Annotated in this window: 331 protein-coding genes, 7 tRNA genes and 3 riboswitches (1 of these 341 only partly in view); of the genes, 205 read left to right on the top strand and 133 right to left on the bottom strand. The window is 71.1% G+C overall.

Going from position 1 to position 358,648, the window contains the following annotated elements; all coding sequences use genetic code 11:
* Positions 1–67 precede the first annotated feature (67 nt).
* Positions 68–1,330 carry a DNA recombination protein RmuC gene (locus tag FS532_RS13920; protein WP_144755395.1) on the bottom strand — a complete coding sequence of 421 codons (1,263 nt, stop codon included), beginning with the start codon at positions 1,328–1,330 and terminating at the stop codon, positions 68–70.
* A gap of 133 nt (positions 1,331–1,463) precedes the next feature.
* On the opposite strand from FS532_RS13920, the gene iolC reads away from it, so the two are divergent.
* The 10 genes from iolC (at position 1,464) to FS532_RS13870 (ending at position 12,422) form a co-directional block, all read left to right on the top strand.
* Complete coding sequence (gene iolC / locus FS532_RS13915) at positions 1,464–2,492, top strand: 5-dehydro-2-deoxygluconokinase (RefSeq protein WP_144755392.1); 1,029 nt, start codon at positions 1,464–1,466, stop codon at positions 2,490–2,492.
* Positions 2,485–3,459, top strand: coding sequence for a class I fructose-bisphosphate aldolase (locus FS532_RS13910; RefSeq protein ID WP_260852736.1), 975 nt, complete (start codon positions 2,485–2,487; stop codon positions 3,457–3,459). The genes iolC and FS532_RS13910 overlap by 8 nt, the downstream gene beginning before the upstream one ends.
* Positions 3,456–4,967: a CoA-acylating methylmalonate-semialdehyde dehydrogenase gene (locus tag FS532_RS13905; protein ID WP_144755388.1), complete on the top strand. Its 1,512-nt coding sequence runs from the start codon at positions 3,456–3,458 to the stop codon at positions 4,965–4,967. The genes FS532_RS13910 and FS532_RS13905 overlap by 4 nt, the downstream gene beginning before the upstream one ends.
* A 7-nt stretch (positions 4,968–4,974) precedes the next feature.
* The gene (gene iolB / locus FS532_RS13900) at positions 4,975–5,889 is read left to right on the top strand and encodes a 5-deoxy-glucuronate isomerase (protein WP_144755385.1); all 915 of its coding nucleotides are present in this window, start codon (positions 4,975–4,977) and stop codon (positions 5,887–5,889) included.
* A 35-nt stretch (positions 5,890–5,924) separates the two neighbouring features.
* Positions 5,925–7,832: a 3D-(3,5/4)-trihydroxycyclohexane-1,2-dione acylhydrolase (decyclizing) gene (gene iolD, locus FS532_RS13895; RefSeq protein WP_144755540.1), complete on the top strand. Its 1,908-nt coding sequence runs from the start codon at positions 5,925–5,927 to the stop codon at positions 7,830–7,832.
* 37 nt (positions 7,833–7,869) lie between these two features.
* Positions 7,870–8,796 carry a sugar phosphate isomerase/epimerase family protein gene (locus FS532_RS13890; RefSeq protein ID WP_144755383.1) on the top strand — a complete coding sequence of 309 codons (927 nt, stop codon included), beginning with the start codon at positions 7,870–7,872 and terminating at the stop codon, positions 8,794–8,796.
* Positions 8,797–8,828: 32 nt separating this feature from the next.
* Complete coding sequence (locus tag FS532_RS13885) at positions 8,829–9,896, top strand: Gfo/Idh/MocA family protein (RefSeq protein ID WP_144755380.1); 1,068 nt, start codon at positions 8,829–8,831, stop codon at positions 9,894–9,896.
* Positions 9,897–9,899: 3 nt separating this feature from the next.
* Positions 9,900–10,769: a sugar phosphate isomerase/epimerase family protein gene (locus tag FS532_RS13880; RefSeq protein ID WP_144755377.1), complete on the top strand. Its 870-nt coding sequence runs from the start codon at positions 9,900–9,902 to the stop codon at positions 10,767–10,769.
* Positions 10,766–11,881 (top strand): transaldolase family protein, encoded by a 1,116-nt coding sequence (locus FS532_RS13875; RefSeq protein WP_144755374.1) that lies wholly within the window; start codon positions 10,766–10,768, stop codon positions 11,879–11,881. The genes FS532_RS13880 and FS532_RS13875 overlap by 4 nt, the downstream gene beginning before the upstream one ends.
* A 127-nt stretch (positions 11,882–12,008) precedes the next feature.
* Entirely contained in the window at positions 12,009–12,422 is a 414-nt protein-coding gene (locus FS532_RS13870) for a tautomerase family protein (protein ID WP_144755371.1), read from the top strand.
* Between the two features lie 4 nt (positions 12,423–12,426).
* On the opposite strand, the gene FS532_RS13865 is transcribed toward FS532_RS13870, so the two are convergent.
* The 3 genes from FS532_RS13865 to FS532_RS13855 form a co-directional block, all read right to left on the bottom strand.
* Positions 12,427–13,185 (bottom strand): GntR family transcriptional regulator, encoded by a 759-nt coding sequence (locus FS532_RS13865; protein ID WP_144755368.1) that lies wholly within the window; start codon positions 13,183–13,185, stop codon positions 12,427–12,429.
* 155 nt (positions 13,186–13,340) lie between these two features.
* Positions 13,341–13,976 carry an exonuclease domain-containing protein gene (locus tag FS532_RS13860; RefSeq protein WP_260852735.1) on the bottom strand — a complete coding sequence of 212 codons (636 nt, stop codon included), beginning with the start codon at positions 13,974–13,976 and terminating at the stop codon, positions 13,341–13,343.
* A gap of 55 nt (positions 13,977–14,031) precedes the next feature.
* Positions 14,032–14,493: a hypothetical protein gene (locus FS532_RS13855; protein ID WP_144755362.1), complete on the bottom strand. Its 462-nt coding sequence runs from the start codon at positions 14,491–14,493 to the stop codon at positions 14,032–14,034.
* Between the two features lie 93 nt (positions 14,494–14,586).
* Here FS532_RS13855 and FS532_RS13850 point away from each other — a divergent pair, with 93 nt between their 5' ends.
* The 3 genes from FS532_RS13850 to FS532_RS13835 all read left to right on the top strand — a co-directional run bounded on the left by FS532_RS13850 (position 14,587) and on the right by FS532_RS13835 (position 16,885).
* Positions 14,587–14,793, top strand: a complete 207-nt coding sequence (locus FS532_RS13850) for a hypothetical protein (protein WP_144755359.1) — start codon at positions 14,587–14,589, stop codon at positions 14,791–14,793.
* Positions 14,794–14,863: 70 nt separating this feature from the next.
* Complete coding sequence (gene ychF / locus FS532_RS13845; RefSeq protein ID WP_144755356.1) at positions 14,864–15,937, top strand: redox-regulated ATPase YchF; 1,074 nt, start codon at positions 14,864–14,866, stop codon at positions 15,935–15,937.
* A 570-nt stretch (positions 15,938–16,507) separates the two neighbouring features.
* A complete protein-coding gene (locus FS532_RS13835; RefSeq protein ID WP_144755350.1) occupies positions 16,508–16,885 on the top strand; it encodes a hypothetical protein in 378 nt (125 codons plus the stop codon).
* Between the two features lie 33 nt (positions 16,886–16,918).
* On the opposite strand, the gene FS532_RS13830 is transcribed toward FS532_RS13835, so the two are convergent.
* Together FS532_RS13830 and FS532_RS19070 are read right to left on the bottom strand one after the other, a co-directional pair.
* A complete protein-coding gene (locus FS532_RS13830; protein WP_144755347.1) occupies positions 16,919–17,332 on the bottom strand; it encodes a hypothetical protein in 414 nt (137 codons plus the stop codon).
* Positions 17,329–17,454, bottom strand: coding sequence for a hypothetical protein (locus tag FS532_RS19070; RefSeq protein ID WP_260852734.1), 126 nt, complete (start codon positions 17,452–17,454; stop codon positions 17,329–17,331). The genes FS532_RS13830 and FS532_RS19070 overlap by 4 nt, the downstream gene beginning before the upstream one ends.
* Before the next feature lie 331 nt (positions 17,455–17,785).
* Between FS532_RS19070 and FS532_RS13825 the strand changes: the two genes are divergently transcribed.
* The 3 genes from FS532_RS13825 to FS532_RS13815 are packed head-to-tail and all read left to right on the top strand — an operon-like array spanning position 17,786 to position 19,086.
* Positions 17,786–18,061, top strand: coding sequence for a type II toxin-antitoxin system TacA family antitoxin (locus FS532_RS13825; protein WP_144755345.1), 276 nt, complete (start codon positions 17,786–17,788; stop codon positions 18,059–18,061).
* 4 nt (positions 18,062–18,065) lie between these two features.
* The gene (locus FS532_RS13820) at positions 18,066–18,590 is read left to right on the top strand and encodes a GNAT family N-acetyltransferase (RefSeq protein WP_144755342.1); all 525 of its coding nucleotides are present in this window, start codon (positions 18,066–18,068) and stop codon (positions 18,588–18,590) included.
* Positions 18,591–18,621: 31 nt separating this feature from the next.
* Positions 18,622–19,086: a phage tail protein gene (locus tag FS532_RS13815; RefSeq protein ID WP_144755339.1), complete on the top strand. Its 465-nt coding sequence runs from the start codon at positions 18,622–18,624 to the stop codon at positions 19,084–19,086.
* Between the two features lie 7 nt (positions 19,087–19,093).
* Here FS532_RS13815 and FS532_RS13810 read toward each other — a convergent pair whose 3' ends face one another.
* Positions 19,094–19,399, bottom strand: a complete 306-nt coding sequence (locus tag FS532_RS13810; protein WP_260852733.1) for a nucleotidyltransferase family protein — start codon at positions 19,397–19,399, stop codon at positions 19,094–19,096.
* Positions 19,400–19,559: 160 nt separating this feature from the next.
* Here FS532_RS13810 and FS532_RS13805 point away from each other — a divergent pair, with 160 nt between their 5' ends.
* Positions 19,560–19,931 carry a hypothetical protein gene (locus tag FS532_RS13805; protein WP_144755334.1) on the top strand — a complete coding sequence of 124 codons (372 nt, stop codon included), beginning with the start codon at positions 19,560–19,562 and terminating at the stop codon, positions 19,929–19,931.
* Positions 19,932–19,988: 57 nt separating this feature from the next.
* Here FS532_RS13805 and FS532_RS13800 read toward each other — a convergent pair whose 3' ends face one another.
* From FS532_RS13800 to FS532_RS13790, 3 genes are all read right to left on the bottom strand, one after another.
* Positions 19,989–20,276: a hypothetical protein gene (locus FS532_RS13800; RefSeq protein ID WP_144755331.1), complete on the bottom strand. Its 288-nt coding sequence runs from the start codon at positions 20,274–20,276 to the stop codon at positions 19,989–19,991.
* Between the two features lie 230 nt (positions 20,277–20,506).
* Positions 20,507–21,133 carry an HD domain-containing protein gene (locus FS532_RS13795; RefSeq protein ID WP_144755328.1) on the bottom strand — a complete coding sequence of 209 codons (627 nt, stop codon included), beginning with the start codon at positions 21,131–21,133 and terminating at the stop codon, positions 20,507–20,509.
* A gap of 83 nt (positions 21,134–21,216) precedes the next feature.
* Entirely contained in the window at positions 21,217–21,993 is a 777-nt protein-coding gene (locus FS532_RS13790; protein WP_144755325.1) for an isocitrate lyase/PEP mutase family protein, read from the bottom strand.
* Between the two features lie 271 nt (positions 21,994–22,264).
* On the opposite strand from FS532_RS13790, the gene FS532_RS13785 reads away from it, so the two are divergent.
* Positions 22,265–23,452: a MalY/PatB family protein gene (locus FS532_RS13785; protein WP_260852732.1), complete on the top strand. Its 1,188-nt coding sequence runs from the start codon at positions 22,265–22,267 to the stop codon at positions 23,450–23,452.
* A 74-nt stretch (positions 23,453–23,526) separates the two neighbouring features.
* Here FS532_RS13785 and FS532_RS13780 read toward each other — a convergent pair whose 3' ends face one another.
* From FS532_RS13780 to FS532_RS13770, 3 genes are all read right to left on the bottom strand, one after another.
* Positions 23,527–23,715: a hypothetical protein gene (locus tag FS532_RS13780; protein WP_079238408.1), complete on the bottom strand. Its 189-nt coding sequence runs from the start codon at positions 23,713–23,715 to the stop codon at positions 23,527–23,529.
* A 17-nt stretch (positions 23,716–23,732) separates the two neighbouring features.
* Complete coding sequence (locus FS532_RS13775; protein ID WP_144755319.1) at positions 23,733–24,188, bottom strand: GNAT family N-acetyltransferase; 456 nt, start codon at positions 24,186–24,188, stop codon at positions 23,733–23,735.
* Positions 24,189–24,280: 92 nt separating this feature from the next.
* A complete protein-coding gene (locus FS532_RS13770) occupies positions 24,281–24,778 on the bottom strand; it encodes a GNAT family N-acetyltransferase (RefSeq protein ID WP_144755316.1) in 498 nt (165 codons plus the stop codon).
* 68 nt (positions 24,779–24,846) lie between these two features.
* On the opposite strand from FS532_RS13770, the gene FS532_RS13765 reads away from it, so the two are divergent.
* The 3 genes from FS532_RS13765 to FS532_RS13755 are packed head-to-tail and all read left to right on the top strand — an operon-like array spanning position 24,847 to position 26,651.
* Positions 24,847–25,734, top strand: a complete 888-nt coding sequence (locus FS532_RS13765; RefSeq protein ID WP_144755313.1) for a LysR substrate-binding domain-containing protein — start codon at positions 24,847–24,849, stop codon at positions 25,732–25,734.
* Between the two features lie 42 nt (positions 25,735–25,776).
* Complete coding sequence (locus FS532_RS13760) at positions 25,777–25,944, top strand: CopG family transcriptional regulator (protein ID WP_144755310.1); 168 nt, start codon at positions 25,777–25,779, stop codon at positions 25,942–25,944.
* Positions 25,941–26,651 (top strand): hypothetical protein, encoded by a 711-nt coding sequence (locus FS532_RS13755; RefSeq protein ID WP_144755308.1) that lies wholly within the window; start codon positions 25,941–25,943, stop codon positions 26,649–26,651. Before FS532_RS13760 ends, FS532_RS13755 begins: the two co-directional genes overlap by 4 nt.
* 6 nt (positions 26,652–26,657) lie before the next feature.
* On the opposite strand, the gene FS532_RS13750 is transcribed toward FS532_RS13755, so the two are convergent.
* From FS532_RS13750 to FS532_RS13735, 4 genes are read right to left on the bottom strand one after another with little or no spacing between them, the layout of a single operon-like run.
* On the bottom strand, positions 26,658–26,912 hold the full coding sequence (locus tag FS532_RS13750; RefSeq protein WP_079238412.1) for a hypothetical protein: 255 nt from the start codon (positions 26,910–26,912) through the stop codon (positions 26,658–26,660).
* The gene (locus FS532_RS13745; RefSeq protein ID WP_144755305.1) at positions 26,909–27,391 is read right to left on the bottom strand and encodes an FBP domain-containing protein; all 483 of its coding nucleotides are present in this window, start codon (positions 27,389–27,391) and stop codon (positions 26,909–26,911) included. Before FS532_RS13745 ends, FS532_RS13750 begins: the two co-directional genes overlap by 4 nt.
* A 40-nt stretch (positions 27,392–27,431) precedes the next feature.
* Positions 27,432–28,169 carry a M56 family metallopeptidase gene (locus FS532_RS13740; RefSeq protein WP_144755303.1) on the bottom strand — a complete coding sequence of 246 codons (738 nt, stop codon included), beginning with the start codon at positions 28,167–28,169 and terminating at the stop codon, positions 27,432–27,434.
* 13 nt (positions 28,170–28,182) lie between these two features.
* Entirely contained in the window at positions 28,183–28,575 is a 393-nt protein-coding gene (locus tag FS532_RS13735; RefSeq protein ID WP_144755300.1) for a BlaI/MecI/CopY family transcriptional regulator, read from the bottom strand.
* Between the two features lie 95 nt (positions 28,576–28,670).
* A riboswitch (glycine riboswitch) is annotated at positions 28,671–28,772 on the top strand.
* Positions 28,773–28,874, top strand: a riboswitch (glycine riboswitch).
* A 49-nt stretch (positions 28,875–28,923) separates the two neighbouring features.
* On the opposite strand from FS532_RS13735, the gene gcvT reads away from it, so the two are divergent.
* The 4 genes from gcvT to FS532_RS13715 all read left to right on the top strand — a co-directional run bounded on the left by gcvT (position 28,924) and on the right by FS532_RS13715 (position 34,036).
* Entirely contained in the window at positions 28,924–30,042 is a 1,119-nt protein-coding gene (gene gcvT, locus FS532_RS13730; RefSeq protein WP_144755297.1) for a glycine cleavage system aminomethyltransferase GcvT, read from the top strand.
* Between the two features lie 4 nt (positions 30,043–30,046).
* The gene (gene gcvH / locus FS532_RS13725; protein ID WP_079238417.1) at positions 30,047–30,424 is read left to right on the top strand and encodes a glycine cleavage system protein GcvH; all 378 of its coding nucleotides are present in this window, start codon (positions 30,047–30,049) and stop codon (positions 30,422–30,424) included.
* A complete protein-coding gene (gene gcvP / locus FS532_RS13720) occupies positions 30,421–33,345 on the top strand; it encodes an aminomethyl-transferring glycine dehydrogenase (RefSeq protein ID WP_144755294.1) in 2,925 nt (974 codons plus the stop codon). The genes gcvH and gcvP overlap by 4 nt, the downstream gene beginning before the upstream one ends.
* Positions 33,346–33,499: 154 nt before the next feature.
* Positions 33,500–34,036: a hypothetical protein gene (locus tag FS532_RS13715; RefSeq protein ID WP_144755291.1), complete on the top strand. Its 537-nt coding sequence runs from the start codon at positions 33,500–33,502 to the stop codon at positions 34,034–34,036.
* Positions 34,037–34,105: 69 nt separating this feature from the next.
* Here the strand turns inward: FS532_RS13715 and FS532_RS13710 are convergent, their stop codons facing one another.
* Positions 34,106–36,103, bottom strand: a complete 1,998-nt coding sequence (locus FS532_RS13710) for a S9 family peptidase (protein ID WP_144755288.1) — start codon at positions 36,101–36,103, stop codon at positions 34,106–34,108.
* A 319-nt stretch (positions 36,104–36,422) separates the two neighbouring features.
* Here FS532_RS13710 and FS532_RS13705 point away from each other — a divergent pair, with 319 nt between their 5' ends.
* The 3 genes from FS532_RS13705 to FS532_RS13695 all read left to right on the top strand — a co-directional run bounded on the left by FS532_RS13705 (position 36,423) and on the right by FS532_RS13695 (position 41,007).
* Positions 36,423–38,183: an ABC transporter family substrate-binding protein gene (locus tag FS532_RS13705; protein ID WP_144755285.1), complete on the top strand. Its 1,761-nt coding sequence runs from the start codon at positions 36,423–36,425 to the stop codon at positions 38,181–38,183.
* A 237-nt stretch (positions 38,184–38,420) separates the two neighbouring features.
* Complete coding sequence (locus FS532_RS13700; RefSeq protein WP_144755282.1) at positions 38,421–39,944, top strand: ABC transporter permease; 1,524 nt, start codon at positions 38,421–38,423, stop codon at positions 39,942–39,944.
* A 46-nt stretch (positions 39,945–39,990) separates the two neighbouring features.
* Entirely contained in the window at positions 39,991–41,007 is a 1,017-nt protein-coding gene (locus FS532_RS13695) for an ABC transporter permease (RefSeq protein ID WP_079239202.1), read from the top strand.
* A 14-nt stretch (positions 41,008–41,021) separates the two neighbouring features.
* Here FS532_RS13695 and FS532_RS13690 read toward each other — a convergent pair whose 3' ends face one another.
* Complete coding sequence (locus tag FS532_RS13690; protein ID WP_144755279.1) at positions 41,022–41,651, bottom strand: PH domain-containing protein; 630 nt, start codon at positions 41,649–41,651, stop codon at positions 41,022–41,024.
* Positions 41,652–41,767: 116 nt separating this feature from the next.
* Here FS532_RS13690 and FS532_RS13685 point away from each other — a divergent pair, with 116 nt between their 5' ends.
* Positions 41,768–43,552 carry an ABC transporter ATP-binding protein gene (locus FS532_RS13685; RefSeq protein ID WP_079238423.1) on the top strand — a complete coding sequence of 595 codons (1,785 nt, stop codon included), beginning with the start codon at positions 41,768–41,770 and terminating at the stop codon, positions 43,550–43,552.
* 375 nt (positions 43,553–43,927) lie between these two features.
* Here the strand turns inward: FS532_RS13685 and FS532_RS13680 are convergent, their stop codons facing one another.
* From FS532_RS13680 to FS532_RS13670, 3 genes are all read right to left on the bottom strand, one after another.
* Positions 43,928–44,476 (bottom strand): hypothetical protein, encoded by a 549-nt coding sequence (locus tag FS532_RS13680; RefSeq protein ID WP_144755276.1) that lies wholly within the window; start codon positions 44,474–44,476, stop codon positions 43,928–43,930.
* 244 nt (positions 44,477–44,720) lie between these two features.
* Positions 44,721–45,200, bottom strand: a complete 480-nt coding sequence (locus FS532_RS13675) for a peroxiredoxin (protein ID WP_144755273.1) — start codon at positions 45,198–45,200, stop codon at positions 44,721–44,723.
* 67 nt (positions 45,201–45,267) lie between these two features.
* Positions 45,268–46,017 (bottom strand): CPBP family intramembrane glutamic endopeptidase, encoded by a 750-nt coding sequence (locus tag FS532_RS13670; RefSeq protein ID WP_144755270.1) that lies wholly within the window; start codon positions 46,015–46,017, stop codon positions 45,268–45,270.
* A 119-nt stretch (positions 46,018–46,136) separates the two neighbouring features.
* On the opposite strand from FS532_RS13670, the gene typA reads away from it, so the two are divergent.
* The 7 genes from typA to FS532_RS13635 all read left to right on the top strand — a co-directional run bounded on the left by typA (position 46,137) and on the right by FS532_RS13635 (position 54,190).
* Positions 46,137–48,059 carry a translational GTPase TypA gene (gene typA, locus FS532_RS13665; RefSeq protein WP_097180683.1) on the top strand — a complete coding sequence of 641 codons (1,923 nt, stop codon included), beginning with the start codon at positions 46,137–46,139 and terminating at the stop codon, positions 48,057–48,059.
* Positions 48,060–48,149: 90 nt separating this feature from the next.
* On the top strand, positions 48,150–49,343 hold the full coding sequence (locus tag FS532_RS13660; RefSeq protein ID WP_186322040.1) for an amidohydrolase: 1,194 nt from the start codon (positions 48,150–48,152) through the stop codon (positions 49,341–49,343).
* A gap of 113 nt (positions 49,344–49,456) precedes the next feature.
* Positions 49,457–49,999: a hypothetical protein gene (locus FS532_RS13655; protein WP_144755265.1), complete on the top strand. Its 543-nt coding sequence runs from the start codon at positions 49,457–49,459 to the stop codon at positions 49,997–49,999.
* Positions 50,000–50,025: 26 nt separating this feature from the next.
* Entirely contained in the window at positions 50,026–51,252 is a 1,227-nt protein-coding gene (locus FS532_RS13650) for a PIG-L family deacetylase (RefSeq protein ID WP_144755262.1), read from the top strand.
* 37 nt (positions 51,253–51,289) lie between these two features.
* Positions 51,290–51,607, top strand: coding sequence for a ferredoxin (gene fdxA, locus FS532_RS13645; RefSeq protein WP_058728223.1), 318 nt, complete (start codon positions 51,290–51,292; stop codon positions 51,605–51,607).
* A 14-nt stretch (positions 51,608–51,621) separates the two neighbouring features.
* The gene (gene dapC, locus FS532_RS13640) at positions 51,622–52,740 is read left to right on the top strand and encodes a succinyldiaminopimelate transaminase (RefSeq protein ID WP_144755259.1); all 1,119 of its coding nucleotides are present in this window, start codon (positions 51,622–51,624) and stop codon (positions 52,738–52,740) included.
* Positions 52,741–52,891: 151 nt separating this feature from the next.
* Positions 52,892–54,190, top strand: coding sequence for a citrate synthase (locus tag FS532_RS13635; protein WP_079238432.1), 1,299 nt, complete (start codon positions 52,892–52,894; stop codon positions 54,188–54,190).
* A gap of 127 nt (positions 54,191–54,317) precedes the next feature.
* On the opposite strand, the gene dapD is transcribed toward FS532_RS13635, so the two are convergent.
* Positions 54,318–55,328: a 2,3,4,5-tetrahydropyridine-2,6-dicarboxylate N-succinyltransferase gene (gene dapD / locus FS532_RS13630; RefSeq protein ID WP_440130716.1), complete on the bottom strand. Its 1,011-nt coding sequence runs from the start codon at positions 55,326–55,328 to the stop codon at positions 54,318–54,320.
* Between dapD and dapE the strand changes: the two genes are divergently transcribed.
* Together dapE and FS532_RS13620 are read left to right on the top strand one after the other, a co-directional pair.
* Complete coding sequence (dapE, locus tag FS532_RS13625; protein ID WP_144755253.1) at positions 55,327–56,406, top strand: succinyl-diaminopimelate desuccinylase; 1,080 nt, start codon at positions 55,327–55,329, stop codon at positions 56,404–56,406. The genes dapD and dapE overlap by 2 nt on opposite strands.
* Positions 56,391–57,635 carry a mannosyltransferase family protein gene (locus FS532_RS13620; RefSeq protein WP_144755250.1) on the top strand — a complete coding sequence of 415 codons (1,245 nt, stop codon included), beginning with the start codon at positions 56,391–56,393 and terminating at the stop codon, positions 57,633–57,635. The genes dapE and FS532_RS13620 overlap by 16 nt, the downstream gene beginning before the upstream one ends.
* On the opposite strand, the gene FS532_RS13615 is transcribed toward FS532_RS13620, so the two are convergent.
* Complete coding sequence (locus FS532_RS13615) at positions 57,614–58,762, bottom strand: AI-2E family transporter (RefSeq protein WP_144755247.1); 1,149 nt, start codon at positions 58,760–58,762, stop codon at positions 57,614–57,616. The genes FS532_RS13620 and FS532_RS13615 overlap by 22 nt on opposite strands.
* A gap of 127 nt (positions 58,763–58,889) precedes the next feature.
* Between FS532_RS13615 and FS532_RS13610 the strand changes: the two genes are divergently transcribed.
* On the top strand, positions 58,890–59,060 hold the full coding sequence (locus FS532_RS13610) for a DUF3117 domain-containing protein (RefSeq protein ID WP_017887054.1): 171 nt from the start codon (positions 58,890–58,892) through the stop codon (positions 59,058–59,060).
* 170 nt (positions 59,061–59,230) lie between these two features.
* A complete protein-coding gene (locus FS532_RS13605) occupies positions 59,231–59,953 on the top strand; it encodes an AAA family ATPase (protein WP_144755244.1) in 723 nt (240 codons plus the stop codon).
* A gap of 4 nt (positions 59,954–59,957) precedes the next feature.
* Here FS532_RS13605 and FS532_RS13600 read toward each other — a convergent pair whose 3' ends face one another.
* On the bottom strand, positions 59,958–60,590 hold the full coding sequence (locus FS532_RS13600) for an O-methyltransferase (protein WP_097180672.1): 633 nt from the start codon (positions 60,588–60,590) through the stop codon (positions 59,958–59,960).
* Between the two features lie 64 nt (positions 60,591–60,654).
* On the opposite strand from FS532_RS13600, the gene FS532_RS13595 reads away from it, so the two are divergent.
* Positions 60,655–61,023, top strand: a complete 369-nt coding sequence (locus FS532_RS13595; RefSeq protein ID WP_079238437.1) for a twin-arginine translocase TatA/TatE family subunit — start codon at positions 60,655–60,657, stop codon at positions 61,021–61,023.
* A 197-nt stretch (positions 61,024–61,220) separates the two neighbouring features.
* Here FS532_RS13595 and FS532_RS13590 read toward each other — a convergent pair whose 3' ends face one another.
* From FS532_RS13590 to FS532_RS13570, 5 genes are all read right to left on the bottom strand, one after another.
* On the bottom strand, positions 61,221–62,510 hold the full coding sequence (locus FS532_RS13590) for a carbohydrate-binding protein (RefSeq protein ID WP_144755241.1): 1,290 nt from the start codon (positions 62,508–62,510) through the stop codon (positions 61,221–61,223).
* 143 nt (positions 62,511–62,653) lie between these two features.
* A complete protein-coding gene (locus FS532_RS13585; protein ID WP_144755238.1) occupies positions 62,654–63,502 on the bottom strand; it encodes a class I SAM-dependent methyltransferase in 849 nt (282 codons plus the stop codon).
* Between the two features lie 10 nt (positions 63,503–63,512).
* The gene (locus FS532_RS13580) at positions 63,513–64,673 is read right to left on the bottom strand and encodes an Mrp/NBP35 family ATP-binding protein (protein ID WP_144755235.1); all 1,161 of its coding nucleotides are present in this window, start codon (positions 64,671–64,673) and stop codon (positions 63,513–63,515) included.
* Positions 64,666–65,166 (bottom strand): DUF1003 domain-containing protein, encoded by a 501-nt coding sequence (locus FS532_RS13575; RefSeq protein ID WP_144755537.1) that lies wholly within the window; start codon positions 65,164–65,166, stop codon positions 64,666–64,668. The genes FS532_RS13580 and FS532_RS13575 overlap by 8 nt, the downstream gene beginning before the upstream one ends.
* A 52-nt stretch (positions 65,167–65,218) precedes the next feature.
* Positions 65,219–66,538 (bottom strand): magnesium transporter MgtE N-terminal domain-containing protein, encoded by a 1,320-nt coding sequence (locus FS532_RS13570; protein ID WP_144755231.1) that lies wholly within the window; start codon positions 66,536–66,538, stop codon positions 65,219–65,221.
* An 84-nt stretch (positions 66,539–66,622) separates the two neighbouring features.
* On the opposite strand from FS532_RS13570, the gene FS532_RS13565 reads away from it, so the two are divergent.
* Positions 66,623–67,585: a general stress protein gene (locus FS532_RS13565; RefSeq protein WP_144755227.1), complete on the top strand. Its 963-nt coding sequence runs from the start codon at positions 66,623–66,625 to the stop codon at positions 67,583–67,585.
* Positions 67,586–67,747: 162 nt separating this feature from the next.
* On the opposite strand, the gene FS532_RS13560 is transcribed toward FS532_RS13565, so the two are convergent.
* Positions 67,748–68,236, bottom strand: coding sequence for a GNAT family N-acetyltransferase (locus tag FS532_RS13560; RefSeq protein WP_144755224.1), 489 nt, complete (start codon positions 68,234–68,236; stop codon positions 67,748–67,750).
* Between the two features lie 9 nt (positions 68,237–68,245).
* The gene (locus tag FS532_RS13555) at positions 68,246–69,730 is read right to left on the bottom strand and encodes an aminopeptidase P family protein (protein WP_144755221.1); all 1,485 of its coding nucleotides are present in this window, start codon (positions 69,728–69,730) and stop codon (positions 68,246–68,248) included.
* A 70-nt stretch (positions 69,731–69,800) separates the two neighbouring features.
* Here FS532_RS13555 and FS532_RS13550 point away from each other — a divergent pair, with 70 nt between their 5' ends.
* Positions 69,801–70,673, top strand: coding sequence for a PHP domain-containing protein (locus FS532_RS13550; RefSeq protein WP_144755218.1), 873 nt, complete (start codon positions 69,801–69,803; stop codon positions 70,671–70,673).
* 151 nt (positions 70,674–70,824) lie between these two features.
* On the opposite strand, the gene FS532_RS13545 is transcribed toward FS532_RS13550, so the two are convergent.
* Entirely contained in the window at positions 70,825–72,303 is a 1,479-nt protein-coding gene (locus FS532_RS13545) for a DEAD/DEAH box helicase (RefSeq protein WP_144755214.1), read from the bottom strand.
* A 91-nt stretch (positions 72,304–72,394) separates the two neighbouring features.
* Between FS532_RS13545 and FS532_RS13540 the strand changes: the two genes are divergently transcribed.
* Together FS532_RS13540 and FS532_RS13535 are read left to right on the top strand one after the other, a co-directional pair.
* Positions 72,395–73,111, top strand: coding sequence for a ferritin-like domain-containing protein (locus tag FS532_RS13540; protein ID WP_260852719.1), 717 nt, complete (start codon positions 72,395–72,397; stop codon positions 73,109–73,111).
* A gap of 68 nt (positions 73,112–73,179) precedes the next feature.
* Positions 73,180–74,292, top strand: a complete 1,113-nt coding sequence (locus tag FS532_RS13535) for a mannosyltransferase family protein (RefSeq protein WP_186322038.1) — start codon at positions 73,180–73,182, stop codon at positions 74,290–74,292.
* A 3-nt stretch (positions 74,293–74,295) separates the two neighbouring features.
* Here the strand turns inward: FS532_RS13535 and FS532_RS13530 are convergent, their stop codons facing one another.
* Both FS532_RS13530 and FS532_RS13525 read right to left on the bottom strand, forming a co-directional pair.
* On the bottom strand, positions 74,296–74,592 hold the full coding sequence (locus FS532_RS13530; RefSeq protein WP_144755208.1) for a hypothetical protein: 297 nt from the start codon (positions 74,590–74,592) through the stop codon (positions 74,296–74,298).
* Positions 74,593–74,596: 4 nt separating this feature from the next.
* Positions 74,597–74,821: a DUF3107 domain-containing protein gene (locus FS532_RS13525; protein ID WP_144755205.1), complete on the bottom strand. Its 225-nt coding sequence runs from the start codon at positions 74,819–74,821 to the stop codon at positions 74,597–74,599.
* 104 nt (positions 74,822–74,925) lie between these two features.
* Between FS532_RS13525 and FS532_RS13520 the strand changes: the two genes are divergently transcribed.
* A complete protein-coding gene (locus FS532_RS13520; RefSeq protein WP_144755202.1) occupies positions 74,926–78,075 on the top strand; it encodes a UrvD/REP family ATP-dependent DNA helicase in 3,150 nt (1,049 codons plus the stop codon).
* Positions 78,072–81,320 (top strand): ATP-dependent DNA helicase, encoded by a 3,249-nt coding sequence (locus FS532_RS13515; protein ID WP_260852714.1) that lies wholly within the window; start codon positions 78,072–78,074, stop codon positions 81,318–81,320. Before FS532_RS13520 ends, FS532_RS13515 begins: the two co-directional genes overlap by 4 nt.
* A gap of 202 nt (positions 81,321–81,522) precedes the next feature.
* Here the strand turns inward: FS532_RS13515 and FS532_RS13510 are convergent, their stop codons facing one another.
* The gene (locus FS532_RS13510; RefSeq protein ID WP_144755199.1) at positions 81,523–82,521 is read right to left on the bottom strand and encodes a phosphotransferase; all 999 of its coding nucleotides are present in this window, start codon (positions 82,519–82,521) and stop codon (positions 81,523–81,525) included.
* Between the two features lie 106 nt (positions 82,522–82,627).
* On the opposite strand from FS532_RS13510, the gene nudC reads away from it, so the two are divergent.
* Both nudC and FS532_RS13500 read left to right on the top strand, forming a co-directional pair.
* Entirely contained in the window at positions 82,628–83,563 is a 936-nt protein-coding gene (gene nudC, locus FS532_RS13505) for an NAD(+) diphosphatase (protein WP_144755196.1), read from the top strand.
* Positions 83,560–85,308 carry an ATP-dependent helicase gene (locus FS532_RS13500; RefSeq protein ID WP_260852712.1) on the top strand — a complete coding sequence of 583 codons (1,749 nt, stop codon included), beginning with the start codon at positions 83,560–83,562 and terminating at the stop codon, positions 85,306–85,308. Before nudC ends, FS532_RS13500 begins: the two co-directional genes overlap by 4 nt.
* Here the strand turns inward: FS532_RS13500 and FS532_RS13495 are convergent.
* Positions 85,199–86,056 (bottom strand): TOMM precursor leader peptide-binding protein, encoded by an 858-nt coding sequence (locus FS532_RS13495; RefSeq protein WP_144755194.1) that lies wholly within the window; start codon positions 86,054–86,056, stop codon positions 85,199–85,201. The genes FS532_RS13500 and FS532_RS13495 overlap by 110 nt on opposite strands.
* Before the next feature lie 60 nt (positions 86,057–86,116).
* Positions 86,117–87,529: a zinc-dependent metalloprotease gene (locus tag FS532_RS13490; protein WP_260852710.1), complete on the bottom strand. Its 1,413-nt coding sequence runs from the start codon at positions 87,527–87,529 to the stop codon at positions 86,117–86,119.
* Between the two features lie 106 nt (positions 87,530–87,635).
* Here FS532_RS13490 and FS532_RS13485 point away from each other — a divergent pair, with 106 nt between their 5' ends.
* The 4 genes from FS532_RS13485 to FS532_RS13470 all read left to right on the top strand — a co-directional run bounded on the left by FS532_RS13485 (position 87,636) and on the right by FS532_RS13470 (position 93,022).
* On the top strand, positions 87,636–88,745 hold the full coding sequence (locus tag FS532_RS13485) for a YlbL family protein (RefSeq protein ID WP_260852709.1): 1,110 nt from the start codon (positions 87,636–87,638) through the stop codon (positions 88,743–88,745).
* A 239-nt stretch (positions 88,746–88,984) separates the two neighbouring features.
* A complete protein-coding gene (locus FS532_RS13480; RefSeq protein WP_186322037.1) occupies positions 88,985–91,978 on the top strand; it encodes a UPF0182 family membrane protein in 2,994 nt (997 codons plus the stop codon).
* Positions 91,979–92,042: 64 nt separating this feature from the next.
* Positions 92,043–92,119, top strand: a tRNA-Met gene (locus FS532_RS13475).
* Positions 92,120–92,209: 90 nt separating this feature from the next.
* The gene (locus tag FS532_RS13470; protein ID WP_144755188.1) at positions 92,210–93,022 is read left to right on the top strand and encodes a carbon-nitrogen hydrolase family protein; all 813 of its coding nucleotides are present in this window, start codon (positions 92,210–92,212) and stop codon (positions 93,020–93,022) included.
* Between the two features lie 487 nt (positions 93,023–93,509).
* Here FS532_RS13470 and FS532_RS13465 read toward each other — a convergent pair whose 3' ends face one another.
* Positions 93,510–94,712 (bottom strand): aminotransferase class I/II-fold pyridoxal phosphate-dependent enzyme, encoded by a 1,203-nt coding sequence (locus FS532_RS13465; protein WP_144755184.1) that lies wholly within the window; start codon positions 94,710–94,712, stop codon positions 93,510–93,512.
* Positions 94,713–94,905: 193 nt separating this feature from the next.
* On the opposite strand from FS532_RS13465, the gene FS532_RS13460 reads away from it, so the two are divergent.
* The 5 genes from FS532_RS13460 (at position 94,906) to FS532_RS13440 (ending at position 101,185) form a co-directional block, all read left to right on the top strand.
* On the top strand, positions 94,906–96,933 hold the full coding sequence (locus tag FS532_RS13460; protein ID WP_144755181.1) for a S1C family serine protease: 2,028 nt from the start codon (positions 94,906–94,908) through the stop codon (positions 96,931–96,933).
* Positions 96,934–97,133: 200 nt separating this feature from the next.
* Positions 97,134–98,177, top strand: a complete 1,044-nt coding sequence (locus FS532_RS13455) for a glycosyltransferase family 2 protein (protein WP_144755178.1) — start codon at positions 97,134–97,136, stop codon at positions 98,175–98,177.
* A 9-nt stretch (positions 98,178–98,186) separates the two neighbouring features.
* A complete protein-coding gene (locus FS532_RS13450) occupies positions 98,187–99,005 on the top strand; it encodes a CDP-alcohol phosphatidyltransferase family protein (RefSeq protein WP_144755175.1) in 819 nt (272 codons plus the stop codon).
* Positions 99,002–99,910 (top strand): glycosyltransferase family 2 protein, encoded by a 909-nt coding sequence (locus FS532_RS13445; protein ID WP_144755173.1) that lies wholly within the window; start codon positions 99,002–99,004, stop codon positions 99,908–99,910. The genes FS532_RS13450 and FS532_RS13445 overlap by 4 nt, the downstream gene beginning before the upstream one ends.
* 42 nt (positions 99,911–99,952) lie before the next feature.
* Positions 99,953–101,185: a CDP-glycerol glycerophosphotransferase family protein gene (locus FS532_RS13440; RefSeq protein WP_144755170.1), complete on the top strand. Its 1,233-nt coding sequence runs from the start codon at positions 99,953–99,955 to the stop codon at positions 101,183–101,185.
* Positions 101,186–101,210: 25 nt separating this feature from the next.
* On the opposite strand, the gene FS532_RS13435 is transcribed toward FS532_RS13440, so the two are convergent.
* The 4 genes from FS532_RS13435 to FS532_RS13420 all read right to left on the bottom strand — a co-directional run bounded on the left by FS532_RS13435 (position 101,211) and on the right by FS532_RS13420 (position 103,959).
* Entirely contained in the window at positions 101,211–101,516 is a 306-nt protein-coding gene (locus FS532_RS13435) for a hypothetical protein (RefSeq protein WP_144755167.1), read from the bottom strand.
* 108 nt (positions 101,517–101,624) lie between these two features.
* Complete coding sequence (locus tag FS532_RS13430) at positions 101,625–102,395, bottom strand: ABC transporter ATP-binding protein (protein ID WP_079238457.1); 771 nt, start codon at positions 102,393–102,395, stop codon at positions 101,625–101,627.
* Positions 102,395–103,219 (bottom strand): ABC transporter permease, encoded by an 825-nt coding sequence (locus FS532_RS13425; protein WP_144755163.1) that lies wholly within the window; start codon positions 103,217–103,219, stop codon positions 102,395–102,397. Before FS532_RS13425 ends, FS532_RS13430 begins: the two co-directional genes overlap by 1 nt.
* A gap of 44 nt (positions 103,220–103,263) precedes the next feature.
* Positions 103,264–103,959 carry an NTP transferase domain-containing protein gene (locus tag FS532_RS13420; protein WP_144755160.1) on the bottom strand — a complete coding sequence of 232 codons (696 nt, stop codon included), beginning with the start codon at positions 103,957–103,959 and terminating at the stop codon, positions 103,264–103,266.
* A 299-nt stretch (positions 103,960–104,258) separates the two neighbouring features.
* Here FS532_RS13420 and FS532_RS13415 point away from each other — a divergent pair, with 299 nt between their 5' ends.
* The 3 genes from FS532_RS13415 to FS532_RS13405 all read left to right on the top strand — a co-directional run bounded on the left by FS532_RS13415 (position 104,259) and on the right by FS532_RS13405 (position 107,505).
* The gene (locus FS532_RS13415) at positions 104,259–105,548 is read left to right on the top strand and encodes an ABC transporter ATP-binding protein (RefSeq protein WP_260852706.1); all 1,290 of its coding nucleotides are present in this window, start codon (positions 104,259–104,261) and stop codon (positions 105,546–105,548) included.
* Positions 105,524–107,095 (top strand): ABC transporter permease, encoded by a 1,572-nt coding sequence (locus FS532_RS13410; protein ID WP_144755157.1) that lies wholly within the window; start codon positions 105,524–105,526, stop codon positions 107,093–107,095. Before FS532_RS13415 ends, FS532_RS13410 begins: the two co-directional genes overlap by 25 nt.
* 149 nt (positions 107,096–107,244) lie before the next feature.
* Positions 107,245–107,505, top strand: a complete 261-nt coding sequence (locus tag FS532_RS13405) for a DUF3039 domain-containing protein (protein ID WP_092093667.1) — start codon at positions 107,245–107,247, stop codon at positions 107,503–107,505.
* A 7-nt stretch (positions 107,506–107,512) separates the two neighbouring features.
* Here FS532_RS13405 and FS532_RS13400 read toward each other — a convergent pair whose 3' ends face one another.
* Positions 107,513–108,760 (bottom strand): nicotinate phosphoribosyltransferase, encoded by a 1,248-nt coding sequence (locus tag FS532_RS13400; protein WP_440130717.1) that lies wholly within the window; start codon positions 108,758–108,760, stop codon positions 107,513–107,515.
* Positions 108,761–109,505: 745 nt separating this feature from the next.
* Between FS532_RS13400 and murI the strand changes: the two genes are divergently transcribed.
* The 3 genes from murI to rdgB are packed head-to-tail and all read left to right on the top strand — an operon-like array spanning position 109,506 to position 111,666.
* A complete protein-coding gene (gene murI / locus FS532_RS13395; RefSeq protein WP_144755151.1) occupies positions 109,506–110,351 on the top strand; it encodes a glutamate racemase in 846 nt (281 codons plus the stop codon).
* Positions 110,348–111,082 carry a ribonuclease PH gene (gene rph, locus FS532_RS13390; protein ID WP_144755148.1) on the top strand — a complete coding sequence of 245 codons (735 nt, stop codon included), beginning with the start codon at positions 110,348–110,350 and terminating at the stop codon, positions 111,080–111,082. Before murI ends, rph begins: the two co-directional genes overlap by 4 nt.
* A complete protein-coding gene (gene rdgB, locus FS532_RS13385; RefSeq protein WP_144755145.1) occupies positions 111,079–111,666 on the top strand; it encodes an RdgB/HAM1 family non-canonical purine NTP pyrophosphatase in 588 nt (195 codons plus the stop codon). The genes rph and rdgB overlap by 4 nt, the downstream gene beginning before the upstream one ends.
* Before the next feature lie 88 nt (positions 111,667–111,754).
* On the opposite strand, the gene FS532_RS13380 is transcribed toward rdgB, so the two are convergent.
* The 3 genes from FS532_RS13380 to FS532_RS13370 form a co-directional block, all read right to left on the bottom strand.
* A complete protein-coding gene (locus FS532_RS13380; protein WP_144755142.1) occupies positions 111,755–112,450 on the bottom strand; it encodes a DedA family protein in 696 nt (231 codons plus the stop codon).
* 118 nt (positions 112,451–112,568) lie between these two features.
* Positions 112,569–112,649, bottom strand: a tRNA-Leu gene (locus FS532_RS13375).
* An 86-nt stretch (positions 112,650–112,735) separates the two neighbouring features.
* Positions 112,736–114,037 carry an MFS transporter gene (locus tag FS532_RS13370; RefSeq protein ID WP_144755139.1) on the bottom strand — a complete coding sequence of 434 codons (1,302 nt, stop codon included), beginning with the start codon at positions 114,035–114,037 and terminating at the stop codon, positions 112,736–112,738.
* Between the two features lie 39 nt (positions 114,038–114,076).
* On the opposite strand from FS532_RS13370, the gene mnmA reads away from it, so the two are divergent.
* The 11 genes from mnmA to gap all read left to right on the top strand — a co-directional run bounded on the left by mnmA (position 114,077) and on the right by gap (position 128,973).
* Complete coding sequence (mnmA, locus tag FS532_RS13365) at positions 114,077–115,183, top strand: tRNA 2-thiouridine(34) synthase MnmA (RefSeq protein WP_144755137.1); 1,107 nt, start codon at positions 114,077–114,079, stop codon at positions 115,181–115,183.
* A gap of 36 nt (positions 115,184–115,219) precedes the next feature.
* Positions 115,220–117,544 carry an NAD-dependent DNA ligase LigA gene (gene ligA / locus FS532_RS13360; RefSeq protein ID WP_144755134.1) on the top strand — a complete coding sequence of 775 codons (2,325 nt, stop codon included), beginning with the start codon at positions 115,220–115,222 and terminating at the stop codon, positions 117,542–117,544.
* A 181-nt stretch (positions 117,545–117,725) separates the two neighbouring features.
* Positions 117,726–119,084: an alpha/beta hydrolase gene (locus FS532_RS13355; RefSeq protein WP_144755131.1), complete on the top strand. Its 1,359-nt coding sequence runs from the start codon at positions 117,726–117,728 to the stop codon at positions 119,082–119,084.
* 89 nt (positions 119,085–119,173) lie between these two features.
* Entirely contained in the window at positions 119,174–121,432 is a 2,259-nt protein-coding gene (locus FS532_RS13350) for a transglycosylase domain-containing protein (RefSeq protein WP_144755128.1), read from the top strand.
* A 48-nt stretch (positions 121,433–121,480) separates the two neighbouring features.
* A complete protein-coding gene (gene gatC, locus FS532_RS13345; RefSeq protein WP_079238471.1) occupies positions 121,481–121,780 on the top strand; it encodes an Asp-tRNA(Asn)/Glu-tRNA(Gln) amidotransferase subunit GatC in 300 nt (99 codons plus the stop codon).
* The gene (gene gatA / locus FS532_RS13340; RefSeq protein WP_144755125.1) at positions 121,777–123,321 is read left to right on the top strand and encodes an Asp-tRNA(Asn)/Glu-tRNA(Gln) amidotransferase subunit GatA; all 1,545 of its coding nucleotides are present in this window, start codon (positions 121,777–121,779) and stop codon (positions 123,319–123,321) included. The genes gatC and gatA overlap by 4 nt, the downstream gene beginning before the upstream one ends.
* Positions 123,321–124,826 (top strand): Asp-tRNA(Asn)/Glu-tRNA(Gln) amidotransferase subunit GatB, encoded by a 1,506-nt coding sequence (gene gatB / locus FS532_RS13335; protein ID WP_144755121.1) that lies wholly within the window; start codon positions 123,321–123,323, stop codon positions 124,824–124,826. The genes gatA and gatB overlap by 1 nt, the downstream gene beginning before the upstream one ends.
* Positions 124,827–124,947: 121 nt before the next feature.
* Positions 124,948–126,090, top strand: coding sequence for a type III polyketide synthase (locus tag FS532_RS13330; protein ID WP_144755118.1), 1,143 nt, complete (start codon positions 124,948–124,950; stop codon positions 126,088–126,090).
* A complete protein-coding gene (locus FS532_RS13325) occupies positions 126,087–126,809 on the top strand; it encodes a methyltransferase domain-containing protein (RefSeq protein WP_260852701.1) in 723 nt (240 codons plus the stop codon). Before FS532_RS13330 ends, FS532_RS13325 begins: the two co-directional genes overlap by 4 nt.
* A 100-nt stretch (positions 126,810–126,909) precedes the next feature.
* On the top strand, positions 126,910–127,860 hold the full coding sequence (locus FS532_RS13320; protein WP_144755115.1) for a GlxA family transcriptional regulator: 951 nt from the start codon (positions 126,910–126,912) through the stop codon (positions 127,858–127,860).
* A gap of 108 nt (positions 127,861–127,968) precedes the next feature.
* Positions 127,969–128,973 (top strand): type I glyceraldehyde-3-phosphate dehydrogenase, encoded by a 1,005-nt coding sequence (gene gap / locus FS532_RS13315; RefSeq protein WP_144755112.1) that lies wholly within the window; start codon positions 127,969–127,971, stop codon positions 128,971–128,973.
* 226 nt (positions 128,974–129,199) lie between these two features.
* Here the strand turns inward: gap and FS532_RS13310 are convergent, their stop codons facing one another.
* The 7 genes from FS532_RS13310 to FS532_RS13275 form a co-directional block, all read right to left on the bottom strand.
* The gene (locus FS532_RS13310; protein ID WP_260852700.1) at positions 129,200–130,285 is read right to left on the bottom strand and encodes an N-acetylglucosamine kinase; all 1,086 of its coding nucleotides are present in this window, start codon (positions 130,283–130,285) and stop codon (positions 129,200–129,202) included.
* A complete protein-coding gene (locus FS532_RS13305) occupies positions 130,273–131,577 on the bottom strand; it encodes a 6-phospho-beta-glucosidase (protein ID WP_144755109.1) in 1,305 nt (434 codons plus the stop codon). Before FS532_RS13305 ends, FS532_RS13310 begins: the two co-directional genes overlap by 13 nt.
* 7 nt (positions 131,578–131,584) lie before the next feature.
* Positions 131,585–132,475 carry a carbohydrate ABC transporter permease gene (locus tag FS532_RS13300; RefSeq protein WP_144755106.1) on the bottom strand — a complete coding sequence of 297 codons (891 nt, stop codon included), beginning with the start codon at positions 132,473–132,475 and terminating at the stop codon, positions 131,585–131,587.
* Positions 132,475–133,518 carry a carbohydrate ABC transporter permease gene (locus FS532_RS13295; protein ID WP_222121996.1) on the bottom strand — a complete coding sequence of 348 codons (1,044 nt, stop codon included), beginning with the start codon at positions 133,516–133,518 and terminating at the stop codon, positions 132,475–132,477. Before FS532_RS13295 ends, FS532_RS13300 begins: the two co-directional genes overlap by 1 nt.
* A gap of 2 nt (positions 133,519–133,520) precedes the next feature.
* On the bottom strand, positions 133,521–134,864 hold the full coding sequence (locus FS532_RS13285; protein WP_144755103.1) for an extracellular solute-binding protein: 1,344 nt from the start codon (positions 134,862–134,864) through the stop codon (positions 133,521–133,523).
* 122 nt (positions 134,865–134,986) lie between these two features.
* Positions 134,987–136,228: an ROK family transcriptional regulator gene (locus FS532_RS13280; protein ID WP_144755100.1), complete on the bottom strand. Its 1,242-nt coding sequence runs from the start codon at positions 136,226–136,228 to the stop codon at positions 134,987–134,989.
* A gap of 194 nt (positions 136,229–136,422) precedes the next feature.
* Positions 136,423–137,472, bottom strand: a complete 1,050-nt coding sequence (locus tag FS532_RS13275) for a zinc-binding dehydrogenase (protein WP_144755097.1) — start codon at positions 137,470–137,472, stop codon at positions 136,423–136,425.
* A gap of 78 nt (positions 137,473–137,550) precedes the next feature.
* Here FS532_RS13275 and FS532_RS13265 point away from each other — a divergent pair, with 78 nt between their 5' ends.
* Positions 137,551–138,510 carry a DUF3097 domain-containing protein gene (locus tag FS532_RS13265; RefSeq protein ID WP_186322036.1) on the top strand — a complete coding sequence of 320 codons (960 nt, stop codon included), beginning with the start codon at positions 137,551–137,553 and terminating at the stop codon, positions 138,508–138,510.
* Positions 138,511–138,769: 259 nt separating this feature from the next.
* Positions 138,770–139,420 carry a spermidine/putrescine ABC transporter substrate-binding protein gene (locus FS532_RS13260; protein ID WP_144755095.1) on the top strand — a complete coding sequence of 217 codons (651 nt, stop codon included), beginning with the start codon at positions 138,770–138,772 and terminating at the stop codon, positions 139,418–139,420.
* Positions 139,421–139,424: 4 nt separating this feature from the next.
* On the opposite strand, the gene FS532_RS13255 is transcribed toward FS532_RS13260, so the two are convergent.
* Positions 139,425–139,826 (bottom strand): DUF3054 domain-containing protein, encoded by a 402-nt coding sequence (locus FS532_RS13255; RefSeq protein ID WP_144755092.1) that lies wholly within the window; start codon positions 139,824–139,826, stop codon positions 139,425–139,427.
* 71 nt (positions 139,827–139,897) lie between these two features.
* Between FS532_RS13255 and FS532_RS13250 the strand changes: the two genes are divergently transcribed.
* On the top strand, positions 139,898–141,487 hold the full coding sequence (locus FS532_RS13250) for an inositol monophosphatase family protein (protein WP_144755076.1): 1,590 nt from the start codon (positions 139,898–139,900) through the stop codon (positions 141,485–141,487).
* Here the strand turns inward: FS532_RS13250 and FS532_RS13245 are convergent.
* Together FS532_RS13245 and FS532_RS13240 are read right to left on the bottom strand one after the other, a co-directional pair.
* Entirely contained in the window at positions 141,478–141,882 is a 405-nt protein-coding gene (locus tag FS532_RS13245; RefSeq protein ID WP_144755073.1) for a VOC family protein, read from the bottom strand. The two genes, FS532_RS13250 and FS532_RS13245, sit on opposite strands and share 10 nt — an antisense overlap.
* A 10-nt stretch (positions 141,883–141,892) precedes the next feature.
* Complete coding sequence (locus FS532_RS13240; RefSeq protein WP_144755070.1) at positions 141,893–142,324, bottom strand: helix-turn-helix transcriptional regulator; 432 nt, start codon at positions 142,322–142,324, stop codon at positions 141,893–141,895.
* A gap of 83 nt (positions 142,325–142,407) precedes the next feature.
* On the opposite strand from FS532_RS13240, the gene FS532_RS13235 reads away from it, so the two are divergent.
* The 3 genes from FS532_RS13235 to FS532_RS13225 are packed head-to-tail and all read left to right on the top strand — an operon-like array spanning position 142,408 to position 145,074.
* A complete protein-coding gene (locus FS532_RS13235; protein WP_144755068.1) occupies positions 142,408–143,145 on the top strand; it encodes a hypothetical protein in 738 nt (245 codons plus the stop codon).
* A gap of 55 nt (positions 143,146–143,200) precedes the next feature.
* The gene (locus tag FS532_RS13230) at positions 143,201–144,229 is read left to right on the top strand and encodes an ATP-binding cassette domain-containing protein (protein WP_144755064.1); all 1,029 of its coding nucleotides are present in this window, start codon (positions 143,201–143,203) and stop codon (positions 144,227–144,229) included.
* On the top strand, positions 144,226–145,074 hold the full coding sequence (locus FS532_RS13225; protein WP_222121992.1) for an ABC transporter permease: 849 nt from the start codon (positions 144,226–144,228) through the stop codon (positions 145,072–145,074). The genes FS532_RS13230 and FS532_RS13225 overlap by 4 nt, the downstream gene beginning before the upstream one ends.
* Positions 145,075–145,086: 12 nt before the next feature.
* Here FS532_RS13225 and FS532_RS13220 read toward each other — a convergent pair whose 3' ends face one another.
* Positions 145,087–145,767: a LuxR C-terminal-related transcriptional regulator gene (locus FS532_RS13220; RefSeq protein ID WP_144755061.1), complete on the bottom strand. Its 681-nt coding sequence runs from the start codon at positions 145,765–145,767 to the stop codon at positions 145,087–145,089.
* Positions 145,764–147,020: an ATP-binding protein gene (locus tag FS532_RS13215; RefSeq protein ID WP_144755058.1), complete on the bottom strand. Its 1,257-nt coding sequence runs from the start codon at positions 147,018–147,020 to the stop codon at positions 145,764–145,766. The genes FS532_RS13220 and FS532_RS13215 overlap by 4 nt, the downstream gene beginning before the upstream one ends.
* Positions 147,021–147,133: 113 nt before the next feature.
* Here FS532_RS13215 and FS532_RS13210 point away from each other — a divergent pair, with 113 nt between their 5' ends.
* Genes FS532_RS13210 through FS532_RS13200 form a run of 4 tightly spaced genes read left to right on the top strand, consistent with a single transcriptional unit; the run spans position 147,134 to position 151,741 of the window.
* The gene (locus tag FS532_RS13210) at positions 147,134–148,468 is read left to right on the top strand and encodes a PspC domain-containing protein (RefSeq protein ID WP_186322035.1); all 1,335 of its coding nucleotides are present in this window, start codon (positions 147,134–147,136) and stop codon (positions 148,466–148,468) included.
* 11 nt (positions 148,469–148,479) lie between these two features.
* Positions 148,480–148,761, top strand: coding sequence for a hypothetical protein (locus FS532_RS18715; protein WP_186322034.1), 282 nt, complete (start codon positions 148,480–148,482; stop codon positions 148,759–148,761).
* 20 nt (positions 148,762–148,781) lie between these two features.
* A complete protein-coding gene (locus FS532_RS13205; protein WP_144755052.1) occupies positions 148,782–150,767 on the top strand; it encodes an APC family permease in 1,986 nt (661 codons plus the stop codon).
* On the top strand, positions 150,764–151,741 hold the full coding sequence (locus FS532_RS13200; protein WP_144755049.1) for an EamA family transporter: 978 nt from the start codon (positions 150,764–150,766) through the stop codon (positions 151,739–151,741). The genes FS532_RS13205 and FS532_RS13200 overlap by 4 nt, the downstream gene beginning before the upstream one ends.
* Here the strand turns inward: FS532_RS13200 and FS532_RS13195 are convergent.
* Positions 151,728–153,410 (bottom strand): long-chain-fatty-acid--CoA ligase, encoded by a 1,683-nt coding sequence (locus FS532_RS13195; protein WP_144755047.1) that lies wholly within the window; start codon positions 153,408–153,410, stop codon positions 151,728–151,730. The genes FS532_RS13200 and FS532_RS13195 overlap by 14 nt on opposite strands.
* Positions 153,411–153,495: 85 nt before the next feature.
* Here FS532_RS13195 and FS532_RS13190 point away from each other — a divergent pair, with 85 nt between their 5' ends.
* Positions 153,496–154,428, top strand: a complete 933-nt coding sequence (locus FS532_RS13190) for an oxygenase MpaB family protein (protein ID WP_144755044.1) — start codon at positions 153,496–153,498, stop codon at positions 154,426–154,428.
* Positions 154,429–154,485: 57 nt separating this feature from the next.
* On the opposite strand, the gene FS532_RS13185 is transcribed toward FS532_RS13190, so the two are convergent.
* The 4 genes from FS532_RS13185 to FS532_RS13170 form a co-directional block, all read right to left on the bottom strand.
* The gene (locus FS532_RS13185; protein WP_144755505.1) at positions 154,486–155,412 is read right to left on the bottom strand and encodes an aldo/keto reductase; all 927 of its coding nucleotides are present in this window, start codon (positions 155,410–155,412) and stop codon (positions 154,486–154,488) included.
* 215 nt (positions 155,413–155,627) lie between these two features.
* Positions 155,628–156,194, bottom strand: a complete 567-nt coding sequence (locus FS532_RS13180) for a TIGR03086 family metal-binding protein (protein WP_144755041.1) — start codon at positions 156,192–156,194, stop codon at positions 155,628–155,630.
* A 785-nt stretch (positions 156,195–156,979) separates the two neighbouring features.
* Positions 156,980–157,540, bottom strand: coding sequence for a YceI family protein (locus FS532_RS13175; RefSeq protein ID WP_144755037.1), 561 nt, complete (start codon positions 157,538–157,540; stop codon positions 156,980–156,982).
* A 129-nt stretch (positions 157,541–157,669) separates the two neighbouring features.
* A complete protein-coding gene (locus FS532_RS13170) occupies positions 157,670–158,614 on the bottom strand; it encodes a hypothetical protein (RefSeq protein ID WP_144755034.1) in 945 nt (314 codons plus the stop codon).
* Positions 158,615–159,134: 520 nt separating this feature from the next.
* Here FS532_RS13170 and FS532_RS13165 point away from each other — a divergent pair.
* From FS532_RS13165 to FS532_RS13130, 8 genes are all read left to right on the top strand, one after another.
* Complete coding sequence (locus tag FS532_RS13165) at positions 159,135–160,139, top strand: aldo/keto reductase family protein (protein ID WP_144755031.1); 1,005 nt, start codon at positions 159,135–159,137, stop codon at positions 160,137–160,139.
* A 176-nt stretch (positions 160,140–160,315) separates the two neighbouring features.
* The gene (locus tag FS532_RS13160; protein ID WP_144755028.1) at positions 160,316–160,840 is read left to right on the top strand and encodes a GtrA family protein; all 525 of its coding nucleotides are present in this window, start codon (positions 160,316–160,318) and stop codon (positions 160,838–160,840) included.
* Positions 160,837–162,327, top strand: coding sequence for a glycosyltransferase (locus tag FS532_RS13155; protein WP_186322033.1), 1,491 nt, complete (start codon positions 160,837–160,839; stop codon positions 162,325–162,327). Before FS532_RS13160 ends, FS532_RS13155 begins: the two co-directional genes overlap by 4 nt.
* Positions 162,324–164,312 (top strand): ArnT family glycosyltransferase, encoded by a 1,989-nt coding sequence (locus FS532_RS13150; RefSeq protein WP_144755025.1) that lies wholly within the window; start codon positions 162,324–162,326, stop codon positions 164,310–164,312. Before FS532_RS13155 ends, FS532_RS13150 begins: the two co-directional genes overlap by 4 nt.
* A 247-nt stretch (positions 164,313–164,559) precedes the next feature.
* A complete protein-coding gene (locus FS532_RS13145) occupies positions 164,560–165,387 on the top strand; it encodes a DUF4397 domain-containing protein (protein ID WP_144755021.1) in 828 nt (275 codons plus the stop codon).
* A 96-nt stretch (positions 165,388–165,483) separates the two neighbouring features.
* Complete coding sequence (locus FS532_RS13140) at positions 165,484–166,635, top strand: glycosyl hydrolase family 8 (RefSeq protein ID WP_144755018.1); 1,152 nt, start codon at positions 165,484–165,486, stop codon at positions 166,633–166,635.
* A 161-nt stretch (positions 166,636–166,796) separates the two neighbouring features.
* On the top strand, positions 166,797–167,423 hold the full coding sequence (locus FS532_RS13135) for a class F sortase (RefSeq protein WP_222121991.1): 627 nt from the start codon (positions 166,797–166,799) through the stop codon (positions 167,421–167,423).
* A gap of 45 nt (positions 167,424–167,468) precedes the next feature.
* Entirely contained in the window at positions 167,469–168,263 is a 795-nt protein-coding gene (locus tag FS532_RS13130) for a polyprenol monophosphomannose synthase (RefSeq protein WP_222121990.1), read from the top strand.
* A gap of 246 nt (positions 168,264–168,509) precedes the next feature.
* Here FS532_RS13130 and treZ read toward each other — a convergent pair whose 3' ends face one another.
* From treZ to glgX, 3 genes are read right to left on the bottom strand one after another with little or no spacing between them, the layout of a single operon-like run.
* Positions 168,510–170,264 carry a malto-oligosyltrehalose trehalohydrolase gene (gene treZ / locus FS532_RS13125; RefSeq protein ID WP_144755012.1) on the bottom strand — a complete coding sequence of 585 codons (1,755 nt, stop codon included), beginning with the start codon at positions 170,262–170,264 and terminating at the stop codon, positions 168,510–168,512.
* Complete coding sequence (gene treY, locus FS532_RS13120) at positions 170,261–172,693, bottom strand: malto-oligosyltrehalose synthase (protein WP_144755009.1); 2,433 nt, start codon at positions 172,691–172,693, stop codon at positions 170,261–170,263. Before treY ends, treZ begins: the two co-directional genes overlap by 4 nt.
* Positions 172,690–174,939 carry a glycogen debranching protein GlgX gene (gene glgX, locus FS532_RS13115; RefSeq protein WP_144755006.1) on the bottom strand — a complete coding sequence of 750 codons (2,250 nt, stop codon included), beginning with the start codon at positions 174,937–174,939 and terminating at the stop codon, positions 172,690–172,692. The genes treY and glgX overlap by 4 nt, the downstream gene beginning before the upstream one ends.
* A gap of 128 nt (positions 174,940–175,067) precedes the next feature.
* Between glgX and FS532_RS13110 the strand changes: the two genes are divergently transcribed.
* From FS532_RS13110 to FS532_RS13070, 9 genes are all read left to right on the top strand, one after another.
* The gene (locus FS532_RS13110) at positions 175,068–175,391 is read left to right on the top strand and encodes a hypothetical protein (protein ID WP_079238514.1); all 324 of its coding nucleotides are present in this window, start codon (positions 175,068–175,070) and stop codon (positions 175,389–175,391) included.
* A 161-nt stretch (positions 175,392–175,552) separates the two neighbouring features.
* Positions 175,553–175,662, top strand: a riboswitch (TPP riboswitch).
* Positions 175,659–176,300 (top strand): ECF transporter S component, encoded by a 642-nt coding sequence (locus FS532_RS13105; protein ID WP_144755003.1) that lies wholly within the window; start codon positions 175,659–175,661, stop codon positions 176,298–176,300. Its footprint overlaps the riboswitch before it by 4 nt.
* Positions 176,297–177,919 carry an ABC transporter ATP-binding protein gene (locus tag FS532_RS13100; RefSeq protein ID WP_144755000.1) on the top strand — a complete coding sequence of 541 codons (1,623 nt, stop codon included), beginning with the start codon at positions 176,297–176,299 and terminating at the stop codon, positions 177,917–177,919. The genes FS532_RS13105 and FS532_RS13100 overlap by 4 nt, the downstream gene beginning before the upstream one ends.
* Positions 177,920–178,017: 98 nt before the next feature.
* A complete protein-coding gene (locus FS532_RS13095) occupies positions 178,018–178,737 on the top strand; it encodes an energy-coupling factor transporter transmembrane component T family protein (RefSeq protein WP_260852686.1) in 720 nt (239 codons plus the stop codon).
* Complete coding sequence (locus FS532_RS13090; RefSeq protein WP_260852685.1) at positions 178,730–179,278, top strand: ATP-binding protein; 549 nt, start codon at positions 178,730–178,732, stop codon at positions 179,276–179,278. Before FS532_RS13095 ends, FS532_RS13090 begins: the two co-directional genes overlap by 8 nt.
* A 25-nt stretch (positions 179,279–179,303) precedes the next feature.
* Positions 179,304–182,090 (top strand): LuxR family transcriptional regulator, encoded by a 2,787-nt coding sequence (locus FS532_RS13085; protein WP_260852742.1) that lies wholly within the window; start codon positions 179,304–179,306, stop codon positions 182,088–182,090.
* 137 nt (positions 182,091–182,227) lie between these two features.
* On the top strand, positions 182,228–182,944 hold the full coding sequence (locus FS532_RS13080; RefSeq protein ID WP_144754994.1) for an alpha/beta fold hydrolase: 717 nt from the start codon (positions 182,228–182,230) through the stop codon (positions 182,942–182,944).
* A 44-nt stretch (positions 182,945–182,988) separates the two neighbouring features.
* Complete coding sequence (locus FS532_RS13075; protein ID WP_144754990.1) at positions 182,989–183,825, top strand: alpha/beta fold hydrolase; 837 nt, start codon at positions 182,989–182,991, stop codon at positions 183,823–183,825.
* Between the two features lie 109 nt (positions 183,826–183,934).
* The gene (locus FS532_RS13070) at positions 183,935–184,429 is read left to right on the top strand and encodes a hypothetical protein (protein WP_144754987.1); all 495 of its coding nucleotides are present in this window, start codon (positions 183,935–183,937) and stop codon (positions 184,427–184,429) included.
* A 124-nt stretch (positions 184,430–184,553) separates the two neighbouring features.
* Here the strand turns inward: FS532_RS13070 and FS532_RS13065 are convergent, their stop codons facing one another.
* Positions 184,554–184,961 carry a hypothetical protein gene (locus FS532_RS13065; RefSeq protein ID WP_144754984.1) on the bottom strand — a complete coding sequence of 136 codons (408 nt, stop codon included), beginning with the start codon at positions 184,959–184,961 and terminating at the stop codon, positions 184,554–184,556.
* 198 nt (positions 184,962–185,159) lie between these two features.
* On the opposite strand from FS532_RS13065, the gene FS532_RS19065 reads away from it, so the two are divergent.
* Positions 185,160–185,294 (top strand): hypothetical protein, encoded by a 135-nt coding sequence (locus tag FS532_RS19065; RefSeq protein WP_260852683.1) that lies wholly within the window; start codon positions 185,160–185,162, stop codon positions 185,292–185,294.
* 84 nt (positions 185,295–185,378) lie between these two features.
* Here the strand turns inward: FS532_RS19065 and FS532_RS13060 are convergent, their stop codons facing one another.
* Positions 185,379–186,764: an MFS transporter gene (locus FS532_RS13060; RefSeq protein ID WP_144754981.1), complete on the bottom strand. Its 1,386-nt coding sequence runs from the start codon at positions 186,762–186,764 to the stop codon at positions 185,379–185,381.
* 89 nt (positions 186,765–186,853) lie between these two features.
* Between FS532_RS13060 and FS532_RS13055 the strand changes: the two genes are divergently transcribed.
* Entirely contained in the window at positions 186,854–188,275 is a 1,422-nt protein-coding gene (locus FS532_RS13055) for an LLM class flavin-dependent oxidoreductase (protein WP_144754978.1), read from the top strand.
* Positions 188,272–189,540 (top strand): acyl-CoA dehydrogenase family protein, encoded by a 1,269-nt coding sequence (locus FS532_RS13050; protein ID WP_144754975.1) that lies wholly within the window; start codon positions 188,272–188,274, stop codon positions 189,538–189,540. The genes FS532_RS13055 and FS532_RS13050 overlap by 4 nt, the downstream gene beginning before the upstream one ends.
* A 203-nt stretch (positions 189,541–189,743) precedes the next feature.
* Here the strand turns inward: FS532_RS13050 and FS532_RS13045 are convergent, their stop codons facing one another.
* The 6 genes from FS532_RS13045 to FS532_RS13020 all read right to left on the bottom strand — a co-directional run bounded on the left by FS532_RS13045 (position 189,744) and on the right by FS532_RS13020 (position 193,950).
* Positions 189,744–190,088, bottom strand: a complete 345-nt coding sequence (locus FS532_RS13045; RefSeq protein WP_144755489.1) for a metallopeptidase family protein — start codon at positions 190,086–190,088, stop codon at positions 189,744–189,746.
* A gap of 38 nt (positions 190,089–190,126) precedes the next feature.
* Positions 190,127–190,471, bottom strand: coding sequence for an acyltransferase (locus tag FS532_RS13040; RefSeq protein ID WP_260852680.1), 345 nt, complete (start codon positions 190,469–190,471; stop codon positions 190,127–190,129).
* A 299-nt stretch (positions 190,472–190,770) separates the two neighbouring features.
* A tRNA-His gene (locus FS532_RS13035) sits at positions 190,771–190,846 on the bottom strand.
* Between the two features lie 66 nt (positions 190,847–190,912).
* Positions 190,913–191,539, bottom strand: coding sequence for an oligoribonuclease (gene orn / locus FS532_RS13030; protein ID WP_144754972.1), 627 nt, complete (start codon positions 191,537–191,539; stop codon positions 190,913–190,915).
* Positions 191,540–192,265: 726 nt separating this feature from the next.
* Positions 192,266–193,507 (bottom strand): MFS transporter, encoded by a 1,242-nt coding sequence (locus FS532_RS13025; RefSeq protein ID WP_144754969.1) that lies wholly within the window; start codon positions 193,505–193,507, stop codon positions 192,266–192,268.
* Positions 193,504–193,950: a MarR family winged helix-turn-helix transcriptional regulator gene (locus tag FS532_RS13020; protein WP_158521919.1), complete on the bottom strand. Its 447-nt coding sequence runs from the start codon at positions 193,948–193,950 to the stop codon at positions 193,504–193,506. Before FS532_RS13020 ends, FS532_RS13025 begins: the two co-directional genes overlap by 4 nt.
* Before the next feature lie 61 nt (positions 193,951–194,011).
* Here FS532_RS13020 and FS532_RS13015 point away from each other — a divergent pair, with 61 nt between their 5' ends.
* On the top strand, positions 194,012–194,302 hold the full coding sequence (locus FS532_RS13015; RefSeq protein ID WP_071295918.1) for a hypothetical protein: 291 nt from the start codon (positions 194,012–194,014) through the stop codon (positions 194,300–194,302).
* A gap of 48 nt (positions 194,303–194,350) precedes the next feature.
* Positions 194,351–194,611, top strand: coding sequence for a thioredoxin family protein (locus FS532_RS13010; RefSeq protein ID WP_092384087.1), 261 nt, complete (start codon positions 194,351–194,353; stop codon positions 194,609–194,611).
* Here the strand turns inward: FS532_RS13010 and FS532_RS13005 are convergent.
* Genes FS532_RS13005 through FS532_RS12995 form a run of 3 tightly spaced genes read right to left on the bottom strand, consistent with a single transcriptional unit; the run spans position 194,555 to position 197,663 of the window.
* Positions 194,555–196,054: a DUF6716 putative glycosyltransferase gene (locus FS532_RS13005; RefSeq protein ID WP_144754963.1), complete on the bottom strand. Its 1,500-nt coding sequence runs from the start codon at positions 196,052–196,054 to the stop codon at positions 194,555–194,557. The two genes, FS532_RS13010 and FS532_RS13005, sit on opposite strands and share 57 nt — an antisense overlap.
* Positions 196,055–196,071: 17 nt before the next feature.
* A complete protein-coding gene (locus tag FS532_RS13000) occupies positions 196,072–196,944 on the bottom strand; it encodes an N-acetylneuraminate synthase family protein (protein WP_144754960.1) in 873 nt (290 codons plus the stop codon).
* Entirely contained in the window at positions 196,941–197,663 is a 723-nt protein-coding gene (locus FS532_RS12995; RefSeq protein ID WP_144754957.1) for an acylneuraminate cytidylyltransferase family protein, read from the bottom strand. The genes FS532_RS13000 and FS532_RS12995 overlap by 4 nt, the downstream gene beginning before the upstream one ends.
* 158 nt (positions 197,664–197,821) lie before the next feature.
* Between FS532_RS12995 and FS532_RS12990 the strand changes: the two genes are divergently transcribed.
* The 3 genes from FS532_RS12990 to FS532_RS12980 all read left to right on the top strand — a co-directional run bounded on the left by FS532_RS12990 (position 197,822) and on the right by FS532_RS12980 (position 200,577).
* The gene (locus tag FS532_RS12990) at positions 197,822–199,909 is read left to right on the top strand and encodes an ArnT family glycosyltransferase (protein WP_144754954.1); all 2,088 of its coding nucleotides are present in this window, start codon (positions 197,822–197,824) and stop codon (positions 199,907–199,909) included.
* Positions 199,910–199,929: 20 nt separating this feature from the next.
* Positions 199,930–200,490: an AAA family ATPase gene (locus FS532_RS12985; RefSeq protein ID WP_144754951.1), complete on the top strand. Its 561-nt coding sequence runs from the start codon at positions 199,930–199,932 to the stop codon at positions 200,488–200,490.
* A 14-nt stretch (positions 200,491–200,504) separates the two neighbouring features.
* Positions 200,505–200,577, top strand: a tRNA-Arg gene (locus tag FS532_RS12980).
* A gap of 56 nt (positions 200,578–200,633) precedes the next feature.
* Here FS532_RS12980 and FS532_RS12975 read toward each other — a convergent pair.
* Complete coding sequence (locus FS532_RS12975; protein WP_144754948.1) at positions 200,634–201,908, bottom strand: hypothetical protein; 1,275 nt, start codon at positions 201,906–201,908, stop codon at positions 200,634–200,636.
* A gap of 92 nt (positions 201,909–202,000) precedes the next feature.
* Positions 202,001–202,267 carry a hypothetical protein gene (locus FS532_RS12970; RefSeq protein WP_144754945.1) on the bottom strand — a complete coding sequence of 89 codons (267 nt, stop codon included), beginning with the start codon at positions 202,265–202,267 and terminating at the stop codon, positions 202,001–202,003.
* Between the two features lie 176 nt (positions 202,268–202,443).
* Here FS532_RS12970 and msrA point away from each other — a divergent pair, with 176 nt between their 5' ends.
* From msrA to FS532_RS12955, 3 genes are all read left to right on the top strand, one after another.
* A complete protein-coding gene (gene msrA / locus FS532_RS12965) occupies positions 202,444–202,971 on the top strand; it encodes a peptide-methionine (S)-S-oxide reductase MsrA (RefSeq protein ID WP_144754941.1) in 528 nt (175 codons plus the stop codon).
* A gap of 37 nt (positions 202,972–203,008) precedes the next feature.
* Positions 203,009–203,212 carry a methyltransferase gene (locus tag FS532_RS12960; protein ID WP_144754939.1) on the top strand — a complete coding sequence of 68 codons (204 nt, stop codon included), beginning with the start codon at positions 203,009–203,011 and terminating at the stop codon, positions 203,210–203,212.
* A gap of 118 nt (positions 203,213–203,330) precedes the next feature.
* On the top strand, positions 203,331–203,963 hold the full coding sequence (locus FS532_RS12955) for a single-stranded DNA-binding protein (protein ID WP_144754936.1): 633 nt from the start codon (positions 203,331–203,333) through the stop codon (positions 203,961–203,963).
* Between the two features lie 29 nt (positions 203,964–203,992).
* Here the strand turns inward: FS532_RS12955 and FS532_RS12950 are convergent, their stop codons facing one another.
* Entirely contained in the window at positions 203,993–204,715 is a 723-nt protein-coding gene (locus tag FS532_RS12950; RefSeq protein ID WP_144754933.1) for a hypothetical protein, read from the bottom strand.
* 159 nt (positions 204,716–204,874) lie between these two features.
* Between FS532_RS12950 and ettA the strand changes: the two genes are divergently transcribed.
* Positions 204,875–206,560 (top strand): energy-dependent translational throttle protein EttA, encoded by a 1,686-nt coding sequence (gene ettA / locus FS532_RS12945; RefSeq protein WP_144754930.1) that lies wholly within the window; start codon positions 204,875–204,877, stop codon positions 206,558–206,560.
* Positions 206,561–206,589: 29 nt separating this feature from the next.
* A complete protein-coding gene (locus FS532_RS12940) occupies positions 206,590–207,045 on the top strand; it encodes an acyl-CoA thioesterase (RefSeq protein ID WP_144754927.1) in 456 nt (151 codons plus the stop codon).
* Positions 207,046–207,068: 23 nt separating this feature from the next.
* On the opposite strand, the gene FS532_RS12935 is transcribed toward FS532_RS12940, so the two are convergent.
* A complete protein-coding gene (locus FS532_RS12935; RefSeq protein ID WP_144754924.1) occupies positions 207,069–207,926 on the bottom strand; it encodes an acyl-CoA thioesterase in 858 nt (285 codons plus the stop codon).
* A 35-nt stretch (positions 207,927–207,961) separates the two neighbouring features.
* Positions 207,962–208,231, bottom strand: a complete 270-nt coding sequence (locus FS532_RS12930) for a hypothetical protein (protein ID WP_144754921.1) — start codon at positions 208,229–208,231, stop codon at positions 207,962–207,964.
* 111 nt (positions 208,232–208,342) lie between these two features.
* On the opposite strand from FS532_RS12930, the gene FS532_RS12925 reads away from it, so the two are divergent.
* Both FS532_RS12925 and FS532_RS12920 read left to right on the top strand, forming a co-directional pair.
* On the top strand, positions 208,343–209,044 hold the full coding sequence (locus tag FS532_RS12925; protein ID WP_144754918.1) for a hypothetical protein: 702 nt from the start codon (positions 208,343–208,345) through the stop codon (positions 209,042–209,044).
* A 37-nt stretch (positions 209,045–209,081) separates the two neighbouring features.
* The gene (locus FS532_RS12920; protein WP_144754915.1) at positions 209,082–209,924 is read left to right on the top strand and encodes an NAD(P)H-binding protein; all 843 of its coding nucleotides are present in this window, start codon (positions 209,082–209,084) and stop codon (positions 209,922–209,924) included.
* Positions 209,925–210,005: 81 nt separating this feature from the next.
* Here the strand turns inward: FS532_RS12920 and FS532_RS12915 are convergent, their stop codons facing one another.
* From FS532_RS12915 to pepN, 4 genes are all read right to left on the bottom strand, one after another.
* Positions 210,006–211,502, bottom strand: a complete 1,497-nt coding sequence (locus FS532_RS12915; protein ID WP_144754912.1) for a chitinase — start codon at positions 211,500–211,502, stop codon at positions 210,006–210,008.
* A 138-nt stretch (positions 211,503–211,640) separates the two neighbouring features.
* On the bottom strand, positions 211,641–212,051 hold the full coding sequence (locus FS532_RS12910) for a globin (RefSeq protein WP_144755483.1): 411 nt from the start codon (positions 212,049–212,051) through the stop codon (positions 211,641–211,643).
* Positions 212,052–212,152: 101 nt separating this feature from the next.
* Positions 212,153–213,229: a mechanosensitive ion channel family protein gene (locus FS532_RS12900; protein WP_144754909.1), complete on the bottom strand. Its 1,077-nt coding sequence runs from the start codon at positions 213,227–213,229 to the stop codon at positions 212,153–212,155.
* Positions 213,230–213,306: 77 nt separating this feature from the next.
* Positions 213,307–215,886 carry an aminopeptidase N gene (pepN, locus tag FS532_RS12895; protein WP_144754906.1) on the bottom strand — a complete coding sequence of 860 codons (2,580 nt, stop codon included), beginning with the start codon at positions 215,884–215,886 and terminating at the stop codon, positions 213,307–213,309.
* Between the two features lie 217 nt (positions 215,887–216,103).
* Between pepN and FS532_RS12890 the strand changes: the two genes are divergently transcribed.
* The 5 genes from FS532_RS12890 to FS532_RS12870 all read left to right on the top strand — a co-directional run bounded on the left by FS532_RS12890 (position 216,104) and on the right by FS532_RS12870 (position 219,907).
* On the top strand, positions 216,104–216,664 hold the full coding sequence (locus FS532_RS12890; RefSeq protein ID WP_144755481.1) for a mycothiol-dependent nitroreductase Rv2466c family protein: 561 nt from the start codon (positions 216,104–216,106) through the stop codon (positions 216,662–216,664).
* A 238-nt stretch (positions 216,665–216,902) separates the two neighbouring features.
* Complete coding sequence (locus FS532_RS12885; protein WP_144754903.1) at positions 216,903–217,214, top strand: hypothetical protein; 312 nt, start codon at positions 216,903–216,905, stop codon at positions 217,212–217,214.
* Positions 217,211–218,413, top strand: coding sequence for a hypothetical protein (locus FS532_RS12880; protein ID WP_144754901.1), 1,203 nt, complete (start codon positions 217,211–217,213; stop codon positions 218,411–218,413). The genes FS532_RS12885 and FS532_RS12880 overlap by 4 nt, the downstream gene beginning before the upstream one ends.
* On the top strand, positions 218,410–218,865 hold the full coding sequence (locus FS532_RS12875) for a hypothetical protein (RefSeq protein WP_144754898.1): 456 nt from the start codon (positions 218,410–218,412) through the stop codon (positions 218,863–218,865). Before FS532_RS12880 ends, FS532_RS12875 begins: the two co-directional genes overlap by 4 nt.
* The gene (locus FS532_RS12870; RefSeq protein ID WP_144754895.1) at positions 218,849–219,907 is read left to right on the top strand and encodes a hypothetical protein; all 1,059 of its coding nucleotides are present in this window, start codon (positions 218,849–218,851) and stop codon (positions 219,905–219,907) included. The genes FS532_RS12875 and FS532_RS12870 overlap by 17 nt, the downstream gene beginning before the upstream one ends.
* Positions 219,908–219,915: 8 nt before the next feature.
* Here the strand turns inward: FS532_RS12870 and FS532_RS12865 are convergent, their stop codons facing one another.
* On the bottom strand, positions 219,916–220,443 hold the full coding sequence (locus FS532_RS12865) for a GNAT family N-acetyltransferase (protein WP_144754892.1): 528 nt from the start codon (positions 220,441–220,443) through the stop codon (positions 219,916–219,918).
* On the opposite strand from FS532_RS12865, the gene FS532_RS12860 reads away from it, so the two are divergent.
* The 3 genes from FS532_RS12860 (at position 220,442) to FS532_RS12850 (ending at position 222,594) form a co-directional block, all read left to right on the top strand.
* Positions 220,442–221,080: a helix-turn-helix domain-containing protein gene (locus tag FS532_RS12860; protein ID WP_144754889.1), complete on the top strand. Its 639-nt coding sequence runs from the start codon at positions 220,442–220,444 to the stop codon at positions 221,078–221,080. The genes FS532_RS12865 and FS532_RS12860 overlap by 2 nt on opposite strands.
* 68 nt (positions 221,081–221,148) lie before the next feature.
* The gene (locus FS532_RS12855; RefSeq protein WP_097180559.1) at positions 221,149–221,637 is read left to right on the top strand and encodes a ribose-5-phosphate isomerase; all 489 of its coding nucleotides are present in this window, start codon (positions 221,149–221,151) and stop codon (positions 221,635–221,637) included.
* Between the two features lie 27 nt (positions 221,638–221,664).
* Positions 221,665–222,594 (top strand): Fpg/Nei family DNA glycosylase, encoded by a 930-nt coding sequence (locus FS532_RS12850; RefSeq protein WP_144754886.1) that lies wholly within the window; start codon positions 221,665–221,667, stop codon positions 222,592–222,594.
* 1 nt (position 222,595) lies between these two features.
* Here FS532_RS12850 and FS532_RS12845 read toward each other — a convergent pair whose 3' ends face one another.
* Together FS532_RS12845 and FS532_RS12840 are read right to left on the bottom strand one after the other, a co-directional pair.
* A complete protein-coding gene (locus FS532_RS12845) occupies positions 222,596–224,056 on the bottom strand; it encodes an amidohydrolase (protein ID WP_260852679.1) in 1,461 nt (486 codons plus the stop codon).
* 41 nt (positions 224,057–224,097) lie between these two features.
* Entirely contained in the window at positions 224,098–224,787 is a 690-nt protein-coding gene (locus FS532_RS12840; protein WP_260852678.1) for an FMN-binding negative transcriptional regulator, read from the bottom strand.
* A 157-nt stretch (positions 224,788–224,944) separates the two neighbouring features.
* Between FS532_RS12840 and FS532_RS12835 the strand changes: the two genes are divergently transcribed.
* The 7 genes from FS532_RS12835 (at position 224,945) to FS532_RS12805 (ending at position 233,516) form a co-directional block, all read left to right on the top strand.
* On the top strand, positions 224,945–226,537 hold the full coding sequence (locus FS532_RS12835) for a peptide ABC transporter substrate-binding protein (protein ID WP_260852677.1): 1,593 nt from the start codon (positions 224,945–224,947) through the stop codon (positions 226,535–226,537).
* 18 nt (positions 226,538–226,555) lie between these two features.
* Positions 226,556–227,953, top strand: a complete 1,398-nt coding sequence (locus FS532_RS12830; protein WP_144754883.1) for a M14 family zinc carboxypeptidase — start codon at positions 226,556–226,558, stop codon at positions 227,951–227,953.
* The gene (locus FS532_RS12825) at positions 227,953–228,894 is read left to right on the top strand and encodes an ABC transporter permease (protein ID WP_144754880.1); all 942 of its coding nucleotides are present in this window, start codon (positions 227,953–227,955) and stop codon (positions 228,892–228,894) included. The genes FS532_RS12830 and FS532_RS12825 overlap by 1 nt, the downstream gene beginning before the upstream one ends.
* Positions 228,891–229,781: an ABC transporter permease gene (locus FS532_RS12820; RefSeq protein WP_144754877.1), complete on the top strand. Its 891-nt coding sequence runs from the start codon at positions 228,891–228,893 to the stop codon at positions 229,779–229,781. The genes FS532_RS12825 and FS532_RS12820 overlap by 4 nt, the downstream gene beginning before the upstream one ends.
* A gap of 92 nt (positions 229,782–229,873) precedes the next feature.
* The gene (locus FS532_RS12815; RefSeq protein WP_260852676.1) at positions 229,874–231,283 is read left to right on the top strand and encodes a serine hydrolase domain-containing protein; all 1,410 of its coding nucleotides are present in this window, start codon (positions 229,874–229,876) and stop codon (positions 231,281–231,283) included.
* Positions 231,280–231,867 (top strand): GbsR/MarR family transcriptional regulator, encoded by a 588-nt coding sequence (locus tag FS532_RS12810; RefSeq protein WP_186322032.1) that lies wholly within the window; start codon positions 231,280–231,282, stop codon positions 231,865–231,867. The genes FS532_RS12815 and FS532_RS12810 overlap by 4 nt, the downstream gene beginning before the upstream one ends.
* Positions 231,864–233,516, top strand: coding sequence for a dipeptide ABC transporter ATP-binding protein (locus FS532_RS12805; RefSeq protein ID WP_144754874.1), 1,653 nt, complete (start codon positions 231,864–231,866; stop codon positions 233,514–233,516). The genes FS532_RS12810 and FS532_RS12805 overlap by 4 nt, the downstream gene beginning before the upstream one ends.
* Positions 233,517–233,603: 87 nt before the next feature.
* Here the strand turns inward: FS532_RS12805 and FS532_RS12800 are convergent, their stop codons facing one another.
* Both FS532_RS12800 and FS532_RS12795 read right to left on the bottom strand, forming a co-directional pair.
* The gene (locus tag FS532_RS12800; RefSeq protein ID WP_144754871.1) at positions 233,604–234,428 is read right to left on the bottom strand and encodes a helix-turn-helix domain-containing protein; all 825 of its coding nucleotides are present in this window, start codon (positions 234,426–234,428) and stop codon (positions 233,604–233,606) included.
* A 64-nt stretch (positions 234,429–234,492) separates the two neighbouring features.
* Entirely contained in the window at positions 234,493–235,071 is a 579-nt protein-coding gene (locus FS532_RS12795) for a hypothetical protein (RefSeq protein WP_144754868.1), read from the bottom strand.
* A 96-nt stretch (positions 235,072–235,167) separates the two neighbouring features.
* Between FS532_RS12795 and FS532_RS12790 the strand changes: the two genes are divergently transcribed.
* From FS532_RS12790 to FS532_RS12780, 3 genes are read left to right on the top strand one after another with little or no spacing between them, the layout of a single operon-like run.
* Positions 235,168–236,673 (top strand): sensor histidine kinase, encoded by a 1,506-nt coding sequence (locus FS532_RS12790; RefSeq protein WP_144754865.1) that lies wholly within the window; start codon positions 235,168–235,170, stop codon positions 236,671–236,673.
* A 39-nt stretch (positions 236,674–236,712) separates the two neighbouring features.
* Positions 236,713–237,375 carry a response regulator transcription factor gene (locus FS532_RS12785; protein ID WP_144754862.1) on the top strand — a complete coding sequence of 221 codons (663 nt, stop codon included), beginning with the start codon at positions 236,713–236,715 and terminating at the stop codon, positions 237,373–237,375.
* A gap of 21 nt (positions 237,376–237,396) precedes the next feature.
* Positions 237,397–238,278 carry an EamA family transporter gene (locus tag FS532_RS12780; RefSeq protein WP_260852675.1) on the top strand — a complete coding sequence of 294 codons (882 nt, stop codon included), beginning with the start codon at positions 237,397–237,399 and terminating at the stop codon, positions 238,276–238,278.
* A 35-nt stretch (positions 238,279–238,313) separates the two neighbouring features.
* On the opposite strand, the gene FS532_RS18710 is transcribed toward FS532_RS12780, so the two are convergent.
* The 3 genes from FS532_RS18710 to FS532_RS12770 form a co-directional block, all read right to left on the bottom strand.
* Positions 238,314–238,466 (bottom strand): hypothetical protein, encoded by a 153-nt coding sequence (locus FS532_RS18710; protein WP_156794738.1) that lies wholly within the window; start codon positions 238,464–238,466, stop codon positions 238,314–238,316.
* Positions 238,467–238,567: 101 nt separating this feature from the next.
* Positions 238,568–238,891: a hypothetical protein gene (locus tag FS532_RS12775; RefSeq protein ID WP_144754859.1), complete on the bottom strand. Its 324-nt coding sequence runs from the start codon at positions 238,889–238,891 to the stop codon at positions 238,568–238,570.
* A gap of 220 nt (positions 238,892–239,111) precedes the next feature.
* Positions 239,112–240,143 carry a LacI family DNA-binding transcriptional regulator gene (locus FS532_RS12770; RefSeq protein ID WP_144754856.1) on the bottom strand — a complete coding sequence of 344 codons (1,032 nt, stop codon included), beginning with the start codon at positions 240,141–240,143 and terminating at the stop codon, positions 239,112–239,114.
* Positions 240,144–240,276: 133 nt separating this feature from the next.
* Between FS532_RS12770 and FS532_RS12765 the strand changes: the two genes are divergently transcribed.
* From FS532_RS12765 to FS532_RS12725, 8 genes are all read left to right on the top strand, one after another.
* Complete coding sequence (locus FS532_RS12765; RefSeq protein WP_144754853.1) at positions 240,277–241,575, top strand: ABC transporter substrate-binding protein; 1,299 nt, start codon at positions 240,277–240,279, stop codon at positions 241,573–241,575.
* Positions 241,575–242,453, top strand: a complete 879-nt coding sequence (locus tag FS532_RS12760; RefSeq protein ID WP_079238565.1) for a carbohydrate ABC transporter permease — start codon at positions 241,575–241,577, stop codon at positions 242,451–242,453. Before FS532_RS12765 ends, FS532_RS12760 begins: the two co-directional genes overlap by 1 nt.
* The gene (locus FS532_RS12755) at positions 242,450–243,415 is read left to right on the top strand and encodes a carbohydrate ABC transporter permease (RefSeq protein WP_222121989.1); all 966 of its coding nucleotides are present in this window, start codon (positions 242,450–242,452) and stop codon (positions 243,413–243,415) included. The genes FS532_RS12760 and FS532_RS12755 overlap by 4 nt, the downstream gene beginning before the upstream one ends.
* Positions 243,415–244,779 (top strand): glycoside hydrolase 5 family protein, encoded by a 1,365-nt coding sequence (locus tag FS532_RS12750; protein ID WP_144754850.1) that lies wholly within the window; start codon positions 243,415–243,417, stop codon positions 244,777–244,779. The genes FS532_RS12755 and FS532_RS12750 overlap by 1 nt, the downstream gene beginning before the upstream one ends.
* Positions 244,780–244,839: 60 nt before the next feature.
* Complete coding sequence (locus FS532_RS12745) at positions 244,840–247,839, top strand: alpha-mannosidase (RefSeq protein ID WP_144754847.1); 3,000 nt, start codon at positions 244,840–244,842, stop codon at positions 247,837–247,839.
* Between the two features lie 85 nt (positions 247,840–247,924).
* Positions 247,925–248,824, top strand: a complete 900-nt coding sequence (locus tag FS532_RS12740; protein ID WP_222121988.1) for an endo-beta-N-acetylglucosaminidase H — start codon at positions 247,925–247,927, stop codon at positions 248,822–248,824.
* Positions 248,825–249,243: 419 nt separating this feature from the next.
* Positions 249,244–249,564 (top strand): hypothetical protein, encoded by a 321-nt coding sequence (locus tag FS532_RS12730; protein WP_144754842.1) that lies wholly within the window; start codon positions 249,244–249,246, stop codon positions 249,562–249,564.
* 26 nt (positions 249,565–249,590) lie between these two features.
* Positions 249,591–249,881, top strand: a complete 291-nt coding sequence (locus FS532_RS12725) for a DUF1905 domain-containing protein (protein WP_144754838.1) — start codon at positions 249,591–249,593, stop codon at positions 249,879–249,881.
* Between the two features lie 15 nt (positions 249,882–249,896).
* Here FS532_RS12725 and FS532_RS12720 read toward each other — a convergent pair.
* Positions 249,897–249,970: transfer RNA gene (locus FS532_RS12720), tRNA-Gly, on the bottom strand.
* A 53-nt stretch (positions 249,971–250,023) separates the two neighbouring features.
* Here FS532_RS12720 and FS532_RS12715 point away from each other — a divergent pair.
* The 5 genes from FS532_RS12715 to FS532_RS12695 all read left to right on the top strand — a co-directional run bounded on the left by FS532_RS12715 (position 250,024) and on the right by FS532_RS12695 (position 253,302).
* Positions 250,024–250,347, top strand: a complete 324-nt coding sequence (locus tag FS532_RS12715; RefSeq protein ID WP_144754835.1) for a hypothetical protein — start codon at positions 250,024–250,026, stop codon at positions 250,345–250,347.
* A 57-nt stretch (positions 250,348–250,404) separates the two neighbouring features.
* Positions 250,405–250,481: transfer RNA gene (locus FS532_RS12710), tRNA-Pro, on the top strand.
* Positions 250,482–250,517: 36 nt separating this feature from the next.
* Positions 250,518–251,825, top strand: coding sequence for a trigger factor (gene tig / locus FS532_RS12705; protein WP_144754833.1), 1,308 nt, complete (start codon positions 250,518–250,520; stop codon positions 251,823–251,825).
* Between the two features lie 158 nt (positions 251,826–251,983).
* On the top strand, positions 251,984–252,613 hold the full coding sequence (locus FS532_RS12700; protein ID WP_079238571.1) for an ATP-dependent Clp protease proteolytic subunit: 630 nt from the start codon (positions 251,984–251,986) through the stop codon (positions 252,611–252,613).
* Between the two features lie 29 nt (positions 252,614–252,642).
* A complete protein-coding gene (locus tag FS532_RS12695; RefSeq protein WP_097180535.1) occupies positions 252,643–253,302 on the top strand; it encodes an ATP-dependent Clp protease proteolytic subunit in 660 nt (219 codons plus the stop codon).
* A gap of 77 nt (positions 253,303–253,379) precedes the next feature.
* Here the strand turns inward: FS532_RS12695 and FS532_RS12690 are convergent, their stop codons facing one another.
* Both FS532_RS12690 and FS532_RS12685 read right to left on the bottom strand, forming a co-directional pair.
* Entirely contained in the window at positions 253,380–254,051 is a 672-nt protein-coding gene (locus tag FS532_RS12690) for a copper resistance CopC family protein (RefSeq protein ID WP_144754830.1), read from the bottom strand.
* On the bottom strand, positions 254,048–254,782 hold the full coding sequence (locus FS532_RS12685) for a YcnI family copper-binding membrane protein (protein WP_144754827.1): 735 nt from the start codon (positions 254,780–254,782) through the stop codon (positions 254,048–254,050). Before FS532_RS12685 ends, FS532_RS12690 begins: the two co-directional genes overlap by 4 nt.
* 206 nt (positions 254,783–254,988) lie before the next feature.
* On the opposite strand from FS532_RS12685, the gene clpX reads away from it, so the two are divergent.
* Positions 254,989–256,269 (top strand): ATP-dependent Clp protease ATP-binding subunit ClpX, encoded by a 1,281-nt coding sequence (gene clpX, locus FS532_RS12680; RefSeq protein ID WP_144754825.1) that lies wholly within the window; start codon positions 254,989–254,991, stop codon positions 256,267–256,269.
* 115 nt (positions 256,270–256,384) lie between these two features.
* Here the strand turns inward: clpX and FS532_RS12675 are convergent, their stop codons facing one another.
* Positions 256,385–258,412, bottom strand: coding sequence for a M3 family metallopeptidase (locus FS532_RS12675; protein ID WP_144754822.1), 2,028 nt, complete (start codon positions 258,410–258,412; stop codon positions 256,385–256,387).
* Between the two features lie 225 nt (positions 258,413–258,637).
* Complete coding sequence (locus tag FS532_RS12670) at positions 258,638–259,228, bottom strand: TetR/AcrR family transcriptional regulator (RefSeq protein ID WP_144754819.1); 591 nt, start codon at positions 259,226–259,228, stop codon at positions 258,638–258,640.
* A gap of 121 nt (positions 259,229–259,349) precedes the next feature.
* Between FS532_RS12670 and FS532_RS12665 the strand changes: the two genes are divergently transcribed.
* Entirely contained in the window at positions 259,350–260,186 is an 837-nt protein-coding gene (locus FS532_RS12665; protein ID WP_144754816.1) for an alpha/beta fold hydrolase, read from the top strand.
* An 87-nt stretch (positions 260,187–260,273) separates the two neighbouring features.
* Here FS532_RS12665 and FS532_RS12660 read toward each other — a convergent pair whose 3' ends face one another.
* Together FS532_RS12660 and valS are read right to left on the bottom strand one after the other, a co-directional pair.
* Positions 260,274–260,525, bottom strand: coding sequence for a hypothetical protein (locus FS532_RS12660; protein ID WP_144754813.1), 252 nt, complete (start codon positions 260,523–260,525; stop codon positions 260,274–260,276).
* A gap of 41 nt (positions 260,526–260,566) precedes the next feature.
* Positions 260,567–263,161, bottom strand: a complete 2,595-nt coding sequence (gene valS / locus FS532_RS12655) for a valine--tRNA ligase (RefSeq protein ID WP_260852674.1) — start codon at positions 263,159–263,161, stop codon at positions 260,567–260,569.
* Between the two features lie 271 nt (positions 263,162–263,432).
* Here valS and proP point away from each other — a divergent pair, with 271 nt between their 5' ends.
* The gene (proP, locus tag FS532_RS12650) at positions 263,433–265,013 is read left to right on the top strand and encodes a glycine betaine/L-proline transporter ProP (RefSeq protein WP_260852673.1); all 1,581 of its coding nucleotides are present in this window, start codon (positions 263,433–263,435) and stop codon (positions 265,011–265,013) included.
* Between the two features lie 355 nt (positions 265,014–265,368).
* Here the strand turns inward: proP and FS532_RS12645 are convergent, their stop codons facing one another.
* The 4 genes from FS532_RS12645 to FS532_RS12630 are packed head-to-tail and all read right to left on the bottom strand — an operon-like array spanning position 265,369 to position 270,552.
* Positions 265,369–267,009 (bottom strand): ATP-binding cassette domain-containing protein, encoded by a 1,641-nt coding sequence (locus FS532_RS12645; protein WP_144754810.1) that lies wholly within the window; start codon positions 267,007–267,009, stop codon positions 265,369–265,371.
* Positions 267,006–267,887, bottom strand: a complete 882-nt coding sequence (locus FS532_RS12640) for an ABC transporter permease (protein ID WP_144754807.1) — start codon at positions 267,885–267,887, stop codon at positions 267,006–267,008. The genes FS532_RS12645 and FS532_RS12640 overlap by 4 nt, the downstream gene beginning before the upstream one ends.
* Positions 267,884–268,915, bottom strand: a complete 1,032-nt coding sequence (locus FS532_RS12635; RefSeq protein ID WP_260852672.1) for an ABC transporter permease — start codon at positions 268,913–268,915, stop codon at positions 267,884–267,886. Before FS532_RS12635 ends, FS532_RS12640 begins: the two co-directional genes overlap by 4 nt.
* A 20-nt stretch (positions 268,916–268,935) precedes the next feature.
* On the bottom strand, positions 268,936–270,552 hold the full coding sequence (locus FS532_RS12630) for an ABC transporter substrate-binding protein (RefSeq protein ID WP_144754804.1): 1,617 nt from the start codon (positions 270,550–270,552) through the stop codon (positions 268,936–268,938).
* Between the two features lie 32 nt (positions 270,553–270,584).
* Between FS532_RS12630 and FS532_RS12625 the strand changes: the two genes are divergently transcribed.
* Positions 270,585–271,184, top strand: coding sequence for a TetR/AcrR family transcriptional regulator (locus tag FS532_RS12625; protein WP_144754801.1), 600 nt, complete (start codon positions 270,585–270,587; stop codon positions 271,182–271,184).
* Between the two features lie 49 nt (positions 271,185–271,233).
* A complete protein-coding gene (locus FS532_RS12620) occupies positions 271,234–272,733 on the top strand; it encodes an ArnT family glycosyltransferase (RefSeq protein WP_144754798.1) in 1,500 nt (499 codons plus the stop codon).
* Positions 272,734–272,764: 31 nt separating this feature from the next.
* Here the strand turns inward: FS532_RS12620 and FS532_RS12615 are convergent, their stop codons facing one another.
* A complete protein-coding gene (locus FS532_RS12615; protein WP_144754795.1) occupies positions 272,765–273,799 on the bottom strand; it encodes a cation diffusion facilitator family transporter in 1,035 nt (344 codons plus the stop codon).
* A gap of 235 nt (positions 273,800–274,034) precedes the next feature.
* Here FS532_RS12615 and ileS point away from each other — a divergent pair, with 235 nt between their 5' ends.
* The 5 genes from ileS to FS532_RS12590 are packed head-to-tail and all read left to right on the top strand — an operon-like array spanning position 274,035 to position 280,473.
* A complete protein-coding gene (gene ileS / locus FS532_RS12610) occupies positions 274,035–277,286 on the top strand; it encodes an isoleucine--tRNA ligase (protein ID WP_144754792.1) in 3,252 nt (1,083 codons plus the stop codon).
* Positions 277,283–278,728, top strand: coding sequence for a bifunctional folylpolyglutamate synthase/dihydrofolate synthase (locus FS532_RS12605; RefSeq protein WP_260852671.1), 1,446 nt, complete (start codon positions 277,283–277,285; stop codon positions 278,726–278,728). The genes ileS and FS532_RS12605 overlap by 4 nt, the downstream gene beginning before the upstream one ends.
* Positions 278,725–279,150, top strand: coding sequence for a DUF4233 domain-containing protein (locus FS532_RS12600; protein ID WP_144754789.1), 426 nt, complete (start codon positions 278,725–278,727; stop codon positions 279,148–279,150). Before FS532_RS12605 ends, FS532_RS12600 begins: the two co-directional genes overlap by 4 nt.
* A gap of 36 nt (positions 279,151–279,186) precedes the next feature.
* Complete coding sequence (gene ndk / locus FS532_RS12595) at positions 279,187–279,606, top strand: nucleoside-diphosphate kinase (protein ID WP_144754786.1); 420 nt, start codon at positions 279,187–279,189, stop codon at positions 279,604–279,606.
* An 18-nt stretch (positions 279,607–279,624) separates the two neighbouring features.
* The gene (locus tag FS532_RS12590; RefSeq protein WP_144754783.1) at positions 279,625–280,473 is read left to right on the top strand and encodes a DsbA family protein; all 849 of its coding nucleotides are present in this window, start codon (positions 279,625–279,627) and stop codon (positions 280,471–280,473) included.
* 277 nt (positions 280,474–280,750) lie between these two features.
* On the opposite strand, the gene FS532_RS12585 is transcribed toward FS532_RS12590, so the two are convergent.
* Positions 280,751–281,602, bottom strand: coding sequence for a DsbA family protein (locus FS532_RS12585; RefSeq protein ID WP_144754780.1), 852 nt, complete (start codon positions 281,600–281,602; stop codon positions 280,751–280,753).
* A gap of 111 nt (positions 281,603–281,713) precedes the next feature.
* Positions 281,714–282,316, bottom strand: coding sequence for a vitamin K epoxide reductase family protein (locus tag FS532_RS12580; RefSeq protein ID WP_260852670.1), 603 nt, complete (start codon positions 282,314–282,316; stop codon positions 281,714–281,716).
* Positions 282,317–282,583: 267 nt separating this feature from the next.
* Here FS532_RS12580 and FS532_RS12575 point away from each other — a divergent pair, with 267 nt between their 5' ends.
* Both FS532_RS12575 and FS532_RS12570 read left to right on the top strand, forming a co-directional pair.
* A complete protein-coding gene (locus FS532_RS12575) occupies positions 282,584–285,415 on the top strand; it encodes an Rne/Rng family ribonuclease (protein WP_144754777.1) in 2,832 nt (943 codons plus the stop codon).
* A gap of 2 nt (positions 285,416–285,417) precedes the next feature.
* A complete protein-coding gene (locus FS532_RS12570; protein WP_144754773.1) occupies positions 285,418–286,266 on the top strand; it encodes a hypothetical protein in 849 nt (282 codons plus the stop codon).
* Positions 286,267–286,633: 367 nt separating this feature from the next.
* Here the strand turns inward: FS532_RS12570 and FS532_RS12565 are convergent, their stop codons facing one another.
* The gene (locus FS532_RS12565) at positions 286,634–286,906 is read right to left on the bottom strand and encodes a DUF4031 domain-containing protein (protein WP_144754770.1); all 273 of its coding nucleotides are present in this window, start codon (positions 286,904–286,906) and stop codon (positions 286,634–286,636) included.
* A 178-nt stretch (positions 286,907–287,084) separates the two neighbouring features.
* On the opposite strand from FS532_RS12565, the gene rplU reads away from it, so the two are divergent.
* From rplU to FS532_RS12490, 15 genes are all read left to right on the top strand, one after another.
* On the top strand, positions 287,085–287,393 hold the full coding sequence (gene rplU / locus FS532_RS12560; RefSeq protein ID WP_144754767.1) for a 50S ribosomal protein L21: 309 nt from the start codon (positions 287,085–287,087) through the stop codon (positions 287,391–287,393).
* A 14-nt stretch (positions 287,394–287,407) separates the two neighbouring features.
* Entirely contained in the window at positions 287,408–287,659 is a 252-nt protein-coding gene (rpmA, locus tag FS532_RS12555) for a 50S ribosomal protein L27 (protein ID WP_022905368.1), read from the top strand.
* A 99-nt stretch (positions 287,660–287,758) separates the two neighbouring features.
* Positions 287,759–289,300: a GTPase ObgE gene (gene obgE / locus FS532_RS12550; RefSeq protein WP_144754764.1), complete on the top strand. Its 1,542-nt coding sequence runs from the start codon at positions 287,759–287,761 to the stop codon at positions 289,298–289,300.
* Positions 289,301–289,307: 7 nt separating this feature from the next.
* Positions 289,308–290,126, top strand: a complete 819-nt coding sequence (gene proB, locus FS532_RS12545) for a glutamate 5-kinase (protein WP_260852669.1) — start codon at positions 289,308–289,310, stop codon at positions 290,124–290,126.
* 534 nt (positions 290,127–290,660) lie between these two features.
* Positions 290,661–291,926, top strand: a complete 1,266-nt coding sequence (locus FS532_RS12540; protein WP_144754761.1) for a glutamate-5-semialdehyde dehydrogenase — start codon at positions 290,661–290,663, stop codon at positions 291,924–291,926.
* A 42-nt stretch (positions 291,927–291,968) separates the two neighbouring features.
* Positions 291,969–292,169: a hypothetical protein gene (locus tag FS532_RS12535; RefSeq protein ID WP_079238598.1), complete on the top strand. Its 201-nt coding sequence runs from the start codon at positions 291,969–291,971 to the stop codon at positions 292,167–292,169.
* 11 nt (positions 292,170–292,180) lie between these two features.
* The gene (nadD, locus tag FS532_RS12530) at positions 292,181–292,780 is read left to right on the top strand and encodes a nicotinate-nucleotide adenylyltransferase (RefSeq protein WP_079238599.1); all 600 of its coding nucleotides are present in this window, start codon (positions 292,181–292,183) and stop codon (positions 292,778–292,780) included.
* Positions 292,777–294,201, top strand: coding sequence for a hypothetical protein (locus FS532_RS12525; protein ID WP_144754758.1), 1,425 nt, complete (start codon positions 292,777–292,779; stop codon positions 294,199–294,201). Before nadD ends, FS532_RS12525 begins: the two co-directional genes overlap by 4 nt.
* A gap of 104 nt (positions 294,202–294,305) precedes the next feature.
* Positions 294,306–294,680 carry a ribosome silencing factor gene (gene rsfS / locus FS532_RS12520; protein WP_079238601.1) on the top strand — a complete coding sequence of 125 codons (375 nt, stop codon included), beginning with the start codon at positions 294,306–294,308 and terminating at the stop codon, positions 294,678–294,680.
* Positions 294,681–294,787: 107 nt separating this feature from the next.
* Positions 294,788–294,863 (top strand) — tRNA-Ala (locus FS532_RS12515).
* An 89-nt stretch (positions 294,864–294,952) separates the two neighbouring features.
* A complete protein-coding gene (locus FS532_RS12510) occupies positions 294,953–295,945 on the top strand; it encodes an aldose 1-epimerase family protein (protein ID WP_186322030.1) in 993 nt (330 codons plus the stop codon).
* Positions 295,924–297,447, top strand: coding sequence for an anthranilate synthase component I family protein (locus tag FS532_RS12505; protein ID WP_186322029.1), 1,524 nt, complete (start codon positions 295,924–295,926; stop codon positions 297,445–297,447). Before FS532_RS12510 ends, FS532_RS12505 begins: the two co-directional genes overlap by 22 nt.
* Positions 297,448–297,541: 94 nt before the next feature.
* Positions 297,542–298,366, top strand: a complete 825-nt coding sequence (locus tag FS532_RS12500) for a hypothetical protein (RefSeq protein WP_186322028.1) — start codon at positions 297,542–297,544, stop codon at positions 298,364–298,366.
* Positions 298,363–300,015 carry a DNA polymerase Y family protein gene (locus FS532_RS12495; RefSeq protein WP_260852668.1) on the top strand — a complete coding sequence of 551 codons (1,653 nt, stop codon included), beginning with the start codon at positions 298,363–298,365 and terminating at the stop codon, positions 300,013–300,015. Before FS532_RS12500 ends, FS532_RS12495 begins: the two co-directional genes overlap by 4 nt.
* A gap of 22 nt (positions 300,016–300,037) precedes the next feature.
* Positions 300,038–303,463: an error-prone DNA polymerase gene (locus tag FS532_RS12490; RefSeq protein WP_144754752.1), complete on the top strand. Its 3,426-nt coding sequence runs from the start codon at positions 300,038–300,040 to the stop codon at positions 303,461–303,463.
* Between the two features lie 10 nt (positions 303,464–303,473).
* Here the strand turns inward: FS532_RS12490 and FS532_RS12485 are convergent, their stop codons facing one another.
* Together FS532_RS12485 and FS532_RS12480 are read right to left on the bottom strand one after the other, a co-directional pair.
* Entirely contained in the window at positions 303,474–304,985 is a 1,512-nt protein-coding gene (locus FS532_RS12485) for a sensor histidine kinase (protein ID WP_144754749.1), read from the bottom strand.
* Positions 304,982–305,659: a response regulator transcription factor gene (locus tag FS532_RS12480; RefSeq protein WP_079238605.1), complete on the bottom strand. Its 678-nt coding sequence runs from the start codon at positions 305,657–305,659 to the stop codon at positions 304,982–304,984. Before FS532_RS12480 ends, FS532_RS12485 begins: the two co-directional genes overlap by 4 nt.
* Positions 305,660–305,854: 195 nt before the next feature.
* Between FS532_RS12480 and FS532_RS12475 the strand changes: the two genes are divergently transcribed.
* Entirely contained in the window at positions 305,855–306,163 is a 309-nt protein-coding gene (locus FS532_RS12475; RefSeq protein ID WP_144754746.1) for a hypothetical protein, read from the top strand.
* Between the two features lie 241 nt (positions 306,164–306,404).
* Here FS532_RS12475 and FS532_RS12470 read toward each other — a convergent pair whose 3' ends face one another.
* On the bottom strand, positions 306,405–307,490 hold the full coding sequence (locus FS532_RS12470) for an FUSC family protein (protein ID WP_186322027.1): 1,086 nt from the start codon (positions 307,488–307,490) through the stop codon (positions 306,405–306,407).
* Positions 307,491–307,570: 80 nt separating this feature from the next.
* Here FS532_RS12470 and FS532_RS12465 point away from each other — a divergent pair, with 80 nt between their 5' ends.
* Entirely contained in the window at positions 307,571–308,815 is a 1,245-nt protein-coding gene (locus FS532_RS12465; RefSeq protein WP_144754740.1) for a phosphotransferase enzyme family protein, read from the top strand.
* Between the two features lie 483 nt (positions 308,816–309,298).
* A complete protein-coding gene (locus FS532_RS12460) occupies positions 309,299–311,434 on the top strand; it encodes a DEAD/DEAH box helicase (RefSeq protein WP_186322026.1) in 2,136 nt (711 codons plus the stop codon).
* A 134-nt stretch (positions 311,435–311,568) separates the two neighbouring features.
* Here FS532_RS12460 and FS532_RS12455 read toward each other — a convergent pair whose 3' ends face one another.
* Complete coding sequence (locus FS532_RS12455) at positions 311,569–311,841, bottom strand: mycoredoxin (protein WP_079238609.1); 273 nt, start codon at positions 311,839–311,841, stop codon at positions 311,569–311,571.
* 66 nt (positions 311,842–311,907) lie between these two features.
* Between FS532_RS12455 and FS532_RS12450 the strand changes: the two genes are divergently transcribed.
* The 3 genes from FS532_RS12450 to FS532_RS12445 are packed head-to-tail and all read left to right on the top strand — an operon-like array spanning position 311,908 to position 314,611.
* On the top strand, positions 311,908–312,246 hold the full coding sequence (locus FS532_RS12450; RefSeq protein WP_144754737.1) for a helix-turn-helix transcriptional regulator: 339 nt from the start codon (positions 311,908–311,910) through the stop codon (positions 312,244–312,246).
* Positions 312,243–313,082, top strand: a complete 840-nt coding sequence (locus FS532_RS18705; protein WP_186322025.1) for a hypothetical protein — start codon at positions 312,243–312,245, stop codon at positions 313,080–313,082. Before FS532_RS12450 ends, FS532_RS18705 begins: the two co-directional genes overlap by 4 nt.
* Positions 313,079–314,611, top strand: a complete 1,533-nt coding sequence (locus FS532_RS12445) for a CYTH domain-containing protein (protein WP_186322024.1) — start codon at positions 313,079–313,081, stop codon at positions 314,609–314,611. The genes FS532_RS18705 and FS532_RS12445 overlap by 4 nt, the downstream gene beginning before the upstream one ends.
* A 44-nt stretch (positions 314,612–314,655) precedes the next feature.
* Here the strand turns inward: FS532_RS12445 and FS532_RS12440 are convergent, their stop codons facing one another.
* Entirely contained in the window at positions 314,656–316,797 is a 2,142-nt protein-coding gene (locus FS532_RS12440) for a S9 family peptidase (protein WP_144754732.1), read from the bottom strand.
* Complete coding sequence (locus FS532_RS12435) at positions 316,794–317,987, bottom strand: Fic family protein (protein WP_186322023.1); 1,194 nt, start codon at positions 317,985–317,987, stop codon at positions 316,794–316,796. Before FS532_RS12435 ends, FS532_RS12440 begins: the two co-directional genes overlap by 4 nt.
* A gap of 124 nt (positions 317,988–318,111) precedes the next feature.
* Between FS532_RS12435 and FS532_RS12430 the strand changes: the two genes are divergently transcribed.
* Entirely contained in the window at positions 318,112–319,308 is a 1,197-nt protein-coding gene (locus tag FS532_RS12430) for an amidohydrolase (RefSeq protein ID WP_144754726.1), read from the top strand.
* A 70-nt stretch (positions 319,309–319,378) separates the two neighbouring features.
* Here the strand turns inward: FS532_RS12430 and FS532_RS12425 are convergent, their stop codons facing one another.
* Both FS532_RS12425 and FS532_RS12420 read right to left on the bottom strand, forming a co-directional pair.
* Positions 319,379–320,269, bottom strand: coding sequence for an aminodeoxychorismate lyase (locus FS532_RS12425; protein WP_144754723.1), 891 nt, complete (start codon positions 320,267–320,269; stop codon positions 319,379–319,381).
* 34 nt (positions 320,270–320,303) lie between these two features.
* The gene (locus FS532_RS12420) at positions 320,304–320,654 is read right to left on the bottom strand and encodes a tryptophan synthase subunit alpha (protein ID WP_144754721.1); all 351 of its coding nucleotides are present in this window, start codon (positions 320,652–320,654) and stop codon (positions 320,304–320,306) included.
* Between the two features lie 64 nt (positions 320,655–320,718).
* On the opposite strand from FS532_RS12420, the gene FS532_RS12415 reads away from it, so the two are divergent.
* On the top strand, positions 320,719–321,237 hold the full coding sequence (locus FS532_RS12415; RefSeq protein ID WP_144754718.1) for an 8-oxo-dGTP diphosphatase: 519 nt from the start codon (positions 320,719–320,721) through the stop codon (positions 321,235–321,237).
* Here FS532_RS12415 and FS532_RS12410 read toward each other — a convergent pair.
* From FS532_RS12410 to FS532_RS12400, 3 genes are all read right to left on the bottom strand, one after another.
* Positions 321,234–321,518 carry a hypothetical protein gene (locus tag FS532_RS12410; RefSeq protein ID WP_144754715.1) on the bottom strand — a complete coding sequence of 95 codons (285 nt, stop codon included), beginning with the start codon at positions 321,516–321,518 and terminating at the stop codon, positions 321,234–321,236. The two genes, FS532_RS12415 and FS532_RS12410, sit on opposite strands and share 4 nt — an antisense overlap.
* A gap of 28 nt (positions 321,519–321,546) precedes the next feature.
* Positions 321,547–323,157 carry an ABC transporter permease gene (locus tag FS532_RS12405; RefSeq protein ID WP_144754712.1) on the bottom strand — a complete coding sequence of 537 codons (1,611 nt, stop codon included), beginning with the start codon at positions 323,155–323,157 and terminating at the stop codon, positions 321,547–321,549.
* Positions 323,158–323,236: 79 nt separating this feature from the next.
* Positions 323,237–324,925 carry a cation:proton antiporter gene (locus tag FS532_RS12400; protein ID WP_144754708.1) on the bottom strand — a complete coding sequence of 563 codons (1,689 nt, stop codon included), beginning with the start codon at positions 324,923–324,925 and terminating at the stop codon, positions 323,237–323,239.
* A 116-nt stretch (positions 324,926–325,041) separates the two neighbouring features.
* On the opposite strand from FS532_RS12400, the gene FS532_RS12395 reads away from it, so the two are divergent.
* The 3 genes from FS532_RS12395 (at position 325,042) to FS532_RS12385 (ending at position 328,367) form a co-directional block, all read left to right on the top strand.
* A complete protein-coding gene (locus FS532_RS12395) occupies positions 325,042–326,298 on the top strand; it encodes an inorganic phosphate transporter (protein WP_260852667.1) in 1,257 nt (418 codons plus the stop codon).
* On the top strand, positions 326,298–326,594 hold the full coding sequence (locus tag FS532_RS12390; RefSeq protein ID WP_144754705.1) for a hypothetical protein: 297 nt from the start codon (positions 326,298–326,300) through the stop codon (positions 326,592–326,594). The genes FS532_RS12395 and FS532_RS12390 overlap by 1 nt, the downstream gene beginning before the upstream one ends.
* Positions 326,595–326,867: 273 nt before the next feature.
* Positions 326,868–328,367, top strand: a complete 1,500-nt coding sequence (locus FS532_RS12385; protein WP_144754702.1) for an aspartate ammonia-lyase — start codon at positions 326,868–326,870, stop codon at positions 328,365–328,367.
* Positions 328,368–328,564: 197 nt separating this feature from the next.
* Here the strand turns inward: FS532_RS12385 and FS532_RS12380 are convergent, their stop codons facing one another.
* Together FS532_RS12380 and FS532_RS12375 are read right to left on the bottom strand one after the other, a co-directional pair.
* Positions 328,565–329,653: a YihY/virulence factor BrkB family protein gene (locus tag FS532_RS12380; protein ID WP_144754699.1), complete on the bottom strand. Its 1,089-nt coding sequence runs from the start codon at positions 329,651–329,653 to the stop codon at positions 328,565–328,567.
* A gap of 171 nt (positions 329,654–329,824) precedes the next feature.
* A complete protein-coding gene (locus tag FS532_RS12375; RefSeq protein ID WP_144754696.1) occupies positions 329,825–331,135 on the bottom strand; it encodes an MFS transporter in 1,311 nt (436 codons plus the stop codon).
* A 48-nt stretch (positions 331,136–331,183) separates the two neighbouring features.
* On the opposite strand from FS532_RS12375, the gene FS532_RS12370 reads away from it, so the two are divergent.
* The 3 genes from FS532_RS12370 (at position 331,184) to FS532_RS12360 (ending at position 334,766) form a co-directional block, all read left to right on the top strand.
* Positions 331,184–331,555 carry an FKBP-type peptidyl-prolyl cis-trans isomerase gene (locus tag FS532_RS12370; protein WP_092094011.1) on the top strand — a complete coding sequence of 124 codons (372 nt, stop codon included), beginning with the start codon at positions 331,184–331,186 and terminating at the stop codon, positions 331,553–331,555.
* Positions 331,555–332,391, top strand: coding sequence for an aldo/keto reductase (locus FS532_RS12365; protein ID WP_144754694.1), 837 nt, complete (start codon positions 331,555–331,557; stop codon positions 332,389–332,391). The genes FS532_RS12370 and FS532_RS12365 overlap by 1 nt, the downstream gene beginning before the upstream one ends.
* Positions 332,392–332,522: 131 nt before the next feature.
* Positions 332,523–334,766: a HelD family protein gene (locus FS532_RS12360; RefSeq protein WP_186322022.1), complete on the top strand. Its 2,244-nt coding sequence runs from the start codon at positions 332,523–332,525 to the stop codon at positions 334,764–334,766.
* A gap of 58 nt (positions 334,767–334,824) precedes the next feature.
* Here the strand turns inward: FS532_RS12360 and FS532_RS12355 are convergent, their stop codons facing one another.
* The 3 genes from FS532_RS12355 to FS532_RS12345 are packed head-to-tail and all read right to left on the bottom strand — an operon-like array spanning position 334,825 to position 337,253.
* Positions 334,825–335,097 (bottom strand): protealysin inhibitor emfourin, encoded by a 273-nt coding sequence (locus tag FS532_RS12355; RefSeq protein ID WP_144754688.1) that lies wholly within the window; start codon positions 335,095–335,097, stop codon positions 334,825–334,827.
* 27 nt (positions 335,098–335,124) lie between these two features.
* Positions 335,125–336,174 (bottom strand): M4 family metallopeptidase, encoded by a 1,050-nt coding sequence (locus tag FS532_RS12350; RefSeq protein WP_144754684.1) that lies wholly within the window; start codon positions 336,172–336,174, stop codon positions 335,125–335,127.
* Between the two features lie 35 nt (positions 336,175–336,209).
* On the bottom strand, positions 336,210–337,253 hold the full coding sequence (locus tag FS532_RS12345) for a glycoside hydrolase family 6 protein (RefSeq protein ID WP_144754682.1): 1,044 nt from the start codon (positions 337,251–337,253) through the stop codon (positions 336,210–336,212).
* A gap of 102 nt (positions 337,254–337,355) precedes the next feature.
* On the opposite strand from FS532_RS12345, the gene FS532_RS12340 reads away from it, so the two are divergent.
* The 3 genes from FS532_RS12340 (at position 337,356) to FS532_RS12330 (ending at position 338,972) form a co-directional block, all read left to right on the top strand.
* Positions 337,356–337,802: a VanZ family protein gene (locus FS532_RS12340; protein ID WP_186322021.1), complete on the top strand. Its 447-nt coding sequence runs from the start codon at positions 337,356–337,358 to the stop codon at positions 337,800–337,802.
* A 102-nt stretch (positions 337,803–337,904) separates the two neighbouring features.
* Positions 337,905–338,174: a 30S ribosomal protein S15 gene (gene rpsO / locus FS532_RS12335; protein WP_070416523.1), complete on the top strand. Its 270-nt coding sequence runs from the start codon at positions 337,905–337,907 to the stop codon at positions 338,172–338,174.
* 162 nt (positions 338,175–338,336) lie between these two features.
* Positions 338,337–338,972: a CE1759 family FMN reductase gene (locus FS532_RS12330; RefSeq protein WP_144754676.1), complete on the top strand. Its 636-nt coding sequence runs from the start codon at positions 338,337–338,339 to the stop codon at positions 338,970–338,972.
* Positions 338,973–339,032: 60 nt separating this feature from the next.
* Here the strand turns inward: FS532_RS12330 and FS532_RS12325 are convergent, their stop codons facing one another.
* From FS532_RS12325 to FS532_RS12315, 3 genes are all read right to left on the bottom strand, one after another.
* On the bottom strand, positions 339,033–339,983 hold the full coding sequence (locus FS532_RS12325) for a GDP-mannose 4,6-dehydratase (RefSeq protein ID WP_222121987.1): 951 nt from the start codon (positions 339,981–339,983) through the stop codon (positions 339,033–339,035).
* Positions 339,980–340,978: a GDP-mannose 4,6-dehydratase gene (locus FS532_RS12320; RefSeq protein WP_144754673.1), complete on the bottom strand. Its 999-nt coding sequence runs from the start codon at positions 340,976–340,978 to the stop codon at positions 339,980–339,982. The genes FS532_RS12325 and FS532_RS12320 overlap by 4 nt, the downstream gene beginning before the upstream one ends.
* A 68-nt stretch (positions 340,979–341,046) precedes the next feature.
* Positions 341,047–342,231 carry a hypothetical protein gene (locus FS532_RS12315; protein ID WP_144754670.1) on the bottom strand — a complete coding sequence of 395 codons (1,185 nt, stop codon included), beginning with the start codon at positions 342,229–342,231 and terminating at the stop codon, positions 341,047–341,049.
* Between the two features lie 279 nt (positions 342,232–342,510).
* On the opposite strand from FS532_RS12315, the gene FS532_RS12310 reads away from it, so the two are divergent.
* Positions 342,511–344,778 carry a polyribonucleotide nucleotidyltransferase gene (locus FS532_RS12310; RefSeq protein WP_144754667.1) on the top strand — a complete coding sequence of 756 codons (2,268 nt, stop codon included), beginning with the start codon at positions 342,511–342,513 and terminating at the stop codon, positions 344,776–344,778.
* 192 nt (positions 344,779–344,970) lie between these two features.
* Here the strand turns inward: FS532_RS12310 and FS532_RS12305 are convergent, their stop codons facing one another.
* Positions 344,971–345,498 carry a YbhB/YbcL family Raf kinase inhibitor-like protein gene (locus FS532_RS12305; protein WP_144754664.1) on the bottom strand — a complete coding sequence of 176 codons (528 nt, stop codon included), beginning with the start codon at positions 345,496–345,498 and terminating at the stop codon, positions 344,971–344,973.
* Between the two features lie 296 nt (positions 345,499–345,794).
* Entirely contained in the window at positions 345,795–346,442 is a 648-nt protein-coding gene (locus tag FS532_RS12300; RefSeq protein WP_144754661.1) for a TetR/AcrR family transcriptional regulator, read from the bottom strand.
* A 248-nt stretch (positions 346,443–346,690) separates the two neighbouring features.
* On the opposite strand from FS532_RS12300, the gene FS532_RS12295 reads away from it, so the two are divergent.
* Together FS532_RS12295 and FS532_RS12290 are read left to right on the top strand one after the other, a co-directional pair.
* On the top strand, positions 346,691–348,025 hold the full coding sequence (locus tag FS532_RS12295; RefSeq protein WP_144754659.1) for a M16 family metallopeptidase: 1,335 nt from the start codon (positions 346,691–346,693) through the stop codon (positions 348,023–348,025).
* An 8-nt stretch (positions 348,026–348,033) separates the two neighbouring features.
* Complete coding sequence (locus tag FS532_RS12290; RefSeq protein ID WP_144755428.1) at positions 348,034–348,636, top strand: histidine phosphatase family protein; 603 nt, start codon at positions 348,034–348,036, stop codon at positions 348,634–348,636.
* Between the two features lie 3 nt (positions 348,637–348,639).
* On the opposite strand, the gene FS532_RS12285 is transcribed toward FS532_RS12290, so the two are convergent.
* Entirely contained in the window at positions 348,640–349,134 is a 495-nt protein-coding gene (locus FS532_RS12285) for a GNAT family N-acetyltransferase (RefSeq protein WP_144754656.1), read from the bottom strand.
* A 23-nt stretch (positions 349,135–349,157) separates the two neighbouring features.
* Here FS532_RS12285 and FS532_RS12280 point away from each other — a divergent pair, with 23 nt between their 5' ends.
* Positions 349,158–349,904, top strand: coding sequence for a 4-hydroxy-tetrahydrodipicolinate reductase (locus tag FS532_RS12280; protein WP_260852666.1), 747 nt, complete (start codon positions 349,158–349,160; stop codon positions 349,902–349,904).
* A gap of 6 nt (positions 349,905–349,910) precedes the next feature.
* Positions 349,911–350,369 carry a tetratricopeptide repeat protein gene (locus FS532_RS12275; RefSeq protein ID WP_440130715.1) on the top strand — a complete coding sequence of 153 codons (459 nt, stop codon included), beginning with the start codon at positions 349,911–349,913 and terminating at the stop codon, positions 350,367–350,369.
* Between the two features lie 57 nt (positions 350,370–350,426).
* Here FS532_RS12275 and FS532_RS12270 read toward each other — a convergent pair whose 3' ends face one another.
* The gene (locus tag FS532_RS12270) at positions 350,427–351,338 is read right to left on the bottom strand and encodes a TIGR01777 family oxidoreductase (protein WP_144754651.1); all 912 of its coding nucleotides are present in this window, start codon (positions 351,336–351,338) and stop codon (positions 350,427–350,429) included.
* Positions 351,339–351,411: 73 nt separating this feature from the next.
* On the opposite strand from FS532_RS12270, the gene FS532_RS12265 reads away from it, so the two are divergent.
* From FS532_RS12265 to FS532_RS12235, 7 genes are all read left to right on the top strand, one after another.
* Complete coding sequence (locus FS532_RS12265; RefSeq protein ID WP_260852665.1) at positions 351,412–352,236, top strand: thymidylate synthase; 825 nt, start codon at positions 351,412–351,414, stop codon at positions 352,234–352,236.
* On the top strand, positions 352,236–352,766 hold the full coding sequence (locus FS532_RS12260) for a dihydrofolate reductase (protein ID WP_186322020.1): 531 nt from the start codon (positions 352,236–352,238) through the stop codon (positions 352,764–352,766). The genes FS532_RS12265 and FS532_RS12260 overlap by 1 nt, the downstream gene beginning before the upstream one ends.
* 149 nt (positions 352,767–352,915) lie before the next feature.
* A complete protein-coding gene (gene dapA, locus FS532_RS12255; protein WP_144754648.1) occupies positions 352,916–353,893 on the top strand; it encodes a 4-hydroxy-tetrahydrodipicolinate synthase in 978 nt (325 codons plus the stop codon).
* Positions 353,894–353,942: 49 nt separating this feature from the next.
* Positions 353,943–355,619, top strand: a complete 1,677-nt coding sequence (locus tag FS532_RS12250) for a ribonuclease J (RefSeq protein ID WP_144754645.1) — start codon at positions 353,943–353,945, stop codon at positions 355,617–355,619.
* A gap of 191 nt (positions 355,620–355,810) precedes the next feature.
* Entirely contained in the window at positions 355,811–356,812 is a 1,002-nt protein-coding gene (locus FS532_RS12245; protein ID WP_144754642.1) for an HlyD family efflux transporter periplasmic adaptor subunit, read from the top strand.
* An 8-nt stretch (positions 356,813–356,820) separates the two neighbouring features.
* A complete protein-coding gene (locus tag FS532_RS12240) occupies positions 356,821–357,576 on the top strand; it encodes an ABC transporter ATP-binding protein (RefSeq protein WP_440130714.1) in 756 nt (251 codons plus the stop codon).
* Between the two features lie 8 nt (positions 357,577–357,584).
* Positions 357,585–358,648: the 5' portion of an ABC transporter permease gene (locus tag FS532_RS12235; RefSeq protein ID WP_186322019.1), read on the top strand. 169 nt of this gene lie beyond the right edge of the window; only the first 1,064 of its 1,233 coding nucleotides appear in the window; its start codon is at positions 357,585–357,587; its stop codon lies off the right edge, out of view.

Below are 358,648 nucleotides of genomic sequence, written 5' to 3'. Positions count from 1 at the left end.
GCAGCGGCGGCAGCGGCGGCCGGGCCGGGCCGGGCGGCAGCCGCGCCGGGGCCGGCGACCGCGTGCGTCAGTCGCGGTCGGCGGCGGCGACGAGCTCCGGGGCGGTGAGCAGCCGCGGCTCGTCCTCGATCGTGGCGGGGTCGGCGATGACCTTCGACTCGTCGAGCAGTGACAGGCGCCGGGCACTCGGGAGCACCTGCCGCTCGAGTGACCCAACGAACCGGTTGTAGTCGACGACGGAGCCCCGGATCGACCGCCCGAGCTTGTCGATGTGCTGCGCCATCGTGGCCAGGCGTCCGTGCAGTTCGCGCGAGATCGTGAAGAGCTCGCGGGCCTCCTGCGTGACGACGTCCTGCTGCCACGAGAACGCCACGGTCTTGAGCACCGACCAGAGCGTCACGGGTGAGGCCAGGGCGACCCGCTTGCGGAAGGCGTGGTCGAGCAGCCCCGGGTCGGCGGCGAGGGCGCTGGCGATGAGGGACTCCGACGGGATGAACGCGACGGTCAGTTCGGGGGAGGCGTCGTACCCGGACCAGTACTCCCGCGCGGCCAGGGCGTCGACGTGCGCCCGGAGTGCCTTGACGTGCTGCTGGAGGAGCTGGTCGCGGCGGGCTCCCTCGGCCCCGGTGGCGCTCGCGGGGATCTCGGCGGCCTGCAGGTAGGCGCTGAAGGGCACCTTGGCGTCGACGGCGAGGCTCTTGCCCCCGGGCAGGTGCACGATCATGTCGGGGCGGGCGGCGCCGGCCGAGGTCGTCACCGAGGACTGCACGTCGAAGTCGACCCGTTCGAGCAGCCCGGCGGCCTCCACCACGTTCCGCAGCTGTGTCTCGCCCCAGACCCCGCGCGTGCTGTTGGCGGAGAGGGCACTCGCGAGGGTCTCGGCCGTGGCGCGCAGGCGCTCCTCGGACTCGGCGGCGGAGCGGAGCTGCGCGGACAGGGTGCCGTACTGCTCGCTGCGGGCCTGTTCGAGCTCGGCGATCTTGGTGCGCATGACGTCGAGGGTCTGGGCGACCGGGCTGAGGGCGGAGAGCACCTTCGACTCGTTCTCGTTGCGGGCCGCGTCGGCTCCGTGCATGCGCTGCACGAGGTGCTCCAACTCGGCGCCGCGGCGCTCGAGGGAGTCGACCTGCCGCCGGTACTGCGCGTCCTGCGCGTCGAGCCGTTCCTCGGCGTCACGACGGGCGGCGTCGAGCTGCCCGCGCAGCGCCTCGGCCGTGGCCCGGGCGGACGCGGCGTCCACGCCGGCGCGGGAGCGGGCGAGCGACCAGGCGACGACGGCGCCGACGGCGACGCCGATCACGAGACCGATGACCAGGGCGAGGATCTGCATGTCGTGACCTTGGCAGGACCCACCGACACCGCGCCTCCAGGCCGCCGGAATCCATGTCATGACATTAGGGCAAACAAGGTGTACAGTCGTGATCGTCCGCCGATGAAGCCGCACGGAAGGTCCACCACGTCGCATGACGAACCGAGCTCCCCACGCCTACGACGTGATCACCATGGGTCGCGTGAGCGTCGACATCTACCCCCAGCAGACGGGCCCGCTCGAAGACGTCTCGACGTTCTCGAAGTCCGTCGGCGGCAGCGCCACGAACGTCGCGATCGCGGCTGCGCGCCACGGCGCCGACGCAGCCGTCATCACCCGCACGGGCAACGACCCGTTCGGCCGCTACATCGCCCGCACCCTGCCGGAGTTCGGCGTCGCGAACGACTTCGTCGAGACCGTCGACGGGCTGAACACCCCCGTCGCGTTCTGCGAGATCTTCCCGCCGGACGACTTCCCGCTGTACTTCTACCGGGCGCCCAAGGCCCCGGACCTGATGATCACGGCGAAGTCCCTCCCGCTGCACGAGATCGAGCGGGCGAAGATCTTCTGGACCACGGTGACCGGCCTCAGCGAGGAGCCGAGCCGCCAGGCCCACCACGTTGCCTACGAAGCGCGGAGCGCGTCGCAGAACGACACGAAGCTCCACACCGTCCTGGACCTGGACTACCGGTCGATGTTCTGGTCGAGTCCCGAGGCCGCCACGCGTGAGGTCGCCGTCGCCCTCGAGCACGCCACCGTCGCCGTCGGCAACCGCGAGGAGTGCGAGGTCGCCGTCGGGGAGACCGACCCGGTGCGCGCCGCCGACGCCCTGCTCGAACGTGGTGTCGAGATCGCCATCGTGAAGCAGGGCCCCAAGGGCGTGCTCGCGAAGACCCGCGACGAGTTCGTCGAGTTCCGCCCGCACCACATCGACGTCGTGAACGGCCTCGGGTCGGGCGACGGCTTCGGCGGCGCGCTGACCCACGGCCTGCTGCAGGGCTGGGGCCTCGAGCGGATCCTCGCCTTCTGCAACGCCGCCGGCGCCATCGTCGCGACCCGGTTCGAGTGCTCCACGGCCATGCCGACCAGCGACGAGATCGACGCCTTCATCCAGTCGAACCCGGCCGAAGGCACCACCCACGACAGCACTCACGACAGCACCGAGGAGAAGGTCGATGCCTGAGATCAGCACCGCGGACTTCGCCCGGCTGCGGGACATCCGCGCCGGACAGCCCGACCTCGTGCGGGCCACGCTCGACGCCCGCCGCAAGCGCTCCCTGCTCGCCGACGACGGCAAGCTCTTCATCGTCGCCGCCGACCACCCGGCCCGCGGAGCCCTGGCCGTCAGGAACGACGAGTCCGCCATGGCCGACCGCTACGACCTGCTCGAGCGGCTCGTCACGGCCCTCGGCCGCCCGGGCGTCGACGGCGTCCTCGGCACGCCGGACATCCTCGAGGACCTGGCGCTGCTCGGCGCCCTCGACGGCAAGGTCGTCGTCGGCTCGATGAACCGCGGTGGTCTGCGCGGTGCGTCGTTCGAGATGGACGACCGCTACACGGCGTACTCGGCGCAGGCCATCAAGGACTCCGGGCTCGACTTCGCCAAGCTCCTGGTGCGCATCGCGCTCGAGGACTCGGGCACGGCCCCGACGCTCGAGGCCACGGCCCGTGCGGTCAGCGAAGCCGCCGCACTCCAGCTGCCGATCATGCTCGAACCGTTCATGTCCGCGTGGCAGGACGGCCGGGTCGTGAACGACCTGACCGCCGACGCCGTCATCACCTCGATGGCGATCGCCGCGGGCCTGGGGGAGTCGAGCGCCTACAGCTGGCTGAAGATCCCGGTCGTCGACGACATGGAGCGGGTGATGGCCGCGACGACGCTGCCGACGCTGCTGCTCGGCGGGGACCCCTCGTCCCGCCCGCTCGAGACCTACGCCAAGTGGGCCGACGCCCTCGCGCTCCCCGGAGTGCGCGGCCTGGTCGTCGGCCGCACCCTGCTCTACCCACCGGACGGCGACGTCGCCGCCGCGGTGGACGTCGCCGCCGGTCTCGTCCACACGGGCGGCGGAACCACGCAAGAAGACGTCAGCACGCACGAAGACGCCGCCACGCACGAAGAAGCCACCACACTCGAAGGAAGCAACGCATGACCATCACGGAGACCACCACCTCCACCGTCGGCCACTGGATCGACGGCAAGCGCGTCGAGTCCGTGTCGGGAAACACCGCTCCCGTGTACGACCCCGCGCTCGGCGTCGCGACGAAGCAGGTCGCCCTGGCGAACGAGGACGAGATCCAGGCCGCCATCGCGAGCGCCAAGGCCGCGTTCCCGGCGTGGAGCAACCTCTCGCTCACCAAGCGCCAGCAGATCCTGTTCTCCTTCCGCGAGATCCTCAACCGCGACAAGGGCGAGCTCGCCGAGATCATCACGAGCGAGCACGGCAAGGTCATCGACGACGCGCTCGGTGAGATCGCCCGTGGTCAGGAGGTCGTGGAGCTCGCGACGAACATCCCGAGCCTGCTCAAGGGTGAGTTCAGCGACCAGGTGTCGACCGGCATCGACGTGTACTCGATCCGGCAGCCGCTCGGCGTGGTGGGCATCATCAGCCCGTTCAACTTCCCGGCCATGGTGCCGCTGTGGTTCCTGCCGATCGCGATCGCCGCGGGCAACACCGTCGTGCTGAAGCCGAGCGAGAAGGACCCGAGCGCCGCCATCTGGCTCGCCGAGAAGTTCTCCGAGGCCGGGCTGCCCGATGGCGTCTTCAACGTCCTGAACGGCGACAAGCTGAGCGTCGACGGGCTGCTCACCAGCCCCGACGTCGAGTCGATCTCGTTCGTCGGCTCGACCCCGATCGCCCAGTACGTCTACGAGACCGGCACCAAGCACGGCAAGCGCGTGCAGGCCCTCGGCGGCGCGAAGAACCACATGCTGGTGCTGCCGGACGCAGACCTCGACCTCGTCGCGGACAACGCCATCAACGCGGGCTTCGGGTCCGCCGGCGAGCGCTGCATGGCGATCTCGGTCGTCGTCGCCGTCGAGCCCGTGGCCGACGATCTCATCCAGAAGATCAAGGACCGCGCGGCCACCCTGCGCATCGGCGACGGTCGTCGCGGGTGCGACATGGGCCCGCTCGTCACGAAGCAGCACCGTGACAAGGTCGCCTCGTACATCGAGGTCGCAGAGCAGGACGGTGCGGTGGTTGTGGTGGACGGCCGCACCGTCCGACCCGACGGCGACGAGAACGGCTTCTGGCTGGGCCCGACGCTGATCGACCAGGTCCCCACCACGAGCCGCGTCTACACCGAGGAGATCTTCGGTCCGGTGCTGAGCGTCGTCCGCGTCGCCACGTACGAAGAGGGCCTCGAGCTCATCAACTCGGGTGCGTACGGCAACGGGACCGCCATCTTCACGAACGACGGCGGCGCCGCCCGTCGCTTCCAGCGCGATGTGCAGGTCGGCATGATCGGCATCAACGTGCCGATCCCGGTGCCGGTCGCGTACTACTCGTTCGGTGGCTGGAAGAACTCGCTGTTCGGCGACCACAAGGCGTACGGCGCCGACGGCGTGAGCTTCTTCACCCGCCAGAAGGCGATCACGAGCCGCTGGCTCGACCCGTCGCACGGCGGCATCAACCTCGGCTTCCCGTCGAGCAACTGACCCGCGCATGACGAACGAACAGCACCAGCACGACGACTGGTTCGTCCCCGCCGGATCCCGCCCCGAGGCGGGCTGGACCGACGTGGTGGACGGACGCATCGAGGGGTGGGCGCACACCGGTCTGCGGACCGGCGCGCTGACCGACGGAGGTGAGCTGCGCCTCCAGGCCGCTGCCGTGGAGCGCATGGTCGTGCCGCTCTCGGGGAGCTTCCACGTCGCGTGGTCCGGCGCCGAGACCGGCGAGCAGGGCCTGGAGGGACGTGGCGGGGTCTTCGAAGGCCCCACCGACGTCCTGTACCTGGGTTCCGGCCTGGAGGCGCGGATCACCGGATCGGGACGGGTCGCGGTCGCCGAGGCGCCCACCGACGTCGTCAAGCCGGTCGGGTACATCGCGAAGGGCGACGTGCCCGTGGAGCTCCGCGGCGCCGGCCAGTCCAGCCGACAGGTGCACAACTTCGGCACCCCGGCCGGGCTCGACGCGGTGAAGCTCCTGGTCTGCGAGGTGATCACGCCGGCCGGCAACTGGTCGTCGTACCCGCCGCACAAGCACGACACGAACGTGCCCGGCGAGGAGTCGAACCTCGAGGAGATCTACTACTACGAGTCCGCGGTGGCCCGGGGGGTCTCCGCCCCGGCCAGCGCTGACCCGTTCGCGCTGCACCGGACGTACGCGTCTGACGACCGTGCGATCGACGAGTTCCGCGAGGTCCGCACGGGCGACATCGCCCTCGTGCCGTACGGCTGGCACGGCCCGGCCGTCGCAGCGCCGGGCTACGACATGTACTACCTCAACGTGATGGCCGGCCCCGACCCGGAGCGCGTCTGGAACATCACCGACGACCCGGCCCACGGCTGGGTCCGCCAGGTGTGGGAGAGCGAGCAGCTCGACCCGCGCCTGCCCTACGAGAAGGAGTCCGCGTGACCACCACCACGCGCGCAGCCGGCGCGACGCGCCGGATGACCGTCGGCCAGGCGCTCGTCGAGTTCCTGGCCAACCAGTGGACCGTCGACGGCGACGTCCGCGAACGCACCATCCCGGGGATCTTCGGCATCTTCGGGCACGGCAACGTCGCGGGCGTCGGTCAGGCCATCAAGCAGCTCCACGTCGAGCAGCCCGGTCTGCTGCCGTACCACCAGGCCCGCAACGAGCAGGCGATGGTGCACGAGGCCGTCGGCTTCGCGCGCATGCACCGCCGCCGAGCGACCTTCGCCGCGACGGCGTCGGTCGGCCCGGGTGCCGCCAACATGCTCACCGCCGCGGCGCTCGCGACGACGAACCGGCTGCCCGCACTGCTGCTGCCGTCGGACACCTTCGCCACGCGCACGACCGACCCCGTGCTGCAGCAGATCGAGCTGCCGCACGACACCTCGTTGCAGGTGACCGACGCGTTCCGTCCGCTGTCCCGCTACTTCGACCGTGTCGAGCGCCCGGAGCAGCTCTTCTCGATCGCCCTCGCGGCGATGCGCGTCCTGACCGACCCGGCCGAGACCGGTGCCGTGACGATCGCGCTGCCGGAGGACGTCCAGGCCGAGGAGTTCGACGTCCCCGTCGCCTTCCTGCAGCCGCGCGAGTGGCACATCCGTCGTCCGCTGCCCGAGCACGGGCCGCTGGCGCGTGCGGTGGCGGCGATCCGAGCGGCGGAGCGTCCGGTCGTCGTCGCGGGTGGTGGGGTGCTCTACTCGGACGCGGCCGACGAACTCGCCGCGTTCGTCGAGGCCACCGGCATCCCCGTCGGCACCTCGCAGGCCGGCGGCGGCTCGCTCGTGTGGGACCACCCGCAGTACCTCGGCGGCATCGGTGCGACCGGCACCGCAGCCGCGAACGCGATCGCGGCGCAGGCCGACGTCGTCATCGGGATCGGCACGCGGTACAGCGACTTCACGACGGCGTCGCGGACCGCGTTCCAGAACCCGGACGTCACGTTCGTCAACGTGAACGTCGCTGCGTTCGACGCGTACAAGCACGGTTCGCAGCTGCCGCTGATCGCGGACGCCCGGGAGGCACTGGTCGCCCTGACCGCGTCGCTCACGTCCGCCGGGTCGTCGCCCGCAGAGCCCGCGTACGTCGTCGACGACGCCTACGCCGCCGAGATCGCATCCCAGAAGGCCGCGTGGGACGCGGCGGTGGACGCCGCGTTCGCGCCGTCCGGCCTCGCCCTGCCCGGCCAGCCCGAGATCATCGGCGCCGTGCAGTCGGTGACCGATCCCCGCGACGTCGTCATCCAGGCCGCGGGCTCGCTGCCCGGCGACCTGCACAAGCTCTGGCGGGTGCGGGACGAACTCGGTTACCACGTCGAGTACGCCTTCTCGTGCATGGGCTACGAGATCGCCGGCGGCATCGGCGTCCGCCGGGGTGCCCCGGACCGCGACGCGATCGTCATGGTCGGCGACGGCAGCTACCTCATGCTGCACACCGAGCTCGTGACCGCCGTGGCCGAGGGCATCAAGATCGTCGTCGTCCTCATCCAGAACAACGGGTACGCGTCGATCGGGCACCTGTCCGAGACCGTCGGGTCCGAGCGCTACGGCACGAAGTACCGCTACCTGGACGAGACCGGCTCGTTCGAGGGCGACGACGTCCTGCCCGTCGACCTCGCCGCGAACGCCCGCTCGTACGGCGTCGACGTGATCGAGGTCCAGCCCGGACCGAACGCGATCGAGGACCTCAAGGCCGCGGTGCGCCAGGCGAAGGCGAACGACCACACCACGCTCGTGCACGTCCACTCCGACCCGCTCGTCTACGCCCCGGACGGCGACGGCTGGTGGGACGTTCCCGTCGCCCAGACCTCCACGCTGCCGAGCACGCAGCAGGCCCGAGCCGAGTACGAGCAGCAGGTCGCGGCCCAGCGGCCACTGCTCGGCTGAACACCCTCCACCACGACTGCAGAAGGACGACGACGTCATGACCGACACCGCCACCGCCACCGACGCCATCCGGATCGGCACCGCCCCCGACTCGTGGGGCGTCTGGTTCCCGGACGACCCGAAGCAGGTCCCGTGGCAGCGCTTCCTCGACGAGGCGACCGCGGCCGGCTACAAGTGGATCGAGCTGGGGCCGTACGGCTACCTGCCGACCGACCCCTCGCAGCTGCGCGACGAGCTGGAGTCCCGCGGGCTCCAGCTGTCCGCCGGCACCGTCTTCACCGGGTTCCACAAGGGTGACGACCAGTTCCAGCGCGCCTGGGACCAGGCGGTGAAGGTCGCCGGCCTCGCCGCTGCGCTCGGCGCCGAGCACCTCGTCACCATCCCCGACCTCTGGCGCTCCGACGCCACGGAAGAGGTGCTGGAGTCGCGCACGCTGACCGACGAGCAGTGGCAGCGACTCGGCAAGGGCCACGACCAGCTCGGCAAGGCGCTGCTCGAGGAGTTCGGCGTCCACCAGCAGTTCCACACGCACGCCGACAGCCACGTCGGCACGTACAAGGAGACCGTGCGCTTCCTGTCCGAGACGGACCCGGCGTACACGAACCTCTGCCTCGACACCGGCCACTTCGCGTACTACGGCGGCGACAACCTCAAGCTCATCGCCGAGCACCCGGAGCGCATCGGGTACCTGCACCTCAAGCAGGTCGACACCGACCTGCTGTTCGACGTGCTGAAGAACGACGTGCCGTTCGCCACCGCCGTCTCACAGGGGATCATGACCGAGCCGCCGCACGGCACCCCCGAGCTCGCGCCGATCATCGAGGCCGTCGCGAAGATCAACCCGGACGTCTTCGGCATCGTCGAGCAGGACATGTACGGCTGCTCCGTCGACGCTCCCGGCCCGATCGCCGAGCGGACGTTCCAGCACATCTTCGGCTCGACCGCCGCCGCCCGCGCGCTCTGACGAGCGACCGTCCACCACCTCTGGAGAACAGCATGACCACCGAGAACCTCCGCGTCGCCGTCGTCGGTGCCGGCGCCATGGGCAGCGACCACGTCCGTCGCATCACGTCCACCATCGCCGGCGCGGACGTCGTCGCGATCGTCGACCCCGACACCGCTCGCGCCACCGCCGCGGCCGAGAAGGCCCCGGGCGCTATCACCGCCGCGTCCTTCGAGGAGGCGCTCGACGCCACCCCGATCGACGCCGTGATCGTCGCGACCCCGGGCTTCCTGCACGAGCCCGTGCTCGTGCCGGCCATCGAGCGTGGCCTCGCGGTGCTGTGCGAGAAGCCGCTGACCACGAGCGCCGAGGACTCGCTGCGCATCGTCGAGCTCGAGCAGGCGAAGTCCGACCGCCCGAAGATCCAGGTCGGGTTCATGCGCCGCTTCGACAAGGGCTACCAGGAGCTCCGTGCGCTCCGTGAGTCCGGCTCGAACGGTGCCCTGCTGGCCCTGCACCACGCGCACCGCAACCCGACGACCCCGCCGAACTTCAGCGAGTCGATGCTCATCCACGACTCGGTGATCCACGAGATCGACATCATCCCGTTCATCACGGGCGAGCCGATCACGAGCGTCGAGGTGAAGAAGCCGCGCAAGAACTCCCTCGCACCGGCCGACCTGCCCGAGCCGCAGTTCGTCCTGTTCACCACCGAGTCGGGCACGATGGCGATCGTCGAGATCAACGTCAACGCCCAGTTCGGCTACCAGGTCACGACCGACGCGGTGTTCGAGTCGGGTGTCGCGTACATCGGCCGCGAGACCTCGCTCAACCTGGTGTCGCAGGGCGTCTCCGGTCAGGGCGTCACCCCGTCGTTCGTCGAGCGCTTCGGTGCCGCCTACGACGAGGAGGTCCAGCGCTGGGTCGACGCCGCGAAGAACGGCGGGATCGACGGCCCGAGCGCCTGGGACGGGTACACGGCGTCCGTCGTCGCCGAGGTCGCCGTGCGTGCGCAGCAGACCGGTGCGCTCGAGCAGGTCGCCTACGCCACCGCGAAGCCGGCGTTCTACGACGCCGGTGCCGGCGCCGGTGTCGGCGCCGGTGCGCTCGCGGGGGCCTGATCGATGCCGAAGATCGCCCTCGATCCGACGCCGTTCCACCACGACCTGTCGCTGCTGGAGTTCCCGCAGAAGGTCGCGGACCTCGGCTACGACCACCTCCAACTCACCCCCCACAAGGACTTCATCCCCTTCTACCGGCACCCGAAGGCCGACGACGACCTCGTCGACGCGTTCGCCGCCGCGTGCCGGAAGGCCGGGGTCCAGGTCGCATCGGTCCTGCCGGTCCTGCGGTGGTCCGGCCCCGACCGTGACGCCCGCGAGGCCGCGGTGACGAAGTGGAAGCGGGTCATCGAGATCACGAAGCGCCTCGGTGTGGACACGATCAACACCGAGTTCTCCGGACGCCCCGAGCGCCCCGAGGAGTCCGAGGACGCCTTCTACCGCTCGATGGAGGAACTCCTGCCGATCATCGAGGACGCCGGGATCCGTGTGCTCATCGACCCGCACCCGGACGACTTCGTCGAGGACGGGCTCGAGGCACTGCGGGTGATCCGCGGCCTGAACTCGAAGCACGTCGGGTTCGTCTACGTCGCCTGCCACACGTTCCACTACGGCGGCAACATGGACGAGATCATCGACGCCGCGGGGGACTCGCTTCAGCTGGTCCACGTCGCCGACGCCTACGACCACCGTCGTTCGCACGGCCTGCGCTACATCACGAACCCGCCCGGCAACCCGGTCCGCGTGCACCAGCACCTCCCGGTCGGCCAGGCGGACGTCGACTTCGACGCCTTCTGGGCGGCGCTCGACCGCGTCGGCTTCTCCGCTCGCGAGGACACCGTCGCGGTGTCGAGCGTCTTCGCCGAGGACGAGAACGCCGACGAGGTCTCGCGCTTCCAGCTCGACACGATCACGAAGGGACTCACACGATGACCACGACCCTCGAGACGTCGGCCACCACGACCGATGCAGACACCCGCCCCGTCACCCTGCAGGCGGCTTCGCAGACGGTGACCGCGCTCTGGAACGACTCCGCGGATCCGCACGAGCTGTCCACCGCCATCCACGAGTACGGCGCCGTCGGTGCGACGTGCAACCCGGTGATCGCGTACACGTGCATCAAGCAGGACCCCGACACATGGGTACCGCGCATCCGCGAGATCGCTGCCGAGCACCCGACCGCGGGGGAGTCCTGGATCGGCTGGAAGGCCGTCGAGGAGCTCTCGATCGCCGCGGCGGAGCAGCTGCTGCCCGCCTTCGAGGCGTCGGGTGGCCGCAACGGCCGACTGAGCATGCAGACCGACCCGCGCTTCCACCGCGACCAGGACGCGCTCGTCGAGCAGGCCGTGCGGTTCTCGCAGCTCGCGCCGAACATCATCGTGAAGATCCCCGCGACGAAGGTCGGCATCGGCGCGATCGAGGAGGCCGCCTACCGCGGTGTCTCGATCAACGCCACCGTGTCGTTCACGGTGCCGCAGGTCGTCGCCGTGGGCGAGGCCATCGAGCGCGCCCTCGACCGCCGTGCCGCCGACGGTCTGCCGGAGCAGGAGTTCGGGCACGTCGTCACGCTGATGGCCGGCCGGTTCGACGACTGGCTGAAGACCGTCGTCAAGCGCGACCACGTCATGGTCGACCCCGGCATCCTGGAGTGGGCAGGCGTCGCCGCGGTCAAGAACGCGTACCGGGTCTTCCAGGGGCGCGGCTTCCGGTCGCGCGTGCTCGTCGCGGCCTTCCGGAACGCGCTGCAGTGGTCCGAGTTCCAGGGCGGCGACCTCGTCGTCTCCCCGCCGTTCCAGTGGTCGAAGGACATCAACGACAACGCGTTCCCGTTCCGTCCGGACGCCATCGACGACGAGGTTCCGGCGTCGGTCATCGAGGCACTCCGCGCCGCGACGCCCGAGTTCGCCCGCGGCTACGACGTCGACGGCATGACGATCGACGAGTTCGACCGCTTCGGGGCGACGGTCACGACCCTGCGGCAGTTCCTCGACGCGGACGCGAAGCTGGACGCGCTGGTGCGCGACATCATCGTGCCGGCTGCGTAGTCTTCCGCGACCACCCACCGGACGGGAGGCACGGTGCCAGCTGGCACCGTGCCTCCCGTCCGCTCTTTCCCAGGTTCGCCATCCATGTTAGTTTGTCAGGACAAAGTCCCGAACTGCAGGAGGCACCATGCCGCTCGTCCGTATCGACCTCGCCACCGGCCGCACGCCCGAGGCGGTGCGCGCCATCGCCGACGCGATCCACACCGCGATCGTCGACGTCTACGCGATCCCCGTGCGCGACCGGTTCCAGGTGATCACCGAGCACCCGGCGCAGCAGATCATCGCCGAGGACGCCGGGCTCGGCTTCGAGCGCACCGACGGGGTCGTCATGATCCAGGTCTTCACCCAGCGCGGACGGACCGACGAGGCGAAGACGACGCTGTACGCGGCGATCCACGACGCGCTCGCCGCGGTCGGTGTCGCGTCGGAGGACGTCTTCATCGGCTACGTCGAGAACGGGCCGCAGGACTGGTCGTTCGGGTTCGGGCGCGCGCAGTACGTGACGGGCGAGCTGGGCGTGCCCGCGTCCGTTCCGGTCTGATCGCCTACTTGTCGACCAGCGTGACCTCGAACGAGTAGCGGTCGGGGCGGTAGCAGTGCACACCGTACTCGACCGCCCGGCCCGAGGCGTCGTACGCGGTGCGGCTCATCGTGAGGACGGGGTCGCCGTCCTCGATCTCGAGCAGACTTGCTTCGTCGTCGGTCACCGCGCGGGCGCCGATCCGCTGCTTCGCGACCCGCATCGTCACGCCGCGGCCCCGGAGCAGCTGGTAGAGGCCGTGGTCCTGCAGGTCCTGGTCGGTGATCTCGAGGAACTCCGGCGGCAGGTAGTTCTCGAGGATCGCCATCGGGACGTCCTCGGCGAACCGCACGCGTCGGATGTGCGCCACCGTCGTGCCCGGGGTGAGTCCGAGCGCCTCCGCGACGACTTCGGACGCAGGGACGTCGTTGCGCTCGAGCAGTTTCGTCGCCGGCGCCTGCGAGCCCTGCGCGAGGTCGTCGTAGAGGCTCGTCAGCTCGACCTTGCGCGTCACCGGGCCGTGGACGACCTGCGTGCCGATGCCACGGCGGCGGACGAGCAGGCCCTTGTCGACGAGGTCCTGGATCGCACGGCGGATCGTCGGGCGGGAGAGCCCGAGCCGTTCACCGAGCGCGATCTCGTTCTCCAGCCGTGCACCCGGCGGCATCGCCCCGGAACGGATCGATTCCTCGATGCGGGAGGCCACCTGGAAGTACAGGGGCATCGGACCCGACCGGTCCAGGTCCATGAACAGGTCGGACGGCAGCTGGCCTTCGTTGGTCATCGCGGTCCTTCGGAGTGCGGGGTTCGGCGTCGGTGCCGAGGGAATGTCGTGACAATACCACCGGGGGTGCTCGGCACCGGGGAGCCCGCTCCCGTCGTCGCTGGACCGGCCCGGGCGGGTCAGTCGGCTGAGTCGGCTCGGCCGGTTCAGTCGGTTCAGTCGGCGAAGATCATCGGGCGGTTCGACAGCCGGGGCTGGCTCGCCTGCTTCGGCTTCTCGGCGCGGGGTCGGACCGGCGCGATGTGCACGCGTGTGGCGGCACCGAGCGCCTCGACCGTCCCGACGCCGTGGTGGCCGGCGGCGTGCACCACGATGGCCGCGCAGGCCTCGGCGTCGGCGGCGGCGTCGTGGTGCCGGAAGCCCTCGTAGCCCGCGGCTCGCGCTGCCATCGGGAGACGGTACGAGTCGAGCGTGTAGGTCTTGCGTGCGACCTGCAACGAGCACATCGAGTGGTGCTCGGCCAGGGCGATGCCCGTCGCCGAGCAGCCGCCCGCGATCACGCCCATGTCGAAGCGGGCGTTGTGCGCGACGAGGACGTCCCCCTCGGCGAACGCGACGATGTCCGGGTACTGCTGTTCCCAGGTCTTCGCACCGACGACGTCGTCCGCGACGATGCCGTGGATGCGTGTGTTCCACTCGAGGAACGCGTCGTGCCCGAACGGCGGTCGGATGAACCACGAGGCCCGTTCGACGACCTTCCCCGCACGGACCTTGACGAGTCCGACCGAGCAGGCGCTGGCGGGCGAGCTGTTCGCGGTCTCGAAGTCGATCGCGGTGAAGTTCAACGGCACGTCCCCGATGGTCGCACGCGGCGCCGACATCGCCGGAAGCCGCATCGGCGTTGCGTCAGCGGCGGCGGAGACGGCGGGAGCCGCGCTGGCGTCGTGCCGTCAGCCGCCAGGTGGCACTCCGGCGGGCACGTTCCTCCGCCAGGTGCGGCGCCAGGATCGAGCCGACCAGCTCGAACGCGAGCGCCGACGCGTCCAGTCGCCACCGGCGGTCGGTGCCCTCGACGTGAGCGGTGAACGCCGCTGCGAAGTCGTCGGTCACCGCGGGGAACGCCAAGTTCGTCGGCGGCAGGACCATCCGGTAGCGGTCCTCCTCCGCGTGGTCGATCGCCCCGTCCTCCGGGTCGTAGTCGACCAGGACGTCCGCCTCAAGCTCGGCCAATGCGTCGTGCAGCGCGTCGAGTTCGCTCGGTGGAAGTTCCTCCAACGCGGCGATCGTCTCCGCGGCGAAGTACCGCCGTTGCCCGCGGGCGTCGAGCCCCATCGAGTGCACCCCGCGCCGGTCACGTTCGAACCACATCGACGTCCTCCATCCGTGTCGTCCGGACCACGCTGCCACCCGGGCGCTCCACGTGTGCTGTTCTCCGGGCCGGAACACGCCTACGCTGCCCGCATGGGGGATCCTCGCGACCTGGACGAACTGCTGGCCCGCGCCGACGTCGTCGACGCGCCGTCGCACACCGTGCGTCGCGCGGTCGGTCTGGGAGTCGCCCTGACGGGCATCGGGGTCGCCGTCGCCGTCGGTCTCACCTCCGGGGCGTCCGCAGTGCTCGGCGCGGTGCTCCGTGCGGCGTTCGGGCGCTGGGGCGACCTGTTCTGAGCGTGGCCGGCACGGCGGCCTGGAGGCACGGCGCGGCTTCGCCACGCAGCCGCCGGTAGGCTGTACTCCCGTGGCACTCACCATCGGAATCGTCGGTCTCCCGAACGTCGGCAAGTCGACCCTGTTCAACGCCCTGACCAAGAACCAGGTCCTCGCCGCGAACTACCCGTTCGCGACGATCGAGCCGAACGTCGGCGTGGTGAACCTGCCAGACCCGCGCCTCGACCAGCTCGCGGAGCTGTTCCACTCCGAGAAGACCGTCCCCGCGCCGGTGTCGTTCGTCGACATCGCGGGCATCGTCAAGGGTGCGAGCGAGGGTGAGGGGCTCGGCAACAAGTTCCTCGCGAACATCCGCGAGGCCGACGCCATCGCGCAGGTCGTCCGCGGGTTCACCGACGACGACGTCGTGCACGTGGCGAACAAGGTCTCCCCGAAGGACGACCTCGAGGTCATCAACACCGAACTTATCCTCGCCGACCTCGAGACCATCGAGAAGGCCCTGCCCCGGTACGAGAAGACCGTGAAGCTCAAGCAGGCCGAGCCGATCGTGCTCGAGACCGCGCAGGAGGCGAAGGCAGCGCTCGAGGCGGGCACGCTGCTGTCCGCCACCTCGATCGACCTGACCCCGATCGCGGAGCTCGGCCTCCTGTCGGCCAAGCCGTTCATCTTCGTGTTCAACGTCGACGAGGCGATCCTCACCGACGACGCGCGCAAGGCCGAGCTCGCAGCGCTCGTCGCCCCCGCCCAGGCGGTGTTCCTCGACGCGCAGGTCGAGTCCGAGCTGATCGAGCTCGACCCGGCCGACGCCGCCGAACTGCTCGAGTCGACCGGCCAGACCGAGTCCGGCCTCGACCAGCTCGCCCGCATCGGCTTCGACACCCTCGGGCTGCAGACCTACCTGACGGCCGGTCCGAAGGAAGCCCGTGCGTGGACGATCGGCAAGGGGTGGAAGGCTCCCCAGGCTGCCGGCGTGATCCACACCGACTTCGAGAAGGGCTTCATCAAGGCCGAGGTCATCTCCTTCGACGACCTGGTCGCGACCGGCTCCATCGCCGAGGCCCGTTCCGCGGGCAAGGCTCGGATCGAGGGCAAGGACTACGTCATGCAGGACGGCGACGTGGTGGAGTTCCGCTTCAACAACTAACAGGCTCGGAACGACGCTGATCGGGCGCTATTCGGCCGCCTGCGTCCGCAGGCAGTCCGCAGAATTGCCGGAGACCTGGCGCATAGGGCCCGCGGACGCGGACCGAGGCGGCGCAAGAGGTCATTGCAGCGTTCAGTCAGCTGTCCAGCTCCTGGATGGAACAGCACAATGCGCAGGTCGCGCGAGCGGCGCTCCGTATCAGCTTCGTGCGGGGGCTTCTGACTACAGCGTCAAGCGACGATGAACCCAAGTTCGACTACGCCAAGTCCCTCGCCGCCCGCGTCAGCGACCTTGACGCCTACTTCTTGGCATTCGCAACGCTCAAGGACTCGCAGCCCCCACTCATCAAGCGGGTCTTCTCGCGCTCGTTCATGCGGTCGGACTACGACGGCGCCGCGCTCCGAGCGCTCGGTGCGGCCGGGCTCGTGGATCCGGCTCACGCGGAGGCGGACCCTCCGCCCGTGGCAGCGCCCTGACAGCGTCCGGCCAGCGTCGGACCTCTGACAGTCACGGGGCCGACACCACAAGAGGGGGAAGATGCGGTCGCGAGTGCACCAGTAGCGTGCCCGGGTGACCATCTCGATCGAAGGCGCGTCGCTCCTCGCGACCTTGTTCCCCATCAGCATGCTCGTCCTGCTCGTGGAGGCGCGCGCAGCTGGCGGGGTGGCCGGACCTGAATGGAAGCGCGGGGACGGCTTCCGGGCTTGGCGCGCTTGGATCCTGAGCTTCCGGAACTTCTGGGAGACGATCACGGCACTCTCGCCGATCGCAGCGCTCGGTGGCACAGTGATTTGCGCTGTCGCAGTGTGCGTTCCGGCGCGCATCAACGAGGACTGGTCCGTATGGGTCGCGGTGTGTGGCGGTTATCAAGTAGTCGCGGTGTTCTTCGCGATCAACCGCCTGATTCGACTCATGACCGTTGAGAACCACATGGCGAGTCGGGACTGACACCCCCGAATGCCAGGGGCTGACGGGCCGGCGTCAGGTCCCGGGTTTGCTCGGATCGTTGAGAAACGCCTGAGCCCTCGCGTACCAGGTCTGGACGGTGTCCGCGGTGCGGTCCGAGCGTCGGTACTCGCCGACGTGCGTAAGTGTCTCGTCGCGCCACTCATTGAATCGGCTGATCGCGTTATCGCGCGCGGCCTGCGCGGCGAAGTTCGGAGTGCCGTACCGCTTGCGGTAGCTCGTCTTCGCGGCGGTGAAGAGCAACGCGGCCTTGACGTGTTCTCGGTCGAGCCAAGACTTGAGCCACGGCTCGGACGACGGCAGCTCCCCGAGGGTCAACTTAATGCGCTGCAGGCGGTCCACGACCTCGTCAGACCCAGTCAGGCACTCGTCCGTCAGCTCGAGACTCCGGATGAGTGTCGCGACCTTGTCCAGTGCCCAGTCGCTCACTTCTCGACCCGCATGATGCTTTCCTTGCCGAAGCTGTGTCCCTGCTCACAGCTGAAGATCCCCTGGCGGGTCACTCCCTGCTGTACCAGTGCCCCGCAGTCTTTGTGCAGCTCAACGATCATCGCTAACCCTTTCCTGCAGCACCGGCGTCTCCGGATCTCCATCGCAGCCTACGAGCGACCAGTGACGAGTCCGCAACGAGTCCGCAAGAGGGCCACAACGGGCCCTGCCCGCGCCGGGCTGCCCTACGCTCCCATCCGCGTAGTCATGGGCCTATCCGGACTCGGCACTACTCGGCTCTTCCCCAACGTTAGATCCGCTCCAACAACTAGGCGGCGCCCGCGACTCGAGTGTGTCGGTGACTCCGACCGTCCGGCTGGCTTGCACGCTGCTCGACGTGCCGCGGGGATGACCGTGTCGACAATGTACGGCGATCTGCCGTACGATAGCGACATGGTTGCCCCGCGTAAGTCAGATCGGCTCGACCTCCGGCTCACCCCGGAGCAGAAGCATGAGATCGAAGCAGCCGCGGCGATCTCGGGCCGATCGATCACGGACTTCTCGGTCAGCGTCCTGGTGGAACACGCGGAGGACACGATCCGCCGCGAGCGCGAGATCGCGATGTCCGACAAGAGCTTCGCCGCGTTCTCTGCTGTGCTCGACCGTCCGGCGAAGTCCGTCGCCGGGTTGGCCGACCTCCTGGCTCGCCCCAGCGTCTTCGTCGACTGAAGCGATGGCGATCCTCCGGCGCCCTCGGCCGATCACGCAGCACGACGACACCAGCCACTTCGACTGCGGCAAGCCCACCCTGACGAGCTGGCTGCAGATCCGCGCGATCCGCAACGAAGCAGGCGGAGCATCCCGCACGTTCATCTCGATCGACGACGAGACGGATCGGATCGCTGGCTACTACTGCCTCGCGGCCAGCTCGCTCCAGTCGGCGGGTGTTCCGGGCTCGTTGCGGCGGAACATGCCCGATCCGATCCCCGTCGTCCTCATCGGTCGGCTTGCCGTGGACCTGACGTTCCAGGGTCTGGGCCTCGGTACGAGTCTGCTGCAGGATGCGCTCGTCAAGAGCATCGAAGCATCGCGGCTCGTCGGTGCGCGCGCTGTGATCGTGTACGCGATCGACGACGAGGCTGCGGCGTTCTACGAGCGATTCGGGTTCGCCGTGATCCCGGAGACATCACGCTGCATGTACCTGCTGGTGGGGGACGCTGAAGCGACGATCCTCGCCGCGAACGCTAGGGCGCGGTAGGTTCGCCACGAGCGATGCACCAGGAGGCCCCATGTCGTACGTTGTCGACTTCGAGAACGTGTCCACCGCCGGGTTGGAGTCCTCGCCGGTTGCTGATGCCCTCGCGGGACTCCGTGCCAACGAGGCTCGGTACTTCAAAAACAAGTACGACCACGTGTTCACGACCCATCCGGCCGCCGAGGTCCCCGACCTGGTCGACTACGTCGCACGGGTGCTCCAGGAGGAGCGCGGTCTCGTGATCGCATCGCCGCCGCTCGAGGCGACCGAGGCGCTGGTGGACGGGGTTCGCTGGACGTACGTGTTCTACGAATCCGGGCTCGCGATCAACGTGCTCTACACACTGGAGCCCGGCGGGAAGCGGGCGGTCGGCTTCAAGCTGTCCGACGGCATGGAGGTGCCGGACGAGCTCGCGGACAAGTTCAAGTTCGCTCGACAGAAGTCGAAGCTCGCCGGCACGATCCGCGGGTCGTTCTTCGTCGTGAAGGGTGAGTACTGACCGCTCGTCACAGCGGAACGGCTTCGTCCAGGACCTGTCGGAAGTGCACGTCGTCGTCGAGGTCGTCAGTCAGGACGTCGACCGGGAAGCCGGTGATGCTCTCGGCCGCATGGGCGAAACCTACGAGGTCGAACAACGACGTGGCTGCAGTGAGTGACACCAACAGGTCGATGTCACTGTCAGCAGTGTCGTGACCGCGGATCGTCGAGCCGAACACCCTGACGTTCTCGAGGCGGAACCGGTGTGCCGCCGCGATGACCTCGTCGGCGTAGACGGCCAGCGGGATACTGAGACGAGTGTCCGCGGCCTTCATGATCCGAATGAGGTCCTCTGGGGCTGGGCGTCGCTCGCCGTTCTCGTACGCTGCGATCGTGTCGTGTCCGTCACCGCTCGATCGCCCCGATTGGCCACCGAACGCGCTTCTTGTGCCCACGTGCATCGCCCGCACCTACCGTCGGTTACGAGGAGGAAACGTGAAGTACATCCACTACGACGGCAGCCTGATCCTGACAGGCGACCTGATCGCCGACGCGGTCGCGGACTACGCAGCGGTCCTCGGAGCGAACGGCCGGACGGACACGGTCTCGATCCCGTCCGTCGCGGACGACGGGTCCGCGACCCGGACGACGGTGCTCGTGGGTCCGGCGAGCGAACTGACCGTGAGCACGGCACCGGACGACGAACTCGAACCCGAGGACCACGGGTTCATCCGCAACCTGCGTGACGCCGCGGTCCGGGCCGGCGCGGAGCGTCCACTCGACGTCGACGGCGGACAGCGGTTCGTGGGGGCGGACGACCCTGACCTCCCCGACGACCCCGACGCCTACGAGGGAAGCCGGCCCTGAGACGACGAATGCCGCCGAGCACTGCTCGGCGGCATTCGTGTGTGTGGAGCGTGGGGCTCAGGCAGCGAGTGCGAGCTCGCCCGTGCGGACGGACCGCGCCTGCACGAGCGTGCGGCTCGCTTCGCCGCGCCACGAGCGGCCGGGCACGGTCCAGCCGGCCTCGCCGTCGATGTCCACGCGGGACCCACGGGTGATGAAGCGACCGAGGTCGTCGGCCGGGATGCGGACGAGGTACTCGCGCTGCGAGCGCTCGTCGCGCACACCGAACTCGGCGATGCGGTCGGGGGAGACGGTCGGCGCCGCGAGTGCGGTGCCGATGATGGTGATTCGTTCGTTGCTGGTCATGGTGTTGCGGTACTTCCTGGTCGTTCGGCGCCAAGGGCCTCGGTGTCGGCGGACGGCTGAGTCCGGCGCGACGCATCGAGTGCGGGGCGGGCACGTCGCGTTTCGACGTGCAGCTCGTCCGTTCGGATCGAGCGGTGGTCTCGTCGGAATGCGATTCGGGTGAATCGGCTTCGAGACGGTTCGGTGTGCGCGAGTCAGATGGGTTCGCTGCAGTGCACCAAATGAACACACTACCCGACGGTGGCCGGATTGTCCAGGAACGATGTCCAACGGGTCCCGCCGGCGGCGACGTTCCCCGAACCGTCGAGTCTGGCAGCGGACGAGGACGGCTTGCGATCGGCCTGCTCGTGGATCGCCCCGTCGAAGGCCTCGGAGAAGTCGAGTCGGGGGACGGCATCGGTGACGGCACGGAGGTCCGACGCCTTCCACCGAGCGAACCCGACCCCGGAGACGTCGAGCGACGTCGCGACCTCGAGCAGGTGCCCCTCGGCGTCGAGAGCGGGGTCGACGGACGTCCACATGTGCCGCTCGATCACCTCGCCGACCCGACGGGCCCGCGCGGCGTCCCAGCCGGCCCCGAGCGCGAACACGGAGCCGACGGCGCCGCCGGCGTCCTCGAACGGCACCGAGTGGGCGTCGAAGGACTGGGTCACGCCGAGGTCGTGCAGCATCGTCGCGACGAAGAGGAGCTCGCGATCGGGGTCGAGGTCGATGGTCGGTGCGAGCAGCGACGCCCAGGCCCACGAGCGCAGGCAGTGGTTCACCAGCGCCGGCGAGGACCACGCCCGCACGACGTCGAGCGCTCGCGCGGCCACGGGGGAGGGCGGTGCGAGCAGTGCGTCGACGTCCAGGGTCATGGCACGAACGTAGCGGAGGTGACCGACAGACGGACTGGAGGCGCGGAGCCAGCTGGCACCGCGCCTCCAGTCCGGTTCCTGGTTCAGTTCAGGGTCGGGGTGTCCTCCGGCACGACGCCACCGCCGTACAGGTCGGTCGCCAGGTCGCGGAGCGCGCGCAGCGCGACGCGTTGCGTCAGTGGGCCGTAGGAGATCCGGGCGACCCCGAGGGCCTCGTACTCGGCAGCGGGGAGGGCTCCGGGCAGGCCGATGACGGAGAGCTTCCCGCGGCCGAGCCCCTCGACGAGCCGCTCCACGACGTCCCGCTGGATGGCTCCCGGCACGAAGACCAGGGCGGCGCCGTTGTCCAGGAACGCCTTCCCGCGAGCGATGGCGTCGGCGATGCTCTCGTCGAGTGGCCGGTCGCCACCGCGGGCGATCGCGTCGGTGCGAGCGTTCAGCTGGAAGTCGACGCCCTCGGTCTGCGCGGCGGCGGTGATGGCGGCCACGCGGGCGACGGCCTCGTCGAACGGGCGCAGGCGGTCCTCGACGTTCGCGCCGACGATCCCGGAACCGATTGCGCGGCGGATCGTCTCGGCCGGGTCCTCGTAGCCGTCGTCCAGGTCGGCGGTGACGGGCAGATCGGTGGCGGCGGCGATCGTGGCTGCGCCGGCGAGGGCGACGTCCAGCGGCATCCCGCCGTCGTCGTACCCGTGGCTCGCCGCGATCGAGTGACCGGCTGTGGCGATCGCCTTCGTCTCGGGGAGGTCACTGACGACCTTGGCGCTGATCGCGTCCCAGACGTTGACGACCCGGAGGATCTCGGGGGCTTCGTGCAGCTGCTTGAGGGTTGTCGCCTTGTCGGCGGTGCTCGTGCTCATGACGCCGACAGTAGGCCGACCAGCCCGGGCAGGGATCATCGTGTGCGTCGCACGACGTCACCGTAGCGTCGAGGGTGACGCGCGTCCACGGAGCAGAAATCGTCGAGTCGGCGCCGGCGACCCGACGATTTCTGCTCAGTGGACGATCGCAGACCGGCAGGTCCGCGTGCCCGGCCGACGGGGCGGCCCCCGGCCGTCACCCGCCCCGCAGACGACGCGAGATGACGTCCGGACTCGCGCCGTGCCTCCAGTCCGATGCATGCTGGGACGCATGGCGCACGACGAGGAGGACCCGGTCGGCACGCTCCGCGGGGTCCGCACGAGCATCAAGTGGACGCGCTACGCGCCCGACGTGCTGCCCCTGTTCGTCGCCGAGATGGACCACGAGGTCGCTCCGGCGATCCGGCAGGCGCTCATCGAGCGGGTGCAGCAGTCCGACCTCGGGTACCTCGACGGTCCTGGGCCGCTCGCGCCCGCGTTCGCGTCGTTCGCCGCGGACCGGTGGGGGTGGGACGTCGACCCGGGCCGCGTCTACCTGGCGACGGACGTCAGCGTCGGCATCGTCGAGTCGCTGCGGCTCGCGCTGCCCGACGGCGGCCGGGTCGCCATCACGCCGCCCGTCTACCCGCCGTTCTTCGAGCTCGTCGAAGAGGCCCGATGTCAGGTCGAGGAGGTCCCGCTGCTCGAACAGTGGGGCGTCTACCGGCTCGACCTCGAGGGCCTCGAGCGCGCCTTCGCCAGCGGTGTCGGCGTGTTCCTGCTCTGCAACCCGCACAACCCCGTCGGCCTCGTGCACGACCGCGCCGACCTCCTGGCGCTCGCCGAACTGGCCGCGCGCTACGACGTGCTCGTCATCAGCGACGAGATCCACGCACCCCTGACCCACCCCGGCGTCCAGTTCACGCCGTTCGCCGCGATCGCCGAGCCCGCCGGGGCGCGCAGCGTGTGCGTCACGAGTGCGAGCAAGGGGTGGAACCTCGCGGGGGTGAAGTGCTCCGTCATCGTCGCCGGGGACGCGCGCACCGCCACCCTGCTCGACACCCTGTGGGAGGAAGTGGCCTGCCGCACGAGCATCCTCGGGCTGCACGCGAACCTCGCGGCGTTCACGCTCGCGACGGACTGGTTGGACGACGTGGTCGCCCGGATCGTCGCGAACGAGCGGCTGCTCGGCTCGCTGTTGGCGGAGCACCTGCCCGGCGTCGTGTACACCCGGCCCCGGGCCGGGTACCTGGCGTGGCTCGACTTCCGCGGCATCGGGCTCGGTGACGACCCGGCGGTGCCGCTCCGCGAGCACGCGTACGTCGCGCTCAACTCCGGCCTCGGGTTCGGGTCGCAGGGGCGCGGGTTCGCGCGACTCAACCTGGCGTGTTCGCCGGACACGCTGCGCGAGGCCGTGCTGCGGATCGCGGCGGCCTACCCGTCGAGTGCGCAGGAGGGGCTGGTCTGGCACGTCGCGTGAGCGGCGGGCAGGGTCCTCGGACCGGAGGCGCGGATCGAGTCAGGCGCGTCGGCCCACTCCGCGAGCTCGGCGCGTCAGTCGTCGACGTACTGGTTGCGACCCACGACACGGATGCGGAGGTCGTCGGTGCGATCCATCGCGAGGAACTCACGGGACACGAACCCGACGGACGGCCACCGCGTGACCTCGGTCACCAGGATCCCGTCGATGAAGACCTGCCACGCGCCGCGCTCTCGGACGGCCTGGACCTCGTACGTCGCCATGCCGCGAGCGTACCGGCTCAGCCGACCCGCTTCGCGTAGTACCGCACTGTCGGGACCTCGCCCGAGGGCTTGCTCCAGTCGGCGGGGCCGCGACCGGTCATGCACCAGCCACGGCGCTCGTAGAGGCGCCACGCGTCGGGTGTCTCCTCGGTGACGTCGAGTCGCAGGTGCGTGCCTGGTGCCGCGGCCTCGGCGGCGGCGAGGAGCGCGTCGGCGATCCCCTTGCCGCGGTGCGAGGGGTCGACGAACAGTCGGGTGACCTCGGCCATCCGACCGGGTGCCGGCACGGCGACGCCGACGTGGCCCACGACCTGGTCGTCGTGGACCGCGACCCAGGCGCCCAGCAGGCCGTCGGGGGAGATCCAGTCGCGCGGCGCGTCCGGCCAGGTGCTGGGGTAGCCGGTGCCGTGGACGCGCCAGAGCACCTCGACCAGGGGGTCGAGGTCGGTCTCGGCGCGCTCGTGGATCCGCATCTCGTCGGACGCTATCGGACGGCCGGGCTGCCCCGTTACGGTCCCGCGCGATCCGGCGGCTCGGACTGGTCGTTCCGCCGCCGTGGCCGAGGTCAGAGGTCGAGCGCCATGTGCACGTCGGCGCGGGCGTAGGGGCTCGGGGCGACCTCGTCGTGGCCGAGGTGCCGGAAGCCGAACGCCTCGTACAGGTGCACGGCGCTGGCGAGCTGGGCGTTGCTCTCGAGGACGACCCGGTGCGCGCCGAGTGCCCGGGCGCCGTCGAGTGCGACGGCGATGAGCTTCCGGCCGGTGCCGTGGCCCTGGTGCTCGGGGGAGACTGCCATCTTGACGAGCTCGAACACCCCGGGGGCGACGGGGGCGATGCCGACGCAACCGATGACCGGACCGTCCTGGTCGAGGCGTGCGACGAACGCGGCACCGCCGGGCTCGACGATCTGGCCGAGCGGGTCGCCGAGGAGCTTGCGGTCCTCGTCCTCCAGCGTGAAGAACCGGCTGATCCAGGCCTCGTTGAGGACCCGGAAGGCCTCGGCGTCGGCGGTCGAGGCGATGTCGGTGATGGTGAGGGTGTCGGCGGTGGTCGCATCGGGCATGCACCCATCCTCGACTGCCCGTCGAGCGGCGTCCAATACTCGTTCGCGCCGATCGATACGCTGTGTGCATGGATCGGATGCCAGATGTCGACCTCCGCCAGCTGCGGGCATTCCTCGCAGTGGCCGACGAACTGCACTTCGGACGGGCCGCCGCACTTCTCCGGATCGCCCAGCCGGCACTGTCGCAGCAGATCCGGCGGACCGAACGCGACCTCGGTGTCGACCTGTTCGCCCGGACGAGTCGCAGCGTGGCGCTCACCCCGGCAGGACGCGTGCTGCAGGGTCGAGCGCGGTCGCTCCTGGAACAGGCCCGCCGGGACCTCGACGAGACGGTGCGTGTGGGTCGGGGCGAGGCCGGTCGGCTCGACGTCGGGTTCGTCGTCTCGGCGCTGCCGCTCGGTCCCATCGAACGGGTGCAGGCGTTCCGGGAGCGCTACCCGCTCGTGCGCGTGGAACTCACCGAGGGGTACTCGTCCACGCTGCTGGCACGGATCGTCCGCGGCGAGCTCGACCTGGCGATCGTGCGGGACCCAGATCCCGACCCGGCCGTGCGCTTCCTGCCGTTCCGCAGCGAGCGCTTCGTCGCCGCCGTCCCGCACGGGCACCGGCTCGCCGACCGGACGTCGATCCGCGGGCCGGAGCTGCTCGACGACCCGTTCGTGTTCTTCCCGGCGGCGGCCGGTTCGGTCGCGACGGAGCGCAACCTCGCTCCGGTCGTCTCCGGAGCCCGCCGTCCCACCGTCGTGCAGGAGGCCACGACCTGGGCCACCGTCCTGCACCTCGTCGGCGCGGGCCTCGGGGTGACGGTCGCGCCGGAGAGCGCCACCCTGGCGGCGCCCGCCTCGGTCGTCCTGCTGCCGCTCGAGGCCGACGACCACCGGAGCGAGCTCGTCTGGGCGGCCCGTGCCGACGACGACCGCGAGATCCTGCGGAACTTCGTCGCCGCCACCGAGTGAGAACCGCGTGACAATCCGGCGCCACGGCGCTAGATTGCTAGCATGGTAGCCCAGGCGAACAGCCCGAAGGTGCAGTTCAACGTGTACCTCCCTGCCGATCTGGTGCGTGACCTCAAGCACCGTGCGATCGACGAGGGGGTCTCGCTCTCCGCGCTCGTCGAGCGCATCGCTGCCGCGTACGTCTCCGAATCCGAAGGGGGAACCCGATGACGATCACCGTGCAGCAGATCCAGTACACGACCGATCCGCCCGCGTGGCACGCACTCGCCAGTGGCCTTGGTCTCCAGCCGTTGCCGGGCGGCGACGACGTGTGGTCCGAGTTCGCCGGGGACGGTGTCCTCGCGGTCCACCGGGTCGACACCGTCGCCGAGGAACGGACCGAGATCGTCCTGCTCACCGACTCCGCGGCCGCGCTCGACGACCTCGAGCGCACCCTGGTCGACACCGGTGCGACGGTTCGCCGGACCGTCCTCGACGACATCGGTCCGCTGCTCGTGGTCGGCGACCCGCTCCCGATGTCCGCGACGACGTCGACGTCCGCGACCGGGAGCACCTCGTCGCCGCTGACGGTGATGCCGATCTGGTACGGCGCCGACCTCACGGCCCAGGCAGGGGTCGCCGAGGCGGTGGGACTCCGTCGCCGGCTCACGTCGGACAGCGGTGTGTGGATCGACTTCACCGCGGCAGGCGGCGGCGCTCTGGCGTTGCATGGGGCCGACCAGCACGGCGTCGAGCTGTCGTTCGAGTACTCCGGGGACCTCGACGCGCTCGCGACGCGCCTCACCGAGGCCGGGTTCGAGCCGAGGATCATCGATGAGGCCTACAACCGGACCCTGCGCGTCGCTCGGCCCGACGGCCCCGACCTCTGGGTCAACGGCGTCCAGCAGGACCTCTACGGGTACACGCGGTCGAGCTGACGCGGATCAGCCGAGCGGCAGCACCGGTGCCCGCTGGTCGCCCAGCTCGTCGGTGCGCCACGGCCGAGCGCCGCGCAGTGTCAGGCCGAGCTGCACGAGCACGAAGCCCACGTGCGGCTCGACGTCCGGGTCCCACGGGCCCTCCACCCCGAGACCGAAGGCCCCGAGTTCGTCGTCGGCCTCGTCACGCAGGGTGAGACGCCACCGGCCGTCCCCGAGCTCCTCGACGACGGCCCACCGCGCGGTGCTGAACCGACTCATGCGGTCTTCGCGACGTCCTCGGTGAAGTTCCGGACCCGCTGCAGCAGTGCCTCGCCCCGCATCGCGATCGTCGCCGGTGGGTTGAGGTGCGGCGGTGCCGTGCGGATCAGCATGGAGCAGCCGAGGTCCTCGCAGATGTAGGAGCCGATGGTGTTGCCGTTCCGCCCGGACTCGCCGGCGCGTGCGGCCGAGAACAGACGCACCTGGGTCGCGGGCTGCGGGGAGTGGCAGAACGAGCACATCGCGGCGATGCCGGGACGCAGGGATCCACCGGCGGAACGCACGACGATGCCCACGGGGCGCTCGTCGATCCAGGACACGATGTACCCGCGGCGGGCGGCCTGGGGGTCGCGCCAGCCGAGGAACTCGCGCTCGTCCCAGAGCATCTCGTGCAGGCCCGGGATGGGCAGCTGGGCGAGTTCGTCCGGGGTGGCGTTGACGAACGACGAACGGATGTCTGCTTCGGTCAGTGGCTTCACGGTCCGATCACCTTATTCCTCGCCTCCGACAGATGCTCCCTCAGGACAGCCTGGAGGCACGGATCGCCCCGAGCGCGCTCGTCCCGTCCGCCACCAGGACAGCCCGGCGCAGCGCGTCCCGCCCGACGCGGCGGGCGGCCGCGTCGTCGGCCGCGAACTCCACGAGGACGCGCGTCGACCGCGCCATGGCGCGTGCCCCCGGGATCCACGGGACCGCACGCTCGATCGATTCGGCGACCCCGACCGCGATCGCGTGGCGCTGGGTCAGGTGCGCTCGCTCGTGGGCGACCACGGCCTCCAGTTCGTCCGTCCGCAGTCGGTCCGCGAGCCCGGTGCTCACCAGCACCCCGCCGGACCTGCCGGGGACCGCGCAAGCCAGTGCGTGCTCGGCCTCGACGACCGCGACGGGCGTGCCGTCGATCTCGCGGTGGGGGGCCGCGCCGGAGCGCATGGCCTCGCGGACGGCGTCGTGCTCGGGGCCGGGGCGGACGCGCACCGCGATGACGAACGCGAGGACCGCGAGCAGTGCGACGCCGATGTTCAGGCCGTGCGTGGGGGAGTCGCCGAGGCGGAACGGGTCGGTGATCGGCCGGTTCGCGAGGACCACGAGGGTGATGCCGGCGACGAAGCCGACCACGCCGAGGAGCACGGCGACCGACCACGACACGAGCGCGGTGCGGGGACGGTCGATCGTCCACGCCGAGCGGGTCAGGAACCGGGGCGCGAGGACCACGACCGCGAGGGCGAGCGCGATGAGGACGACTCCGGTGACGACCACGGCAGGGGGTCCGTCAGGAGCGGGCTCGGGCGTCGAGGGCGCGGCGGAGGACGTCGAGGTCGTCGGAGGCGAGTGACCCCGTGAACTGCAGGAGGGCGGCTTCGCGGTCGGTCGCGGCCGCGAGGGCGTTCGACATGAGGGAGGCGGTCTGTTCTTCGCGGCTGTTCGTCGCGCGGAAGGTCAGTGGCGCATCGTCGTGGTGCTGCCGTTCCACCTGGCCCTTGCGGCCGAGCCGGTCGAGCACCGTGAGCACGGTCGTCAGTGCTGGGCGTGGCTCCGGGAACGCGTCGAGCACCTGCCGGGCACTGAGCCCTTCATGAGCGCTGTGCCCGGTCTCGGCGGACCAGAGCGCGTCGAGCACCGCCTGCTCCAGCTGCCCACGGGGGCGCGATCGCTGTCCTGCCACCCGGGCATTCTACGAGATGTCGAAGCGCGGCACACGACACATGCCCGTAACGCGGGCTGGGTATGCTCGTGCGCGGACAACTGAACACCGGCCGCTCATCCGTCGCGGGAGACGTCGTGCGGTGCCCCTGGCACCGGATCGACACCGAAGGAGCAATCCCCCCGCCAATCTCTCAGGTCCAACACCGCAGCGGACAGGCCACTCTGAAAAGCAGACGCTCGGTCGTCTCGCCCACGGTGAAAGCCGCCGGACCTCACGGGCCGCGGTGAAACTCTCAGGCACATGACAGAGGGGGAGTTCCACCCGACGACGGTCGTCGGGCCCTGCCGATGCCAGGAGAACTCCGCCATGAGTCCGTCCCCACTGCGCTCCTCCCCGCTGGAACCCGCGCACGAAGCCGCCGGTGCGTCCTTCACCGACTTCGCCGGGTACCGCATGCCCGTGCGCTACTCGTCCGACCTCGCCGAGCACCATGCGGTGCGTCAGGCGGCGGGGGTGTTCGACCTCTCGCACATGGCGGAGATCGGCGTCACCGGCGCCGAGGCCGTCCGGTTCCTCGACCGCGCGCTCGCGGGGTCCTTCGGCGCGATGACCGTCGGACGGGCGAAGTACTCGCTGCTCCTGGCGGAGGACGGCGGGATCCTCGACGACCTCGTGGTCTACCGCACCGACGAGGACGTCTTCCTCGTCGTCGCGAACGCGTCCAACCGGCAGGTGGCGGTCGACGCCCTGACCGCCCGCGCCAACGGGTTCGACGTCGTGGTCTCCGACGACTCCGACAGCACCGCGCTCGTCGCGATCCAGGGGCCCGCGGCCGCCGGGACGCTCGACGCCCTCGTCGTCGCCGACCGCCTGCAGCCGGAGTCCCCGCTCGACGAGCTCCGGTACTACCGGGTCCTGCACGCCGTGTTCGACGGGTCCGACGTCCTCGTCGCCCGCACCGGGTACACCGGCGAGGACGGCTTCGAGGTCTACAGCGACCCGTCCGTCGCGACCGCGCTCTGGGACGCCCTGCTCGAGGCCGGTGCCGACCGTGGCGTCGTCCCCGCCGGGCTCGCCGCGCGCGACACCCTGCGGCTCGAGGCCGGCATGCCGCTCTACGGACACGAGCTCGGCACCGACGTGCGCCCGGCGCAGGCGGGGCTCGGCCGGGTCGTTGCCCAGGACGGTGACTTCGTCGGGTCCGACAGCGTGGTGCCCGCCACCGACGCGCGTGTCCTCGTGGGACTCGTGACCGAGGGCCGTCGCGCGCCGCGGGCCGGGTACGACATCGTGCACGAGGGCGTGATCGTCGGCACCGTCACCTCCGGAGCGCTCTCGCCGACGCTCGGACACCCCGTCGCGATGGCGTTCGTCGACCCGGCGCTCGCCACCGAGGGACAACTCCTCCACATCGACGTCCGCGGCACGGCCATCCCCAGCACCGTCACCGCGTTCCCCTTCTACCGCCGCCCTCAGAAAGGCTGATCCCGTGACCGACCAGACCGCACTCCAGTACACCGCCGACCACGAGTGGCTCCTCGTCGAGGGCGACACCGTCACCGTCGGCATCACGGACCACGCCGCCGAGCAGCTCGGTGACGTCGTCTACGTCGAGCTCCCCGCCGTGGGCACCGCGACGACCGCCGGCGAGCAGATCGGCGAGATCGAGTCGACCAAGAGCGTCGGTGAGCTGTTCGCCCCGATCGAGGGCGAGGTCGTCGCCGTGAACGACGCCGTCGTCGACGCGCCGGACACCGTCAACCAGGACCCGTTCGGCGCCGGCTGGCTCGTGAAGATCAAGGTGGACGGCACGTCCTTCCCCGAGGACCTCATGGACCACGACGCGTACCGGGCGTCCATCGCATGACCGGCGACCTCGAGAACCTCCAGACGTCCTTCGCCGACCGGCACATCGGCACCACGCCGGCCGATCAGCAGACGATGCTCGACGCGGTCGGGCACACGTCGCTCGACGCGTTGGTCCGTGCCGCGATCCCGGAGTCGATCCACGCCGCCCCGGTGTCACGCTCGTCCATCCCCGCCGCCGTCGGCGAGACCGAGGCGCTCGCCGAACTCCGCGCGAAGGCCGGACGCAACACGGTCCGCCGCGCCATGATCGGCCTCGGGTACCACGGCACCCACACGCCCGCGGTGATCCAGCGGAACGTGCTCGAGAACCCCAGCTGGTACACGGCCTACACGCCGTACCAGCCGGAGATCTCGCAGGGCCGGCTCGAAGCACTCATCAACTTCCAGACGATGGTCTCCGACCTGACGGGCATGGCCACGGCCGGCGCCTCGATGCTCGACGAGGGCACCGCCGTGGTCGAGGGCATGCTCCTCGCCCGCCGCGCCTCCAAGGTCAAGGGCGATGCGTTCCTCGTCGACACCGACCTCCTCCCGCAGACCCGTGCGCTGCTCGACCACCGGGCCGAGGCCGTCGGCATCACGCTGCGGTCCTTCGACCCGGTTGCCGGACCGAGTGACGAGCAGCTCGACGGTGCCTTCGGCGTCATCCTGCAGTACCCGGGTGCCTCCGGACGGATCGTGGACCCGTCGAGCACCATCGAGCGCGTCCACGCCGGTGGCGGCATCGCCGTCGTCGCGGCCGACCTGCTCGCCATGACCCTGCTCGCCAGCCCCGGTGACCTCGGCGCCGACGTCGCCGTCGGGACCAGCCAGCGCTTCGGTGTCCCGCTCGGCTTCGGCGGGCCGCACGCCGGGTACCTCGCCGTCCGCGCGGGGCTCGAGCGCCAGCTGCCGGGTCGCCTGGTCGGGGTGTCCTTCGACGCCGACGGCGCGATGGCCTACCGACTCAGCCTGCAGACCCGCGAGCAGCACATCCGCCGCGAGAAGGCGACGAGCAACATCTGCACCGCGCAGGTCCTGCTCGCCGTCATGGCCTCGATGTACGCGGTCTACCACGGGCCCGAAGGGCTGCGGTTCATCGCGGACCGGGTGGCCCGGACGACGTCGGCGCTCGCCGCGGTCGCCCGCGACGCCGGTCTCGACGTCGTGCACGATGCGTTCTTCGACACGCTCACCCTGCGGGCCGCCGGTCGCGCCGGGGCGGTCGTCGCCGCGGCGCAGGACGCCGACCTCCTGCTGCACCGGGTGGACGAGGACCTGTTCCAGCTCTCCGTCGACGAGACGACCACGCCCGACGACGTCACCCGCCTGGCGGGCGTGTTCGGGGCGGTGGACGTGACCGTCCCCGCGACCGAGGCGGCCGTGCGTGGCGCGGCCACGGGCCTCCCGTCCGCCCTCCAGCGCCAGAGCGAGTACCTGACGCACCCGGTGTTCAGTGCGCACCGCAGCGAGACCCGCATGATGCGGTACCTGAAGCACCTCGCCGACAAGGACTACGCCCTCGACCGCGGCATGATCCCGCTCGGCAGCTGCACGATGAAGCTCAACGCAGCCACCGAGATGGCCGCGGTGACCTGGCCGGAGTTCGCGAACGTGCACCCGTTCGCCCCCCGCGAGGACGTCGAGGGCTACCTCGACATGATCGGTGACCTGGAGACCTGGCTGGCCGAGGTCACCGGGTACGACACCGTCTCCCTGCAGCCGAACGCCGGGAGCCAGGGCGAGCTCGCCGGACTCCTCGCGATCCGCGGCTACCACCGGTCCCGTGGCGACGAGTCCCGGACGGTCTGCCTCATCCCGTCGAGTGCGCACGGCACGAACGCGGCGTCCGCAGTCCTCGCCGGCATGAAGGTCGTCGTCGTGGCCTGCGACGAGAACGGCAACGTCGACCTGGACGACCTCCGCGCGAAGACGGTGCAGCACGGCGAGCAGCTCGCGGCGCTGATGATCACGTACCCGTCCACCCACGGCGTCTACGAGCACGACATCCGCGAGGTCTGCGACGCCGTGCACGACGCCGGCGGCCAGGTCTACGTCGACGGGGCGAACCTCAACGCCCTGCTCGGTCACGCCCGGTTCGGCGACTTCGGCGGCGACGTCTCGCACCTCAACCTGCACAAGACGTTCTGCATCCCGCACGGTGGCGGCGGACCCGGCGTCGGACCGGTCGCGGCGAAGTCGCACCTCGCACCGTTCCTGCCCGGACACCCGTTCGCGCAGCAGGCCGACCGGCGCACGGGCGCGACGAGCGCCGATGCCGACGACCGCCTGGCGCACGCCGGCGGTCCCGTCAGCGCGGCACCGTACGGCAGCCCGAGCATCCTGCCGATCACCTGGACCTACGTCCGGATGATGGGGCTCGAGGGGCTCACCCGTGCGACCGAGGCCGCCGTGCTCGGGGCGAACTACATCGCCGCCCGCCTGCGGGACGCGTTCCCGGTGCTCTACACGGGCGAGGACGGCCTCGTGGCGCACGAGTGCATCCTCGACCTCCGCCCGCTGCGTGACACCACCGGCATCACCGTGGACGACGTCGCGAAGCGCCTGGTCGACTACGGCTTCCACGCGCCGACGATGTCGTTCCCGGTCGCGGGCACGCTCATGGTCGAACCGACCGAGAGCGAGGACCTGGCCGAGCTCGACCGGTTCGTCGACGCGATGCTCGCGATCCGCGCCGAGGCCTCGGCCGTCGAGCGTGGGGAGTGGCCGGCGGACGACAACCCGCTCGTCCACGCGCCGCACACGGCGTCGTCGGTGATCTCCGGCGAGTGGACGCACGCGTACACGCGCGAGCAGGCCGTCTACCCGCTGCCGGGCATCAGCGCCCGGAAGTACTGGCCGCCGGTGCGACGGATCGACCAGGCCTACGGCGACCGCAACCTGGTCTGCGCCTGCCCGCCGGTCGAGGCGTTCGCCTGACCGACGGTGCCGTTGTCGGCGGTGCCCGCCCCGCGTCGTCGGGGCGGGCACCGACCAACCGATGTTCTCGTGCATTCCCTGAGCACCCGCGACACCCGTCCGACCGCACTGGTCACCTGGACGGGTCCGATTGGAACAGTGAGAGGGGAACCACATGACGATCACGAACACGAACACCAGCACGGAACACCGAGCCCGTCGGGGCTTCACCCGGGGAGGGCGCTGGGCCGCCACCGTGGCCGCCGGCGCCGCAGCGGTCCTCGCCATCGGCGTCGCCACACCGGCGCACGCAGCGTCCGAGACGACCACGCGGGTGACCAAGGCGGGGCAGTACACGTCGACGCTCACCTACCCGGTGGTCGACGGCTCGAGCATCAGCCTCGCCATCTACTCGAACTGGTCGTCGGTCTCCGCCAAGTCCGCACACCTGGACTCCGTGCGGGTCTGCGTCGGCAAGCTGCCCGGCGCCACCCCGAACTTCATCTCGCCGACGGTGACGACCTACCACCCGGGTGCGAACAAGGACCACGGCACGAAGGACATCCCGGCAGCCGGGTGCAACACGTACTCCGTCAACCGGACCCTGACGACCTACGACGGCAACGTCCGTGGCCAGGTCGGGCTGACGTGGGTGGCGCTCCCCTTCGGCGGGGAGGGGGCGCAGTCGGTCTTCGCCCAGTACAACACCTGATGACGGCGTCCCGATGACGGGAGGCGCGGTGCCAGCTGGCACCGCGCCTCCCGTCCGTCGTCCGGCCGGTCAGGCGACCGGCGTGACGGGCAGGTGCTTCGCCCACCACGTGAGCACGTGCTCGAACCGCTGCACGCGGTGCTGCGGACGACCCGCGCGCGATAGCTCGTGCCCCTCACCCGGGAACACCAGGAACGAAGCGTCGACACCGGCGCGCTTCAGCGCGACGAACTGCCGCTGTCCCTGCTCGATCGGGCAGCGCCAGTCCTCCTCGGAGTGCGCGACCATGAACGGGATCGTGACCTGGTGGGCGTACGACAACGGGCTGCGGCGACGCTGCTCCTCCGGGTCCGCGCCCACGTACGCGTCCGCGAAGAACCAGCCGATGTCGGAGCTGCCGGCGAACGAGTCCCAGGCGTTCACGGCACGCTCGCTCCACGCGGCGACGAAGCGCTCGCCGTGGTGCGCCGCGACCCAGCTCGTCATGAAGCCGCCGTACGAGCCGCCCATGATGCCGACGCGGGTCGCGTCGAGGTCGGGTCGCTCGAGTGCGGCGTCGAGCAGGGCGAGCACGTCGTCCACGTCGACGGTGCCCATCGCCCCGATGACCGCGCGGCCGTGTTCGAGGCCGTAGCCGCCGGAACCGCGCGGGTTGCCGATGACGACGGCGTAGCCGGCGCTGGCGTACACCTGCGCCTCGTCGAAGAACGCCCACGTGTCCTGGCCGAACGGGCCGCCGTGGACCACCCGGAGCACGGGGTGCGGGCCCTCGCCCTCGGGCAGGACGACCCAGCCGTGCACCGGGGCGCCGTCGGGGGAGGTGCCGGTGAGCTCCTCGATACGGCGGACCCCTGGGACCGCAGCGTCGGTGCGGAGCGGTGCGGCGTAGTCGGTGAGGACGGTGGCGGGCTGCGCGCCGGGGTTGGTGGATCCGTCGTTTCGCTCGGTGAGGTCGAGGACGTGCACCTCGCCGGGGGATGCCGGCGTGCCGGCGGTCGCGACGAGCACGTCCCCGTCCACGTCGAAGCCCGACACGACCACGTGGCCGCCGAGCACCGTCGGGAGCTCGTCGAGCTGCAGCGGCGCAGCCGTCCCCGTCGGGACCCGGCGGATCCCGACGGTGCCGCGGTCGAGGACGGCGATCAGAACGTCGTCGCCGTGCACCACGGGCGTCCCCGTGACGTCGACCGTCTCGCGCGCGGTCAGGCGGACGGGGTCGCTGCCGTGCGCAGCCGCCCAGAGGCCTTCCGGCTCGCCGACCAGCCGACCCTCGAGGTGGGACGCACCGGTGTAGTAGACGGTGCCGTCAGGGGTCGCCGTGGCGGAACTGACCGAGCCCTCGGTGCGGACGGCGAGGGTGATCGTCCCCTCGGCGGCGTCGACGCGGTAGAGGTCGTCGTCGTGCGTCTCGCGGGCTCCGAGGTCGCGCGGTGCGACGACGAGCAGCGCGCTGCCGTCCGGGTACCAGACCGGCGCGGAGACGGAGCACGGGGCGCTCGTCAGCGCGGAGTCGACGAGCGGGGCGTCGCGGTCGGTCACGTCCACGACGACCAACTGCTGCGGCTTGTCCAGCAGGTACCCGGTGCCGTTGACGTGGAAGTCCAGCCGGGTGATGAGACGCGGAGCCTCGGCGTTCGGAGCCGGACGGCGGTCGGTTCCGGACACGGCCGACCCGTAGCGGCCCGGCTCGGGGAAGCGTGCCGTGACGGCGACGCGCGTGGAGTCGGGGGACCAGACGGGCGTCCCGGTGCCGAGGGGCAGTGCGGTGACGACACGGGCCTCGCCGCCGTCGACCGGCGCGACAGCGAGCTGGGGACGGTCCTTCTCGTCGTTGCGGAGGAACGCCAGCCACCGGCCGTCGGGGGAGAGAACAGGCGACGAGTCGTGGTCACCGGCGGTCCAGCGGACGGCACCGTCGCCGGTCACCCGCTCGATCGTGCTGCGGTAGGCGTCCTGCTCGAGGTCCGGTCGCGAGACCGCGACGAAGGCTGCACCTCCGCTCCGGGGATCGCCGCTGACGGTGGGGGAGGACGGGACGTGGAGGTGGGGGATGTCGTTCGCGAGCACGTGTTCACGCTACGGCCAGACTCGGTCCGGCGTCCTCGGAACCTGCCGCGAGACGTTCCCCGAGCGTTCATCGACTCCGGGGTGTGTTGCAAGACTGTTCAGAATCCTTTGCAACGTCAAGCGCACGCGTTGCGTATGGCACCGTAGTGGCGCAAATATTCACAGTCTCACGCAACGATCTGCCGCGCACGTTTCCGGTGTGTAACAACTTCTCCGGAGATTTTGAGGGCCCTCCGACCCGCACCTATGGTTCTTGCGAACGCGCCGTGGAGGCATGCCTCCTGCACGTTCGATCACATTCCATCAGGAGGATCACAGAGTGAACATCACCAAGAAGCGGGGACGCCAGCTGCTCGGCGTCGTCGCCCTGGCCGGGGCGGCAGCGATCGCCCTCGCCGGCTGCACCACCTCTCCGAGTGCCAACGAGTCCGGTTCGGCGTCGAACAAGACCATCACCATCGCGCAGGTGAACGAGGTCACGTCGTTCAACTTCAACACCCCCCAGGGCAACCTGGACATGAACGGCATGCTCAACTACATGACGCAGCCGCAGTTCGTGACCCTGGGTTCGGACTACAAGATCACGCCGAACACCGACCTCGGCACCGTCAAGAAGCTCAGCGACGACCCGCTCAAGGTCAAGTACACGCTGAACAAGGACGCGAAGTGGTCCGACGGCAAGGCCATCACCTCTGACGACCTCCTCCTGGGCTGGGCGCAGGCCTCCGGGTACTACGACTCCGACACGCAGGACGCCGACGGCAAGGTGACCAGCGGGACGCAGTACTTCTCGCTCGCCGCCGCGTCGCCGTTCCAGACGGACTACCCGACCGACATCACCAAGACGTCGATCACCCTCACGTACAAGAAGCCGTACGTCGACTGGAACCTCGTCAACCCGATCCAGTTCCCGGCGCACGTCGTCGCGGACGAGGCGGGCACGACCACCGACGACCTGCTCAAGGCGCTCAAGGACACCCCGGCCGGTGACACCGCGAACCCGGCCCCGGCGAACTCGACGCTGAAGAAGGTCGCCGACTTCATCAACACGGGCTACGACAAGACCAGCCTGCCGAGCGACAAGAAGCTGCTCGTCTCGGGTGGCCCGCTCATGGTGTCCGCCTGGACCCCGAAGCAGTCGATGACCTTCGTGCCGAACCCGGAGTACACCGGCGACCACAAGGTGAACTTCGGCAAGCTCGTCGTCCGCTTCATCGGTGACGCCAACGCCCAGGTCACGGCCCTCCAGAACGGCGAGGTCGACGCGATCCAGCCGCAGGCGTCCGCCGACACCGTCAAGGCCCTCGACGCCGCTTCCGGCGTCAAGGTCATCGACGGCGCCCAGGTCGCCTACGACCACCTCGACCTGAACTTCGGCTCGTCCGTGTTCAAGGACGAGAACGTCCGCAAGGCCTTCCTCCTCACGATCCCGCGTGACCAGATCCTCAAGTCGATCGTCACCCCGATCCAGAAGGACGCCAAGGTCCTCGACTCGCAGCTCTACCTGCCGGGCCAGGACGGCTACGACGAGGCCGTGAAGTCGAACGACTCCGACGAGTACTCGAAGGTCGACATCGACCAGGCGAAGAAGCTCCTGAACGGTGCGACCCCGACCGTCAAGATCCTCTACAACACCGAGAACCCGAACCGCGTGGACACCTTCCAGGCGATCCAGTCCTCGGCCGCCAAGGCCGGCATCAAGGTCGTCGACGGCGGTTCGCCCGACTGGTCCTCGCTCCTCGCGGGCGGCGACTACGACGCCTCGATCTTCGGTTGGGTCAACCCGGGTGCCGGCAACGCCGCGATCCCGCAGCTCTTCCAGACCAACAACGAGGGCAACTACAACAAGTTCGCCAACGAAGAGGCCTCGAAGCTCGCTGTCGAGACGCAGACGACCCTGGACGAGTCGAAGCTCGACGACATGAAGCAGCAGATCGACAAGATCGCCTTCGACCAGGCCTACGGCCTGCCGCTGTTCCAGAGCCCGGGGCTGTTCGCCACGAGCTCGCAGCTGAAGGGTGTCAAGTACTTCGGCGGCCAGACGGGCATCGTCTGGAACGTCTGGGACTGGACCAAGTGATCCTGACCGGTCGCTGATCAGCACCACACACGAGGGGGCGCCGGACTCGACGAGTCCGGCGCCCTCCCGTGAGCCGGGACCCTGCCCGGCCCCCACCCTCCGCCGGAGACCCCGGCACCCACCGCCGCACGCAGTCGACGAAGACCGCGTGGCGGGACCCAGTACTCTTGCTGCTCGGGCCGCCCGATCGGACGACCAGCAGTACGATCCACCACACCGGAGAGGCACCCATCGCCCATGGTGAGTTTCATCGCGAGACGGATCCTCGTCTCGGTCCTCATCCTCATCGCTGCATCGTTCATCATGTACAACCTGGCGGCGATCGCGGGAAACCCCCTGCAGGACCTCCAGAGCAGCAACTCGCCGAACCGTGACCAGCTCATCGCTGCACGGACCGCGGCGCAGCACCTCGACGTCATCCCGCCGCTCCGCTGGGGCCTCTGGATCACCGGCGTCGGCAAGTGCGTCATCGGTCAGTGCGACCTCGGCACGACGTTCAACAACCAGCCGGTCGCCGAGCTCCTCCCGCAGGCCGTCGGTTCGACGATCCAGCTGGTGACGTTCTCGTTCATCCTGGCGATCATCTTCGGCATCGGCCTCGGCGTCGTCACCGCCCTCCGCGTCTACTCGGGCTTCGACTACTCGATCACGCTGGTCAGCTTCTTCCTGTACTCGCTGCCGTCCTTCCTGATGGCCGTGCTGCTGAAGTCGTTCATCGCGCTCGACTACAACAACTTCCTCGTCGACCCGAAGATCCCACCGGTCAACCTCGTGGTCATCGCGATAGTCGTCGGCCTGGTCATCCAGCTCGTCGTCGGGGGCATCCTCAAGCGTCGGCTCGTGGTCGGTGCGATCAGCGCCGTCGTGACCGCGGGCATGCTGCTGCTCATGCAGGCGACCGGGTGGTTCACCAACCCGTCGCTCGGTCCGGTCTTCGTGATCCTGTTCAGCGCCGGTATCGGCCTGGCCATGGTCGCGCTGCTCGCCGGCACGAAGAACCGTCGGGCATGGCTCGTCGCGGGCATCAACGTGCTCGTCGCGATCGTCTGCTACTTCGCGCTGCAGGGGCTGCTCAACGTCTCGTCCGGGGCGACGATCTTCATCCTCGCGGTGGTCACCGTCCTGGTCGGGCTGGCGTCCGGCTGGTTCGTCGGCGGCCACGACCGCGGCCTGATGATGCGCATCGGTGCACTGACCGCGTTCCTGAGCGCCGGCGTCATCCTGCTCGACCGCTTCATGCGCTCGTGGATCGACTACACGCAGAACTACGTGTCCCGTCCGATCGCGACCGTCGGTTCGCAGACGCCCGGGCTGACCGGTGACTTCTGGATCAACGGGATCGACACCTACACGCACCTGCTGCTGCCGACGATCTCGCTCCTGCTCATCAGCTTCGCGAGCTACACGCGGTACTCCCGCTCGGGCATGCTCGAGGTCCTCGACCAGGACTACGTGCGCACCGCCCGTGCGAAGGGCCTGCCGGAGCGCACCGTCATCGTGCGCCACGCGCTCCGCAACATGCTGATCCCGATCGCGACCCTCGTGGCGACCGACATCGGCGCGCTGCTCGGTGGCGCGATCATCACCGAGCGCGTCTTCGCCATCTCCGGCATGGGCAGCCTGTTCAACAGCGGGTTGTCGATCACGGACGTGAACCCGGTGATGGGGTACTTCCTCGTCATCGCGATCACCGCGATCGCGTTCAACTTCCTCGCCGACCTCGCCTACTCGGCCCTCGACCCGCGGGTGCGTGTCCGATGACCGCGACGACGGGACCGACGACCCTGCACTCCCAGGAGGGAACCCGATGAGCACCATCCAGGGCGGCGCACCGCTCGAACCCAACATCGGCGACGGCACGGGCGTCGGGAACACCCCGGACTCCCACGAGAAGCAGCTCGGCGAGAGCCAGGGACGGATCATCCTCCGTCGCTTCCTCGCCAACCGCCTCGCGGTCATCGCGCTGATCGTCTACGTCCTCGTGCTGGTCTTCGCCGTCTCGGCGGTCGGCCTCGGTCCGATCCCGGGCTGGTGGCACTACTCGTACAAGGCGCTCGAGGACCTGCAGAACGGCGGCGCCCCGACCTCGGACCACCCGTTCGGGCAGGACCGCATCGGCAAGGACTACTTCGCCCTGACGATGCGCGGCATCCAGAACTCGGTGCTCGTGATGATCGTGATCGGCGTCTTCGCGACGATCATCGGTGTCGTCGTCGGCGCCATCGCGGGCTACTTCCGCGGCACCGTCGACGCCGTGCTCATGCGCATCACCGACATCTTCATCGTCATCCCGGCGATCGTGATCGGTGCCGTGGTCGGCAAGACGGCCAACGGTCTCGGCGCGTGGGGGCTGGCGCTCCTGCTCGGCCTTGTTTCCTGGATGGTCATCGCCCGTCTGGTGCGTGCCGAGTTCCTGTCGCTCCGCGAGCGTGAGTTCGTCGAGGCGGCCCGGGTCGCCGGTGCCTCGGACGGCCGGATCATCTTCCGGCACATCCTGCCGAACGCGATCGGCGTGATCATCGTCTCCGCGACGCTGCTCATCGCCTCCGCGATCCTGCTCGAGACGGCCCTGAGCTACCTCGGCTACGGCATCAAGGCGCCGGACTCGTCGCTCGGTCTGCTCATCAGCCAGAACCAGTCGGCGTTCCAGACGCGTCCGTACCTGTTCTGGTGGCCTGCATCGTTCATCGTGCTGCTCGCGCTCTGCGTGAACTTCATCGGTGACGGCCTGCGCGACGCGTTCGACCCGCGCTCGAAGCGGTTCAGCCTCCGCAAGACGCGCGAGCCGGAGAACACCTCCGGTTCGGAGATGATCAGCGCGTGACGTCCCCCCGGGTCCTAGCGAGCCGCGATGGCGAACCAGCCACCGACGGCGGTCGCCGCGAGCAGCGCGATCGACGCCCAGTGCAGCGTGACCGGCACGCGCACGGTGTCCGCCGTGCCGAGTTCGATGGCGCCGCGCTCGCGCAGGTCGTCCCAGCGGTGGCGGATCAGGTACGCCGCGTCGCCGGACGCCGTGGACAGCAGGTCGCCCGCGCGGCGGTTGCCGTCCCCGGTGTCGGGCACGACGTTGCCGTGACGCTGGTTCTGCCGGCGGGCCAGGGCGACGCCGGCTCGACCGGGGGCCGGGGCCGCCCAGACGGCGACCTTGCGGTTCGGCGTGACGAGCGTCAGGGCGAAGCGCGTGTCGACGTGCACGAGCGCCGCCCAGGGCACCCGCACCGTGTGGAAGACGTTGACGACCTCGATGCCGTCGTCGCCGACCGTCAGTCGCGGACGCCAGAGCGCCACCCAGCCGAGCAGGACGCCGAAGGCCGTCGGCACGAGGGCGAGGACACGGTCCTGCCAGGTCGTGTCGTTCAGCACCGTCGTGACGAAGAGCAGGGCCACGATCAGCCACAGGGCGATCGCGAGTCCGCGGTTGAACTGGGACACGAACACATCGCGCGTCGTCGGGGTGGCAGGCATGCCTCCATCGTCGCAGGTCGGAGCCGTCGCTCCGCACGCCTGCAGCCCCGACGCCAGCGCTCCACCATCACCACCCACGCGGTCGCCACGAGCGGCCGGGAAAGGACCGGACGTCGTTGAGCACGCCCGCCTCCGCGGCCACCACCCCGGCCGCCACCAGCACCCCCGTCGTCAAGGTCTCCGGGCTCGACGTCGACTTCGCGGTCGACGACGTCTGGACCCCCGCCGTCAAGAAGCTCTCCTACGAGATCCGCTCCGGTGAGGTCCTCGCGCTCGTGGGCGAGTCCGGCTCCGGCAAGTCCGTGAGCTCGATGTCGATCCTCGGCCTCCTGCCACGGAACGCCCGCGTGAACGGGTCGATCGAGTTCAACGGCACCGAGCTCCTCGGCCTCCGGTCGGCGCAGCTGCGCGAGTACCGCGGCAAGGAGATCGCGGTGATCTTCCAGGAGCCGATGACGGCCCTCAACCCGGTCTTCACCGTCGGGTCGCAGATCGTCGAGACGCTCCGCATCCACTACGGCATCTCGCCGAGCGAGGCGAAGACCCGCGCGATCGAGCTGCTCACCCTGGTGGAGATGCCCGACCCGCAGAAGGCCTTCGACTCGTACCCGCACCAGCTCTCGGGCGGTCAGCGGCAGCGTGCCATGATCGCGCAGTCGATCTCCTGCGACCCGAAGCTCCTCATCGCCGACGAGCCCACGACGGCCCTCGACGTCACCGTGCAGGCCGAGATCCTCGACCTCATCCGCGACCTCGCCGGCAAGCTCGGCAGCGCGGTGCTGCTCATCACCCACGACATGGGCGTCGTCGCGGACCTCGCCGACCGCATCGTGGTCATGAAGCAGGGTGTGGCCGTCGAGACCGGCAGCGTGCGCGACGTCTTCGCCGCCCCGCAGCACGAGTACACGCAGACGCTGCTCGACGCCGTGCCCCGGCTCGGCCAGGCGGGCGACGTCGTCATCGACCTCACCGAGACCCTCGAGTCCGTCGTCGAGCAGGAGAACCAGGACACCTCGGTCCAGGTGGGGGAGACCCTGCTCCACACCGACGTCGTCCAGACACTCGGCCCGGCGGTGCTCGAATTCAAGGACGTCGTCATCGAGTACCCGGGTCGCGGGCGGGTCAAGGCCTTCCGTGCCATCGACGGCGTCGACCTGACGGTGCACGAGGGCGAGGTCGTGGGCCTGGTGGGCGAGTCGGGTTCCGGCAAGTCGACCCTCGGCCGCGCGGCGATCGGCCTCCTGCCCATCACCTCGGGCGGCCTCGAGGTCACCGGTGTCGACCTCTCGAAGCCGACCCGTTCGCTCGTCCGCCAGGTGCACCAGAACGCCGGCATCGTCTTCCAGGACCCGTCGTCGTCGCTCAACCCGCGCATGACGATCGGGCAGTCCATCGGTGAGCCGCTGCTGCTCGGCAAGGGCATGAAGGGTCGCGAGCTCGAGCGCGAGGTCGAGAACCTGCTCGAGGCGGTCCGTCTCCCCACCGCGTACTCCACGCGGTTCCCGCACGAGCTCTCCGGTGGGCAGAAGCAGCGCATCGGCATCGCCCGTGCGCTGGCCCTGCGCCCGAAGCTGCTCATCGCGGACGAGCCGACGTCGGCGCTCGACGTGTCGGTGCAGGCCACCGTCCTCGAGCTGCTCAAGGACCTGCAGCGTGAGTTCGCCTTCGCCTGCCTGTTCGTGACGCACGACCTCGCGGTCATCGACGTCCTCGCCGACCGGATCGCGGTGCTCCACCACGGTCACCTCGCCGAGGTCGGCACGCGCGACCAGATCCTCCGCGACCCGCAGGACCCGTACACGCAGCGACTCATCGCCGCGGTGCCCCTGCCGGACCCGGACGTCCAGCGCGAGCGTCGGGAGCTGCGCCGGCAGATCCTCGCCGCGGGCTCGGACGAGTAGCCGCCGCCGACACCGAACGACATCCCCGACGTCCCACGACGTCGGGGATGTCGTGTTTCCTGCGTCCGTTCTGTCCCATGACGGGTGCAGTGGGAAGCGGTTTCGCGCGTTGGGAGCAGGAAGGAACGGCCTCCTACGAGCGGAACGGCTTCCTATGAGCGGGTCGGCCCGCGAGCATCGGCCTGGAGGCGCGGTGCGGCCCTGCCATGCACGTTCTGTCCCATGACGGGTGCAGGAGGAAGCGGGTTCGCGCGTTGGGAGCAGGAAGGAACGGCCCCCTACGAGCGGAACAGCTTCCTACGCGCGGAACGGCAGCCTACGAGCGGAACAGCCCACAGGCGCCAGCAACCAGCAGCCAGCGCCCAGCGGCTGCAGTCAGAGCTGCGCGGCCGCCATGGTCGCGACGACGCCGAGGACGATCAGCCCGACGACGGTCCATCCGTGCGCGCGGTGGGTGATCGGCGCAGCCGTCACCGTCGCCGGAGGTCGGCCGTTCTGCGCCGGCGGGGCGGGCACGAAGGCCCGCATGCGCTCGGCCGCAGCGTCGACGTCGAGGTGATCCGCGCCTCCAGGCCGTCCGTCGACCACGGCGCTGAGCCGTGCCGACCTGCGGGTCGCGAGCCAGGTGCGACGGACGCCCTCGCTCGAGACGACCTCGATGCCGTACTTGGTGCGGACCTCGGTGACGCGCCGCCAGGCGTACGTGCTCGTGCGCCGGACGTCGACGATGCGGAGGTGCTCCGACGTGAGCTCGTACCGGGGCCGCCACAGCACCGCCCAGGCGACGAAGGCGATGAACAGGCTCGGGACGGGCGCGAGCCAGGGGGTGTCACCGGTGATGAGCGCGAGCGGGACGAGGGCGACGGCGGCGACCCAGAGGACGACGGCGAGCGTGCGCATGCCGGGGGCGAGGATCGTGGTCACGCCGACGAGCGTACGAGACGCAGTGACGAGATGCCTCCCCGGAGACGTCCGGGGAGCGGGTGTGACACACCGGCGCGTATCTCCGGACGACCCGATTCTCCGGGGAGGCAGATCCTGTGTGGACCTCTCGTGCGGACAATGTTCCTCGGCCCCCAGTTCGGGTGTCAATACCCCACTGGACTTATTTCCGGAAATCGACACGCTGATCGTGCGGGAACTGAATGCACGCGCATCGAGGGTGCGCTCAGGCGACCAGGAGCTCGATCTGCGCCCGGATCGTCTCGGCCTTCGGGAAGCGCAGTCCGACGAGTCCGACGTGCCGCCAGCGGACCACGCCGTCGGGGCCGATGACGAACACCGAACGGCGGAGCCCGATGCCCGGCGCCTGCACGCCGTAGGCGCGGATGACGTCGCCCGAGGTGTCACTGAGCAGCGGGAAGGTGAGCGAGGAGCCGCGGGCGAAGTCCTCGTGGGAGTCGAGCGCCTGCGGGCTGACGCCCCACACGACGGCCCCGAGGTCGCCGAAGTCGTCGAGCTCCTCCTGGTAGCTGCAGAGCTGGGCGGTGCAGACGGGGGAGGCGTCGCCGGGGTAGAAGGCGAGGACGATCGTCCGGCCGATCTCGGCGGACAGCGAGTACTCGTCGTCGAGGCGTGTCCCGTCGCGGACGATCATGCCGGGCAGGGTGAAGCCCGGCGCAGGATCGCCGATCTCGGGGATGCTCATGTGCTCACGCTAGGGCCGCGGGATCGGTGCGTCGCCGCGCCGCGCTGTGGGTTCTCTGTGGGTCCGGTCAGCGGAAGAGCTGCGGGAACGCGTGCGCGACCCACGGGTACCCGACGAACACCGCGGCGTCGAGCAGGCAGTGCGTGATCACGAGCGGGAGGAGCCGGCCCCACTTCGTGTAGATCCAGCCGAACACGACGCCCATCACGGCGTTGCCGACGAAGGCGCCGAAGCCCTGGTACAGGTGGTAGCTGCCCCGCAGGACGGCGGTCGACAGGATGATCTGCCAGCGGCCCCACCCGAGGCCCCCGAGGCGCTCGTACAGGTACCCGACGACGATCACTTCCTCCTGCAGGCCGGAGCGGATCGCGGACAGCAGCAGGACGGGGATCGTCCACCAGTACGAGTCGAGCGCCGCGGGGTTCACGTTCACGGTGAAGCCGAGTGCGCGGCCCGTGAAGTACAGCGCCAGCCCCGGGATGCCGATGCACAGGGCGATGAGCGCCGCGCCACCGAGGTCGGGGCGTGCGCGGAACCGGTCGATGCCCAGCCGGGCGAGGTGCGGGCGCGTCGTGCTCCAGAGCAGGAAGCAGACGAGGGCCACCGGCGCCAGGTCGACCGCGATGCCGACCAGCTGCCGTGCGAGGTCGACGTACTGCACCGTGGTCGTCGACGTGTTGAGCGCCGTGGACTGCTGTCCGAGGGGGGTCGTCTGGGACAGGTCGTCGATGATCTGGAGCACCGAGTACAGGGCGCTGCCACCCAGCGAGAGCATGAGCACGATCGTGATCTCGGTCCACGTTCGCCGTCGGCTCATCGGCTGTACTCCTGTCGGTTGCGAACTACCGGTAGACTGGCGTGTCGGGCGTTCTGCCCGCGGGCGTGGCGCCGATGCTGCCGGCCCGACTCTTCCCAAGAAATTGAAGGATGTCCTGTATGGCGCTCGCCACCCGGTCCGACCTGCGCAACGTCGCCATCGTGGCACACGTCGACCACGGCAAGACCACGCTCGTCGACGCGATGCTCACGCAGACCAACTCGTTCGACGCCCACTTCGAGGGCGAAGACCGGATGATGGACTCGAACGACCTCGAGCGCGAGAAGGGCATCACCATCCTCGCGAAGAACACGTCGGTGCTCTACAACGGCAAGCACGCGACGGAGTTCGGCTCGGACGGCCCGATCACGATCAACGTGATCGACACCCCGGGTCACGCCGACTTCGGTGGCGAGGTCGAGCGCGGCCTCTCCATGGTCGACGGTGTCGTGCTGCTCGTCGACGCGTCCGAGGGTCCGCTGCCCCAGACCCGCTTCGTGCTCCGCAAGGCGCTCGCGGCGAAGCTCCCGGTGATCCTGCTCGTCAACAAGACGGACCGCCCGGACTCCCGCATCGACGAGGTCGTCTCCGAGTCGCAGGACCTGCTCCTCGGCCTCGCGTCCGACCTGTCGGACGAGGTCGACGACCTCGACCTCGACGCCATCCTCGACGTCCCCGTGGTGTACGCCTCGGGCCGTGCGGGTGCGGCCAGCCGCAACAAGCCGGCCGACGGCTCGCTGCCTGACAACGACGACCTCGAGCCGCTGTTCGAGGCGATCCTGCAGCACGTCCCGGCCCCGAAGTACGACGACGAGCACCCGCTGCAGGCGCACGTCACGAACCTCGACGCGTCGCCGTTCCTCGGTCGCCTCGCGCTGCTCCGCATCTTCCACGGCACGATGAAGAAGGGCCAGACGGTCGCGTGGGTCAAGCACGACGGCACCGTCGCGAACGCCCGCATCACCGAGCTCCTCGTCACCAAGGCGCTCGAGCGCTACCCGGCCGAGTCGGCGGGCCCCGGTGACATCGTCGCCGTCGCCGGCTTCGACACGATCACCATCGGTGAGACCCTGACCGACCCCGAGGACGTCCGCCCGCTGCCGACCATCACGGTCGACGACCCGGCGATCTCGATGACGATCGGCACGAACACCAGCCCGCTCGTCGGCAAGGTCAAGGGCCATAAGCTCACGGCGCGCATGGTCAAGGACCGCCTCGACCGCGAGCTCATCGGCAACGTCTCGCTCAAGGTCCTCGACATCGGTCGTCCGGACGCGTGGGAGGTCCAGGGCCGCGGCGAGCTCGCGCTGGCCATCCTCGTCGAGCAGATGCGTCGTGAGGGCTTCGAGCTCACGGTCGGCAAGCCGCAGGTCGTCACCAAGCGTGACGAGAACGGCAAGCTCCAGGAGCCGTACGAGCACATGACGATCGACACGCCGGAGGAGCACCTCGGCGCGATCACGCAGCTCATGGCCGCGCGCAAGGGTCGCATGGAGAACATGACGAACCACGGCACCGGCTGGATCCGCATGGAGTTCATCGTGCCGTCGCGTGGCCTGATCGGCTTCCGCACCGCGTTCCTCACCGAGACCCGCGGCACCGGCATCGCCAACGCGATCTCGCACGGCTACGCCGAGTGGGCCGGCCCGATCCAGACCCGCATCAACGGCTCGATCGTGTCCGACCGTTCGGGTGTCGTCACGCCGTTCGCCATCACGAACCTCCAGGAGCGGATGACGTTCTTCGTCAACCCCACGGAAGAGGTCTACGAGGGCATGGTCATCGGCGAGAACTCGCGCGCCGACGACATGGACGTCAACATCACCAAGGAGAAGAAGCTCACGAACATGCGTTCGGCGAACGCGGACTCCTTCGAGTCGATGACGCCGTCACGCCAGCTGTCGCTCGAGGAGTGCCTCGAGTTCGCTCGTGAGGACGAGTGCGTCGAGGTCACGCCCGACGCCGTGCGCATCCGCAAGGTGGAGCTCGACGCGCAGGCCCGCCAGCGTGCGTACGCCCGCCTGAAGCGTCAGGACGCGTAAGCGCGGACAGCCTGGAGGCACGCCCTCCACGACCGGCCCGGTCACCTCGTCGAGGTGGCCGGGCCGGTCTTCGGTTGTAGCGTGGGGTGCGTGACTCTCGACCTCCTCTCGCTGTACCAGGACCTCCACGCACACCCCGAGCTCGGCTTCCAGGAGCACCGCACGGCGGGCATCGTCGCCGCGAAGCTCGAGGAGATCGGCGGGATCGAGGTGACGACGGGCGTCGGCCGGACCGGCGTCGTGGGCGTGCTGTCGAACGGCGAGGGCCCCGTGGTGTGGCTCCGCGCCGACATGGACGGGTTGCCCGTGCAGGAGCGCACCGGCCTGCCCTACGCGAGCGAGCACCGCGGCACCGACGAAGAGGGCAACGACGTCCCGACGATGCACGCCTGCGGCCACGACATCCACGTGACGTGGCTGCTCGGCACCCTCGAACGCCTCGCCGCGACCACGGACGACTGGCACGGCACGGTCGTCGCCGTCTTCCAGCCCGCCGAAGAGGTCATCTCCGGCGCCCGGTCCATGGTCGAGGACGGCCTGGTCGACCGGTTCCCGAAGCCCGACGTCGTCCTCGGGCAGCACTCCGCGCCGGCACCCGTCGGCATCGTCGCGGTGGGCAGCGGCCCGGTGATGGCATCGAGCGACCGGCTCACCGTGACGTTCAACGGCCGGGGCGCGCACGGTTCCGCCCCGCAGGCGTCCCTCGACCCGATCGTCACGGCCGCGTCCGCCGTCGTCCGCCTGCAGACCGTGGTCTCGCGCGAGGTCTCGCCGAGCGACGCCGGCGTCGTCACCGTCGGCAGCTTCCACTCCGGCACCCGCGCGAACATCATCCCGGACCAGGCCGTCATCGAGATCTCGACGCGTGCCCGCAACGAGGGGACCCGCGCGCGGATCATCGCGTCGATCGAGCGGATCGTCCGAGCCGAGAGCGAGGCCGGCGGGCTGCCCGAGCCGACGATCGTGCGCTCGCCCGGCGCCGAGGTCACCGTGAACGACGCCGAGCAGGCGCAGGTCGTCCTCGACGCGATCCGTGCCGAGGTGTCCGGCGCCCGGGACCTCGAGATCGGGCTCGCGATGGCGTCCGAGGACGTCGGGCAGCTCGCCACGGCCAGCGGCGCACCGCTCGTCTACTGGTTCACGGGCATCACGGACCCGGAGCTCTTCCGCCGCGGTGAGGACATCCCGAGCAACCACTCGCCGTTCTACGCGCCGCAGGCCGAGACGGCCATCCCGGTGGGCGTCGACGCCCTCGTGGCGGCGACGCGCGCGTACGTCGCCTGACGCAGGCGGTCCTGCACAAGGCGACCGGGAGGCGCGGCGCGACCCCGTCACGCACGTGACGTTCCCAGGGGACTCACGCCGCGCCTCCCGGCTGGCCCTCTAGGGTTCTGCGCATGCGCACCCCGACCCGCACCCTGATCGCCGCCGTCGCTGCCGGCATCGCCCTCGCCGGCCTGGCCGGCTGCTCGTCCGACGCCGTGAAGCAGGCGACGGACCTCGGGTCCTCGGTGGCGTCGAGCGTCGCCGACGGGGTCAAGGGGATCGACGGCAAGGCGATCCAGGACGGCATGGCCTCGGTCGCCGGAGGGATCGACGGTGCGCTCGACACGGCGCTCAAGGGCACGAACGTGACCTCCGACGGCAAGGTGCCCGACGGCTTCCCGACGACCGAGGTCCCGCTCGTCGACGGCACCGTGCTCGGCGGCGGTGCGGGGCCGAACGGCTCCGGCTGGGTCGCCCAGGTGCGCGCGTCGTCGGTGGACGACTTCGCGACCGCCGACCAGCAGCTCACCGACGCCGGGTTCACGGAGTCGGCGAAGCGCGCGGACTCGTCGAGTGCCTTCGGGATGTTCCGCAGCGACGCGTACCGGGTCGTCCTGACCTTCTCGGACGGCGCGGACGGCGTGACCGCGACGTACATCGTGACGCCCCGTTAGTCGCCCAGCCCGTACGCTGGGACCCGATGTCGAAGGTCGCTGCCACCCGCCCCGAACGCGTGCTGTTCGTGCACGCCCACCCCGACGACGAGACGCTCTCGTCGGGCGGGACGATCGCCACGCTGCTCGAGCTGGGCGCCGAGGTCACCGTGCTCACCGCGACGCGGGGTGAGCGCGGCGAGATGCTCACACCGCTGCTCGCGCCGCTCTTCGGCGACGGTCCCCGTGTCGCCGCCCACCGGGAGACCGAGATCGCCGGCGCGCTGGCTGCCCTCGGGGGACCGGCGCACCTGTGGCTCGGTGGGGCGGGAGCACGTCCGACCGACCTCCCGGAGCGGCGCTACAGCGACTCCGGCATGCAGTGGGGGCCGGACGGCCGTGCGATCGCCGCCGACGACGCCCCTGCCGACTCGCTGACGGCGGCGGACCTCGGCGAGGTCGTGGACGACATCCGGGCCGCGATCCGGTCCACCGCCGCCGACGCCGTGGTCAGCTACGCCGACGACGGCGGGTACGGCCACCCGGACCACGTCCGCGTCCACCACGCCGCGCGGTACGCAGCCAGGGCCGAGGAACTGCCGTTCTCGATGATCGTCGACCCGACGACGACCGAAGCCGACGTCACGGTCGACGTCCTGCCGGTCCGGGCGAAGCTCCGTGCCGCCGTCGAGCAGTACCGCTCGCAGGTGACCGTCGACCCGGCGGACCCCGCCGACCCGACCGCGCTCTCGTGGGTGATGCCGCACGGTGTCCGCCACCACGCTCCCGCCGTGGAGGCGTTCCGCCACGCCGACGCCCCCGCGGTTCCGGCCCCGCAGACCTACGCCGAGATGTCCGGCCAGGGGAAGGTCACCGCGGTCGTCGTCGCCCTCGTGCTCGGACTCGTCGTCGGCGGGCTCGGCACGGTCACCCACCAGCAGACCCTCGGTGCGTTCCCGATCGGCATGGTCCTCACGTCGCTGATCGTGGTCGGGCTGACCGTCGGCATCCGGCTCCTGTACCGCTCGCGGGCGATGGTCGCCGCCGTCGGGCTCGGGATCATCCTGGCGACCCAGGTCCTCGTGTCCGTCGGTGGGCAGAGCTCGCCGCTCGTCCTCGCGAACACCGCGGGGTACGTGTGGACGTTCGGGCCGGCCGTGGTCGCCGCGCTCGTGCTGGCATGGCCGGACCTGTCCGGGCTGCGGTCCGGTGCGCGCGTGGGTACCGATGTCGGCACCGGCTCGCGGTCAGGGGATCCCGCCCGCCGCGAGTAGACTTGACAACGCTCAGTCCGAAGGGAGCACCCCAGCCGTGACGTACGTGATCGCCCAGCCCTGTGTCGACGTGAAGGACCGCGCGTGCATCGACGAATGCCCGGTCGACTGCATCTACGAGGGTGACCGGTCGCTGTACATCCACCCCGACGAGTGCGTCGACTGCGGTGCGTGTGAGCCCGTCTGCCCGGTCGAGGCGATCTACTACGAGGACGACCTCCCCGACGAGTGGGCCGACTACTACAAGGCCAACGTCGAGTTCTTCGAGGAGGTCGGTTCGCCCGGCGGTGCCGCGAAGGTCGGTGTGATCCACAAGGACCACCCGGTCGTCATGGCCGAACCGCCCCGCGGCTGAACCGGAGCTCGCACGTGGCGCTCGACCTCCCCGACTTCCCCTGGGACCAGCTGGTCCCGTTCAAGCAGCAGGCCGCAGCCTACGAGGGCGGCATCGTCGACCTCAGCGTCGGCTCGCCCGTCGACCCGACACCCGCGGTCGTGCGCACGGCACTCGCCGAGGCCACGGACGCGCACGCCTACCCGCAGGTCGCCGGCACCCCGGCCCTGCGTGAGGCGATCGCCGCCTGGTACGGCCGACGCCAGGGCGTGACGCTGACGCCCGACCAGGTGCTGCCGACGATCGGCTCGAAGGAGTTCATCGCCGGGCTGGCGCTCTGGCTCGGCATCGGGCGCGGCGACACCGTGGTGTTCCCCGCGGCCGCGTACCCGACGTACGAGCTCGGTGCGGCGCTGGTCGGAGCCACCGCCCTGGCGTCCGACGACCCCGCGGCGTGGCCGGAATCGACGAAGCTCGTCTGGCTGAACTCGCCGGGCAACCCCGACGGCCGCGTGCTGTCCGTCGAGGACCTCCGGGTCGCGGTCGCCCGCGCCCGTGAGCTCGGTGCGGTCATCGTCGGAGACGAGTGCTACGCCGAACTCGGCTGGGTCGCACCGTACGACACCACCCCGACCCCGACGATCCTCGACCCCCGCGTGGTGGGCGACTCGCTCGACGGCGTCCTCAGCGTGTACTCGCTGTCGAAGCAGTCGAACCTCGCCGGGTACCGTGCCGCGTTCGTCGCCGGTGACGCAGCGGTCCTCGCCGACGTCCTGGCGGTCCGGAAGCACACTGGCATGATGCCGCCGCTGCCCGTGCAGGAGGCCATGATCGTCGCCCTCGCCGACGAGAGCCACGTGCAGCAGCAGAAGGCGCGCTACCGGGCCCGACGGAACATGCTCCGACGGGCACTCGAGGGTGCCGGCTTCCGGATCGACCACAGCGACGCCGGCCTGTACCTCTGGGCCACCCGCGGCGAGCCCGCCCTGGACACCGTGGCGTGGCTGGCCGAACGCGGCATCCTCGTCGCTCCCGGTACGTTCTACGGTCCGGCGGGGTCCGAGCACGTGCGCGTGGCGCTCACGGCGACCGACGAGCGCATCGCCGCAGCCGCCCAGCGCCTGGCGAGTGCCCAGCGTCTGGCGTCCGCCTGACGCTTTCGCGCTGCGCGCAATCCGTGGTTCCCACCAAGTCCTGAGGCTCGATGTGTGCACGACCGACAGTGGGCGCGATTAGGCTGTCATCGTGACTGACACTGCCAATGACGCTCAGAAGACGGCCACACCGCCCACCACGCCCGTCCCCGTGAGTCCCGCCGCCGAGCAGACGACGGAGACCGCGACGCTGACGTACCCGGGCGGCACGGCGGAGTTCCCGATCCTGCCGAGCGTCGACGGTGCGTCCACCATCGACATCTCGACGTTCAAGAAGCAGACCGGGATGAACACGCTCGACTACGGGTTCGTGAACACCGGGTCGACGAAGAGCGCCATCACCTACATCGACGGCGACCAGGGCATCCTGCGGTACCGCGGCTACCCGATCGACCAGGTCGCCTCGAACTGCACCTTCCTCGAGGTCGCCTGGCTCCTCATCTACGGTGAGCTGCCGAACGAGGCCGAGCTGGCCGACTTCGACGCCCGCATCCGTCGGCACACGCTGCTGCACGAGGACCTCCGTCGCCTCTTCGACGCCCTCCCGCACTCGGCGCACCCGATGTCCGTCCTCTCCAGCGCCGTCAGTGCCCTGTCGACCTACTACGAGGACGACATGGACGTCGACGACCCGGAGAAGGTCGAGCTGCAGACCGTGCGTCTCCTCGCCAAGCTCCCGGTCATCGCCGCGTACGCGCACAAGAAGGCCATCGGACAGGCGTTCCTGTACCCGGACAACTCGCTGTCGTTCGTCGACAACTTCCTGCGCCTGAACTTCGGCACCATGGCCGAGACGTACGTGCCGAACCCGGTGCTGTCCAAGGCGCTCGAGCGGCTGCTGATCCTGCACGAGGACCACGAGCAGAACGCCTCCACGGCGACCGTCCGCCTGGTCGGGTCGACGAAGGCGAACATGTTCGCCTCGATCTCCGCCGGGATCAACGCCCTGTACGGCCCGCTGCACGGCGGCGCGAACGAGGCCGTCCTCGAGATGCTCCAGCAGATCAAGGACTCCGGCGAGCCCGTGCAGCGCTTCGTCGAGCGGGTGAAGAACAAGGAGCGCGGGGTGAAGCTCATGGGCTTCGGACACCGCGTCTACAAGAACTACGACCCGCGCGCCAAGCTCGTGAAGGAGTCCGCGCACGAGGTGCTCGAAGCGCTGGGCGTGCAGGACGACCTGCTCGACATCGCGATGGAGCTCGAGGGGATCGCGCTGGAGGACGAGTACTTCGTCAGCCGCAAGCTCTACCCCAACGTCGACTTCTACACGGGCATCATCTACAAGGCGATGGGCTTCCCGCCGCGGATGTTCACGGTCCTGTTCGCCATCGGGCGGCTGCCCGGCTGGATCGCCCAGTGGCGCGAGCTGAACAACGACCCGCTCAACAAGATCGGCCGCCCGCAGCAGCTGTACGTCGGACACCCGGAGCGCGACCTGCCCGCGCGCTGACGCGCGGCGCGGCGCGTTCAGAGAGCACGAATGGTCGGGTCCCGAGACGGGACCCGACCATTGCTGCTCACTCAGTGTCGGACTGGAGGCGCGGGGCGGGCTGGCACCGTGCCTCCAGTCCGGTGCGTCACGCGTGGAGCGCGGTGTTGAGCTGGATGCCCTGCCCCTGGCGCTGGAGCGCCTCGACGGCGCCGGAGAGCGAGTTGCGGCGGAACAGGATGTTCGGGGTGCCGGAGAGCTCAGCGGCCTTGACGGTCTTCGGGGTGCCGTCCGGGTTCGGTGCCGCACCGACGAGGACGACCTTCGTGCCGGCCGTCACGTAGAGACCCGCCTCGATGACGGAGTCGTCGCCGAGCGAGATGCCGAGGCCGGCGTTCGCCCCGAGGAGTGCGCGCTCACCGAGGGAGACCCGGTGCGTGCCGCCGCCGGAGAGCGTGCCCATGATGGACGCCCCGCCGCCGATGTCGGTGCCGTTGCCGACGACGACTCCCTGCGAGACACGGCCCTCGATCATGGCGTCGCCGAGGGTGCCCGCGTTGAAGTTCACGAAGCCCTCGTGCATCACGGTCGTGCCCGGTGCGAGGTGCGCACCGAGACGGACGCGGTTGGCGTCACCGATGCGGACGCGGTCCGGGACGACGTAGTCGACCAGGCGCGGGAACTTGTCGATGGCGTGCACGGCGATGCCCGCGCGCTGCAGGCCCGGACGCAAGCGCGTGAGGGAGTCGGGGTGCACGGGGCCGGCGTTCGTCCACGCGACGATCGGCAGGTACGCGAAGACGCCGTCGAGGTTGATCTCGTTCGGGCGCACGTGCAGGTGGCTCAGGAGGTGCAGACGCAGGTACGCGTCCTCGGTGCTCGACGGGGCGGCGTCGATGGTGACCTCGGTCGTGACGGCCTCGATGCGGACGTCGCGGCGGGCGTCGTCGCCGACGTGCGCCTGCAGTTCGGCGGGGAAGGCCTCGTCGGTCGGCAGTGCGCCGAGGTGCGTCTCCGGGTACCAGGTGTCCAGCGTCGTGCCGTCGGCGGCGATCGTCGCGAGGCCGTGGCCCCAGGCGTGGGTCGGGAGGTCGGTGGCAGCGGTCGTGTCGGTCACCGGACCAGGGTACTCAAGGGTCGGCCGGTAGGCTTCCCGCATGCCGGAGCAGCTCGACCTCACCGCCTCGTCCATCGACATCACCCGTGCCATCTGCGACATCGAGTCGGTGTCCGGCAACGAGGGACCGCTCGCCGACGCGATCGAAGCGGCCCTCACGCCGCTCGCGCACCTCGAGGTGATCCGCGACGGCGACGCCATCGTCGCGCGCACGAACCTCGGCCGGGACCGCCGCGTCGTCATCGCCGGGCACATCGACACGGTGCCGCTGAACGACAACCTGCCGACCTCCTTCCGCGAGGTCGACGGGCAGCGGGTCCTCTGGGGGCGCGGCACCGTCGACATGAAGGCCGGCGTCGCCGTGCAGCTGAAGCTCGCGTACGACCTCGCGGACCCGAGCGTCGACGTCACGTGGGTGTTCTACGACCACGAGGAGGTGAGCGACTCGCTCAACGGCCTCGGCCGTCTGGCCCGGACGCGTCCCGAGCTCCTCGCCGGCGACTTCGCCATCCTGGGGGAGCCCTCCGGGGCGCAGATCGAGGGTGGCTGCAACGGCAACCTCCGCGCCGAGATCCGCACCTTCGGCAAGCGGTCGCACAGTGCCCGCAGCTGGATCGGCGACAACGCGATCCACAAGGCGGCACCGATCCTGGCGACCCTCGCCGCGTACGAGCCCCGCGCCGTCACGGTCGACGGGCTGGAGTACCGCGAGGGCCTCAACGCCGTCGGCATCTCCGGTGGCATCGCCGGCAACGTCATCCCCGACGAAGCGATGGTGCACGTCAACTACCGGTTCGCCCCCTCGCGCAGCGCGGACGAAGCAGTCGCCCACATCCGCGAGCTCTTCGACGGGTACGACGTGCAGATCGTCGACCTCGCCGCCGGTGCCCGTCCGGGGCTCGACGCCGCGCTCGCGCAGGACTTCGTCGCCGCGGTCGGTGGCCCCGCGCCCCGCCCGAAGTACGGCTGGACCGACGTCGCCCGCTTCTCCGCCCTCGGGGTCCCCGCCGTCAACTACGGTCCGGGCGAGCCCGTGTTCGCGCACCACGACGACGAGCAGGTCCCCGTCGACCAGATCACCTCGGTCGAGGACGGTCTGCGTCGGTGGCTGACGGCCTGACCACGGCCGGGTCGACCCGGCTGAGCCCCGCCCGAGCCCGCTGGCACGCCCGCTACCGCGTCGTGCCGTGGTGGGCGCGGATCACGGTCGTCTACGTGCTCGCGCGCGTCGTCACGGGCGTGATGCTCTCGGCGTTCGCGAGCGTCCAGGCCGCGAACTCCTTCACCGTGCAGCACCCGGGGCTGCTCTCGTTCTCGTCGATCTGGGACGGCGCCTGGTACCGCGTGATCGCGGCGAGCGGGTACCCGTCGACGCTGCCGGTGGACGCCGCCGGGCACGTGACGGAGAACGCGTGGGCGTTCATGCCCGCGTACCCGTTCCTGGTCCGCGGGCTCATGGTGCTCACCGGGGCGTCGTTCGAGCTCGTCGCGGTGTCGGTCTCCCTGCTGTTCGGTTGGGGTGCCGCGCTCGTCTTCCGTCGGCTGATGGGGAAGTTCCTCGACCCGGCGCGGGCGACGTTCGCCACCGTGCTGTTCTGCGTCGCACCGGTCGCCGTGATGTTCCAGGTGGCGTACGCCGAGTCGATGGGGATGTTCCTGCTCCTCGTCGCCCTCGTCCTGATGGTGGAACGCCGCTGGTGGACGATGCTGCCCGTCGTGCTGCTGCTCGGGATGACCCGGCCGACCGGGCTCGCGTTCGCGTTCCTCATCGTGCTGTTCCTGGGCGCCTGGTTCGTCCGGCCGACGTGGGTCCGTGAGTCCGCACCGCTGACCGTCCGACGGTTCGTGCCGCCCGCGGTGGTGGCGGTGGTCTCCGGGGTCGTCGGGCTCGCGTGGCCGGCGATCGCGTGGGCGGTCACCGGGGTGCCGAAGGCGTACACGGACACCGAGCTCGCCTGGCGCTCGTCGTACATCGGGTGGAAGGAACTCGTGCCGTTCGCCCCCTGGATCCAGGGCTTCGGGTGGTGGTTCCGCCAGCCGGCCGGGGCGATCCTGCTCGCCGTGGTGGTCGTCGGGTTTGCGGCGTTCGTGTTCATGCCGGCGGCGCGGCGGATCGGTCTGGAGCTGCGGCTCTGGGGTGTCGCCTACGTCGTGTACCTGCTGGCCGTGTTCTTCCCGCAGTCGAGTACCTGGCGCATCCTGCTGCCGATCGCACCCCTGCTCGGGATCGTCGCACTGCCGCGGTCACGGGTGTACCGGGTGGCGGTCGTCGTCGTGTGCCTCGCCCTGCAGTGGGTGTGGCTGTACTACTGCTGGTGGGTGGACGGCTACGACTGGACGCCGCCGTGATCGGTGGTCGGTCCGGTCGGCGGCGCTGACGGCGCCGGGTCATCCGGGCGCCACGCTGCCGCGGCCGTGATCATCGAGTTGACCGTGGCGATGAACGGCACCGCGAAGAACGCCCCGACCACCCCGGCGATCGTGGTGCCGGCCGTCACGCCGAGCACGACGCCGAGCGGGTGGACCTTGACGGCGCTGCCGGTGAGGAACGGGTGCAGGACGTGGCTCTCCAGCTGCTGCACGACGATGACCACGCCGAGCATCACGAGTGCCGGGACCCAACCGTTGAACACCAGCGCGACGAGCACGGCGACGCCGCCGGCGACGATGGCACCGACGACCGGGACGAACGCCCCGAAGAACACGATGACGCCGATCGGGATGGCGAGTGGCACCTGGAGCGCCAGGGCGCCGATGACGATCCCGAGCGCGTCGGTGACGGCGACGACGAGCTGGACGCGGATGAAGCTCGTCAGTGTCTTCCATCCGGCGTGCCCGGCGACGTCGATGCGGGGGCGGGCCCGCCGGGGGAACAGCCGCACCGTCCAGGACCAGATCCGAGGCCCGTCGACGAGCACGAAGATCGTCGTGAAGACCACGATGAAGAGCCCCTCGAGGGCGTGCACGAGCCCGCTCCCGGCCTCGAGCGCACCCGACAGGATCGACGACGCGTGCGTCTGCAGGAACCTGGTCCCGTCAGCGAGCCACTTCGTCACCTGTGACGCCGTGATGCCGAACGGTTCCGTCGCCAACAGCGTCTGCAGCGACTGCACGTTGTGGTCGAGTCGGTGTGCGAGGGACGGGAGGTCGTACCGGATCTGCGCGGTGACGACCAGCGCGAGGACCCCGAGGGCGACCAGGACGCCGACGAGGCACGACAGGACCGCCAGCCACTTCGGCCACCGGTGCCGCTGGAGGAACGCCGACAGGGGCGCGAGCAGAGCGCAGACGAGCAGGCCGACGAGGAACGGCACCACGATGTCGCGCAGCAGGACCACGAGGACGACGACGATGGCGATGGCGGCGACGACGACGAGGATCCGCCACGAGAACGCACCGGCCACCCGCACGCCCGGCGGGACGGCTTCGAGCGCGGGATCTGCGTGTGGACGACGCGTGGAGCGGATGTTCGGCACACGCCAAGGTTAGGAATCCGACCCGCGAGAACGTCGCGATTCGCCACCCCCAACCTGGGCGGTTTCGCAGTTCCCCCATCGATACGAGATAATGAGCGGGCATGTACTGCACGAAAGGGGACATCTGATGGCAGCCATGAAGCCGAGGACCGGTGACGGGCCGATGGAGGCTGTTAAGGAGGGTCGACTCATCATCGTGCGGGTTCCGCTCGAAGGTGGAGGCCGCCTGGTCGTCTCGGTCAACGATGCCGAGGCCAAGGAACTCCACGACGCACTCGCCGAGGTCGTCTCGGCCTAGTACGTCGAAGCACCGAACGGGGGAGCCCGGAGCGCGTACGCTCCGGGCTCCTTCGCGTCCGGGACAGAGGCGTCGGCGCAGTTCGGGACAGCGCTGTCGGCGCCGTTCGGGATAGCGCTGTCGGTGCCGTCCGGGACCGCGCTGTCGGTACCGTCCGGCAGGATGAACGGGTGCCACGGACCCGCCTGCCGATCCGCCGCGTCGAGGAGTACGCGCCGGACCCACTGGCGCGCGATCAGTGGCCCGGGACCCTCGCGCCCGTCCGCCAGCTCCTCGACGACGGGCTCGACCTCGATCCCGTGACGGTGTTCGTCGGCGACAACGGCGTCGGCAAGTCGACCCTGGTCGAGGCGATCGCCCTCGCGTTCGGGATGGGGCCGGAGGGTGGTTCGACGATGTCCGGGCACACCACCCGCGCGACCGAGTCGCAGCTCTGGGAACACCTCGTGCTCGTCCGGGAGCCCGGCGCCGCGAAGGGCGGGTTCTTCCTGCGCGCCGAGACCATGCACGGGCTGTTCACGTTCCTCGAGGAGCACCCGGGCCCCCGACCGGAGCCGGTCTTCCACGAGCGCAGCCACGGCGAGTCGTTCCTGGACTTCGTGATCGACCGATCGCAGTGGCCCGGGCTCTGGATCCTCGACGAACCGGAGTCGGCGCTGTCGTTCTCCGGCTGTCTGGCGCTCATCGGCCTGCTACAGTCCATCGTCGAGAGCGGCATCGGCCAGGTCGTGCTGTCGACGCACTCGCCGGTGCTCGCTGCGTTCCCGGGCGCGACCATCCACGAGGTCGGGGACTGGGGCATCCGCCGCACCGCCTGGGGCGACCTGGACCTGGTGCGCAACCAGCGGGCGTTCCTGGAGTCCCCGGAGCGCTACCTGCGCCACCTCGACTGAGCGGCTACGCGGACACCTTCGTCATCTGCAGCAGCCCGTCGCCCGCCGGAGACAGCGCGCTGATGACCGCACCCGAGGTCGACACCTCGGTCAGGAGCAGCCGGAAGTCGGTGGTCGCGCGGTCCCGCTTCACCGGGTCGGCGACCCGGCCACGCCAGAGCGCGTGCGGCACCAGCACGGTCCCGCCGACGCGAGCGAGCCGCAGCCCGTGCTCGACGTACTCGATTACGTGCTCTGGGTCGGCGTCGACGAGGACGACGTCGTACGACGCCTCGTTCATGCGCGGCAGCACCTGGTTCGCACGGCCGGGGATGAGCCGGATGCGGGCGGGTGCGGTGCCGGCCGCGATGTAGGCGTCGCGGGCGTACTGCTGGTGGTCGACCTCGACGTCGATCGTCGTCAGGGTCGCGGTCGGTGCGCCGCCGAGCAGGTACAGTCCGGACACGCCGAGTCCGGTGCCGATCTCGATGATGCTCGTCGCCCGCGATGCCGCCGCGACGACGCCGATCTGCGCACCGATGGCGGGGGAGATCGCCTCCACCCCGAGCTCGAGGGAGTGCTCACGAGCACGGGCGATCACCTCGGACTCCGAGACGATGTCCTCGGCGAACTTCCAGTTCGACTCTTTCTCTGACACGCACACTCCGTTCGGATGACAACTCTACGGGTGCGGCGCAGTGCGGACGGGTTACGCTCGTACCGTGTTCGACGGCTTCGAGAAGTTCCTGGTGATCGGGATCATCGGCGTCCTCCTGCTCGGACCGCAGCGGCTGCCGATGTACGCCCAGAAGCTCGCCGAGTTCGTGAAGGCCGTCCGTCGCTTCGCCGACACCGCGAAGGACCGGATGCGCGAGGAGATGGGCCCCGAGTTCGACGAGGTCGACTGGCAGAAGCTCGACCCCCGGCAGTACGACCCGCGCCGGATCATCCGCGACGCGCTCCTCGACTCGGGCGGCAGTGCGGCGGCCGTGCAGACCGCGCAGGTCACCGCCTCCAACGTGCGTGCGACGGCACCGGTGGTGCCCCTCGCCATCGGCGAGGCCGCACCCTTCGACGCCGAAGCGACCTGACGAGGGCGCCCCACGCCCGTCACGTGACCGCTTGACGGACTGGAGGCGCGGTGCCAGCTGGCACCGCGCCTCCAGGCCGTTGGTGGTTCCGTCCCACACCGTGCGCGATGGAAAGCGGAATCGCGCGTAGGTGGCCGGAAGAACCGACCTCCTACGCGCGATTCGACTTCCTACGCGCGGATCAGCACGCCGCCCCGCTACTTCAGGTCGGCGATGAAGCGGTCCGTCCAGGCGAGGGCCGGTGCGCTCGGTACCGAGCTGCAGGTGGACATCGCCGTCGTCGAGGAGCACGGGGTGTCGCGGTCGAGGGACCAGTAGTGGACGCCGGCGAGGCCGTTCGCCTTGGCGTACGCGGACAGGGTGTCGACGTCGGCGAGGGTGAAGACCTCGTCGGAGGTGTCGTTCACGCCGATCATCGGGGTGACCTCGATCTTCGACGGCGCGATGCCGTAGGTGTGCTCGAGGTTCGTCACGGCCTGGATCGAGGACTTGCCCATCTCGCAGGTCGATCCGGACAGCACGCAGTTCGCGGTCGTCGCGCGGCCGAAGTCCATCGTCATGAGGTTGACGGTGTAGTTCGTCAGCGACGATGCCTTGATCGCCTTGACCGTGGCGTCACCCGTGCTGTTGAGCCCGCCGAAGCTCCCGTCGCTGGCCGCGAGGGTCGCGAGGGTGAAGGAGAAGCGCAGGCCCGGGTACTTCGACTGGGCGAGAGCTGCGGCGTTCACGAGGTTCTGGACGTCTGAGGCGGACTGGCCGCTCTCGATGTCGAAGTCGACGCCGATCATGTGCGGGGTGGCGTACCGGGCGATGAAGCTCTGCAGCGCCGTGCCGGAGCACTTGAACGAGCCCGCTGCGCCGCCGGTGCTCACGATGTAGTTCACGCCCGCGGCGTCGAGCTTCGGGATGTTGGCGCTCGCGAACGCGTCGGCCGCCACACCGCCCCAGTTCTCGCTGCCGCAGGTGCCGGTCGCGAACGCGAGGGTGATCGCCTTGAGGCCGGGCTCCCGTGTGGAGACGAGGCTGTTGCTCGAGCCGACGACCGGGATGCGCGTCCCGGTGACGGCGGTGTTCATCACGTTCGTGTTCCAGTCGAGGTTCACGGTGACGTCCTTGTACGGGCTGAACACCAGGCCGCTGGCGGTGCCCCCACTGCCACCCGTGCCCGGGTTCGTGGTGCCGCCGCCCGGAGTGGTCGTGCCGCCACCACCCGTACCGGTGCAGGCGCCGGTGGACGTCCACGGCTGCCCGCTCCCTGTCGCCCCCGAATGCGTCGCGGGGTCGTCGCCCTGCGTCCACCAGTTCGCGGTGTAGTTCGTGCCGTTCTCGCTGACGGTGGCGCCGCCGGAGTAGGCGGTGCCGGCAGCCCAGGCGGTCGCACACGACGGTGTCGCGGCGATGGCCGGTGCCGCGGCGAGCGATCCTCCTGCGATCGTCGCCACTGCGGCGGCCACGAGGCCGATCCGCACGCGGATGTCGTTCTTCACACGGTTCTCCTGTCCTCGGCCGGACGTCGTCGTCCGGCGGGTGGAACCCCTGCGACCCGATTTCGCAGGAGCATTGTGGAATACCCCTGCATATTGCTCTCAGGTGGAACGACCTGTCCATGAAAGGACGTACAGCTGCGGGATCAGTCCTTCGTCGCGACGACGGTGTACGTGGTCGGCAACCGGTCCCGATCCGCGGCGGGCCAGGCCCAGGAGCCGTCACCGGTGTCCTCCATCCGCGGACTGAAGCGCCACGGGAGCGTCGTGCCCTCGTCCAGTCGGCGGATACGCAGCCCGGCGCCGAGGAGCGCGTTCACGATCTCGGAGAGCGGGTGCGGCCACTCGTACGTCCGGGTGTTCGCCACGGTCCCGTCGCCCGCGTACGTCCCGGCATCGTCCCACTGCTGCGCGGTGCCGTCCGGGAAGTAGCGGTACCGGGTGACGAGCCCGTCGGCGGACTCGTCGAGCGCGTACAACGCCGGGTGGCCGTCGCGGATGAAGAACACCCCGCCCGGTCGGAGCAGCGCGGCGACCTGTGCGGCCCACCGGTCGAGATCCGCGAGCCAGCAGATGGTGCCGATGCTCGTGTAGACCACGTCGAAGTCCCCCACCACCGCGGCTCGGGCGTCGAGGACGTCGGTCTCGACCCAGGTGATGTCGAGATCGAGCCGCGAAGCGAGTCCGGCGGCGGAGGCGAGCGCAGCGGGGGAGAAGTCGACGCCGGTGACCCGGGCGCCCTCGCGGGCGAGGGACACGGTGTCGGTTCCGATGTGACACTGCAGGTGGCAGACGTCGAGGCCGTGCAGAGAGCCCGACGGCAGCCAGGGTGCCAGCGCGGGGAGGTCGTCGCGGACGACGGTCGAGCGGTGCTCGGGATCGGACAGCTCGTCGATCTCGTAGGCACCCTCGTGGATCGGCACGCGGTCGTCCCAGTTGGCGCGGTTGGTGTCGCGGGCCTGCTCCCAGTCGACGTCGACGTGATCCGTGCTCATGCGTTCGAGCCTAGGACAGCGACAAGCCCAGCTTCCGTCCGGCCAGCCCGCGCCCCATCGTCGTGATGCCGTCGGCGATCGCGGCGAGTGCGACGGCGGCGGGGTCCTCCGGCGCGCCGAGCACGACCGGCAGGCCGGTGTCCCCGCCCTCTCTGAGCGGCACGGACAACGGCACGCTGCCGAGCACCCGCACGGGGGACTCCTGGTCACGGGACAGTCGCCGAGCGGTCTCCGCACCGCCGCCCTCACCGAACAGGTGCAGGACGCTGCCGTCGGGCTGCACGAGACCCGCCATGTTCTCGATGACACCGATGACCCGCTGCCCGGTCTGCCGCGCGACGATCCCGCTCCGCTCGGCCACGTCGGCGGCGGCCGCCTGCGGGGTGGTCACGACCAGGACCTCGGCGTGCGGGAGCAGCTGGCCGACCGAGATCGCCACGTCCCCGGTGCCCGGCGGCAGGTCGAGCAGCAGCACGTCGAGGTCGCCGAAGAACACGTCGGTGAGGAACTGCGACACGGTCCGGTGCAGCATCGGCCCGCGCCAGGACACCGCGGTCGAGGCGTCGTCCACGAACATGCCGATCGACACGACCTTCACGTCGTGGGCCACCGGCGGCAGGATCATGCTGTCCACCCGGGTGGGGCGTGGCGCCACGCCGTTCGCGTCGGTCAGGCCCATCAGCCCGGGGATGCTGAAGCCGTGCACGTCGACGTCGACGATGCCCACCCGCTGGCCACGCGCAGCGAGCGCGACTGCCAGGTTCGCGGTGACGGTCGACTTCCCGACGCCGCCCTTGCCGCTCGTGACAGCGATCACCCGGGTGAGGGAGTCCGGCGTGAACTGCACGCCCTTCGGTCGACCGGCGCGGAGCCGCTCGGTCAGCGCGGCGCGGGTCGCCGGGGCCATGACCGACACGTCGACCGACACGGCGGACACGCCGTCCACGGAACCGGCGGCGGCGCGCACGTCGCGCTCGATGGTGTCGGCGGCGGGGCACCCCACGATCGTGAGCTGCAGGTCGACGCGCACCGCGCCTCCAGGCTGCACATCGACACCACGGATCATGTCGAGCTCCGTGACGGGGCGGCGGATCTCGGGGTCGATCACGCGGCCGAGCGCAGCGAGGACCGCGGAGCCGAGCCGTTCGTCGGGGGAGACGGCCTCAGCCACGGGCGGTGCTGCCGGGCTCGTCCGCGAAGCCGGCGTCCTCCGTGTCGCGACGGTCCAGCTCCTCGAGCAGCGACCGGATCTCGGCGCGGATGAAGTCCTTCGACGCCATGTCGCGCATCGCGAGCCGCAGGGCCACGACCTCGCGCGCCAGGTACTCGGTGTCCGCCAGGTTCCGCTCGGCACGCTGACGGTCCTGCTCGAACTGCACGCGGTCGCGGTCGTCCTGCCGGTTCTGGGCGAGCAGGATCAGCGGGGCCGCGTACGACGCCTGCAGGGAGAGCACGAGGGTCAGGGCCGTGAAGCCGATCGCCGCCGAGTCGAACTGCCACGACTTCGGGGCGAGCGTGTTGTAGCCCATCCAGACGACGCAGAACAGGGTCAGGCCGACGAGGAACCACGGGGTGCCCATGGCGCGGGCGATGCCCTCGGTGGCACGGCCGAAGGTGTCACCGCGGCCGGACCGGCGGCGGGTCGGGAGCACGCGCGTGCGCATGCCCTTGGGCGAGTCGAGACGTTCCTGACGCTCGAGCCGCTCCTGGCGGTTCTCATCCGTTCGGGCCACGGGTGGTCCTCCTTCCCGTCGTCACGGGCGTCTTGCGCGGGCGTTGGCGTGGGAGCGGTGAGGGTTCCCCCTCGCCCTGACTTCGCCAGTCGTCCGGCAGGACGTGGTCGAGGACATCGTCGATCGTCACCACCCCGACGAGTCGGTGGGCGTCGTCGACCACGGGGACGGACAACAGGTTGTAGGTCGCCATGATCCGGGTGACCTCGGCGGCGCTCGCATCGACCCGGACCGGTTCGGTCTGCTGGTCGATCAGGGTGCCGAGCCGTTCGTTCGGCGGGTACCGCAGCATCCGCTGGAAGTGCACGAGGCCGAGGAACCGACCGGTCGGCGGCTCGTACGGCGGCAGCGTGACGCAGACGGCGGCACCGAGCACCGGTGCGAGTTCGTGGCGGCGGACCAGTGCGAGTCCCTCGGCGACGGTGGCGTCGCCGGAGACGATCACCGGCTCGGTCGTCATGAGCCCGCCGGCGGTGTCCGGCTCGTACTCGAGGAGCATGCGCACGTCCTGCGCCTCCTCGGGCTCCATGAGCTGGAGGAGGGCCTCACTGCGCTCGTCGGAGAACTGCGCGAGGACGTCGGCCGCGTCGTCGGGCTGCATGTGGTCGAGGACGTCGGCGGCGCGCGAGTCGGTGAGCCGGGTGAGGATCTCGATCCGTTCCTGGTCGGGCATCTCCTCGAGCACGTCGGCGAGGCGGTCGTCCGGCAGCTCCTCGGCGACCTCGAACCGGCGTTCCTCGGGCAGGTCGAGCAGCGTCGACGCGAGGTCGGCCGGCAGCAGGTCGGAGTACGCGGCGATGACGTGCTCGGCCGACTGGGCCTCGCCGGGGAGCTCGTCCTCGGTGACCTCGTTCCAGGTCGCGAAGGTCGTCGGGCCCTTGCCGAACGGCGACGGCGTGGTCTTCGGCTTGCGGAGGAAGAGCTGCGAGACCTCCCAGTCGCCCTGCCCGCGGTCCTCGATCGCGACGTCCTCGATGGTGGCGCGGATGCGCTCCTTCTTGATGAGGACCTTGCGGCCGAGCATCTCGGCGATCACGCGCACCTCGCCGCCGCGCTGCTCGAAGCGGCGCATGTTGACGAGACCCGTCGTGATGACCTGCCCGGCACCGATCGAGGTGATCCGGCCGATGCTCACGAAGATCCGTCGTTTGCCCGGGACCTCGACGATGAGTCCGACGACGTGCGGGGCGTCGACGCGGCGGTACACGACGAGGACGTCGCGCACCCTGCCGACGCGGTCGCCCGCGGGGTCGAAGACGGAGCACCCGGCGAGGCGGGCGACGAAGACCTTCGTGGCGCTCACCCGACCCAGCGTAGTCGCTGTGCATGGGGGTTCTTCCCTGTGGGCGCACGTGCGATTGCAAGGTGTTCGGTGAATGATGGCTGGGTGAGCAATCAGAGCCCCTTCGCCGGCAGGACCGCCCAGGCCTTCCCGACGCTGCCCAAGGGCGACGTCCTCGGCACCTACGACAGCTACCCCGACGCCCAGCGCGTCGTGGCGAAGCTCGCCGAGGCCGACTTCCCCGTCAACCAGCTCTCGATCGTCGGCAACGACCTCAAGACCGTCGAACGGGTCACGGGCAAGATGACCTACGGCCGCGCCGCCATCGCCGGTGCCCTGTCCGGGCTCTGGCTCGGCATCTTCTTCGGCATCGTGCTCACCCTGTTCTCGCCGAGCGCCGGCGGGCTCATCCTCGCCGCCGCCATCATCGGCGCCGCGTTCGGCATGCTCTACGGCATCGTGTCGTTCGCCATCACCAAGCGGCAGCGGGACTTCACGAGCGTGCACCAGGTGCTCGCCACGAACTACCAGATCGTCGTCGAGCCGCAGCTCGTCGGCCAGGCCCGTCGCATCCTCGGGGAGGCCGGGCTCGCCCCCGCCACCCACTGGAACCCCGGGACCCCGGGTGCTCCGGGACCGCAGAGCGGCCCGGGTGCCGGTGGTCCTGGGCTGCACGGACAGCAGCCGTGGCGGCCCGGTCCTGGCTCCGCGGGTGGTCAGGTGCCACCCCAGCAGTCGCCGTACGGTGGGCACGCCACACCCCACCAGCAGCCTGGAGGCACGCAGCAGCCCGGCACGTCGGCTCCCGCCCCGCAGTCGGGTGCCCCCTCGGGCACGCCCCGCTACGGTACGAACGACGGGCCCCGGTACGGGGAGACGCCGTCCACGGCGCCGGCACCGGCTGCGCCGTCGGCCGTGCCGCAGCCCCGGGCTGACGAGCCGCCGCGCTACGGCGAGCGGGTGACCGGGGCGACGCCGACGTCAGCGCCCGCAACCCCGTCGTCGTCCACGCCCTCGTCGTCGTCGCCGTCGTCCTCGGACGAGTCGAAGGACGACGAGTCCCGCTGACCCCGCTGCGGGCGAGGCGGGCGAGGCAGGCGAGGTCGCACGACGCGCCGCTCAGGTCCGCCGAGGTCGCACGAACGGTCGCTTCCCATCGCTGGGAGCGACCGTTTTCGCGACCTCGGCGGGCGGCGGGCGGGCGGTCCCGACGGGGCCGGGCGGACCGGGCTACAGGACCTTCGAGTAGCAGATCGACGTGGGCACCCCGACGTACGGGCCGAAGTTGGCGATGCGACCGAAGCCCTCGCGCTCGTAGAACCCGATCGCGCGCTTCTGCTCGTTGCCCGTCTCGAGCACGAGTGCGGGTGAGCCGAGGTCGAGCGCGGCCTCCTCCAGCCGACGCAGCAGGGCCGCCGCGACACCGACACCCCGGGACTCCGGCCGCACGTACATGCGCTTGATCTCGGTGATGCCGTCCTGCACGATGCGCAGCCCACCGCAGCCGAGCGGGGTGCCGTCCTCGTCGCGCGCGAGGAAGAACACCGCGATCGACTCGGCCGTGGGCTTCTCGCCCGGCTCGGTGTCGCCGCCGTACGCACGGTCGATCTCCAGGCGCTGCGCAGCACGGAGCCGCTGGGCGTCGGGGGAGTCGAAGTGCTCGACGTCGATCGAGAACGCGCCCTCGCTGGGGCTGGGGGAGACCTCCGGTGTCGTCACCCGCTCAGGCTAGCGGCCGGAGCGGGCGATCCACCCCTCCACTTCCGAGGGGGTCCGGGGGATGCCGACCGACAGGTTCTCGGCGCCGTCCTCGGTCACCAGGATGTCGTCCTCGATGCGGACGCCGATGCCGCGGAACTCCTCGGGCACGGTGAGGTCGTCCTGCTGGAAGTACAAGCCCGGCTCGATCGTGAAGACCATGCCGGGCTGCACGATGCCGTCGATGTAAATCTCACGGCGGGCCTTGGCGCAGTCGTGCACGTCGAGGCCGAGGTGGTGGCTCGTGCCGTGCACCATGTAGCGGCGGTGGAACTGGTTGTCCTGCTGGAGCGATTCCTCGGCGGTGCCGGGCAGGAAGCCCCACTCGGCGGTCTTCCGGGCGATGACCTCCATCGCGGTGGCGTGCACCTGGCGGAAGGTGATGCCGGGCTTGACGATCGCGAACGCCGCGTCGGCGGCTTCGAGCACGGCTTCGTACACCAGGCGCTGGACGTCGGTGAAGGTTCCGCTGACCGGGAGCGTGCGCGTGATGTCGGCCGTGTAGAAGGAGTCGACCTCGACGCCGGCGTCGATGAGGATCAGGTCGCCCGGCTCGACGGCACCGTCGTTTCGGGTCCAGTGCAGGATGCAGGCGTGGTGGCCCGACGCGGCGATGGTGTCGTAGCCCACGGTGTTGCCGTCGGCGCGGGCACGGCGGTTGAACGTGCCCTCGACGATGCGCTCGCCGCGGGGGTGCGCCAGCACGGCGTCGAAGTCGGCGATGACGTCGTCGAACCCGGCCTTGGTGGCGTTCACGGCCTTGCGGAGCTCGTTGACCTCGTACGCGTCCTTCACCAGGCGGAGCTCGGAGAGGTCGCGGGCGAGGGCGTCGTCGGTCGCGGGCACGCCGTCGGTCTCGGCAGCGCCGCCGACGGCGCTGCCGATCCGCTCGTCGAGCGTCCGGGTGAGGTCGGTGTCGGCGTCACGGACCAGCAGCGCCGAGGCGTCGAGCCCGGCGGTCACGGTGTCGAACGTGCCGAGGTCGGCCGTCGCGAGCCCGAGGTCCGCAGCGACCTCGTCGAGGGAGGGACGCGGGCCGACCCAGAACTCGCCGATCTCGGGGTTGGCGTAGAACTCCTCGGAGTCGCGGCCAGCGGTGGCGCGGAAGTACAGCGTGGCGTCGTGCCCGGAGCCGTTCGGCGTCATCACGAGCACGGAGCCGACGACGGTGTCGGTGCCCCAGCCGGTGAGGTGCGCGAAGGTGGAGTGCGGGCGGAACGGGTAGTCACAGTCGTTCGAGCGGACCTTCGCCTGGCCGGCCGGCACGACGATGGTGCGACCCGGGTGCAGCTCGGAGACCTTCGCGCGGCGCTCGGCTGCGAAGGCGGCCTGCTCGCGGGGCTCGGGCAGCGGACGGTCACGATCGGCCCACTGCGAACCGATGTAGTCCTTGAACGTCGAGGATCCGGGAGTGGTGGAACGGTTGCTCGTCGCGCGGGGAGTGGTGTCGGACATGCCCCCATCATCGCACCGCCCGACGGCGCGCGGCCTGTGCGCCCGCTCACCTGTGGATACCATTGGCCACGTGCCCGATCCGTTCATCGACCTGCACGCGCACTCGAGCGTCTCCGACGGCACCGAGCGACCCGCGGACCTCGTCCGGGCGGCAGCAGCCGCCGGGCTGGACGCCGTCGCGCTGACGGACCACGACACGACCGCGGGGTGGGCCGAGGCGATCGCGACCGCCCGAGGCCTGCCGCTGACGCTCCTCCCCGGGCTCGAACTCAGCACCCGCGTCGGGTACCGCAGCGTGCACGTCCTCGGCTACCTCGTCGATCCCGAGCACCCGGGCCTCGTCGCGGAGACCGAGCGCATCCGCGACGGCCGGCTGTCCCGCGCCCGGCGCATGGTGGAGCGCATCGGCCGCGACCACCCGATCACGTGGGACGACGTCATCGCCCAGGCCAGCGAGGGCGCGACGATCGGTCGTCCGCACATCGCCGACGCGCTCGTCGCCCGAGGCCTCGAGTCCGACCGCAGTGCGGCGTTCCGCGGCATCCTGCACCCGGCCTCCGGGTACTACGAACCGCACGAGGCACCGACCCCGCTCCGGGGCGTCGAACTCATCCGTCAGGCCGGCGGCGTCCCGGTGATCGCGCACCCGGCGGCGTCCTCGCGCGGCATCGTGATCGACGAGCCGATGCTCCGCGAACTCGTCGAGGCCGGACTCGGCGGCCTCGAGGTCGACCACCGCGAGAACCTCGCCCACGGCAAGCGCACCCTGCTCGACTGGGCAGCGCGCTACGACCTCTTCGTCACCGGCTCGAGCGACTACCACGGCACCGGCAAGCCGAACCGGCTCGGCGAGCACCGCACGGCCCGCGTCGCGTTCGAGGCCATCCTCGCCGAGGCGACCGGCAGTGCGCCCGTCGTCGGCGCCGGCTCACGCCTGGCCTGAACCATCCCGTACGACTTCGCGGGCGGGGCGACACCTCACGGGGTCACGCGCACGTGAGGTGTCGCTGACAGCGTGAGCTCGTCACGCGGCAGGTGGGTGGGAACGACGAAGGGCCCGTCGCGTCAGCGACGGACCCTTCGGCCTGGAGGCGCTACTCGCCGTCCGACGTGCCCTGCGGTGCCGAGGCGGTCGCCTCGGACGACCCGGTGCCGGCACCGCGACGACGGCGACGCCGACGACGCTTCGCCGCACCGTCGCCGGACGCGGCCTCGGCGCCCTCGGCACCCGCGGACTGCGGAGCCGCCGAATCGGAGGCCGGGGCCTGCGAGGCGGGCTGGTCCGTGCCTCCAGACCGGGTGCGGGTGCGGGGCGGACGCGAGCCGCTGCGCGGACGGTCGCTCGTCTTCTTGTCGGCGGGGCCACCGGCCGAGGCCGCGTGCGCGGACGCGCCGGGGAGACGGCCCTTGGTGCCCTTCGGGATGTCGAGTTCCTCGAAGAGGTGGGGCGACGACGAGTAGGTCTCGACGGGCTCGGGGATGCCGAACTCGAGGGCCTTGTCGATCAGCGTCCACTTGTGCAGGTCGTCCCAGTCGACGAACGTGACCGCGATGCCCGTCTTGCCGGCACGGCCGGTGCGGCCGGCGCGGTGCAGGTACGTGTCCGGGTCGTCCGGGATCGTGTGGTTGATGACGTGCGTCACGTCGTCCACGTCGATGCCGCGAGCCGCGACGTCGGTCGCGATGAGCACGTCGCGCTTGCCGGCCTTGAAGGCGGCCATCGCGCGCTCGCGCTGCTCCTGGTTGAGGTCGCCGTGGACCGCTGCGGCGTTGAAGCCGCGGTCCTTCAGTTCCTCGACGAGCTTCGCGGCGGCGCGCTTCGTGCGGGTGAAGATCACGGTCTTGCCGCGACCCTCGGCCTGCAGGATGCGGGCGATGACCTCGTCCTTGTCGAGCGAGTGCGCCCGGTAGATGACGTGCTTGATGTTGGCCTGCATGAGGCCCTCGTCCGGGTCGGTCGCGCGGATGTGCACCGGGCGGCTCATGAACCGGCGGGCGAGCGCGACGATCGGCGCGGGCATCGTGGCCGAGAACAGCATGGTGTGCCGCACCTCGGGGATGGCCTGGAAGATGCGCTCGATGTCCGAGAGGAAGCCGAGGTCGAGCATGCGGTCGGCCTCGTCGAGCACGACCTCCTGCACGTGGGACAGGTCGAGGAGCCGCTGGCGCTGCAGGTCGATGAGGCGACCGGGCGTGCCGACGACGATCTGGGCGCCGGCCTTGAGCTGCTCGATCTGGCCCTCGTACGCCTTGCCGCCGTAGATCGACACGATGGTCGTCGGACGGTTCGACGTGGCGAGCTCGAGGTCCTCGGTGACCTGGACCGCGAGCTCACGGGTGGGGACGACCACGAGGGCCTTCACACCGGGTGCCGGGTCGGCGCCGAGTCGCTGGATCAGGGGGAGGCCGAAGCCGAAGGTCTTGCCGGTACCCGTCTTGGCCTGGCCGATGATGTCCTGGCCGGTGAGGGCGAGCGGGATCGTCTGCTGCTGGATCGGGAAGGGCTCGAGGATGCCCTTCGTCGCGAGCGCGTCGACGATGTCCTGCTCGATGGAGAGGTCTGCGAAAGTCAAAGAATCACCTTAGTTCTGGTGGAAGTCCCGACCAGTCTACCGGCGGGCCGGTCGGGCGGGGGTGCGGGGTCCTTCCCGCTATGCTCGTCGGGTGGTGTCGTGGTGGAACCGGAAGCGCGCGGCGGAGCTCGCGTCCGCGTGGCTCGCGTCGCGGAACCCGCGGAACGCGTCGCCCGTGGAACGCCTGCAGCTCGACGACGTCAGCCCCGAGCTCGACGTCTACCTCGGCCAGGCCGCGTACCTCGAGCTGTCGCTCTACGAGACGATGGGCCGTGCCGGAGCCGGTGCCCCCACCCTGTCCGGTCGCCTCGTCACCGGTGTGCTGGCGACGACCGCGCTCGAGCGGCACCGGACGATCGTTGCCGAGATCGAACGCACCGGCGGTGACCCGGCCGCGCTGATGGCGCCCCACCGCGAGGCGATCGACCTGTTCCTCGAGCGCACGAGCGGTGCGGACTGGTACGAGTCGATGCTCACCGGTTACGTGACCGCCGGGATCCTCAACGACCTGTTCGGCTCGCTGCTCCGGTCGCTGCCCGCCGAGGTCCGGCAGCGCCTGAAGACCGTGTTCGACGCGCGCGAGGAAGCCGCCGTCGTCGAGGAGCTCTCCGCGCGCATCGCCGAGGACCCGTCCGTCGGGTCGCGCCTGGCGATGTGGGGCCGACGGCTCGTCGGGGACACGTTGCTCGTCGCCCGGTCGGCGCTCGCCTCCCACGCGCGTGAGGACCAGGAGCGCCTCGAGCCGGTCTGGACCGAGCTCATCGCCGCACACACCCGTCGGATGGACGCCCTGGGCCTGACCGCCTGATGCGCTCGGGAGGAGCGCACCGGCGGACGGCCGGACGCGGGTTCGACGCGGTCCCGTGGGGTCCTGCCGTGCTCGGCGGTGCTGCGCTGTGGGTCGCGTCACGCGTCCTCGTGACGACGATCGCCCTCGTGTCCCAGTGGGCCGCGACGGGGTCCCTCCTCGGCGGCCGTCCGTTCGCCGACCTCCTGGCACGGTGGGACTCGTCGCACTACGCCGCGATCGCCTCGGACGGCTACGCCGCAGGGTCCACCGACGTCGCGTTCTTCCCGGGGTACCCGATGGCAGCCCGGGCCGTCGCAGCGGTGCTCCGGACCGTCGGGGTCGGCGCCGACGCGGTCCCGACGGCGCTCGTGCTCGTCGCGGCACTCGGAGGCCTGGTGGCGGCGGTGCTGCTCTGGCGGCTCGCCGAGGTGACCGTCGGTCGGCGGGCCGCGTTCGTCGCGACGCTGCTGTTCGTGGTCGGTCCGTACGCGGTGTTCCTGCACGCGTCCTACGCCGAGTCGTCCTTCGCGGCGGCGGCGATCGGGGCGTGGTACCTGGCGGTGCGCGACCGCTGGCTCGCGGCGGGGCTCGTGACCGCGGTCGCCGGGACGATCCGGCCGAACGGGCTGTTCCTGCTCGCCGCGCTCCTCGTCCTGTACGTCGTCCGTCGTCGGGCGGCCGGACGGCGGGTCGTCGCCTGGCCGGTGCTCGGGCTGGCGACGGGGGTCCTCGGGTTCCTCGGCTACATGGTGTCGCTGTGGGTCCTGACGGGCGACCCCGCCGCGTGGAACACCGCACAGCGCGAGGGGTGGGTGCGGTCGACGTCGGCGCCGTGGACGACCTTCGCGGCGACGGTGCAGAACGTGCTGCACCACCCGCTCCTGTCGGCCCGACCGCAGTTCCTGCTCGACATCGTCTTCGCTGCGCTGCTGCTCGCGGCGGTGGCGTACTTCGCGGTCCGGCGGCGCTGGGCCGAGGCCACGCTGCTCGGGCTCACCGCGGTGTCGCTCATGACGAGCTCGACCTACGTGTCGCTGGCACGGAACACGCTGACGCTCTTCCCGATCTGGATCGCGTTGGGCGCGGCGTCACAACGGCACACCGTCGGGCGCTGGGTGACCACGGGCGTGCTCGTCGTCGGCGTGGTGCTCCTGACGGCGAACACCCACCAGTTCACGCTCGGCGAGTGGGCCGACTGACCGTCAGGCGCCCTGGGCCTTGACCTGCTCGTAGAAGGCCGCGTCGGCCGCCGTGCGGCGCTTGCCGAGCACCCACTCCGCGACCAGGGCGACCACGCCCGCGCCGACCAGGGTGACGACCCAGATCCAGGTCGCGTCGTACTGCCAGCCGATCCAGGTCAGCGCTTCCCACAGGACGGCCGCGACGATGCCGCCGACCGCCGGTCCGAGCAGGGAGCCGCGGCTGGAGCGCCAGGGCACGACGACGTGCGCGACGGCCCCGACGATCAGGCCGCCGAGGACCGCGAAGAGCAGTTCCACGTCGTCAGGCGACGAAGCCGATGCGACGGGCCTCTTCCGCGCCGACCTCGACGTACGCGAGCGAGGCGACGGGGACGATGAACCGACGGCCCTTCTCGTCCTGGAGTGCGAGGTGCGTCGACTTCGCGTCGAGGGCCTCCGACACGGCCTTCTCGATCTCGTCCGCGGTCTGGGCGGTCTCGAACGCGATCTCACGCGGGCTGTTGGTGATGCCGATCTTGATGTCCACGAGCACAGCGTATCCGAGCCGCCCACGGGGACATCGGACGTTCGCCGCAGGCGCACTGGTCGTGGCTGCCGCCCGGTGTCGGTCGCGGCGGTTACCGTACGAGGGTGCCCCAGACGACCCTGACGCCCGCCCCCGAGGCAGTCGGCGTCGCGCTGGCGGCCGACCCCTCCCAGGCCGCGGTGCTCGCCCTGCCGGACGACCGGCACGCTGCCGTCATCGGTGCTCCGGGCACCGGCAAGACCACGACGCTCGCCCGACTCGTCGCCCTGCGGCTCACCCGCGCCGACGCGATCTCGCCCGACGGCCACGCCACGGTCCTCGCGCTGACGTCCGCCCGCTCCGCCGCGACGGCGCTCCGGGACCGCCTGGCGTCCTCCGTGGAACGCGTGATGCCGGGGGCGCTCGCCCGGACCGTGAACTCCCTCGCGTTCCAGATCGTCGCCCACGCCGCCGCCGTGCAGGGGCAGGAGGCCCCGACGCTCCTCACCGGTGGCGAGCAGGACCGCATCATCGCCGACCTGCTCGAGGGCCACGAACTCGACGGCACCGGCCCGGACTGGCCGGCGCCGATCACCGAGGTCGTCCGGGAGCGCGCCGGGTTCCGCACCGCGCTCCGTGACGTCATGATGCGCGCCGTCGCCGCGGGGGTCGAACCGGAGGACATGCGCGAGCTCGGGGACGACACCGGCCGGCCGGAGTGGCGAGCCGTCGGGGACTTCGTCGACGAGTACCGCGCGGCCGTGACCTCGTTCCGCTCCACCAGCCTCGACGCCGCCGAACTCGTCGCCTACGCCACGGCCGCGGTCCTGCGCGGCCAGGTGCCCGCGAGCGTCGCCGCGCTCCGGCTCGTCGTGGTGGACGACACGCAGGAGCTGGTGGAGGGGGAGATCGCCCTGCTCGGGGCCCTCGCCCGGTCCGGCGTGCAGCTCGTGGCGTTCGGCGACCCGGACATCGCGGCCTCGGCGTTCCGCGGCGCCGAGCCGGACGTCCTCGGCCGGTTGGCCGTGCGGCTCGGTGTCGACCGGGTGGACGAGCTCGTGCTCACGACGGTGCACCGGCACGCCGCTCCCATCCGCGCGCTCGTCTCCGGCATCACCGGGCGCATCGGTGCCGCCGCAGCGGGTCGTCAGCGGACCGCCACGGCGACCACGGTCGACGCGCGGTCCGACGCGGTCCTGCACCTCGAGGGTGCGAGCCGCGCCGCGCTGATCGTGGCGGTCGCCCGTCGCCTGCGCGAACACCGCCTGCTCGATGGTGTGCCGTGGCACCGGATGGCCGTCGTCACGCGCAGCGGTGCCGCGATCCCCGAACTGGTCCGGGCGCTGTCGGTAGCCGAGGTCCCCGCGACCGCCGGCGCCGCGCCCGTCCGGCCCCGGGACGACACCGCCGCCCGTGCGCTGCTCGACGCGGCGGCGGTCTCCCTCGGGGTGCTGCCGCCCGACGCCGTGCTCGCGACCTCGTTCGCGACCGGCCCGCTGGGCGGCCTCGACACCCTCGCGATGCGGCGGCTCCGGCTCGCCCTGCGGCGGGAGGAGCTCGCCGGCGGCGGGACCCGGACGGCCGACGAGCTCCTGGTGGACGCGCTCGGTGCACCGGAACGACTCGCCACGGTCGACGCCGGCTTCGCGCGCCGGGCGACACGACTGGCGCGCAGCCTCGTGCAGGCCCGCACGGACGCCGACGCCGGTGCCAGCATCGAGGAGATCCTCTGGGGCCTCTGGGAGCGCAGCGGCCTCGCGGGCACGTGGGGCGGGCAGTCCGCGGCAGGGGGCGTCGGCGCCGCCGAGGCCGACCGGCACCTCGATGCCGTGGTCGGGCTGTTCACCGCCGCGAAGCGGTTCGTCGAGCGAACGCCGGACGCCCCCGCCCGGGTGTTCGTCGACGACCTGCTCGGCGCCGACCTGCCCGAGGACTCCATCGGCCCGGACCGCACGGCCGGACGGGTGCGCGTGCTCACCCCCTCGGCCACGATCGGACTCGAGTGCGACGTCGTCGTGGTGCTCGGGCTGCAGGACGGGGTCTGGCCGAACACCCGGGTCCGGGGCAGCCTGCTCGACCCGGACGGGCTCGTCCGAGCCGCCGCCGGGATCGACCAGACGACGATCGACGACCGCGCCGCCGTCATCGCGGACGAGCTCCGGCTGTTCGCCCGTGCCGTGTCCCGGGCGACCACCCAGGTCGTCATCGGCACGGTCGCGAACGACGACGAGGCCCCGTCGCCGTTCGTCCGGCTCGTCCCGGTGCCACCCGACCGGCAGCCGACCGTGCACCCGCTGTCGCTCCGCGGCCTCGCCGGTTCGCTGCGTCGCCGCGTGGTGGCGTCGGGGGACCACGAAGCGGCGTCCGCCCTCGCACGCCTCGCCGAGGCCGAGGTGCCCGGGGCGTCGCCGGACGACTGGTACGGGCTGGCCGAGCCGTCGACCGAGGACCCCCTCGTCGACCTCGCCGCGGCTCCGGAGCCGGCGGAGGACGGCGGGGAACCCGTGCCCCCCACGGTGTCGGTGTCCCCGTCCCGCATCGGCACGTACGAGGAGTGCCCCGTCCACTGGTTCGTGCAGACCTTCGGCGGCAGCGCCCCGAGCCCCGCGATGGGCATCGGGACGATTGTGCACGCGGCGATGGAGCACGCGACCGAGGTCGACGTCGAGTCGCTCTGGCAGCACGTCGAGGGGCGCTGGGACGAGCTGACCTTCGAGTCGCCGTGGGTCGCCGACCGCGAGCGCGCCCGGACCCGGCGGATGATCGAGGGGCTCAGCGACTACCTCCGGACCTTCGCGAGCGCCGGGCGACGACTGCTCGGGGCGGAGACCTCCTTCGCGCTCGTGACCGGTCCGGCGCGGATGCGCGGCAGCATCGACCGGATCGAGGTCGACCCCGACGGCCGGGTCAGCGTGGTCGACCTGAAGACCGGGCGATCGATGCCGAGCGAGAAGAACGACATGCCCGAGCACCCGCAGCTCGGCGCGTACCAGCTCGCGGTCGAGGACGGCGCTGTGGAGGGCGTCCCGGCCGGCTCGGAGATGGCCGATGCCCGGCTCGTCTTCGTGCAGAACCCCCGCGGTGGACACGCCTACTCCGAGCGGACGCAGCAGGCCTTCGATGACGACGCCCGCGACGCCTACAGGCAGCGCCTGCACACCGTCGCGACCGGCATGGCCGGCCGGACGTTCCTGGCGAACGTCGACGACCACTGCGAGAAGGCCCGCACGGGCGTCGAGTGCCGGATCCACGTCGTGGGAGAGGTGACCTGGTGACCGGGGAACAGGTGCTGCAGCCGTCCGACGACGTCCTGGTCGATGCCCCTCGCCACGACGCGGACACGATCGCCGATGCCCTCGGTCGTCCTCGGCCCACTCCGCAGCAGCGCGCCGTCATCGAGTCGCCGCTCACCCCGGCCCTCGTCGTGGCGGGTGCCGGCAGCGGGAAGACCGAGACGATGGCGTCCCGCGTCGTCTGGCTGCTCGCGAACGGGATGGTCCGCCCCGACGGGATCCTCGGCCTGACCTTCACCCGCAAGGCCGCCGGCGAACTCTCGGTCCGGATCAACGACCGGATCCGCGCACTCGAGGACGTCGGACTGCTCGACGCCGGCGACGCGTTCGAGGCGCCGACGGTGTCGACCTACAACGCGTTCGCGAACTCGGTCTTCCGCGAGAACGCCCTGCTCGTCGGACGCGACGGCGAGTCCCAGGTCCTCACCGAGCCGTCCGCCTGGCAGCTCGCGCGGCGTGTGGTCGTCGCGGCGCGGGACGACCGGCTGCCCGGACTCGACCGCGACGTCGACACCGTCACCGCGGCGGTCGTGGCGCTCGCCGGAGCCGTGTCCGAGCACCTCGTCGAACCCGAACGGCTGCGGCGGTTCGCGATCGAGTTCGCCGGGCTCCTCGAGCTCCCGGGCAACAACCGCGGTGCGCCGTACAAGGCGATCACCGACGCCGTCGCCGCGATCGGTGCGCTCGAACCGCTGGTGGACCTGGTCGAGGAGTTCCGCCGGCAGAAGGTTGACCGCGGCTTCGTGGAGTTCTCCGACCAGATCGCCCTCGCGCTGGCCGCAGCCGAGTCCGCGCCGCGGGTGGTCACCGACCTGCGCCAGCGGTACGGGGTCGTCCTCCTCGACGAGTACCAGGACACCTCGGTCGTGCAGACCCGGTTCCTCGCCCGGCTGTTCCGGGGGCACCCGGTGATGGCGGTGGGGGACCCGCACCAGTCCATCTACGGGTTCCGTGGTGCGAGCGCGGCGAACCTGGCGCGCTTCCCGCGGGACTTCGCCGACGACAGCGCCGGTGGTGAGCGCCCCGTCACCTTCGCCCTCTCGACGAGCTGGCGGAACCCGGTCGACGTCCTCGCCGGGGCGAACGCCGTCGTCGCGCCGTTGTCCGAGGCGTCCGAGGTCGACGTCGAACGGCTCGAACCGCGGCCCGGCGCCGACGCCGGCACGGTGCACGCGGTGTTCCCCGAGACCCTCCCCGAGGAAGCCGCCGCCGTCGCCCGGTGGTTCGCCGACCGTCGCGCCGCGGACCCGAAGGGCTCGATGGCCCTGCTCCTGCGTTCCCGGAAGGACCTCGCCGCCTTCACCGGCGCGCTCGGCGACCACCGCGTGCCGTACCACGTGCTCGGGACCGGCGGGCTGCTGCAGCGTCCGGAGATCGTCGACCTCGTGGCGTGCCTCCGCGTGCTGCACGACCCGGCCGCCGGCAACGACCTCATCCGCGTGCTCGCCGGAGCCCGGTGGCGGATCGGTGCCGCGGACATCGCCGCACTGCACGCCCTCGCACGGTGGCTGTTCGGACGCGACCACACCCAGCAGCGGTTGGACGACGACCTGACCGCGGCATTCCGGGCCTCGGTCGCCGCGGGGGAGCACGGCTCGATCGTCGACGCGCTCGACTTCGTCGCCACCGCCCCGGACGAGCACGGCGCCCTCGCGGACATCAGTGAAGTCGGACGCCGACGGATGCGCGAGCTCGGAAAGCAGCTCGCCGCCCTGCGGTCACGGGCCGGCGGGGACCTGGTCGACTTCGTCACGCTGGTCGTCCAGGAGATGCGGCTCGACATCGAGGTCGCGGCGCACGAACAGGGCAGCGGTGCCTTCCTCGACGCCTTCATCGACGAGCTCGCCGGCTTCGTGACGACCGACGACCGTGCCGACCTCGGCGCGTTCCTCGGGTGGATCGACGCCGCCGCGCGCCGGGACGACATGGGGCCACGGTCCGAGGAACCCGAGGCCGGCACCGTGCAGATCCTGACGATCCACGGGTCGAAGGGGCTCGAGTGGGACGCCGTGGCGGTGCCCCGCATGGTCGAGGGCGGGCTCCCGGCACGTCCGCAGGAGGGCTCCTCCGGCTGGATCGGCTTCGGTCGCCTGCCCTACGAGTTCCGGGGCGACGCCGACGAGCTCCCGCGCCTGGACTGGCGTGGTCACGACGCGCAGAAGGACGTCACCCTCGCGATCGACGCCTACAAGGAGCAGGTCAAGGCCCGCAACGAGGACGAGGAACGTCGTCTGACCTACGTCGCCCTGACCCGCGCGAAGCACGATCTGCTCGTCACCGGGTCGTTCTGGGCGGGCGGTGTCCGGCCGACCGAGCCGAGCCGGTACCTGCACGACCTGGTCGAGGCGGGCGTGGTCGACGGCGCCGCCGTGCCCGAGACGACCGAGCACGAGGAGAACCCCCTCGGCGACGCCGGGGCGACGCAGTCCTGGCCGCACGTGCCGTTCGGGCAGCGGGCCGCGCGGGTCGTCGCTGCCGCCGACCGTGTCCGGAACGCGAACCCCGGCGCGTCCGGACGGTTCGCCGCGGACATCGACCTGCTGCTCGCCGAACGCACCGCGAACCGTTCCGCTCGGCACGCGGTGGTGGTGCCGCACCGGGTGCCGGCGTCGGGCTTCAAGGACTACCTCTCGGCGCCGGACACCGTCGCCGAACGACTCCGCCGACCGATGCCGGAGCGGCCGTACCGGGCGACGCGCCTCGGCACGCTGTTCCACCAGTGGGTCGAGCAGCGCGCCCGGAGCGGCGGCTCGCTCGAGACGCTCGACGCCTGGGACGGCGAGCTCGACCTCGACCCCGAGGACGTGGTCGACGCCTCCGCCGAGCCGATCGTGACCGACGACGACGCCCGCCGGCTGGCCGACTTCCAGGCGACCTTCGCCCGTTCACGTTGGGCGGGACTCACCCCGATCGAGGTCGAGCGCGAGATCCACATCCCGTTCCGCGGCCACAGCGTCGTCTGCAAGCTCGACGCCGTCTACGAGATCGACGGCCGGGCCGAGGTCGTCGACTGGAAGACGGGCAAGGCTCCGACGGGCACGGACGACCTGGCGAAGCGCCAGCTGCAGCTCGCTCTGTACCGGGTGGCGTACGCCGAGTTCACCGGACGACCCGTCGACGAGGTCGACGCGGTGTTCTACTTCGTCGCCGACGACCTCGAGGTGCGCCCGACCGAACTCCTCGACCGCGCCGGGCTCGAGCAGGCGTGGCGCGACGCGATCGGCTGACGACGCGACCGTCAGCCGGCCGCGATCGTCTGTCGGCGGCGCCCGTCTGCCGGTCGCGACCGTCTGCCGGCCGGGACCGGCGAGGCGGGCGCGCGCCGACCTCCCTCGCAGGCTCGGTCGGCGCGTCCCGCGCAGCGCTTCGCGCTGCCTCTCAGCGGGACGCGCCAGGCCGTCGACCGTCAGCGCGACGTGACGCGCGCGCTCAGCCGTGTCGACGTTCGGTTGACGACAGCAGCTGTTCGACCTCGCCGATCTCCATCGTCTCGGGGGAGACCGACTGCAGCGGTGCCGCGCTCGGCGTCTGCACCGCGTCGACCAGCCGGTGCATCATCGCGACCGCGTCGTCGACGACCTCGGTGCTCTTCGCCTGCACACCGTGCAGCAGCCACTGTGCCGTCTCGAGCTCGTGGTGGACCCGAGCTCGCTGCGCGAGCTGGCGGTCGCGACCGCCGCCGTTCGCCTCGTACGCGCTGAGGACGGTGTCGAACGCGTCCTTCCTGCCGGAGAGGACCCACGCGAGGTCCTTCGCCGGGTCGCCGAGCCGCAGCTCGCCCCAGTCGATGACCCCGGAGACCGCGTCGCCCTCGACCAGGATCGTCTCGGTGCCGAGGGAGCCGTGCACCACCGTCGGCGTGAACTGCCACAGCTGCTGGTCGCGCGCGGCGCCCTCCCACCGTTCCTTGAGCGCGGCGGGAACGAGCTTCGTGGCGACGGCGCGGTCCATCACGGAGACGGCGGAGCGGAGCACCTCGAACGGTGTGAGGGACGGCAGGCCGGCGTCGGTGACGAAGCTCGTCGGCAGCTGGTGGATCGCCGCGACGGCACGGCCGACACTCGTGGCGAGCTCGGGCCGCTCGACGAGCGCCTTCATGGTCGGGTGGGAACCCGGCAGGTAGGTCGTGACGATGGCGCGGGTCGATCCGATCGGCGCCTGTCCGCGGTACTCGGCCACGGCGAAGGGGAGGCGCGTGCGGATCCCGGCGCTCAGCGCACGGATCGCGACGAGGTCGGCCGACTGCCGGGCCTCGGCACGCTGGTTGCGCGGACGGCGGATGGCCGTCTCGACGCCGTCGGCGTCGCGGAGGACAGCCGACTCGTAGTCCCCGGACGCGGCCGAGCCGAGCGTGCGCGTGCCCGTGACGAGGAGGCCTGAGACGGCCGTCGTCGCCAACGCGGCTAGAGTGAACTGGGATCCCGCCATGCCCCTCAGGGTAGGTCCGCAGCAGGTGGACGAGCGTGCGCCACGCTGGCCCGGGCCGTGCCGGTCGTTCCCGTCCCGTACCGATCGACCCGAGGAGCCCCCTGCCGTGACCGTCGAGTTCGCCGCCCGGCTTCCGCTCTCCCGCAACGACCTCGACCGCGACGCCGAGTTCCGCACGACGCCCGACGTCGAACGCGTGCTGCGGGACGACCCGTCGACCCGGTACCTGCCCGTCCGCGGTTCGGAGATGCTCCGGAACGCCGACGGCACGTTGCGGTTCGTGACCGCGTCCGACATCAGCGATGGAACGGTCACGCTGTACCTCGGTCGTGCCGTGTCGGACGCTCCCGATGCGCCCGCCGGCACCCGGTTCGTGGCCGCCTTCGTCGACGCCGCCACCGCCGACGCGATTGAACCCGACGACGACGCGTGGGAGAGCCTGCGCATGTTCGGCACCGAGTTGTCCCCGCGTGACCAGGGCCTCGCGGTGGAGGCCGTCGCGATGGCGAACTGGCACGCCGTGCACGGGTTCTCGCCGCGGACCGGTTCCGCGACCGACGTCGTCACCGGCGGCTGGGTCCGCCGCGACCCCGAGGGACACGAGCACTTCCCGCGCACCGACGCGGCGATCATCGTCGGCGTGACCGACGCCGACGACCGGATCCTGCTCGGGTCGAACGCCGCGTGGGACTCGAACCGGTACTCCCTGCTCGCGGGCTTCGTCGAACCGGGCGAGTCCCTGGAGGACGCCGTCCGCCGCGAGGTCTGGGAGGAGTCCGGCGTCCACGTCGAGGAACCCGAGTACCTCGGGTCGCAGCCGTGGCCGTTCCCCGCGTCGCTCATGCTCGGGTTCCGCGCCCGGGCGGTGGACGGCGACCCGACGACCGCGCGGCCCGACGGCGTGGAGATCCTCGACGTGCGCTGGTTCTCCCGCGAGGAGATCCGGGATCGCGCCGGCGACACCCTGCTGCTGCCGGGCAGGACGTCGATCGCCCGCGCCATCATCGAGGAGTGGTACGGCGGGCCGCTGGACCTGCCGTGAGCGAGGTGGCCCCGGACGTCCGACCGCCGTCGCCGGACGAGCTCCTCGCCGCCCTCGACGCCGAACAGCGCACCGTCGCTCGGACCCTGCTCGGCCCGGTGGCGGTCCTGGCGGGCGCCGGCACCGGCAAGACCCGCGCGATCACCCACCGCATCGCGTACGGCGTCGCGACGGGCACCTACGCGCCGAACCACGTCCTGGCGCTGACCTTCACCACGCGCGCCGCCGGTGAGCTGCGGTCGCGGCTGCGGTCGCTCGGTGCGGGCACCGTGCAGGCACGGACCTTCCACGCGGCGGCGATGGCGCAGCTCAGCTACTTCTGGCCGGACACCGTCGGCGGGCACGCCCCGCGCATCGTCGAGTCGAAGGGCCGGATGATCGCGCACGCGGCGGACACCGTCGGGCTGCGGGTGGACACCCCGACGCTCCGCGACCTGGCGGGCGAGCTCGAGTGGCGCAAGGTCCAGATGCTCTCCTACGACGAGTACGAGGCTGCGGCGGCCGACCGGGTGATGCCCCGGGACACCTCGCCCCGCCGGGTCCTCGACCTCATGCGCGCCTACGAGCAGCTCAAGGACGACCGCCGTCAGCTCGACTTCGAGGACGTCCTGCTCGCCACCCTCGGGATGGTCGAGTCCGAGCCGCGCGTGGCCTCGTACGTCCGGCAGCAGTACCGGTTCTTCGTCGTCGACGAGTACCAGGACGTCTCGCCCGTGCAGCACGACCTGCTCCGGGCCTGGCTCGGCGGCCGCGACGACCTGTGCGTCGTCGGTGACGCCAGCCAGACGATCTACTCGTTCGCGGGCGCCTCGAGTCGCTACCTGCTCGGCTTCGGCTCGGAGTTCCCGCGGGGGTCCGTGCTGCGCCTCGAGCGGAACTACCGGTCGACGCGGGAGGTCGTGCACGCCGCGAACGCCCTGATGCGCGGGCAGCCGGGGGCCCTCGACCTCGTCGCACAGACCGCGGAGCCCGGACCGGAGCCCGAGGTGCTGGCGTGCGTCCACGACGGCGATGAAGCCCAGACGGTCGCGCGCACCATAGCGTCGCTGGTCGCCGCCCCGTCGACGCCCGCGTCCTACGGCGACGTCGCGGTGCTCTACCGCGTCGGTGCCCAGGCCGCGGCGATCGAGTCGGCGCTCGGACGTGCCGGCATCCCGTACCGCGTCCAGGGCGGCACCCGGTTCTTCGACCGACCCGAGGTGAAGCTCGCGGTGCACCACATGCGCGGCGAGGCCGTCCGGCAGACCGACGACGAACTCACCCGACGGGTCGGCCTCGTGCTGCAGGTCAGCGGGTGGACGCCGTCCCCGCCCGAGGGCACCGGGGCGGTCCGCGACCAGTGGGACGCGCTGCAGGCGATCATGGGGCTCGCCGAGGACGCCCCCGCGGGCACGACCATGCAGCAGTTCACCCAGGACCTCGTCGACCGCGCGGCGACCCACCACGAACCCGAGCTCGACGCCGTCACCCTGGCCACGCTGCACTCGTCGAAGGGCCTCGAGTGGCCGCACGTCATCGTGATCGGTGCCGCCGAGGGGCTGCTCCCGATCTCGCACGCCACGACCGACGCCGAGGTCGACGAGGAACGACGGCTGTTCTACGTCGGCCTGACCCGAGCCCGCCGTTCCGTGACGATCACGTGGTCCGCACAGGGCTCCACGCGTGGGGGAGCCCGGGTGGCGAGTCGCTTCCTGGCAGCGCTCGGCACGCACAGCGCGGATGGAGCCGCACCGGCTGGCGGCTGACCGACAGGTCGTCACGGTCGAACACCACCTGGTCGTCGCCGGGCCGTTGGGTCCTGAGCGGCAGCCGCTCGAGGAGCAGCCGGCTCGCCGCGGCGGCGATCGCCGCAGTCCGGTAGGGCGACAGCGGTGCAGCGGGGCGGCCCCAGACCTGTGCGGCGATCGCCGGCCAGGCAGGGTCGTCGTCGGCGCGTGCGTACTCGATGCACTGGAGGCACGGCCCGGCACCCGGGACGAGCAACGGTCCGACGCGCACCCGACCGTCACCCACCACGACCGACAGGTGCGGCACGCCCCGCCTGGTCCACGCCGCGCGCAGTGCCGGGTCGACGACGTGTTCGGCGACCACGACGGCGAGGCGTGGCTCCTGCGACGGGAGGTCGACCGGACCACCGCGGGGCGCCGACGTCCGGGCGACGGTGACGCCCTCGCCCTCGAGCAGCGCGCCGATCGTGTCCGCCAGCGTCCCGGCGCCGTGGACCTCGACGCGGGACAGCGGCTCGGGCAGGACGTCGATGACGGCGGGGGACGCCGCCCCGAGCACGCGGGCGGCGACGTCCGGCGGACACCCGGTCGCAGCGGCCAGGCCGGACAGTGCCTCGCGCCCGGTCTCCCGACGGAGCGCGCACAGGAACCGCTCTTCGCCCGTGGTCGGGACGGCGATCACCGCGCGCGGCGGGTCGACCCCGAGCTGGACCGTCCTCGGGTCACGCCAGACGAACTCGAGCGTCGGATCGATGCGGATGCCCATGCCCCCAACGCTGGCGGACCCGGCCGTCGCGTGGGGGAGCTGTCCCGGATCTGTGGAGAACTACTTCGGAGCGTCGCCGGCGCCGTCGGCAGCCGTGCCGCCGTCCGAGTTCCCTTCGTCGACGTTGCCGGACTCGTCCTCGCGCGGCCGGTCGCCGGTCGCATCGTTGAGCAGGTCCTCGAGCGCCTTGTCGAACTCGTCGTCCTCGGCGGAGCGGCCCGGGTTCCGGAGCCGTGCCACGAAGGCGTCCGGCGAGTCGATGTCGTCGGAGGTGGGAACCGCGTCGAAGTGCGACCACAGGGCGTCCCGCTGCTCGGTGCCGAGCTCGTCGGTGACCCGCTGCCACATCGCCGCGGCCTCGCGGAGACGGCGGGGCCGCAGCTCGAGGCCGACGAGCGTGGCGAAGGCCGACTCCGCCGGACCGCCGGCAGCACGACGGCGTCGGACCATCTCGGCGATCGCGCCGGACTTCGGCAGGCGTTCGGTCGCGGCGGCGGTGACGGTGTCGACCCAGCCCTCGACGAGCGCGAGCATGGTCTCGAGGCGGGCGAGCGCTGCTTCCTGCTCCTCGGTCCGCGGCGGGATGAGGGCACCGGACGCCAGCGCGTCGCGGAGCTGCTCCTGGTTCGTGGGGTCGATCTCGGACGCGAGTTCCTCGACACGGTCGAACGGGATGTGGATGCCCCGCGCGTAGTCGGTGATCGACGAGATGATGTGCAGCCGGAGCCAGCGTGCCGAACGGAACAGCCGGGCGTGCGCGAGCTCGCGGACCGCCAGGTAGATGCGGACCTCGTCCTCGGGGACGTCCAGGCCCTCGGCGAACTCGGCCACGTTCTGCGGCAGGAGCGCGGCGACCTGTTCGTCGAGGAGCGGCACGCCGACGTCGCCGCCGGACACGACCTCCTTCGAGAGCTGCCCGACGACCTGGCCGAGCTGGATCGCGAACAGTGCGCCGCCGACGCCCCGCATGGCCTTCGACACATCGCCGAGCATCGCCTTGAGCTGCTCCGGTGCCCGCTGCTCGATCGCCTCCGTGAGGGCGTTCGAGATGCTCAGCGCCACGGGTTCGGCGATCTGCGCCCACACCGGGGTGGTCGCCTTCGCCCACTGCTCACGCGTGTACAGGCTCGGGGTCGCGGTGAGCTCCGCGACCGTGGTGGCCTCGTCCAGCCAGAGGGCTGCCACCTGGAACGCCTGGTCCGCTGCCTGCGACGTGGCGGGGTCGACCGGGTGGCCGCCCTCCCGCGCGATGGTCGTGGCGCGCTCGGCGGCGACCGAGAAGTCGATGCCGTCCCCGCCCGACTGCGCAGCGCGCTGCAGCTGGCTCATCAGGTTCGCCACGAAGGCCGGGTCGTTCGGCAGGCCGGCGGCACCGGCGAGCTGCGACGGGTCGATCTGGCCCTCGCCGGACAGGAGCTTGCGGAGCATCTCCTGGAAGTCGTCGTCCGGCCCCGGCTGCGGTTCATCAGGCATGACGACTACGCTAATCGCTGCTCACGGGGCCGCACCTGGGACGCCCCCGTGGGAACGCCCGAACCGCTGCGCCGAGGGCGAACAGCCCGCCCTGGAAGGACGTTGTGTGACCCTCTTCGCCGCCGAGCCCCGCCGCCGCTCGCGTTCCCGGACCATCGGCTGGGGGTTCGTGATCGGGGCCGTGGTCCTCGGGCTGCTCGCGAGCTTCCTGCCGAGCCCGTACCTCATCGAGGTACCAGGCCCCGTGTACAACACGATCGGGACGCAGAAGCAGGGCACGGGCAAGGACGCGAAGGACGTCAAGCTCATCCAGATCGACGGACACCCCACCTACCCGACCGCCGGCGCGCTCGACATGCTCACCGTCGGGATCCAGGGCGACGCCACGAACCGACCGTCCTGGACCAGCGTCATCCGCGCGCTGTTCACCGAGTCCGAAGCGGTGATCCCGGCGTCCGCGATCTACCCCGAGGGCGTGACCACCGACCAGGTGAACCAGCAGGACACCGCCGACATGCAGGCCTCGCAGCAGTCCGCAGTCGCCGCCGCCCTCGTCCAGCAGGGCTACGAACTGCCCACCGACCTCGAGGTCGGCACCGTCCAGAAGGGCTCCGCCGCGGACGGCGTCATCGAGAAGGGCGACGTCATCCGCTCGTTCGACGGCACCTCCCTCACCGAGAACGCGGACGCCACGTCGCTCCGGGAACTCGTCGCGAAGCACGGCACGTCCGACCCGGCGAAGGTCGTCATCGAGCGCGACGGCAGCGAGAAGACCGTGGAGCTCACGCCGCGGAACGAGCAGGGAACGGCGCTCATCGGCGTCGGCGTCACCGAGCAGTACGACTTCCCGTTCCGCGTCTCCATCGAGCTCCAGGACGTCGGCGGCCCCTCGGCCGGCATGATGTTCGCCCTCGGGATCATCGACGAGATCACGCCGGGCAAGCTCAACGGCGGCAAGCACGTCGCGGGCACCGGGACCATCACGGCCGACGGCGAGGTCGGCGCGATCGGCGGCATCCGCCAGAAGATGTACGGCGCGAAGGACGCCGGCGCGACCGTCTTCCTCGCACCGGCAGACAACTGCGACGAGGTCGTCGGGCACGTCCCGTCCGGACTCGACGTCTATAAGGTCGGCACCCTCGACCAGGCGGTCACCGACCTCCAGACCATCGCCTCCGGCAAGAGCACCGCGAAGCTCGCACGCTGCACGTCGTAGGGCCGGCCACGCGCTCCACGCGACGTCCGCGGACGTCGCGATCCGTGCCTCCAGGCAGTCCGACTGGAGGCGCGGATCGCCTTCCTGAGTCTCCGTACAGTTTCAAGCGTGCTCGGGCCACATAGGATCGATGCACTGACGGCCCGCCGCGCCGGGCCCGCCGGTTCGAAACGTCTGGAGCACATCAAGTGACGACAACCTCGTCCACCTCGGGGCGGCGTTCGCCGCGGGTCCCGATCGTGGTCACGATCATCGTGCTGGCCGCACTGGTGATCGCCTTCTTCATCTTCGCGAGCCTGTACACCGACTACGCGTGGTTCGCGCAGCTCGGCTTCCAGCAGGTCCTGACCACGCGGTGGATCGCCGGGACGCTGATGTTCCTCGCCGGGTTCCTCGGGATGGCGGTGCCCGTCTACGCGAGCATCGCGATCGCGTTCCGGTTCCGGCCGGTCTACGCGAAGCTCAACTCGCAGCTCGACCGCTACCAGCAGGTCATCGAGCCACTGCGTCGTGCCGTGATGATCGGCATCCCGGTCGTCCTCGGCATCTTCGCCGGGCTGTCGACCGCGGGGCGCTGGAGCATGGTGCTCGAGTACTTCAACCGGACGCCGTTCGGCAAGACGGACCCGCAGTTCGGGCTCGACATCGGGTTCTACGTGTTCGAGCTGCCGTTCTGGCGCGCGATCGTGGCGTACTCGTCGGCCGTCGTGCTCATCGCGGGACTCGCCGCGCTCGCCGCCTGCTACCTCTACGGCGCCATGCGCTTCGGCGGTCGCGAGGTCCGCATCTCGAAGGCCGCGCGGATCCAGCTCGCGGTGACCGCTGCCGTCTACGTCGCCCTGCAGGCCGTGAGCCTCTGGCTCGACCAGTACGCGGCGCTGACGAAGTCGAACTCGCTCATCACCGGTGCGCAGTACACCGAGGTGAACGCCGTCATCCCGGGTCGCGAGATCATGGCCGGCATCGCGGCCATCGTCGCCATCCTGTTCATCGTCACCGCGGTCATCGGCCGCTGGCGCATCTCGATCGTCGGCACCGGACTGCTGCTCGTCGCGGCGATCGTGATCGGCGGCATCTACCCCTGGATCGTCCAGCGCCTGCAGGTGAAGCCGTCCGAGCGCACGTTCGAGTCGGCGTACATCGAGCGGAACATCAAGGCCACCCGTGACGCGTACGGCGTCTCCGGAGTCCAGGAGCAGAACTACGACGCGACGACCGAGGCGAGCTCCGGCGCCCTCGCGCAGGACGCCCAGACCACGGCGAACATCCGCCTGATCGACCCGAAGATCGTCTCGGACACGTTCAGCCAGCTGCAGCAGTACCGGCAGTACTACCAGTTCCCGGACGAGCTCGACGTCGACCGGTACGACGTCAAGGGTGAGACCGAGGACACCGTGATCGCGGTCCGCGACATCGACCTCGACGGCCTCAGCGCGCAGGCGAACACCCCCTACAACCGGGCGTTCGTCTACACGCACGGCTACGGCGTGACCGCGGCGTTCGGCAACCAGCGCGCCAGCGACGGCAAGCCGGTGTTCCTCGAGTCGGGCATCCCGTCGAACGGCGCGCTCGGGGACTTCCAGCAGCGCGTCTACTTCGGCGAGACCTCGCCGGCGTACTCGATCGTCGGTGCGCCGAAGGGCTCGAAGAACGTCGAGCTCGACTACCCGTCCGGCTCCGACGACGACAACGGCGGCAACGCCACGACGACGTACGCCGGCAACGGCGGACCGAGCCTCGGCAACTTCTTCAACCGTCTCGTCTACGCGGCGAAGTTCCAGTCGGAGCAGATCCTGCTGTCGGACGCGGTGAACAAGGACTCGCAGATCCTGTACGACCGCGACCCGATCAAGCGCGTGCAGCAGGTCGCGCCGTACCTGACGACCGACTCGGACGCGTACCCGGCGATCGTCGACCACCGCATCCAGTGGGTCGTCGACGGCTACACCACGAGCGACGCCTACCCGTACTCGCAGAGCCAGAGCCTCTCGGACAGCATCGCCGGCGCGGAGAGTTCGGCGTACCGGACCGACCAGGTGAACTACATCCGGAACTCGGTGAAGGCGACGGTCGACGCGTACACGGGCAAGGTGACCCTGTACTCCTGGGACACCAAGGACCCGGTCCTGAAGACGTGGGAGAAGATCTTCCCGACCGCGATCAAGCCGGTGTCGTCGATGAGTGCCGAGCTGCTCGACCACGTCCGCTACCCGACCGACCTGTTCAAGGTGCAGCGGTCGATCCTCGGCACGTACCACGTCACGAACGCGAACTCGTTCTACTCGGGTGACGACGCGTGGAACACGCCGCAGGAACCGACGTCGGGCACGAACGACTCGTCCGACACCGCCGACACGTCGACCACGACGAACTCGGGGGCGAACGCGCTCGGGGCCACCACGACGACGTCCAAGGCGAACCTGCAGGACCCGTACTACCTCACGATGAAGGTGCCGGGCCAGGGGACCGCGTACACGCTGTACACGACGTACATACCCCAGCAGTCCGCCGGCTCGAACAACCGCAACGTGCTCACCGGGTACCTCGCGGTGGACTCCGACGCCGGAGGCGCGGGCAAGGGCAAGAAGGCGTCCGGCTACGGCAAGCTCACGTTGTTGACGATGCCGAAGACGGACAACATCCCGGGTCCGGCGCAGGTGCAGAACCTGTTCAACTCGGACACCACGGTGTCGCAGGAGCTGAACATCCTGAAGCGGGGCAACTCGACCGTCAAGCAGGGCAACCTGCTGACGCTCCCGGTCGGTGGCGGGTTCCTCTACGTCCAGCCGGTGTACGTCCAGTCGACGTCGAGCGGTTCGTACCCGCTGCTGCAGAAGGTCCTCGTGGCGTTCGGCGACAAGATCGCGTTCGAGGACACCCTCGACGAGGCTCTCAACAGCCTGTTCGGCGGTGACTCGGGTGCTGCTGCCGGTGACCAGGGTGCGGCCGGCGGTTCGTCGGGGTCCTCCGGGTCCGACTCCGGGTCGTCCTCGGGATCCGACTCCGGGTCCTCCTCGGGGTCCGACTCCGGCTCGTCCGCGGGTTCGGGTTCGTCGTCCGGGTCGGGGACCACCGACAACGCGGCGCTGCAGAAGGCTCTCAACGACGCCAAGCAGGCGTTGCAGGACCGTCAGGACGCCTACGCGGACAACGACCTGGTCGCCGCCGCAGAGGCCGATCAGCGCCTGCAGGAAGCGATCCAGGCCGCCACCGAGGCCGAGAGCGGGAACTAGACACACCGTGGCGGGGCACTCGATTTGTGCCCCGCCACGGCCCCGTGTAGGCTTATCAACGTGCCGCGGGGTGGAGCAGTTCGGTAGCTCGCTGGGCTCATAACCCAGAGGTCGTAGGTTCAAATCCTGCCCCCGCAACCAAGCGTCACAGAGAAGGCCCCGGTCCAGTCGGACCGGGGCCTTCTTCGTGTGCCGGGCTGCTCGGATCTCGCTGGCCGGTACGCTCGGCGGATGGGCACCCTGACGATCGCAGCGGCGCAGTTCGCGCCGGTCGACGACCCCACCGCCAACCTCGAGACCGTCCGTGCCGCAGCGGTCGACGCGGCCGCGCGAGGCGCCGACCTCCTCGTCACGCCGGAGTACACGTCGTACTTCACGGCCGAGATCGACGACCGGTTCGTCGCAGCCGCAGAGCCCCTCGGCGGCCCGTTCGTCAGCGGCCTGCAGACGATCGCCCGCGACACCGGGATCGCGCTCGTCGTCGGGGTGGCCGAGACCGGCTCCGGCGATCGCTTCCGGAACACCCTCGTCGCGGTGCTGCCCGACGGCTCGATCGCCGCGGCGTACCGGAAGGTGCACCTGTACGACGCGTTCGGGTCCCGCGAGTCCGACCACATCGAGTCCGGCGATCCCGCGCAGCTGCCGGTGTTCGAGCTCGGTGGCGTCCGGGTGGGCCTCGAGACCTGCTACGACCTGCGCTTCCCCGAGGTCACCCGCCGCCTCGCCGCTCCGGAGCACGGTGCCGCCGACGTCGTCGTCCTGCCCGCCGAGTGGGTCCGCGGCCCCGGCAAGGAGCACCACTGGCGGACACTCCTCACCGCACGTGCGATCGAGAACACCGTCTGGGTGGTGGGCGTCGGGCAGACGCCGCCCGTCGGCATCGGCGGGTCGGTCGTGCTGGACCCGTCCGGAGTGGCGGTCGCGGCGGCCGGGGCGGTCCCGGGGATGCTCGTCGCGACGGTCGACACGGCGGTCACCGACGCTGTCCGACAGACGAACCCGTCGCTGTCCCTGCGGCGCTACGAGGTCACGCTGCGCGACTGACGCGCGGGCTCTCGGCTGCTGGCGCTGGCCCGGGCGTTCGCCATTTGCTGCTCGTCCGTCCGCGAGCGGGCGATGTCTGCTCTGGAGGACGTCCGGGTGGCGAGGATTTCGCCCGTTCGCACTCGCGATGCGTTCGACGGGCCGTGGCTCGGACGGGTTTCCGCTGCGAGCGGGCGAACACTGCCCGGGCCGGGTGCCGGACAGTGCGTTCTCCGCCCGCTCGTCGAACGTGGAGACGGCCGACGGTCTGGACGCGCGCGAGCGGGTGAAATCCGCACCGCCAGACCTGCGAGGGGATGTGTTTCGCCCGCTCGTGTTCAGAAGTGGACCGGGGCGCAAGCGCGGGCGGCCATGCGGGCGGTCCGTGCGCGAGCGAGCGGGCGAAATATGCACCGTTCGGGCGGCGAGGGGGACGTATTTCGCCCGCCCGCGCAGAGACACGCGGGGCGGGCGGGCGGGTGGGCGCGCGGGCGGTGTCCGCGCGGTGTCAGGCGCGGGAGGTGAGCCCGGCCAGGCGGGCGGCGGCGTCCTCGAGCACGGGGCGCCGCTTGCAGAAGGCGAACCGGACGAGCGAGCGGTACCCGGCGGCGTGGTCCGGCCGGACGAACGCGGACACGGGGACACCGACGACGCCGACCAGCTCGGGCAGCTGCAGGCAGAACTCGCGGGCGTCCTCGTACCCGAGCGGGGCGGCGTCTGCGATGACGAAGTAGCCGCCGTCGGGCCGCATGAGCTCGAAGCCGGCGGCACGGAGACCGTCGGCGAGCAGGTCGTGCTTCGCCGAGAGCTCTGCCGCGATGCCGGTGAACACCGCGTCGGGCAACCGCAGTCCGGCGGCCACCGCGGGCTGGAACGGGGCACCGTTCACGAAGGTCAGGAACTGCTTCACGCTCGTGATGGCGTCGACCAGCGCCGGGGGAGCCGTGAGCCAGCCGATCTTCCAACCCGTTGTGCTGAAGGTCTTCCCAGCGCTCGAGATCGAGACGGTGCGGTCGGCGGCTCCGGGGAGCGTGGCGATCGGCACGTGCGGCACGTCGAACGTCAGGTGCTCGTAGACCTCGTCCGTGACGATCAGGGCGTCGTACTGCTCGGCGAGTTCGACGATCGTCGCGAGCACCTCGTCCGGGAGGACCCGCCCGGTGGGGTTGTGCGGCGTGTTCACCAGGACGACCCGGGTGCGGTCCGAGAACGCGGCGCGGAGGATGTCCTCGTCGGGCAGGAAGTCGGGGGCGGTGAGGGGGACCGTCACGTGCGTCCCGCCGGCCAGCCGGATGAGCGCGCCGTACGCGTCGTAGAAGGGTTCGAAGGTCACGACCTCGTCGCCGGGCTCGACGAACGCGAGCAGGGTGGCGGCCAGTGCCTCGGTCGCGCCGGCGGTGACGAGGACCTGGCGGTCGGGATCGACCTCGAGCCCGTACCACCGCGACTGGTGCTCGCTGACGGCCAGCCGGAGGTCCGGTGTCCCGCGACCCGGCGGGTACTGGTTGACGCCGTCGCGGATCGCGGCCACCGCGGCGTCGAGCACCTCGACGGGGCCGTCCTCGTCCGGGAAGCCCTGTCCGAGGTTGATCGCGCCGGTCGCCGCCGCGAGGGCGCTCATCTCGGCGAACACGGTCGGTGCGGGGACACCGTCGGGCCCAAGGAGCATCGCTCCTTCGGCTGCTCGCAACCAGGGTCCTGCCTGCCGCATGTGGTTCCCTCCGAGGTGTCGACCGCGCCGTCCAGCGCTGCCCGCACCCCAACCTACTGGCGGCCTCACGCACCATCCGGGCGGCCATCCACAGCCCACGCATAAGATCGCCATAGGTCGCTTGCAGCGTCACCAGGTGCACCGCTCAGGTGGGTCCGACAGACTGCACGAGCTTGAAAGGAGCACGTCCAGCATGACCGACACCACGCCCCACGGGCAGGACGACGACTTCCGTCCCGAGGACACGGCCGCACCGGCCGCTTCCGACGACGCCGCGACGCACGACTCCGAGCACACGAACGCCGTTCCGGGGAACGACGCGGAACCGGACCACACCGACGTGATCGACGCCGCCGCCCCCGCGAACGAGACCGACGTCATCGCCGCGTCGACCGATCACCCCACCGACCGCTACACCGCGCCGTACCCGACGGTCGCGTCGGAGAACCCGGCCCCGGCCGACGGCGCGGCGAGCACGAGCCAGTACGGGCAGACGAGCCAGTACGGTCAGGCCAGCCAGTACGGCCAGGGCCAGACCGGCCAGGCGGCCGGGGGCTACGGGCAGCACGCGACGCCGTACGGTTCGGACCCGGCGCAGACCGCCCAGTACGGCCAGCAGGCGGCCCAGCCGACCAGCCAGTACGGCCAGCAGACGGCCCAGCCGACCGCGCAGTACGGCCAGCAGGCGGCCCAGCCGACCGCGCAGTACGGCCAGCAGGCGGCCCAGCCGACCGCGAAGTACGGCCAGTACGGACAGGACCAGAACCCGTACGGCCAGGGTCAGTACGGGTCCGGCCAGCAGCAGCCCCGGTACGGCGAGTACGCCCAGCCCACCTCGGCCCCCGCATCGGCCTCCGAGTACTCCGGGTACGCGGGCGCGCCGTCGGCCCAGGCCCCCACCTCGGCCGCCAGCTCCTTCGGGGACGTCGACGGCTCCAACCAGCGCAACGGCCACTACTTCGGCGCAGCCGCGACCGGTGCCGGGGCGGGTGCCGCGACGGGCACCACGACCCGCTCGAAGGACGGCCGCGGACGCCTCGTCCTGCCGATCGTCGCGGGCCTCGTCGTCGCGGGCCTCGTCGGCGGCGGCGCCGGGTGGCTCGCCGGCTCGAGCCAGGGCGGCGGCACCGTCGTCGGTTCCTCGAACTCCCAGAGCGGCGGGAACCTGACCGTCAACGACTACAACAACGCGACGGTCGTCACCGCCGTGGCTGCCCAGGCGACGCCGTCGGTCGTGACGATCAACGTCTCGTCGAGCAGCGAAGCGGGTACCGGTTCGGGCGTCGTGTTCAGCAAGGACGGCTACATCGTCACGAACACCCACGTGGTGACGCTCGACGGTGACAGCTCGAACGGTTCGATCACGGTCACGACCTCGGACGGCAAGATCTACCCGGCGAAGCTCGTCGGCACGGACCCGACGGTCGACCTCGCAGTCATCAAGATCGACGCGACCGACATGAAGCCGATCAGCTTCGCGGACTCGTCCGACCTCAACGTCGGTGACACCGCCGTCGCGATCGGTGCCCCGCTCGGCCTGTCGAACACCGTCACCGACGGCATCGTCTCGACCCTCAGCCGCAGCATCCAGGTGACGTCGAGCGCCCCGAGCGAGGGCGGCGACTCCAACGAGGGCGGCAACGGCAGCGGCGGCCCGTTCGACTTCTGGGGCAACGGCGACAACGGCAGCAGCTCGTCCTCGAACACCACGGTCTCACTCCCGGTCATCCAGACCGACGCGTCGATCAACCCCGGCAACTCGGGCGGCGCGCTGCTCGACTCGAAGGGCAAGCTGATCGGCATCAACGTGGCGATCGCGAGCGCGAGCAGCTCGTCCGACTCGTCGAGCCAGTCCGGCAGCATCGGCGTCGGCTTCTCGATCCCAGCGAACCTCGTCAAGCGCGTGGCGAACGAGATCAAGGAGAGCGGCTCGGCGACGCACGGCCTGCTCGGCGCGACGGTCGGCGACGCCGCCGAGGACGCCAAGGCCACCCAGATGGGCGGGCTCATCAAGTCCGTCTCGTCCGGCGGTGCGGCGGCGAAGGCCGGCCTGCAGAAGGGCGACGTGGTCACGAAGATCGGTTCGGCGACGGTCTCCGACGCCACCGACCTGACGGCGCAGGTCCGCTACTTCGCCGGCGGTGCGAAGACCACCATCACGTACATCCGTGGTGGCGAGACCCGCGAGACGGACGTCACGCTCGGGACCTACAAGGGCTGACGCGCGTCAGCGGAACGCAACCACACGACGGCCTGGAGGCGCGGTGCCAGCTGGCACCGCGCCTCCAGGCCGTCTTCCGGTTGCGTCCCCGACAGGCGACGTCCTTGATGGGCGACGTCCTTGATAGGCTCAGGGTCGCTCTGCGGGGCGGCACCGTCCGCGGTGCGTCCCGTGCACCCAGCCAGGACCCCGAGGTACGCATGCAGACAGACGGACACCCCCTGCCGGGCGTCTCGTACGTGATGCCCGTCCTCAACGAGGTGACCGAGGTCCGTGCGGCTGTCCAGAGCCTGCTCGACCAGGACTACGCCGGTCCGTTCGAGGTCATCCTCGCGCTCGGCCCGTCGATCGACGGCACGAACGAACTCGTCGCCGAGATGAGCGCCGCAGACTCCCGCATCCGGGCGATCGACAACCCGGTCGGGTCGACCCCGGCCGGCCTGAACGTGGCCATCCGAGCCTCGGTGCACCCGATAGTCGTCCGCGTCGACGCACACTCGGTGCTGCCGCAGGACTACACGCGGATCGCGGTGCGCGTGCTGCAGGAGTCCGGGGCGGACAACGTGGGCGGCATCATGCACGCCGAGGGCCGGACACCGTTCGAACGAGCCGTCGCGCTCGCCTACGGCAGCCGCGTCGGTCTCGGTGGTACCCCGCACCACGTCGGTGGCGAGGCCGGACCGGCCGAGACCGCCTACCTCGGGGTGTTCCGCCGTGACCGCCTGTTCGAGGTCGGCCTCTTCGACGAGGGGATCAAGCGCGGCCAGGACTGGGAGCTCAACAAGCGGCTCCGGCAGACCGGCGGCACGGTGTGGTTCACGCCGGAGCTCGTCGTCACCTACCGTCCGCGGCCGAGCCTCAAGCGACTCGTGCGGCAGTTCGTCGCGACGGGGCTGTGGCGCGGAGAACTCGCCCGCCGGTTCCCCGCGAACAACGGCCTGCGCTACTTCGTCCCGCCGGCGATGGTCGCCGCGATGGCGCTCGGCATCGTCGCCGGGATCGTCGGCATCATCGGCGCAGCACTCGGCTCCGGGGCGGCGTGGGCGCTGCTCGGGTTCGTCGTGCCTGCGGTCTACATCGTCTTCGTCGTCCTGGGGGCCGTCGCGGTCGCCCGGCGGTCGGGGCTGCCGACGCTGCTCTGGCTCCTCGTGGTGCTGCCCTGCATCCACGTGGGCTGGGGCCTCGGCTTCATCATCGGCTTCCTCACCCGGACGTCCGAACTGACCACGCACACGGGACGGTGACCTGACCTCTTGACCGATGACACGACCGGCCGCGGGAACACCCGCCCCACCTCGATCGCCGAGCTCCGTGCCGTCGCCCAGCCGGACGAGGTCCGTTCGCGGGCGAACGCCGAGCACTGGACGGCGTCGCTGTACCTGCGGGACGTTTCGCCGTACCTGACCTGGTTCCTCCTGAAGACGCGGATCAGCGCGAACCAGGTCACCGGCCTGATGATCCTCGTCGGGTGGAGCATCGCCGCTGCACTGCTCATCCCGGGCATCTGGGGTGCGGTGATCGCGCTCGTCCTCGGGCAGCTGCAGATGCTCGTCGACTGCAGCGACGGCGAGGTCGCCCGGTGGCGGGGGACCCGGTCGCCCGCCGGCGTGTTCCTCGACAAGGTCGGGCACTACACGACCGAGGGACTGATCCCGATCGCACTCGGCGTCCGTGCCGCCACGTGGCCGATCCACGGCGCCGACTGGATGTGGACGACGATCGGCTGCGCCCTGGGGCTCGTCATCGTGCTGAACAAGGCGCTGAACGACATGGTGCACGTCGCTCGTGCGAACGCCGGTCTCGACAAGCTCGTCGACCGTCGTGACGCCGGCACCGTCCCGTCCGGGCGACGGCTCGCCACCCTGCGCCGTGCCGCCCGGTTCCTGCCGTTCCACCGGCTGTACCACTCGGTCGAACTGAGCATCCTGGCCTTCGTCTTCGCCCTGGTGGCACTCGTGATCGGGCACCCGCTGGCCGACCGCATCCTGGTCGGGGCACTGCTGCCGCTGGCGGTGATCGCCACGTTCGGGCACTTCCTGGCGATCATCTCGTCGAAGCGGGTCCGCGCGTGACGCCCGGGACCGTCCGACGCCACGCGGTCCCGCACCGCGACCGGCCCCGCGTGGCCGTCGTGAGCCTGTCACAGGGCACCCGCCCGGACGACCTGCGCCGCGGACTCGAGAGCGTGCTCGCGCAGCAGGACGTCGAACTCGACGTCGTGTGCGTCGGAAACGGCTGGGAGCCCGAGGGCCTGCCCGACGGCGTCCGTGCGCTGGCGTTGCCCGAGAACGTCGGGATCCCGGCCGGACGCAACGCGGGGGTCGAGGTGGTCGACGGCGACTACGTGTTCTTCCTCGACGACGACGCGTCCGTGCCGTCCGAGACCTTCCTGCGGGACGCGATCGGGCTCTTCGAACGGGACCCCTCGCTCGGACTCGTGCAACCGCGGGTGGTCGACCCGACCGGAGCCGCGAACCCCACCCGCTGGATCCCCCGGATCCGCAAGGGGGAGCCGGACCACTCGTCGCCCGTGTTCTCGGTGTGGGAGGGCGCAGTCGTGCTGCCCATGGACGTCTACCGCGCCACCGGCGGTTGGGGAGCCGAGTACTTCTACGCGCACGAGGGCATCGAACTCGCCTGGCGCGTGTGGGACGCCGGACGACGCACCTGGTACGCCGGGGACCTCGTCGCGCACCACCCCGCGATCGATCCGGCCCGCCACACCGAGTACTACCGACTGAACGCCCGGAACCGCGTCTGGCTCGCCCGTCGCAACCTGCCCGCCGTGCTCCGCCCGCTGTACGTCGGGTCGTGGGCGGCGATCCAGGTCGCGCGCTGGTGGCGGCACCCGCGTCGCCTGGCGACCTGGTTCGGTGGCGTCCGCGAGGGCTGGACCTCGGACTGCGGCCCCGTGCAGGTCATGGGGTGGCTGACCATCGGTCGCATGACGGTCGCCGGCCGGCCCCCCGTCGTCTGACCCGACGACCACGAACCGTCCGCCGACACCGGGAGAGGGACCATGCCGATCATCCACGACGTGCGCACCGCCGTGCGACTGGCCGAGCGACTGCTGAAGTCGCGTCGGAGCCGTCGTGCACTCGCGCGCCGGCTGCCCGCCGCGCCGGCACCCGCTCCGGGCACGATCGAGATCGCGGTGTACTTCGCCGACGGTCCGGTGAACATGTACCAGGTCCGCCAGTGGTACGCCCCGCTCGCGAAGCTCGCGGCCACCCACCCGGTGGCGATCATCTCGCGCAGCCCCGGCACCATGCTCACGCTGCTCGACGAGTCCCCGGTGCCGGCGGTCTACGCGCGACAGGTCGTCGACCTCGAGCGGTTCGTCGACGAGCAGGCGCCCAAGATCGTCCTGTACGTCAACCAGAACGCCCGCAACTTCCAGATGATGCGGTACGGGCGGATGTGGCACGTCTTCGTCAACCACGGCGAGAGCGACAAGATGTACATGACGACGAACCAGTTCAAGGCGTACGACTACGCCCTGATCGCCGGCGACGCCGCTCGTGACCGGCTCGCCGATGCGCTGTGGGACTACGACCTCGACGCGCGCGCCATCGCGATCGGTCGCCCCCAGGCCGACCACTTCGCCGGTGCGGCGCCGTACCCGGACGACGACCGCACCGTCGTGCTCTACGCGCCGACCTGGGAGGGTGACCGGGCCGCGGCCGCCTACGGCTCGATCGCGACGCACGGCACCACGATCGCCGATCGGGTCCTGGCGTCTCCCGCGCACCGCCTGGTCTACCGGCCGCACCCGCGCAGCGGTGTCCGTGACGCTGCCTACAAGGCCGCCCACGAGCGCATCGTCGCGGCGATCACGAGCGCGAACGCGGCTGACCCGAACGCGCAGCACGTGTACGACGACGGCGCCGAGCTCGGCTGGCAGCTCGCCGGTGCGGACGTCGCCATCACCGACATCAGCGCGATGATCTACGACCGCCTGGCCGTCGGGAAGCCGCTCATCGTGACCAGGCCGGAGTCTTCGGAAGCGGACGTCGACGAGCGCGGCTACCTCGGCGACGCGAACTGGCTGTCGGCAGCGGACGCGTCCGACGTGGTCGCCCGGGTCGATGCCGCGGCGAACGACGCCGCCGAACTCGCGAAGTTGCAGCACTGGGTGCAGCGGTACTTCGGCGACACGACGCCGGGCGCGGCGACGGCGCGGTTCCACAGCGCGATCGAACGGCTGCTCGACCGCTGGCGTTCGGTCGCGGCGACCCGCGGCGAGGGCTGACCGGACGGACGCCGGTCCTGCGTCGTCAGGCAGCACGGCCGTCGCCCACGAGGGACATCCGCCAGAGGTACTCGGACCGGTCCGGACGGCGCCACCGGACGACGACCACGCCGGTGTCCTCGGCGTCGGCACCGAACACCGCGATCGAGAGTGCGCGGCCGGGCTCGAGTCGGCGGACGGCGAGCGGTGGGCAGTACCCGTTGCCCAGATGGGTGAGGGTGAGACCGTCGACGGGTTCGTCGCCGGTGTTCACCAGGTCGTAGCGACGTGGCGCGAGGGAACGGTCGATCGTGAACGGGACGGCGTAGGCCGTCGGTGTCGGGTGGTGCATGCCGTCACGGTAGGGGGAGGGTCCGACGTTCGGGGTGGCGTTCCGACGCGGGAGCCGGCGGCTGTGGAGCGGGGGTTCGAGGGCCGGGTTGTTGAGGGGGAGGCGGGCTCAGACGCCGTAGTCGGCGGAGTACCGCGCGAGGGCTTCCTCGATCGTGCCGTCGAGCTGCAGGTGCCCCTTGTCGAGGTAGAGCCCGCGGTCGCAGAACCGTCGGAGGTCCTTGTCGCTGTGCGAGACGAAGAAGAGGGTCCGACCGCCGGCGAGCAGTTCTTCGATGCGCTTGTAGCACTTCTCGCGGAACGCCTTGTCACCGACGGCGAGGACCTCGTCCACCAGGATGACCGGTTCGTCGAGGCGGGAGATGACCGCGAACGCGATCCGCACCTTCATCCCGCTCGACAGGTGCTTGTAAGGGGTGTCGACGAAGTCGCCGATCTCGGCGAAGTCGATGATCTCGTCGAAGGCGTCCCGGATCTCGGCGCGTGACATGCCGTGCAGCCCCGCCGTGAGGAACACGTTGTCGCGGACCGAGAGATCGCCGACGAAGCCGCCGGTGATCTCGATGAGCGGTGCGACGCCGGCTCCGACGTGCACGCGGCCCTCGTCGGGGAGCATGACCTGCGCCACGAGCTTGAGCAGCGTCGACTTGCCCTGACCGTTCCGCCCGACGACACCGATCGCCTCACCCGGACGGACGTCGAAGGTCACGCCCCGCAGCGCCCAGAACTCGTCGGCCCGCTTCCGCCGGTTGCTCCCGGCGAAGAGGTCCTTGAAGCTGCGGCTCGCACGACGGTTGCGCTTGAACCGGATCCCGGCGTCGCGGACGGAGATCACGGGGGCGACGGTCGTGTTCCGCCCGGTCTGCTCGGTGGCGGTCATCACAGCTCCTTCAGGACACGGTGCTCGCTGCGCCGGAAGACGACGATCCCGATCCCGATGACCACCACGGTGACGACGACCGACACCGCGACCTCGAACCAGTCCAGCTGGGACGGGAAGAACGCCGAGCGGTAGATGCCGAAGATGCCGCTCAACGGGTTGAAGGCCGCCAGGTCGTGCAGCCGGTCCGGCAGGGCCTGCGTGCTGTAGATGATCGGCGACGCGTAGAACAGGAAGCGGAGCACGAGCTTCACGGCCCGCTCGAGGTCACGGAAGAAGACGACGAGTGGCGCGACGATCAGCCCGAGCCCGTACACGAGCCCGCACTGCAGCACGATCGCGAGGGGGTATAGCGCGAGTTCCCAGTGCACCTGGGCCCCGGTCGCGATGGCGAACACGGCGAGCACCGGCAGGCTCAGCAGGAACTCGATGCCCTTCGACGCGTTCACCCGTGCGACCCAGATGCTGCGCGGGATCGTCGTCGACCGGATGAGCTTGGTCTCCTTGATGAACGCACGCGTGGAGTCCGAGACGGCACCCGTGAACCACATCCACGGCAGCAGCGCCGAGAGCAGGAACACGATGTAGGGCTCTTCGCCGACCTTGCCGCGGTGGAACACCTGCGTGAAGACGAACCAGTAGATCGCCGACATCACGAGCGGGTCGAGGATCGACCAGAAGTAGCCCAACGCCGACGTCGAGTACCGGACGCGGAGGTCCCGGACGGTCAGCAGCCAGAGGGCATGACGATAGCGCCGACCGGCGCTCCGGGAGGCCGCGGGTGTGGCAGCCGCGGGCGCGGTCGGCGCACTCGCTGTGGTCACGGTTTCCCTTCGGGCGGAACCGCCGAGGGGGTCCTGACGGTGGTTCAGGCGAACAGGTTGTTCGCGCGCTCGAGGTCCTCGGCGAAGTCGATCTCGACGGCGTACATGTCGGAGATGTCGATCGGGCTCCAGAGTAGCCCGTCCTCGGCGATGGCAGCCTCGATGCCGCCCTCGAAGTACTCCTGGTCGTCGACACGGCCGAGCTGACGGATGAGCGCCTGCTTGTCGGCGGAGGAGACGTAGTTGATCCCGACCGCCTCGCCGAGACCGCCCACGACCTGCTTCGACAGCTTGTGGATGAAGCCCTCGGCGTCGACCGTGTACTTGACCTCTTCGTCGGAGACCTTGTCGGTGTTGACGCTGACGAACGAGCGGTCCTCGTCGATCATGTCCGCAGCACGCACGAGCGCGCGCGGGTCGAACACGACGTCACCGTTCATCCAGAGGACACCGCCCTTGCCCGTGGCCTTGAGCGCACGGAGGAGGCTCTTCGAGGTGTTCGTCGAGTCGTAGGACTCGTTGTAGACGAAGTTCGCCTCGGGGAACGCCTCGACGATGTACTCCGACTTGTAGCCGACGACGATCGTCACGCGTGCGCTCGAACCGAACGCTGCGCGGATGTTGTCGAACTGCTGCTGCATGATGGTGCGGCCGTCGCTGAGTTCGGTGAGCGGCTTCGGCAGGCTGCGCCCGAGGCGGCTGCCCATCCCCGCTGCGAGGATCACGATCTGCGTGGTCATGCTGGTCCCTTCTGGTGTCCGCCCGCGCGCCCTGGGGCACGGGCGGGCCTGGTCGAGTCTGCTCGCGGAAGGTCCGAGTTGGCCGTGAAGCACGCCGTCTCTGCGGTCATTCGCAGGGAACGGGCAACACGGAAGGCCCGAACTGAGCAGGTTTCCAAGTGGTGAACACTTCGTCGTGCCCCGGTGAATGATACGGAACGTCCCTCCCTCGGGGTACGGCTGCGAGCGCTTCGTGCTCAATTCGTGACACTGCGTCCCGCGGTTCCCCGCTGTCCGGAGAGCGTTGGTACGGTGGGGCCGTGGCAGCTGGAGCAACGGATGACGACGACGTGTACAGCACGTCGGACGCTGCCTGGCTGACCGAGGCCGACGACGCCGAGCGCGACGACGCCGAGCAGGACGACATGGGGGACGGGGATGCGCGCGACGCCTCCGCTGAGGACGCGATGACCGACGACACGACGGTCACCGACACGGACACGACGGTCACGGACACGACGGTCACCGACACGAGGGAACCGGGGTCGGACGAGACCGGCGCGACGACGGCGACCCCGACGACCGCGACGACCACCGGTCGCCGACCCGGCAAGCCGCGCGGCGGCAAGGGACGCGCCACGCGCCCGACGCAGGCCGCGGGAACGACCGGCACCGTGCCTCCAGGCCAGGAGAAGCAGAACGAGACGGACGCGACGGACGGCACCACCGACACCGCGACGGACGGCACCACCGACGCCCCTGCCACGGTCTCCGACGAGCCCGCCCCCAAGTCGAAGAAGCGTCCTGCCTCCACGAAGCGCCCCGCCGCCGGCCCGAAGCAGCCCACGCAGCCCGTGGTGCTGCGTGCCAGCGGCCTGGTGAAGCGCTACGGCCAGACCCTCGCCGTCGACGAGGTCGACCTCGAGATCCGCCAGGGCTCGATCTTCGGCGTCGTCGGTCCGAACGGCGCCGGCAAGACCACCACCCTGTCGATCGTGACCGGTCTGCTCCGCCCCGACGCGGGGAACGTGACCGTGCTCGACCACGACGTCTGGGCCGACCCGACCGCCGCCAAGCGCGACCTCGGCGTCCTGCCCGACCGGCTGCGACTGTTCGACCGGCTCACCGGCGCGCAGCTCCTCTACTACTCGGCGACCCTCCGCGGGCTCGACGGCACGACGGCCCGGAAGCGCAGCGCGGACCTCGCCGAGGCGTTCGGCCTGGGCGAGGCGCTCGGTCGTCAGGTCGCGGACTACTCCGTGGGCATGGCGAAGAAGATCGCCCTCGCGGCGACGCTCATCCACTCGCCCCGGGTGCTCGTGCTCGACGAACCGTTCGAATCGGTCGACCCGGTGAGCGCGGCCACCATCACCGAGATCCTCCGCCGGTACACCCGCGGGGGTGGCACGGTGGTGCTCTCCAGCCACTCGATGGAGCTCGTGCAGCGCACCTGTGACTCCGTCGCCATCATCGTCGGCGGGCGGGTCCTGGCCTCCGGCACGATGGCGCAGGTCCGCGGGCGCAAGAGCCTCGAGGACAAGTTCGTCGAACTCGCGGGCGGCCGCGTCGTGGCAGAGAGCATGGAATGGTTGCACAGCTTCTCCGGCTGAGGGCCGACCTGCTCGCGGGGGAGGTCCGCGGCAGCGCCCGCCGGTCCGTCCTCGTCGTGCTCGGCAGCCTCGCCGGTCTCCTCGCCGCGGTGTTCGTCGCGGTCGAGGTCGTCGGACTCCGTGACGCCTCGCCCGAGGTGGCACGCGCCGTCATCGTCCCCGTCGGCACCCTCGTCGCCTTCGCGTTCACCGTCGTGCCGCTCGTCGTCGGCCGGAGCGACCAGTTCGACCCGCGTCGGTTCACGGTGTTCGGGATCGGCCGTCGCGACCTGGCCGTCGGCCTCGGCGTCGCCGGTCTCGTGGGTGTCCCCGTCGTCGCCGTGGCGATCGTCGCCGTCGCGCAGTCCGTCGCGTGGATGCGCGGTGCCGGTGCCGGGGTGCTCGGCGTCGTCGGTGGCCTGCTCGCGATCGCGACCTGCGCACTGCTCGTCCGGGTCGGCTGCGCGGTCGGTGCCGCGCTCATCGGTCCGCACCGTTCGCGGGACGCCGGGTGGCTCGTGGCGCTGCTCATCGTGGTGCTCGGGATCCCCACCCTGTCGCTGTTGCTCCGTGTCGACTGGCTCGACCCGGCCGGTGCCGAGATGCAGCGCATCGCCGACGTCGCCGGCTGGACCCCGTGGGGTGCGGCCTGGGCGGTCCCGGCGGACGTCGCGAACGGCCTGGTCGGCGAGGGCATCGTCAAACTCCTGATCGCCGTCGTCGTCGTGGCCCTGCTCGGATGGGCGTGGTGGGCCGTCGTCGGGCGTGCGCTCGAGACCGTGGACGGTCGCGCCACGGCCCGGCGGTACCGCGGGCTCGGCTGGTTCGACCGGCTCGGTTCGACCCCCGTCGGCGCGGTCGCCGCTCGGGCGCTCACCTACTGGGTGCGCGATCCCCGGTACCGCGCGTCGTACCTCATCATCGTGTTCGTCCCGGTCGTCGTGATCCCGCTCGGGGTCGCCGGCGTCCCGTGGCACTGGACCGCGCTCGTGCCGCTGCCGCTGATGGCGCTGATCGCCGGCTTCCTGCCGCACAACGACGTCTCGTACGACAACACGGCCGTGTGGCTGCACGTCGCCTCGGGAGCGCCGGGCTGGAGCGACCGTCTCGGTCGGCTCGTCCCCGTGCTCGCGGTCGGCATCCCCGCGATCGTCCTCGGGTCGTGGCTGTCCGCGTGGCTGTTCGGCGACTGGACCGCGTTCCCGGTGCTCATCGGGGTGAGTGCGAGCGCGCTGCTGTCCGGCCTCGGACTGTCCAGCGTCGTGTCGGTACTGCTGCCCTACCCGACCGTGCGTCCCGGCGACCACCCCTTCCAGCAGCCGCAGGCCGCGGGTGCGGTCGCCTCGGTGGCGCAGTCCTCGATGGTGGTCGGGATCGTCGTGTGCTCGGTGCCGGCGGCGTGGACCGCCGTGCTCGCCTTCGCGGACGGTCCGTCACCGTGGAGCGTCCTGACGCTCGTGATCGGCGTCGTGGTCGGCGTGGTCGTGCTCGCCGCCGGTGTCGTCGCGGGCGGCCGGCTCTTCGACCGTCACGGGCCGGACCTGCTGGCCGCCGCGCAGCGCAACTGAACCTGATCGCGTCCGACGCGACCACACGACGGACTGGAGGCGCGTGGCGGCCCCGCACTGCGCCTCCAGTCCGTCATCCGGTCGCGATCGCGAGCCGCACTCGCCACCGCACCGTCGCGGCGCGCGGCGCACCGTCGTACCCTTGGTGCATGAGCATGACGGAACCCGGTGGCGGCCTCGACGTGATGGACCGTGAGCTCGAGAAGCTCCTCGAAGAGGAAGCGATCGAACCCGGCGACCACGAGCGGTTCTCGCACTACGTCAAGAAGGACAAGATCCTGCAGTCTGCCCTCAGCGGCAAGCCCGTGAAGGCACTGTGCGGCAAGAAGTGGATCCCCGGCCGCGACCCCGAGAAGTTCCCGGTGTGCCCAGACTGCAAGGCGATCTACGAGAAGATGAAGGCCGAGTAGCCCCGGCTCAGATCACCAGCGTCGGGATCGCCGGGTCGCCGCGACCGATGCGCGCGGCGTCCGCCGGCAGTTCGGCCTTCGCGAGCTTGTGGTGCGCGCGTGCTGCCTCGACTCCGTGCACGCCCAGGAACTCCTGGTGGACCTCGCCGTTCGTCACCACGGGGACGAGCAGCGGGCGCTCGTCGGGTCCGACTTGCCCCGTGGTGAGGACCACCTCGGCCGTGGCGATGCCGTTGCGGAGCCGACGACCGGCCTCCTTCCGGCCACCGAGCGACGCCTTGTCGGCCGACTTCTTCGCGACCGGCACCCAGTCGCCACCGTCCTCCTTGTGGGCGACGAGCTTGAAGACCATCCCCGCGGCCGGGTGCCCCGAACCGGACACGACACTCGTCCCGACCCCGTACGAGTCGACCGGCGCCGCCCGCAGCGCGGCGATCGTGTACTCGTCGAGGTCGTTCGTCACGGTGATCTTCGTGTCCGTGGCGCCGAGCCGGTCGAGCTGCGCACGGACCGACGCGACGACCGACGGCAGGTCACCGCTGTCGATGCGGACGGCGCCCAGCTTGCCGTCGGTCAGCCGGACCGCGGTGTCGACCGCCGCCTCGATGTCGTACGTGTCGACGAGCAGGGTCGTCCCCGTGCCGAGGGCGTCGAGCTGCGAGCGGAACGCCGCTTCTTCGGAGTCGTGCAGGAGCGTGAAGGCGTGCGCCGCGGTACCCATCGTCGGGATGCCCCAGGTGCGCCCGGCCTCGAGGTTGCTCGTCGCACCGAACCCGGCGATGTACGCGGCGCGGGCGGCGGCGACGGCGTTCCACTCCCCGGTGCGCCGTGAACCCATCTCGGCGAGCGGACGCTTGTCGGCGGCGGACACCATGCGTGCCGCGGCGGAGGCGATCGCGGAGTCCGCGTTGAAGATGCTCAGCGCGAGCGTCTCGAGCACGACGGCCTCGGCGAAGGTGCCCTCGACCTGGAGCACGGGGGAGTTCGGGAAGAAGACCTCGCCCTCGCGGTAGGCGCGAACGTCACCGGTGAAGCGGTAGTCGGCGAGGTAGTTGGCCGTGCCGGCGTCGATGACGTCGCGGTCGCGGAGGAAGCCGATCTCCTCGTCGCCGAACCGGAAGTCGGTCAGGGCCGTGAGCAACCGGCCGAGGCCCGCGACCACGCCGTAGCGCCGGCCGTCGGGGAGTCTGCGGGCGAAGACCTCGAACACGCAGCGGCGGTCGGCCGTGCCGTCCTTGAGGGCCGCATCGACCATGGTGAGTTCGTACTGGTCCGTCAGGAGCGCGCTGGTCACCTCTCCGACACTACTGTCGCGGCCTCCGGGAGGCGCGGATTGCGTCGTCGGGGCGGCGCGAGCGGGCGGAATGCGTCTCGGTCGCGCGCTGAGGGTGACGCATTCCGCCCGCTCGCGTGGGTGGGGCGGTCGGCGGGCAGCCACGCGAGCGGGCGAAACACGTCCCGTTCGCGCCCTGAGGGCGGCGCATTTCACCCGCTCGCCACGGCGCGCGGCGACGGGTTGCGGCGAGCGGGCCGTATACGTCCCGCCCGCGCGCCGACGGGAACGCATTTCGCCCGCTCGCGGCGGGTTGGCGGTGGAGGCGACTGCCTGGAGGCGCGGGCAGGCCCCGGGAGTCGGGTCGCGCCTCCAGGCAGTCGCGCCCACGGCGTGTGCGCGAGCGGGCGGAACACGTCCCGCCCGCTCGCCGACGGGGACGCGTTTCACCCGCTCGCGTGGATTCGGGTCGGCTGGTCGCGCGAACGGGCGGAACGTGTTCCGGTCGCGCGCCGGACGGGACGCATTTCGCCCGCTCGCATTGCTGCGGGGCGGCTGGTTGCGCGAGCGGGCGGAATACGGTTCGGTCGCGCGCCGGACGGGACGCATTTCACCCGCTCGCGGGAGCGGAACGGGAGCGGTCGCGGGGCGGAGCGGGGGCGGGCGCGGGGGCGGCGCGGAAGCGCAGGGCGAGCGCGTGGGCAGCGGGCGTCGGTACGCTGTCACCGTGACGGATGCACCGATCGGAGTCTTCGACAGCGGGGTCGGCGGGCTCACGGTGGCCCGCGCGATCATCGACCAGCTGCCGCGCGAGAGCATCCGGTACGTCGGGGACACCCTCCACTCGCCGTACGGCCCGAAGCCGATCGCCGACGTCCGCCGGTACGCGCTCGAGGTCATGGACGACCTCGTCGACCAGGGCGTGAAGGCCCTCGTGATCGCGTGCAACACGGCCTCGTCCGCGGTGCTCCGGGACGCCCGCGAGCGGTACGAGCAGGCGTACGGCATCCCCGTGGTCGAGGTCATCCAGCCCGCGGCCCGCGCCGCCGTGAAGCAGACCCGCACCGGGCGCATAGGCGTGATCGGCACCGTCGGCACCATCGCCTCGCGGTCGTACGAGGACGCCTTCGCGGTCGCGTCGGACATCAGCCTCACCCTGGCGGCCTGCCCCCGGTTCGTCGAGTTCGTCGAGACGGGTGACACCTCCTCGCCGGCCCTCCGCACCGTCGCGGAGCAGTACCTCGCGCCGATCCGCCAGGCCGACGTCGACACGCTCGTGCTCGGCTGCACCCACTACCCGCTCATGTCCGCCGCGATCCAGTACGTGATGGGGTCGGACGTGACGCTCGTCTCCAGCGCCGAGGAGACCGCCAACGACGTGTACCGGCGACTCGTCGAGCACGGGCTCGAACGCACCGCCCCGGAGCCGCCGACGTACTCGTTCGAGGCGACCGGCGACGACAAGAACGGCTTCATCCGACTCGCCCGACGCTTCCTCGGCCCCGAGGTCTCCAGCGTCGGCCACCTCCAGACCGGGGCCATCACGCTGCCCCGCATCGAAAGGACCCCATGAGCGACACGCTCCGCATCGACGGCCGCACCGCGACCGACCACCGTCCCGTCACGATCGAGCGGGGGTGGAGCACGCAGGCCGAGGGCAGCGCGCTCATCTCGTTCGGCAACACCAAGGTGCTCTGCACCGCGTCGTTCACGAACGGCGTGCCGCGCTGGCTCGCCGGCAAGGGGACCGGTTGGGTCACCGCCGAGTACTCGATGCTGCCCCGCTCCACGAACGAGCGCATGCAGCGCGAGTCGATCAAGGGCAAGGTCGGCGGCCGCACGCACGAGATCTCCCGCCTGATCGGCCGGTCGCTCCGGGCGGTCATCGACACGAAGGGCCTCGGCGAGAACACCCTCGTGATCGACTGCGACGTCCTGCAGGCCGACGGTGGCACCCGCACGGCGTCGATCACCGGTGCCTACGTGGCGATGGTCGACGCGATCGAGTGGGGCCGCGAGAAGGGCTTCATCGGCAAGAAGGCCACGCCGCTGACCGACAGCGTGCAGGCGATCTCGGTCGGCATCGTCAAGGGTGAGCCGATGCTCGACCTGGCCTACACCGAAGACTCGGCGGCGGACACCGACATGAACATCGTCACGACCGGTTCGGGCAAGTTCATCGAGGTGCAGGGCACCGCCGAGCACGCGCCGTTCGACCGCGACGAGCTGAACACGCTGCTCGACCTCGGCCTCGCCGGGAACCAGTCCCTCGCAGCCATCCAGCGCGAGGTGCTGGGGCTGTGAGCGGCACCGTCGTCCTCGCGACGCACAACCAGGGCAAGGTCGTCGAGCTGCGCGAGATCCTCGGCGAGGCACTGGGCGGTGTCGAACTCGTCGGCTACGACGGCCCGGAGCCGGTCGAGGACGGCGACACCTACGCCGCGAACGCCCTCATCAAGGCGCGCGCCGCGGTCGCGCACACCGGGCTGCCGGCGCTCGCCGACGACTCCGGGATCGCGGTGGACGCCCTCGGCGGCGCGCCCGGCATCCACTCGGCCCGGTACGCCGGCACCCGTGCGGACGCGGACAACATCGCGCTGCTGCTGCAGAACCTCGAAGGCGTGCTCGAGCGCACGGCAGCGTTCGTCTGCGCGGCGGCGTTCGTGACGCCCGAGGGAGAGGAACACGTCGTCGAGGCCGTCTGGAACGGCGAGGTCCTCACCGAGCCGACCGGCACCGGTGGACACGGCTACGACCCGGTGTTCAAGGCGGACGACGCCGACCGGTCCTCGGCGGAGCTCACGCGCGAGGAGAAGAACCAGCTGAGCCACCGCAGCAAGGCCTTCCGGGGGATCGCTCCGATCGTGCGGGAGCACTTCGGCGTCTGACGTCGCGGGCGTCGCGCCGTCACCGGCAGACGGACGGGAGGCGCGGTGCCAGCTGGCACCGCGCCTCCCGTCCGTCTGGTGGTGACCCTCAGTGCTGCGGTTCGGTCCCGGCTTCGGCTTCCGCCGTGCGTTTGGCCTTGCGGGCGTTCCGGAGGTAGGTCAGCGCCATCGGCACGACCGTGACGACGACGGCGGCGAGCAGGATGACGTCGATGTACTCGCGAACGATGTGCGCCACGAACGGGATGTGCCCGATGAAGTACCCGAGGAACGTCACGCCGACGCCCCAGATCACGGCGCCGACGGCGTTGTAGAGCGAGTACTTCTTGTAGTTCATGCGCCCGACACCCGCGGCGATCGGCAGGAAGGTGCGCACCACCGGGACGAACCGGGCGAGGATGACCGCGAGGGGACCGAACCGGTGGAAGAAGGCGTTGGTCCGGTCGACGTTCGCCTTGGAGAACAGTCCGCTCTCCTTGCGTTCGAAGATCGCGGGGCCGGCCTTCTTCCCGATGTAGTACCCGAGCTCGCCGCCGAGGAACGCGGCTGCGCCGATCATGAGCGCCGCGACCCAGATCGGGATGCCGCCGATCTCGCCGCCGCGGTCGAACGCGAACAGGCCCGTGATCACCAGCAGGCTGTCGCCCGGGAAGATGAAGCCGACGAGCAGACCGGTCTCGGCGAAGACGATCGCACAGACGACGAGCACGGCGACGGCCCCGAAGTGGTCGAGGATGTACTGCGGATCCAGCCATGGGATCAGGGCGAGTGCGACGGAGTGCATGTCTCTTCCGGTCGTGCAGATGCGGTGACGGGAGGGTCACCCGCACGACGAGGGTACCGTCCGCGGGTGACGGCGACGTCCCTCGGTGGTATGAGATGCGTGAGCACGCACCGGCCGGTGCGGAAGGAGGGACTCGAACCCTCACGCCTGGGGCACAGGAACCTAAATCCTGCGTGTCTACCGATTCCACCACTCCCGCGAGCAGCGGCAGTCTACCGAGCGTGACCGACGTGCCGGACGCGATCCGTGCCTCCCGGCCGGTCCTGCGCGACCACGGGACGACCGTCAGCGCAGTCGACGGGGGAGGTACCGCGGGACGTAGCGCAGCAGGATGCCCGCGCCGACCAGGCCGAGCACGCCCATCACCCCGCTCGCCACCGCGATCGACGCGACGGCGGTGACGCCGGAGATGACCAGTGGCGCAGCCGCCTGCCCGAAGTCGCCGGTGAAGCGCCACGCGCCGAGGAACGGTGCCGGGTGGTCCCGTGGCGCGAGGTCGGCACCGAGCGTCATGAGGATGCCCGAGCCGACGCCGTTCGCGAGGGACATGCCGATCGCGATCGCGACGAACCAGCCCACCCGGGCGTCGAGGTGCCCGGACCACGCGAGCAGGAAGTAGCTCACGCTCAGGCCGAGCATGCAGGGGAGGGCGCTGGCCAGGCGCCCCCAGCGGTCCATGATCTGCCCGCTCGTGTAGAAGAGTGCGAAGTCGACCGCACCGGCGATGCCGATGACGAGGGCGGCGGTCGAGTCGTCGAGTCCGACGCTGACGGCCCAGAGCGGCAGGATGACCTGCCGTCCGGCGCGGAGCGCGCCGATCAGGCCGGCACCGCTGCCGAGCCGCAGCAGGACGGCTCGGTTCGCGCGGATGGTGCGGAAGAGACCGTGGGCCTCCTGCTGGACGAACTGCGCGCCGGTGTCGGTGGGTGGCTCGGTCGGGCGGCCTGCGTCGGTCGTGGGGTCGACGGTCGGCCTGGAGGCGCGGGGCGGCTTGCGGAAGCCGCGTGCGCCCGTCGCGGGGTCGCGCAGGACGAGGAGCACCACCGCTGCCAGGAGGCAGCAGACGATGTGGATCCAGAACGCGCTCTGCGTGGTGCCGGTCAGGTGCACGACGCCGGCGGCGATGAACGGGCCGACGAAGTAGCCGAAGCGGAACACCCCGCCGAGGCTCGACAGGGCCCGGGCCCGGATGGCGAGCGGGATCGCGGTCGTCATGTAGGCGTGCCGCGCGAGGGCGAAGACGGCCGTGGAGACACCGACGAGGAACACGCCGAGCGCCAGGACCCAGGCGTTCGGCGCCACGGTGCAGACCAGGAGCCCGACGACGGAGACGGCCGCTGCGCCGATCATCGCGTTCCGCTCGCCGATCCGCGCGACGACGACTCCGGACGGCACGTCGCCGATGAGCTCGCCGACGAGGATGAGGGCCGCGACGAAGCCCGCGAACGCCAGGCTGGCCCCGAGGGAACTCGCTGCGATCGGGATGATCGGGATGATGGCGCCCTCGCCGATCGCGAAGAGGGCGGCGGGCAGGAAGCCGGACAGCAGCACCGCCCGGAAGTCGAAGGCGGGGGTCTCGGAGGTCATCGCTCGTGCAAGGGTACGCCCGCGGCTTACCCTGGTGGCATGCGAGTACTTGCAGCGATGAGCGGCGGCGTCGACTCGGCGGTGGCCGCCGCCCGGGCCGTCGACGCCGGACACGACGTGGTCGGCGTGCACCTCGCGCTGAGCCGGATGCCGGGCACGCTCCGCACCGGCAGTCGCGGCTGCTGCACGATCGAGGACTCGATGGACGCCCAGCGCGCCGCAGCCGCCCTCGGCATCCCGTACTACGTGTGGGACTTCTCGGCTCGGTTCAAGGAGGACGTCGTCGACGACTTCGTGGCCGAGTACCAGGCCGGGCGCACCCCGAACCCGTGCATGCGCTGCAACGAGCGGATCAAGTTCGCGGCGCTGCTCGAGAAGGCGCTCGCCCTCGGGTTCGACGCCGTCGCGACCGGCCACTACGCCTCGATCGTCACCGGCCCGGACGGCGCCCGTGAACTGCACCGCTCGGCGGCGTGGGCGAAGGACCAGTCGTACGTCCTCGGCGTCCTGACGGCCGAGCAGCTCCAGCACGCGATGTTCCCGCTCGGAGCCACCCCGTCGAAGGACGAGGTCCGGGCCGAGGCAGCAGCGCGCGGCCTCACCGTCGCGCAGAAGCCGGACTCGTACGACATCTGCTTCATCCCCGACGGCGACACCCGCGGCTGGCTCGCCGACCGCGTGGGGACGACCCCCGGCGACGTGGTCGAGCGGGACGGCACGGTCGTCGGTTCGCACGACGGGGCGACCGGCTACACGGTCGGGCAACGGCGGGGCCTCGCGCTCGGCCGTCCCGCCGCCGACGGCAAGCCGCGCTTCGTGCTCGAGATCCGTCCGAAGGACAACACCGTCGTCGTCGGCCCGAAGGCAGCGCTCGACGTCACCTCGATGTCGGGCTCGCGGTTCACCTGGGCGGGCACCGCGCCGGCGGACCCGTCCGTGCCGTTCGCGTGCGACGTGCAGATCCGGGCGCACGCCGACCCGGTGCCCGCGACCGCACGGGTGACCGAGGGGCAGCTCGTCATCGACGTCGACGAGCCGCTCTCCGGCGTCGCGCCGGGGCAGACCGCGGTGGTCTACGTCGGGACGCGCGTGCTCGGGCAGTGCACGATCGACGCGACGGTGTCGGCGGTGCCCGTCTCCGCCTGACGTTCGGGGTCGGTGGTTCACGGTAGAACTGATGCCATGAGCGACACGACGTTCGAGACCCTGGCCCCGTCCGATCTCGACGGTGCCCAGGCGCAGCGGGAGGTCGAACGGCTCCGCGTCCGGATCAACGAGCTCCGCGACCAGTACTACGAGGGCAACGGTTCGACGGCGTCGGACGGCGAATACGACGCGCTCGTGCACCGGCTCGACGCGATCGAGCAGCGCTTCCCCGACCTCCTGACCGAGGACAGCCCGACGCAGACGGTCGGTGGTCAGGCGCAGACCGTCCAGTTCGCCCCGGTCGAGCACGCCGAGCGGATGCTGAGCCTCGACAACGTCTTCAGCCCCGAGGAACTCACCGACTGGGCGATCAAGGTCCAGCGTGACGCCGGCACCGAGCGCGTCCGGTTCCTCACCGAGCTCAAGATCGACGGGCTCGCGATCAACCTCCGCTACGAGAACGGTCGGCTCGTCTCGGCTGCCACCCGCGGCGACGGCGTCGTGGGCGAGGACGTGACCGGCAACGTCCGCACGATGGGCACCATCCCGGACCGCTTGTCCGGCTCCGGGCACCCGCCCATCGTCGAGGTCCGCGGCGAGATCTTCTTCCCGGTCGAGCAGTTCGACGAACTCAACGCCAAGCAGCGCGACGCGGGGGAGCGGGTCTTCGCGAACCCGCGCAACGCCGCCGCCGGGTCCCTCCGCCAGAAGGAGGAGGGCAAGTCCGAGGCGAAGCGTGAGCTCATGGTCGACCGGTTGCGGCGGCTCCGCATGCTGGTGCACGGCATCGGCGCCTGGCCCGTCCGGGAACTCGAGCGGGACACCGACGTCCGCGCCCAGTCCGAGGTCTACGAGCTCCTGCAGACCTGGGGCCTGCCGACGAGCACGCACTACCGGGTCTTCGACTCCATCGACGAGGTCCTGGGGTTCGTCAAGGACTACGGCGACCGACGAGCGTCGGTGGAGCACCAGATCGACGGCATCGTCATCAAGGTCGACGACCTCGCCCTGCACGAGGAACTCGGGTCGACCTCGCGCGCACCCCGCTGGGCGATCGCGTACAAGTACCCACCGGAAGAGGTCCACACGAAGCTCCTCGACGTGGTGGTCAGCGTCGGCCGCACCGGTCGGGCGACGCCGTTCGCCGTGATGGCCCCGGCCGAGGTCGCCGGATCGGTCGTGCGTCAGGCGACCCTGCACAACCAGCAGGTCGTGAAGGCGAAGGGCGTCCTCATCGGCGACACCGTCGTCCTGCGGAAGGCCGGCGACGTCATCCCCGAGGTGCTCGGGCCGGTCGTCGAGCTCCGGGACGGCAGCGAGCGCGAGTTCGTCATGCCGACGAACTGCCCCGAGTGCGGCACGCCCCTCGCCCCGGCGAAGGAGGGCGACATCGACCTCCGCTGCCCGAACGCGAAGAGCTGCCCGGCGCAGGTCCGCGGCCGGGTCGAGCACATCGCGTCGCGCGGGTCGCTCGACATCGAGGGGTTGGGCGAGGTCGCTGCGGCAGCACTCACCCAGCCGCTGTCCCCGGAGCAGCCCCCGCTCGTGACCGAGGCCGGCCTGTTCGACCTGACGATGGAGGACATCGTCCCGATCGAGGTGATCGTCCGCGACGCCGAGACCGGCATGGAGAAGACCACCGACGACGGCGCACCCAAGCGGGTCACGCCGTTCAGCCGGGCGCGCAAGAAGACCGACCCGCCCTTCGACCCGGAGGCCCGCGGCGCGGACCACACCGGCGAGCCGAGCCGGTACCCCTCGAAGAACGCGTTCGAGATGCTCGCGAACATCGACGCCGCCAAGACGAAGCCGCTGTGGCGGATCATGGTCGGCCTGAGCATCCGCCACGTCGGCCCCGTCGCTGCCCGTGCCCTGGCGAACCACTTCGGGTCGCTCGACGCGATCCGAGCGGCCTCCCGCGAGGAACTCGCGGCGGTGGACGGTGTCGGCGGCATCATCGCCGATGCCCTGCTCGCCTGGTTCGAGGTCGACTGGCACCGCGAGATCATCGACCGTTGGACGGCCGCGGGCGTGCAGTTCACGACACCCGGCCACCCCGGCCCCGGCGCGGCGAGCGAGGAGGGCGGGATCCTCAGTGGCTTGACGGTGGTCGCGACCGGTTCGCTGGAGGGGTACAGCCGGGAGGGCGCGCAGGAGGCGATCATCGCTGCGGGCGGCAAGGCAGCTTCGAGCGTCAGCAAGAAGACCGACTTCGTGGCGGCCGGGCCTGGCGCCGGTTCGAAGCTCGCGAAGGCCGAACAGCTCGGCGTGCGCATCATCGACGCCGAGCAGTTCCGGGTCCTCGTGACCGAGGGCCCCAGTGCCCTCGGCGAACCCGAGGCTGACGCTCCGGAGAGCTGAGCGGAACTCTGGAGCACGTCGCGCGCCTGTCCGCACGCCGCGGCGCGCCTGTTGATGCACCCAGTTCAGGGGTCAAGTTGCATCCCGCACGCCCTCGGAAGGCCATTCTCCTTACACTCGACAGAGCATCACCTGTCGCCTGCAGGGAGACGACAGGACGGCCTTCCCGGGGGAGACCCGATTGCTGCTCATCGCCGCGGCTCTGCTCACCGCCTCGATGCACTCGTTCGGAGTGGTCGAGGCCCCCGTCGCGCCCGCGCCGCACTCGGCGGTCGTCGTCGCCGCGGTGGCGAAAGTACCTGAGGGGAATTCAGTACCCCGCCCGGTCATGACCGGGGTACAGATCACGGTCGACGACCTGGGCGCCGCGCACGGACGCACGTTCCTGGTCGACCTGACCGGCTTGGGACGCTCCGACCTCCTACGGGCCAACGGCGACCGCAGGGTGCTCGCCACGGCGCAGGACGCGCCGCCGACCGCGGCCGAGGTCGCCACGTGGTGGGCGGGACTCGGTGCCGAGGACCGCCAGCGACTCGAGACGTTCGCGCCGTCGGTCGTCGGCAACCTCGACGGCGTCCCGTACGCCGTCCGCGACCGGGCGAACCGCGCGGAGCTCGCGTCCGGGCTGGCGGACCACGCGGCGTCGGCGGCGCGCGCGGCGCTGCTCGGGCAGGTGCGGGACTCGCTGCGGCACGACGTGGGAGCGCCGGACCGGTACCTCGTCACCCTCGACACCCGCGGGTCCGGCCGCGCGGCGATCGCCATCGGGGACCTCGACACCGCGGCCGACGTCACGGTCGTCGTGCCGGGCATGTTCTTCACCGTCACGGGCCAGATGACGGACTTCACGAACACCGCGAACGACCTCTACAGCGAGCAGGCCACGCTCTCCGGGATCGCCGCACCGGGTTCGGGCAGCGGTGTCGCCGTGGTGGCCTGGATGGGGTACCGCACGCCGGACCTGTCCAACATCCTGTCGCTCGGGCTCGCCAAGACCGGGGCGGCGCGGCTCGAACGTGCGGTCGACGGGGTCCGCCAGGTCCGGGACGGCGAGGAGCCCCGCGTGAACATCGTCGCCCACTCGTACGGGTCGACGACCGCCCTGATGGCACTCGCCTCCGGCAAGATGCGCGCCGACACCCTGACGGTGCTCGGTTCCCCGGGCAGTGACGTGCAGCACGCGGGCGACCTCGCGGTGCAGCGCGACCAGGTCTTCGTCGGCGACGCCCACAGCGACCCGATCGCCGGGTCGGGCTACTTCGGCACCGACCCCGGGTCCGCGGCGTTCGGCTCGACGCTGCTCGACCTCGCCGGGGGAGTCGACACGCAGGACGCCGGCGACGTGTTCCGCCGCCCCGTCGGACACAACGACTACCTCAAGCCCGGCACGGCCTCGCTGCACGACGTGGCACTCATCGCCGTCGGACGGGGTGACCTCGTCCGCGAGCAGGTCCGGCGCGGCGAGGGCGGCCGGGACGGCGTGCCGCAGTCGCCGGACATGTACCTCGTCCGACCGCAGGACCTGCAGCCGCGCGACTGACCGAGCCTGGGTGGCAACCTGAACACCGGCGCAGCCTCGACTCGTTCCACGGCAGAACCAGTACAGACCGCCCCCATACGGTGCGGAGCATGCGTGTGGTGCGATGGCCTGGTGCTCTCCTGACGTTCGTCGCGATGTCGGCGCTGGCCGGCATGCTCGTGGCCGTCGCGGTCACCCCGGGGGTCGCCGTCGCGGGCGAGGGCACCTCCGGAGCGGTCTCCTTCTTCGAGGACCTGCCGAGCTACCTCGACATCCAGACCCCGCAGCAGGTGTCCTCGGTCTACGCGACCAAGGGCGGACAGCAGGTCAAGATCGCGTCGTTCTACGCCGAGAACCGCACGACCGTGGCCTCCGACGCGATGGCGAAGTCGCTCAAGCAGGCGGCCATCGACACCGAGGACCCGCGCTTCTACGACGAGGGCGGCATCGACGTCGTCGGCACCCTCCGCGGCGCTGCCGCGACCGTCGTCGGCGGTGACGTGCAGGGCGGGTCGAGCATCACGCAGCAGTACGTGAAGAACGTCCTCGTCCAGCAGTGCGAGGAGCTCACCGGCACGAACGCGGCCGACACCGAGAAGAAGATCGCCGCGTGCTACGAGGACGCCGCCGGGGTCACCCCGCAGCGCAAGCTGCAGGAGATGCGGTACGCGATCGCCGTCAACAAGAAGTACTCGAAGGACCAGATCCTCACCGGGTACCTCAACCTCGTCGGGCTCGGCGGCCGGGTGTACGGCGCCGAGGCCGGCGCCGAGTACTACTTCGGCGTACACGCGAAGGACCTCTCCCTCGTGCAGTCCGCCACCCTCGTCGCCATCCTGAACAACCCCTCGAACCTCCGGATCGACCAGCCCTCCGACGCCGACAACGGCACGGCGAACGGGTACGCGGCGACGAAGGACCGCCGCGACTACGTGCTCCAGCGGATGTACGTGCACCACGACATCACCGAGGCACAGCTCGACGCGGCGAAGGCGACGCCCGTGACGCCGAAGATCACCGCCACCGCAAACGGCTGCTCGTCGGCCGCGACGGGCTACGACGCCGGCTACTTCTGCGACTACGTGCGGAACCAGGTCCTGCAGGACCCCGCGTTCGGCAAGACCGCAGCGGAGCGCATCGCGACGCTCGACACCAAGGGACTCGAGATCCACACCTCGCTCGACCTCGACCTGCAGGCGCAGGCACAGACCGCGCTGTCGACCTACGTCCCCGCGACCATGGCGGGCGTCGACGTCGGCGGTTCGAACGTCACCGTCGAACCGGGCACCGGACGGATCCTGTCGATGGTCCAGAACACCGCGTACACGCAGGGCGACAACGCCGCCGCCGGGTCCACGGCGGTGAACTACAGCGCTGACAGCGGCTACGGCAACTCGGGCGGCTTCCAGACCGGTTCGACGTACAAGGTCTTCACACTGGCGGAGTGGCTCGCCACCGGGCACACGCTGTCCGAGTCGGTCTCGACCAGTGAGCACACGTTCGAGAACTCCGAGTTCACGAACTCCTGCCAGAACGTCAACGGCGGGACGTGGCCGGTGTCCAACGCCGAGAGCGTCCCCGCATCGATGACCGTCCAGGCGGCGACCTCGGAGTCGATCAACACCGCCTACGCGCAGATGGGCAAGCAGCTCGACCTCTGCAAGATCGCGCAGCTCGCCCAGTCGATGGGCATCCACCCGGCGTCGGGCGGCCAGCTGACGCAGACACCGTCGTCGATCCTCGGTGTGAACGACCTCTCGCCGATCGACCTGGCCGAGGCCTACGCGGGCTTCGCGAACGGCGGGGTCGTCTGCACCCCGACCGCGATCGACTCCGTGACCGAGTCGGACGGCACGAAGATCACCCCCTCGCCGTCGTCCTGCACGCAGGGTGTCTCGGCCGACGTCGCGGGCACCGTGGACTACGCGTTGCAGGGCGTCCTGACCGGGGCCGGCACGGCCGCGAGCGCGAACCCGGGCGACAGCACCCCGAAGTTCGCGAAGACCGGGACCACCGACGGCGACGTGCAGAACTGGCTCGTGGCGTCGTCCACCAAGTACACGAACGCGACCTGGATCGGGAACGTGCAGGGCGGCGTTAGCCTGGCGAACTGGCCGTTCCTGCAGGGCACGACCGGGTACAGCGCGAAGTTCGGGGTCGGGAAGTCGATGATGTCCTACCTCGACCAGACGGTCGGCGGGGGAGCACTGCCCACGCCTGACCCGGCGATGATCGGCCAGGCGACCCACGCGTCGACCCAGTCGTCGTCACAGGGCACCGGCACTGCCACGGGCCAGTCCACGCCGAACGAGCAGCAGAGCCAGCAGCAGTCTCCACAGAAGCAGCAGGAGAAGCAGAAGGGGAAGTGACGCACCAATAGACTGGTGGGCATTCCACGAACCGATCGACGGAGCACCATGCCTGACATCACGAGCGAGCAGGTCGCCCACCTGGCGAACCTCGCGCGTATCGCACTCACGCCCGACGAGATCGAGAAGCTGACCGGGGAGCTGTCGCACATCGTCGAGAGCGTCGCTAAGGTCGCCGAGGTCGCGACCCCCGACGTCCCCGCGACGAGCCACCCCGTGCCGCTCGGCAACGTCACCCGACCCGATGTGGTCGGACCGACGCTGACGCAGGAGCAGGCGCTCTCCGGGGCGCCCGACTCGGACGGCGAACGGTTCCGAGTGACCGCCATCCTGGGAGAAGAACAGTGACCGACATCACGCGGATGAGCGCCGCGGCGCTCGCCGACGCCCTCGTGGCGCGCGACGTCTCGAGCGTCGAGGCCACCCAGGCCCACCTCGACCGCATCCAGGCGGTGGACGGCGACGTCCACGCCTTCCTGCACGTCAACCAGAACGCCATCGCCGCGGCGAAGTCGATCGACTCCCGCCGTGCCGCGGGCGACGACCTCGGCCCGCTCGCCGGCGTGCCGATCGCGGTGAAGGACGTCCTGTGCACGCAGGACATGCCGACCACCTCCGGCTCGAAGATCCTCGAGGGCTGGGTGCCGCCGTACGACGCCACGCCGGTCGCGAAGCTCCGCGCCGCCGGTCTCGTGCCGCTCGGCAAGACCAACATGGACGAGTTCGCGATGGGCTCGACGACCGAGTTCTCCGCGTACGGCCCGACCCACAACCCATGGGACCTCGACCGGATCCCCGGCGGGTCCGGCGGTGGCTCGGCCGCCGCGGTCGCCGCGCACGAGGCACCGCTCGCACTCGGCTCCGACACCGGCGGCTCGATCCGCCAGCCGGGTGCCGTCACGGGCACCGTCGGCGTGAAGCCCACCTACGGCGGTGTCAGCCGCTACGGCGCGATCGCCCTGGCGTCCAGCCTCGACCAGATCGGCCCGGTGTCGCGCACCGTCCTCGACGCCGCGCTCCTGCACGACGTCATCGGCGGGCACGACCCGAAGGACTCGACGAGCATCCCGGACGCGTGGCCCTCGATGGCCGCCGCCGCGCGCGAGGGGCTGCAGGCGGACACGCTGCGCGGCCTCAAGGTCGGCGTGGTGAAGGAGCTCGCCGGGGGCGAGGGCTTCCAGGCCGGCGTCACCCAGCGCTTCCAGGAGACCGTCGCGATCCTCGAGGCCGCGGGCGCCGAGGTCGTCGAGATCGACGCGCCCTCGTTCGCGTACGCGATCAGCGCCTACTACCTGATCCTCCCGGCCGAGGCCTCGTCCAACCTGGCGAAGTTCGACTCGGTGCGCTTCGGCCTCCGTGTCACGCCCGAGAACGGCGCAACGGTCGAGGACGTCATGGCCGCCACGCGCGAAGCCGGCTTCGGTCCCGAGGTCAAGCGCCGCATCATCCTCGGCACCTACGCCCTCAGCGCCGGGTACTACGACGCGTACTACGGCTCGGCGCAGAAGGTCCGCACGCTCGTGCAGCGCGACTTCGCGGCCGCGTTCGAGCAGGTCGACCTCCTCGTCAGCCCCTCGGCGCCGACGACCGCCTTCCCGATCGGCGAGCGCATCGACGACCCGCTCGCGATGTACCTCAACGACCTCACGACGATCCCGGCGAACCTCGCCGGTGTCCCCGGCATGAGCATCCCGAACGGCCTCGCGCCCGAGGACGGCCTGCCCACGGGTGTGCAGCTCATGGCGCCGCAGCGCGAGGACGCCCGCCTCTACCGGTACGGCGCCGCGCTCGAGCGACTGCTCGAGCAGCAGTGGGGTCGACCGCTCATCGACAGCATCCCGGACCTCGACCAGAGTCAGCAGTCCGCTGCGCAGGAAGGTGTGATCTGATGGCGCAGAAGGACGCGCTGATGGACTTCGACGAGGCACTCCGGCTGTACGAGCCGGTCCTCGGGTTCGAGGTCCACGTCGAGCTCGCGACGAAGACCAAGATGTTCTCGGACGCGCCGAACTTCTTCGGTGGCGAGCCGAACACGAACGTGACCCCGGTCGACCTCGGGCTGCCCGGGTCGCTGCCGGTCGTGAACGCCCAGGCCGTGCGCTACTCGATCCAGCTCGGGCTCGCGCTCGGCTGCTCGATCGCCGAGTCCTCGCGGTTCGCCCGGAAGAACTACTACTACCCGGACAACCCGAAGAACTACCAGATCTCCCAGTTCGACGAGCCCATCGCGTACGAGGGCGAGGTCGAGGTCGAACTGGCCGACGGCACGATCTTCAACGTGCCGATCGAGCGCGCCCACATGGAGGAGGACGCCGGCAAGCTCACGCACGTGGGTGGCGCCACCGGCCGCATCCAGGGTGCCGAGTACTCCCTCGTCGACTACAACCGTGCGGGTGTCCCGCTGGTCGAGATCGTCACGAAGCCGATCTTCGGCACCGAGGAGCGCGCTCCGGAGCTCGGCGCCGCGTACGTGCAGGTCATCCGTGACCTCGTCCGGGCGCTCGGGGTCTCCGAGGCCCGCATGGAGCGGGGCAACCTCCGCTGCGACGCGAACATCTCGCTGCGTCCCCGTGGCCAGGAGAAGCTCGGGACCCGCACCGAGACGAAGAACGTGAACTCGTTCCGTGCCGTCGAGCGCGCGATCCGCTACGAGATCCAGCGGCAGGCCGCGATCCTCGCCGCCGGTGGTTCGATCACGCAGGAGACCCGGCACTGGCACGAGGACACCGGTCGCACCTCGGCCGGCCGACCGAAGTCCGACGCCGACGACTACCGCTACTTCCCGGAGCCCGACCTGCTCCCCGTGGTGCCGGACCCCGCCGTGATCGAGGAACTCCGGGCGTCCCTGCCGGAGGCCCCGGTCGCGCGTCGTCGTCGCCTGAAGGGCGACTGGGGCTTCACCGACCTCGAGTTCCAGGACGTCGTCAACGGCGGGCTGCTCGACGAGCTCGAGGGGACGGTCGCCGCCGGTGCTGCGCCGCAGGCCGCCCGCAAGTGGTGGACCGGTGAGATCAGCCGCGTCGCGAACGCGCAGGACGCGGCCGCGGGCGACCTCGTGGCCCCGAAGCACGTCGCGGAGCTCATCGCGCTCGTCGAGTCGGGTGACCTCACGGACCGTCTGGCGCGCCAGGTGCTCGAGGGCGTCATCGCGGGCGAGGGTTCGCCGGCGCAGGTCGTCGAGTCCCGTGGGCTCAAGGTCGTGTCGGACGACTCGGCACTCACCGCCGCCGTCGACGAGGCACTGGCCGGGCAGCCCGACGTGCTCGCGAAGATCAAGGACGGCAAGGTCCAGGCCGCCGGCGCGATCATCGGTGCCGTCATGAAGGCCATGAAGGGCCAGGCGGACGCCGCTCGCGTCCGCGAGCTGGTGCTGGAGCGCGCGCAGCAGTCGTAGACCAGGCCACAGAGCGGACGGGAGGCGCGGTGCCAGCTGGCACCGCGCCTCCCGTCCGTCGTCCGTCGGGTCCAGAGCGACAACCTGGGGACGCGTCAGCGATCCGGTGACAAGATGGGTCGTGACCGCAACGATCCGCGCCATCGGTACCGCCGTCCCCGCGACGACGCTCGACCAGGGCCGCGTGCGCGACCTCTTCTCCTCGCAGCCGGGCCTCGGCCGGCTCGGCAGCCGACTCGTGCCGGCGGCGTTCGACGCCTCGGCCGTGGACCACCGGCACACCGTCCTCGACGAGCTGGACTCGTCGCGCGCAGGTGGTGCCTTCCGGGACGACGACGGCACCCTGCGGTCCCCGACGACCGGGGCCCGCAACGACCGGTACCGCGAACTCGCGCCGCCGCTGTTCGTCGCCGCTGCCCGCGACGCCGTCGAGCGCGCGGGCGTGGCCCCGGAACGCATCACGCACCTCGTGACGGTCTCCTGCACCGGGTTCACGCAGCCGGGCCCCGACATCGACGTCGTCGAGCAACTCGGACTCCCGGCCGGGGTCTTCCGCCACCACATCGGGTTCATGGGGTGCTGCGCGGCCTTCCCGGCGCTGCGGATCGCCGCCGCGTTCGTCGAGGCCGACCCGGACGCGGTGGTCCTCGTCGTCTGCGCCGAGCTCTGCACGCTGCACGTCCGGGCATCGGACGACCCGGACCAGATCGTCGCGAACAGCGTCTTCGGCGACGGAGCCGCTGCTGCCGTGGTGGCGTCCGACGGCGCCGGGCTCCGGCTCGAGGGCTTCGCGACGGCCGTCGTCCCGGAAGGCGCGTCGGAGATGGCGTGGAACATCGGCGACGAGGGGTTCGAGATGGTGCTGTCCACTGCGGTCCCGAAACTCGTCGGCGCACACGTCCCCGGCGCCGTCGCACCGCTGCTCGAGCACGTGGGCACGCCCGCGGACGTCCCGGTGTGGGCGGTCCACCCCGGTGGACGCGCCATCCTCGACCGGACGCAGGAGGCCCTCGGGCTGCCGGACGCGGCCATGGCGTCGAGCCGTCGGGTGCTCCGCGAACACGGGAACATGTCCAGCGCGACCGTGCTCTTCGTGCTGCGGGACGCCGTCGACGCCGGCCTCGAGGACGGCAGCGACGTCGTCGCCCTCGCGTTCGGTCCCGGGCTCACGGTCGAGTCGGCGCGCCTGACCGCCGTGCGGACCGAGGCCTCGCCCGCGGTCGAACCGCAGCGGGTGCCGGTCGCGACCACGGGAGCAGCGTGAGCGAGCGGGACGGAGCCGGGGCGCGCCTCCAGGTCGTTGACCTGCGCACCCGTGCGCTCGACCTGACCGAACTCATGGACGACCCCGACTGCGACCCGCGCGCCCTGGCGCGCACGTTCCGTCGCTTCGCACTCGTCAACGCCCTCGTCAGCGGCTGGCGTGCGGCGTGGCGGACGCACGTCGCTCCAGCGCTGCCGGCGAGCGGTCGCGGGCGGATCCTCGACCTCGGGTGCGGCGGCGGTGACCTCGCACGGGCGCTCGTGCGGTGGGCTGCGGCGGACGGGTTCGAGGTCGAGGTCGTCGGTGCCGACCCGGACGCCCGTGCCATCGAGGCCGCACAGCGCTCCACCCCGCGCGGCGTCACGTTCCGGCAGCAGTCCAGCCAGGAGCTCGTGGCCGCGGGGGAGCGGTTCGACGTCGTCGTGTCGAACCACGTGCTGCACCACCTCGGCGACGAGGAGCGCCACGGGTTCCTCGCCGACTCGGAGTCACTGGCGGGCAGCCGGAGCCTGCACTCGGACATCCGGCGCTCCACCGAGGCCTACCGGGCGTACGCGATCGGATCGGCGCTCGTCGCAGCCGGGACGTTCGTGCGCGTCGACGGATTGCGCTCGATCCGGCGGTCGTTCACACTGCCCGAGCTCCGGGACGCGCTGCCGACCGGGTGGCGGGCGGAACAGGCCGCGCCGCACCGGGTGCTCGCCATCCGGGACGCCTGAGTCAGTCCCGCTCCGCCGCCTGACGGAGCAGGTCCGCGTGCAGTGCCGCTGCGCCGGCGGCGTCGAGGTCGAGCACCTGCTCCTCGGCTAGCGTCGGAGCATGTCCTCGACACCGCTGCACCGCGTCGCGGTCCTCGTGCTCGACGGGGCGAAACCGCTCGACGTCGGGATCCCCGCGCAGGTGTTCTCGAACCGGCCGAGCATGCCGTACGAGGTCCGGGTGTGCGGGCCCCGGGTCGGTCGGATCACGGGCGGGGACGGGCTCGCCTACGCGGTCGACCACGGGCTCGACGCACTCGAGTGGGCGCAGACGGTGTTCGTGCCCGGTTACCGGTTCCCCGCGGACACGCCACCGCCCGCGGACGTGGTGGCCGCGCTCGCCCGGGCCCACGAGCGGGGCGTGCGGATCGCGGCGATCTCCACGGGGGCGTTCGCGCTCGCCGAGGCCGGGCTGCTCGACGGGCGCCGGGCGACGACGCACTGGCACTACACGCGGGTGCTCCGTGATCGGTTCCCCGAGGTCGACGTCGACGAGGACGTCCTGTTCGTCGACGCCGGCTCGGTGCTGACGAGTGCCGGGGCGGCGAGCGGGATCGACCTGTGCCTGCACATCGTGCGCCAGGACCACGGCGTCGGCCTGTCGAACCACGTCGCCCGGCGCCTGGTGAGCGCCCCGTACCGGAGCGGCGGTCAGGCGCAGTACGTGCCCCGGAGCATGCCGGAGCCGCTCGGCGACGTGTTCGCCGCGACGCGCGAGTGGGCACTCCGGCACCTCGCCGATCCGCTGACGCTCGAGGTGCTCGCCCGGATCGCCCGGGTCTCGCCGCGGACGTTCTCGCGACGTTTCGTGGAGGACACCGGGTACACGCCGATGCAGTGGGTGCTCCGTGCCCGGGTCGACCTCGCGCGTGAGCTGTTGGAGCGCTCGGACCTGTCGATCGACCAGGTCGCCGAGCGTGCCGGCCTCGGGTCGGACGCGAACCTGCGGACGCACTTCCGGCGGATCCTCGGGACCTCGCCGACCGCGTACCGCCGCACGTTCCAGGACTGACGCGAACCACGCTCTGGTGGCGACATCCTTTCGGACGCTGGCTTCCCTGCCACTGGAGTCGTGCCTCCAGGCCGGTGAGCATGGACCGCGGAACGAAAGGAAGTCCACATGACCCGCATCGCCATCAACGGCTTCGGCCGCATCGGCCGGAACACCCTCCGTGCACTCATCGCGCGTGGGGGCGACGACCTCGAGGTCGTCGCCGTCAACGACCTCACCGCACCCGACACCCTCGCCCACCTGTTCCGGTACGACTCCGCGCTCGGCCCGTTCCCGGGCACCGTCGAGGTCGACGGCGACACGCTCGTGATCGACGGCCGACGCGTCCGCGTCCTGGCGTCGCGCGAACCCGCGGACCTGCCGTGGGGCGAGCTCGGCGTCGAGGTCGTCCTGGAGTCCACCGGGCGCTTCACGGCACGCGACGCCGCTGCCGGACACCTCACCGCGGGCGCCCGTCGTGTCCTCATCAGCGCTCCGGCGACCGGGGCCGACGCCACGATCGCCTACGGCGTGAACACGGACGTGTTCGACCCGGCGGCGCACACCGTCATCTCGAACGCGTCCTGCACGACGAACGCGCTCGCCCCGCTCGCCTCGGTGCTGGACGACCTCGCGGGCATCGAGCACGGGTTCATGACGACCGTGCACGCGTACACGCAGGAGCAGAACCTGCAGGACGGGCCGCACCGGGACCTCCGACGCGCGCGTGCTGCCGGGGTGAACATCGTGCCGACGTCGACCGGTGCCGCGAAGGCCATCGGGCTCGTGCTGCCGCGTCTCGAGGGCAAGCTCTCGGGTGACGCGATCCGGGTGCCCGTGCCGGTCGGGTCGATCGTCGAGCTGAACACCGTGGTGTCGCGCGACGTCACGGTCGACGAGGTGAACGAGGCCTACCGTGCAGCCGCCGCCGGGCCGCTCGCGGGTGTGCTCGCGTTCACGGCGGACCCGCTCGTGTCGACGGACATCACGGGGCGGCCGGAGTCGAGCGTGTTCGACTCGCTGCTCACCCGCGTCGACGAGGGCCGTCACGTGAAGGTGGTCGCCTGGTACGACAACGAGTGGGGGTTCTCGAACCGGGTGGTCGACACGCTGGGGATGCTGGCGCGCGCGTAGCGGGGCCGCGGGCGCGGCCGCGGCCGCGGCGGGTGCGGCGGGTCGCACTGTCGGCTGTCGGCTGTCGGCCGGTCGGACTGGAGGCGCGGTGCGGGCTGGTACCGCGCCTCCCGTCCGGTAGTGATCTCGTTTCGGGCTGTGCGACAGTTCACGGGTCCTGGTGGCCGTGAACTGTCGCTGGGCGCGAAACCCCGTGGCGTGCGGCGCGGCCGCACCGGGTCCCGCGTCAGCGGATGAGGGCCGTCGTGCTCGTGAAGGAGCGGGAGCGCACGGCCTCGCGGTAGCGGTCGAGCGCTGCCTCGTCGGCTCCGACCGACTCCAGCGCCGCCAGCCCCGCCCCGAGCACCGGAGGATCGGTCACCCAGGTCGGGACGGCTCCGGGCACGCGCTCCGCGAGTCCCGACACCACCCCGTCCACGAGCAACGGGTGCCGGGCCGCGAGCACCCCGCCGCCGAGCACGACGGGCACGGGGTGGGCTGCCGAGCCGCCGAGTCCGAGCCGCTCGAGGGCGACCGCCGCGAGGATCACGATCTCCTCGGCCTGCCGTGCGACCACGCGTGAGGCCACCACGTCACCGGCCGCGGCTACCTCGAACAGCACCGGGCACAGCCGGTTGAACACCCGCTGGTCGAGGCGTCCGAAGTGGATGGCCTCGGTCACCTCGCGGACGCTCCGGAGCCCGACCGCCGCCGGTACCGCGCTGACCAGTGCCGTCGCCGGACCGCGGCCGTCGTCCGCCCGGGCAGCGTGCCACAGCGCCCGGTTGCCGAGGTACGCGCCGCCGCCCCAGTCGCCGGAGACGTCCCCGATGGCCGGGAACCGGGCCGTGGTGCCGTCGGCCCGCACGGCAAGCGCGTTGATGCCCGTGCCGCAGACCACGGCGGCGGCGTCCGGGGACAGGGTTCCCGCCCGCAGCAGCGCGAACAGGTCGTTGTCGAGGACGTGCGGCGCCCCGCCGTCGGACTCCCAGTGCGCGAGCGCAGTGGTGGCGGCGACGAGTTCGTCGTGCAGGTCGAGCCCGGCGAGGTACACGTGCGTCGTCCGGATCCGACGGTCGCCGAGCTCGCCGACGACCCGGGAGCGGACGTCGTCGAGGATCGGCCCGGCGACGTCCCACCCGCGCGTCTGCGGGTTCGAACCGGGCCCCCGCGCGTGCCCGACGATCGAACCGTCGAGTGCGATGGCGACGACGTCGGTCTTGCTCCCGCCGCCGTCGACGGCGAGGACGACGTCGTTCGGGTGCGGGGGGACCGGCGCCGGCGGCCGTTCGACCCGGGCGGTCCCCGACGGACCCCGGCTCAGCCCGCCCACGTCAACTGCTCCGATCGCGTCCACGGCAGGTGCTCCGCGTTCGCGGCCAGGAGCAGGTCGGTGAGCTTCTCGGCCTTGTCGACCTGTCCGACGAGGGGGTGCGCCCACATCGCGCGGAGCACGCGGTCGCGGCCACCGTGCACGGCTGCGTCGAGGGCGAGTCGTTCGTACCCGGCGACGTGCGACACCAGGCCTGCCATGTCCGGGGCGAGCGGCGAGACCGGCAGCGGCGTGATCGCCTGCCGGGTGACGCGTGCCGGGACCTCGATCACGTGGTCGTCGGGCAGGAACGGGAACGTGCCGTCGTTCCGGACGTTGAGGACCTGCACCTCGCCGCGGTCGCCGAGGATCGAGGACAGCACGTCGATGGCGGCCTCGGAGTAGTACGCACCGCCGCGCTGCTCGAGCTCGACCGGCTTCGTCACGACGGCCTCGTCGGCGTACTTGGCCAGCAGTGCCGACTCGGTCTCCATCACGGCCTCGGCGCGCGTGCGCTCGTGCAGCTGTTCCTCGAGCACGACGTCGTGGCTGTAGAAGTAGCGCAGGTAGTACGAGGGGACGGCGTGCTGCAGGCGGATGAGGTCGGCGGGCATGTGCACGCTCTCCGCCATCCGGTCGAGGGCACCGGTGTCGGCGGCGAGCAGGTCGGACAGCACGTCACGCTCACCGGAAGCGTCCGTGACGTGCACGCCGCGCTCCCACGTGAGGTGGTTGAGGCCGACGTGGTCGAGCCGGACGGCCGACGGGTCGACCTGGAACTCGGCGGCGAAGCGCCGTTGGAACCCGATCGCGACGTTGCAGAGCCCGACGGCGCGGTGGCCGGCCTCGAGCAGGGCGCGGGTGACGATGCCGACCGGGTTCGTGAAGTCCACGATCCAGGCGTCCGGCTTCGCGTGCTTCCGGACGAGCTCCGCGTACTCGAGCACGACCGGCACGGTGCGGAGCGCCTTCGCGAACCCGCCGGGCCCGGTGGTCTCCTGCCCGATGCAGCACGCGTCGTGCGGCCAGGTCTCGTCCTGCTGCCGGGCGGCCTGCCCACCGATGCGGAGCTGGAACATGACGGCGTCGGCATCCGCGACCCCGGCGACGACGTCGTCCGTGACGTGGACCGTACCCGGGTGTCCGGCGTGCGCGAACATCCGCTTGGCGACGCCGCCGACGAGTTCGCGTCGGACCGGGTCGGGGTCGACGAGCCAGAGTTCGTCGATGGGCAGCTGGTCGCGGAGCCGGGCGAAGCCGTCCACGAGTTCGGGGGTGTAGGTGGATCCGCCACCGATGACTGCGAGTTTCACTGTGGTGCTATCCCTTCACGCCGGTGAGCGCGATGCCCTCGACGAATGCCTTCTGTGCGAAGAAGAAGATGACGACGACGGGGACCATGACGACGACGGTCATCGCCATCGTCATCGACCAGTCCGTGCCGTGCTGGCCCCGGAACGTGGCGAGTCCGTACGCCACCGGCCAGGCGGCCTGGTTCTCGGACGCGTAGAGGAGCGGGCCGTAGTAGTCGTTCCAGGAGTGGAAGAACATGAAGATCGCCGCCGACGCGATGCCCGGACGCGCCATCGGCACGACGACCCGCCAGAGCACGCCCCACTCGCTGCAGCCGTCCATCCGTGCGGCGTCGCCGTACTCCTTCGGGATGGTCATGAAGAACTGGCGGAGCAGGAAGATGCTGAACGCGTCGCCGAGCAGGTTCGGCAGGATCACCGGCCAGAGCGTGCCGGTCAGGTGCAGCTGGGACCACATCACGTAGACCGGCACCGCGGTGACCTGCGGGGGCAGGAGCATCGCGACGATGATCACCGTGAAGATCAGGTTCGCGCCCTTGAACTTGATCTGGGCGAGCGCGTACGCCGCCGGGACCGAGCTGACGAGCATGAACGCGGTGGCGAGCACGGCGTACATCGACGAGTTGCCGAACCACTGCGCGAGCGGCAGTTCGGTGAACACCCGGGCGTAGTTCGAGAAGTCGAACGGGCGCGGCAGGATCGACGCCGTCAGTGCCTGGTTGCTCGACATCAGCGAGGTCAGGACGACGAACACGATCGGGGCGATCGTCAGGACACCGAGCGCGACGAGCGCGGCGTGCTCGGCGATCCAGACGAGGGTGCGCCCACGGGGGCGGCCGGTGCGCGGGGCGGTTCCCCGCGGCGCGCGGGCCAGTGGGGACTGGGAGACAGCGGTCATCAGGACTCCTCCGGCCGGAACACACTGATCCGGCGCATCGTGAAGACGAGCACCACCGCGGTGACCACGAACAGCACCACGGCCATCGCGGACGCGTAGCCGAACTGGAAGTTCGCGAACCCGTGCTGGTAGAGCAGCTCGGTGTAGGTGAGCAGCGAGGTGCCCGGGTAGCCGAGCTGCGCCGCCGTCCCACCGCCGATCGTCGCCTTCCCGCTCGCGACACCCGAGGCCACCGCGGCTTCGGTGAAGTACTGCAGCGCGGCGATCACCCCGGTGACGGCCGCGAAGCCGATGACGGGCGCGATCGTCGGCAGCGTGATGTGCCGAACCTGCTGGACACCGTTCGCACCGTCGAGCGACGCGGCCTCGTACAGGTCGCGCGGGACGTCCAGGAGCGACGCCAGGAAGATGATCATGATGTCGCCCATCACCCAGACGCCCATGATCACGAGTGACGGCTTCGACCACGCCGGGTCGTTGAACCACAGCGGGCCGTCGATGCCGAACACCCGGAGGACCTGGTTGACGGGGCCGGTGCCGGGGTTGAACAGGAACACGAACGCGACGACGCTCGCGACCGGCGGCACCAGGGCGGGCAGGTAGAACAGCGTCCGCCAGAACCCTGTTGCCGTCTTGGCGCGGCTGAGCAGCCCGGCCACCAGGAGCCCGCAGACGATCCGGACCGGCACGAGGATGACCACGAACCACAGCGTGTTGACGACCGCGGGCCAGATCTGCGGGTCCTGCGTGAACAGGAACCGGTAGTTCAGCAGCCCGACGAACTCGGGTTCCTGCAGCTGGTTGTAGCGCGTGAACGAGTAGAAGATCGACGCGACGAGCGGGTAGGCGAAGAAGATCACCAGGCCCGCCAGGGCCGGGGCGAGCATCGTCAGGGCGACCAGGCGGCGGGACTCGGCGGAGCGCCGCCGACGTGGCTGGGTCCCGGGGGCCGTCGAACGCGACCCGGCGCTGGCCGGCGGCCGGGAGGAGCGGGTGGGCCGCGCCTCCAGGCTGCCGGTCTCAGGGGTGGTGACGTCCGTCATGGTCACGGACCAGCCAGCTGGTTGGCGTTGTCGATGTCGGAGTCGAGCTTCTTGAGCTTGGCGTCGAGGTCGCCGCCCTTCTCCTGGTAGGCCTGCCAGAACTTCGTGAAGGTGCCGATGTAGGCGGCACCGTCCGCGGTGCCCGGCGACGTCATGGTGTCCGCGTTGCCTGCGACGTCGACGAAGGTCTTGTAGTTCTCGTCGACCTCGAGGTCGGGGGACTGCAGCGCCGAGGTGAGCGTCGGGATGTTCTTCAGCCCGTTGCCCATCGTGACCTGTGCGTCGGTGTTCGTGGACAGGTACTTCAGCAGCGCCCAGGCCAGCTCGGGGTGCTTCGAGCCCTTCGCGATGCCCGCGACGTTGCCCGCGATGTACGTCGAGCCGTAGTTGCCCAGGCCGTCCATCACCGGGGTCGGTGCGGTGCCGTAGTCGAGGTCCGGCTTCTGGTCCTTGATGAACGCGGTGCGGTACTCACCGTCGATCTGCATCGCGACCTGGCCGGTCTGGAAGGCGTTGTCCGCGGAGAACTCCTGGCCGAGCCCCGAGGTGAAGGCCTTGAGCTTGTCGTAGCCGATCTCGTCGACGAAGCCCTTCTGCCAGGTGATGAGCTTCTTCCACGCGTCGGACGTGCCGATCACGCTGTTGCCCTTGCTGTCCAGCCACGACCCGTCGACCATCGGGGCCCAGTGCTCCGGGGAGTTCTCGTAGAAGTCGATCAGCGGGTTGAACCCGAGCTGCTTGATCGACCCGTCGGCGTTGTACGTGGTGAGCTTCAGCGCGTCGGCCTTCAGCTCGTCGAGGGTCTTCGGCGGCGTCGTGATGCCCGCCTTCGCCAGGAGCGGCTTGTTGACCATCAGCGCACTGACGTCGGCGAGTGCCGGCAGGGTGCAACGCGTGCCCTTGTACTGCGTGTACGACTGCACGGCCTTCGGGATGTCGGACAGGTCGACCTTGTCCCGCTTGATGTACGGCGAGAGGTCACGGAAGGCACCCGACGAGCAGAAGCTGCCCACGATCGCCGTCGAGTAGGACAGTCCGACGTCGATGTTCTGACCCGACGAGATCGCCTTCTGGAGCTTCTCGTCGTCCTGGCCGGCGTGGATGTCGACCGTGACGCCCGGGTTCGCCTTCTCGAAGCCGGCGACGGCGCTCTTCACGACGCGGGCCTCGCGTCCGGTGAAGAAGTGCCAGAGGGACACGGTGCCCTTGAGGTCCTTCGGCGCGGTCTTGTCGATCGTGTCGGCGCTGCTGCCGGAGCTGCAGCCGGCGATCACGAGCGCACCGACGGCGGCGACGGCCGTGGCGGTGAGGATCCTCGTGGTGGATCGTCTGGCGGAGGGGTGCATCAGTACTCGCTCTCTGGTCTCGACTCGGCGGCTGCGTTTCCGGGCGCGCCGAAGAGCCCTGGGACAGGGCCGGGTGGTGGTGCCTCGAGTGGTGCGGGTGGAACTCCGCTGTGCGGAGCGGCTCAGGGGCGCTCGGCGGGGTCCGGTGCGGGCACATCGTCGCTGATGCGTTCGAGCCGGTCCGCGAGCGCGGTGCGGACGACGTCGATGAGGACGTGCCGCGCACCGTGCAGGACGGGGGTGTCGGGGACGCCGGGTGCCACTACGGCGGTGGACCAGCGCGTGCGGGTCCGGAGCCAGGCGGTCACGGCGGCAGCCAGGGCGGGACCACCCGCGATCCCGGTCGGGCCGTGCAGCACGACCGTCTCGGGATCGGCGACGGCGAGGGCGGGGAGCACGTTGTGCCCGACGCGCTCGCCGAGGGCGGTGGTGAAGGGGTGCTGCTCGGGGAGCCCGGGCAGCTGCGGGAGCACCTGGCGCCAGTCGGCCGCGGTGCCGTCCGGTGCCGTGATCCCGTGTTCGGCGGCCAGGGCGATGATCGCGGACTCGGAGATGAGGTCCGCGACGATCGTGGCCGTCGGGTCGATGGAGCGTGCATCGGCGGGCACGCTCAGGTAGCCGATCTCACCCGCTGCTCCGGACGCGCCGGTGTGCAGGTGGCCGTGCAGGTCGAGGGCCATGCCGAGGCCCTCCGCCATCCAGAACAGGGCGAACGACTCGGGAGCCCGTCCGGCGCCCATGTTCCGCTCGGCGATCGCCGCGAGGTTGGCGTCGTTCTCGATGACGACCCGGACGCCGAGCGCCTCGGACAGGGTCGTCGAGACCTGGTCGCGCGGCCAGCCGGGCAGCCCGTCGGTGAAGATGAGGGTGTCGGTCGCGTGGTCGACACTCGCCTGGACCCCGACGGCGACCGCGGTGACGAGTTCGGGGTCGATGCCGGCCGCCGCTGCGGCGCGCGAGATGGCGGCCGCGACGATGTCGGCACCGGGAGAGCAGACTTCGTCCGGGGACATCCGGTGCGTGGCGACCGGGTACGAGCGGCCCGTGGCGTCGACGACCGTGGAGCGGACGTCGACGAGCTGCACGTCCACGGCGACGGCGAGGTCGCGGTCGGTCGTGGCCTCGTACACCACGGCGCTCGGGCCCCGGCGACCGGTCTGGGTCGCGGTGCCGGCGTCGTGGATGAGGTCGGCCGCTTCGAGCCGACGGATGATCTCGGCAGCGGTGGGCTTGCTCAGCCCGGTGCGCTGCGCGATCTCGTTGCGGGTGAGCGGGCCGTCGTCGAGCAGGAGCTCGAGGGCTGCGCGGTCGTTGAGGACACGAAGCAGGCCGGGCTGGCCGGGGGTGCGTCCTCGTGTGGTCATGTCGAGGACTGTAACGGACAACCTTCTTTACTGAAAGGTTTGTTTACCGATTCGAAACACGCGTTCTGTTCCGCGAAACGTGCGGCGGCGGGACGGGCGCACGTCGAGCGGGAAGACGCGACCACAGCGGGCCTGGAGGCGCGGTGCGGGCCGGCACCGCGCCTCCAGGCCCGTGGGGTGGTCGCGTGCGCGCCCTACGGGCGCAACAGCACCTTGATGGCGCGACGCTCGTCCATCGCCCGGTACGCCTCGGCGGTCTCGTCGAGGGGCAGCTCGAGGTCGAACACCCGACCCGGCTCGATCGCACCCGACAGCACGTCCGGCAGCAGCTCCGGGATGTACTTCCGCGCCGGAGCCATGCCGCCCGCGATCGTGATGTTCGTGTCGAAGAGGTACCGCGTGCCGATCGTCGGCACCCCGTGCGGGACCCCGACGAAGCCGAGGTTACCGCCCGCACGGACCGAGTGCAGCGCCTGGTCCATGCTCTCCTCGGTGCCGACGGCCTCGACCGCGCAGTCGGCCAGGTCGCCGCCGAGCAGCTCGCGGATCGCTGCGACGCCGGCCTCGCCACGCTCCGACACGATGTCCGTCGCGCCGAACTCACGTGCCAGCGCCTGACGATCGGCGTGCCGGCTCATCGCGATGATGCGCTCGGCACCGAGCCGCTTCGACGCGAGCACCGCGGACAGGCCGACCGCGCCGTCGCCCACGACGACGACGGTCTTGCCCGGGCCCACGGCTGCGGACACCGCGGCGTGGTGGCCCGTCGAGAACACGTCCGACAGGGTCAGCAGCGACGGCACGAGCGCCGGGTCGACCGGACCGGGGACGGCGACGAGGGTCGCCGACGCGTCCGGGATGCGCACGTACTCGGCCTGGGCGCCGCCGACCGGATCGCCGTACGCGTCCTTCCCGCCGAAGCCCGACAGGTGCTCGCAGCCCGTGGTCATGCCGTTGCGGCAGGCCTGGCAGGTGCCCTCGTTCATGGTGAAGGGGGAGATGACGAAGTCACCGACGTGCAGGTCCGTGACGTCGGCTCCGACCTCGACGACGGTCCCGACGAGCTCGTGCCCGATGGGGTGCGGCTCCTTCGTCTTCGTGACGCCGCGGTACGGCCACAGGTCGGAGCCGCACACGCACGCCGCGACGACCTCGACGACGACGTCCTTCGGCGTGATGAGGTCGGGCTGGTCGCGGTCCTCGACACGGATGTCGTTCGGGGCGTGGATGATCGCTGCGCGCAAGGGGAGCCTTCCGTCGAGATGGTGGGGGATCGGCCGGTCGACGTCGTCCGGAGCCCACTCGACAGTACCCTCGTGCGGGTGGACGACGACCGGTACGGCGGGGATGTGCTCTCGGGGGACTGGCGCTCCCGCGGGGTGAAGAAGGTGCGGCAGGTGCCGCTCGAACGCGACATGGTGCTCGAGGACCCGGACTCCGGGTGGGCGGGCGCCGTCGTCGGGCTCGAGGCGGGCAACATCGCGCTCGAGGACTGGAAGGGCCGCACCCGTTCCTTCCCCTTCACCGGGCAGTTCCTGCTCGAGGGCGAGCTCGTGACGCTGGGCCGCCCGCAGGCGCCGGTCGGCCGGCCTGGTGGTTCGTCGGGTTCCGCTGGCTCGTCGGGTTCCGCTGGTTCGTCGGGTTCCGTCCACGCTGACTGGAGGCCCGGTGCCGGTCCGGCGGTCCGGCATGCTTCCGACGGCGGTCGCCTCCGTACCGCATCCGGATCGTTCGCGGTGGAGTCGCAGCGTGCTCGGGTGGCCCTGCCCTCGCGCATCATGGTCGAGGGCAAGCACGACGCCGAGCTCGTCGAGAAGGTCTGGGGAACCGACCTGCGCGTCGAGGGCGTCGTCGTCGAGGAGCTCTCCGGCGTCGACAACCTCGCTTCGGTGCTCGATGAGTTCCAGCCCTCGCGAGACCGTCGTGTCGGCGTGCTCGTCGACCACCTGGTGCCCGGGTCGAAGGAGTCCCGGTTTGCCGACGCCGTGATGCTTGGCAAGTGGGGAGCGCACGTGCTCGTCGTCGGGCACCCGTTCGTCGACGTCTGGCAGTCCGTGAAGCCGGCACGCGTCGGACTGCAGGCCTGGCCGACGATCCCGCGGTCGATCGAGTGGAAGAAGGGGATCTGCCAGGCCCTCGGGTGGCCGCACGCGGAGCAGGCCGACATCGCCCGGGCCTGGCAGCGGATCCTCGGGCAGGTGCGGACCTTCGCGGACCTGGAGCCGCAGCTGCTCGGTCGCGTCGAGGAGCTCATCGACTTCGTGACGGAGCCGAAGGCCTGACGTCGGGGCGGGCGTGGTGCGCGGGGCGCTTGCCTCGCACGGTGCGAGGCGCACGCCCGCCGAGCCGCAGTGTGCGAGGTTCCGCGCAGTGTGGGACCCGCGCGGCCCCGCACCGTGCCCGGAACCTCGCACACTGCGTCGGCGACGGTGCGGCGACGGTGCGGCGACGGTGCGGCGACTCGCACGGTGCGACCTGCGCGACCGGCCCACGGCCCCGGAAATCCGGGGCGATCCCGGGCGTGGCGCATACCCTGGACCCATGGACGGCATCGACGGACGCGTGCGCGGTGCTGTCGACGTCTGGCTCCGCTGGCTCCCGCGGTGGCAGATCGGCACGGCTCGACCCCGCACCCGCATCTGCCGCAAGTGCACGGGCTCGCCGATCGCCACCGCCGCCGGCTTCGGCCCGGACGTCCCGCACGCCGTGCAGCACGCTCTGATCGGCCGCATCTCCACCATCGTCGAGGACGCCGTCGACGACTACACGGCGCGGAACCTGCCCTTGCTCCAGCGTGAACTCGAGCGTGCAGCCGCACGGAAACGGCACGCCGGGTACCAGCCGACCGAGGGACTGCAGCCCGAGTTCCGGGGGCTCGACGTCGACCCCGAACCGTCGCCCGGGGAGCCCTTCCTGTTCACGCTCGGGGAGCTGACCGGTACGGGCGCGCAGGAGCAGACCCCCCGCGAACCGCTGTCCGACGAGGCGAAGTCGGCGCTCCGCCACGAGATCGAGCTGTCCGACGAGTGCGCCCAGGCCACCGGGGCCGCGGTCTGCCTGGCGCTCATCGACCACCGACCGCGGATCGCCGAGGCGGTCGAACGCCTGGTCGAACCCCAGATCGAGGCGCTCGTGTCGGACATGTTCCGCGGCTTCGACGGACCCGAGGCCCCACGAGCCGGGCTGTTCTAACGGGTCAGCGCGCGGTGCGCCGGCGCATCCCTCGGAGGACCAGTCGCGCGAGCCCACGCCATCCGAGCAAGAACACCCCGAGCACGATGGTCGCGACGATCACGAACGAGATCGGCAGCGGGTTCCCGTCCACGTCGCCCTGCCCCGTGGCGACGCGGATGGCGAGTCCGATGAAGACGGTCAGGATCCACACCACGACGCCGGTCGGCCAGAAGCGCAGCGGCCGGGCCCACGCACCACTCGTGACGTAGCCGACGGCCCAGCCGGCGAGGAACGGGTAAGCGGTCGTCCACAGCGCGAGGGCTGAGTTCGTCTCACCATGCGAGGAGCGCCCGATCAGGGCGAACAGGACGATGAGCACGACGTCGATCACGGCTGCGAGCCAGCCCCAGGTGCGTTCGGTCACACCCCATTCTCGCAGTCGGCCGTTCACCCGCAGGCCACCTGCGGTTCGTCGCGGGTCACCAGGATGGGCCGATGACGTCGACCATGCGCGCGCCCGTCACGTCCGCCACGACACGGGCATCGGCCGGGAGGCACGGCGTGCGTCCGCCGCGTCTCGTCGCCCACCGCGGTGCGCCGCGGGTCCGGCGCGAGAACACCCTGCCAGCCGTCGCGGTCGCCGAGGCGCTCGGCGCGGAGATGATCGAGGTCGACGTCCGGCGTACCGCCGACGGCGTCGCGGTCCTGCTCCACGACGAGACCCTCGGCCGACTGTGGGGCGACGCCCGCCGTGTCTCCGACGTCGACTGGTGCGACGTCGCCCGCCTCGGGAACGGCCTCGACCGCATCCCGCGCCTCGACGCCGTACTCGAACGCCTCGACGGGTGCCGCGCGACGCTGCTCGTCGACCTCGTGGACCCGGCGGACGCGGTCGTCGCTGCCCGGACCGTCGCAGGACACCTCGGCAGCACGGGCGTCGCGTGGCGGGGTACTCCCGAGGCAATGGCCGCAGTCCGCGCCGAGATGCCCGCCGCGGACGTCTGGCTCACGTGGGAGTCGCTCCTCCCGCCGACCGCGGACGACCTCGCCGACCTGACCCCGTCGACGCTCGACCTCGACGTCGTGTTCCTCACGCCGCGGACCGTCGAGGCAGCGCACGTCCTCGGCCTCCGTGTCGCCGTCCGGATCGTCGACGACGCCGAGCCCGCGCTCTGGGCTGCCCGCCTCGGGGTCGACTCGGTCACGACGAACGACGTCGTGACGGTCCGTGCGGCGCTGGCCGAGGCCGAACGGGACGGCTGGCCCGAACCCGAGCGTGAGCCGACCGAGACCGAGGTCGCGTCACGTGCGCAGGCCCTCGCGCACCGGATCGCGCACGAGGTAATCGCCTTCACCCGGGAGCACCCCGTCAGCGAGGTCACCACCAAGGCGCATGCGGCCGACCTCGTCACGGACGTCGACCGGCTCGTCGAACAGCACGTCCGCTCCCGGGTCCGGATGGTGTTCCCGACCCACGGCTTCACCGGCGAGGAGTACGGCGAGGCACCCGGCGACCGGCACCGGTGGTACCTCGACCCCGTCGACGGCACGACGAACCTGGCGAACGGCGTGCCCTGGACCTCGATGTCGCTCTGCCTGACGCGTGGCGGGCGACCGCTCGTCGGCGTCGTCGCGGACCCCTGGCGCGGCGAGGTGCTCGAAGCACGCCGCGGGCGCGGGGCGACCCTGCGGGACCGGGTGCTCCGGCTCGACGACACACCACGGCCACTCGCCGGGGCCGTCGTCGGGACGGAGCTGGACGGACCCCGGCCGTGGCCCGGATTCGTGGCGTTCCTCGAGGCGCTGGCCGACCGATCGTGCACGCTGCGGGTCCAGGGCTCCGGGACGCTCACGATCGCCCAGGTCGCCGCGGGGCGGGGCATCGGCGGCTGCGTGTCGGCCTTCGACCCGGTCGACCACGGTGCGGCGGTGCTGCTCGTCCACGAAGCCGGCGGGGTGGTCCTCACCCGCGAGGGGCCGGTGGACGGGTTCCCGCCGGTGGGAGAGCCGTTCCTCGTTGCGCACCCCGGAGCGGCCGACGAACTGCACGCGGTGTGGGCGGCGGCGCTCGCGGGTCAGGCCTGAGCGATCCGGACCATGTTGCCGGCGGGGTCCCGGACGGCAGCGTCGCGGACGCCCCAGAACTGGTCGGTCGGCTCCTGCAGGACCTCGGCGTCGGGGCTCGCCGTGATGCGGTCGAACGTGGCGTCGAGGTCCGTCACCCGGAGCTGGAGCATCGAGAGCCCGCCCTTCGCGAGCAGCGCGGCGATCGCGTCGCCGTCCTCCTGCGACCGGCCGGCGTGCGGCTCGGAGAGCACGAGCTCGAGGTCCGCGTGGTCGTCGCTCACGAGGGTCACCCACCGGAACCCGCCGTTCTCGACGGTGTTCCGGACGGTGAACCCGAGGACGTCGCCGTAGAACGCGACGGCGGCGTCGATGTCGTCGGCGAGCACGTGCACGCCACTGATCTGGATCGTCATGGCAGCGACACTAGGACCGCTGTGCGTCCCCGCGCTTCTCCGATCCTGCTCGGACCGGCCGGGTGACGACCATCGTGTGGCAGCTCCACTGCCCGGCGAGGTCGTCGTGGTCGGCGGCGCGGTACTGCGTGGGGGTCATCCCGACGAGCTCGGTGAACCGCGACGAGAACGACCCGAGGCTCGTCGCGCCGACGGCCATGCAGACCTCGGTCACGCTGCGGTCGGTGCTGCGGAACAGCGCCTGCGCCCGCTCGATCCGCCGCGTCATCAGGTACGCGTACGGCGTCTCGCCGTAGGCAGCCCGGAACCGGCGGCTGAAGTGCGCGGTGGACATGAACGCCGCCGCGGCGAGGGACGGCACGTCGAGTGGTTCGGCGTACTCGCGGTCCATCCGACTGCGTGCACGGCGCAGCCGTCGGAGTTCGTCGAGGTCCGCGGTCATGCCCACATCCTGCACGACCGGCTCACGGAGGACTCTGTGCGCGCGTACAGTCAGCGGTCGTCCGTGCTCCCTACTGTGGCGGCATGGGATTCCTCGACCGCTTGCTCGGACGTCCGGACCGCGACCAGAACGGCACCACACAGAACCAGTGGGGCCAGCCCCAGTACGGCCAGCAGCCCCAGTACGGCCAGCAGCCGCAGGGGTACCAGTACGGCCAGCAGTCGTACCACCAGCCCCCTCAGGCGGCCGGCCCGGCGGCGACTTCCGACGACGAGCGCGCGGTCGAGCGCTACCGCTACCTCCTCCGTACCGCGCCGCCGGAGCGCATCGAGGAGGTCCACGCCGAAGCGTTCGCGACCCTGACGCCCGAGCAGCGCCGGATGGTCTACGACGAGTTCACCCGGACGGCACCCGCGGGCGAGGCCCCACGCGCCGACGACCCGCGCTCCCTGGCGCAGGCGGCCACCCGCTCGGAGATCCGGCAGCCGGGGTTCATGGAGCGGTCGCTCGGCGGCATGGGTGGTGGGATGGGGCAGCGTGGCGGCGGTCCGTCCTTCGGCCGCATGATCGGCGCCTCGATCCTCGGCACCGTGGCGGGCTACGTCATCGGTTCGGCCATCATGAGCGCCTTCCTGCCGGACCCGGGATCGTTCGACGGCGGTACCGATGCTGCGGGTGACGGTGGTTCGGAGGACACTGGTGCCGACTCCGCTGACGCCGGCGCGTCCGACGGCGGTGGGGTCGACAGCGCGGGCTGGGGCGACGGCGGATCCGATTTCGGCGGTGGCTTCGGTGACTTCGGCGGTGACTTCGACGTGTGACGCGTCAGAGCTCCGACCGACCTACTGACATTCTCCTGGTCGACAAAGGAGCGACATGGCCATCATCGAAGCCTCCGGGCTGACGAAGACCTACCGTTCGAAGTCCGGGCCGGTCCACGCACTCGCGGGACTCGACCTCTCCGTCCCGCAGGGCACCGTGAAGGCGCTGCTCGGGCCGAACGGTGCCGGCAAGACCACGACCGTCAAGGTCCTGACCACCCTCATCACGCCGGACGCCGGCACCGCGACCATCGACGGGATCGACGTCATCGCGGACCCGCAGGCCACTCGCCGGTCGATCGGGGTCTCCGGCCAGTACGCCGCGGTCGACGAGAACCTCACGGGGTTCGAGAACCTCGAGATGATCGGCCGGCTGTACCACCTGGGCCGCCGCACGGCCCGGGACCGAGCACGTGAGCTCATCGACGTGTTCGACCTGTCGGAAGCCGGCGACCGTCCGGTGAAGGGGTTCTCCGGGGGCATGCGCCGACGGATCGACCTCGCCGGCGCCCTCGTGATGAACCCCCGCGTGCTGTTCCTCGACGAACCCACCACGGGGCTCGACCCTCGCAGCCGGTTGGCGCTCTGGGGCATCATCGAGGGCCTCGTGGCCGACGGCACGACTGTACTGCTCACCACGCAGTACCTGGAGGAAGCCGACCAGCTCGCCGACGACATCGCGGTGATCGACGGCGGGACCGTCATCGCCGAGGGCACCTCCGACCACCTCAAGGCGCAGGTCGGCGGACACCGCGTCGTCGTGACGCTGGTCGACCAGACCGACGGTGACGCCGCGACGACCGTGCTGCGGCGGTACGGCACCGGCGACGTCGAGGTCTCCGGCGACGGCCGCACCCGAGCCGTCGCGGTCGACGCCGGCCCGTCGGCGCTCCAGCGTGTCCTGGCCGACCTGGGCGAAGCGGGCATCGAGCTCCACGACGCCGGCATGCGTCGACCGACCCTGGACGACGTGTTCCTCCGGCTCACCGGGCACGCCGCGACCGACGACGACGGCGATCCGGACGACACCGTCTCGAAGGGAACGAAGCGCAAGCAGGACAAGCAGAAGGAGACGGCACGATGAGCGCCACCACCACGGCGCTCGGTCGGCAGCTGCCGGTCGTCGTCACCTCGCCCGCCGCGGTCTGGTTCGAGGACGGCTGGACCGTCACGAAGCGGAACCTCACCAAGATCAAGCGTTCGCCGGACATGCTCGTGTTCGCCGTCCTGCAGCCGATCATGTTCGTCCTGCTGTTCAGCCAGGTCTACGGCGGCGCGATCGCGGTCGAGGGCACGGACTACACGCAGTTCCTGATGGCCGGGATCTTCGCCCAGACCGTCGTGTTCGGTGCGACGTTCTCCGGGTCCGCCATGGCGCAGGACCTCAAGGAGGGGCTGATCGACCGCTTCCGCACCCTGCCGATGTCGGCGTCCGCGGTACTGGTCGGCCGGACGAACTCGGACCTCGCGCTCAACGGGATCTCGATGGCGATCATGATGCTCACCGGCCTCGCGATCGGGTGGCGCGTGAACTCGTCGCCGCTGGAGTTCCTCGCGGGCATCGGATTGCTGCTGCTGTTCAGCTACGCGTTCAGCTGGGTGATGGCCCTGCTCGGCATGAGCGTGAAGACGCCCGAGGTGATCAACAACGCCTCGTTCATGATCCTGTTCCCGCTGACGTTCATCTCGAACGCGTTCGTGCCGAGCGACACCCTGCCGCTGGTCCTGCGGGTCTTCGCTGAGTGGAACCCGGTGTCGTCGCTCGTGCAGGCCGCGCGAGAGCTGTTCGGCAACGTCGGATCGGCACCCGTGCCGGACATCTGGACGATGCAGCACCCGATCCTGACGGTCCTCATCGGCATCGCCGTGATGCTCGTCGTCTTCGTGCCGTGGGCGGTCAACAAGTACACGCGCATCAGCGCGAAGTAGGGACGGAACGGGTCAGAGCAGTTTCCGGCGGAGTGCCCACGCGGTCAGCTCGTGGCGGTTCGAGAGCTGCAGCTTCCGCAGCACCTTCGACACGTGGGTCTCCACGGTCTTGACCGAGATGAACAGGTCGCCCGCGACCTCCTTGTACGCGTACCCGCGGGCGATCAGCCGCATCACCTCCTGCTCGCGTGCGGACAGGCGGTCGAGTTCCGTGTCGACCTGTGCGGTCTCGCCGCTCACCGCACCGAACGCGTCGAGCACGAAGCCGGCCAGCCGCGGGGAGAACACCGCGTCACCCTCGGCGACACGGTCGATCGCCTCGGCGACGTCGGTTTCCGAGGAGCTCTTCGTGATGTAGCCGCGGGCGCCGGCCCGGATCACGCGGACCACGTCGTCCGCCGCGTCCGAGACGCTCAGCGCGAGGAACCGCGTCCCAGGGTGGTCGGGTGCGGACCGGGTGATCACCTCGGCACCGCCGCCCCCGGCTCCGCCGGGCAGGTGCACGTCGAGCAGGACCACTCGCGGGGCGGTCGCCGCGACGAGGTCGACCGCCTCGTCGACGGTGGCCGCTTCACCGACGACCTGGAGGCGCGGTGGCAGTCCGGCACGCACGCCGGCTCGGAAGATGGAGTGGTCGTCGACGATGGCGACCGTCAGCGGTCCGGGTTGCGGGTGCGGGGTGGCGTCGGTCACGAGGACTCCTTCGTCGGTCGACCGTCGGCGGGGCCCACGGGTGGGTGGTCGTCAGCGCGGAGCGGCAGCGTGAGCCGGACCTCGGTCCCGGTACGACCCGGCCCCGGTCCGATGGTCGCCGTGCCGCCGATCCGGTCCATCCGACCGACGATCGACTCGCGGACGCCGTACCGGCCCTCGGGGATCGTGTCCACGTCGAAGCCCGGCCCGCGGTCGCCGATGCTGACCTCGACCCGGTCCCGCGCGGTCTCGGCGTACACGCTGACGGCGCCGCCGGCGTGCCGGGCGGCGTTGCGCACGGCCTCGCGTGCGGCGGCGACCAGCCCCTCGGGCAGGTCGGTACGGGCGGGTCCGATCGCGATCACCTCGACGCGCGCCGGGTACTCCGTCTCGACCTCGGCGGCGACCGCGCGGAGCTGGGCGCCGAGGTCGCTCGCCGACTCCGCCTGCTCGGTGAAGAGCCACGACCGGAGCTCCCGTTCCTGGGCGCGTGCGAGCCGGGCGGCGTCGGAGCCCGGTTCGGCCCGCTGCTGGATGAGCGCGAGCGTCTGCAGCACGGAGTCGTGGAGGTGCGCAGCCATCTCGGCCCGTTCGACGTCACGGACCCGGGCGGCGCGCTCCTCGGCCAGGTCGCGGACGAGTCGGACGACCCACGGGGCGACCACGACGGCGACGCCGAGCAGCACGGCGGCCGCCGCGGTGAGCACGGTCCACACGTTCGGGTGGGTGCTCGACGTGAAGAAGAGCAGGATGCCGAGCGCGACGAGCACCAGCGCGCCGAGCGCCCGGACGACGAGGGCCGAGGACCCGGCGGAGCGGACGTTGCGGAGCGCGTCGAGCTGCCGCCACGCCAGGGCTGCGCCCGTCGCGACGACGATCCCGGGCACGACGAACTCGAGCGGGACGTCGACGCCCAGGCGGGCGGCGACCATCGCTCCGCCGGCCGCGAGCAGGGCGATGCCGAGCAGGATCTCCACGACCGGTGCTCGGCGTGCGTGCCGGTCGGCGTCGGAGTCGCCCTCGGTGGACGGCCGGGTGAGCATCGCCTTGAGGGACGTCGGCGTCGCCGGACCCTGGCTCGGCGTCGTCGCCCAGAGCCAGGCGTAGAGCAGGACCCCGGCGCCGCCGCACACGGCGAGCACCGCGGTCACCAGCCGCACCGCGCCCACCGGCAGCCCGGTGTGGGCAGCGAAGCCGCCGCAGACGCCGCCGACGACCCGGAGGGCCGGGCGGGACATCGTGGCGGTCGGCATGGGCCAATCCTGGCACCCCGGGTCCACCGATCGGCGGCACGGGGTCGTGATCAGGGGACGATCAGGGTGAACCCCGATGGTGCCCGTCGTCGGCTGCCACGATGCTGGTGGCCATGACACAACAGGACACCGGCGGCCCCGCGACGGCAACACGGTTCTTCGACTGGATCCGGGGCATCCACGTCACCCGTTCCGACGACCGCTGGCTCGCCGGCGTGTGCGGTGCCGTCGCCGACCGGACGGGCCTCGACCCGCTCGTGGTCCGCGGCGTCGCGATCGTCGTGGCGCTCCTCGGCGGCCCGGTGCTCCTCGCCTACGCGGCGGGGTGGGCGCTGCTGCCGGACTCGTCCGGACGGATCCACGTCGAGCGGATGGTCCGCGGCGTGCTCGACCCGGCGCTCGTCGCCATCGGGGTCCTCGTCGTGCTGACCTTCGTGCCGGCCGTCCAGGGCATCTGGTGGCAGGGAGTCCCGGTGGCGTGGGGGATGCCCGATTGGCTCTCCGCCACGCTCGGCACCGCCTGGACGATCGCCCTCGTCGGCTGTGCGGTGTGGCTCGTGGTGGTCCTGGCACGTCGCGGCTCGCAGCCGTCCGACACCGACACCGACCCCGCCGACGCCGGCGCGCGGCGCGACTTCTGGACGAGCGCCGACGAGCCCGCGCCGATGCCGACACCGACACCGACACCGACACCGACACCGACGGACTGGACCGGCGCGGCGGACCGCCACCGTCAGCACGTCGACCGGATGCGCGCCGAGCGCGAACGGGCGGCGGAACGACGTGCGAAGCGGTCCGAGCGGCTCCCCGGTGCCGCGTTCGTCGCCTTGAGCGTCGGCCTCGCACTCGTCGCCGGCGCCGGCGTCGCGGTCTGGGCGCAGCAGACCGACCTGCCGGTCCCCGTGCTCGGCATCGCGGCCGCCGTCGCGGTGCTCGCGGTGGCGACCATGGTGGCGGGTATCCGCAGACGGGAGAGCGGTGGACTCGGACTGTTCGCCACCATCGGGGTCGTCGCGCTGGTCGTCACGGGTGTGTTGCCGGGCGGCACGCAGCTCACGGTCATCGGCGGGACCACCTGGCGGGTGGACGACGTCGGGCAGGGGGCCGAGCGGAACTACGCGATGGTGGTCGGCGGACCCACGCTCGACCTCCGCGGGCTCGGCGAGTCCGACGGTGGTGGGGAGGTGAACCTCTGGCTCGGTGCCGGGGGAGCCGAGGTACTGCTGCCGACCGACGCCCCGGTGCGCGTGCAGGTGAGCGGCGTCGGGTACGGCGTCGACCTCCACCCGGACGACGACGCGGACGACAGCCTCGGCGGCGTGCTCGGCACGACGACCGTGGAGAACCGGGCAGCGCGGTCGGCGGACGCTGCGGACATCACGACCGTGCACGTGTGGGTCGTCGGCGGTGGCGTCGACGTCCCGCGCGGCCTGGCCGTCGACCAGTGAGGAACGAGACGATGACGAACGACGAGACCACCCCGGTCGACCAGACCACCCCGATGGGCGAGACCGCCCCGATGGGCGAGACCGCCCCGGCGCCCGGCCCACGTCGCACCCCGCGCTTCGGCACGATCTTCTGGGGCGTCGTGCTCCTGGTCTTCGCCGCGGCGATGGCCGTGACCGCCCTGCCGTGGTTCGACGTCGACCCGACGACACTCCTGCTCGGTGCCTGCCTGGCTGCCGGGGTCCTGCTCGTGGTGGCCGGTGTCGCCGCGGTGATCGCGAGACCACGGCGCTGAGACGGCCTACGATCGTCTCCGTGACCGCGACTGACTCCGAGCGGGCCGCGGAACGCGACGCGACCGAGCCGTCCCCCGACCGCTCCACCCGGGTGCGCCGCTGGATGCTGCAGGGATCCGACCAGGGTGCCTCCCACCAGGGACCCCACCAGGTCGAGGTCGAGAAGACCCACTCGTGGTGGCGGGTGATGTGCCTGACCGGCGTCGACTACTTCTCGACGCTCGGGTACCAGCCCGCGATCGCCGCCCTGGCCGCCGGGCTCCTCTCGCCGATCGCGACGATCGTCCTCGTGCTCGTCACGCTGTTCGGGGCCCTGCCCGTGTACCGCCGGGTGGCCCAGGACAGCTTCCGGGGCGCCGGGTCGATCATGATGCTCGAGAAGCTCCTGCCCTGGTGGGCCGGGAAGCTCTTCGTGCTCGTGCTGCTCGGGTTCGCCGTGACGGACTTCATGATCACGATGACCCTGTCGGCGGCGGACGCCACGGCGCACATCGCGGAGAACCCGTACACGCCGCACTGGTTCACCCAGATCCCGGTGCCCCTCACCCTCGCGCTGCTGCTCCTGCTCGGCATCGTGTTCCTCCGCGGGTTCAAGGAGGCGATCGGCATCGCGGTGGCGCTCGTCGGGGTGTTCCTCGCCCTCAACGCGATCGTCGTCGTGGTCGCCCTCTGGCACGTGTTCGAGCACCCGATGGTGGCGAGCGACTGGTGGGGCGGCCTCACGGCGCAGCACAGCAACCCGCTCGTGATGATCGGCATCGCCCTCGTCGTCTTCCCGAAGCTCGCGCTGGGCCTGTCCGGGTTCGAGACCGGCGTCGCGGTCATGCCGCAGGTGCGCGGTGACGCGTCCGACGACACGAGTGCCCGACCGGAGGGCCGGATCCGCGGTACGAAGCGCCTGCTGACCGTCGCCGCGGTGATCATGAGCTCGTTCCTCATCACCTCGTCGATCGTGACGACCTTCCTCATCCCGCAGCACGAGTTCCAGCCGGGCGGTGGGGCGAACGGTCGAGCGTTGGCGTACCTCGCGCACGAGTACCTCGGTGGCGTGTTCGGCTCCGTCTACGACTTCTCGACCGTCGCGATCCTGTGGTTCGCCGGCGCGAGCGCGATGGCCGGCCTGCTCAACCTCGTGCCCCGTTTCCTGCCCCGCTACGGCATGGCACCGCAGTGGGCTCGGGCGACCCGACCGCTCGTCATCATCTTCACGCTCATCGCCTTCCTCATCACGATCGTCTTCCAGGCGAACGTCGACGCGCAGGGCGGCGCCTACGCCACCGGCGTGCTCGTCCTCATCACGAGCGCTGCCGTTGCGGTGACCCTGTCGGCCCGGCGCAAGCAGCAGAAGAAGCGCACCATCGGCTTCGGGATCATCACGGTCGTGTTCGTCTACACGACCATCGCGAACGTCATCGAGCGGCCGGACGGCGTCCGGATCGCAGCGATCTTCATCATCGCGATCGTCGTGGTGTCCCTGGTCTCCCGTGTCCGCCGGTCGTTCGAGCTCCGCGCGTCGTCGATCGAGCTGGACGCCACCGCACGGCAGTTCATCGAGGCCGACGCCGACCAGTTCAGCTCCGTCTGCATCATCGCGAACGAGCCGGGTGCCGGCACGGCCGAGGCGTACCGCTCGAAGGGCCGCGAGGAACGCCGCGACTCCGGCATCCCCGCCCGTGTGCCGACGATGTTCCTCGAGGTGCTGCCCGCCGACTCCTCCGACTTCGAGGAGGACCTCGTCGTCGAGGGACACGTCATCCACGGCCACCGCGTGCTCAAGGTCCGTTCCGGCAACGTGCCGAACACCATCGCCTCGACCCTCCTGGCGATCCGGGACATCGCCGGCGTCGTCCCGAGCATCTACTTCGAGTGGAACGAGGGCAGCCCGATCCGGAACGCGATCCGCTTCGTGTTCACGGGTGCCGGCGACGTCGCCCCGGTCACCCGTGAGGTCCTCCGCGAAGCCGAACCCGACGTGAACCGCCGACCGAGCGTCCACGTGTCGTGACCGGCGGGGCGGACGCGAGCCGTGCCTCCAGGCCGGTCGGCGGGATCGCCGCGGTCGTCGTCGCCGCTGCCGTCTGGGGGACCACAGGGACCGCGACGCACTTCGCGCCGGGCGTGCCGGCCTTCGTCTTCGGTGCGGTGACGTTCGGACTCGGTGGGATTGTGCTCGCCCTCGGTGCGGGCAGTGGCACGCTCCGCGCGGTGGCCGACCCGGCGGCCCGGCGCTGGGTCCTGCTCGGCGCGGCCTCGCTCGTCGTCTACGCGGTCGCGTTCTACGCGGCCCTCGCCGACGCGGGCGTCGCGCTGGGCACGACCGTGGCCATCGGGTCGTCTCCCGTGTTCGCGGGACTCATCGAGTGGGCGGCGGACGGGAGGCGCGTCACACGTCGGTGGGTCGTCGCCACCCTGGTCAGCGTGGTCGGCATGGTCGTCGTGACGCTCGCGCGGTCGGAGGGCTCCGGACCAGGAGGCTCCCTCGTGCTCGGCCTCGGGAGCGCGCTGCTGGCGGGCCTGACCTACGCGTCGTACTCGTGGGCGGTCGCGCGGGGCATGCACGCGGTGTCCGCTCCGGTCGCGCTGCCGGGTGGCGCGTCCGTGGCGGATCGTGCGTCCCTGCCGGGCGAGCGTGGGCTCGTGGGCGCGGTGTTCGGCCTCGCGGCGGTCCCGCTCGTGGTCCTCGCCGTCGTGGGCGGGCAGGCGTCGCTCGGGGTCGCGTCGAACTGGCCGGTGTTCGTGTACCTGGCGCTCGTGCCGACGGTGCTCGGGCACTCGCTGTACGCGGTCGGGCTGCGGTCCGTGAGCGCCTCGGTCGCGACGCTGCTCTCGTTGCTCGAGCCCGTCGTGGCCGCGGTGCTCGCCGTGTTGGTGGTGGGCGAGCACCTCGGTGCCGGCGGGTGGGTCGGCATCGGGCTGGTGGTCGTCGGGTTGGCGGTCCTGGCCGTGCCGCCACGGCGGGGGACGGCTAGTCGCCGATGATCTGGTCGCGCACCTTCCGCCGCAGCACCTTGCCGATCATCGAGCGGGGCAGGTCCTGCACCACGACGACCCGGCGCGGCACCTTGTAGGCCGCCAGGTGGTCCCGCGACCAGGCCCGGAGCGCGTCCGCGTCGAAGGTCGCCGAGTCCTTCGGCACCACGGCGGCGACGACCTGCTCGTTGCCGGCCTGCGTGATGCCGACGACCGCGACCTCCTTGACGCTGGGGTGCTTGAGGAGGGCGTCCTCGACCTCGGAGGGGGAGACGTTGAAGCCGCCCGTGATGATGAGTTCCTTGAGGCGGTCGACGATCCGGACGTACCCGTCGGCGCCGATCGCCACGACGTCGCCGGTGCGGAACCAGCCGTCGGAGGTGAAGACCTCGTCGGTCGCCTCCGCCTTGCCCCAGTACCCGCGGAACACCTGGGGACCGCGCACCTGGAGCTCGCCGGGCTCGTCGGTGCCGAGCACCTTCGTCGGGTCGTCCGGGTCGGCCACCCGTGCCTCGGTGGAGGACAGCGGCAGCCCGATCGAACCGAGCCGGCGGTCGGGGGAGACCGGGTTCGCCATCAGCACGGGGGAGCACTCCGACAGGCCGTAGCCCTCGACGAGGTAGCCGCCGGTGCGGGCCTCCCACGGTTCGACGACGTCGGCCGACAGCGGCATGGCGCCCGAGATCCCGATCTCGATGCCCTCGAGCGACACCTTCGCCGAGTCCGCGGCGTGCTGCAGCCGAGCGTAGATCGGGGGCACGGCCGGCAGGAACGTCGGCGGGTGCTTCTTCATCGCCGCGAGGACGAGCGCCGGGTCGAACGCCGGGAAGAGCACCAGGCGCGAGGCCATGCTCATCGCGAAGGTCAGGCACAGCGTCAGGCCGTACGCGTGGAACATCGGCAGCACCGCGTACACGACGTTGTCGCCGCGGCGGATCTGCGGCACCCAGGCCCGAGCCTGGGCCGCGTTCGCGATCAGGTTCCGGTGCGTCAGCACGGCACCCTTCGGGACACCGGTCGTGCCGGACGTGTACTGGATGAGCGCGACGTCGTCCGTCGTCGGGCGCGGGTGCCGCTTCGACAGCTTCCGGTTCGACACGAGGTCGTCCCACTTCGTCGTCCCACGCACCTTCGTCGTCAGCTTGGCGCGGGACTCGCGGGCCTTGGCGACGGGCAGCGACAGGGCGATCCGGGTGCCGCGGGGCATCGCCCGGGTGAGGTCGACCGAGACGATCGCGTCGAGCTTCACGTCGGCGGGGAAGTCCTGCAGCGTCGCGACGGACTTGTCCCACGCGATCGCGACCTTCGCGCCGTGGTCCTCGAACTGGTGGCGGAGCTCCCGCGGCGTGTACAGCGGGTTGTGCTCGACGACGATCGCCCCGAGCCGGAGCACGGCGTAGAAGGCGACGATGTGCTGCGGGCAGTTCGGCAGGACGATCGCCACCCGGTCACCGGCCGTGACCCCGAGCTTCCGCAGCCCGTTCGCCGCGCGGCCGATCTGCTCCTGCAGCTCCGCGTAGCTCGTGGTGCGCTTGAAGAACTCCAGCGCGACCTGCTTCGGGAAGCGCCTGGCGGACTCCTCCACGATGTCGGAGAGGGAACCCGTGGGCTCCTCGATGTCGGGCGGGACCCCCGGGGCGTACGAGGCAAGCCAGGGACGAGGCGTGTCGATGCTCACGGGTCCCAACCTAGCGGGCCGTCCGTGCCGACCGTCCGGCGCACGGTCAGGGCGTGTTGTCAGGGGCAGGACGGACGATGACCGCATGCCGTCCGTCACCGATGCCTTCCGCTCCCGTCTCAACGACACGTTCACCGGGGGCGCCACGGAGCGCCCGGCCTGGATCGACGAGCTCGAACAGGGCACCGACGCCGGCTACTTCGGCCCCGGTTCCGCCACCTGGTCGGTGCACGGCGGCCGACAGACGATCCTCGCCGGGGTCCGCGCGCTGCTCGTCCAGGCACTGCACCCCGGGGCGCTCGCCGGGGTCGCCGACCACTCCCGGTACCGCGAGGACCCGTTCGGACGCCTCGCCGGCACGATCCGGTGGATCTACACGGTGTCGCACGGTGACACCGCGGCTGCCGACGGAGCGAGTGCCTGGGTGCGGAAGCTGCACGAGCGGGTCCGCGGGGAGTACGTCGACGGCCACGGGGTGACGAAGCCGTACGCCGCGAACGACCCGGACCTCGCGCGGTGGGTGCACCTCGCCTTCACCGATGCCTTCCTCCGCAGCGCCCAGCTCTGGGGCGAACCCATCCCGGGCGGCGCCGACGCCTACGTCCGCGAGTGGGCGATCGCCGGGCGGCTCATGGGCGTGGCAGATGCACCGGAGTCGGACGCCGAGCTCCGCGAGCAGATGAACGGGTACCTCGACCGCGGGGAACTCGCCGTGACCGCGCGCACGCTGGACGTCGTCCGCTTCATCAAGGACCCGCCGCTCGCGTACATGCTGCGGCCCGGGTACCGCGCGCTCTTCGGTGGTGCGGTCGCGTCGCTCGACCCGCGGCACCGCTCGATGCTCCGGCTGCGGACGCCGGCGGTGGGGCCGGTCGAGTTCCCGGTGCAGCGGACAGCGGGCCTCGTGCTCGACGGCATCGGTGCCGTGCTCGGTCACCAACCGGGGACGGAGCGCGCGGCGCTCGTCCGGATCGCGCGGCTGGACAGCGCGCACCGGGCTCCGGACGCGACCGTCTGACGGACGGGAGGCGCGGTGCCAGCTGGCACCGCGCCTCCCGTCCGACTGGTGGGTGCGTCAGAAACCGGACGGCACCCGGGGTGTGTACGCGGACTCGAGTCGCGTCACCTCGTCGTCGGTGAGCGTGATCGCCGTGGCGGCGACCGCGTCGTCGATGTGGTGCTCCTTCGTCGCGCCGACGATCGGGGCGCTCACCGCCGGCTGCCGCATCACCCACGCGAGGGCGATCTGGGCCATGCTCGCGTCGTGGGCCTCCGCGACCTGCTGCACCGCGTCGACGATCGCGCGGTTGGCGGCCTCGTCCTGCCGGTAGAGCGTCTTGCCGAACTCGTCGGTGTCCGCCCGGCTGCCCGAGCCCTGCGCGTCCCACGGTCGCGTGAGCTTGCCGCGGGCGAGAGGGCTCCACGGGATCACACCGACGCCGGTGTGCTCGCAGAAGGGGTGCATCTCGCGCTCCTCCTCGCGTTCGAGGAGGTTGTACTGGTCCTGCATGCTCACGAACCGCGTCCAGCCGTGCCGCTCGGCGACGTGCTGCATCTCGGCGAACTGCCACGCCCACATGCTGCTCGCGCCGATGTAGCGGGCCTTGCCGGCCTTGACGACGTCGTGCAGGGCCTCCATCGTCTCCTCGACCGGTGTGAGCGGGTCGAAACGGTGGATCTGGTACAGGTCGACGTAGTCCGTGCCGAGCCGGGTGAGCGACGCGTCGATCTCGTGCATGATCGCGGCGCGGGACAGCCCGGCGCCGTTCCGACCCGGTCGCATCCGGTTGAAGACCTTCGTGAAGACCTGGACGTCCTCGCGCGGGGCGAGTTCCTCGAGGAGGGTGCCGGTGATCTCCTCGGAGCTGCCGGCCGAGTACACGTTGGCGGTGTCGAACGTCGTGATGCCGGCCTCGAAGGCGCGGCGGACGAACGGCCGGGCCTCGTCGATGCCGACGCTCCAGGGATGGGCGCCGCGGTCGGGGTCGCCGTAGGACATCATGCCGAGGACGACGCTGCTGATCTCGAGGCCGGTGGCGCCGAGGCGGGTGGTCGCTGCTGCTGCTGCCGGGCGGGCCTTTTCTGCGCCCTGTCCGGCTTGTCCGGTCTCCGGGCGGGCCTTTTCTGCGTCCGGTCCGGCTTGTCCGGTCTCCGGGCGGGCCTTTTCGGTTTCGGTCTCGGTTTTGGCCTCGCCCGATCGGGCGTTTTCGTCTGCGGTCATGCGCTCACCCTGGCATCGCGTCCTGTGACGGCGAGGAGGCGGACCTGGAGCGGGGCGTCCTCGCCGACCTCGACCGGGGCAGCGTAGAGACCGGTGGCCGCGAGGTCCTCGATCTGCGGCTCGAAGTACTCCCACACTGCGCGCACGAGCTCGTCCGGGAGGGACTCGTCGGACCCTGTCGCGCGGGCGAGGTCCCACGTGTGGATGGTGATGTCGCTCGTCTGCTCCGTGAGGTACTCGCCGGCTGGCACGACGTCCGTGCTGAGGTGCACCGGAACGTCAGCGGGCGTATTCCGCCACGCTTCGGTCGCTGCCGTCGCGAACTTCGCCCACTCGACGGCGAGGTCCTCGCCGATCGACTCGAGGTCCGCCTCGGCCTGGGCGTAGTCGCACCCCGTGAGGAGCTTCGGGATCCAGCGCTGCTCGTCGACGACGTGCTGCACGAGGTCGCGGGTGGTCCACTCGGAGTCGGGAGTGGAGGCGTCCCAGTCCGTCACGGCAGCGACGCGGCGGCCGAACTCGGCTGCCGCGAGGGCCTGCAACGCGATCCAGTCGGTGGCCATTGTGGTGCTCCTGTTCGTGGGGGTGTTTCGGCTGCGGGGTGTCTCGTGTTCGGGGTGGTGCTCGTGCTCGTCCGTGCTTGTGCTTGTGCTTGTGCTTGTGCTTGTGTCCGGAGTGTTTGGCCACGCGAGCGGGCTTTCCCTGCAACCGCCCGCCGAGGATCTCGATTCCCCGAGCCTCCGCCGAGCGGGCGAAATGCGTGGGTGTGTCCTCACGCTACTGCCCGCCGGGGGTGCCGAGCGGGCGAAGTACATCCGTACCTACCGGAGATCCCGACGAGTTCCGCCCGCTCGCGCATCGGAGGCCCGCGCCGGGCCGCGCCGGGCCGGGCTGACCCGGTGTGGGTGCGCCCCCGCGAAGATTCGTCGTTCCCGGACCTCGATCCGTGGGCTCTGGCGATGCGACCGGGCGAAATCCATCGCGGATGGTTGGGTGCTCCGATCGAAATCACCCACTCGACGTACGCGGTTTGGACGCTGACCCAGGAGGCGAGTGCCCTCGGGTGGAAGGGGCATGCTCCTGTCGGGGGCCGGACCCGATCGTGTGGGCGAAATCTTCCCAATCCCGGACTGGAGCGGTGTGTGTTTCGCCCGCTCGCGGAGCCCACAAGCCCCGTGCGCCTCGTTCACCCCGTGCACCCCGCCCCCAGCCCGCACCCCCCACGACGAACGGCCCGGCTCCAGAGGAGGAGCCGGGCCGTTCGCCTCGGGTACTGCAGGGTGCTGCGGTTCGGTGCCCTCAGGTCATGCGCATCGCACGGACCCGCGGGTCAGGAGTCCGACGGGTATCAGGCCGCCTGGAGGACGAACTGCACGTCGAGGTTGATCGTGACGTCGTTGCCGAGCGTGAAGCCACCGGCCTCGAGCGCGGCGTTCCAGTTCACGCCGAACTCGGTGCGGTCGATCTTCGTCGTCGCCTCGGCGCCGAACTTGACCTGGCCGTAGCCGTCGGTCGTGAAGCCGCCGAGCTCGGCCTTGAGGACGACCGGCTTGGTGACGCCGCGCAGGGTGAGGTCGCCAGCGATGTGCAGGTCGTCGCCCTTGGCCTCGATGCCCGTCGAGCGGAAAGTGAGCTGCGGGTGCTCCTCGGTGAGGAAGAAGTCGCTCGTCTTGAGGTGCTGGTCGCGCTGCTCCTGGCCGGTGTTGATCGACGCGACGTCGATGTTCGCCTCGACGGTCGACTCGAGCGGGTTCTCGGCGGTGACGACGGTGGCGTCGAACGTCTCGAACTTGCCCTTGACCTTGCTGATCGCGAGGTGACGGACCGAGAAGGTGACCTCGGAGTGCGTGGGGTCGATCCTCCAGGTACCGGTCTGGTAGCCGGGGATGGTGGTGGCGGTGAGCGTCATGGTGACTCCTTCGAAGCGTGTGGTCTGCGTTCCCGAGCAGGCGTCGGACGGAACCCCAGTTCCATGCGCCTGCATCGAAGCTGATGCTAGCCCATTGTGCACCCATTTGGTTGAAGCGTCAACCAATGTTCACCCCGATGTCGCGAGCCGACGTGTCGGGCGCGGGTCGTGCCTCCCGGCCGGCACCCCGCTGATCAGGCGGCGGACCCGCGCGACGAACACCTCGACGTCCGCGCCGACGTCGTCGGCCGTGGCGCGGACGAGCCACCAACCGACATCCTTGAGGTGCTCACCGCGGGTGAGGTCCTTGCGGAACGTGCGATCGTCCGTGCGGTGCAGGTCGCTCTCGTACTCGATCGCCACCCGGGCTGCCGGGTAGGCGAGGTCCACGCACGCGACCCATCGCCCGTCGACGACGACGTCGTGGTTCAGCGCGGGCTGCGGGAGGCCCCGGCGCGTCAGTGCCAATCGCAGGCGCGTTTCACCCGGTGACCGCGAACCGGGCCTGATCTCCTCCAGTGCCGCGCGGACGCGGCGGATGCCCCTCGCGCCGCGGTACCGATGGGCTGCGGCGACGAGTTCGTCCCGGTCGCACCAGCCGAGCCACCCGACGAGCGCGTCGCCGACCACGATCAACTCGTCACGGCTGAGCATCGTCGCCAGGGCGATGAAGGTGTCCGCCGGGTGGGTGAGCGCGGCTGTCCCCGAGTGGACGGTTCGGACTCGTCCGCGGCGCGCGCGGTGTCCGACCGTGCCACGGACCCGGATCGCCTGGTCGGTCCCGAGGGTCGTCACGTGGATACGGGGATCGCGTTCGAGGCGGCGCGGGAGGGGGATGCCGAGGATCGCAGCGGCCGTGGTGTGACTGAACGCCTGGTCGGGGCGGAGTCGGGGGAGGACTGCTCGTGCGCGTTGCTCATGGGTCGTCGGGCGGGTCCACGACCGGATGCCGTGGAAGGGGCGGAGGAATGCGCGGGAGCGGAGGCGGCCGGCGCTGACACCGCGGTGGAGGGCCTCCCGGACGCGGAACGGGCGGCCCCGGAGGGCCATCGGGAACGTCGCCTCGAGCTGCATGGGGACAGCGTTGCGGGGACGGTCGCCGGGCGGGGTGCTCGTCGGTGCATCTGTGGATGCAGCTGGGCGGCGGCGAATTGTGGAGGGACAATCCGGCCTGGAGGCGCGGTGCGAGCGGGTGGAAAAGGTCCGGTCCCAGGGTGGTTGCGTGGGTATACCGCCCGCTCGCGGGCGGCGGGATGGCCAGGCCTGGAGGCGCCGGGCGAGCGGGTGGAAAAGGTCCGGTCCCAGGGCGGTCGGGTGGGTATACCGCCCGCTCGCGGTCCGCGGGACGGCCAGGCCTGGAGGCGCGGGGCGAGCGGGTGGAAAAGGTCCGGTCCCGGAGCGGTCGCGTGGGTATACCGCCCGCTCGCGGTCCGGACGGCCGAGAACGGACCGCCGCCGGCCGAGAACGCCCGCTCGCGAACGCACCGCGCCGGCCGAGAACGCCGGCCACCGCACCGCACCGCCCCGCGCCGCACCCGCGGCAGGTACTCGCACGGCCCCTCACCCGACCCGGAAGACCGATAGCGTCGACACCATGGAATTCAGGTACCTGGGCAACTCCGGACTCAAGATCTCCGAGATCACCTACGGCAACTGGCTGACGCACGGCTCGCAGGTCGAGAACGACGTCGCCACCCAGTGCGTTCGGGCAGCGCTCGACGCCGGCATCACCACGTTCGACACGGCCGACACGTACGCCAACACCAAGGCCGAGACGGTCCTCGGCGAGGCACTCAAGGGTGAGCGTCGCCAGTCGCTGGAGATCTTCACGAAGGTCTACTGGCCGACCGGGCCGAAGGGGCACAACGACACCGGCCTCAGCCGGAAGCACATCATGGAGTCGATCGACGGCTCGCTCGAGCGGCTGCAGACGGACTACGTCGACCTCTACCAGGCGCACCGCTACGACCACGAGACCCCGCTCGAGGAGACGATGCAGGCCTTCGCCGACGTCGTCCGCCAGGGCAAGGCGCTCTACATCGGCGTCAGCGAGTGGAACGCCGAGCAGATCCGCGCGGGTGCGGCGCTGGCGAAGGAACTCGGCTTCCAGCTCATCTCGAACCAGCCCCAGTACTCGATGCTGTGGCGGGTCATCGAGGGCGAGGTCGTCCCGGCCTCGAAGCAGCTCGGCCTGTCGCAGATCGTCTGGTCGCCCATCGCGCAGGGCGTGCTCACCGGCAAGTACAAGCCCGGTCAGCCGCTGCCCGAGGGCTCGCGCGCCACGGACGAGAAGGGCGGCGCCGACATGATCAAGCGGTTCATGCGCGACGAGGTCCTCGAGGCCGTCCAGCGCCTGCAGCCGGTCGCGGACGAGGCCGGGCTCACGCTCGCCCAGCTCGCGATCGCGTGGACGCTCCAGAACGAGAACGTCGCGAGCGCGATCGTCGGCGCCTCGCGTCCGGAGCAGGTCACCGACAACGTGAAGGCTGCGGGCGTCACGCTCGACGCCGACGCGCTCGCCGCGATCGACGCGGCACTGGGGGACATCCCGGAACGCGACGCGTCGAAGACGGTCAGCCCGGCGTCGCGCCCCGCGTAGACGCGACCAGCCCCGGACTGGAGGCGCGGTGCCAGCTGGCACCGCGCCTCCAGTCCGTCGGGGGGTCGCGTCCACCGCGACCCGCATGTGAACAGCACGTGTCGCGAAACTGGCAGAAGCCTCCGTAAGCCTGTACCCCTCCCAAACCGCACCCCCACCACCCCCGAATCGGGGGCATGACCCGAACCGATACCCCCGTTGTGGTGCCATCCGCCACCGGTGCGGTGCCCGTCCCGCCGCGCGCGACCCTCGCGCGGCTGGTGACGCTGGCCCGCCAGCTGGTCTCCTTCGGCAGCATCGGCGCCGTCTGCTTCGTCATCGACCTCGGCGTCTACAACCTCCTCCGCGCGACCGTGATGCCCGACGGGCCCATCGCCGCGAAGATCGTCTCCGCCGTCGTGTCCACGGCCGTCGCCTGGGTCGGCAACCGGTTCATCACCTTCCGCGCCGAACGGCAGACCGGCCGGCGCGAGACCCTCCGCGAGGGGCTCCTCTTCGCGGCCACGAACCTCATCGGCCTCGGCATCGCCGCCGCCTGCCTGTTCGTCTCGCACTACGTCCTCGGTTTCATCTCCACCCTCGCCGACAACGTCGCCGGCAACGGGGTGGGTCTCGTGCTCGGCACCGCGTTCCGGTTCGCCGCGTACAAGGCCCTCGTCTTCCGTTCCACCGACGCTCACGCGAAGGAGCTCGCCGAATGACCATCTCCGCCACGCTGCTGACGGCCGCCGGGCCGCTGCTCCAGCCCAACGAGGGGACCGCTCCGTCGGGCGTCCCGAACCGGGGCACGACCGACGTGCCGACGGGAGGCTCGGGTCAGGTCTCGCAGGGCGCCTGGTCGCTGGGCGAGTGGATCGGGTACTCGACCCTCATCGCCGTGTCCGTGCTGCTCACGATCATCGCGCTCACCACCCTCTGGTGGATGCTGCACGCCTGGCGGTCGCGGGACGCGCTGAAGTCGACGAGCTTCAGCCAGACCCCGCTGCCGGCCGCCCACCGGTTCACCCTGCTGGTGCCCGGACGTCACGAGCAGGACGTGATGGGCGAGACGCTCGACATGCTCGCGAAGCAGGACCACCCGAACTTCGAGATCATCGCGATCGTCGGCGAGGACGACCCCGAGACGGACGCCGTCGTGCGCGCCGCCGCGGCCCGCCACCCTTCGCTGATCCGCGTCGTGGTGGACGACACCGCGCCGAAGAACAAACCGAAGGCGATGAACCTGGCGCTGCAGTACGCCACGGGCGACATCGTCGGGGTGTTCGACGCCGAGGACGAGGTCTACCCGCGCCTGCTGTCCCTGGTGGACTCGCGCTTCCAGGAGACCGACGCCGACGTCGTGCAGGGCGGCGTGCAGCTCATGAACTTCAAGTCGAGCTGGTGGTCGCTCCGGAACGTGCTCGAGTACTACTTCTGGTTCCGCTCGCGCCTGCACTTCCACGCCGGCTCCAAGTTCATCCCGCTCGGCGGCAACACCGTCTTCGTCACCCGTTCCCGCCTGGAGTGGTCGAACGGGTGGGACGCGCACTGCCTCGCCGAGGACTGCGAGCTCGGCGTCCGGCTCTCCGCCGACGGCGCCAAGGTCGTGGTCGCGTACAGTCCCGAGGCTGTCACCCGCGAGGAGACCCCGCCCACCTTCGCCTCCCTGCTCAAGCAGCGGACCCGGTGGAACCAGGGCTTCCTGCAGGTGCTCGGCAAGGGGGAGTGGCGCAAGCTGCCGTCCTTCCGACAGCGCTTCTTCGCCCGGTACATGCTGACGATGCCGTTCATCCAGGCGGCGACCGGGCTCCTCATCCCGCTGAGCGTCGTGATGATCCTGTTCGTCAAGGTGCCGACGGCGATCGCCCTCGTCTCCTTCGTGCCGCTCGCTCCGACGCTGATGCTGCTCGCGGTCGAGGTCGTGGGGCTCAACGAGTTCGGCCGTATCTACGGCGAACGAGTGCGCGTGCGCGACTACGTGAAGCTCGTGCTCGGCCTCGTGCCCTACCAGGTGTTCCTCGCCGCGGCTGCCGTCCGTGCCGTCGTCCGGCACGCCAAGGGGCAGAACGGGTGGGAGAAGACGGAGCACACCGGGCAGCACCGGACCGCTGCGCAGCCGGCCGAGGTCGTGGGGTTCGCGAACGCCGTCACCACGGATCGCTCGGACGAGCGTGAACTCGCCGCTTCGACCACTGGAGGGACCCGATGACCGCCAGCATCACCAACACGACCGGCATCCCGATCCGTGGTGCCGTCGCGGGCCAGCGCTCCGGCGTCGGCGCCTGGTTCCGACGGCACGCCGCGAGCCTCGGCTGGCTGCTGCCCGTCCTCGCCGTCACGGTCGTCGTGCAGGCGTGGAACATGTCCGGCACACCCCAGCGCATCGACGACGAGGGGACGTACACCGCCCAGGCGTGGGCGATCGCGCACCTCGGCGAGATCACGCACTACACGTACTGGTACGACCACCCGCCGCTCGGCTGGATCCAGATCGCCGGGTACACCTCGCTGACCGGGGCGTTCGCGCGCTACCCGTTCGCCGTCGAGGCCGGGCGCGAGGCGATGGTCTTCTTCGCCGCCGCGTCGAGCATCCTGCTGTTCGTGCTCGCCCGCCGCCTCGGCACGGGCCGGGCGACCGCCGCCGTCGCGGGCCTCGTGTTCGCCCTGTCGCCGCTCGCGCTGCAGTACCACCGCACCGTGTACATCGACAACGTCGCGACGCCGTGGCTCCTCGCCGCGTTCGTCCTCGTGCTGAGCCGACGCCAGCAGCTCGCCGGGTTCGCCGGGGCCGCCGCGTGCCTCGGGATCGCCGTACTCTCGAAGGAGACGTACCTGCTCGCGCTGCCGTTCCTCATCTGGATCGCGGTGCGTCGGGCCGACAAGAGCACCCGTCGGTACACGCTGAGCGTGGCCGGGGCCGTGCTCGCCGTGATCGGCGGCGGCTACCTGCTGCTCGCCGCGGTGAAGGGCGAGCTCCTGCCCGGGACCGGACGGGTCAGCCTGTTCGAGGGCATCACCTACCAGCTCGGGTCCCGCGCGGCCTCGGGGTCGGTGTTCGACTCGGGGAGCCTCGCGAACGAGGCCGCCTCGCAGTGGTGGGCCCTCGACCCCGTCTTCATCGTGCTCGGGTCCGTGGCCGCCGTCGTCGGGCTCTTCCTGCGTCGGGTCCGCCCGATCGCCGCGATGCTCGTGTTCCTGCTGCTCTTCATGTTCCGCCCGAACGGGTACCTGCCCGTGCCGTACGTCATCATGCTCATCCCGTTCGCCGCGCTGCTCGTGGCGTACACCGCCGAACGCGCCGTCCTCGCGATCGCCGGGCGCACCCGGACCCGCACCCGCCTCGGCGGTGCCACCCGTCGCGGCCTCGGCATCACCTGGCTGGCGGTCACCACCGCGGCGCTCGTCGTGGCGGTCCCGCTCTGGGGCGGCCAGCTGCGCGGCTTCGTGCTCGGCAACCTCGACCTGCCGATGCAGCAGGCCGAGGAGTGGGTCGGGGACAACGTGCCGAAGTCCTCCCGCCTGCTCGTCGACGATGCCATGTGGGTCGACCTCGTGCAGGACGGCTTCGCCCGGAACAACGTCGTCTGGTACTACAAGCTCGACACCGACGCCGCGGTCGAACGCCAGTCGCCGAACGGGTGGAAGGACTCGGACTACGTCGTCACGACGGACTCCATGCGGACCGGTGGCAACTCGTCGTCCGACATCCGCCAGGCGATCGAGAACTCGACGTCCGTCGCCGCGTTCGGCACCGGGAACCAGCGGGTCGACGTCCGCCGGATCCACTCCGAGGGCCGTTCCGCCGCTGCCGAGGCGATCACCGCCGCGTCGAACGGGCGAAAGGCGATGGGCACCGAACTTGCCGCCAACCCGTCCCTCCGGGCGGACGGCGGGACGAAGTCGCAGTTCCGTGCCGGCCAGGTCGACTCGCGGGCGATGATCGCGCTCGGCCAGGTGCTCGCCGACCGGGCGATCAGTGTCGACCGGTTCACGCCGCTCGAGGGGGAGACCGGGCAGCCGTTCCGCCGGGTGGTCCTCGACGCGTCGGACGCCTCGGCCGCCGCATGGATCGCCGCCACGCTCGACGCGATGTCCGACGCCTTCCGCCCCGCCTCGGTGGAGCGGGACGGCTCGGAGCTCACCGTGACGTACACGCCGGCCGACCCCACCACGACCGCGACGAGCGCCTCGTGACGGCCCGCGGACGCGAGCGGGCGAAACACGCGGGCTCCTGCCCCGGACCCCAACCGGAAGAGCCCGCTCGCGGGATCGGCGTCACGGTGCGGTGGGGAGCGCATCCGGCGAGCGGGCGAAACACACGGGAATCAGCCACGTGACCGAACCGGAAGAGCCCGCTCGCGTGACCGGCCGAGCCGCGCACGCGCACACGCGCCCGCACCAGCAGCACCAGACCCGAACCACGACCAGAAGGAGCACCACCATGCCCGCACCTCGTCGCACCCGCACCCTCGTCGTCGGCGCCCTCGCCGCGACCCTCGTGGCCGCCACCGTCGGCCTCGCCCCGCAAGCAGCCACCGCCGCCACGCCCGCCGCCACCACGAGCGACGAGGGCTGGCTCCGCGTCGGCCACCTCTCCCCGGACACGAAGGGCGTCGACGTCGAACTGTCGAGCCTCTCCGGCGGCAAGAAGGTGTTCGAGCTCGACGACGTCACCTACGGCCAGGTCAGCCCGTACCAGCAGCTCCCGGTCGGCACCTACGTCCTCTCGATGCGCGCCGCGAACGCCCCCGACTCCACGCCCGTGATCTCCACCGACGTCACGGTCGACAAGGGCGACGCGAGCACCGTCGTCGCCTACGGCAAGAACGACTCCCTGAAGACGACGGCTTTCACCGATGATCTGCAGCAGCCGGGCGACGGCAAGGCGAAGCTCCGGCTCGTCCAGGCCGCGACGACCGCGAAGAAGGTCGACGTGAGCACCTCCGAGGGGACCGCCGTCGCCGAGGGCGCCGCGTTCGGCACCGCCACGAAGTACGCCACCGTCGACGCCGGCAAGTGGACGCTCGACGTCTCCGGCAGTGGGCAGCAGGGCACCGCGAAGGTCGACCTGGCCGGAAACACCGTGTCGACGCTCTTCGTGCTCGACGACAGCAAGGGCGACCTCACGGTCGTCCCGGTCACGGACGCCGCGGCCACGGCCACGACACCGTCCGGCGGCGTGCAGACCGGCGGTGGCGGCGCAGCCGCCGACCCGACCACGCAGGCGGTCCACGCGGTCATCGCGACCCTCCGTTCGCTGTTCCGCTGACGCACCGGCCTGGAGGCGCGGATCACCGCAGCCGATCCGCTCACGTGATCCGCGCCTCCAGTCCGACCCCCGCACCCACTCAGGAAGGCAGGCCGCATGACCCGCAGGACCTGGATCCCCGTGACCGCCGCAGCCGCGCTGGTCGTCGCCGTCGGCATCGCGCTCGTCGCGGTGCGCCCGTGGGGCGACCCCGCGCCGCAGGCCGGAGGTGCGTCGACCCCGACGTCCTCCGCGGCGCCGGACGCGGCGCGCTCGCCGGAGCAGCTCCGGACGGACTTCCTCGACCGGTACGTCCGTGACGGGCGCGTCGTCCGCACCGACCAGGGCGGCGACACCGTCAGCGAGGGGCAGGCCTACGGGCTGCTCATCGCCTACGCGAACGGCGACCGGAAGACGTTCGGCGAGATCTGGTCGTGGACGAAGCGGCACCTGCTGACCGACGACGACCTGCTCGCCTGGCGGTGGACACCCGCCGAGGGTGTCGCCGACGGGCAGTCCGCGAGCGACGCCGACCTCGACGCCGCGCGGGCCCTCGTGCTCGCCGGTTCGGAGTGGGGCGAGTCGCGGTACACGGCCGCGGGGAAGACCATGGCGTCCGCGATCCTCGAGCACGAGACCGCGACGACGGACCTCGGCACGATCCTGTTGCCGGGTCCGTGGGCCGACTCCGAGCCGTACCGGTACGACGCCTCGTACGCATCGCCCGCGGCGTTCGAGGTCCTCGCGAAGGCGACGGGCGACGACCGCTGGACGGCGCTGTCGGCGGGTTCCCGTGCGGTCACCGCAGCGGTGCTCGACGAGTCCGACCTGCCGAGTGACTGGTCACAGGTGCACGCCGACGGCAGCGTCGACCCGATGCCGGCGACCGGTGGCGACGGCCGCGTGCTGTACGGCTACGACGCGATGCGGATGCCGCTCCGGTACGCCGAGGGGTGTGCGGCGGCGGATCGGTCCCTCGCAGGGTCGATCGCGCCGACGCTCCGGCGGAGCACGCAGCTCGCGGCGCAGCTCGACCTCGGCGGCACGCCCGTGACCGGGGACACGAGTGCCCTGGCGTACGTCGCCCGGGCCGCGGCGGAGCAGGCGGCGGGGCAGTCCTCCGCGGCGACCGCCGACCTGCGCCGGGCCGACCGGACGGCCGCGACGACGCCGACCTACTACGGGGACGCGTGGGCGGCGCTCGGCGCGACCATGCTCACCTCGGACGTGCTCGGCGGGTGCGGGACCTCGGCGGGAGGGGCCTCGTGACCGGCCGGCGCCGCGCGCGCGGTGCCGGTGCAGGTGGTGGGGCCGAGTCTCGGGCTGGCGGGGCCGAGTCTCGGGCTGCGCGACGAGACTCGCGGTCCGGTGCCCGAGCAACGTCGCCCAGGCCGAGTCTCGGGCCGTCGGGTCGGCGGCGCGGAGTCGTCGTGGGCGCGGTCGTCGCGGCGGTGGTCGTCGTGGGCGGGGTCGCGGGGGTTGCCGTCGCGACGACCAACGGCACGTCCGGTACCGCGGGCGCGCCGGCCGCTCCGGCGACGTCCTCGCCGTCGTCCGGGAGCAACGGCACCGCCGGGTTCCAGGACCCCGCAGCCCCCACCGACCGCTCCGACGCGACCCCGGTCAGCGTGACGATCCCCGCCATCGGGGTGTCGTCCTCCCTCGAGGACCTCCACCGCGGTGCCGCCGGTGAGCTCGACCCGCCGAAGGACTGGGACAGCGCCGGCTGGTTCAGCGACGGCATCGTCCCCGGCGAGGTCGGCCCCGCCGTCATCGCCGGGCACGTCGACAGCCCCACCGCCGCAGCCGTGTTCTTCCGGCTCGACGAGCTGGTGGCCGGCGACGAGATCCACGTCGCGATGTCCGACGGCACCACCCGCACCTTCACGGTGGACCGGTCGGAGCGGGCCGCGAAGTCCGCGTTCCCGACGAGCGACGTCTACGGCACCGCACCCACCCCGCAGCTGCGACTCATCACCTGCGACGGCACCTTCGACACGGCCACAGGGCACTACACGGAAAATCTGATCGTGTTCGCAGACCTCTCGTCGGATTGACGCAGGACCCGACCGATATCTTCGATGTCAAGCGCAAGGAGCATCATGAGCACGACCCTGGTCATCATCCCGACCTACGACGAGGCGGAGAACGTCCGCCCCATCGTCACGCGCACGCTGGCCGCGACCGACGACACCGTGCACGTGCTCGTCGTGGACGACAACTCCCCGGACGGCACCGGTGACATCGCCGACGCGATCGCCCGCGAGACCGACCGGGTCCACGTGATGCACCGCACCGTGAAGGACGGCCTCGGCGGGGCGTACCTCGCCGGGTTCGCCTGGGGCCTCGAGCACGGCTACGACAAGCTCGTCGAGATGGACGCCGACGGCTCCCACCACCCCGAGTACCTGCCCTGGATGATCGAGCTCGCGGACACGAACGACCTCGTCCTCGGGTCCCGTTGGATCAAGCACGGCAAGGTCGAGAACTGGCCCTGGTACCGCGAGATGCTCTCCCGCGGCGGGAACCTCTACACGCGTCTGGCCCTCGGCATCGCCGTGCGGGACGCGACGGGCGGCTTCCGGGTGTTCACCTCCCGGGCGTTCGAGCGCATCGACCTCGCCGGTGTCGCGTCGAAGGGGTACTGCTTCCAGGTGGACCTCTGCTGGCGTGCCCTCGAGGCCGGCCTGCGCGTCGTCGAGACGCCCATCACCTTCACCGAGCGCGAGTTCGGCGTCTCGAAGATGAGCGGCAACATCGTCCGCGAGAGCCTCACCCTCGTCACGAAGTGGGGCATCGACCGGCGGCTGCGCGAAGCGCGCTCCCTGGTCAAGGACCACCGTCGGCTGCCCTCCGTGCGGACGAACGCGCACGCGGTCGCCGACCACGCGGCCTGACGGCCGGCGACGAACGAACGGACGGGAGGCGCGGTGCCAGCTGGCACCGCGCCTCCCGTGCGTGTTCGCGGCGTCCGCCGACGGTGGTGCTGCGAAAGCGACTCCGTGCGGATCCGCGTGGCGTTCCTGACGGCAGCACGACAGATTCCCGGAGGATCGCGGCGGGAACCTGTCGCTTTCGCGGCCGGGGACGGACAGACGAACGGCCCGCGGCGGACATGCCACGGACCGTTCGGTGTGCGCTGGTCAGCGCAGGACGACCACACCTCGGCCGGTGAAGCGGACGCAGTCCGTCGCGACCTCGGCCTCGCCGAAGCGGTAGAGCTCCTCGCCGGTGGCTCCGGGGACCGGCACCTCGGCGGCGTCGTCGAGGAAGTTCACCACGACGTGCACCGGTCGGACGTCCGGCCCGAGCAACCCCCGCGTGAGCACGAGCCAGCGGCGGTCCTCGCTGAACCGAACGGCGTTCGCCTCGTACCGCGGGTCGACGAACGCCTCGTCCGTGCGGCGCAGCGCGACGAGCACCCGGTAGGCGCGGAGGATCCTCGCCCCTCGGTCGGAGTCGACGTCGGCCCAGTCGAGCTTCGAGTTCGTGAACGTCGACGGGTCTTGCGGGTCCGGCACGGCGGACTCGTCCCACCCGTGCTCCGCGAACTCCCGGATGCGTCCCTCGGCCGTCGCCTTCCCGAGCTCGGGCTCCGGGTGCGACGTGAAGAACTGCCACGGCGTCGAGGCGGCGAACTCCTCGCCCATGAAGAGCATCGGCGTGAACGGCCCGAGCAGGGTCAGGGCCGCGGCGATCACGAGCCCCTCGTCGCTGACGGTCGCGGCGAGGCGGTCGCCGGCGGCGCGGTTGCCGATCTGGTCGTGGTTCTGGTTCGCCACGACGAGCGCCGTCGCGGGGGAGGTCCCTCGGTCGATCGGTCGCCCGTGCCGCTTCCGCCGGAACGACGACCAGGTGCCGTCGTGGAAGAACCCGTGGTCGAGGACCTTCACCAGCGCCGACAACGGGGCGAAGTCGGCGTAGTAGCCGTTCGTCTCGCCGGTGAGGGCCACGTGCACCGCGTGGTGGAAGTCGTCCGACCACTGTCCAGCGAGGCCGTAGCCCGAGGCCTCTTGCGGCCGGAACATGACCGGGTCGTTGAGGTCCGACTCCGCGACGAGCGACAACGGCCGCCCGACGAAGGCCGAGTACGCGTCGGTCTCGGATGCCATCGCCTGCAGCACGTGCGGTCGGGTGGTGTCCCGGATCGCGTGCACCGCGTCGAGTCGGAGCCCGTCGACGTGGTGGTCCCGGAACCACATCCGCACGTTGTCCAGCACGTAGCGGCGGACCTCGGGGTGCTCGACGTTCACGGAGTCGCCCCACGTGTTGCCGAGTCCCTGCAGCAGGTACGGGCCGTAGAGCGGGAGGTAGTTGCCGCTCGGGCCGAGGTGGTTGTAGACGACGTCCTGGATCACGCCGAGACCCAGCGCGTGCGCCCGGTCGACGAACCGGTCGTAGGCGTCCGGGCCGCCGTAGGGCGCGTGCACCGCGAACCACGCGACACCGTCGTACCCCCAGTTCCACTCGCCGTTCACACCGTTGACGGGGAGGAGCTCGACGAACTCCACGCCGAGTTCGACGAGGTGGTCGAGCTTGGCGGCGGCGGCGTCGAGCGTTCCTTCGGGGGTGTAGGTGCCGACGTGCATCTCGTAGATGACGCCCCCGCGCGCCGGACGCCCGGTCCAGGCCTCGTCGGTCCACGAGAACCGCGCGGGGTCGACGACCTCGGACGGTCCGTGGACGCCCTCGGGCTGGTACCGGCTGCGCGGGTCGGGTCGGACGGCGTCGTCGTCGCCGAGACGGAAGCCGTAGCGGGCACCGACGACGGGGATGATCGCGTCGGTCGTCCACCAGTCGTCGTCCCCGCGGGTCAGCGGGTACTCGGTGCCGTCGACGACCAGGCGCACGCGCTCCGGGGTCGGGGCCCAGACGGCGTAGCGGTCGGGTGCGGTCATGCGTGGCCCTCCAGGATGTCGATGTCGGCCTGCGCGTCGGACTCGGTGACCGGAGTCGGAGCGATCGCGCCCGTCGTCGCGGCAGTGCCGTGGTCCGTCGGTTCGACGACGTGTGCCGGCACGAGCAGTGCGACGGGGTAGTCCGTCAGGAGGTCGGCGAGCGCGATGCCCCGACCCGCCGGCACGGTCCGACCCGTGAGCAGGTCCACGCGGTCCAGCGGCACGGCGTGCACGAGGGTGTCGCCCCAGCCACCGACCCGTTCGAGGCCGATCGGCAGGCGTGTCGCGATCGTCACGGCACCACCGCGGTCGAACGCGAGCACGTGGTCCGCCGCGCTGCCCGTGGCCTCGAGTGCCAGGTACCGGGTGAACAGCTCCGGGTGGTCGCGGCGGAGTCGGAGCGCGCGGCTCGTCACGAGGAGCTTCGCTGCCCCGTCGATGCCGATGGTCGGCAACTGCTCGGGGCCGTCGTCGTCCGGTCCGTCGAGTTCCGCCAGGACGTGCCGGCGCTCGGTGTAGTCCACCGGGCGTCGGTTGTCCGGGTCGACGAGCGAGCGGTCCCAGGACTCGGTGCCCTGGTAGACGTCGGGGACGCCGGGCGCCGTGAGCTGGACGAGCTTCTGCCCGAGGCCGTTCGACCATCCGGCGGCGTCGATCCGCTCGTCGAGGGCGTCGAGCACCGCGACCACGGCGGGGTCGTCGAAGGCGGCGTCGACGAGCGCGTGCATCCGGCGCTCGAAGTCCTCGTCCGGTTCGGTCCACGTGGTGCTGTCGCCGGCCTCGCGCGAGGCCTTCTCTGCGTAGGCGTGCAGGCGCTCCCGGCTCGCCGGACGCGCGCCGATGATCGCCTGCCAGAGCAGGTCGGCCAGCACGGCGTCGTCGAGGGGCGCGAGCGACTGCAGCCGGTCGAGGGTGCTCGCCCACTCCGTGCCGAGCTCCGCCAGGACGGCGATGCGGGCACGGGTGTCCTCGCTGCGCTTGGTGTCGTGCGTGGTCAGCGTGGTCATGGTGTGCGGCCAGCTGCCGAGGCGGTCGCGCTGTGCCTGGTGGAACTGCTCGACGGAGACCGAGAACACGCTCGGGTCGCCGCCGACCTCGCTCAGCGACGTCAACCGCGAGGTCCGGTAGAACGCGGTGTCCTCCACGCCCTTCGCCATGACCATGCCGCTGGTCTGCTGGAGGCGGATCGCCGCGGCGTTCGTCGGGTCGACGAGTGCCGGCGCGATGCGGTCGATCACGGGATCGAGTTCCGGACGGTTCGACGCAGCACGCTCGAGGGCGTCGATGAGGTGGTGGGCACCCTCGGGCAGGTAGGTGCGGTAGACGTCGAAGGACGCCACGACCTCGGCCACGGCGTCGACGATCGACGCGTGGTCGACGTCCGGCGCGACGGGGCCGAGCAGTCGGGCGAGGCGTTCGACCTCGCTGCCGAGGATCCCGTCGGCGATGCCACGGCGGGTGTCGTGCGTCAGCTGCTGCCAGTCGGACGGCTCGGCACCGGACGCCGCGGTGAGTGCCGGTTCACCGGCCGGGTCGATGAACACCCGGTCGAGCACGCCGAGCGCGTCGTATCCGGTCGTGCCGTCGACGGGCCACGACGAGGGCAGCTGTTCGCCCGGTTCGAGGATCTTCTCGACGAGCGTGTACGCCCCACCGGTCAGCCCGGCGAGGTCCTGCAGGTACCCGGCCGGGTCGTACAGGCCGTCCGGGTGGTCGATCCGGAGACCGTCGGCGATCCCGTCACGGAACCACCGGCCGATCGTGTCGTGCGACGCCGCGAAGACCTCGGGCTCCTCGACCCGGATCGCCGCCAGGGTGTTCACCGCGAAGAACCGGCGGTAGTTCAGCTCGTGGTCGGCACGCTTCCAGTGCACGAACTCGTAGTGCTGGCGAGCGTGGACGTCCGCCACGGAGTCGCCGTCGTGCACGGTGTCCGGCGCGGTCGGGTAGGCGGTGTCGCCGAGGTACAGGCGGCCGCCGCGGAGTTCGACTCCGTCGAGCAGCCGGTCGTCGAGCACCGGGACCCGGAGCTTGCCGTCGCCGGCGGCCCAGTCGACGTCGAACGCCCAGGCCACGGGGGAGCCCTGCCCGAGTTCGAGCAGGGACCACCACCACGGGTTCGCCTCGGGCGTCGCGACGCCCACGTGGTTCGGCACGACGTCGATCAGGACGCCGAGCCCGGCGGCGTGCGCCGCGTCCGCGAGCGCACGGAGCGCGGCGTCGCCACCGCGCTCCGTGTCGACGTGCGCGTGGTCCACGACGTCGTAGCCGTGCTGCGATCCGGGCTCCGCCTGGAGCACCGGCGACAGGTACAGCCAGTCCGCTCCGAGGTCCCGCACGTAGTCGACGACGTCCGTCGCGGCGGCGAGGTCGAAGTCCGGTGTGACCTGCAGCCGGTACGTCGACGCCGGGACCCGCCGCGCGGTCACTGCTGACCGCCGCTGGTGTCGGACGGAGCCGTCGCCCCCGCGGGGTTCGCCGGAGTCACGGCGTCCTGCGGCGCGACCGTGGCCGGGCGAGAGGAGTCCGTGTCGACGGACGTCACAGTGACCTCGTGGTCGGGTTCGGCGCGGAGCACGATCATCGACCGTGCGGGGACGTCGAGCGGCGTGCCGGCCTCGATGACCTCGTCGCGTGCACCCGGCTCTGCGGTGTCGATCCGGACGGTCCAGCCGGGCGAGTACTCCTCCGGCGGCAGCGTGAACGTGACGGTGTCGTCGTGCGCGTTGAAGTACGTGATGAACGCGACGTCGGTGACCCGGTCGCCGCGGACGTCACGCCCGCGGATCCCGTTGCCGTTCAGGTACATGCCGACGCTCTTGCCGAAGCCGGAGTCCCAGTCCTCGGGTTCCATGGCGTCGCCGGACGGGGTGAGCCACACGACGTCGGGCAGCGGTTCGCCCTCGCCGCGGCGGACCGGGCGGCCGTTGAAGTACCGGGTGCGGCGGAACGTCGGGTGGTCGTGCCGCAGCTTGACGACGTCGGCGGTGAACTGCACGAGGTCGTCGTCGGCGGTCTCCCAGTCGATCCAACTCAGCTCGGAGTCCTGCGCGTAGACGTTGTTGTTGCCCGACTGCGAGCGGCCGAGCTCGTCGCCGTGCGCGATCATCGGCACGCCCTGGCTGAGCAGGAGCGTCGCGAGGAAGTTCCGTCGACGCTGCAGCCGCAGGGCGTTCACGGCCTCGTCGTCGGTCGGTCCCTCGGCACCGGAGTTCCAGGAACGGTTGTGGCTCTCGCCGTCGTTGTTGTCCTCGCCGTTGGCCTCGTTGTGCTTGTCGTTGTAGGCGACGAGGTCGTACAGCGTGAAGCCGTCGTGCGCGGTGATGAAGTTGATGCTCGCCTTGGGCGTACGGCCGTCGTGCTCGTAGAGGTCCGCCGAGCCGGAGATGCGCGAGGCGAACTCGCCGAGCGTCGAGGACTCCCCGCGCCAGAAGTCACGGACCGTGTCGCGGTACTTGCCGTTCCACTCCGACCACTGCGGCGGGAAGTTGCCGACCTGGTACCCGCCGGGGCCGACGTCCCACGGCTCGGCGATGAGCTTCACCTGCGAGACGATCGGGTCCTGCTGCACGAGCTCGAAGAAGGCCGACAGCCGGTCGACCTCGTAGAACTCACGGGCGAGCGCCGACGCGAGGTCGAAGCGGAAGCCGTCGACGTGCATCTCGGTCACCCAGTACCGCAGCGAGTCCATGATGAGCTGCAGCGAGTGCGGGTGCCCGACGTTGAGCGAGTTCCCCGTGCCCGTGTAGTCCATGTAGTAGCGCTTGTCGTCGTCGACCAGGCGGTAGTAGGCCGCGTTGTCGATGCCGCGGAACGACAGCGTCGGACCGAGGTGGTTGCCCTCCGCGGTGTGGTTGTAGACGACGTCGAGGACGACCTCGATGCCCGCGCGGTGCAGCTCGCGCACCATCGTCTTGAACTCCTGCACCTGCTGTCCCTGGTCGCCGGACGACGAGTAGTGGGAGTGCGGCGCGAAGAACCCGATGGTGTTGTAGCCCCAGTAGTTCGACAGCCCCTTGTCCTGCAGGGTCGAGTCGTTCACGAACTGGTGCACGGGCATGAGCTCGAGCGTCGTGACGCCGAGTCGCTTGAGGTGCTCGATGACGGCCGGGTGCGAGACGCCGGCGTAGGTGCCGCGCTGTTCCTCGGGCACGTCGGGGTGGGTCTCGGTGAGGCCCTTGACGTGCGCCTCGTAGATCACCGTCTCGCCGTAGGGGGTCCGCGGTGCGCGGTCGCCCTGCCAGTCGAAGAACGGGTTGATGACGACGCCCTTCATCATGTGGGACGCCGAGTCCTCGTCGTTCGTCGAGTCGGGGTCGCCGAACGTGTACGAGAACAGGGACTGGTCCCAGTCGATGTCCCCGCTCGTCGCCTTCGCGTACGGGTCGAGCAGCAGCTTGTGCGGGTTCGCGCGCGACCCCGTCGCGGGGTCGTACTCGCCGTGCACGCGGAAGCCGTACTGCTGTCCGGGGCCGACGTTCGGGAGGTACGCGTGCCACACGTACGCATCGACCTCGACGAGGTCGATGCAGAGTTCGGTGGTGCCGCCCTCGCCGTCGTCGTCGAAGAGACAGAGTTCGACGCGCTCGGCGACCTCACTGAAGAGCGCGAAGTTCGTGCCGCTCCCGTCGTAGGTCGCCCCGAGCGGGTACGGGTTGCCGGGCCAGGTGTGCAAACGGTCCTCCAGGTGTGGGTTGCGCCAACATATCGGCGGGACCCGTCCGCGTCCGCAGACAAGCCCCAGCCGTGGATGGTTCCGGCGCGCCGCCGCCTGTGGAGGAACGGACGAGTAGCCTCGCGCGCATGGCCAACATCGTCACGCAGATCGCAGAGAAGGTGCGCCCCGTGGGCGTGTCCACCAACTACGGGGAGCCGGTCGAGGTCGGCGACCAGACCCTCATCCCGGTGTCCCTCGGCTGGTTCGGGTTCGGCGGTGGCGGCGACGGCGACGAGAACGGCGGCGGTGGCGGCGGCGCCGTTTCCGTCCCGATCGGCGCCTACGTGCGCCGCCCCGGCAAGGACCTCGAGTTCGAGCCGAACCTGATCTCGCTCCTCGCGGTGAGCGTGCCCGTCATCTGGGTGACCGGCACCGTCCTGCGCAAGCTGGTGCGGGTCCTGAAGAAGTAGCGGATGACGGACTGGCGCGGACCGCTCAGCGGTGACGCGCCAGCGGCACGCGGGCCGCGCCGACCGAGCCTGCGAGGGAGGACGTGGCGGGCCCGCCACGCGCCTCCAGTCCGATGTGCGGTCGCGATCCGTCATGCGGTCGCGACCGCGTCTAGACTGACAGGACACACACGGGAGTCCGGGATCGCCGGGCTGAGAGGGAGCGAGTGGCGCTCCGACCGTCGAACCTGATCCGGATCATGCCGGCGCAGGGAGGAGTCCAGGACCATGTCCACACGCACGTCACCTGCCGTTCCGTCCACCCCCGTCAGGCGCTCGCTGCGCTGGCGGGTCGTCGACATCGTCGTCGCGAGCGTCCTCGCCGTCGCGATCGGTGTCGTGTTCAAGCTCTGGGAGTTCGGCTACGAGCCGATCAGCGCCGTCGCGGCACTCGTGCTGCCCGGCACGCAGGCGCTCTTCGGCGGGGTGTGGCTGCTCGCCGGGCCGGTCGTCGCGATCGTCGTCCGCAAGCCCGGCGCCGCGCTCTACGCCGAGATGGTGGCCGCCTCGGTCGAGGCGCTGCTCGGCACGCAGTGGGGTTGGCTCACGCTCGAGGCCGGCCTCGTGCAGGGCCTCGGCGCCGAGATCGTCCTCGCCCTGTTCCTGTACAGGGTGTACCGGCTGCCGGTCGTCGTGCTCGCCGGTGCAGCCGCTGGACTCGCACTCGGCCTGAACGACACGTTCCTCTGGTACCCGGGCCTCGACGTCGCGTTCAAGGTCGTCTACGTCGTGTCCGCGATCGTGTCCGGCGCGGTGATCGCCGGTGTCGGGTCGTGGCTCCTGGTCCGTGCGCTCGCCGCGACGGGCGTGCTGTCCTCGTTCGCCGCGGGCCGTGAGCACTCCAGGCGCGGGACCCGTGCCGTCGCGTGACCACCGCAGCCGCACGGATCACCTTCTCCGACTGGGGGTGGCGGTACGCGGAACGTGACGCCTGGGCCGTTCGGGGTGTCGACCTGACCGTCGAGCCGGGGGAGCGCGTCGCGATCGTCGGGCCCTCCGGCGCCGGCAAGTCCACGCTGCTCCGGGCCGTCGCCGGTGTGCTGCCCGACGAGCCCGACCCCGACGACGACACCGCCGCGGCCGTCCAGGGCACGGTCCTGGTCGACGGTGCCGAGCCCCGCGCCGTCCGCGGGCGCGTCGGCCTCGTCATGCAGGACCCCGAGGCGCACACGGTGATGTCCCGCGTCGGTGACGACGTGGCGTTCGGGTGCGAGAACGCCGGTGTCCCGCGGGACGAGATCTGGCCGCGGGTGCGGTCGGCCCTCGACGTCGTCGGGCTCGACCTGGCGCTCGACCGGTCCACCACGAGGCTGTCCGGCGGTCAGCGGCAGCGGCTCGCACTGGCCGGCGTGCTCGCGATGCGCCCGGGGGCCCTCGTGCTCGACGAACCCTGCGCCAACCTCGACCCCTCCGGCGTCGTCCAGGTGCACGACGCCGTGCGGGCGCTGCTCGACGAGACCGGGTGCTCGTTGCTCGTGGTCGAGCACCGCATCGGCACGTGGCTCGACCTGGTCGACCGGCTCGTGCTGCTCGAACCGGCGGGCGGCGTCGTCGCGGACGGGGCCCCGGCCGAGGTCCTCGCGGCGCACGGTCCGGCCCTCACCGCTGCCGGGGTGTGGGTGCCCGGCTCCGAACCCGCGCGTGGTTCGGCCCGCCGCGGCCCCCGCACGCCTGCGCGAACGGGCGAAATGCACGGGGTCGAGCGCGGGGGACCGGGTGCATTCCGCCCGTTCGCGGAGCTGGTCACGGAGGCAGGCGCCGAGCAGCTCGCCGGGTCGGAGTCGGGCGGCGTGCTGCTCGAGGCGCGCGGCCTCGGGACCGCCCGGGGCAAGCGGCAGCGGGTCGGCACCGGGATCGACCTCGACGTCCGCGCCGGCCGGGTGCTCGCCGTGACCGGTCCGAACGGCATCGGCAAGTCGACCCTCGGCCTCACGCTCGCCGGACTCCTCCGGCCCGCCGACGGCGCGCTCCGAGCCACCCCCGCGCTGGCGGACGGTACCGGTGACGTCCCCGCGGCGTGGACCAGCCGGCAGCTCGCCGCCCGGATCGGCACGGTGTTCCAGGACCCCGAGCACCAGTTCGTCGCCCGCACCGTGCGGGAGGAACTCGCCGTCGGCCCCCGGGCGCTCGGCGCCGAGGACGTCGACGAGCGGGTCGACGAGCTCCTCGACGCGTTCGGGCTCGCGCACCTCGCGGACGCCAACCCGTTCACGCTGTCCGGTGGGGAGCAGCGGCGGCTGGCGATCGGGACGGTCATCGCCTCCCGACCGCCCGTCGTCGTGCTCGACGAACCGACCTCGGGGCAGGACCGTGCGACCTGGCAGGCCGTCGTCGACCGGCTCGGCGAACTCGCCGACACCGGCACCGCGATCGTGGCGGTGACGCACGACCGGGACCTCGTGCGCGCGCTCGACGCCGACGAGGTCGTGCTCGGGGCAGCGGGTGCGCGACCCGTCCTGCGCGACCCGGCCACGGGGGTGCGACGGTGACCGCCCCGGGGACGGCGGCCGGTCTGCCCGGGCGATCCGTGCCTCCAGGCGGGGCCGACGGAACCACGCGCGCACGCGGGGCCCGCGGTGTCCAGCCGGTGGCGTCGCTGCTGGGCGTCCTCGCGCTCGGCGTGTGCCTCGTGCTGAGTCTCGACGTCGTGTCCGCGGCCGTCGCGCTCGTGCTCGAGGTCCTGCTCCTGCCGCTCCTGCGGATCCCGCCGCGCACCCTGTTGCTGCGGACGTCACCGGTGCTGGTCGCCGTGCCGCTGACCGCGCTGAGCATCGCGCTGTACGGGCGGCCCTCGGGGCGTTCCTGGTTCGACCTCGGGTTCGCGCACGTCACCGATGGATCGCTCGAACTCGCGCTGGCCACGGCGCTGCGCGTGCTGGCGGTGGGGCTGCCCGCGGTGGCGCTGTTCGTCCGCGTGGACCCGACGGACCTCGCGGACGGACTCGCACAGCTGCTGCGGCTGCCGGCCCGGTTCGTGCTCGGTGCGCTCGCGGCCATTCGGATGACGACGCTCCTCGGGGACGACTGGCGACAGCTCGGCATGGCTCGACGCGCGCGTGGTGTCGCCGACACCGGGCGGTTGCGGCGCGGGGCGTCGATGGCGTTCGCGCTGCTCGTGCTGGCGCTCCGGCGCGCGACGACGTTGGCGGTGGCGATGGAGTCGCGGGGCTTCGGTGCTCCCGGTCGGCGGACGTGGGCACGGACTGCTCGGTTCGCGGGGCCGGAGTGGGCGATGGTCGGGGTGCTCGTCGGCATCGGGGTCGTGTCGATCGCGGTCGCCGTGGGTGCGGGGACGTGGCGTGTCTGAGGTGTCGGCGCGGCCGGCCGCCGACCGGGTCGCCGGGCTCGCCGCTTCGGCAGCGAGGGCCGCGACGGCCTCGGGTGCGCGGCTGGTGGTGCTCGTCGACGGGAGGTCCGGGACCGGCAAGACCACGCTGGGGGACTCCCTGGCGGACCGGCTCGGTGCGCAGATCGTCCACCTCGACGACGTCTACCCCGGGTGGGACGGGCTGCAGGCCGCCGCGGAGGCCGTGGTGACGGACGTCCTGGGGCAGCCGTCGGGCTACCGGCGCTGGGACTGGGTGGCCTCGCGACCTGCCGAGTGGGCCGGCGTGGACCCGGCACGGCCGATCGTCGTCGAGGGGTGCGGTGCGCTCTCCCGGGCATCCGCGCCGCTCGCATCGCTGCGGGTGTGGCTCGAGGCCGACGACGACACCCGGTGGGCGCGCGCGATCGCGCGCGACGGCGAGTCCTTCGCGCGCGAGTGGGACCGGTGGGCTGCGCAGGAGGCGGTGTTCATCGCGGCGGAGCAGCCGGCGGAGTTGGCGGACGTGGTGCTGCGGACCTGAGCGCTGCCATACTGGCGCGGTGACGATGGCGCAGCCCGTCATCGGGCGTGAGCGGGAGATGGCGGTCCTCCGGGATGCCCTCCGTGACGTGGCCGACGGCGGTTCCGCGTTCGTGGTCGACGGCGAAGCGGGCATCGGCAAGTCGTCGCTGGTCGCCGAGGCGATCGCGTCCGCGAACGCCTCGGACGTGCGGACGATCACGACCACCGGCACCCTGGCCGAGTCGGCCGAGCCGTACGCCGCGCTCCACATGCTCCTGTACCCGTTGCGCGGCGGCATCGCCGACCTGCCCGGACCGCAGCGACGCGCGTTGGACGTGGCGTTCGGGGTCGTGAACGGTGTCCAGCCCTCGCCGCTCCTCGCCGGGCTCGCGGCACTCACACTGCTCTCCGACGCGGCCGCCGAACGCCCGCTCCTGGTCGTCGTCGAGGACCTGCACTGGATCGATGCGCCCTCCGAGTGGGCGCTCCGGATGATGGCCCGCCGTGTCGGTGAGGACCCGGTCGTCATGGTCATGACGACCAGGAACACCGACCTGACGGAGTCCCCTGGCCTCCGGCGCCTGCACCTCGCACCGCTCGACGACTCGGCGGCCGGTGCGCTGCTCGACCGGGTCCCCGGATCGCCGAGGGGGCAGGCTCGACGCGACCTCGTGCTCCGCGCCGAGGGCAACCCCCTGGCGCTGTACGAACTCGGTCGGTCGGCATCGGCGGACGGGGCCCGCGAGCGCCCCGTCGTGGGGAGGGTCGAGCAGGAGTTCGCCGCTCGGTACGCCGAACTGGACCAGTCCGTCCGGTTGGCGATCCTCGCCGTGGCGTTGTCCGGGGGCAGCAGTGCCGAGGAAGCGGCGCGGGTGGCCGCTCGGGCCATCGGCAGGTTCCCGGCGCCGACGTGGACGGAGCAGGCGTCGGCGTCCTCGCTCCTCGAGTGGGTCGCTCCTCGTGCGATCCGGTTCCGGCACCCGCTCGTGCAGTCGGCGGTCCTGACGACGGCGCCGGCGTCCGCGCGCACCGCGGTCCTGCGGTCGCTCGTGCTCGAACACGAGGACGATCCGGCTCGGACCATCTGGTGGCGTGCCGAGCTCGCCGCCGGTCCCGATGATCCCCTCGCCGACGAGATCGCCGCGCTCGGCGGGGAACGGACGGCGATGTCCGACCCGTTCGCCGCGAGCCAGGCGTACGAGCGGGCGGCCGAACTGACGTCGGACGTGGCCCGGCGCGTCGAGCGGCGCATCGTCGCGGCCGAGCTCGCGGGGCTGTCCGGCAGGATCTCGGACGCGTCGATCCTCGTGCAGCGAGCACGCGACGAGGCGCCCGACCGGCTGCTCGCGGCGCGTGCGGCGTGGGTGGCCGAGACGCTGCCCACCGGCAGGACGGGGCTCGCCGTGGGCGACCTCGGGCCGGCGCTGCACGCGGTCTCCGAGATGCAGGCGGCCGGCGGGGTCGAACACGCCACCGCTGCGCTGCTGTACCTCGCTGCGATCGCCTGGGACCACACCGCAGAGGCGAACCCCGGGGACCCGATGCTCGTCGTCATCGACGCCCTCGCGCTCCCCGACGACGATCCGCGGGCGATCCTGCTGGCCGCCCGGACCGAACCGGTGGCACGCGGGGACCGCGTGCTGGAGCTCGCGCTCGCGGCGGCTCCGGCGGCCTCGGAGGAGGACTCCGCCTGGCTCCTCGGGTACGCGCTCAACCTCGTCGGTGAGATCGACACCGCCCGTGTCCTGCTCGACCGCGCCCTCGCGAGCATGCGGGCGCGTGGCGAGCTGCGGACGTTCCCGCAGGCGCTCATGGGCACCTCGATGACGACGTACCTCGCCGGGGACGTCGCGAGGGCCCGTGTCCTCGCGGAACAGGCCGCATCGCTCGGTGGTGACCTGGGAGACGCCGGGTTCTCGGCCGCGGCACGGTGCGCGCTCGCCTGGTTCGACGCCATCGAGGGAGCGGAACCGGACGTCGAGCGCATCGCCGGCGGGACCGCTGCCGGGGCCCAGGTCCTCCGCTCCAGTGCCATGCGCGCGACGCTCCTCGGCGCCGCCGGAGCAGCGTTCCTCGTCTCGGGTCGCGCGACGGACGCCCTCGAACGCCTCCGGTGCCTCTTCGACGCCGACCACGACGCCTTCAACCCGTCGTTCGCCGTCATGACCTCCCACGACTACGTCGACGCCGCGTTGGAGTCGGGCAACCGTGCGGACGCCGAGCAGCGGTTGGCGGACCTCGAGCAGCTCCACGCGCGCTGGCACGCGCCCATGGTCCGCACGGCGATCGACTACGCCCGGCTCGCACTCGCCCCCGATGACGAACTCGAGGCCGCGTGGGCGACCCTGCAGCACGAGCGCTGGGCGATGCCGTACCTGCGGGCCCGTGCGCTCCTCCGGCTGGGCGGCCGTCTGCGTCGTGCGGGCCGGAACGACACCGCCCGAGCCGTGCTGCACGCCGCCCTGGACGGGTTCGAGGCGATGCCCGCACCGGCGTGGGCAGACCGTGCGCGTGGCGCCATCCGGGCCACCGGCGAGCGGCTGCCGGCGTCCGGACGCCGCAGCGTCGAGCTCCTCACCCCGCAGGAGCTCCGCGTCTGCGAGCTCGCCGCCCGGGGGATGAGCAACCGGGCCATCGGCGAGCACCTGTTCGTGTCGCCGAGGACGGTGGGCGCCCACCTGTACGCGGCGTTCCAGAAGCTCGGGATCTCGACGAGGCAGCAGTTGCCGACGGTCCTGGCGACGACGAACGCGCTGCCGACCGCGCCGTCCGCCGCGCTGCCGTCCCCGCCACCGGTCGATCCGTCCGCCGAGCCGTCGGTCGGTGACTAGGTCACGCTCTGGGAGATCTCGGTCATCGTGACCGATGTGCCCCGCCGGCCCCGGCCCTAGCGTCACGGACGGGAGCCCACGCTCCCGCCACCGACACAGGTCCACGGCACCGGCCGCGGACCGGGAAGCGACGCACCGTGCCCGGATCACCCACCATCGTCCTCGTCCACGGAGCCTTCGCCGACGCCGCCAGCTGGGCGCCCGTCACGGAGCTGCTCCTCGACCAGGGCTTCGACGTCCTCGTCCCGCCCGTGTTCAACCGCAGCCTGTCCGGCGACGCGGCCTACATCAAGTCCTTCGTCGAGCAGATCGACGGACCGGTCCTGCTCGCCGGGCACTCCTACGGGGGCGCGATCCTCACCGTCGCGGGCGTCGCGGAGAACGTCGTGGGTCTCGTCTTCGTCGCCGCCTACGCACTCGAGGAGGGCGAGAGCCTCGGCGCCCTCCAGGGCGGCTTCCCCGACAGCGACCTCGCCGCGAACCTCGTCTACGCGCCGTACCCCGTCGAGGGTGCCGAGCCCGGCACCGACGTCTCGGTGGCCATCGACGCCTTCCCGGCGGTCTTCGCGGGCGGCCTCGACCTCGAGAAGGCCAAGGTCCTCGCCGTGTCGCAGCGCCCGCTGTCCGCGGTCGCGTTCGGTGAACCCGCGTCCGTCGCGGCGTGGAAGACCAAGCCGTCCTGGGGCATCGTCTCCAGCGCGGACCACACCATCAACCCGGACGTCGAGCGGTTCGGCTACCAGCGCGCCGGCGTCCGCAAGGTGATCGAGATCGACGGACCGCACCTGGTGATGCAGACGCACCCCACCGAGGTCGCGGCGTTCATCACCGACGCCGTCGCCGAACTCGGCTGACCACCCACCGACACCACGACCGCAGAACACGCACAGGAGCAACCATGGGTTACGTGACCACCGACGACGGTGCAGAGATCTACTTCAAGGACTGGGGCGACGCCGACGCGCAGCCCATCGTCTTCCACCACGGCTGGCCGCTGTCCTCCGACGACTGGGACGCGCAGATGCTGTACTTCCTGGCCGAGGGCTTCCGGGTCATCGCGACCGACCGACGCGGGCACGGCCGCTCGTCGCAGATCGGTACCGGCCACGACATGGACCACTACGCGAGCGACGTGTCCGCCGTCGTCGAGCACCTCGACCTGCACGACGCGATCCACGTCGGCCACTCCACCGGTGGCGGCCAGGTCGCCCGCTACGTCGCGAAGTACGGCCAGCCGCAGGGCCGGGTCGCGAAGGCCGTCCTCGTGTCCGCCGTCCCGCCGCTGATGGTCAAGACCGACGCGAACCCCGACGGCACCGACATCTCGGTCTTCGACGGGTTCCGCGCTGCACTCGCCGCCAACCGGGCCGAGTTCTTCCAGGCCGTCGCCTCCGGCCCGTTCTACGGCTTCAACCGTGACGGTGCGACGCCGTCGGAGCCGGTCATCGCCAACTGGTGGCGGCAGGGCATGACGGGCAGCGCCCTGGCCCACCACGAGGGCATCAAGGCCTTCTCGGAGACGGACCAGACCGAGGACCTGCGGGCCATCACCGTGCCCGTCCTCGTCCTGCAGGGTGACGACGACCAGGTCGTGCCGTACAGGGACGCGGCCCTGAAGCAGGCCGAACTGCTCGGTGACTCCACGCTCAAGATCTACGAGGGGTACCCGCACGGCATGCTGACCACGCACGCCGACGTCATCAATCCCGACATCCTCGCGTTCATCCGCAGCTGACCGCTGATGTGCGTGCCGGGGTGCGGCCAGGCGTGGCCGCGCCCCGGTGCGCCGTCCCGGGTGCGAGTGCGGGAGCGGTGGCCGTTGCGGTTGCGGTTGGATGGTCCACGTGAGCAAGCAACTGCCTGCCCGGATCCTCCGGGCTCCGCGTCGATTGCGCCTGGCGATGCAGGTCGGGTCCGCCATCGCCGTCGCGGTGGCCGTCACGCTGCCGCTCGCACAACGGAGCGCCTGGCCGGTCAGTGCAGCACTGCTGGTGGCAGCGTCGCTCGTGCTGTCCCGTGGGGTGCGTGCCCGGGTCGAGCTGCGGGGCGACGAGCTGGTGGTGCGGGACTACACGTTCTCGACGCGGATCGCCCGTGACCGCATCCTGATGGTGCACCGGTTCCCGTCGATCGACTGGCGGGGCGCGGACGGGATCCCTCGCGAGACCCTGGTCAACGCGTTCAACCCGCAGCGGCTGGACTCCTTGGGCCCGACCGATGCGGAGCTCGACCAGATCCGCGAAGTGCTCGAGCGCTGGCTGACGGGCGCCGACGCGCACCACGATGCGACGCGCGGGATCACCGGCGCGGGGGAGCGACCAGCCGGGACCGTCACCTGACACCCACGGTCGACGCTGACGTCCGGGCCGCGTACGACGCCTTCCTGCTCGGAGCGCCCCTGCCGGGGAGAGAACGCGGCTGATCCTCACCAGCGGCTCGACGATCTTCCGGGCGATGCAGTGCTCAGCGCCCCGGAATCACCTCGAGACGACGGAGGTGCTGTGCGACCTCGACACGACTCGGGAAGCCGATCCGGTCGAGAGCCCCCACTGCGACGACCTTGGGCCACTCTTCGCCGTCGAACAGGACGTACCGGAGCCCCGAGGGCAGGTCCGGCCCGTGGTCGTCCGTAACGACGACGCCCTGCAGCCCCACGAGGTGGCCGGAGCCGCTCGCGTAGTGCACCCGGTCACCGACGACGGGCAGGATAACGGTGTCCGCCTCCGGCTCGTCGGTGTCGCGTTCGATCACCGAGGGCGCGACCATCGCGAGCGCCGCCCCGCCCCAGGTGACGGGGGAGATCCGTGTTGCCCCCGTTCCGTCCCGCGCAATGCGCCAGGTGCGGAGCCGTCGTTCGTCGTGCTCGATCATCGGGTCGCCTTCGGGTCGGCTTCTCGCAGCCTCGGGTCAGGCTGTTCCCCGGACCGTACTGCCGTTCGGGCGTGGGTTGCGAGAGTTCCTCGATGACTTTGCGGGAAGCAGCAACGCTGCGGCGACACCGCTGCCGGGTGAGCCTGTCCTCCGGGCGGTGAGCTGTTCCGGCGCTGGCCGACCCGTTACCGTGAGCGCATGAGCGACCAGCAGCAGCGGCGGAACCCCTGGTGGGCGGTTGCCCTCGTGTTCGTGTTCGGCGGGTTCCTGTCCCTCGTCGCCGGCAGGATGCTGCCGTGGCAGGACCAGGATCGCCGGGATCCCGACTACTGACCCGGGCGCCCGAGTCTCGCGTGAGCTGCCCCGAGTCTCGCGTGAGCCGACAGTTCTCGGGCCGCGGAGCGCGAAAACTGTCGCTCAGCCCGAGACTCGCCCAGCCGCGCTAGCGCCGACCCGCTCCGTCCGCCGCGCCGCAGCCACCGGATCCACCGCGAACACCGCCGCCACGATCGAGAGCACCGCGTACACCCCGAGGTACCCGCACAGGATCCACGGCGAGCCCCCACCGAGCTCGACGAACACGGCGGCCAGCAGCGGCGTCAGCCCGACGGAGAAGATCGACCCGATCTGGTACCCGAGCGACATCCCCGAGTAGCGCCGACCGGTCGGGAACTGCTCGGCGAACCAGGCGGCCTGCGGCCCGTAGATGCTGTCGTGGAACACGCACATCCCGATCAGCGCGACGAGCGGCAGGAGTACGAGCGGCCCCGCGTCGAGGAACGCGAAGAACGGCCAGATGAGCACGGCGATCCCCACCGCCGACCAGATCGTCAGGACACGCCGGCCGACCCGGTCGGACAGCCACCCCCAGAACGGCGTCGACACGAGCGACACCGCGGAGATGACGAGCACGGCCTGGAGCCCGGCGGCCGACCCTTCCTCGCCCCGCTTCGCCAGCAGGTAGGTCAGCGAGTACGTCGTCAGGATCGAGTAGAGCGCGGGCTGCACGAGCCGCAGCCCGGCCGTGACCAGGATCGACCGCGGGTGCTTCCGGATCGCCTGCCAGACCGGGAACCGCTCGATGTTCCCGGAAGCGCGCAGCTCCTGGAAGACGGGCGCGTCCTGCACACCGAGCCGGATCACGAGCCCGACGGCGACGATCACGGCGGAGAACAGGAACGGCAGCCGCCAGCCCCAGGCCAGGAACACCTCGTTGCCGAGCAGCAGCCGCACGAGCGTGAAGACACCGGTCGCGAGCAGCATCCCGCCCGCCGACCCCATCTGTGTGAACGCCCCGAACAGGCCGCGGTGCCGTTCCGGCGCGTGCTCGACGGACAGCAGCGCCGACCCGCCCCACTCCGCCCCTGCGGCGACGCCCTGCAGCAGCCGCAGGAACACCAGGGCGACGACCGCACCGACGCCGATGGTCGCCGCCGAGGGCACCACACCGATCAGCGTCGACGCGATCCCCATCAGCACGAGCGACGCGACGAGCAGCTTCTTCCGCCCGATCCGGTCACCCAGGTGACCGGCGATGATCCCGCCGAGCGGCCGGGCGACGAACCCGACGCCGTAGGTCGCGAACGACGCGATCACGCCGACGGCCGGCGTCACGGTCGGGAAGAAGGTGGGCGCGAAGACGAGCGCGGACGCGGTCGCGTACAGGTAGAAGTCGTAGTACTCGACGGTCGTGCCGACGAAGGACGCCAGGGCGACACGACGGCGGGTCGCGTTGGTGGACGGTGCGGTGGAACGGACTGGAGGCGCGGCTGCGGTTGTCGGGTTCGGCACCCTCAGGAGCATGGTCGGGTCCCGCAGTGCGTGGAACACCCGGCGTAACGCGAGGTCACGTCATGGCCTCCGGTGACGCCGCGACGGGGAACATGGAACGCATGAGCGATGCACCGAACCGCCCGCTGCGCTTCGCGGCCTTCGTCATGAACACGACGTCGCACATCCAGCACGGGCTGTGGCGCCACCCGGACGCCCGCCAGACGGACTTCGACGACGTGACGCTGTGGACCGACCTCGCGAAGACCCTCGAGCGCGGGAAGTTCGACGCGATGTTCTTCGCGGACGTCGTCGGCACGTACGGCCCGGCGCGCGGCGACTACTCGACGAACCTCCGCGAGGGGCTGCAGATCCCCTCGAACGACCCGTCGGTGCTGCTCTCCGCGCTCGCCGTGTCGACGGAGCACCTCGGGCTCGCGTTCACCTCGAGCGTCATCCAGTCGCACCCGTTCGACTTCGCCCGCAAGGTCTCCACCCTCGACCACATCACCCGGGGCCGGATCGGCTGGAACGTCGTCACGAGTGCGCTCGACAGCGCCGCCCGGAACTTCGGGCAGGACCGCCTCGAGGAACACGACGAACGCTACGTCTGGGCCGAGGAGTACCTCGAGGTCTGCGCGAAGCTCTGGGAGGGTTCCTGGGAGGACGGCGCCGTGCTGAAGGACCCGGTGCTCGGGTACGCGGACCCGTCGAAGGTGCACCGCATCGACCACCACGGGAAGCGCTACGACGTGCAGGGCCCGCACCTGTCCGCGCCGTCACCACAGCGGACGCCCGTGCTCTTCCAGGCGGGGTCCTCGCCGGCCGGCCGGGCCTTCGCCGCGCGGAACGCCGAGGCCCAGTTCATCCTCACCTCGAACCGGGACGCCACCGAGCAGCTCATCCGCGAGACCCGCGACCTCGCCCAGGCAGCCGGGCGCCGGCGGGAGGACATCGCCTTCTTCCTCGGGCTCACCTTCATCACCGGGTCCACCGAGGCCGAGGCGAAGGCCAAGGAAGCCGAGATCGACGAGTACCTCGCGGCCGACGGATTCCTGGTGCACTCGAACCTCGGCTTCGACCCGGACACCGGCGAAGCGCTCGACCCGGACACCCCGCTGTCCGAGGTCCGCACCCACGCCGGACAGTCGCACCTGCAGTGGCTCCGCGAGGCCGCCGGGGACCGCGAACCCACGATCGCCGACCTCGCCCGCCTGTCCGCCAAGCTCCGTGCCCGGGTCGTCGGCACGCCCGACCAGATCGCCGACGAACTCGCTGGCTGGCAGCGCGTCGGCGTCGACGGGGTGAACGTCATCAACTGGACCCTGCCCGGCTCCTACGAGGAGTTCGTCGACCACATCGCGCCGACCCTGCAGGATCGCGGGCTGATGCAGTCCGAGTACCGCGAGGGGACCCTGCGCGAGAAGCTCTTCGGGCACGCGCAGCTGCCGGACTCCCACCCGGCAAGGCGCTGGCGCGGCGCGTTCACGGGCGGCGCGAGCGGCGTCGCGGAGGCCGCACGTGCCGTGGAGGTGACCGCATGACGGCGGCGACCTCGACCGACGGGCGCGGGACGGGCCTCCCGGCCGACCGCCTGGTCACCCTGCGGGCGCGATTCGCACCCGTGTTCGCGACCATCCGCGACGGCGCGGTCGAGCGTGAGCTCGCCTCTGGAACCCCTGGTGACCGGCCGATGCCGCACGACGAGGTCCGCGCGCTCGCCGACGCCGGGTTCGGGCGGCTGCGCGTGCCGGAGGATCGCGGTGGCTTCGGCGTGACCCTGGTCGAACTCGCGCACCTCGTGGCCGACCTGGCGGCCGCTGACTCGAACATCGCGCACCTGTGGCGCGGGCACTTCGGCTACACCGAGCTGGTGCTCCTCCGATCCGACTCCGCGTCGCGCGACGAGTGGCTGCAGCGGATCGTCGACGGAGCGATCGTCGGGAACGCGACCTCGGAGCGGACCGGGACGACGCTCGCCGACATCTCGACGACGGTGACGCCTGCCGGTTCCGGGTCGCTCCGACTGGACGGACGGAAGTTCTACTCGACGGGCACGCTCTACGCCGACTGGATCTACCTGGCCGCGGACCGCTCCGGCGACCGCGTCACGTTCGCCGTGCCGGTCGACGCGCCCGGCGTGACGAGCGTCGACGACTGGGACGGCTTCGGGCAGCGGCTCACGGCGTCGGGGACGACGGTCTTCTCGGGCGTGAGCATCGATCCTTCCGTGGTTTCGGCCTACAAGGACGCACCGTTGTCGCACATCCAGGCCTTCTACCAGCTGTACCTGCTGGCCGTGCTCGCGGGGATCGGGCAGGCGGTCGTCGACGATGCCGTGGCGTTCGTGCGACCGCGGACCCGGACGTACATCCACGCGAACGCCGCCCGGCCGGGGGACGATCCGCAGGTGCTCGCGGTCCTCGGGCGGCTCTCCGCCGGGGCGTTCACCGCCCGCTCGCTCGTCGTCGCCGCGGCGGGACTGCTCGACGAGGTCGTCGCGACGAACGTGCCCGGGTCCGGGGTCGACCACGCGCTGCTCGACGCTGCCGAGAACGCCGTGTACCAGGCGCAGATCGAGATCGGGCCGCGGGTGCTCCGATCGTGCTCCGAGATGTTCGAGGTCGGCGGGGCCTCTGCCGCCGATCGCACCCGGGCGTTGGACCGGCACTGGCGGAACGCGAGGGTCGTGGCGTCGCACAACCCGGCGGTCTACAAGGAGCGGCTCGTGGGGGAGTACGTGCTGCACGGGCGGGGGCCGGTGGACGCGTGGGAGAAGTACCACGAGGTGGGGCCGACGCGGTTCTGAGGGCGGGGCTGCGACGGCGGCGGGCGGCGGGCGCGGCGCGCGCGGCGGGCGGCGGGCGGCGCGCGGCGGGTGCGTCGCGCGCGGCGGGCGCGGCGCGAGTTCTCGCGGTGAGCGACAGTTCTCGCGCGCGTGGACCCGAGGAATGTCGCTGAGCCCGAAACTCGGGTGCCGGGCGCTGCGGGGAGGCTGCGCCGTGCGGCTCGCTACGCCCAGCCGAGCTCGTGCAGCCGCTCGTCGTCGATCCCGTAGAAGTGCCCGATCTCGTGGACGAGGGTGGTGTGCACCTCGTCCTTGAGTTCCTCGACGGTGTCGCACTCCGCGAGGTGCTGCTTCCGGAACACCACGATCCGGTCCGGGAGCTCGCCGAAGCCGTACTGCCCGCGTTCGGTCGCCGCGATGCCGTCGTACACGCCGAACAGGTCGGAGCCGTCCTCCGGTTCATCCTCGACGACGAACACCACGTTGTCGAGCCCGTCGACCATCTCGTCGGGCAGCAGGTCGAGTTCGTCGGTCACGAGCTGCTCGAAGTCGTCGAGCGACATCTCCATCACGCGAGGATCGTCCCACACCGCGCAGGGAGGGTCCTTCACGGCGTCGGGTCGAGCTCGCGGACCGGCCTGGCGGGGACGCCCACGTAGACGGTGTGGGGGCGACAGTCGCGTGTGACGACGGCGCCCGCTCCGATGATGCACCCGTCGCCGATGCGCACGCCGGGGAGGATGGTCACGTTTGCTCCCACCCACACCCCGCGACCGATCACGACACGGGTGCTGGTGCCGCGACCCCAGCGCTTCGCCGCTGGTCCGACCTCGTGCGTCGCAGTGATGATCAGCGTGCCGGGACCGAGTCCGGAGTTCTCCCCCATGTGCAGTCCGCCGCTGTGGTTCACCACGACGCCGCGGTTGAGGGTGACCCCACGTTCGAAAGTCACCCGACCGCTCCCGAACCACTCGACGCCCTGGTAGATCGTGCTGCGACGCAGACGCAGACCCGCCATCCGAAGGAACGCGAAGCGAACCTGGTTCGGGATCAGACGTGACGCGCAGATCGAGTTGACCCAGTGATCGCGGAGGAGACGGGGCCACATCTTGCCAATTGCGGTGAACACGACGGAAGTTAACCACCCCGACGTGGCAGATGCGGAATTTTACACATGTCGTATGCACGTGCTGCTGACGAAGATGGCCCCGGTCCATCGGACCGGGGCCATCGGCTGATCTGCATCAGCACTGGGGTGAATAACGGGTCTCGAACCCGCGACCTCCTAGACCACAACCAGGCGCTCTACCAACTGAGCTATATCCACCATGTTCGGACCGGCTGACCGGCGCGACCACTCAATAGTAGTACATGCCGGAGCCGGGTCGGACCACTACTGCGCGAGGCGCGGGGCCCACTTCTCGACGACCTCGGCCTGGACGGCTCGGACGTCGTCGGTGCTCGGGCCGGGCTCGGCGACGAACCCCGCGCGGCGGTAGTACTCGAGCTCACGGATCGACTCGAGGATGTCCGCGAGGGCCCGGTGCCCGCCTTGCTTCTCCGGGGCGTTGAAGTACACCCGCGGGAACCAGCGACGGCAGAGCTCCTTGATGCTCGACACGTCGACGCTGCGGTAGTGCAGGTGTCCGTCGACGCGGGGCATGTACTTCGACAGGAACGCCCGGTCGGTGCCGATCGTGTTGCCCGCGAGGGGAGCGGTGCCCTCGGCCGGGACGTGCTGGAGGATGTACTCGAGCACCTGGTACTCGGCGTCCGCCAGGCTCACCCCGTTCGGGATCTCCTCGATGAGGCCCGAGGTCGTGTGCATGTTCGTCACGAACTCGTTCATGTTGTCGAGCGCTGACTGATCGGGCTTGATCACGATGTCGAACCCGGGGTGCACGGGGACGAGGTCGAAGTCGGTGATGACCACGGCCACCTCGACGAGTTCGTCGACCTCGAGGTCGAGGCCCGTCATCTCGCAGTCGATCCAGACGAGGCGGTCGTTCGCAGTTGCCATGGTGTCGATCCTATTCCGCGTCGTGGTCGGCTCCGTCGCGGGCAGGTGCTGCCGCGGTGGCCGGGGCTGCGTGCCCCACGCGCGAGCGGGCGAAACACACACCGTTCGGGCCTCTGCCGAGCCGCATTTCACCCGCTCGCGCGCTGGTCTGGTCCGCCAGGCGGCGAGCGGGCGGGATGTGTGGGTTCCGCTCGACCGCGGGGCCGCATTGCACCCGCTCGCGCGCTGGGTCTCGGCCCGGACCCGGCGAGCGGGCGGAATGCGTGTGACCCGCGCGACCAATGGGCCGCATTTCACCCGTTCGGCAGCGCGCCTGCCCCGAGCCCGCCAGCGGGCGAATCATGCGGGATCCGCACGATCGCCGTGCCGCATTTCACCCGTTCGGCAGCGTGGCAGCCCGGGAGCCCGCGAGCGGGCGGATTCCGCCCCGTCCAACGCGGGCAGCGGACCGGTTCCGCCCGCTCGCGGTCGGTGGGCTGCCGTGGTCGCAACCGCCTGGAGGCGCGGTGCCGGTCCCGGGACCGGCACCGCGCCTCCAGGCCGTCACCTCCACTTCGCGAACGGGCGGAATCTGGCGGGCTCGGGGCCTGGACGGCACGTATTCCGCCCGCTCGCGGAGCGGGCGGGCGACCGGAGCTGGCGGGCGCAGGCGCGCGTCCACTGAGCGGAAACCGTCGGGTCCACGTTCGGGACCCGACGGTTTCTGCTCACTCGACGGGAGCGGCGCTACGCCATCTCGCCGGCGCCGATCGCCTCGGCCTCGACGCGCTCCGGCTCGGCACCGTCGTCGACGCGGCGCAGCACCTTCGTGGTGCAGACCACGACGACGAAGGCGACGGCGACGGACAGCCCGGCGAAGACGTACGCGGCCGAGGGGGCGTAGGCGTCGGCGAGGAGCGTGGCCACGGGCGGGGCGATCGCGCCACCGATGAAGCGCACGGCGGAGTAGGCGCTCGAGGCGACGGAGCGGGGGAGGTCGGTGGCCTCCATGACGCACTCGGTGAGCACGGTGTTGAGGACACCGAGCACGAGTCCGCCGATGATCACGCAGATGATGAGTCCCACCTGCGACCGCACGACCACGGCCGCGGCGAACAGGTCGAGCGCCAGCAGCGGGAGCGCGATCTTGAGCACGGTCGTCCGGCGGAGACGGGCGGTGAGCATCGGGGCGACCCACACCGAGGTGATCGCGAGGCCGACGCCCCAGCCGAAGAAGGTGAAGCCGATGCCGAGCGCGCCGAAGCCGAGCGGGAACGGCGTGTAGGCGAGCAGCACGAAGAAGCCGATGTTGTAGAACAGCGCGGTCGCGGCGAGGGCGGCGAGTGCCGGGCGACCGAGGGCGCGGAACGGTGCCGAGAGCTTCGTCGGGGTGGGCTTCTCGAGGTTCTTCGTCTTGAGGAGCGTGACGATGGCGATGAACGCGATGGCCATGAGCGTGGTGACGCCGAAGAACGGGCCGCGCCAGCTCACCGAGCCGAGCAGGCCGCCGACGAGGGGACCGACGGCGATGCCGAGACCGAGGGCGGCCTCGTACAGGATGATCGCGGACGCGGTGCCGCCGGAGGCTGCCCCGACGATCGTCGCGAGTGCGGTGGAGATGAAGAGCGCGTTGCCGAGGCCCCAGCCGGCGCGGAAGTCGATGATCGTCCAGACACTGTTCGACGTCGCCGCGAGCACCGAGAACAGCACGATCAGGGCGAGTCCGATGAGCAGGGTGTTCTTCGCGCCGATGCGGCTCGAGACCCAGCTGGTGAAGAACATCGCGACGCCCGTGACGGCGAGGTAGCTCGTGAAGAGGAGCTCGGTCTGCGCCGGGGTCGCCTTCAGCGAGACGGCGATCGCGGGGAGGATCGGGTCGACGAGGCCGATGCCCATGAAGGCGACGACGCAGGCGAAGGCGATCGCCCACACTGCTGACGACTGCTTGAGGATGCTGCCGGACTGGCCGGCTGGTGCGTGGGCGTTCACGCGAGGGTCTCCGTTCTGGTGGTGGTGGAGGTCCGCGAGGCGATGAGGGCGGCCGCGGTGTGCAGGGCGTCCCAGTCGTCGTCGTCGAGGTCGGCGAACATCGGGCCGACCGTGCGGGTCATGGTGGCGCGCCACTCGGCGAGTCGGGCGCGGCCGGCTTCCGTGAGCTCGATGAGCTGCCCGCGGGAGTCGTCGGGGTCGACGCTGCGGGTGATGAGTCCGTCGGCGGTCATGCCGGTGACGAGTCGGGTCATGGTGGGCTGCGCGACGCGCGAGGCCGCGGCGAGCTCGCCGAGGCGGAGCGGCTGGTCGGTCTCGAGGATGCCGAGCGTGCGCCAGACGGCGGCGGACGTGGTGTTGCCCGTCGCCTGGGCAGCGGTGCGGATCAGGCGGTTCACCGAGACGAGGAGTGTCTCGATGGTCTGCTCGCGACTCGTTTCCATAGCAAAACTATATAGCGAAGCTATGAATGAGTCAACAGGCGCCGCCTGGTAGAAGGGATGCATGAGCGACATCACCATCCACGAAGGCGACGAGTACACCGCGATCTTCCACGGCGGACCCTTCGACGGCACGACCGACACCCGCACCGCGACGAGCGACGCGCTGGACGACGAGGTCACGGTGTTCGCCGACGTCGAGGGCCTGCAGACCGCGTTCACCTACCGCATGACGAAGTCCCGCCAGGTGCTCGACCAGACCTCCGCCGAGTTCGAGTACGTGCCGGGGGAGTCCGACCCGGTGGACGACCTCGCCGACCGCGGCGACCGCAGCGGCGAGTTCGACCGCGAGTAGCCCCACGGACCGGGAGTGGATCCCCGCACCCCCGCGTTGCACGATCACATGCAGCTCGACCTCTGGACGTCCTCCTTCTGCGCCCCGTGCGCCGCCGCCCGCCGGGTGTCGGCTGAGGCGTCGGAGCTCGTCCCCGGACTGCACGTGACCGAGCGCGACGTGGCGAACCACCCGGACCAGGCAGAGGACCTCGGCATCCGGTCGACCCCCACGATCATCGTGCGGCGGGACGACGGTGCCGAGGTCTTCCGTTCACCGGGGGTCCCAACCCGCGATCAACTGCTCCTCGCCATCGCGAAGGCCGTCTGAGCGATCGCCGAGGCGGTCTGACACGTCCGACCGTCGCGTCGCGTCCGACCGGCGCGATGCGTCCGACCGGCGCGCCCCCGCTCGCTGACTCGTCGGGGCGAGCACGACCGGCGCCTCCGTCGGACGGACGACCCGCAGGACCCGCCGGCCGAGGCGCTTCGCGGCCCGTACCGGCGCCCCGATCAGGAGGGCCACGGTGCCCAGCACGCTCCGGTCGTCCGGCCCGAGGGCGTTCTTGCGCTCCCACGCTCGTCGGAGTTCCCCGCCACGGCTCCGCCGCGCTGCCGGTCGATCGACGAGTCCACCCGCATCGCGGAGCGCCATCAACGCCTCGGTCCGCGCCGCCCAGTCGTTCTCGGACTCGGGGTGGAAGTGGTTGTCGTGCATCCACTCCGCCCGCACCGTGCCGAAGCGGCCGTCGACGAGGTCACGGGCGTCGCCCTCCAGACCGCTGCCCACGAACACCTCGTTGATGAGGTGCCGACCGGTGCCGAAGTCCGTGAGCGTCAGGGCCGGCACGCCTCGTGCGGCGGCTTCGAGCACGGCCGTCGAGCTGATCGTGACGAGGGCGACGGCGCGGTCGAGGTGCTCGGACATCGGCCCGCTCTCCACCACGAGGTTCGCCGGTGCGTCCGCCGGCACGAGGTCCGGGTACGGGTCCTGCTCCCGGTGCGTCTGGTGTTCACCGGCGGCGGCACGGACCTTGATCACCACGCGCCACGACGGGTGCCGGCGCGCCGTCTCGACCAGCCAGTCGACGACGCGCTCGCGGTCGGCGCGCTCGGCGGGGACGCTCGGCTGGGCGGCGAAGACGACGGCGTCACGGACCGGCCCGCCCCCGTCACGGACGCCGGGTGCATCACCGCGACGCGCGAACGGCAGCGTCGCGAGCGCGAAGTGCGGCTCGACGCCGCCCTCCGCCGCGAGGTCCTCGTACGCGCGCACCTCGCGGTGGCTGTGCAGGACGAACAGGTCCGCCCGCGCGCGGAAGAACACACCCTTCCACTTCGCCGGGTACGAGATCCCCGGCAGCCCCGTCACGAGGACCGGACGCCGCCCGACCCGACGCAGCACTTCGTCGACGACGAGCTCCGCGACCGGCCCGATCACCGACACGAGCACGGCGTCCGGCGGGTCCCGTCGGAGCCGCTCGACGATCGCGTCGACGTGCATCGGCGTCGGCGGGGCCGCGGCGAGGTGCGCCAGTCGGTCGTCGAGACCCCGGAACGCGGACCGCAGCTGCGCGCGACTCGCGGATCGCGGCGTCGCGACGGTCAGCAGCTCCAGGTCCCAGTGCGCGGGTGCGGTGGCGAGCAGGTGGGCACCCCACTTCGCGAACGAGTCGGTGTCGACCAGGCCGACCACCCGTCGGGCGCGTGGCGCCGTACCGGACTGGAGGCGCGCCTCCAGTCCGCCCGTCGGCCCGCCCCCGTCAGCCGTCACGTCCAGACCGCCGCCGGTCACGCTCCGACGCGGCGCAGCTTCGCGAGCGGTGCCCGCTCGCCGGGCATGACCCGCTTGACGCCGTCGCCGAGCGCCGTCTCGATGATGCGCACGTCGCGTGCCAGCGTCTGCAGGCCGTGCGGCTCGAGCGAGGCGGCGTGGTCGGAGCCCCACATCGTGCGGTCGAGGGTGATGTGCCGCTCCACCGCGGTGGCCCCGAGGGCGACCGCCGCGATCGAGATCTGCAGGCCGGGCTCGTGGCCCGAGTAGCCGACCGGCACGCCCGCGTAGCGGTTCGCGAGGGTGTCGATCATGCGGAGGTTGGCCTCCTCGGGCGGGAGCGGGTACGTCGAGGTGGCGTGCAGGAGCACGAGCCGCTCGGTGCCGAGGGCCTCCACTGCCCGGTCGATCTGCTCGAGCGTCGACATGCCCGTCGAGAGGATCACCGGCTTGCCGGTCGCGGCGACGGCGGCGAGCAGGCCGAGGTCGGTCACCGAAGCCGAGGCGATCTTGTACGCGACGACGTTCAGGTCCTCGAGGAAGTCCACCGACGGCTCGTCCCACGGCGAGGCGAACCAGTCGAGCCCACGCATGGTGGCGTGGTCGCCGATCTCGATGTACTGGTCGCGGTCGAACTCCACACGGTAGCGGTACTCCAGGTAGGTCATCTCGCCCCACGGCGTCGACCGGGGCGTGTTCTTCATGTGCTCCGGCGTGGAGATCGCCGGCGTGCGCTTCTGGAACTTCACCGCCTGCAGCCCGGCGTCGGCCGCGACGTCGATGAGCCGCTTCGCGATGTCGACGTCGCCGTTGTGGTTGAGGCCGATCTCGCCGATCAGGTAGGCGGGGTGGCCCGCGCCGATCGTGGACGTGCCGATGGTGACCGTCATGGTGCTCCGTTCAGGGCTGGGTCGAGGTGCGGCGCGAGGGCTTCGGCGACCGCGAGGTCACCGGGGTCGTCGATGTCGATTGCGCCGCGGGGGTCGACGACGACGAGTTCCACCCGCCCGTGGAAGCGGTGGCGGTGCTGCCGGAAGGCCGCGGTCCGGAAGACGTAGAACGCGCCGGTCTCGCGGTACTCCGGCTCGCGGTCCTGGCGGCGGGGACGGACCGCGGCGTCGTGGTTCACGGCGCGGGCGGTGCCGGCACCGTCTGGCTCGCGTTCGATGCGCCACAGGAAGGCGTGCGAGGGGGTCGCCGCGAACACCGAGTCGGCGAGGCCGTCACGCACCCGGGCGACGGCGGAATCGAGGTCCGCCGGGTCGGTGAACGGCGACGTGGCCTGCAGGAACACGACGACCTCGGGCTCCTCGCCCGCGGCCGCCAAATCGTCGAGGACGTGCAGCAGCGCCGACTCCGACGACGCCTCGTCACCCGCCAGCTCGGTCGGCCGTCGGACCACCCGGGCGCCGGCGCGCTCGGCCTCGGCGGCGATCGCGTCGCCGTCGGTCGAGACCACCACGGCGTCGATCGACGTTGCCTCCAGCGCCGCCTCCACCGCACGGCGGACCAGGGACCGGCCTGCGACCGCGCGGAGGTTCTTCCCCGGGATCCCCTTCGAACCGGCACGGGCGGGGACGACCGCGACGACGGAACCGGTGGAGCGCATGTCCGGACGCTACGAAGCGCCGGTGACCCGGAAGCGAACACCAGGCAGACGCGCGCCGAACCGTTCCGGAACCCGCCCTGCGGGGCCGAGCCGTGCCTCCCGGCAGTTGCACAGCGGTACCAACGGATGCCGAAAGCCGACGCGGTGACCCTGGGACCATGAGCGTCACGTCCCGCACACCCGTCGTCCAGCGAGCACGCTGGGAACGCCCGGCGTTCCTCGGGCTGCTCCTCTTCACCGGGGTGCTGTACATCGTGAACCTCGGGGTGAACGGGTACGCGAACGCGTTCTACTCCGCCGCCGTGCAGGCCGGCAGCACGAACTGGGAGGCGTTCTTCTACGGGTCCTCGGACGCCGGCAACTCGATCACCGTCGACAAGCCGCCCGCGTTCCTATGGGTCATGGAGCTGTCCGTGCGGCTCTTCGGCCTGAACTCGTGGGCGATCCTCGTGCCCGAGGCGCTCATGGGCGTCGGTGCCGTGGCGCTGCTGTACGTCATCGTGCGGCGACGGTTCTCGGCCGGATCGGCCCTGATCGCCGGAGCCGCGCTCGCGACGACCCCGGTAGCGACGCTCATGTTCCGGTTCAACAACCCGGACGCGCTGCTCACCCTGCTCATGGTCCTGTCGCTCTGGCTCGTCCTGCGCGGTGTCGAGAGCGGGCGCGTGCGGTGGGTCGTGCTCGCCGGGGTGGCCGTCGGGATCGCGTTCCTGACGAAGCAGCTGCAGGGGTTCCTCATCCTGCCCGTGCTCGTCGGCGTTTACCTGTACTGCTCGTCACTGCCGTTCGTGAAGCGCCTCGTGCACCTGCTGTGGGCGGCGCTCGCCGTGGTCGTCGCCGGCGGCTGGTGGGTGGCGATCGTGGAACTCGTGCCGAGTTCCGCGCGGCCGTACGTCGGCGGATCGCAGACGAACTCGTTCCTCGAGTTGACCTTCGGGTACAACGGCCTCGGGCGTGTGACCGGCGACGAGACCGGCAGCGTCACGGGCGGTGGAGGGGGCGGCACTGCCGGCGCGGGGTCGTGGGGTGCCACCGGGCTCCTGCGACTGTTCGGCTCGGAGTTCGCCGGGCAGATCACCTGGCTGCTGCCGACCGCGCTCGTCCTGCTCGTGGCGTCGCTCGTCGCCCTCGGGTTCCGGCAGCGGACCTCGGCCAGACTCGCGACGGTGCTCGCACTCGGCGGCGCCCTGCTGCTCACCGCCCTCGTGTTCAGCTTCATGGGCGGGATCTTCCACCCGTACTACACGGTCGCCCTCGCCCCGTACCTCGCCGGGATCGTGGGGATCGGCGCCGGGTTGCTGTGGGAGCGACGCGGATCCTGGTGGTGGCGGGGGACCGCGGCGCTCGCGGTGGTCGTGACCGTGGTGTGGCAGTGGCACCTGCTGACGGCGGCGTCGGGGTGGCAGCCGTGGATCCGGTGGGTGGTGCTCGGGGTCGGGGTGCTGACGGCGGTCGCGGTGCTCGTGCCGGTGCGGCGGGCCGGGGGTTGGGCGGATGTTCCTCCGCTCGATGTGAGCGGTGCTCGCCGGGCGTGGGGGCTGCCCGCTCGCTGGGCCCGTCCTGTCGGTGGCGTGGCCGTCGTGGGCGCGCTGGTCACGGGACTGCTCGGTCCGACGGCGTACTCGATCGACACGGTGACGACCGCGCACACGGGCTCGTTGCCGTCGGCGGGGCCGAGTGTGGCGGGTGCCGGGTTCGGCGGCGGGGGCCGGGGCGGCTTCGGTGGTGGCGGCGGCCGGGGCTTCGGCGGTGGCGGTGGTGCGGCTGGCGGCGGGGGCGCTGGTGGCGGTGCTGCGACGGGCGGTGGTGCGACGGGCGGGCCGGGAGGCGTCGGCGGGCCGGGCGCGGGAGGTGCCGGGCGTGGGTTCGGCGGTGGTGGAGCCGGCAGTCTGCTGGGCGGGTCGACCGACGTGGCCTCCGCGCTGCAGGAGGCACTGCGGGAGGACGCTTCCGACTACACCTGGGTGGCCGCCACGATCGGTTCGAACAGCGCTGCCACGTACCAGCTCGCCACGGGGGAGTCCGTGATGCCGATCGGTGGGTTCAACGGCTCCGACCCGTCACCGACCCTCGCGGAGTTCAAGGAGTACGTGGCTGCGGGCGAGATCCACTACTTCATCGCCGGGAGCGTCGGCCGGTCGAACGGTGGGAGCGACGCCGCCTCGGAGATCTCCGCGTGGGTCGAGTCGCACTACGCGGCGACGACGATCGGCGGCGTGACCGTCTACGACCTGACGACCGGGTGACGCCGGGCTAGGGTCGATGGATGCTCGGTGCCGACGACCCACTCGATCCGACCCCGCGGCGCATCCTGGTCGCCGGCACGACGGGCGTCGGGAAGACCACGACGGCCGGACGCATCGGTGCCGTACTGGGGGTCCCGCACACCGAGATCGACTCGCTGTTCCACGGCCCGGACTGGGAACCGCGGGAGACGTTCGTCGCCGACGTCGAGGCGTACACGAGCGAACCGACCTGGGTCACGGAGTGGCAGTACACCCCGGTCCGGGCGCTGTTGGCGGAGCGAGCGGACACCCTGGTGTGGATCGACCTGCCGACACCGGTGGCACTGTGGAGGCTGCTCCGCCGGACCCTCCGGCGACGACTGCGGCGCGTCGAGCTCTGGAACGGCAACGTCGAGCCGTCGCTCTGGACGTTCTTCACCGACGAGGGGCACATCCTGCGCTGGGGCATCCGGACCCGGAACGTCTCGCGCCGGCGCGTTCCCGAACTCGCCACGTCGGCACCACACCTGCGGATCGTGCACCTGCGGTCGCAGCGGGAGATCGATCGGTTCGTGCAGCACCTCGGCGGAGGCCGCGGATAGAATCGTGGCCGTCCGCCTCCGTAGCTCAGTGGATAGAGCAGGTGGTTTCTACCCACCGTGCCGCGGGTTCGATTCCTGCCGGGGGCACCCACGACGAAGGCCGCCGTCCCTCGGGACGGCGGCCTTCGTGCTGGAGCGATGGTCTACTCGTCGTCCTCTGCGGCGCGACGACGGAGCTCGCTGGCACTGATCGGCTGCGTGTAGGGCGCCTCCGAGGTCTCGTTCGCGTCGGTCGGTTCCGCCGGGGCGTCGGCGATGCGCGTGGGGACCGAGGTCGTGATCGGCGCGCGGGGTGCGTCGACCTTCCGGCCGTCCGTGTCCGGCGTGCGGTTGACGTGCGCGTCGGCCGAGGTCGGCTTCGCGACGGGTGGCGGCACGGAGCCGGGCGCGGTCGCGGACGTTGCGGTCGTGCTCGGCTTCGATCCAGCACCGCGCGCGTCGTCCACGGCGTCCGCGTTGTCGGCGTCGGAGTCCCTGCCCACCGGGGAACCCAGGGTCGGGCGAACGGGCGATCCGGGCAGCGGTGTGGTCGCTCCGTCACCGTAGGCGCGCGTCGTGTTGGCATCCGAGATCGGCGTCGTGGCGTTCGTGGCGTTCGTGCCGTTCGTGGCATTCGTGGGGTTCGTGCCGCGCGTGCCGTTCGTGCCGTTCGTGTCCGTGATCGGCGTGGTGGCGTTCGGGTCGACCGGGGCCGAACCGCGGGTGACCGAGAACCCTGCACCTGCACCTGTGCCGGCACCCGTCGGGGTGGAGGGGGCCGCGGCTCCGGGCCGCTGTGCGGCGGGCCGGAGCGACGTCGTGGTCGGGGTGGGCCGCTCGGCTGCCGGAGCAGCGGTCGTCGCGGGCGCGGCCGTGTCGGCCGGGGCGACCTGGTCGGCGTTCCACTCCTGCTGACGCTTGATGAGGTCGGCGTCGGGGTCCGGCGAGTCGAACTTCCAGCGCTCGAGGTCGCTCTTGAACAGCTTGCGAGCACGACCGGGACGTGCTTGCCACTCGAGCAGGCGATCGCGGAACTCGGCGAGCGACTGCTCCGCCTGGAAGCTGAACGTCGACGAGTTCTTCTTGATGTCGGCGATCTCGTGCTGCGTCCAGTTGGCCGCGAGCGGAGCACCGGCGACGGGCAGCAGTCGGAGACGGATGTCGGCGTCCTCCGCCAGGTGGTCGGCGTAGGCGCGTTCGTCGTGCCCGAGCGAGCCCCAGGCCGCCGCCTTGCGTGCCGCGGAGACGATGCCCGCGACGGCCGTGTTGCGGGCCTCGCGCTCCTGCATCGCTACGACGCGCTTCGTCGCCCCACGGCCGATGAGCGCCGCGACGACGCCGGCGACGATGATCGCGACGAAGGGGATGAGTGCTCCGGAGATCACTCGCCAGCCGTTGTCCGACGAGATCCAGTCGGTCAGGTCGTTCCACCAGTCCATGCGCGCACCATACTCACGAAACGGTCAGGCGTCGGGGAGGTCGGGCGGCGTTCCGTCCATCCGACCGGACTTGATTCCAATGTGGAACATCATCAGCCCCACCGGAGGCAGTCCACGGCGTCGTCGGCGGACCACACGTTCGGCAGCTCGACGAACCGGCGCTCGGTCGACACGTACCGGCGGGCACGGTACGCGGTCCCGCCGGCGACGTCGACCCGGTCCACGTAGCCGACGATCTCGCCGTTCGCGCGGGTCACCCGGCTGAGGTCGTCGCGGACGTCGAGGATCCGGAGGTCACCGCGCGAACGGGCGACGGGCACGGTGCGGATCCGCAGTGCGGGTTCGGTCGTCGTGTGCATAGTGGTGCCTCCGGTTCGTCGTGCGGTTCGTCGTCCTGGGAAGGACGCTACGGCGCACCACCGACACGCCGAGCGCCGGTCGCCCTCCTTGGGGAACGTCGGCGACCGCGTCCGCGTTGTGGAGGAGGGAGTCGCGGTCGCGGCTCGCTCGAAGACCGGGAAGGTAGGTTGAGCGCATGACCACGTTCGTGCTCGCAGGTGGATGTTTCTGGTGTCTCGACGCCGTGTACCGCACGCTCCAGGGCGTGCAGGACGTGGTGTCCGGGTACGTCGGCGGTGCGGTGGAGGACCCCTCCTACGAACTGGTCTGCACCGGGACCACCGGCCACGCCGAGGCCGTGGCGGTCACCTTCGACGAGACGGCGATCCCCGCCGAGGTCGTCCTCGACGTGTTCTTCACGCTGCACGACCCGCGTCAGCTCAACCGGCAGGGTGCCGACGTCGGCACCCAGTACCGGTCGGCGATGTTCCCGGCGGATGACGACCAGAAGGCCCTGTTCGAGCGTGCGATCGAGCGCGGTTCGGACATCTGGGACGGTGGCATCGTGACCACGATCGAGCCGTTGGGTACCTTCTACCGTGCGGAGGAGTACCACCAGGACTTCTTCGCGAAGAACCCCGGTCAGGGCTACTGCCTCGCGGTGGCACTGCCGAAGGTGAACAAGGTCCGCAAGGCCTACAGTCAGTACATCCTGGCGTCCTGACAGTCGGGCGTCGGGGCCACGAGGAGGTGGTCGAACGATGACGAACAACACCGGGACCTGGGTAGCGGTCGGACCGGCGGGAGCGGTGGGCAGCATCCACCTCGCCGACGGCGGCTTCCGGGTCGAGCTCTACGGTCACCGCGGCGCCGGCGGGACGTACCCGTCGCTCGAGTCCGCGAAGGGCGCGGTCCACGCGGCGCTCGGACCGCTCGCCGATCGGCCCGAGTTCCGCGCGCACTGACGGTTCCGGACCGGAGGCGCGGGGGACTTCTCCTCCACAGGTCGCCTCCCCGAGACATCCGGTCACAGATCGAGCCCCGGGGTGCTTCCGCACCCCGGGGCTCGATGACGATCGACGCATGAACGACACCATCACCGTCTGCGGGATCATCGCCACCGAGCCGCGTCACCTCGTGACCGACACCGGCATCGCCATCACGAGCATGCGGCTCGCCTCACCCTCGCGGCGCTGGGACCGCGCCACCGCCACGTGGACGAACGGCGCCACTAACTGGTTCACCGTCACCGCGTTCCGGTCCCTCGCCGCGAACGTCCACAAGTCGTTGAAGAAGGGCGACCGCGTCGTCGTGACGGGCCGGGTCCGCATCCGGACGTGGGAACGCGACGGCCGCGGGGGCACCTCGGTCGAGATCGACGCCGAGGGGCTCGGCCACGACCTCGCGTGGGGGATCAGCAACTGGATCCGTGTCCCGCGTCATGCCGGCGAGGCCTCCGGTGGGCCGAGCACCGCGTCGTCGGTGGACCCGCGCACCGTCGTTGTCGACGGCTCCGTCGACCCGCACACCGTCCACGGGTCGGTGGACCCGCACACCGGGGTCGTCGACGAGTCCCTCGACGTCGATGCCGCAGCGGGCGAGGACCTCCCCGACGACTCGGACGCGGCGCTGCACGCAGCCGCGGTCCACCGGGGTGCGTTCGACCTCCCGGATCCGGACGACCTCGAGCACCCGCAGGAACGGGACGCCGCGTGAGCGCCGACGGCCCCGGCCGGCAGCGCGGGCTACCAGCGCTGCGTGATCATCGCGATGCCCGCGACCTCCTCGGTGTCCCAGTTGCCGCCCTTCGGCAGACCCGACACGCGTCCGTCGACCCAGAAGCTCGCGCCCTGGACCTTCGGCACGTTCGTCTGCCGCGCCTTGAGCCCTCGGAACGTGAACGAGGTGTTCCAGGTCCCCTGGAGCCCGGTCACGCCCGGACGGTTCCGCGTGATGATGTTCACGTTCTGGATCGACGAGTGCACGACGTCGCCGTTCAGGCGCGCGTTGGCCTCGGCGTTGAAGAAGAGACGGCCCTTCAGCGTGAGGGGGACCGCCGCCACCGTGTGGTTGTTCGCCAGGAAGGTGCCGACGCCGTTCGGGTACCAGCGCAGCATGACCGGCGTCAGGCCGTGGGTCGCGGGGCCGAGGTAGCCGTACGTGAACTTGCCGTTCTGCACGCGCTCCCAGATGAACCGGGGAGCGCCCTTGCTCACCGTCGAACCCTTGTCGGACTGGATCCCGACCGAGAACGCGTTGTTGTACGCGTCGTGGACGTTGATGTAGGACGAGTACCCCGTGCCCGTCCCGGTCTCGGAGATGCTCGCCGAGTACTCGGCGAGCGGGGTGCCGTGCGGGGCGACCGTCGCCGCGGACGCCGTGGCGCCCGTGGGGACGACGAGTCCCGCGGCGAGGGCGAACGCTCCGATGACGGGGAGCGCGAGTCGGTGCAACCGTGTTCTGGCCATGTCCATGATCCTGATCTGCTTGCGTTCGACGGATGCCTCTGGTTGAAGGCCAGGCCACGGTACGTCGAAGTCTGCGAGCGCAACAGCCCCCGTGCGGGTTCCGGCGAGCACGACGCAGCAGGCGCAGCATGCGCGCTCGGTCAGTAGACTTGTCGCGATATGGCTGAGTACATCTACCAGATGGTCCGCGCCCGCAAGGCGGTCGGCGACAAGCTGATCCTCGACGACGTCACGATGTCGTTCCTCCCCGGCGCCAAGATCGGCGTCGTCGGACCGAACGGTGCGGGCAAGTCGACGATCCTGAAGATCATGGCGGGTCTCGACCAGCCGTCCAACGGCGAGGCGAAGCTCACACCGGGCTTCACCGTCGGCATCCTCATGCAGGAACCCGAGCTCGACGAGTCGAAGACCGTCCTCGAGAACGTGCAGGAAGGCGTCGGCGAGATCCACGCCAAGGTCACCCGCTTCAACGAGATCTCCGCGTTGATGGCGGAGCCGGACGCCGACTTCGACGCCCTCCTCGCCGAGATGGGCACCCTGCAGGAAGAGATCGACGCGGCCGACGCGTGGGACCTCGACTCGCAGCTCGAGCAGGCGATGGCCGCGCTGCAGTGCCCTCCGGGGGACGAGCTCGTCACGCACCTGTCCGGTGGTGAGAAGCGTCGTGTCGCGCTCTGCAAGCTCCTGCTGCAGAAGCCCGACCTGCTCCTCCTCGACGAGCCCACCAATCACCTCGACGCCGAGTCCGTGCTCTGGCTCGAGCAGCACCTGCAGCAGTACCACGGCGCCGTCCTGGCCGTGACCCACGACCGGTACTTCCTCGACCACGTCGCCGAGTGGATCGCCGAGGTCGACCGCGGCCGCCTCTACCCGTACGAGGGCAACTACTCGACCTACCTCGAGAAGAAGCGCGCCCGGCTCGAGGTCCAGGGCAAGAAGGACGCCAAGCTCGCGAAGCGGCTGTCCTCCGAGCTCGACTGGGTCCGCAGCAACACGAAGGGGCGTCAGGCGAAGTCGAAGGCCCGCCTGGCCCGCTACGAGGAGATGGTCACCGAGGCCGAGCGCACGCGCAAGCTCGACTTCGAGGAGATCGTCATCCCCGTGGGTCCGCGTCTGGGCTCGCAGGTCATCGACGCGGAGAAGCTGCACAAGCAGTTCGGCGAGCGCGTGATCATCGACGACCTGTCGTTCACGCTGCCCCGCAACGGCATCGTCGGCGTCATCGGCCCGAACGGTGTCGGCAAGACCACGCTCTTCAAGACGATCGTCGGCCTCGAGCCCCTCGACGGCGGCACGCTGAAGATCGGTGAGACGGTCGACATCTCGTACGTCGACCAGAGCCGTGGCGGCATCGACCCGAACAAGAACCTGTGGGAGGTCGTGTCCGACGGGCTCGACTACATCCAGGTCGGCAAGACCGAGATCCCGTCGCGTGCGTACGTGTCGCAGTTCGGGTTCAAGGGCCCGGACCAGCAGAAGCGTGCCGGCATCCTCTCCGGTGGTGAGCGCAACCGTCTCAACCTCGCGCTGACGCTGAAGCAGGGCGGCAACCTGCTGCTCCTCGACGAGCCGACGAACGACCTGGACGTCGAAACCCTCGGCAGCCTCGAGAACGCACTGCTCGAGTACCCCGGCTGCGCCGTGGTCATCACGCACGACCGGTGGTTCCTCGACCGCATCGCGACGCACATCCTCGCGTGGGAGGGCCTGAACGAGGACGGCACCCCGAACTGGTACTGGTTCGAGGGCAACTTCGAGGCCTACGAGGAGAACAAGATCGAGCGACTCGGGGCCGAGGCCGCGAAGCCCGGACGGGCGACGTACCGCAAGCTCACCCGCGACTGACCGTGGCGCGACTGCACGCTCCCATCCGCATGCGGTGGAGCGACATCGACGCCTACGGTCACGTCAACAACTCCGCGATGCTGCGCCTCCTGGAAGAGGCGCGCATCGTGGGGTTCTGGGGACCCGACCCGGACGAGTTCGCGGCCGACGGGTCGATCCCGGAGCCGATCATCGACGGGCGTCCGGGTTCCGGCACGATGACGGTGATCGCGGGGCAGCGGCTGGAGTACCTGGCCTCGATCCCGTACTTCCGGCAGCCGCTCGACATCCAGATGTGGATCGGGCGGATCGGGGGAGCGAGCATCGACGTCTCGTACGAGGTGTGGTCGCCCGTCGGGCACGAACCCGCGGTGCTCTACACCCGTGCGACGACGGCGCTCGTGATGGTCGACGCTGCGAGCAACCGGCCACGGCGGCTCACCGAGGCCGAGCGTGCGGCGTGCGCGCCGTACACCGAGCCGGCGGTCGAGTTCTCCCGGCCGTAGACCGGGCGCACGACGGGACGGCGTCAGCGCGGGATGCGCATCATGCCCTCCTGCGCGACCGATGCCAGCAGCCGACCGTCCGGCGAGAACATCCGGCCGAACGCGAGTCCCCGACCGCCCTGTGCGCTCGGGGACTCCTGCGTGTACAGCACCCACTCGTCGGCACGACCGTCGCGGTGCCACCACATCGCGTGGTCGAGGCTCGCGCTCTTGACCCCGGGTGTGCCCCAGGCCACACCGTGCCGACGCATGATCGGCTCGAGGATCGACAGGTCGCTCGCGTACCCGAGGACCGCGCGGTGCAGCGCCGGGTCCTCCGGCAGGTCGCCCTCCACCCGGAACCAGACGGCCTGGTGCGGGACGTGCTCGCCCTGCACGTCGACGAACACCGGCCCCTCGACGTGTCGGAGGTCGATCGAGCGTTCGGCCCACGCCCGGGCGACGGGGTGGTCGATCGCGGACAGGATGGCGGCCGCCGACGGCAGGGACTCCGGCGCGGGGACGTCGACCGGGAACGGGTCCTGGTGCTCGACGCCCTCGTCCGGCCGCTGGAAGGACGCGATCATCGAGAAGATCGGGACGCCGCGCTGGTAGGCCTGCACCCGGCGGGCCGCGAAGGACCGGCCGTCGTGGATGCGCTCGATGCCGAACGTGATCGGCACGTCGATGTCGCCGGGGCGGAGGAAGTACCCGTGCATCGAGTGGATGTCGCGGTCCTCGATGGTGGACTGCGCGGCGACGATGCACTGCGCGAGGACCTGACCGCCGAAGACGCGGCCGCCGGGGGACCAGTGGCTTGCACCGGTGAGGATCGTCTCGCCGGTGCTCGCACCCGTGTCCTCGAGTCGGAGGGTGCTGAGGAAGTCCGGTTCACCGTTCACACGAGCAGTCTCACACGAGCCGGGGCACGAGCCCGCTACGAACGACGCCGTGCGGGGGCCGCGGTGACCACCGACCGCACGACACCCCAGGCGACGACGGCGAGCAGCGCGCCGACGACGCTGCACACCCAGGCGCTCAGCAGGTTCGTCCACATCGTCGGGGCGACCACCCAGAACAGGAAGTTCGCGGTCGTCGCACCGCCCAGGCCGAGCAGGATCGCGACCCGCCGTTCCATGCTCGGGACGGCCAGGGCCGTGGTGGCGACGAGGACGGACACGACGAGGTTCGCGAGCAGGAGCACCATGCACGCCAGCGTCGTCGGTCCGGATCGGCGGACACCCGGCACCGGCCGGGAGCCGACCGTGAGGTCGCCCAGCCGCCGCTGACAGCGGCGCCCGGTAGGCTCTGCGGTGACATGGGCACCTCGTTCACGCTTCCTGACGCAGCCTCCCTCGGAGACCTCCGCACCTACCTCGGACGGGCCGCCCGCATCGAGGACGGGTCCGTCCGCCTGATCGCGGACTCGGGCGTGCTGGCGGTGTACACGGCGATCCTGTACCCGCTCGGCCTGCTCGACGAACTGCCGACGGTCCTCGGTCTCCGCACGTTCTCGCTCGCGCAGCCGGCCACGATCGACGCCGTCGTGCCGCTCGCCTCGTTGCAGGAGCGCCTGCGGGTGCTGGCCGAGGCGCACGACGCCGAGCACGCCGACGGTGCGGACCCGACCCGTGCCACCCCGATCGAGGTCGAGCTCCCGCACGAGGTGCACACCGTGACGTGGGCTGCCATCTCCCCGCCCCGCGGTGGATGGGTGCCGCTGCCGGACGTCTCGCCGGAGCACCTCCGCCGCGCAGCGCGGGACGGCATCGCCGAGGTCGCCGACGCCGTGCCGTCGAACGCGGGCGAGGCGATCGTCCGGAAGATCCGCGCCGAGGTGTGGGGCCGTCCGGTCGCGGGCATCGAGCACGTGCCGGCCGGTGCCGGGTTCGCGGGGGAGAGTCTCGGCTTCCTGGGACACGACCCCGTCCGGCTGTTCGAGACCGGACCGTGGAGCCGCTTGACGACCAGCCGCGGGCACGTCCTCGTGAAGCGGCGGGCCTGGACCCTCAACCTCTAGGCTGCGTTCTCCGGACGCCGCGTGGTTGGCTGGTGGCATGCACGTCTTCCTCACCGGCGCCTCCGGCTACATCGGTTCCTCCGTCCTCCGCGCCCTCGTCGCCCACGGGCACGAGGTCACGGCCCTCGTGCGCACGGACGAGAAGGCGCAGGCGGTCCGGGACGCCGGCGGGCGGGCGCTCGTCGGGGACGTCACCGACACCGACGTGGTCCGTCGTCTCGCGCACGAGGCCGACGCCGTCGTGCACACGGCGTCCGCGCAGGGCGTCGACGAGTCCTTCATCGCCACCGTCCTCGAGGCGCTCGAGGGCACCCCGAAGCCCTTCGTGCACACCGGTGGGATCTTCACCTTCGGCGACTCGACGGACATCTCCGAGCAGTCGCCCGCGTCGCCGCCGGCCATGACCGCGTGGCGTGGTCCGAACGAGGCCGTCGTCCGTGCGAGCGACGTCCGCACCACGATCGTCGCCCCTGGCATCGTCTACGGGCGCGGCGCCGGCATCCCCGCGATGTTCGTCGGCGACGGCGAGCACGAGGTCCGACTCGTCGGCGACGGCTCGCAGCGGTGGTCGACCGTGCACATCGACGACCTCGGCGAGCTCTACGTCCTCGCACTGCATCGTGGCGAGCAGGACGGCTACGTGCTCGCGGCGACCGGGGACAACCCGACGGTCCGCGAGATCGCGGAGGCCGGCGCTCACGGTTCCCCCGTGGTCGCCGAGAGCGTCGACGCGAGCCGGGAACGGCTCGGCGCGGTCTACGCGGACGCCCTGCTCATGCACCAGGAAGCGTCCGGCGCGCACGCGCGCGCCGCCTTCGGGTGGGACCCGACCCGTCCGTCCCTGCTCGAGGACCTGGCAGACGGGTCCTACGTCCGCTGACGCGACCACAAGACGGCCTGGAGGCACGTGGCGGCGCCGCCACGTGCCTCCAGTCCGGTGGGGCGTCAGCCCCGTTCGTCGCTAACCGAGCGCGTTGAGCACCGGTCGCACCGCGTTCGCGAACGCGTACCCGTTCGAAGCGTCCCAGTTGATCGACCAGGTCATCGCGCCGCGGAGCCCGGGGTACTTCGCCGACGGGACGAAGGAGCCGCAACCGGTGCCCTTCGCGAGGCAGGTCATCGCGTTGTTCACGACGCCCGGCGCGACGTACCCGCTGCCGGCGCCGCTGGTCGACGCCGGGAAGCCGAGTCCGACCTGGTCAGCGCGCAGGCCGCCCTGCAGCGAGGTGCACGCGAGCGCCGTCGCGAAGTCGACCGAGCCCTGTGCGTAGACGCCGCCGTCGCACCCGTTCATCGACCCGGAGTTGTAGTACTGCGTCTGCACGATCGTCAGGACGTCCTTGATGTTCAGTGCGAGGGCGAAGTAGTCCGACGACGTGCTGAGCATGTCGATGGTCTGCGGGGCCATCGTGATGATCATGCCCGGGTGCTTCGCCGCGACCGTGTGCAACGCCTGCGCCATGTACGTCGGGTTGACCCCGTTCTCGAGGTCGACGTCCACACCGTCGAACCCGAACGTGTTCATGAGCGAGTCGACGCTCGCGGCGAAGTTCGCGGCCGAAGCGCTGTCCGACACCGAGATCGTGCCGTTCTGCCCACCGACCGAGACGATCACCTTCTGTCCGCGGGCGTGGACCGTCGCCACGTCGGCGGTGAACTGGGCGTCCGTGTAGCCGCCGAGCTTCGTGGAGAGGCCGGGGTCGACCGAGTAGCTCACCGCGCCGGGCTTGGACGGGTCGGCGTTCGCGAAGGCGACCGCGATCAGGTCGTAGCTCGTCGGGACGTCGCTGAGCTTGAGTGCCTTCGCGCCGTTGTCGAAGTCCTGCCAGTAGCCGGTCAGCGTGTGCTTCGGGAGTTGCGCGGCCGCGCCGGTCCCGGCGCCGGGCGTCGGAGTCGGCGTGGGTGTCGGTGTCGGTGTCGGTGTCGGTGTTCGCGTCGGCGTCGCCGTCGGGGTCGCGGTCGGCGTGCCGCCGGCACCGGCCGGTCCGGCCAGCGTGAGGTCGTCGGCGAAGTACGTGCCCTGGCCGTACCAGCCGTGGACGTACACCGTGGCGCTCTTCTGGGACGCCCCCGTCGTGAACGTCGTGGACAGCTGGTGGTAGCCCGAACTCGACGTCCACGTGCTCGCACCCGAGACGCTCTCGCCGAGGTAGACGTAGCTGCCCGACACCCAGCCGGACAGCGTGTACGAGGTGCTCGGCTGCACGGCGATCGTCTGGGAGCACTGCGCGGTGTCCGACGAGGTCGGCGTACCCGACACGGCCTTCGCACCGGAGTGGACCGGCGTGGAGACGACCGAGGCGCCGGAGCACACCCAGCCGCTCGTGGTCCCCGTCTCGAACCCCGGGTTCGACACGAGGTTGCCACTCGCCGCGTCAGCGGTGTGCGGCAGGAGGACGGCCGCGGCGAGCAGGGCGACCCCGGCTCCGACGGCGGCGAGTTTCGGAACGACCTGCATGGTTCTCCTCATGAGGCGTCGCGGCCCTCGGGAGTGGGCGCCGTGCCCGGACCACACCATTCCGCAAGAACGTTGCGGAATGGTGTGGAGAGGTTATGACCAGTCGGAGCCGACCGTCAAGGGGGCAGCGCTCGGACGTCAGTCGAACGTGTTCGTCATCGCGTGCGCGGCGCGGTCGAGGTAGGCCCAGAGCTCAGCCTCGTCGAGGGGCGCCAGACCGAGCGACTCGACGGCGTCACGCATGTGGTGGAGCCAGCGCTCGCGGGCCTCGGACGTGATGCGGAACGGCATGTGGCGCATCCGCAGGCGCGGGTGGCCGCGTTCCTCGCTGTAGGTGCCGGGGCCGCCCCAGTACTGCTGGAGGAACGCGGAGAGACGCCAGATCGCACCCTCCAGGTCGTCGGCCGGGTACATCGGCCAGATGACCTCGTCCTGCTGGACGCCCTCGTAGAAGCGCCGGACGAGCCGGTCGAAGGTGGAGGCGCCACCGATGCGTTCGTAGAGCGAGCCGGTCGCCGAAGCGCCGTGTTCGCCGACGCGGAGGGTGATCGGCTGGACAGGCACGGTGCCGAGGGGCGGGGTGGGTGCGGCGGGGGTGGGTGCGGCGGGGGTCGATGCGGCGGGAGTCGGTTCGGCGGGGGTCGGTTCGGTCACTGCGGGTCCTTCCCGGCGTCGGGCTCGTCGGTCCGGATCGGCTGACCGAGGATGTTCTTGCGGCTGCGCCGGGGCTTCGTCGGCGCCGGCGTCGGCTGCGTCCGCACGGTGCGGAGGCCGTTGATCGAGGTGGCGTTCTCCCAACCCGCGGGCATGATCATCGCCATCGCCGGCAGCGTCACACCGAGTTCGTCGACGGCGTGCTTCAGTCGGATGCGGAGCTCGCGGCCGACGACGTCGAGCTCCGAGGCCCGGGTCTTCACGACGAGTCGGAACACCATGCCCGCGTCGGTGATGGACTGCAGGCCCCAGATCTCCGGCTTCTCGACGATGCGCTGGCGCCACCGGGGCTCCTGCGACATCGTGACCGCCGCCTTGAGCAGGGCGTCCTGCACGGCGTCGATGTCGGTGTCGTACGGCACGGTGATGTCGACGAGGACGCGCGACCAGCCCTGGGACAGGTTGCCGACGCGCAGGATCTGCCCGTTCGGCACGAACCACAGGATGCCGTTCACATCGCGGATCTGCATGACGCGCAGCCCGACGTTCTCGACCACGCCCGTGGCCTGTCCGGTGTCGACGACGTCGCCGACGCCGGCCTGGTCCTCGAGGATCATGAAGATCCCCGACAGCAGGTCCTTCACGATGCTCTGGGCGCCGACGGCGAGGCCGGCGGCGACGAGGGAGGCGCCGCCCACGATGCCGACCGCGGCGTCCGGGATCACGAGCGGGATGATCACGACGAGGGCGAGCACGACGACGATCACGGTCGCCAGGTTCTCCAGCACGCTGCCGAGCGTCCGGGTCCGCTGCACGACCCGGGCGGTCTGGATCGGCGACGCGACGAGGGCCTGGGTGTCGGTCGCGCCCTGGCGCTTCTTGACACCGTTCACGACCCGGTCGACGACGCCCTTGATCGAGTGCCGGAGGATCAGTCGCAGCACGACGGCGGCGAGCAGCGTGATGACGATCGTGATCGGGACGTGCCAGGTGTCGACGAACTCACCGAACGTCTGCGAGACAGCCTGGGCAGCGTCGGTCGGGGTCGGGGACGGGGTTGCAGCCAAGATCATGATCCGGTCGATGCTAGAGGGCGGGGCCCTGGCGTCCCCTGAGGAACGCCACGACCCCGCCGATGGTCACCCGATGCTCAGGCGTCCGCTGCCTGCACCCGGAGGGCACGCTCGGTGCCGGCCAGGCCCTCGGACACGATGCGCCGCAGCGCCGGGGTCTCCGGATGCTGCTCGAGCCACGCCACCGCTGCGTCACGGAGCTCGGCGGACGCGAGCGGCGCCGGGTAGAGGCCCGTGACGATGGTGTCGGCGATGTGGTAGCTGCGCTCGGCCCAGATGCGCGTGAGCACCTCGAAGTACTTCGGCACGAGGCCCTCGAGCACGACCGGGCTGTTCACGTGCTGGAACCCGATCGTGGTCTGGCGGACGATCGCGTTCGGCAGCTCCGAGGAGTCGACGAGCGACGAGAACGCGGCGAGCTTGCCCTCGGCGGTCGGGATCGTCGCCCGGGCACGCGCGGCGGCCTGCTCGCCCGACGCGGTCTTGTCCGCGGCGAGTTCGGCGTCGACCTCGGCACCGGAGGCAGCGCCCGCGAGCACGAGGCCCTCGAGCAGCTCCCACCGGAGGTCGGTGTCGATCTCCAGGTCGTTCAGCGTGACCGAGCCGTCGCGCAGCCCGCTCAGGGTGGCGACGTGCTCCGGTGTCGAGGCGATCTGCGCGAAGAACTTCACGAACTGGAACTGCGCGTCGGAGCCCGCTTCGGCGCTCGAGGCGAGGTTCCACAGCGTGTCGCCGACGGTGCGGACGGTCGTGTCGACCTTGGCCGGCGCGACGTAGTTGCGGGTCGTCAGGAGCAGCTGCGACAGGGTCGTGCGGATCGTCGTCGACTCGGTCTCGGTCGCGATGTTGCCGAGGACGAGTCGGACGTAGTCGCTCGCGGGCGACTCGGCGTCACGCGTGGCGTCCCACATCGCGCCCCAGACGATGGAGCGGGCGAGGGGGTTCGCGATCGAGGCGAGGTGCTCGATCGCGGTGCGGCGGGACTGCTCGTCGAGGCGGATCTTGGCGTACGCCAGGTCGTCGTCGTTGAGGAGCACGAGGTCGCCACGGTGGACGCCGACGAGCTCGGGGACCTCGGTGCGGGCACCGTCGACGTCGATCTCGACGCGGTGTGCGCGCTCGAGCTTGCCGCCGGCCGACGCGGTGTCGGCACCGAACGGTGCGTCGGCGTCCTGCGCGAACGCGTAGACGCCGATCGCGAGACGGTGCGGGCGGAGCGTCGGGTAGTCGGCCGGCGCTTCCTGCAGGACGGCGAACGACGTGATGACGCCGGACTCGTCGACCTCGATCTCCGGGCGGAGCGTGTTCACCCCGGCGGTCTCGAGCCAGAGCTTCGACCACTCGGAGAGGTCACGGCCGCTCGTCGCCTCGAGCTCGACGAGCAGGTCGCGGAGCTCGGTGTTCGAGTGGTGGTGCTTCTTGAAGTACGCCGAGACGCCCGCGAAGAACGCGTCGATGCCGACCCACGCCACGAGCTGCTTGAGGACTGAGCCGCCCTTCGCGTAGGTGATGCCGTCGAAGTTGACCTGCACGTCCTCGAGGTCGTTGATCGTCGCGACGATCGGGTGCGTCGAGGGGAGCTGGTCCTGGCGGTAGGCCCAGGACTTCTCCATCGCCTGGAACGTCGTCCACGCCTCGGTCCACTCGGTGGCCTCGGCCGTCGCGATGGTGGAGGCCCACTCCGCGAAGGACTCGTTGAGCCAGAGGTCGTTCCACCACTTCATGGTGACGAGGTCGCCGAACCACATGTGCGCGAGCTCGTGCAGGATCGTGACGACCCGGCGCTCCTTGATCGCGTCGGTGACCTTCGACCGGAACACGTACGTCTCGGTGAAGGTGACCGCGCCGGCGTTCTCCATCGCGCCGGCGTTGAACTCCGGGACGAACAGCTGGTCGTACTTCTCGAACGGGTACGCGACGTCGAACTTCTCCTCGTAGTAGGCGAAGCCCTTCTTCGTGATGTCGAACACGTACTCGGGGTCGAGGTACTCGGCGAGCGACTTGCGCGCGAAGACGCCGAGCGGGATCGTGCGGCCGTCACGGCTGGTCAGTTCGTCGCGGACGACCTCGTACGGGCCGGCGACGAGCGCGGTGATGTAGCTGGAGATCTTCGCCGTGGGCGTGAAGGCCCACGTGGCGATCTCGCCGTCGACGTGGGGCTCGGGCGTCGGGGAGTTCGACACGACCTGCCACCGTGACGGCGCCGTCACGGTGAAGGAGAACTCGGCCTTGAGGTCGGGCTGCTCGAACACCGCGAACATGCGGCGCGAGTCGGGCACCTCGAACTGGGAGTACAGGTAGACCTCGTCGTCGACCGGGTCGACGAAGCGGTGCAGGCCCTCGCCCGTGTTCGTGTACAGCGCGTCGGCGACGACGACGAGCTCGTTCTGCTCCTGCAGGCCGTCGAGCTGTATGCGCACGCCGTCGTTCACGGCGGCGACGTCGAGCGCGGTGCCGTTCAGGGTGATCGAGTGCACGGTCTTCGTGATCGCGTCGATGAACGTCGACGCACCCGGCGTGGCCGTGAACCGGACGCGCGTGCTGCTGCCGAACGTCTCGGCGCCACGCGTCAGGTCGAGCTCGACGTCGTACGTCTGCACGTCGACGATCGCGGCACGTTCCTGGGCTTCGATTCGGGTGAGGTTCTCTCCGGGCACGGACGCTCCATCTTCGCTGCGGACGCGGACGATCGGTGTCCGCGTGGGGGAGTCCCGGCACGGCGTCGTGCACCGGCGGGACGGTCGACTCCAGCCTAGCGAGCACGCGTACAGTCGCATCGTGACCGAGACGACTGTGGACAACACGACCGAACGCACCACGGGTGGACAGACCACCGTGGAGTTCTGGTTCGACCCGAACTGCCCGTGGGCCTGGATGACGAGCCGCTGGGTCGGTGAGGTCGCCCAGCACCGCGACCTCGACGTCACGTGGAAGGTGATGAGCCTGTTCGTCCTCAACGAGGACCAGGACATCCCCGACGAGTACCGCGAGCGCATCCACAAGGGGCAGCTGTACCCGCGCATCGTCACGGCGGCGCGGCTCCGGCACGGTCAGGACATCGTGAAGCCGCTCTACGACGCCCTCGGCGAGCACATCCACCACCGGCAGGAGAAGGACCCCGAGCAGGTCGTCCCCGCCGTGCTCGCGGAGCTCGGTCTCGACGCCGACCTGCTCGAGTACGCCTGGACGGACGAGGTCGACCGGGCCGTGCGCGTCAGCCACCAGGACGGCATCGACCGCGTCGGCCAGGACGTCGGCACCCCCGTGATCGCGGTCGAGGGCACCGCGTTCTTCGGCCCCGTGATCTCGCCGGCCCCGAAGGGCCAGGAAGCGCTCGACCTGTGGGACGGCGTCGTCGCCGTCGCGAAGGTCCCCGCCTTCTTCGAGCTGAAGCGGTCCCGCACGGTCGGCCCGATCTTCGACACCACGGCCTGAGACAGCTGTCGCTGTCGGACTGGAGGCACGGTGGGGGCTGGCACCGCGCCTCCAGTCCGACAACCGCGCCCCGTTTCGGACATCGCGCCCGGTTGTGCAGGGGCGCGATGTCCGGAGCGGGGCGCGATCGCGCAGCTGTCGCTGTCGGACTGGAGGCACGGTACGGGCTGGCACCGCGCCTCCAGACCCTGCTATCGTCGCCTCCGTTCGGTGAAGTATCAGGGGGACAGGGATCTCGATGGGGGAGTCGTACCGCGTCGACCGCGGGGCGTCCGAACGGACGGTCGCGGACGTGCGCGTCGCCGCGGCGGACGTCGCACAGCAGGCCGCAGCGATGCGTGGTGCGTTCGACGCGCTCGCCGCGGCGGCGAGCGGGTCGCCCGACATCGCGTCTGCACTGACGTCGTTCGGCGCGGGACGCACCGGGACCGCGTCGAGGATCGGCACGCACCTGCACGCCGTCAGCGCCGTCGGCGCAGTCGCGCTCGCCGCCGTCGACGAGGCTGACGCACACATGGCGACCCAGACGGTTCGGGCGGCACGTCGGTGACCGCGATCATCGAGGCTGACGCGCTCGACGAGATCCGACTGGACATGGCATCGGTCGTCGCGGCCGCAGCATCGCTCCGTGACATCGCGGAGGAGGTCCGCGCGACCGCTTCGGACGGCGACCGGTCCTGGTCAGCGATGCCCGCGGCGTTCGAGATGCCCGGCGTGAGCGACGCGATGCCCGCCATGACACACCGCTCGACCAAGGTCGCCGACGACCTCGCCGACAGCGTCGATCGACTCGATCGCCTGCTGGACGACGCGTCGTTCGAGTTCGCGGAGTTCCGAACGAGCCGCGCGGCGCTCGCCGAGCGGATCTCCTCGTTCGCCGGCGGTCTGCACGCGGCCGTCGCTCGCCACGACGCGGCGCTCCCCGAACCGCCCACCAGCTCCACGCCGTGGCAGCAGGTCCCCGCGCTCGCCATCGAGGACGCCGCACTCCGCACGGCCGTTGCCGCCTGGAACGAGCAGTGGCAGTCGTGGCAGCGAGAACTGGCCGGACGGATCCGCGCGATCTCCGGTGGCGAGTCGACGGCTGGGCTCGCGACGGACGGGACCGACGTCCGGACTGCGAGCCTGGTGGCACCGATGCCGCTCCCGGGGTTCCCGTCGACGCCGTTCCAGTTCCCGTGGCCGTGGCTCGGCGCCGCGGGCGGAACTGCTGCGGGCAGCGGTTCGGCGGTCGGGGGCCTGTCGGCACTCGGACTGCTCGGCATCCTGTTCGGCCTGAGCGGCGACACGCAGCAGCAGACGCCTGCGGATGCGATGCGGCAGCGGATGGCGCAGGCCGACCGGGATGCCTGGGCGTGGACGCACGATCCGCTCACTGGCAAGCCGCGCGAGGTGGCGGGTGGTGCTGGCATCATGACCGATGTCATCGGGCCGATGACCGGTGCGGAAGCAATCAAACATGCACGGAAGTACGGCAGAGTTCCGAAGAAGAAGCCGGTCGGAGAGGTCGACACGCCGGAAGAGCTCGTCGACATCTGGAAGGAGCTCACCCGTGGTGGCAAGCCGATGGACGGCGGAGCTCCCGACTCCACGTCAGTCGAGCTCCCCGACGGATCTCGCGTGCAATGGCGTCCCGACAGCCAATCGGGCGGGCCGACCATCGAGATCAACGCCGGTGGCAACAGCAAGTACAAGATCCATCTCCCGAAGGACTCACCACGGCACGACTTACCCGAGGAGGCTCGATGAACGAGCTGACGTACCAACTGCTCGCGGACGTTTCTGACGAGACCGGCGTGGACATCTACGGATGGCACATCGGGATCGCCGATCGGACGCGAGAACCGGAGGCCGTGGTGGAGGTCCGGATCCTCGGGTACCTCCGTGAGCTACTCACGGCAGACCTGATCGGCCTCGGCTCGATCGAAGCGGACGAAGCCGGCCGGGGTGTTTGGACCAACTGGCACGGTGACGTCGACGAGCTCATCCAACGTGCTGCGGTGCGCTACGGGACATCCGACACGGTCTGGAACCTCTTCGCCACGGCAACACCTCGAGGAGTGCAGGTCTTCGAAGCGGAAGAAGCCGGTCGTGAGGCCGCCGGGCAGGACCCGTGGGCGCACGTCGACGACCGTTTCGGAGGGATCTGGGACGAAGACGGCAACGTCATCGAACCGCATGGGGATGAGATCGTTGTCTGACGCCGGTCTCGAGTACATCCCGTTCCCCGCCGAGGAAGTCCGCGCCATGCCGGACGGCTCCATCGCCGCGATGCGGGAGCCGCTTCCCGGTCATGAGGCGTACATCGACGTCATCCCTCCCGTCGACGCCGAGGACCCCAGAGTCCAGCGCCGCAGCGTTCGGCACGACACCGGCGTGCCGCCGAGCACGGAGCCGGCGCCCCGGACTCCCGAGGAGCAGCTGCTCTTGGAGCTCACGGAGTTCAACCGGAACGGGTGCGCCACCGACCTCCGTGCGCTGCACCGCATGGCGAGGACCGACCACGAGTCAGACGGCACCCGAGCCCGGGCGATGGCGCTGCGGACCGTCGAGGTCGGCATCCGTCGGGGCCTCCTGACGAGCGGGATGTTCGTCCGTGCCGGTTCGGAGCTCGCCTTCGTCGAACCCGAGCGGAGCGTCACGGAGCGGATGGCGTCCGTCCGGGACCGCTACATCAGCGCGCCCCAGGCCGGTGAGTCTGACGGTGACCTCGCGAACTCGGTGTGGTTGATGAACACGACGGACGGCGAGCGGTACGCGCGGACGCACAACGCCGAGCAGGCCGAGGACGACCAAGCGCGCGATGCCGGGCCGCGAACGACCCCGAGCGCGCCCGCGGTCGTCGTGCGCTCCTCGAGTGACGAATGGGACGACAAGAACCACGAGCTACTCGTGGAGAACGTCTTCGAGGAACTCCGCAACGGCTGGCTCTCGTGGGGCAAGGGCATCGAGGACGCGGCGCTCAAGAACATCGCGTGGGGGATCGCCGCCGAGATTGTGTATGCCTTCGACGTGAACTGGTCTCCGGACTGGGTGGCGAAGGGGCACCCGCACCGGTGGCACGACGACGACGGGTGGCGCGCGCGGTGCAGCGACTGCCTCGACGAGAGTCCGGCCGAGCCCGACGAAGCGGTCGCGTACGCGTGGTTCGCCGACCACCGTCCCGTCGCGCATGGTGACACTGCGCCGCCGTTCCGACCATCACCGCCAGCGATCGCCGTCCCGATGCCGAATGCAGACTGACGGGCCCGTCAGACCAGCGGCAGCCGCATCAGCGTCAGGTCCAGCCACCGGTCGAACTTCCGGCCGACCTCGGGCACCACGGCAACGGTCGTGAACCCGAGCCGCTCGTGCAGTGCGATCGATCCCGCGTTGGTGCTGCAGATCCCGGCGATCATCACGTGCCGCCCCTCGGCCGTCGCCCGCTCGACCAGAGTGTTCATCAGGGTCGTGGCGACGCCTCGGCCGCGGAACTCCTCGACGACGTAGACGCTGTGCTCGACGGTCAGCCGGTACCCCTGGTGCGGCCGCCACTGCGAGTACGTGGCGTACCCGGCGACGCGCCCGTCGACCTCGGCCACGATGACCGGGTAGCCGTCGGCGCGGCGCTCGGCGAGCCAGCCGTCGAAGTACGAGCGCGGGTGCGGTTCCTCCTGCCAGATGGCGGTGGAGTGCAGGACGGCGTCGACGTGGAGCGCGTGCACGACGTCGAGGTCGCGCGGTTCGCAGTCCCGGACGGCGACCGGCCCGCCCGTGTTCGTCGCATATGCTGTCGTCATGTCTCAGATCGTAGACGACGTGGCGCCGGATGCGGAAACGGGAGAGCACCCCGATGACGCCGACCAGCGGCGACTCGGCGAGCGCCTACAGCGCCTCCGCACCGAGCGGAAGTGGAGCCTCACCGAGCTCGCGGAGGAGTCCGGCGTCTCCCGCGCCATGATCAACCGCGTCGAGCGCGGGGTGTCGAGCCCGACGGCGACGATCCTCGGCCGACTGTCGGGAGCGTTCGGGCTCACGATCTCACAACTCCTCGACGAAGCGCTCGACCACGAGGTGCCGCGGGGGGTCGATCCCGACGAGGCGCGCGGCGTCCAGCGCGGCGCGACCGCGGACTCCTGGACCGATCCCGACACCGGGTACCGTCGTCGTCCTGTCTCGAGTGCGGCGTTCCCCGCGGACGTGACCGAGGTGCGCCTCCCGGCCGGCCGCGAAGTGGCCTACCCGGCGTCCGCGTACGCGTTCCTGCGGCACTGCATCTGGGTGGTCGACGGCGTGCTCGAGGTCGTCGTCGGCGGCGAGCCGACACGGCTGTCCGCAGGCGACCGGATCGAGCTCGGCGAGCCCGCCGACGTCGTCTACCGGAACCCCGGCGACGACACCGTGCGGTACGTCGTCGTGGTCGTCCGCACGCACTGAGACGGACGTGCCGACGCACGCGCAGCACGCGTCCGGACCGGGTCCCGCGCGGGAATAGGATCGGTTCCATGCGCATCCACCTCGGAACGGACCACGCCGGCCTCGAGTTCAACAAGACCCTCGCGACGCACCTCACCGAAGCGGGGCACGAGGTGGTGGACCACGGTCCGACCGAGTACGACGCGCTCGACGACTACCCCTCGTTCTGCATCAACGCCGCCCACGCCGTCGTCGTGGACCAGCGCGCCGGCGTCGAGGCGCTCGGCGTCGTGTTCGGCGGTTCCGGCAACGGGGAGCAGATCGCGGCGAACAAGGTCGAGGGCATCCGCGCGGCGCTCGTGTGGAACGAGTCCACCGCGCTCCTCGCCCGGCAGCACAACGACGCCAACGTCATCTCGATCGGCGCGCGCCAGCACACCGAGGAAGAAGCGATCCGCTTCGTGGACCTCTTCATCGCCGAGCCGTTCTCGGGCGAGGAGCGCCACGCCCGCCGCATCGCCCAGCTCGCCGAGTACGAGACGACGGGGCACATCGCCGGCAAGCAGGTCGACCAGTAGGTCAGCGGTACCGAGTAGACAAGAGCAATGCCCGAGGGTCACTCCGTCCACCGTATCGCCAACCAGTTCTCCCGGCACTTCGTCGGCAAGCGCTGCGAGGTGTCCAGCCCGCAGGGTCGTTTCGCCGCCGGGGCCGCACAGCTCGACGGCAAGAGGATGATCGCCGCCCGCGCGGTCGCGAAGCAGATGTTCCTCGAGTTCGAAGGGGACCTGTTCCTCCGCGTGCACCTCGGCCTGTACGGGGCGTGGGACTTCGCGGGCGACCTCTCGACCGCCACCGCCCTGTCGGCCGACGACGACGGCGAGGAGTCCCTGACCTCGATCGGTGCGCCGCGACTCGCCCGGTACCGGATGGCCGAGCAGGAGAAGGTCGAGGACCCGATCGAGTCCTTCCCGCCGGACCCCGTCGGCCAGGTGCGCGTGCGGATCCTCACCGAGGACACCGTCGCCGACCTCCGCGGCCCGACCGCGTGTGTCGTGGAGACCCCGGCCGAGGTGCAGCAGGCGCTCGACAAACTCGGCCCTGATCCGATCAACGACGACGGCCCGGAAGCCGAGAAGACCTTCGTCGACAACGTCCGGAAGCGCAACGTCGCGATCGGCCAGCTGCTCATGGACCAGTCGGTGGTGGCCGGGATCGGCAACATCTACCGAGCCGAGCTGCTGTTCCGGCAGCGCATCGACCCGTACAAGCCGGGCAAGAAGATCACCGTGAAGCAGGCGAAGGCGCTGTGGGCAGACTGGTCGAAGCTCCTGCACGACGGCGTCCGCGACGGCCTGATGCTCACCATGGACGGCCTGTCCGAGGCGGAGCTCAAGAAGGCGAAGCGCTCCCGGAAGGACCGGCACTGGGTGTACCACCGCGAAGGGGAGCCCTGCCGGGTCTGCGGCACGGAGATCCGGATGGCGGACATGGCCGGCCGCAAGCTCTACTGGTGCCCGAAGGACCAGAAGTAGCTCAGACCTCGCGGTGGGTGAACCGCCCCTCGACCGCGGTCGCGAGCACCCGCATCGACCGCAGTGCCGCCGACGACACCGACGCCGCGAGCGGGTCGTCCGCCACCAGCACGAGGTCCGCGACATCACCGACCGCCACACTGACCCGCCCGTCGGTCGACCCACGCCACGCCGTCAGCGCCGAGAGCCGCTCGGCAGGGTGCCAGGCAGGACGGCCGTCCCGGTCGCGCCCGACGGCAGCGGCCAGCGACACCCACGGGTCGAGCGGCGCCACGGGCGCGTCCGACCCGAGCAGCAGCCGGGCCCCGGCACGGTCGAGCGACGCGAAGGCGAACGCCCGGTCGGTGCGACCCGCCCAGTAGCGGTCGGCGATGTCCCGGTCGTCCATCGCGTGCTCGGGCTGCACGGACGCCGCGACGCCGAGCCGCGCGAACCGTTCGAAGTCGTCGTCGGCCAGCAGCTGCGCGTGCTCGATCGTGCCGCGGGTGCCGACCGCCTCGAACACGTCGAGCGCGAGAGTGTTCGCCCGGTCGCCGATCGCGTGGATCGCGGGCACGAGCCCGGCGTCGACCGCACGGCGGACCATCGGCACGACCTCCTCGAGGGGCCAGGTGAGCACGCCGTGGCCGCCGAGTTCGCCGTACGCGTCCACGACCGCGGCCGTGCGCGTGCCGAGGGACCCGTCAGTGATCACCTTGAACGGCCCCATGGTGAGGAGTCCGCGCGTGCCGGGGACGACGTCGCCGGTGCGGAGCCCACGGTCGAGCACCGCGTCGAGCTCGATCGGGTAGACGCCGGACGACACCCGGAGCCCGTCCGTCCCGGCGTGGATCCGCCGGGCCCACCGGTCGAGTCCGAACCGCATCTCGAGGTCGACGATCCGCGTCAGTCCGCGGGCGCTCGCCGCCTCGACGGCGTCGGCGACGTAGCCGTCGAGCACCTCGTCCGGCACGACGGAGAGCGCGCCGGTCACGTCGAAGGCGTCCTGCTCGCGCAGGACGCCGTCCTCGCCGGCGACCAGCGGCCGCCCGACGAGCTCCGAGAAGTGCGCGAGGGCCGCGGCGTTGCACCAGACGGCGTGCAGGTCACCGCTGATGACGACGATCGGGAGGCGCGGCGCGGCCTGGTCGAGCAGCTCGCGTCGGGCGGGCCGGGGCCACATCCCGTCGCGGTAGCCGTGCCCGATGAGCACACGGTCGGCGACGCCGGTGCGCGCGACCTCGGCGAGGAGGTCGGCGGTCGCCTCGGCGGAGTCGCAGCCGGAGACGTCGACGCGTCGGCGGACGAGGGCCCACTGGTCGAAGTGCACGTGGTGGTCGACCAAGCCGGGCGCGAGCCAGGCGCCGGCCGCCTCGAGCATGTCGGTGTCGGGGCCGGCCGCGTCGAGCGTGCCGGCCGGTGCGACCTCGGTGACGCGACCGTCGACGATGCGGACGTCGGCAGGGGCTCCGGAGGTTCCCACCCGCCGGACGGTGCGCAGCAGGATCTCCGTCCTCCCCACCGTCACGGCCGGTCCGCCGCTGGCGCGTCGGCCCGGAACCGGCGGCGTGGGCCCAGTGCCTCCAGGCCGTCGACACGCGCAGCGTGTGCTCGTTCCATCTCGTCGGCGAGCGCCGGCGACGCGTAGGGGCCGTCCCCGCGGAGGCCCGCGATGATCCGGTCCACCACCTCGGGTGCCTTGTTCTGCGAGAGCTTCGCGCGGGCGTCGAACCGGGTGACCCGGATGCGGATCCCGACGGTGCCCTTGGCCATCCGGCGGGCGGTCTCCTCGTCGACCTGCAACGACACGGGCGACGGCATGACCCGCTCGAAGTGGTCGACGAGCTCGCCGAGGACTCGGAAGTTCTTGTCGTCGGACAGGATCTCCGGCGTGCCCCAGCAGTGCGCGGTGACGTGGTTCCAGGTCGGCACGAACTGTTCCGGCGGGTACCAGGCGGGGGAGACGTAGCCGTGCGGGCCCTGGAACACGACGAGGACCTCGTGCTGCCCGAGTTCGTGGGCGACCTCGTCGGGGCGGCCGACGTGGGACACGAGCACGATCTCGTCGTCGTCGGTGGCCTCGAGCAGGAACGGGTAGTGCGACGCCACGAGCCCGGAGTCGGTGTGCGACACGATCGTGGCCCACGGGTGGGCGTCGATGAGCCGTTCCACCTCGTCGACGTCCGTCATCAGGAAGTGCGGTGTGTGTCGCATGGTCCGAGCGTGGCACACCGGGTCCCTCGAGCGCGACGGCTCCCGTTTCCCGAGTGTTTCAGATCGGTAAAAGTTTCAGAGTTCATTGAAAGAACCATTGCCTCGGAGACTCCGACGGGCCTAGCTTCACTCTTCAACGACGACCCGAGGAGACTTCATGCGACGCAGGACGATCGCCGCGCTGGCAGCAGCGACCACCGTGGTGCTCATGGCCGCCGGCTGTTCGGCGAGTGGCACCGCCGACCAGTCGGGCGGATCGGGCGGCAGCCTGGTCTACGCCACCGGCGAGCCCGACCACCTCACCCCGGGTCGTCAGACCGTCGCGTTCGACCAGGTGCAGAGCCTGTTCGCACCGCTGACGCAGACCGACTCGAAGGGCAAGCTGCACGACGTCGCCGCGAAGAGCGTCGAGTCGAGCGACAACGTCACGTGGACGATCACCCTCCGCGACGGGTGGAAGTTCCAGAACGGCGAGACCGTCACCCCGGAGAGCTACGTCAAGGCGTGGAACCAGACCGCGTACGGCCCGAACGCCTGGGAGAACAGCGGTCAGCTCGCGTCGATCGTCGGGTACGCGGACCTGAACCCGGCGGAGGGGACGCCGAAGACCAAGGAGATGTCCGGCCTGAAGGTCACCGGCGACGACACCTTCACGGTCACGCTCACCCACGCCGACAGCCAGTTCCCGCTCCAGCTCAGCCAGGCCCAGACCGCGTTCTACCCGATGCCCGAGGCCGCGTACGAGGACCTCAAGGCGTACGACAAGAAGCCGATCGGCAACGGCCCGTACGAGATGACGGCGGCGTGGAAGGCGAACCAGGAGTTCACGGTCACCGCGTGGAAGGGCTACGAGGGCACGAAGCCCGCGACGAAGGACGTCACCTTCCGCAGCTACTCCGACATGAACACCGCCTACACCGACGTCCTCGCCGGCAACGCCGACGTGCTGTTCCTGCCCGCCGACAAGATGACCAGCGCGAAGGGCGACTTCGGCGACAAGCTGCACTCGTTCGACGCCCCCGGCATCGACTACATCGGCTTCCCGCTCTGGGACGAGCGCTACTCGAACGCCGACGTCCGCCGCGCGATCTCGATGTCGATCAACCGCAAGCAGGTGAACAAGGCGATCTACGGCGGCCTGTACGAGCCCGCGACCGCACTCACCCCGCCGTCGATGTCCGGCACGCAGGAGGGCATCTGCGGTGACGCCTGCGAGTTCGACCCGGCAGCGGCGAAGCAGCTCCTCGCGAAGGCCGGCGGGTTCGACGGCACGATCACGCTCGTCTACCCGGGCGGCAACGGCCTCGACTCGCTCTACCAGGCCTACGCGAACCAGATCCGGCAGAACCTCGGGGTCGACGCCGAGGCGAAGGCGACCACCGACTGGGCCTCGTACTACTCCGAACTGACGGACAAGAAGATCGAGGGTCCGCACTTCGGCCACTGGGGCGCGCTGTACATCAGCCAGCAGAACACCCTCCGGGCCCTGTTCACGACGGCCGGCGGCTGCGCACCCTGCACCGGCTACTACCAGAACGACACCGTCGACGACCTGCTCGCGAAGGCCGACTCCGCCGGGTCCCAGGCCGAGGCGAACGAGTACTACGCGCAGACCCAGAAGGCCGTCCTGGAGGACTTCCCGGTCGTCCCGACCTTCTTCGACAAGTACTCGTACGTGACGAGCGACAAGATCGCGTCGCTCCCGGCCGTCGCCGGCAGCCCCGTCGTCTCGCAGATCACCGTCAAGTAGCGGTCCGGAAGGCTCCACATGGACACCGACTCCGTCCTCCGGCTCGTCGCCGAGGTCCCCGACCACGACGGCTTCCCGCTCGTCGACGACCTGCACGCCCGGTTCGACGCGCTCGCCGCGGCCCACCCCGAGCAGGTCACGGTCACCCGGATCGGCACGAGCCGGCTCGGCGAACCGCTCCACTCCTACCGGATCGGGTTCGGGTCGCACGCCGCCGTCATCGTCGGCGGCGTGCACCCGAACGAACCGATCGGCTCGTGGACGGCGCTGCACCTGGCGACGTGGGCGGCCGAGGGCGGATCGGCGGAGCTCGACGTCACGTGGCACGTCGTCCCGACGATCGACCCGGACGGCATGCGGCTGAACGAGGCCTGGTTCCACGACCCGCACGACCGGGTGTTCTACTCGCGGCACTTCCACCGTCCGGCCCCGGACAGGCAGGTGGAGTGGACGTTCCCGAATGCGTACAAGTCGGTGTACTTCGACCAGGTGCTGCCGGAGACCCTCGCGTTCATGCGGCTCATCGACGACACCGAGCCGGACCTGCTCGTCAGCCTGCACAACGGCGAGATGGGCGGCGTCTACTACTACCTGTCCGAGGACCTCCGCGACGTGATCGACACCCTGCACGCCGTTCCAGCGGCGCTCGGGCTGCCGCTCGACACCGGGGAGCCCGAGTCGCCGTACCTGCGGGAGCTCGCCCCGGCGGTGTTCGCGATGGACGGCATCGAGACGGCGTACGAGTACCTCGAGGGCCTCGGCGTCGACCCCGGCGAGCACATCCACGGGGCGTCGAGCGCGGCGTGGGCGATGCGGCACGGTGCGCTGTGCATGGTCGCCGAGCTGCCGTACTGGAGCCACCCGGACGCCGACGACCAGACCCCGACGGCGGAGTCCTACGCGGACCTCCTCCGCCGGTGCGCGGACGAGCTCGGGGCGTCGGGGACGGAGCTGCAGGCGATCCTCGACGAGGCGTCGCCGATGCTCACCCTCGAGACGCCGTTCCTCGAGGGCTCGCGGGCGTTCATCCCGATGCTCACCGCCACCCCGGCGACCGACCACGCCCGCGCCGACCGGGAGCCCGCCGACCGGATGGCCACCGTCGCCGAACGCTTCGGGTGCGAGGACCTCGTCCGGTGCTTCCGCTTGCGCTACGGCGGCATGCTGCTCCGCGCGCTCGAGGCGGAGACGACGGCCGGCACCGCGCCGGCTCCGGTCCGGCGGCTGCGCGACCGCCTGGCGGAGCGGTACGCGACCTGGCAGGCGGACGCGGCCACGGGCGCCGAACCGATCCCGATCCGCAAACTGGTGGGGGTGCAGTTCGGGGCGATCCTCGCCTGCGCGAGTCACGTGGCGGGCGCGAGTCGCGCCTCCAGTCCGTCACTGGTCACCACGAGTCGGCCTGGAGGCGCGTGATGCGTCCGGCGCTCGCAGTCGGCAGGCGGGTCGGCGGCCTGGTCATCGTCTTCCTCGGCGTGACCTTCCTCATCTACGCGATGACGTTCGCGCTGCCGGGCGACCCGATCAAGGCGCTCGGTGGGGACCGGCCGCTCAGCGACTCGGTCGTCCGGGCGCTGCGGGCCGAGTACCACCTCGACCAGCCGCTCTGGCTGCAGTACGTGCAGTACGTCGGCGGGCTGTTCCGCGGGGACTTCGGCACGGACTTCAGCGGGCAGTCCGTCGGGGAGCAGATGGCATCGCGGTGGCCGGTCACGATCACCCTGGCGCTGACCGCGTGGGCGCTCGAGATCGTGCTCGGCATCGGGCTCGGGGTCGTGTCGGCGCTCCGCCGCGGGACGGTCCTCGACAAGACGGTGCTCGTCGGCACCATCGTCGTCGGTGCGATCCCGGTCTTCGTGCTCGGCGTCGCCCTGCAGCTCGTGTTCTCGGTGCGCCTGCACTGGTTCCCCGTGGCCGGCGTGACGGCGGGCTGGCCGGAGGCGTACGTGCTGCCGGCGTTCGTCATCGCGCTGTTCGGCCTGGCGGCGGTGTCGCGGCTCACCCGGACCTCGATGATCGAGACGCTCGACGCCGACTTCGTCCGGACCGCCCGGGCGAAGGGCCTGGCACCGGGCCGGATCGTCGGCGTGCACGTGATGCGCAACTCGCTCATCCCGACGGCGACGTACCTGGCGACGGACCTCGGCTACCTGATGGGCGGCACCGTGATCATCGAGGGCATCTTCAACCTGCCCGGCGTCGGGAACCTGCTGTTCCAGGGGATCCGGTCGCACGAGGGCGCGGTCGTCGTCGGCATCTCCACCGCCCTCATCCTGGTGTTCCTCGTCACGAGCGTGCTCGTCGACCTGCTGCACGCCGCCCTCGACCCGCGCGTCCGGACGGGAGCCTCCGCATGACCACCTCCGCCATCGGCGCCACCGTCGAGCCGTCCGTCGTCACGAAACGCCGCCCGCTGCGCGCCGCGGTCCGGAAGCCGGGCTTCTGGCTGCCGGCCGGGGTGCTCGTCGTCGTGCTGCTCGTCGCGGTGTTCCCGTCGTTCTTCGCGGGCTTCTTCGGCCACGGCGACCCCCGCGTGTGCCAGCTCGGCCGGAGCGGAGCGTCCCCGACCGCCGGGCACCCGTTCGGCTACGACCTGCAGGGCTGCGACGTGTACGCCAACGTGGTCTACGGCACCCGGTCGTCGATCGCGGTCGCACTGCTCACCACCGTGCTCGCGGGCGTCGTGGCCGTCGTCGTCGGGACCGTCGCGGGCATGGTCGGCGGCTGGGTCGACGCTGTGCTCGCCCGGCTCACCGACGTGTTCCTCGGCTTCCCGTTCCTGCTCGGCGCCGTCGTCGTGCTGAACAGCGTGGGCGAGCGCTCGGTGCTGACGGTGTCGCTCGTGCTGGCTCTGTTCGGCTGGCCGACGATGGCCCGGCTCGTGCGCTCGAGCGTGCGGAGCGTCCGGAACGCCGAGTTCGTCCTGGCCGCCCGCACGATGGGGCTGTCCACGTGGCGGATCACCACGCGGTACGTGCTGCCGTCGTCGATCTCGCCGCTGCTCGTCCTCGCCACCATCACGGTCGGCGGGGTCATCGTGTCGGAGTCGTCGCTGACGTACCTCGGCATCGGGCTCGAGAGCCCGGCGATCTCCTGGGGACTGCAGTTGTCCGCCGCCACGTCGCAGTTCCTCCGGGCGCCGCACATGCTCGTCGCACCCGCGGTGTTCCTCGCCGTGACGGTGCTGTCCGTCATCGCACTCGGCGACACACTCCGCGCGGCGCTCGACCCACGACGACGATGACGCGCATCCCGCGGGCCACCGACCCGCGTCGCGACGCGCGCCGACGGCGCTGACGCGCCAGACTCGAACCACCGCCCCTCGAAAGGACCACCGTGACCGACACCCTCGCCGCCTACCGGAAGACCCTGCCGTACATCCACGACTGGGTGTCGTACAAGGTCTGGCAACTCCGGGTCCCCGGCGTGCAGGTCGCGATCGGGTACGGCGGCGAGGTGCTGTTCGACGAGGCCTGGGGCTACGCCGACGTCGAGGCCGGCCGCCGCCTGACCACGACGGACCTGTTCCGCATCGCCTCGCACTCGAAGACCTTCACCGCGACCGCGCTCCTGCAGCTCGCCGAGCGCGGGTCGCTCCGCCTCGACGACACCGTGGGCACGTACGTCCCGGCACTCGTCGAGGGCGGGTCGCCGCTCGCCGACGCCACGATCCGGGAACTCATGGAGATGGGCGCCGGGGTCATCCGGGACGGCCACGACGGTGACTACTGGTCGCTGCTCCGCCCGTTCCCGGACGAGCAGGAGCTGCTCGCGCTCGTCCTCGACCGCGGGCAGAAGGTCCCCACCGGGTCGTCGTTCAACTACTCGAACCTCGGGTACTCGCTGCTCGGGCTCGTCATCGCAGCGGTGTCCGGGCAGTCCTACAACGACTTCGTCCGCGAGTCGATCACCGAACCGCTCGGCCTCCGCAACACCGGACCGGACTGGGACCCCACCCGCGCCGACGACTTCGTGGTCGGGTACACCGGCTTCCACACCGCCCGGTCCCGGCAGCGCATCGACCACGTCGACACCCGTGCGATGGCCGCGGCGACCGGGTTCCACGGCACCGCGTCCGACCTGGTCCGGTACTTCTCGCAGCACGTCATCGGCCAGGGCACCCTGCTCGACGACCACTCGAAGCGGCTCGCGCAGCGGAAGGCGTGGAGCGCCACCGAGGACCCGGCGGCCCGCGGCTACGGCGCCGGGTTCATCGTCGACCGGATCGGCGGGCGCGAGGTCCGCGGCCACTCCGGCGGCTTCCCGGGCCACATCACCCAGTCGCTGTTCGACCCGGCGTCCGGGCTCGTCGTCTCCGTGCTGACGAGCGCGGCGGCCGGTCCCGCGACGCTCATCGCCACCGCGATCATCACCCTGCTCGACGCCGCGGCCGACGCCGACGCCCCGGGGACCCCGGTGCCCGACGACGTCGACACCGACACGTTCACCGGCCGCTTCGCGAACCCCTGGGGCGTCAGCGACATCGCGCGCGTCGGCGACCGGCTCGTCGAGCTCGACCCCTCCGCACCGGCGCCGCTCGAGACGCCGACCCGACTCCAGGTGGTCGACGCGGACACCCTCCGGATGACCCACGGGAACCGGTTCGGGTCCATCGACGAGGACATCACCTACGAACGCGACGCCGACGGCTCCGTCCGCCGGATCCGCGCCGGTGGCGGCATGACCGAGGAACCCTGGGCGATCCCGTCCGAGTCGCCCGAGGTCGCGGCGGGACTGGCACCGTGAGCGCCGAGGGCACGGGCGTGCGCGGCGACGGCGTGCGCGCCGACGAGGTCCGCGTCGTCGACGTCGTCCTCGAACCCGAGCGGCAGGCCTTCGTCGAGGAGTTCGCCCTCATGCTCAACGACGGCGCCGGCATGCCCCTCACCGACGCCCGGGTGCTCGGCTACCTCATGATGACCCGCGCGCCGCACTCGTCCTCCGCCGACCTGCAGGCAGCACTCGGCGCGAGCTCGGGCTCGGTCTCGATGGCCACCCGCCGGCTCGTCGACTCCGGGTTCGTGAAGCGGCACATCGTCGCCGGCGAGCGCAGCCACTACTTCCGCGCCGAGGCGGACGTGTGGGGTTCGTGGTTGGCGAGCGAGCGGAAGTACCTCGACCGGCAGCGTGACATCATCGGCCGCGGCCTGACCGTCGTCGAGGCGGCGGGGCGCACGGGCACGGGTGACGTCGACGCCGAGGTCCGCGAGCGCCTGCTCAACGGCCGTGACTACATGCAGTGGCTGCAGGGCTACCACCGCAAGATGCTCGAGGAGTGGGAGGCCTTCAAGGCCGCCCGCGACGACACCACCCGATCGGAGACCCCATGAGCGACGTCCTGACCGTCGAGCACCTCACCGTCACGTTCGACGTCGACGGGGACGAGGTCCGCGCGGTCGACGACGCCTCGTTCACGGTCGCGGCCGGCGAGGTCGTCGCGGTCGTCGGGGAGTCCGGCTCCGGCAAGAGCATGACGGCGATGACCGCGATGGGCATCGCCCCCGAGGGTGCCCGCGCCTCCGGAAGCATCCGGCTCGGCGCCCTCGAGGTCCTCGGCGCCGACGAGCGCACCCTCCGAGCCGTCCGGGGCCGCCGCGTCTCGATGATCTTCCAGGACCCGTCCGCCGCCCTGAACCCCGTGTTCACGGTCGGGTTCCAGCTCGCCGAGGCCGTCCGCCGTGCCGACGCCGCCGCCGACCGGCCCACCGTGCGCGAGCGCTCGCTCGAGCTGCTGCGCGCCGTGGAGGTCCCCGAGCCCGAGCGCCGACTCGGCCAGTACCCGCACGAGCTCTCCGGTGGGCAGTGCCAGCGCGTGATGATCGCGATGGCGCTCGCCGCCGACCCCGACCTCCTCATCGCCGACGAGCCGACGACCGCCCTCGACGTCACGGTCCAGGCCGAGGTCCTCGACGTCCTCCGTGCCCTCCGCGAGCGCACCGGCACCGCGATCCTGCTCATCACGCACGACATGGGTGTCGTCGCCGACATCGCCGACCGCGTGGTCGTCATGCGCCGCGGTCGCGTGGTCGAGACCGGCACCGCCGACGCGGTCTTCGCCGCCCCGGCAGCGGACTACACGCGCGAACTGCTGGCTGCGGTCCCACGGATGGGGACGAGCGTCGGACTGGAGGAGCGGGTCGTCTCCGCCACGGAGCCACCGTCGTCGGTCCTGGACGTCCGGCACCTCGTGGTCGAGTACGGCGGAGCCCTCCGTGGCCGCTTCCGCGCCGTCGACGACGTGTCGTTCAGCGTCGGTCGCGGCGAGATCGTTGGCCTGGTGGGGGAGTCCGGCAGCGGCAAGACCACCATCGGCCGCGCTGCCATCGGCCTCGCGCCGATCGCGGACGGGACCATCGTCGTCGAGGGGACGGACGTGGCGGCGGCGAGCCGTGCCTCCAGGAAGGCCATGCGGCGACGTGTCGGCGTCGTCTTCCAGAACCCGCTGCGCTCCCTGAACCCGCGCTACACGGTGGGGCAGACCGTGGCCGAGCCGCTCCGTCAGATCCTCCGGCTGCCCTCGGCCGAGGTCGAGGCCCGCGTCGAACGGCTCCTCGACGACGTCGGACTCGACGGCGGCTTCCGGGAGCGGTACCCGCACGAGCTCTCCGGCGGGCAGCGGCAGCGCGTCGCGATCGCCCGAGCCGTGGCACTCGACCCGGCGCTGCTCATCGCGGACGAACCGACGAGCGCGCTCGACGTCTCGGTGCAGGCACGGGTGCTCGACGTGTTCCGGGAGCTCCAGGAGCGCCTGGGCTTCGCGTGCCTGTTCGTCACGCACGACCTCGCCGTCGTCGACACGCTGTGCGACCGGGTCGTCGTGCTGCACGGGGGACGCGTCGTCGAGGAGGGCACCTGCGACGCCATCCTCCGCGATCCCCGGGACCCGTACACGCGCCGGCTCGTCCAGGCCGCACCGGTACCGGACCCCGTGGAGCAGGCCGAGCGCCGTTCCGCTCGCCTGGCGTCCCTGTCGTCCTGACCCCTGGCGTCGGCGGCGGAGAGACACATTCGTTTTCGCGTTTGACCGTTCCGGTTCGCGATCCTCGGGATCCGTGAACCGGAACGGTCAGAACGCGGACGGAACGTGGGTGTCCGGTGCGCGGACCCGTTCGAGCGCCCGTCGCATCGAACTCACCGTGCTGTACCCGAACCGGCCGGCGACCACTGCCGGGTCCGTTCCGTCGGCGAGGGCGGCGCGCACCGGGAACGACCGGAACCAGCGGCGCAGCTGCTCGGGGGAGCAGCCCGTCGTCGTCCGGAACCGCCGCCGGATCGTGCTCGCGGACACGCGAGTACCGCGGCGGAGCTCGTCGATCGGCACCGGGACGTCGGCGTCGACGAGCCGGTCGATGCAGCGTGCGATGCTGCGGTCGGCCAGGAACGCGGGTGGATTGTCGCGGAGGACCGCGGTCACCGCCACCGTCGCGAGGACGTCCCGCAGCGCCTCGCACCACCGCGCGCCGGACATCGTCTCGATGTGGCCGAGGGTGCGGAGGACGTCGTCGTGGGGAGCATCGAGCGGGTGCGTCCGGGCGAGACGGGGGAGCGGGAACGCCTCCGCGCCGAACGGGCCGAACGTCGCAGTGCCCGTGTGGACACCGGTCGGGCCGAAGAACCCACCGTCCGAGGTCGGCGGCGGGGCGCGGTCGAGGTCCGTCCCGATCGTCAAGGCTCCGTGCGGGCCGAACAGCGCCGCGGTGCCCTGTCGGACGAGGTCGACCTCGTCGCCCTGCCGGATCCAGACGTCGGTGCCGGACGAGCACGCGACCCACACGGAGCCGACGGATGCATCGAGGTCCAGCGTCCAGCGGTCGTCGTCCGACAGGACCTCGTGGCCGTAGTGCACCACGAGTCCGGCGGCATCGATCAGTGTCCGGAGCGCATCGCCCATGCGACGACGCTGGCATGCTGAGCGTCCGATTCCGGGGGCCGTGCGGCGTTCTGTGGAGAACGGGTCAGCGGACCTCGGCGGAGTCCCAGAGGCGGCCGGCGCCTGCGCCGACGGTGCGCAGGAGGGGGACCGCGACGAGGACCGCGGCTGCGAGGTACCCGACCGCCTGGAGCAGGCCGGGGATCGCGAACGCGACGACCAGGAACTCCTGCGAGGTCGACAGCGGGACCACCGTCTGGATCAGCACACCGATCACGAACCAGAGCGCCGCAGCGACGGTGACGACCCACCCGAGGGTACGCTGCGCGCCGCGGGCGGTCCACACCGTGAGCAGCCCGAAGGCGACGAGCGCGGCCTGGGCGACGAAGGACAGTGCCGAGCCGACGGGCCCCGGGACTCCCCACGCGAGCGCGAACGCGAGCACGGAGACCGCGATCGCGAGGGCACGGCGGTCGCGAGCCCGGACGGCGGCGATCAGCACGACGACGCCCGCGAGACCGCCGATCACCGTGGCCACGAGCAGGACCGACTGCGGCACACCGAACGCGAACGGCAGGCTGCCGACCAGCCCCCGCACGCCGAAGACCAGTGCGCCGACCGTGGCCGCAGCCGAGACCATCCGAACCCCCGTGATGTTCTGCATGCACAGCAGCGTACGCGGATGCGGGGGATAACCCCACCACGGGTTCGGGAGGGGGCAGGATGGGGGGACGAGCCCGGAATCGCGAGGCTTGATGTCATGACCGACACCGCCCGCCTCGACCAGGCCGAGACCGTCCCACTGAACGACTCCGTGCCACCAGGAGCCACCGAACCGATGCCGACGCAGCCGCAGCCGCAGCAGGACGACCGCACGCCGTCGGGGCCGCCTCCGGCCTCGTGGAGCGCGACGCCTCCCGTCAGCGGCGGAGGGGCCGGTGCCGGGTCCGGCATGACGGCGGGGGCGTTCTACCGCGAGGCCTGGAAGCGCCTGCCGCGCGACTTCGGGTACATGGCGCTGACGGCGGTGCTGCTGTGCACGCTGTACGCCGCGTTCCCCGCCGCGATCTTCGGCGGCGGGTTCCGCGACCTCTTCAACCCGTTCGTCCTCCTGATGTTCTTCATCGCGCTGTTCGTCGCGCGGTGGCTCGGGCAGTTCGAGAAGCTCCGCATCGGGTGGGCCGACAAGCGTCCGATCCGCCCGGTCGACTGGACGCCCCGCTGGCAGCAGAACTGGTGGACCCGCACGGGTTCGGCCGTCGCGAACCCGCACTACTGGCTGTACCTGCTGCACGCCGCGGTCGTGTACCCGCTCGTCGCGCTCGTCACCGTCGGCGCGGGTGTCGTCCTGCTCGCCGGCTTCGTGTGGCCCCTCATCCTCGGCGCGGTGTTCCTCGTCAACGGTGCGAGCACCGGGTACTTCTCGTCGTCCGACATCGGTCTGGTGGCCGGCGTCGGTCTCGTCGGCCTGCTGTCGATGGCCGCTTCGGTCGCGCTCTTCCCGCTCTGGGCGCGCGGCTCCGTCATCGCGCACTACTGGGTGGACTTCGGCCTGCTCGGCGGCTTCCGCGCGGAGCAGCTCGAGCAGCGCGTAGCCGGGCTGCAGGCCTCCCGTGCCGGTGCCGTCACCGCCGAGGGGCAGGCCCTGCGCCAGATCGAGCGCGACCTGCACGACGGCCCGCAGCAGCGCCTCGTCCGGCTCCGCATGGACCTCTCCGCTGCCGAGCGCGCGTTCGACAAGGACCCGGCGAAGGCGAAGCAGCTCATCGGCGAGGCATCGGAGCACGCCAAGGACGCCCTCGACGAACTCCGTGCCCTGTCCCGCGGGTTCGCACCGCCGATCCTGCTCGACCGCGGGCTCGTCGCCGCCCTCGAAGCGCTCGTCGCCCGCACGCCGATCCCGGTGGGCCTCGACGTCCGCCTGCCCGAGGGGCTCGAGCTCGCGACGGAGATCCAGCGCAACGTGTACTTCACGGTGAGCGAGCTCCTCACGAACACCACGAAGCACGCCGGCGCCTCGACCGCCGGGGTCTACCTCGGCCTCGTGGTGGACGCCTCGGGTCTCTGGTACCTCACGCTCAGCGTCACGGACGACGGCCGGGGCGGTGCTCGCCCGCAGGAGGGTCACGGCATCGAGGGGCTGATGGGCAGGATGCGTGCCCTCGACGGCGAACTCACGGTGTCCAGCCCCGAGGGTGGCCCGACCGAGGCCACCGCGCGGATCCCGCTCGGTGCGCTCAACGGGGTGCCCACGGCGCGCGCCTGACACCACGGGAGCGCCACCGCTCCCACTAGGCTGGTCGGCATGAGCGACGGCCCGGATGCAGCACGCATCCGGGCCGTCGTCGTCGACGACGCCGTCCTGCTGCGCGAAGGGCTCTCCCGCGTGCTCGACGAGGCCGGCATCGACGTCGTCGGGCAGTACTCCGACGCCGACTCGTTCCTCGCGACGCTGCCGGAGCACGCGCCCGACGTCGTCGTGATGGACGTCCGGATGCCGCCGACCTTCACCGACGAGGGCGTCCGCGCCGCCGTCGAGACCCGACGCCTGGCACCGCGCACCGGCGTGCTCCTGCTGTCCCAGTACGTCGAGGCCACCTACGCCGAGGACGTCCTCGCCTCCGGCGCGACCGGCATCGGCTACCTGCTGAAGGACCGCGTCACCCGGCTCGAGGAGATCGACGACGCCGTCCGCCGCATCGCCGCCGGCGGCACCGTGCTCGACCCCGAGGTCGTCACGCAGCTCATGAGCCGTCGCCGCAACCCGCTCGAGGCGCTCACGCCGCGGGAGCGCGAGGTCCTCGGGCTGATGGCCGAGGGGCGCACGAACGCCGCGATCGCCCGCGCACTCGTCATCGGCACCGGCGCTGTCGAGAAGCACGTCTCCAGCATCTTCGGCAAGCTCGCGCTCGAGGACACGGGCGAGGACCACCGCCGCGTCCTCGCCGTGCTCGCCTACCTCGGGTGACGGGGAACCGATGAACACGGCGTGCCGGTGAACCGGGTCCCGGCACCGCTCCTGGCGCTCGCCGCGATGGTCTCCGTGCAGGTCGGGGCCGCGATCGCGAAGACGAGGTTCGACGACGTCGGCTCGGTCGGTGCCGCGACGCTCCGGCTCGTCATCGGCGCGGTCGTCCTCGCCCTCGTCGTGCGCCCACGCGTCCGGCACTGGACCCGGGAGCAGTGGCTCGGGGCGATCGGACTCGGCCTGGCCCTCGGCGGCATGAACGTCTTCATCTACATCGCGTTCGCGAGCATCCCGATCGGGGTCGCCGTCACCATCGAGTTCCTCGGTCCCCTCGCGCTCTCGCTCGTGCACACCCGACGCTGGCGCGACGTCCTCTGGGCGGTCCTGGCACTCGCCGGGGTCGTACTCCTCGGGGTCGGGCCGGCGGCGGTGACCGCGGTCGGGGGCGTCGTCTTCGCTGTGCTCGCCGCGGTGTGCTGGGCGGGCTACATCGTGATGAACCGGCACGTGGGCGCCGCGATCCCCGGGGTGGACGGGCTCGCGGTGTCGATGCTCGTGGCGATGGTCGTGTCGCTGCCGTTCGGGCTCGGGGCGGCCGTCGACGGGGTCGTCCGCGAACCGGTGCTCCTCGTCGTGTTCGGTGCCGTGGCCGTGCTGTCGAGCGTCCTGCCGTACGCGCTCGAGATGCTCGCGCTCCGGCGGATGCCGACCCGCGTCTTCGGGGTGCTGCAGAGCCTCGGGCCGGCGATCGCGGCCCTCGCGGGCCTGCTGATCCTGCACGAGGGACTCGCGCCGCTCGAGATCGTCGCACTCGCGTGCGTCACCGCGGCGAGCGTGGGCGTGACGCTGTCCGCCCGTCGTGAGCGGGGCGGTCGAAAAGGAGGCACGGATCTCGTTCCGTGAATCCGGAACGTGATCCGTGCCTCCAGTAAGACCGCCTATTCGTCGCGGAGGAAGTCCGCGTACGTGGGTTCCGTGTGTTCACCCGTCAGCAGTGCCGGATCGTTGACCCGTCGTTCGACGTAGGCCGCGATGACCTCGGGTGGGGTGAGCACGTGGGCGACCCAGGACGGCACCTCGCTCTTCTTCATGGTGCCTCCTCCCAGTCCCAGCACTCGGATCGAATGTCTCGATCATTGAGTTACTTGCTGTACCGGTGTTCCGTAAACGATCCTCGTGATGTCCGGTGAAGTCAATGCGGTGCGTTCTCCGGACTGCGCTTGCCGATGTCGGCGCGGAGGGTGCGGTGTTTCACCGCCGAACGCCACACCCATGCGTTCGCCTGCTGCCCGAACTGCGCCCACTCGACCATGACGGCGTCGCGGGTCCAGCTCTTCGCGAATGCCTTCACGCGGACGTGGAACGTGGGGAACTGGATCCACGCCCACACCGGCACGGGGGTGACGGCGTGGCAGACGTCGGGCCCGCGGGCGTCCTCCGACAGGGAGTAGGCGCGCGGGCGTTCGACCTCCGGGTGTTCCGGGGGCTGCCACCGGTTCTCGCGACGCCGTCCCACGAGGGTATTCGAACGTGTGTTCGAATCGGCGTCAAGTCGGCCGCGCCGATCGTGCGCCCACGTGATCGGCGATCGGCGTGTCGGCGCGGGGTGCGCGGGCGCATGGCGCCGCGGCAGTGTGCGAGGTTCCGCGCATGGTGCGAGGCGCGCGGCGTCCCACGGCGCGCGGAACCTCGCACCGTGTGGGCGACCCGTCGCACCGTGCGAGGGGCGCGCCGCGTCAGGGGGCGGCGCGGCCCGTCGACTCACGGACGCTGAGCGTCAGCGACGGACCCGGGCGGGACGGCAGCGGCGACCCGGCGTCGATCTGCTCGCGGAGCAGGGTCGCCGCGCGCTGCCCGAGCTCGACCGTGTCGCGCGTCAACGAGGTGATCGACGGGCGGACGAGCCGCACCATCGCCGAGTCGTCGAACGAGACGATCGAGACGTCTCCCGGGACGGCGACGCCCATCTCGCTCGCCACGCCCAGGCCGGCGACCGCCAGCACGTCGTTGTCGTACACGATCGCGGTGGGGCGGACGCGCCGCGAGAGCAGGGTGCGGGTCGCGTTCGCGCCGGCCTCGGCGGAGTAGTCGGTCGGGATGGACCCGGAGCCCTCGTGCCCCTCGGTGGCGGTGAACGCCCGGACGCGGTCGATCCGCATCGCCGTGTGCTCGAACTCGGGCCGCCCGGCGACGTGCGCGATCCGCCGGTGCCCGAGCGCGTGCAGGTACCGCAGGACGGTGTCCGTCGCGTCGGAGTCGTCGATCCAGACGCTCGGCGCCGCGCCCTCGACCGAGGGGTGCGACCCGACGACCACGGTCGGCATGCCGAGCTCGGCGAGCAGTGCGAGCCGCTCGTCGTCGCGCCGCGGGTCGATCACGATCACGCCGTCGACCCGGTGTCCGCGCCACCAGTCCCGGTAGGTGTCGAGTTCCTCGGCGGCGTCACGGGCGACGAGGAGGTTCATGCCGACGTGGGTGCCGGCGAGCCCGAGCTGGATGCCGGAGATGAGGTCGCCGAAGAACGACTCGGTGCCCAGGGTCCTGGCCGGCCGGTTCAGCACGAAACCGATCGACCCCGCCTTCGCGCCGCCCAGTGCGCGGGCGGCGGTGTGCGGCTGCCAGTCGAGTTCCCGGGCGACGGCACGCACGCGGGCGCGGGTCTCGTCGGACACTCCTGGGCGGTCGTTGAGCGCGAACGAGACCGCGCTGATGGACACGCCGGCACGAGCGGCGATGTCGGCGATCGTCGTGCGACGGTTCTTGGCCACGGGCTTGACTATAGCGCTTTAGTTCGCAAACATCGCTGCATTCGACCGGTTCGGCAACGGGAACTGAACCGGTTCAGCATCATCGGCAGCGCGAGGAAGCAGCAGCCGTCGCACGACGAAGGAGTCACGAGCGATGAAGAACACCACACGCAGGACGACGGGACGCGCCGTGGCGCTCCTCGCCGGAGCGGCCGTCACGGCCCTCGCACTGACCGCGTGCTCGAGCGGCGGCAACGCCTCGGGCAGCGACGGCGGGAGCGGGAAGGTCGAGGGGTCCATCACCCTCCAGACCTGGGCACTGACCCCGACCTACACGGACTACCTCAACGGCGTGATCAAGGACTTCGAGAAGAAGTACCCGGACGCGAAGGTGAAGCTCGTCGACCAGCCCGGCGACGGGTACGCCGACAAGGTCCTCAGCCAGGCGTCCTCGAACTCCCTGCCCGACGTGATCAACCTACCGCCGGACATCGCCCTGCCCCTCGCGAAGCGCGGCTTCCTGCAAGACGTCGCGAAGGACGACTCGAAGCTCTCGAACACCTACGTCAAGGGCGCGCTGGCGGCGTACGACTACAAGGGCGTCGACGGCACCTTCGGGTACCCCTGGTACCTCAACACCGACGTCGACTACTGGAACAAGACGATGTTCCAGAAGTGCGGCCTCGACCCCGCGAACCCGCCGAAGACCACCGACGAGCTGTTCACGCAGGCCGAGACCATGCACCAGAAGTGCCCGGACGACTACCTGATGAGCCGCAAGCCCGGCCTGTCGGACTTCTCGCTCGCCGGCGTGAAGATCATCAACGACCAGGGCACGAAGTTCACCTTCGCGAACTCGTCGAAGGCCGCGGACCTCATCGCGAAGTACGCGAAGGCCTACAAGGAGGGCCTCATGCCCTCGTCGGTCCTGAACACGGACTACCTCGGCAACTCCACCCTGTTCACGCAGGGCAAGGTCGCCTGGACCACCGGCGGCGCCACCGCGATCAGCGACTTCGAGAAGAACAACCCGTCGCTCAAGGGCAACATCATCGTCTCGTCGGCACTCGACAACCCGCCGCTGTACGTCCAGGGCCTGAGCGTCAGCGCGAAGAGCAAGCACATCGCCACCGCCGAGGCCCTCGCCGCCTTCATGACGAACGCGAAGAACCAGGAGGCCTTCGCACACCTGGTCAACATCTTCCCGTCGACCACCTCGTCGCAGTCCGACCCGTACTTCTCGAAGGACGACGGCACCGTCGAGGCGAAGGCCCGCGTGCTCGCGAACGACGCCCTGAAGACCGCGAAGAACCTCAACCCGGTCGAGGCGAACTCGGCGATGACGGACTTCCTCGACCAGCAGATCGCGCTGGCGATGAAGGGCGGCACCACCCCCGAGAAGGCCCTGCAGACCGCGCAGACCAAGATGAACAGCCTGCTGGCGAACAGCTGATGCGCGCCAACCGCTGGTTCACGCCCTGGCTGCTCGTCCTGCCGGCGCTCGTCTGGTTGCTCGCCTTCAGCCTCTGGCCGTCGATCAACACCGTCCGGCTGTCGTTCACGAACGCCAGCCCGCTCGGGGGCGTGAGTCAGTGGGTGGGCCTGCAGAACTTCGAGACGCTGCTCGCCGATCCGCAGGTCTGGGAAGCGCTCCTCAACAGCGTCATCTACATGGCGGTGTGCCTGCCGCTCCTGACGGTCCTGCCGCTCCTGATGGCGGTGCTCGTCGAGCGGAAGCTCCCCGGCATCGCGTTCTTCCGCACCGCGTACTACACGCCGGTCATCGCCAGCGCCGTGGTCGTCGGGCTCATCTGGAACTGGATCCTCGACGACCGCGGGGTCATCAACGAGATGGCGCAGCACCTCGGGATCGTCCAGAGCTCGATCCCGTTCCTCACCGACCGGTGGCTGCTGGTGTTCAGCGCGATCAGCCTCACGGTGTGGAAGGGCCTCGGGTACTACATGATCATCTTCCTGGCGGCCCTCGGGAACGTCGGGAAGGACCTGCACGAGGCCGCGGCGCTCGACGGCGCCGGGTCGGTCCGCCGGTTCTGGTCGGTCACCATGCCGGGCGTCCGCGGGACGATGACGCTCGTCGGCATCCTCGTCTGCGTGAGTGCGCTCCGGGTGTTCAGCGAGCTCTACATCCTCACCAACGGCACCGGCGGACCGGGCGGGCAGGACAACTCGCTCGTGATGCTCATCCAGCAGTACGCCCGTGGCTTCACCGGCAACCTCGGCTACGCGTCCGCCCTGAGCCTCCTGCTCTTCGTCGTGACGCTCATCCCGATGCTCGCCCTCGCCCGGATGAACAGCAAGGCGGACAAGTGACCAACACGACCTCGACCACCGAACCCGCCCTCAGGGGCGCCGCCGGCGCAGCCGCACCCGCGCCGGACGTGGCCGGCGCGACGGACGCGGGCCGTGCCTCCAGACCGCCCCGCAAGCGGCGCCGAGCCGCGTGGGGCGTCATGTCCACCCGCGAGAAGGTGCTCCGCTACGTCCTGCTCGTCGTAGTGCTCTTCATCACGATCGGCCCGTTCCTCTGGCAGCTGTCCACCTCGCTCAAGGGCACCGGTGAGGACATCTACACGGCGAACCCGTCGTTCATCCCGACGCAGCCGACGTTCGGCAACTACCTCCGGGTCGGCGAGGCGATCCCGGTGTTCGGGTACATCGGCAACTCCCTCGTCGTCGCCGCGATCGACGTGCTCGGGAACATCCTGTTCGCGACCCTCGCCGGCTTCGCGCTCGCGCGGCTGCAGTGGCGGTTCCGCAAGGCGGTGCTCGGCCTCTTCCTGGCGACCCTGGTGCTGCCGGGCGAGGCGACGATCATCTCCCAGTTCGTCACCGTGAAGGACCTCGGCCTCGCCGACTCCCTCGTCGGCGTCGCGCTCCCCGGGATGATCGCGGCGCTCAACGTCCTGCTGATGTTCAACGCGTTCCGGCAGATCCCGGAGGAGATCGACCAGGCCGCCGTGATGGACGGCGCGAACGCCCTGCAACGGCTCCGGTACATTTCCCTGCCCGCCGTGCAGGGGACCATCGCCGTCATCGCGATCTTCTCGTTCATCGGAGCATGGGACGACTTCCTCTGGCCGCTCATCGTGCTGCAGTCCCCGGACAAGCTGACCCTGACCGTCGGCCTGCAGTACCTGCAGGGCACGTTCGCGACCGACCAGCGCATGATCGCCGCGGGCACGATGATCGCGTTCATCCCGATCGCCGTGATCTTCGCGATCCTGCAGCGCTTCTTCTTCAAGGGCGTCGAAGAGGGCGGGGTGAAGGGCTGATGCGCTTCGGCGTCAACCACACCCCGTCGGTCGGCTGGTTCCACTCGTGGCTCGACTTCTCACCGTCGGACACGGCGCGGGACATGGAGCAGATCGCCTCGCTCGGCGCGGACCACGTGCGGATCTTCCCGCTGTGGCCGGTCGTGCAGCCCAACCGGACGCTCATCCGGCAGTCGGCGCTGCGGGACGTCGCGACGGTCGTCGACATCGCGGGGTCCTTCGGGCTCGACGTCAACGTCGACGCACTGCAGGGACACCTGTCGAGCTTCGACTTCGTCCCGTCGTGGCTGGAGAGCTGGCACCGGCGGAACATGTTCACCGACCCGGACGTCGTCGCGTCGACCGCGGCGTACGTCGAGGCGCTCGCGGCGATCGTCGCCGACAAGCCGAACCTGCTCGGGATCACCGTCGGCAACGAGGTGAACCAGTTCGCGCACGCGCCGCACCCGGCGCCGCACGACACCACCGCGGAGCAGGGGCACGCGTGGGCGGCGGCGATGGTCGCCGCCGCCCGGCGTGGGCTGGGCGACGGCCTGGAGGCGCGGCGCGACTCCGCCCCGTCGCCCGCGTCCGGCACAGCGTCGCGTCCAGGGCCGCTGGTCACCGTCGCGCAGTACGACGCGGCCTGGTACGACGACGCGCAGCCCTTCGGCCCGGAGCACGCGGCGGACCACGGTGACGCGACGGTCACGCACTCGTGGGTGTTCAACGGCTCGGCGGCGCTGCACGGCGCACTCGGTCCCGGATCGGTCCGGCACGGCGAGTACCTGCTCCAGCTCGCCGCCGCGTGGAACCGTGACCCCGCGCGGCCGAACTGGCTGCAGGAGGTCGGTGCCCCGACGAACGTGGTCGACCCCGCCGACGCCGCCTCGTTCACCGAGCAGACGATCCGACACGTCCTCGACGCGCAGCACGTGCTCGGGGTCACGTGGTGGTGCTCGCACGACGTCTCCCGGTCCCTCGCGGACTTCCCGGAGCTCGAGTACGACCTCGGCCTGTTCACGAACGACGGTCGGCTGAAGCCCGCGGGTGAGGCCTTCGCAGCACTCGCCCGCTCGGCCCGCGACGCCACCGCCACCCCGGTGGCCCCGCCGTCGACCGCCCTCGTCCTCGACGACGTGCGACCGGACGGCGCACCCCGGCACGGAGTCCGGGCCGACAGTGCCCCCGGCGGCCGGTTCGCCGCCGCCTGGCTCGCACTCGCCGAGGGCGCCCCGGACCGCCGCGGGCCGCAGGTCGTCCTGCGCTCCCGCGTCGGCGACGACGCCCTGCTCGCCGCACGGGGCATCACCCGGTGCATCGAGGTCCCCGACGACGCCGCCACCGCCCTGCTGTCGGTCGCCCACCCGGCGACGATGGCCTGACCGCACCACCCGCCCGTCCCGCCGGCACCGACGCCGGCCCTCCCCTCCAGGAAGGTCCCCATGCACGACGACATCCCCCTCACCACCGGCCGGGCGCGACGCGTCCTCGACGAACGGATCCTGCCGGCCGTGCACGCGACGGCGACGCCGCTCGACACGGCGTGGCACGAGCTGCCGGGGGAGCCGATCCCGCCGTCGGAGGGGCTCGCGCTCGAGTTCACGCCGTACGAGGTGGGCACGACGTGGGGCGCCGCGTGGGGCACGACCTGGTTCCGCCTGTCCGGGACCGTGCCGGCCGAGTGGGCCGGCCGTCGGATCGAGGCCGTGATCGACCTCGGGTTCGACAAGAACATGCCGGGGTTCCAGTGCGAGGGGCTCGTGTACCTCGCGGACGGCACCCCGGTGAAGTCGATCAACCCCCGGAACCAGTGGGTCCTCGTCGCCGAGGAAGCGGTCGGCGGCGAGACCGTCGAGCTCTTCGTCGAGGCGGCGTCGAACCCCGTCCTGCTCGACTACCACCCCTTCCTCGTCACGCACGAGGGCGACATCCAGACCTCGTCGTCCAAGCGCCTGTACACCTCGCGCCGGATGGACCTCGCCGTGTTCGAGTCCGAGGTGCACGAACTCGCCCTCGACATCGACGTCCTGCTCGAACTCCAGGCCGAGCTGCCGGAGGGCCCGCGTCGGATGCGCATCCTGCAGGCGCTCGACGACGCACTCGACCGGCTCGACCTGCAGCACATCGCCGAGACGGCCGGGGACGCCCGAGCGGCGCTCGCCGACGTGCTCGCCGCCCCGGCCGAGGCCTCCGCGCACACGATCTCCGCCGTCGGGCACGCCCACATCGACTCCGCCTGGCTCTGGCCCGTCCGCGAGACGATCCGCAAGGTCGCCCGCACCACCTCGACGATGACCGAGCTCATCGACCAGACCGACGACTTCCTGTACGGCATGTCGAGCGCGCAGCAGTACGCGTGGATCAAGGAGCACCGGCCCGAGGTGTACGCCCGGGTCACGGCCGCCGTCGAGGCCGGCCGGTTCCTGCCGATCGGTGGCATGTGGGTCGAGTCCGACACCGTGATGCCGACGGGCGAGAGCATCGTCCGGCAGTTCTCGCAGGGCCAGCGGTTCTTCGAGCGGGAGTTCGGCATCCGGCCGAAGGGCGTCTGGCTCCCGGACAGCTTCGGGTACTCGCCGGCCCTGCCGCAGCTCATGCGCCGTGCGGGCTTCGAGTGGTTCTTCACGCAGAAGATCTCGTGGAACCAGGTGAACAAGTTCCCGCACCACACGTTCCTGTGGGAGGGCATCGACGGGTCACGGGTGTTCTCGCACTTCCCGTCGATGGACACCTACAACTCGCGGTTGTCGGGCAGCGAGGTCGCGAAGGCCTCCCGGCAGTTCCGCGAGAACCGACTCGCCACCGGGTCGATCGCACCCGTCGGCTGGGGTGACGGCGGCGGCGGCACCACCCGCGAGATGACCGGGACGGCCGCGCGCCTTGCCGATCTCGAGGGCAGTGCCAAGGTCCGCTGGGAGCACCCCGACGCGTTCTTCGACCGGGCCAAGGCCGAGCTGCCGGACCCGCCCGTGTGGGTCGGCGAGCTGTACCTCGAGCTGCACCGTGCGACCCTGACGAGCCAGCACGGCACCAAGCAGGGCAACCGCCGATGCGAGCAGCTGCTCCTCGAGGCCGAGCTCTGGGCCGCGACCGCCGCTGCACGCACCGACTTCGCCTACCCCTACGACGAGCTCGACGCACTCTGGCAGCAGGTCCTGCTGCAGCAGTTCCACGACATCCTGCCCGGCACCTCGATCGCCTGGGTGCACCGCGAAGCGGTCGCGAAGTACGCCGAGACGGCCGCTGCGCTCACGGCGATGATCGAGTCGGCGCTGTCGGCACTGGCCGGCCCCGGCGACGCGACGGTCGTCGTCAACCCGGCCCCGTTCCTCCAGGCCGGTGCACCCGCGCAGGGCGCGATCGTGGCGACGGACGTGCCGGAGGCGACCGCAGTCACCCTCGCCGAGCAGGACGGCGGCTACGTGCTGGCGAACGACCTCGTCCGGGTCGTCGTCGACGGTCGTGGACTCGTGACGAGCGCGGTCGACCTGGCCACCGGGCGCGAGGCGATCGCCGCCGGACAGGCGGCCAACCTGCTGCAGCTGCACCAGGACTTCCCGAACATGTGGGACGCGTGGGACGTCGACCGGTACTACCGGAACCGGGTCGAGGACCTGGTGGACGTCTCGTCGCTCGAGGCCTCGGTCGACGACGCCGGTGTCGCCCGGGTCGTCGTGTCGCGGGCCTTCGGCGACTCGACCGTGCGGCAGGAGATCCTCCTCGCACCGGACTCCCGCACGCTCGAGTTCGACCAGACCACCGACTGGCACGAGACCGAGAAGTTCCTCAAGGTCGCGTTCCCGCTCGACGTCCGCGCCGAGCACACCGTCGCCGAGACGCAGTTCGGGGCGCAGAAGCGGGTGACGCACACGAACACCTCGTGGGAGGCCGCGAAGTTCGAGACGTCCATGCACCGCTACGTCCTCGTCTCGGAGCCGGGCTTCGGGGTCGCGCTCGTGAACGACTCGATCCACGGGTTCGACACCACCCGCGACGCCGTCGACGGACACGTCACCACGACGGTGCGGCTCTCGCTGCTGCGGGCGCCGCGGTTCCCCGACCCCGAGACCGACCAGGGCGTGCAGACACACCGGTACGGCATCGTGATCGGCACCGACCAGCTCGGAGCGACGGCGGCCGGTGTGGTCATGAACGCCGGTCCGCGCACCGTGACGGGTGACCACGGGTTCGACCCGCTCGTGCAGGTGTCCGGCGACGTCGTGCTGTCGAGCGTGAAGCTGGCCGACGACCGGTCGGGCGACCTGATCGTGCGGGTCTACGAGCCGAGCGGACGCCGCGGCACCGGTCGGATCTCGGTCGAGGGGCCGTTCGGTCCCGTCACCGAGGTCACCCTGCTCGAGGAACCGTCGACCGACACGGATGCGTCGTCGTTCGCCGTCGACGCGTACGAGGTCCGGACCTTCCGGTACTCGCGCGCCTGAGACCCCGCCGCCGGGACTTCGGGTGTCCCGGCGGCGGCTCCCGGTCGGCGACCGCCGGCCGGTTCATCACTCGAAGAGGAGTGTCATGAAGAAGTCCATGAAGTTCGGGATCGTGGCGGCCATCGCCGCGATGGTGGCGGCACCGCTCGTGCCGTCCGCAGCGACCGCAGCCCCGGCTGCGACCGCTGCCACCAAGTCCGGTCCGACGAGCATCGCGTACGTCGAGGTCAACAACGACCAGCTCGCCAACGTCGGCCGCTACCAGCTGGCGAACGGCGCGAACGCGTTCGACGTCGCGATCATCTTCGCCGCCAACATCAACTGGAACGGCTCGAAGGCCGTCCTGTACAACAACGACAAGGTGCAGGCGACGCTCGACGCCGCGGCCACCCAGATCAAGCCCCTGCAGGCGAAGGGGATCAAGGTCTCGCTGTCGATCCTCGGCAACCACCAGGGCGCCGGCATCGCCAACTTCCCGACCCAGGCGGCTGCGCAGGACTTCGCGTCGCAGGTCACCGCGACCGTCACGAAGTACGGGCTCGACGGGGTGGACCTCGACGACGAGTACGCCGACTACGGCACGAACGGCACCCCGCAGCCGAACCAGCAGTCGATCGGTTGGCTCATCACGGCGCTGCGGGCCCAGATGCCCTCGAAGCTGCTGTCGTTCTACAACATCGGGCCGGCGGCGTCCTCGCTGTCGTCGTCGAGCAGCACCATCGGCGCGAAGCTGAACTACGCATGGAACCCGTACTACGGCTCGTACTCGGCGCCGTCGATCCCGGGCCTCGGCAAGAGCGCGCTGTCCCCGGCCGCGGTCGACATCCAGAACACGGCGCAGTCCACCGCGGTGTCACTCGCTCAGCGCACCGTGCAGGACGGCTACGGCGTGTTCATGACGTACAACCTGCCGGGAGGCGACGAGTCCGCCTACGTCTCCGCCATGACGCAGAAGCTCTACGGGCAGGCCGCGACGTACCACTGACGTCGCGCCCGCAGCGGCGGCTCGTGCCCCGCGTCTCCTCGGCATCGGCCTGGAGGCGCGGGGCACGTCCGCCTCGTGGCTCGCCCCCGCTGTTCCTCCACAAGGCGAGCGGCGGCGGAGTTCTCCACGGCTCGGGCGATCGCCCTCCTAGGTCGTCGTGCTCCTCCCTAGCGTCGAGATCGTGGAAGGGAGGTGGCGATGGTTCAGCGACCACGACATCCCAAGAAGGACATCGAAGGCGTCATGCGGGACGCCGAGGCGCGTGGCTGGCGGTTCGAGAAGGGGCGCAAGTACTACAAGGCGTACTGCCCGTGCGGAGACCACCTGCACACGGTCCACATGACCCCATCGGACCCCTGGTACGTTGTACATCTGAAGTATCGGTTCGCCCGCTTGGCTTGCTGGGACAGGAGAACGTCATGACGAACTACACCGTGCGCGTGGAATGCGTGGCGCAGCTCGACGACCCGGACGACGTCGCGACGGACTTCGACGCCATCGCGGAGGCGCTCTTCGAGCTCGAGGACCTCCACGACCAGGACCTCGCTGCCGACCTCGGCGCCGGGACGCTCACCTTCTCGATCGGAGTCACTGCGGCCGACGAGTTCGGCGCCCTCGACCTGGCGCTCGGCGCAGTACGGACCGCGCTGCACGCCGCGGGACGGGGGACTCCTGGATGGGAGCGGCATTACCGGATGCTGCGTCAGGAAGTCGAGGAAGCGCACACTACGGCGGTCTGAGCGGCTCGAGGTCGTACGATCGCGGCGTGGAACTCGAGTTCAGCGGCGAGGTCATCGAGTGGCGGGGTCCGGCGCCGTTCTTCTACGCGGTCGTGCCTCCGGACGCTGCTGAGGTCATCCACGAGCTCGCACCGATGCTGACGTACGGCTGGGGCGTGATCCCGGCACGGGTGACGATCGGCCGGGTGACGTGGACGACCTCGCTCTTCCCGAAGGGCGGCGGGTACCTCGTGCCGTTGCGGGCCGCTGAACGCAAGCGTGCGGGAGTCGAACTCGGAGACGTGCCGACGGTGACCCTCGAACTCGGTGGTCCGTGAACGCCGACGGGGAGGTGGAGGGGATGACGGGAATCGAACCCGCGTGGCCAGTTTGGAAGACTGGGGCTCTACCATTGAGCTACATCCCCGCGCTGCGCACGTGTCGCAGCCCGACCATCGTAGCGGACGAACGAGCACCGACATGCCACCCCGTGTGACGCTCCCACCGACCGACGCCGATGCCCGGCGGATCAAACGGTCGCGGGTCGTCTCGTACGTGCTGGTGGTCCTCGCCGCGGTCGTGTTCTCGATGCGCCCGGAGCTGTTCGGGGATCCCCAGGGACAGCCCGCGCACGCGCTCCTGCACGTCTGGCGGATCGTCGTCGGGGTGCTCTTCGTGGTGGCCGCGCTCGGCGTCCAGGTGGCGGTCGGCGTGCAGTGGCGGAAGGGCCTGCGACGACGCGCACTCGGCGACGGCGACGACGGCTCCGAACCTGCCGGGAACCGTGCGCCGGGGGACCGCTAGACTCATCGGCGTCCCGTGCGCCCGTCCGGCGCGCGCGGACACCCTGGCTCAGTCAAACGGGGCGTAGCTCAGCTTGGTAGAGCGCCCGCTTTGGGAGCGGGAGGTCGCAGGTTCAAATCCTGTCGCCCCGACCAGGACCACACGAACGTCAACCAACAGGAGAACATCCCTTGGCCACCAGCACCGTCGACAAGGTGAGCGACACCCGCGTCAAGCTCACCGTGAACGTGACGCCGGAAGATCTCAAGCCGAGCATCGACCACGCGTACAAGCACATCGCCGAGCAGATCAACATCCCCGGCTTCCGCAAGGGCAAGGTCCCGCCGGCGATCGTCGACCAGCGTGTCGGCCGCGGCGAGGTCCTGAACCACGCCGTCGGCGACGCGATCGACAACTTCTACCGCCAGGCGGTGGAGGAGCAGGAGCTGCGCATCCTCGGCCGTGCCGAGGCGGACGTCTCCGAGCTCCCGAACGTCAAGGACTTCACGGGCGACCTCGTCCTCACCTTCGAGGTGGACGTGCGTCCGGAGTTCGACCTGCCGGAGTACGACAAGTACGAGCTCACCGTCGACGCCGTCGAGGTGTCGGACGACGAGATCGAAGAAGAGCTGCAGAACCTCCGCACCCGCTTCGGCACGCTCGTGACGGTCGACCGTCCGGCGACCACGGGCGACTTCGCGCAGATCGACCTCACCGCGACCATCGGCGACGACGAGGTCGACTCGGCCACCGGCGTCTCCTACGAGATCGGTTCGGGCGACCTGCTCGAGGGTGTCGACGAGGCACTCGAGTCCCTCACTGCCGGCGAGTCCACCACCTTCGAGTCGAAGCTCGTCGGTGGCGACCGCGAAGGCGAGATCGCCCAGATCGCCGTGACCGTCACCGCCGTCAAGGAGCGCGAGCTCCCCGAGGCCGACGACGAGTTCGCGCAGATCGCCAGCCAGTTCGACACGATCGACGAGCTCAAGGCGGACCTCAAGGAGCAGATCGCGAAGTCCAAGACCTTCGGTCAGGGCGCCGCGGCTCGCGACAAGCTCGTCGAGAAGCTCATCGAGGACGTCAACATCCCGATCTCGGAGAAGCTCATCGAGGACGAGGTGCACCGTCACCTCGAGCAGGAGAACCGTCTGGAGGACGACGAGCACCGCAAGGAGGTCTCCGAGTCCAGCGAGAAGGCCTTCCGCTCGCAGATCCTCCTCGACTCGATCGCCGAGAAGGAAGAGATCCAGGTCTCGCAGGAGGAGCTCACGCAGTACCTCATCCAGGCTGCTGCGCAGTACGGCATGGAGCCGGGCGAGTTCATCAAGGTGATCGACCAGAACGGGCAGATCCCGGGCATGGTCGGCGAGGTGGCCCGTTCGAAGGCCGTCGCGACCGTCCTCGCCAAGGTGACCGTCAAGGACTCCAACGGTGACGACGTCGACCTCTCCGCCTTCACGGCGGGCGTCGCGCAGACCCCCGCGGAGGCCGCGGAGTAGTCCGCGACCACCTCTCTGACTGGAGGCGCGGTGCCAGCTGGCACCGCGCCTCCAGTCCGTTTGTGGGCCACCCGCATTGCCGACAGCGAACAGACGCGAAGTGGTGCGTTGCAACCGATAAGTTCGACAACAAGCGACAACTGAACGGGAGCTTTTCCATGGCCGAAGCAACACTGAACCCCAGTGTTTTTGACCGCCTTCTGAGAGACCGGATCGTGTGGCTCGGCTCCGAGGTCCGCGACGACAACTCGAACGAGATCGCAGCCAAGCTGCTGCTGCTCGCCGCCGAGGACCCTGAGAAGGACATCTACCTCTACATCAACTCGCCCGGTGGCTCGATCACCGCCGGCATGGCGATCTACGACACGATGCAGTTCGTGCCGAACGACATCGTCACGGTGGGCATCGGCCTCGCCGCCTCGATGGGGCAGTTCCTGCTCTCGTCCGGCACCCCGGGCAAGCGCTACATCACACCGAACGCCCGCGTGCTCCTGCACCAGCCGTCGGGTGGCTTCGGTGGGACGGCTGCCGACATCCAGACGCAGGCGAAGGTCATCCTCGACATGAAGCAGCGGATGGCCGAGCTCACGGCGGAGCAGACCGGCAAGTCGATCGAGCAGATCCTCAAGGACAACGACCGCGACAACTGGTTCACGGCGCAGGAAGCCCTCGAGTACGGCTTCGTCGACCACCTCCGCGCGTCGAGCGCCGAGGTCATCGGCGGCGGTGGCACCGTCGCCGACGGCGAGACCCCCACCGCAGCGGCCGAGCCCGACGCCCAGTCCTGACCCGACCCACCGAAGAAAAGGAAACGAGAATGCATCTCCCCATGCTCGGTGGCGCGCAGAACGTCCCGGCCCCCACTGATCGGTACATCCTGCCGAGCTTCGAAGAGCGCACGGCCTACGGCTACAAGCGGCAGGACCCCTACGCGAAGCTGTTCGAGGACCGCATCGTGTTCCTCGGCGTCCAGGTCGACGACGCCTCGGCGGACGACGTCATGGCGCAGCTGCTCGTGCTCGAGTCGATGGACCCGGACCGCGACATCGTGATGTACATCAACTCGCCCGGTGGCTCGTTCACCGCGATGACGGCGATCTACGACACGATGCAGTACATCCGTCCGCAGATCCAGACGGTCTGCCTCGGTCAGGCCGCTTCGGCCGCGTCGGTGCTCCTCGCTGCCGGTACCCCCGGCAAGCGTCTGGCGCTGCCGAACGCCCGCGTGCTCATCCACCAGCCCGCGACCCAGCAGGGTGGCGGTCAGGCGTCCGACATCGAGATCCAGGCGGCGGAGATCCTCCGCATGCGCACCTGGCTCGAGGAGACGCTGTCGAAGCACTCGAACCGCACGCCGGAGCAGGTCAACAACGACATCGAGCGCGACAAGATCATGTCCGCCGAGGAAGCCCTCGAGTACGGCCTGATCGACCAGGTCCTCACGAGCCGTAAGAACCTGCCGGCGCTCGTCAAGTAAGACCGACGACCCGCAACGCACGAAGGCCCCGCACCGATCGGTGCGGGGCCTTCGTCGTGCGTGGTGTTCCCGGTGCGTCAGTCCTCGTCGGTGTCGTCCGCCGCGGGGGCGGGACGACGGCGGAGGAGCAGCAGGACGGCGACGACCACGCCGACCAGGACGATGCCCCCGGCTCCGATCCAGAGAGCGTCGGACGCGGCCGAGTCACCGTTCCCCGAAGCGGTGCCCGTGGTGTCGGCGCTCGCGTTCGCGCTGGCGTCGCTCCCCGCAGTGGCGCACACCGGGGGCTTCGCCGCACCCTTCGCGGGCGTGAAGCCGGCCGGGGCGTCCCACGTGAACGCGTACTCGTCGGACACGGTGTGGCCGTCGGCGGAGACGATCTGCCACTCGACGGTGTACTTGCCCGAGTCGCCGAGGGCGGCCTTCGTGGTCATGGACGGGCCGTCGACGTCGAGGCAGCCGTCCTCGTAGTACTCTCCGTCCGGCCCGACGATCCGGTACGCGAACCCGGCGTCCGAGCCGCCGATGTCGAGCAGCTTGTCGTTCGTGGTGATCTCGAACGCGTCGGGCAGCGAGGTCAGGGTGCCGTCGACCTTCGGGGTCGAGGCGACCATGTAGTTGTGCGCGCTGGCCGGACCGGCGAGTCCGAGGACGGAACCGCCCGCGACGGCGACGGCCGCGGCGATCCCGGCCACGAGCCTCCAGGCCCGTCGACCGGCCCGCGCACGACGTGCGTCGCGCTCGGTCACTTGGAGGCGCTCCGGCGACGCGTGTTCGCGACGGCGACGACCAGGGCGACCGCGCCGAGCACCAGGCCACCGAGGCCCAGGAAGCGGCCGACCAGGTCGGGGTCGGCGGGCGTGGTCGACGCCGGAGCGGCGGCTTCGGTCGCCTCGGCGCCGTGGGAGCCGTGGCCGTCCTCGTCACCCGCGGTCTCAGCGGCGGTCAGGGTGATCGAAGGGGCCGGGTGCTCGGGCTCGGCTTCGCCGGCCTTCTGCTCCTGGTTCCACTCGACGGACCCCTTCTCGCAGGTCTGGATCGCCGGGAACTCGACGAGGTCGCCCGCCTTGCCGTCCGGCAGCGAGAACGACAGCGAGAAGGTGTCGCGCTCGTCGGCGGGGAGCGGGGTCTTCGCCGTGTAGACGACGCTCGTGACACGCTCACCGGCGTCCTCGGCGGACTCGTCGTCGGTGGCGGCCGAGGCGCTCGTGTACGGCTCGGTCGTCTTCGTGATGGTCCAGTTCGGGTTGACCGTCGGCGTGACCTCGATGATCGACTCCGGCACCTCGAACGCGATCCGCGTGGTCGGGGAGCCGTCGCAGCCGTGCGGCAGGGAGAACGTCGCGGTCGTGTACGAGTTCGCCGCGGTCGACGTGGCGGTGGCCGACACGTGCGCGCTGGCGACACCCGCGGTGCCGAGGACGATGAGCGCGGTGACGCCGAGGGTCGCGGTGCCGACGACGGCGAGACGCTTGGGCATGGGGTTCCTTCCGGAGCTGCAGTTCTACAAGTTGTAGAGAAGTCGTGGACACGGTAGCAGGATCGAACGCCCTGGGCGAACGCGCCGGGCGAAACCGGCCCGGCGTCGCGGCTGGTGTCATCGGTTGCGATTAGGCTCGTGCACAGTCGGATGGGTCGTTGGGCAGCATCCGGCGATCGCAGCGGTCAACCAGGGAGGGCACCGACATGGCACGCATCGGAGAGAGCGCTGACCTGCTCAAGTGCTCCTTCTGCGGCAAGAGCCAGAAGCAGGTCCAGCAGCTCATCGCCGGTCCCGGCGTGTACATCTGCGACGAGTGCGTCGAGTTGTGCAACGAGATCATCGAGGAGCGACTGGCCGAGGCCGGCGAGGACACTGCCGGCGGCGAGTTCGAGCTCCCGAAGCCGCGTGAGATCTTCGACTTCCTGCAGGAGTACGTCATCGGGCAGGACCCGGCGAAGCGCTCCCTGGCCGTCGCCGTCTACAACCACTACAAGCGCATCCGGGCCCAGGGCCAGATCACCGCTGCCGAGGACCGCGACGACGTCGAGATCGCGAAGTCGAACATCCTGCTGATCGGCCCGACGGGCTGCGGCAAGACGTACCTCGCGCAGACGCTCGCGAAGCGCCTCAACGTGCCGTTCGCCGTCGCGGACGCCACCGCCCTGACCGAGGCCGGCTACGTGGGCGAGGACGTCGAGAACATCCTCCTCAAGCTCATCCAGGCGGCCGACTACGACGTGAAGCGCGCCGAGACCGGCATCATCTACATCGACGAGGTCGACAAGATCGCGCGCAAGGCCGAGAACCCCTCGATCACGCGCGACGTCTCGGGCGAGGGCGTGCAGCAGGCGCTGCTCAAGATCCTCGAGGGCACGGTCGCCTCCGTCCCGCCGCAGGGCGGTCGGAAGCACCCGCACCAGGAGTTCATCCAGATCGACACGACGAACGTGCTGTTCATCGTGGCGGGGGCGTTCGCCGGGCTCGAGGACATCGTGTCCTCGCGCGTCGGCAAGCGGGGGATCGGCTTCGGTGCACCGCTGCACAGCGCCACCGACCACCAGGACCTCTACTCCGAGGTCCTGCCGGAGGACCTGCACAAGTTCGGGCTCATCCCGGAGTTCATCGGGCGCCTCCCCGTCGTGACCACGGTGTCGCAGCTCGACCAGTCCGCGCTCATGCAGATCCTCACCGAGCCGAAGAACGCGCTCGTCAAGCAGTACCAGCGGATGTTCCAGATCGACGGCGTCGAGCTGGAGTTCGACCGCGGTGCGCTCGAGGCCATCGCCGACCTGGCCGTGCTCCGGCAGACCGGTGCCCGTGGGCTCCGTGCCATCCTCGAAGAGGTCCTCGGCCCGGTCATGTTCGACGTCCCCTCGGACGACGACGTCGCACGGGTGGTGATCACGCGGGAGTCGGTGCTCGAGAACGCGGCGCCGACGATCGTGCCGCGTCCGCGGGCGAAGCGGGTCGAGAAGTCGGCCTAGGCCACCCCCGCGAAGGGCCCGCACCGTCTGTCGGTGCGGGCCCTTCGTCGTCGGGGCAGTCGGCGCGGCCCGCGGTTCGACGCCTGGTTCGTCCCGAGCCGGCGCCCCCGCGCGCCTACTCCAGCCCGCGGCGGCGCAGCAGCGGCCCCACCTCGGCGTCTCGCCCACGGAAGTCGCGGTAGGCCTCGAGCGGGTCCTTCGCCCCGCCGACGCCGAGCAGCTTCTCCGCGAAGCGCGCACCGGCCTCGCGAGAGAGTCCACCGTGCTCGCGGAACCACTCCACCGTGTCGGCGTCGAGCACCTCGGACCAGATGTACCCGTAGTACCCGGCGTCGTACCCGCCGGAGAACGTGTGCGCGAAGTACGTCGACGAGTAGCGCGGCGGGACGGCCTCGACGGCGATGCCGGCGTCCTGCAGCGCCTGACGCTCGAACGCCTCGACGTCCGTGACCTCCGCAGCCGAAGCAGCCGACAGCCGGTGCCACGCCTGGTCGAGCAGCGCGGCGGCGAGGTACTCGGTGGTGGCGAAGCCCTCGTTGAACCCGGCCGAGTCGCTCAGCCCGAGGACGAGCTCCGGGGGCAGGGGCGCGCCGGTCTCGTGGTGCTTCGCGTAGTTCGCCAGTACGGACGGCCACGACACCCACATCTCGTTCACCTGGCTCGGGAACTCGACGAAGTCGCGCTCGACGTTCGTGCCCGAGAAGCGCGGGTACGTCGTCCGGGCGATGAGGCCGTGCAGCGCGTGCCCGAACTCGTGGAAGAGCGTCTCGACCTCGTCCTGGATGAGGAGCGTCGGGGACCCGGCGGCGGGCTTCGCGACGTTGAGGTTGTTCACCACGACGGGCAGCGTGCCGAGCAGCGCGGACTGCTCGACGACGGGGTTCATCCACGCGCCGCCGCGCTTGCCGTCCCGCGTGTACAGGTCGAGCAGGTAGAGACCGACCTCCTCGCCGGAAGCCCCGTGCACCTCGAATACGCGGACCTCGTCGTTGTAGCCGTGCAGGTCCGGGCGCTCCGTGAAGGTCAGGCCGTAGAGCTCGCCGGCGGCGTGGAAGACGCCGTCGTGCAGGACCCGGTCAGCCTCGAAGTACGGGCGGAGCGCCGAGCTGTCGGCGGCGAACTGCTCGCCGCGCAGGATCTCGGTGGCGTACGCCCAGTCCCAGGCCTCGACGTCGAAGCCGACGGTGCGGGAGCGGACGGCTCGTTCGTCGTCCGCGTTCGCCGCCGCTGCCGGCACGAGGGACGAGAGGAGTCCCTCGACGGCCTCGGGCGTCTTCGCGGTCTCATCGGCGGTGACCACGGCCGCGTGGTTCGGGAAGCCGAGGAGCTCGGCACGCTCGGCGCGGAGCCGCACGATGCGGAGCAGGACCTCGCGGTTGTCGTGCTCGTTGCCGCGGCGGCCGCGGGACTGCGAGGCGCGCATGACCCGCTCGCGCAGGCCGCGGTTCGCCAGCGACGACAGCCACGGGTGCCCGGTGTAGAGGGGCAGCGTGATGAGCCACCCCTCGAGGCCGCGGTCGGCGGCGGCCCCGGCGGCGGCGGACTTCGCGCCGTCGTCGAGGCCCTCCAGCTCGGTCTCGTCGGTCACGTGCACCGCGAGGTCGTTCGTGTCCTCGAGCAGGTTCCGCTCGAACGTGGTGGTGAGCGTCGAGAGCTCCTGGTTGATCGCGGTCAGGCGCTCCTTCCCGGCGTCGTCGAGCCCGGCGCCGGCGAGCGTCATCTCGGTGAGCGTCCGCTCGACCAGGCGGCGGTCCTCGGCGGTGAGGTCGGACCGGTCGCCGAGCCCGTCGTGCACGGCACGCACACGGGCGTACAGCCGACTGTCGAGGGTGATCGCGTCGCGGTGGGCGGCGAGGAGTGGGGAGACCTCGGCCTCGAGGTCGTGCAGCTCCGGCGTCGAGTCCGCCGACGACAGGGTGAAGAACACGTGGCTGACGCGGGCGAGTCGCTGCCCGGTGCGCTCGAGTGCCACGAGGGTGTTCTCGAAGGTCGGGTCCTCGGGCGAGGCGGCGATCGCCTCGACCTCGTTGCGCTGCTCGGCGAGGCCTGCGTCGAAGGCTGGGCGGTAGTGCTCGAGCCGCACGTCGCGGAACGGCGGGAGGGCGTAGGGGAGAGTGCTCGGTTCGTCGAACGGGGTTGCCATCTCACCACCCTACGGACGCTGCGCGACCGCGGGGCGGACTGGAGGCCCGTGGCGGCGCCGCCACGCGCCTCCAGTCCGCTCTGGGGTTGCGTCTTCCTTCCCATCGCGGCCGACCTGGAAAGCGAAATCGCGCGTCGGGAGCAGGAAGGAACGGCTTCCTACGAGCGGAAAAGCCTCCTACGCGCGGAACGGCCTCCTACGCGCGGAACGGCACGGGAGAGGCCCTCAGCGCGTGGCGGCGTCGATCAGGGTCTCGGCGGCGCGGCGGGCATGCACTGCGGGGGCCGTGGTGCCGGCGATGGCCGCGGTGGTCTGCGCGCCCTCGGCCAGGAGCGCGAGCTGTGCGGCGAGTTCTTCGGCGCGGGCCGGGTCGGACACGGCGTCGGCGGTGAGGTCCTGCACGAACCGCTGGAAGGAGTCCTTGTGGTCGCGGGCGATCTCGGCGACTGCGGGCGAGGTGGCCCCGAGCTCGCCGAACGCGTTGATGAACCCGCAGCCGCGGAACGTGTCGTCGCCGAACCACGACTCGAGGAAGTCGTACATCGCCAGCAGCTTGTCGCGCGGCGTCGAGGCGGCGTCGACCGCGCCGTGCACCCCGCGCTCCCAGACGTCGTGGCGGCCGGCGAGCACGGCGGCGATGAGTTGCTCCTTGCCCGGGAACGCCGCGTACAGCTTCTTGAGGGACACCCCGGCACCGGTACGGATCGCGTCCATCCCGACGGACTGGATCCCGCGCGCGTAGAACAGCTGGTCGGCGACGTCGACGATGTGTGCCCGGGTGTCCGGGTCGACGGTCGAGAGCGTGCTGCTTGCCATGACGTACCCCGTTCGCTGCGCGTTCACCGTTCCCGACTTGCGCGGGGAACGAACGTTCTCTAGTGTAGGCGACATCAGCGGAGAACGATCGTTCTCCGCGAATCTCAGGGAAGGATCCACCATGGGTGCCATCACCGTCGGGACCGAGAACAGCGTCGACATCGAACTCCACTACGAGGACAAGGGCACCGGTCAGCCGATCGTCCTGATCCACGGATTCCCGCTCGACGGCAACTCGTGGGAGGGGCAGGTCCCGCCGCTCCTCGAGGCCGGCTACCGCGTGATCACGTACGACCGCCGCGGCTTCGGGCAGTCCTCGCAGCCGAGCACCGGCTACGACTACGACACCTTCGCAGACGACCTGCACGCCGTCCTCGAGACCCTCGACCTGCGCGACGTGATCCTGGTCGGCTTCTCGATGGGCACCGGCGAGATCGCCCGCTACATCGGCCGCCACGGTGAGGACCGGATCGCGAAGGTCGCGTTCCTGGCCTCGCTCGAGCCGTTCCTCGCGATCACCGACGACAACCCCGACGGCGCCGGCCCGATGTCGTTCTTCGAGGGCATCGCGGCTGACGTGAAGAAGGACCGGTACGCGTACTTCACGAACTTCTACCAGGACTTCTTCAACCTGTCGGAGAACCTCGGCTCCCGCATCTCCGAGGAAGCCGTCCGGAACGCCTGGAACGTCGCCGCCGGCTCCGGTGCGATCGCCTCTGCCGCAGCACCCCTGACCTGGCCGACCGACTTCCGTCAGGACATCCCGAAGGTCACCGTCCCGGCGCTGATCGTGCACGGCACGGCGGACAACATCCTGCCGATCGACGCCACCGGTCGCCGCTTCACCAAGGCGCTGCCGGCTGCGGAGTACGTCGAGATCGAGGGCGCCCCGCACGGCCTGCTCACCACGCACACCGCCGAGGTGAACGAAGTGCTCCTGGGCTGGCTCGCGAAGTAGCGCGGAGTTCGTTCGACTGAGCAGAAGACGTCGAGTGCATCGGATGCACTCGACGTCTTCTGTTCAGTGGACGAGACCGGACCCGGCTCAGTCCTCTTCGGGGGCGTCGTCCGGGTTCGTGACCTGGGCGTGGCCGGCGTCGTCGAGGTGGATGGACGTGCCGTCGTCGAGCGCGACCATCGGCTTGCCCTCGAGGAACGTCAGGGTCCAGCCCCACCCGGCCGTGTCGACGGACTCGTCCGCGAGCTCGGCCTCGACCTCGCGCACGGCGACGATTATCGCCTCGGGGAGTTGCCCGGGCGCCTCGGCGCCCACGTTCCAGCGTCTGCCCAACTGCATCCGTGCCTCCAGTCCGTCTGCCGACCCCGTCGCGACCGCGACTACGCCTGCTGCTCGGCCAACTCGATCTCGGTCACCGCGAGCTCCGCGCCGTCCGCGAACGACAGGTTCTCGATGCGGCCGACGGCCGCCAGGTCGACCGCCGCGCGCTCGATGAGCGCCCGCGTCTCTGCCGGGGCCGCCACGACGGCGCGCGTCACGGGCGTCTTCTGGGACGCCTTCGCCGCCGTCTTCGCACCACGGATCCCGATGAGCGCCTGCCCGACAGCGGCCAGCAGCCCCGTCGGCTCGGCCTGGGTGGGCAGCTCGGTCACGGTCGGCCAGGAGGCGCGGTGCACGCTGGTCTCGTGGGTCCAGGCCCACACTTCCTCCGTCGCGAACGGGATGAAGGGTGCCAGCAGACGGAGTAGTGCGTCGATCGCGGCGCGCAGCGCCAGGACCGCGCTCGCCTGCGTCTCGTGCGTCGACTCGGTCGCGGTGCCGTAGGCGCGCTCCTTGACGAGCTCGAGGTAGTCGTCGCAGAAGGTCCAGAAGAAGCGCTCGATGACCTCGAGGGCGCGGGCGTGGTCGAACCCGTCGAACGCCGTGGTGGCCTGCTCGATGACCGATCCGAGCTCGGCGAGCATGTCGACGTCGAGCGGCTCGGTGACGCTCGTGGCGCCCTCGGGCAGCGGGAAGCCGTAGACGAACTTCGCCGCGTTCAGCACCTTGATCGCCAGACGACGGCCGACCTTGATCTGCTTCGGGTTCTGCGGGTCGAACGCCGCGTCGGTGCCGAGCTTCGACGAGGCCGCCCAGTAGCGGACCGCGTCGGCGCCGTGCTGCTCGAGGATCGACAGCGGCGTGACGACGTTGCCCTTCGACTTCGACATCTTCTTGCGGTCCGGGTCCACGATGAAGCCCGAGATGCTCGCGTGCTTCCACGGCACCGTGTCGGCCTCGAGCTGGCTGCGGAGCACCGTCGTGAAGAGCCACGTGCGGATGATGTCCTGCGCCTGCGGGCGGACGTCGTACGGGTACACGAGGTCGTAGAGCGCCGGGTCGGTCTCCCACTTGCCCGCGAGCTGCGGGGTGAGCGACGAGGTGGCCCAGGTGTCCATCACGTCGAGCTCGCCCTGGAACCCACCGGCGACGCCGCGCTGGTCCTCCGTGTAGCCCGGGGCCGGCTCGGACGCCGGGTCGACGGGCAGCTGGGCCTCGGTCGGGACGATCGGCTGGTCGAACACCGGGTTGCCGTCGGCGTCGAGCGGGTACCAGACGGGCAGCGGGACGCCGAAGAAGCGCTGGCGCGAGATGAGCCAGTCGCCGGACAGGCCGCCGACCCAGTTGTCGTAGCGGACGCGCATGAAGTCCGGGTGGAAGGCGATCTCCTCGCCGCGCTGGCGGAGCGTCGCCTTGAGCTGCTCGTCGCGGGCACCGTTCACGATGTACCACTGGCGGGTGGAGACGATCTCGAGCGGCTTGTCGCCCTTCTCGAAGAACTTCACCGGGTGGTTGATCGTCTTGACGTCGCCGATCAGGTCGCCGGACTCGGTCAGGGCGTCCACGACGACCTTCTTCGCCGAGAACACGGTCTTGCCGGCCATCTCGGCGTAGAGGGCCTTGCCCCCGTCGGACTCGATCCACGCCGGCTCGTCGGAGCGGACGCGGCCGTCGAACCCGATGATCGCGCGGTTCGGCAGCTGCAGCTCGCGCCACCACACGACGTCGGTGGTGTCACCGAACGTGCAGACCATCGCGATGCCGGCGCCCTTGTCCTTCTGCGCGAGGTGGTGTGCGAGCACCGGGACCTCGACGTCGAAGAGGGGGGAGCGGACGGTCGTGCCGAAGAGGTCCTGGAAGCGCTCGTCGTCCGGGTGCGCGACGAGGGCCACGCACGCGGGGAGGAGCTCCGGGCGGGTGGTCTGGATGACGACGTCGCCCGTGCCGTCCGACTTGTGGAACGCGATGCCGTGGTAGGCGCCCGGCATCTCCTTGTCCTCGAGCTCGGCCTGGGCCACGGCGGTGCGGAACGTCACGTCCCAGAGCGTCGGGGCGTCGGCCTGGTAGGCCTCGCCGCGCTCGAGGTTGCGGAGGAAGGCGCGCTGGGCGCTCGCCCGGGAGGTGTCGTCGATCGTGCGGTACGACTGCGTCCAGTCCACCGACAGGCCGAGCGTGCGGAAGAGGTGCTCGAACTGCTGCTCGTCCTGCACGGTCAGGCGCTCGCACAGCTCGATGAAGTTGCGACGGGACACCGGGATCTGGTCGGCGGCCTTGCTCGACTTGTTGTCGCCGCCCTCGAACGGCGGCACGAAGGTCGCGTCGTAGGGGAGCTGCGGGTCGCAACGGACGCCGTAGTAGTTCTGCACGCGGCGCTCGGTGGGGAGACCGTTGTCGTCCCAGCCCATCGGGTAGAAGACGTGCTTGCCGCGCATGCGCTCGTACCGGGCCTTGAGGTCGGTGTGCGTGTACGAGAACACGTGCCCGATGTGCAGCGAACCGGAGGCCGTCGGCGGCGGGGTGTCGATCGAGTAGACGTTGCTGCGCTCACAGGCGGCGTCGCGGTCGAAGCGGTAGGTGCCGTCCTGCTCCCACACGGGGCCCCAGACGTCTTCGAGACCGTCCACCGTGGGCTTCTCGGGCATGGGCTTCGTCATGGCGGCCTTCCGTTCCGTGCGGTGCTGCGACCGCTCTGTGCGGCACCGAGTCCGTGATGAGGTGCCTGAGTGTGCGCGCGTGCTGCGCGGTGGTTCGATCGTAGTGGAGCGACCGGGCAGTGCAGCGCGCCTACCACACCGGAACTGCGGACACGCCGATCACCTGATAGTCTGTCGGAGTTTGTCCGGCGGGCGCGGCGTCCGTGAGGACTGCACCGTTGCTCTCCGCCGGACGCCCGAAGGCAAGACACAGCACTACCGGAGGAACGACTTGGCACCGAACGAAGCACACCGTCCGCACGGCGATCGGCCGTTGCGCACGAAGGCAGCGGCGAAGCGCGCGCGCCGCAAGCTCACCGAGGACGACGTCACCGTCGTCGAGGAGTCGCTGCTCAAGCGTGCCGTCGCCGCCGCTGCGCTCGGCAACGCCATGGAATGGTTCGACTTCGGCATCTTCGCGTACCTGACGGTCACGATCTCGCAGGTGTTCCTGCCGCAGGGCGACCCGGCCGCGAACATCGTCGCGACCTTCGGGTTCTTCGCCGCGGCGTTCATCGTCCGACCGATCGGTGGCGCCGTCTTCGGCCCGATCGGCGACAAGATCGGCCGGCAGAAGGTCCTCGCCCTGACGATGATCCTGATGGCCGCGGGCACGCTCATGATCGGCCTGATCCCGTCGTACGACTCGATCGGCTTCTGGGCGCCCATCCTGCTGCTCGTCGCCCGCTTCGTGCAGGGCTTCTCGACCGGTGGTGAGTACGGCGGCGCCGCGACGTTCATCGCCGAGTACTCGCCCGACAAGCGCCGCGGGTTCATGGGTTCGTGGCTCGAGTTCGGCACCCTCGCCGGCTACGTGCTCGGTGCGTCGATCGTCACCGGCCTGCAGTTCGGCCTGTCCGAGGACGCCCTGCTCAGCTGGGGCTGGCGCATCCCGTTCATCATCGCGGGCCCGCTCGGGCTCATCGGCCTCTACCTGCGCCTCAAGCTGGAGGAGACCCCGGCGTTCCAGAAGCAGCAGGAGCAGGCCGCCGAGCGCGAGTCGCAGAAGACGCCGTTCCTCAAGCTCTTCGCGGAGAACTGGCGCTCGCTCATCATCTGCATCGGCCTGGTCCTGGTCTTCAACGTGACCGACTACATGCTGCTGTCGTACATGCCGACCTACCTCGAGCAGAACCTCGGACAGAACGCCACGTTCGGTCTCATCCTGATCGTCGTCGTGATGCTGCTCATGATGGTCGTCATCACGTTCGGCGGGCGGCTGTCCGACAAGTTCGGTCGTCGTCCGGTGCTCGCCGCGGGCTGCATCGGATTCATCCTGCTGTCCTGGCCGGCGCTCAAGCTCGTCCAGACCGGCACGGGCTTCGGGGTGTTCGCGGGCCTGCTCATCCTCGGTGTCGTCCTCGTGACGTTCACCTCGACGATGCCCTCGACCCTGCCGGCGCTCTTCCCGACGATCATCCGGTACGGCGCCCTGGCGATCGCGTTCAACGTGTCGGTGTCGCTCTTCGGTGGCACGACCCCGCTCGCGACCTCGGCCCTGATCAACTGGGCGAAGGACTCCGGTTTCGGGTGGGCCGAGGACATCCCGGCGTTCTACCTGATGCTCGCCGCCGTGATCGGCCTGGTCGCCGTGTACTTCACGAAGGAGACCGCCGCGACGCCGCTCATGGGTTCCGGTCCGACGGTCGGCTCGGAGGACGAGGTCGCCGAGGTCATCGCGGACTACAACGACGAGTCGTCGGAGTTCGCGCAGTCCGACTGGGCGAAGGAGTTCGCCACGAGTGAGATCCCGATCATCTCGGGCGACGCTCCGTCATCGGGTGACGAGAAGAAGGAGCCCGCGGGCTCCTAGCGCGCGGCGCCCCGCAGCGCACGTGCCAGAAACGGGCGTACCCGGTCGATCCTCTCGGCCGGGTACGCCCGTTTCCGCTTCCCATCGCACCCGTTCCGGGAAGGAACGGACGCGCCACGGCCTGGAGGCACGGCACGCGTCCGCCACGGGCGTCGCGCCGTGCCTCCGGTCGCGTCCAGTGCTGCGCGTGCGTCCCCGAGACTCGGCGCGGGCGCGCGGGCGCGCGGTCGCGGGGGCGCGGGGGCGCGGGGTCGCGCGGTCATTCGCGCTGAGCGACAGTTCTCGCGCGCTGCGCCGCGAGAACTGTCGCTCAGCGCGAAACTCGGGGCGGCGCCGGCCGCGGCCCGCGCCCGCGCTACGCGACGCCGGTCGCGAGCCGGTCGGCCGCGTGCAGCAGCCGCGCGGTCACGGCGTGCGTCGGCCGGTCGAACACCGACGCCGCGGGACCGTGCTCCACGACGCGCCCCTCGTGCACGACCAGCACGTCGTCGGCCATCCGCCGCACCGCCCGGAGGTCGTGCGACACGAACACCATCGCCACGCCCGTCGTGTCGCGCAGCCCCTCGAGCAGGGTGAGCACGGCGTCCTGCACCGTGGCGTCGAGTGCCGTGACGGGTTCGTCGAGCACGATCACCTCGGGTGAGGTCGCGAGCGCGCGGGCGATCGCGAGCCGCTGCCGTTGCCCGCCGGACAGCGTCAGCGGGGATCGGCGTCGGAGTGCGGGGTCGAGACCGACCTGTTCGAGCGCCGCGTCGACCCGCTGTCCGAGCGGCCCCCGGGCCGAGCGTTCGGCACCGCCCGAGAACGCGTCCGCGAGGACCCGCTCGACGCTCCACCGCTCGTCGAACGTCGCGCCCGGGTCCTGCACGACCGCAGCGAGCCGGTGCCGGTGCGGGCGTCGGTCGCGTTCGTCGAGCGGGACCCACGGTGCCCCGTCGAGCGTGACGGCTCCGGTGTCGGGGGTCTCGAGCCCGAGCAGGATCCGCGCGAGGGTCGTCTTGCCGGACCCGGACGCGCCGATGACGCCGAGCACCCGCCCGCGTGCGAGCCCGAACGACACGTCGTCGACGGCGCGCACCCCGTCGAACACACGCGAGATCCCGGCGGCGGCGAGCACCGGGCCCGCACCGTGCGAGGTTCCGCGCGACGTGCGAGCCTCGGAGCCCCGCACCGTGCCCGGAACCTCGCACACTGCGCCAGCGCCAGCGCCAGCGCCAGCGCCAGCGACGTCCGCGCCACCCGCGGCGCGCACCAACGCCTGCGTCGCCTCGTGCTGCGGCGCGGCGAACACCGAGTCCACCGGGCCCTCCTCGACGACGCGTCCCTCGTGCATGACGACCACCCGGTCGGCCCAGCCCGCGACGAGCCCGAGGTCGTGCGTGATCACGAGGAGTCCGGCACCTCGCGCCTGGGCGGCACGGAGCTGTTCCATCACCGTGACGGCGACCCCGGCGTCGAGTGCAGTGGTGGGTTCGTCCGCGACGACGAGCTCCGGCGACCCGACCGTCGCGGCGGCGATGAGCGCCCGCTGCCGCATCCCCCCGGACAGGGTCCCGGCGAGGCGACCGTCCGTCGCGATCGACGGGTCCAGGCCGACGGCCTCGAAGGCGGAGCGGACGGCGTCCACCCGCGCGGCCGCGGTCATCTCAGTGTGCAGCCGCAGCGCGTCGGCGACCTCGCGCCCGACGGGACGCAGCGGGTCCAGGGCGCCCAGTGCCTCCTGGCCGACGTAGCCGACACGCGACCCCCGGACCGATCGCCAGCGCCGGTCGGAGAACGCACGGACGTCGAGTCCGGCCACCGTGAGCCGGTCGACCCGGACGGCGGAACCGGCGGCGGACAGGCCCAGCGCGGCGCGCGCGGTGACGGTCTTGCCCGATCCGGACGCGCCGACGAGTGCGACGCACTCGCCCGCCTCGACCCGGAGGGCGACGTCGTGGACGACGGTCGTGCCGCCGATCGCGACGGTGAGGCCGCGCATGTCGAGGACGGTCATCGGAGGGCTCCCGTTCGTCTGATCGCTCGTCCGAGCACCGTCACCGCGGTCGCCAGGACGACGATCGCGAGACCGGGGAAGGTGCTCATCCACGGGGCGGTCTGCAGGTAGGTGCGGCCGTCGGCGAGCATCGCGCCCCACTCCGGGGCCGGTGGTGGCGTGCCGACGCCGAGGTAGCTGAGGGCCGAGGCCCACACGATCGCCTGCCCGATGCCGAGGGTCCCGACCGCGACCACGGGCCAGAGCGCCGCGGGCAGCACGTGCCGGAGGACGATGCGGCCGGGGGAGCGGCCCATCACCACGGCGGTCTCGACGACCTGCGAGGACCGGGCGCGGAGCACGAGCCCCCGCACGATGCGGGCGTACCCGGGCGCGGTGGCGAACCCGACCGCGAGCATCGCCGGAACGGGACCAGGGCCGGTCACCGCGATGACGACGAGTGCGACGAGCAGCAGCGGCAGGGCGAAGGCCACCTCGGTGATCCGTCCCACGACGGCGTCGACCACCCGCCCGCCGAGTCCCGCGACGACGCCGAGCACGATGCCGACCCCGCCGCCGACGAGCGTCGCGACGACCCCGACGACGAGCGAGGCCCGGGTGCCCGCGACCACCCGGGCGAGGACGTCCCGTCCCGACTCGTCGGTGCCGAACGGGTGGGCGCCGCTCGGCGCGAGCAGGGCGTCCGACGGGTGCACGGCGAGCGGGTCGCCGCCACCCAGCAGCGCCGGCCAGACGGCGGCGACGACCGCCACGGCCACCACTACCGCCGCGACCGTGCCGGCCGGTCCGAGCGTCCCCCCACGGAACCGCTCGGGCCGTCCGTCGGACGGGTCGCCCTGAGCACCGGCCTGGAGGCTCGGCTCGGCGATGCCGCTCACCGAGCGCCCGCCTCGGGGCGGGTGACGCGCGGGGCGCGCCGCCGGGTGCGGCCACCGGGTCGGGTCGCATCGGCACGCGGGTCCACCAGTCGTTCGACGAGGTCGGCGACGGCCAGCACCACGACGTACGCCGCGGCCGACACGAGCGCGATGCCCGCGACGAGGGGCATGTCCCGCTGCGTGACGGCGGTCACGAGGGCGCGGCCGATGCCCGGGAGCGCGAACACCGACTCGACGACGACGGCCCCGGAGACGAGCGACCCGAAGGCCCAGGCGGACAGGGCGATGCCCGGCAGCGCGGCGTGCCGGAGGAGGTGCCGGCCGAAGAGCCCGGCGCGGGTCTCGCCGCGGCTCCGCGCGGCGAGGGCGAACGCCGACCGCTGTGCGTCCACCACGCCGTCGCGGACCGTCTCGGCGAGGTACCCGGCGACCGGCACGGCGACCGTGACCACCGGCAGCACCCAGCCGCGGGCGGTGCCGTCGCTCACCGCGGGGACCCAGCCCAGCGCGCTGGCGAACACCACGATCAGGACGCTGCCGAGCCAGAAGTGCGGCGTGACGCTCGCGGTGACGCTCAGGGCGCTCGTCAGACCGGCGGCGAACCGGCCGCGCTGGGTCGACCACCACGCGGCGACGATCGCGAGCACCCAGGCGACGACGAGCCCGAGGACCGCGAGGGTCAGCGTCACCGGGAGCTGCTGGCCGAGGAGCGTCGCGACCGGGGTGCGGAACGCGTACGAGTCACCGAGGTGCCCGGTCGCCAGTCGCCCGAGGAACACGACGTACTGCACGAGCACCGGTCGGTCGAGGCCGTACTCCTGTCGGACCTGCGCCACTGCCTCGGCCGAGGCCTGCGAGCCGGGTCCGCCGAGGATCGCGAGGGCCGGGTCGCCGGGGATGAGCCGGATCGCGACGAACACGATCGTCGCGACGGCCCAGAGCACGCCGATGCCGCCGGCCAGGCGGCGGAGTCCCCACAGGGCCCACGCCGACCACCCGGCGGGCGTGCTCCGACGTCCGCGACGCAATCCGTGCCTCCAGGCCGGTGTCAGCGGTCGATCCAGGCCGTGCCGAACCACGGCGTCGACACCGCGGTGGTCTGCACGCCGTGCACGCTGGAGCGCACCAGGAAGTGGTTCTGCTGGTCGTAGAGGGGGAGCACGGTGCCGCTCGACAGGATGATCTTCTGCGCCCGCTCGTACAGGTCGCCGCGCTCGGACGTGTCCGAGGTCTGCGCGGCACGCTGCAGCAGGTCGTCGAGCTCCGGGTCGTCGAGCTGGGCGAGGTTCGCGAAGTACCCCGACGGGGCGGGCGTGATGCTCGCGCTGTCGTAGAGGATGCGGAGGACGTCCGCGCCGACCTTCGTGTACGGGGCGCTGACGACGTCGTACTGGTTCGCCGCGAGGGCCGCGTACCAGCTGGACAGGTCGAGCTCCTTCAGGACGACCTTGAACCCGACTGCCTTCTCGGACGCCTGGATCTGCTGGAACAGGCTGCGCTCGGCAGGGACGGACTGGTTCGTCGACACCGGGAAGGTGACGGTGAGCTGCTGGCCGTCCTTCTCCCTGATGCCGTCGCTGCCGACCTTCCAGCCGGCGTCGTCGAGCAGCTGCTTCGCCTTCTTCGGGGAGTACCCGAACAGGCTCTTGTCGGAGTACCCGTACGGCTCGACGCTGGAGAGCACCGAGTACGAGCGCTTCGCCGTCCCGAGGAAGAGCGACTCGATGCCCGGGTCGATCTCGGCGCCGGCGATGAACGCCTTGCGGACGGCCTCGTCGCGGAAGACCCCGTGGCCGGAGTTCAGCTCCAGCCGGTTCGACGCGCCGGGTCGCGGGGCGTCGAGGTCGCGGATCGAGCCCTTCGCCGACGCCGCCTTGAGCTGGTCGGGCTGGGCGTTGTCGATGACGTCGACCTGGCCGGACTGCAGCGCCGCGTAGCGCGAGGTCGAGTCGGGCAGGAAGCGCCAGGTGATGCCGTCGAGCCGGGGCGCGGTCGCTCCCCAGTAGTCGGCGTTCTTCTGCAGCGTCACGCGGTCGCCGTGCTTCCAGGCGGTGACCTCGAACGGGCCGGTCCCGACGGGCGACTCGCAGTTGGTCTCCTGCGAGCGCTGCAGGGCCTTCGGCGACTCCATGCCGACCCACGGCTGCGAGAACGACTCGAGCAGCGCGCTGTCCGGACGGCTCAGCGTCAGCGTGACGGTGTGGTCGTCGGTGGCGGTCGCCTTCGTGATCGACTGCAGCGCGAGGTACCCGGTGCTCGACGCCGTCGCCGGGTCCTGCACGTGCTCGATGTTCGCCACGACGGCAGCGGCGTCGAAGGGCGTGCCGTCGGTGAAGGTCACGTCGTCGCGGAGCGTGAAGGTGAGGGTCTTGCCGTCGTCGCTCGTGGTCCACGACTTCGCCAGCGCGGGGACGGGCTTGCCGTCGTCGAGCGCGGTGAGCTCCTCGATGTACTGGCTGGACAGCAGCGCCTGCGGGTAGTTGCCGCCCACGTGCGGGTCGAGGCAGGTGGGTTCGGCGTCGCCCGAGGCGTACACGAGCGTGCCGCCGGTCACCGGCGTGCTGCTGCTCGTCGCGCTGCCGCCGGTGCACCCGGCGAGGACGAGGAGGAGCGCTGCGGCGCCGGCGACCGCCGTGGCGGTTTTCTGTACTGAGTCCAAGATCATGGCTGGACGAGTCTAGCGGTTTACTGGGGCCCATGGACGAACCGATGCGCCGCGGTGGACGGCCCCGACGCTCGAGTGCCGAGGTGCTCGCCGACGCCGCCGCGGAGCTGTTCCTCGAGCAGGGCTACGGCCGGACCACGGTCGACCAGATCGCCGTGCGCGCCGGGGTCAGCCGGGCGACGTTCTTCAACTACTTCACGGCGAAGTCGGACGTGCTCTGGCTCGACCTGGACGCCGCCGTCGCGTCGCTGCCCGGACTGCTGGCGGCGTCGACCGAGCCCTCCGCGGTCCGCGCCGTCGAGGAAGCGCTGCTCGCCGCCGCCCGTGCCCACGACCCCGAGCGGGTTCCGTGGGCGATCGCCCAGGCCGAGGTGATGGGCATCGGTGCCGAACTCGTCGCGAGCGTCGCGACCCGGGTGACGGCGCAGCACGCGACCGTCGCGGCGTTCGTGGCCACGCGGACGGGGGACCACCCGGCGGCGCTCTGGCCGCAGACCGTGTCCGGGGCGATGCTCGGTGCCGCGGGGGCAGCGTTCGGGGTGTGGGTGGCGGACGGCGTCGGTCGTCGACCGCTCGTCGAGTACGTCGGTGCCGCGCTCACGCCGGTCGCGTCCGGCCTCGACGCGCACTGAGCCGCCGCACCACCCGGACCGCCCGCCGCGCTGTGGGAGGATCGTCGCCGTGCAGTCGTGGGTACGTGTGGGGCGCTGGCCCGTGTTCGTCGTCGTCGCCCTGGCCGGGCTCTTCGTCTGCTTCTGGCACATCGGTCAGCAGACGATCAACGTCGACGAGATCCTCTACGCGCAGGCCGGTTGGCAGTACGTCCACGGCATCGTCACGCTGAACCTCGAGCACCCGCCGACCGCGAAGTACCTCTACGGCCTCGCTCAGTTGGTCGTCGGCGAGGGCATCCTCGGTCCCCGGCTGGTCGCCGGCGCGGCGGTCTTCGGGACCGGCGCCGTCCTCTTCGGCTGGCTGCGCGGTCCGCTCGGCCACTGGGGTGCGCTGCTCGCCGCAGGACTCTGGTGGCTGACGCCCCGCGGCGCCGGACCCGACCAGTTCGACCCCGGCTCGGGCACACCGGTGCGCATCGACCGCATCGCGCTCCTCGAGCCGGTCATGGTGTTCTTCGTCGTGGTGGCACTCGCCGCCGCCTGGGTGTGGATCACCTCGAGCAGCCGGTGGCGCTGGGCGTGGGCAGCGCTCGCCGGGGTGGCACTCGGGCTCGCGGTCACCTCGAAGGTCACCGCAGCGCCGTACGTGATCGCGATCGTCGTCCTGCCGATCCTGTTCCGGCGCTGGTGGGAGCTCCTGATCGGCGGGGTGATCGCGGCGGCGGCCTTCGCCGTGACCTTCGTGGCCTGCTACCACCCGGTCGGGATGGTGCACGCGATCCGGTACATGCTCGAGTTCCAGTCCGAGCACGACGCGCAGGGGCACCTGGCCGAGATCGCCGGGCACACCTACCGCTTCGCTCCCTGGTGGGCCGAGTTCTGGTACATGGCACGTGGGGTGACGCCGCTCCTCGCCGTGGTGCTCGCGGTCGGGATCCTCGCAGCCCTGGTGGTCCGCCCCGGACGGCTCGTCCTCTACCTGGTCGCCGCGGCCGTTCCCCTGATGGTGTTCCTCGGGACGTCGAAGGTGGCGCTCGCGCACTACTACGACGCCTGGATGCCGATCGTCATCGCGCTGGCCGCCGTCGGGTACACCCGGCTCGCACAGAGCGTGCGGATCGGTCGTCGTGCTCGGCGGACGACCCCACCGGTCGCGAGGGCAGTGATCGCCGCCGTGGTCGTGCTCGGCGTCGGGGCAGCCGTCGTGCCCGCGGTGCAGCAGACCGTCGCCGTCGCCCGGGTCCGCCCGTCCGGTGTCGGGCTCCTCGACCACGCCCTCCGGGCACACGGGATGGACGGCGGCCGGATCCTCTTCACCGCGTACGGGGCACCCGGCTGGAGGCCGTACTTCGCCGACCGGGGTGTCGACGTGCCGGTCAGCGGGCGGTACGGGGCGGTCGTGCAGGGGGTCGACGGACGGTTCCCGGTACCGCCGCAGGTGTCCGACTTCCTCCGGGCGGAGCGGTCACGGCTGACGTCCTTCCGCGTCGACGAGCTGCAGGTGTGGGTGCCGACCGACGGCTCCGAGATCGTGGTCGACGGCGAGTCGGTGACGCTCGGGCGCTGACCGTCACCCGCTGACCGTCACCTGCTGCCCGTCAGTCCGTCCGCAGCGTCCCCGCGCCGCCGGCCGCGACGTCCTCGACGGTGCCGTCCCGGACGACCTCGGGCACCTCGTCGCCCGTCGGCCGCAGCGAGGCGTCCCCCGGGTAGCTCAGTGTGAGGACCGCCTCCTCGATGTACTGGCTGTCCTCCAGTGACTTCTCGACGTCGCGCAACCGCACGGCGACGTGCTCCTCGTTCTCGTTCCCGGTCAGGTCGACCGCGGCGACGAGGTACACCCGTGACGGCCCGACGAACTCCAGGTGCAGGTAGGTGACCCGTTCGATCTGCGAGCGGCCGAGCAGTTCGACGAGCACCGCGTTCTCGAGCTCCGGGGACGTGCTCTCGCCGAGCAGGAAACGGCGGTTGCGGTCGATGAGGATGATCGCCACGACCCCGAGCAGCACGCCGATCGCGATGGAACCGATCGCGTCGAAGACCGCCAGGCCGGTGACCTGGTGCAGGAACACCCCGAGGAACGCGACGACGAGGCCGATGAGCGCAGCGGCGTCCTCGGCGAAGACGGCCCGCAGCGTCGGGTTCGAGGACTGCAGCACGTGGCGCAGCACCGGCACCTTGCGCTTCGTCGCCGCTCCGTGAGCCTGGCGGTAGGCCTGCAGGAAGCTCGTGCCCTCGAGGCAGAACGACAGCGCGAGCACGATGTAGTTCAGCAGGACGTCCTCGGCGGGCCCGGTGTCCCCGAGCTCCGTGATGCCGTGGTAGATCGACACGATGGCGCCGGCGGTGAACAGGCCGAACGCCGCGAACATCGACCAGATGTAGGTCTCGCGCCCGTACCCGAGGGGGTGCGCGGTGTCGCGCTTCCGGGCACCCCGCCGTTCCGCCACGAGCAGGAAGACCTCGTTGCCCGTGTCGGCCCACGAGTGCGCCGCCTCGGCGACCATCGACGCCGATCCGGTGATCAGGGAGGCGATCGTCTTGGCGATCGCGACGAGCAGGTTCGCGCCGAACGCGATGATGACGGTGAGCAGGGACTCAGGGCGGTCCTCCTGCTCAGGAGAGTCGGGCATCGCTCCAGCATGCTCCCGTCCGCTAAACTCTTCTCGAACAGGCGTCGATCCGGCCATCACCGGGGAGCCTCCGGAAGAACGCGGGTCCGCCCGTCAGTAGAACCGGGCGGACCGGGCCGCGAGCGATCCCCGAACACGAGCGGTCGTGGGCAGCAGCCCGCGGCAAGCGAGGTGGTACCGCGGAGCACGCTCCGTCCTCGTGGGAAGTCACATCCGCGATCCTCAGGAGCCCCCGGTGCCGTACCCGCTCAACTCCAGCAACGACGGAGTCACCCCGTCGCCGTCCTTCCCCGCCGTCGAGCAGGGCATCCTCGCCTTCTGGAAGGGTGACGGCACGTTCCAGGCGTCGATCGACCAGCGCGAGGGCTGCGACGAGTGGACGTTCTACGACGGGCCGCCGTTCGCCAACGGTCTGCCGCACTACGGTCACCTGCTGACCGGGTACGCGAAGGACGTCTTCCCGCGTTACCAGACCATGCGCGGCAAGCAGGTGCACCGCCGCTTCGGCTGGGACACCCACGGCCTGCCCGCCGAGCTCGAGGCGATGCGGCAGCTCGGCATCACCGAGAAGCACGAGATCGACGAGATGGGCGTCGACGTGTTCAACGCCGCCGCCAAGAAGTCCGTCCTGCAGTACACCGACGAGTGGCAGCAGTACGTCACCCGCCAGGCGCGCTGGGTCGACTTCGAGAACGACTACAAGACCCTCGACGTGACGTTCATGGAGAGCGTGCTGTGGGCGTGGAAGCAGCTCTGGGACAAGGGTCTGGCCTACGAGGGCTTCCGCGTGCTGCCGTACTGCTGGAACGACCAGACGCCGCTGTCGAACCACGAGCTGCGCATGGACGACGACGTCTACAAGATGCGTCAGGACCAGTCCGTCACGGTGTCGTTCCCGCTGCAGGGCGCACGTGCCGAGTCGCTCGGCCTGGCCGGCGTGCGTGCGCTCGCCTGGACGACGACCCCATGGACCCTGCCCACGAACGCCGCGTTGGCCGTCGGGCCTGCGGTCTCGTACGTGGTGCTGCCGGCCGGGCCTGGAGGCGCTGCTGACGGTGGTGCCGCCGGTTCCGTCTCCTACTTGTTGGCTTCGGACACCGTGGCCGCCTACGCGAAGGACCTCGGCTACGAGAGCGCGGAGGACGCCGCTGCCGCGGTCGTCCGCACCCTGGCGGGTGCCGAGCTCGACGGCGTCGAGTACGAGCGCCTGTTCGACCACCTCGCCGACACCGAGGGCATGGAACACGCCTGGCGCATCCTGGTCGCCGACTACGTCGAGACCGGCGAGGGCACCGGCATCGTGCACCAGGCCCCGGCCTACGGCGCCGACGACCAGGTGGTCTGCGCCGCCGCCGGCATCCCCGTGGTGCTCTCGCTCGACGAGGGCGGGGTCTTCACCTCGCAGTTCGGCGAGGTCGCCGGCATGCTCTGGTCGGACGCGAACAAGCCGCTGACCAAGGCCGTCCGCGACGCCGGCCGACTGCTCCGCCAGGCGTCCTACGAGCACAGCTACCCGCACTGCTGGCGCTGCCGGAAGCCCCTCATCTACAAGGCCGTCTCGAGCTGGTTCGTCCGCGTGACCGAGTTCCGCGACCGCATGGGCGAGCTGAACCAGGACATCAACTGGGTGCCCGACAACGTCAAGGACGGCCAGTTCGGCAAGTGGGTCGGGAACGCCATCGACTGGTCGGTGTCCCGCAACCGGTACTTCGGCACGCCCATCCCGGTGTGGCAGTCGGACGACCCGTCGTACCCGCGTCAGGACGTCTACGGCTCGCTCGAGGAGATCGAGCGCGACTTCGGGCGCCTGCCCCGGAACGCCGACGGCGAGGTCGACCTGCACCGTCCGTTCATCGACGACCTGACCCGCCCGAACCCCGACGACCCCACCGGGAAGTCGACCATGCGCCGGATCACCGACGTGTTCGACGTCTGGTTCGACTCCGGGTCGATGCCGTACGCGCAGGTGCACTACCCGTTCGAGAACCGAGAGTGGTTCGAGTCGCACAACCCGGCCGACTTCATCGTCGAGTACATCGGGCAGACCCGCGGCTGGTTCTACGTCATGCACGTGCTCTCCACCGCGCTGTTCGACCGCCCGGCCTTCCAGAACGTCATCAGCCACGGCATCGTCCTCGGCTCGGACGGCCAGAAGATGTCGAAGTCGCTGCGGAACTACCCGGACGTCTCCGAGGTGTTCGACCGCGACGGCGCCGACGCGATGCGCTGGTTCCTGATGTCGTCGTCGGTGATCCGCGGCGGCAACCTCGTCGTCACCGAAGAAGGCATCCGCCAGGGCGTCCGCGAGTTCCTCCTGCCGCTGTGGTCGACGTACTACTTCTTCACCCTGTACGCGAACGCGTCGGGGGAGTCGGGGTACCAGGCCACCCGCCGGACCGACAGCACCGACGTCCTCGACCGGTACCTCCTCGCGAAGACCCGCGTGCTGGTGGCCGACGTGCAGCAGCACCTCGACGCGCTCGACACCCCGCTCGCGGCCCAGGCCGTCCGTGACTTCGCCGACGTGCTGACGAACTGGTACGTCCGTCGGTCGCGCGACAAGTTCTGGCTCGGCGCGGAGTCCTCGCCCGAGGCGAAGGCCGCGTTCGACACGCTGTACACCGTGCTCGAGACGCTCACCCGCGTCGCCGCGCCGCTCGCACCGCTCGTCACCGAGGAGATCTGGAAGGGACTCACCGGCGGGCGGTCGGTGCACCTGGAGGACTTCCCGTCGGCGGACGAGTTCCCCGCCGACGACGCCCTCGTCGCCGCGATGGACCGCGTGCGCGACGTCGCCTCGAAGGGACTCGCGCTCCGCAAGTCGACCGGCAAGCGCGTCCGCCTGCCGCTCGCGACGCTCACGCTCGTCGTGCCCGACCCGACCGCGGTCGAGCCCTTCGCGGACATCCTCCGTGACGAGCTCAACGTGAAGCAGGTCGTGCTCGAGCAGCAGGAGGAGTCCTCCCTCGGCCGCTACGGCATCGAGCGGAAGCTCACCGTGAACGCCCGGGCCGCCGGACCCCGGATCGGCAAGCAGGTGCAGCAGGTCATCCCGGCCGCCAAGAAGGGGGACTGGACCGCGACCGAGACCGGCGTCACCGTCGGTGGCATCGACCTCGTCGAGGGCGAGTACACGCTCGACCTCACCGTCGCCGACGACTCCGTGGCGGTGGCCTTCCTCGACGGCGGCGGGTTCGTGGTGCTCGACACCGTGACCACGCCCGAACTCGAGGCCGAAGGGCTCGCCCGCGACGTCGTCCGCGCCGTGCAGCAGGCTCGCCGTGACGCCGACCTCGACGTCAGCGACCGCATCGTCCTCACCCTCGGTGCGGACGAGGTCGCCGACGCGGCGGTCCGCACCCACCAGCAGCTCATCGCGGGGGAGACCCTGTCGACGAGCGTCGAGATCGTGCCCCTCGGGGCAGACGCCACCACCACCGACGTCGGTGACGGTGCGAAGGTGACCGTGGAGGTGTCACGCGCATGAGCGAGTACCCCGAAGACCCGTCCGAGGACGGCATCGAGATCCCCGTCGGCCCCGCCGGTGAGACGAATCCCGCCGAGGCCGTGCCGTTCGGTGCGGACGACGACGAGGTCACGCGCGTCGAGGCCGCCCTGTACGCCCGGATCGGCGAGCAGTCGCCCGAACACCGGCTGTCCGCCACCCGTCGCGCCGTCGAGCTCCTCGGCGACCCGCACCTGGCGTACCCGGTGATCCACCTGACGGGCACGAACGGCAAGACCTCGACCGCTCGGATCACCGAGAGCATCGTCCGGGCGCACGGACTCCGCACGGGCCTGATGACCAGCCCGCACCTCGTGTCGATCCGGGAGCGCATCGTCATCGACGGCGCCCCCATCGCCCCGGACCGCTTCGTCGAGAACTGGGACGACATCGCCCCCGTCCTCGAGATGACCGACAAGGAGCTCACCGACAAGGGCGAACTCCCGCTGACGTTCTTCGAGGCCCTCACCGTGCTCGCCCTGGCGTGCTTCGCCGAGGCGCCGGTCGACGTCGCGGTCATCGAGGTCGGCATGGGCGGCGAGTGGGACTCCACCAACGTCGTGCAGAGCCAGGTGTCGGTCTTCACCCCGATCGCCATCGACCACGCCAAGCAGCTCGGCAACACCGTCGCCGAGATCGCCCGCACCAAGTCGGGGATCATCAAGCCGTCGTCGTCCGTCGTGTCGAGCGTGCAGACGCCCGAGGCGCTCGCCGAGCTGCAGCGCGCCGCGGAGCTCACCGAGTCGACGCTCGCGGTCGAGGGCGACGCCTTCCGGGTCGTCGACGTGACGCCGGCCGTCGGCGGACAGCTCATCACCGTGCAGGGCGTCGCCGGTCGCTACGACGACCTGTTCCTGCCGCTGTTCGGGCGGCACCAGGCCGACAACGCGGCCGTCGCGATCGCCGCCGTCGAGTCGTTCCTCGGCCGCGGGTCGCAGGCCCTCGACGAGGACGTCCTGTCCGAGGGCCTCGCGGGGGCGACCAGTCCCGGCCGGCTCCAGCCGATCGCCACGGGTCCCACCGTCGTGGTCGACGCGGCGCACAACCCGCACGGCGCCCGCGCCCTCGCCGACGCACTGCCGGTGGCGTTCCCGTCCGAGCACGTGGTCGGCGTCGTCGGCATCCTCGGCGACAAGGACGCCCGCGGCTTCGTGCGCGCGCTCAAGGACACCGTCGCGACCTTCGTCGTGACCCAGCCGCCGGGGGAGCGTGCGCTCGACGCGGACGAGTTCGCCCGCATCGTCGTCGACGAGGTCGGCGAGGACCGTGTGGTCGTCGAGCCCTCGCTCGCCGCCGCGCTGCAGGAAGCGCGCGACCTCGCGGACGAGGCGGACGCCGAGGACGCCCTCGTGCTCGTCGCGGGCTCCATCGTGATGGTGGGGAAGGTCATGGACCTGGTCCACACGGAAGGCGAGACGAAGTGACGGACGCGAACCGTGCCTCCAGGCCGACGGGACCGGGTCGCGCGCCGCGCGTGCGCGGGCCGCGACGCGAGCGCGGGGCGCAGGAGAGCCTGCTGTCTATCGCGCTCGTGCTCGAGGCGATCATGTTCTTCTTCCCGATGCTCGTCGTGTTCGGCAAGGGCACCCTGCCGCCCGCCCTGGCGTTCGGCGGCGGCATCGGCGCGATGGTCGTGCTGGCGCTGGCCTCGCGGCTGACGGGCAAGCCCGCCGGTGTATGGTTCGGGTGGCTGCTGCAGGCGGCCATCCTCGCCACCGGGTTCATCGAACCGTTCATGTTCGCGGTCGCCGTGGTGTTCCTGACGCTGTGGGTCTTCTGCTTCGTCAAGGGCGGTCAGCTCGACCGGCAGAACGCCGCGCGACGCGCCGCACTGGGCGAGGACTGACCACCCCCATTCGACCCCGAACACTAGGAGTTCTGCGTGTCCGACCTCGAAGAGACCCTCGTCCTCGTCAAGCCCGACGGCGTCGCCCGCCAGCTCACCGGTGAGATCCTCCGCCGGATCGAGGCCAAGGGCTACGAGATCGTCGACCTGAAGATGCTGACGGCCCCTCGTGACCTGCTCGACGCCCACTACGAGGAGCACCAGGGCAAGCCGTTCTTCGAGCCGCTCGTCGAGTTCATGCAGTCCGGCCCGGTCGTCGCCGTGCGCGTCGCCGGCAACAGCGTCATCGCCGGCTTCCGATCGCTCGCCGGCACCACCGACCCGACCTCGGCCGCGCCGGGCACCATCCGTGGCGACCTCGGTCGCGACTGGGGCCTCAAGGTGCAGCAGAACCTGGTGCACGGGTCGGACAGCACCGAGTCGTCGGCGCGCGAGCTCGCGCTCTGGTTCGCCTGAGACCGCAGGGAGTCGGAGATGACGAACAACCCCCGTCCCACCAAGAACGAGCGTCGCGCCCACGCGCGTGACCTCGCCCGCGAGCGCGCCGCCGCCGAGAAGCGCCGGAAGCGCCGCAACAAGTGGTTCCTCCAGGGCGGCATCGGCCTCGGCATCGTCGCGATCGCAGCCATCGTCGCGATCGTCGTCGTGAACGTGAACAACGCGAACACCGTGTCGGCCACCGGCCCGAAGAACATGGCGACCGGCGCCATCCAGTTCACCGGCGGCGACGGCAAGGTCACCCCGGTGACCACGAAGGCCGTCACGGCGAAGGGCACCCCCTCGGCGGTCCCGACGTCGAACAGTGACGGCGCCGTCGCGGTGACCGAGTACGTCGACTGGGCCTGCCCGGTCTGCAAGCAGTTCGAGGCCGCGTACGCCGACCAGATCCTCGACAAGGTGAAGTCCGGCGACGCGACGCTGGCGATCCAGCCCGTCTCGATCCTCGACCGCAGCTACCAGAGCTCGCGCTACGCCAGCCGTGCCGCGAACGCCGCGATGTGCGTCGCGAACTACGCCCCGGACAAGTTCCTCGACGTCCAGACGCAGTTCTTCGACAACCAGCCGGAAGAGGGCACCAAGGGTCTGACGAACGCCGAGATCGCGAAGCTCGTGAAGGCGGGCGGCGCGACCGGGTCGAACGTCTCGGAGTGCCTGTCGAGCGAGCAGTTCAAGGGCTGGGTGACGCGGTCGACCAGCCTCGTGACGAGCAACCCGGACCTGCAGGGCACGCAGGGCTTCGGCACGCCGACGATCGTCGTCGACGGCAAGAAGGTCGACACACTGACGAACGTCATCAGCGAGATCGACGCAGCCGCGAAGTAGCCGTCCGTTCCACGACGAAGGCCCCCGCATCCGATCGGATGCGGGGGCCTTCGTCGTGCGGGGCGCGGTGCACGGTCGGGTCGCGCGCGTTGTTCGACATTCCGCCAGTCGATCGACGCGCGTCGTGTCGGAGGGTGCACGTGCATCCGATGCGGGCACATCGACCGACATCACGCTCGTCGATCGACTCGCGCGGTGTCGTGTTCGGCGTGCGAACCCGGGCGCGGACGCGGACGCGGACGCGGACGCGTGCGCGAACCCGTGCGGGCGCGGAGCGCTACGCGGCGCCGCCGTTCTGCTCGACGAACGCGGCGAAGGCGTCCGTGTCGGTGAGCGACCCGTTGTACTGCTTGCCGTTCACGATGACCGTCGGGGTGCCGGTGACCTTCGCCAGCGACGAGTTCGGGATCGCCTCGTTCAGCACCCGGTTCGTGGCGTCGGCCACCCACCCGGCGAAGTGCTGCCCGGTGATGCAGGACGCGACCTCGCTGTTCGTGGCGCCGGCGGCCTTCGCCAGGGACGCGAGCTTGTCGTTCGTCAGGCCTCGCGTGCTCTCCGACGGCTGGTTCTCGTACAACGACGTGTTGTAGGCCAGGAACGCGTCCGGGTCGTAGTTCGCGACGCACGCGGCGGCAGCAGCGGAGCGTGTGGAGTACTTCGACCCGAGGGACACCCGGTCGAGCAGGTTGAACGGGTGCAGCTCGAGCGTCGCCGAGCCGTCCTGCACCCACTGCTGGATCTGGGGCATCTGGCTCGTCTCGAACTGGTTGCAGTACGGGCACATGTAGTCCGAGTACACCGTGATGTTCGCGACGGAGTCGTCCTGCTTCGTCGGCGTCGGCTTCCCGCCCTCCGGTGTGGCCTTCGTCTCGACGGGGACGATCTTCCCTTCCACCCCGTGCAGCAGGACGCCGTCGCTCGCCATGTTCCTCGGCCCGGGGCCGGCGGGCTGCACCGAGTTCGCGATCACCACGACGACGATCGCGATGACCGCGAGACTGCCGACGATGATCCCGCTGATGCCCAGCGTCCGGTTGCGGCGGCGTCGCGCCTGTTCCTGCACGCGGGCGACCCGTGCGCGTTCCCGCGCGGCGTCCCGACGTGCCTTCTTGCTCTCGTTCTCGCTCATCGAGTTCGAGCGTAGGTCGCGCGGGAACGCGGATCGGCCCTGCTGGCTGGGAAGCACCCAGGAATTCGGTGACGCGTCATCGACGAGTCATCGACGACCCTCAGCCGAGGCTCAGAAGGACTGCAGGATCGTCGGGAACTTGATCAGGATCGTGACGACGATGAAGAGGTAGTTCGCCAGCGGGAACGCCCAGCAGAACGGGAGCAGGACACGCCCGAGTCGCTGCGTCCGGGCGCCGAAGCGTCCCTGCGCGGCGTTCCAGATCGTGAACACCCAGAACATCGGGATCGTCATCGACCACACGAGCATGCACCACGGGCACAGGGCGCCGATGAACCAGACGGTCTGGGTGAACAGCCACGTGACGAACACCCACGCCAGGAAGACGCCCGCGTTGAACGCGATCCAGAACCACCGCGAGCCGTTCCGGAAGCCCGCGAGCAGCATCACCGCGACCGCGATCGGCGCGACGAAGCCCATCACGCCGAGCAGCGGGTTCGGGAATCCGAACAGGTGTCCCTGCCAGCTGGCCATCACGTCCGAGCAGCTGATGAACGGGTTGACGTCGCAGGACAGCACCTTCTTCGGGTCCGCGTACTTCGCGAACTCGTCGAGGACGAGCGAGAAGGACCCGTAGAGACCGACGGCGCCGGTGATCAACAGGAACACCGCGATGGCGATCGGACGGCGGGCGGCAGGTGCTGGCGAGCTCACGGCGTCATCATCGCACGCCCGTTCCGGTCCTTTCCGGGTGCGGCATGCGATAATCGTCGGAGGTCGTGCGGCCATCCGCACGACGATGAGAGCTTTCCGGGCGCCGCCCGGACGATCAGGTGTGGTGAGAGCGCACCGTGGCCAGGATGCGCGCGACGCACCGGTCACAAGACAGCGAACGCGGGGGCGTGGTCGCCACCCGTCACAACTACAGAGTTCCCGCCGCCCGACACGGGCGCGAGCGGGGTCAAGGAGTGCACCAGGTCCATGGTGGAGCAGAACAACGACAACACGAACAACGAAGAAGTCGCACCGAAGCGTCGCGGTCGCCTGTTCGGCGGCCGTCGCGCCCGGTCGGCGGGCAGCCTGGAGGCACGGGGTGACGCCGCGCAGGCGGCTCCCGTCGACGAGACGGTCGCGCTGACGGACGAGGCGGTCGCCACGTCGGGATCGGTCCAGCCCGCCGACGCGGTGCCGGTCTCGGTCGAGGTCGACGCGGTCGCCAGCCCGAGCGACGAGCCGCACGACGTGAGCACCCTCACCGGCGACCTGCCGGTGGTGGACGCGACCACGGCGCCGACGGTGAGCGACGAGGCGGGGGCAGACCGCGCCTCCAGTCCGGACACAGCGGCGACAGCCGCACCCGCAGGACCGGAGACGCCCGCGGCACCCGCCGCCGAGGAGCCGTTCGTCCCGAAGGCGACGAGCACCCTCAGCCTGATCTTCCACGCCCCCGTCCTGCCGGAGCTGCCGTACCGCGCCCCGCGTGACGAGCGGGACGAGGACGACGACGAGCAGGGCGGCGGACGCCGTCGTTCGCGTCGCCGTGGCACGAGCGCCGACCGTGAGTCGCGCGAGCACCGCGAACCGCGTGACCACCGCGAGCCGCGCGACCACCAGGAGCCGCGCCGGCGCGAGGTCGAGTACATCACCGAGCCGCAGAAGGTGAAGGGCTCGACGCGACTCGAGGCGAAGAAGCAGCGTCGTCGCGACGGGCGTGACGCCGGTCGTCGTCGCCAGGTCGTGACGGAGGACGAGTTCCTCGCGCGCCGCGAGAGCGTCGACCGCCAGATGATCGTCCGGTCGAGCGCCTCCAAGATCGAGATCGGCGTGCTCGAGGACGGCATCCTCGCCGAGCACTACGTGACCAAGTCGCACAACGTGTCGCTCATCGGCAACGTGTACCTCGGCAAGGTCCAGAACGTCCTGCCCTCGATGGAGGCGGCCTTCGTCGACATCGGTCGCGGGCGCAACGCCGTGCTGTACGCGGGCGAGGTCGACTGGAACTCGGTCGACACCGGCAACCACGGTCGCCGCATCGAGGCCGCGCTCAAGCCCGGCGACAAGGTCCTCGTGCAGGTCACGAAGGACCCGGTCGGCCACAAGGGCGCCCGCCTGACCAGCCAGGTCTCGCTGCCCGGCCGCTACCTCGTGTACGTGCCGAACGGCTCGATGAACGGCATCTCGCGCAAGCTCCCGGACACCGAGCGCGCTCGCCTCAAGAAGATCCTCAAGGAGGTCCTCCCCGAGCACGCCGGCGTCATCGTCCGCACGGCTGCCGAGGGCGCGACCGAGGAGCAGCTGACCCGCGACGTGCAGCGCCTCACCAGCCAGTGGGAGGCGATCCAGAAGAAGGTCGCGAACGGCCAGGCACCGGTCATGCTCCACTCGGAGCCCGACCTGCTCGTCAAGATCGTCCGCGACGTCTTCAACGAGGACTTCACGAAGCTCATCATCGACGGCTCCGCCGCGCGCGAGACCATCGACGAGTACCTCACCGCCGTCGCGCCCGACCTCAAGGACCGCGTCGAGATCTACGACGGACCGGACTCCTTCGAGGAGCACCGCCTCAACGAGCAGATCGAGAAGGCCCTCGACCGCAAGGTCTGGCTGCCCTCCGGTGGTTCGCTCGTGATCGACCGCACCGAGGCCATGACGGTCGTCGACGTCAACACGGGGAAGTTCGTCGGGTCCGGCGGCAACCTCGAGGAGACGGTCACGAAGAACAACCTCGAGGCCGCCGAGGAACTCGTCCGACAGCTCCGCCTGCGCGACATCGGCGGCATCATCGTCGTCGACTTCATCGACATGGTGCTCGAGTCGAACCGCGACCTGGTGCTGCGCCGACTCGTCGAGTGCCTCAGCCGCGACCGCACCAAGCACCAGGTCGCCGAGGTCACCTCGCTCGGGCTCGTGCAGATGACCCGCAAGAAGATCGGTGTGGGTCTCCGCGAGTCCCTCGACGAGGTCAACGCGCAGGTCAACGACAACAACGCGGACCCCGGCCCCTCGAAGGGTCGCCGCAAGGGCCGCAGCGGGAACGGGTCGAACGGCAACGGCAACGGCGGCGGCAACGGGTCGAACGGCAACGGCGGCAGCAACGCCGGGTCCTCGCACGGCTCCTCGTCGCAGGCGCACCAGATCACGGACGACGTGAAGAACGCCCTGTCGCGCATCGCCGCGTCGACCATCCCGCACGAGGAGCACGAGGGTGCAGCGACGCCGGCGTCGGCCTCGTCCGCGCCGTCGGCAGCGTCGGTTCCCTCGGCGCCCTCGGCCCCGGAGAACGGCGAGTCGTCGTCCGGGCAGGAGCACGGCGAGCAGGCCTCCGGGTCGAAGCGTCGTCGTCGCCGCGGTGGCCGTGGTGCCGGCGCGCCCGACGCGAACGCCACCACCGAGGTCGCACCCGAGCCCATCGACGAGCCCACCGCGGAGCCCGCCGAGGAGTCCGCCGCGCCGTCGTCCGCGCCCGAGCCTGCTGCTGCCGCCGTCCCGGAGGTCGTGCCCGCCGCCGCCGAGGCCGCCGAGCCCGCGAAGGCACCGACCCGTCGCCGGGTCAGCTCGAGCGCACCGGTGACCCCGACGGAGACGTCCGTCGCGATCCTCGACATCCCGATCGCCGCCACGAAGCGCGAGCCGCGCAAGGTCAGCGGTGACGCCGAGTCCCTGCTCGACTCCGTCCTGCAGGCGCTCCCGGAGCCGAAGCAGCCGGGGCAGGGTCGTTCGCGGTCGCGCCGTGTCTCGTCCCCGAGCATCAGTGCACCGGCGACCGCCGAGGGCGACGCCACCGACGACGGCGCAGTGATCCTGGGGAACTGACGATGTCGAACCCGGGTGACCCGCAGCGGTCGCAGCAGGATCGTGGGTACTACGGTGCGGGCTGGTCGCAGCCCGCACCGCCCCAGCCGGGGTCGTCCCGGTCCGCACCGCCGTCGCAGCCCGGCGGACCGTACGCTGCCGGGCCGTACGCACCTGCGCGTCCGCCCCGGCAGCCGGCCGATCCGAGGAAGGCCTGGGCGCCGGGCGCCTCGGTCACGAACACCGCCGGCGCGCTCATCGCCGTCGTGTCACTCGTGCTCGTCGAGTTCGTCTCCGGGATGATCGGGCTGATCGGGACCTCGCTCGTGGTGCACCCGTTCTCGACCTACGGCACCGGGGACAGCCTGGTGAGCGGGTTCGTCACGGGGGTCTTCCTCGCGCCGTTCCCGTTCTACGCCGGCGCATTCCTGGCGCTCGCGTTCCTGACTCCGATCGCCCGCCGCAGCCCCCTGCCCACGGTGCTCCTCCGTGCCGTGCTCGCCGGGGCTGCCGGCACCATCGCCCTCGCGCTCGTCGGGGTCTTCACCGGCTCCGTCGGTGCGATCCGGTCCGGGGGAGCGCGTCTGGTGATCGACGTCTTCACGACCCCGCTGCAGAACGGCGTCCCGTTCACCGTGATGCTCCTCGCGACCTCGACCGCGGCGTGGCTGTGGCTCGGGCGTCCGCGTGGTGGGCGCCGTGCGCCGGGATCCCCGGGCACGCCGGGCACCGTGCGGCCGGCCGACGCCGTGCCGCCCGCTACCGTGCAGCCCCCGGCACCGCAGCACGGAGTGCCGCAGCAGCCGCCGGTGCCGCCGTACGGCGGCCAGCAGCCCCCGACCAACCCGTGGGGTGGTCCGGCGCCGCGCTGACGCGTCAGCGCGCCTGCGCGCCGCGCGCCGCGTGCTGCGTGCTGCGCGCGTACGGTGCGAGGTTCCGCGCCCGGTGGGAGGCTCCGACCCTCGCACCGCGGGCGGAACCTCGCACGATGCGGAGCCGGCTGCGCACCGTGCGAGGTGCGCGGCGAGGCGGGGGCGCGCCGTGCCTCCAGGCCGGGTGTCCGGGTGCGCGGTGAGTCGGGCCGCGCCGTGCGGACTCGGTGCGACGTTTCCGCTGTCGTACGACGTCGGGGTGGTCGTACGTTGCGGGCGCGCGGTGTTGCGCGCGCGGGGTGACGACGTCTCCGCTGTCGTACGACGTCGGGCCTGTCGTTCCGGGTCCGCGCCCGGCCCGGCGGCGTCAGAGCGCGCGCTTGTCCCGCTGCGCGACGCGCAGCCCGCTCGCGATGAGCCGCAGCACCAGCTCGCGACCGGTGACCGCCGAGGCCCCGGCGGCGACGAGTTCGTCGTACCGGGAGAGCGGCACGTCGTAGTGGTCGTGGTCGAACGCCCGGCGCGGGATTCCGGCCAGTTCGGCGAACGCGTGCAGCTCGTCGTAGGATGAGTCACTGACGAGGTGTGACCACAGAGTGTCGTGAGCGGGCCACGTCGGCGGGTCGATCAACACGGTCACACGGCAATCGTACGTGTGTCGCCGTTTGACCGGACCTGGGGGCATCGAGTATTCTCGATCCCTGGTGTCAGCGGGCCGTTCTGCCTGCGTCGCCGATCGGGCCCGGCCTCCGGGAGCCGCTCGTGCAGAAGTGGGCACCCGAGACTTCCCTCAAGCAGAAATACGTAAGGATTTCCACGTGGTTTACGCAGTAGTGCGCGCCGGCGGCCGTCAGGAAAAGGTCGAGGTCGGGACGATCATCACCCTCGCCCGCGCCAAGGCAGACGACAAGGGCAACATCGACCTCGCCCCGGTGCTCCTCGTGGACGGTGACAAGATCACGTCGGCGGCTTCCGAGCTCGCCAAGGTGACCGTCACCGCCGAGGTGCTCGAGGACCTCCGTGGTCCGAAGGTCGTCATCCAGAAGTTCAAGAACAAGACCGGGTACAAGAAGCGCCAGGGTTTCCGCGCTGAGCTCACCCGTGTCAAGATCACCTCGATCGCGTAAGGCGGGAGTAGAAGATGGCACACAAGAAGGGTGCGAGCTCCACTCGCAACGGTCGTGACTCGAACGCACAGCGCCTCGGCGTGAAGCGCTTCGGTGGCGAGGTCGTCAACGCCGGCGAGATCATCCTCCGCCAGCGTGGTACCCACTTCCACCCGGGCGCCAACGTCGGCCGCGGTGGCGACGACACGCTGTTCGCCCTCTCGGCCGGTTCGGTCGAGTTCGGCACCAAGGGCGGCCGCAAGGTCGTCAACATCGTCAACGCGTAACACCACCGACGATCTGACTCTGCGGGAGGGGCGGGCCACGTGCCCGCCCCTCCCGTTCTCTTTTCTGCAACAGCTCGTGCAACACCTAGGAGTGGACCCATGGCGACCTTCGTCGACCGCGTGACCCTGCACCTCACCGCGGGGAACGGCGGCAACGGCTGCGTGTCGGTCCGCCGTGAGAAGTTCAAGCCCCTCGCCGGCCCGGACGGCGGCAACGGCGGTGACGGTGGCGACATCGTCCTCGTCGCCGACCCGCAGGTGACGACCCTGCTCGGGTACCACCGCTCGCCGCACCGTTCCTCGAAGAACGGCCAGCCCGGCATGGGCGACATGCGGAGCGGCATCAGCGGCGAGACGCTCGAGCTGCCCCTGCCGATCGGCACCGTGGTGCACGACGAGAACGGCGAGGTGATCGCCGACATGACCGAACCGGGCATGCGCGTCGTGATCGCCCCCGGTGGTCAGGGCGGTCTCGGCAACGCCGCGCTCTCGACCACGAAGCGCAAGGCCCCCGGGTTCGCGCTCCTCGGGACCGAAGGCTGGTCGGGCGACGTCAGCCTCGAGCTGAAGACGATCGCCGACGTCGCACTCGTCGGGTTCCCCAGCGCAGGCAAGTCCTCGCTCATCGCCGCGATCTCCGCCGCGAAGCCGAAGATCGCCGACTACCCGTTCACGACCCTCACGCCGAACCTCGGCGTCGTCGAGTCCGGTTCCACCCGCTTCACCGTCGCGGACGTCCCGGGCCTGATCGAGGGCGCATCGGAGGGCAAGGGCCTCGGCCTCGAGTTCCTCCGCCACGTCGAGCGCTGCGAAGCCCTGCTGCACGTCATCGACTGCGCCACGCTCGACCCGGGCCGCGACCCGATCACCGACCTCGACGTCATCCTCGGCGAGCTCGAGCGCTACCCGGTCCCGGAAGGCCAGGTGCCGCTGCTCGAGCGTCCGCAGATGATCGCGCTCAACAAGGTCGACGTGCCCGAGGCGGCCGAGCTGGCGGAGTTCGTCACCGCTGAGCTCGAGGGCCGCGGCTACCGCGTCTTCCCGATCTCCACCGCGTCCCGCAAGGGCCTGCGGGAACTGACGTTCGCGCTGGCCGACGTTGTCTCCGCCGCGCGTGCGACCAAGGCCGCCGAGCCGGCGCCGGAGCGGATCGTCCTCCGTCCCAAGGCCGTCGACGACAAGCCGTTCACGATCCGCGCCGAGGGCGGCGAGGAGCACCGCTTCTACCGCATCCGCGGTGCGAAGCCGGAGCGCTGGGTCCAGCAGACCGACTTCACCAACGAGGAGGCGATCGGCTACCTCGCCGACCGCCTGGCGAAGCTCGGCGTCGAGGACGGCCTGTTCAAGGCCGGTGCCGTCGCCGGGTCCACCGTCGTCATCGGTGGGGACGGCGGCACGGTCTTCGACTGGGAGCCCACCCTCACCTCGACCGCCGAACTCATCACGAGTGCCCGCGGTACCGACGCCCGCATCGGGGCGACCTCGCGGCCGACCCGCAGCGAGCGTCGCGAGGAGTACTTCGAACGCATGGACGCCAAGGCGGCCGCGCGTGCCGAGCTCGAGCAGGAGCGCATCGCCGGACTGTGGGCGGAGGACGGGGAGCTGTCCCCTGCCGCATCCGACCAGGACGACAGGGACTGACCGCAGCATGACCGACACGACCGCACGCACCGACCTCGGACCCGTCACCCGGCGCGAGGACTTCCCGCGTGCCAGGCGGATCGTGGTCAAGGTCGGGTCGTCGTCGGTCAGTGGTGACAACACCGCGCAGATCGCTCCGCTGGTGGACGCCCTCGCGGCCGCGCACGCCCGGGGGACCGAGGTCGTGCTCGTGTCGTCCGGCGCCATCGCCACGGGGTTCCCGTTCCTCGGTCTCGAGGGCCGCCCCGACGACCTGGCCACCCAGCAGGCGGCTGCGGCGACCGGGCAGAACGTCCTGATGTTCCGGTACCAGAAGGAACTCGACCGGCACGGTGTGGTCGCGGCGCAGATCCTCCTCACCGCGGGGGACCTGCAGAACCCGACGCACCGGGTGAACGCGCAGCGGGCGGTCGACCGGCTGCTCGCACTGCGGGTGCTGCCGATCGTGAACGAGAACGACACCGTCGCGACCCACGAGATCCGCTTCGGCGACAACGACCGGCTCGCGGCCCTCGTGGCACGCCTGCTCGGGGCCGATGCGCTCGTGCTGCTCTCCGACGTCGAGTCGCTGTACACGCGGCCGCCGGAGCAGCCCGGTGCAGCGCCGATCACGCACGTGCCGTTCGGGGACGAGCTCGCCGGTGTCACGTTCGGCTCGATCGGTGCCGCGGGCGTCGGGACCGGGGGAGCGGGGACGAAGGTCGCTGCCGCCCGCCTGGCCGCCGAGGCGGGGACGTCGGTGCTCGTGACGGCGACGGCGCTCGTCGAGCGGGCGCTCGCGGGCGAGCAGGTGGGGACCTGGTTCGAGGCGGCGCCCCGCACCTGAGCGGGTTCCTCCCGGCTGGGCGCGCTGGTCGGCGCGCGGTCGGCGCGCGGTCGGCGCGGAGCCGCGAGGTCGCTCGATCTGTCGCCACACGCGACGGCTCGCGGCGTGTCGTGCGACCTCGGCGATCGGCAGGCGGCGTGTTGCGCGACTTCGTCGCGTCTCCGGACTGGAGGCGCGGCTCGGCCCCGGCGCTCGGCGCGCCCTGGTGCGGTCGGCGCCCTGGTGGGGGCGGCGCTTGGTGCGGTCGGCGAGCGGGAGGAACACGTCCCGCTCGGCGAGCGGTGGAACCCGTCCCGCTCGGCGAGCGGGTGGAACACGTCCCGCTCGGCGCGGATCGGTGACCGTTCTCGCCCGCTCGGCGGCCGTGAGCGGCACGTCGTGACCGCTCGACGGCGGACGAGCCCGCCTGTTCCGGGGCGCTGCCGACTCGAGGACAGGTGGCCGATCCCTCCACAGGAGGTGCGCCTCCAGGCCGCGTCCACAGGCGGACCTGACCGCCGTCACGCGGCGAGGGCCCGCGCCTAGAATCGAGCCATGTCGCTGACCGCACCCGCACCGACCCTGACCGACAAGCTCGTCGCCGCCCGCGACGCGTCGTCGGCCCTCGCCACGGCGACCACCGCGGTGAAGGACGCAGCGCTCCTCGCGATCGCGGCCGGGGTGCGCGCGGCCACTGACGAGATCGTCGCCGCGAACCACGGCGACCTCGTGGCCGGGGAAGAAGGCGGCCTGTCCGGGGGACTCCTCGACCGGCTGCGCCTCGACCCCGCTCGGATCGAGGCACTCGCGGCCGCGGTCGAGCACGTCGTCGGACTGACCGACCCGGTGGGGGAGCACGTCCGTGGGTCGCGTCTGGCGAACGGCCTGCAGCTCACCCAGGTCCGGGTGCCGTTCGGGGTCGTCGGCGCGATCTACGAGGCGCGTCCGAACGTCACGGTCGACATCGCCAGCCTCGCGTTGAAGAGCGGCAACGCCGTGGTCCTGCGCGGGGGATCGGCTGCGCAGCGGACGAACGCCGTGCTGGTCGCACGCCTCCAGGACGCCGTGGCCTCGGTGGGCCTGCCGCGGGAACTCGTGCAGACCATCGACGAGTTCGGCCGCGCCGGGGCGACCGAGCTGATGCGGGCTCGCGGGCTGGTCGACGTCCTCATCCCGCGCGGGAGCGCCTCCCTGATCCAGACGGTCGTCACCGAGTCCCAGGTGCCCGTGATCGAGACCGGCGCCGGGGTCGTGCACGTGTTCCTCGACGAGTCGGCGCCGCTCCAGCGCGCCGTCGACATCGTGCTCAACAGCAAGGTCCAGCGGCCGAGCGTGTGCAACGCCCTCGAGACGCTCCTGGTGCACGAGCGTGCGGCCGAGCGGCTCCTGCCGGCCCTCGCCGACCGACTCCGCGCCGCCGGGGTGACCCTGCGCGGTGACGACGCCACCCGTGTGATCGTCCCCGGGGTGCTCCGCGCGACGGACGCCGACTGGGCGACGGAGTCGATGGACCTCGACCTCTCGATCCGCGTCGTGCCGGACGTGGACGCGGCGATGGAGCACATCGCCCGGTGGTCGACGCACCACACCGAGTCGATCGTGACGAACGACGTCGACACGGCCGAGCGCTTCATCGCAGAGGTCGACTCCGCCGTCGTGATGGCGAACGCGTCGACACGGTTCACCGACGGCGGCGAGTTCGGGTTCGGCGCCGAGGTCGGGATCTCCACCCAGAAGTTGCACGCCCGTGGGCCGATGGGACTGCCCGAGCTCACGAGCACCAAGTGGATCGTGCGCGGGCAGGGCCAGATCCGCGGCTAGACTGAACGGCGACTTCCCCCGACCGAACGGAGCATCGGACACATGACCTTCCTCGCAGAAGCCGCTGAGCACGCCTCGGGCGTCCCCGCGTACGTCTTCCCGCTCGTCGGTGCGCTCTTCTTCGCGTTCCTCGGGTTCGTGACCTGGAGCTTCCGTGACGTGGCCTACCGTCACTCGCAGAAGTTCGAGGCCACCCGCCACCACGAGACGGGTGTCGACGAGTTCGGCCACACCAAGATCTGACGCGCCACTCCATGCTCGAGAGCACGGGCCGCCCTCGCATCGGTGTGATGGGTGGCACCTTCGACCCGATCCACCACGGTCACCTCGTGGCGGCGTCGGAGGTCGCTCGTGCCTTCGACCTCGACGAGGTGGTCTTCGTCCCCACCGGTCAGCCGTACATGAAGTCGGGCGTGACCGACGCCGAGCACCGATACCTCATGACAGTCATCGCGACCGCGTCGAACCCGATGTTCACCGTGAGCCGCGTCGACATCGACCGGCCAGGGCCGACCTACACAGTCGACACGCTCCGTGATCTGCACGACCAGCGGCCGGATGCGCAGCTCGTCTTCATCTCCGGCGCAGACGCCGTCCAGCAGATTGTCGACTGGAAAGACCATGATGGTCTCTGGGACCTCGCGCACTTCGTCGCCGTGACGCGTCCGGGACACGCCTTGAGCATCACCGGATTGCCCGAACGGGACGTAAGCTTGCTCGAAGTTCCCGCGCTGGCCATATCGTCGACCGATTGCCGCGACCGGGTGAGACGCGGTTTCCCCGTGTGGTACTTGGTCCCCGACGGTGTCGTCCAGTACATCTCCAAGCACCATCTGTATCGGAGCGTTGCATGAGTTCGTCCGACGCGCAGCCGCCACTGTCGCGGCGCCAGGCGCGCGAGCGTGAGCGTGCCGCCGCGGCCGGCGCACAGCCCGTGACGCCGCCGCCGACCGTCGCGGCCCCGGCTGAACAGCCGGAGACCCGCCACCGTCCCGGATCGCACGTCGCGCCCGCACCGGGCGCGCCAGCCCAGTCGGCGGCGCCCACGTCCGCTGCGCCTGCCTCCGCTGCCGGACCGTCGTCCGCTGCAGCGCCGACCTCGGCCTCCGCAGCGCCGACCTCGGCGTCCTCGGCACCGGCCGGGGTCCCGGCGATGCCCCCGGCGTCCGCGACCGAGATCGTCCCCGGTTCCGGCGGCCTGACCCGTCGGCAGATCCGCCTCATGCGTGAGGCCGACGGCGGAGCGGTCCAGCCCGTTCCGCTGCAGAACCCGACGCCGCAGTCCTCCGACCGCACCGTGCAGGACGTGCTCGGCTCGGTCGACTCCCTGCAGGAGACTCCCCGAACAGCAGCCTCGGGCCAGCCCGACGCCGTGGCCGACGGCGCCGACACCGAGCCGGCACCCGAGACCGTCGTGTTGGACCAGGCAGCCGTCGCCCAGGCGACCGAGGCCGACGGTTCGCCGGACGCCATCGAACCCCTCGAGACCGCCGTCGCCAACAGCGAGGAGCCGCGTCGGCACCGCTCGACCTGGGCGCCGCACGACGCGCCCGAGGGTGACGCCGATGCCGTTGCGACCGCGATGCCGACACCGACCGGTGACCCCGCCGTCGAGTCCTCCACGCCGGCGGTGTTCCCGCTGTCGCTCGACGACGACGACACGAACGAGGTCCCCGTCCAGGCAGCGCCGACGTCCGCGCCGCGCTCCGCCGGGAGCGACGACGACGCTGCGGACGCCGCACCCCGTGTGCCCGCATCGTTCCAGCGCCCGTCCGAGCCGAAGCCCCTCACGACGGCGTTCGAGCCGCCGGTGGGCCACTGGTCGCAGCAGGCGCACGACTCCAACGACGCCGAGATCCACGACGAGGAGACCGGCACCCGACGCGTCGCCGTGACGAACACGAACGCGATCGTCCTGCCGAACTCGGCCCTCGCCGACCCGACCGGGGCGCTCAACGCCACGGGCGAGGTCATCCTCACCGGCTCGATCGACCTGCCGGCGTCGCTGTCCTCGACCGGGTCGCACCGGCCGATCGACGGCGCCGAGGTGGACCGCCTGCTCGAGCAGCACGACGAGCAGCCCGACACGGACGCCAGCCCGGTCCGTGCCAGCCGAGCGGTGTCGAGCCACACCTCGACGCGTCAGGTCGTCCTCGCCGCCGCCAAGCCGAAGGAGTCGCGCATGCCGGTCATCCTCGGCGTGACGGCCGGTGCGGTCGGTGTCGCCGCGGCCGCGGTCATCGTCGCCGCGCTCCTCATCACCCACCCGTTCTGAGCCCTCCCCACCACGCACGGCCTGGCCGGGTGCCGGTGGGTGGCTTATGATCGGGTCCCATCAAGCGATCCGGACACTCCCGGGTCGACGACCGGAAGGAATCCGTGACCGCCTCCTCACGCGCACTGGAACTCGTGCAGACAGCCGCCCTCGCGGCCGACGCCAAGCAGGCCGAAGACCTCGTCGCCCTCGACGTGACCGGGCCGCTGCAGCTCACTGACGTGTTCCTGCTCGCGACCGGCCGGAACGAGCGCAACGTGCTCGCCATCGCGGACGAGATCGAAGAGCGCCTCCTCGAAGCCGGGGCCAAGCCGCTCCGCCGTGAAGGCCGGAGCGAGGGCCGCTGGGTCCTCATCGACTTCGGTGACATCGTCGTGCACGTCTTCCACGAAGAAGACCGCCAGTACTACTCGCTCGAGCGCCTCTGGTCGGACTGCCCGACCATCCCGCTCGAGCTCCCGGTGGACCACACCGCCTGATCGCGACGCGCCCGGGTGGCGGCGACGATTTCGTCACCCGGCGTTCGCATGGTGTACGCTTCTATGGTGCCTCCGGGGAACTGGTCGGCACGAAAGCAACACTTTTTGGGTCTGTGGCGCAGCTGGTAGCGCACCTGCATGGCATGCAGGGGGTCAGGGGTTCGAGTCCCCTCAGATCCACCATCACCCCCGTCGTTCTCCGGAACGGCGGGGGTTTTCCGTTGCCGCGACGCATCGACGACCTCGCGTCGCCGTCCCGATACGCTGAGCGCATGAGCAGCGACGCCCCCCTCTCCGGTTCCGCCCTGACGATCGCCGCAGGCGGCTACACGGCCGAGCTCGCCTCGGTGGGGGCGACGCTGCGGGCGCTCCGGTACGAGGGCCGCGACTTGGTGGTGCCGTTCGACGCCGACGAGGTCCGTCCGGCCTTCCGCGGTGCCGTCCTGGCCCCGTGGCCGAACCGCGTGGTCGACGGCACGTACCGGTTCGGTGGGACCGGGACCGGAACCGGCACCGGCGACGGCGACGGCGACGGCGACGGCGACGGCGACGGCGACGGCGACACCCTGCACGAGCTCGCGCTCACCGAGCCCACCCGCCACCACGCCCTGCACGGCCTGGTCGCCTGGACCGACTTCCGGACCGTCGCGCACGAAGCCGACCGCGCCGTCCTCGCCACGACGATCCCCGCGCAGTCCGGGTACCCGTTCCGCGTCGAGGTCCTCGTCGAGTACCGCCTCGACGCCGAAGGGCTGCACACGACGATCACCGGCACGAACACCGGGCCCGACGCCGCGCCGTGGGGGACCGGCCCGCACCCGTACCTCGTCGGCGGCGAGGGACGTGTCGACGACTGGACCCTGACGCTCCCGGCCGCCGAGGTGCTCGAGGTCACCGAGGACCGGCTCATCCCGACCGGGCTCGCACCGGTGCACGACGAGTTCGACCTGCGGAGCGCGACGCTGATCGGCGACCGGTTCATCGACCACGCGTACACGGGGTTCGACCGCGACGCCGACGGCACCGCGACGATCCTCCTCACCGCGGCCGACGGGCACGGTGTCCGGGCGTCGTTCGGACCGGAGTGCCCGTGGGTGCAGGTCCACACCGCCGACCACGTCGTCCCCGAGTACCACCGTGCGGGTCTCGCGGTCGAGCCGATGACCTGCGCGCCGGACGCGTTCAACGCCGGTGTGGACGCCGGACTCGTCGTGCTCGAGCCGGGTGCCTCGCACGCCGCGTCGTGGACGATCGCCGCGGTCTGACGGCGGACCCTGCCGTCCGCATCGAGGTCCGCGCCCTCCCGATCGTCCCGGACCTCGGGGCCCTGTCAGCAGCGGCGGACGGCGACGTCGTCTGGCTCGACTCCTCGCTGCCGCCGGACGCCCCGGAAGCGGCGCACGCCCGAGCGCGCTGGTCGGTCCTCGCGCTGACGGACGGCCCCTTCGCCGCCCGGTTCCGGCACGAGGGACGCCGTGCCGACGTCACGGTGTCCCCGTCGTCGCACCGGTGGTTCGGCCCGTCCCGGCACGACGACACCCCGGCGTTCGCGGTCCTCGACGACCTGCTCGGGCGCACGCCGGCGCTGCCGGAACCGATCGCCGGGTGCGGCTTCGCGCTCGGTTGGGTCGGGTTCCTCGGCTACGAGCTCGGACGCGAGTCCGGCGGCGTCGACCGCACGGCTGACGGGCACGCGGACGCCGACCTGCGGTTCACGGACCGCGCGGTCGTCGTCGACGCAGGCGGCGCCGCCTGGGCGCTCGCCCTGGTGGCCGACACGGAACCGGCGGCCAGCGCAGCGAACCGCGCATGGCTCGAGACGGTGACCAGCGGGCGGACGTCGGCCGACGTCGCCGACGTGCCCCCGTGCCTCCCGGCCGGTGGAGCGGCGACCGGACGCGTCACGCGGGCCGTCTACGAGACGGCGGTGGACGCGTGCCGCGCGGAGATCCGCGACGGCAACGCGTTCCAGGTGTGCCTCACGACCGCCTTCGGGCTGGTTCCGGCGGACGGCCTGGAGGCGCGGCGCGGCCCCGGTACGGACCCGCACCTGTCCGAGTACCTGCGACTGCGCGCGTCCGACCCCGTCCCGTTCGGTGCGTACCTGCGGCTCGGCCCGCTCCGCGTGGCGAGCCGGTCGCCGGAGCGGTTCCTGCGGATCGAGGCCACCGGGGCGGTGTCCGCGGAGCCGATCAAGGGGACGCGGCGGCGGCGCGCGGACCCGGGGGAGGACGCGGCGGTGCGTGCGGAACTCGCGGCGAGCGTGAAGGACCGCGCGGAGAACGTGATGATCGTCGACCTGCTGCGGAACGACCTGCTCCGGACGGCCGTGCCGGGGTCGGTGCACGTCGATCGGCTCTGCGACGTCGAGACGTACGCGAGCGTGCACCAGATGGTGTCGACGATCGGTGCGGTGCTGCCGGACGGTGCCTCGCGGGCGGCGGTGGTGCGCGCGGCGTTCCCGCCGGGATCGATGACCGGCGCGCCGAAGATCAGTGCGATGGCGATCGCGGACCGGCTCGAAGGGGCTCCCCGAGGCGTGTACTCGGGCGTGATCGGGTACTTCTCCGCCAGCGGCGCGGTCGATCTGTCGGTGGCGATCCGCACACTGGTGACGGTGGTCGACGACGCGGGTTCGGTGCGGTCGCGGACGTTCGGGGCCGGCGGCGCGGTGACGTGGTCGTCGGTGGCGGCGGACGAGGCGGACGAGGTCGAGACGAAGACCCGGTCGGTGCTGTCCGGGGTGGGGGCCGTCGCGCGCTGGTAGGTCGCGCTGGGTTTTTCTGCGGATTCGGCGTGTCGAACGTGTGTTCGGTCTGGTTGTCCACAGGATGTCGGTCCTCGTTGACATCATCGAACACATGTTCGAATATGAGGGCATGCAGACGGCGGCGGCACTCCGGTCGTCCGGGGCTCCACAGGAGTCGACCGGGCGGTCCGGTCCTGCCCGTCCGGTGCGTCGCGTCGACCACCTCGGGGATGCCCGGGCGGCGCTCGAGCGCATCACGTCGTTGCGCTCGCGGGTCGCCGAGATGGAGTCCACGCGCGTCGACACCGAGGGGCTGCCGACCGCCGAGGCACTCGCGCCCCTGCTGCCGGGCGGGTCGATCCGGGTCGGGGGCGCCTACGCGGTGCACGAGTCGGTGCTCCTCGCGATGACGATGCTGCAGGCCGCCTCGGCCGCCGGTGCCTGGTGCGCGGTGGTGGGCGTCCCGTCCTTCGGGGTCGAGGCAGCCGCCGCCGCGGGGATCGACCTCGATCGGCTCGTGCTCGTCCCGGACCCGGGCGACCAGTGGCTCACCGTGACCGCGGCCCTGGCGGACGTGGCGCAGATCGTCCTCACCCGTCCGCTCGGCCGGGTCGTGCCGGGTGACGTCTCCCGGCTGTCGGCGCGCCTGCGGCAGCGTGGCGGGGCGCTGGTGGCGCTCGGGTCCTGGCCGGGGGCGGACGTCACGCTGCGGGTGACGCGGTCCGAGTGGAGCGGCATCGGGGACGGCCACGGCTTCCTGACCGAGCGGCGGGCCACGGTGTCGGCGTCCGGGCGTGCGGGGGCGGTGCGGCCGGTCGACGCCGAGCTCCTGCTGCCCGCGGCGGACGGTACGGTGCGGGCCGTCGTCCCCGCCGCTGGCGTGGGTGCCGGGTCGGACACCGGGCGTGTGCTCCGTCCCGTGGCGGTGGCGTCGTGAGCCCCCGTCGTGGCGGTGCGGTGCCCGACGCGCGGTCGATCCGTGCCGACGCGCTCGCCCGTGGGGGAGCCCTGCCCGAGCCGCCCCCGACCCGGACGATCGTGCTGTGGTGCCCGGACTGGCCGGTCATCGCCGCCGCCCGTGCCGCCGGGTCGCCGCCGGACCACCCGTTCGCGCTCGTGGCGAAGGGGCAGGTGTACGCCAGCTCCGCCAGTGCCCGGCAGCAGGGGGTCGTGCGGGGCCTCCGCGTGCGAGAAGCGCAGGCGCGGTGCCCGGAGCTCGTCGTGCAGTCCTACGACGACGCCCTCGACCACCGGGCGTTCGAACCGGTGATCCGTGCGGTCGAGGCAGCCGTCCCCGGGGTCGAGGTCGTGCGCCCCGGCACCCTCGCGCTGCGCTCCCGGGGTCCCGCGCGCTACTACGGCGGTGAGCGTGCCGCGGCGGCGACCCTCGCGGGCATCGCGGCGGACCACGGCGCTCCCGGGGTCCGAGCCGGGATCGCCGACACCCCGTTCGCCGCCGAACAGGCCGCACGCGCCCGACCCGTGCGCCCCGGGGAGCGCGTCCGGATCGTGCCCGTGGACGGCTCGGCACCGTTCCTGGCCGGGCTGCAGCTCGGGGTGCTCGGTGACGCCGACCTCGCGATGCTGCTCGGGCGGCTCGGCATCACGACCCTCGGGGAGTTCGCCGCGCTCGGCGACGAACAGGTGCGCGACCGGTTCGGCGTGGCCGGGGCGTTCCTGCACCGGCTCGCCGGTGGGCGCGACCCCCGGGCGGTCGCGGCGCGTGACGTCCCGCCGGAGCTCCGGGTCGAGGCCGCCTTCGAACCCCCGCTCGACCGCGCCGACCAGATCGCGTTCGCGTTCCGGCGGTCGGCCGACGACTTCGCCGCCCGGCTGCAGGCCGCCGGCCTCGTGGCCACGACGATCCGGGTCGGCATCCTCGACGAGCGGGACATCCTGCTCGAGCGCACCTGGGTGCACCCGCGGTGGTTCGACGCGGCCGACGTGGTCGACCGGGTCCGCTGGCAGCTCGCCGGCGGGGTCGACCCGACCGGGCTCGAGGCCCCCGTCGTCTCGGTGGTCCTGGAACCCGTCGCCGTGGACGACACGGCGAACCACGAGCGCGGCCTCTGGGGGACCGGCCCGGACGAACGGGTCCACCACGGGCTCGCCCGCGTGCAGGGACTCGTCGGACACGACGGGGTCGTCACACCGCGCATCGGCGGCGGACGCACCCTGGCGGAGCGTGTCGTGCTCGTGCCGTGGGGTGACGCCCCCGTCGGCGGTGAGCGCGCCCTGGCGACCGTGCGGGACCGTCCGTGGCCCGGCAAGCTGCCCGGACCGCCGCCGGCGACCGTGCTCGACCGACCCCGACCGGTCGACGTGGTGGCTGCCGACGGCGGCACCGTCGACGTCGACGACCGCGGTGTCCTGACCGGGACCCCCGAGCGCTTCCGGGCCGAGGGGGAGCGCGGTGGTCGGTTCGACCCCGTGACGGCGTGGGCCGGGCCCTGGCCGCTCGTCGTCCGCTGGTGGGAGTCCGGCGGGCGACGCCTGCACCGGCTGCAGCTCGTCGACGCCGAGGGGCGTGCGTGGTACCTGGTGCTCGCCGACCACCGGTGGTGGGCCGAGGCGGTGGCGACGTGACGCGCGCGAGTGGGGAGCACTGATGGGGTACAGCAACCCGCCGATCCCGTGGTCGCAGTTCGAACGTGCCCTGTCCGACAAGCGGAGTCCCGGCAACACGCACGACGGTGACGGCGGCGACAGTCCGGCGTGGTCGCGGAAGCGCTCGCGGTACGAGGCGCCGGGTGGCCAGCAGGACACGGGCAACGTGCCCGTCGTGCCCTACGCCGAACTCCACGCGCACTCCACCTTCAGCTTCCTCGACGGCGCGAGCGGACCGGAGCACCTCTTCGAAGAGGCAGCACGGCTGCGCCTGCACGGCCTCGCCCTCACCGACCACGACGGCTTCTACGGCGCCGCCCGGATGGCCGAGGTCGCCGAGGCCTACCCGACCGTGGCGACCGTGTACGGCACCGAGCTGTCCCTCGGGCTGACCGAACCGCAGAACGGCGTGCCCGACCCCGAGGGCACGCACCTGCTGCTGCTCGCCGACGGCCAGGACGGCTACCACCGGCTCGCCGGCGCCGTGACGAGCGCCCACCTCGCCGCCGGGGCCGAGAAGGGACGGCCGCGGTACGACCTCGACGACCTCGCGGCCCGGTCCGACGGCCACTGGCGGGTCCTCACCGGCTGCCGGAAGGGCGCTGTCCGGCAGGCGCTCGAGCGCGGCGGCGAGACCGCGGCCGAAGCCGCTCTGCGCGCACTGCTCGACCGGTTCGGGACAGCCGGTGTCGTCGTCGAGCTCATCGACCACGGCGACCCGATGGACACCGCCCGGAACGACGCCCTCGCCGCGCTCGCCACGAAGCACGACCTGCCGACCGTCGCCACCGGGAACGTGCACTACGCCACCCCCGACCGGTTCCCCGTGGCGACGGCGCTCGCCGCGGTCCGGGCGCGGCGCAGCCTCGACGAGATCGACGGCTGGTTGCCGGCCGCCCCCACGGCGTACCTGCGCTCCGGTGCCGAGATGGCCAGACGGTTCGCGCGGTACCCGGGGGCCGTCGAGCACAGCGTGGAGCTCGCCGACCAGCTCGGGTTCCGGCTGAAGACGGTCACGCCCGGGCTGCCGGACATCGACGTCCCCGAGGGGCACACCACGATGTCCTGGCTGCGGGAGCTCACGTGGCGCGGTGCCCGACGGTTCTACCCGGGCAGCGCCGACGGGGTGGACCCGCAGAAACGGGAGCGCATCGAACGCGAGCTCTCGGTGATCGAGGACAAGGACTTCCCCGGCTACTTCCTCATCGTGCGGGACATGGTGCAGTACGCCCGGGACCGCGGGATCCTCTGCCAGGGGCGGGGCTCGGCGGCGAACTCGGCGGTCTGCTACCTGCTCGAGATCACCGCGGTGGACTCGATCCGGTACGGGTTGCCGTTCGAGCGGTTCCTGTCGGCGATGCGCGACGAGGAACCCGACATCGACGTCGACTTCGACTCCGACCGGCGCGAAGAGGTCATCCAGTACGTGTACGAGAAGTACGGCCGGTTCAACGCCGCCCAGGTCGCGAACGTCATCACCTACCGGCCCAAGGGCGCCGTGCGGGACATGGCGAAGGCGCTCGGACACAGCCCGGGGCAGCAGGACGCCTGGTCGAAGCAGGTCGAGCGCTGGGGATCGGTGACCGAGAGCCAGGACCACGACATCCCCGACACCGTGGTGGACATGGCGCAGCAGGTGCTCGGGTTCCCGCGACACCTCGGCATCCACTCCGGCGGCATGGTGCTCACCGCCCGGCCCGTGGGCGAGGTCGTGCCGATCGAGCACGCCCGGATGGACGGCCGCACGGTGCTGCAGTGGGACAAGGACGACTGCGCGTACATGGGGCTCGTGAAGTTCGACATGCTCGGACTCGGCATGCTCGCCGCGCTGCAGTACTCGTTCGACCTCGCCGACGAGCACTGCGGGGAACGCTGGGACATGCACTCGATCCCGAAGGAGGAACAGGGCGTCTACGACCAGCTCTGCCGTGCGGACACGATCGGGGTGTTCCAGGTGGAGTCCCGCGCGCAGATGGGCACGCTGCCCCGTCTGCTGCCCCGGCGGTTCTACGACCTCGTGATCGAGGTCGCCCTGGTGCGTCCCGGACCCATCCAGGGCGGCGCGGTGCACCCGTACATCCGCCGCCGCACCGGCGAGGAGCCGATCACCTACATCCACCCGTCACTCGAACCCGTGCTCGAGCGGACCCTCGGGGTGCCGCTGTTCCAGGAGCAGCTCATGCAGATGGCGATCGCCGTGGGCGGCTGCTCGGGGGACGACGCCGACCTGCTCCGGCGGGCGATGGGGTCGAAGCGCGGGCACGAGAAGATCGACCGGCTGCGCGAGAAGCTCTACGCGGGGATGGCAGCGAACGACATCCACGGCGAGGACGCCGACGCCATCTACGCGAAGATCCAGGCGTTCGCGAACTTCGGCTTCGCGGAGAGCCACTCGATCAGCTTCGCGCTCATCGTCTACGCGAGCGCGTGGATGCGGTTGCACTACCCGGGAGCGTTCCTGGCGGCGCTGCTCCGGGCCCAGCCGATGGGGTTCTACTCGCCGCAGACGCTCGTCGCGGACGCCCGTCGGCACGGGGTGCGGGTACTGCGGCCCGACATCCTGCGGTCCGGCGTGGACGCCACGCTCGAGCCGCTGCCCGAGGGTGAGCGTGCGAGTGCGCCCAGCGGCGCGGACGCCTGCCTGGCCGAGGAACAGCCCCCGGTGCTGCCGTTCGACAAGGCCTCGCCCGACGACACGGCACGGCACCGCCGCGACGGCGCCTTCGCGGTCCGGCTCGGTCTGGCCGAGGTCTCCTCGCTCGGACGGAAGAGCGCCGAGAAGATCGTGGCCGAACGCGATGCCCACGGGCCGTTCACCGACATGTCCGACCTGGCACGTCGGGTCGGCCTGACCACGGCCCAGCTCGAGGCGCTCGCCGCCGCCGATGCCTTCGCCGCACTCGGGGTGGACCGCCGCGGGGGCATGTGGTCTGCCGCCCAGGCCGCTGCCGAGCGCCCGGACCAGCTGCCGGACACCCAGGTGACGGTGCAGCCACCGCTGTTCGGGCAGATGACGAGCGGCGACGTCCTCATCGCGGACATGTGGTCCACGGGGATGACGACCGACGACCATCCCGTGCGCCACGTCCGTGACGGGCTGGTCGCCCGCGGGGTCCTCAGCGTGCAGGACACCGCGACGGCGGAGACGGGGCGGCGGGTGGAGGTCGGTGGGATCGTGACGCACCGGCAGCGACCGGCGACCGCCTCGGGCATCACGTTCATGAACGTCGAGGACGAGACCGGGTTGGTGAACGTGATCTGCAGCGTCGGGGTGTGGGGGCGGTACCGGCGGGTGGCGCGCGAGGCGCCAGCGGTCGTCATCCGGGGGATCCTCGAACGCTCACCCGACGGGGTCGTGAACCTGGTGGCGGACCGGATCGAGCACCTGTCCCTGTCCGTCCGCACGCGGTCGCGGGACTTCCAGTGACCGGGTGGCGTCAGGAGACCGCGGGGAGACGGACCGTGACCTCGAGTCCACCAGAGCGGACGTTGCGGAGGGATGCTGTGCCTCCGGCCCGCTCCGCGACCGCTCGGACGATCGCGAGCCCGAGTCCGGAGCCGCCGGGCAACGGGATGCCGCCGGTGGCCGGGTCGGGGTTCGGGCGCGACTTCCGGGCCTCGTCGGGGCGGGTGAACCGGTCGAAGGCGACGGGGATGAACGACTCCGGGACGCCGGGGCCGTCGTCGGTGATCTGCAGGACGCCCTCGTTGCCCGTGCTCCGCCAGGACACGAAGATGCCGCCGCCGCGGGGGAGTGCCGACACGGCGTTGCCGGCGATGTTCGTGACGAGCTGCGCCATCCCACCGGTGTCGAGTCGGTACCGCGGTTCGACCGTACCGCCGCCGATGCCCGGCCCGGAACCGCCGACGGCGACGGGGGACTCGAGGTCGAAGTCGACCGTGATGTCCTTCGCCGAGGCGATCAGCCGGACGCGGTCGACGGCGGACATGACCTCGTCGCCGAGGTCGGACCACCCGGTGAGGGTCTGCTGCTGGCCGTCCTGGTCACGGCGTTCCGACTCCTCGATCCGGGACAGCGCGAGCAGGTCGTTCGCCAGGCGGGACAGCCGCGCGACGCTGAGCTTCGCCCGTTCGATGTGGGCGGCGAGGGCTGCGGCGTCGTCGCCGTCGAGCGAGGCGAGGTCGAGCTGGGTCGTCAGGATCGCCAGGGGCGTGCGGAGCTCGTGGCTGGCGTCCGAGACCATCTGGCGCTCGCGCTCGGTCGCCTGGCGGGTGCGCGCGAGGAAGGCGTTGAGCGTCGTGGCGAGGGACGCCAGTTCATCCTGGGCCGGGCCGACCGGCAGCTCCGCGCGCTCCGGGGCGACGGAGAGCCGTTCTGCCTCGCGGCGCATGCGGTTCACCGGGCGCAGGGCCGCGGTGGCGAGCGCCCAGGATGCGATTCCGAACGCGACGAGGATGGCCAGGCCCGTCAGCGAGAGCGTCGACGTGAGGTCGTCGACGACGATCGCCTCGGCCTGGGAGTTCCGGGCCGCGACGACGGTCCAGCGTCCGGCCTGGTTCACCGGGTGCTCGACGACGACGCGGTACTCCGATCCGGACACCCGGATGAGCGAGGTGCCGGCCTTCGTCGACGTCAGGCTGCCGAGCGCGCGTTCCACGCGCGGCGGCATGGTGGACAGCGCGATGTCGCCCGACGGCGACACCACCGCGACGAGCTGCGCGTTGCCGGGCGGGGACAGGTCGGGGTCGCTGTCGACCTCGAGCGTCGCGACGTACGGGTCGGCGTCCGCGTCGAGCAGGGTGCGCGTGGCACTCGCGACGACGCTGACCACCTGGAACCGCATGACGAGCACGAGCAGCACGATGACGACCGCGGCGATCGCGGTCGAGCCGATGGTGATGCGCGAACGGAGCGACAGCATCCGCAGCGGACGGATCAGACCGCGCCTCGGGGTGTCCGATCCGGAGGTGGGCAGGGGCCCGGTCACGCCCCGAGCAGGTCGAGCCGGTAGCCGCGGCCGCGCACGGTGGAGATCGCGACCGTGGCCTCGTGCGAGGTCAGCTTCTTCCGGAGGTACGAGATGTACTGCTCGACGACGTTCGGGTCGACGTGCTGCGATCCGTCCCAGACCTCCTCGAGGATCTTCGGACGGTCGACCACGGTGCCGACCGATCGTGCGAGCAGCCGGAGCAGGGCGAACTCGGTGGGGCTCACGGCGACCCGCTGGCCCTTGATGGTGATGCGGCGGGCCTCGGAGTCGATGCCGACGTCGCCGACCTCGATGGTGCGGGGGGCGCCGGCGGACTCGCGACGGCCGAGGGCGCGCAGGCGAGCGGTGAGCTCGGCGAACGCGAAGGGCTTCGTGAGGTAGTCGTCGGCACCGGCGTCGAGGCCGAACACCCGGTCGTCGACGGCGTCGCGCGCGGTCACGAGCAGGATCCGCACGGGGTCCTCGCGCTCGCGGATGCGCCGGGCGAGCTCGAAGCCGGACATGCCGGGCATCATCACGTCGACGACGGCGAGCTCGAACGCCTGCTCGCCGAGCGCGATGAGCGCTTCGACGCCGTTCTCGACCGCCGTGACGCGGTACCCCTCTGCCGCGAGCCCACGCTCCATGAGCGCGCGCATCTCGTCATCGTCCTCGACCACCAACAGGCGCATAGCGACCTCCTCGGATCCATCGTGGCATCGAACCGGCCGACCGGGGGCGTTCCGTCACCGAACTCGCTGAATCTCGTCACAGTGAACGGGCAGAACGGTCTGTCCCTCGTTCGTGGGACGTGAGGACTTCTTGCCTCCTTGCTAGGCTCGCGCTCCGGACGGCGCGTACCCGACGCTGCGTCCACAGGGGGCACCATGAACGACTCGCCGGACCACCCGGCCCTCGTCCGTCTGCGTGCCGAGCTCGACGCTGCCTGGAAGGGCATGGGCGTGCTCGGTGACATGGAGGACGTCAGCCGTGACCGCGTCGTCGCAGAACTGCGCGCCGCGGTTCCCGACGTCGCCAGTCGGGCCGCGCGTGCGGCGGGGACCGATGCCGTGGTCGCGGAGATCAACCGGTTCGCGGCGGCCGAGGTCGTCTCGACCGACACCGCCGTGCCGACGGCGACGATCTGGGACGACATCGTGCACTCCGCGGCCGAGGCCGCGAGCGCCGCACGCTGAGCGTGCCCGCGGACGCCCGCGCGCGCCCGCCGCGCATCGAGTGAACAGAAGACGTCGAGTTCGTCGCGCGGACTCGACCATTTCTGCTCACTGAACGCGGGCAGTCGGACTGGAGGCGCGACCGACGTGGGCCGGTCTGCTCACGTGGGCCGCGCCTCCAGTCCGAATCGCGCGGAGCGTGACGTCGGCCGGGTATGCGCGGATCGGCTTCCTGCGGCGGGAGTCATGGGAGGACCGCGCGCTAGTCGTCCTCGCCGAGCAGTTCCTCGCGGACGCGCCGGATGTCCTCCAGGAGTGCCCCGATGAGCACCCAGTGCCGCGAGTTCGGCCGGATGACCTCGAGCGGCGCGGTGAGCGCGGGCTCCGCAGCGGACGCGACCGGCGACGAGACCGATGACCCGACCGACGACCCGACCGCCGGGGCCACCGGGACCTCCGACGCCGCGACCCGCGCACTGAGCGCCCGGACGTCGGCCGCGATCCGAGCGACCTCGGTCGCGATGCTCCCCACCACCGGGTCCGCCCGGAGGTCCGGCGCGGTGTTGTCCTGGATCGCCCGCGTCATGCCGGTGACCCGCGTGACGAGGACGCGCAGGTGCTCGGTGACGACGATGTCCTCGTCGAGGATGGTGCGGTGCCGGCCGCCGCGCGGGTTCATGGTGAGGGACTCCCGGGCCGCGGTGAGCGAGGCCTCGGCGCGGGCGTGCTGCTGCCGGAGTGCCCGTGCCTGCAGCAGGGCCTCGTGCCAGCGGTCGTGGTCCCACCCCTCGGTGAGGCCGATCGCGACCCGTTCGAACGCGGCCGCGGTGTCCCGGGCGAGCCGGGCGACGGCGAGGTGCGCGGGGCCGAGCAGCACCGGCGGCACGATGACGGCGTTCACGATGAGGGCGACGATCGCGCCGAGGACGGTCTCGAGGATCCGGTCCGCCGAGTAGTTCGGCGTCACCACGCCCGCAGTGAGGACGAGCATCCCGCTGATGCCGACCTGGGTCGCCGAGGTCGGGGTGAGCCGGAGTGCCCACGCGATGAGGATCGCGAGCACGATGACGAGCAGCACGACCCACACGGTGTCGCCGAGCAGCAGGTGGAACCCGGTGGCGAGCACGACGCCGAGGACGACGCCGGCGCTGCGTTCGAGCCCCTTCACGAACGACTGGTTGATGCTCGGCTGGACGACGAGCAGTGCGGCGATCGCGGCGAAGGTCGGGAACGGTCCGTCGATGAGCACCCGGCAGAGCAGCACGGCGGCGACCACCGCGACCGCGGTCTTGACGACCTGCAGGAACGGCGTGCGACTGGAGCTGCGGAGACGCGCGACCGGGTTCACGACGACCACGCTAGCCACGGTCCGCGCGCCGAGCCGTGCACGAACGCGACGAAACCCGCCCCGTCCGGTTGACTGGTCTTGTGTGGCCCAACCATGAGCGCGTCATCCCGCAGGCCTTCGCCGGCTCCGGGACCTCCGTGGTGGCCGCACGCGCCCACTCCGTCGAACCGTCGGGGAACGGCTACCTCTACGGGTACGAGGTGGACACGGTCGACCGCAACGGTCAGCGCGCCACCGTCCTGACCTACGTCGACACCGGCGGGACCCACGACCAGAACAGTGCGATCGTCACGGATCCGTCCTCGGGGGAGCCCGTCTCGGTGTGGGCCTACCCGAACGACCCCGGGCTGCCGGTGCTGCCTCAGGTGACGTACCGTGACGCCGTCGCCGAGCTCCTCACCACGCTCGGCATGCCCGTGACCGACCCGACCCTGACCGTCGCGGCGTACCGGCCGGGCAAGCGCGCCGTGGTCCGGGTGGACGCCGCCGAGGGGACCGTGTTCCTCAAGGTGGTCCGGCCGCACCGCGTCGGCCCGATCGAGAAGTCGCACGAGCAGTTCGTCGCGGCGGGGCTCCCGGTCCCGCGGGTGCTGTCCAGCCGTGGCGACGGCCTCCTGGTGCTCGAGCGCATCCGGGGTGTGCCCGCCGGCAGCCGCATCCTCGACATCGCCGACGACCCGCGCTTCGTGGCGTCCCTCGCGGCGCTCACCGGTCGGATCGCGACGGTGCCGATGACACAGCAGGCACGCGCGGACGCGATGGACCACGCCGACTGGCACCGCCGGACGCTGGTCGCCGCGCTGCCGCAGGACGCCGAGGAGATCGACGGGCTCTACGACGCGATCGGCCGACGGTCGATCGGTTGGGCGACGGCGACGAAGCAGGTGGTGCACGGCGACCTGCACCTCGAGCAGGTGTTCGTCGACGAGGACGAGCCGTGGCGCATCTCCGGTCTGCTCGACATCGACACGGCGGGCTGGGGCTTCCCGGTCCGCGACATCGGCGCCGTGGTCGCGCACCTCGTCGTCACCGGGCTGTGGCACCGTTCGCGCGGCGACGCGGAGCGTGGTGCGGCGGCCGAGCGCCTCGCCGACGCGGTCGCGCGCGACTGGGTCGCGCGGAACCCCGACCAGGCGGACCGGATCGGCCCGGCGATCGGCGCGCAGCTGCTCGCGCACGCCGGTGGCCAGGCGACGACCGGCTCGGCGAACGGGATCCAGACCGCGGAGCAGCTGCTGGCCGCGACGCAGGCCGCCCTCGCGGAGGCCGCCCCCGTCGTCCCGTCGGACGGACGCGTCCGCCCGCGGTCCGCACCGTCGCTCTGAGGTCGCCAGACACGCCGCGTCTGCGGTATCGAGGTCGCGCGGACGGCCGCAGGGCGGCCCCGGCGGCGACAGATCGTGCGACCTGGGGAAGTGACCCATGCGGACGGGAGGCGCGTGGCGGGGTCGCACCGTGCCTCCCGTCCGCCATGTGGCGGGGGAGGCGGACTGGAGGCGCGACTCGCGCGGGTGTCGTCGAGTCGCCTCCGTCGGTGGTCGGGGAGTAAACTGGGCGCGCACGCACCGCGTTCCCGCGTGCCGCGTCGATTCCGGACGCAGCAGTCGGTCACTTGACCGACGTGGGAACCGGATCCGTGGTCGTCCCGAGGGGGCGTCACGTGCGTGTGACGGCGCTGGATCCCGGCGCGGACCGTCGCATCCGGCGCACACCCGGTGGCCGCGACGGAACGCCGCGTCAGGCCCCGGCACAGGACTTCCGCCCACGGGCGGCTCGCCCGCGATGAACGGGCGGAACAAGGAGGAGCGTTGGCTCGATCAGGCACCCGGCGAGCAGCCGGCGGGACGCGGACCGCGTCGCGCCGCACTCGGCCGCTCGACAACGACGGCGTCATCCCCGTCCTCGCCCGCGCCGTGCGCGAGGTCGAGGCGGCAGCGCAGCGTGGACCACTCAAGGCGTCGAACCGTTCGAAGTTCCAGGCGGTCGCCCTGCTCATGCGCGAGGAACGCGCACGGGTGAAGGGCGACACGGAGCTCACCGACGCGCAGCGCGCGGAGCAGCTCAAGCGGCTCGACGGGGTCGCGACGATCCTGGCGAAGACCGCGGCACGCGACACGAGCGTCATCCAGCTCCTCACCGAGGAAGCGTCGGTCAGCGAGACCACCCGCACGGTCAAGCGCGACATGATGATCGCGGGCGGCATGGAACTGCAGCCCGAGGAACTCGTCATCGCGGCCGAGCCGTCCCCGACGGTCGAGAGCCCCGTGCGAGCGGTCGTCCCGCAGGCCGTCGTGTCACGCCAGCTCGCGAACCCGTTCCTCCCGCCGGACTTCGCGCTCGCCGATCAGCCCGTGGCGCACCCGCGGCGTCTGGCGAACTGGGAGCTGTTCGGGCCGCTGTTCAAGTCGTTCGAGTACGGCGCGGGCGGGGGAGCGGCGACGATGCCGCTGCCGGAGCCCGCGACGCTGCACTCGAAGTCCGGCACCACGCTCATGAAGCACCAGGCGGAGCTCATCGCGGCGGCCGCGCAGGGGCACCGCACGTTCCTGCTCGCCGACGAGCCGGGCCTCGGCAAGACCGCGCAGTCGCTGCTCGCCGCCGACGCCGCGAACGCGTTCCCGCTCCTCGTCGTCGTGCCGAACGTCGTCAAGACGAACTGGGCGCGCGAGGCCTCCCGCTGGGTCCCGAACCGCACGTCGACGGTCATCCACGGTGACGGCGACGACCTCGACGGGTTCGCGGACATCGTCATCGTGAACTACGAGATCCTCGACCGGCACGCCGGCTGGCTCGGGGCCTTCGGGTTCAAGGGCATGGTCGTCGACGAGGCGCACTTCATCAAGAACAAGGACTCGCAGCGCTCGAAGTTCGTGCTGCAGCTCGCCGAGAAGATCCGGCAGCGCACGGCGCACCCGCTGCTCATGGCGCTGACGGGCACCCCGCTGATCAACTCGGTCGAGGACTTCCGCACCATCTGGGAGTACCTCGGCTGGATCGACGACAAGAAGCCCCGCGCGAAGCTCATGAACGAGCTCGAGGAGATCGGCCTCACCCCGGCCGACCCGGGCTTCTTCGTCGAGGCGCGCAAGGCCGTCATCGACCAGGGCATCGTCCGACGCCGCAAGGTCGACGTCGCTGCGGACATCCCGGCGCGCCGGATCGCCGACATCCCCGTCGAACTCGACGACGAGGTCGGTCGCTCCATCCGCGACGCCGAGCGCGAACTCACCGCGAAGCTCGTCAAGCGGTACCACCAGGCGCTCGACGCCCGCACCGGCCAGGACCCGGTCGTCGGCATCGACCACAAGCTCGTCCGCCAGGTCGCCCGGTGGGAGCTCGAGGACCAGGACGCCTCGCCGACCGGGGAGAACGTGTTCTCGATGGTCCGGCGGATCGGCCGCGCCAAGGCCCAGCTCGCGGCGGACTACGCGGCGCAGCTCGCGTCGAACGTCGGCAAGGTCGTCTTCTTCGCGAAGCACCTCGACGTCATGGACCAGGCGGAGGAGGTCTTCGCACGCCGGGGCCTGCGCACCGCCACCGTCCGTGGCGACCAGACGCCGACGCAGCGCACCGCCGAGATCGACTCGTTCGTCAACGACCCCGACGTCGCCGTGATCGTCTGCTCGCTCACCGCGGCGGGCGTCGGTCTGAACCTGCAGGTGTCGTCCAACGTCGTGCTCGCCGAACTGTCGTGGACGTCGGCCGAGCAGACCCAGGCGATCGACCGCGTGCACCGCATCGGGCAGGAAGAGCCCGTCACCGCGTGGCGCATCATCGCGGCGCAGACGATCGACACGAAGATCGCGGAGCTCATCGACTCGAAGGCGTCCCTCGCGGCCCGGGCCCTGGACGGCTCGGACGAAGAAGTCGTCGACTCGGGCGACATCCAGCTCGACGCGATGGCGGCGCTGCTGACCGAGGCGCTGGAGCACGGCGGCCGGTAGGGGCTTCCGGGCTCGCCTGCGGGCGTCCGGCTCGCCTGCGGCTGCGGCCGGCCCGCCTGCGCACGTCCGCGCCCCGCTACAGACATCGCGCCCCGTTTGCACGGGGCGCGATGTTCGTTCGCGGGCGCGATGCGTCAGATGCGCGACTGGACCTCGGCGAGGGACGGGTTCGTCGCCGTGCTGCCGTCCGGGAACACGAGCGTCGGCACGGTCTGGTTCCCGCCGTTGACCTCGGCGACGAGCTCGGCCGTCCCCGGGGTCTGCTCGATGTCGACCTCGGTGTAGGGGACGCCGGCCTTCGACATCTGGTTCTTCAGGCGCGCGCAGTAGCCGCACCAGGTGGTGGTGAACATCGTGACGGCGCCGGCCTCCGGCACGAACGCGTCGCGGGTGATCGTCTCGCTCATGGGCCCAGGGTAACTCGCTCGCCTGGAGGTCTTGCGCCGCTTATTCGACATAGGTAGGTTGAGTGCATGGAACCGATCCGACGCGTGACCGCTCCCACGCTCGACGTGCTCGACGCGTTGCTCGCGAGCGACGATGCCGTGTGGGGACTGCTCGTCATCAAGGCCACCGGGCGACAGGCGGGCACCGTCTACCCGATCCTCGAGCGCCTCGAGCGGCAGGGGTGGATCCGGTCCTCGTGGGACGACGACGCCGAACGCCCCGGTCCACGTCGACGGCTCTACGAGTTCACGGCCGACGGTGCCGAGGCCGCCCGGGCGCTGCTCGACGCGCGGCAGGCGGCGACCGACGCCGCAGCACGCGCAGCTCGTCCGGCGCGCCCGACCGGTCGGACGGTGACCTCGTGACCGCGCTCGATCGCTTCCTCGTCGGGGCGGCCGTCGCCGTCTCGCCCGCCGCCCACCGCGACACCCGTCGGGAGCAGTGGCTCGCCGATGTCCGGGATGCCCGGGAACTCGACCTCTCGCCGACCGCACTCGCGTTCGGCGCACTCACCACGGCGCTCTTCCACCGACGCGCCGGACACCGATCCACATGGGGGGAATCCATGACCGCAGCACCGCTCACCGTCCGTGCCGCGCCGCACACCATCCCGACGATCCCGGTCCTGCTGACGCTCGCCGTCGTCAGCTTCCTGGGCGCGAGCCTCGGCCTCGGCCTCCTGCAGCGCTACAACGGCTACCCAGGCGGCACCCAGTCGGCCCTGCTGGTCTCGTTCTGCCTGACCGTCGTGCCAGGACTCGCCGTCGGTCTCAGCGTCATGCTGGCGACAGGGTCACCGCTCCGTCGCCGGACGATGGGTGCCCTGGTCGTGCTCGCGGTGAGCGTGCTCTGGTGGGCGATCGTCACCGGGTTCCTCGACCTGCCCACGCACCCGGCTCTCGCGCTCGGGATCATCGCCGGCGCGTGGCTCGCCGCCTGGCTCGTCGTGCTGCGGCGTCCTCGCTGGACCTGGTCGCTGCTGCTCCTGCCGATCGTGGCGTCGGTCGTGGTGTTCCCGTTGTCGAACGGTCTGTACGGAACGCCGCTCGCGTACTCCGTCAAGGCGGCTCTGGCCACGGCAGTCGACGCGGTGCCGTTCCTCGTCGCCGTGGCCGGTGCGGCGATCGCCGCCCGGTTCTCCACAGATGCACCCGCACTGGTCGAGGCGCACGGGGAAGCACTGGTAGACAAGAGCGCGTGAGTGACACGCACCTCGAGATCGAGCGCACCTACGACCTGCCCGAGGAAGGCGCCCTCCCCGACCTGATCGGTGTCGGCGGCATCCTCCGCACCGACCACCAGGAACCGTTCGAACTCGACGCGACCTACTGGGACACCGAGCGGTACGACCTCGTCGCCGCCCGGGTGACGGTGCGTCGCCGGACGGGTGGCCCCGACGCCGGCTGGCACATCAAGCGCGCAGCGTCCGACACGGTCCGGCACGAGCAGCACTTCCCGCTCACCGACGACGCCGACACCGTGCCGGACGAGGTCCTCGCCGCACTCTTCACCGAACGCCGTGGTCGTGGCCTGCGTCCGGTCGTCCGGATCACCACCACCCGCACGGTCACCCGGCTGCTCGACGAGGACGGCGACCAGATCGCCGAACTCGCCGACGACCAGGTCGCCGCGCAGCGACTCGACGACGACGCCCCGGAGACGCCGCGCACCTGGCGCGAGGTCGAGGTGGAAACCGTCGGCGGCGTCGACCCGCAGGTCTCCCACGAACTCTTCGCCGCGCTCGACGGTCGCTTCGCGGCTGTCGGTGCCGGCCCCGCCGCCGTCTCGTCCAAGCTGGCACGTGGGCTGGCAGGCGCACCGGCACCGCGCCTCCAGTCCGCCGACAAGCCCGACAAGGGCACCGCGGCACGCGCGCTCGTGAAGCGACTCCGGAAGCTGCGTTCCACGTTGCTCGACCAGGAGACACTGCTCCGGTCCGGTGGGCAGGCGGACCTCCGCGAAACGGCAGCCGCCGCCCTCGGGATCGCCGCGGTGATCGGGTCCTACCGGCCCGCGTTCCCGCCGACGGAGGACGTGGACCGCGCGGCGGAGGCCGCCGAGGGGCTCGCCGCCGTCACGGCACGTGCCGCGTTGGCCGAGTACCTCGTCGACGGGCTGCCCCGCGCCTCGACGCCGACGCAGGACGCCCTCGTCGACGCCATGACCCGGGAGCGGATCCTCGCCGCGACCCGGGAGCGCCGTGCCGTGGCGGTGCGGGACGTCGTCGCGTTCCTCCACGGCGAACCGTTTCTCGAACTCCTCGACGTGCTCGACGACGCCGTCGAGCGGCCCGCGCCGACCGCATGGGCCCTGCGGTCGCCGAAGAAGGTGGCACAGGACGTCTCAGCGGTCGAGAAGCCGCGTGTGCGCGAGCTCGTCCGGGACTCGGTGGGGGACGACGACGATTCGTCCGCGGTGCTCGACCGTGAAGCGACCGCGCGCGAAGCGACCGAGCTGGCCTGGCAGGCAGCGACCCGGGCGCGGATGGCCATGGACGTCCTCGGAGACGATGCCTTCCCGCACGCACTGTGGAAGCGCATCGGGGACGCGGCGGACGTGCTCACCGAGCGGGTGCGCTCACTGCACGCGCTCGACGTGCTCCGGGTGCACTCGGGCATCGCCGAGCGCGGTGGCGAGGGGACGTTCGGGTACGGCGTCCTCGCGGGCGACCGTGTCCGCCTGGCCGAAGAGTCCTACGACGAGGCGGTGCACGCGCTCAACCGCGTGTGAACGCGCGGCCCGGCGACGAGCGTGCGGCGCGCGCCGCACGCTCGTCAGGCGGGCTCGTCGTCCGCCAGCCCGAGGACGTCGAGCAGCCACGCGAGCTCGAACGCCCGTTCCTTCCACGAGTCGTACCGACCGCTGACGCCACCGTGTCCGGCGGCCATCTCGGTCTTGAGCAGGACGGGCGCGCCGACCTCGCGCAGCTTCGCCGTCCACTTCGCGGGCTCCACGTAGAGCACGCGGGTGTCGTTGATCGAGGTCACCGCGAGGATCTTCGGGTACTGCACGTCGGACCGGACGTTCTCGTACGGGGTGTACTCGCTCATGTAGCGGTAGACCTCGGCGTCGTGCAGCGGGTCACCCCACTCGTCCCACTCGATCACGGTGAGCGGGAGGTCCGGGTCGAGGATGCTCGTCAGCGCGTCGACGAACGGCACGGCGGCGAGGATGCCGGCGAAGCGCTCGGGAGCGAGGTTCGCCACGGCGCCCATCAGCAGGCCTCCCGCGCTGCCGCCCTCGGCCACGAGCCGGTCGGCGCTGGTCCGGCCGGACTCGATGAGGTGCGACGCGACCGCGACGAAGTCGGTGAAGGTGTTCTTCTTCGTGAGGGTCTTGCCGTTCTCGTACCAGTGCCGCCCCATCTCGCCACCGCCGCGGACGTGCGCCACCGCGAACACCACACCGCGGTCGAGCATCGACAGTCGCATGACGCTGAACCCCGGGTCGATCGAGTGCTCGTACGACCCGTAGCCGTACAGGTGCAGGGGTGCCGGTCGATCGGTGTCGACGGCGTCACGACGCCAGACGAGCGAGATCGGCACGCGCGTGCCGTCCGTCGCGGTCGCCCAGTCGCGTTCCTGCACGTAGTCGGCGGGGTCGTACCCGCCGAGGACGGGCTGGCGCTTCAGGACGGTGACCTCGCCGGACGCGAGGTCGAGGTCGCTGATCTCGGACGGCGTGACGAACGAGGTGAAACCGATGCGGAGGGTGGGCTGGTCCCACTCGGGGTTCCCACCGAGTCCGGCGGAGAACAGGGCTTCGTCGAAGGGGACCTCGTGCGCGTCACCGTAGCCGTCGCCCTCGATCGGGATGATCGCGACACGGGGGAGTGCCTCGGACCGGTACTCCAGCGCGAGGTGACCGGCGAAGGCGTCCACCGACTCGATGCGCCGCTCGGTGTGGTGCGCGACGACCACACGTCGGTCCCGCTCGGACATCGGGTCGTCGGCGGGGACGTCGACGAGTTCGAAGTTCTCGGCGCCGTCGTTGTGGAGCACGAGGAAGCGGTCGCTGCCGCCGACGATCGCGTGCTCGATCTCGTACTCGACGCCCTCGCGCCGCGGCCACACGACCTGGAACTCGCCGGTGGGGTCTGCGGCGTCGAGGACGAGGGCCTCGGACGTGATCTTCGAACCGAGCTCGATGACGATGTACTGCGACGACCGGGTGACGCCCACGCCGACCCAGTAGCGGTCGTCGGGTTCCTCGAACACGACGACGTCCTCGGCGGCGGTGCTGCCGACGGTGTGTCGCCAGATCCGGTCTGGACGCCAGGAGGCGTCGACGGTCGGGTAGAACACGTAGCGACCGGACGGGTCGAAGGTCGCACCGGCGCCGGTGTTCGGGATCTCGTCCCCGAGGTCGGCGCCGGACGTGAGGTCGCGGACGTGCAGGGTGTACCGCTCGTCGCCTTCGACGTCGATGCCGTAGACGAGCCGGGTGCCGTCGTCGCTGATGTCGTAGGTGCCGAGCGAGAAGAACTCGTGCCCGTCGGCGAGGGCGTTGCCGTCGAGGACGACGTGCTCGCCGGGGAGCGTGGCCTCGCCCTCGAGCACCGCGGGCGGCGTCCAGTCGTCGGGGCCGCTGATCGGGGCACGGCAGTGCACGCCGTACTGGCTGCCCTCGGACGTCCGGGTGAAGTACCACCAGTCGCCCATCCGCACCGGCACGGAGAGGTCGGTCTCCTGCACGCGGTCCTTCACCTCGGTGAAGATCCGGTCACGCAGGGCGCCGAGGTGCGCGGTCGCCGCGTCGGTGTGGGCGTTCTCGGCCTCGAGGTAGGCCAGGGTGTCGGGTGATTCCTTGTCCCGCAGCCACTCGTAGTCGTCGACGAAGTCGATGCCGTGGTGGGTCCGTGTCACGGGCCGCTTGGCGGCGGTGGGCGGGGTGGCCTGGGCGTGCTCGCTGCTCACCACCCCACCCTATTCGCCCGTTGCAGGACGGCGGCCCGGACGCGATCGCCGAACGCCGCGAGCTCGTCGGCCAGCGCGACGACCACCCACGCACGGTTCCGCCGGCGTTCGGTCACCGCGCGGAGCACCCCGCGCCGGCAGAGGTCCGCGGCGACGGTGTCGACCGCTGTGTCGTGGTGCAGTCCGGCCGCACGGAGGCCGTCCGCCAGGCGGTCCTCGGTCAGGACCGGATCGTCCCCGATGACGGAGCGCACCGTCGGGCCCAGTCCGGCGGATGCCTCAGCGAGCAGCAGCGCGGTGAGGGTGGCCTCGTCGCAGACGGTGCCGACGGCGATCGCGAGGTCGCGGATCCACGCGTCGACCCGGCCGTCCCGGTACCGCTCCAGGTGCCAGAAGTACCGGTCCTGTTCTGCGACGAGTGCGGTGGCGACCGGTACGGTCAGCACCCGTGTGATGCCGCGCCGACGCAGGACCGCGCCGACCAGGGCCCGCCCGATCCGACCGTTGCCGTCGGTGAACGGGTGGATCGATTCGAACTGCGCGTGCCCGATGGCGGCCTGCGCGAGGGGGTGCAGGTCGTCCCGGTGGAGGAACGCGAACAGGTCGTCCATGAGTGCCGGGACCAGTTCCGGCGGTGGGGGAACGTGACGTGCGAGCCGGGGTGTGACGCCCCCGCCGATCCAGTTCTGCACGTCGCGGTACCGGCCGGCGTACCGACCGTCGACCGGGTCGTCCCGCATGAGTGCGCGGTGGGCGTCGAGCACCGCGGTCGGCGTGATGGTGCCGGAGCCGGCCGACGAGACCAGCCGTTCGATGGCGTCCCCGGCACGCACCACAGCCACCGCGCTCGTGTTCGCGCGGACGCCGACCACGGCACGGGCGACGTCGTCGATGGTCGCCGATTCCTGCTCGATGCGGGAGGACGCGACGGCCTCGGTCCGGTCGAGTGCGCCGCCGAGCGCCCCGAGGTCCGCGCCGTGGCGCTCGTCCAGCTCCGTCAGCGCCGTGGCGGCGCGGTCGAGCAGCGCCTCGGTCTCGCGATCGGGGACCCACGTGGCGCCGACGATGCACGGCGGGATCGAGGTGCTGATCGAGGTCGTCCGACGATCGTGACGGGGAAGGCGGACGCTGCTGCGCCACGGCACCGTGCGTGTGGTGTGCGCGGGCCAGGGGTGCTCGTCGATCGGCATGCTTCCTCCGGGTGGCGTGGACGTCGTGGTCCGGCGACCGTAGGAGACCCACGCCCGCGCACGCCAGGAATCGGCATGTTGTATGCATGACAGGGATGTCGGCCCATCTCGATACCGTGGTGACATGAGCAACTCCTTCGTCGTCACCAACGCGCACGTGGTCCCTGTCTCCGCCCCCGAGTTCGACGGCACGGTCGTCGTCGAGGACGGCACGATCACGGCCCTCGGCCCGGACGTCACGCCGCCCCCGGGGCTCGAGGTCGTCGACGCCGCTGGTGCGTGGCTCGTGCCCGGCTTCGTCGAGGCGCACGGTCACGTCGGCATCCACGAGGAAGCCAACGGTGAGGCGGGCAACGACACGAACGAGATGACCGGCCCGAACATGGCCGGCGTCCGGGCGATCGACGCGATCGACATCGACGACGAGGGCTTCCGCGACGCCCTCGCCGGTGGCATCACCTCGATCGTCGTCAAGCCCGGGTCCGGCAACCCGATCGGCGGCCAGAGCGTGGCGATCAAGACCTGGGGCGGGCGCACGATCGACGAGCAGCTCATCTCGGACTCGGTGAGCATCAAGAGCGCCCTCGGCGAGAACCCGAAGCGCGTGTACGGCGGCAAGGGACAGACGCCGTCCACCCGTCTCGGGGTCGCCAAGATCATCCGCGACGCCTTCGTCGAGGCGCAGAACTACCGCGCCGCCCGTGACGCCGCCGCCGCGAAGGACGAGCCGTTCGCGCGCGACCTCACGAAGGAGACCCTCGTCCGCGTCCTCGACGGCGAGCTCGTGTGGGACCAGCACACCCACCGCCACGACGACATCGCCACCGCGATCCGCCTGTCCGAGGAGTTCGGCTACCGCCTCGTCGTCAACCACGGCACCGAGGCGCACAAGATCGCCGACGTCCTCGCCGAGAAGGACATCCCCGTCATCTACGGCCCGCTCTTCACGAGCCGCTCGAAGGTGGAGCTCCGCGACCGCGGCATCCCGAACCTCGCCACGATCGCCGCCGCCGGGGTCCGTGTCGCCATCACCACGGACGCCCCCGTCGTGCCGATCAACATGCTCGTCGACCAGGCGACCGCTGCCGTCAAGGAGGGCCTGCCGCGCCAGACCGCGCTCGAGGCGCTCACCACGAACCCGGCCGAGTTCCTCGGGTTCGGTGACCGCGTCGGTCGTCTCGCCGAGGGCTACGACGCCGACCTCGTCCTCTGGGACGGTGACCCGCTCGATGCCACCAGCCGCGCGACGCGCGTCTGGATCGACGGCAAGTCCGTCTTCACCTGGGCCGACGGGACGGGCGTCACCACGCCGCGTTGGTAGCGACCGCTGACGGACGGGAGGCACGGTGCCAGCTGGCACCGCGCCTCCAGTCCGTCATTCGGTCACCTGATCAGACCGCGCGCGCCAGCAGGAAGTCGTTGATCCGGGTGGTGAGCTCGGCGTCGATCGCCCGCTCGTTCCCGTTCACCGCACGGATCGGGGCAGCCTGCCGAACGCTCGACACGAGCCAGGCCGCGTCCGCCGCGTGGAAGTCGTCGAGCGTGACGAGTTCGTACGCCGTCTCGATGCCCGACTCCTCGGCGAACCGGAAGACGTCCGCCTGCGTGGTGCCCGCGAGGATCCCGATGTCGGTGCGCGGCGTCACGAGCCGACCGCCGACGGAGAGGATCAGGTTGGCGCGGGTGCCCTCGAGCACGTAGCCGTCGGTGGAGACGAAGACGGCGTCGTCGGCGCCGCGGCGGGCCGCCTCGCGCAGGGCCGCCATGTTCACCGCGTAGGACAGCGTCTTCGCGCCCTGCAGCAGCCACGGGGAGGTCCGCTCGACGTCGTGCCGGTAGCCCCGGTCGAGCGTCACGACCGAGATCCCCTCGGTGCGCGCAGCGGTCGAGTCGCCGGACGGCGCGGCGTACACCCACCCGGTGGGCCGGTCGGACCCCTCGACGCCACGGGTGAGGACGGTCTTCACCATCGCCTCGCGGACCGGGTCCAGCTCGGCGCACACGGCCTCGATCGCTCGGCGCCAGGTGTCCACGTCGGGGGCGGGCAGGTCGAGCATCCGCGCCGAGCGCTCGAAGCGGGCGAGGTGCGGCTCGACGGCCTGCGGGTGCCCGTCGACGACGGTGATCGTCTCGAAGACGCCGTCGCCGCGGATGATGCCGAGGTCCTGCACCTGGATGTGCTCCTCGAGCGGCCCGGCGAACGTGAAGGCGTCCGCGGCGGGGTCGTGCGGTGCAGCGTCGCGCGAGGGCTGGTTCAGGACAGCGAGGACGGTTTCGGTCATGTCCCCATCCAACCGCAGCCCGGCCGGGAAGGACCTAGCCGGCCTCGGGCAGAGCGCCCAGGAGCTTCCACACCGCCGGCGTCAGCTCCGGGTGCTGCAGTGCGATGCGGCGCAACCGGTGGTACTCCTCGCCGAGGCGGGTGCCCTGGCCGGACGCCGGGTGCATGGACCACTGCGCACTCCGCTGCCCGATCGCAGCGTCGAGCTCGACGGCGTCCGCGCGGAGGATGAGCACGACCTGCTCGTCGACGGTGGGGAGCGTCGGCATGAACTCCCACGGGTCCTCGCCCTGGCGGCTCCGGTGCTCCACGAGCATCGAGATCTCCTCGGCGGCCTCGGCACGCAGCACTTCGAGGCTGCGCCCCGCCCTGCGAGACTCAGCCATGATGCCCCCGCAGCACGCCTGCCATGGAAAAAGCCTACGCCAGAACTTCGGCCAGACTTGACGCGTGAACCCGCGCGACGAGAGCAAGTCCCAGCACCCCGCCGTGGTGGTCGTCTACCTGGTGCGCGACGGGGCGCACGGTGCCGAGGTGCTCCTCGGCGAGAAGCGGCGCGGCCTCGGCACGGGCCGCCTCGTCGGCCCCGGCGGCAAGCGGGAGCCGGGGGAGTCCGCGGTCGAGACCGCGGTACGCGAGGTCGCTGAGGAGGTCGGCCTGCGGATCGAGACGGACGACCTGGAGGCGCGGGGCACGTTGGACTACAAGTTCCCGTCCCGTCCGTCCTGGTCCCAGGTCTCGGACGTCTTCGTCTGCCGCCGCTGGCAGGGCAGCCCGTCGGGCAGCGACGAACTCGAGCCCCGGTGGATCCCGGTCGACGCCGTTCCGTTCGACGCCATGTGGGACGACGCGAAGTACTGGCTGCCGGGGGTGCTCCGCGGGGGATCGGTGCGGGCCCGCTTCACCTTCGCCGAAGACGACGCGACGGTGTCGGGCTACACCGGTACCGGGGTCGAACCCCCGGCCTAACGGGTCTGGGTGCGGGTGCTGCCGGTGCGGGCTTCCTCGGCGGCGGCCATCACCTCGGCGTCACCGCTGCGGCCACCGAGCGGGCGGACGAAGAAGTCGATGATGCCGAAGACGATCGCGCCGACCATGGCGAACATCGCCCAGCCCACGAACAGTCCCGCGACGTTCCGGCCGTCGGCGGGTGCGAGGAGCACGCTCGCGGCGTAGAAGCCGACCGTCAGCACGAGGAACACGACGACGACGGTGACGAGGACGCGGTGCCAGGCGATGCGGGGGTTCATGCCTCCAGGATACCCGCCGGCCCGCGCGTCAGCGGTCCGCGTGGCGACCGTGCGGGCGCCCGTCGTCCGCGTCGCGACCCGACGCGTCGGACCGGACCGGGGTCCGTGAACCGTCCACGCGGGGGACGGGGCGGGTCCGTGGGCCGGTCGCCGCGCCTCCAGGCCGTTGCACCGGACCGGTGCGGTCCGCGCCACGCACCACGGGGATGCGCCCGGTCGGGGTGGTCTCGGTCTCGAGGCCGTCGCGGCCGCCCATGAAGACGTCGCCGTTCGCGCGGTCGTCCTCCCAGTCGACGTCGTGCAGCACGCTCAGGGTGCCGGTCTCCGTCGAGGTCAACCCGTGGCGCTCGAGCTCGGCGTCGCGCTGCGTGCCGAGGAACTCGCGGTTCGCGGTCTGGGCGTCCTGGAACATCGTGGTGCGGCCGGTGACGATCGCGCGGATGCGGCGGCGCTCCCACCACATCTTGCCGAAGTACATGAGCACGAGTCCGGCGCCGGCGTAGCAGGCCATCGTGATGAGGCCGCGCGAGTACGACGGGCCGACGCCGTAGATCTGGTGCTTGATCATGTCGACCATGCTCGAGCCGACGACCACGTTGTTGAGCCACGCGAAGGGCTCCGGCATGAACCACTTCGGGTACGCGCCGCCGGACGAGGGCATCGACAGGAAGACGAAGCAGATCATGGCCGGTGCGGCGATGAAGCGGCCGACGAAGTAGCTCAGGCCGTTGACCGCCAGGCCGATCGCGACGATCCAGCCCCAGGCGATGAGGACGAGCTCGATCCAGTGTCCGTGGATCGCGCCGACGACGGGGCCGGCGAGCGTGTTCGTGATGAGCGAGATCACGAGGCCACCGACGACGATGACCGCCATCCGGGTGCGGTGCCGGAGCGGGCCGCCCATGATGCCGATGAACATCGCGACCATGTAGCCGCCGATGCACCACGCGAGCATGACGTACATGGCGACGGTGCCGTATTCATCCCAGGCGGGGAGGGGTGCGAGCTCGGTGACGGTCGGCGCGGCCACCCCGATGCCGGTCAGGACGGTGCTCAGGGTCACGGGGACGAGCGAGGCGACCTGGAACTGGTGCGCCGTGGCCTTGAAGACCTCGTTCGTCGACGGGTCGTACGCGACCGCCATGGTGCCGGCGAGGACGTCGCGCTTCGCCTGCGCGAGGGAGTCGTAGGTGTGGAAGAGGTACTCGCCGGGAAGCGCCTTGTCCATCGCCGCGACGAGGGTCGGGTCGCTGCCGACGAGGGCGATGGGGACGTCGTGCGGGTGCGGGGCGTGGAACGCGAAGACGTAGCAGAGGCAGAAGCCGACGATGAAGAAGAGCGGCATCCAGAGCTGCAGGCCGATGAGCTGCAGTGAGGGGTGGAGCGTGCCGAACCAGCGTCGGTAGCGGCTGATCCGCTGCGGCTCCGGGACGGGGGCCTGGCGAACGCGGGCGCCGCTGCCGTTGCCGCCGTTGCGGTTCGGGCGGGTGCCGGCGACCGGGGCACCACGGCGGGGCCTCGATCCACCTCGGGTGGAGGGGCGCGTCGCGCGCTGCTTCGGAGCGGGGTTCTGCCGCGGCCCACCGTCACGATCCGGGAGGTCGTTGTTCCTGGGGACGTCGTTCCGCGGCGTGCTCACTCGGCGTAGCGCTCCTGTTCTGGGTCGGGCCGCCAGGATACGCCCGGAGGGCCGCACGCGCGCTGGGCGGCTCGGACGCTCAGGACCGGCTGCGGGAGGCCTGCGCCGAGTCCATCGCGAGCTCCTCCGCGTCGAGCGTCACGAGCACCCGGCGCATGACCTCCTCGTCGAGGTTCCCCTTCTCGCGTTCCTCGAGCACGATCTCCCGACGCCGGTCGAGCAGCTCTCGCCGGATGTCCTGGATCTGCGAGCCACGGAGACGGACCGGGGCGTTGCGCTCCTCGTCCTCCTCTTCCTCGGCGTCGCGGCGGAACGTCTCGGCCTGGCGTTCGAGTCGGGCCTTCAACCGGTTCACCACGGAGTCGACGGCCTCGGTGCCGAACTGCTGCGCCCAGTCGGGTCGACGCTTCTCGAGCAGCTCGATGGCGGCCTCGGTGGTGCGCTGGTTGAGCCGCATCTCGCTGCGGATGTCCTCGTCGTCCTCGGCCGGGTCCTGCACCTTGAGGGACCGGATGACGAACGGCAGCGTCAGGCCCTGGAGCAGCAGGGTGCCGACCGTCACGATGAACGCGATCACGAAGATGGTGTCCTGCGCCGGGATCTTCGTCGGGCTGGCGACGACGGACACCGCGGCAGCGAGGGTGACCACGCCGCGCATCCCCGTCCACGAGATGACCGTGAGCTCCCGCCAGTTGAGCTTCGGCTCGGCCGAACCGCGCATCCACCGCAGCGAGGGGTGCCCGCGGGACAGCCGGATGCGCAGTGGTCGGAACCACCGGCCGTTGAACCGGTTCCGGACGTACGACTCGAAGATGAACAGCGGCCGCACCAGGATCACGACGACGAGCACCACCCCCGCGGCCGTGAGCGTCTGCGCCAGACTGCGCTCGCTCTCGACGAGGTCCTGCACGACGGTGTTGAGCTGCAGGCCGATGAGGGCGAAGACGAACCCCTCGAGGATGACGTCGATGCTCGTCCACAGCGGGCGTTCCTGGAGTCGGGTGGCGTAGCCCTCCTTCGGCGAGTTGTAGCCGATGTAGAGGCCGGCGGTGACGACCGCGATGACGCCGGAGCCGGAGAGGTCCTCGGCCAGGATGTACGCGACGAACGGCAGCAGGATGCTCATGATCGTCTCGACCACGGGGTCGTTGATCCGCATCCGGATCCAGTGCACGAGCACCCCGAGGACGATGCCGACCGCGAGACCGACGCCGATCGCGAGTCCGAAGATCCCGAGGTCCTGCCACACCGTGAGCGAGGTGCCGGCGATGATCAGCGTGAACACCCGCACCAGGGTCAGCGAGGCTGCGTCGTTGATGAGGCTCTCGCCGGAGAGCACCGTCATCACCCGTCGGGGGAGTCCGAGCTTCCGACCGATCGCTGCGGCCGACACGGCGTCCGGCGGGGCCACGATGGCGCCGAGCAGGATCGCCGCCGGCAGCGTCATGTCGGGGATGAGGAAGTACGCGACCACGCCGACGGCGAGCGCGGTGATGATCACGAGGAAGATGCCGAGACGGCGGATCTGCTTGATGGACTGCCGGAAGCTCTGCCACGACACGTCGAGGGCGGCCGAGTAGAGCAGCGGCGGCAGGATCAGCGTCAGGATGACCTCGGAGTCGATCTCGATCGGCGGGAGTCCCGGCAGGAACGACGCCGCGAGCGCGACCGCGGTCACGAGCAGTGGAGCGGGCAGCCCCTTCGCCCGAGCGAACCCCGTCACCGCGAGCGATCCGACCAACAGGATGAGGAGCTCGACGGTGTCCATCCGTACATTCTCCCATCGGCATGGTTCGAATGCTGAACGACTCTGAAGGTCCGGTGAACAACAGGTTTCCGACAGGGTTTGCCCTCGGGGTGTCTGATGGGGAACACTGGCCCGCGGTGGACATCACACTCATAGTCGTCCTGGTCATCGCGTTGGCCCTCTTCTTCGACTTCACAAACGGTTTTCACGACACCGCCAACGCGATGGCGACACCGATCGCCACCGGGGCCATGAAGCCCAAGGTGGCCGTCACGGTCGCCGCGGTGCTCAACCTCGTCGGTGCGTTCCTCAGCACCGCCGTCGCGACGTCGATCTCGCACGGCCTCATCAACGAGGGGCCCGGCGGTGTGGCGATCTCGCCCGAGATGATCTTCGCGGGCCTCATCGGCGCGGTCGTGTGGAACATGATCACGTGGCTGCGCGGGCTGCCGTCGTCGTCCTCGCACGCGCTGTTCGGCGGGCTCATCGGTGCCGCGATCGTCGGTGCCGGGTTCAACGCCGTCAACTACGCGGCCCTGCTGACGGTGGTGATCATCCCCGCCTTCCTGTCGCCGGTGATCGCGGCCTTGGTGTCCTTCCTGTCGACCCGCATCGCCTACCGGATCACCAAGCGCCCGGTGTTCCCGAACGAGCGCGGCGGCTTCCGCATCGGCCAGATCTTCACGAGCTCGATGGTGTCGCTCGCGCACGGCACGAACGACGCGCAGAAGACGATGGGTGTCATCACGCTCACCCTCATCGCGTCGGGTGCGCAGTCGTCGAACCAGGGCGTGCAGTTCTGGGTCGTCGTCGCCTGTGCGCTCGCGATCGCCCTCGGGACCTACACCGGTGGCTGGCGCATCATCCGCACGCTCGGATCGGGCATCACCGAGATCCGTGCGACGCAGGGCTTCGCGGCCGAGGCGTCCACCGCCGCGACGATCCTCGCGTCGAGCCACCTCGGCTTCGCCCTCTCGACCACGCAGGTGTCCTCCGGCTCGATCATCGGTGCCGGGCTCGGTCGCCGCGGGTCGAAGATCCAGTGGTCGACCGCCGGCAAGATCGTCATCGCCTGGTTCATCACCCTGCCGGCAGCGGCCGCGGTCGGCGCGGTGGCCTCGGGCATCGCGCGCCTCGGGGTGACCGGTCTGGTCATCGACGCGCTCGTCGGTGCCGCCGTGATCCTCGGCCTGTACCTCTGGTCGCTCCGCAAGCCGCACGAGCAGGCCGCCGCGATCGAGGTCGACGTCGCCGCGAACGCGGTCTTCACCCGCAAGGAACTCCGCGACCTGCAGCGCAAGAAGCGCGCGGAGAACGTCGCCGCACGCCGTGCCGAGCTGAGCCGGGAGCGCACGCTCCGCCGGATGGCCGGCCGCAAGGGAGGTCGTCGCTGATGGGCATCGACTGGTTCGCGTTCCTGACCGTGGCGATCGTTTCGCTGATCGGTGCGTGCTTCGTGGTCACCGTCTACTCGATCGGCCTGCGCTTCTGGAGTGCCGCCGACACCCGCGCGGGCAAGTTCACCGTGAAGGACGACGGCACGATCGGTCCGGCCACCGTCGGGTTCCCGCACCCGTCGAACGTCACGGCGGCGGTGCGCTGGTTCCGCACGCTCTCGGTCGTCTGCTTCGCCGTCTGCGGCGCAGCCGTGCTCTACGGCATCTACCTGATCGTCCCGCAGTTCCACTGATGGCGATGCGCGCCCTGGGCGCGACCCCCTGACGGCCTGGAGGCGCGGTGCCAGCCCGCACCGCGCCTCCAGGCCGTCACCGCGTGCGTTCCGACCCATCGCGCGCGTCCTGGAAAGCGGAATCGCGCGTAGGAAGCCGGAAGAACCGGCTTCCTACGCGCGGAACGGCCTCCTATGAGCGGAACCGCAGCCCACGCGCGGAACGGCACGCGCGACGCGCCCGCACACGCCAGGGCCGGGATCCGACCGGCCGGACGGGCTACCCTCGTGGGCGTGACCGGCAACGAAGCAGCACAGACCCACGAGCGCGCCCAGACCCGCACTGAGACCGACTCGCTCGGCTCGCGGGAGGTCCCGGCGGACGCGTACTGGGGCATCAACACCCTCCGCGCGCTGGAGAACTTCCCGATCACGTCGGTGCCGATCGCGGTGTACCCGGACCTCATCGAGGCCCTCGCCACCGTGAAGCAGGCCGCAGCCCGGGCGAACAAGGCGATCGGAGTGCTCGACGCCGAACGGGCCGACGCCATCGACCGCGCCGCGCAGGAGGTCCGGGACGGTCGTCTCCGGGACCAGTTCGTCGTCGACGTCGTGCAGGGCGGGGCGGGCACCAGCACGAACATGAACACGAACGAGGTCCTGGCGAACCGGGCCCTCGAGCTCCTCGGCCGCGAGAAGGGCGACTACGGGTACCTGCACCCGATCGACCACGTCAACCGCAGCCAGTCCACGAACGACACCTACCCGACGAGCGTGAAGCTCGCGATGATCTTCGGCGTGCAGCGGTTGACCGAGCAGCTGTCGCTCCTGTCCGACGCGTTCGCCGAGCGGGGGCGTGCCTTCTCCGACGTCCTGAAGATCGGCCGCACGCAGCTGCAGGACGCGGTGCCGATGACGCTCGGCCAGGAGTTCACCGGGTTCTCGCACACCATCCAGGAGGACGTCGTCCTGCTCCGCACGGTCATGCCGCTGCTGGCGGAGACGAACCTCGGGGCGACGGCGATCGGCACGGGCATCACGGCGGACCCGCAGTACCGCGACGAAGTCCGTCGGCAGCTCCAGGTCGCGAGCGGCCTCGACATCGTGACGGCCCCCGACCTCATCGAGGCCACGAGCGACGCCGGCGCCTTCATGACCCTGTCCGGCACCGTGAAGCGCAGCGCGGCGAAGCTCTCGAAGATCTGCAACGACCTGCGGCTGCTCGCGTCGGGGCCGCAGGCGGGGCTGGGCGAGATCACCCTCCCGGCTCGCCAGGCGGGGTCGTCGATCATGCCCGGCAAGGTCAACCCGGTGATCCCGGAAGTGGTGAACCAGATCGCGTTCGCCGTCGCCGGTGCGGACACCACGGTGACCATGGCGGCCGAGGGCGGTCAGCTGCAGCTCAACGCCTTCGAGCCGATCATCGCGCACTCGATCATGCAGTCCCTGCAGTGGATGGCGAACGGCTGCGCGACGCTCCGGGACCACTGCGTCGTCGGCATCGAGGCGAACGAGGCGAAGCTCGCGGCGCAGGTCGACACCAACGTCGGGGTCGTCACTGCCCTCACGCCGTACATCGGCTACGCGGCCGCTGCGTCGATCGCGCACACGGCGTTGACGACCTCGACGCCGATCGCCACGCTCGTCATCGCCGCGGGGCTGATGGAGGAGGACCAGGTGCAGCGGGTGCTCAGCCCGGCGCGGCTGTCGGGCATCGAGCTCGCGACCGGGGCGATCCCCGTCGTCACCGAGGAGATGCTCGACGCTGCGGCGCGGGAGACCCGGCGCGACTGACGTCGCGGCGCCCGGCACGTGCCGCTCGCACCGTGCGAGGGCACTGGGCGAGTGCACCGTGCGAGGCCGCCCCACGGTGCGAGGTTCCGGCCAGTGTGCGAGGCCGCGCGGGTCCTACGCTGCGCGGAACCTCGCACACTGCGGGCGACCCCTCGCACCGTGCGACGCACGTGCGACGCACGTGCGTCGCGAGCGCGCTACGGCAGCGGGGACTCGCCGGCCCGCACCTGCTGGGACATCTCCCGCAGGTGCTCCCGCTGCCCCTCCGACTCGGGCGACTCACCATCGTCGCTGCGCTGCATGGCCGCGGTCCGGACGTGGTGGGCGGCCGCGATGTCCGCGTCCCGCCAGCGCGCGAGCGTGAAGTTCCTCGTGACGTCCCGGAGCGGCAGGCGGATCGACTCGTCGGCCTCGATCCCCGCGAGCAGCTGCCGCATCCGGATCACCTCGGAGTCGAGCTCACCGCCGACGACCAGCACGAAGTTCGAGATGTACAGGTACACGAGCAGCAGGATCGCGCCACCGAGCCAGCCGTACGCCTTGTTGCCGCCACCGATGGTCTCGACGTAGATCGAGAACCCGAGCGTCGCCATCGCCCAGGTCACGATCGCGAACCCGGCGCCGGCGGACACCCACCGCAGCTGCGGCGTCTTCACGTTCGGCGTCGCGTAGTAGAGCACGGCGACCATCACCACGAGGTCGGCTGCGAGGACGGGCCACTTCACCACGTTCCACACGTCGTCGATCCACGGTGCCCATCCGAGCTGCCGGATGACCGCGGCGGAGATCGTCGGGGTGCCGAGCAGGATGACGATCGCGATCGCACCGCCGGCCATGACGAGCAGCGTGACGAGGAGCATCATGCTGCGGAACTTCCAGATCCGGCGCCCCTCCTCGACCTCGTACGCGGTGTTCATCGCCCGGCCGAACGCGGTCGCGTACCCGGACAGCGACCACAGCGTCAGGACGACCCCGGTCGAGAACCCGAGCCACGGGTTGTCGAGCGTGAGGAGCTGTCGGAGCGGACCCTCGAGGTGCTGCGCGGTCTCGGGGCGCACGATGAACCCGAGCACCTCGATGATGTCCGACAGGCTGTCGCCCTGCCGGTCGACGATGGACAGCGCGGACACGACGGTGAGCGCGGTCGGGAACACCGTCAGCAGGGCGAAGAACGTCAGCGACGCCGCCGCGTCGACGACGCGGTGCCGGATCACGGAGTGGTAGGTGCGCCGGACGACGGCGCGGACTCCCGTCCGCTGGAGATCGCGCGAGGCGCTGTCCGGCATGCGTTGTACGGTACCCGACACGTGACGGCCTGGAGGCGCGTGGCGGCGCCGCCCCGTGCCTCCAGTCCGGCCCTTGGTCGCGCTGGTGCACCTGCTGAACACCGGTGTTCGCGCTCCGCACCGCGGAACGCGGGTGTTCCACGCGCGAACACCGGTGCTCCGCGGCAGGGGTCAGTTGGCGTGCGGGTGCAGGGCGTCGTAGCGGCGGAACGACGGCACCAGGCGGAGGAGCAGCGCGACGAGGCCGATGATGAGCACGCCGCCGATGATCGGCGGGTACGCGATGCCCGCGGCGACGACGAGCCCCGCGTAGAGGTCACCGAGCCGCGGCCCACCCGTCACCACCACGATGAAGATGCCCTGCAGGCGCCCGCGCATCCCGTCCGGCGACGCCGCCTGCAGGATCGTGTTGCGGAACACCGAGCTGACGTTGTCCGCGCCGCCGGCCGCAGCGAGGAACAGCGCGGCCAGCCCGAGCGCGGGCAGGATGCCGACCGAGAACGACTCGCCGGCCCGGCCGCCGAGCACGCCGGCGAGGGCGATGACGACACCGAAGGCCGCGATCGCCCCGCCGTACGCCGTGATGGCCCAGCCGACGGCCTCGCCCTGTCGGCGGACGTGCCCGAGCGGACCGGAGAACACGCTCGACAGGAGCGCGCCGATCGCGTACGCGGCGGTCAGCGTGCCGACCGTGATCGACCCGCCGCCGATGACGAGCGCGCCGATCGCGGGGAACAGCACACGCGGCTGCCCGAACGTCATCGCGCAGATGTCGAGGACGAACGTCATGGTGATGTTGCGGGACCTCCGGAGGAACCGCGCGCCCTCGATCAGGGAACTCAGCCCGGGGCGGAGCGCGTCGTGGTCGGCGGGCATCCGGGGCAGGGTGAGGACGCCGAGGAACGCGAAGGTGAACAGGACGACGTCGATCGTGTAGGTCGGCGCGAACCCGACCGCCGCGATGAGCACACCGGCGACCGCCGGACCGACGGTGACCTGGAAGCCCGCCGCGATCCCGCCGAGGGCGCTCGCCGCGGGCAGCAGATCGGTGCCGACCAGGCGCGGCACGATCGCCGAGCGTGCGGCGTTGCTGACGGTCGCGGCCACCGCGTTCACGGTCGCGAGTACGTAGAGGAGCATGACGCTGTGCAGCCCGAGCCAGGCGTGCGTGGCGATCAGCGCGACCGCGACCCAGGCGATGATCGACGAGACGACCGCGACGGTGCGCCGGTCGAAGGCGTCCGCGAGCATCCCGCCGTACAGTCCGGCGACGATCATCGGCAGCAGCGCGATGACTCCGACGAGCGCCACGGCGAAGGTCGAGTGCGTGATCTCGTAGACCTCGAGGCCGACGGCCACGGTGGTCATCTGCGTGCCGATGCCGGCGATGGCGGTGCCGGCCCAGAGCCGGGCGAAGGCGGGGGACCGGCGGAGCGGGGTGAGGTCGGCGAGGATGCGGCGTCGCGGTTCGGTTCGTGTCACGGTGGAACCATTCTGGGGGCTGTCCGCCGTCTCTGGTTGACTTGCGGCATGACTGACCTGAACAGCAAGCCCGAGTTCGACGCCCCTGAGGGCCCGGCCCCCACCGAGCTCGTCATCACCGACATCGTCGAGGGCTCCGGCGACGTGGCCTCCGCTGGCTCGACCGTCAAGGTCCACTACGCCGGCGTCGAGTACGAGACGGGCGAGGAGTTCGACAGCTCCTGGAACCGCGGCGAGCCGATCGACTTCCCCCTCGCGGCCCTGGTGCGCGGCTGGCAGGAGGGCATCCCCGGCATGAAGGTCGGTGGGCGCCGCAAGCTCGTCGTCCCGCCGGAGCTCGCCTACGGCCCGGCCGGCGGCGGACACTTCCTCTCCGGCAAGACCCTCATCTTCGTGATCGACCTGCTCGGGGTCCGCTGATGCAGGTCGGTGCCCCGACGATCGAGCTGAACGACGGTCACCGGTTCCCCGAGCTCGGTCTCGGGACCTACGGGCTGGACGGCGACGAGGGCGCCGCCGCGGTCGGCACCGCGATCTCGGGCGGCTACCGGCTGCTCGACACGGCGCTGAACTACGGCAACGAGGACGCCGTTGGCAAGGCCGTGCGCGAGTCCGAGGTCGAGCGTGAGGACCTCGTCGTCACGTCGAAGCTCCCCGGTCGTCACCACGGCTACGACGAGGCGCACCGGTCGATCGACGAGACACTCGGGAACCTCGGCCTCGACCACGTCGACCTGTACCTCATCCACTGGCCGAACCCGTCGGTGGACAAGTTCGTCGACACGTGGAAGGCGTTCGTCGACCTCCGCGACAGCGGCAAGGTCCGCTCGATCGGCGTCTCGAACTTCACGCCGGAGCACCTCCGTCGCATCGTCGACGCCACCGGGGTCGCGCCGGCCGTGAACCAGGTCGAGCTGCACCCGTACTTCCCGCAGGCCGCACTGCGGAAGGTGCACCAGGAGCTCGGGATCGTGACCGAGAGCTGGAGCCCCCTCGCGAAGCGGTCGGAGCTCCTCACCGAGCAGCCGATCGTCGACGCGGCCGCCGCGCACGGGGTCGCCCCGGGTCAGGTCGTGCTCCGCTGGCACGTCCAGATCGGTGCCGTCCCGGTGCCGAAGTCGGGCGACGCGGCACGGCAGCGCGAGAACCTCGACGTCTTCGGCTTCGAGCTGACCGACGCCGAGGTCGCGGCGATCTCCGCGCTCGAGCGCGGCCGCCTCTGGGACGGCGACCCGGACACGCACGAGGAGATGTAGACGCTTCGCGTCCGACGGACCGGAGGCGCGGTGCCAACTGGCACCGCGCCTCCAGTCCGTTCCGCGGTCCCGTCTGCGGTGTCGGTCCGGCGGGACTACACTGGACACCCCTATTTCCCGAAGGGTTGTGTGTGTCCGAACCGACCGAGATCGACCGCGAGCGTGGCTACGTGGACGGGCTCTTCGCCCGACTCGACGAGCTGACCGCCGAGGCCGAACAGCGACTCGCCGAGACCCGCCGTCAGGCGGTCGGCGGGAACCACCAGAGCCGCAGCGAGCGCGACGCCTACGCGCGGCTCTACGAGGACACCATGGCGACGCTCGAGCGCGTGGGGGACCGGTTGGTCTTCGGCCGGCTCGAGGTCTCCGAGCCAGACAGCGACGAGGACGCCTTCCGCTACATCGGCCGCGTCGGACTGCGCGACCGCGAGCACCGCCCGCTCCTGCTCGACTGGCGCGTCCCCGGTGCGAGTGCCTTCTACCAGGCGACCGCCGCGCACCCGATGGGGATGCGCGCGCGCCGGCACCTGACCCTCGACGGGCGCAGTGTGGTCGGCATCGAGGACGAGGTCTTCGACGCCACCCTCTACGACGACGAACGCACGCACCTGCAAGGCGAGGGCGCATTGCTCGCGGCCGTCACCGCCGAGCGCACCGGTCGGATGACGGACATCGTCGCGACGATCCAGGGCGAGCAGGACCGGATCATCCGTTCACCGCTCGAGGGCGTCCTCATCGTGCAGGGCGGCCCCGGCACCGGCAAGACCGCCGTCGCGCTGCACCGCGCCGCCTACCTGCTGTACTCGTACCGCGAGCGCCTCCGGGGCTCCGGCGTGCTCATGGTCGGTCCGTCCCCGGCGTTCCTGACCTACATCGAGCAGGTGCTGCCGTCGCTCGGCGAGACCGGTGTCGTGATGGCGTCCCTCGGGTCGCTGTACCCGGGCGTCCACGCGACGAAGCACGACCACCGTGACGTCGCCGCGGTGAAGGGCTCGGCCGAGATGGCGCAGCTGTTCCGCCGCGCCGTGCGGTCCCGGCAGGTCGTCCCGACCGAGTCCGTCACGCTCGACGTCGAGGGGGAACGGCTCGTGGTGCCGCCCGAGCTCGTCGCCGACGCCATGAAGCGTGCGCAGGACCGAGGCAAGCCGCACAACGTCGCGCGGGTCACGTTCAACAAGATCGCCCTCGACGCGATGACCCGGTTGCTCGCCGACCAGCTCCGCGCCCGCGGCACCGCGGTCGACGAGGCGGACGAGAAGGTCCTGCGCGAGGACATCCGCTCGTCGTACGACGCCCGCGTGCTGCTCAACACCGCGTGGCTGCCGCTGTCGCCGGAGAAGTTCCTCGAGGACCTCTACGCGCGGCCGAACTGGCTGGCGTCGCTCACCCCGCACTGGACCCCGGAGCGCCGCGCCCTGCTGCTGCGCGCACGCGGAGCCGCCTCCACGGTGGAGGACGTCCCGCTCCTCGACGAAGCCGCCGAACTCCTCGGCCCGTTCGACCCCACCGGCGGCGCGGCGAAGCGTGCGGCGAAGGCGAGCCGCAACCGCGACATCGAGAACGCCCGCCAGGCGATCGAGAACATGGGCGTCGAGGGCATCGTCACCGCCGAGCAGGTCGCCGGGTCCTTCGCCGAGGGCGGTGACGCCCGGAGCACCGCCGAACGTGCCGCCGAGGACCGCGAGTGGACCTACGGGCACATCGTCGTCGACGAGGCCCAGGAGCTCTCCCCGATGCAGTGGCGGGTCCTCGCCCGCCGGAACCCGCTCCGGTCGTTCACGATCGTCGGCGACATGGCGCAGGGCTCCTCGCCCGGTGCCGCCCGAACGTGGGACGACGTCATCGGCGCCCTCGCCCGTCGTCGCCGGGGCCGCGCGCCGCAGGTGCCGATCGCGCACCGCGTCGAGGAGCTCACGGTGAACTACCGCACGCCCCGCTCCATCGTGCAGGCCGCGGGGGAGTTCGCCGACGCTGCGGGTCTGACGGTCACCCGGAACGAGGCCGTGCGCGACGGCGACCCCGTGGTGCGGTTGCAGGCGTCCCGCGCGGACCTGTTCGACACCGTCGCGTCGGTCGTCGACACCGAGCGGGAGCACATCGGCTCCGGCACGATCGGCGTCATCGTGCCCGAGGAAGACGTCGACGCCGTGCGACAGCGTCTCGCCCGGACCGAGGCGGACGTCCGCTCGCTCGGGTCGCCCCGGCCCGGGTCGGTCACGGTGCTGACCGGGGCAGACGCGAAGGGCCTGGAGTTCGACGGCGTCCTGCTCGTCGACCCGGCCCGCGTGGGGGCGGACGCGGCGCGGGCCGCCGCGGCGGTCTACGTCGCGATGACGCGGCCGACGCGTCGACTGACGGTCATCGACGTGGCGTGAGCGCGGGCTGCGGCACTTCGCGGGCGGCTCGACGGACCGGAGGCGCGGCGTGCGTCCGTCAGGTCGGGGTGCCCTCGGCGCGCACGCGCGTCACCAGGGCCGCCCACGGGCCGTCGAGGCGGGTGCCTGGGATCGTGACCGTCGTCCGCTCGACGGTGATCGTCCACGTGTAGTCGTCGCGGACGCCCGGCGCCGGGGCTGACGGCGCATCGCGGGGCAGAGCACCGACGAGGTCCGACCACCCGGACGGGTCGTCGCACACGTCGGTGTCGACCCGCCAGCCCCGCGAGAGGCCCGCGAGCCCTCCGGTGCGGCGGACGTCGATGCGCATGCCCCGACCGTACGCCCGGCGCCCACGTCAGTCGAGCACGCCCACCGTCCGCCAGGCCTCCTGGACCGCCGTGTGCTGCGACGAGCCCGTGCCGAAGCGGGCGGCAGCGGCGTCGATCGTCACCGCCGCGAACCCGGCGAAGTCGATCGACGCGGTGACGGCGTCGGAGGTGAGGGCGTCCCACCAGACGGCTCCCGCACCGTCCCACGCGTTGCCGCCGATCGTGGTCGCGGCCAGGAAGAACGCGTGGTTCGGGATGCCCGAGTTCGTGTGCACGCCGCCGGCGTCCTCGGTGGTGTCGACGTACCCGGCCATCGTCGCGGGCTGAGGGTCCTTTCCGAGCACCGGGTCGTCGTAGGCCGTGCCCGGGGCGCGCATCGAGCGCAGGGCGACCCCGTGCACGGCGGCCGTGAAGAGCCCTTCGCCGATGAGCCACGAGGCCTGCTCCGCGGTCTCGCGCGCGGCGTACTGCGCGACGAGCGAGCCGAAGACGTCGCTGATCGACTCGTTCAGCGCGCCCGACTGCCCCTGGTACGTCAGGTCAGCCGTGTACTGCGTGACGCCGTGCGCGAGCTCGTGGCCGATGACGTCGAGGGCGATCGTGAAGCGGTTGAAGACCTCGCCGTCCCCGTCGCCGAACACCATGCGACTGCCGTCCCAGTACGCGTTGTCGTAGTCCTGCCCGTAGTGCACCGTGGCGTCGAGTGGGAGACCGGCGCCGTCGATCGACACCCGGCCGAACACCTCGAGCCAGAACGCGTGCGTGGCGCCGAGGCCGGTGTACGCCTCGTCCACCGCGGCGTCGCCGGATTCGGGGTCGCCCTCGCGCCGGACGGTGGTGCCGGGCAGCGTCGTGGTGCCGTGGGCGTCCGAGATCGTGCGCTGCGGTGATCGGTCGACCGTGCCGCTGACGCCCTGCGACCGGACGCGGTGCTCGTGCTTCGGGCGCTGCACGGTGTCGAGCGACGCGAGGGCGGTGCGGGCGGCCGAGGCCGCGCGGGGGAAGGCGTCCGCGTCGGCGACGGCGCGGAGCAGGTACGGCGGGACGACGGATCGGACGCGGTCGGTCGGGGTCATGGCGTCATGCAACCACCGGGCACCGACAGGGGCGGTCAGCGCTTGCGGTTCTCGACGAGGCCGAGCGCGTACGACTCCCACCACTGGCCGGCTGCGGGTCCGCCGTTGCACGTGCCGTCGCTGAGGCCGGGCGTCTTCACCCAGAGCAGCGCGTCCAGCCGGGTCGACCCGCGCGTGACGTGCGGTGCCTGCCCGAGCCCCGCGCCGTGCGGGTTGCACCACGTGCCACGCCAGCCCTGCCCGTTGCGCGAGACGTCGATGACGAAGTGCGGGTCGTCACCGATCGCGTCCGCCAGCTCGTCGGCGTAGGCGCGCTCCTGGTCGACCCGGTAGAAGTTCGACACGTTCGTGAAGAAGCCCTGCGTCTGGTCGACCCCGGCGGCACGCAGCCACTTCGCCATCGTGGCGGTCGGTACCCGGTTCTCGTTCCCGCCGTCGAGGTAGACGGTGAGGCCGTGCCCGCTGAGCTCGTCGACCGCCTTCCGGAGGAGCGGGAGCCGGTCCTGCTCGAGTCGCTTGCACACCTGGATCTGGGCGATGGCGTCGGGTTCGACGAGCACGACGGCCTTCGACCCCGCCATCGCCCGCACGGCGGACCGCACCCACGGCAGGTACTCGTCGGCCTGTGTCCCACCCTTGGAGTAGCTGCCGCAGTCGCGATCGGGGACGTTGTACAGCACGAACACCGGGGTCTTCCGCTGCGCCTCGGCGCTCCGGACGACGTCGCGGATGGTCTGTCGGGTCTCGCTGACCGAGGTGTTCGTGAGCCACGTCGCGATCGGCTGGTCGGCGATGACGGCGATCTTGGCCGCGGTGGTGTCGTCGCCGTCGGCCCGGGCCTGGGACTCGCGCTTGCCGGGTTGGTTCTCGTCCGCCGGCTGTCGGGCGAGACCGCCGGGGAACGCCCCGGAGGCGGACTTCCGCTCGGCGACGTGCCGTCCGTCGGTGCCGGATCCGCGGGGGAGGACCAGCACGAGCGTGGTGACGAGCGCCGCCACGACCACCGCCGCGATCCCGATCCACGTCCACTGACGACGGCCGGGACTGCGACGTGCACGGGTTCCCTCGACACTCGGCATGCGCCCATGCTCGCAGGTGGGACGGGCGAACGCCCAGACCCGCTGGGCGTTCCCCCAGCCTCGGCGGTGCTCCCTGTCAGGGCGGTCCCGCAGACTGGCGGGATGTTCCGGAAGCTCCTCCTCCTCGCCCTGACCGCGGCGTACGCCTGGGTGATCTGGCGGATGACGCTGACACCGCAGGTCTTCACGTCGGCGCAGAACTCCCTCGTGCTGCACGCGATCGCCTGGGTCCAGCAGCTCCCGCACGGCTCGTGGTTCTCCTACGACCGCACGGAGTTCCTCGCGAACATCGCCATGTTCGTCCCCGTCGGGATGCTCGCCGCGCTGTGGCTGCCGCGTCGCTGGTGGATCCTCGGCGCCGTCGTCGCGGTCGTGCTCTCCACCGGCATCGAGTTCGCGCAGGCGACCTACCTGCCGTACCGCGTGGCCGATCCGCGCGACGTGCTCTCGAACGGCCTCGGCGGTCTGCTCGGCGCGACGCTCGTCGGACTCGTCCGCAGCCTGCTGCCGGCACCGAGGCGCCGCCGTCTGCGGGCTCGGACCGCCTGACACTCTGGTAGTCTTGGGCGGTTGCCGTCGAACGGCCGCGGACAAAGAGCGCTCGTGCATTCGGTACGGGCACCGCGCAACGGACTGAAAGGGGATCTACGCATGGCACTTGACGCGAAGGTCAAGCAGGAGATCATCGAAGAGTACGCGACCCACCCGGGCGACACCGGTTCCCCCGAGGTCCAGGTCGCCGTTCTGACTCGTCGCATCAACGACCTGAACGAGCACCTCAAGGAGCACAAGCACGACCACCACTCGCGTCGTGGTCTGCTGCTCATGGTCGGTCAGCGTCGCCGTCTCCTCGGTTACCTCTCCGACGTCGACATCGCCCGCTACCGTGCGCTCATCGAGCGCCTCGGCCTGCGTCGCTAGTCGACCGACCCACGCTTGACCGAACGCCCCGGTCCTCCTCGTGAGGACCGGGGCGTTCTCCGTTCCGGGCGCGAGCGCTGGTGCGGGCGCGCGGGAATGGTTGCGCAGGGCCTCGTGTTGGGTACGATGTTCATGCAAACGCATCGAAAGTCGGGACTCACCATGACCACCATCGCCGTCGTCTCCGCCGGGCTCTCCGAGCCCAGCTCCACCCGCCTGCTCGCCGACCGCCTGGCCGAGGCGACCGTCGCGTCGCTCGCCGCACCAGGTCGCAGTGGAGAGCCGGGAGGCGCGGCGAAGGTCCTGCACGTCGACCTGCGCCCGCTGGCGCACGAGATCACCGACGCGATGCTCACCCGGTTCGCGGCGCCGGCACTGTCCGCCGCGATGGCGACCGTCGTCGAGGCCGATGCCGTCGTGTTCGTCACGCCGGTCTTCACCGCCGGGGTGAGCGGCCTGGCGAAGTCGTTCCTCGACGTGCTCGACAAGGACGCGCTCGCCGAGATGCCCGTCCTCCTCGGTGCCACCGGCGGGACCGCACGGCACTCGCTCGCGATCGAGCACGGCCTGCGCCCGGTCTTCGCGTACCTCCGGGCCGCCGTGGTGCCGACGGGCGTCTTCGCGGCGACGGACGACTGGGGGAGCGCAGGCGACTCCGCCGCACTGGACGGACGCATCCGCCGGGCGGGAGACGACCTGGCCTGGGCGATCCGTGCCTCCAGGCGGACCCCGCAGGAAGCCGACGCGCTCCCGGCGACGGCGGACTTCGCGTCCCTGCTCGGCGGTCTCGGCCACTGAGCCGGATCGGCCGCTGAAAATGGCCGGGGCGACGGGCCGCAGCCCGTCGCCCCGGCGGCGTCAGTCCTCTGGGGTGGCGGCGAGGTCGGCGTCCACCATCGCGCGGACGATGTCCTCGAACCCGACGGTGGGCTGCCAGCCGAGCTCCTCGCGGAGCCGGCTGGAATCGCCCACGACGGTCTTGACGTCCGTCGGTCGTGCGAGCGACGGGTCGACGCGGATCCGGGACTCGGGGTCGGACACGCCGGCTGCCGCGAGTGCTGCCAGTGCGAAGGACCCGACGCTGTGCGCCACGCCCGTCGCCACGACGTAGTCGCGTGACGCGCGCGCCTCGACGACCAGGCGGATCGCCTCGGCGACGTCGGGCGCCCAGCCCCAGTCGCGCTCGATCGACGGGTCCGCCAGGACGACCTCGTCCGCCCGGCCCCGTGCCACGTCGGCGACCGCCGACGTGATGAGGCGGGTGACGAAGCGCTTCGGCCGGCGCGGCGACTCGTGGTTGAACAGGATCAACGACGACGCGCGCAGTCCGGCAGCACGGTAGGCGGCCACCAGGTGGTGCGCGTGCGCCTTCGCGGCGCCGTACGGGTTCGTCGGTGCGACCGGCGTGGACTCGTCGACGACGCCGGACGCCGGCGCGCCGAAGACCTCCGAGCTCGACGCCTGGACGACCTGGCAGTCGATGCCGTCGTCCGCGAGGCGCCGGGCAGCCGCGAAGACCGCTGCCGGCACGATGGCGTCCGCGACCGCGGTGCCGACGGGGTCCTGCCAGGCGCGCGCGACGGAGCTCTGCGCCGCCAGGTTCACGATCGCGTCCGGACGGACCTCGTCCACGAGGCGACCGAGGGCGTCCGTGTCCGTCAGGTCGAGCTGCCGGAGGTCGACCCCGTCGACGACGTTCTCGGTCGTCTTCGAGACGCCGACGACCTCGTGTCCGTGCCGGAGGAGGGTCTCGGCCAGGTAGCTGCCCGTCTGGCCGGTGACCCCCGTGACGAGGACCCGCACGCTCACGCCGTGGCGACCGCGTCGGTCCCGCGCTCGCGGGCGAGGTCGGCGTCGACCATGGTGGCGACGAGCTGCGGGAACGACATCTGCGGCTTCCAGCCGAGACGTTCGTGCGCCTTCGTCGCGTCACCGATGAGCAGGTCGACCTCGGCCGGGCGCATGAAGCGCTCGTCCTGCTTGACGTAGCGCTCCCAGTCGTCGATGCCGACGTGCTTGAAGGCGAGGTCGACGTACTCGCGGACCTCGTGGGTCTCGCCCGTCGAGATCACGTAGTCGTCCGGCTCGTCCTGCTGCAGCATCCGCCACATCGCCTCGACGTAGTCGCCCGCGAAGCCCCAGTCGCGCTTCGCGTCGAGGTTGCCGAGCACCAGGGAGTCCTGCTTCCCGAGGGCGATCCGGGCGACGGCGGTGGAGATCTTCCGCGTCACGAACTCCGGGCCGCGCAGGGGGGACTCGTGGTTGAACAGCATGCCGCTCGACGCGTGCATCCCGTACGACTCGCGGTAGTTGATGGTCATGTGGTGACCGAAGGCCTTCGCCACGCCGTACGGCGACCGCGGCCAGAGCAGCGTCGTCTCGGACTGCGGGACCTCCTGCACCCGGCCGAACATCTCGGAGCTGGACGCCTGGTAGAAGCGCGGCTTCGTCGAGGTGAGGTCGGAGTACTGCCGCACCGCCTCGAGCATGTTGAGCACGCCCATGCCGGTGACCTGGCTCGTCAGGCTCGCGTTCTCCCACGAGTACGCGACGAAGGAGATCGCCCCGAGGTTGTAGACCTCGTCGGGGCGCACGGTGTTCATGGTGCGCAGCAGGCTCGACGGGTCGAGGAGGTCGCCGGTGACGATCTGGACGCCGGGCACCCGCTCCTTCACCAGGTCGATCTTTGGGTTGTTCTGCCCTCGGACGAGGCCGAAGACCTCGTAGCCCTTCGCTGTCAGCAGCTCGGAGAGGTAGAGGCCGTCCTGGCCGGTGATGCCGGTGATGAGTGCACGGGGCGACATGGAGCTCCTATTCGAATCGCGTCAACCTAGCATCGCAGAGTCACGAGGGGTCGTCAGAACCGCGGGGTTCAGTACCAGTGCGGGTTGACGCTCATCTCGTGGCTCCACGCCCCGCACGGGGAGCCGTAGGCGTCGTGGATGTACGCGAGACCCCAGTTGATCTGCGTCGCCGCGTTCGTCCGCCAGTCCGCGCCGGCGACCGCCATCTTGTTCGCGGGGAGCGACTGCGGGATGCCGTACGCCCCGCTCGACACGTTCAGGGCGTTCGCGCGCCAGCCGGACTCCTGCGTCCACAGCGAGACGAGGCACGAGAACTGGTCGGAACCCCAGCCGTACGAGCCGATGGCGCTCCGGGCGTAGGCCTGCGCGGCGGCCGGGTCGACCACGACGCCGCTCGTGCTGGGGTACGACGAGCCCGAGCCGCCGCTCGTCGCTGGGACGGCGGTGTTCGCCGCCGCCGCGTCGGCCGCAGCCTGGCGCTTCCGCTGCTGCTCGGCCTTCTGCGCGGCCACCTGCACGCCGAGCTGGTAGCGCTGCTCGGTCGTCGCGGTGGTGTCCTTCAGCGACGCCAGCTGCGCGTAGAGCTCGTCGCTGTGCTCCTGCGTGTCGGCGACGGCGGCCTTCGCGACGGCCTCGGCGGACTCCGCAGCGCTCGCCTTCGTCTCCGCCGCGTCGGCGAGGTCCGCCCGCTCGTCCTCGGCCCGGGTCGCCTGGTCGTGCAGGGACGACGCGGTCTTCGCCGCGACGGACGCGTCGTCCATGACGCCGGCCCACGTCGACGACAGCTGGTCGAGCGCGCCGAGCTGGTAGAGCAGCTGGTCCGGGTTCTTCGCCGTCGCGATGCGGGTGGTCATCTCGTTCGAGCTGCCGTCGCGGTACAGGTTGGCCGCGAGCTGACCGGCGCGCTGCTGCGCACGCTCGGCGGTCTTCGCCGCCTGGTCGGCCTGGGCCTGGAGGCTCGTGGCGGCCTGGGCGGCGGAGGCCAGGTCCGCCTCGGCCTGGTCCGCCTTCTCGGAGGCGTCGAGCGCCGCCTGCGACTTTGCCGCCGCGGCCGACTGCGCCGCCTGCAGTGCGGCCTGCACGCGGGAGACCTCGGCCTTCTTGGCCTGCTCGTTGCCCTTCGCCCGCTCGACGTCCTGCCAGCTCGGGTACTCCGTCGCGTTCGCCGGGACTGCGGTGACGACGGGGGCGACGAGCGCGCCGACGACCACTGCGGCCGCGACGAACAAGCCCCGGGAGGGGGTGAGGCGCATGGCAGCAGGCTACCGAGGACACGCCCGTTCGCCGTGAGCCTCGCCGCCGATTCCCTGCGGACTGGTAAAGTCCATCACGTCCGGGGACCGTTTCCCCGGGCGGAACGACAAACACTGCGCAGGCCGGGCACGGAGCTGGTCATCGGTGGTGGCTCGCGGGCCGGACGGTTTCCCGAGTGCTTCTACTGCTGGCCAGACATGCGTCCCGATCCCCTCGGCGCGCACGCACCATCGGGTGCCGTGGCCCCAGCCTGCCGAACACTTCAAGGAGGCACCCTTTTGGAGGGTCCCGAGATCAAGTTCGCCGAGGCCGTTCTCGACAACGGCAAGTACGGCAAGCGCACCGTCCGGTTCGAGACCGGTCGGCTCGCACAGCAGGCGCAGGGCGCGGTCGCCGCGTACCTCGACGAGGACACGATGCTCCTCTCGGCCACCAGCGCCGGCAAGCACCCGCGTGAAGGGTTCGACTTCTTCCCGCTGACCGTCGACGTCGAGGAGCGTTCCTACGCCGCCGGCAAGATCCCCGGTTCGTTCTTCCGCCGCGAAGGCCGTCCCAGCACCGAGGCGATCCTCGTCTGCCGTCTCATCGACCGGCCGCTGCGCCCGTCGTTCGTCGACGGCCTCCGCAACGAGGTCCAGATCGTCATCACCGTCCTGAGCATCGCTCCGGACGAGTTCTACGACGCGCTCGCGATCAACGCGGCGTCCGCGTCGACGCAGATCTCCGGTCTGCCGTTCTCCGGCCCGATCGCCGGTGTGCGCCTCGCGCTCATCGGTGACCAGTGGGTCGCGTTCCCGAAGGCGTCGCAGCTCGCCGAGGCCGTCTTCGACCTCACCGTCGCGGGCCGTGTCGTCACGGACGAGGCCGGCAACGAGGACGTCGCGATCATGATGGTCGAGGCCGAGGCCACCGAGCACAGCTGGGACCTCATCCAGGGCGGCGCGACCAAGCCCGACGAGGCCGTCGTCGCGCAGGGACTCGAGGCGGCGAAGCCGTTCCTCAAGCAGCTCGTCGAGGCGCAGGCGAAGATGGCCGCGCAGTCGGCCAAGGAGATCCAGGACTACCCGGTCTTCCCGCCGTACGCACCCGAGGTCTACGACGCGGTCGAGGCCATCGCGCTGTCCGAGCTCGGCGACGTCTACAAGATCGCCGGCAAGCTCGAGCGTCAGGACGCCGACGACGCCCTGAAGGCCCGCGTCAAGGAGGCCATCGCCGCCAAGGTGACGGCCGGCGAGCTCCCCGAGAGCGCCAACGGCCAGGTCAGCGGCGCCTACAAGTCGGTCACGAAGAAGGTCGTCCGCGGCCGGATCCTGACCGAGCAGGTCCGCATGGACGGTCGCGGCCTCGCCGACATCCGTCCGCTCGACGCCGAGGTCGCCGTGATCCCGCGCGTCCACGGTTCGGCGATCTTCCAGCGCGGCGAGACCCAGATCCTGGGCGTCACCACGCTGAACATGCTCAAGATGGAGCAGCAGATCGACTCGCTGTCGCCCGTCACGAAGAAGCGCTACCTGCACCACTACAACTTCCCGCCGTACTCGACGGGTGAGACCGGTCGTGTCGGTTCGCCGAAGCGTCGCGAGATCGGGCACGGCTTCCTCGCCGAGCGCGCCCTCGTGCCGGTGCTGCCGTCGCGTGAGGAGTTCCCCTACGCCATCCGTCAGGTGTCCGAGGCCCTCGGCTCCAACGGTTCGACGTCGATGGGTTCCGTCTGCGCCTCGACCCTGTCGCTCCTCAACGCCGGTGTGCCCCTCAAGGCCCCGGTCGCGGGCATCGCGATGGGCCTCGTCTCCGACACCGTCGACGGTCAGACCCGCTACGCGGCGCTGACCGACATCCTCGGTGCCGAGGATGCCCTCGGCGACATGGACTTCAAGGTCGCCGGCACCTCGGACTTCGTCACGGCCATCCAGCTGGACACGAAGCTCGACGGCATCCCCTCGTCGGTCCTCGACGCCGCCCTCAAGCAGGCCAAGGAAGCGCGCTCCGCGATCCTCGGTGTGCTGAACGAGGCGATCGACGCCCCCGACGAGATGGCCGACACCGCGCCGCGCGTCATCTCCGTGCAGATCCCCGTCGACAAGATCGGCGAGCTGATCGGCCCGAAGGGCAAGACGATCAACGGCATCCAGGACGAGACCGGTGCCGACATCTCGATCGAGGACAACGGCACCGTCTACATCGGCGCCGTCGACGGTCCGTCGGCCGAGGCCGCTCGTGCGTCGGTCAACGCGATCGCGAACCCGACCAACCCGGAGATCGGGGACCAGTTCCTCGGCACCGTCGTGAAGATCGCCACGTTCGGCGCCTTCGTGTCGCTGCTCCCGGGCCGTGACGGTCTGCTCCACGTCTCCGAGGTGCGCAAGCTCGCCGGCGGCAAGCGTGTGGAGAACGTCGAGGACGTCCTCGGCGTGGGCCAGAAGATCCTGGTCGAGGTCACCAAGGTGGACGACCGCGGCAAGCTCTCGCTCGCGCCGGTCGTGGCCGACGAGTCGGACACCGACTCCAGCGGTGCCCGCGAGGAGTCGACGGACGCCACCGTCTGATCCACCCCTGGCACACGAACGGCCGTCGTCCCTCGCGGGGCGACGGCCGTTCGCCGTTCGCGGGGCGCCGACTGCGCCGAGACTCGGGCTGGGCGACAGTTCGCGGGCGCCGGGGCCCGAGAACTGTCGCTGACACCGAGTCTCGGCCGAGCCGCGGGCGGCGGCCCGGGCGGCCCGGGCAGAGCAGGCCCGTCAGGCGGCTGGTGTCTCCTGCGTGCCGACCAGCTGGGCACGGCCGAGCAGGTGCTCCCGCAGCACGAACCCCACGACGGCGGGCGTCGCATCGGCGGGGGCCTCGAGCACGGGGACGTCGAGCGCGTTCAGCGTGAAGAAGTAGCGGTGCGGGCCGTGACCGGCGGGCGGGGCGGCACCGAGGAACGTGTCCGTGCCGAACTCGTTACGCCGGCGGAGCGCCTCGGCGGGGAGCAGCGTGTCGTCGGTGCCGGCACCCGCGGGCAGGCTGGTCGCGCCGGCCGGGATGTCGGTCAGGCTCCAGTGCCAGAAGCCCGAGCCGGTCGGGGCGTCGGGGTCGTAGACGGTGAGGACGTAGCTCTGCGTGCCCTCGGGGGCGCCGGACCACTCGAGCGCGGGGGAGCGGTCCTCGCCGCCGGCGTCGGTACCGCGGGCGGACGTGGGCAGGACTTCGCCGTCACCGAAGTCGGGGCTGGTCAGGGTGAACGAGGGGACCTCGGGGAGGTTCCAGTTGGGGTCGTTGGCCATGCGCCCAGCCAACACCCGCCGCCTCGGCTCACGCTCGGTGCGCGTCCGGTGCGCGACGGGGCGCGGCAGAGGCCGGACGGGAGGCGCGGGTCGGCCTCGATCCGTGCCTCCAGTCCGACGTGTGGTCGCGAGGGCACTGTGGTCGCGAAAGCGACAGATGTGCGCGTGCGCCCGCGGTCCGTCCCGTGAGGGCGACAGATGTGCGCGGATGGTTCGCGGCAGACTGTCGCTTTCGCGACGGTGACGGGTGCGGCGACCGGGCGGGTCCGGCCAGGGCGGCGCCTGCGGCGTGCGCGTCAGGCGGCGAGTACGCGCTCGACGACGCGGCCGAGGGCCGCCGTCGCGGCGATCGCGTCACCGGCGTACGCGCCGGACATGGCGCCGTCGCGCGCGAGCATGAGCTCGTCCGCGCCGTCACCGGGCAGGGCGTGCCCGGCGTCCTGCAAGAGGTCGGCCAGGCGTTCGGTGTACCAGTCGCGGTGCATCGCGACGACCTCGCGCACGGGGTCACGGGGGTCGTGGTACTCGGCGGCGGCGTTGAGGAACGCGCAGCCACGGAAGTCCGGGTCGTTGACCTCGTCTGCCAGGGCGGCGACCCACGCGCGGACGGCCCGTTCAGGGGAGCCGGCGTCGGCGATGAGCTGCTCCATCCGCTGCTGCACTCGCTCGTGCTGCGTCCGGATGTAGGCGAGGATCAGGTTGTCCTTCGACCCGTAGTGCTTGTAGAACGTCGCCTTCGTGACGCTCGCCTCGGAGATGAGGCGGTCGACGCCGACGCTGTGGATGCCCTCTTCGTAGAAGAGTCGCGTGGCGGTCTCGAGGACACGGACCTTCGCGCCGCCGGAGCGGGGAGTCGGGGGGACGCTCGACCCGTCCGGCGACGCGAGGTTCGTGCTCGGGCCAAGGAGACGCTGGACGGCCGGTTGGGGGGAATCGACCGTCACAGCGTGGCTCCTTGGGCTCATCGGCTCCGCGACTGAGTGGGGGGACTCGTGCGTCGCGCAGGACTGATGTCCCGAGCCACCGGATCGAAATCTAGGGGGGCTTTCGATCCGGTGTAAGAACTGTACCACAGGGAGGACAGACAGACGAGTCTTTCTATCCTCCTCGGCTGTACCCCACTTCGAGTGACATCGTGTGCACCTGTGGAAACTGGGCGGCGGGCGCTCGGGGGTCAGTAGGCTCGTCTGCGATGAACCACCCAGTGCCGTTGCCGCTCGAGGCCCCGGACACGTCGTTCCTGACGTCCGGGGGCGCCTTCGTCCGCCGATCCGTCCTGCCTTCGGGCGTGCGGGTCCTGACCGAGGCCATGCCCGGAGCCAGTTCGACGAGCCTCGGGTTCTGGGTCGGGGTCGGCTCCCGCGACGAGCGAGCCGGTCAGTACGGCTCGACGCACTTCCTCGAGCACCTGCTGTTCAAGGGGACCGCCAAGCGTTCGGCCCTCGACATCGCGATCGCGTTCGACTCGGTCGGCGGTGAGCACAACGCCGCCACGGCGAAGGAGTACACCTGCTACTACTCGCGGGTCCGTGACGCCGACGTACCGATGGCGGTCGAGGTGATCGGCGACATGGTCACCGGTTCCGTGCTCGAGTCCGCGGCGTTCGACGTCGAGCGCGGCGTGATCCTCGAGGAGCTCGCGATGGCCGCGGACGACCCGGCCGACGTCGCGGGCGAGGCCTTCTTCGCCGCCGCGTTCGACGGCCACGCCCTCGGCCGACCGATCGGTGGCACCCCGGAGAGCATCCGTGCGGTCGGGCGTGACGAGGTCCTGGCGCACTACCGGGAGCACTACGCCCCGAACGGCATCGTCGTCACCGCCGCCGGCGCGATCGACCACGACCGCTTCTGCGAACTGGTCGAGACCGTGTTCCAGGGTGCGCCGAAGGCCTCCCCGCTCGCGCGACGGACCCCGCAGCCCGTGGCCGACCCGGCGATCCCGAAGCTCTCGGTCGTGCACCGTCCGACCGAACAGGTCAGCATGCTGCGCGGCTCGCAGGGGCTCGACCTCCGCGACGAGCGTCGTCCGGTCCTCAGCGTGCTCAACGCCGTGCTCGGCGGTGGCATGAGCTCCCGCCTCTTCCAGGAGGTCCGGGAGCGCCGCGGCCTCGCCTACGCGGTGAGCTCGTTCGCGCCCGCCTACCTGGACAACGGTGCGTTCGGTGTCTACGCCGGGTGCGCCCCCGACAACGTCGGCGGGGTGATCGAGATCGTCGACGCCGAGTTCCGCCGGATGGTCGACGACGGCATCACCACCGACGAGCTCCGCCGTGCGAAGGGGCAGATCGAGGGGGCGCTGACGCTCTCGCTCGAGGACTCCGACGCCCGGATGACCCGACTCGGCCGGTCCGAGCTCGGCACGGGGGAGTTCACCGACCTCGCCACCGCCCTCGAGCGGGTGGACCGTGTGACCACGGGCGACGTCCTCGACCTGGCGCGCGACCTCCTGACCCGCCCGACGATCACCTCCGTGGTCGGAGCGGTGCAGCAGGACGAGCTCGCGGCCGCGATCGGGATCGGCGGTTGAGCACCGACATGTCGCACTACCTCTACCTCGTCCGGCACGGCGAGCACCAGGACGCGGAACACGGGCTGCGTGACGGCAAGCTCTCGGAGCGCGGCAAGCGGCAGGCCATGCTCGTCGCCGACCGACTCGGTGGCGTCCCGTTCGACGGCGTGTACCACTCGCCGCTCGAGGCCCCGAGCGAGACCGCGTCGTTCCTGTCCCAGCGGCTGCCAGCGATCCAGCCCGAACCGTCGACCCTGCTCTTCGACTGCATCCCGTCGGGGCCGACGCCGGACATGCCGCACGCCTACCAGGGCTGGTACGGCGGCATCACCGAAGAGGAGATCGTCGCCGGGCAGGCCCAGATGGGCGACGCCGTGGCCGAGTGGTTCACCCCCGCCCGCGACGACCGGCACGACCTGCTCATCACGCACAACGCCGTGATCGGCTGGTTCGTGCGCGAGGCGTTCCAGGCGCCGGAGTGGCGGTGGATGGGGACCAACGTGGCCCACACCGCGCTGACGATCATCCGCATCCGGTCGGCCAAGCCCGCCGAGGTCGTGGCGCTCAACGACCTGGCGCACCTGCCGGTCGAGCTCCGGACCGGCCTGCCGGTCGACCAGCCGGTCTGACGGCTAACCGACGCGCACGGGCTTGCGGTACCAGGCCGTCGCGTTCGGGTTGTCGTTGAACGGCTGCACACGCTCGTAGCCCCGGCCGCGGTACATCGCTCCGGCGGCGACGAGGGAGTCGTTCGTGTCGAGGACGATCGCCGTCGCGCCGAGCTCGGCGGCCGCGGCCTCGAGCGTGTCCATCAGCGCCGTCGCGACCCCCTTCCCACGGCCCGCGGGTGTCACGAACACGTGCTTGACCTCGAACCGGACGTCCGGGCGGTCGCCAGCCGTGTCGTCCGCGATCCGACGGAGCCCACCGCACCCGACCGCGAGACCGTCGTCGTACGCGACCGCGAAGACCCCGTTCGGCGGCGTGAACTCGGCCGCCGGGGTGCGCTTCCGCGCGTAGGAGCCCTGGGCGCTCGGGAACGTCGCCTCGCGCTCGTCGAGGTAGGCGTCGAGCAGCGCGTCGACCTCGGGGATGTCTGCCGGCACGGTCCTGACCTCGAGCGTCATGCGTCGATCCTAGGATGGTGGACATGGTCACTCCCGTCGCCGTCGTCGGCGCCACCGGTCGTCTCGGGGGCCTCGTGGCCGCCGTCGTCGAGGAACTGCCCGAGTTCGAGCTCGTCGCGAGCCTGTCGTCGAAGGACGGCGCGCACGAAGCCGGTCCGTCGGTGTTCGGGGGAGCGGCGATCGTCGTCGACGTGACCGTCCCCGCGCTGAGCCCCGCCATCGTCGACACCGCGCTCGCGAGCGGCGCGAACGTGCTCGTCGGCACCTCCGGGTGGTCGGGCGACCGACTCGCGAAGCTCCGCGCCGGACTCGAGTCGCGTCCCGAGCAGGGCGTCTTCGTGGTGCCGAACTTCTCGATCGGCTCGGTGCTCGGCACGCACCTCGCCACGATCGCAGCGCCGTGGTTCCCCTCGGTCGAGATCGTCGAGACGCACCACGCCGGCAAGATCGACTCGCCGTCCGGGACCGCGGTCCGCACCGCCGAACTCATCGCCGACGCCCGGCGCGAGGTCGGTCCGGTCGAGGCCCCGCACGTCGACCAGCGAGCCCGCGGGCAGCAGGTCGCGAGCGTCCCGATCCACTCGCTGCGGTTGCCCGGCGTGAAGGCCGTGCAGGACGTCCTGCTGAGCGGCCCCGGCGAGACCCTGACGATCCGGCACGACACGAACGACGACGTCGCCTACGTGGCGGGCATCCGCGCGGCGCTGTCCGCCGTCGGGTCGATGCGGGGCCTGACGGTCGGCCTCGGCAGCGTCCTCGGCATCGGCTGACCCGCCGTGCGCCTGACCCGCTCGCTCCGTTCGCCGTTCTGGGGCGCCGCCCTGATGGCGGTGCTGCTCGCGCTCTACATCGTGCTCGTCGGGCAGCGGGCGGTGGCGTTCATCGCGACCGGCATCCCGATCGGGATCGGCATCGGCGTGGCACTGTTCGTCGTCGCGGCGATCGGCGCGCTGCTGCTCGTCCTGGAGTTCCGCTTCGGACTCCGCATCACCCGGCTCGGCGCGCGCCTCGAACGCGAGGGGGCGGCACCGGCGGACGTGGTCCCCGTGCGGCCGTCGGGTCGGCCGACGCGCGAGGCGGCCGACGAACTCTTCCCCGAGTACAAGGCCGCCGTCGAGACCGACCCGACGGACTGGCGCGGGTGGTACCGCCTCGGCGTCGTCTACGATGCCGCCGGTGACCGCAAGCGGGCGCGGGCTGCGATGCGCGAAGCGCTCACCAGGGCAAGCGGCTGACGGACTGGAGGCGCGTGGCGGCCCCGCCACGCGCCTCCAGTCCGATTTGTCGGTGCGTCAGAAGGCGGCGTCGACCGCGTCCTCGGCGCGCGCGTACCGGAACGCGTAGCCGGACTCCAGCAGCTTCGTCGGCACCATCTGCTGGCTCGACAGGAGCATCTCGTCCGCCGCCTGCTGCAGGAGCAGGCGGAGCGCGAACTCCGGGATCCGGAACAGGTACGGCCGGTGCAGGTCCTCGGCGACGCGCTTCGTGATGCGGTCGGCCACGGCGGCCTCGGGTCCGGCGAGGTTGACCGGACCGGTCACTGCGGTGGCGTCCGGGCTCGTCGCGAGGTGCACGATCGCGCCGACCTCGTCCTCGAGCGCGATCCACGGCCAGTGCTGCCCGCCGGGGCCGAGACGACCGCCGAGCCCCGCCTTCGTGAGCGGCACGAGGGGAGCGAGCGCGCCGCCGCCCTTCCCGACGACGATGCCGGTGCGCAGGGTGACCACGCGGACGCCCTCGGGAGCGGCGTTCGCGGCGGCCTCCCACACGGTGCAGACCTCGGCGAGGAACCCGGTGCCGGCGGCCGCGTCGTCCTGCAGCACGTCGGCGGGACGGTCGCCGTAGACGCCCGAGGCCGAGCCGGACAGGAACAGCGCCGGCGGGTTCGTGGCGTGGCGCATCGCCTCGACCAGGGTCTCGGTGGCGGTGACCCGCGAACGGAGGATCTCCTGCTTGTAGGTCTCGGTCCAGGGGAGCTTGCCGATGTTCGCACCGGCGAGGTTGATCACCACGTCGGCGCCGTCGAGGATCGCCGGGTCGAGCTTCCGGCTGCCGGGGGACCAGCGGAACTCGGTCGCCGTGTGCGGCTCACGCCGGACCAGGGTCGTCACGTGGTGTCCCGCCTCGCGCAGCGCGCGGACGAGCGGGGTCCCGATGAAGCCGGACGCACCGGCGACCAGGATCGAGAGCGGCTCTGTCGTCATGTCGTTCACGCTACTCAGCGCTCGTCGAAGTCTCCTGCCCGTGGATGTCTCCGGCTCGTCGTAGGCTCTTCCTGTGACCGAGACCGTGCAGCCCGACGCCTCCGTTCCGACCCCGTACGAGGACCTGCTCCGCCGCGTCCTCACGGAGGGCACCCCGAAGGGCGACCGCACCGGTACCGGCACCCGCAGCCTGTTCGGCGCACAGCTCCGCTACGACCTGGCGAAGGGGTTCCCGCTTGTCACGACGAAACGCGTGCACTTCAAGTCGGTGGCGTACGAGCTGCTCTGGTTCCTGCGCGGCGACGGCAACGCCCGTTGGCTGCAGGAGCACGGCGTCCGGATCTGGAACGAGTGGGCGGACGAGGACGGCGATCTCGGCCCGGTCTACGGCGTGCAGTGGCGCTCGTGGCCGACGCCGTCGGGGGAGCACGTCGACCAGATCGCGCAGGTGATCGAGCAGATCCGGACGAACCCGGACTCGCGACGACTCATCGTCTCGGCGTGGAACGTCGCGGACATCCCCGAGATGGCGCTCGCCCCGTGCCACGCGTTCTTCCAGTTCTACGTCAACGACGGCAAGCTCTCGTGCCAGCTGTACCAGCGCAGCGCGGACATGTTCCTCGGCGTCCCGTTCAACATCGCCTCGTACGCGCTGCTCACGCACATGATCGCGGCGCAGACCGGGCTCGAGGTCGGCGAGTTCGTCTGGACCGGCGGCGACTGCCACGTCTACGACAACCACGTCGAGCAGGTCGAGGAGCAGCTGTCCCGCACGGGGTACGCGCTCCCGACGCTCGAGCTGGCCCCGCGCGACTCGATCGACGACTACGAGTACGAGGACTTCACGGTCGTCGGCTACCACCACCACCCGGCGATCAAGGCCGCGGTCGCCGTCTGATGCCCGGGACCGACTGGACCGAGCCCGTGCGCGGGGTCGGCATGGTCTGGGCCCGCTCGACGAACGGCGTGATCGGCGCCGACGGCGGGATGCCGTGGCACGTGCCCGAGGACCTCGCGCACTTCCGGCAGGTGACCGGCGACGCGACCGTCGTGATGGGCCGCCGAACCTGGGCCTCGCTGCCGGAGCGCTTCCGGCCCCTGCCCGGGCGCCGGAACGTCGTGCTCACCCGTGACGAGTCGTGGGCCGGGACGGACGATGCCGCGGGTGCCGAGGTCGCACACGACCTCGCGACCGCGCTCGACACCGACGAACCCGTCTGGATCATGGGCGGCGGCCAGGTGTACGCGGCGGGGCTGCCCTTCGCCGACCGGGTGTCCGAGACGGTGATCGACGTCGAGGTTCCCGGTGACACGGTCGCGCCGGCGCTCGCCGAGGCGGACGGCTGGGCACTCGTCGACGGGGGCCCGTGGCAGACGTCCCGCACCGGCGTGCGCTACCGCTTCCTCGAGTGGCGCCGTCGCGCGTAGCGCACGGTGCTCGGGTGATCGCGCCCCGCTCCGAACACCGCGCCCCGCCACACCGGGGCGCGGTGTTCGGACGGGGGCGCGGTGCGCCGTGGACGTGACCGTCCACGCGGACGGCCGCCCTCGCCCGCATCCCCGGTACGCTGGTGCCCGTGTCCCCGCGTGAGAATCCCTTCGGCCAGGTCCTCGTCGCCCTCGTGACCCCGTTCACGGCTGACGGCGAGGTCGACTGGCCCGGCGTCGAGCAGCACATCGACGACTGCATCACCGCCGGTGCCGACGGCATCGTCGTGACCGGCACGACCGGCGAGACGTCGACCCTCACCGACCCGGAGAAGCTCCGGCTGGTCGAGGTCGGCAAGTCCGTCGCCGCGGGCCGCGCGAAGATCATCACGGGCGGCGGCTCGAACGAGACCGCGCACGCCATCCACCTGTACAAGCAGAGCGAGAAGGCCGGCGCGGACGGCGTGATGATCGTCACGCCGTACTACAACAAGCCGACCCAGTCGGGCGTGCTCACGCACTTCCGGATGATCGCCGACGCCACCGACCTGCCGGTGATCCTGTACGACATCCCCGGGCGCACCGGCATCCCGATCACGTACGAGACGATCGTGCGCGCGTCGCACCACCCGAACATCCTCGCCGTGAAGGACGCCAAGGGCGACTTCGCCGAGGTCTCCCGGGTACTCAACAACACCGACCTCATGTACTTCTCCGGCGACGACACCAACGTGCTCCCGCACCTGTCGATCGGCGCCACGGGGCTCATCGGCGTGACCGCGAACATCACGAGCACGCCGTACCGCACCATCGTCGACGCGGTGAACCGGGGCGACCTCGCGACCGCGACCGCCGAGCACAAGCGCGTCGAGCCGCTCGTCCGCGCGATCATGACGCACGTGCCCGGCACCGTCGCGGCGAAGTACGTCCTGCACGGGCTCGGTCGCATCGGCAGCCCGCGCGTCCGCCTGCCGCTCGTCGGCCCCGAGGACTCCGAGGCGTACGCCATCGAGACCTCGCTCGAGGCCGTCCGGGACATCCCGGGCGCCGACTTCTCCAACTTCCGCCCCGACCGCAACGCTGCGGCCGGCGGTGCTCTTCCGAAGGTGCCAGGCACCACCCGCTAGCGAACACCGCGGCGTGCAGCACGCACGTCGCCCGAATCCGTAGGACCGAATGCCCACACAGATCTCCGAACCGCAGCCGCTCGAAGCCGGCACCCTCCGCGTGATCCCCATCGGGGGACTCGGCGAGATCGGTCGCAACATGACCGTCTACGAGTACGAGGGCAAGCTCCTCATCGTGGACGCCGGCGTGCTCTTCCCCGAGGAGCACCAGCCCGGGGTCGACCTGATCCTGCCGGACTTCGCGCCGATCCGGGACCGCCTCGACGACGTCCTCGGGGTCGTGCTCACGCACGGTCACGAGGACCACATCGGCGCCGTCCCGTACCTGCTGAAGCTCCGCGACGACATCCCGCTGATCGGCTCCACGCTGACCCTCGCGCTCGTCGAGGCCAAGCTCAAGGAACACCGGATCAAGCCGTACACGCTCGTCGTGGCCGAGGACCAGACCGAGCAGCTCGGCCCGTTCCACCTCGAGTTCGTGGCCGTGAACCACTCCATCCCGGACGCCCTCGCCGTCTCGATCACGACCCCCGCCGGTCGGGTCCTGCACACGGGCGACTTCAAGATGGACCAGCTCCCGCTCGACGACCGGATCACGGACCTCCGCGCCTTCGCTCGCCTCGGCGAGCAGGGCGTCGACCTGTTCCTGCCGGACTCGACGAACGCCGACGTCCCCGGGTTCACCGCGCCGGAGCGCGACATCGGACCGGTGCTCGAGAACATCATCACGCGCGCCCGCAAGAAGGTCGTCGTGGCGAGCTTCTCGTCGCACGTCCACCGCGTGCAGCAGGTCCTCGACGCCGCCGCCGCCGCGAACCGCAAGGTCGCGTTCATGGGGCGCTCGATGATCCGCAACATGAACATCGCCGCCGAGCTCGGGTACCTGCGGGTGCCGGAGAACGTGCTCATCGACACGAAGAAGGCGAAGAACGTCCCCGACGACCAGATCGTCTACATGTCGACCGGCTCGCAGGGTGAGCCGATGGCAGTGCTGGCACGCATGGCGAACCTCGAGCACCAGATCGAGATCGGCGAGGGCGACACCGTCATCCTCGCCTCGTCGCTCATCCCGGGCAACGAGAACGCCGTGTACCGGGTCATCGACGGGCTGACGAAGCTCGGCGCGAAGGTCGTGCACAAGGGCAACGCGAAGGTGCACGTCTCCGGCCACGCGTCCGCCGGTGAGCTCCTCTACTGCTACAACATCCTGCGTCCGCGGAACGTCCTGCCGGTCCACGGCGAGCACCGCCACCTGTACGCGAACGCCGACCTGGCGATCCAGACGGGTGTGCCGCCGCGCAACGTGATCCTCGGGCAGGACGGCATCGTCGTCGACCTGAAGGACGGCGTCGCCACGGTCGCCGGACAGCTCGACATCGGCTACGTGTACGTCGACGGCTCGACCGTGGGCGAGATCACCGACGCCGACCTCAAGGACCGCCGCGTCCTGGCCGAAGAGGGCTTCATCTCCATCTTCACGGCGGTGGACTTCACCACGGGCCAGTGCGTCGTCGGCCCGGAGATCCAGTCGCGCGGCTTCGCGGAGGACGAGTCCGTCTTCGACGAGGTCCGTCCGCAGATCGCCAAGGCCCTCGCCGAGGCGGCCGCGAACGGCACCCGCGACAGCCACGCCTTCCAGCAGGTCGTGCGCCGGACCGTGGGCCGCTGGGTGAACACGAAGCACCGTCGCCGGCCGATGATCGTCCCGGTGGTCATCGAGGCGTAGCGCGCCGCGCCCAGCCGGATCGGAGGCCCGGTGCACGTTCCTGACGGACGTGCACCGGGCCTCCAGTCGCGTTCGCACCCCGTGGCGGGCGCGAGCCGACGGCGTGCGTCCGGTGCGCCCCGCCTGTCGGCCATCCTGATTCATCCCACAGGATGATGTTCCGTCGGTATGTCACTCAATAGTGTGCCGAGGTGACCGTCCTGCGTCGCTGGGTGTGGCCCGGCCTGAAGTTCCTCGTGTTCGCCGCCATCGCGGTGTCCCTCGTCCGCCTCGCGTTCTTCGCGGCCCAGCCGGAGGAGGCCGAGACCGTCCCGACCGGGCAGATCGAGGACCCGACCGTCACCGTGACGAACGGCGACATCGTCAACGACGTCGAGGCCACGGGCACCATCCGCAGCGTCGCCTCCACCGCCGTGCGGTCCTCGGTCGAGGGCACCGTCAACAAGGTGTTCGTCGCGAACGGCGCGCACGTCGAGCAGGGTGCGCCGGTCATCGACGTCCGTGTCGAGACCCCGTCGACGGGCACGACCGACGACGGCGAACCGCTGCCCCCGACGATCACGTTCTCCACCGTCGTGGCCTCGGCGTCCGGCACCGTGTCCGGGCTCGACCTCGTCACGAAGCAGCCCGTCGCCGTCGGGGACACCGTCGCCCGGGTCGCCCCGGAGCGGTACCGCGCGACCGCGACGCTCGACGCCGCGCAGCTGTACCGCCTGACCTCGCGACCGTCCGAGGCGACCGTGACCGTGAAGGACGGCCCCGCGCCGTTCACGTGCACGAACCTCGCGCTCACCAGCGCCGCTGCCGGCGGCGACACCCCGTCCGACGAGTCCGGCGACAACTCCGGTGCCTCTGGGTCGGCCGGTGGCACCGAGCTCGCGTGCGACGTGCCCGGCGACGTCACGGTGTTCCCCGGGCTCGAGGTCACGGTGGCCGTCCCGGCGGGCAAGGCCGAGGGTGTCCTCACGCTGCCGACCACGGCCGTGCAGGGGACCGCGCAGAAGGGCGTCGTCACCGTGGTCGACGACGCCGGCAAGCGCGCGGAGAAGGCCGTCGCGCTCGGGCTCAACGACGGCGAGAGCGTCGAGGTGAAGTCCGGCCTGGCCGAGGGCGACACCGTCCTGCAGTTCGTCCCGGGCAAGGAGCAGGTCTCCGACGACGAGACGACCGACGGCTCCGTGGTGATGGGATGAGTGTCCCCGTGACGCCGCGCGCAGCGCCGCTGGTCAGTGTCCGTGGGCTCCGGAAGTCGGTCGAGCTGCCGGACGGCTCACCGCTCGAGATCCTCCGCGGCGTCGACCTCGAGGTCGACGCGGGCAGCCGCGTCGCCATCGTCGGACGCTCCGGCTCCGGCAAGTCGACACTGCTGAACGTGCTCGGGCTGCTCGACACCCCGACCGAGGGCGTGCACGAGTTCGACGGCGTCGACGTCGGCGGCGCCGGGTCCCTCCGCCGTGACCGCGTGCGTGGTGACGACGTCGGGTTCGTGTTCCAGCAGTTCAACCTGCTGCAGGGCCGCACGGCGCTCGAGAACGTCGAGGTCCCGCTGCTCTACGCCACCGGCCGGGCCTTCTGGCAACGGCGCCGGCTCGCGCTCGAGATGCTCGACCGCGTCGGACTCGCCGATCGAGCCGACACCCAACCGCACCGGCTCTCCGGCGGCGAACAGCAGCGCGTCGCGATCGCCCGCGCGCTCGTCCGGGCGCCGCGGCTGATCCTGGCCGACGAGCCCACCGGCGCCCTCGACGTCGACACCGGCCGGATCGTCATGGAACTGCTCGAGACCGTCGCCACCGAGACCGGGGCGGCTCTCATGACCATCACGCACGACCCCGCGGTCGCCGCACGGGCGGACGTGGTGCACCGGATCGACCACGGGGTGGTCGTGGACCCGGCCGCTCTGGGGGTCGTCGGTTCCGGTACCGTCGGCGCCGCCGCTCCGGCGGTGACCTCGTGAACCGCGTCGTGACGACCGTCGTCGGGACGCTCGTCGAGTCCTGGCAGGAACTCCGGGTCCACCGCGGCCGCGTCGTCCTCAGCCTCATCGGCGTCACCATCGCCGTGGCGTCCCTGGCGGTCGTCGTCGGGTTCGGCTCCCTCGCCGAGCGCGTGACGGCGGCCTTCAGCGAGCAGTACGGCGGGCGTGCCGCGACCTACAGCCTCACCGGAGCCTCATCGTCGGGCGACGGGACCGGAGCCGCCGCCGCGGCCGACGCCGTGACGCTCGACCGCGAACTGCGAGCAGCAGCCGACCGGTACGACGTGCGGTACGCCACCGAGGCCAGCTACACCTCGCGCCGCGTGCAGTTCCCGGACGGCGTCGCCGAGGTGCAGGGCATGACCGTCGACCCGCCCTACGCCGAGATGCACCGGCTGCGGATGGCGTCCGGCTCGTGGTTCACCGCCGCCGACCGGGAGCGACTCGCCCCGGCGATCGTGGTGAACCAGGCGTTCCTCGACCGGCTCGGCGGTGCCGACGTCGTCACGCACCCGACCGTCCGCCTCACCGGCACCCCGGGGGTGACCGCCGTCGTCGTCGGCGAGTACGCGTCCTCCGAGTTCGACACCGAGCCGATGTTCTACCAGCTCGCGAACTCCACGGCGACGTCGAGCGTGGCCGCGGGCACCGACGACGGGAACCAGCGCACCTTCGAGGTGTGGATCCCGCAGTCCGGCGCGAAGGCCCTCGCGAACCGGATCGCCAGCGACGCCGAGCGCGCCGTCGGCAACGGCATGCAGGTCGACGCCGGGCGGATGGACGCCGCCGGCTCGGTGGACGGGGACCCGCTCGGGGCGATGCGCTACGTGATCGCCGGCGTGGCCGTCCTCGTGCTCGTGCTCGGCGGGCTCGGGCTGCTCAACGTCTCGCTCGTGAGCGTCCGGCAGCGGATCCGCGAGATCGGCATCCGGCGCGGGGTCGGTGCCTCTGCCGGACGGATCTTCGTCGCGGTGCTGCTCGAGAACGTGCTCGGCACCCTGGTCGCGGGTGGCATCGGTGTGATGATCGGCGCCGCGGTGCTCGGGAACGA

The sequence above is a fragment of the Curtobacterium pusillum genome (assembly GCF_007673235.1).
Lineage (GTDB): Bacteria > Actinomycetota > Actinomycetes > Actinomycetales > Microbacteriaceae > Curtobacterium > Curtobacterium pusillum_C.
The sequence above is the reverse complement of the archived record's forward strand: the minus strand, read 5'-3'. Positions and strand labels throughout refer to the sequence as shown.

What these genes read in the sequence shown, in the direction of transcription:
- FS532_RS13920 (WP_144755395.1), bottom strand. Translation starts at nt 1,330, where the DNA reads ATGCAGATCCTCGCCCTGGTCATCGGTCTCGTGATCGGCGTCGCCGTC.
- iolC (WP_144755392.1), top strand. Translation starts at nt 1,464, where the DNA reads ATGACGAACCGAGCTCCCCACGCCTACGACGTGATCACCATGGGTCGC.
- FS532_RS13910 (WP_260852736.1), top strand. Translation starts at nt 2,485, where the DNA reads ATGCCTGAGATCAGCACCGCGGACTTCGCCCGGCTGCGGGACATCCGC.
- FS532_RS13905 (WP_144755388.1), top strand. Translation starts at nt 3,456, where the DNA reads ATGACCATCACGGAGACCACCACCTCCACCGTCGGCCACTGGATCGAC.
- iolB (WP_144755385.1), top strand. Translation starts at nt 4,975, where the DNA reads ATGACGAACGAACAGCACCAGCACGACGACTGGTTCGTCCCCGCCGGA.
- iolD (WP_144755540.1), top strand. Translation starts at nt 5,925, where the DNA reads ATGACCGTCGGCCAGGCGCTCGTCGAGTTCCTGGCCAACCAGTGGACC.
- FS532_RS13890 (WP_144755383.1), top strand. Translation starts at nt 7,870, where the DNA reads ATGACCGACACCGCCACCGCCACCGACGCCATCCGGATCGGCACCGCC.
- FS532_RS13885 (WP_144755380.1), top strand. Translation starts at nt 8,829, where the DNA reads ATGACCACCGAGAACCTCCGCGTCGCCGTCGTCGGTGCCGGCGCCATG.
- FS532_RS13880 (WP_144755377.1), top strand. Translation starts at nt 9,900, where the DNA reads ATGCCGAAGATCGCCCTCGATCCGACGCCGTTCCACCACGACCTGTCG.
- FS532_RS13875 (WP_144755374.1), top strand. Translation starts at nt 10,766, where the DNA reads ATGACCACGACCCTCGAGACGTCGGCCACCACGACCGATGCAGACACC.
- FS532_RS13870 (WP_144755371.1), top strand. Translation starts at nt 12,009, where the DNA reads ATGCCGCTCGTCCGTATCGACCTCGCCACCGGCCGCACGCCCGAGGCG.
- FS532_RS13865 (WP_144755368.1), bottom strand. Translation starts at nt 13,185, where the DNA reads ATGACCAACGAAGGCCAGCTGCCGTCCGACCTGTTCATGGACCTGGAC.
- FS532_RS13855 (WP_144755362.1), bottom strand. Translation starts at nt 14,493, where the DNA reads ATGTGGTTCGAACGTGACCGGCGCGGGGTGCACTCGATGGGGCTCGAC.
- FS532_RS13850 (WP_144755359.1), top strand. Translation starts at nt 14,587, where the DNA reads ATGGGGGATCCTCGCGACCTGGACGAACTGCTGGCCCGCGCCGACGTC.
- FS532_RS19070 (WP_260852734.1), bottom strand. Translation starts at nt 17,454, where the DNA reads ATGATCGTTGAGCTGCACAAAGACTGCGGGGCACTGGTACAGCAGGGA.
- FS532_RS13825 (WP_144755345.1), top strand. Translation starts at nt 17,786, where the DNA reads ATGGTTGCCCCGCGTAAGTCAGATCGGCTCGACCTCCGGCTCACCCCG.
- FS532_RS13820 (WP_144755342.1), top strand. Translation starts at nt 18,066, where the DNA reads ATGGCGATCCTCCGGCGCCCTCGGCCGATCACGCAGCACGACGACACC.
- FS532_RS13815 (WP_144755339.1), top strand. Translation starts at nt 18,622, where the DNA reads ATGTCGTACGTTGTCGACTTCGAGAACGTGTCCACCGCCGGGTTGGAG.
- FS532_RS13810 (WP_260852733.1), bottom strand. Translation starts at nt 19,399, where the DNA reads ATGAAGGCCGCGGACACTCGTCTCAGTATCCCGCTGGCCGTCTACGCC.
- FS532_RS13800 (WP_144755331.1), bottom strand. Translation starts at nt 20,276, where the DNA reads ATGACCAGCAACGAACGAATCACCATCATCGGCACCGCACTCGCGGCG.
- FS532_RS13795 (WP_144755328.1), bottom strand. Translation starts at nt 21,133, where the DNA reads ATGACCCTGGACGTCGACGCACTGCTCGCACCGCCCTCCCCCGTGGCC.
- FS532_RS13790 (WP_144755325.1), bottom strand. Translation starts at nt 21,993, where the DNA reads ATGAGCACGAGCACCGCCGACAAGGCGACAACCCTCAAGCAGCTGCAC.
- FS532_RS13785 (WP_260852732.1), top strand. Translation starts at nt 22,265, where the DNA reads ATGGCGCACGACGAGGAGGACCCGGTCGGCACGCTCCGCGGGGTCCGC.
- FS532_RS13780 (WP_079238408.1), bottom strand. Translation starts at nt 23,715, where the DNA reads ATGGCGACGTACGAGGTCCAGGCCGTCCGAGAGCGCGGCGCGTGGCAG.
- FS532_RS13775 (WP_144755319.1), bottom strand. Translation starts at nt 24,188, where the DNA reads ATGCGGATCCACGAGCGCGCCGAGACCGACCTCGACCCCCTGGTCGAG.
- FS532_RS13770 (WP_144755316.1), bottom strand. Translation starts at nt 24,778, where the DNA reads ATGCCCGATGCGACCACCGCCGACACCCTCACCATCACCGACATCGCC.
- FS532_RS13765 (WP_144755313.1), top strand. Translation starts at nt 24,847, where the DNA reads ATGGATCGGATGCCAGATGTCGACCTCCGCCAGCTGCGGGCATTCCTC.
- FS532_RS13760 (WP_144755310.1), top strand. Translation starts at nt 25,777, where the DNA reads ATGGTAGCCCAGGCGAACAGCCCGAAGGTGCAGTTCAACGTGTACCTC.
- FS532_RS13755 (WP_144755308.1), top strand. Translation starts at nt 25,941, where the DNA reads ATGACGATCACCGTGCAGCAGATCCAGTACACGACCGATCCGCCCGCG.
- FS532_RS13750 (WP_079238412.1), bottom strand. Translation starts at nt 26,912, where the DNA reads ATGAGTCGGTTCAGCACCGCGCGGTGGGCCGTCGTCGAGGAGCTCGGG.
- gcvT (WP_144755297.1), top strand. Translation starts at nt 28,924, where the DNA reads ATGAGTCCGTCCCCACTGCGCTCCTCCCCGCTGGAACCCGCGCACGAA.
- gcvP (WP_144755294.1), top strand. Translation starts at nt 30,421, where the DNA reads ATGACCGGCGACCTCGAGAACCTCCAGACGTCCTTCGCCGACCGGCAC.
- FS532_RS13715 (WP_144755291.1), top strand. Translation starts at nt 33,500, where the DNA reads ATGACGATCACGAACACGAACACCAGCACGGAACACCGAGCCCGTCGG.
- FS532_RS13700 (WP_144755282.1), top strand. Translation starts at nt 38,421, where the DNA reads ATGGTGAGTTTCATCGCGAGACGGATCCTCGTCTCGGTCCTCATCCTC.
- FS532_RS13695 (WP_079239202.1), top strand. Translation starts at nt 39,991, where the DNA reads ATGAGCACCATCCAGGGCGGCGCACCGCTCGAACCCAACATCGGCGAC.
- FS532_RS13690 (WP_144755279.1), bottom strand. Translation starts at nt 41,651, where the DNA reads ATGCCTGCCACCCCGACGACGCGCGATGTGTTCGTGTCCCAGTTCAAC.
- FS532_RS13675 (WP_144755273.1), bottom strand. Translation starts at nt 45,200, where the DNA reads ATGAGCATCCCCGAGATCGGCGATCCTGCGCCGGGCTTCACCCTGCCC.
- FS532_RS13670 (WP_144755270.1), bottom strand. Translation starts at nt 46,017, where the DNA reads ATGAGCCGACGGCGAACGTGGACCGAGATCACGATCGTGCTCATGCTC.
- typA (WP_097180683.1), top strand. Translation starts at nt 46,137, where the DNA reads ATGGCGCTCGCCACCCGGTCCGACCTGCGCAACGTCGCCATCGTGGCA.
- FS532_RS13655 (WP_144755265.1), top strand. Translation starts at nt 49,457, where the DNA reads ATGCGCACCCCGACCCGCACCCTGATCGCCGCCGTCGCTGCCGGCATC.
- FS532_RS13650 (WP_144755262.1), top strand. Translation starts at nt 50,026, where the DNA reads ATGTCGAAGGTCGCTGCCACCCGCCCCGAACGCGTGCTGTTCGTGCAC.
- dapE (WP_144755253.1), top strand. Translation starts at nt 55,327, where the DNA reads ATGCCGGAGCAGCTCGACCTCACCGCCTCGTCCATCGACATCACCCGT.
- dapD (WP_440130716.1), bottom strand. Translation starts at nt 55,328, where the DNA reads ATGCGGGAAGCCTACCGGCCGACCCTTGAGTACCCTGGTCCGGTGACC.
- FS532_RS13610 (WP_017887054.1), top strand. Translation starts at nt 58,890, where the DNA reads ATGGCAGCCATGAAGCCGAGGACCGGTGACGGGCCGATGGAGGCTGTT.
- FS532_RS13585 (WP_144755238.1), bottom strand. Translation starts at nt 63,502, where the DNA reads ATGAGCACGGATCACGTCGACGTCGACTGGGAGCAGGCCCGCGACACC.
- FS532_RS13575 (WP_144755537.1), bottom strand. Translation starts at nt 65,166, where the DNA reads ATGCGCACGCGCGTGCTCCCGACCCGCCGCCGGTCCGGCCGCGGTGAC.
- FS532_RS13555 (WP_144755221.1), bottom strand. Translation starts at nt 69,730, where the DNA reads ATGTCCGACACCACTCCCCGCGCGACGAGCAACCGTTCCACCACTCCC.
- FS532_RS13510 (WP_144755199.1), bottom strand. Translation starts at nt 82,521, where the DNA reads ATGGCGGGATCCCAGTTCACTCTAGCCGCGTTGGCGACGACGGCCGTC.
- FS532_RS13495 (WP_144755194.1), bottom strand. Translation starts at nt 86,056, where the DNA reads ATGGGCATCCGCATCGATCCGACGCTCGAGTTCGTCTGGCGTGACCCG.
- FS532_RS13490 (WP_260852710.1), bottom strand. Translation starts at nt 87,529, where the DNA reads ATGCCTGATGAACCGCAGCCGGGGCCGGACGACGACTTCCAGGAGATG.
- FS532_RS13470 (WP_144755188.1), top strand. Translation starts at nt 92,210, where the DNA reads ATGGGCACCCTGACGATCGCAGCGGCGCAGTTCGCGCCGGTCGACGAC.
- FS532_RS13465 (WP_144755184.1), bottom strand. Translation starts at nt 94,712, where the DNA reads ATGCGGCAGGCAGGACCCTGGTTGCGAGCAGCCGAAGGAGCGATGCTC.
- FS532_RS13460 (WP_144755181.1), top strand. Translation starts at nt 94,906, where the DNA reads ATGACCGACACCACGCCCCACGGGCAGGACGACGACTTCCGTCCCGAG.
- FS532_RS13455 (WP_144755178.1), top strand. Translation starts at nt 97,134, where the DNA reads ATGCAGACAGACGGACACCCCCTGCCGGGCGTCTCGTACGTGATGCCC.
- FS532_RS13440 (WP_144755170.1), top strand. Translation starts at nt 99,953, where the DNA reads ATGCCGATCATCCACGACGTGCGCACCGCCGTGCGACTGGCCGAGCGA.
- FS532_RS13435 (WP_144755167.1), bottom strand. Translation starts at nt 101,516, where the DNA reads ATGCACCACCCGACACCGACGGCCTACGCCGTCCCGTTCACGATCGAC.
- FS532_RS13430 (WP_079238457.1), bottom strand. Translation starts at nt 102,395, where the DNA reads ATGACCGCCACCGAGCAGACCGGGCGGAACACGACCGTCGCCCCCGTG.
- FS532_RS13420 (WP_144755160.1), bottom strand. Translation starts at nt 103,959, where the DNA reads ATGACCACGCAGATCGTGATCCTCGCAGCGGGGATGGGCAGCCGCCTC.
- FS532_RS13410 (WP_144755157.1), top strand. Translation starts at nt 105,524, where the DNA reads ATGGTTGCACAGCTTCTCCGGCTGAGGGCCGACCTGCTCGCGGGGGAG.
- FS532_RS13405 (WP_092093667.1), top strand. Translation starts at nt 107,245, where the DNA reads ATGAGCATGACGGAACCCGGTGGCGGCCTCGACGTGATGGACCGTGAG.
- FS532_RS13400 (WP_440130717.1), bottom strand. Translation starts at nt 108,760, where the DNA reads ATGGTCGATGCGGCCCTCAAGGACGGCACGGCCGACCGCCGCTGCGTG.
- rph (WP_144755148.1), top strand. Translation starts at nt 110,348, where the DNA reads ATGAGCGACACGCTCCGCATCGACGGCCGCACCGCGACCGACCACCGT.
- FS532_RS13380 (WP_144755142.1), bottom strand. Translation starts at nt 112,450, where the DNA reads ATGCACTCCGTCGCACTCGCCCTGATCCCATGGCTGGATCCGCAGTAC.
- FS532_RS13370 (WP_144755139.1), bottom strand. Translation starts at nt 114,037, where the DNA reads ATGACCTCCGAGACCCCCGCCTTCGACTTCCGGGCGGTGCTGCTGTCC.
- mnmA (WP_144755137.1), top strand. Translation starts at nt 114,077, where the DNA reads ATGCGAGTACTTGCAGCGATGAGCGGCGGCGTCGACTCGGCGGTGGCC.
- ligA (WP_144755134.1), top strand. Translation starts at nt 115,220, where the DNA reads ATGAGCGACACGACGTTCGAGACCCTGGCCCCGTCCGATCTCGACGGT.
- FS532_RS13350 (WP_144755128.1), top strand. Translation starts at nt 119,174, where the DNA reads ATGCGTGTGGTGCGATGGCCTGGTGCTCTCCTGACGTTCGTCGCGATG.
- gatC (WP_079238471.1), top strand. Translation starts at nt 121,481, where the DNA reads ATGCCTGACATCACGAGCGAGCAGGTCGCCCACCTGGCGAACCTCGCG.
- gatB (WP_144755121.1), top strand. Translation starts at nt 123,321, where the DNA reads ATGGCGCAGAAGGACGCGCTGATGGACTTCGACGAGGCACTCCGGCTG.
- FS532_RS13320 (WP_144755115.1), top strand. Translation starts at nt 126,910, where the DNA reads ATGTCCTCGACACCGCTGCACCGCGTCGCGGTCCTCGTGCTCGACGGG.
- gap (WP_144755112.1), top strand. Translation starts at nt 127,969, where the DNA reads ATGACCCGCATCGCCATCAACGGCTTCGGCCGCATCGGCCGGAACACC.
- FS532_RS13300 (WP_144755106.1), bottom strand. Translation starts at nt 132,475, where the DNA reads ATGACCGCTGTCTCCCAGTCCCCACTGGCCCGCGCGCCGCGGGGAACC.
- FS532_RS13295 (WP_222121996.1), bottom strand. Translation starts at nt 133,518, where the DNA reads ATGACGGACGTCACCACCCCTGAGACCGGCAGCCTGGAGGCGCGGCCC.
- FS532_RS13285 (WP_144755103.1), bottom strand. Translation starts at nt 134,864, where the DNA reads ATGCACCCCTCCGCCAGACGATCCACCACGAGGATCCTCACCGCCACG.
- FS532_RS13280 (WP_144755100.1), bottom strand. Translation starts at nt 136,228, where the DNA reads ATGACCACACGAGGACGCACCCCCGGCCAGCCCGGCCTGCTTCGTGTC.
- FS532_RS13260 (WP_144755095.1), top strand. Translation starts at nt 138,770, where the DNA reads ATGGACGGCATCGACGGACGCGTGCGCGGTGCTGTCGACGTCTGGCTC.
- FS532_RS13250 (WP_144755076.1), top strand. Translation starts at nt 139,898, where the DNA reads ATGACGTCGACCATGCGCGCGCCCGTCACGTCCGCCACGACACGGGCA.
- FS532_RS13245 (WP_144755073.1), bottom strand. Translation starts at nt 141,882, where the DNA reads ATGACGATCCAGATCAGTGGCGTGCACGTGCTCGCCGACGACATCGAC.
- FS532_RS13240 (WP_144755070.1), bottom strand. Translation starts at nt 142,324, where the DNA reads ATGACCGCGGACCTCGACGAACTCCGACGGCTGCGCCGTGCACGCAGT.
- FS532_RS13235 (WP_144755068.1), top strand. Translation starts at nt 142,408, where the DNA reads ATGGGATTCCTCGACCGCTTGCTCGGACGTCCGGACCGCGACCAGAAC.
- FS532_RS13230 (WP_144755064.1), top strand. Translation starts at nt 143,201, where the DNA reads ATGGCCATCATCGAAGCCTCCGGGCTGACGAAGACCTACCGTTCGAAG.
- FS532_RS13225 (WP_222121992.1), top strand. Translation starts at nt 144,226, where the DNA reads ATGAGCGCCACCACCACGGCGCTCGGTCGGCAGCTGCCGGTCGTCGTC.
- FS532_RS13215 (WP_144755058.1), bottom strand. Translation starts at nt 147,020, where the DNA reads ATGCCGACCGCCACGATGTCCCGCCCGGCCCTCCGGGTCGTCGGCGGC.
- FS532_RS13210 (WP_186322035.1), top strand. Translation starts at nt 147,134, where the DNA reads ATGACACAACAGGACACCGGCGGCCCCGCGACGGCAACACGGTTCTTC.
- FS532_RS18715 (WP_186322034.1), top strand. Translation starts at nt 148,480, where the DNA reads ATGACGAACGACGAGACCACCCCGGTCGACCAGACCACCCCGATGGGC.
- FS532_RS13190 (WP_144755044.1), top strand. Translation starts at nt 153,496, where the DNA reads ATGCCGTCCGTCACCGATGCCTTCCGCTCCCGTCTCAACGACACGTTC.
- FS532_RS13185 (WP_144755505.1), bottom strand. Translation starts at nt 155,412, where the DNA reads ATGATGTCCTACGGCGACCCCGACCGCGGCGCCCATCCCTGGAGCGTC.
- FS532_RS13180 (WP_144755041.1), bottom strand. Translation starts at nt 156,194, where the DNA reads ATGGCCACCGACTGGATCGCGTTGCAGGCCCTCGCGGCAGCCGAGTTC.
- FS532_RS13175 (WP_144755037.1), bottom strand. Translation starts at nt 157,540, where the DNA reads ATGACGCTCACCGCCACCACCATCCCCGGCTACCAGACCGGTACCTGG.
- FS532_RS13170 (WP_144755034.1), bottom strand. Translation starts at nt 158,614, where the DNA reads ATGCAGCTCGAGGCGACGTTCCCGATGGCCCTCCGGGGCCGCCCGTTC.
- FS532_RS13165 (WP_144755031.1), top strand. Translation starts at nt 159,135, where the DNA reads ATGGAATTCAGGTACCTGGGCAACTCCGGACTCAAGATCTCCGAGATC.
- FS532_RS13160 (WP_144755028.1), top strand. Translation starts at nt 160,316, where the DNA reads ATGACCCGAACCGATACCCCCGTTGTGGTGCCATCCGCCACCGGTGCG.
- FS532_RS13155 (WP_186322033.1), top strand. Translation starts at nt 160,837, where the DNA reads ATGACCATCTCCGCCACGCTGCTGACGGCCGCCGGGCCGCTGCTCCAG.
- FS532_RS13150 (WP_144755025.1), top strand. Translation starts at nt 162,324, where the DNA reads ATGACCGCCAGCATCACCAACACGACCGGCATCCCGATCCGTGGTGCC.
- FS532_RS13145 (WP_144755021.1), top strand. Translation starts at nt 164,560, where the DNA reads ATGCCCGCACCTCGTCGCACCCGCACCCTCGTCGTCGGCGCCCTCGCC.
- FS532_RS13140 (WP_144755018.1), top strand. Translation starts at nt 165,484, where the DNA reads ATGACCCGCAGGACCTGGATCCCCGTGACCGCCGCAGCCGCGCTGGTC.
- FS532_RS13130 (WP_222121990.1), top strand. Translation starts at nt 167,469, where the DNA reads ATGAGCACGACCCTGGTCATCATCCCGACCTACGACGAGGCGGAGAAC.
- treZ (WP_144755012.1), bottom strand. Translation starts at nt 170,264, where the DNA reads ATGACCGCACCCGACCGCTACGCCGTCTGGGCCCCGACCCCGGAGCGC.
- FS532_RS13110 (WP_079238514.1), top strand. Translation starts at nt 175,068, where the DNA reads ATGGCCAACATCGTCACGCAGATCGCAGAGAAGGTGCGCCCCGTGGGC.
- FS532_RS13105 (WP_144755003.1), top strand. Translation starts at nt 175,659, where the DNA reads ATGTCCACACGCACGTCACCTGCCGTTCCGTCCACCCCCGTCAGGCGC.
- FS532_RS13085 (WP_260852742.1), top strand. Translation starts at nt 179,304, where the DNA reads ATGGCGCAGCCCGTCATCGGGCGTGAGCGGGAGATGGCGGTCCTCCGG.
- FS532_RS13075 (WP_144754990.1), top strand. Translation starts at nt 182,989, where the DNA reads ATGGGTTACGTGACCACCGACGACGGTGCAGAGATCTACTTCAAGGAC.
- FS532_RS13065 (WP_144754984.1), bottom strand. Translation starts at nt 184,961, where the DNA reads ATGATCGAGCACGACGAACGACGGCTCCGCACCTGGCGCATTGCGCGG.
- FS532_RS19065 (WP_260852683.1), top strand. Translation starts at nt 185,160, where the DNA reads ATGAGCGACCAGCAGCAGCGGCGGAACCCCTGGTGGGCGGTTGCCCTC.
- FS532_RS13060 (WP_144754981.1), bottom strand. Translation starts at nt 186,764, where the DNA reads ATGCTCCTGAGGGTGCCGAACCCGACAACCGCAGCCGCGCCTCCAGTC.
- FS532_RS13055 (WP_144754978.1), top strand. Translation starts at nt 186,854, where the DNA reads ATGAGCGATGCACCGAACCGCCCGCTGCGCTTCGCGGCCTTCGTCATG.
- FS532_RS13050 (WP_144754975.1), top strand. Translation starts at nt 188,272, where the DNA reads ATGACGGCGGCGACCTCGACCGACGGGCGCGGGACGGGCCTCCCGGCC.
- FS532_RS13045 (WP_144755489.1), bottom strand. Translation starts at nt 190,088, where the DNA reads ATGGAGATGTCGCTCGACGACTTCGAGCAGCTCGTGACCGACGAACTC.
- orn (WP_144754972.1), bottom strand. Translation starts at nt 191,539, where the DNA reads ATGGCAACTGCGAACGACCGCCTCGTCTGGATCGACTGCGAGATGACG.
- FS532_RS13020 (WP_158521919.1), bottom strand. Translation starts at nt 193,950, where the DNA reads ATGGAAACGAGTCGCGAGCAGACCATCGAGACACTCCTCGTCTCGGTG.
- FS532_RS13015 (WP_071295918.1), top strand. Translation starts at nt 194,012, where the DNA reads ATGAGCGACATCACCATCCACGAAGGCGACGAGTACACCGCGATCTTC.
- FS532_RS13010 (WP_092384087.1), top strand. Translation starts at nt 194,351, where the DNA reads ATGCAGCTCGACCTCTGGACGTCCTCCTTCTGCGCCCCGTGCGCCGCC.
- FS532_RS13000 (WP_144754960.1), bottom strand. Translation starts at nt 196,944, where the DNA reads ATGACGGTCACCATCGGCACGTCCACGATCGGCGCGGGCCACCCCGCC.
- FS532_RS12995 (WP_144754957.1), bottom strand. Translation starts at nt 197,663, where the DNA reads ATGCGCTCCACCGGTTCCGTCGTCGCGGTCGTCCCCGCCCGTGCCGGT.
- FS532_RS12990 (WP_144754954.1), top strand. Translation starts at nt 197,822, where the DNA reads ATGAGCGTCACGTCCCGCACACCCGTCGTCCAGCGAGCACGCTGGGAA.
- FS532_RS12985 (WP_144754951.1), top strand. Translation starts at nt 199,930, where the DNA reads ATGCTCGGTGCCGACGACCCACTCGATCCGACCCCGCGGCGCATCCTG.
- FS532_RS12975 (WP_144754948.1), bottom strand. Translation starts at nt 201,908, where the DNA reads ATGGACTGGTGGAACGACCTGACCGACTGGATCTCGTCGGACAACGGC.
- FS532_RS12970 (WP_144754945.1), bottom strand. Translation starts at nt 202,267, where the DNA reads ATGCACACGACGACCGAACCCGCACTGCGGATCCGCACCGTGCCCGTC.
- msrA (WP_144754941.1), top strand. Translation starts at nt 202,444, where the DNA reads ATGACCACGTTCGTGCTCGCAGGTGGATGTTTCTGGTGTCTCGACGCC.
- FS532_RS12960 (WP_144754939.1), top strand. Translation starts at nt 203,009, where the DNA reads ATGACGAACAACACCGGGACCTGGGTAGCGGTCGGACCGGCGGGAGCG.
- FS532_RS12955 (WP_144754936.1), top strand. Translation starts at nt 203,331, where the DNA reads ATGAACGACACCATCACCGTCTGCGGGATCATCGCCACCGAGCCGCGT.
- FS532_RS12950 (WP_144754933.1), bottom strand. Translation starts at nt 204,715, where the DNA reads ATGGCCAGAACACGGTTGCACCGACTCGCGCTCCCCGTCATCGGAGCG.
- ettA (WP_144754930.1), top strand. Translation starts at nt 204,875, where the DNA reads ATGGCTGAGTACATCTACCAGATGGTCCGCGCCCGCAAGGCGGTCGGC.
- FS532_RS12940 (WP_144754927.1), top strand. Translation starts at nt 206,590, where the DNA reads ATGCGGTGGAGCGACATCGACGCCTACGGTCACGTCAACAACTCCGCG.
- FS532_RS12930 (WP_144754921.1), bottom strand. Translation starts at nt 208,231, where the DNA reads ATGGTGCTCCTGCTCGCGAACCTCGTCGTGTCCGTCCTCGTCGCCACC.
- FS532_RS12925 (WP_144754918.1), top strand. Translation starts at nt 208,343, where the DNA reads ATGGGCACCTCGTTCACGCTTCCTGACGCAGCCTCCCTCGGAGACCTC.
- FS532_RS12920 (WP_144754915.1), top strand. Translation starts at nt 209,082, where the DNA reads ATGCACGTCTTCCTCACCGGCGCCTCCGGCTACATCGGTTCCTCCGTC.
- FS532_RS12915 (WP_144754912.1), bottom strand. Translation starts at nt 211,502, where the DNA reads ATGCAGGTCGTTCCGAAACTCGCCGCCGTCGGAGCCGGGGTCGCCCTG.
- FS532_RS12900 (WP_144754909.1), bottom strand. Translation starts at nt 213,229, where the DNA reads ATGATCTTGGCTGCAACCCCGTCCCCGACCCCGACCGACGCTGCCCAG.
- FS532_RS12890 (WP_144755481.1), top strand. Translation starts at nt 216,104, where the DNA reads ATGACGAGCCGCTGGGTCGGTGAGGTCGCCCAGCACCGCGACCTCGAC.
- FS532_RS12885 (WP_144754903.1), top strand. Translation starts at nt 216,903, where the DNA reads ATGGGGGAGTCGTACCGCGTCGACCGCGGGGCGTCCGAACGGACGGTC.
- FS532_RS12875 (WP_144754898.1), top strand. Translation starts at nt 218,410, where the DNA reads ATGAACGAGCTGACGTACCAACTGCTCGCGGACGTTTCTGACGAGACC.
- FS532_RS12870 (WP_144754895.1), top strand. Translation starts at nt 218,849, where the DNA reads ATGAGATCGTTGTCTGACGCCGGTCTCGAGTACATCCCGTTCCCCGCC.
- FS532_RS12860 (WP_144754889.1), top strand. Translation starts at nt 220,442, where the DNA reads ATGTCTCAGATCGTAGACGACGTGGCGCCGGATGCGGAAACGGGAGAG.
- FS532_RS12865 (WP_144754892.1), bottom strand. Translation starts at nt 220,443, where the DNA reads ATGACGACAGCATATGCGACGAACACGGGCGGGCCGGTCGCCGTCCGG.
- FS532_RS12855 (WP_097180559.1), top strand. Translation starts at nt 221,149, where the DNA reads ATGCGCATCCACCTCGGAACGGACCACGCCGGCCTCGAGTTCAACAAG.
- FS532_RS12850 (WP_144754886.1), top strand. Translation starts at nt 221,665, where the DNA reads ATGCCCGAGGGTCACTCCGTCCACCGTATCGCCAACCAGTTCTCCCGG.
- FS532_RS12840 (WP_260852678.1), bottom strand. Translation starts at nt 224,787, where the DNA reads ATGCGACACACACCGCACTTCCTGATGACGGACGTCGACGAGGTGGAA.
- FS532_RS12835 (WP_260852677.1), top strand. Translation starts at nt 224,945, where the DNA reads ATGCGACGCAGGACGATCGCCGCGCTGGCAGCAGCGACCACCGTGGTG.
- FS532_RS12830 (WP_144754883.1), top strand. Translation starts at nt 226,556, where the DNA reads ATGGACACCGACTCCGTCCTCCGGCTCGTCGCCGAGGTCCCCGACCAC.
- FS532_RS12825 (WP_144754880.1), top strand. Translation starts at nt 227,953, where the DNA reads ATGCGTCCGGCGCTCGCAGTCGGCAGGCGGGTCGGCGGCCTGGTCATC.
- FS532_RS12820 (WP_144754877.1), top strand. Translation starts at nt 228,891, where the DNA reads ATGACCACCTCCGCCATCGGCGCCACCGTCGAGCCGTCCGTCGTCACG.
- FS532_RS12805 (WP_144754874.1), top strand. Translation starts at nt 231,864, where the DNA reads ATGAGCGACGTCCTGACCGTCGAGCACCTCACCGTCACGTTCGACGTC.
- FS532_RS12800 (WP_144754871.1), bottom strand. Translation starts at nt 234,428, where the DNA reads ATGGGCGATGCGCTCCGGACACTGATCGATGCCGCCGGACTCGTGGTG.
- FS532_RS12795 (WP_144754868.1), bottom strand. Translation starts at nt 235,071, where the DNA reads ATGCAGAACATCACGGGGGTTCGGATGGTCTCGGCTGCGGCCACGGTC.
- FS532_RS12790 (WP_144754865.1), top strand. Translation starts at nt 235,168, where the DNA reads ATGACCGACACCGCCCGCCTCGACCAGGCCGAGACCGTCCCACTGAAC.
- FS532_RS12785 (WP_144754862.1), top strand. Translation starts at nt 236,713, where the DNA reads ATGAGCGACGGCCCGGATGCAGCACGCATCCGGGCCGTCGTCGTCGAC.
- FS532_RS18710 (WP_156794738.1), bottom strand. Translation starts at nt 238,466, where the DNA reads ATGAAGAAGAGCGAGGTGCCGTCCTGGGTCGCCCACGTGCTCACCCCA.
- FS532_RS12765 (WP_144754853.1), top strand. Translation starts at nt 240,277, where the DNA reads ATGAAGAACACCACACGCAGGACGACGGGACGCGCCGTGGCGCTCCTC.
- FS532_RS12760 (WP_079238565.1), top strand. Translation starts at nt 241,575, where the DNA reads ATGCGCGCCAACCGCTGGTTCACGCCCTGGCTGCTCGTCCTGCCGGCG.
- FS532_RS12750 (WP_144754850.1), top strand. Translation starts at nt 243,415, where the DNA reads ATGCGCTTCGGCGTCAACCACACCCCGTCGGTCGGCTGGTTCCACTCG.
- FS532_RS12745 (WP_144754847.1), top strand. Translation starts at nt 244,840, where the DNA reads ATGCACGACGACATCCCCCTCACCACCGGCCGGGCGCGACGCGTCCTC.
- FS532_RS12740 (WP_222121988.1), top strand. Translation starts at nt 247,925, where the DNA reads ATGAAGAAGTCCATGAAGTTCGGGATCGTGGCGGCCATCGCCGCGATG.
- FS532_RS12730 (WP_144754842.1), top strand. Translation starts at nt 249,244, where the DNA reads ATGACGAACTACACCGTGCGCGTGGAATGCGTGGCGCAGCTCGACGAC.
- FS532_RS12715 (WP_144754835.1), top strand. Translation starts at nt 250,024, where the DNA reads ATGCCACCCCGTGTGACGCTCCCACCGACCGACGCCGATGCCCGGCGG.
- FS532_RS12700 (WP_079238571.1), top strand. Translation starts at nt 251,984, where the DNA reads ATGGCCGAAGCAACACTGAACCCCAGTGTTTTTGACCGCCTTCTGAGA.
- FS532_RS12695 (WP_097180535.1), top strand. Translation starts at nt 252,643, where the DNA reads ATGCATCTCCCCATGCTCGGTGGCGCGCAGAACGTCCCGGCCCCCACT.
- FS532_RS12685 (WP_144754827.1), bottom strand. Translation starts at nt 254,782, where the DNA reads ATGCCCAAGCGTCTCGCCGTCGTCGGCACCGCGACCCTCGGCGTCACC.
- clpX (WP_144754825.1), top strand. Translation starts at nt 254,989, where the DNA reads ATGGCACGCATCGGAGAGAGCGCTGACCTGCTCAAGTGCTCCTTCTGC.
- FS532_RS12675 (WP_144754822.1), bottom strand. Translation starts at nt 258,412, where the DNA reads ATGGCAACCCCGTTCGACGAACCGAGCACTCTCCCCTACGCCCTCCCG.
- FS532_RS12670 (WP_144754819.1), bottom strand. Translation starts at nt 259,228, where the DNA reads ATGGCAAGCAGCACGCTCTCGACCGTCGACCCGGACACCCGGGCACAC.
- FS532_RS12665 (WP_144754816.1), top strand. Translation starts at nt 259,350, where the DNA reads ATGGGTGCCATCACCGTCGGGACCGAGAACAGCGTCGACATCGAACTC.
- FS532_RS12660 (WP_144754813.1), bottom strand. Translation starts at nt 260,525, where the DNA reads ATGCAGTTGGGCAGACGCTGGAACGTGGGCGCCGAGGCGCCCGGGCAA.
- valS (WP_260852674.1), bottom strand. Translation starts at nt 263,161, where the DNA reads ATGACGAAGCCCATGCCCGAGAAGCCCACGGTGGACGGTCTCGAAGAC.
- FS532_RS12645 (WP_144754810.1), bottom strand. Translation starts at nt 267,009, where the DNA reads ATGACCGTCCTCGACATGCGCGGCCTCACCGTCGCGATCGGCGGCACG.
- FS532_RS12630 (WP_144754804.1), bottom strand. Translation starts at nt 270,552, where the DNA reads ATGATCTTGGACTCAGTACAGAAAACCGCCACGGCGGTCGCCGGCGCC.
- FS532_RS12625 (WP_144754801.1), top strand. Translation starts at nt 270,585, where the DNA reads ATGGACGAACCGATGCGCCGCGGTGGACGGCCCCGACGCTCGAGTGCC.
- FS532_RS12615 (WP_144754795.1), bottom strand. Translation starts at nt 273,799, where the DNA reads ATGCCCGACTCTCCTGAGCAGGAGGACCGCCCTGAGTCCCTGCTCACC.
- FS532_RS12605 (WP_260852671.1), top strand. Translation starts at nt 277,283, where the DNA reads ATGAGCGAGTACCCCGAAGACCCGTCCGAGGACGGCATCGAGATCCCC.
- FS532_RS12590 (WP_144754783.1), top strand. Translation starts at nt 279,625, where the DNA reads ATGACGAACAACCCCCGTCCCACCAAGAACGAGCGTCGCGCCCACGCG.
- FS532_RS12585 (WP_144754780.1), bottom strand. Translation starts at nt 281,602, where the DNA reads ATGAGCGAGAACGAGAGCAAGAAGGCACGTCGGGACGCCGCGCGGGAA.
- FS532_RS12575 (WP_144754777.1), top strand. Translation starts at nt 282,584, where the DNA reads ATGGTGGAGCAGAACAACGACAACACGAACAACGAAGAAGTCGCACCG.
- FS532_RS12570 (WP_144754773.1), top strand. Translation starts at nt 285,418, where the DNA reads ATGTCGAACCCGGGTGACCCGCAGCGGTCGCAGCAGGATCGTGGGTAC.
- rpmA (WP_022905368.1), top strand. Translation starts at nt 287,408, where the DNA reads ATGGCACACAAGAAGGGTGCGAGCTCCACTCGCAACGGTCGTGACTCG.
- obgE (WP_144754764.1), top strand. Translation starts at nt 287,759, where the DNA reads ATGGCGACCTTCGTCGACCGCGTGACCCTGCACCTCACCGCGGGGAAC.
- proB (WP_260852669.1), top strand. Translation starts at nt 289,308, where the DNA reads ATGACCGACACGACCGCACGCACCGACCTCGGACCCGTCACCCGGCGC.
- FS532_RS12540 (WP_144754761.1), top strand. Translation starts at nt 290,661, where the DNA reads ATGTCGCTGACCGCACCCGCACCGACCCTGACCGACAAGCTCGTCGCC.
- FS532_RS12535 (WP_079238598.1), top strand. Translation starts at nt 291,969, where the DNA reads ATGACCTTCCTCGCAGAAGCCGCTGAGCACGCCTCGGGCGTCCCCGCG.
- nadD (WP_079238599.1), top strand. Translation starts at nt 292,181, where the DNA reads ATGCTCGAGAGCACGGGCCGCCCTCGCATCGGTGTGATGGGTGGCACC.
- FS532_RS12525 (WP_144754758.1), top strand. Translation starts at nt 292,777, where the DNA reads ATGAGTTCGTCCGACGCGCAGCCGCCACTGTCGCGGCGCCAGGCGCGC.
- FS532_RS12510 (WP_186322030.1), top strand. Translation starts at nt 294,953, where the DNA reads ATGAGCAGCGACGCCCCCCTCTCCGGTTCCGCCCTGACGATCGCCGCA.
- FS532_RS12500 (WP_186322028.1), top strand. Translation starts at nt 297,542, where the DNA reads ATGTTCGAATATGAGGGCATGCAGACGGCGGCGGCACTCCGGTCGTCC.
- FS532_RS12490 (WP_144754752.1), top strand. Translation starts at nt 300,038, where the DNA reads ATGGGGTACAGCAACCCGCCGATCCCGTGGTCGCAGTTCGAACGTGCC.
- FS532_RS12480 (WP_079238605.1), bottom strand. Translation starts at nt 305,659, where the DNA reads ATGCGCCTGTTGGTGGTCGAGGACGATGACGAGATGCGCGCGCTCATG.
- FS532_RS12475 (WP_144754746.1), top strand. Translation starts at nt 305,855, where the DNA reads ATGAACGACTCGCCGGACCACCCGGCCCTCGTCCGTCTGCGTGCCGAG.
- FS532_RS12455 (WP_079238609.1), bottom strand. Translation starts at nt 311,841, where the DNA reads ATGAGCGAGACGATCACCCGCGACGCGTTCGTGCCGGAGGCCGGCGCC.
- FS532_RS12450 (WP_144754737.1), top strand. Translation starts at nt 311,908, where the DNA reads ATGGAACCGATCCGACGCGTGACCGCTCCCACGCTCGACGTGCTCGAC.
- FS532_RS12435 (WP_186322023.1), bottom strand. Translation starts at nt 317,987, where the DNA reads ATGCCGATCGACGAGCACCCCTGGCCCGCGCACACCACACGCACGGTG.
- FS532_RS12430 (WP_144754726.1), top strand. Translation starts at nt 318,112, where the DNA reads ATGAGCAACTCCTTCGTCGTCACCAACGCGCACGTGGTCCCTGTCTCC.
- FS532_RS12425 (WP_144754723.1), bottom strand. Translation starts at nt 320,269, where the DNA reads ATGACCGAAACCGTCCTCGCTGTCCTGAACCAGCCCTCGCGCGACGCT.
- FS532_RS12420 (WP_144754721.1), bottom strand. Translation starts at nt 320,654, where the DNA reads ATGGCTGAGTCTCGCAGGGCGGGGCGCAGCCTCGAAGTGCTGCGTGCC.
- FS532_RS12410 (WP_144754715.1), bottom strand. Translation starts at nt 321,518, where the DNA reads ATGAACCCCCGCATCGCCTGGCACCGCGTCCTCGTCACCGTCGTCGTC.
- FS532_RS12400 (WP_144754708.1), bottom strand. Translation starts at nt 324,925, where the DNA reads ATGGACACCGTCGAGCTCCTCATCCTGTTGGTCGGATCGCTCGCGGTG.
- FS532_RS12390 (WP_144754705.1), top strand. Translation starts at nt 326,298, where the DNA reads ATGGGCATCGACTGGTTCGCGTTCCTGACCGTGGCGATCGTTTCGCTG.
- FS532_RS12380 (WP_144754699.1), bottom strand. Translation starts at nt 329,653, where the DNA reads ATGCCGGACAGCGCCTCGCGCGATCTCCAGCGGACGGGAGTCCGCGCC.
- FS532_RS12370 (WP_092094011.1), top strand. Translation starts at nt 331,184, where the DNA reads ATGACTGACCTGAACAGCAAGCCCGAGTTCGACGCCCCTGAGGGCCCG.
- FS532_RS12365 (WP_144754694.1), top strand. Translation starts at nt 331,555, where the DNA reads ATGCAGGTCGGTGCCCCGACGATCGAGCTGAACGACGGTCACCGGTTC.
- FS532_RS12355 (WP_144754688.1), bottom strand. Translation starts at nt 335,097, where the DNA reads ATGCGCATCGACGTCCGCCGCACCGGAGGGCTCGCGGGCCTCTCGCGG.
- FS532_RS12350 (WP_144754684.1), bottom strand. Translation starts at nt 336,174, where the DNA reads ATGACCCCGACCGACCGCGTCCGATCCGTCGTCCCGCCGTACCTGCTC.
- FS532_RS12345 (WP_144754682.1), bottom strand. Translation starts at nt 337,253, where the DNA reads ATGCCGAGTGTCGAGGGAACCCGTGCACGTCGCAGTCCCGGCCGTCGT.
- FS532_RS12340 (WP_186322021.1), top strand. Translation starts at nt 337,356, where the DNA reads ATGTTCCGGAAGCTCCTCCTCCTCGCCCTGACCGCGGCGTACGCCTGG.
- rpsO (WP_070416523.1), top strand. Translation starts at nt 337,905, where the DNA reads ATGGCACTTGACGCGAAGGTCAAGCAGGAGATCATCGAAGAGTACGCG.
- FS532_RS12330 (WP_144754676.1), top strand. Translation starts at nt 338,337, where the DNA reads ATGACCACCATCGCCGTCGTCTCCGCCGGGCTCTCCGAGCCCAGCTCC.
- FS532_RS12320 (WP_144754673.1), bottom strand. Translation starts at nt 340,978, where the DNA reads ATGTCGCCCCGTGCACTCATCACCGGCATCACCGGCCAGGACGGCCTC.
- FS532_RS12315 (WP_144754670.1), bottom strand. Translation starts at nt 342,231, where the DNA reads ATGCGCCTCACCCCCTCCCGGGGCTTGTTCGTCGCGGCCGCAGTGGTC.
- FS532_RS12305 (WP_144754664.1), bottom strand. Translation starts at nt 345,498, where the DNA reads ATGGCCAACGACCCCAACTGGAACCTCCCCGAGGTCCCCTCGTTCACC.
- FS532_RS12295 (WP_144754659.1), top strand. Translation starts at nt 346,691, where the DNA reads ATGAACCACCCAGTGCCGTTGCCGCTCGAGGCCCCGGACACGTCGTTC.
- FS532_RS12290 (WP_144755428.1), top strand. Translation starts at nt 348,034, where the DNA reads ATGTCGCACTACCTCTACCTCGTCCGGCACGGCGAGCACCAGGACGCG.
- FS532_RS12285 (WP_144754656.1), bottom strand. Translation starts at nt 349,134, where the DNA reads ATGACGCTCGAGGTCAGGACCGTGCCGGCAGACATCCCCGAGGTCGAC.
- FS532_RS12280 (WP_260852666.1), top strand. Translation starts at nt 349,158, where the DNA reads ATGGTCACTCCCGTCGCCGTCGTCGGCGCCACCGGTCGTCTCGGGGGC.
- FS532_RS12270 (WP_144754651.1), bottom strand. Translation starts at nt 351,338, where the DNA reads ATGACGACAGAGCCGCTCTCGATCCTGGTCGCCGGTGCGTCCGGCTTC.
- FS532_RS12260 (WP_186322020.1), top strand. Translation starts at nt 352,236, where the DNA reads ATGCCCGGGACCGACTGGACCGAGCCCGTGCGCGGGGTCGGCATGGTC.
- FS532_RS12250 (WP_144754645.1), top strand. Translation starts at nt 353,943, where the DNA reads ATGCCCACACAGATCTCCGAACCGCAGCCGCTCGAAGCCGGCACCCTC.